We start from the raw sequence: 461373 nt of genomic DNA, 5'->3' as shown, positions 1-461373 counted from the left end.
ATGATTTCGATGATGAAGGACTTTATGAAAGGTAATCCAGAGGGAAGGTCGAGAGTCCCGCTTCAAATGACTTCATATGCACCTGGAACAGAAAAAGATTCAGCTGCAAAAGTAACCTGGTTTGGGCACTCAGCCTTCCTGCTTGAAATAGAAGGAAAGACTATTTTATTCGATCCGATGTTCGGAAAAGCACCGACTCCGTTCCCTGTAAGAAATCAGCGGTACAGCAGGGAACTGCCTTTTAAAATAGAAGAGCTTCCGGTTATAGATGCGGTTGTGCTTTCACACGATCATTACGACCATCTTGATTATGGTTCAATCATGAAACTTAAGGGGAAGGTAAAGAACTATATTGCCCCACTCGGAGTAGGGGCACATTTGCAGCGATGGGGGATTTCACCTGAAATCATCCAGGAGCATGACTGGTGGGATGAATTCTCCTTCGAAGGGCTTCAGCTTGCCTGTGCTCCTGCCCGCCATTTTTCTGGCAGAAGTCTTTCCGACAGGAATGCTACCCTTTGGTGCTCCTGGATCATCAATGGTCAGGATACAAAAATTTTCTACAGTGGCGATGGCGGTTACGGTCCGCATTTTAAAGAAATTGGTGAGAAATATGGTCCGTTTGATTTCACATTGATGGAGTGCGGCCAGTATGACGATCGCTGGGCAGCGCTTCATATGATGCCTGAAGAAACAGTTCAGGCACATCAGGACGTACGAGGAAAGCTGATGATGCCTGTACACTGGGGAGCTTTCACACTATCCCTTCATGCATGGCATGATCCGGTAGAAAGGGCAGTCCGGTCAGCGGAAAAAGCTGGAGTCCAGATTGCAACACCGAGAATTGGAGAGACAATGGCTTTAGATGAGGACGAGATTCCGAAGTCTGCCTGGTGGAGGCTAACAGATTCTTACTAATTTGCAAAAGCCATGTAGCTGATAACATGGCTTTTTGTTCATAAGGATTGCTTATTAATGCTTTGTCGCTGTTTAATTGACTTACTACTATTTTCGTATTCATAACGGCACGGATGTTTTTCATGAAAGATAGCCCCATAAAAAAGGCAAAACGATAAAGTCGTTTTGCCTTGATCTTTTTTTAGTTGACTGCTTCAGGTGCAGGGGTGATAGTACGCTTGCTTTTCTTGGCTTTCCTGCTGAACCAGCTTCTTTTCTCAGCACTTCTTGTAAAAATACGATATACAGCCGGGATCAGCAGCAAAGTGATCAATGTTGCAAAGCTCAGGCCAGCAATGATAGCTGTTGCCATTGGTCCTTGGTAATTGCCCGATCCTCCAGTAGCCAATGCCAGTGGCAGCATGCCGCCTACTGTTGTCAATGTTGTCATCAAAATAGGGCGGATGCGGTTTTTGCCTGCTTCTACGAGTGCTTCCTGAACAGTATAGCCTTCGTTTCGCAGCTGGTTCGTACGGTCAATCAATAAAATGGCGTTATTCAGAACAATGCCGATCAGCATGATGATGCCCATTCCGGACATAATGCTTAGTTCCTGCTGTGTCAGGAATAATCCAAGAATGACGCCGACGATTGTCATCGGAATGACGGACATGACAATCAGCGGGTGACCCAGATGGTTGAACTGGACGGTCATGACCAGGTAGACAAGGAAGATGGAAATCGCCAGGATCAGAACCATATCCTGAACCAATTCCTGCTGCTGCTCAAGATCCCCTGCAGGTGCAATGCTGTAGCCTTCAGGTACGTCATATTTGTCCATCAGCTTCTGGACTTCACGGTTGATGGTACCGAGGTCTTTTCCTTCAATGTCTGCCGAGATGGAAATATATCGTTCTCCATCTTTGTGTGAGATTTCATTCGGATTTTCAACGCTCTTCAAGGAGATGAACTCAGATAGCTTTTTCTCCCCTGAAGGAGTTGGAACGTTCAGGTCAAGCAAAGCGGATTTGGTGTTCATCTCTTCATCCCACTTTACTTTTAACGGAACGTTTTCCTCATTGATTTTCATTTCACCTACAGGCATTTGTAAAAAGGCCTGCTCGATAAATTGTTTGATCTGCGGCTGGGACAGTCCCGCTTTTTCAATTTCAGTCTCATTGAACTGGACAACTTGTTCAACGGAAGTCCTTTCAATCGAGTTTTCGACCGCGACAATTCCTTCAATTGTTTTAAGCTCTTCTATAAACCCATCAGCGATTGTGTTGAGTTCGTCAAAGCGTTCTCCTGAGATATTGACTTGAACAGGAGAACCGCCGCCTGCAGACATGGCTGCTGCAACGCTCTTCAAAGGAACCTTTTCTTCAAGACCTCTTAATGACTTGAGAATTTCTTCATTCACGTTTTTTTGTTCTCTTGTGATTTCATCGCCTTTTGTCATGTTGATGACGGTGTACAACATGCTGCCGTTATCCATTACATAGTTTGATTCAACATCTGTAATCGCGCCTAATGCTTTGTTCATTTCGGTCACGATTTCTTGTTTTTCTTCAAGGCTGAGACCTTGTTCAACGGTCACTATGAGCTCAGCATAACGGTTCATCATGTCAGGCATGATCGTCATTGGAATCTTTGTCACCAGCATCAAGGATCCGACGAGCATAAGGAAGAACAGACCGATGACAGCAAAACTGTGGCGCTTTTTCTTGATGGTCCAGGAAATCATTTTGCTGTATCCGCGAACAAGCCGGCCTTCCTTGCTGGTCCCTTCTTTCTTTTTCAGCTTCAGGAACTTCTCAGATAGAGAAGGAATCAAGGTGAAAGAAACAATGACAGAGCTAACAAGAGTGATGGTGACGACAACAGAAAGGATGATCATGAATGATCCCATCTCACCGCCAAGCAAACCGATTGGTACGAACACGACAATTGTCGTCAGCATCGAAGCCAAAACGGCTGTGGCGACTTCCTGGGTTCCTTTTATGACTGCTTCCAGACTCTTTAAACCTAGCTCCTTCTTACGGTAAATAGATTCAAGAATGACGATGGATGAATCGACCATCATTCCAATTCCAAGTCCGAGACCGATCAGCGTGAGCATATTGAAGCTGTATCCAAAAATCCACATTGAAGCGAAAGTGAGCAGCACTGATGTTGGAATCGATAGTCCGACAATCAATGTAGCACGGATATTCCTCAAGAACAGCATCAGGATAGCAACGGCAATTGCGGCACCAATCAGGATGTTGCTTGTTACGCCATCTATGGATTCCTTGACATAGTCCGCCTGGGCGACCATTTCATTCAATTCAACGCCGCTGACCAAGCCTTCTTTACGTATTTGCTTAATTTCTTCACGCACCGCTTCAGCCATCTCGATTTGAGTGGCATCGGCTACTCTGCCTACCTGGACAAAGATAAAATCCTTCGAGCCATTTTTCCAGACGAATGAGGAGTTTTCCATAGGTTGCAGTTGAACGTCAGCCACCTGTGATAATTTGATAAAACCGTTCGCTGCCGGGATTTGCAGATTCTTAACATTCTCGATCGATTCCAGCTGTGTATTCCATCTAAGGGAAGGGGAGTTTGTTTCGTTGTTTAGCTGGCCCAGGGTTGCTTCATTGTTTGCCTGCTGGATTGCGCCAATCACCTGTGCTGCATCCAGTCCATTTTTAAAAACTTCATCACGCTTCAGTTCAACTGTCACTTCTTTTTCAACGATGCCTGACAGCGAGACATCATGTACTTCAGGAAGAGCTTCGAGCCTCGGTTCCAGGATGTTCTTAGCAAAGGCAGTCATCTTCTCCATGTCAGAGCCAGAAACATCCATGAAAAAGTCATACGCCTGGCTAGTGCCGAATTGTCCGGTCATCACGTCTTTGACACCGCTCATGTCGGAGGTCGTGGAATTGACCACTGACTCGACTTCTTTGAATACTTCCTCACCACGGCCCCGTTCAATCGTAAGCTGCATGGAGCTTTTCCCGATGTTGCTGGTGGAAAGCACTTCCTCTACACCTTCAATGCCAAGGATCTTTTTTTCAAGCGGAGAAGTGATGGTTCTTTCGACTTCAATTGCCGGCATCTCCCCAGCATAGATTTCCACATAAGCACCATCCATCTTGATTGATGGAAAAAGCTCTTTATCCAGCTTTAATACTGAAAAGCTGCCAATTAATAAAACTAGTACGACCATTAAACTGACCAAGATTTTTCTTTTAACAATAAATTTCAATAAACTCATAAAATCCTCCCCATTATTATCGTAAAATAGGATTGTAAAAAATTTCTATTTTATGCACCCAAAGACAGATTATACACACTTTTATAGGAATATATAACTATTATTTTGTAAAATGATAATTACTTTTCTATAAAATCACCTGCAGCAGTAATCGTTCTCTGGATAAAAAATAAGAATCTTTTAATTCCCTTAATATATTTCCATTTTATCCCTAGATATAGAGTTCCATAATGAGCCTGAGACAGATTTTTACATAGGTCTTAAGACTGATAAGGAATAGGCAGATAAACGGAGAATAATTAATTTTTAGATTCTGGAAGCGGACGTGAATGGCGTGAACGAGGCTAGGAGGAAGATTTGAGGTATTGCAGTCAGCTAAATGTTTCCGGGATTGTCCTAATCATGATGGATGGAAGAGTTATAGAAGAAACTGAAAATGCCTCGAGGAGTGAGCTACGCACTTTCTTAGTAAATCAAGATGAGATATGAAAATAGCCTTCTAGAAGATGGTTCACTAGAAGGCAATTTTCATATCTGACTTTAAACGTCTTACTGCAACTTCTTGATATTAAAGTTATCGTCCAGCAGTGCCCAGTTTTGCGGGAACGGGTAGCCAAGCACCCAGTAGCTGACTCCACGCAGATTATATTGCTTGATCAGGTCAAACTTTGCTTGGGCACTGCGGGCGTCTTCGAACCATACTTCGTGTTCACGGCCCTGTTCATCAGTGTAACGGAAGTATGGCGATGCTGCTACAGTATCATATTGGATCGCAGCGCCATATCTGATGGCTCGGCTGACTGCTTCCTGCGGGCTGTATGTTTCTGCTTCCTGCCCCTGGACATGGGGGATGATCCAGTCTCTTGCATATAGCTGGAATCCCATCAAGATTTTATTCCTAGGGATAGCGGTAATGGCGTAATCAAGCACTCTGCGGATTTCGTTCAATGGTGAAACAGCCTGAGGCGACCCGAAACGGTAGCCCCATTCGTAGGTCATTAAAACAACAAAATCTGCTATCCTGCCGTGTGCAGGATAATCATGTGCTTCATATAATAGTCCTTTTTGATCGGCCCTGATTTTTGGCGCAAGAGAGGTTGAAACAAAATAGCCTTCTTTATGAAGGGCATCAACAGCTTCCTGAAGAAGTGTATTATAAAGTTCACGGTCAACAGGCAGGACATTCTCGAAATCAATGTTCAAACCACGGTAACCTTTTTCACGCATGACAGTAAGGATATTGTTTAGCAGTGTGTTACGATTTGCTTCACTAGCAAGAACTTCATGGGCGATATTTTCCCCAGCCTCAGTCGCTGTAAAGTTGGTGATCGACATCATTGGCAGAGCGCCTTTAGCAAGTCCTGTCTGGATAGCTTCGGTATCATCCTTCATGTAAAGAACAAGCGAACCCTCAGGCTGAATGACATACGCGAACGGAGCAATATAGGTCATTAGATCGGCTACTTCGCCGACCAGTTCAATTGCCTTTTCGTCTGAATGATAGGTGAATGCGTTTGATTCGATTGTGGGTTTCCGTTTTGGAATGACTAAAATAGTCCCTGGATACAGCAGATTCGGATTTTGGATTTGATTCGCCTTGATGATTGCCTGTATGGTTACCCCATAACGCTGGGATATTTGCCATAGAGTTTCACTGCGCTGGATCGTATGGCGGATGGCGGGTATGCGGAGGACAGTGCCAGGGTATATAAGGGCAGGGTTGGTGATAGTATTAGCCCGGATGATGGCTTCTATGGTAGTTCCGTATCGCTGGGCAATGGACCAATAATGCTTCGCCGTATCGGACAGAATGGAATACATCATAAGATGGAATAAGCAAAGCCTGGCCAACGACCAACTGGTTTGGGTTTTCCAGACCATTTATTTCGCTGATCTGTACAGCGGTTACTTCATATCTGTTTGCAATTTGCCACAGGGCTTCCCCTCTTTGGACAACATGAATGATCATAATGAACCTCCCCCAGGAAAAAGTCCTACAATATGCTATGACAAAAAAAAGGAATTATATGTTGAAGGCGGAATTATTATTCTTAGGGAATGTCTAAAAGGGAGCGTCGCGGAGGAGACTTTTGCTAGGAAGTTAAGGGGGATATGAGAATGAAATCATGGGAAGGTTCTGCTGGTGTATGCATCAATAAATATGGGGAAATATTGATGGTCCTGCAGGGGACAGAGGACGAAGAAAAACTTTGGGCAGTACCTGCAGGAGGCAAAGAAACCGGAGAGACTTTCGATCAATGCTGCATTAGGGAAGTGCTGGAGGAGACAGGGTATGAAGTGGAAATCGTCCGTCAGCTTTTTATGAAAACTGGACTCATTTCCGGAGTGAAAGTCAAGGTTCAGTACTTCGAGATAAAAGTAACCGGAGGAGATAGCCAAATTCAAGATCCTGACGGGCTGATCCATGAAATTGCCTGGAAAAAGGTCAGTGAGATGAGCGAAGCAGATTTTGGTTTCAAAGAAGATAGGGAGTTTCTGATGAAATTTTCCGTCAGCCTTCAGGCTTAAGGCGTAAAAAAACGCATGGATATCTTCTCCATGCGTTTTCATCTATCTAAACCAGTTTTTCCAGATTCACGCGCTTGTGAATCGCAAGCATGACCGGAATACCTACTGCCATTACCGTAAATTCACCTGCAGCGGTTGTCAGCCATGTGAACCAGAATGGCAATTGGAATGCCAGGTTCAGTTCAATCGCAATCAGGAACATCGTGAATGTGAAGACCAATGTGTTCACAATCATGCGGCCGATGATGCTTTTAATATATTTTGCGGTGAAAATTGTAATCAGTAGGGATATCACTGACTGGCCAACTCCAAAGACGAGGTCAAATGCGACCATTGGTGAGAAGAGCAGGTTTGTTAAAAATACACCCAAAACGATTCCAAAGAAATATTTCTTATTGAAAACAATTAAGTGGTTGAACATTTCCGATACGCGGAATTGCACATTTGTGAAGCCAAAGGGCTGGACGACGGCAGAAACGGCTATATATAAGGCAGCCAGAATCCCGTTCCGGACAATCGTTCTCGTATTCATTTTTCATCTCTCCTAGTTTTTTTACGTGGGATGGTTACGAACCACGTTATTTAAAAGCCAATTTTATATTATATAGGATAAGAGTCCTTCTCACAATATAATTTTATTAGAATAATAGTTGGAGATCCCACTATGGAACATACCTAAATACCTCAGTTTAAAATATCTTCATTTTAAAATATAATATCGCATTGTTATAATTTGATGATAAGACTAGGCTATTTTAGATAAAGGGGTTTTGCAAATGTTTAATAGAGATATCAAGAAACATTGGACTGTTCAATATGAGGAAAGAGGGATGCCGCACCTCCAGGCAGGACTGGTACTGAATCCGCAAAACTGGAGGGAGTTGGATCCTTTCATTTTAATGGCGGAGGACTGGTTTAAGCGCGGGACGTTTTCTGATCATCCTCATCGCGGTTTCCAGACAATCACCTATATCATTGACGGAAGGCTTGAGCACATCGACAATCATGGCGGTCACAGCATCCTGGAAGCTGGTGACATACAATATATGAATGCAGGAAGCGGTGCACGGCATGCAGAAGAGGCAGTGGACAATGATATAGCACATACACTGCAGCTTTGGCTGAACTTACCTAAAGAGCTGAAAGGCACAACGACTTCTTATCAAAATGTAATTTCTGAGGATGCACCTGTTGTCCAGTTTGACGGTGGAACTTTGAAGGTGTATTCAGGTGAAAGTGCTGGAGTGAAAGGGCCTCTAGAACCATTAGTGCCTTTTTCCTTATCAGAAATCCAGCTAGCAGAGGGAGCGGAATTCAGTTATGAATTGCCGGAATCTCATAACGCATTCTTATACATCCTTTCTGGTGAAATCGATGCCGGCTCAAGCCAGACAAACTTAAAAAAATCTTCCGCAGCGACTTTGACTTTTAACGACGAAGGTGAAGGCACAAGTGAACTAACGCTGAAGGCGAATAAGCGGTCTAAAGTATTGGTATATTCCGGTAAACCTATCAAAGAGGAAGTGGTCGCCTACGGACCGTTCGTGATGAATTCAATGGACGAGATTCGCCAAGCCTATCGTGATTATCAGGAAGGAAAGTTCGGCGAGGCAGCTGAATAAGGATGAATTTTCAGCTGAATTGAAAGAATTGACGGAATACGTAATGTCATGTATCATAATGGTACATTTGAATAGTTTCTCCTAAAGGGGAGTAGCTTTCACAACAGAGTCGTCAATACGGAGGTCACTCCCGGCTTTGTTGGCAACGATAGTTGTTAGCAAGACCTTTGCCATTTTGGTGAAGGTCTTTATTTGTTTCCAGACCTTCACCTGATCGGGTGAAGGTCTTTTTTGCTGGATAAGAAAGTATAAAATTTTTGTACTTAGATTAGTGTCCAGCTCCAGCGCCTAGCCCCTCGAGTCGCTTGTCTGGCTGCGGCTCCTAACTCCTTGAGACGCTAGTCCAGTGTCGCCTCCTAGAAACTCCGAAACTTCAACTCCGCCGGCAGAAGCAAAAAGCGCTTTTTTGTCGGAGTCTCCAGTTTCTGCGTTTCTGGGCAGTCGGCTATACTTTTCGGTTTCGATCCGACCAATGAAGTCAAAGAGCGACTTCACTGGTCGGCCTTCCAGCGCTTGTCTGGGCTGACCAAGGCGCTTGCGTTTTTCTTAGATAAACTGAAGGCGATGTACCCGTATTAGCGATGAAGAGATTATGATCAACGAAAGATGAGATAAGTTCCCGTAAAAGGCAAGAAAAGAATAGGGCCATAATCGACAGATTCCCATTTTCAAAGAACCAGGAAGAGTTCATATGGCACAAATAAATGTTTACGAAAAAGACTTTTTCAAGAGACATTTTCTTATCTTGAAACATAAATTTAAATATTGGAGTGTGGATGTTGTGAAGAAATTACAGATTAGTTTTGAGGAACTTGTTCAAAAGAATAAAGAAGAATTGTTAGCAGACCAAAAGCGGATCGAGATCATCGAGAAGCGGCTGGATGAGAAATACACCAATCCAAAAAAGTAAATAGACGGAGGAACAGGATGCTGCTACGGAAGTATATGTCTCTGCTAGGGGTAGGCTCCGCCCAAATCGACCTGATTTTAGAGGAGGATGTTTTTATCCCTGGTGATTCGGTAAATGGGAAGTTTTTGATCAAGGGCGGGACGGTTGACCAGGATCTCCAGCTCATTGAGTGTGCACTTGTGATGGTAAATTTGAAGACAGATGCAGAAAATGTACTGAATACTGTATCAATCGATGTACAGGTGAGGATTCAGCCAGATGGAGATGATATGGTGCCGTTCAGTTTCCTGCTGCCGCTGGATGTCCCTCCTTCAAGCAAGGATATCTCTTATCATTTCAAAACAAAGCTAGTCTTTAAACAGGGAGTTGAAAGCTGGGACGAAGACATGATTAAAGTGGTGAAGGGCTGAACTTCGGACTCTGCTTTAGCTAAAAAAGATCCCGCCTTCGGGAGCATGGTGAGAGGAGCAAGATAATGAATCGATATGAACATCTAGCAAATAGTGTTGTATATTCAATCCGAGGAACAAAAGCTGCTTTGGTTCATAAAGATCCATCACTAAAGCTGATTGGAGAGGGCAGGAGTGCTTTTGCGTTCAAAATCAAAGGTACGAGCCTGGTTTTAAAGGTTTTTTTTCCTCATTTTGATAAAGTGGCAGAAGAAGAGGCTGGGATTTATAGGGTGCTTGCTGGGAATTCGTTCTTCCCATCTCTTCATGAGTCAGGAAGCAACTATCTGGTCATGGATTATGTTCGGGGCATGACGCTATTTCAATGTTTGGTGAATGGCCTGCCAATTGCTGCGGAGCATATTGAGGATGTCGATCAAGCCCTTAAGCTTGCAAGACAAAAAGGATTAAACCCATCCGATATCCATCTGCGGAATATCATCATCACACCTGATGATGAAGTCAAGCTTATAGATGTGGCTCGATTCCGCCAGACGAAGCAATGTTCTCAGTGGGAGGACCTAAAAAGCGCTTTTAATAAATATTACAGACATGAACGCTTCCCGAAAAAAATGCCAGAGCCTGCGATGAATCTAATTGCATACTTTTATAAAAGAGGACTGTTGCCATCAATTAACTAATCTTGTGTGGCTGCAGTCCTTGTTTGTATATAATTTCCTGGTTGAAAGCTAGATGAGGAAAAAACTGATTTTTCTTTTCGGAAATCTAATTCCGTGAACGTCCATAAGTGCAAAAACTTGTCCTTCATTCTGAACCTGAGTTATGATGAATTATAAAATGTTTTTGGAAGATAATCCGTAGAATATATATTTAATTGTCATTGAACACATGGAGGAATCTACATGACCACAAAACTGCAAGCATTGGGAGAAGCAATTGTCAGCAGGAAGCACGAAATCGCCAAAGCTGTCCACGAAGACCGCTATGCCGAAGCCGATTTAACAGAAGCACAGAAGTATGACCTTCGTAAAATTGAAAAGCAAATCCTCGAGATCCGGGCAGGCTTCATTGAACTATTCGGTCAAGCATTGATTGAACATGAAGATCAAGAAAAAGGATTTGCTACAATCACCAACTGGGGTAAAGAGACTGGCGAGTATATTTATAAGCTAGGTGCATCTCTTGATGAAGCATTGAAAGATACAAGCTTTTACCGTGAGCATATTTGGAAGGCAATCAAGGAAGAAGCACAGGATATGCCTGCTTCTGCCATCTTTGCTGTTTTGGATATTATAGATCCATTGATGGACCATGCGATCTACAGCTTCAGCCTTACGTTTGTCGACGCGCACCAAAAGAGCCTTGAAAACGCGAAAACTGCATTGCTGGAACTGTCAGTACCAGTAGTTCCGTTAATGCCGGGAGTCGGGGTATTGCCACTTGTTGGGAATGTTGATACGGAAAGAGCCCAGCTGTTGATGGAAGAAACACTGGACCAAGCTGTAAAACTCAAGCTTACTCACCTTATCTTTGATGTGTCAGGAGTCATGATCGTTGATACGATGGTTGCGGACCAGTTGTTCAAGGTAATCAGCGCTCTATCACTAGTTGGGGTAAAGACTATCATGACTGGCATCCGTCCAGAGGTTGCCCATACAATGGTGACGCTTGGACTCAACCTCGAAGGTATAATGGTAAAATCAAATCTTCATCAGGCATTCAAAGAAATTCAGACACTGCAAAATGCTTAAATTTCGAAAAGCTGCCCAGGCAGCTTTTTTATTTTGCGCAAAAAAAGAGGATATACCAAAAAGGAAGAGAATTTGAAGGTAAAATATAGAAAAAGTGATGATGTTTTATGACGAAAAATAAACCAATCAAAATTCATATCATTGGTTCAGTCGGAAGCGGGAAGACGACCCTGTCCAGAAGTCTGTCAGCCAGATTCAACTTGCCGCACCATGAACTTGACAATGTTGTCTGGCAAAGAACCGATACTGGAGATATTAGGCGGAGCGAAAAGGAACGAGATGAGTATTTGAAGTCAATCGTTAAAACCGATTCGTGGATAATCGAAGGTGTCCATTACGAGTGGGTTGCGGAGAGCTTTGAAAAGGCAGATATGATCATTTTCTTGGACCTTTCCTATCGAAAAAGAAAATACAGGATCATCAAAAGATTCATTCTGCAAAAACTTGGAGTTGAAAAGGCTAATTACACTCCAACTCTAAAAATATTCAGGAAGATGTTTGTTTGGAACAGATATTTTGAAGAGAAGAGCAGACAGGAAATAATGAATATACTGCGCGGCCACCAGGATAAACTGTACATCGTAAAAGGTTCCAATGAGCTAGGGAAATTATATTTCGGAGGCGAGGGGCATGGCTGAGCTGACTATACGATCTGCTGCAGAACGCGACATTCCTCTATTATACGAGTTAATGATCCAATACATTGTTGATTTTTACAAGAAGCCAGAACCAAATGAGGAAGAATTGAAAAAGTTGATTCAACACTTGCTGGACCATCCTGAATCGGGTTTGCAGATCGTGGCTGAAATGGAAGGAGAAATCGTTGGATTCGCTACTCTGTATTACACTTTCAGCACGCTCCAGGTGAAACGGGCGGCAATTTTGAATGACTTATTCGTTTCAGTTGACGCAAGAGGCCAAAAAGCAGGAGAGCAGCTTTTTGAAAAATGCCTGGCACATATAAGGAAGAATAACTTCGCTTATATGACATGGGAAACGGCCAAGGATAATTACATTGCTCAAAGTCTATACAAAAAAATGGGCAGCGAGCAATCAGACTGGGTGGTTTACGAAATAGAATAGGTATACATTGTGGGCATTGATCAGCCTGCTTCTTCGAGTCGAATCTCGTGTATTTTACAAGCTTAACACCTATACTATAGGGGAATAACCGAATGGAGGTATACGTAATGCAGATTGAAATGTGGACTGACTTTGCTTGACCGTTCTGCTATATTGGCAAAAGGCGTCTGGATGACGCTATTAAACAGATTGATCACCATATTGAAGTGACGTATCGTTGCTTTGAGCTTGATCCAAACATGGAACGGGACATTGACTATAATATATATGACGGTTTAGCAAAGAAATATGGGATGAGTGTAGCCCAGGCGAAAGCGAGCACGGCTAATATGGTGCAAATGGCAGAAGAATCCGGTCTGGAATACAATATGGACACGCTTATTTTAACCAATACATTTGATGCTCATCGTTTGACGATGTTTGCGAAAAAGCATGGGTTAATGGCGGAAATGACCGAACGGATTTTACGTGCCTATTTTACTGAATCAAAGCACATTGGGGACCATGAAACATTGACAGAGCTTGCTGCAGAAGTCGGGCTAAAGCGTGGAGCAGTAGAGGAAATGCTTGCAAGCGATGATATGGCCGATGAAGTCCGTGCCGATGAGAGCACCGGCCAGCAGTACGGCATTACAGGTGTACCATTTTTCCTTATCAATAAAAAGTACGCCATTACCGGCGCACAGCCGACTGATGTTATCGTCCAGTCATTGAAAAAAGTCATTGCCGAGAGTGAAATCACCGTTTTGAACAATGATGACGGAATGATTTGTGATGACGATGGTTGTGAAATTCCTAATAAAAAGAACTAGTCCTCGGATTAGTTCTTTTCTATGTGATTAAATAAATTCCACGATTTCCTCAATTGGAATACGCGTTGTTGGATGCCCTGTTATAGCAGCCTTGCCTGTACAGCTTCTTTTAAAATATCTAAAATTTCTTCTTGTGAAATCTTAAAGTCAGGATCATACTTCCTGACAGAACGCCGCTCACAATTGCTTACAAAAAGTAACTACATCTTTGGAGGAATAGATGATGACCAAATCTGAGACAAACAACCAATTACTGGACGTTGAAATGATGCAAACACAATCAAAGAGATCTAGATATAAATAAAGGGTGCCCGTTTTTGTATGGGCACCCTTACTTTGCTTTTTTAGAAAGCATGTTATACCATTCTTTCGTTTCATCTGGACTTTTGCTGTTAATGAAAATCTTGTCACTGTCCGTTTCGATGTATAAATAAGGTGGTGCTTCACTGTGGATAAAAAGCAGGCTGCTTCCGTAATCTTTTACCTTGAACTGGCCCTTTGCCATCGTTGCAAGACCGAACCCGTTTTGTTTCCATGTCACTTCCGGCATTTCCTCAAGAATTTCTACATGGCGAATATCTGCGTAGTCCCACACTTCGCCATACATGCCTGTAATTTCAAAAGAATCACCATTGTCCTTCAGTTCAAAGTCCTGATATCCTGTAAAGAAAAGTCCCACTATAAAACCAATCGTTCCAATGGCGAGAAGGGAACTGAAGATATAACTCCGCTTGCGTTTCTCTTTTATTTCATATTTGGAAAGGTAAATCAGACCCCCGAGAAGGTATACCATCATGAAACCAAACTGGACTTCAAGGGAAAATTGAAAAGAAGTGAAACTTAAAGGCAGCAAAAGGACCATCCCCGCTGCAGTAGCCAGCATCAGCTTCCCAACTCTTTGTGGATAGCCATTCTTGATTAATTGCTGCTGCTCATCCTTCGGTTTGCCATTGAAATTAGAAATCAGCCAGTACCATTCCTTTTTGACGATCGCCCATCCCAAGAACAGGAACATAACAATCGTAAAAAGTTGAATCCCAATAAATAACGTCATAACGATCACCTCTATAAGAGTCCTTACCTACTTATACGAATTATCAGGAAACAAGTTTCACTGACGGACAAAAATCAGGTGAATTTGGAGAAAAGTGTCCGTCACAGCCTTGATGACGGACAGAAAAATCGTGACTCAAAAGAAAAGTGTCCGTCACAGCCTTGATGACGGACAAAAAAGTCGTGACTCAAAAGAAAAGTGTCCGTCATAGACTTGATGACGGACAGAAAAGTCGTGACTCAAAAGAAAAGTGTCCGTCAGCCTTGATGACGCAAAGAAATAAAGGTGGTTCGGGCTCATAATAACTCCATTTCATTTAGTCTATGAGTTTACGCTTTGCTCAGTTTCCGAGTTGGCAGCCCTTAAGTTTCTCGACCTCATGAAAAAGATCGCAGTCATTACGATTGACAGGGCACCAAACATGACGCTCATATTTTGGAGTCCGACTGCATCGAGAAGGAATCCGGTCATTAACAAGACAACCTGAAAGAAGACGCGGTCCATCATATTCCGGAACGAGAAGAAACGTCCATGAAACTCTTTAGGCACTCTGGTTTGGAAAATCGTAGCGGCTGTCGGGAAGAAGCAGCCTACTGAAAATCCGAACAGCAGAAAGGCGATGATCGTCAGGACTGGCTGATTGGCAAAATAGAGCATCAGCTGGGAGAAGCCGATTAACATCGAGCTTGCGAACAAGATTTTATATGGTGAAAATTTATAGCTGATTCGTTTGATCAAAAATGCGCCGCTCATGAAGGCGAGACCTTCGGCAGTATAAATCCAGCCTTTGATGGCAGTACTGTCCTGCAATTCACTTATATTGATGACAACCAGGTTGAAGCCTCCCAGGAATATAAGCGGAATCAAGGTCAATATCAAGGTCATCATTACAATCGGCAGCTTGACGATGATAGGGAACACGTCTTTGAATCCTTGTTTTTGCTGACCATCCTTGACTGCAGAGGCCTTTTTGTTTTCATCAAACTGTAAGAACCAGGTCAGTCCGAACAGGATGATGTAGGCCGCCATCGAAAGGAGGTATACTGCATTCAGAGGGATGGCGACAAGCAAAATTCCTGCAGCGGCAGTCCCGATGATACGTGACAAGGTGGACACATTCATATGGACTCCATTCAGCTGCAATAAGTCCTTCTCACTAACGACAAGCGGAATTGCTGCCTGGAGTGCCGGAAAGTAGAAAGCGGCAGATATTTGCAATAACACAAGGAACACAAGCATCCACCATACAGAACTGGTTTGAATGGCAATCAGCATAAAAACGACACTGATTATTCGTACGAAACCAGAATTCAGCATGACAGTCTTTTTGCTGTATTGGTCTGTCAATCTTCCTGCAAGAGGTCCAACTGCGATCCCAGCCAATAATCCAGCTGCAAGCAGGAGAGATTTTAAAAAGTCAGAAGGAATATGTTCCTGCATAAACTCCAGATTTCCAATGATTCCAAGCCATAGTCCTAACCCAGCAATAAACTCGCCGGTCAATAAAATCCAGACATTTTTATTTCTCCACATATCCTTGCCTCTCGGTTTCGATTTTTTTTACTTCTCCATAATTATCCGATAATTATAAACCTTCGTAAAGCTAAATATTTTTACAGTATATTCTAATAACGTTAAGAAGATGAAAAAAGATACGTGATTATGAAATTTGTACCATTGACCATTTCCATTTTTTTGTACGAGTTTTTACATTTTCATAACAGGGAAATGTATATGGATATGAAAAAGGAGGTGCATGTGGTTAATCCACTGGAAATGATCATACATACAAGTTAAAAGGAAATGGGAGTGGAGAGTTTGATGAAGTACATAAAGAGCCTGGCAGGCGCAATTGTCATTTGTACTATTCTTGGTTTTGGGCAGTCAGGAGCTCAGGCAGCGAGCATTGGAATGGGGTCAGTTGGGTCAGATGTTACATATGTTCAATCTATTTTGAAAAAGCTCGGCTATTTTAAAACGACAACAACTGGCTATTATGGTCCAATCACTACGGCAGCAGTGAAGCAGTTTCAAAGGGATTTTGGCCTTGAACCGATTGGAGGCGTCGGTCCGAAGACATCCAGGCTTATTCAGGAAATCGAGATGATGGCTCATGTGGTATATGGGGAATCCCGGGGAGAGAGTTACCAGGGACAGGTCGCAGTGGCATCGGTGATTTTAAATAGGGTAGAATCTGATGACTTTCCTGACACAGTACAGGATGTCATCTTTCAAAGAAATGCTTTTACAGCGGTAAATGATGGCCAGTTTAATCTTTCGCCGACCGCTACAGCGTACCTTGCAGTAAAGGATGCATTGCTCGGCTGGGATCCTTCTTATGGATCGGTTTATTACTACAATCCAAAGCTCGCAACTAATCAATGGATTTTTACGAGAACAGTGACCAAACAGATAGGAAATCACTACTTTGCATATTAATGTCATATCTAGCATCGGTTTCTTTAGAAACTGGTGCTTTTTATGCATTCAGAGGTAAAAAAAGGCACAGAATACTGTTAAGTAGGGCGACTCGATTTGGCTGCCCGGATTGGGCAAAACAGTAGCTATTCTACAGTAGAATAAGCGAGGATGGGATGGAAGTATTTCAATTTAGGAGGAATAGGAATGAAAAAGAAGGAGAACCAATTCAAATTAAGCTATGAATCCGACGGGAAAATGGATGATAGGAAAAATGAAGAAAAGAAGAAGAATAAAAGTGCAAACTTTTTTAACATAACGCCTGACAGCGAATAAAGTGCGGTGAAGGAGTAATAAATTATGGCTGCAGAACAAATTGAGCGTGCAACCGAAGAGGATTTACCTGTCATCGGCGAGATGTTTGCGGAATGCAAAGAGTATCTTGAGTCGAGAGGTATCTTGCAATGGGATGAAAAATACCCCAACCATGAGTATTTCGAAAATGCGATGCAGGGTGAAGAGCTGTTTGTTTTGAAAAAAGGCAAGGACACCATTGGTGTGATGGTGCTCGATGAGTGGCAGGCTCCTGAATGGGAGAATGCGAACTGGTCTAAAACAGAAGGAAAGCCGCTGATTCTCCACTCGTTTTGTGTCGACCCATCTGCTCAGGGCGGCGGGTATGGCAGCAAGATGCTACAATTTGCCGAGGACTTTGCGAAGGATCACGGATATGGTGTGCTCCGGTTAGATACTTACTCCGGAAATGAGGGGGCTGTCTCCTTTTATGAAAAAAGGGGTTATACAATTACCGGAAGAGTTATGATGAATGGAAAGCCAGAAGGACATGAATTATATGTTTGCTTCGAAAAATTGTTCTGATATAGAAAGAAACCCTGTCTTCGTTGCAAATGGAGTCAGGGTTTCTTACTTTCATAGCTTCACAATGACCTCTGTACCATCATGCAATCTCGCATCAACAAGCAAAGTTCCTTTATGCTTGCCCAGTTCGTGGATGATTTCATTCATTAGCTGTTTGTTTAGTAAAGTATCGAAAAGCCAGGGAGGGACATGTTTATGCTCAAGATCCTGATTCGCCCATTTGTGCATCTGGTTCCGAAATTTTTTAGATGTAAGAATGGAGTTGGCAGCTTTTAAGATTGTGTAAGGGACTGGGAGGGAGAATGCGATCTTATTAGATGTTTTGATTTTTATTTTCATCATATGCTTTACTCAATGGCGACTTTAACGGTATCACCGTTTGCTGATTGGATGTCAACGATGTTCCCGTCCAGCTCATTTTCGATTGCATCGATCAGCATGTTGATATCGAGATCCTTGACGTATTGCTGGGATTGAGGGATGCCAGCAGCGATGCTGTGACCGGCTTTGAGAAGGGCTTTTACGAGCTTGATCGGCACATTGACGTTTACATTGTCATTTTCACTGGATACAACACGGATTTTTAATGTTTTATCTAAGTATTTATTTTGTTTGCTAGGTAAGGCAGAGGTTTCTTTTTCCTTGAGCACGGCAATCAGCTGGGCACCTTTTTCTGAATCGATTTTTCCTTCTTGTACCATCGTTAAAATTCTTGAAATTTCTTCACTCATCAAAATTCCTCCTATTCACCTTTTAAAAGTTTGATCGCATCTTCTGGAGAAATTTCACCCTTCTCCAGCATCGCAACGATTTTCTTTTCATCCAGCTCATTTTTCTTTTGAGTGTCATATCCAAGGGCAGTGATAATATCGTTAAGCTTTCCCCGGACAGTCGGATAGGAAATTCCGAGCTCTTTTTCCACTTCTTTAATATTTCCGCGGGATACAAGGAAGATTTCGACGAAGTGAAGCTGTTCCTTTGTTAAAGAAGCAAGCTTTGAAAGTTCAAATTCGTTTTCAATGGTTGTATCACAGTGATTGCATTTTAGCTTGGTAATTTTAAGGGTTTGGCTGCAAACAGGACAATTTGTTAGTACAGGATATGCCATAACTGCCTCCTTTCAGTGTGTTTAGGTATATATTATACACTTAAATTAAAAATGTAAATATTTAATTTAAAAATAATTAATTTATTTAATTATATTTTTAAATATATAAAACTAAACTAAAAAACCCTGTCCAAATCTGGACAGGGTTTGAGGTTAATTGCGCGGATCAACATAATCAGGGTAATCCGTAATAATGCCATCGACCTTCATATCAATGAGGAATTGAGCTGCTTCAGGGCTTCGTACTGTCCATGACTGGATCTCCATTCCGAGACTATGGACATTTTCGACCAGTTCCTTTGTGACGAGTCCGTAGCTTGGGTTGAAGAAATCAGCGTATGCAGCGAATTCCTGAAGGGCAGCATCCGTTGTATGGGAACTTGAATAGGTTAAAACACCAATCGGAACTTCCGGTAGCAGGGCATCCATTTTTTGCATTGATTCAAAGTTAAAGGATTGGATAATAATCTTGTCGTTCTGCGGCTTATCCAGATTTCTCGCCTTCAATTCCTCTGCCACAGCTTCTTCGATTCCGGGATAAAGCTGAGGTGCCTTCAATTCTATCAAAATACCGATTTTACCATGGTAACGGTCGAGTATTTCTTCGAAGGTAGGGATTTTTTCTCCAGCAAATTGTTCTCCTTTAAAGCTGCCGGCATCCAGACTTCGCAGTTCTTCAAGTGTGAGGTCGCCTACTTTGCCAGTGCCATCTGTTGTGCGATCCACAGTAGTGTCATGAATGACAACCAATTCGCCATCCTTGCTGCGCTGAACATCGATTTCAATGTAATCAGCCTTCATTTCCAGCCCCTTATCAAATGCAGCGATTGTGTTTTCTGGTGCATAACCTGCAGCCCCACGGTGGGCGACAGTGTCAAACTGCCTCAATTCACCAGTGGTAGGTTCAGCAGCAAACGCCTGCTGGAAAGGGCTAAGCATGAGGGTTAAGGCAACTCCAGTTCCGATTAATGTTTTCTTCATTTCTCCATCTCCTCTGCATAATTTATGTAACAATGATAGATTAACGGAGAAATGTTTAGAGCCCGTGTCATTTCTGTATGAAGAGAGTAATGGAATTATAAATTTATTCAGTTATATTTTCTTAGTTTCCTTTACATTTGGATGAGTAATTTTTGCCTATATTTCAACCCTCATGAATTTGCTGACGTCTTTGAAGCCTAGCTTTTCGTATAAGCGAATTGCTTTCTCGTTAAATGAAAAGACATTCAGGCGGACATCATTATATCCAAGGTGCTTAAATTCTACCAGGCTTTGTTCAATCAAGGATTTTGCGACACCATTCTGCCTGTAAAACTGTTTTACATAAACATCACTGATCCAGCCGATCTCCTTCTGGGTGAACCAGTCCAGGCTGCGGTCCACCAGTACCCAGCCAATCAAAGACTTCTGAGTTCGCGCAACCAGAAAATAAGCACCCTGGTCTAAGGAATTCTTATAAGCTTCTATCTTCTCTTCTTGGTTATTATCTGCCTGTATCCCCGTAGCTTCAGCTCTATTCACACCCGCCATGCTAAAAATCTCTTGCAATTCAAGCTCCGTTGCTTTGCAGTATTCTATTTCCATTTGATCACCTGTTATTATTGGAATATTAAAACTAAACCCAATTTTATGAGTTTAAAATGTATATATCCATAGTTAACTATAGTAAAATTTTTAATACATCGAATTTAAGTTAAAACTGGGAAACGAGGTTTGCTAAATGAAAGTTCTTATTTCCGGCTTTGAGCCGTTTGGGAAAATGAAGATCAATCCTACTGAGGAATTGTTGCTGGAAGCGGAAAAGTTCGAGATAGAGAATGTGGAAATCTCAACGGTCCTGTTGCCGGTCAATTATGATGAGTGTGCGGAAGAGTTGATTAGAAAGATGGTCGATTTCCAGCCTGATGTGGTGATTTCCTGTGGCCTGGCAGCAGGCAGGACGGCAATTACTCCGGAGCGGATTGGAATAAATATTAAGGATACTGGCTCTGGTGACCCATATCCAGACAATAAGGGGAATATCCCAACAGATGAAGTGATTGACGAAGAAGGGCCGGATGGATTGTTTTCCACCCTGCCAATCAGATTGATTGAAAAAAAATCTTAATGCACAGCATATTCCTGCGGCTATTTCGAACAGTGCCGGTACCTTCATCTGCAATAACACCTTATATGCTGTTTTAAATCATATCCAGAAAAAGAATCTGCACACCAAGGCTGGATTTATCCATTTTCCTGCATCGACGAAAATGTCAGCGCTCAATCCATCACTGCCTTCATTGCCCCAGGAAACAATGGCCCAAGCACTGAAGGTGATTGTTGAAACTTGTGCCAAGGTTGTAGTGCGACAATAAGAAAGGATGCCAGATGGAATTTGTCTGGCATTTTTAAAAGGAGACAGAGACAAAGAATGGAGTATGCAATTTCGCCGCTGGGTGATTTGGCAGTAGTTTTGTCATTTGGGAATGAAATTAATGAAAAAACGAACGGGCGAATACAGCTCTTCGTTAGCAAGCTTGAAAAAGAAAAAATAAAAGGCATTGTAGAATGGGTGCCTGCCTATACGTCTCTGACGATTTATTATCAACCTGATGTCATCGCTTATGACGATCTTAAAGCCGAGCTTGAAAGAGTCAATCTGTCTCCTGTGAAATCGAAAACAGACAGGCCGCTTGTCTATGAAATTCCGGTTTGTTATGGCGGAGAATGGGGCCAGGATTTGGCTTATGTCGCTGATTATCATGGCCTGGACGAGCAGGAGGTCATCAATCTTCACGCAAATAGAGAATACCTCATCTATATGATGGGATTCATGCCTGGGTTTCCGTATCTGGGAGGCTTGCCTGAAACGCTGGCGGTGCCGAGGCTTGATCAGCCAAGGCAAAATGTGATGCCCGGTGCTGTCGGGATTGGCGGGAATCAAACAGGGATTTATCCTGCAGACGTTCCTTCAGGATGGAGGATTATTGGTACGACTCCTGTTACCTTGTTTTCGCCGGAGAAGGAGGAACCATTCTTTTTCAGTTCAGGTCATTATATTAAATTTGTGCCAATCAGTGAGGAGCAATTTTTAACGATAAAACAAATGGGTGATACATACCAGGTAGACAGGTTTGAAAAGAGGTGAGGGAAGTGTTGTTTGTTGATCTTAACTGTGATTTAGGTGAAAGCTATGGATTATTTAAAATTGGCAATGACGGTGAAGTGTTAAAGCATATCACTTCTGCCAATATCGCCTGCGGCTATCATGCAGGCAACCATAATGTCATGATGGAAACGGTGAAAATGGGAGAAGCACATGGAGTGAGGATTGGCGCACACCCTGGCTTTCCAGATCTGCATGGTTTCGGCAGGAGAGAAATGAAGCTGAGTGCTGAGGAGATCTACAATCTGACTGTGTACCAGATTGGCGCTCTTTCAGCGATAGCGAAGACTTGTGGCACAAAAGTAGGTCATGTAAAGCCGCATGGCGCACTGTATAATATGGCTGCGAAGGATAAATTAATCGCGGATGCTGTTGCGTGTGCAGTGGCAGATGTTAATCCTGCTCTTGTTTTATTCGGTCTCGCAGGCAGCTCACTAGTGAAAGCTGGAAAGGAACATGGCCTGCAGGTGGCCCAAGAAGTGTTTGCTGACCGAACCTATCAGCCTGATGGCTCGTTGACGCCCCGTTCACATACAAACCCGATCATTCACGATCCTGAATTAGCAATCAACAGGGTGATCCGGATGGTACGTGAAGGAAGAGTTGAGGCAGTTGACGGGACAGACATTGAAATCAAGGCAGACACAATTTGCATCCACGGAGATGAACCTAGGGCACTCGACTTTGCAGTTAAATTGAATGAGGCATTAAAGGCTGAAGGAGTAGAAGTCGGCAGAGGTTGGGATTCTCTATGACGAAACCCTTGTTAAAAGTCTTAAAACCGGGCCTGCAGACAACAGTACAGGATTTAGGCAGAACAGGTTTTCAGCAGTATGGCATCAGTCCTTCTGGAGCGCTGGATTCCTATTCTTTGCAAATGGCCAATCTCCTGGTCGGGAATCCTCTTCATGAAGCAGGGCTGGAAGCTACGATGATGGGACCCAGTCTTGAAGCATTGAAGGATGTGTCGATGGCCATTTGCGGCGGGAATCTGCAGCCAATGGTGAACAAGAAAAAAGTATCGATGTGGAAAAGCTTTGTTTTTAGAAAAGGAGATATTCTGTCTTTCGGTAAAGTGGAAAGCGGGGCAAGGGCGTACATTGGCTTTGCCGGTGGAATTGATGTCCCGCTCGTGCTAGGCAGCAAGTCCACATTTATCAATGGCACGATGGGCGGTTTTGATGGCCGGGCACTAGATGCAGGGGATTTTGTACAGGGAATGCCTTTTGTCCGGAATAATCGCTTTTTACATAAAGACTTTATTCCTGAATATCATGCCCAGATTGAAATACGGGTGATTCTCGGCCCTCATCTGGAAAAATTTCATCCTGATGCCATCAAGCGATTTTTATCAAATGAATACACGATATCACCCCAGTCAAACAGGATGGGCTATCGCCTTGCAGGCCCAGAACTTAACCACATTGACGGAGCTGATATTATTTCTGATGCTATTCCGGCAGGAGGAATCCAGGTACCTTCTAACGGGCAGCCAATCATTTTGATGGCAGAACGACAGACGACAGGCGGCTACGCAAGGATTGCCACAGTAATTTCTGTCGATCTTCCTCTGCTTGCCCAGGCAATGCCTGGAGCAAAAATCCGTTTTGCTGGAATCACCATTGAAGAAGCGCAAGAGCTTTACCGGAAGCAGAGAAAACTTTTTAAAGTCCTTTCTATTGTTTCTAGCTAACTAACCTTTTAGTGAGACCTGACTATTCTGTATCAGGTCTTTTTGAATTGTATAAAAACTCTTCGGCTGGAAATAACTGATAAAATCAGTATTTTCGGGGAGAGAGAAGCATGTATTTATTATTGGTGATGGCAGTCTGGATTTTTTTCGCTTATAAATTTGTTGATTGGTCACAATGGAAAAAACAATACTCAACTATACTATTTTTTATAATGGTCAATCTGCTCTACAACACTCTTTACTATAATCACACTTTATGGGCATTCCGTGGAATAACAGCTGATTGGCTGAATCACTCGATCATCAACATTGCATTCACATTCTTCATTTGTCCGGTCGGACTGGTCATTTATCTGCAGCGATTTCCTTCAACAAGAAGGAACCAGTTCATTTATGTCGGCACATGGGTAACCTTTTACACAATCATTGAGGCTTTATTCGCGCATAAAGGGATGTTTGTATACGACAATGGCTGGAACAGTTGGCACAACATTTGGCTGAATTTGATTTTGTTTGTGATCCTGCGGATACATTATCGGAAACCGGTGATTGCCTGGATTATATCTATCCTGTTAGCGGTTATTTTCTATTTATTTTTTCCGTTCCCGCTGGACAGCCTAAAGTAAAAGAGGTGGCTAAAATTGTTGATACAGAATGTGTTGTCAGCACCAGTGTTTCTTGTTTTGCTATTCCTGACTTATATGGCAATGTGGCTGTATATCAGCAGGCATGAGGTAAGAAGGGAAAATAATGATAAACATTAAACAGGAATATACTGTGGTTTTTAGATTCAGGAATATATTCAAAAAGTCAGGAATAAACAGCCTGAACTAAGGAATATATTCAAAAAGTCAGGAATAAACAACCTGGACTAAGGAATATATTCAAAAAGTCAGGAATATCGGGATTCATAGCCCTATTCAAAAGCAAACACGGTGGAGAGGTTTCCACCGTGTTTTTAAATATCCAATTTCATCTGAGTTTTTTCATGCAAGGTACCATTAATCAATCACTCTTGCGACCGAATTGCCGCAGTTTTTGCATTTTCCTTCAAGCACAACAGTATCGCGCAAGGTCTTGATGACATATTTTTCGATTTGCACGGTGTCTTTGCAATGTCCGCAAAAAACGTTCCGGACTAGCATCTGGCGGATTTCGGCAGGAATCATAAGCCAATTTTTATTTGCCTCAAAAGAGTTTATTTCATGAGTGACATGCGGGTTGTGTGAGATATCTTTGTCCAGTGCCTGTAAGACTTCACGGATTCTTTCTGGAATAGGTTTGAAATTCTCAAGCTCCAGCCACTCAATCAGGATGTCGATTAGTTCCTTGCTGCTCCTCTCTTCAATGAGATCGAGCAGATCCATTTTTAATTCTGGATGCTGGCCAAGGATGAATTGCACATACTCATATCTCCCAAATTCAGCAGCCAGAGCGAACTCAGTGTAAATACTCTTTGCCAGTTCATCTTTAACAAAGTCCCAGCCTTTGTCTGTATACATAAGTAGGGAGAGCCTTTCGTCTGTTGTCAGGTAGCCATTAGCGATCACCCATTCAACCTTCTCTATGACTTCTTTTTGTTTTATGTCCGCAAATGCTCCATACATAGGGGAGTGATGGAGGTCAGCTGTATAAATCCTCTTATCCTTGGAGCCTGAAAGAATCTTGCCAAGCAGGACTTTTCCTCCGTACATAATGATTTCATTAGCAGCGAGCAGGATTGTGGTAAGTTCATCTTCGTTTAACAAATTCGTACTATTTTTGTTCATCTAAAAAAACCCCAATCAGCTATATCGTTATGTGATTATTAGACCATACTTCATTCATCCATGCCAGCAACATTGAAAAAGTATTATTTTTGAAACAGGGTCAAGTGGGATGACACCATTAGGATTTATCCTGTTTGGGTACCTGCTTGAAAAATTGCCCGTTTGGCTGCTGCTGGCAGTGTGTGGATTCAGCCTTTTCGCTATGGTTGTCTACCTTGACCGCGTAAAGTTGTTCCTCAAATTGCTGAGAAATGAAGACCAGCCCTGAGCAGCATCAATTTAAAACAAAAAGGATGAGGCGGAGTCGCTCATCCTTTTACCATTCTTTAGGCTCGTAATTCAAGTCGCTGAAAAGCTGTTTTTTCTCTTTTTTCGACAGGTCACGCCATTGACCAATTGGAAGGTTTCCAAGGTGGATATTCATGATTCTGATGCGTTGCAGCCTGACGACTTGATATCCGAGGGTTTCACACATGCGGCGGATCTGCCTGTTCAACCCCTGTGTCAATATGATATTGAACTCGTATTTTGATAGTTGGACCACCTTTGCAGGTAATGTTTTCGTTCCGAGGATTCTCACGCCTTCTGACATAGCCTTGACGAATTCTGAAGTGACAGGCTTGTCCACAGAAACAATATATTCCTTTTCATGCTTATTTTCAGCCCGGAGAATTTCATTGACGATATCTCCGTCATTTGTAAGAAGAATTAAGCCTTCGGAATCCTTATCAAGCCGTCCGATGTTAAAGATTCTTAGCGGGTGGTTAACAAGGTCAATGATATTGCCCTTCACATGTCTTTCCGTTGTGCTGGTGATTCCGACTGGTTTATTCAAAGCAATATATACATAGTTTTGCGCGACCCTGATTTCTTCGCCATTCAGGCGAACGACATCTCCGGGCTCAACCTGGCTGCCGATCCTCGCAACCTTCCCATTGATTGACACGCGCCCTTCCTCAATGAGCCGGTCTGCGCCACGTCTTGACGTTTTACCAGTTTCGCTGATGAATTTATTGATACGCAGGTTAATCCCATCCTTAAATATGAAGTATACATCTAAGAATATTCCACTGAGCGTTTATTTTCAAGCTTTCCTGCTGTATATGTCCATGGTTTCGTCGATGAAAAAGACCAGCATGAAGGACTTGAAAAAAAAGGAATAATGGAAGAGGAAGTAAAAGCAACAAAGAAGGATAGCTTCATTGTTGCGTTATTATTTTTACCAGTAAAGCTAACTATAGGTTCGAGCTTCTTGTCTCTCTATATAAGAGGATAAAAGTAAAAAAAGAGCTTATGGGAAATATAACAGGAACTCTAATAAATATAATAGAAAGGATTAAACAAACCCCAAATGGTCTAAATAAGTAAGGAAAGAGTTGGTAACAAAAGGGGCTGGGAAGTTTGTTGAAAAAGATAGTTTTACGTATAAGGGAAAGTATGTGGCTGAAGCCGGTAATTTATAGTGTACTCGCATTCCTGCTCGCATTGGCTGTGATATATATCGATCATAATGAGCTGGCACAGGGAATAGTCCCATCGTTCCTGCTGACTAATGTCGAGCTGGCACAGACGATTTTAGGAACGATTTCTGGAGCGCTGCTGACGATGACGACGATTACTTTTTCTACGATCATGGTCGTGCTGACTACATATTCATCACAATTTTCACCGAGGACGCTAAGTAACTTTGTCGAGGATCCTGTGACGATGCGTGTGCTCGGAATCTTCATGGGCGGCTTCGTCTACTCGATTCTGTCGCTGCTGTTCATGAGTGAAACTTGGTATGAGAGTCAGGTGATTTCAGCTACGGTTGGAGTCTTCATTGCGTTCATTTGCCTCGCATTCTTCGCTTATTTTATCCATAATGTCGCAACCTCCGTTCAGGTGAGCACGCTGATCCGGGAGATTACTGAGGGCGCATTAAAGGTCATTAGGAGACAGGAAGATATATTGGAAAGTGACTACACGAATGTGATAAATGACAGGAAAGATGCTGGTTTCACCTATGAATTCGTCCGCGATGTAAAATGCAGAGACTATGGCTACGTCCAACTGACCGACTATGAAGGGTTATTGAAATATGCATCTCAGAACGCACTCGGGGTTGAAGCCAATTTCCTGAACGGTGATTTTCTGACAGAGGACAGTATCGCCTTCAGAATCCATCATAGCGGTGAAATCGATGAGGATATCGAAGCCGTCCTGAATCAATACTTGAAGCTGGGGAAGGAGCGGTCATCAATCCAAGATCCAGAATTTGCGCTTCAGAAGATTGTAGAAGTTGCCTTGAGAGCCATCTCACCCGGAATTAACGACCCAAACACAGCAAGAGTCTGTATTTCCTATTTGGGCATGGCCTTGTCCCATCTATGCCGTGTCCGTTCGAATGGACGCTATATAGCCTATTATGATGAAGATATGCAGCCGAGGATTATTGGGAAGCAAAAGCGGACGATGGATATTTTATATTTATCCTTTTATCAAATAATCCATTATGGAAGCCAGGATTTTTCCATTCTGACCGCCCTCATCGACGCTTTTCTTTTGATTGGAAAAACAGCTGACGATTCCTTAAAGAAAAGCATTTGGGAGCTGTATATCTACAGCATGGAAAAGTTCGATTCAAACAAGTTAAAGGACCTCGACCACATCTATTTGAACGAGAAAAAGCGTGAATTATCAACGGTGCTAGGGATTGCCCTTTAATGTGTCCCCATGTATGCCAGGGTAAGAAATGACAATTTATTGGCTGTGTGGAATAATTCCATTGTGCGTGACTTAGAATATTTGTTATGTTAATAAAGGAATATTGGATTTTTTACAGCCTGGCACAGGGGGAAATGTTTGAATGGGCAGTGACGGAAAGTTACAAAGGAACACCGGATTCATTATCGTTTTTTTTCTGTTGTTTACCGAGTTGATTGATTGGCTGACTTCATTTTATTTTCCCATAAGTAAAGGTGTTGGCTATATGATTGATCTGGCTGTCTCCATTGTTTTTATCGCATTGGTCTTACGGATATTCAAAGCGGTGAATCATGCATCCGAGGATTTGGAAGGACATAAAAAGAGACTGAAAAGCATTTTTGATACTCTGGATGTAGCGATCTGGTCGCATGATTTGAAGACGGACACATTGCTGATAACATCTGGTATCGAAAAACTATACGGACATTCTTCTGAAGAGTTTTATCATGACAACACTCTATGGAAAAAAGTTATCCACCCTGATGACCTGCATATTTTAGCTGTCAGAGAAGATGGCTTATCAAGAGGAGAAGCAGTCACCAGTGTGTATCGGATTATTCGGCCCGATGGAGAAGTGCGCTGGATTCAGGATCGAGGCATTCCCGTCATTGATGAAAACGGAAATTTTGTTGATTTTACCAGTGTCCTTTTCGATATAACCGACCGGCAAGAAAGTGAAGGACGCTATCGCAGCCTAGTGGAAATGTCCCCTGATTTAATTGCTGTATACAGCAGAGGAAAGCTGGATTATATCAATGAAGCCGGATGCAAGCTGTACAATGCGAAAAGCCCAGAGGAATTGATTGGACAGCCGATATCCAAGCTTATTCCGCTTGATGTACTGGCTCGTATAAAAAATCGTGAATTAACAATAGATGAGAATTTTGAGGAAAAATTGTGGTTTGAATTTAAAGCGACAAAGATAGGCGGACAATTAATCGATGTTGAAATGTCTGCGATGCCGATTTTATATGAAGGAAGAATGGCTGAACAAATTGTAGACCGTGATTTGACGCAGCGCAAGAAGGCAGAAAAAACCATTAAATATATGGCCTATTATGACGTTCTTACCGGGCTGCCGAATCGGAATATGGTCAGGAAGCACCTGAATGCTGTTCTATCAAACGGCAACGGGAAGCTCGCTGTACTCTTTCTTGATCTCGATCGTTTCAAGATTATCAATGATACGAAAGGCCACAGTGTTGGCGACCTATTGTTAAAGGTTGTAGCCAGCAGGTTGAAGAGTGCAGTCAAAGACCAAGGGCTAGTATCACGCCAGGGCGGTGATGAATTTATCATTGTACTCAAGGATTTCGATAAGGACCAAGTCATTGAGGTCGCAGAAAGAATTCTTGTTGAGTTTAATGCTGGGATGACTATTGAAGGTCAGGAGTTCTTCGTTACTCCAAGCATTGGAATCAGCATGGCACCTGCTGACGGGCAGGATGAGGAAACACTGATCAAGCATGCGGATACGGCGATGTACCTTGCCAAAGAACGAGGGAAGAACAACTACCAGTTTTATACCGACAAGCTGCACGGGCTCTCCTCTCGCAAAATGGAGCTCGAAAATGGGCTAAGGAAAGCGTTGGAGCAAAACCAGCTTACGCTCCATTATCAGCCACAGGTGAATCTGGAAACCGGGGAAATCATCGGGGTAGAAGCACTTGTGCGCTGGGTGCATCCTGAGAAAGGCATCATCTCACCCGCTGAATTCATCCCTATGGTCGAAGAAACAGGATTGATTGTTCCTCTTGGCAAATGGGTGCTGGAAAAGGCAGCGGCACAAAACAAAGAATGGCAGGAGAAAGGCTACAGCCCAATACCGATGTCAGTGAACATATCTGTTCGCCAGATGCAGGAAGACACGTTCATTGACTGCATTAAACAAGTGCTGTTCGATACTCAGCTGGCACCAAATTATCTAGATTTTGAAATCACAGAGAGTGTCATGCAGAACAGCGAGAAAACAGCATTGATTTTAGACCAACTGAAGGAGCTTGGCGTAACGCTGGCGATTGACGATTTTGGAACCGGATATTCATCGTTAAGCCTTCTGAAGCATTTTCCGATTGATAAAATCAAAATCGACAAATCCTTCGTTGATGATATCATCCATCATTCCAACCAGGGAGCAATGGTCAAGACGATTATTGACATGGGGCACAACCTTAAATTTAGTGTGATTGCAGAAGGTGTTGAAGAACAGGAACAGGTTGGATTTTTGCTGGAAAATGGTTGTATGATAGGACAAGGCTACCATTTCAGCAGACCGTTACCAGTGGAAGCAATCGAAGAATTGCTGATCAAAAATAAAAATCAAGAAGGCATTCTGCAGTAGCAGAGTGTCTTTATTTTGGAATTAATAAAATTATTTAACTGGGATAACTACAGGTAGTTCTCTTAATCCAGCTCCAGCGCGTAGCACCTCGAGTCGCTTTTCTAGCTGCGGCTCCTAACTCCTCGAGACGCAAGCAATCATCCATACACCAGGCTGGTTTCCTGGCGTTCAATAAGAAAAAAGCCCAAGTGATTGCCCAAAAGAGAAGGTTGCACACTAACTTTTCGGAGGCAGGCCGCTCGACTTTAAATAAAAATTCCTTAGCATAGCTACTTATTGCAGAAAATACGGATGATATTCGCGATTTTTATAGGTTTATTGGCAAAAATACGGTTTAATTCGCGATTTTCATAGGTTTATTGGTGAAAATAAAATTTTATTCGCGATTTTATGATTTTATTGGCGAACTGGAAAATATTAATGATTTTTTCCAGTTGATTTGCCATAGAAGTGTAAGATATATCACCGTAAGCAGCTGATACAGCCTTTATAATGAATGTGTGTAAGGGCTTACAAATGTTTATTGATCAGGAAAATACGCGGGCGGATTAATCCAGGTGGCGGATGAACTCCATGAGTACAGCAAGGACTGGGCGTTCAAAAATGCGAGCATGATCTATGATATTCTCGGAAAAATATACAAAATCTCCAAAACTCATGATCTACCAACGTATAAAGCCGCAAATATATTAGTAGAAGCGAAGATTGAAAAAATCGGCAGAATCCAAAGCAAATATACAGGCTAAGCAACAGGAGGTGAGAAGCATGCGCTATAAAAGCTTTAAAGATGTCATTGATGCGGCGCGAACAAGGCGGCCTGTAAAATTAAGCGTCGCGGCTGCCCACGACCGGGATGTACTTGAAGCGGTGAAAGCGGCTGTCGAGCTTGGCATCATTGAACCTTTTCTAGTGGGCGATCCGAAAAAGATTATTGAATTGGCTAGGGAACTCGATTTTTCAGTAGAGGCATATCCTATTTATCCTGCCTATACTGAAAATGAAAATGCCTTTATTGCTGCAAAACTGGCAAGTGAAGGTCAAGTACAGGCAATCATGAAAGGCTTCGTAAATAGCACACCATTTTTAAAAGGAGTGTTGGATAAGGAGCTTAACTTAAAAACTGGGCGTGTCATCAGCCATATCTCCGTGTTCGACATCCCAGGTGCCGAGCAGCTAATCAGTATGAGTGATGGCGGAATAAATATAGCGCCAGATTTTCAGCAAAAGAAGGAAATCATCCAGAATGCGGTCGAGTTCCTGAGCACAATTGAAGTGAACCATCCGCGGGTAGCGATTTTAGCAGCGAACGAACGAGTCAGCGAGAAAATGCCTGTGACCGTGGAAGCCGATCATCTGGCCATGCTGATAAAAAATGAATACAGCCAGGAGCTGCTGATAGAAGGACCGCTTCCGCTCGACCTCGCCATCAGCAGGGAATCCCTGCTGCATAAAGGATTGGACAGCGAGCTGGAGGGAGCAGCGGATTTACTGATTGTCCCTACAATAGAGGCAGGAAACTTCCTTGGCAAGGCGATCACGTATTTTGCGAAGGGGACGATGGCAGGAATTGTGTTGGGTGCAAAAATACCGCTCGTATTGAATTCCAGGTCAGATGCAGCAGAAGCAAAATTGGCTTCGATCGCACTGGCCGTCGTTGCAGCCTCCAATACAACGGTCAGCGTTGGAAGATAGGAGGGGGATGATGAAAATCCTAGCAATAAATCCAGGGTCAACTTCTACAAAGATAGCAGTTTATGAAGACGAAAATTCACTTTATGAAGAGACGATCCGCCATGCTGATGCAGACATCTTGAAGCTGCCGGAACTAGCAGATCAGCTTCCATACAGGCTTGAGTCCATTATGGAGGCTTTACGATTGGCGAAATTCAAGCCTTCAGAACTCGACGCAGTCGTTAGCCGGGGCGGAATGCTGAAGCCAATGGACAGCGGGACGTATATAGTGGATGAAAATTTGCTAAATGATGCAGGCTCAGGGAAATATGGCAACCATGCTTCGAACCTGGGATCAATTATTGCCGCGGAAATAGCTGGCTCTCATCAAATCCCAGCCTATATTGTAGATCCAGTATGCGTGGATGAACTAATTGATGAAGCAAGGATTTCAGGACTTGCAGATATTGAACGGAAAAGTCATGTGCATGCCCTAAATATCAAGGCTGTTTCCCGTAATGTTGCAGAAGAAATCGGGAAGGATTTGGATGATGCAAACTTTGTTGTGGCCCACCTGGGTGGCGGCATTTCGGTCGCAGCGGTACGAAACGGACGGATCATAGACGTCAATAATGCCGAAAATGAGGGACCATTCTCTCCTGAACGGGCAGGCGGGCTTCCGGCAAAACAGCTTGTCCAGCTTTGTTTTTCGGGAAAGTATACGGAAAAAGAGTTGCTTCAACGGATGACAAAACAGGGTGGGATTTATTCTTATCTTGGCACTAAGAATGTCATTGAAGTTGAACAGCGCGTACTGGATGGTGAAGAGGAAGCTGCAGTTATATTAAGGGCGATGGTACATCAAATCGGTAAAGAGATTGGCGCGATAGCCACCGTACAGGAAGGGAAGATTGATGGAATCATTCTTACCGGGGGAATCGCCCATTCACAAATGATTGTAGGATTGATCCAGGAGAAAATCAGTTTTCTAGGAAAAGTTTTCGTGCTGCCTGGTGAAGCAGAAATGAAAGCCCTAATTGCAGGTGCTTTTCGAGTGATGAACGGGAAGGAAAAAGCGAAAATCTATTAAAAAACGCCAGAGGCTTTTCAGCATAATAAATCCAAAGAATACAATCGCAATATATTGCTGTCGCCGGTATAGGTAATCATGATAAATTAATCCCCGAAAAAAGTGGAACCTCGTTAAAAGGAAAGCAATCGTCACAATGATACCGAGCAGTTCCAGCATCGTAATGAGTAATTTGAATATAATATGCTCCTCAGGAAGTGTTTGCACTTAGTTTAATTGAACAAACGGTAAAAACAAAGGATATTAAGGCTGGTTTTGATATAAAGATGCTTTTTTTTGAGCAGATAAATCTATGGAAGAAGGATAAAACAAGATTTTATAGCGAGTATCTTTGTTTTATAGCGAAAATTTCAATTTTATAGCGATACTGACAATTTTATAGCGAAATTCTCATTATTATAGCGAAAATGGATTTTTTATAGCGAATTGGAAATTATCCATGATTTTTTCCAGTTCAATAATTGGCAGAGGTGCTTTTTCTCGAAGTTCGCAATTTTAATGTTGATAAAACCAAACAAAATGGCGAACCGGAAATAACCAGTTCGCCAATTCATTACTTTAGAAAATTTCAATATCGCCGCTTGAGACATCAGCATTGATTTCGTATTTCCCGCTTCCATGTTCGCCGCGAAGGCGGTTGTCTGATTCCTCTTTGTTTTCAAGCGGGAAATCAGTTGAGATGTTGCCGCTGCTTATTTTTCCGTTCAACTTAAAATCAGCATCATCTGGCAAATCCAGATCGATATCTCCTGAGCTGACATTTAAGTTTATGTCATCTGTCAATGAATCCATCTGGATTTCCAGCTCACCAGATGACACGTCTGCTTCAAGCTTGCCTGAGTAGTTTTTGACATGGACGCTTCCGGAGCTGACTTCAAATGAACCAGTGCCAGCAGCTATTGAGTTGATCTCCACTTCGCCTGATGAACTTTTGTGTTCAAGTGCTTCAACATCCAGGTTTTCCAGGACCATGCTTCCTGATCCGACATCAATCGCAAGTTCTTTAAGCTTCACGGGATTATCAGTGGAATGACCTTTGAATACTACCTCGCCTGAACCGAGCTCGATTTCCATATTCTTTTCATAGTCTTCAGGAATATAAACTGTCAAAGTTGTTTTATCCATCTCAAACGAGTTGAACCAGAAGAAGCCTTTCCTTTTTACGGTGACCTTTATTTCATGACCATGCCGCGTAACATTTACCGTACCTTTGCCTTTCAATTCAGCGCGGACATCTTGAATGTCCTCTGGCACAATTTTCGTCTGTACACTGGAAACATCAATCAGGATTTTTTCCGTTTTATCTGTTACCTTAACCGAGTGTTCCGCCCTGGCAAAGTTCATTCCGTCGCCATTGAAGAAGTAATTCCAAGCAATATAAGCCCCAGTAATTAACAAGAAAATCATCATTACCTTTTTCACCTTAAAAATCCCCTCTCAATCTCATTCTATATTCATAGTAAGGCAGGTCAATCTTATTCCCAATGCACCTCCGATTTAAATCTGGATAGGGCTTGAGGCGGATTTGGGTTTAGGTCGGTCATCGGGGCACTTTCCAAGGAGACGTCAACATAAAAATGTATTTAAAAACCACCAATGATATGAGTAAAAAAAAAGCCGGACTCCGTCATAGTCAGGAATCTGGCTTCTTGTTGTTATTCATTAAGCTTTCGCTTCATAAAGTTTGGCAATCTCTACAATTGTTTCAACGGATTTCAACATAGTGTCCACAGAGACATATTCAAACCTTCCGTGGAAATTCTCCGCCTGTAAAAATATTCGGTGTCGGCAATCCCATATAGCTAAGCTGTGAGCCGTCTGTGCCACCGCGGATTGGCTTGACGATCGGCTTGATGCCGAGGTTTTCCATCGCTTCGTATGCGATGTCGACAATTTCTTTTACCGGCTCGATTTTATCCTTCATATTGTAGTATTCGTCGTACATTTCAAGTTCAACGCGGGTTTCGCCGTAAGTATGCTTCATTTCATTGGTGATTTTATGCATCAATTCCTTGCGGGCCTGGAAGCTGTCACGGTCAAAATCACGGATGATATAGCTCATCGTCGTTTCCTCGACACCTCCTTCAATCGAGCTGAGGTGGAAGAAACCTTCATAACCATCTGTGTGCTCAGGCGCTTCTTCGGCAGGAAACTTGCTGTTGAATTCCATCGCGATTTTTGCGGAGTTCACCATTTTGCCCTTCGCCGTGCCGGGATGGACATTCTTTCCTTTAATTGTCACTGTAGCGTTGGCTGCGTTAAAGCTTTCATACTCCAGCTCGCCAAGCGGGCCGCCGTCAACGGTATAGGCGAATTTTGCATTGAATGCTTTCACATCAAATTTATGAGGGCCTTTGCCAATTTCCTCATCCGGAGTGAAAGCGACACGGATTTTGCCATGTTTGATTTCCGGGTGATTGATTAAATAAGCCATAGCCGTCATGATTTCTGCGATTCCGGCTTTATTGTCAGCTCCAAGCAGCGTGGTTCCATCAGTGGTGATCAAAGTATGCCCTTTATATTGAGGCAACTCTGGAAAATCTGCAGGAGACAGGATGATATTCTGTTCCTTATTCAGGATGATTTGATTTCCATCGAAGTTTTCTACAACTTGCGGATTGACATTTTTGCCGGTAAAATCAGTGGCCGTATCAATGTGGGCAAGAAAGCCAATAGTTGGCACTTCTTTATCGGTATTGGAAGGAAGTGTCGCCATCACATAACCATTCTCATCAATCGTCACTTCTGACATTCCAATCGTTTGTAATTCCTCGACAAGCATGTTGGCAAGGTTAAGCTGTCCTTCTGTGGATGGAGTGGTTTCACTGTTTTCATTGGACTGTGTGTCTACTTTTACATAAGATGTAAATCTTTCGATGATCTCGTTTTTCATGTCTTTCAACTCCTATTACTATGTATATTTTCATATTAGCATAGAACATTAGAAACGCCATTTAAAAGGAATCTCAAAATTCAATTTTCAGGGTATAATGGTGAAAAGGAGGCTGGGGAATTATGGGATATATTTTAACCGCCATTGTCCTGTCTGTCGTGTTTTATTCAATTTATAAAATAATTACATCCGGAAAATTGCCAAGCAACAACTATACTCCATTTGATGATATTACTGAGGGGAAAGTGGATAAAGATGAATGAATTGGGCTTGATTCTAGTCCTGGTCTTAGCCTTGTGGTCCATTACGAAAACACTGGAGAAATTGGCTAAGAGAATCATCGATAAACAGGAGCAGCAATATGAGCTGCTCAAAGAAATCAAAGAATTGTTAAAAAGTGAAAAATAACAGAATAGGTTGTTTTCTCTTTACATAAATAAAAGTTAAGGTTAGGATGAAAATAATTGAATATTCGATGTACTACTAGGGGTGCCCTGTTACAGGCTGAGAGAAAGACGTTATGTCTTTTAACCCTTCGGACCTGATCTGGGTAATACCAGCGTAGGAAAGTAGTGTGAGAGAAGTTTTCTTACTTTGCTTTTAAGTCAGGTCCACTAATGGATCTGGCTTTTTTATTTTTTCAAGGAGGTTTCAGAATGGAGAAGAAAGAGATTGCTATTTTGCTGGACAGAGTCCGCAGGGAGAACCCGCTCGTACATAACATCACTAATGTTGTGGTCACCAATTTCACCGCTAATGGATTGCTGGCTCTGGGTGCTTCGCCGGTGATGGCATATGCCCAAGAGGAAGTTGCTGACATAGCCACGGTGGCGGGAAGTCTTGTCATCAATATTGGGACGCTGACGCCTGAAGTTGTTGAGTCGATGCTGATTGCCGGCAAGGCGGCGAACGAGCATGGTGTCCCGGTTATCCTGGACCCAGTGGGTGCGGGTGCAACTCAATATCGCACTGAAACGGCAAGGAGGCTGATGGAAGAATTAGAGATTGCGATTATCAGAGGAAATGCATCAGAGATTGCCAATGTTGCCGGGGAGACTTGGAGTATACGCGGAGTGGATGCAGGTGAATCCAGTGGGGATGTGTTCGAGCTTGCTGTTTCGGCTGCGAAAAAATTGAAGACGGTTGTTGTCCTGACTGGTAAGAACGACATTATTACAAATGGGCATATTGCATATTTTGTCCACAATGGTCACCAAATGCTAACAAAAGTGACGGGCACCGGCTGTTTGCTCACTTCCGCAATTGGCGCCTTCACTGCTGTTGAAAAAAACTTGCTGAAAGCCGCGACAGCAGCAGTAGCCATCTATGGAGTGGCGTCGGAAATAGCTGCTGACAATTGTGCCAGTCAGGGTCCGGGAAGCTTTCAAATAGAATTCTTAAACTGGTTATACCTTATTGGCGGAAACGTTCTGATTAAGAAAATGTCTTTTACTCGCGTGGAGGTTGATTGAGATGGAAAAAGCTTTAACAATTGCGGGGTCGGACAGCGGCGGTGGTGCTGGCATCCAGGCAGATCTGAAAACCTTCCAGGAGCTGAAAGTTTTTGGGATGTCTGCGCTGACCGCAGTAACGGCCCAAAATACGCTTGGTGTCCAGGGAGTCTTTCCGCTGGAGGCAGAGGCAGTTGCCCGACAAATCCAATCTGTCGGGGATGATATTGGGGTGGATGCTTTGAAAACAGGAATGCTTTTCAATGCTGAGATCATTGAAACTGTTGCTGGGAAAATAAAGTATTTCGCATGGGATAAGGTTGTAGTCGATCCGGTCATGATTGCGAAAGGAGGGGCTTCATTGCTTCAGCAGGAAGCAGTTTCTGCCTTGAAGAATCATTTGCTTCCGCTTTGTCTAATCATTACCCCGAATATCCCCGAAGCAGAAGTACTGACCGGCATGTCTATTGGCAGCATGGATGAGAAAAAGGAGGCGGCAAGACGAATTCATGCGCTTGGAGCAAAAAATGTCATTATAAAAGGCGGGCATGATGAGGGAACAAACGAATCGGTCGATGTCCTGTTTGACGGGAGGGAATTTGTCTTTTTTTTCCTCTGCAAGGATTGAAACAAAGAACACTCATGGAACAGGCTGTACTTTTTCCGCTGCCATTACAGCACAGCTTGCGAAAGGGAAGTCAGTTCATGAAGCAGTAGCTATAGCGAAGGAATTCATCCACGCTGCCATCGCTGACCCGCTGATCATTGGGAATGGACATGGACCTACTAATCATTGGGCCAATATGAAAATGGAAAGCGAGGTCACCTCATGGCAAGAATCAGCCCTGAACAAATGAGAAGCTTGCTGAAGGTTTACTTTATCGCCGGCAGCACGAATTGCCTGCAAGAGCCTCGATTAGTGCTGGAAGAGGCGATTCGCGGAGGGATCAGTCTTTTTCAATATCGTGAGAAAGGAAGTAACTGCCTTGAGGGGATGGAAAAGCTGGTGTTGGGAAAGGAGCTGCAGAGGATCTGCAATGATAACGGCATTCCTTTCATTGTGAACGATGATATCGAAATGGCCCTTGAGCTTGATGCGGACGGCGTCCATATTGGGCAAGAGGATGAGGATGCATCAGAGGTCCGCGACAAAATAGGCGATAAGATTCTTGGAGTTTCCGTCCATAGTCACACAGAAGCTGAAAAGGCAAAGCTTGCAGGTGCAGATTATTTTGGAGTTGGGACGATTTTTCCAACTGCAACAAAGAAGGATACAAGAGCAGTCCAGGGAACGGCATTGCTTGAGCAGCTAAAAGACTTTGGCATCCCGATGGTCGGGATCGGAGGAATCAATGTGGATAATGCTGCAGTAGTAATGAATGCTGGAGCGGATGGTGTTTCTGTCATTACAGCAATCAGCCATGCAGATGACGTCAAGGAAGCCGCAGCAAGATTAAGGGATATCATGTATTAAAGGGAGGTTATCATGAAAAACACACAAAAGCTTACTTTAACAGCGATGATGATGGCAATAGGAACATTGACAAGCCATATGTTGTTTATTCCTCTTGGAATTCTTAAGGTATTTCCGGTTCAGCATTTTATCAATGTTTTGTCGGCAGTGCTTCTCGGACCATATTATGCAGTTGCCCAGGCTTTAGGCATATCAATATTGAGAAATCTAATGGGGACCGGGTCTGTCTTCGCATTTCCTGGAAGCATGATTGGTGCTCTTCTGGCGGGCTATTTGTATAAAAAAACGAAGAGAATGGGTTTTGCTTTCGCAGGAGAAGTAGTTGGCACAGGAATCCTTGGGGCGATTGTCAGCTATCCGATTGCTACTCTATTTCTTGGCAAAGAAGCAGCTTTGTTTGGAATGGTACCCGCATTTTTCGCAAGCTCGCTTGGTGGTGCGGCAATAGGCTTCGCACTTCTGAAAATTTTTATGAAGAATACAGCGGGCAGATTAGAGATGACCAACAGGCTCTAAGTTGGAAAAGATTACATCCTATTCTCTAAAGGTGGAAATGAAAGTAGTCCTCATATATGATTATAAATAGAATCATATATTCCAGCTGAAAAGGGTGACATTTTTGAACAAAGAGAACAAGCTTGGATTGGTAGTGGACGTAGAGACAACTGGATTAGGCCCGGATTCAGATGAAATAATAGAATTGGCTTTGAAGCTAATTTCCTTTCATGAGGAATCAGGAGAAATAATCGACATTCTTGATGAAGATTCTTATTTAAGAGAGCCGCTGTCGATCACCGCCCAGAGAAATTACGACAGAGCCTACCGGATTCATGGGATTTCTTATGACATGGTTCGTGGAAAGACGTTTTACGATGAAAAAATAATGGATTATTTTAATCGCACCGATGCAATTTTTGCCCATAATGCCTCGTTCGACAGAAGTTTTTTATTCAGGATGTATCCAGAAGTCAACGAGATGAAGTGGTATTGCACGATGAAGAATGTGCAATGGAAGAACCACGGTTTCCCGAACAGCAAGCTGCTGACTTTGCTGCAGGCTCATAATATCTCAAAATTCCAGACGCACAGGGCGATGGACGACATTACATATTTGACGGAGCTGCTTAAGCAGCAAAACCCAAATGGTGATTATTATTTGAAGGAAGTGCTGGATTATGGTCCGATGCGGAAGTACCAGCCTGCCCAAAAACAAAGAAGAAGGATGTTCTACTAGAAAAGGTGCCTGTTTTTTCAGGCACCTTTTGTATTTATGTGCTTGCACTTTGTTATAGAACATACAAGTATACGCTCAGGAAATGGGCAGTACTCCCAAGCATGATGAAAATATGAAAAATTTCATGGAAGCCGAGATGTTTGGAGCGTAGGAAATCAGGTTTCAGCGCATAAATGACGCCGCCGATTGTGTACATGATGCCTCCAGCAACCAGCCAGAAGATACCGGCAGGATTTAAGACAGATGAGAGTGGAGAGACGACGAAAATAACCATCCAGCCCATTACAATATAGATAGAGGTCGACAGCCATCTTGGACTCCTGAACCAAATCATCTTAAAGAGGATTCCGCACAAAGCAGCGAATATAATGATGCCGAACAATGTCCAGCCTGTCACTCCATTAAGGCTTATCAGGCAAAACGGTGTATAGGTTCCGGCAATCAATACGAAAATCATCGAATGATCGATTTTTCTTAGGAAGGCGATCACGCTATCTTTGCTGATGACCATATGATAGGTGGCAGATGCCGTGTAAAGAAGAATCATGCTGATGCCGAAAATCATGACAGAAGTAATGGCCAGGGCTGAGCCGGTGGTAAGCGAAGCTTTGATGACGAGCGCAAGCAGGCCTGCAAAGGATAGTAAAGCACCAGCAAGATGAGTCAGGCCATTGATTGGTTCACGGATGTAGCTGTTCATTTTATAACCTCCATATCGCTTTATGTAGTATTGATAACTACTTATTATAATATCTTCATAACGATACATAGTCAATGTTTACGAGTGTGTTTTTTGCATTATAATAAAATAAAAAAACATGAGGGATTGTATTGAATAATTTAGAACAGCTGTTAGCTGAGCTTAAACTTGAAAATAACATTGCACTGGAAGACATCCCGGAAATCGACTTGTACATGGACCAGGTGATCCAGCTTTTCGAAAAGAATTTTGGATGCTCAACTAGGAATGAGGATGAAAAAGTCCTGACGAAAACGATGATCAACAATTATGCCAAGGGAAAGTTGTTCTTCCCGATAAAAAATAAAAAGTATTCGAAGGAGCATTTGATCCTGATCAGTTTGATCTATCAACTGAAAGGCGGTTTGTCGATCCAGGATATCAAGCAGACTCTCGAAGGGGTTAACCAGAAAACTGAGTCAGGGGATATTCAATTAGGACATTTTTATCAAAGTTATTTGAAGCTTTATGAGAAAAATGTTGAAATCTTCAGCGAGGATGTCTTGAAAACCGAGCAAGATGTGAAACAGGAAGTGAAGAGGCTGGATGCAGATGATCCTGAGGAACTCGAAACGGTATTATTGATTGCATCACTTATTAATATAAGTAATTTTTACAGAAGGACAGCAGAGAAGCTTGTTGACAGGCTTGGTGCTGAAATTAACAAAAAGGACTGAATTCAAGGTGTATTTGACAGTAAAAGAAGCAGCAGAATATTTATCGATTCCGGAATCGAAAATAGAAAAGATGATTTTTCAGCAAAAAATAAGGGCCATTCACGATGGCGACCATTATTTGATATACAAAGATCAATTCAACACGCATATGAAACAGATGGAAAAATATAAGAAACTTGTTGAAGAAATCATGAATGAGCCGGTGCCTGAGGATATTGACATTAAAGATGAGGATTAAAAAACGCGAAAGGACTGACCCTTTCGCGTTTTTGTTTCTCTCTACTATTGTTTAACTCCAATGCTTGCCAGGCTAGCGACCATGCTGCCATTATTACTGGATTCAACACCTTTCATATGGTCCGCGTGCTTGATCGGCAATTGAACGATTACTTCTGTACCTTTATCAGGCTCGCTTTTGAACGTAATTGTTCCATTATGAGATTGGACAATTTTGAAGCTGACGGTCATTCCGAGTCCGGTGCCTTTTTCTTTAGAAGAATAAAAAGGTTCCCCAATTCTTTCGAGAAGTTCTTTCGAGATTCCCACTCCCTCGTCCTCGACCATAATAGTTACATTGTTGTCATGACTTTGTAGTGAGATTGTGACAACATCTCCGGCTGAGGATGCTTCTATGGCATTCTTTAAGATATTGATGAATAGCTGCTTGAGCTGATTCGGCTCGCATTCGATCATGACGGGATTACTTTGAACCTGGAACTCGATTTGGATATTATGCAGGCTCGCTTCTGATTTTAAAAGTGAAATGACATCATGTAAAATAATCTGCAAGTCTGCTTCTGTGTATTTTATTTGCTGCGGCTTGGCCAATAATAGCAATTCGCTGACGATATGGTTGATCCGGTTCAGTTCATCGATCATGATCTGGTAGTATAGCTGATGTTTTTCATCCTCCATCTGCAATAGCTGGACAAGGCCCTTCAAGGAAGTAAGCGGGTTGCGGATTTCATGCGCCACACTTGCGGACAATTCGCCGACTACCGAAAGCTTGTCCGTCCTCCGCAGACGCTCTTCTGTTTGGCGAAGCTCAGTCACGTCCCGGGAGTTGCAAATGATCCCGGCAATTTCGTCATTCACAATGATTGGAAGGGAAGTGCTCTGGAAAGTGAGTGGCTTGCCGTTCTTTTGCATGAATTCAAGTTCAAACATTTGCGGGGAGTGATTTTCCACCACATTGGCAACCTTATCTAAAACAATATGCCTGTGGGAATCTGGAATCAAGTCCGCCAGGTTTTTTCCGATGTATTCATCCCTGTTAAGACCAGTGATTTTTTCAAACTGCGGATTGAGATTGGTGATCGTCCCATTCAAGTCGAGCATCGAAACAATGTCAGGGCTGTATTCAAACAGGGAACGGTATTGTTGCCTGCTCTCTTCAAGAAGGGTTTCAACATTTTTTCGTTCGGTGATATCCCGGCCCATGATGACAAGACCCTGCCGGCTTCCGTCTTCATTGAAAAGCGGTACTTTAATAGTATCAAAAGTTTTGTTTGTTCCATCCGGTTGTGCAAGTACCTCCTCAACACGGATTATTCCGCCTGCTTTCCATGCTTCTTCATCGGAAATCTCACAATATCTCAAGGCATCGCTGAAATAAATGCTGTACTCCGCAAGCTCCGAATCTTTCTTTCCTCTATAATCAACGTTTTCAATATCAAACAGTTTCAATCCAAAATCATTGGCCTGAATCCATCGGCCTTCTCCATCCTTGAAGTTGACGAAATCGACCATTGAATTAATCAGGGTGGACAGTCGCTCTTCTTCTTCCTTTGAAGCACTCAATTCCTCCATCTTCGAGATGAAAAAATAGAAAAACCAGCCTGCTGATAGTACATAAAGAAGTTCCTTAGAATGTTCAATTATGGCAACATATTCTGAAGGAGCGTATTTGTTTAACAGATAATTTGTTCCAAATATCCAGGTAATGCTCAGGATGAAAAAGATTAGGACATATTGCTTTTTTTTCATTATTTGACTCCTAAAGTAAGCATTAAGCTCACGTAATTAAAATTTGTGATACTTTTCTATAGTAGCACAATTTTTTCATTTTAAAATTAAGATTATTTTTAATATATCATGTCATCCATTTGGGAAATTATACAAAGGACCGAAATCGGATTCCAGTCCTTTGAGAAGTTTTTAAAAATCACCATCCGTTGCCGAGAAGGGGATATTCAAGCGGTTTTCAACAGTCCGCAGTCTCTGATTCAAACGGTTTAAACGCCGCGTGTGACGTTCGTCGTTTTGATTCAAGCGAGTAACTTCATTGTTTAAACGGCCAATCTCCCTATTAAGCCTTGCGATCTCTCTGTTTTGGCGGGCAATTTCTTTATTCTGCCTGTCTAGCTCTGTTTTTTGAACTTGCAACTGCCTTTCAAGCTGATTCACTCTTCGCTCGAGAGCAGGCTGTCTTTCGTAATCGTACGGATCCTGCTGCTGCGCGTAATAGTTGAAATCATAATGAGTATAAGGGTCAAGTTGATTCGGGTTGTAACTAAAGTGATGTTGATACATGCGGGCACACTCCTTATTGATAAAAATCTGCCTGAGAGCTGGCGATAAATTCTCTATAAAGTATGTAGGTGCGCGCGGAGAGTGATAGTCATTTGCTTAAAGAAGGAAAAAACTGGTGGGACGGCGAATGGAAAAGCAGGGTGGTGAAGGTTTTATGGGAATGTCAAATTACTATCAGGATCTTCGGAACAAAGTGGGAAGTGACCTTATTTTTATGCCGAGTGTGGCAGGAATTATCAGGAATGAGGCGGGAAAAATCTTATTTCAAAACAAAGGGAATGGTGAGAAGTGGAGCTTGCCGGCAGGAGCGATCGAACTAGGTGAAGCACCGGCAGAAGCTGTTGTCCGTGAAGTTTGGGAAGAAACTGGCCTGCATGTTGTTCCCGAAAAATTACTCGGTGTATACGGAGGGAAAGAGTTTCGTTATGAATACCCAAACGGCCACAAGGTTGAATATGTTGTGTTCGTATTCGATTGCAGGTCCGTCGGGGGAGAGCATAATCCAATCGACAGTGAGACAGCGGAACTCCGTTACTTTAGCGTTGAAAATAGACCCGAATTGGCACTGCCTTATCCTGAGAGTGTTTTTGTCAGAACTGATAGAGAAAAGACTGATTTTCGGTGGGATAACGGATGGGTGGGAAAGAGGAGATGAAGCTGTGGATTGCAAAGTAAGAAAGGGCAGTATTCATTATGAAGTCATTGGGGACGGGTTTCCCTTGCTGATTCTTCATGCTATGGGTACAGACCATCGTTCGATGCTAGGCTGGCTAGAACCTATTTTTAATAAGATTGAAGGTTTCCAAAGAGTGTATATTGATTTACCTGCTCATGGGCGGAGTACTATTGACAATAATGTGAAATCAACGGATGACTTACTTGGGAATTTGCTTGACTTTATTGATGATACTTTTTGGGGAAAAGAATTTTCGCTGATTGGTGCTTCTTTTGGGGGATATTTGGCACAAGGGATTTTTCATAACAGGAGGAACTATGTAAAAGGGATTTGCCTTTTGGCTCCAGCACTCCATGTAAAAGAAAGGAATCTTCCAGAACGAATTGTTTTAGGGAAGGATGAAGAGCTGCTTTCAAATATTGAGCCAGATATCCGAACTGCATTTGAAACTCTATTTATCCACCAAAATGAAGCAACATTCGGGACCTTCAAAAAAAGAAATCCAGCCCGGCAGGCTTTTGGCCAATCGGGATTTTCTTGCTTCGGATTGGAAGGCCCATCGGTATTACCTGATTGATGAACCGTTTAATGACGTTGACACCATACCCCAATCAGCGTTGTTCATCCTTGGCAAGCAGGATTATATTTGCGGATATAAAGACCATTTCTTTTTGTTGGATAAGTTCCCGAATTCTACAATGGCTGTATTGGATCGTGCAGGCCATATGCTGCAAGTTGAGAAGCGTGAACTTGTCCAGGCTATATTTGGGGATTGGCTGACAAACAGTCATTAAAAAAAGAGAGCGCATATCCTGCGCCCTCAACCTTTCCTGAGTTGCTCCAATATAACCTGTGCCTCATAACCTGCGGCAAAATCAATGATCGTAGCTTCTTCACCTTTGATTGCTTTTGCAAGATTATCAACCAATGAATCTGTCAGGGAGTGATCAGCTTCCAATGGCAGGATTTCCTCGCCAAGCTTGCCGCCGAATAGCTCGCCCCAATTCAAGAGTGATAGTGTACCATCTTCACCGTAGGCAGTGAACACAATTTCCTCCTTGCCGGCAATTTGGCTCATGCCATCAATCAGTACCGGTGTACCGTCCGCTAGCTTCAAGATTGCAAGAATTGCATTTTCACTCGCGTGCGGGTCTTCAGGGAAATGGATGTGAACATCCTTCACCTCAGCTGGGCCGAAGATCTTTTGCAGCTGTTGGATGAAGTGAACGCCAACCTCCAGGACATAGCCACCCTGTTCCTTGCTCGCAACCCACGCATTCTGCTGCCACGGGCGAGGCCATTCCGGGAAGTACATCTTTAATTGAACTCTTCTAAGCTTGCCAACATAGTTACTCTTGATTAATTTTTCAAACGTCCTGGTGCCAGCGCTATAGTTCAGCGGAAAATTGATCGCATGGACAACCCCCCGCATCTTCCGCCTGTTTTAATAGACTTTCCGCCTCCTCTATAGAGTTTGCAAGAGGCTTCTCACAAAGAATATGTATACCTTTCGCAAGTACATCAGATGCTACGGAATGGTGGAACTGAGGAGGCACAGCGACATACACAAGATCCAATTGTGTGTTCTCAAGCATTTCCTGATGGTCGACATATGACGGAATATCACCAAGCTCGACTGCCGTTTCCTTTACTCTATCTTCCATCGAATCACATACAGCCGCAATTTCCATCTCCGGGTGTTCAAGAAAACCTTTAATCAAACGCTGGCCTATTGCACCAAGGCCAATTACTCCGACTTTCAGCATGGGGAACCTCCAGTAATTCATTTGTAAACTATTATACAGATTATTATAACTATTAAATACATTAGTGAATCGAAGAAAAAACGCTGCCAGTTTTCCGGCAGCGTTTTAAATAATTCCTAATCCACATCAGGCTGAAAACCGATCAGCTTGGCTTTTTTATCAGCACGTGCATCTGCATCCGGGAAGGTGATAACGGATGCGATATAATCCCATCGCAGGAACATGTGAGTGATACAGGTTTCCTCCACCTGGTCTTCGTCAGGAATCGCGGTTCCATCCTCCTTCTGAACCGGAGTCCGCTTATAGCAAGGGTTCTCAACCCAAATCCCCATATTTTCGGCATGTACTATTTTTACAAGATACCATTCATCAGGCTGGTAGATTCCCGTTATATCGCCTATCATGCTGTCTGGGAAATTTTTAAGTTTAATCTGAACCTTCTGGTTAACATAAGCATCTAAAAACATGAGCAATCTCCTTTCAATAAAAGACTCATCCTTTACCTAGTTCCTTTTTCAGCAAAAAATAAACATGAAAAAAGGCCAATTCTGGCCTTTTACAAAAATAACACCATTAAATCTTCATTATAATAAGTCCCGTCAATCCGCAAAGCATTCTTTTCGACACCATATGTATCGAAACCTAGAGAAGTATATAGTTTTTTTGCTCGCTCATTGCTTGAGGTCACTGTAAGGTGAATCTGTTCCACATTTTTTATGTCTGCCGCTTGTTGAATAGCTGTTTTTACAAGTTCCCGTCCTAGACCCCGACCCCGTTGTGAGGAGGTCACATACATAGCAAAGATGTTCGCCCGGTGCTTTAGCTTCACCTTTCCTTCTGGAACAAGTGACACGACCCCGACGAGCTGATTTTCATCAAACGCGCCAAATGTATAAGTGAATTGACTATCTAGCCTTTTACTGTAATCTGCTGCTTCATAATTCATCTCATCCTCATAACTGGAACTGAATGCCTCAGGATTCTTAAGTAGAGCTTCATGCCGCAGGACCCGATAACCCTCCGCATCCCCGCCATTTAATCGTCGAATTTCCATCATGCTCACCTCTGTAAAAATAGTTGCTATATAAAGTTCTAGATTAAAAGCGGATTATCCTTTTAAAAAGAGAATATGTGATTTAGGCAGAGAAAGGAACAGTTGTTATTGTGACAGGTTTGGAGGCAAACCAGGAAAAGCTGTCAAGAAAAAGCTGTTATTGTGACAGGTTTGGAGGAAAATACGGAAAAGCAGTCAAGAAAAAGCTGTTATTGTGACAGGTTTGGAGGCAAATACGGAAAAGCAGTCAAGAAAAAGCCGTTATTGTGACAGGTTTGGAGGAAAATACGGAAAAGCTGTCAAGAAAAAGCTGTTATTGTGACAGATTTGGAGGAAAATACGGAAAAGCAGTCAAGAAAAAGCCGTTATTGTGACAGGCTTGGAGGCAAAAGGAGAATATCTGTCCGAATGCAAGTACATGCACAAAAACATCACTCAACCCGAACTCAGCACCAAACAAAAACCTCCCCGAATCCAACACACCCGGGGAGGTCGCCAAACCAAGTATTAAAGCTTAAACGAGCTCTTCAGAGACACAATGCGGTTGAAGACTAGCTTGTCTTCTGTTGTATGCTTTGGATCGACGTTGAAGTAGCCGTGGCGGAAGAACTGGAATTTGTCCTGCGGCTTGGCGTCCTTCATATTTGGCTCGATAAAGCCGTTCACGATTTCCAGCGATTTCTCATTGACGTAATCAAGGAAAGATTTGTTATCTGCTTCTTCAGCTTCTTCTTCTTCGCTGTCCAGAATCAACGGCTCATACAAGCGGAATTCTGCAGGAAGCGCATGTGTTGCGTCTACCCAGTGAAGTGTTCCTTTTACCTTGCGGCCAGTAAAGCCGGAACCGCTCTTAGTTTCTACATCGTATGTGCAGCGAAGCTCAACTACCTCACCACTCGCATCTTTAATCACTTCTTCACACTTAATGAAATAAGCATGCTTCAAGCGGACTTCATTGCCAGGGAAGAGGCGGAAGTACTTCGCTGGCGGATTTTCCATGAAGTCGTCCTGCTCAACGTAAATTTCACGTGAGAATGGAATCTTACGGGTGCCCATTTCCGGATTCTCAGGGTTGATGTCCGCATCCAGCCATTCCACTTCGCCTTCTGGATAATTTGTGATGACGATTTTCAATGGACGAAGCACTCCCATTGTACGCGGAGCCTTCAGCTTAAGGTCTTCACGTACAAAGTGCTCAAGCATTTGCTCGTCAACAGTTGAGTATCCTTTGGAAACCCCAGCTGCTTTTACAAATTCACGAATCGCTTCTGGTGTGAAACCTCGTCTTCTCAAACCGGAAATTGTCGGCAGGCGAGGGTCATCCCAGCCATCGACAAACTTTTCTTCTACAAGCTGCTTCAGTTTGCGCTTGCTCATGACCGTATTTGTCAGGTTCAGGCGGCCAAATTCGATCTGCTGTGGTGTAGCTTCCATTTCACATTCACGAACAACCCAGTCGTAAAGCGGACGTTGGTCTTCAAACTCGGTCGTGCACAAGCTGTGTGTAACACCTTCCAAAGCATCCTCAAGTGGATGAGCAAAAGCGTACATTGGGTAGATGCACCATTTGTCACCTGTGTTGTGGTGTGATGCATGGGATATACGATAAATAACAGGGTCACGCAGGTTGATATTTGGTGATGCCATATTGATTTTTGCGCGCAAGACCTTTTCACCATTGGCAAATTCGCCGTTCTTCATCTTTTCGAACAGCTCAAGATTCTCTTCAACAGAACGATTGCGGTACGGGCTTTCCTTGCCTGGTTGGGAAAGTGTGCCGCGGTATTCACGGATTTCATCTGCAGATAGATCATCCACATATGCCAGTCCTTTTTTAATTAACAGAACAGCACGGTCATACATTTCATCGAAATAATCAGACGCGAAAAATAATCCTTCCCACTCATAGCCTAGCCATTCTACATCTTCCTTGATGGCATCAACGAATTCCTGGTCTTCCTTTAATGGGTTCGTATCGTCAAACCGAAGATTCGTTTTGCCGCCGAATTCATCTGCTAGGTCAAAGTTGATGACAATGGATTTTGCGTGACCGATATGTAGGTATCCGTTTGGTTCTGGAGGGAATCGAGTCACGACTTTATCGCGCTTGCCGCTCTCCAAATCTTCCTTAATAATCGTTTTTATAAAATTAGAGTTTTCTTCCAAGTGAAATCAGCCTTTCCTTTGATCAGTCTCATTATCTTTATTTTAATGATTACTATAATATATTTCCACTGAACTATATAGTAATAAGAAAAAAGCGGAAAAACAAGTAGTGAAATATCAAAAAAGGTGCCTTAAACAAGGCACCGGCAGATTATTTGGCTAAAACATTCCGAATGACTTCGTAAGTGAGGTTCGGTACGATTTTAACAGAGTAGTCTATTTCCATCCGTTCATAACGTTTATGGGCGTCCAGCCCGTAAGGTCCGATGTTAATCACTGGCACATTCAGCTCGCGGATTTCCTGGTAGTCCACGAAAAATTTCGTTCCCCAGCTTGGATTGTTGCGGGATGCGAAGTCCAATGCCTCGTCATCATCACTCAAAGCGACAAAACTCATGTCAGATATATATGGAAAGAAACTGCGGACAACGATGGGCTCATCGTATTCCGGCTGAACCGTTTTGACTGCGCTGTCCAAAGCTTCAATCAGATTTAGCTCATCCTCAGTTTCACCAGTCACTTCAATCCTTGGTGAGTATAGGGAAGAGTAGAAGATAATGATTGCCGGACTCTGGTCGGGCATCCATTTCCATGCTTCCTCAACAACCCGCGCTGCATACATCCTCAAGTCCAGACTGGAGTCGAGAAGCAGATCATCCTTGAATTCCACCATGTGAGCAGTGAACTCAGTGCCATGGGCCTGTATGAGTTCAGCTTCCATTTCTTCATAAGTCATTACCCTAGGCTTCCATTGAATCTCCCTGCTTGGCTCACTGATCATTTTGCAAAATTGCTGATACCGCTCCTCATACAGCTTCAATGCTTTTTCAAAAGCAATATGGGCTTGCTGCTTCAATTTTTCCAAAACATCCTTTGGCGTCCAGGAGTGAATGAAGAAATTATAATATACATAAGCAGCCAGAGCCGTCTGTACCGTATAGTTCGGCTTCAGGTCCATCTGCTTGAGGGAAACCGGGGGAATCGTCGTCTCCCCGAATGCCTCATTGCAAAGGTCAGGATTATAGTCGATTTGTCTCGTCAGTTCAGCAGCGATCAAATTCGGATCCAGACCTTCGAAGGCGGACCCGACATGCGTTTCAGAGCCTGTAATGTAAAAAGAAGGGAGCAGTTTTCCGACAGTTCCTTTATAGATATAACGATTCTTATCTCCCGAATAACGGGGTGAGACAAAGTCGCTATTGACTGCAGCGACATATTCAAAGCCGTGCTCATCTTTCCAGACGTTCAGGTCTTTGACGGCAGAAAGGATTCCATAAGAGCTGTCCTCTTCATCACACTCCGTTAAAAAAACAAGATTCCCATCAAGCTCCTCTGGGTGTTCAGAAAAGTATTTCAAGAGATAAAGGTTGGAAGCGACGCCGCTCTTCATATCAAGCACCCCGCGTCCAAACATCCATTCACCTGATTGCGCATGTTCATCTACAAGTGGTGGAAGCTTCTCTTTCTTTAACTCAACAAGCAGTTGGTCCGGATCAAATGCCAAATCAGCCAGCTGGGTAAAATCATCAATTCCTACTGTGTCAAGATGACCCATTAAAATGATCGTACGGTTGCTGTTTCCTTTAGTCCCTTTTACATAAGCCATGACATTGTACCGTTCGAGTACATCATTGTGTGTTTGCGGTTTGATGACGTGTGACGGATTTTCTATAAAATAAGGAAACGATGAAATCATCGTATAAAGCGCCTGGGCAATCTCGTTCTCACCATTTGTGTTGACAATGCTCCCGATGTTCACAAGCTGTTTTGTATAAAATAAAACCTCATCCCTGCAATCAAGCATCCAGCACATCCCCTTTCTGAATATTCAGGTTTTACTATCAAGCTAACTCAAACTAAAGACAAATACAATAGTAAAAAGTGGTTAAGAAAAAGTCTAATAGGGATTTCCTTTAACTAAAGGACTTTACGGCTGTGACTTTATGAAATTCCGAATGGATTGTTAATTTTTTCACAATCTGTTCAAATCATAATGAACCTTTTGTGTACACTACTTTTTATTGGATGATTTTTCAGAAAAATAATGGAAAATAAAAGTGTAGAATAAAAGGAGGGAATATCATGCCAAAAGAAATTTTCAAAGCCACTGCTGCATTGCAAGAAGGGGTAAAGGTTGATGTTCAGGCCAGGGGGTTCCATATCACGATTGACGAGCCTGTCAATTTAGGAGGGACCGACCAGGGAATGAATCCTGTGGAAATGCTTCTGGGCGCATTAGGGAGCTTGCCAATCGATCGTGGCACGAGTATACAGCCAAAAATTCGGAGTGGAATTAGAGGATTTCCGCGTCGAATTGGAAGGGGATCTTGATACCGATGGGTTCATGAACAAGTCAGATGTGCGCCGCGGCTATTCAGATATTCGCTATACCTACTATATTAAATCACCATCTCCGGAAGAAAACATCAAGGCTCTGGCAGATTTCATTGCGAAAACGTGTCCAGTCGATGATACAATCTCAAATCCAGTGAATGTCAGCAGAGCAGAAATTGTAATCGAAAAACCATTAACATTTTAAATAGTGTTATGAGGACGGTGCTCCAGGCAGTACCGTCTTTTTTGTCTCATAAAATAATCCTCTAGTGGAGAAATTAATGGTAGAAATTTTTCTGGGAGGCGCTTATGGATTTCACTTTTATATGGCAAACCGCTTTTTTAATTTTATCAGGCATCCTATTATTGAGAATTGCAGGCAGGAAGTCTATATCGCAAATGACACTGGCACAAACAGTAGTCATGATTTCACTTGGGACAATCATAGTTCAGCCGATTGTGCAGAAGAGCATGTGGAAGGCAATCGCCGGGGCAGCTATATTTATTGCTGCGATCTTGATTCTGGAGTATTTGCAGCTTAAATATAATCTCTTTGAGAAGTTCATTACGGGGAAATCAAAAATTATCATTCAAAATGGGCAGCTGAATATAAAAAATTTGAAGAAGCTCCGGCTGACAGTTGACCAGTTGGAGATGAGATTAAGGAATAAAGGAATTGCGAAACTGGAAGATATTAAATTAGCTACAATTGAACCTAATGGACAGCTTGGATATGAGCTGCAGGATGATGCAAAACCACTCACGGTTGGGGAGTTTAAGAGGATGTTGAATGATTATCTCCCAGCAATGATCATGAAGTTGGACGAGAAGCCAGAGTCGGTAAAGCCTGACATTTTCGATGAACTCAATAAATCAAATGCACAAAATCCTAAACACCTCCAATGAAACAAAATTTTCCTTTTATTTATGCTGTGTGCTGTGATACTATTTAGAAATACGAAATAACATTTAAAATCTTCTGCCGCAGAAGATTTTTTTCTTTGTTAGCAAGGAAATTATAAAATTATTCAAGTGTGGATAACTACAAGTAGTTTTCCTAATCCAGCTCCAGCGCCTAGCCCCTCGAGTCGCTTCAATCCTGCCAATGAAGTCAAAAAGCGACTTCACTGTCAGGACCTCCAGCGCTTGTCGGGGCTGACCAAGGCGCTTGCGCTTTTCTTATTTTGTTGGTGTAAATGAAGAAAGTTCTATTTATAAATGGGAGGGAATTGATTGTCACAAATTAAAGAACCACTATGGACCTCTTCGTTCATAAAACTAATGGTCGGGAATCTATTTGTTTTTATGTCATTCCAAATGCTGATTCCTACATTGCCGCCATATATAAAATCAATCGGTGCGAGCGGGACGGAAATTGGTCTTGTTACGGCCCTTTTCTCGATAGGGGCTGTGTTGAGCAGGCCGTTTGTCGGATTTATGCTTGAATACAAAGCTCGAAAACAGCTCGTCTTGATTGGTGCCCTTATGCTTCTATTGATCACTTTTTTATACCCGCTGTCCCAGGTGGTTGTGATTTTTCTAGCGTTCCGGCTGTTGCACGGTCTAGCCTGGGGATGGTCAACGACTGTTAACGGAACTGCAGCTGTGGATGTCATTCCAAATTCGCGTCTCGGCGAAGGAATGGGTTATTACGGCCTTTCAATCACAATTGGAATGATTATCGCACCAAGTCTGGGCATTTTCCTATTCCAGGTTACTTCCTTCGAAAATCTTGTATACATTTCTGGCGCGCTTGGTGTGATTGCTTTAGTGCTGCTTGGAACAGTTCGTTATCAAACACCTGAACAGGTTTTTAACACAAAGAAGGAAGACTTGAAGTTCACATATCTTGGTTCACTTGTGGAAAAATCGGGCTGGTTCCCGGCAATGTTGACATTGCTGATTAATCTTGGGTACGGCACGATTGTTACTTTCATCGTCATATTTGGCGAGGAACGAGGAATTGACCAGATTTTCTTATTTTATCTGTGTAATGCTATTCTTGCCTCACTATCCCGTCCGATTGCCGGCAAATGGTTTGACCAAAAAGGGCCAATAGGGCTTACGATTCTAACCATTTCTCTTACCTTTGCAGGTATGTGGGTGCTGTCATTTGCTCATTCCAATTTAATGATTGCTTTTGCTGGAGTATTATTTGGCATAGGATTCGGTTCATTGATTCCAACCTTGCAGTCATGGACATTATCGATGACACCGCCAAACCGCCGTGGAGTTGCAAATGGAATGTTTTTTTCATCCATTGACCTTGGGATTGGGTTAAGCGGACTGTTTTTTGGAATCCTTGCCCAGTATATTGAACTCGGGACTTTGTTCCAGATTTCCAGTGGATTCATCGTATTGGCATTGATTCTGACCATTATAAAAGGAAGACGTACAAAAACTGTTCATCAGCCTAATGAAGCTATTTCTTAAAAAACGAACAGAAGCCAGTCCTGCAACAGGGGCTGGCTTTAATTATGGTTGCTTATTGGCGCTCTTATGATTTAAACTGATAAAGAAATTTAGACTGTACGGATTGGTAAGTGAGGACTTTTATGGAGAATCAGGATCAAACATTTGAAGTGATGCGCGCATGCATGCTAGCAGGAAAAATCATGCTTCAGAGTGGCGCTGAGACATATCGGGTGGAAGATACGATGTCGCGGATGGCTTCCGCTTTTGGTATTGATAAGACGCATAGCTATGTAACGCCAACCGGCATTATTTTTTCAGTAGAAGGGGTAGGCCCCGAACGGACAAAGCTGGTACGTATATCTGACCGGACAACCGATTTAAGGAAGGTGGCGATGGTCAACAGTGTTTCGCGAAGAATCACCAGCGGCGAGGTTGGATTGCAGGAGGCCTGCAAGCTCCTTGTGGAGATTGAAGAAGCAAACCTGACCTATTCGTTTATAATCCAAATCCTGGCGGCAGCGATCGCGAGCGGTTGTTTTACAATCATGTTCATGGGAAGCTGGCTTGACTTCCTTCCTTCGATGGCTGCAGGTGGTATAGGTTTCTTCCTTGTCGTTTATTTTCACCGGATCGTTCCGGTTAAATTTTTCGCAGAATTCCTGTCTTCCTTTTTTATTGGAATGATATCGTTTTTCTTTGTGAAATTCGGGCTAGGTCAGGAGCTTGATAAAATCATTATCGGTTCAGTCATGCCTCTTGTACCTGGGTTGCTGATCACTAATGCAGTCAGGGATCTGATGGCAGGGCATTTGGTTTCAGGGTTGTCAAAAGGTGCAGAGGCGTTGTTGACGGCGTTCGCGATTGGTTCAGGGATAGCAGCTATCTTATCTTTCTTGTAGTCAGGAGAAAAAAGATGATTTATTTAGAACAACTAATAACAAGTTTTATAGCGTCCGCTGCGTTTGGAATCATTTTCAACGCACCGAGAGAATCTTTGGTCAAATGCGGCATTTCCGGGATGGTTGGCTGGATCGTTTATTTTGCGCTGGATACCAACGGTTTCGGAACGATTTTCGCCACGTTGATGGCTTCATTCTTAATTGCCGTTGTCAGCCAGGTGTTCGCGAAGGCCTACCGGACGCCGATCATTATTTTTAGCGTTGCCGGGGTTATTCCTTTAGTACCGGGCGGACTGGCATATGATGCGATGAGGAATTTCGTGGAGAATGATTACAGTACTGCCTTGTCTTTAGCAGCAAAAGCCTCAATGATTTCCGGGGCGATTGCCGTCGGTCTTGTGTTTTCTGAGGTAATCAATCAGGTGATAAGAAGGTCAAACCTCGGTCCTGTAAAATAGAGAAAACGGCTCATATGAAAATGTGAGTCTTTTTCTTATGGAGAAAAAAATACCCGCAAGGAAAGTCATCCGATTGTTACCGTCGTTTAAAGGGATTTTTAAAACCATGCAGAATTAATTTTTATATACTTTTTAAAAAGGGGAAAAGACAGGGAAATTCTATTGATCAGGCATGGTGAATCGGAAGGGGATATTCTGCAGGTGCATGAGGGACGGGCGGATTTGTTGCTGACAGATCGTGGCCGCAGGCAGGCAAAGGAAATGGCGACAGTTGTAAAAGAAAAATACATGCCCGAGGTCATCTGGGCAAGTACATTGAAGAGAGCGCGTGAGACAGCTGAAATCCTCAGCAGGGAAATAGGGATTCCAGTGATTGAGGATGAGAATTTAAGAGAATACAATAATGGGGTTCTGGCAGGGTTGCCCTATACAGAGGCCAAGCTCCGCTATCCTGAGCCAGAAGGAGGGCGAAAACCGCATGAACCAATCGAGGATGGGGAATCAGATCTCGAGTTCCGCTTCCGAGCACAAACGGTATTTTCAAAAATATTAACTGAAAGTTCAGGAAGGAAGAGAATAGCATTCGTCTCCCATGGAGGAATGATTTCCAACCTGCTGAGGACACTCTTGAATCTGCCGGTTTCAAATGATATCTATTTTCCGACAGGAGACACTGGAATTCATTTGCTTAAGATAAAAGAAGGTCAAAAAACAGTACTGTTTCTAAATGACTGCGTCCATCTGGCAAAAGTGGATGACGAGCAGCTGGCAGCACAAAATTAATTTGGAATATAGAAAAGCCCGAACCCAGTCAATAACCGGATTCGGGCTTTTTACTAGATTTTCACAATCGTACGCCCGCGGTTCTCGCCCTTTAAGATGCTGGAAAGAACGCCAGGAAGTTCTTCTAATTCTACTTCATTTTGAATGGTTTCCAGTAAACCTTCAGGCTTTAAGTCTGTAGCCATCCGCTGCCAGAGAAGCTTTCGTGTCTCCATTGGACAGTAAACTGAATCGATGCCCAAAAGGTTGATGCCTCTAAGGATGAACGGGAACACAGTTGTTGGGACGTCCGTTCCGCCGGTAAGGCCGCTGACTGCGACAGATCCATTATAATCGAGCTTGCTCAGGATCGAGGACAAAGTTTTGCCACCAACAGGGTCAACAGCTGCCGCCCAAAGTTGCTTATCCAGGGGCTTTATTTTTTCACCGGCAAGCTCTTCGCGGCTGATGATTTCGGCTGCGCCAATCTCACGAAGGTAGTTATGCTCCGATGCTTTACCTGTGCTTGCTACAACATGATAGCCACGTTTTGCGAGCATCGACACAGCCACGCTGCCGACTCCGCCAGTTGCACCGGTCACCAGGACTTTTCCGTTGTCCGGTTTCAATCCATTTTCCTCCAGTCGGTGTACGGACAATGCTGCAGTGAATCCGGCTGTTCCATAAACCATCGCTTCCTTAAAACTCAAACCATCAGGCAATGGGACAATCCATTTTGCTGGAATCCTTGCAAATTCACTGAATCCTCCATAGTGGGAAACCCCTATTTCATAACTGGTGGCGATGACTTTATCACCTTCCTTGAAGGAACTGTCATCTGAACGGACAACCGTACCGGCAAGGTCGATGCCAGGGACGAACGGATAGGACCTGACAATCTTGCCATTCGGGATGCTAGCAAGCCCGTCTTTATAGTTGACACTGGAGTAAGCAACCTTGATCACCACTTCACCGGCAGGTAAATCATCGAGTCCAATCGTTTGTACTTCTGCTGAAAAATCATTATCTGTCTTATTCACCATAAAAGCTTTGAAATTATCCAATATTGAACATCCTTTCTAGCTTGATCGTTTTAGTATAGAGCATAGGCAGGCAGAATTCTAATAACTAAACTTGCTTGAGGCTATCCATTGTACCATCGATTAAATATGCTGAGTATGACTTATGTTGCTGGCAAAATACAAGCTCCGACATCAACAGTAATGCAATAGCTCGCAGTGCAATGAGACATCCATAGGGATAATGTGCGGATAAATCAAAGCGAGCATCCATTATCGTCACATAAAAGGAGAAAATGTGCGGGTAAACCAAGTCCATCATCCATTATCGTCACATAAAGACTGCCAAGTGGATATACACGAGAAAGTGTCTGCTGGTTTGTTAAGTCTGTCACGAATTTATTACGATTTTGTGTCCACTTATTATGGTGTGACGGACTTCACATATCTTTTAATCTAGCTCCCTTAAGATTTAGTTAAGTAAGGGTTACAGTGTGGATTAGGGCTTCTAAACATTACTAAATCAATTTTCCACTATTCACAAAGTGTTTACAATTGAACCCTATTTTGACTGATTTTCCATGATAAGATGATTTTTGAAATCGGAAACGATTTACAGGGAGGTAGCAAAGTTGTACAAATTCGAGAAATCTTTTTACTCCAAAACAAGCATGTATTCCTTTGTCGTTGTAATGATCTTGTTTTTCTCAATGTGGTATTCAACATCGAAGTTTGTCCATATCGATATGGCGCTTCTGGGATATGCAATCTCATCAGCCGTCTTTGCGATTGGCCTGACAATCAGGATGAGCTTCTGGATGTGGCGAAAAGCCACTAGCAAGGTGGCGAAGCGAAGCGTTGATAACCTTTTTAATAAAGAAAGATTGAAACGCAATTCAAAAGCACTAATCAAAACATTGATTGATAATATCATTTTGCAAAAATTCATTTTCAAGCGCGGGATCTACCGCGGAATTCAGCACTTCATGATTTCATGGGGCTGCATCATTTCATTCGCTATCACATTCGGACTTACATTCGGATGGATGCGTTTCGACCTGATTGACCCGGAAACATACCAAATCATCGTTTTCGACATGCCGACCATCACGATGGCGGCTCACGGAGTTTTCGCTGAAATCGTCTATAACGGTTTGAACATCGGCGCGATCATGGTGTTAATCGGAGCGGGGATGGCCCTCTACCGACGCATCACTGATTATGACGTAAAAGTAACCCAGCGATTCGAGTTCGACATTCTGCCATTGATCATTCTATTGGCAGTGACAGTAACAGGCTTGATCCTGACAATTCAGTACACATTCCTTGATGGCTGGATGCATCATTATATGTCACTCATCCATCAGGTAACAGTCATCATCATGCTAATGTACTTCCCATTCGGAAAACTGTTCCACGTGCCAATCAGGCCGCTGGCTACAGCCGTACCAATGAGTTATCAAGAGGTGGTCAAAGTGGATACGAAATCATGTAAAAGCTGCGGACAGCCTTACAGCAATGATGACCAGATTGCGGATGTCCAGGCGATTTTAAAAAGCCAGAACTTCGACCTGCAGCTTGCGGACGGATCTTATCTTTCAGATTATTGCACAGGCTGCCGCCGCAGGATGAGAGCATTGAAACAAATGAATCTTGAAGCACCGCAAGGCAACCCATACGGACCGGTAAGCACAAGCAACGGAATTCATATATCAGGCTTCAGCAAAAAACGTTCGGAAGAATTTTACGGACTTGAACAGGATTCAAAGGAGGAAAAAGTAGATGAGCCAGTTTCTCGTTAAAGAAGGCGTAAAGAACCAGATCCGCAAAGGTGAAAAGCTAGTCACAACGCATTGCTGCTACTGCGGGATGCAGTGCGGCATGCACATCCGTGTCGATGAAAAGAATAACAAGGTTGTCGGTGTAGAACCGCGTTATGACTGGGTTTTAACAAGAGGGAAGATGTGCCCTAAAGGAGTCACGGCTTACCAGACAATTGACCATCCGGATCGCATCAAGACTCCTTTGATCAAAAAGAATGGCAAGTTCGTAGAAGCTACGTGGGACGAAGCTTTGGATTTGATTGAGAGCAAATATAAAGGAATCCAGGAAAACTACGGAAAAGATGCGGTTGGCGTCTACGGCGGCGTTTCGATGACAAATGAAAAATGTTACCTTGTCGGCAAGTACGCCCGCGTAGGACTTGGAACTCGCTATATCGACTATAACGGCAGCTACTGCATGAGCTCCGCTGCCGGCGGATTCAACAAGACGCTTGGAATGGACCGCGGCTCGACACTTCCTTGGACTGAGCTAGAGCATACGGATACTTTCTTCATGGCTGGCTCCAACACAGCGGAATGCCATCCGACCAGCATCCAATGGTTCTGGAAGGCAAAGGACAAAGGCGCGAAATTCATCGTCGCAGATCCGCGTGAAACAGCAACAGCGCGTGTGGCTGATGTTCATCTAGACTTGCTTCCAGGAACAGACGCTGCTTTGGCGAACGGCATCATGCATCTTTTGATTAAATATGATTATGTTGACAATCAATATGTACAGGAACGCTGCAACAACTTTGAAGAGTTAAAAGAAATGACAGAAAAGTTCACGCCTGAATATACATCAAAGCTTACAGGGGTCGCAGCTGAGAAAATCATCAAGGCAGCGCACATTTTCGGAAAATCACCACGCTCAGTCGTCATGTTCGCACGCGGCGCGGAGCAGCAGACTTCTGGTGTTGACAACGTAAGCCTTTATACATCAATGGCATTGTTAAGAGGACAAATTGGTAAATTTGCATCTGGCGTAGCCACTTTTACTGGCCAGGGCAACGGACAGGGCGGACGCGAACACGGACAGAAAGCAGACGCGCTTCCTGGATATCGCAAAATCGCCAACCCTAAGGATGTAGAACACGTAGCTGGAGTTTGGGGCATCAAGCCAGAAGAAATGCCGAAAGAAGGCGTTTCAGCATATGAGATGTTCCACCTGATGCAGAACAAGACGATCCGTGCATTGCATGTTATCTGCTCGAATCCGGTTGTTTCATCACCGAACATCAACTATGTACAGGATTCACTTGAAAAGCTTGACTTCCTGGTTGTGAATGACTTCTTCATGTCAGAAACTGCTGAGCTTGCGGATGTTGTTCTTCCGGCAACGACTTGGGCTGAAGACGAGGGTACGACTACAAATATCGAAGGTCGTGTCATCCGCATCCGTAAAGTTGTCGAGCCGCTTGGCGAATCCAAGCCTGACTGGGAAATCATGAAGCTGATCGCTGACCGCCTTGGGAAAAGGAAAGTTCTTCGATTACAACGAACCAAGAGAGATTTTTGACGAGCTTCGCCACGCTTCAAAAGGCGGAAAGGCTGATTACTACGGAGTAACTTACGAAAAAATCGATGAGCAGGACGGCGTATTCTGGCCAGCACCGGCAGAAGACTCCAAGGGAACTCCATCCATTTTCCAAGAGCGTTTTGCTACGGAAGATGGAAGAGCGAATCTTGCAGTTTGTGATTTCAGAGGACCTGCAGAGGTTCAATCAAAAGAGTATCCTTTATGGCTGACAACAGGACGTGTCGTATTCCACTATCTATCAGGCAACCAGACACGTCGCGTCGACTTCCTGATGGAACAATGCCCTGAGCCATTCGTAGAGATGCACCCGGAACTGGCAAGCCAGTACCAGGTCGAAAACGGTGAAAGAGTGAAATTGACCACACCGCGAGGCGATATGATCGCTCCGGTTAAAATAACAAAAGCAATCCGCAAAGACACAATGTTCGTCCCTTACCACTGGGGCAAAAAGCTGGCAGTCAACCAATTGACCAGCCCGGCACTGGATCCATTCTCAAGGATGCCTGAATTTAAAGTCTGTGCTGTAAAGCTTGAAAAACTGACGAAATAGGAGGAACGGCCATTATGAATAAAATAATGTATCTTGAATTTGAGCGCTGTATAGGATGCCGTGCCTGCCAGGCAGCCTGCCGTGAGTGTGGGGACCATGATGCTAAGGAACGGAACTATGTAGAATATGTAGACTTCACTGAATCTCGCCAGACATTTCCGATGCTGTGCATGCAATGTAAAGACCCTGCATGTGCGCGCGTCTGCCCGGCAAACGCCATTCAGATCACGGACGAAGGTGTCGTGTTGTCAGCGATGGAAGAAAAATGTATCGGCTGCCGCAACTGTACATTCGGCTGCCCATTCGGTATCCCGAAATTCGATTTCGAAACGAACAAAATGTACAAATGCGATATGTGCTATGACAGAACTCGTCATGATATCGCGCCAATGTGTGCATCTGTTTGCCCGAGTGACGCGATCCGCTTCATCGACTTTGATGAGATGCAGCAATTGCGCAGAAAACGTACCCAGATGAACCTGGTTGAAGGCAAAAAGCCGCAAGAGGGCAACAAATGGGATTACGTACCTGAATTCTTTGGTGTTTATACTGATTCACAGTCATAATAGAAAAGCGGAAGCGTCTCGAGGGGCTAGGCGCTGTAGCTGGACAGTTCTTGAAGTGAGTATATACTTTTACAGGGAAATTTAATGGAGCCGGCCGGAAAAGAGCGCTAAGTTCATTAGGGCCGGCTCTATTTGGTTAAACAAGTAAGGGATATAGCGAAAAAATCATTTTTATAGCGAAAAAGAAATTTTTATAGCAAAAAAATCATTTTTATATCGAAAATTAATTTTTTATAGCGAAAAAAACTTTTTTATAGAGAAAAATCAAATGATATAGCGAACTGGAAATTTTCAGCGATTTTTTCCAGCAAAGGTTTCAACCAATTTTAGATAAGGTAGGGAGTAATAACCCATCCAAAAAAGAGGTGCTTTCAAATGTTAAAAGGAAATGTGCTGGCTGTGACAAGCGGAAAAGGCGGAGTCGGGAAGTCTTCACTATCAGTAAATCTTGCGCTCGCGCTGCAAAAGCTTGGCAAGTCAGTCGCGATCATCGACCTTGATATATACGGATTCAGTGTACCGAAAATCCTGAATATAGATGCAAAACCAAAGACGTTCAACGGAAAAATCATTCCGGTTGAGGCGCACGGCATTAAAGTAATGTCCATGGGCTTCCTAGTGAAGGACAATGAACCGATCGTCTGGCGCGGACCGATGCTCGGCAAAATGATTCAGCATTTTACCGAAGATGTCCTCTGGGGAGAAATGGATTACTTCATTCTTGATATGCCTCCTGGGACGGGGGATGTTGCTTTAGATATGCACCTGATGATCCCGCAAAGCAAGGAAATCGTCGTGACGACACCGCATAAAGCTGCTTCATTCGTGGCGGAACGCGCCGGATCAATGGCAATCAAGAGCAAGCATGAAGTCATCGGAGTGGTCGAAAACATGTCTTATTTCAAGCCTGAGGACAGCGACCAGAAATATTTCATTTTTGGAAAAGGCGGCGGCGAGGAACTGGCAGCACAATTAGGTACGGATTTGCTCGGGCAGCTGCCGATACAAGAAGCGGATGAGAATAGTGAGACACCTGCGATTGCGCCGGGAAATACACCGCTATTCAATGAATATCTAAACCTGGCAGAAAAAATACATGCTAAGTTTTAGCTCTAGGAACAGGAGGATTTGGCTATGAGTGATGATAAAAAGCAGAACCGTCATGAAGATGATAAAGATATGATCAAGCTGATCGATAACCTGAACAGGAAAGACGATGTCCATTTGAATAGAAGGGCGTTTTTGAAAGCTTCGTTTGGTGCGACTGTCGCCATTGGACTTGCGACGACTCCATTCGGAATCTTTACATTCCTGCGCGATGAAAACGGAGAAGTGAAGCGGGTAGAAATCACGGATATCGAAGAGTTGGCAGTGGGGGAATCCAGGAACTTCAACTATCCGACGAAAAATGAACCAGCCATTTTGGTGAGAACACCGGAGGACAAATTTGTCGCGTACAATAATAAATGTACTCACCTTCAATGCCCAGTCTTTTATGAGCATAAGGAAAATGTCTTGCTGTGCCCTTGCCACAAAGGTTATTTCAATGTAGACAGCGGCCAGCCAATGGCAGGACCGCCACAGCGTGAGCTTCCAAAAATCCTTCTTGAAATCAAAGATGGCAAAGTGTTTGCAGTAGGGAGGGAAGTAAGGCATGGATAAAAAACGAATTGCTTTTTTCTCGATTTTCCTGTTCCTTGCCATTAACGTATTCTCGCTATCCAATGCCATCGAAGGCTATTATGGGCACGAAGATGAGCGTGTGTATGGTGCGGTGATTGTCGCGCTGATTTCTACTCTGCTGGCAACAACAGCCTTCTTCATTTGGAGAAAGGCAGAGTATAAAAAGTAAGCTGAAGGCGATGATAAAAGGAGAGCTCCTTTCTTAATGAAGATTTGTCCAACTATTAAGCCTGGAGTAGAAAAGGGAGGTATGAACGTGGTTTCCCATTCTTTTTTTCATCACGACAACAAGAAAGAATCAATCGAGGAAGTACTTGAAAATACGGTTGAGATTGAAGAGGATTTAATGCGTACTTACTTAATAACAGCTGAACGCGTCCATGACGATCCAGAGCTGAAGGAACGTCTTGAGAACTTCGCGGAAGGAAATGCGAAACGGACCAAGCAGCTGGTTGATGAATTGAATATAGAAAAATGAAGAAGCAGCGGATTTGACCGCTGCTTTTTGCGTCGTTAGCTAAACTGATTAGTCGGCACAACTCTAATATTTTCCCCTTCAAACTTCCTTTCCCCGAAAAGGGTGATCAAGGTGCAGCTTGTGATCCGGAACGGGCTTTCAGCGATTTCATACTCAGCAAGCAGACCGGAACCAAGTTCTTCGCCTTCTAGATTTAAAGCCTGTACGTTCTGGCCTTCGAGCGTCCTTAATTTTGCTTTCATCAGGAATAACTTCCACTCTTCCCAATTCTTAATCAAATACGCCTTCTCACCATTCTCCAGATAGCCTAGCTGGCAGCCTCTTTCATCGATGGCATCTCCGTTTCCATAGCTGAACTCCATGATGATATCCCGTAAAAATTGAAATTCATCAAGGTCAAGGTATGGGTCAATCTGGAATTCAACTTCTTTTCCTGTTTCTTTGAGAGTAGCAAGCGTTTTGTTGTGCCTCATTACAGATTTATTTTTTATATGTTGTGATTGAATATGTTCGAGGGAAGTACCCATAAGTTTCAAAGTAAGCATAATAATCTCCTTTATTCGTTCGCCTGTTACTTTCATTATAATGATTTTGCCCTATCTGCGGTGTGACAAACTTCATTTCATCCTCAGAAATAAGAAGGTTAGTTCGAAAGCTATAGATGAATTCTATTTTTCGACAATAACTGGCAAATAAATGGTTCGTTTATTAAGAAGGTTACAAACTTTGCAGGGGTTGTAGCAAAACTGAAAGCTCGCTGAAATATTGAATGAAAAATAGTTTGATAGAATACAATGATAAGGTTTTAAGGCAAGCTTGATAAGGGAAAAAGGAAATGTTAAGAAGAGCGTGTTATTAATGCCTGAAGGAGTCTGAAGGCTCTTTTTTTGGATTGATATTATGAAGAGGTCGGAGGAAAGTCATGACATTTGAAGAGCAATTAATCAAAAAGTCTTATTTTGAAACTTATATGGAATCAGGAAACAGGTCACATCCTGTTCGTGTTCTCAGTGAGCTATACCTTGAAGAGCAGAAGAATGATATGCCGGATTTAGCATATATCCGTTTTGCTCAGGGAGAGGTTTATTTTCACAATAAAGATTTTGAAGCAGCGATTTTTAAGTGGGAGAACATCACGAATGAATTCGAGCCGTGGGCGAAAAAGAACATGGGTGATGCCTTCCTCGAGCTTGGTTTGCTTGCTTCCGCTGAGGAGCTGTACCTGTCAATTGAAACAGATAGCAATGTGCTGAAAATAGAGAGCGGCCTTCAGCTTTTATCTCTCTACATAGAGCAGGGAAAGCTTGAAAAAGCAGTTGCTGTCATCAAGAAATCAGTGTCACTTGATCCAGATTATCCTGGTGTAACGGAGATTGCCCGTGCGTTCTTTGAAGAGCATAATGACTGGGATAATGCAGTCGAGCTGGCAGTCAATGAAGGTGTGCGAACCGGTTCGCCTAAGTGGTTCAATGTTTTGAATCAATATGTAGAACAGGGACACACCGCTCAGTTCGCACCGGATTACTTTAATGAAGCATTATCTGTTCTTTTCCAGGTGGACAGAAGCCGGTTTGAACAACTGGCGGTATCCCTGTGGGAAAGCTATAAGGGTCAAACTTCTTATATGACTTGGCTCAGGGAATTCAACCAATTATTCAGCGGAATGGACGGCAAGAGAAAAGACGGATGGACACATCTGTCAGCGGTCTATCAGGACACATATTTTGAGCTGATTAATGGAGATCGATTAATCAAGGAAATTTCACCGTTGATCCCTGAAATGCTTACCAATTGGCTGAAAATCACAAGTCCTGTTAACAGTCTTGTATCGGCATCGTCTATTATTGCGTGGAATGAGGTATTTCCAGGTGCCATCACCTCGTCCGCGATTCACGATGCAGAAAATCTTGTGCTGAATTCTCGCGAGTATCATAATGGTTATCAGGATAGCATGCAGCTATTCAAGACGATCATTGAATGGGCTGAAAATCATGAGATAGAGGTCGGCAACCGGATTAAGTGGATGGTCCAGGAGCTGCAGGAATCCAATGTTCATAATCTGTTGGTTACCGGAATATCAGGCAACGGGAAATCATCCTTCGTCAACACCATTGTTGGGGAAGAACTGATAACGGCACCAACTGCTGCTGTCATCCGGTTCAAGCAGGAGGAGAATCCGGAAATCCAGGAGATTACGGATACAGACGTCCGCCAAATAACGGATATCGAGGACTTCAAGAAAGCGGCAGGAGTTCGCCGTCAGAACCATAAAAATGAAACAATCATTGATTTCAAAGCAGAGTTCCCATTCCTGCGGGATCACGAATTAGCACTGATTGATACTCCTGGAATCAACAGTAACAACTATGACAAGCATCCATTGTACAATTACTTGAGATTTGCTGATAGTCTGCTTTTTGTGCTCAATGCAAATGATCCTTTTACGGAAAAAGAAAGGGAAGTCCTCTTGAAAATTTCAGAGTACTTCCCTGATCTCCCTATACATTTCCTGTTGAATAAAATAGATGTGATATACAGTCAGCAGGAGGTAATTGATGTTTTTGACCAGACATGGGCTGAAATCAGCCAATACTATCCTGATTCGAAAATGTTTGCTTTCTCATCTAACTATGATACAGGCAAGCAACTGAGGGATTTCTCTGATTTCATCCAAACAAACAGAAGTACAGTCGACTTCGAGCAAGAGCGGACCGCCAAACTGCAATTCTTCGTCAGAAGGGCGATCACGTACTTACTTGATAAACGAATCGAAATTGAGAATAATCATATAGAATCAATCAGCTGGAATGAAGAAATGGTGAGCAAGCTTAACGGAGCCCTCAACCAGCTGGGAGATATTGAGGAAGAAAAGTCACTTTCCATCCAGAAGTCATACCGAAAAATCAAGGATGAAACCCGTGCGGAAATCATCGAGAAGATTCCTGATATATTGCGTGGGTGTTCGGAATGGGTGAAGGAGGACAGCGATTTCGGAAAAATACATGCCGAAATGGACGAAGAAATGAACAAGAGAATCCAGGAATACCTCAATGGAACCGTGCTGCCGAAATTCCATGAAGATTTACGAGGATGGATTCATCATTCGAAGGACGAATTCGACCAAAGCCAAAACTATCTGAATGAAATGGCCGAGGGATTTAACGCGATGTATGGAGATGAAAGGATTTGTCTCGACTGTGATTTCAGGGTACTAGATGATTGGCGCCGCGATGCCGACCGGATGACGAACGGTGTCCATTATGAGAAGGTCAACATCATGAACCGCTCGACTCCTCAGCAGTTCTTCTTGAAAAGCGCTGGAAAACTGCTCGGTGTACTTCCGCAAAACAATGCGATGCTTTATAACAGATACAAAACCTATCTCGAGACTGAAGATTATTATGAAATCGGCGTAACCACTGCAAAAAGATTTCTGCAGCAATTCGAGATTTTTGAAAAATCGATTGAACGCGACGTGAACCTATTCTTCAAAAAACCGTTCAACGAACTCGAAGTAGCCGTTGAAGAAGCAAAATCTGATATCGAGTTTGGAAAGAACGAACTTGAAAAAATGAGAATTAACCCTGAACTGTACCGTGACCCATTAACACTTTATGAAGTAAAACTTCGCCAGTTTGAGTGGATGACCGCAGCAGGCAGGGGTTAAGTAAAAAGGAAGATTCCGATTTGGGGTCTTCCTTTTTTCTTCTACGAAAAAAAGAATATAACTAAATTTTCATAATAATATTGACAATATAAGTATAGGAGTTTAAAGTAAACTTTATCAATTTGCAACATTAACTAAATAAAGAAATTCTCTTATCAAGAGTGGCAGAGGGACTGGCCCTATGACGCCCAGCAACCGTTCCAAATGGAATTGGTGCTAAATCCTGCAAAACAATTACTTGTTTTGAAAGATAAGAGAGGAATCCGACCTTTGTATTCTACTGCGTTTGAAACCTCTCTTTTCTGGAGAGGTTTTTTTATTTGTGTTAGTCAGGCAGATCAATCAAAGGGGGAAATTCAGATGAAAAAAGGAATGAAAAAAGTATTTTTAGGTGCAGTTGCTTCTTCATTGCTGCTGACTGGCTGCGGAGGCGGAGAGACAAAAACGGCCAGCGGTCCAGTTGAAGGAGTTCCGGAACGATTTGCTAAAGGCGAGGAAGTCAAAATCAAAGTCATCCGCAAAATTGGCGGAGATGACCATACGGCGCAATTTTTAGCCGGAGCGAAAGCAGAAGGGGAGGCTCTTGGCTTCAAGGTAGACGTATTCACGGCGAATGGGGACACAGCTAAATTTCATGATGCAATCAATCAGGGGCTCCAGCAGGACTATGATGGATTCATCATTTCCCATGGAGATGACGCGGCAACGGTAGATGACGTAAAGAAATTAGTTGATAAAGGCAAGAGCGTCGTAACTTTCGATTCAAATCCGGAACTGGCTCAGGTCGAAGGAGTCACACTTACATCCCAGGATGACGAGGCTCTCGCAACGCAGGCACTGGACCAGCTTGTGAAGGACCAAAATGGAGAAGCCAATATTGTTTACCTCTGGGTAGATGGCTTCCCGCCAATGGTGAGAAGAAATAAAGTTTACCAGGAAACTCTGAAGGCGAATCCGGGAATCAAAGAGGTTGAGAGATTCGGAGTGGCTGCTGCAGATACAAGCGTCCAGACACAAAACGCAGTGTCGGCTATGCTGAACAAGCATCCAAAAGGAGAAATTGACGCGATTTTTGCAACATGGGATGCTTTTGCGATTGGAGCAGCTCGTGCCATTAAGGAAGCTGGGCGAGATGAAATCAAGATTTACGGAATCGATGTATCCAATGCAGACCTTCAGGAAATCCAGGGAGAAGACAGTCCATGGAAATACACCGCTGCTGTGGATCCAAAACTTATCGGTGAAGTAAATATGAGATTGCTTGCAAAAAAGCTGGCTGGCGAAGAAACACCTGCGAGTTACGATCTCGAAGCATCACTGATTTCACAGGAACAGCTTCAGCAGTCTGAAAATCCAGTGAACATGGTGAATCTTACTGAAATCATCGAAGGATGGGGCAAATCAGACGCATTTTTAGAAGATTGGATGGAGAAATTGAAGGATCACTATAAGAAATAACCATTGAAATGGATGACTGACAAGTTTTATAGCGGAAAAATCTTTTTTATAGCGATATTTTCGATTTTATAGCGAAAATCGAAATTTTATAGCGAAAATCATATTTTTATAGCGAAATGGAAATTTTACTCGATTTTTACCAGTTCAGTCACTCGAAGCAGGCACTCTCAAACTTGGAGAGTGTCTGCTTTGCAGATTGATAGGAGGAACCCGGATGAAACTTCAAATGAAAAGCATCAGTATTGACTGGGAACAGTACTTGCATTTGCCCTGGGCATCACCTATTATAAGCAAAAACATTAGAGTGCAGTTACATACAATGTCGTCACGGCACGATGTTTGTTCGGAAATAATGCGGTCACCAGGATATAGAATTTTCTATATCCTGTTTTCTTTTAAAGGAGAATTAGCATAGGGAGAGAAGTATAAAAATAAACATTCTTGAAGGAGGAATAAAAATTTACATTAAGTCATTTATTTATGTAGGAGAATGGATCTTGTTTTTATCTTTCCTTATTTATGCTCTTACCTTTCAACTCCTGTTTCTGGGGAATATCGCATTGGCTGATAATAATGATGAAGTTGTCTTTTTCCCGATTAGTTACTCACTCATCGTCGTGGCGCTGGGGGTTTTGTTCTATTTTTACATAAAGCATTTGCCAGGCAGCCGTGGATATCGGAAATTCAAGGAAGTCATATGGGGATTATTTTTCATAGCCACTGCAGTCAGCAGCCTGTTTTGGTTTTCAGTGAATGCGGCGGTTTATTCACAAGAGTTGCTGAGTAACCAAGTACTGCTTACCCTCATATTTGCAGTGTCTGCCACGTTGGCAGCTCAAATAGCAATTAAATTTAAAAGGGAAGGCTCAGGTAAAAGCTGAGCCTTTTTCAATCCTCAAAAAATGGTTTGTTCGCATAGTAATACATCCAGCCCATCATGATTCCGCCGCCAATCAGGTTGCCGATCGTCACGGGAATTAAATTGTGAATCACCCCTGTAATAGTAACGGATTGCGGGTCGTCAAGGACCATGCTGATCGCAAAGGTACACAGGTTGGCGATGCTGTGTTCATAACCCGAAATGAAGAAACAGTAGACGAAAAACACCATCGCAAACATTTTTGCTCCGTCGCCTTTCATCGACATCGGCAGGAAGAACGCGAGGCAAACGAGCCAGTTACAGAGAATGCCCCTGAAAAAAAGCTCTGAAGTTGGTGCAAGTGTCTTTTTCTCAGCAACACTCAACAAGAATCCGTTAACGGAATGATCATCAAACAATCCTGTTGTATAAATCAAAAAAGCAAACGCAGCTGCGCCAATGATATTGCCGACATAACTGTAAATCCACATCCTGGCCACCTGAAGCCAGGCCATTTTTTTTCGCAAAGCTGCAAACGTATAGTAAAAGGTGTTTCCTGTGAACAGGTCTCCTCCGCCATAGGCAATCAGGATAATGGCTGCCCCGAAGGTAATGGCAGCTATAGGGTAGGCAAAGGGCGAGTGTTCCACATAAAATGGATTTCCCGTCTTGAACGCAACAATGACCCCAAAGCCGATGAACATCGATGCCAGGGCAGCCCTTGCCAGATAGCGTATTTTGCTTTGTTTAAAAGTTTTTTGCTTTTTTAAGGCCAGTTTTTCGACTTCCTGCAAGGCTTGAACTTCCAAATAAAATCACCCGATTTTCTATATGTAATATGAACCTATTCTTCCTCTAAATCTCATTCATATGTAAATGGTTCCCTCAGACAGCGATAAAAAAACAATATCTTGAATGATTCTTCCATCTGAATAAAAACCAGCAGTGATGGAAGCTGTGTAACTGTCTCTCAAGCCCAAATAATTCATAGATAAGATTATACTTGATTTTGTCTCATAAAAAGTAAAAAAGACTGAATCACAAGGATCCAGTCTTTGCTCTTTTAAAAAGTATCTCTTACGAACTGGGGATTGCGCTGCATCGAGGCAAAAAGGACAATGCCGCTCACGAGCAGTAGTCCGCTTGTCAGGACGAATACCGAGGTGAATCCGAAGTACCCTGCAAGGAAACCGCCGAGCACAGGACCGATAATGTTTCCAAAGAAACGTAGACTCGTGTTATAGCCGAGTACTTCACCCTGCATTGCCACCGGTGCTTCCTGCCTGATATAAGCCACCCTGACAGGGATAATGCCGCCGATGGTGATGCCAAGCAGAAACCGAATCAGGACAAGCTGCCAGATGTTATCCACAAAACCGCCTGGCAAATAAATGATTGCCGATAGAAACAGGAGTACGACAAGTATTTTGATATAGCCAACCCGGTCGGCAATTTGCCCCCATTTCCGTGCCATTAACAAATTGCCAAGCCCTGCTGCTGAAAAGGCGATTCCAGAAAAGAATGCCAGGTTTTCAGGCCCATGCAGCTCTCCCACATATAGCGAAAGGATAGGCTGGATACTGAAATGGGCAATCTGCACCAGCATCGACATGAGCAGGACATTGACCATGATCGGATTTTTAAAGATATGCTGAAGAACTTCTTTGCGGCTGTAATTTGTCTTTGTTCCTTTTTTTATATCGACTCTGTATTCCATGACAAAAAACACGAGCAGACCAGAAAGGACAATGAATGCTGAGGTAGATTGGAAGGTTGTCGCATAGCCTAAGGTATCAGCAAGAACCCCGCCAAGCATCGGGACGAGCAACGAGCCTGTGATACTTCCTGTCTGCAGTGTTCCTAACACTTTGCCTGCTTCTTCCTTCGATGTCTGAGTTGAAATAAGTGCCTGTGATACAGGTATGAAGCCAGAGAATAATCCCATGAACATTCTCAGTAAAAATAACTCCAAGACGGAAGTTGCAAACCCTAGAAGAAAGACGGCTAACCCCATCCCGATTCCCATGAAAATGAGAATTCTCTTGCGTCCAAATCGGTCACCAAGTCTTCCAATCACAGGTGAAAATAGGAAGGCTGTTACGAAGGTAATACTGAACGTCAGGCCTGACCAGTTTTGGACATACCTTTCTGAAAAGTCACCAAAAGTTTCGATGTACAATGAGAGAAAAGGCATTACCATTGTCATGCTGCCGGCAATGAAGAAATTCGCGAACCACATGATCATCAAGTTGCGTTTCCCCTTTTGCTGCTGGGTCATTCCTTCAACACTTCTTTCTTGGAACGAATATTTCGCTTTTCTAAATATAATACCAAAATTTTGCTGTATTGAAAACCAATCGAGCAAGCAGGGACTATTTTAGCGTGTGTTGCCATTCGAGCAATTCAATTCGATTCCCGAACGGGTCATTTACATATATCCTGTTCGCACCTGGAAGCATGTCATCTTCATTAAAATCTATACCTGATGATGATAAATGCTGTTTCAATGCCTCTATATTTTCGATTTCAAACGCTGGATGCGCTTTACGTGCGGGTATAAACGATTCCTCAATTCCAATATGAATTTGACAATTTCCATATTGAAACCATGCTCCGCTCCGCTTTTTCAACTCTGCCGGTTTTTCGATTTCTGCAAATCCTAATACTTCTCCGAAAAATCTCCTGGCCTGATTTTCTGAACCTTTAGGTGCTGCCAGTTGAACATGATCAATTGCTTTGAATTTAAATTCCATATGAAATCCCCTCCCTAGTAAAATCTTAAACTAAAAGGAAACATAAGGTAATAACAAGGTGTGAATCTATAAAGATAAGTTTTTCTTATCACTGTAAAAAGTAATACAAGCCTCTCTTAATACATATAAATTATTAAAAGTTATGTACGTTTTTTTAAAAGAGGGGGAAGTAAGAATGAAAAAAAGATTCTTTGCGATTGTGATAATGGCGATTACAGTGCTTGTAGTGTCGGCCTGTGGTACAAGCAGCTCTGGAGGAACAGGCGATGCTGAAAAGAAAGAATTGAGAGTTGTAACGGATGCAGCATATGCACCATTTGAATACATGGATGGCGACAAGATTGTTGGTTTCGATATCGACTTCCTGAAAGCTGCCGCGAAGGAAGCAGGTTATGAGCTGAAGATCGAGAATGTCGGCTGGGATCCTATTTTTGTGGAAATCAAGAGCAAGCGGGCTGATCTGGCGGTTTCTTCAATCTCGATTAATGATGAGCGAAAACAGACCTATGATTTTTCATTGCCATATTTCTTATCCACTAATAAGATCCTTGTTAGTGAAGACAGCGATATTAAAAGTGCTGCTGATCTGAAGGGAAAGGTAGTGGCTGTCCAAAACGGCACAACCGGGCAGGCAGCAATGGATAAGCTCCTAGGCAAGAATAACGAAGATATCAAGAAATTCGATAACAACAACCTGGCAATCATGGAAATGCTCTCGGGAGGAGCGGATGCAGTTGTTGCTGATAACGGGGTTGTCGAAGTCTATGCAAAAAACAATCCGAAAGAAAAGCTGAAGGTTATTGAAGACAGTGGAAGCTTCGAGGCGGAATACTATGGAATTCTGTTCCCGAAAGGAACGGATTTGAAAGCGGACTTCGATAAAGCAATCAAGAAAATCGTTGAAAATGGCACATATGAGAAAATCTATCAAGAATGGTTCGGCCAGGAACCAAACATGGATATGCTGAAGGCGGAGCAGGAAGCATCCGAATAAATTGCCGAAAACAATCAATCTTCGTTGATGCGTAACTCTTGAAAACAGCGTTACGCATTTTTTTGTACAGCTCTTTTCGTAAACTATGTTGCTTTCACAGTCAAAGTATAAAAGCGCATTTAGGTTTTACGATTAAAAATACAATTCCGATTGGGATGTCACAACGAAAAGAGCCTGATACCTTTTTGTCGGATGTCACAACGAAAAGAGCCTGATACCTTTTAGAATGAAATAGTCGAAATACAACTGTCCATGCAATTATAAAATTCATTAAAATCTGGTCCCTAGCCTCGGGGTCTTTGGAGGGCAAGCTATGGATTTTCGTTTTGATATTATTGTTGAATATTCTCCTTATCTAGTAAAAGGCACACTGCTGACAATCGGGCTATCATTGGCCGGAATTTTTATCGGGACAATCCTCGGCCTGTTCATCGGACTTGGCAAAATCCAGAGCCGAAAACTGCTGACCTGGCCTTTTGTCTGGTATATTACGTTCTTCAGGGGAACCCCGCTATTTGTGCAAATACTGCTGATTCATTTTGGTGTCGTCCCTATGATCTTAGGTGAAACGAACGGGATCGTCGCGACAATCGTCGCCCTGTCACTAAATGCGGCAGCCTATATCGCAGAGATTTTCAGGGCAGGAATCCAGTCAATCGACCGCGGGCAGATGGAAGCCGCCCGGTCACTTGGAATGACCCATGTCCAGGCGATGAGGTATGTAATTTTACCTCAGGCATTCAAACGGATGATTCCGCCTCTTGGAAATGAGTTCATTGTACTCATCAAGGAATCATCGCTTGCGGCGATTGTCGCGACGCCGGAAATCATGTACTGGGGCCGGGCGATGGCAGGTCAGTATTACCGCGTTTGGGAGCCGTACCTTACCGCAGCAGTCATTTATCTTATCCTGACGCTCTCGCTGAGCTTCTTATTAAATATCCTTGAAAGAAGGCTGAAAACAGAATGATCAAAGTCGCTAATTTGCAAAAGTCATTTGGCAGCCACAAGGTGTTGAATGGAATTAATGTTGAGGTCCACCCACAGGAGGTTGTGGTGGTAATCGGTCCATCGGGTTCTGGCAAATCAACTTTCCTCCGCTGCATAAACCTGCTTGAAACGATAACAGATGGACATGTACTCATCGAAGATATTGACATTACTGATAAGGGATCGAACATCAACAAGGTGCGCGAAGAGGTCGGAATGGTATTCCAGCACTTTAACCTTTTTCCGCATAAAACAGTGATTGAAAACATCATGCTGGCGCCCCTGAAGGTAAGGGGTGTGTCAGAGCAGAAAGCAAGGGAGAAAGGAATGGAGCTGCTGAAAAAGGTAGGTCTTGAAGACAAAGCAGCAGCCTACCCAGACTCACTTTCAGGCGGGCAAAAGCAGCGAGTGGCAATCGCCCGCGCCCTTGCGATGGAGCCGAAAATCATGCTGTTTGATGAACCAACCTCAGCCCTCGATCCAGAAATGGTCGGGGAAGTTTTGGAGGTCATCAAACAGCTTGCAAGGGAAGGAATGACAATGGTTGTCGTCACTCACGAGATGGGCTTTGCCCGCGAGGTCGGTGACCGTGTCATTTTCATGGACGGAGGATTAATCGTGGAAGAAAACAAGCCAGATGATATATTTGAAAACCCACAGAATGAAAGGACGAAAGCGTTTTTGAGCAAGGTTTTATAGTTGGATAAAGGAAGCCCGATTTTACAGTCGGTGCTTCTTTTTTATGGTCAACCGTTAATAAATCAGCCGCAACGGTTAATAAAAAATCCTGCAACCGTCGATAAATTGATGGCAACCGTTAATAAAACTCTTGCAATTGGAGATAAATCTGCCGTAACTGGAGATGAATTTGTGTAACCTTAAATAACAATTGTGCTACCGTAAATAAAAGTTGTTCAACCGGATTTCAAGGGTAAATACACTTCGTAAATCCAAAAATGAGGATAGGTAAACTGATGAGGTCACTGCCCATCATACAAAAAGTTGCCATCAAAGGAGTCTAATACCAGCATTATTCTAAGATAGGTGGAGAAACCGGCCCATTTTTGATAATTTATCCAATTATTGCTTGCTAAAACTAACGTCGTTAGTTAAAATAAAACTAACGACATTAGTTTTGCAGGAGGTACAATAAAATGAGAGTAATCAAAGAGGGGTTTTTATATCAGCTGACGTTCATGCCAAGGTTTTTTCCTGTGAATTGTTATTTAATTGAGGAGGAGGAGGGACTGACTTTAATTGATGCCGCACTTCCGAACAGTGCGAAGCCAATTTTGCAGGCTGCAGAAAAAATCGGAAAACAAATCATGAGGATTATTTTAACACATGCTCACAGCGACCATATTGGTGCGCTTGATGAACTGAAAGACAAAATGGGTGTTCCGGTTTACATTTCTTCCCGTGATTCCCGCCTTTTAGCTGGTGATACCTCTCTTGACTCAACCGAACCCAAGACACCTATTCGTGGCGGCGTACCAAAGAACATCAAAACAAGACCGGATGTACTTATAAAGGAAGGGGATCATATCGGTTCTTTGCTGGCAATTTCAACTCCGGGGCACACACCAGGATCGATGTCATTCCTTGACCAGAGAACCAATATGCTGATTGCGGGTGATGCATTCCAGACCAGAGGGGGGCACAGCCGTATCAGGGGTGACAATCCCGTGGTTTCCTTTTCCAGCGATGGCGACATGGAACAAAGAAACAGCCTTGCAAAGTGCCGGGAAAATTCATGAGTTAAAACCAAGCCTGTTGGCTGTTGGACACGGTGAATTACTTCGAAATCCTGGCACACTTATTGAAAAAGCAATCCAAAAAGCTGAGGCAGCTTTTACAAAATAAAGGAGTATGAAAATATGTCACCAAGACCGAAAATTGCGCTTGATAAAAATACGATCATGCTTGCTGCTGCTGAGCTTGCGAATGAGCAAGGAAGTGAATATGTCACGCTGGCTTTGCTGGCAAAAAAACTTAACATCAAACCGCCTTCATTATACAATCACTTTGATGGGCTGCCGGGAATTAAAAGAGAGCTGGCCATTTATTCACTTGAAAAACTGTACAACAGTTTGGCAAAGGAAGCGCAAGGAAAGTCTCAGGGAGACGAAACCATTATGGTATTAAGCCAGGCGTATTTAACCTTTGCAAGAAGAAATCAGGGACTGTACGAGTTCGCGCTAGCAGCCCCTGACCCTGCAGATGAGACAGTCAATGACGCTGGCAAAAAAATCGTTGATCTCGTCATTTCAGCCATCCAGCCTTTTGGATTAAAGGAAGAGGAAGCAATCCATGCTGTCCGCGGTTTGAGAAGCCTGATGCATGGGTTTGCATCGCTGGAGCAAAAAGGTGGTTTCGGAATGCCGCTTGATTTAGATGAAAGCTACCAGCTTGCAGTTACCGCCTATATCCACGGCTTGAAAAAATAAGGCTAATTTTCATCTTCTGAAATAGATTTCAAACCTACTCATATACATATGTATAGATGCAACTTTGAAAGAACAGGAGGCGCACTATGGATATATATGTGAGAAGAGGAGATTCCTTTTGGTATTTTAGCAATTTGTTCAACATCCCTCTCCAGTTGATTATAGATTCCAACCGTGATATCGACCCAAATGCTTTGAATGTGGGGCAGACGGTGAGGATTCCTGGTTTTGCAGCGGTGGATTATCGGATTCGTTCTGGGGATACTCTTTGGAAAATTGCCCAAAGCAGAAATCTGCAAGTAGATGCACTGCTGCTGGTCAATAAGAATGTTAATCCGAATGGGCTCTACATCGGACAGATGGTCAAAGTTCCCCTAAGGATCACCTGGCGAATTGTCCAGGGGAAGAAGAATTATGATTATGCATCACTGGTGAGTGATTTGAGACGATTGGAAAATGTCTATCCGTTCATGAGGGTGCCTTCGATTGGCAATTCTGTTTTAGGTAAAAGCATGCCAGAAACATTGATTGGGAACGGCAATAAGCGGGTTCATTATAATGGATCCTTCCATGCGAATGAATGGATCACCACGCCCATCATCATGACTTTCCTGAATGACTATCTGCTGGCATTGACAAATAAGTCCTCCATACGCGGCCTGTCCATGCAGAATTTCTATGGGCAGATGACACTATCGATAGTTCCAATGGTGAATCCTGATGGTGTTGATCTTGTGCTCAATGGGCCGCCTGAAGCAGAGCCATGGAATGAAAGAGTAGTAGAATTGAATAAGGGAAGCCTGGATTTTAGCGGATGGAAGGCGAATATTAGAGGGGTGGACCTGAACGACCAGTTCCCGGCAAAATGGGAGCTTGAAAAAGAACGCAACCCAAGTCAGCCTGGACCAAGGGACTATGTTGGGCCAAACCCATTATCCGAGCCAGAAGCGATTGCGATGGCAGAAATGACCCAAAGGCGTGATTTCTCCAGGGTTCTTGCCTTCCATACTCAAGGGGAAGTGATTTATTGGGGCTTTGACAACCTTGAACCTCCGGAAGCAGAAGCTATGGTCAATGAATTTGCACGGGTGAGCGGCTACCAGCCGGTAAAAACGATCGAGAGCTATGCCGGCTACAAAGATTGGTTCATCCAGGACTGGCGCCGGCCAGGTTTTACCGTCGAGCTTGGCTTCGGCATAAACCCGCTGCCGCTATCGCAATTCGATGAGATATATGAAGAAGCCCTGGGGATCTTCCTTGCAGGACTTTATCTATAGGCTTTGTTGTTACTGAATGTCGATTTCACAGAGTTTGAGAAATAAACGGAAAAATTCCGCTTAAATTGAAAATGCCCCTTATTTCTTCAAAAATAAGGGTCGTTTTTCCGTTTATTTAGATAAAATCATTGGATTTTGTTCTATTTTAAACAGTTAGCCGGAATACCTCCACTTATTCCTGCTTTCTAAGCGGACTCTATACACAATAACCGGAATATCTCCACTTATTCCTGCTTTCTAAGCGGACTCTATACTCAATAGCCGGAATATCTCCGCTAATCTCATACTTTCATGAAAACGACAATGGATGATAACAGAGTAAATCTATAAAAAGCAGATCACCTGAAAAGGTGGTCTTTTTCTATTCCATTGCTTGGTTTTATTTCGTAAAATAAACCACAGGTGAATGGGGGAGCATAAAAATGACATATTCCGTTGAAAAGCCTAAAACAATACTTATTATAATGATTTTAATGCTGCCTACCTTGGCATTTACTAATAAGATTATTTATTTTTCCGCCGTTTTTATACTTCTTATTATCTCGCTATTACGATCTTATTTGACAATCCATCCTGAGCATCTTGAATATAGAATGACCATTTTCAAGTTTACAATCTATCGGATCGTCCTGAATCAAAATAATATCAAAAAAATCCAGTTCGGAAGAATCGGCTGGTCAACTAAAAATGCGGTCATTAAAGTGAAGGGGAGCCTCAGTATCAGCATGCCACAGTCCAATAAAGAAGAATTCGTCCTTGAACTTGAACAATTCGCCATCAACCATGGCATCAAAGTACAAAAGACGAAAGACTATAAGCTATTAGAAAAATACTATTCTCATAACTAACAAAAGCATCGGACAAGGGCCCGATGCTTTTATCATGTTTATTTTTCAAAAATGCTGTTGGAAAGAAGTCGGAACAGATAATCGGTATGGTCGCGGAAACCAGCTTCGAGACCGATCATTGTAACGTCCTTATTCTGTTCTTTCACGATGACTGCCTTGCCTTGTGGTTCACCATTGTTTTTCCAGTGACCGGCGACGAAGAAGTCGGAGTTATCGTCAAATGTTGCGGATACTTCATCGTTACCGGTGTTTTCATACCAGACAGGGCGATAAACAAAACCGAGATCGTCCTCTCCGTATCCTCCCGTCACACCTTCGCCGCTGTAATCTACCTTTGCTATGCCGTTGCTGCTGTATCCTGCAACGACAATATCGTCATCTGTTAATCCCAATGTCTTTGTTGCGAGGGAAGCGCCAGCACCGACTGCGATATACTTGCCGCCATTTTTTAAAAATTCCTCTACATTGGCTTTGAAGCTGTCAAACTGACCGGGGTTTTGGAATCCGAACTCTTTATTGCCAGCACGTGACTGAGTTTTGGCAATTAAGCCTTCCGTTCCGCTGTAAACAAATACGTCAAAGTTAGAAAGACCTTCTTCTGCAACCTCTGCTGGACTTACTTCAGTGACTGAGAAGCCAAGGCGTTTAAGAGCGAGTTTTGTACCAGAATGGGATTGGGCTTTATTCATGCCCCCATCTTTCAAGATTGCAACCTTCAGATTTGAAACTTCAACTGCGTCAGCAGGAACCTTAGCTGAATTAACATGCAATCCGGATTGTTTCACGGCTGCTGAGATTGTGTTCGCAGCTGCAGCTGTATAAAAATCACCTTTAGAATCGCGTTTTACAGAAACACCTTCCTGAAGAAGCCTATTTACAAGGTTCACAGCTTTCACTGAACTATTCGGAATAAGGAAGGGCCCTTTGCCGCTGACAGTGCCTTGCTCCTGAACCTGGTTCACTTTTGTCGCTGTCAAAGCAAACTCGCTTTGAACCGGAATTGCCTCGAAGCCCCAGAGCTCTGGCAGGCTCCATGCTGAAATGTCGTACATGGCATCAACATCTTCTGTAATGTCTTCGCCATCCCACAGCATCGTATTGGCAAGGCCGGCTTTTGCCTGGTCCATTTTTACGATATACGTGCCTTTAGGATAAGACTGACGGTCTGCTGTAAAAGCCTTGGAAGCCTGGACGACGTCAATATCATTTTTCTGCAGATGTTTGACAGCCTTCTGTGTCACAGTTGGATCTTCATGATTTACAGGCAGAACATAGGCAGTAGTAGGGAAGAAGCCTTCTTCATGGAATGGGTGGTCAAAATTAATGCCGCGCTCGAACATCTCGATTTGGTCTTTGATCATTTCCTGCTTGTTATCTGTAGCATTTTTCAATGCGCCCATGATGGCGTCATACATCCAGCGAACGCCGTCCAGATCATTCGTTGGCGCTTCAAGCGTATGACCGTATGCTCCGTGGTACATTGCATACATTGGCGTGAAGATCGGCGGATAATCATCCCAGCCTTCCGCGTCATCGCGCTGAGGAATGTAGGTTCCTTCCATTGACTGATAGAGACTGCCGGTAAAGCTTCCCTTGTTGGACATGATTTCAGTTTCCATCGCTTCTGCCTGGTCCAATGCCCACTTTTCATAAAGGTCATATTCATAATTGGGGTTGTGAGGAACCGTACAAGGTTCAATAAGACCCTGCTTGTTTGGTGCATAATTTTTCACATAGCCATGTGTATCAAGGAAGACCATTGGATTCCATTCCTTGATCAGGGCAACAGTTTCCTGGGTTTCCGGCTGTGACTGGGTGATGAAGTCACGATTCAAATCGATTCCTTCTCCGTTGAAACGTGTAGCATCGATACGGCCATCAGGATTCTGGACAACATTGAAGATCAAGATATTATTTTCAAGGATTGTCTTCGTTGTGTCGTCATTTTCAAGTGCAAAGCGCTCGATCAGCTGCATGACAGCATCACTGCCGATAAACTCGGTGCCGTGAATGGAGCCATTGATCATGATTGGCACCTTGAAGTCCGGATTATTTTCAATCCAATCCTGTGCTTTGCCAGGGTTTATGAACATTTGTTTTCTTAAAGCCTGAATTTTGCCGAACTTGCCCTGAGTGTCAGGTGCAGCAATCGTCACGACATAAAGGGGCTGACCTTTGGATGATTGGCCTTTTACTTCGACTTTCACACGATTGGATTGCTTCTCGATTTGTGCGAGCTTGTCGCCGATTTCCGAGAATTTCATAAAATCATAGTTTTCGCTGTTGAATAAGCTGCCGTCCTGTTCCTCATATGCATTAACATAATTCCACTTGAGTGAATCGGCAAGCGCGGGAGTCCATGGTGAGGAGGCCAGCAAGCTTGCAGCCACTACACCAGAGATAATCTTTTTATGCTTCATTTATGTATTCCTCCGATATATTTTTTGTATATTTATACATAATAATCATTAAAAATAATTTCGTAAATCGTACGAAATTCCTAATTATTCGTCTCGACAGCATCAGCGTTTATTATCCTGGATTATAGTCTGGTTGGGAAATTAATTGGAGGGAGGGTATAGGTACAAAGACACCATGCAGAGGCAAAATAAAAAACAGGGCTGGTTGCCCTGTTTTATTGTGGCTGTATTGTTCTGTTGCGGCGCTTTCGGTTCCATTGTCTTGCTTTATACTTCTGTTCAAGCTCTGTGACAGGTTTTGCAACAAGAGCGTTCTTGAATTCAACAGGTGTTTGTTTTACTGAAAAAACAACGGTGTTGACAGCTTTCTTTTTCTTTTCAAAATCAGTCATCAGCTTCTGCTGTTTAAACTTGAGTGAATCAGTTTCTTCCTTGATTGCATTCGTTTTATTTTGGACCCGTGTGGCTGTCTCCTGAAGGCTATCAATCGTTGGCTTGGCATCTTTATATGTTTTATAGACAACATATCCAAGATAACCCAGGGCTGCCACGATCACAGCGATACTTATATAAACAATGATCATGAAATCTGCCTCCTTTTACATTAATTCCATTACATGTACAATACCCAATTTTAGCTGTGACATAACTGCTATTCATTAGAAAGGTGGAAATTTCTAATTTTGAAGTATTTGTGAAATAATGCACAAACTTAACCTGAAGTGTGACGAACTTCACAAACAAGAGACTTAAATCACAATACAATTTAAACATAGAGGAAATATCATTAATGAAAACTCCGGAACAAAAGCTTTTACCATGGGAGGACAAACGAGATGAAAAAGAAACTAGTCATGATAGGGAACGGAATGGCAGGAGTCAGGACGATTGAAGAACTGCTTAAGCTCCAGCCAGATGGATATGATATCACTATTTTCGGGAATGAGCCTCATCCAAATTACAATAGAATCATGTTATCCACAGTCCTTCAGGGAGATAAGTCGATCGAAGACATTATCATGAATGACTGGGATTGGTATAAGGGTAATAGCATCCAGCTTTATACAGGAGAAGCAGTGGTCGGGATAGACAAACAGAAGAAACAGGTAATATCTGATCAAGGACGTTTACTAGATTATGATGAGTTGATCATCGCTACAGGCTCAAGCTCGTTTATTCTTCCAGTGCCTGGATCGGATAAAAAGGGAGTCGTCGGTTTTCGTGACATCCACGATTGTGAAATGATGATCAAAGATTCCAAGAAGTATAAAAAGGCCGCTGTAATTGGCGGTGGGCTGTTAGGCCTGGAAGCTGCGAGAGGCTTGCTGAATTTGGGGATGGAAGTCGATGTTGTCCATTTGATGCCGCATCTGATGGAAAGACAGCTTGATGAAACAGCTTCAGGAATGCTGAGAAAAGAGCTGGAAAACCAGGGTATGAATTTCTTGCTTGAAAAACAGACTGCGGAAATTTTAGGTGAGGAAAGGGTAACAGGACTTAGATTCTCAGATGGTTCCGAAATACAGGCTGATCTTATTGTCATGGCTGTTGGAATCCGGCCGAATGTACAGCTGGCAAAGGATAACGGCATCTATGTCAACAGAGGAGTTGTCGTCAATGATTATATGGAGACAGATGTTCCGAATATTTATGCTGTCGGGGAATGTGCTGAACATAGGGAAATCGTCTATGGTCTTGTCGCACCGCTTTATGAACAGGGAAAAGTACTTGCTGCTAACCTAGCAGGAATCCCAACGAATCCATATGAAGGAACGATTTGCGGGACTCAGCTGAAGGTATCTGGCTGTGATTTGTTCTCTGCAGGTGAAATCGGCGATGACGAAGGAACGAAATCAATCAAGGTCCACAATGAGTTTGATGGAATCTACAAAAAAATTGTCATTCGAGACAACATGATTGCCGGGATTGTGCTTTATGGTGACACAAAGGACAGCAATCGCCTGTTCAGAATGCTGACGAAAAGAGAAGACATTAGCGGCATGACAAGCGTGTCGATTCTAGAAGCAAGCGGATGCTGCGGCGGTGGCGGAGAAGCGGGCGATGTAAAGGCGATGGCCGATGACGAGCTTGTCTGCGGCTGCAATGGCGTCACAAAAGGAACGATTGTCGAAGCAATCCGGACTAATGAATTGACGACGGTTGACGAAGTGGGTGGCTGCACGAATGCAGGACGTTCTTGCGGAAGATGCAAATCGCTCATATCCGATATCCTCGCATTCACACTTGGTGATCAGTATGATACTTCCGCGAAAAAGGCAGGGATTTGCGGCTGTACGACTTTAAGCAAAGATGAAGTAGTGGCTGAAATCAGGGCTAAGGGTTTGACCAATGTCAGGGAAGTCATGAACGTTCTCGGCTGGTCCCAGGAGGAAGGATGTTCAAAATGCCGTCCGGCAATCAATTATTATCTTGGAATGGTTCACTATGATGGGTATAAAGATGAACGCGATTCAAGGCTGGTTAACGAAAAGATGCATGCCAACATCCAGAAGGATGGAACATATTCTGTTGTGCCAAGAATGTATGGCGGCGTGACGACTGCTGCAGATTTGAAGAAAATTGCAGAAGTTGCCGAGAAGTACAATGTTCCACTCGTAAAACTGACGGGCGGACAGAGGATTGGCTTGTTCGGTGTCAATAAAGATGACCTTCCGGCAATGTGGGAAGATCTGGGGATGCCATCCGGATATGCTTATGGAAAAACGCTTCGCACAGTAAAAACCTGTGTAGGCGAAAAGTTCTGCCGGTTTGGCACCCAGGATTCTATGGGTCTTGGAATACAGCTCGAGAAAAAGTTTGAGCGCCTTGATACACCGCATAAAGTCAAAATGGGAGTATCTGCTTGTCCAAGAAACTGTGCGGAGTCCGGAATTAAGGACATTGGCTTTGTAGGAGTCGATGGCGGCTGGGAAATCTATATTGGCGGAAATGGCGGAACTGATCTGCGTGCTGCCGACCTGCTTGATACTGTCAAGACAAAAGAAGAGGCATTGGAAATAACAGGAGCGTACCTTCAATACTATCGTGAAACAGCTGCCTATCTTGAAAGAACTGCACCTTGGTCTGAAAGAATGGGACTTGAACATGTCAAAGAAGTCCTCGCTGATGAAAACATGAGAAAGCAGTTGAATGAAAGACTGGATAAGACATTGGAGCGCTATAACGAGCCATGGCAGGAAGCGATTCAAGATAATGGAATAAAAGAAAAGTATTATCAAATCCGCAGCGTAACGGTTGAATAGAGAGGATGAATCGAAATGCAAATGACAAAAGTCAGAATCAATGTGGCTGATTATCATTCCCTTCCTGTTGGGACAGGGCAGGCAGTCACAGTAAATGGTGAGAACATCGTCTTGTTTAAAATAACCAACGGGGATGTCAAGGCTGTCGAAAACCGCAGCCCCCACAGAAAAGGTGGAACTCTTGCTGATGCACTCGTGAGTGGGAATTTTATCTACTGTCCAGTCTATGACCTGAAAATCTCGCTCGATGACGGGAAAGTTCAGGCACCAGATACAGGCGAAGTAAAAACGTATCATGTTGAAGTAATTGAAAATGAAGTGTATATAACAATTTGACCTAAGAGAGGGACTCTCCCTCTTCATAATTGAAAGGGCGGGAACACAATGGAAAAAGGAAGAGCATTTTTAGTCGGTGCAGGGCCTGGAGACGTACAGTTGATCACAGTAAAGGGATTGGAGGCCATCAAAAAGGCGCAGGTCATTTTATATGACCGACTTGCCAATCCGAAACTGCTGGATTATGCTCCTCAGGATTGCGAGCTGATTTACTGTGGCAAGCTGCCGGACCGGCACGTCCTTCGCCAGGAAATGATCAACGACCTTCTGGTTTCAAAAGTTCTGGAGGGAAAAAATTGTAGTCCGCCTCAAGGGCGGCGATCCTGGCGTGTTTGGACGTGTAGGCGAAGAAGCAGCAGCTCTGGCCGACAATGGGCTTACCTTTGACATTGTTCCGGGAATCACATCGGGAATATCTGCACCTCTTTATGCCGGTATTCCCGTCACCCACCGTGAATTTGGCGAATCCTTTGCAGTCGTGACTGCCCATGATAAATCAGAAAATGGCCAGCCAAAATTGGACTGGAAGGGACTTGCCTCAGGTATCGACACAATTGCCTTTTACATGGGGATTTCAAACCTTCCGTATATCAGCGATAATCTAATCAAGAATGGAAAACCGGCAGATACACCAGTGATCCTCATCCAATGGGGAACCTTTTCCAGGCAGCAGACTTTGGAGGGAACTCTGTCCAATATTGCCACTAAGGCGAAGGAAGTAAATTTTACCAATCCTGCCATCACCCTGGTAGGCGATATCGTTTCACTTCGGGATAAGTTGAATTGGTTTGAAAAAAAGCCGCTGTTCGGTAAACAAATTTTATTAGCGCGAACAGGTACGGATGAAAGTGAACTAGCCAGAGAGTTGATGGAGCAGGGAGCAGACGTGATTGAATTCCCAAAATGGAAAAGGGTTTCCGTACCTGTAGACCAGGCGCTGCTTAATAGAATTTCAGAATATGAACAGATTCTTTTTACCTCTCCTGAAGGTGTCAGGGAATTCTTTGAGATCATATTTACTGAAGGGATCGATATCAGAAAGGTTAAAGCAGACTTTTTCGGCTGCTCAACTAAGTCAATAAAAGCATTGAATGAAAAAGGCCTCTTTGCTGAATTGGAAGGGAACATGTCTCAGGATGGAAAGCTGTTAATCGTAAGTGATAGTGATTTTTCACAGGATTACCTTAATGCTGATATGTTCATAACTTCAAAAAAGGTCATTGACGAACAATTCACACCAATATTTAAAAGAGTTCTTGAGGAGGCTTCTGTCAATACAATTGTTTTGCCAAGCAGCAGGGCTGTAAAAACAATAGTAGAAGAAGGTATCCTTAAGGAAATCATTCCGCAGCAGCTCCTGAAAACAGCAAAGGTTGTTTGCATGGGAGTCAGGACAGCGGTGACTGCAGAAGAATATGGTATTTTTCCGGATGAGGTAATAGCAGCACCGAATAAAACCACCGTGATCAAATGTTTGTCCAGAAAAGAATCTGAATTGGCATTGATGTATTAGATTTGTTTTTAAAAGGAGAGAAAGATATGGAAGCAACGGTATTCATTAGCCATGGCAGCAGAAGTGAGCAAGGAAACAAGGTGTTTGTGTCATTCATCGAGAAGGTGATTTCAACAGGGGAGATTACGAATGCTGCCTATGGATTCCTTGAAAATGCCCAGCCAGCCATTTTCGAAGCGGTCGAATCATGCATTCTAAAGGGAGCATCTTCAGTAACGGTCGTTCCGGTATTGCTGCTTCCAGGAATCCATGCAAATGTAGATATACCAGAGGAGCTGGAAAAAGTCAGGAAAAAGTATCCAAAAATAAAAATATTCTATGGCGAGCCGCTTGGCGTAAATGAAACGATACTGGAAATCGTCCTCGACCGTCTGAAGGAACAAGGCTTTTCAGGCAGGGACTTAGAGGCCGTCCTGCTAGTCGGGCATGGCAGCAGAGATCCACTGGCAGCAGCGGAATTTGAGAAACTGGCGGCGCGGGTTCGGGAGGAAGTCCCATCCAAAGTTGATACTGGTTATATAACAACTCAGCCTTTTTATGGAGAAAAGCTTATGGAAAGCGACTCGTCCGAGAAGGTGTACGTACTTCCATTCTTGCTGTATACAGGCGGTTTTACCGCTAAAATGGAAGAAACAATAAATAGTATTTTGATTCAAGATCCGAAGAGAGAGATTGTCCTGTGCGAACCAGTGGGCTTTGAGGAGCGTCTGGGCGAACTGCTTATGCAAAGAGTTGATGAAGCAAGAGCAAAGGTAAAATTATAAAAGTGGTCTTCGCTAACAAAATGTGAACATCTCGAATAAAATTGTGAAAATCGCCATTGAATTTTAATTTTGGCGAATAAAGTTGTGAAAACCGCCAATAAAACTGTGAACTCCGCTAATAAAATATTTTCGCAGTCAACATATGTAGAAAAATGGAGAGTGAAAGCATGCTTTATCCTATGAATGTACGGATACGGGATCGGGATGTCGTAGTGATTGGCGGAGGCAAAGTTGCTCATCGAAAAGTCCTTGGCCTGCTGGATGCGGGAGCAAAAGTGAAGGTAGTGAGCCCGGAATTAACGAGCGATTTGCTAAGTCTTGCCGACGCAGACCGAATTTCCTGGCATCCAACATCCTATGAAGAAAAGGATCTCGAAGGAGCGCTGCTCATCATTGCAGCCACTAATGACCACGATACGAATCTGGCAGTTAAAATGGACGCTGCACCACATCAACTGGTAAATCTTGCGGATGACCCGGCGGAATCTGACTTCCAGGTTCCATCCTTCATGAAAAGAGGCAGATTGACCATTGCTGTCTCGACATCTGGAGCAAGCCCGATTCTGGCTAAAAAGATTTGCACCCAGCTGGAACAGACATTTGACGAACAATACGATAGCTACCTGGAGTTCCTGGCAGCATGCCGAAAAAAAATCATTTCGTCTGTAAAAGATGGCACAGTAAAAAAACAATTGCTGATGGCTATTACAGACAGTAGCTTTTTAGAGTCGGACGAGCGGGAAGGAAGATTTGCCGCTCTACTGGAAGAAGCAATCAAAGAGGAGGGACAGTAATGGACATATTACTTCCCTCCTCTTTATTAACATTTTCCCTTCTTTCTTCCTCTTGCCCTTTTGAAAAAAAGGAGTAAAATGGAGAGTATTCTTTAGTACTGTAGTTGAAAGAAGGAAACACCATGAAAAATCTTCAAATCTATCTAATCCTTACAGGAGTCATGTTTTTGTGGGGAATGAACGTAACCGCCCTTAAAATCATAGTGGGAAATTTCCCGCCAATTACCATCACCTCACTCCGCGTCTTCACGGCTGGAGTCTCGGTGTTTATCATTCTATTTTTCTTGAAAAAAAGTACGGCTGCCATCAAGGCAGGAGTGGAAATATATATTTGGCGGGGCAATCCTGAATGTCACTGGCCACCATTTATTCCTTGGAATAGGTTTAAAAGTGACATCCGCTGTTAACGGTGGGCTGATCCTCGGTATGGGTCCATTGCTGACTGCTTTGATGGCGATTTTATTCCTGGGAAAACGTCTGACATTTGTACGGACACTGGGTTTTATCTTCGGAGGGATTGGCGTCTCGTTGACTGTGATGGCTGGAAGTGATGCAGTTTCAGGCATGTCAATTGGCGACTTTTACGTATTTCTTTCCATTCTCTCACAGGCGATCAGCTTCATCATCATTTCCAAAGCAGCAAAAACCCTCGATCCACGTTTGTTAACGGGATATATGCTGATTTTCGGCTCAATCATGATGTTTTTCATCGGACTGTGGAAAGAGCCAAGTGGATTAGCAAGCTTAGGAAATGCTTCGATCGGGGTGTGGAGCGTGTTTTTCGCATCAGCAATCTTCGCCACGGCAGTAGGGCATATGCTCTACAATTACGCAATCGGCAAGGCTGGACCCGCGGAAGCATCCATTTTCCTTAACTTGAATACATTCCTGTCAATTATGTTCGCAGCTATCTTCCTTGGGGAACATATTACATCCTCACACCTTTTGGGACTGCTTTTTATCGTCTCCGGTGTTATATTCGGTTCTGGAGCGCTTGAGGAATTGATGCTGAGAAACAGGGCGAAACGGAACGCGGCTTAATATTGTTATAGGGGCAGGGCTTCGGCTCAGCCCTTTTTGCATAGTAAAACACCCGACTGGTATTAAAACGGGCACAACTGGAATTAAATCAATGCCAACTGGTATTAAAACAGCATCAACTGAAATTAAATTGAGTCCAACTGGTATTAAAAAGCGATTTTGCGGCCCAACGGGGAATAAATCAGATTCAAAGGAGAATATATTCGTTCAAACGGGGATTAAACTTTCTCCAAGGGGGATTAAACTTGATTCAACGGGGATAAAACACGTTCCAGCGGGGGTCAAGCTTAATCCAACGATGAAAAAACAAACACAACGGAGAATAATCAATAAAATTAGCTCAAGTTTCATCTGGCCAGAAGTTTACATCAGAGCTCAAGGTCGCAAAGTGTCCATTTTCCAAAAGAACAGTCCTGATTTTGGACAGTTGTCGCAAACGGTCTCTTTATTTTCATGCAAAACAGACCTGGCACGATTCTTGCTTTATATAAAACTAACAATTTTATAAAAGTGGAGGTCAAACAAAATGAAAATGAGTGAAGTAAAGGCGATTGTTACAGGCGGAGCGTCTGGATTGGGGGAAGCAACAGTCAGGCGAATTGTTGAGCAAGGGGGAAAGGCTGCGATACTTGATTTGTCAGTGGAACGCGGCGATACGCTTGTCAAAGAACTTAGTGGACAAACAGTTTTTATTAAAACAGATGTAACGAGTGAGGAAGCAGTATCAAATGCAATCAACAAAGCCATGGAATCATTCGGGTCAATCAACACGGTTGTTAACTGTGCCGGGATTGGCGTAGCGGGCAAGCTGTTATCGCGAAAAGGTGTCCATGCCCTGGACATGTTTTCAAAGGTAATCTCGATCAACTTGATCGGAACCTTCAATGTCATCAGGCTTGCTTCAGAGCAGATGTCGAAAAATGAAGCAAATGAACTGGGCGAACGTGGCGTCATCATTAATACAGCATCCGTTGCTGCGTTTGACGGCCAGATTGGGCAGGCTGCCTACAGCGCTTCAAAAGGCGGAGTTGTAGGTATGACACTTCCGATTGCAAGGGAACTTGCTGCATACGGTATCCGTGTCATGACAATTGCACCAGGGCTTTTCCATACACCGATGTTCGATTCGCTGCCGGAAGAAGCAAGGGACTCTCTTGGTAAAATGGTGCCATTCCCGCAGCGTCTTGGTTATCCCGAGGAATATGCGCTGCTTGCTGAAAGCATCCTGACAAATCCAATGCTGAATGGCGAAACAATCCGACTGGACGGAGCCATCCGCATGCAGCCTAAATAAGATTTTGGACAAGTACTTGGATATTGAACAATAATTATTCAAACTTAGAGCCTGCACCTTATTGGGAAGCAGGTTTTTTTACGTATCAAAGTGTACCTTTCCCTGACAGTTCTATATAATTGAAGTTATAATATTCAGAAATTTCTTCTTTAGAGGAGGGAAATGATTGATTGAATTCAGGGATATTGTGACACCTGTAGACTGTGAGGTCACGGATGAAACAACTTTGCGAGAGGCGCTTGAAATTTTTAAAAAGAAGAAATGGAATCTGCTGCCGGTGACAGATGGAGAACAGAATTTGCATGGTGTTTTTACCCGGAGCGGACTGTATCAGATGGTCCTCGATGGCAGTCCGCTTGATGCAACAATCCAGCCATACATAAAGAAGCACGTGAGATCAATTAGGATTGATACCCCTTACCGGGAAATCGAAAAAATCGTAAAAACGAGCAAGGTTGGTACCGGAGTAGTGCTGGATGAGCAAAACAAGGTCATCGGTTTACTGACCAAGACAGATATGGTGGGCGCTCTATTAAAATCAGCCAATACACTTAAGGACCAGCTGGAAACAATCCTGCAGCATTCCAATATCGGCGTACTCATGACGGACGGCGGTATGCAGGTCGTTTATGCAAATGAAGCTTTTGCCAAAATCAGCGGCCGGTCTGTTGATTCAATAATGTCCAGGGGAGCTGGACGAAATTTTTCCCGGCTTGCTTGAAGAAAATAAAACGCCTCATCATTATGAAAAATTCAAATCGATTCTTCATATCTCTTCTTATGAAACAGTGAATCATGAAGAAGGGAAAATCCTGTTGTTTCAGGATATTTCTGAATTTGAAAAAATGGCTGAAGAATTGGAGACCGTCAAAAAACTGAAACTGACTATCGAAACGACGCTTGAAAATGCGTATGATGGAATCCTGATGACCGATGATAAGAACATGATCACGATGGTCAGCCCTCCGCTGCTCGAATTGTTCAACCTGGAAAAAACAGAAGTTTTGTATAAACCAGTCGATCAAATACTTCCTCAGCTGAAGCTTGGTAATGTATTTAGTTCGGAAATGGCGGAAGTCAGCGATTTTCACGAAATGAACGGAATAAGATATATTGTCCATCGAATTCCAATCATGAAGGATGGCAAGGTCATCGGAGCGATTGGAAAAGTGATGTTCCGTCAGTTGAATGAGGTCAGCGAGTTGTTCAAGAAGCTTCAAAAAGCCGAGAACAAGGCAAGCTTTTACCACCAGCAGCTGCAGAAATCAGAGTCTGCAAGATTCACATGGGATCATATATTCAGCAAAGATCCTAATATGGAAAGACTAAAGAAAAGCGCAGCCAAAGCAGCGAAAGGAAGGTCCACAGTACTGGTCAGGGGAGAAAGTGGGACAGGGAAGGAATTGTTCGCGCATGCCATCCATAACAGCAGTGCCAGGAGCGATGGCAAGTTTGTCGTTGTCAATTGTGCCGCTATCCCGGAGGACCTGCTAGAATCAGAGTTTTTCGGATATGAAGAGGGGGCCTTTACAGGGGCAAAGCAACGCGGTAAAATCGGCAAGTTTGACCTGGCGAATGGCGGTACACTTTTCCTCGATGAAATCGGCGATATGTCACTCTCCCTTCAGGCAAAACTGCTGAGAGTCCTGCAGGAGCGAGAGTTTTACAGGGTAGGCGGAAATGTCAGGGTGAAGGTTGATGTTCGTATTATCGCGGCGACGAACCGTAACTTGGAAGAAATGGTGAAGCAAGGGGAATTCAGAGAGGACCTTTACTATCGCCTGAACGTCATTTCGTTGAACATCCCGCCACTAAGGGAGCGCGTGCAGGATGTGGAGTATTTGATCATCGGTTTAATGAAAGAATTGAACTATATGCTGGGCACGAGCATCACAGGAATCTCATCCCAGACAAAGGAAGCACTCCTAAGCTATGGATGGCCAGGCAATGTCCGTGAGCTGAGGAATGTCCTTGAGCGCGCGATGACGTTTGCCGAGCATGGGAAAATTCAGGCTGAGGACCTGCCAGATTATTTAATCTCGCAACTATCCACTCCACCTACTGAACAAATCAGCCTTGCCGAAGATGCCGAGCTCGGTGCCATTAAAAAAGCCCTTAACCAGACGAACGGGAACAAAGCAAAGGCAGCAAGACTGCTTGGCATCAGCCGCTCAGGCCTATATGAAAAAATTAAGAAATACGAGCTGAGTGTATAGTAGGCACTATTCGAACTGGAAAAACACATGTGTTTTTCCAGTTCGCCAATAAAATAAAATTATCGCCAATAAAGTTGTGAACTTCGACAATAAATTGAACTAATGCCAATAAAATTGTGAAAACCGCCAATAAAAATTGAACATCACTATTTATATTGTGTAATCAACCATTCAAATATGAAAATCGCCAATGAAATCAGAACTACAATCAATAAAGTTGCTAACTCTAGCATTTAAAACACAATATGAGCAAGGTTGCTGGCTAGGACTGAAACAAATAGTCGCCCATCAAAATAGTGTCCAGAAAAGGTGTTCAATTTCCGGACACTTCGATCAGCGCCACCATTGATTAATACTTGATTTAACTGCATTTATCATTTTCGGAAAATTGGCATAATTATTGCATATAAAAATATGAATGCGTTTTCAAATTTAACCAAGGGGGAATTTGTGTATGGATATCGGGTCATATTTAGCGCAAAATGCCAGGAAAACACCAGAGAAGCTTGCTATTGAATGTGAAGGAAGGAGCTATACGTACAAGCAGTTTAATGAGGAAGTGAACAAGCTAGCCCACGGACTGCTCAGCCTGGGGATTCACAAGGGCGATAAGCTTGCTTTAATGATGAAGAACTCTGATCAGTTTGTGTTTGCTTTTTTTGCAGGAGCTAAAATTGGTGCGGTGATCGTACCGGTGAATTTCCGCCTGACAGCATCCGAGGTCCATTACATATTGGAACAGTCCGGCACTGTGTTGGTGATTTGTGATGATGAATTTGAGGACATCATTACTTCAGCACGTGAAGGAACAAATGCAGCACATGTCATCACGACTGGTACCCCTAAAGCAGTTGGACATCATTCATTGAATCATGTCCTTTCCGATAAAGTCATTGATCCACAAGTTGAAGTAAGCGATCATGATGATCTTGAAATCTTGTATACATCCGGGACGACCGGAAGGCCCAAAGGTGCTTTGTTTGACCATAAAAGAGTCTTCAATGTCGGCTTGACGATGATGATCAGTATGGGCATCAACCAGGAGGAAAGAATCCTCCATATCGCCCCGCTGTTTCATTCGGCACAGCTTAATCTATTCTTGGTTTCGGGGATCGTCCTTGGAGCAACCCATATCATCCACCGGGATTTCCATCCAGTCACAACGCTTCAAGCCATTCAAGAACATAAAATCACCCACTTCTTTGGAGTGCCGGCGATGTACAACTTTATGCTTCAGGTACCGAATGCATCTGATTACGACCTTACTTCAATCAAAAGATGCGGCTATGGCGCTGCACCGATGGCTCCCGAACTTGTACGTAAGAGCATGGAACTTTTCAAGACTGACCAATTTTACAATCTTTGCGGCCTGACCGAGGCTGGTCCTGGCGGCATTCTGCTAGGTCCGGAAGGGCACAGACACCACCTTGGAAAGGGAGGGAAAGCCGCATTCCTGACAGAAGCTAGAGTGGTGGATGAAGAAGGTAAAGATATCAAGCCTGGTGCAGTCGGTGAGTTCATTATCAAAGGCGAATCCATCATGAAAGAATACTATAAGAAGCCTGAAGAAACGGCTAAAACAATTAAGGAAGGATGGCTATATACCGGTGACCTTGCAACGGTCGATGAAGACGGATATATCACCCTGGTCGACCGGAAAAAAGACATGATCATTTCCGGCGGGGAAAATGTGTATTCAATTGAAGTAGAAGAGGTCCTTTATGAACACCCTGCCGTACTGGAAGCAGCCATCATCGGTCTGCCGGATGAAGTATGGGGTGAAGCAGTCTGTGCGGTCATCGTGCCAAAGCAGGGTGCAGCTGTTGAAGAGCAGGAGCTTAAGGCTTTCTGCCGGCAAAAATTGGCTGGCTATAAAGTTCCAAGAAAGATATTTATCGAGGAGGCTTTGCCAAGGAATGCTTCTGGTAAAATCCTGAAATATCAGCTTCGCCAGAAACTGAATGAAGTGAAGCTTTAATAGTTTGAGAGAGAAGGGGGATACAAAAATGAAACACCCTTATTTAACCAATGACCATGAAATTTTTCGCAGGTCACTTAGGAAGTTTTTAGAGAAGGAAGCATATCCTTTCTACGACCTGTGGGAAGAAGAGCGAATGATCCCGCGATCATTCTGGGAGAAAATGGGTGAGCAGGGTTATCTTTGCCCGGATATCGATGAGGAGTATGGAGGCAGCGAGGTCGACTGGGGATTTGCTGTTGTCATCAACGAAGAGCTCGAACGGGTGGGATCGGGCCTGGTAGGTGTCGGATTGCATAATGACATCGTGGTTCCATATATTACTGCCTATGGAACAGAGGAGCAGAAAAAACGCTGGCTGCCAAAGTGTACGACAGGTGAAATCATTACGGTCATCGCGATGACTGAACCAGGGACAGGTTCGGATTTGGCGAACATTCAGACGACAGCCATTCTTGATGGTGACCACTATATTGTAAATGGACAAAAAACCTTCATCACCAACGGGATCCAGTCTGATTTGATTGTTGTAGCCTGCAAGACCGATCCGAAAGCGAACCCGAAGCATAAGGGTGTCAGCTTGCTTGTGATTGAGCGGGATACACCAGGTTTTTCCCGAGGGAGGAAGCTGAACAAGGTGGGACTGCACTGTCAGGATACGGCAGAGCTTATATTTGAGGATTGTCGGGTGCCAAAAGAGAATTTGCTTGGAGATGAAGGGAAGGGATTCCTTTACTTAATGGAAAAGCTCCAGCAGGAACGCCTGCTTGTTGCGATTGCTGCGCAAACAGCATCTGAGGTCATGCTGAAGCAGACAATAGAGTATGTGAAAAGCCGCGAAGCATTCGGCAAGCCGGTCAGCAAATTCCAGAACACGCAATTTAAGATTGTCGAGATGGCGACAGAGATTGAGATGAGCAGAGCTTTCCTTGACCAGTTGATCGCCGAGCATATTGAAGGCAAGGATGTCGTCACGAAGGTATCGATGGCCAAGTGGAAGATGACAGACAGCGCGAAGAAAATCGCCGCGGAGTGCATGCAGCTCCATGGAGGTTATGGATATATGGAAGAATACGAGATTGCGAGAAGATTCCGCGATATCCCGGTTGCCAGTATTTATGCCGGAACAAATGAAATCATGAAAACCATCATTGCTAAAAATCTAGGATTATAGACATAGATTTGATTAACAGAAAGGAAGATGAACATGCGTGAAGTTGTCATTGTCGAAGCTGTCAGGACGCCTGTAGGCAGAAGGAAGGGTTTATTGAAGGATATCAGGCCGGATGAGCTGGCTGCAGAAGTTTTGAGGGAGGTTGTGAAGCGGGCTGGAATTGATGCAGGTGTTGTAGAGGATGTCATTCTTGGCTGTGTGACACAGTCAGGTGAACAAGCCGGGGATATTGCCAGGGTTGCGGCTTTGACAGCCGGCTTCCCGATTGAAGTTCCAGGAACGACGATTGACCGTCAATGCGGGTCAAGCCAGCAGGCTGTCCATTTTGCTGCACAGGCAATTCTTGCGGGGGACATGGATGTCGTCATTGCCGGCGGCGTTGAGAATATGACTCGTGTTCCCATGGGCTCCAATTACCAGGAAGTCAACCCTTTCAGCCCCAAATTAAGAGAACAACACGAGATGATTCATCAAGGGCTATCCGCAGAACGGATCGCAAAGAAGTACGGTTTTACTCGTCAGGAGCTTGATGAATTCTCTGCTGAAAGCCATCGCCGTGCTTTGAAGGCACAGGCCGAAGGATATTTTAACAAAGAAATCATGCCGCTGGAAATCACCCTCGAAAATGGTGAAACCACTTTGATGACGGAGGATTCAGGACCTCGTGAAGGGACAACGCCTGAGGTTCTGGGAGGATTGAAAACGGTCTTCAAAGAGGATGGTGTCATTCATGCCGGCAACGCGAGCCAGATCAGTGACGGTGCCGGAGTCCTGCTGCTGATGAGCCGTGAAAAAGCCGAGGAGTTAGGATTGAAGCCGCGCTTCAAGGTACACACAAGAGTCGTCGTGGGTTCAGACCCGACGCTGATGCTGACAGGACCGATTCCGGCAACGGAAAAAGTCCTCAAAAAAAGCTGGACTGAAGCTGGAGGATATTGATGTCTTCGAGGTGAACGAAGCATTCGCACCAGTACCGATGGCATGGCTGAAGGAAACCGGAGCAGATCCTGCAAAACTCAATCCAAATGGCGGGGCAATCGCTCTTGGCCACCCCCTTGGAGCGAGCGGCGCCCGCCTGATGATATCGATGATGCACGAACTCGAACGTACCGGTGGCCGCTACGGCCTGCAGACAATGTGCGAAGGGCACGGCATGGCCAACGCGACTATTATTGAACGTCTGGAGTAAAAGGGTCCTAACACTCAGTGGCTCACGGAAAAACAGAACGATTGACGCCCAAAAACAGCGAGATCGAGAAAGAGAGTTCACCAATAAGAGCGATTGGCGCCTCAAAACAGTTAAATCGAGAAAAAGATGTCCCAAAAAGACCTATTGGCATCAGGAAATTCCGAAAGAAGCAGGTCACCCATGAGACTACTATGTAAAGGATGAACTTGACATTTCATTAGGAGGAATGCAAATGAGCACGACGATCGGCAAAATTTTTGACCTGACCGTAATGAAGTTCCCAAACAAGGAAGCCCTCTATGATGTCCGCAAAAATGTCCGCTTTACGTATAGTGAATGGAACGATGAAGTGAACAGGCTTGCCAACGCGCTCCTGGCTGAGGGAGTGAAGAAAGGCGACCGAGTTTCTACGTTCACGTTCAATACTGAGGAGTTAGGTACTGCATTTTTCGCCTGTGCGAAAATCGGGGCGGTTTTCAATCCAATCAACTTCCGGCTTATGGGAGAGGAGGTTGCTTTTATCCTGAGCGATGCGGAGCCAAAGGTCGTACTTTTTGAAAAGGCGGTGGAGCCAGTTATCGCGGTCATTGAAAAGCGATTCCCGCATATCGCTTTTTGGTACATCGATGGAGATACACCCGAATACGCGCAAAGCTACCATGAAAAAGTGGGAGCTGCAGAGACCCAGCCTGTTGAAATCGAGGTAGACGAAAACGACCTTTACGCGATTATGTACACAAGCGGAACAACCGGCAGACCAAAAGGCGTTATGCATAAGCACCGCAATATGGTTGAGCAAAGCCTGATCGTTGTAAGTTCAACCAAATTGGGTGCAAACGATCAAGGTTTGGTAACTGCACCGATGTTCCATTGTGCTGAGCTCCACTGTGCATTCCTGCCTAGAATCCATGCGGGTGGCAGTAATGTCATTCTCCATCAATTCGCTCCAAAGAAAGTGCTGGAGCTGATTGATTCGGAAAAAGTCACGAAGTTCTTCGCCGCACCAACGATGTGGAATATGCTTTTGCAGGAGAATCTATCAGACTATAATATCGAAAGTCTGAAGCTGGGATTGTACGGAGCAGCACCTATGGCACCATCGCTTGTCCATGCCTGCCATGACAAGCTTGGCATCAAGCTAGTCCAGGCATACGGAATGACGGAGATGGGTCCCGCCATCACCTTCCTTTCTGAGGATGACCAGCTGACAAAAGCGGGTGCGGCTGGCCAGGCTTGCCTTAACCATGAAATCAGGATTGTCCGCCCGAACGAGGAGGGCCCATCCGACCCTGATGATATCCTGCCTCCAGGCGAAAGCGGGGAAATTATCGTCCAGGGTCCATGCATGATGACTGGCTACTTCAATCGTGAAGAGGCTTCTGAAAAAGCGATGCATAAAGGCTGGTACCATTCAGGCGATATTGGCTACCTCGATGAAGATGGTTATTTATGGGTCAAAGACAGGGTGGATGACATGATCATCAGCGGCGGTGAAAACATTTATCCTCGTGAGGTCGAGGATGTACTCCATGCCCATGAAGGTGTCCTTGATGTCGCGATTGTCGGCCAGCCTGATGATCGGTGGGGCGAATCCGTAACTGCTTTTGTTGTGAAAAAAGATTCCCAGGTCAGTGAAGAGATTTTGGATGAATGGTGCAAAAATAGTGACAGCCTGGCAAACTACAAACGCCCGCGCAAATACATCTTTGTGGATGCACTGCCTAGGAATGCGAGTGGCAAGATCCAGAAATTCATGCTGAGAAAGCAAATGGAAGAATTTTTTTCAAAAGGGCAGCCGACGTAATGGGAAAGGGTTTTTTATCATGTTAGACGGTATTAAAATTGTGGACTTCACCAATTACATTCCCGGTCCTTTTGCGACGCTGAGGCTGGCTGAACTAGGGGCAGAGGTTGTCAAAGTTGAAGCGCCAGAGGGAGATCCGGCAAGGAATACAGGCAAAGGATTTGTATTCAATGCGCATAACCGGGGCAAGAAGAGTATTGTCATCAACCTGAAGGAGACAGAAGGGAAGATGCTGGCTCTTGATTTACTGGCCAAGGCAGATGTGGTGGTTGAGAGCTTCAGGCCAGGAGTGATGGATAAGCTTGGTCTCGGGTTTGAAGCGGTAACAAAGGTCAATCCTGGAATCGTCTATTGTTCGGTGACGGGATACGGCATGACCGGTGAGATGAGCAGCCTGGGCAGCCATGACCTGAATTATATGAGCCTGAGTGGTGCATTGGCTCAGATGAAGGACAGCTCCGGAAGACCGGTACATCCAACCCATACGTTTGCAGATTATATCGGGGGCATGGCGGCTAGTGAGCGAATCCTGGCCGCACTTGTAGGCAGGGAGAAAACTGGGGGAGGCAGCTATCACTGCATCTCCCTTGCTGACAGTATGGCATCGTTGATGGCAAACCATGTCCTGATTGAAAAAGAAACAGGCTATCCTAACGGTGTTTCCGTTCTGAACGGCAGCATCATTGGGTACGGGCTGTACGAAACGAAGGACGGCCGTTATGTCAGTCTTGGTGCACTGGAGCCAAAGTTCTGGCGCAACTTTTGCGAGGCTGTAGGCCGGGAGGAGTGGCTGTCCTCTCATTATTCCCAACCTGAAAACTCAAATCCTGTGTATCTTGAGCTTGTTGATCTGTTTAAAAGCAAGCCGCTCTCGCAGTGGGCAGATTTCAGCATGAAGGTCGACTGCTGCCTCACACCTGTACTTGAAGCGGGAGAACTGGCTCACTACCCATACTGGAGAGAAAAGAATTTTGTAATGCCTGAGGGCCAAATCAAAATGCATGGAGATTTGCAATCGCAAAAGGGAACAGCTCCGCCGAAAAAGGGAGAACAAACAGAAGAGCTTCTAAAAGATTGGCTTAGTGTTAATAGCAGCAAAAACTAGATTGTGAGATTTTAATAATTGGAAGGGGATATGTCGGTATGATGAATGTTCCATTGACAGTAGGATCGCTATTGGAGAGAGCAGAAAAGTTTTTCCCGAAAAAGCAGGTGGTGTCCCGGACACTTTCAGGTATTCACCGGTTCACTTACAAGGAGATTGGCGAACGGACTCGCAGGTTGGCCAGCGCCCTTGAAAAGCTTGGTGTGGAAAAAGGAGACCGGGTTGGTACATTTGCCTGGAATCACCATCGCCACCTTGAAGTCTATTTCGCCGCTCCAGGCATGGGGGCAGTACTTCATACAATTAATATCCGCCTGTCTCCTGAGCATGTCTCTTACATTATCAATCATGCAGAAGATAAGGTGTTGCTTGTTGATGAGGACCTAGTGCCGCTGATTGAGCGTAGCAAGGATCAATTTAAAACGGTAGAGGCATACATCATCATGACCGACAAAGACGAGCTGCCGGAAACAACATTGGAGCCGGTCTATTCTTATGAAAAACTTCTTCGCGAGTCAAGTCCAGAATTTGAGTTCGTGAAAGATATTGATGAAAATGATCCAGCAGGGATGTGCTATACATCGGCAACAACCGGCAATCCAAAGGGCGTTGTTTATTCCCACAGAGGCATTGTACTCCATAGCTTCGCTTTTGGATTGGCCGACACTGCTGCATTATCGGAAACCGATGTCGTATTGCCTGTTGTCCCGATGTTCCATGCCAATGCCTGGGGTCTTCCATTCGCTGCGACTTGGTTCGGCTCGACCCAGGTGCTGCCTGGACCGCTTTTCACTCCAAAGCTGCTTGCGGATCTTATTGAGCAGGAAAAAGTTACCTTCACTGCAGGGGTGCCGACAATTTGGCTTGGCTTGCTGAATGAACTTGAGAATGGAAGTTACGATACATCTTCATTGAGGTCGATTGTTTGTGGTGGTTCTGCTGCACCTCGTGGCATGATCAAAGCGTTTGAAACAAAATACAAAATTCCATTCTTGCATGCATACGGCATGACCGAGACGACTCCGCTGGCAACGGTATCACGTCTGAAGAGCTATCAGGTCGGATTGGACGAAGATGAAATTTTAGATATCCGCTCCAAGCAAGGACTCCTTGTCCCAGGGCTGGAAATGAAAGTTATCGGCGGAAATGGTGAAGTGAAGTGGGATGGCGAGGAAATGGGAGAACTATTACTCCGCGGACCATGGATTGCCGATGAATATTATAAAGATGAGCGTTCGGCAGATGCTTTCCGCGATGGTTGGCTGTACACTGGCGATGTGGCGACTGTTGACGAAGAAGGCGTAATCAAGCTAGTCGACCGTACGAAGGATCTGATCAAGAGCGGCGGAGAATGGATTTCATCGGTCGATCTTGAAAATGCCCTTATGGCTCACGAGGCTGTCTTCGAAGCAAGTGTGGTCGCTGTGCCGCACGAACAGTGGCAAGAACGTCCGATTGCCTGTGTCGTTCTGAAAGAGCAATATAAGGATAAACTCGATAAGCAGGAACTTCTAGACTTCATCACTCCGCAGTTCGCCAAATGGTGGCTTCCGGATGATGTGATCTTCATGGAGGAAATTCCGAAGACCTCGGTCGGTAAATTCCTGAAACGCGCACTAAGAGATCAGTTGAAAGATCATCTCGTGCAGAACTCTTAATAATAAGACTATACTTAAAGTAGCATCGTCTAAAAAAACGATGCTGCTTTTTAAGTTGTAGGATAAATATTGAAGCGAAATATATAATATAATCACCAAAAGGCACAATAAATTATTCTCTTTCAATTCAAAAAATTAACAAAAAGAGGTATGATAGAAAATATAAAATTCGTAAGCCGAAATAATCTAGATCGTTTCAACGGGGGTTTATCTTCATGAGTATATTTTCTTTTGTAAAACCTTATCGCATCCCGATTGCGGCTGCGCTAAGCTTGATGCTTGTCGAACTGGCCGTTGAACTAGTCCAGCCGCTGCTGATGGCTAAAATCATCGATGAAGGAATTGTCGCCAGGGACCTGGATACTGTCATCCAACTAGGCGGAATCATGCTCGGGCTTTCATTCCTTGCATTTGCATCCGGTATCACGAATTCTTTTATCGCAGCCCATGCAGGTCAAAGCTTTGGTTATGACTTGCGCGAGAAGCTGTTCGCCAAGGTTCAGGCCTTTTCATTCACGAACTTCAGCAGCTTTCCATCATCCTCTTTGATTACAAGGATCACCAATGATGTGACACAGCTGCAAAATACATTCTTTATGAGCCTTAGGATTGCGATGCGCGCTCCGCTGTTAGTTATCGGGGGAATCATTATGGCCATGCTCGTCAATGTGAAATTGTCGCTTGCATTTGTCATCATTATTCCGCCTCTTTTGATTTTCCTGATATGGATTATGACAAAGGCGGCAGGCTTATTTAAAAGTGTACAAAAGCGCCTAGACAAAGTGAACGGTGTCATGAGGGAAAATCTTGTCGGCATGAGGCTGATCAAGGCTTTTGCCAGAGGTGGCTATGAAGGTACACGATTTGAAACTGCGAACAATAACCTTAGGAATAAAACAGTATTCGCCTTAAGGGTTACCGAGGCAACGATACCTGTTTTGCTGCTATTCATGAACCTGAGTGTGATTGCTGTCCTTTGGTTTGGAAAGTTAGAAGTCCAGACTGGAAGCGTAACGGTCGGTGAAGTGGTTGCAATTGTCAATTATGCAGCACGGATCACCACCGCTTTTTCGATGTTTTCATGGATTATCATGGTTTTTTCCCGTGCCAGAGCTTCTGCTGAGCGTGTGACGGATGTGCTGAAAGAGGAAATCGATCTGGAAGACACAATCGAAAGCAGTAAGGAGTATGGAATTACCGAAGGTGAAATTGAATTTGACAAGGTTTCATTCCAGTTTCCGAATACAAATATCCCAATACTTCAGAATCTGTCCTTTTCCATCGCTGCCGGCGAAACAGTGGCTGTATTGGGAGCTACTGGTGCCGGGAAGACATCGATGTTCCAGCTGATCCCCCGGTTATATGATGTAACAAGCGGAGGAATTCGAATCGATGGCCGGAAAATTAAAGACTTTAAACTAAAAAGTCTTAGAGAAGGGATTGGCTACGTTCCTCAGGAGGCTATGCTCTTCACGGGTTCCATCAAGGAAAATCTGGCCTGGGGCAAGAAGAATGCCACCCATGAGGAAATGGTTAAGGCCGCTTCTGATGCCCAAATCCATGACACGATTGAAAAACTTCCTGATCAGTATGACACGTTATTGGGGCAAAAGGGCGTCAACCTATCAGGCGGACAGAAGCAGCGACTATCCATTGCAAGGGCCCTAATCAAAAATCCGAGAATCCTGTTACTTGATGACAGTACAAGTGCACTTGACCTGAAAACAGAAGCAAGGCTGCTGGATTCGATCAGCCACTACAAATGTACAACAGTCATCATCACCCAAAAGATAAGCACTGCTAAGGAAGCCGATAAAATCCTTTTGCTTGAAGATGGCTCCTTAATTGGATCTGGAGACCATGAGTATTTGCTGAAGCATTCTTCCCTTTATCAGGCTATTTACGAGTCCCAATTTGGGGAGGTGAAGGCAGGATGTTAAAAAAACAAAAAGAAAGCAAGACTGGCAAGGGAAGTAATCCGGCGTGGGCAATTGTACCGACGGTCAGGAGAATTTGGGCATATCTAGCAGAGCAGCGGAGGCTGCTGATCTTTGTCTTAATAATGGTTGTGGCAAGTTCTGCCCTAGGTCTTTTGGGACCATTCCTGATTGGCTGGGGAATTGATGAGTATTTTGCGACAGGGTCCACTGTCGGATTCACCTGGCTGTTAGTCGGTCTTGGCGTTGTGTATGGATTGCACTCTTTGTCCTTATGGCTCCAGAGCTACTGGATGATTGGGATTGCCCAGAAGACTGTATATATAATGAGGAAACAGCTTTTCACACACTTCCATAAGCTTTCGATTGATTTTTTCAATAAACGTCAGCATGGCGAATTGATGAGCAGGGTAACCAATGATATTGAGAATGTCAGCGCAACGCTGAATTCCTCCGTCATCCAGATTTTTTCAAGCGTTCTTACGCTGGCGGGAACCCTTGCTGTCATGATCTGGCTTAGCCCGCTGCTCACGCTTGTCACGATGATCATTGTGCCACTGATGTTCATGGGGATGAAGTGGATCACAAGCCGCACAGGGAGGCTTTATAAAGAACAGCAGCGCCGTCTTGGCGAAATGAATGGGTATATAGAAGAAAGTATTTCTGGCCAAAAGATCATAAAATCCTTCTCACAGGAACCGAAAGTAATTGAAGAATTTCGCATTAAGAATAAGAAGCTGAAAGAGTCCGGTTATTGGGCCCAGACTTTTACGGGGTTCATCCCGAAATTGATGAATATGCTAAATAACCTGAGTTTCACCATTGTGGCGGCATTTGGCAGTTACTTTGCGCTTCAAGGATACGTATCAATTGGGACAATCGTCATTTTCACTGAGTACTCCAGGCAGTTCACAAGACCTCTGAATGACCTGTCGAACCAGTTTAATACCCTACTTTCTGCAGTAGCAGGAGCTGACAGGGTTTTTGATATCATCGATACAGATGAAGAGGCGGCCGATGAGAAAGAAGCTGTCCCACTTAAGAATATCAGCGGAAAGGTCGAGTTCAAAGACGTATCTTTTTCATATGAAAAAGGCGGAGATACCGTATCTGATTTGAATTTCAATGCTGAACCTGGTAAAAGTGTTGCCCTGGTTGGACCGACAGGAGCAGGCAAGTCCACGATCATCAATTTGATTTCGCGTTTTTACGAACCGGATAAAGGTAAGATCTTCATTGATGGATATGACAGCAAAAAAATTACCCGTGAAAGCTTGCGGACACAAATGGGATTTGTCCTCCAGGATTCATTCCTTTTCCAAGGGAGCATAAGGGAAAACATCCGTTACGGCAAATTGGACGCAACTGATGAGGAAATTGAGCAGGCGGCAAAGGCAGCGAATGCCCATTCCTTTATCAACCGCTTGCCAGAAGGCTATGATACCGTATTGAGCCAGGATGATGCTGGCATCAGCCAGGGACAAAAGCAGCTATTGTCCATCGCAAGGGCAATCCTGGCTGACCCATCCATCTTGATCCTGGATGAAGCAACGAGCAGTATTGATACGATAACCGAGCTTAAAATCCAGGAAGCCCTCCAGCATCTGCTGAAGGGAAGAACAAGCTTCATCATAGCACACCGGTTGAATACGATTAAAAGCGCAGATCAGATTATCGTCATCGAAGAGGGCCAAATCATAGAAAAAGGCAGCCATGACGAATTGCTGGTACAAAAAGGCTTTTACCATAGCCTATATACGAGCCAGCTGGAAAAGAAGATGTTAATGAATTATTAGGAAGCCTCCGGGTTTCCTTTTTTACTGAATAAGAAAGTATAAAATTTTTGTACTAAGATTAGTGTCCAGCTCCAGCGCCTAGCCCCTCGAGACGCTAGTCCTGCTGCGGCTCCTAACTCCTCGAGACGTTTCGGTCCTGCCAATGAAGTCAAAGAGCGACTTCACTGTCAGGCCCTCCAACGCTTGTCGGAGTTGGGCAGTCGCCTCCGCATTTCGAATTGTCTAGTGTCGCCTCCTAGAAACTCCGAAACTTCAACTCCGCCGGCAGAAGCAAAAAGCGCTTCTTTGTCGGAGTCTCCAGTTTCTGCGTTTCTGGGCAGTCGGCTATACTTTTCGATTTCGGTCCTGCCAATGAAGTCAAAGAACGACTTCACTGTCAGGCCCTCCAGCGCTTGTCGGGGCTGACCAAGGCGCTTGCGCTTTTCTTATATTTATTGCCCTAAGATGTGGTGTTTTTTAGTAGGCATCCCTTGTTGGGACTGCTGGATACACTGGCAATTTCTCATTGAAATCTGACAAATTTCCCAGGAAATAGAGGATTTGTGAAAAGTTTGTCGTATTCGTAATACAAGATAGCAACCATTAGCACAGCTTCTGTCACGTCTTAGACAAAATTCTTCGAATGGAGAAGATGAAATGCTCGTTGAGAAACTTCTTTTAAACGTCCTTATTATCCTGCTGCCAATCTTCATTCATAGTGTCCTTTTTGATAATAAGAGGGTTGGGAATTCGCCATATTTGTGCGGGGTACTCCAAAGTATAGCTGTGTTTCTGTCTCTCGCCTTCTCGTTTGAGGATGGCGGTTTGTTCTGGGATCTTCGCTACGTACCAATGGTGCTTGCCTTTTTATATGGGGGTCCGATAGCGGGTATTATGGTGTTGGTTTCCTATCTGACAACAAGGACATTTATGGGTGGGGACCTGCTGCTCGGATATGTGAGTGGTTTCCTGGCCGCACTATTTCCATTCATGTTCGTTAAGAAGTTTTGGACACTGGATGCAAACAAGAGAATTAAAACAGCTGTCCTTGTAGGGTTATGGCCTTTACTTTCCATGCTGCTGATTCTTGTGGCCAATATTTTCATTAATGACGCATCAGCTGAAGATACAAACCAAATTTTGATGAATGTAGCGATTTTCGGTGCAATACAGATTTTTGCCGTTTGGGTTGCAGCAATTCTGAATGAGTCTTTGATCGAGAAGGATTTAATGAGAAAAGAAATCCTTCGCGCTGAAAAACTGAATACACTGGGTGAACTGGCTGCATCGATTGCGCACGAAATCCGCAACCCTTTAACAGTAGTAAAAGGCTTCTTGCAGATGATGCATAAGCAAGAAAAAGGGGACAATTATTATTACTTGAGTCTTGTGCTGACTGAACTCGACAGGGCGGAATCCATTATTAATGATTATCTGAATTTCGCCAAGCCTCAATTTGAAAAATTGGAAGATGCCGAGCTGGCAGAGATCATTACTGAAGTCACCTTGCTTTTAGAGGCGTTTGCAGCAAAGGAAGGAGTGCAAGTGAACGTCAAGCTCGAATGGGGAGTCTATGTAAAAACCGACAGGAATCAGTTGAAACAAGCACTTGTGAATATTATAAAAAACGGGATTGAGGCTACAGATGAGGGCGGGGAAGTCATTATTAGCCAGGACGGAGCAGGTAATGAGTCATATGTAGTGATATCAGATACGGGAAAAGGTATGGACAGTTCCCAAATCGCCAGACTTGGTACGCTGTTTTATACAACGAAAGACAAAGGGACGGGGCTTGGAACCTCTGTATCGATCAAAATCATCGAGGCAATGGGAGGAACGATTTCATTCAACAGTGAGCTTGGGATTGGAACAAAAGTAGAAATTTCTCTTCCTGCATATCGTAATTTTGTTGATGTCAGGAGTTTGAATCATTCTGTTTAATTCTAAATAACAATGCACCCAGCAGCCGTATAATGCCTAGTGCCGGGGCATTTGTTAGTATTTAAAAGAGGTTCAACAGAGTTCAACTGCTCATTGATTGGCGAGCTTCCATATATAAAGCTTGTATGAACTTCTTGATATTAGATCGAGGTGGAATTAGACAGGTGTCCGTTTTGCCTTCCAGCTCCAACATTTTCATTCTTACCTGTGAGTAGTCAAAAAAGGCGGTGGAGTAATGATCAAATTTTGGATTGGAATAATCGGTCAGGCCTAGGGATGCTAGATGTTCCAGTGCCTGCTGAATCGCTCTTCTGACGCGTTGTTCTGCCGCTTTGACTTCTTTTTTTACATCTGAAGAAGAGGCGCGCGGCCCAAGGCGTTTGTATACAGTTCTTTCAAATAAATCTTTTAATGGCGGCGTTTCTCTGACTCCGGTTTTTTCGTGTTCATATAGAATGGATAAAAGGTCAAGGAGATCTTTATTTCCGCTCTCTCCGATGATTCCTAAATCCAACAGGATATTCTTTCCAGCACTCACAATCGTACGGTCCATTACTGGTCCAGCATAGACTGGTTTTAAGCTGAGCATGCTAAGCGATTTTTGGATATCCAATACTGATTTCTCCAAAATAAGATGTTCACAGACTTTTTTAATAACATTTGAGACTTCGAGTCTGTTTATTGGTTTAGTAATGTAGTATTCAACTCCAAGTTCGTATGCTTCGCCAATCAGCTCCTTCGATTCCACTTGCGATACCATGATGATCTTTCCGGTAAAAGAACTCCGTATCTCCCTGATGGTTTCCAATCCATCACGATTAGGCATCAATAGGTCAATCAGCAGAACATCGATCCGCTTTGCCTCAAGTAAGTCTGCATACACTTCAGAGCCATCCTCTGCTTCTCCCTCGACGGTTCCGTAATTCTCATCTTCGATTATATTAGCCAACATCGCCCTGATTGCCGGTGAATCGTCTGCGATAAAAAACTTCATCATGCTCATCCTCCCTATGTAATTCTGGCAATGGGGATTTCAATCGTGAAGATGGTATTGAATTTATGGTGAAGACTTTCATCCTCAAGTTTGATGTTCCCGTCAAGATTTTCTATGACATTCTTAACATAAGAAAGCCCGATTCCATTTGAAGCAAATCCGCCATGGCTGAACTTTGTAGTGAATCCAGGCTCGAAAATAAGCTTTCTGTTCCTCTCAGCAATTCCTGCCCCATTGTCTTTGATGTGGATCATCAGTATATCTTCTTTCCGGTGTATATTGATGTTGATTGCTCCAGTCAGGATGATTGCTTCCACTGCATTTGCCACCAGATTATTAATGATGGATAAGAGCATGAACGTATGGTAGCAGGGGTGGTTTCCAGAGATCGTACACTTGAAATCAATGGATTTTCCCAAAGAATCTGAATAACGCTCATTGCAAGCAGCGATCACTTTAATGATTTCTGTTATTTCCATTACATCACAAAGGTCTTCTTTTACCATCAACTTTGTTAAACCGGCATAGATTCGTTGATTATCTTTTTTGATTTCATGCATTTGACCGGCAATTTTCAGGATGGCATGGGCATGCTTTTCCTGCTGTTGTTCTTTTAACGTCCTATAAAGCGAGTAGCTTTCTCTGGTTAGATTTTCTGCATCAGTCATGGTTTTTTTTAACTGGACCATTTCTACATATAAATTCGAAATCAACATCAGCATTTGTTCATTACGCTTTTTTTGCGCAGTTTCGGATAGTCTGGCTTCGTGAATGACAAAAATATTAAAAAAACCGAGAACAAAGAAACTGCGAATGACTGCGATGATTCCTATTGTGATGAATGTAGACAAACTGATAGGGGTGTGTGAAAAAAATGATCGAAAAAAGATTTCAACCATGCTGGCAGCAATTTCAACAATTACTCCAAGTAAACCGACAAAGAAGGGAGTACTATAAAGTGAGTTAATGTTAAACAGGTAAAATAGGAGCGCGAAAGTCAAGTAATAAAAGAAAACAGGGAAGTGTTGAAAGAAGGCTTCCTCGAATAAGAATCCCTGGCTTGAAAAACTGTAAAGTGCAATCCTGAATAATACAACGGCACCGCCAGCAGTCAAACCAGCGAATAACGGATGTAGTTTTCTGGACCATAATAAAATGAAGAAAAAAATAGGAGTCCCTAAACTGACCCGCATATCTCCTTCAAACGGATAAAACTTCATTTCTCCGCCGATTGGAACTGCGATTGCTATTAAAAGGTACAAGAGCAGCCGATCCTTCATCCTATCCACCTCATCAGATTCTATGTAGTTATGAAAATTCGAATTCAAAACTAAGCTGAACAATTCTTATTTTAATCCAGTACAGACTTCATGAAGTAATCAAATATGACAATATTATTAAGAACAGAAAATGCCATGTTACTTCTTGTAGATTTCAGTAGGGTGTTGATTATTCTATAAGTGTCAAGAAGAAGCTAACATCTTCAAGAGTGTCATATTTTTATAAGGTTTCCCTTGTGAAATAACTCACAAATATGAAGGCAGGTGACAGGCTCACTGGATCAAAAGGGAACTATTGGAATGTACTCCTTAAAAAATCGATATGCACTAATAAACTCAGGGAGGTAGTCAAAATGTTCTGGATTCAATTTTTAATTGTACTGGCATGCATCTTCATCGGTGCGCGCCTTGGCGGTGTTGGTCTAGGAGTGATGGGCGGTGTGGGCCTAGGAATTTTAGTTTTTGGATTCGGCCTTCAGCCAACTTCCGCACCGATTGACGTCATGTTGATGATTCTTGCGGTCATTACCGCTGCCGGATCTCTCCAGGCAGCTGGCGGCATGGAATATCTAGTGTTTCTGGCAGAAAAGGCATTGAGGAAAAATCCTAAATGGATAACGTTCATTGCTCCAATGGTCACGTATATCTTTACTTTTTGTGCTGGAACTGGTCATGTTGCCTATTCTGTGCTACCAGTTATTGCTGAAGTTTCACGCGAATCAGGCATCAGGCGCTGAACGTCCTATGTCCATTGCGGTTATCGCTTCACAGCAGGCGATCACTGCCAGCCCTATTTCAGCAGCGACTGTAGCGTTACTTGCATTGCTTGCAGATTTTAACATCAGTTTGATGCAAATCCTTATGATCTGTGTTCCTTCTACATTCCTTGCATGTATGGCAGCTGCTTTCGTTGCAAGCAAGATGGGCAAGGATTTGAACATGGATGCAGATTATCTTAAGCGTTTAGAGGAAGGTCTGGCGCCAATTAAGAAAGATAAAAAGGAATTCACACCTAATTCAGGTGCAAAGCTTTCAGTTATCCTGTTCCTCCTTGCTGCAGTATTAGTTGTCATCCTTGGATCTTTCCAGGAACTGCGTCCAGGTTGGGAGATCGAGGGAGTGTTCACACGGATGAGCATGCCGGCAGCAATTGAAATTGTTATGTTGACAATTGCCGCCATGATCATTATTTTTGCGAAACCTAAAGTAGAAGATATCGTTTCAGGAAGTGTGTTCAAAGCAGGTGCAGCTGCAGTAGTAGCAATCTTCGGGATCGCCTGGATGGGCGACACCTTCTTCCAGGGAAATATGGCCCTTATTTCGGGATCGATATCTGACCTTGTCACTGCTGCTCCTTGGCTGTTCGCTGTGGCACTGTTCGCACTTTCCATCCTCCTATACAGCCAGGCAGCTACAGTACGTACCCTAATGCCGCTAGGAATAACACTGGGAATCAATCCCGCGTTACTTATCGCGATGTTCCCAGCAGTGAATGGATATTTCTTCATACCGAACTATCCAACTGTTGTTGCGGCAATAAATTTTGATAGGACGGGGACGACACGAATTGGGAAGTATATCTTGAATCACAGCTTCATGGTTCCAGGATTGGTTGCGACGATCGGCTCAGTAGGAATCGGTATCCTGTTAAGTACGATAATCCTTTAAAGTCAAGTTCATAAGCAGCCGCTCTTTTCAGGGCGGCTGTCCATTATTGATAGAAATGGAGTTGTTCAGAAATGATGGATCAATTCAGGGTGGAAAAAGATTTCTTAGGTGAGAAACTGGTTCCTTTGGATGCCTACTATGGTGTCCAGACAATAAGGGCCATTGAAAATTTTCCAATTACAGGATCCAGGATTGATGAGTCCTTAATAAAGGCAATGGCCATTGTTAAGAAGGCGGCTGCACTGGCAAACGCTGATATTGGACAGCTGGATCGAAAAATCGCAGAGGCAATTGCCCAGGCAGCAGAAGAAGTGATCGGCGGAAAGTTTCATGACCAATTTATTGTAGATCCCATTCAGGGCGGAGCTGGCACTTCAATCAACATGAACACAAATGAAGTTATTGCTAACCGTGCACTTGAGTTGATTGGAGAAGTTAAAGGAAATTATAAAGTAATCAGTCCTAACTCTCATGTGAATATGGCTCAGTCTACCAATGATTCTTTCCCTACAGCTATTCACCTTTCAACATTATTGACGCTGAATCAACTGGTTAAAGCAATGGAAGAACTGCATGAAGGATTTATTGCTAAGGCGGCTGAGTTTGATGGGATTATCAAAATGGGCAGGACGCATCTACAGGATGCCGTACCAATTCGCCTCGGTCAGGAATTCGCTGCTTATGCAAAAGTACTAAAAAGAGATATTAAGAGAGTGAAGGCTACAAGGGAGAATCTGCATGAAGTGAATATGGGAGCAACTGCTGTTGGCACAGGGCTTAATGCAGATCCACGATACATTGAGAAAGCTGTCGGATATTTGATTGAATTAAGCGGTTTGCCATTATCAGGTTCTGAGAATTTAGTAGATGGCACACAAAATACCGACTGCTATATAGAAGTTTCAGCGGCATTGAAGGTTTGTATGCTGAATATGTCAAAGGTTGCCAATGACTTGAGAATGATGACATCAGGTCCGAGATGTGGTTTCGGGGAGATTAATTTGCCAGCACGTCAGCCTGGTTCCTCGATCATGCCAGGTAAAGTAAATCCGGTCATGGCGGAAGTCCTCAATCAGAGTGCATTTCAAGTTGTCGGGAATGATCTCACCATCAGCATGGCTTCAGAGGCTGGTCAGTTCGAACTGAACGTCATGGAACCGGTTATTGTATTCAATCTCTTGCAATCGATTAAAATCATGACCAATGTTTTTACAGTATTCAATGAGCATTGTCTGAGAGGAATCACGGCGAACGCAGAGAGAATGGAAGCTTATGTGAATAATAGTGTAGGAGTTATAACAGCAATCAATCCACATGTGGGCTATGAAACAGCTGCATCTGTTGCCAGGGAAGCAATTGTCGCCAACAGGCCTGTGCGTGAAATTGTCCTTGAACGTGGTGTGTTAACAGCTGAAGAGTTAGATACCATCCTCAACCCGTTCGAGATGACACATCCAGGGATTGCAGGTAAGGAACTGATGGATAGAAAAAATGAAAGAGAACTCGTTTTGCTTTAATAGGCAGCAGAATAGGAGGCAGATTGATGTCGGAGCGCGGCAAGAATCAGCATTTATATAGGAAGCTACATTCATTGTCAGGAATCATTCCGGTCGGGGTGTTCCTTACAGTACATCTCTTCGTGAACTACACAGCAACCTGGGGCCAGGATGCATATAACACGGCAGCAGGTATCATGGTGAATCTGCCTTTCAAGTACTTTCTTGAGGCGTTCATCATTTTTATCCCAATGTATTTCCATGCGATATATGGACTTTACATTGCCCTCCAGGCGAAGAACAATATAGGACGTTATGGATATGCACGCAACTGGAAGTTCTTTTTGCAGAGAATCACCGGGGTCATTACCTTTATATTTGTTACTTGGCATATATGGGAAACAAAAATCCAGGTGGAGTTTTTTGGCGTAGAGGCGAACTACCATCTGATGGTCAATATCGTAGACAACCCGCTTTCACTTGCATTATATATCATTGGGATCGTTTCGGCAGTGTACCATTTTGCTAACGGGCTATGGACATTTCTGATAACGTGGGGAATTACAGTATCCCCTAAATCCCAACAAATCTTTTCATATATAACATTCGGACTATTTGTCGTACTATCCATCATTGGTGTACGTGCAATATTGGCATTTGCTTAATAGCTGGATAGGAGGCAATTCATATGAGCAAAGGTAGAATCGTGATTGTAGGCGGCGGACTTGCAGGACTGATGGCGGCGATCAAGATCGCTGAGGACGGAACAATGGTTGATCTGTTTTCAATCGTTCCTGTAAAGAGATCCCATTCAGTCTGTGCACAGGGCGGGATCAATGGAGCAGTAAATACGAAAGGGGAGAATGACTCGCCTTGGGAGCATTTTGATGACTCAGTTTATGGTGGGGATTTTCTGGCGAACCAGCCACCTGTGAAGGCGATGTGTGATGCTGCACCGAAAATCATCCATATGTTTGATCGGATGGGTGTTATGTTCAATCGTACACCAGAAGGCCTGCTCGATTTCAGGAGGTTTGGCGGGACGCAGCATCATCGGACTGCATTCGCAGGTGCCACGACCGGTCAGCAGCTTCTCTACGCACTGGATGAGCAGGTACGCAGGTTTGAAACCCAAGGACTTGTAACGAAGTATGAGAACTGGGAATTTGTTTCTGCCGTTCTAGATGATGAAGGGATTTGTCGAGGGATTACCGCACAAAATCTGCGCACGATGGAAATGAAGGCATTCAGTGCCGATGCCGTCATCATTGCAACTGGCGGACCAGGACTGATTTTTGGCAAATCGACAAATTCAACGATCAATACTGGCTACGCTGCAGCGAGGCTATATGAACAGGGTGCCTTGTACGCAAATGGTGAATTCATCCAGATCCATCCCACTGCCATTCCCGGCGATGATAAAAATCGCTTAATGAGTGAATCAGCGCGCGGAGAGGGTGGACGTGTGTGGACATATAAAGATGGAAAGCCATGGTATTTCCTGGAGGAAAAATATCCGGCATATGGAAACTTGGTTCCTCGGGATATCGCTACCCGGGAAATATTCGATGTCTGTGTGAACCAGAAGCTTGGGATTGATGGCGAAAACAAAGTTTACCTGGATTTGTCACATATTGATTCACATCAGCTTGATATCAAGCTTGGAGGAATCATGGAGATTTATGAAAAGTTCATGGGGGATGACCCTCGAAAGGTTCCAATGAAAATATTCCCGGCTGTCCATTACTCAATGGGAGGGCTATGGGTGGATTATCAGCAAAAGACCAATATACCTGGTTTATTTGCAGCGGGTGAATGTGACTATTCCCAGCATGGAGCAAACCGCCTGGGTGCTAATTCACTTCTGTCAGCAGTATATGGCGGCATGGTCGCCAGCCCATCTGCCCTTGAATATGTACATGGCCTGGATAAAACGGCTGATTCCATTTCATCCAGCCTTTATGAGCAATCCGTCAAAAAAGATGAAATGAACTATGAACATATCCTCAAAATGAATGGCAAAGAAAATGCCTATCTTCTCCATAAGGAACTTGGAGAATTGATGACAGCGAATGTAACGGTTGTCCGTGAAAATAAAAGACTGAAAGCGACCTATGAAAAATTGCAGGAAATCAAGGAGCGTTACCAAAAAATCAATATCGAAGATACGGCTAAATGGAGCAATTCAGGAGCATCATTCACAAGACAGCTTAAAGGCATGATCAATTTAGCTCATGTCATCACCCTGGGAGCATACCAGAGAAACGAAAGTCGAGGAGCCCACTATAAACCTGAGTTTCCTGACAGGAATGATGAAGAGTGGCTTAAGACTACAATGGCGAGGTTCAATGCAAATACGGAACTCCCAAATCTTTATTATGAAGAAGTGGATGTATCTTTGATTGAACCAAGAAAACGTGACTACACCAAGTCCAAGAAAGGAGTTAAGTGATCATGCCGAAGCAGGATAAAATCCATCTGATTATCAAGCGGCAAGAGAATGCTGGCTCCACTCCTTATCTTGAAGAGTTTTATGTCCCATACCGGTCAAATATGAACATCATTTCAGCTTTGATGGAAATACAAAAGCATCCGGTCAACAGAAAAGGAGAGAAGACGACACCAGTCATTTGGGAATCAGTTTGCCTAGAGGAAGTTTGCGGTGCATGCTCAATGGTTATTAACGGGAAACCAGGGCAAGCCTGTTCCTCACTGATTGACCAGCTGGAGCAGCCAATCAGGATTGAACCGCTGAGCACATTTCCAGTGATGAGAGATCTCGCTGTCGATCGCCAGCGAATGTTTGATTCATTGAAAAAAAGTAAAAGCCTGGATTCCGATTGACGGGACACATGATCTGGGCCCTGGTCCTAGAATGGCTGAAAATACAAGGCAATGGGCTTATGAACTGTCAAAATGCATGACATGCGGCTGCTGCCTCGAAGCCTGTCCGAATGTCAATAACCAGTCTCCGTTCATGGGACCAGCACCTCTATCACAAGTTCGCTTGTTCAATGCTCACCCCACCGGAGCCATGCATAAAAAAGAACGGATTGAAGCAATCATGGGGGAAGGGGGGGATCACTACTTGCGGAAACTCTCAAAACTGTGTGGAAGTTTGCCCGAAAGGCATTCCTTTAACGACATCCCTCGCCCATTTAAACCGGGAAGTAACCATCCACTCTTTTAAATCGTTTTTTGGGAGTTTTTAGTTGAGAGATCTAGTTGCCTCCCTTGGAGTGTTTAGTGGTTGAATGTCGGCTGCAAAAAGAAACAATAGAAAAAGCGAACCGGATTCCGGTTCGCTTTCAAGTAACTTGCTACTTCACAAGATGTATGAAAAATCATCCATTATAAACTTTGCCGCGGTACAATTTCCACTTGACCATTTTTAAACCTAAACGACGCAAGCCCTACCTCTCTTGCATCCTAACGGCTCCGAAGCCGATCCAGTGTGAATAAGTTGATACCTAAAAATAAAAGCAGAACGCCATTAATTGTTTACATAATTATAGTTGTGATTTCAAGTTACTTCTTTTTGGCGAAGCTTTATCATTATATGATATTTTCCATCAGCTGTCAATATTTTTTTACAAATGTTTGAAGTACTTACTGTTTCCGTAAATTCTCCTGTGCCATTTTTACAAGTTCCCTTACCATGCTGCCTCCCAGTCTGCCTCCAACTTTTCCGGCTTCTCTTGTAGAGAGAGTGCCGTTATAGCCCTTGTTTAGGGGAACGCCAATTTCTCTTGCTGTTTCGAATTTTGCATCCTCAGCTTTCATCGTGCCGGCTACCTGTGCTTTAAGATCGTCTAATGCTTTCCTTGCTTCTGGTACAAGTATTTTATTCCTTCTTGCCATCAGGAATCCCTCCCTATGATTGAAAATCTGATTCAAATTAAGCATAGTATTTGTTTTATTCATCTATATTATTTAATTGGATTATTAATGAAGGATGGTAATAGTACAGCGAATTTTTATCACCATATTTATCAACAGGAAAAAGCACTATTTTTCGAGTGTTCCACAGACTTATGCACATTATCCACAGAAAACATCTGGAATTTCAGGGTGGCTAAAAATCCAATAATAGGAGGTGGTTTTTAATAATTGCCCACATTATCCACAGGGCTGTTGATAGCTGGTAATGTTTATTTTGAACAATTAGTGAAAGCTATTGTGTAACCTGAATATGGAGAGTATAGTAAAGATATCAAAAGTTAGTGAAAACATTCACAATATAAATCCCAATGCTAACTGTTGATTTATTCCCCCTTCCCTTAAAAAAGAAAGCAGAATCCTCGATGGATTCTGCTTTCTCTTTTTTTAGAGTTATTTTCGATGTTTCTTTGCACGTCCATCTGCAGCTCTTGATCGAGCCAGCGCTTCAAGATCAGCTTGATCGGCAAGCTCACGGTTGAATTCAAAATCGATTCCATCTGACTTCATGTTCTTTGGAACCTGTGGAAGCGAAGCTTTATTTCGGTCACGTGTTTTATGCCCATGAGAACGACCCATTCGAAAAAACCCCTTTCAGGATAAAAGTACGGAAAAAATCATTTCCGTACTTTTATATTTCGCAAAAAAGGGGTGCTTAATGCTTATTATCTCTTTCCATTTGTATAGCCTGCAGCTCTGTCTGCCTTCTTGAATTCATGGCTGTATGTAACTTCCTGCATGCTTGATAAAGTGCTTTTTGTTTTATCACGTTTCTTTTTATCCATTGGTAATCAATCCTTTCAAAATGATTTACTTTACCAGTATTTCCTTGTTGAAAGGGATTTAACATGATTATTTACCGAAAATTTCTTTGAGTGCATTTTCCAGTTTAGAATACTTAAATAAGAAACCTGAGTTGAGAAGTTTTTCTGGAATGGCACGCTGTCCTTCAAGTACAAGGATGCTCATTTCACCCAGCATAATTTTGAGCGCAATCGAAGGCACAGGCAGCCAATGAGGACGACTAATAACTTTGGACAAGGTTTCTCCGAACTGCTCCATCGTTACAGGGGAAGGTGCTGTAAAATTAACTGGTCCATTGATTTTTGAGTCCTCGATGCCTAAAAGAATTCCTCGTACAACATCCTCTATATGAATCCATGACAGCCATTGTTTGCCCGAGCCGATTTTTCCTCCAGCAAAAAGTTTATAAGGAAGAAGCATCCTCGGCAATGCGCCGTCGGTTTTATCAAGGATGACCCCAAAACGGCAAAGCACGGAACGGACGCCCATGTCATGAACCTGAGCAGCTGAAGCTTCCCATTGATCTACTGTGTCGGCGAGGAAGTCACTCCCCTTATTAGATTGTTCCGTGAATTCCTCTGTTGATGAGGTGCCATAATAGCCTACTGCACTTGCATTGACTAGTACAGAAGGCTTCGTGGAAAGCTCTGCAATAATCCGTTTGACCTCAGCGGTTGCCTGCAGCCGGCTATCGAGGATTATCCTTTTATACTCATCCGTCCATTTGCTATTGATTGTCGCGCCAGCAAGATTGACAATCGCATCGATGCCTTCAAGCTCCTTTTCAGGTCTGTCTCCAGCATTAAGCCATTGAATATACCTCGGGTTGCTGCTTTGTGATACACCTGATTTCCTAGTTAATATATATACCTGGTGGCCTTCCTGTATCAAATGACTGCTTAAGGCCTTGCCAACAAGTCCAGTTCCCCCCGGTAATCGCTATTTTCATTAAGATCCTCCTTATAAATATCCTCTTGCTAATATAGTACTTCTTTTAAAATGATAAACCTCCTTTGAATGTGTTAAAGTTTCATTAGAGGTGAGAATCACATGCCAGTGATCACAAAGATTTCTGTCCAAAAACATAATAAAGAACGATACAGCATTTTTACCGACAGCGGCCGCGGAGAAGAGTATGCCTTCAGCGTCGATGAAGATGTGTTGATTAAGCACAACCTAAAAAAGGGGATGGAGCTCGATGACTTTTCAGTAACAGAGATGCTTTTTCAGGATGATATCCGCAAAGCTTATAATACAGCGATCAATTATTTAGCCCACCGCATGAGGTCTGAAGCTGAAGTGCGTGACTATCTGGTGAAAAAAGAAATCGCTGACCCTGTCATAAAAGAAGCAATCCATAAATTATATGAATTCAAATTCCTGAATGACGAGGAATTTGCCAACGCATTCGTCCGGACACAGCTCAATACGACGGACAAGGGAGCAGGAGTCATTAAAATGGAATTAAAGAACAAAGGGATCTCCTCAGAACTCGTCTCAAAAGTAACCGAAGAGGTTTCGTTTGAGGAGCAGCTGGAAAAAGCGATCAAGCTTAGTGATAAATATGCACAGAAAAATAAGAAAGATTCATCAAAGATTCTTAAACAGAAAATAGAACAGATGCTTCAGCGTAAAGGATATTCCTTTGCGATTATCCGGGCTGCCCTGGATGAAACACAAGTGGAGAAAGAAGAAGACGATGAAATGGATGCCTTAAGGATTCAAGGGGAGAAGCTGCACAACAAATACAGAAACCTGCCGAAACGTGAATACAGGCAGAAGCTGAAGATGGCGTTGTACCGTAAAGGGTTTCCTATGGAAATGATTGATGAATTCATTTCTGAAAAAGAAAATGAGGAATAAAAAAATCATGACATGTGTCATGATTTTTTGGACTCTATAACAATTTCGTCTTTTTCCAGATTTTCAATGATGATTCCTGCTACTTCAGCGGGAGAACGAAATCTTGATGGGTCAGCAACATGGTCACTTTCTTCCCAGAACGGAGTATTCATGCCCCCCATGTAAGCAGCGACAAAGTGAATTCCTTTTCCTTCATATTCCTTTTGCAAACTCTCTGTAAATCCTCTTACGGCGAACTTGCTGGAGCAGTATACTGCCTCATTCTTTTTCCCGCGCAGGCCTGCTGTTGAAACGATGTTCAGAACCAGACCGTCATTATTTAATTCCAGATAAGGGAGAATTGTTTTGGTCATCTGGATCGTTCCAAAGACGTTAGTCTGGAACATCTCTTCAATTTCATTATCGGAGATCTCTGCGAATGGACCAAAATGACCAAGACCTGCATTGTTGACGAGGCCGTAAATCTCATGTTTTTTACTGATCAATAGAGCTTTTTCTTTGATATCCTCCAGATTCCGGAGATCAAGCACAAGGTTTGTTGCGCTTCCTCCTGTTTGCTCGATTTGGGCTTGAACGTTTTTTAGCTTATCTTCAGTTCTTCCTGTTAAGATCAAATGGTACCCCTGCTGGGCGAAAAGAAGAGCTAGCTCCTTCCCAAGGCCAGTACCGGCACCAGTCACAATGATTGCTTTCATGATAGCCTCCTTAAGATAACATGCTATAATTTAGTTATAACTTAAATGCTTGAATGAGAATAGTACGATGCTTATAATCGTTAAAACAAGTATTGAAAATACCTAATAATGAATAACAATCCAGGAGTGAATATAGATGGGCAGAGAAAAAAGATACAGTGAGTTATCTGAATATGAATTGAACCAGGAAATTTCCAGTCTCCGTGACAAAGCTAGAAAAGCAGAGCAGATGGGGATGGTCAGTGAGCTTGCCGTATATGAACGGAAAATAGCCATGGCAAAATCCTACATGCTGAACCCGGATGATTTCAAGCCGGGAGAAATATACGGAATCGATGGGGACCCAGGAACCTATTTCAAAATTGATTATATGAATGGAGTATTTGCCTGGGGTGCGCGTGTAAATGGTGATGGAAGAGAAGAGGCACTGCCAATTTCCCTTTTATTAGAATTGGAACAAAACCAGATTTGAAAATCTGGTTTTGCCCGAATTGCTGAAAACAAAACTTTTTCTTAGTGGTCTTTTATGACCGCTGAAGTATCATCTTCACGGTGCGATGAGGCGTACATGCGCTCCTGCGGGTGAGTATTGATGGTGCCATCGGCTCTTTTTGAAGCATATTCCGCTTTAGCCCGGGGCTCGCCCTCAAACTTATTGTTGTTCTGGTTTGGGAAGTTAGTTACTTTATTTCGCATATTGCCCTCCCTGACGGGTAAAATTACGTGTATGCCAAAAAGCTGCACGCATTTATAGTATTTGATAAACACAATCATTCATAACTACATTAAAAATTGGCAAAGGATGATCACGATGCAAGAAACACATGAGAAGCTAGCTAGGATGCTTCAAGAAAAAAACAGTGGCATCACATATGAACAGGCATTGACTTGGGTAGAGCTTTTATGGGGGGACTTCGAGTCAACCTACGCAAAAGCAGGACATGAATATATGGGCATCGAAATGACCGAAAAAGTGGTCCGCCAATGGATTGATAATTACGGCGGGCAGCTACACGAATTTGTTGGCAGGAACCCGAAGTATAAGCATTTATTAGCTCAGGACTGAGGTCTATTCAATAAACCTAAAAAATCCCCGCATATGCGGGGATTTTTTTAGGTAGATAAGAAAATATAATTTTTTTACTTTGATTAGTGTCTAGCTCCAGCGCCTAGCCCCTCGAGTCGCTTCAGGTACTCAGGTGAAGTCAAAGAACGACTTCACCTGAGCGGCCCTCCAGCGCTTGTCGGGGCTGACCAAGGCGCTTCCGCTTTTCATTGTTTACCCTTCACCGGGAAGGAATTCCAATTTCTTTCGTAGTTTTTCTTCACTGAATATCCAGCCCGTGTAGGAGCTGAGGATTTCCAGGTCCTTGCTGAGATTCACGACTGCGACGAAAGGATAATGGCCGTTGCTGCGGTAGCGCAAATCGATGAACCTGACTTCGTAATAGTCATCATATTCATCGCATTCCCAGCGGTAAACCGGTGAGAAAGACAGGAACGCTGACAGGTTCTTGTCTTTTTTTGCTGCTTCCAATACCGCAGTTTCCGGGACAGGAACTCGGTTGAATTGGTCAAGAATCCTGACATGGTGCTTGTGCCCGCGGCCGACAAAGAATTGGTGCTTATTCATTACAGCTACTCGCCAGTGATTGAATTTCATTGTCGGAGCGATGATGATTTCGGTCGCATCCGGAACAATATTTTCAACCGCCCGTTTGATGCGATGCTTCATGATAAAGCGGTAAATATAGTAGAACACCAGGATTACATAGATTGTTAAAAATGTATATCCAGGGTGAAAACCAAATGCCCAGAGGAATAAACCGACGACATGAAACGCAAAAATAATCGGGTCGAAAGTATTGATTACCCCCAGTGCGACCCATTTCGACGAAAAAGGACGCAATGCCTGTGTGCCATAGGCATTGAAAATGTCGACAAAAACATGAAGGAAAACAGCAATAAATGTCCAAATCCATAAATGCAGCAAATTTGCTTCTGGGTAGAAAAAGTAGATTGTCCCAGAAATAAGCAGCAGCCACAGAAGAACTGCTGGTATCGAATGGGTAATACCGCGGTGATTCCGTATATAGACAGCATTATTCTTCAACTTTAAAACAGTATCAATATCAGGGATTTGTGAGCCCACAAGTGTAGCTATCAGAACGCTTGAGGCAGTGGCGGTGCTTCCGCTGACAACAGGATCAAGCGTAGCTAACCCGCCAAGAGCGAATCCCATCACAACATGGGTTCCAGTATCCATGGGGACATCCTCCTTTTTTAAAGATTTTTGTTAAGCATAACCAACGTTTGGCAGGTAAAAGTCCTTGTCACAATACGAAGAATAGTTTACGTTTAAAGGGCTGTTTCACCCAGCCCCTTCACGAAACGGATAAAGGAGCTGGAAAAATTGATTCAGATGATCGTACAATATGAAGTAAAACAAAATCTGCTTAGCCAATACCATGAGACAATTCATAAAATCTCAACAATGCTTCCTGATTTCGAAGCTGACATGTTTTCATGCAGCCAGTCGGAAGATCGGAATATTTTTATTGAGTCATTCTATGTCCCGACTGAAGCCCATTATCATGCAATGAAAAAAATGCGGCTCTCCCGTCACCATTCCGTTTTCGGAATCCTTGAGGACTTTGTCCCGGGCGGGCTGGAGCGGATAGGATTCATGGCGATTAAGCAGAAGCGTTAATATTATATTCCCAAATTTCCGGAAAGTTTAACACCTGGAGGAACAAAAGTGGCGACTGACATCAAGAAATGTATAGATAAAATGGATATAAAATCCTTTCAGGATGACTTGATAGGATGGTTTGTAGGTGAGCAGCGAGAACTGCCATGGAGAAAGGACCAGGATCCTTACAAAGTGTGGGTATCTGAAATCATGCTCCAACAAACAAGAGTAGATACTGTCATCCCTTATTTTAATCGATTTTTGGAAAATTTTCCAACGATAGAGGCACTAGCTGCCGCTGATGAAGAAAAGGTTCTTAAAGCATGGGAAGGACTCGGTTATTATTCCCGAGTACGGAATTTACAATCCGCAGTTAAAGAAGTTAATGAAAGGTACGGGGGCAGAGTACCAGATTCTCCGGAAGAGATTTCTGCATTAAAAGGTGTCGGTCCTTACACTGCTGGAGCAATCCTCAGCATTGCTTATGGAAAACCCGAGCCTGCGGTCGATGGAAATGTCATGAGGGTATTATCCCGTATCTTGTTGATTCGGGAGGACATTGCCAGGCAAGCGTCCCGCAAAATTTTTGAAGCGGGTGTCAGGGAGCTCATATCGCACGACAACCCTTCCTATTTCAATCAGGCGTTAATGGAGCTTGGGGCACTTATCTGCACCCCGACCTCTCCCTCCTGCCTGCTTTGCCCGGTCAGGGAACACTGTGAGGCATTCCATCAGGGAGTGCAAAATGAATTGCCCGTAAAAACCAAAAAGAAAAAGCAGAAAAATGTACAGCTTGCTGCCGGGATTTTCAGTGACGGTGAAGGAAGGATCCTCATTCGTAAAAGACCTGGAACCGGCTTGCTGGCTAACTTATGGGAATTCCCGACTGTTGAGCTGAGCCTTGACTTCCAAAGACAAAGAAATCAGTTGGCTGAGCATTTCGAAGATAACTATGCCTTAACACCTAAAATCGGTGATTTTATAGGAGAAATCGACCATGTATTTTCTCATTTGGTATGGAACATACAGGTGTTCAGCGGACAATTTACAGGGGGAATCCCAGAAACGCCACAACTAAAATTGGTTACCGAGGAGGAGATTCAAGAATTTGCCTTTCCGGTACCATACCAAAAAATGCTGAAGCAGTATCTCGCATATAAAAAGGCTGACTAACCATTAGGTTAGCAGCCTTATTTACTTAAAATGAAATAAAAGCTTTTAGTATTAAGATTAGTGTCTAGCTCCAGCGCCTAGTCCCTCGAGTCGCTTGTCCAGCTGCGGCTCCTAACTCCTCGAGACGCTTCGGTCCTGCCAATGAAGTCTAAGAACGACTTCACTGACAGGCCCTCCGGTGCACACGATGTGCTAGACCCGCCAGCCACAGGACGTGGCGCTTTAAGGCGGGCAGCGCTTGTCGGGGCTGAGCAAGGCGCTTACACTTTTCCATATTAATCGTAGCTTACTTTCGTTCCATGCGTATAGTCGGCTTCGCCACGTGTCAAACCGCCCCGGCTTTCAATTTCTTCAACGATTTCCCTGTGGATTGTCTGACCTTCGGCATTCAGGTAAGGGACCATTTGCTGGAGAGAATGATGGAAGAAAGCAAGCTCGCTATCCTTCCAATCAGTTTTGGACATCATCGATAATTCAGTCATATCTCGGCCTACATACATCAGGAATCATCCTTTCGTAAGATTATCAACCTAAAGAATAGTGTTTTCAGTACCGGGTGTTTTTATCACAGATTTCATGGACAAGAAACATATCGTTATTGTCATATATACCTGAACAGGCTAAAATGAAACAAAATTATGATTCCGCTTTTTTAAGCAGGAACTGTATAGAAAGGAATTTTTAGATGACACAAAAAGTTGCACTCATCACCGGAAGCAGCCGGGGAATCGGCAAAGCTGCAGCCCTTAAGCTCGCGGAAGAGGGTTATGACATCATTGTCAATTATGCCCGAAGCAAAAAGGCAGCCCAGGAAACAGCTGAGGAAATCGAAGCCCTTGGCAGGAAAGCCCTTGTCGTTAAGGCGAATGTTGGAGATGTCAGTAAAATCAAAGCAATGTTCGAACAAATCGAAGCGGAATTCGGAAGGCTCGATGTCTTCGTTAACAATGCAGCTTCAGGCGTGCTGCGACCGGCGATGGAGCTTGAGGAATCACATTGGGATTGGACGATGAACATCAATAGTAAAGCGTTATTGTTCTGTGCCCAGGAAGCGGCTAAACTGATGGAAAGGAATGGCGGCGGTAAAATTGTCAGCATCAGTTCACTAGGCTCGATTCGATACTTGGAGAACTATACAACCGTAGGGGTCTCCAAGGCGGCCCTGGAAGCATTGACACGTTATCTAGCTGTCGAACTTGCACGGAAAAATATCGTAGTCAACGCGGTATCAGGCGGGGCGGTCGATACAGAAGCACTTACGCACTTCCCTAATAGAGAGGAACTGCTAGCAGAGGCAAGAGAGAAAACCCCTGCTGGAAGGATGGTTGAGATCGACGATATGATCAATGCCATCATGTTCCTGCTTAAGGACGAATCCAGCATGATCCGCGGGCAGACAATCATCGTTGATGGCGGTATCTCGTTGTTAGTGTAGATTTTAATCCTTGGATGAATTTGGTATAAAAAAATCGGATAGCAACTTCCGCGGATGGTTAATCTATTATTCGTGGAGGTGATAAACGATGGCAAAACAACCTAATCAAACTCAAGCTGGCACAAACATTCAGCACGTGAAGCAGCAAAATGCTCAACAAGCTGGTGGACAAGGCCAATACGGCACTGAATTCGCGAGCGAAACAAACGCTCAAGAAGTACGTAAGCAAAACCAGCAAGCTGAAGCTCGTAAAGGCCAAAACTCTGGCCAACAGCAATAATATCACCTTAAAGAAAGGCACTCTAATTCGTAGAGTGCCTTTTCCCATTAATTCAAAGTCAGTACTCACCTTAGAGCGACCACCACAAGAGGTAACGCAAAATGAATATCAGTACTCAGTGAAGACAGGCACGAAAATAAAAGAGCCGCAAAATATCAAGTTACTTCATTCGACAAAGATTCTAATTCCTCTACATAACTAGTCAAAGGATTTTCCCGTCCATAAAAGAATACATACAAAAGATAAATTTTACAGGCGGTGGAAAAGCATGGATAAATTTAACGAATTGGTTTCTACACAAATGCAAACGATGGAAAAGCTTCTATATCTGCAGTCTGAATTGGAAAGATGCCAGGAAATCGAACAGCAGCTGGATGCCCTTAAGCAAAGTGCTGAATTAGAAGATCTTCGCATGGAAATTGACCGTAAAAAGCAGGATCTAAAGGGAATTCACCAGATGTTCGAAAAGCAGACGGAGGAAGTCATCCACACGTACCAACAGCTAGCCCTCAGTTATCGTTAAACGTGGTCCTTGCAAATTATTGAAATGAAAAAAAGCGAATTTTTATAAAAATTTAGGCAAATTATTGGGCGATCGAGGAAATCGATGGCTCTTTTGTTTTAAATTCTCTCGTTAACCGTTATAATAATAAAAAATAGGAATCGTTCTTTGTTGCCTTTTGTCGTTTTGAAGAATTAGATAAATATACAAGAAATAGGTTGCAAAGTTTCCGGGAAAGGAAAGTAGGGGAGAAGAACATGGGCGTACCCACAGAAGGTGAACCGATCCAAATCCATAGTTACAAGCATAATGGGCACATCCATCGAGTCTGGGAAGAAACTACCGTCTTAAAAGGAACGCAAAATCTTGTGATTGGCGGGAATGATCGGACAGTCGTAACTGAGTCAGACGGCAGAACTTGGATTACGAGAGAGCCTGCAATCTGTTACTTCCACTCTCAGCTATGGTTTAACGTTATAGGCATGATTCGGGAAGACGGCGTGTATTACTACTGCAATATTAGTTCTCCATTTATTTTTGATGGAGAAGCGTTGAAATATATTGACTATGATCTCGATATTAAAGTTTTTCCTGATATGACGTTTAATCTGCTCGATGAAGATGAATATGAACGCCATCGAAAAGAAATGCAATATCCTGATGTGATCGATAAGATATTGAAATACAATGTTGAAAAGCTCAAACGCTGGATCAGGCAGAGAAAGGGTCCATTTGCGCCGGATTTCATCGACATTTATTATGAACGGTATTTAACTTATCGTCGTTAACCATACAGGGAGACAAGCTTTAGCCTGTTGATTGATTCAACAGGTTTTTGTTTCGTGCAACAAGGCTCCATAAGGGGGAACTGTAAAAATGGGCAGCATCCGCAGATACTTAAAATTCGTCAAACCATATAGGCTGCAAATCATTGGAACAATCATCATCGGCATTCTTAAATTTGCAATTCCGCTTTTGATTCCACTTTTAATCAAATTTGTCCTCGATGATGTAATCGGAAACGAAACATTGGTCAAGGATGAAAAGATCGACAAGCTCCTCTGGGTAATGGGCGTCATGATCGTAGTTTTTGTCGTGCTCAGGCCGCCAATTGAATACTATCGTCAATATTTTGCCCAGTGGACAGCGAGCAAAATCCTTTATGACATAAGAGACAGACTGTTTACCCATATGCAGAGGCTCAGCTACAAATATTACTCCAACACAAGAGCGGGCGAGGTCATCTCAAGGATGATCAATGATGTCGAGCAAACAAAGACCTTCGTTGTTACTGGGCTCATGAATCTTTGGCTCGACGTTGCTACAATTATGATCGCAGCTGCTATCATGTTCTCGATGGATGTCCAGCTGACATTTGTCTCGCTCATTTTGTTCCCTTTTTACGCTTTTTCGGTAAAATTCTTCTTCGGGAATCTCCGAAAGCTTACGAGGGAAAGATCACAGGCACTAGCTGGGGTACAAAGCTATTTGCATGAGAGGGTGGCTGGAATCTCGGTCATCAAAAGCTTTGCGATTGAGGATTATGAGCAAACACAGTTTGACCGGCAGAATAAGAATTTTTTAACAAAAGCTCTTGAACATACAAGCTGGAACGCAAAAGCATTTGCGGTAGTCAATACGATTACTGACATTGCACCACTGCTTGTTATTGGCTTTTCAGGTTATCAGGTCCTTCAAGGCAATCTCACCATCGGGGAAATGGCGGCATTCATCGCATATATCGACCGGCTCTATAACCCTTTGCGCAGGCTGGTAAATTCATCAACTACATTGACCCAGGCGATTGCGTCAATGGACCGGGTTTTCGAGTTCATGGATGAAAAATACGATATTAAGGATTCTCCGGATGCAATTGAACTGAAAAACGTGCACGGAGATATTTCTTTTAGAAATGTAAGCTTCTCTTATGAAGAAGACGGGGAGACGGTACTCAAGGATTTGAATATTGAGGTTAAAAAGGGAGAAACAATTGCCCTGGTAGGAATGAGCGGTGGCGGAAAATCTTCGTTTGTCAGCCTGATTCCAAGATTCTTTGATGTTACAGATGGGGAAATCCTCCTGGATGGGAAGGATATCCGTTCCTTCAAAGTCCGTTCTCTGCGAGATAAAATCGGCATGGTTGCGCAGGATAATATTTTGTTCAGTGAATCGGTCAAATCGAATATCCTGTTAGGCAGCCCGGGAGCAAGTGATGAGGAAGTGATTCAAGCGGCCAAAGCCGCAAATGCCCATGATTTTATTATGAATCTGCCAGAAGGCTATGATACAAAAGTCGGAGAAAGGGGAGTCAAGCTTTCTGGGGGACAAAAACAGCGTGTCGCCATTGCGCGCGTGTTCCTGAAGAATCCGCCGATTCTGATACTTGACGAAGCAACTTCAGCGCTTGATCTTGAGAGTGAGCATCTTATTCAAGAAGCAATAGAAAAGCTGGCAAAAGACAGGACAACGTTCGTTGTAGCCCATCGTTTATCCACGATTACACATGCCGACAGGATCGTCCTGATTGAGCACGGAGAAATCATCGAGGACGGCAGCCATGATGAACTGATGGCAAAGCAGGGGGGCTATCATAGACTCTTCCAGGTCCAACAGCTAGAAAGTTAAATAATCTACGAGAAACCGAGGCATTTCGCTTCGGTTTTTTATTATACCTATCGAGACAAACCAATCCCCGGATAACCCGGGGATTTTTTCACAAACACAAAACTTAACAACAAGGAATTTTTCATATTCCTAAAGTGTCATAATTTATCAACTTTTGACATACAAATAGTACCAAGTCCCTAAAACAATTCTAAATTATTATTATATTTAAATAATTAAGAAAAATCAGTGGACTATCTCGGTGCATTTAATATAAAATGTTTTACACAGACATAAGTCATTTTTATTCAACAATAATATATCGGTAATAGAAAGGAGTAGAAAAGTGGTACATGCTCCGATTTTGGAAGTGAAAAATTTAAAGACATCATTTGTCACAAAAGATGGTGAGGTCCCTGCAGTAGACGATGTCAGCTTCTCAGTTAATAAAGGAGAAATCCTCGGGATAGTAGGAGAATCGGGCAGCGGAAAAAGCGTTACTTCCTTATCAATCATGAAGCTGATTCCCCAGCCTCCGGGGAAAATTGCTGGCGGCGAGATCCTTCTCAATGGCGAGGACTTGGTGCACGCTTCGGAAAGAAGAATGCGGGAAATCCGCGGAAATGATGTCGCGATGATTTTCCAGGAACCGATGACTTCATTGAATCCACTATTCACAATTGGTGAACAGCTGGTCGAGGCCTGAAAATACATAAGAAGCTCGGCAAAAAGGCAGCTTATCAGCAGGCTGTGGAGATGCTGAAGCTTGTCGGGCTGCCAAGAGCAGAACAAATCATCAGGGAATATCCTCATCAGCTTTCTGGTGGAATGAGGCAAAGAGTCATGATTGCAATGGCTTTGAGCTGCCACCCGAGGGTGCTGATTGCGGATGAACCGACAACAGCGCTTGATGTGACCATTCAGGCGCAAATATTGGCGTTAATGAAGGATCTGAATGTAAAGCTTGAAACGGCGATAATTATGATAACCCATGACCTTGGAGTTGTCGCAGAGGTTTGCCAGCGTGTCGTTGTTATGTATGCCGGTAAAATCGTCGAGGAGGGGCTTGTGGAAGATATCTTCAAAAATCCGAAGCATCCCTATACTCTCGGATTACTTAAATCGATCCCTGATATCAGGGATAAACAGGAGCGCTTATACTCGATTCCCGGTAACGTCCCCAAACCAGGTTCCATTAAGGTTGGCTGCAGGTTCGCGGAAAGATGCGAATTTGTGATGGACAGATGCCTGAGCGAAGATCCTGAACTCTATGGAACTGGCAGACCGGGTCATACCGTTCGCTGCCTGCTGCATGAGAAGGAGGGAGCAGCCAATGACAGAAGTACTGTTAAAAGTTGATGGATTAAAAAAATATTTCCCGATTACTGGAGGTATCCTTGGAAAACAGACGGGTGCTGTCAAAGCTGTCGATGATATCAGCTTTTGGGTGAATAAGGGTGAAACACTTGGACTTGTTGGCGAGTCAGGATGCGGCAAATCAACTACAGGAAGAATGCTGATGCGGCTAATCGATCCGACAGAAGGGCAAGTCGTTTTCGAAGGAAAAGATCTTGTGACGCTATCGGACAATGACATGCGCAAGGCTCGGAAAGATATGCAAATGGTCTTCCAGGATCCATTCGCCTCACTGAACCCAAGGCATACAGTAGAAAAAATCCTGGAAGAACCTTTGATAGTCCATGGAATCGGGACGAAGAAGGAACGAAAGCAGATGGTCAGGGAAATGCTTGAAGTAGTTGGGTTAAGCAGCTACCATGCCAAAAGATACCCACACCAGTTCAGCGGAGGACAGCGTCAGCGGATTGGGATCGCCCGGGCGTTAATGACAAGGCCCAAGCTGATCATAGCCGATGAACCTGTATCTGCACTGGATGTTTCTATTCAATCACAAGTATTGAATCTTCTGGAGGACCTGCAAAAGGAATTCCAGTTGACTTATATATTCATAGCCCATGATCTTGGAGTGGTAAGGCATATCAGTGACAGGGTTGGAGTCATGTATTTAGGAAGACTCGTAGAGATTACCGAAGCCGATAAGCTGTACGAAAAACCGCTCCATCCGTATACGAGGGCGTTGCTTTCAGCGGTTCCAATACCGGATCCTGATGTGAAAAGGGAGCAGGAGCTCCTGACAGGGGATATTCCCAGTCCGGCGAATCCGCCACAGGGATGTGCATTCCATACAAGATGTAAGGAATGCATGGATATCTGCAAGACTGATAGACCTGTATTGAAAGAAATTGAACCTGGTCATTTTGCTGCCTGCCACCTTTATTAATTTGGAACAGAATCTTATTCCAGATAGGAATGTGTGCAGGATATACAGCATGGATGATATATATTATGGACTGGATATATAAAACCAGTCCGAAAAAAACAAGGGGGAAGAATATGAAAAGGCGTTTTGGATTAATGTTTTTTGCTTTTATCCTTATCCTTAGCCTGGGGCTTGCCGGCTGCAGTAATGATTCCGGCGGCAAGAAAACGGGCGGTGAGTCTGGTTCTGACGGTGGTTCATCGTCTGGCGGAACTCTTGTATTTGGGCGCGGCGGTGATTCAACATCGCTTGATCCAGCTGTGACAACCGAAGGGGAAGCTTTCAAAGTAACAAAAAACATCTATGAAACTCTCATCGAATTCGGTGAGCAGGATACAGAAATCTACCCGGGCCTTGCAGAAAGCTGGGAAGAATCTCCCGATGGCCTTAAGCACACATTAAAACTGCGTAAAGGTGTTAAGTTCCATGACGGCACTGATTTCAACGCTGAAGCGGTAGTATTCAACTTCGAGCGCTGGAAGGCCGGCAATAAAAAACAATTCTACTATTATAACTCACAATTTGGTGACGTAATCAAGGAAGTTAAGGCAGTAGATGAGCATACAGTTGAATTCACACTTAACCGTATTCTTGCTCCATTCTACAAAAACCTTGCCATGTCTCCATTCGGTATCGCAAGCCCTGCTGCAATCGAGAAGCATGGTGATAAATTCATCGAGAACCCAGTAGGTACTGGACCATTCAAATTCAAGGAATGGAAGCGTAACGACAGGGTAACTCTTGTGAAAAACGAAGAATACTGGGAAGAAGGTCTTCCTAAGCTTGATGAAGTCATCTTCCGCGTGATCCCTGAAAACTCTGCACGTTTGAATGCATTGAATACTGGTGAAGTTGACATTATCGACGGTGTGAATTTCAGTGATGTTGAAGCGATTGAAGGAAATGCAGACCTGCAAACCTTCTACCGTCCTTCTCTGAACGTTGCTTACCTTGGATTGAATAACGAACGCGGGACTATGAAAGACAAAAAAGTTCGCCAGGCATTGAACTATGCCGTCAATAAGCAAGCGCTCATCGATGCATTCTATGCTGGTGCTGCTGAGCCTGCAAAAAACCCTATGCCAAAATCGGTAGCTGGCTACAACGATGATGTAGAAGCATATGAATATGACCCAGAGAAGGCAAAGGAACTTCTTAAGGAAGCTGGCTTTGAAGATGGTTTTGAAATGGAACTATGGGCAATGCCAGTTGCAAGACCTTATATGCCAGACGGAAAGAAAGTGGCTGAAGCACTTCAGAAAGACTTTGCTGAGGTTGGCGTAAAAGCAAAAATTGTTTCTTATGAGTGGGCAACATATCTGGAAAAAGCACGTATGGGTGAAGCAGATACATTCTTGCTTGGCTGGACTGGAGACAATGGTGACGCTGATAACTTCCTGTATGTCCTTTTAGACCAGGATAATATCGACAGCAATAACTACGCACGCTATGCGAACCAGGAAGTGCATGATCTATTCATTAAGGCCCAGTCTACAAATGACCAGGCTGAACGTGAAAAACTGTATAAAGAAGCTCAATTGTTAATTAAAGAAGATGCTCCTTGGATTCCGCTTGTCCACTCTGAGCCTGCCCTTGCAGGAAGAGCAGACGTTACTGGCTTCAAGGCACATCCAACTGGATCCGATATCCTGGCAACGGTTGAATTCAAAAAATAATGCATCAGGAAAAGGGAGAACATATGCATTCTCCCTTTTCTTTTGAAAAAATAAAATTAATAAATTTAATTAATGTCTAGCTCCAGCGCCTAGCCAATTTTCAACCTGACAGTGCATATTCGAGTAGATGGTTAGCATTGAGCACTCGAGTGGCTTTTCGAGATTGACAATGGCGCTTACGCTTTTCATCAAGAAAAGAGGTGGGAAGGTGTTTGCCTATTCTGTCAGAAGGTTTTTTTCACTAATTCCTGTATTATTGGGTCTTTCACTTATCGTATTTTTTATGATCAGAGCAATCCCTGGCGATCCCGCCCAAGTCATTCTCGGGCAGCTGGCGACTAAAGAAGCTATTGCTGATTTAACCAGGGAGCTGGGGCTTGACCAGCCTTGGTATGTACAATATTTTACATATCTTGGAGGGCTGCTGACGGGTGATCTAGGGGAATCTCTAAGGACGAAGTCAGCGATCAGCAGTGAAATATGGCCGTATCTTGCAGCAACAATGGAATTGTCTTTTGTGGCGATGTTAATTGCAATTATCATTGGAGTAAACGCCGGAATCGTCAGTGCATGGTTCCAAAATTCATGGTTTGATTATGGGGCAATGATCTTTGCGCTTATTGGGGTATCTATGCCGATTTTCTGGCTCGGCTTGATGGAACAGTGGCTGTTCGCCATCAACCTTGATATCCTCCCGACTTCAGGGCGTGAAGAAGTGCGGAATCCAGTCGATGCAATCACGAACTTTTATATCATTGATACCCTGATCCAGGGACGTACAGACCAGTTTGTCGACGTCCTGAAGCATCTGGTGCTGCCGGCGATGGCGCTGGCGACCATTCCGATGGCCATCATTGCGAGGATTACTCGTTCTACGATGCTTGAGGTGATGAGGTCTGATTTTATCAGAACAGCAAGGGCGAAGGGTTTGAGCATGTTCTGGGTTGTTTATAAGCACTCCCTTAAAAATGCGATCATCCCTGTGTTGACGATCATAGGCTTGCAGACCGGACTTCTGCTTGGCGGTGCGATCCTTACTGAGACAATTTTCAGTTGGCCGGGAATTGGCCGATATATCTACGAGGCTATTAATTATCGAGATTATCCGGTTATCCAGTCGGGGATCCTGATCATTGCCATAATCTTTGTAATGATCAACCCTTGTAGTTGACTTATTATACGCAGCAATTGATCCTCGGATCAAATACCGCTGATGGAAGGGGAGAGAGCAGATGGAGATTTCAACTCAAAAACAAATACAGCCGCCAACCGTACAGGCAGAGGAAAAAGTGGCGTCTCCCTGGGCAGAAGCATGGTATAGCTTCAAGAAGAATAAATTGGCTCTCGTTGGAACGGTCATCGTCTTGTTTTTTGTTTTGCTGGCTATCTTTGCACCATTGATTGCGCCAGAAGGGATTAATGATCAGAAAATGGAGGTTCGTCTTCAGGCACCTTCAGCTGACCACTGGTTTGGCACAGATGATTTTGGACGAGATATCTTATCCAGAGTCATATATGGTGCCAGGATTTCCTTATGGGTAGGAACCTTTGCAGTAATGGGTTCAATCGTAGTCGGCTGCCTGTTGGGAATTCTTGCGGGATACTACGGCAGATGGGTCGACACCATCATTTCAAGAGTATTTGATATTATGCTGGCATTCCCGAGTATCTTATTGGCGATAGCGATTGTAGCTGTGCTTGGGACTTCACTGCGAAATGCGCTGATTGCGATAGCCATTATCAATATTCCGAACTTCGGAAGGCTGATCCGTTCCAGGGTTCTCAGTGTAAAAGAAGAGGAATACATCATGGCTGCCAAGGCAGTTGGGATGAAGGACAGCAGGATTTTGTTCCAGCACATCCTTCCTAACAGTATGGCGCCAATCATCGTCCAGGGCACACTGGCAATTGCGACGGCAATTATTGAGGCTGCTGCTCTTGGATTTCTCGGCCTGGGAGCTGAGGCCCCAAATCCCGAATGGGGCAAGATGCTGGCTGACGCTAAGCAGTTCATGATCCAGGCACCATGGACAATGATTTTCCCAGGGCTTGCTATCATGCTGACGGTTTTAGGCTTTAACCTAATGGGCGACGGCCTCCGGGATGCATTGGATCCTAGAATGAAGAGTTAATGCAATTATATGCAAAAAGAAAAAGCAGCTGATAATGAACCAGCTGCTTTTAAATTTCCGTATTTTGTTCCATCGTGACATTGCTATCGTCTTTATGGTAAGACTGGAAGCTGGTGACGAGAGTATCCAGGTGTTCAACCTGCTCGCCATATTCCATGATGATCGACACGAGCTGCATGACATGATAAAGCATCTGGCTGTTCGTTTGAGCCAGTTCATTTTTTTTCGCTAAAAATAATTCAAACAGCTGCTCCTTATTCAGGCAAACCTCACCCTCGATATAGGAGGCTTCAGCTCTTACTTTACCAACATATTTAAGCATCACCTGCTCATGGTGGTTGATCAGGCAATCCAGCTGGTGCTGGATGACTTCCTGGAACTCAACAGGAAGATGATTAAATTCATTTTCGTAGCGGTGAAGCCTTTTTAGCGTCTCTAGCGATTTTTTTACCGTTGTGATCATTTGTCTGTAAACGACAAGTTTTCGCGATTTAGCAAGAGGATTATTTTTAAAATAATCACGCTCTTCCTTATACATCATATAGAGCTGATCAAGCTTGATGATACCCTCGCGGAGCCTCTCGATATCTGCCTTCAAAAGCTGATGCTCGGAGGCGTGACGCGTGCTCAGCCTGATCCACTTCGTAATTTCCTCTGATAAAATAGAACTCTTGTAATACAATTTATTTTCATACTTAGGCGGCAGGAACACGAGGTTCACAATGAATGCCGATACAACCCCAAGCATGATGGTCGAGAAACGGATCAGCGCAAACTGGATGAAATCATCACCAGGTGTCTCCATGATCGCAATCAATGTGACAAGGGAAAGCGATATTGTGTTTTCCAGTTTCAGCTTAAGGTTTAAAGTAATCACGAGTACTGCGGCAAGGCCGATAATGAAAATGCTATTGCCGAACGCCATTACGAATAAGACAGCGGTCGCGGCTCCGATCAGATTGCCCTGGATATGTTCAATAATTGATTGATAAGAGCGGTATACAGTTGGCTGCAGGGCAAAAATTGCAGCAATCCCGGCAAAAACAGGTGATGGAAGATCAAAAATATGTGATAAAAATAACGCAAGTGTGATGGCAATTCCCGTTTTCAGTATGCGGGCACCAAGTTTCATGGGAAGTGAATTCCTTTCATTCAGAGACAGATAATCTCATTCATTAATTAATACTTTAAACCATTTTGTTCAAAACTAAACAATTATGTACTATACAACGGAAAGCCAATAAGTTCAAGCGTCAATTTATCGAAAAACAAGCCTGTTTTAAATGTAAGTGGTTACAAGTCTATTAGACTGGAGTTGCTTAAATTCGACTTATTCCTGAACTCATTCGTTATATTCCTTAAACAATCAATTATATTCCTGAAACGCGGAATATATTCCTTAGAAACCAATTTTATTCCTTAAACAGTATTGGATATTCCATACTAAGAATAATTCTAAATTATTATGGCAAGTGATTAAGGAAAAACAAATAGCCCCGCCTGCTAAGCGGGGCCAGATTCGTTTATTATTCAGTTGAAACAGCTGGGTCTGCCTGCTCTTTGACCGGTACGACCTGGATGAAGTGATCTTCAGGATGTTCCAGCAGGAGGGCGAGATCCGCAGCCTCGCTTTCCTAGCCATGATTTTTGACCATTTCAATGTAGTTCCCCAGTAATTCTTTTACATCATTGATACCTTTTGCTGACAGAGTCTCGATGGAAACCTTGGCGCCTTTGGCGATTCGGCGGGTGATGGCTTCTTTTGTCAGCCCCATCTCCGGCTGGTGTCTCAAGTAAACGACACCGCCTGTCATGCCTGCGCAAATCCAAGGTCCTGGATCGCCGAGTACAAGTCCGCGGCCGTTGGTCATGTATTCAAAAGCGAAGCCTTTGATATTAGCGTTTGTTCCGATGTTCCCGAATTCTTTTTCAGGGATAGGCTTTTTCACAAGACCGCCGATGATCATGTCAGCACCTGATAAACGGATTCCCGCGCGAGCATCTGCATTGCCCTGAGCTACGAGCAAGCCTTTTTGCGCACCATAGCCAAAGCCTTTACCGACAGAACCATTGTAGAAACCGGCGTCCTTGCCAGGCGATTTTGCGATTAAAATCTCACCGCCGAATGAAGTCTTGCCGACTCCGTCCTGGCCGCCGCCATCAATGTCAATGTTGATGCCATCCGTGTTGTAAGCGCCAAGTCCATTACCGAGGATGGAGCCTTTGTAACGGAGTGTGACGGGCTGCAGCTTTCTGTAGGAGCCATCAAGACGTCCGCGGACCCTATGGCATGAAACCCTGCTTGCAAGCACACGCTGCTCAGCAGTTACAGCCTTGAATTCACGTGACTGATGAAGCTCCTCATCAACAGCATCAAGATATTCAGCGCCTGCAGCAACCTGAAGCTGTGCAGAAGCAAGGGAAGCTTTAGCTTCTTTTTGATGCGCGATTTGGCCGATCTCAAGCGGCTTCAATAAATAGGTCAAATCAAGCAGGTCATTTCCTTTGATTTGCTCTAGTAAGTCGGAACGGCCGACTGCTTCCTGCAGATTCATGATGCCTGCAGATGCGGCAAGGGACTTAAGTTCGTTGCCAAAAGCAGTGAACAGATTCATGATGCCATTAACGGCAAGGTCGAATTGGCGAGGTACGAAACGGCGCAGTCCATGTTCCTTCGCCTGTGCTTCAGAGTCAATCTGTGTTGCAATACCAACATGGCATGTATCAAGATGGCAGCCACGGCAAGTTGTACAACCGATCGCAAGCATCGATAGTGTACCGAAGCCGACGCGGTTTGCTCCAAGAAGCATATATTTAATCACATCCTGCGCACTCTTCACGCCGCCGTCAGCCCATAGCTCGACATTATCGCGCAATCCTGCTTCAAGCAGGGCGTTGTGTGCAGCTTTGATGCCGATTTCTGCCGGGAGCCCGACAAACTGTAACGCGTGAATACGTGCAGCACCAGTACCGCCATCAAAGCCGCTCAATGTAATGATATCTGCGCCTGCTTTTGCGATTCCAACAGCAATCGTACCGATATTCGGAACGACAGGGACCTTTACGGCAACGCGGGGCCTGGTCATTGGCTGTCTTCAGTTCGTGGATCATTTGAGCCAGATCTTCAATTGAATAGATATCATGGTTATTTGATGGTGAAATTAAGTCGGAACCAATTGTCGCATTCCTTGCTTCCGCGATTTTAGCTGTAACCTTCGAACCAGGAAGGTGTCCGCCTTCCCCAGGCTTTGCTCCTTGGCCAATCTTGATTTCTAAAAGATTGGAGGAGTTTAGCAATTCAGCATTCACTCCGAAACGTCCGGATGCAACCTGCTGGCCGCGGGTACGCGGGTACTTGCCAAGCATATCCTTAATTTCGCCGCCCTCGCCGTTCATGCTGATCATGTTCAGGCGGTCGGCTCCTTCTGCATAAGCACGGAACGCAATTTCGTTCTGTGAACCGAAAGACATCGATGCGATGACAAACGGCAGACTGTGATCACCTACACCAATTTCAACTTCATCTGGCGAGACTCCTGTCTCTGCCTTCTTTAATCCAGTTAAATGACGGATCGTTGTTGGATTGCTGTCCTCCTGTTCAGAGATTTTCTCACGATAAACGCTGTAATCTCCTGTGGAAGCAACCTCGCCAATCGCCTTCCAGATACGAGGGAATAGGTGAAATGTTTTGCCAATCCGTTCTTTTTCGTTCTGGAAGTCTTCTGCTCTTTTTAATGCATCCTCTTTCATTGCTTCGAAATTGTATGAGAGTTCATTGGAACCAAAGAAGTTCACGATTACTAAGTAATCAGCTATCTCATCATTCAGGCCAATGCTTGAGAATAAACGACCGTATGCGCGCAATTCATGGATCCCAATAGTAGAAATGACTTTTTCAAGGCCTTTCGTCAAGGCACTGTATAAATTAACGAGCGGCTTAACAGAATCATCTAACACTGTCATGAACATATAGTAAGGGCTGACTGCGTCTGCACCCAGACCAAGTGCAACAATGATATCATGCAGCGATCTTAATGATGCAGAACGCAGCAAGAGTGAGCAATCTCGGCGCAAGCCTTCTTTTACAAGTGCCTGGTCGATCACAGAAACAACAAGGTGCGGATCGAGCCAAAGTGCATTTTCATGGTGGGCCATTGCGTCATCAAGAACAAGCAAGGTTTTGCCATCCTTAACAGCATTTATTGCTTCATCAGCAAGCCTTTCAAGTGCTTCTTTAACACTTTCTTCATTGCGAAAGACCGTTTCCAGGTATGCTGCAAGTTTGTCATCCTGGTAGCACTTGATTACCTGATCCATGCTTGGCTGCCCAGTTTCTAATGAAACCTCGTAGCCTGCTCTTCCTTCTACAAGAAGAGGGGTGATCAATTCTAAGACTTTACCTGTCTCGTATTTGCCAAAAAGGGATGGACGCTTGCCGAGTACAGTCCTCGTTGAGAAATGTTCAGCTTCACGATCGCGGTCTATTGCAGGGTTGGTTACGACAGCAACACTTTCTTTTATGAAATCAGCGATATTCTTACGTTCTGGATTCATCGCGGCAAGTGGGGCATCATGTCCAAGCGAGCGGATTGGTTCCGCGCCTTTTTCAGCCATCTGTTCGACTAACTGGACATGGTCACGCTCCCAGCCAAATGCTTTATATTGTCCATTATGGATTTTATCCGGATATGTCATTGTAACCGTTTTGCCAAGCTGTGGACCCTCAAGGCGGAGCCGCGCTTCCTGGAAAACAAGGCGCTCTGAAAAACGCTTATAAACTTCACCCTGGTATTGCTCCATTTCAAACACTTCAATTGTGTCGCCGTTCCATTTCAGGCCAACCTTCTCGCCAGGCGCAAGAGGTTTCGGGTCTCCTGTGTATTCAGTTGAATGGATGATGCCCGGTTCAGATGAAAACAGAAAAGAGCTTTCAGTGTCTATCATCCATAGCGGGCGCAGGCCAAGTGCATCTACACTGAATACTGCTTCATCTCCAAAGCGTGAAATGATGCCTGCCGGTCCCTGGGCAAAATGGCCCCCATGCTTCGCGTATATAAGTATATAAATCTTGTAAGTGCTCGGGATATGCTTTGATTTCATTGATGATTGGCGGGAACATCATGTCCATTGCTTCAAATAAAGAATAACCATCACGACAAATAAAAGTTTCAAGTGTGCGGCTAAGGTCCTGTGAATCACTGCCGTCTTTCACGAGCGGAACATTGACCATGCGCGCTTCATCGCGAAGTCTGGCAATTGTATTGATTTCACCATTATGGTCAAGGACGCTGAACGGCTGGACACGGAAAAAGCTTGATAGAGTATTAGTTGAATAGCGGTTATGCCCAAGTGTCATTGTGGAAGCAACAAGCGGACTTGCCAGGTCATGGTAGTATTTCGGAAGAATGTCTCCTGCCCCCATCACCTTATAAACCGCGTGATTTTGGCTAAGAGAGGCTACATGCACCTGCTCATTTTTCTCGAAATCTACAATCATATTAAACAGTTTGCCTGAAAGCTCTTGTCCTGTTTCGTTTGCAAGGCAGGCGAACTGCCAGAATACAGGATTCTCCTGAATCGCAATCGGGACGAGCGCTCCTGAATCAGTGACATCGACTGATGAAAAGACAAGCTCCATACCTTGTTCTGCAAGCTTTGCCTCAAGCTCATCCTGAATTGCTTTTTCTTGCTCAGACCTTGTGATAAAAACATGTCCGACCACGAAGTTTTCATTATCAACCGCACTAACATCTGCACCTGCTTCAGAAAGCTTTTCCTTCCAGAGTGTGCGTGGGATGTCAATATGCACACCAACGCCGTCTCCTTCGCCATTGATAAAACCAGCGCGGTGGTTCATCGTGACCAGGCCGTTGATGCAGTGAAAAATATTTTCACGTGTAGGGGTTTTCTTTTTTTCAATGCAGGCAACGATCCCACAGGCATCGTGTTCGAATCTTGAGAAATCTTTGAATTGGGAAGGGTTCCATTGTGTTGTCATAAAAATCGGCTTATAAAGGGTCTTTTAAGCCGTTTCACCTCCTGAAAAAATAATCTATGATCTGTTGTTTGATAGCTTGGTACATGAGGGTGTAACTCTAAGACGGGATTTTATAGCAGGGATTTTAAGCGGCCATTTGAATGGCAATTATAAAATATTAATTGTAATCATATCATAAGAATTTTCAGAAATCAATTAATTATGCATTAATTTGGATGGAGGATAATTGCAGAGGGGAAAGTAATAATAAAAAGCACCTTGAAATGTAAACGGTTTCATTTTGAGTTACAAAAATAACAGGCACCGAGGTGATGCCTGTTATGTATAAAAAGTTGTATATTTATTCATTGGTCATTGAATAAAATGCCTGATCAACTGCATTTAGTGTTGCTTCAATGTCTTCCTGGGAGTGGGCGATGGTCACGAACCATGCTTCATATTTGGAAGGCGCAAGGTTGATTCCTTGCTCAAGCATCAGATTAAAGAAGCGTGCGAACATTTCGCCGTCCGTGTTCTCTGCCTGCTCATAATTCTCGATTTTTTCAGTGGTAAAGTATATAGTCAGGGCACCCTTCAGGCGATTAATTGTGATTGGGATGCCATGCTTGCTTGCTGAAGATGTGATTCCTTCCTCGAGCATCGCTCCAAGCTGGTCCAAATACTCATAGACACCATCCTGTTTAAGAACCTCAAGGCAAGCGATACCTGAAAGGATTGAAGCAGGGTTCCCAGCCATCGTTCCAGCCTGATAAGCAGGTCCTAGCGGTGCAACCTTTTCCATGACTTCAGCGCGTCCTCCGTAAGCTCCAATCGGAAGTCCGCCGCCAATGATTTTGCCCATAGCCGTCAAGTCTGGGGTAATACCCAGCATGTCCTGTGCACCGCCATACATGAAACGAAAAGCGGTGATGACCTCGTCAAAAATGATCAGAGATCCAGCCTGATGTGTCAGCTCTTTTACTTCTTCGAGGAATCCTGGTTTAGGCTCAACGATTCCAAAGTTGCCGACAATCGGCTCCACTAAAACAGCCGCAATCTGGTTGCCCCATTTTTCAATAGCTTCCTTGAAAGGTTCAATATCGTTGAATGGTACCGTAATGACCTCCTGGGCGATGCTTTTTGGTACACCCGCTGAGTCTGGAGTTCCAAGAGTAGACGGTCCAGAACCTGCCGCAACTAGTACCAAATCGGAATGACCATGATAACAGCCTGCGAATTTAATGATTTTGTCACGTCCTGTGTAGGCACGCGCCACACGAATTGTCGTCATCACTGCTTCTGTCCCTGAGTTGACGAAGCGAACTTTATCAAGTGCCGGCATTGCTTCCTTCAGCATTTTGGCGAATTTGACTTCATGTGGAGTCGGTGTTCCGTAAAGGACTCCTGTCTCTGCGGCTCTCTTAATTGCTTCTGTTATATGTGGGTGAGCATGACCGGTAATGATTGGTCCATATGCTGCTAAATAATCGATATATTGATTGCCGTCCACATCCCAGAAGTATGCGCCCTGGGCACGCTCCATCACGATAGGGGAACCGCCGCCGACCGCCTTGTAGGATCGCGACGGGCTGTTGACACCACCTACGATATTTTCAAGAGCTTCGCTATGTATCCGCTCAGAATTTGTTCTTTGCATCGTAAAAAACCTCCTATATGTAACTGCTTTTCTATTTTATCATTATTTCTGTATTTTACAGATTGTTTCACTTTTCGTTCATTTCCAGCGAAGGAGCCCTTTTTTCACTAAGCATTCCCTTGCTCATTCAACATTCTTTCTTTTTATGGTTAAACTATCCACGACCCATGCAAAATGGAATCAGGCATAGCATTTGTTTTAGCTAGAAGGATTGGCTAAACTGTTTGAGTGACCAAAGGAGGAAATGTTTATGAACGCCATTGAAGTGAATGGGCTGCGGAAAGAATTCAAGGCTTACTCGAGCCGTTCCGGATTATCGGGAGCCTTCCGTGATCTTTTTACACGTAATTATAAAATAGTACCGGCAGTGAACGATATCAACTTTACTGTCAAACAGGGAGAGATGGTCGGCTACATCGGAGAAAATGGAGCCGGAAAATCGACGACCATTAAGATGCTTACCGGGATCCTGACACCGACTTCGGGAAGTGTCATTGTAAATGGAATGAATCCGCATAAGGAAAGGGAACGGTTCGTCCAGACAATTGGTGTCGTCTTCGGCCAGCGCTCCCAGCTCTGGTGGGACATTGCCGTCCAGGAATCTTTCCGGCTGCTGAAAAAAGTATATAAAGTTTCGGATGCTGATTATAACGAGCACATGGATCATGTCATCAAAACGCTTGACTTAGGACCATTGCTAGATAAGCCAGTAAGGAAGCTGTCTCTTGGCCAGAGGATGCGCTGCGAGCTTGCTGCCGCTTTAATCCATAACCCGCCGCTTCTTTTCCTTGATGAACCGACGATTGGTTTGGATGTCCTTGTAAAATTGAAAATCAGGGAGTTTCTGAAGGAAATCAATGAAAAATACAACACGACAATCCTGCTTACAACCCATGATCTGACAGATATCGAAGCATTATGCGAGCGCGTCGTTATGCTTGATGAAGGAAATATCATTTATGATGGTGCACTGAAAAGCCTGAAGGAAAGATGGGGAGAGGGTAAGGAAATCAGCTTTGAATTCCTTGAAAAAGCGGAACTCAATCGACTTGAAACTTTGACAAGTGATCTTGATATTAAATGGGAGCTGGATGAAAAGAAACAGATGTATACTGCGGTGACAGGTGATGATGAGGAAATCGTATCGCAAGTGATAGCCCGTACAGTTGCTTCTTATAAGATAAGGGATGTCAAAATCAATGAGCCATCTACAGAGGAAATCATCCGCAATATTTATGACAAAGGGATGGGGCTGCATGGATAAATATCTTGAAATGATCCGCATCCGTTTCTTGATGATGCTTGCTTACAGGACTAATTATTATACAGGAATCTTGATTTACAGCATCAATATCGGAGCCTATTACTTTCTCTGGAATGCGATCTACGGCGGAAAGAGTGAAATCGAAGGCTTGAGTGCCATCCAAATGACGACATATGTAGCTGTTGCCTGGATGGCAAGGGCGTTTTATTTTAACAATATCGACCGCGAAATGGCGACAGAAATCAAGGAGGGCAAGGTAGCCGTTGAATTGATAAAGCCATATAGCTATCTCGGGATGAAAACAATGCAGGGGCTGGGAGAAGGGATCTTCAGGCTGTTCTTCTTCTCGGTACCCGGGATGGTGATTGTCGCCTTAATATTCCCAATGGAGTTTTCAGCGGATGCCTCGACATGGGCATTGTTTGCAATTTCGATTGTGCTCAGCTTTCTTATCAACACACAATTGAATCTGCTGACAGGAATCACCACTTTCTTTCTATATAATAATACAGGCCCTAATCCGTGCCAAACGTGTCCTGATTGACCTGTTTTCAGGCTTGCTGCTGCCGATCAGCTTCTTTCCGGGTTGGGCCCAAGAGGTCATGGGGTTCCTTCCGTTTCAGGGAATAAGCTATATTCCCAGCATGATTTTCACGAATGGCTTCACAGGCAGCGAGACAGTTGAAGGACTCGTGCTGCAGGCGGCATGGGTGTTGATATTGGTGATTCCGACTCAAATTCTTTGGGTGATCGCGAAAAAACAGTTGATTATACAGGGAGGGTGACGAATGTTTTATATTCGGATGTTTTTTCAATATGTCGCCCAGTATATGAAGACGAGGCTCGAATACCGGGCGGATTTAATTGTAGAGATCTTTTCAGATTTATTGTTTCAAGCTGTTAACCTGATTTTTATCCTTGTAGTTTTTGACCATACCGAATTCCTGAATGGCTGGAGCCGGGATGAAATCATCTTTATTTATGGTTTTTTCCTTGTGCCTTTTGCGCTGTTTTCATCATTTTTCAATATCTGGGATTTCAATGAACGCTATATCGTAAAAGGGGAGCTTGATAGGATCCTGACAAGGCCGATTCATAGTTTGTTTCAGATTATTCTCGAGAGGATGGAGCTGGAGTCATTGTTCGGTGCAGTGACCGGGCTGGCCGTCATGTTTTATGCCGGGAGCCGTCTAGGGCTTGAGGTGAGCTGGTCAGATCCTATTTTGTTTGTTTTATTCGTGTTGGGCGGTGTTCTTGTATACGCGGGCATATTCGTGATGATCGCCTGCATCAGCTTCTGGGACGATGGCAGGACCTCCATCATGCCAATGATGTACAATATCGGCAACTACGGCCGCTATCCAGTAGATATTTATAACAAAGCAATCCGCTTTGTATTGACGTGGATCCTGCCATTCGCTTTCGTCGGAGTCTATCCGGCCGCATACTTCCTTAGCCGTGTTGAGTGGTACGGTTATTCATTTTTAACACCAGTGATCGGACTTGTGTTTTTCAGTCTGTCCGTGTTCATTTGGAATGAAGGTGTAAAAAGATACCGAGGAGCCGGGAACTGAATATATAACCAGTAAAACTGCAGCCATAACCATGCTGCAGTTTTTTGTGTTGGGTGAGGTTCGGAAAGGTTGGGGGAAAGAGGAGCTGTCAGAAGGAGGAGCAAGTTCCGGCAAGTTTGTGCGTAGAAGAAAAGCTGTCAGAAGCAGGTATTACGGTTTTCGCATTGTTTTAACATCATAAAAACGAATCGGACTTGCTAGCATACTCTTATTTTCCTGAGCGTATAGTTGAAGTGAGAAGTGATGGGGAAATGAGGCTGGGGAAATGTCGTTTTATATTTCGATCGTTTTAATTATTGTGGCGATTTTATTTAGTTTGCGGACACTGTTCATCCCACACAAAATAAAAGGCAAACAGGTTTCGTTCGAGAATTTTCTTACACTTGCGCTCATTTATGCAACAGTGATGGCTGGTTTTGGGCTTCTGTATTATCTGCTTGACTTGAGAGGATTATGGGTACTTTCTGATATAAGTATGCGACCAAGCAACTCCTCCTATGAAAGAATGTCCACAAGCATGTATTTTAGTGCAATTACACTTTTTTCAGTTGGATACGGTGATATCGCACCAGTTGGGGTGGGGAGGGCGATCGCTGTTTTAGAGGCACTTATTGGCTATACGATTCCAGCCGCCTTTGTAACGAGGGCGATGTTCGACCAAAAACGATCATGACGCATTCCTTTGATTTGTATTCCTATCCAAAATTAGTTAGGCTAAAGCTAATAGATCTGTTTTTGGAGGGATACATAATGGCAATCGTCATTGGAGAAAAAGTACCGGGATTTGAACTGCCCGCAAGCAATGGTGAAATAGTCCAACTATCTGATTTTGCAGGGAAGAATGTGGTGCTTTATTTTTACCCGAAGGATATGACTCCTGGCTGTACAACGGAAGCTTGTGATTTCAAGGAACATCATGAGAGTTTTGAAGGAGTGAATGCTGTCGTTCTTGGTGTCAGCCCTGACCCGATCAATCGCCATGAAAAGTTCATTGAAAAGCACGGTTTACCTTTCCTGCTTTTGGCGGATGAGGATCATAAAACTGCCGAGGATTACGAGGTTTGGAAGCTAAAGAAGAACTTTGGCAAGGAATACATGGGAATTGAACGTTCCACCTTCATCATTGATAAGGATGGCAATCTTGTTAAGGAATGGCGAAAAGTAAAAGTGAAAGGTCATGTTGAAGAGGCCCTCGAATATATAAAAGAAAATCTTTAATCTGAGGACAGCCAGGTGAGGCTGTCTTTTTGCTGAATCGGAGATAGTTATAAGCTATAATAGGGTATGATAATAAAACTATGACCAGTCAGTCATTCGTGTTCTTATAAGTTGGGGAGGCTTAACGGTGAAGGAAAAGGAAAAAGCGATTATTGAAGCAGCTATTAAGCTCTATGCGACAAAAGGATTTGCTTCAACCTCAATTCAGGAAATTGTTTCAGAAAGCGGAATCTCCAAGGGAGCATTCTATTTATATTTTAAATCCAAGGATGCTTTGCTGATCGCAATCCTTGAATATTACTTTGATTATGTTGAAAAAAAGCTGAAAGTGTATGAACAGGAAGAACTGACTCCTAGAGAGAAATTCTCCTTGCAGCTTACAGCGTTATTCAATACGATGCTTGAACATAAAGAATTTATTATCATGCAATCCAGGGAACAGGCGATCCCTTTGAATGAAGAGGTAAAGGAATTGATGGTGCGCAAGTATTATGAAGCGCAAGTTTATTATCAAGACAGCTTGCGTGCCATATACGGAGAGAAAGCTGAACCGCATCTTTGGGACTTAGCTCTCATGCTTGAAGGATTTTTTAACTCATATATGAAACTGCTGTTATTCAGTCCGGACGGCTTCGAGATCGATGAATTAGTGGAATATATTCTGAGAAGAGTCGACTCACTAGTGGATGGCCTGGAGGGGAGAGAACCCTGTAGCCTCTGAAGAAAAAGTTAAAGAACTTATTGATAAAACAAAGGCGTACTTCCTTGCGGATGGCCAGGATATTAAAACGATCCTCAAAAAAATGAAACATGCGATTTCCAATCTTGAAAATAATGAAGATTTGACTGTTTCGCTGGAAGTGCTTGAAAGTGAAACGGAAAGGGAATCGCCGCGGATCCCGGTGATACAGGGGATGTTATCAAACTTCAAGGACGAACAATCTCTGGAAGCCTACCGAGAGGCTATTGCAGAGTTCTATGGTTTGAAATGATAAAATCGGAAGCCTATTTTTATCAATACAGGCTTCTGTCCATTCATTTTAGCTATAACTGAATATCATTGTATTAGGGCATACCTCCTCAAACGATTTAGCGGGCTACAACAGCCCGCCTTTTTTATTTCTTATGGAAATTATAAAATTATTTAATTTTGGATAACTACATGTAGTATTCTTAATCCAGCTCCAGCGCTTGCGATTTTTGTTCTGTTTTTACAGGCTTGTAAGTTGTTTAATAGAGTGAAAATTAATACAATTATTAATATGACTATAGAACGAAAGGTTTGGTCTCAATGAAAATATATTCCTCAATTCTGCCTGCAGAGGCATTGCGGGAAAATGTGAAGAAGGAATTTCCCCAAGTCAGCTTTGAATTCCATAAAGGAATCAAGGAAGAGTTATTTTTGGATGCGGAAATTTTCCTTACATACGGCGAGGATTTAACTGATGAACTAATTTATAAGGCTGATAAACTAAAATGGATCATGGTCATGTCTGCCGGGCTGGACAGAATGCCATTTGAAGCATGTAAGAAGCGGGGGATTCTTGTAACCAATGTCAGGGGTATCCATAAAATTCCGATGGCTGAATTCACAGTTGGCATGATGCTCCAGCATGTTAAACAAATGAGATTCCTGTGGGCTAATGAGCAAGACAAGGCATGGGAGCGGAAATTGCCGATGGGAGAATTATACGGCAAGACATTGCTCATTCTAGGTATAGGGGCAATTGGTGGAGAGGTGGCGCGACTGGCAAAAGCCTTCAATATGAAGACGATTGGTGTAAATCGCAGTGGCCGTGAAGCCGAATGGGCTGACGAAATATTTACCATGGAAAACTATCGGGAAGCCATGCCTCAAGCGGATTTTATTGTCTCGGTTATGCCAAGCACCGAGGAGACAAAGCATTTTCTCGATGAAAGCGATTTTGAAATGATGAAGGATACAGCAGTGTTCATCAATATCGGCCGCGGAGATTTGGTTAAGGATGAGGTTTTATTAGTTGCACTTCAGGAAAAAAAGATAGCACACGCTTATTTGGATGTGTTTTACGAGGAACCACTGAAAGAAAGCCATCCGTTCTGGATGATGGAGAATGTAACGGTCACGCCCCATATTTCAAGTCTTACGAAAAACTATCTGCCAAGATCTTTTGAAATTTTTAAAAATAATCTGCATACATATATAAAAAATGATTCGGATTTTCTCAATGTAATTGACATGGACAGGGGGTATTAGGAGATGAAGATCTATACTAAGACAGGTGACAAAGGAACAACTTCGCTGATTTATGGAACAAGGGTAGCCAAGAATGATAAGCGTGTAGAAGCTTACGGTACATGTGATGAAACGAATTCAATGATTGGGCTGGCTTTAAGTTATTTGAACGGAGAGTATTTCAGCGGCAAAGAGGAAATGCAGGAAGTGTTCCATAAAATCCAGACAACATTATTCCATGTGGGTGCAGCACTTGCAACACCAGCTGGGAAGAATGTGAAGTGGACTCTTGAAGAAAAAGACATTGAAGAGCTAGAGGCCAAGATCGATGCCTGGGATGCAGCACTTCCCCAATTGACCAACTTTATTCTGCCAGGCGGACATCAGGCTGGAGCGACGCTGCATGTAGCAAGGACTGTGGCAAGACGGGCAGAACGGCAGGCTGTTGAACTGGGAGAAGAGGTTAGTCCACTTGTCCTTTCCTATTTGAATCGACTCTCTGACCTCCTGTTTGTCGCAGCGAGATATGTAAACATGCATATGGGGTCAAAGGAACAGACTTTGCATCAAAATTAATAAGATTACAGCAATTATAAATGTTTGTGATGTGGCAATATTGACAAAAGTAGAATGAAATTAGTACACTATTTATAAATATTATAAAATAAGAATGATAATCTTAAGTAAAGTGAGGTGCATGGCGGTGGTACAGAGTCAGTTAAAAGAAGCCCTGGATACCTTGAAGGATACAGGAGTCCGTATTACTCCGCAACGTCATGCGATACTCGAATTTTTAATAAACTCAATGTCGCACCCGACAGCTGACGAAATTTATAAAGCGCTTGAAGGGAAATTCCCTAATATGAGCGTAGCGACAGTTTATAATAATTTGAGAGTATTCCGTGAAGTTGGATTGGTAAAGGAATTGACCTATGGAGATGCATCAAGTCGTTTTGACTTTGTGACTACCCACCATTATCACGTTATTTGTGACAGTTGCGGGAAAATCGTTGATTTCCATTATCCAGGACTTGACGAGGTAGAACACCTGGCTTCCCATGTAACGGGTTTTAAAGTCGGTAACCATAGGATGGAGATTTACGGTACTTGTCCGGATTGCTCTGCGAAGGAAGTTCATTAAATCTAATTGCTGATGGCAAAAGCTATCAGTTTCTTTTTTTGAGGATGAAAAAGAACTCGGCTACAGCCGAGTTCTATTTTTGTTGTTTGCGATTGTATTGTTCGTCAAACTCCTTGCCTTCAAGAGATTGGTCAAGAGTTAAAGGTTCATTGCAATACATGCAAATATCCACCCGACCAAGCATTTTTGTATGCTTGCCGCAATTAGGGCAGACTACCTGAACTGTTTTTGTCGATAGCATTCCAATCCAAAAATAAACAACTGTGCTTGCTATGATGAAAAGCAATCCCAGGATCATGAAAATTGTCATGACCAATGGAGAGTTCCGAAAGAAAATACCTGCGTACATAACGATGAAGCCGATAAAAATCAGGCTCAACGCAAAGGTGCGGATTTTATTAATTTTATTTGAATACTTAGCCATTGGAATTTCCCTCCCTAAAATCTAACTATATCATACCATTTACGGCAAGATAATCATAAAAAAGTCTAAGTCAATGTCGAAAAATGTCTAGAGGAAATGCAGGAGATTTTATATAATTGTCGAACATATATGCTAACAAACAAATGGAGGAGTTTATTATGGAGGATATCCTTCGTTCGATTTATCAAGAACGCGCAAGCCATCCTAATACAGTAGGAGTAGTAGTGGTTGAGAAAAGGCAAAAAGCCATAGCTGCCACTGATACTTTTGATGTCATCCTACTTATTATAGTAAAAGAAAATATTGATCCGGTCTTTGTAAAGCATTACTCTTATGAAGATAAAAAAGCAGCAATGCATATCGTGACTGAAAAACAAATCAATGATTGGCTGTTAATAGGCAATAACAAAAAGATATTTGATTGGCTGTATAATGGGAAGATTGTTTTTGACAGGAATGAACGAATTGCCAACCTGAAGCATGAACTCAGGGAGTTTCCTTTCTTTAGCCGGAAAATAAAAATGGGTATCGAGTTTGCCAAATTGATCAGAAGGTATTCTGATGGAAAAGTCCTTTTCGACAACTTTAATTATTTGGATGCTTATAATCATGTTGTGCATTCGCTTCATCATCTGGCAAGGCTGGCGGTAATCGAAAATGGTTTCCATCCAGAGGTTACAGTGTGGCACCAAGTCAAACAGATTGAACCGGAAATATATAAGTTATATGAAGAATTGATTTGCAGTGAAGAGTCCATTGAAAAGCGGCTGGAGCTATTATTCCTGGCCAGTGAATTCTTGATTCATAAGAGGACGAAGGTTGGCAGCCAGCATTTGCTTGAAGTGATGGAGAGTAAAGAATACTGGTCATTCAATGAATTGATGACACATCCAGAATTGGCTCCTTACTCTGTGGATCTCGGTATTCTTGTGGAGTACTTGATAGAAAAGAAACTCGTTGAAGTAGTTAATGTTGAAACAAAAGGACAAGGTATTTTCCACAGGTATTATAAATATGCTGAAAAATTATCCTAAAAAAACAAAATAAGCTATTGACCAATTAAATATTACTTGGTATATTAATAACCGTCGCTGCGGAACACAGCAAAAACATTTTCGCGGCAGACGGTTGAAAACTTAAAATAGTGCTTTTCAGTCGATAACATTTATTTTTAAAAAGTTGTTGACAGAAAAAATACCAGATGTTATATTAGTAAAGTCGCTTCAGGGCGACGCGCTAACTAACTTGCTCTTTGAAAACTAAACAAACAAGCGTCAACAAACAATATTTATAGTGACTTCTATTATATAGATGATCACTAGCCAACGTTTTAAATTATGAGCTAAACTCATACTCTTTCTTGGAGAGTTTGATCCTGGCTCAGGACGAACGCTGGCGGCGTGCCTAATACATGCAAGTCGAGCGGATCTTCATTAGCTTGCTTTTGAAGATCAGCGGCGGACGGGTGAGTAACACGTGGGCAACCTGCCTGTAAGACTGGGATAACTTCGGGAAACCGGAGCTAATACCGGATAATCCTTTCCCTCTCATGAGGGAAAGCTGAAAGACGGTTTCGGCTGTCACTTACAGATGGGCCCCGCGGCGCATTAGCTAGTTGGTGAGGTAACGGCTCACCAAGGCAACGATGCGTAGCCGACCTGAGAGGGTGATCGGCCACACTGGGACTGAGACACGGCCCAGACTCCTACGGGAGGCAGCAGTAGGGAATCTTCCGCAATGGACGAAAGTCTGACGGAGCAACGCCGCGTGAACGATGAAGGCTTTCGGGTCGTAAAGTTCTGTTGTCAGGGAAGAACAAGTACTGGAGTAACTGCCGGTACCTTGACGGTACCTGACCAGAAAGCCACGGCTAACTACGTGCCAGCAGCCGCGGTAATACGTAGGTGGCAAGCGTTGTCCGGAATTATTGGGCGTAAAGCGCGCGCAGGCGGTTCCTTAAGTCTGATGTGAAAGCCCCCCGGCTCAACCGGGGAGGGTCATTGGAAACTGGGGAACTTGAGTGCAGAAGAGGAGAGCGGAATTCCACGTGTAGCGGTGAAATGCGTAGAGATGTGGAGGAACACCAGTGGCGAAGGCGGCTCTCTGGTCTGTAACTGACGCTGAGGCGCGAAAGCGTGGGGAGCGAACAGGATTAGATACCCTGGTAGTCCACGCCGTAAACGATGAGTGCTAAGTGTTAGAGGGTTTCCGCCCTTTAGTGCTGCAGCAAACGCATTAAGCACTCCGCCTGGGGAGTACGGTACAAGCAAGGCTGAAACTCAAAGGAATTGACGGGGGCCCGCACAAGCGGTGGAGCATGTGGTTTAATTCGAAGCAACGCGAAGAACCTTACCAGGTCTTGACATCCTCTTGATTTCCCTAGAGATAGGGCGTTCCCCTTCGGGGGACAGAGTGACAGGTGGTGCATGGTTGTCGTCAGCTCGTGTCGTGAGATGTTGGGTTAAGTCCCGCAACGAGCGCAACCCTTGATCTTAGTTGCCAGCATTCAGTTGGGCACTCTAAGGTGACTGCCGGTGACAAACCGGAGGAAGGTGGGGATGACGTCAAATCATCATGCCCCTTATGACCTGGGCTACACACGTGCTACAATGGATGGAACAAAGGGTCGCGAAGCCGCGAGGTCGAGCCAATCCCATAAATCCATTCTCAGTTCGGATTGCAGGCTGCAACTCGCCTGCATGAAGCCGGAATCGCTAGTAATCGCGGATCAGCATGCCGCGGTGAATACGTTCCCGGGCCTTGTACACACCGCCCGTCACACCACGAGAGTTTGTAACACCCGAAGTCGGTGGGGTAACCTTTATGGAGCCAGCCGCCTAAGGTGGGACAGATGATTGGGGTGAAGTCGTAACAAGGTAGCCGTATCGGAAGGTGCGGCTGGATCACCTCCTTTCTAAGGATATTGCCGTAAAGGCAATCGGAATGCGAACCTTCTGGTTCGTACTGTGGATGTAATCCACATAGTTGACCGCTTGTTTGTTTAGTTTTGAGGGAGCAATTGCCTCAAGACTTTTTTGTTCCTTGAAAACTAGATAATCGTAAGTAAGAAGAACCAAGAAAAAACCGAGTGATCGCCATTTTAGTTTTTCTCTCTATTTAATAGAGAAATGACCTTTTAGGTTAAGTTAGAAAGGGCGCACGGTGGATGCCTTGGCACTAGGAGCCGATGAAGGACGGGACTAACACCGATATGCTTCGGGGAGCTGTAAGCAAGCTTTGATCCGGAGATTTCCGAATGGGGAAACCCACTGTTCGTAATGGAACAGTATCTTTACCTGAATACATAGGGTATTGAAGGCAGACCCGGGGAACTGAAACATCTAAGTACCCGGAGGAAGAGAAAGCAAACGCGATTCCCTGAGTAGCGGCGAGCGAAACGGGACATAGCCCAAACCAAGAGGCTTGCCTCTTGGGGTTGTAGGACACTCAACATGGAGTTACAAAGGAACGGGGTAGATGAAGTGGTCTGGAAAGGCCCGTCAGAGAAGGTAAAAACCCTGTAGTTGAAACTTCGTTCCCTCCTGAGTGGATCCTGAGTACGGCGGGACACGAGAAATCCCGTCGGAAGCTGGGAGGACCATCTCCCAAGGCTAAATACTCCCTAGTGACCGATAGTGAACCAGTACCGTGAGGGAAAGGTGAAAAGCACCCCGGAAGGGGAGTGAAATAGATCCTGAAACCGTGTGCCTACAAGTAGTCAGAGCCCGTTCATGGGTGATGGCGTGCCTTTTGTAGAATGAACCGGCGAGTTACGATTACATGCAAGGTTAAGTTGAGAAGACGGAGCCGCAGCGAAAGCGAGTCTGAATAGGGCGAGTTAGTATGTGGTCGTAGACCCGAAACCAGGTGATCTACCCATGTCCAGGGTGAAGGTTGGGTAACACCAACTGGAGGCTTCGAACCCACGCACGTTGAAAAGTGCGGGGATGAGGTGTGGGTAGCGGAGAAATTCCAATCGAACTTGGAGATAGCTGGTTCTCTCCGAAATAGCTTTAGGGCTAGCCTCACGTTGTAAGAGTCTTGGAGGTAGAGCACTGTTTGGACTAGGGGCCCTCATCGGGTTACCGAATTCAGACAAACTCCGAATGCCAAAGACTTATCCGTGGGAGTCAGACTGCGAGTGATAAGATCCGTAGTCAAAAGGGAAACAGCCCAGACCACCAGCTAAGGTCCCAAAGTATACGTTAAGTGGAAAAGGATGTGGAGTTGCTTAGACAACCAGGATGTTGGCTTAGAAGCAGCCACCATTTAAAGAGTGCGTAATAGCTCACTGGTCGAGTGACTCTGCGCCGAAAATGTACCGGGGCTAAACGTATCACCGAAGCTGTGGATTGACATCTTAGATGTCAGTGGTAGGAGAGCGTTCTAAGGGCGTTGAAGTCAGACCGTAAGGACTGGTGGAGCGCTTAGAAGTGAGAATGCCGGTATGAGTAGCGAAAGATGGGTGAGAATCCCATCCACCGAATGCCCAAGGTTTCCTGAGGAAGGCTCGTCCTCTCAGGGTTAGTCGGGACCTAAGCCGAGTAAAGGCGTAGGCGATGGACAATGGGTTGATATTCCTGTACCACCTCTTTATCGTTTGAGCAATGGGGGGACGCAGTAGGATAGGGTAAGCGCGCTGTTGGATATGCGCGTCTAAGCAGTAAGGCTGCAAGTGAGGCAAATCCCGCTTGCGTGAAGGCTGAGCTGTGACAGCGAGGGAAATATAGTACCGAAGTTCCTGATTTCACACTGCCAAGAAAAGCCTCTAGCGAGATAAAAGGTGCCCGTACCGCAAACCGACACAGGTAGGCGAGGAGAGAATCCTAAGGTGAGCGAGAGAACTCTCGTTAAGGAACTCGGCAAAATGACCCCGTAACTTCGGGAGAAGGGGTGCTCATTTGGGTGAATAGCCTAGATGAGCCGCAGTGAATAAGTACCAGGCGACTGTTTAGCAAAAACACAGGTCTCTGCGAAGCCGCAAGGCGAAGTATAGGGGCTGACGCCTGCCCGGTGCTGGAAGGTTAAGAGGAGGGGTTAGCTCACGCGAAGCTCTGAATCGAAGCCCCAGTAAACGGCGGCCGTAACTATAACGGTCCTAAGGTAGCGAAATTCCTTGTCGGGTAAGTTCCGACCCGCACGAAAGGCGTAACGATCTGGGCACTGTCTCAACGAGAGACTCGGTGAAATTATAGTACCTGTGAAGATGCAGGTTACCCGCGACAGGACGGAAAGACCCCGTGGAGCTTTACTGTAGCCTGATATTGAATTTTGGTACAGCTTGTACAGGATAGGTAGGAGCCTGAGAAACCGGAGCGCCAGCTTCGGTGGAGGCGCTGGTGGGATACTACCCTGGCTGTATTGAAATTCTAACCCACGCCCCTGATCGGGGCGGGAGACAGTGTCAGGTGGGCAGTTTGACTGGGGCGGTCGCCTCCTAAAGAGTAACGGAGGCGCCCAAAGGTTCCCTCAGAATGGTTGGAAATCATTCGCAGAGTGTAAAGGCACAAGGGAGCTTGACTGCGAGACCTACAAGTCGAGCAGGGACGAAAGTCGGGCTTAGTGATCCGGTGGTTCCGCATGGAAGGGCCATCGCTCAACGGATAAAAGCTACCCCGGGGATAACAGGCTTATCTCCCCCCAAGAGTCCACATCGACGGGGAGGTTTGGCACCTCGATGTCGGCTCATCGCATCCTGGGGCTGTAGTCGGTCCCAAGGGTTGGGCTGTTCGCCCATTAAAGCGGTACGCGAGCTGGGTTCAGAACGTCGTGAGACAGTTCGGTCCCTATCCGTCGTGGGCGCAGGAAATTTGAGAGGAGCTGTCCTTAGTACGAGAGGACCGGGATGGACGCACCGCTGGTGTACCAGTTGTCTTGCCAAAGGCATCGCTGGGTAGCTATGTGCGGACGGGATAAGTGCTGAAAGCATCTAAGCATGAAGCCCCCCTCAAGATGAGATTTCCCATAGCGCAAGCTAGTAAGAACCCTGAAAGATGATCAGGTTGATAGGTCAGAGGTGGAAGCGCGGTGACGTGTGGAGCTGACTGATACTAATCGTTCGAGGACTTAACCAAATTAGATTACTCGTTTTTCTTGAATTCTTCTTACACATTATCTAGTTTTGAGGGAATAAAAGTTTTTATTATCGTAACAAAAACTTTTTAAAATTTTCTCTTGCAAAATGCATAAAAGACAGTATAATAGATATTGTCTTTGAAAAAATGTCTGGTGGCGATGGCGAGAAGGTCACACCCGTTCCCATACCGAACACGGAAGTTAAGCTTCTCAGCGCCGATGGTAGTTGGGGGTTTCCCCCTGTGAGAGTAGGACGCCGCCGGGCAGGATGCATTTTGATCCTCTTCAAAGATACGGATCGTGTATCCAAGTCGGAGAAATCATTATTATTCCGCAGTAGCTCAGTGGTAGAGCACTCGGCTGTTAACCGAGCGGTCGTAGGTTCGAATCCTACCTGCGGAGCCAATTTGGAGAGCTGTCCGAGAGGTCGAAGGAGCACGATTGGAAATCGTGTAGACGGTCAACGCTGTCTCAAGGGTTCGAATCCCTTGCTCTCCGCCATAGAATTTTATATCTGGCCCCTTGGTCAAGCGGTTAAGACACCGCCCTTTCACGGCGGTAACACGGGTTCGAATCCCGTAGGGGTCACCAAACGGAGGATTAGCTCAGCTGGGAGAGCATCTGCCTTACAAGCAGAGGGTCGGCGGTTCGATCCCGTCATCCTCCACCATAAATATTTTAAAAGATTATTACCGTCGCGGGGTGGAGCAACGAGCGTTACTTCACTGTATGAACTGCGAGTTGTACCGATCGAGCAGCAGCTTGAATAAGCTTCCTGAGATCGGGACAGTCATTGCTCTCAAAGAGCATGCACAAAACAATCTTATTATTACCGTCGCGGGGTGGAGCAGTCCGGTAGCTCGTCGGGCTCATAACCCGAAGGTCGCAGGTTCAAATCCTGCCCCCGCAATCTGGTCCCGTGGTGTAGCGGTTAACATGCCTGCCTGTCACGCAGGAGATCGCCGGTTCGATCCCGGTCGGGACCGCCATTTTTATTAAGTGGCTCAGTAGCTCAGTCGGTAGAGCAAGTTGCTCACATCATCGAATAAGCTTCTACGGCAACTTGCGAGAAAGACCGAAGGTCATTCGAGCAAAGGACCTAAACCATTAAAAGTTTAGACTACAATATCATAGTGGCTCAGTAGCTCAGTCGGTAGAGCAAAGGACTGAAAATCCTTGTGTCGGCGGTTCGATTCCGTCCTGAGCCACCATTTATACAATACCTGGTTATTCAGGGGATTTAAAAAATGGTTTTTTAACACCAGAAAAAATGTTATAGTGGAGGGGTAGCGAAGTGGCTAAACGCGGCGGACTGTAAATCCGCTCCCTCAGGGTTCGGCGGTTCGAATCCGTCCCCCTCCACCACTTAATATAGGGGTATAGTTTAAAGGTAGAACGAAGGTCTCCAAAACCTTTGGTGTGGGTTCGATTCCTACTACCCCTGCCAATTTTATAATGGCGATTGTGGCGAAGTGGTTAACGCACCTGATTGTGGTTCAGGCATTCGTGGGTTCGATTCCCATCAGTCGCCCCATTATAATCACATTTTCAGTAATAAATGAATACTATATATTGGGCTATAGCCAAGCGGTAAGGCATCGCACTTTGACTGCGACATGCGTTGGTTCGAATCCAGCTAGCCCAGCCATTTTTTGCGGAAGTAGTTCAGTGGTAGAATACAACCTTGCCAAGGTTGGGGTCGCGGGTTCGAATCCCGTCTTCCGCTCCAAAAATATATGGCGGCATAGCCAAGTGGTAAGGCAAAGGTCTGCAAAACCTTTATTCACCGGTTCAAATCCGGTTGCCGCCTCCACTAACTCATTAGTGGCAGCAAGAAAGCAAGACATTTTAATATGCCGGTGTGGCGGAATTGGCAGACGCGCACGACTCAAAATCGTGTTCCTTCTGGAGTGTCGGTTCGACCCCGACCACCGGTACCACTTTTATTATAAACAGGTTTTCCTGTTTTCTTTATTTCATAAAGATATGTATGCGGGTGTAGTTTAGTGGTAAAACCTCAGCCTTCCAAGCTGATGATGAGGGTTCGATTCCCTTCACCCGCTCCATACATACGTGACTAACGCAGTATGTCGTTTCCAGAAAACGATATGCTGCGTTTTTTCTTTGCCAGTGTTATCACTGAACCTGTTTTCATAGTGTTCGTAAAATAAACGGAGAAATTTCGCTTAAATTGAATATGACCCTTATTTTCACTAAAATAAGGGTCGGTTTTCCGTCTATTTAGATAAAATCATTGGACTTTGTCTTATTTTTAACCGTTAGCCGGAATATCTCCGCTTATTCTAGCTTCATAAGCGTCCTCTACATACAATAACCGGAATATCTCCGCTTATTTCACTTCTTAAGCAGCATGCACTATATATACAATAGCCTGAAATTTTCCGCTTATACCTACATGATGGTCACCAATGAATGATCATCACCCAAAAAGAAAAAGGATGCATCAGCATCTGATCATTCTATATGTGCCAGTCCCTCCATGGATTTGGGTAAACATGTTCATTAATGATTGTGTCATTTTTTGCATGCTCTCGGGTGCAGTTGAGGGTCTTAAATATACAATCTGCAGGGCATTTGTCGTTGATGCTGTTACGGCAGATCTTTCGGAATCTACAAATGGGCTGCCGAATGGACCTTGTTCATCTGCAGAGGTGATTAAGTTGGCAAGGTTATTGGTTCTTCCATTTAGACCTTTATATTCTTCTCCTTCTTCTCCGATTTTAATCGATACAGTTCCTATCAGCTTGTCACTGTCATAAACTCCTATTGGAATTTGATATTCAAGTGAGAAGAAGTTATTTAAATCTATCGCACTATGTATGGGTTGAAGATAATTCTGCTTTGCGATTCTTCGGTAGAGGGACTCAGCCGAATGTCTATATCGGTTTGGATCCTTCCCTGTTGTTTTGAATATTCTTCGCCATTCTTTGATGCCTTCAAGCTCGGTTACGTTTTTTTCCAGAAGGTCGAAGTAAATTGATTCCTGGAAAAGCTGCAATCTGCCTTTTAACATTTGCGGAGACTCGCCTACCTGTATGTCTTTATACTCGATAATCCCGACTGAGAATCCGGGAATGAGATCGCATATCGACCTGGAAACTTGAATTTCCATTGATTACACCTCCAAAACTGCTTTAAAATAGTTTATCATAAAAGTAATTTGCTTTTAAATTTCTGGGATTTCAATATAAATATCAAAATGGAAAGGAGGAATCCGCCAGTGGATATAGCAAGTTTGAAGCAGGATATTATCGAATACAGCAAAACAATCGGGATTGATAAAATAGGTTTTGCGGCACCTTCAACCTTTGAGGAGATGAAGGTTCGGTTATATAAACAGCAGGAACTTCAATATCATTCCGGATTTGAGGAGAAGGATATTGAAAAGAGAACGGAACCTAGCCTGATTTTTGACCGCCCTAAATCAATCATCTCGATTGCACTAGCTTATCCTTCAAAGATGAAGACGAAAGTTGTCAGCAAGAAGAGAGAACGGCGTGGAATCTTCTGCCGTGCATCATGGGGGACTGATTATCACGTAGTCCTAAGGGACAGGTTGAAAAAACTCGAGGAATACATTGCTTCGAAGGTACCTGGTTCAATGTTCAAATCGATGGTTGATACGGGAGAATTAGTTGACAGGGCAGTTGCCGAACGGGCAGGGATAGGCTGGAGCGGAAAAAATTGTTCCATTATCACACCAGAGTTTGGATCATATGTTTATTTAGGTGAAATGATCACCAATATACCGTTTGAACCCGATACGCCTATGGAGGATCGTTGTGGCAGCTGCAATAAATGTGTGGATGTTTGTCCAACTGGCGCTCTTGTGCAGGGTGGACAGCTTGATGCAAAAAAATGCATTGCTTTCGTGACACAGACTAAGGGCTTTTTGGCGGATGAGTTCAGGGAAAAACTGGGCAATCGCTTATATGGCTGTGATACTTGCCAGACAGTTTGTCCCGAGAACAAAGGGAAGGATTTTCATTTCCATGAAGAAATGGAGCCAGACCCTGAAATTGCAAAGCCTCTTCTGAAACCTTTACTGACGATGAGCAACCGTGATTTTAAAGAAAAGTTTGGACATGTGTCTGGTTCCTGGCGAGGGAAGAAGCCTATCCAGCGCAATGCGATCATTGCCCTTGCGCATTATAAAGATGACACAGCAGTACCTGAGTTGATCAAGGTAATGCAGGATGATCCAAGACCTGTTCTCAGGGGAACGGCTGCATGGGCGCTTGGCAAAATTGGCGGAATTGAAGCGTTGGACGCATTAAAACATGCCTCTGCTGTTGAGAAGGAAGAGGAAGTACTAAGTGAAATCAGTAAGGGACTGGAGTTTTACAAGGACAACCCAGAGTCGAATATATCTGTGTAAGAAGAATGGATTTTGTTAAATCCATTCTTTTTTTATGCGTGAAATCCTGGAATGCTTCATAAATATGAAAGGTGAAGGGAGAGATGAACATGCGTGAACAACTGCAGGAACTTCTTGAACAGCGTGTCCTTCAATGTGTATCAATGCCGCGAAATCAACTGCACGAGTGTCCCAGTATAGAGATAAAAAAGCAGAGTTTTGCCAATCGATCTGCTGAAATTGTAAAAGCAAAGGCAAATGGCAGAGTAATAGAGAAGGTTGACAATAAGGAAGATGCTTCGGTTTTATATGAGGTCCATTTTCAGTATTTAATCAAGCAGCGGGGATTGTTTTACATGGAGGAAGAAGTGGAGAAGAGACAGGCTGAATTTTACAAAGGCGTCCTGGTAATGGATGAAAAGCTGAACGAATTCAGAAAATCCCATGGCAGCGAAGAAGCACTGCCTGCTACTGCGCATCAGGATGGAGACCAAGAGAGGAAAGGATTCAGGTATGACAGGCTGAAGGCTGTCCAGTATGCGGAAAGATGGTGGAATGACTACAATCCTGCATATAAAAAGTTCGAGGTCGATTGTACCAACTATATATCGCAATGCCTTCATCAGGGCGGAGGGTCGATGCGAGGGTACCCAAATCGAAGCAATGGCTGGTGGATGCAGAATGATAATTGGAGCTTCAGCTGGTCGGTCGCCAATGCAATGCGCTGGTATATCCCAGGGTCCAAGCTGGGGTTGAGGGGAAGAGAAGTAAACAGTGCAGAAAAGCTGAAGCTTGGGGATGTCATTTGTTATGACTTTGAGGGGGATAGCCGTTTTGACCATACTACAATTGTTACGGGACATGATGCGGATGGAATGCCGCTGGTCAATGCCCATACTTATAACAGCCGGATGCGGTATTGGGCATATGAGGATTCGACGGCCTATACTCCTAATATTAAATACAAGTTCTTTACGATTACGGATGATCATGATGATATTTAATGACATTCCGAAATAGTACAGCGCCATTTCTTTTGCTGTAAAGGAGTGTAGTGGTATAATGGCTTTAGTTTTTATCAGAGGTGAAAGTCATGGCATTGCATGTTGTATTATTTCAGCCGCTCATTCCAGCAAACACTGGCAATATAGCGCGCACATGCGCCGGTACCGATACCGAGCTTCACTTGATCAGGCCGTTGGGGTTTTCGACGGATGACAAGATGTTGAAGCGGGCGGGTTTGGATTATTGGGAGCATGTGAAAATTCATTATTATGATTCGCTCGAGGACTTTTATCAACAGAACGAGGGCGGAAAATTCTTTTACGTAACCAAATTTGGCAAAAAGGCGCATTCTGATTTTGATTATAGTGCAGCCGAGAAGGATTTCTTCTTTATTTTTGGCAGAGAGACGACAGGATTACCTGAAGAAGTGATTGAAAAAAAATATCGAGACATGTCTGAGGCTGCCTATGAATGATAATATTCGTTCATTAAACCTGTCTAACACTGCCGCTATTTTGATTTATGAAGCGCTTAGACAACAGGACTATCGTGATTTGCGTAAATTTTAGGAGGCCTGATCAGGTCTCCTTTTTGCCATGATCTGCGTCCGGGAATTCGGTATTTTGCATGGAGTGTAGCTTATTTATGGCTATATATAATCCAGAAGGAGTTGTTAATAAGATGAATCAGGTAATTGAGACTATATTACAACATCGTTCGATCAGACGTTTTACAGATCAACCGCTTGATCGGGAGCAAGTTGAAACAATCGTGAAAAGTGCCCAGGCGGCTTCTACTTCTAGCTTTATCCAGGCATATTCAATAATCGGTGTAAATGATCAGAAGAAAAAGGACAAGCTGGCGGAATTGGCGGGTAATCAAGCATATGTAGCAGCAAATGGCCACTTTTTTGTATTTTGTGCAGACCTGCATCGCCATATGGTAGCCGCTGACTTGGAAAGCGCAGATGTGAAAGATTCAATTGAGAGCACGGAAAAATTTATGGTTGCCTTGATTGATGCTGCTTTAGCTGCCCAGAATGCGGCCATAGCGGCTGAATCGATCGGACTTGGGATTTGCTATATTGGCGGAATACGCAACGACCTCGAGGCTGTAAAAGAGGTTCTGAAGACGCCAGAACATGTTATTCCCCTGTTTGGCATGGCAGTTGGCTATCCAGATCAGATAACGGATGTGAAGCCGCGTCTGCCGCTCGAGCATGTGTATATGGAAAATGAGTATCAACAAGATCGGGAATTATTTGAAAGTCAGCTCCACGAGTATAATACAACTACTGCTGAATACTACCGGGAAAGAACCGGCGGGAAGCGTGAGGATACCTGGACGGCCCAAATGGCAAAAATGCTTGGGCATAAATCAAGGTTGTACATGAAGGAGTTTGTAGAAAATCAAAAATTGAATAAAAAATAATCATGGAAAAGTAAAAAAGCTGCCAATCGGCAGCTTTTTATTTTTTAGTGATCCCCGGCTTATCATCGTAACCTGCAGTGAAGATTGCAGATAAGAATGCAATAGATACACCTATAATCAGAATTAATTTCATGTATGTAAGCCTCCCTTTTGTTCGTCTTTGTCCATATAGAATTTATTATATCCTATTCTTCCGTAACTGTGAAGGATGGGCTTATTTTTTTCCTGATGGAAATAAAAAAGGACAATCATTCAAACGGAACGTTTACGCATGTTCAAATTGTTTGCTGCATAGAATTTATTAATCGTCTCTTGATAACGCTAGATGGGGAGGTCCATATGGATATTTTAAAAAAGATTGAGATGTATCGCCAGGATGAAGAGAAGCTGAAGTGGGAAGGGACGTTCAGGGAGTATCTTGAAATTGTGAAGGAACAGCCATGGGTTGCTCAATCGGCACATTCGCGTGTGTTTAATATGATTAAAGACGCCGGGATTGAAAACGAAAAAGGCAAGAAGCGCTATTCCTTCTTTAATGCACAGTTGTTCGGCCTTGAGGAGGCATTGGAAAGACTTGTAGAGGAGTATTTTCACCCGGCTGCAAAAAGGCTGGATGTCAGAAAGCGGATCCTTTTGTTAATGGGGCCAGTAAGCGGAGGGAAATCAACCCTCGTCACGATGTTGAAAAGAGGGCTCGAGGCTTATTCTCATACAGACAGAGGGGCAATTTACGCGATTAAGGGCTGTCCGATGCATGAAGACCCTCTGCATATGATTCCGCATCATTTGCGCAAGGATTTTTTTGATGAATATGGCATTCGAATCGAGGGTAATCTGTCGCCGCTTAATATGATGAGACTTGATCAGGAATACGGAGGCAGGATTGAAGATGTGATTGTCGAGCGGATTTTCTTCTCTGAAGATAAGCGGACGGGTATCGGCACATTCAGTCCATCTGATCCAAAGTCTCAGGATATTGCCGATTTGACCGGCAGTATTGATTTTTCTACTATCGCGGAATATGGTTCTGAGTCTGACCCGAGAGCTTACCGTTTTGATGGCGAGCTAAACAAGGTCAATCGGGGAATGATGGAATTCCAGGAAATGCTGAAGTGTGATGAGAAATTCCTCTGGCACTTGCTCAGCCTGACGCAGGAAGGTAACTTTAAAGCGGGAAGATTTGCATTGATCAGCGCGGATGAGTTGATTGTGGCGCATACAAATGAAACGGAATACCGATCATTTATCTCTAATAAAAAGAACGAAGCCCTGCATTCACGAATCATCGTGATGCCAATTCCATATAATTTAAAAGTGTCAGAAGAAGAGAAGATTTATGACAAGATGATCAGGGAAAGCGATGTAAACGATGTCCATATCGCGCCGCATACTTTGAGGGTGGCTGCGATGTTCACGATTCTTACACGCCTGAAGGACCCAAAGAAGGGCGATATTGACCTGATCAAGAAGATGAGGCTCTATGATGGAGAGAGTGTCGAAGGTTACAACAGAGCTGATGTAGATGAACTGAAAAAAAGAGCATCAAGATGAAGGCATGAGCGGTATTGACCCTCGTTATGTCATTAACCGGATTTCTTCTACAATTATCAGGAAAGAAGTTAAAACGATTAATGCATTAGACGTCCTGAGATCACTAAAGGAAGGTCTTGACCAGCATCCATCTATTACTGCTGAGACAAGGGAGCGCTATTTGAACTATATTTCGATTGCTCGTAAGGAATACGATGATATCGCGAAAAAAAGAAGTTCAAAAGGCATTCGTGTATTCATACGAAGAATCAGCTAAAACTCTCATGGATAATTACCTTGATAATGTTGAGGCGTATTGCAATAAGGCGAAAATGCGCGATCAGCTGACTGGTGAGGAAATCAATCCGGATGAAAAGCTGATGCGCTCTATCGAGGAACAGATTGGAATTTCCGAAAATGCGAAGAAAGCGTTCCGTGAAGAGATTTTAATCCGGATTTCTGCCTATGCCCGCAAAGGAAAGAGGTTTGACTACAATTCACATGACCGTCTGCGCGAAGCAATTCAGAAAAAGCTGTTTGCTGACTTGAAGGATGTCGTCAAGATCACAACTTCAACGAAGACTCCTGATGAGACGCAATTGAAGAAAATCAATAATGTAGTCGCAAGACTGATCGATGAGCATGGTTACAACTCTACTTCAGCAAATGAATTGCTGCGGTATGTCGGAAGCTTGTTAAACAGATAGATTAGGAGGACCTGCAGATTGCAGGTCCTTTTAGTTTATAAGTACCTGAAAGCGGGAATAGTACAGACAAGAGGTGATTAACATGGCTAAAAAAGATTTGCCGAAAGACTATGTCCCTAAAAATAGTTCAATGGCACGCAATGAAGAGGAAATAGAAGATCTGGGCAAGCAAATGGAGAACCAACGCACAGGTGAAGTCTTGAAAGAGGAATATGATAAAGTACCAGATCCAATTCAATTTGATAAAACGAATGAAAAAGAATAACCTTTGCTGATAACGCAGAGGTTATTTTTTTGCTAATCAGGATATTATTAAATACTTTCAATGTGGATCACTATATGGCTGTCCGTAAATAACTTTCACTTTAGCTGCTGAAACAAGGACAATAATTCCTAAAGGGGTTTCAAGATAAAATGGGCTCGTCCAATCATAGGAGAAAAGGTTAATTGTCAAAATTATTTGTAAATTATTTTATCTTCCTGCATAAGATAGAGTAATTACAATTCCCACAAGGGTAAATTCCATCGGGATATTGTATGAAGGTATACTAAATTGTGTTACTGTCAAAATGAAAATTTTAAAGGAGGGGTTGAAAATGACCGATGAAAGCAGTCACCAGTTTGTGATTTCCCAGGAAGATTGGTCCCTCCACCGAAAAGGACATGATGACCAACAGCGCCATCAGGAAAAGGTGCAGGAAGCAATAAAGAGCAATCTGCCTGATTTAATCACCGAAGAGAATATTATCATGTCCAACGGCAGGGATGTCGTAAAGATTCCAATAAGGTCACTGGATGAGTACAAGATCCGTTATAACTATGATAAGAACAAACATGTCAGCCAGGGGGACGGAGACAGTAAAGTCGGCGATGTCGTCGCCCGTGATGGCTCCGGACAGCAGCAAGGTCCTGGGAAGGGGCAAGGAGCAGGAGACCAGGCGGGTGAAGATTACTACGAAGCAGAAGTATCAATGATGGAAATCGAAGAAGCTTTATTTAAAGAGCTGGAGCTTCCTAACCTCAAGAAGAAGGAAGAACAGGAGCATCTCGTTGAAAATATTGAATTCAACGATATCAGGAAGACTGGATTGATGGGGAATATTGATAAAAAGCGGACCATGATGTCTGCATATAAACGGAATGCGATGACCGGGAAACCATCCTTCCACCCTATTTACAAGGAGGACTTGAAGTTCAAGACCTGGAATGAGGTCGTGAAGCCTGATTCAAAGGCCGTAGTTCTTGCGATGATGGATACGAGCGGAAGTATGGGACTGTGGGAAAAATATATGGCGAGAAGCTTTTTCTTCTGGATGACTCGTTTCCTTCGTTCCAAGTATGAAACCGTTGAAATCGAATTTATCGCCCACCATACAGAAGCAAAGGTAGTATCCGAAGAAGACTTTTTCTCTAAAGGGGAAAGCGGAGGTACCATTTGTTCATCTGCTTATCGAAAAGCATTAGAACTTATTGATGTAAAATACAATCCAAGCAAGTTTAACATTTACCCATTCCATTTTTCAGATGGTGATAACCTGACCTCCGACAATGCCCGCTGTGTGAAGTTAGTAGAAGAACTGATGAAGGTCTCCAATATGTTTGGTTATGGAGAAGTCAATCAGTACAACCGCCACTCGACCCTAATGTCCGCGTATAAAAACATTAAAGATGATAACTTCCGTTACTATATCCTCAAGCAGAAGGCCGACGTATTCCACGCGATGAAAAGCTTTTTCAAAAATGAAGAAAATAAAATGTATGCTTAATCAAAAATCGGCAGGATAGAGATCCTGCCGATTCAGTTTGTAGACAAAAGGGGTTCGGAATGCTCTCATTCCGAACCCCTTTTTGGATTTCATCGAATTTTTCTAAGGAAATAGACTCTCTTTGCTATACTTTTAGGCCATTACTGGACTTCTCCATGTCCAGTTGGCCATCTTCTTCAGGTTCAATGCAGCGAAAGTAAGCATCGCCTGCATCGACAATTTTTTTAAGTCCCCTTAGGGTTGTCCAACGCATGCCATGCTTTTCTTTTGCATCTGCGAAAACGCGCTCAATGGTTTCTTTGCGCTTCGCATAGATTTGTTTTACTTCTGGTTTGTGTCTCAAGTGGTCTACCTCTTCTACGTACTCTTGCCAGATATGGCGCGTTACCACCTTTTGGTGGTCCTTGCTTTCTGTGCATTGCGCTAAAAACGGGCAGTTGGCGCAGATATGCTTGGGGGATTTATATTCACGATATCCCTCTTTAGTGGTGGTTGAATACTTCAAGATTTCACCGGCAGGACACAAGTAACAGTCGTAAAATTCGTCATATACATAGTCATATTTACGGAAGAAGCCATCCTTCGTTCGTGGTCGGGTATAAGGCAAAGCCGGGGTCATTTCATTTTCCATCAGAAACTTCGTAATCGCTGGTGTTTTATAGGCTGCGTCGTACCGCAACAGCAGTAGGCTTTCCAACTTTCTCTATCACTTGTTCTACCAGTGGCTCAAGAATCAGGCTGTCATGCGTGTTACCAGGTGTCACAATTGTCCCCAGGACAAATCCGTTACGATCTGATGCCGCATGGAAAGAGTAGGCAAACTGCTTTGTCCGTTCGTCCTTGACGTAGTATCCACTCTCAGGATCGGTCGTACTTTCCTTGATTTCCTTCGTTTCTTCCTTATCGAACTTATCAGGTGGAAAAGGTTCCTTCCCATGGTCTTCCCGATCCAGATTGATCTCTTCCTGGAGTTTCTCTTGATACGCCCGTGTTTCCTTACGCACCACTTTTTTCTCGAATTTATGTTTATTCGCACTGGCTTTTACGTGGGTTGAATCAATGAAGACGTGTTCTGCACTAATAAGTTTCTTATCAGCTGCGGTCTTAAGAATTCGATAGAAGATCTGTTCAAACAAATCAGTGTCTTTAAAACGGCGTTCGTAATTCTTCCCGAAGGTGGAGAAGTGGGGCACTTTATCATGGAATCCATAACCCAAAAACCAGCGGTAAGTATGTTCGTTTCTACTTCGGCAATGGTCTGGCGCATGGAACGGATGCCGAATGTATATTGAATGAATGAGAGTTTAATCAGAATAACAGGGTCAATGCTTGGGCAGCCTACTTCCGAATACACATCTTTCACCAAGTCATAAATGAAAGAAAAATCTAGGGCAGCTTCCATCTTACGGACTAAATGTTCCTGAGGAACCAGTTGGTCTAAAGCAACCACTTCTAATTGATCTCGTTGGATTGGATTATTTTTCGAAAGCATGTTTATCACCTCAAGCGTTATATATATCTATTTTAAAATAGACTTATGGTTAGTTCCACGTTAAGTTTGGAAGTCCTGTTGATTGGAGTGGAAGGCGCGTAGACTCCTGCGGGCTCAGCTGGACAGGTGAGACCCCGCAGACGCCAACGGCGGTGAGGAGGCTCACCGCCAGCCCCGCGGAAAGCGAAGCGCCTGGAACGGAAATCAACAGCCCCCATTCCAGCACCAACCAAAAAAAAAGACTGTAGACAAGCTCGATTTCCATCGAGTTTGTCTACAGTCTGAATCGGCAGGATAGAGATCCTGCCGATTTTTTCTTTGTTAAGGAAATTATAAAATTATTTAAGTGTGTATAACTACATGTAGTTTTCTTAATCCAGCTCCAGCGCATAGCCCCTCGAGTCGCTTCAGTTCGCTCAGGTGAAGTCAAAGAACGACTTCACCGGTCGGCCCTCCAGCGCTTGTCGGGGCTGAACGAGGCGCTTGCGCTTTTTGTTCGTATAAAAAACTCTTATATTAACAATCTATTTTTGAATTCCAATCGCCTGGCTGCCCATCTGTACCCAGGCTTTTTCGAAAGGTACACGCGGAACTGCTTTATATCCGTCACTGTCAAGAGGGTCGTTTACGTAAATGGATTCCTCGTCATAGCCGACAATCAGTACACTATGTTCTCTGTAAGTGATCTTCACGTTTCCCCGTGTTAGTCTTCCAAATTGTAAACTCCGACTCTGGGAGCGGAGCGAATGTGGAATTGGTGATGACCCAAACTGGCGAGTCGTTGTCGATCAGCTGATATACATCATGAATTGATTTTCCGGTGATGTCTTTAATCGCCCCGGGCAGATAATTTTCTGCAAGATTTGCTACTGGGACGTGGTAAACGCCATATCCTGACTTGCTGAATGCATAGATGTCGCCTACAAAGCCATCGTATGGATTTCCGCGAACATAATTTTCATCGCGGAACGGGATTTTATGTATTTGCTTAGCCAAGGTCATCTTGTCGGTTTGTATTCCTTTATACTGCAACAGCATAGTTAAGCTAGTTACTTCACACCCTCGCTGTAATTCTGGAAGCTGACTGATGTGAGGGACACCTTCAATCATTTTTTTCTCTTCAGTACTGATAAAATCCTCCAGATCTTCGTTATCATTAATATTTTTTGTGACCGAAAGAGCTTCTGTTCGAGTAATTTTGGGTGCAACCGAAGCTTGTGTTTCAGCAGTTGGATTTTCAACGGATCGGAAATTCTCTGCCCCAAGGTAGGTGGTCAAGAAGATGCCTCCAATTGATAAAGATCTAAGTAATAATTTTTTATCCAAAATATCTTCTCCTAATATTTCTCCTTCAAGTGAGCATCTATACCAATTTTAATCAAAATTCGACACGGATTCAATAGATTAATAGACTAGTATTGGAAATCTGTTGGTAATTACAAAAATTAGAATGAATTATTTTTGGTTTATGGGAAGTATTTGGGGGAAATTAGTGGTTGAATCAAAGTTGAAATCCATAAAAAAAGATTTTTAATATATTTTTCTGGCTGTAATCGGTAATACTATCTCTGTTATGAGTACAATCTTTTCAATAAATCAAATTTTATGTTAGTGTATTAAAGTGCAATGTTGAAGAAGGGAGTTTTTTGATGAAAAAGGATTTTTCTGTTTTTTACATATCGACTGGAATTTTGTTACTAATGGTTCTTTTCGGTGTGTTTGTTCCGGATACACTGGAATCAGTCACAGCCAGTATCCAGGCATTTATTACTGATTCTTTTGGCTGGTATTACTTAATTCTTGTTTCTGCTATTGTCATTGTTTGTTTGTATTTCCTGATCAGCCCACTTGGAAAGATTAGACTTGGCAGGCAGGATGACCGTCCTGAATTTTCTACCCTGACATGGTATGCGATGCTCTTCAGCGCAGGTATGGGGATAGGGTTGGTTTTCTGGGGCACAGCTGAACCAATCAGCCATTACATGGTCTCGACACCAACTGGAGTAGAAGCCGGGTCTGACCAGGCGATTCGTGATTCGATGAGATTCACATTTTTCCATTGGGGTATCCATGCGTGGGCCATTTATGGGATTGTTGCGCTGGTTTTAGCTTATTTCAATTTCCGTCATGGGAAGCCAGGTTTGATTAGTGCTACTCTTGGCCCGATTTTAGGCGACAAAACGAATGGCAAAACTGGAAAATTGATTGATATCATTTCCGTTGTCGCGACTGTTATTGGTGTGGCAACGACTTTAGGATTTGGAGCTGTACAAATTAACGGGGGTCTTTCTTACCTATTTGGAGTACCTGCAGGTTTTGTAACTCAATTGATTATTGTCCTGGTCGTTACAGTATTGTTTATGATATCTGCATGGTCAGGTCTTGGGAAAGGCATCAAGATTTTAAGCAATGTAAACATGATGCTTGCTGGGGTCTTGCTGGTTGCTATGCTGTTTTTGGGACCTACCCAATTTATTCTGAACCTCTTTACTAACACAATTGGTACATATCTTCAAAATCTGCCGGCAATGAGCTTCAGGATTGCACCTTTAAATGAAGATGTCCGTTCTTGGATTAACGGCTGGACCATTTTCTACTGGGCATGGTGGATTGCCTGGGCACCATTTGTAGGGATTTTTATAGCTCGAGTTTCTAAAGGCCGTACGATCAGAGAGTTTGTTTTTGGAGTATTACTTGTACCTTCTTTGATTGGCTTCTTATGGTTTTCTGCTTTCGGAGGTTCAGCGATCATGCTTGAGCACGAAGGAATTGCGAAAATTTCAGAACTTGCAACTGAAGAGGCACTATTTGGAGTGTTCGCAAACTATCCATTAAGCACATTATTGTCTATCGTCGCCATGATTCTTGTCGGTACATTCTTTATCACCTCAGCAGATTCAGGCACATTTGTTCTAGCGATGATGACAACGAACGGATCATTGACACCAGGAAATAGAATCAAGTTTACCTGGGGAATCATGCTGTCGGCAATTTCCTTAGTATTGCTGTATTCTGGCGGGCTTCAGGCATTGCAAAATACAATGATCGTAGCCGCATTGCCGTTCTCCATCATTATGGCATTAATGGCACTTAGTCTAATTAAAGCATTGAACCAAGAGGCGAAGGAATTGGGGATTGGCAAAATTCCTAAACGTAAGTCTTAATAATAGAATGTAAAGGAGTCATTCCGGTTTTAGGAATGACTCCTTTTTTTATTCATCAAGTTTTTTAAATCCTTCTTTTGAGTGTGAGTTACAGCTTTGGTCGGCTCAAGTATAGGCGCTATTAAGGGTTGGTTAGGTACCAATCCATACAAATTTTTACCGAAATCGATGGATCTTTTACCTTTATTTAGGTTTTTATGCGAATATGGCTTCTGATTATTTAATTCTGGACGATTTATGTGCAATTATCTTAAAAACTTGTGCATTTAGGACAGAAACTCAAGCAATTATTCAAGTTAGTTAAGAGAATAATTTTTCCAGTTACCTTTTTAAAGGGAACCCTTTCATTGATTTGAACTAAATGATCGAATGTGTTTTGACATTTGTAAAAGTATGTTTATTTATGAACATTTTGTTCTTTTTAAAATTGTAAATGTTTTCAATCGGATTTTTTGCTAAAATGAATATATTGAATTTATGTCATTTCCAAGGGTGATCACGAATGGAAAAAGAAAAATTATTAAAGATTATTGAGGCAGCTAAGCTCTATTATCTACTTGATTATAACCAGAATGATATTGCAAAGGAGTTGGGAGTATCAAGGTCGACAGTATCAAGGTTCTTGCAAATCGCAAAGCAGGAGGGTATCGTCGATATCAAAATCATGGACCCGACAGAGGATGTAGAGAATTTGTCAGCACAACTTGAACAAAAGTTTGGGTTGAAAAAGGCAATTGTTACCCATATTCCGCAATATGAAGACAGTGTAATCAAAACATATCTTGGGGAGAAGGCTGCTTCTTTTTTGAATGAGGTGGTTGAACATGATGATATTATCGGCGTCACTTGGGGAACCACCCTTTATCATGTAGCACTTGAGCTTAAACAGAAGCCGTGCAAGAATGTCAAGGTCGTTCAGCTGAAGGGCGGAGTCAGCCATTCAGAGACAAATACGTACGCGAATGAAATACTGTATTTATTCGGTAAGGCCTTCAACAGTGCACCTCACCATCTCCCATTGCCGGCAATCGTTGATCATGTCGTCGTAAAACAGGCAATGGAAGCGGACAGGCATATCAAGAAGATCCTGGAGATGGGGAAGCAATCGAACATTGCAGTCTATACAATCGGCCCTATAAAATCAGAATCTTTATTGTTCCAGTTAGGATACTTTACAGATGAAGATCTTCAGGTCATTTATTCAAAAGCCGTAGGGGATATATGTTCACGTTTTTTTGACAAAGATGGGAAGGTTTGCAACGAAAATCTTGATGCGAGAACTTTGGGAATAGAATTAGAAGAATTAAAATCAAAAAAGTATTCAGTATTGGTCGCAGGCGGAGCTCACAAAATAGATGGTATTTATGGAGCTTTAAAGGGGAAATATACAAATGTACTTGTAACGGACCAATTCACTGCAAAGTTCCTGTTAGATAAGTAAGGATCAGTGAGAAAAGTAAAAGCCATAGATACAAACAAATACCCGATAGGTTAGTAACCTTTGCGGGTATTTTTGTCGAAATGGTGAAAAGGTATAAATTTCATTTTACATTTGTTCAAAAAAATATTTACAAAAGTTCTTTGGTTCTGATATATTTGCTATAGAAAGTTTGTATTGAACAAATGTAAACGGTTTAATGAATTTTTTTTCATAACATTTGTAAACGGTAACAACATTCAGCAAATATCACAACAAGAGGTGGGTCAACAATGGATATTTTATGGGGTTTAATGGGGATTGCTGTCGTTTTGGGAATTGCATTTATTTTCTCGAATAACAAAAAATCCATCAATTTTAGGACAATCCTTGGCGGGTTGGCAATCCAATTTATTTTCGCGTTTTTAGTATTGAAATGGGAAACAGGTAAACTCTTACTGAAAAAACTTTCACTTGGTGTCAATGAAATCGTCAACTATACAGACGCTGGTGTACAATTCTTGTTTGGAGGATTATTCCAGGCAGAAAATATTGGCTTTGTTTTCGCTTTCCAAGTATTAACGGTTGTTATTTTCTTCTCTTCATTAATTTCTGTGCTTTACTACCTAGGAATCATGCAAATAATCATCAAGATTCTGGGCGGAGCGCTTTCTAAATTGTTGGGTACGAGCAAAGCGGAATCACTATCAGCTGCAGCTAACATTTTCGTAGGTCAGACAGAAGCACCACTGGTTGTTAAGCCTTACATTGGTAAAATGACTCAATCAGAGCTTTTTGCAATTATGGTTGGGGGCTTGGCTTCTGTAGCGGGTTCTGTATTGATTGGTTATTCTTTACTGGGTGTTCCGCTGGAATACCTGCTTGCAGCGAGCTTCATGGCTGCACCGGCAGGTTTGGTACTTGCTAAAATCATGATACCTGAAACCGAAAAGTCAGAGTCATCTGATGAACTAAGAATGGAAAAAGACACAGATTCAGTTAACGTGATCGATGCAGCAGCTAAGGGTGCAAGCACAGGCCTTCAATTAGCACTGAATATTGGTGCAATGTTGCTTGCGTTCATCGCTTTGATTGCCTTAATCAATGGACTCCTTGGATTCGTAGGAGGATTCTTCGGAGCAGGCAGCATAACTCTAGAAACAATTCTTGGTTATGTATTCGCTCCACTTGCTTTCGCGATTGGTGTACCGTGGGATGAGGCTGTAAAAGCTGGCGGGTTCATTGGCCAAAAGTTGATCTTGAATGAATTTGTCGCTTACTCTTCATTTGCACCACAAATTGATCAATTATCTGCAAAAACTGTGGCAATCATCAGTTTTGCACTTTGTGGATTCGCAAACGTATCTTCCATGGGAATCTTGCTCGGCGGTCTTGGAAGCCTTGCTCCAAATCGTCGCGGAGACATCGCTCGCATGGGTGTACGAGCTGTCATCGCTGGTATGCTTGCATCATTATTGAGTGCCGCAATGGCAGGTATGCTTCTATAAAATAACGAAAAGAGAGGGACTAGGTCCTTCTCTTTTTTTGCTTTGAGTTATAATAGAGAAAATCGAACAGAAAGCTGTGATGATGAATGTGTTTGATTTTATTTGCCTATAAAGCGCATCCGAAGTATAAGCTGATTATTGCTGCCAATAGGGATGAAGCATACGCACGTGATACTGCGCCGGCGAAATTTTGGGATGATGCGCCTGAAGTGCTCGCCGGACGAGACCTTGAAAAAATGGGAACATGGATGGGGGTGACGACTTCAGGGGCCGGTTTGCTGCCCTTACTAATTATCGTGACCCAACTGAACAGGCAGTAGGAAAAAGAACGCGCGGAGAGCTTGTTGCAGATTATCTAAAAGGAGAAGATAACCCAAAGGCCTATTTAGAGGAGTTGGCCAATCGTCGTCATGAATATATGGGTTATAATCTTTTAGCAGGGAATTTAGAGGAGCTTTATTATTATTCCAACCGTGGAGGCCCCTTGAATAAAATTGAGCCAGGCATTCACGGAGTAAGCAATCATTTGCTTAATACAGATTGGCCAAAGGTAGAACGAGGGAAGGCCGGACTTGCCAGAATTATTTCAGATGGGCAATCGGATCTAGTTAGCCAATTGTTTACCCATTTGGAAAATGCCGACCGTGCTCCGGACCAGATGCTGCCATCGACAGGAGTCTCACTGGAGTGGGAACGGTTGCTTTCACCGATGTTCATCAAAAGCGATGGATACGGGACAAGAAGCTCTACCGTCATATTGATGGATGAAAAAGAAATCTATTTCAATGAACGTGTCCATACAAAGGAACATCGGTCGAATCAGGATTTTCTCATAACTTTTTGAAGCAAAACAGACAACCATAAATCAGGTTGTCTGTTTATTTGCGAGCTGAAGAGTGTCAGCAGCTCCTTCTCTGGTTAGTGCTTTATCCTATAATCAATGTGAAAATAAACTATGTTTTATGCAAAGTTTTGAAGAGCTATACTGTATTCCTTTTTCAAATTTTCTATGATTGTCCTGACCGGAAGGATTTCTTTGATTTCACTTACCCTAGAGCCAGCGAAGACGAGGCCATTCTCTACATCACCGGCAACTGAAGTAAGCAAAGAGTCTAGTGTGCAAAATTGATAGGAGCAATTTTTCAGGCAATCACGACATTTTTTGATCCTAAGTTTATCAGAGGTGGTGATTAGCTTAGTAAAATGGTTCGCAATGGCCCGACCGTGGAGCCCTACTGTGGTTTTTACCAGTATTGTATCTTTTTCTGTGGCTGACACATATTTCTCCTTGAAGCTTTGCGGAGCATCACATTCATTACTGGCAACAAACCTTGTTCCGATTTGGACGCCAGAAGCTCCAAGCGACAAAGCCTTAGCGATATCAGCCCCGGTCATGATTCCTCCAGCTGCAATCACCGGGATAGACACTGACTCAACAATTTCAGGTAATATGTCAAAAAGAGGCTTGTCAGTCCCAAGGTGACCTCCAGCCTCAAATCCTTCAACAACCACTGCAGCAGCACCCAGCCGTTCCGAAATATTAGCTAGCTTGGCAGAGGAGACAATGGAAATGACCGGGATCCCCGCTTGCTTTCCCCAGGAATACATATCCCTTGAAATCCCTGCCCCAGAGATAATGAAATCAATCTTTTCTTCAAGAGCTGCCTTCATTTTCTCCGCAAAATCATTCATCGCAAACAAAACGTTGACACCAATGTATCCATTACCCTGTGTCAGCTTTCTGGCTTTCCTGATATGTAGTCTCATCTCTTCAACTGTAATCCCTGTTCCAGAGATAATCCCAATTCCGCCTGCGTTTGCAACCGCTGAAGCCAATCCACTGAGTGAGATACCTACACCCATTCCGCCTTGTATTATTGGAACCATGGAAACCATAGGGCCAATCTTAAGTTTTGGCAAGTCCATGCTAAAAACCCCTTTCTAAATTTATTCCTTTGCAGTTTAACATGCAGAGATATAAAAAGATGTGATTTTTAGCACCAGATACTATGCTTAGGTATAAATATTTGGTGTTAATTTTTGGGGAATAAAAAGACGCAGAAATTCATTCTGCGCCTAAATGATCTAATATGAATTTAAAAATCGAAATTATCAGGATCGGGACCTACGCGTTCGTTCTTATTTAAACTGTTCAGGCGGTCCATATCATTGGCTGAAAGCTCGAAATCAAAGAGATCTGCGTTTTCAATAATGCGGTGTTCCTTGATGGACTTCGGAATCGTTACCACTTCATTTTGTAAATCCCAGCGCAGGATCACTTGGGCAGGTGACTTCTTATGTTTTTCAGCGATCTCTACGATTGTCTGTTCTGATAAAAGCTCACCCTGCTTCAATGGAGACCAGGCTTCCATTTGGATGCCTTCTGCTTTACAAAACTCAAGCAGCTCGGTCTGAGCCAGATGCGGATGGTACTCAACCTGGTTAACCATTGGTTTGATTTCAGCATCGGCCAACAAATCTTGAAGATGATGAACATGGAAGTTGCTTACGCCGATGGCGCGGACTTTTCCATCTTTATATAGCTTTTCGAGTGCCTTCCAGGTTTCTTTATATTTTCCGGCTACCGGCCAGTGAATCAGGTAAAGATCAAGGTATTCAAGGCCAAGCTTTTCCATGCTCGTCTCAAATGCCTTCAGTGTCGATTCATAACCCTGGTCAGAATTCCAGACCTTTGTCGTGATAAATAATTCTTCACGAGGGACATCAGCTTCTTTAATTCCCTGACCAACGCCTTCCTCGTTCTTGTAAACCGCTGCAGTATCGATGCTCTTGTAGCCATTTCTTAGCGCTGCTTTAACAGATTCTACAACTTCAGAACCTTCCTGGACCTTGAATACGCCAAGGCCGAACCATGGCATCTTAACCCCATTATGTAATGTCGTTGTATCCTGGAGATTTTGTGGCAAATCATTCGCCTCCTTATCAATTCAATTGCTATTTTATTTTCTCATATTTTTTGAATGCTAAAAAGTAATTGGACTTCCTTGGTGGAATAGCTTTTTAAAAGATAGCTCTGTTAGAATCTTGACAGCTTTGACCTATGCACCAGAAAAGCTGTCAAAAAAAAGAAGGAATCATGACAGCTTTGGCCCAAGCACCTGAAAAGCTGTCAAAAAAACGGTGGAATCATGACAGCTTTGGTCCAAGAACCTGAATAGCTGTCAAAATAATGATGGAATCATGACAGGTTTGGTCCAAGCACCTGAAAAGCTGTCAGAAAAACGAAGGAATCATGACAGCTTTGGCCTAAGAACCTGAAAAGCTGTCAGAAAAACGGTGGAATCATGACAGCTTTGACCTATGCACCAGAAAAGCTGTCAAAAAAAAGAAGGAATCATGACAGCTTTGGCCCAAGCACCTGAAAAGCTGTCAAAAAAACGGTGGAATCATGACAGCTTTGGTCCAAGAACCTGAATAGCTGTCAAAATAATGATGGAATCATGACAGGTTTGGTCCAAGCACCTGAAAAGCTGTCAGAAAAACGAAGGAATCATGACAGCTTTGGCCTAAGAACCTGAAAAGCTGTCAGAAAAACGGTGGAATCATGACAAGTTTGGTCCAAATGCCTGAAAAGCTGTCAGAATAACGGTGGAATCATGACAGCTTTGACCTATGCACCAGAAAAGCTGTCAAAAAAAAGAAGGAATCATGACAGCTTTGGCCCAAGCACCTGAAAAGCTGTCAAAAAAACGGTGGAATCATGACAGCTTTGGTCCAAGAACCTGAATAGCTGTCAAAATAATGATGGAATCATGACAGGTTTGGTCCAAGCACCTGAAAAGCTGTCAGAAAAACGAAGGAATCATGACAGCTTTGGCCTAAGAACCTGAAAAGCTGTCAGAAAAACGGTGGAATCATGACAAGTTTGGTCCAAGCACCTGAAAAGCTGTCGAAAAAACGAGAGAATCATGACAGGTTTGGTCCATTCTCAAGAAAAGCTGTCAAAAAAACGAAGGAATCATGACAGCTTTGGCCCGAGCACCCTGAAAAGCTGTCAAAAAAACGAAGGAATCATGACAGCTTTGGCCCGAGCACCCTGAAAAGCTGTTTTAGTAACGAAAGATTTTTGACGGTTTCGAGCGCAACCCCTTTAAACCTGTCTAAATAGGAAAGCGGTATGCAGAAATTCAAGCTCTGTCGGCAACCCCAATCCGATATTAGAAAAAATAAAAAGCTATCAGAAAAGGTCTTTTATTTTCAAAATAGGGGTAAATTCAAGATATGAAGCAGTAATAAATCATTCTGTGATTACAAGTGAAAGGAGAAAGAATATATGATCATCAAAGTACTGGGGCCTGGTTGCGATAGGTGCAAAAGTCTTGAAGAGAGTATAAATGCTGCTGTAAGGGAAGCGGGTGTCGCAGCGATTGTCGAAATGGTGGAAGATAATAAGGAAATCGAAAAGTTTAAAGTGAAGAGTACGCCAGCTTTGGTCATTGATGAAAAATTTGTTTCAGCGGGGAAACAGCTGTCAGTACAAGATGTGAAGACTCTATTTTAAATCAGCTCAGGCGTCATATTGTGGCCTGAGCTGAATTTTTTTCAAGGAAAGCTTTTGTAGCCCATAATGAAATGAGTAAAATCAGCTCGAAGCCGTTGGTAGCTGCATCACTTTCCAGTGGAATCGGCACAGCGCTGCCTATACCCATTAAAATGACGCCTAGGTCCATCCATTTCCATTTCAGCCTTTTCCAGAGGATAATCCCTGCAAGCAGTAACGCAGCAGTTACGCCAATGATCATAATAGGGGGACCGTGTGATCCGGCAGAATCATAGCTTAATACTCCATATTTTTGGGAGGGCTCAAGCTTTACTCCAATGGTATTTTGTATTAGCTCTGCAATTATCATGGTCAAAGTAAAGAGTCCCGCCAAAATAAAACTCGTTCGTCCTTTGACCCACTGAATATCTATTTCCCTGATAGCTGCCCAGGAAAAAAGAATCAACAATGGGGTGAAGAATGCGTGGAACCAGTAGCGCATTCCATTTAAGGCTTCTAAAAAGCTCCCTTTCCCAATTACTATCCCCATGGCTAGTACAAGGTTGTCATAGACTAGGCCGAATGTAACGATCAAAAGTACATTCAACCAGGAAAATAATAGGTACTTGATGGATAATTTTAGTCCCCATAGGAATAAAAACAAGTAGATGAGGGAATATAATCCGTAGATATATGGGTCCATAAGTCACTTCCTCCAGTCAGATTTGTTACAATTGTTCCCTTTAATCGGAGTGAGAAACATTTGTCTGTGTTATTAACTTTTTCATTGTTTTTAACAAATAAATCTTATTCTTGAAAATTACTAATAGTTTTATAACGCTTATTCATATATCATGAGAAATGTAAGCATATTCAACGATATTTTTGACAAGAACAGGAGAAATCATGACTACTTTAAATGAAATTGCATGGGTAACTGACAGTACATCTGGACTAACAGAAGAATACATAAAAAATAACAATATATATGTTGTGCCTTTAAGCATTATTTTTGGTGAAGAAGCGTATTTGGAAGGCGTAGATATCACGGCCGAAGATTTTTATCCGAAGTTGGCAGCTTCAAAGGTCCTTCCGAAAACATCACAACCTGCAATTGGGGAGTTTGTGGAACTATATCAGAAGCTAAAGGATCAGTACAAGCATGCGATCGCAATCCACGCTTCCAGCGCTCTGACAGGAACTTTCCAATCCTCAACGGCAGCTTCCAGCATGGTAGATTTCAAGGTTGATGTCATTGACTCTAAAATTGGCTCCTACCCATTAGGGCGCATGGTTGAAAAAGGTGTTGAAATGCAAAAGGAAGGAAAGTCGTATGATGAAATCGTCTCTTACTTAAGGACTCTTCCTGACAAGGCCAATCTATATATGGCACCGGGAAGCCTCGATCAGCTCCATAAAGGTGGACGCCTCTCCACTACCCAAGTCATCATCGGCAGTTTGATAAAATTAAAGCTGATCGTAAGGTTCGATGATGGGAAGGTAGTCCTTTTTGATAAAATCAGGACGGAAAAAAAGGTCAAGGAGCGCATGTTTCAAATATTAGAAGAGGCTTCAGCCGAGGTCAAGGAAGTCAGTGTCATTCATGGGAATGTAAAGGAATTGGCTGAGCAATGGCGAGAAGAACTTCAACAGCGTTTTCCCGAAATATCTTTTACAACGACTACATTCAGTCCCGTTGCGGGTACGCATACAGGGCAGGGAACAATCGGACTTGCCTGGATTAATGAATAGTTTGGAATGGTAAAATAAGTCATGGAAATCAGCCTGGTCAGGGCTGATTTCTTTTTATTGTCCATGTTCCTGTGTACACTTGAAATATTCAAAAAAGTAGGGGGAAATCGATATGTTGAAGATCGGGGTCATTGGTTTGGGGGATATTGCGCAAAAGGACTATCTGCCTGTATTCGCGGAAAAAGGCGATATTGAATTCCATCTATACACGCGGGATGTTATCAAGCTGAAAACTTTGGCATCCAAGCATAGATTTACCCACATACATCTCAGTCTCGATGAACTTATTGAAAGTGGAGTCAAGGGTGCTTTTGTCCATAGTGCAACTGAATCACATCATGAAATTGTAAAAAAACTGATGCTGGCTGGTATACATGTGTATGTCGATAAGCCGATTGCCTATGAGTATGAGAAAGCCCGGGAACTGACTGAGCTGGCTGAGGATAAAGGCTTGATATTAATGACAGGTTTTAACCGCAGATATGCTCCCGTTTATAAACAGTTGGCTGAGTTGAAGGAACCTAATATGGTGATCATGCAAAAAAACAGGAAGGCATTGCCTGGGGAAATGCGCCATTTCATACTTGATGATTTTATCCATGTGGTCGATACGCTAAGATTTCTGTTTCCTTATAAAATCAAGCGGATAAATGTGACCGGAAAGAAAAATGGTGTGTTTTTGCATCACGTGGTAATCCAGCTGCAGGCAGAAGAGGGAATTGCAATCGGAATAATGAACCGTGACAGCGGCGTTGTCGAGGAAAAGGTAGAAGTATTCCAATCCAATCAAAAAAGAATGGCATTGAATGTTTCAGACCTGTTCGTCCAGGAAAATCGAAATGAAACGAGACATGGAGGAAGTGACTGGGAGCCGACCCTCCACAAGCGCGGTTTTGAGCAAATTATTTTTGATTTCATCCAGGCTATCGATAATAATTCATTCCCTTTAATTACCGCAAAGGATTCCCTCGTAACACATGAAATCTGCGAGAGAATCGTAAAAGAATTGGAAGAACTTTAACGTTCGAAACCCCGGTACTTGAAATGTACCGGGGTTTTGGCTATTAGAACGATGGTTTGCCATCTGCAGATATTTGGATGGCGTTATTCAAATAGAATGTGTTTGCATAACCTAGGTCAGCGATTTTATTCACAACGCCAGCGGCCCCCTTGCGCCAGATGCGCAATGAATGACGATGACGGCATTCTTGTCTTTTGGTAGCTGGCTTGCGATAGCGGCTGGGTCGGCCAGGATGATACTGTCAGGGATATTCAGTGACCCTTTGAAGACGCCGGCCTTTGTTTCATCCTTTGAACGGACGTCAAGGATAAACGCTCCCGCACTGATTTTGTTCATAAACTCCTCTGGGTTGATTCCGCGGTTAACCTGGCCTTCAGCTACATTAAAGCTTCCGTCTGAATTAGCAGTGCCGAATGTTGGCAAGGATTTTGCAGTCCAGTCAGGAAGTCCTCCTGAATAGACTTTGACATTTGAGTAGCCTTTTTTCAGGAGTTCCTCAGCGACAGCATGGCTTTTATGGCAGCCGAATCCTCCGCAATAGACGATGATTTCAGTCTTTTTATCTGCAGGTGCTATTCCTATATACTTTTGCGCAAAGAGAGTATCATCTGCAAAGACTGCGTTCGGGATGTGTGACTCGAAATATATCTTATACGGTCTGGCATCAAGGATGACGAATGGTGGCTTATCATCCCGTGACACATTTGCGTCCATGATCAGTTCTTTTACATAAGGGGCTGTCACAGCAAGGTAATTGCCGGCTTTTTTCCATTCTGGCAGTCCTTCCTGGTAGACTTTGATATTCTTGTAGCCAAGCTTGATTGCCTTTTCAGCAGAACTGCTGCTCAATTCACATGTGACCCCGCCGCAGTAAAAAATAAGAAGCTTATTTTTATCTTCCGGGAGCAGGGAGGCGAATTGGTCGAACTGTGAATCCGGGATATTGATTGCTCCGTTGATATGTCCTTCATGGAAAACAGCTTGAGGACGGGAATCGACAATGACAAAGTCCCATTCCGAAGGGAATTGATCGTACGTTTTCCTTGCCGGGCTTACCTCTCCTTCGGACGCTTTTAATCTCATCATATATTCGGTGTCAACATAGGTAAGGTTATCCTTGAGTGGTACGGCTTCCTTCTCTGGTGTAGCTTCCTCGGCTACCTTGTAGATTGAAAGGTCTGCTTTCTGGTTAAAATCTGCAGCAGCATTCGAGTTAGGTTTGGCCAAATATTCGCCAGTCCCGCAGCCGGCTATTACTATTCCGACAGAGAAAATTAATCCAGCTAGCATAGTTTTCTTTACCATGAGACTATTCACTCCTTTCTTCACCAGGCAGTTCACTCCTGTAGCCAAATGCAGGGGAGTGGACAAGCTGGTTCACTATTTGTGTGATCGATACAAAGAATAAACTCGTATCAGCCTTTTTCAATTCCAGGACGAAATCGTCAAGCCAATCGAAATGGTCAGAAATAAAAGAATGGATCTGATTAGCTGTACCATGCTCGAGCAAAAACGATAGAAATTCGAGCAACAGGGTCAAGTGGTCTGGCATGGCTCGATATTCCTCGGGAAACTCAAGCTTGAACTGGCGGAACAGATACTGGACATGCAGTGCAGGGTCCCCATAGAAGAATCCAGTTTGTCTAGCGAATGAAACAGCCGCGGTAGGATCATCGGTCCATTGTTTGTAGAGTGATTCAATTGGTGGTGCGAAAGGCTCGGAAGGCCCAAGAAAACACTGGATATAGGACTGTTTCATATTTTCATAGGAAGAAAAAGAGTCTGCCCATGTTTCTTCCAGTTTGATAAAAGGCGTCAGTTCTTCAAAGGCAGTTCCATTTCTCAAAGCTTGATAGAGTTCATTTGTTGGCGGCTTATAAAATTCTGCCAGCAGCATAAGCGCATTGGACAGCTGCCGCTTTTCTTCTGTCATGGTGAACAAGTGATCAGCCCCTTTTTGTTTGTCCGGCTCCAGCGCCAAGCCTCTCGAGTCGCTTGTCTAGCTGGAGCTCCTAAGTCCTCGAGACGTTTCGGTCCTGCCAATGAAGTCAAAGAGCGACTTCACCGGTCGGTACTGGGTGAACGCTTGAACTTTTCTTTATTATAGGGTTACATCCCCATGTCTTTTCAGCTCTGCTGCTGGTTTGTGTTTTATGATTCGTTCCAGTAGCTCACGCTGGAGATGCAGCATTGCCATAATCCCAATACCTCCTATGATCAGAGCCCATTCAGACCAGGTCACACTGAAAAGGTTGAAGACGGTTTCTTCAGCAGGATTTTTGACAACTTTCAATGGAGTAATCTGTCCGGCGATTACCATATTGAAACGCATGAAGAAAATTCCTGTCAGGGATAGCAGGCCTGCAAGCCCGAGCTTTATAGCTGTGAGTTTGCGTGCAGACACAATCAGTACAAAAGGAATGACGATAGCCAGCGATATTTCGAGTACCCAATAGTTAAAGCTCAAAGGTCCTGTCAGCAAAGCGAGCAGTGATTCATATTTTCCCGGCACCTGGCCGTATAGCCCGACAAAGGTTTTGCCGATATAAATCACTCCCATTACCCCCATCATGGATAAGCTCAGCATTCTGAGGAACTTAACACTTTCAAAGTTCGCACGAGTTTTCTGTCTTTCCTGCAGAAAAGCGATAACTGAAGCCATCGCGATGCCAGAAAACACAGATGTGAGAATGAAGTAAAGAGGTGAAATCGGTCCATTCCAGTAAGGACGGGCGATGATGAAACCGAACAGGAACCCGATGCAAATCAGGGCGACTATGGCAGATACAGCGGTCATGATTGCAAAAGGCCTGATTAAGGCCTGATTGCCACGAACGACAAACACCGTCAAAGTCACCAGCAGCAACAGGTAAATTCCATATAACGGTGCCATCCACCAGATTGGCGAAGTGAAGTTAGGAGTCAGGAAATAATGAATGAAGTTAAGCGGATTGCCCAACTCCACCAAAAGAATTGCAAACCCACTGATAAGGGAAAAAATCGCAAACATAAGCAGTGATTTGCCGATTGGGATGATCGCCTTCCCATGGAATACATAGCCTAATGCTGCGACCAGCAGCAATCCGGTGCTTATCCCGACAAAATATTCGTAGCCGGCAATCAGGATTCCCCATGGGATCTTATTTGTTGTACCCATGGCATGTTCACCGTGGATAAAAATATTGGCTGCTCCCGCCAGACCGAAGAGAATGAAGGCTGCAGACAGGATCGTCCATTTATTGATTTTCACGAGATTCACCTCCAGTTATTTTTTCACATAGAAGATGCTTGGCTTCGTGCCTTTAGCTTCAAGCAATTGATAGACTTCGTGCTTTGCCAGCTCTTTGTTCAGCTGGCTATTTGGATCTTCCAGGTCTCCGAACAGGCGGACCTCATTCATGCATGTCGCAGAGCAGGCAGGCTGCTCACCTTTTTCAAGCATCTCAGGGCACCATCTGCATTTTTCCGGAACGCGCTTTTCATTCAGCTGTCTTGCTTCATAAGGGCAGGCAGCCATGCAATATTTGCAGCCAATGCATTTATCAGCGTCAATTTCGACGATTCCATCTTCACGCTTGTAAGTTGCCTGGGTAGGGCAGACGGAAACGCACGGAGCGTTGTCGCAATGCTGGCACTGTACTGGTAAAATTTCCATTTTCACATAAGGGTAAGTTCCTTTCTCCAAAAATTCAAGTCGGTTATAGGAAACGTCCAATCCGAGCTGATTATGCGACGCACAGGCGATGTTGCAGGCGGTGCAGCCTGTACAGCGTTCCGGGAATACCAAAAGGCCGTATTTTGCCATCCTAGTTGCCCTCCTTTGCCACGGTCACGACAACCTCTTGGGCCATTGTCGAGCCAGAAAGAGGGTCTACCATGATTGGGATAAAATCATTAAAGTTCACGCCGATTCCGTTTGCTGTCCTGTTTTTAGGCGAGAATCCGCCATAAGTGGAAGGGAGCCAGGCGGCTTCTGGGTGCAGGAGCTCGGTTACTTTAACTTGAACCTTCTTTTTGGCGATGTTCGACCTAACCGTTACGGTGTCTCCAGTTTTGATGCCAAGCTTCCTGGCTCGTGAAGCATTCAGCCACATAAAGGTACCCTGATACTTTTCGGAAAGCTTCATCAGCTGTTCAATATTGGTTGTCATTGCGTGAGAATGCCAAGGCTGCTTCCCATGGATCAGGCGGAATTCATGGTCATTTTTAGGATCAGGTTCAACGAGTGGCGGTACCCAGACAGGAATTCCGAGTTTTCCATCAATCTTGAACAGATCGGCAGAGAATTGAATCTTTCCGGTGAGCGTAGGCAGAGCCGGTTTGCCTTTTTTTATCGGGAAACCAGGCTTAACAGTAGCCGGGAACTCCAGTGTTCCTGCTTTTTTCAGCTGTTCGAATGTGATGCCGAGCGGTGCAATCGCTGCTTCTACTTCTTGTTCAATTGTAAAAGGATACAAATCCTTATGCCCCATTGCGTCGGCAATCCCCTTCAGCATATCAAGCGTGTTTTTTGTGTCATACATCGGTTTGATGACGGGTTGGCGAAGGGCAAGCTGTGGGTTATCATGCGAAATATGTCCTGATACAGCTTGAGGATGCTCTAATCTTTCCAGATAATAATGCTCAGGAAGGATATAATCAGCGGCATAGTAACTTGTTTCGTTCCAGTCGATGTTGATTGAAACCACAAGCTCTGCGTCCTTGATCTTTTTTTGCTCCTCGGGATCCGGCGCGGTCCTGAGCGGATTATAGTTACAGATGAATACCGCTTTAGCCAGGCCTTGTTGAACAAGCAGCGGCGTGATATGGGCGATTCCCCTTGATGGTTCGACAGTGCGGTACTTTCCAGTCACACCAGCTCCATCGATACGAGCGCCTTTTTCAGGCATATTTTCGATTGCAGGCAAGTCGAGATGTCCCATCTGCAGGCTTGCAGATGGCATCAAGCCGCCTTTCTCGTAAAAGTTCCCAACAAGTGCATTCAGGATAATCCCCATCTGGGACGTTTGGGTGCTGTTCACATAATGGGAATGCAGCCCGTGCCAGCCTGGCTCGATGAAGGCCTGTGGTGCATATTTTGCGAAGTCCCTGGCAATTTCCCGGATTTTATCAGCGTTTACTCCGGTGATTGGCTCCGCCCATTCTGGTGAGTATCCCATATTCATGCGCTTGAATTCACTGAAGCCATCGACGAATTGTTGGACAAAGGTCTTATTGTAGAGGTTTTCTGATATTAAAACATTCGCCATCGCCAGCCTGAAGGCAAGATCTGTACCTGGTTTGATTGGAATCCATTCATCTGCGATTTTCGCAATCTCAGAAAAGCGCGGATCGATGACGATCAACTTGGCGCCATTTTCCTTTGCATGCGTGATGTGGTTCATGCCATTCGGTATGATGCCACCTGCGAAGTTCCTTCCTTCAAATATCATGTACTTAGCATTCTTATGATCACCGTTAAGGGAGGTGCCAGTCATTTGCAGCCATGCATTTGTTTTAGCATTGAAGCATGTTGAATATTGTGTCGTGAAGTTCGGCGAGCCAATTGTGTCAAACAAGCGATCCACATATGACTTCCGATGGGTGCCGTGCTCCAGCCACAATACAGAATTACCGGTGTACTGCTTAACGATGCTGTCAAGCTTCTCGCCGATTTCCTTGAATGCCTGATTCCAGCTGATTGGTTCGAATTTCCCTTCTCCAACCCGTTTCATTGGGCCAGTCACTCTGTCTTTTGAGTACAGGTATGCTGCCATTCCGTGGCTCCTTGCGCAAATTCTGCCGCTGGATTTCAAATGGATGGGATGTCCTTCGACCTTCCAGACCCGCTCGTTCTTCACATGGGCAATGATTCCGCAATAGCTTGTGCATCCGTGGCAAAAGGTTGGTACCTTCTTCACGCTTTCCTCGGTGGCAGCTTTCTTGAACTCACTAAAGCCGAAATAAGCTGGAACCGAGCCTGCTGCGACAACTGTTGCTGAAGCTTTCAAAAACGTACGGCGTGATAAGTTTGTCATCTCTTCATACTCCTTTCTCTCACAAGCTGTTAACCGCAGCTGGCGGCTCCAGTTTCCGTCTCGAGCTTTGTATTTAGTTTTTTCAAAGGATAATCCTTAACCTTTTCGTTGGAAATTGGAAGAATTCCATTGATTTCTGCATCGGATGTCCATACTCTCATGCCATCTTTCATAGCATAAGCTTCGTATCCCAGCATATTGAGAATCCTTGCTGCTTTACTGGACATGGTCCCGTCATGGTCAATGAGGACAATTTTTTTCTCAGGAGACAATTTCTTTAACTGTTCAAGCTTTGCCAGCGATTCATATGAGATATTGATTGCCCCTGGAATATGTCCTGCCGCATATTCATTTAATGACCTTAGATCGACTAATAAGAGGCCGTTCGACTCATTATTAATCGATTCCTGGATAGCCGCGGGTTTCATGATTGGTGGAAGACCGGTTTTCAGATAGTCATCAGCACTTCCTAAAATAGCTGCGGTTTCATCGGAATATTTCTTAGTTGCAGGAGCAGGTAAATCATAGTTCCCGGCTTTTGTTTCATTTGCTTCCACTTCATAATCGAAAGTTTTTTGTGGAAGGGGTGTTCCCAAATTGGAATCACTAGTCCAGCCGCCCATCCCGTTTATCATTGGAACAGCGTCATATCCGAGCATATTCCAAAGAGCTGCTGTCTGACTTGCTGTATGGCCGCTGTAGCAGATTACCAGAATCTTCTTGTCCTTTGGCAAATTCGCAATTTGAGTCGGCTCGGCTGTCATACTATATGGAATATTGACAGACCCTTCAATATGACCAGCTGCAAATGCTGCTGTATCACGGACATCGACAATGAAGTAAGAAGGGTCGTAATTCAAAATCATCTTTTCGAAAATTTCCTCTGCAGTAATAGACTCTGCAGTTTTTTTTAGGTAAGCATCAGCAGCTTGCTGAACGATTGAAAAACTATCAAGCTCCTTACTTTGTCCATTTACTTTAGGTTGGAAACCTTGCTCAGTACCGCAGCCTCCATTGAAAATCAGCATTGTGCCGGCTAATAAGAATAATATTTTTTTTCCAAACAGCTTCAAAGCTCTCACCTCTCTGCTGGCGGATATACCGCCATGATATTGATTTGGAATTGAATCAAACGATCGGAATATACACCTCCTGTTTTCTTAATACATATACTCCTATAGGTTTAGATGGTTGCAAAAAAAATAAGCGCTTAAGTTATTTTTACCATCAGGGGTAAGTCTATTGCTGTGGAAATTCAGTTACTATTTTTGAGAATGTAGGAAGAAGTAAGGGGATTCACCTATGAATTGTTTGAATCTTTTGCACATTTCACACTTAAAACACATTCGTGAAGATTGCGTGGAAGATTTCGGTGAACAAAAAAAGTCCGCAGCTAAAGCTGCGAACTTGAAGTTTACTAAACATACATAAAATATCCAACAAACAAGAATCCAAGTACATACATAATGGGATGGACTTCTCTAAACTTGCCCATTCCGAGCATCATCAAAGGATAAAGAATAAAGCCAAGAGCAATTCCTGTTGCAACACTGAAGGTGAGCGGCATCATGATGATTGTAACGAATGAAGGTATAATCACAGCAAGATTGTTCCAATTGATTTTGCTGATTTCAGTTGCCATCAATGCACCAACAATAATGAGTGCCGGTGCGGTAACTTCCGGCGTGATAACCGATAGGATCGGAGAGAAGAGCATTGCCACACCGAAGCACGCTGCAATGATCACTGAAGTAAAGCCGGTCCGCCCGCCGACTGCTATGCCTGCTGATGACTCAACGAATGAAGCTGTTGTGGATGTGCCAAGAACAGCTCCAGCAACAGCCGATCCTGCATCCGCAAGCAGGGCACGCCCCGCGTTCGGTATTTTATTGTCCTTCATCAGACCAGCCTGGCTGGCTACGGCAATAAGCGCCCCGGCAGTATCAAAGAAAGCAACAAACAGGAATGTGAAAATGACGGCAAGGACATCTGGAGAGAAGATATCTCCCAGGTGATTGAAGACGACACCAAACGTTGGTGAGATGTCAGGAACAGAACCGACGATTGCTGCAGGTTTTTCAATCAAGCCTGTCAAAATTCCAACGATTGTTGCAATCACCATTCCATAAAAGATGCCGCCGCTGATTCCGCGGACCATCATGATAACACTGACGATGAAGCCGAATAGAGCAAGCAGGACAGGGCCTGATGTCAAATTTCCGATTGAGACAAAGGTTGCTTCACTGCCAATGATGATTCCAGCATTTTTCAAACCGATAAAAGCGACGAAGAAACCAATCCCAGCCGCGATTGCATGCTTAAGATCCTGAGGGATGACATTGATGATTTTTTCGCGAATCTTCAAAAGGCTGAGGATGACGAACAGAACACCCGCGATGAACACACCAGTAAGTGCGACCTCCCATTTGACTCCCATGCCGATGCAGACGGTGAAAGTGAAAAATGAATTCAAGCCCATACTTGGAGCGATCCCAATTGGGAAGTTAGCAAGCAGACCGATGAGGAGGGATCCGATGATGGCTGATAAAGCTGTAGCTGTAAAAACAGCTCCTTTATCCATGCCAGCCTGGCTTAGGATTAATGGATTGACGACAAGAATGTAAGCCATCGACAAAAACGTCGTGACTCCTGCGAGGGTTTCCTGCTTATAATTTGTGTTTCTTTCTGCAAACTGGAAAAAGTTTTTCATGTGTGTGTCCTCCTGGTTGTTTATTTAAGAAAATGGTTTTGTTAAACCCTCGTATTGTTTTTTTCTCCTGCTGATTGTAGTGAAGCGCCTGGAACGAAAGTCCACAGCCTTGTTTAACAGAGCCTGGAAAATAAAAAAAACTCCGGCAGTTTTATGCTGCCGGAGTACCACAAAGGACAAGTAGATGCCAAAAAGAATAGCAAATATCAAAGTCCCTTGTAGTCACGCTTTTTACGGTAGCATGGTAGAAACGTCCGAGCCATATTCTCGAACATATACAAGGAAAAGATTATTGAATTAAATAATACTAGTGATCGTATCAGCAATTTACATCAAGGTCAATTGCAATTCTTAAAGTTCACCTATTTGATTTTTTCTGATTATTGGAGAGCTGGAGTTTAGCTGGTATTTCTGGTCGCGGTTTTCCAAGTCACGGCATAAACAGGGTCTTTCTTTCGCGAAATAATGCGCTGAATCGCGGATTAAGCATACAATTTCACGGAATGAAGTATGTGAGGGCGGCAGGACGATAGACGATGTAAAAATCAGCGACCTGGAATATCATCATGGAAAGAGATTTGTAGAATTTGCTCCTAAGAACTCTGATATATTTTCCGTAGAGGATATTTTTGAAAAGTACCATCTTGAAAACAGAAAGCTGAAAGCCGTATTAATCACTGAGAATGGAAAAACTTCTGAGGGGCCGATCGGGATTATCACACCCTGGGATTTAGTTGAAATTGATGTACTGGAGTAAGGAACTGTTGCAAAGGTTAAATCCCTGTATGGGTATCGGAAATCCCTTTATTAATGAGTTTTTGACAACTTTTTGACCGGAATATGTGAATAATAAATGAACTAAATGGCAAAACACCCATGTTAGGATGATAACTTACTATAATGATAGTGTAATCCAAATGGAGGTGCCAATAATGAACGTAACAACGATTATTGAATTGGAAAATCGTGAAGTTGAGAAAATGGCTGGCGCAAAATTAGTATTCATTCAGGAACAGGTTGATGCGAATATCGTAGAAACATGCGTTGATTGTTTTAAATATGAAGGTTCTGAAGATTGCCTGGATACAGATGATGCAATGCAAAGAGTTTTTGAGACACTAAAAGCAGAAGGAATGATCCCCGAAGCAGTGCAAGATTTCTCGTATGAAATGCCTTCTTGCGAGAGATTGAGAAAAGATGTTTATGAAGAGCAGGACATGCCGCAAAAGGTCATCCTGAGCTTTGCGATATAAGACTTGAAAAAGGAGTTCTTTCTTGGAACTTCTTTTTTCAATTGATTTCAAACACTTTTTTACTAAAAACGTGACTTTTATCAAAGAGAAGCCTGGAAGAAATTTATATAATGAAGTTGACAATAAAATGAAAACGCTTTCAACATAGGGGGGTGGGAATCGGTGAAAAAAGGTGCGGACATTACCATCATTACCGGCCATTTTGGCAGCGGAAAAACAGAGATAGCAATTAATCTAGCACTGGAGGCAGGAAAAAGAAATACTAGGACAGCAGTTGCAGACCTCGATATCGTTAATCCATATTATCGTGCGAGAGACGCCAGGAGTATTTTTGAGCAAAATTGTATTGAACTTATTGCACCTGCTGAAAGGCTTGCAGCCGCTGATTTACCGATTGTTCCGGGCGATATGAGCAGGGTGATCTATGACCCGGCATATAAGCTGATCGTCGATGCAGGAGGAGATAAGGATGGAGCTACGGCACTGGGGCAATTTTATAATGACTGGAAAGAAATGATGCCAGAGGTGCTTTTTATTTTGAATGCAAACCGGCCATATCTCAGTACTCTGGAGGGGGCGGTTGAGACATTACAGAAAATTGAAAGTGCCTCCCGGCTGAAGATTACAGGAATCATCAATAACTCGAATGTGGGATCGGAGACGACACTTCAGGATGTTGAAAAGGGATTAATTTTAAGCAGGGAGCTATCAGATACTCTGGGGATTCCTTTGTTATACACGATGGTACCGCAGCATTTATCAGCCGAAAGTCTTGGAATTGTGACGGAGTCCCCAGTGAAAGTGATTACGAGGTATTTAAAATTGCCATGGGAAATTTAAAGGAGGCAAATACGGTGGAGCAGAGAGTTGTTTTTAATGAAGAGACTTGTAAATCATGCAAGCTGTGCGTGAACGCTTGTCCGACAAATGTCATTTATCTTGCTGATTACTTGAATGAAAAAGGCTACCGGCCGGCGGTTGTGACAGACCAGGAAAATTGCATCAGCTGTGGCAAGTGCGCGCAAATGTGTCCGGATTCGGTGATCACTGTTTATAGGCCAGAAAAGGTAAGGAAATCTGTATAGCAAAGGAGATATGACAATGGGGAAAGTACTTATGAAGGGTAACGAGGTTATTGCGGAAGCTGCTGTCCATGCGGGCTGCAAATATTTTTTCGGCTATCCGATCACACCGCAGAGTGAGCTCGTTGCCTACATGGTCAGAAGGCTGCCCGAGGTTGGCGGGTTATTTTTACAGGCGGAAAGTGAAGTAGCCGCGATCAATATGGTGTATGGAGCAGCTGGAACCGGTGTGCGTGTAATGACATCATCATCGAGTCCAGGATTCAGCCTGAAGCAGGAAGGCATATCATACCTAGTTGGGGCAGAACTGCCGGCACTGATTGTGAATGTCGTCCGAGGTGGTCCCGGGCTTGGAAATATCCAGCCTGCGCAATCGGACTATTTCCAGGTGACAAAAGGGGGAGGACATGGTGATTACCATACACCTGTCCTTGCTCCGTCAACGCTTCAGGAAATCATAGACCTGACAGAAGCGGCATTTGATATCGCTGATCAATATCGTACTCCGGTAATATTACTTGGGGACGGCATGCTCGGACAGATGATGGAACCAGTTGAGTTCAAGGAGCTGACTGAAAGGGATCCAGAACAGAAGGAATGGGCTACGACTGGTACCCGCGGAGATGGCAAACCAAGAATTATCTCCTCACTCGAATTGAATGCCGATGCGCTTGAAAAGCGGAATGAACTTTTACAGGAAAAGTTCGCGATGATCAAGCAGAATGAGGTCAGATACGATACGTTTGAAACTGAGGATGCCGATTATATTGTAACTGCTTATGGAACAGCAGCAAGGATTGCCATGAATGCCATCAATAAAGCACGGAAAGACGGATTGAAAATCGGGATGATCCGACCGATAACTCTCTGGCCATTTCCCGAGCAGCCATTCATAGAAACCCGTGACAGGGTGAAGGGCTATCTATCGGTCGAGATGAGCGCAGGCCAGATGGTTGAGGATGTCAGACTCGCTGTTGAAGGCAGAGCCCCTGTTTCGTTCTTTGGACGAACTGGCGGTGTCGTTCCTACCCAGGAAGAGATTTATGATCAAATCATCAAACTGGCCGGGGGTGTTGAGGTATGACAATGAAAACAGTATTCGAGAAAACAACTGGATTGACTGATAACCAGACGCACTATTGTCCTGGCTGTACGCACGGTATCATCCACAGGATGGTCGGCGAAGTGCTTGAGGAAATGGGGATTCTTGAAGATACAGTTGGAGTCGCTTCTGTCGGATGCTCTGTGCTGTCCTATGAATATTTCAATTGTGATATGACCCAGGCAGCTCATGGCAGGGCACCTGCTGTGGCTACTGGAATCAAGCGTGTCCTTCCTGACCGCTTTGTTTTTACCTACCAGGGAGATGGTGACCTTGCTTCGATTGGAATTGCTGAGGCTGTCCACGCTGCTGCTAGAGGTGAAAACATTACCGTTATTTTTGTTAATAATGCGATTTATGGAATGACTGGAGGACAAATGGCGCCGACAACATTGGTGGGTCAAAAAACGGCTACGACTCCATTCGGACGGGATGGCAGCATCCAGGGACTGCCGATCCGGGTAAGTGAGATGTTATCAACACTGGATGGAACAGCCTATATCGAACGAGTTTCGACGCATGATGTGCCGAACATCGTTAAAGCGAAGAAAGCGATTCGGAAAGCATTTGAAACACAGAAGCAGGGACTGGGTTTCTCGATGGTTGAGATTCTATCCAGCTGCCCGACAAACTGGGGTCTTGATCCTAATGAATCGTTAGATTGGATCAAGGATAATATGGTGCCAGCCTATCCTCTTGGTGTGTATAAAGATTCACAGAAAGGGGGTGTTCGCTGATGGAGGAAATTTTGATTGCAGGCTTTGGCGGCCAGGGAGTCATGTCGATGGGACAGCTGATAGCCTATGCTGGGATGAATGAAGGGAAGTTTGTTTCATGGCTACCATCCTACGGGCCAGAGCAGAGGGGCGGTACTGCTAACTGTGCAGTTGTCGTCAGTGAAGAACAGGTAGGTTCACCTCTTGTGTCACGGCCAACGACAGCGATCGTGCTGAATAACCCTTCATATGAAAAATTTGAGCCGATGGTCAGGGTGGGCGGGTTATTGGTGGTAAATTCATCCTTGATTTCAAAGATATCATCGAGAACAGATATACGAGTTTTGAATATTGATGCGACCGACAAGGCTAACGAGCTCGGCAACTCAAGAGTTGCCAATATGATTCTGCTTGGAGCTTTTCTGGAAGAAACGGGAATCCTGGCAGATGACTCCATATTGGGAGCATTGAAAAAAGTGCTTGCTCCTGAAAAACACTCACTTTTGGACATCAATCACCGAGCACTGCAGCTGGGGCGATCATTGACTAATAGTATAGTGTCGTAGAAAAGCACATTTGCACTTGCCCGCTAACAAGAAGGAGCAACATCTGCCCGAAATGGCGGAGAACGGAGAATTTCGGTAACAAGAAGGAGCAACATCTGCCCGAAATGGCGGAGAACGGAGAATTTCGGTAACAAGAAGGAGCAACATCTGCCCGAAACGGGGGAGAACGGAGAATTTCGGTAACAAGAAGGAGCAACATCTGCCCAAAATGGCGGAGAACGGAGAATTTCGGTAACAAGAAGGAGCAACATCTGCCCGAAACGGGGGAGAACGGAGAATTTCGGTAAAAAGATGGAAAAACATCTGCCTGAAATGGAGGAGAACGGAAGATTTTGGTCTAACAAAGGCTCCTCTAAGACCCGAAAACGCTGCAGTTCATACGCAGCGTTTTTCATATTTTACAGCTGTCCTTCTTATACCAAAAGCCCTAAAATGTATGGAACGGCTGCCTGGAGTGTAGGAGCCTTCTCATCAGCAGCAGTCTCCTCGGTTCCGATAAGTACCGTTTTGCAGCCTGCTTTCTTACCGGCTTCGATATCACGCTCATGATCTCCAACCATGACACTTCCTTTCAATTCGATATCATGCCTGCTGGCAAGGTCAAGAAGCATTCCGGCATTTGGTTTGCGGCATTCACAGCCTGCTTTTGGTTTATGTGGGCAGTAGGCAACTTCCTTGATATAGCCACCATGTTCCTGAATCATCTTTGCCATATGCTCATGGATTTCCTGGAGGCGCTTTTCCTTCAGGAATCCAAGGCCGACTCCTCCCTGATTGGTGACCACAAAAATTTCATAGCCAGCCTTGCTCAAATCTGCGACTGCTTCTGCCGCTCCTTCAAGAAGATAGAAATCTTCAGGACGGTTAACGAATTTTACACGGTCAGATAACACTTCATTGAGAACTCCGTCTCTGTCCAGAAATATTGCTTTCTTCATTTTGTTCCTCCGTTTTTACTAACATCTTTTACTTTTATTATTTTCTCAGCATTCTGATGTCGTGATACATAGCGATTGCCGGTGATCCAATATCGCCAAGGATAGTCTCTTGCTTCTCCGGAATTATCGATGCCAATTCTCTTGCCTGAAGAAATGCTCTCAGGTACAAGCCCTTGCGAGATGTATAGTGGCTTCTCAGTTAAGGGATGCCCGTAATCGCCTGTATTTATGCCCATTGCTTTCGAAAGCTTTCCAGGTCCATTGGTAAGGTTGGCAGACTCTGGCATGCCTCTGCGCTCAACCATTAAATGTATTCCTTCAACAGGTTCGATGGCCCTGATCAAAACCGCCTCGGGATGGTCCTTCCCTCCACTGACAACATTGAAGAGGGTGTGGGTGTGCATAACATAAGTATAAGCTAAGCCGGATTCATGATACATAATCTCTGTCCTTTTTGTTCTGCGATTATTAAAGCTGTGTGTCGCTTTGTCCATTGGCCCGACATAGGCTTCTGTCTCGACAATCATGCCTGCGGCTGTTCCTTCTTCAGTTTCTTTCACTAAAATGCATCCCAGGAGGGAAACGACCAATTCAAGGGTGGGCTGCTGAAAAAATTCATTGTCAAGTGCCTGGAATATTCTCATATGTTCTGCCTAATACCTCCTAATAGGTGTTATTTAATTTCTATACCCTGCAGCAGAATGGGTCATCCATTATTTTTGCTCAAAAATACCTAGTTTTTTTCTCGAAAAATACCTAGTATTTTTTTTCGGAAAATACCTAATGTTTTTTTAAAAAAAAATACCTAATGAAAAAAATAGCGGATATACCAAAGATGGTTTATAGTATCTTTAAAGCTGAGATAGTTTTAATTTCCTTAAGGGGAGTAACAAGTATATGTGGAAAAAATGGGTATGGATTGCAGTGATTGCTGCAGTCATCTTCTTCCTTGTTCCTTATAGCCTTCCGCTCATTTTTGCTATGTTAACAGCAGTCATGCTCGAAGGAATGGTTCAATGGATTATGAAAAAGTTTTCATTCAAGCGTCTTCAGGCTGTAATCGGAGTGTTCATCAGCTATGTACTCCTGCTAGGTGTTATCGGATATAACCTGGTTTCAATAATCGCCCATCAAGCGGTGTCATTATCAGAACGAACACCTACATTCGTGAGGGACATTTATGGAAGTGCAATTCTTCCTTTGATGGGAAAGTGGGAGTTCTATTCAAAAAACTTCCCGTTAGAAGTTACTGGCCAAATTGAAGCGACGATTGAAAAGAATATAAATGCACTCGATTCGTTCCTGCAGCAATTCATTGCGGGCATAATCAATTTGCTGACGGCGATACCAGGGTTCATGATTGAATTTCTTGTGTATCTTATCGCGTTATTCTTGTTCAGTCTTGAACTTCCTAATCTTAAAAAGAAGCTGGAATCTCATTTGAAGGAGCAAACTCAGCAGAAGGTCTTCCTGGTGGGAAGCCAGTTGAACAAAGCAGGAATTGGTTTTTTAAAAGCGCAAGTGATTTTGAGCCTAGTCACCTTTATAATGGTCATGGCTGGCTTGAGCATTCTAGGGGTTAAATACACAGGGCTTCTGTCATTATTGATTGTCATTGTAGATATCCTGCCGATTCTTGGAACTGGATCGGTGCTAGTACCATGGGCCGTTATCGCAATCTTGCAGGATAATCATTTTCTGGGAATTGGATTAATAATTTTATTCCTGGTCATCACTGTTGTCCGCAGGGTGATCGAACCAAAGATTTATTCAACGAACCTTGGCATATCACCACTTGCCTCATTGATCAGCATGTATATTGGCCTCAAGCTTCTGGGGCTTTCCGGAATTTTCATCGGTCCGATTATCGTGATTATCTACGACACTCTAAGAAAAGCGAATGTTATTAAGTTGAATTTCAAGATTTAATCTTTAGGCGGCTTTTTTGGATAGCAGAACATGATTAAGCATAAATTATGTTTTGTACCAAGAAGGAGGAAGTCAGGAATGAATGTAGACCGGGCAAAAGAAATTGTTGAGTCAGCAGAAATGATTAATGTTACTTATGATGGGATGTCAATCATCATCCAGCATATTGATGAAAAAACCAAGATGGCGAGGATTTATTCAAAATCAGAACCGGAAGTTGAGAGAGACGTACCAGTCTTGAATTTAATAGAGGAATGACAAAACGGGAGAATTTTACATCTCCCGTTTTACACGTTATAAAGCGGTAATGTGATCTTGAATTTGGTGCCTTCGTTTAGTTTGCTTTTTACTTCCACTGTGCCGCCCATTTCCTGTATGATTTTATTCACGACCATCATCCCGAGACCCGTGCCTTTTTCGGCCTTGGTTGAAAAATAAGGCTCCCCGATTTTGGCTAATTGCTGTGGAGTCATACCGCATCCTGTGTCTTCGATCGTAATGGATACATGGTGATTTGCCATCTCACGGCAGCTGATCACCAGGTCACCACCGTTTGGCATAGCCTCAATGCCATTTTTGATGATATTGAGTATACATTGATGGAATTTGGAGGCTTCACCGGCAACATTCATCCCCGCCATCAAATCCCTTTTGATATTTACAGAAAAATGATTTGCATAAGGAAGGATTAGTTCTAGTGCTTTCTCGATTTCTTCTTTTACACAGATCGATGATCTCATATTCGATTGAGGCTTTGCGAAATTAAGGTAATCCTTGATGATTGTTTCTGCACGATCGAGTTCATCAATTGCTGTATTCAAGTAATAAAGCCTCTTTTTCTCATCTATGCTTGGATCTTTCAACATTTGTAAAAATCCACGTGTGACAGTAAGCGGGTTACGGACCTCATGGCTGACACTCGCAGCCAATTGGGATACCACTTCGGTTTTGTCGGATTTCATCACAGCATAATGTAACAGATGGTTTTGCATCATGATTTCAATGTAATAAGTAACAATAATGATACCGCCGGAAAGCGTAAGGCCATAAAAGAGCATGAATTGAAGATCGGACGGATCTTTAAACACCGTTGCCTTCATCAGGAAAATGAGGGTCGTATAGGATAGAGCGATCGTCACAACAGTATACAACTTCCTGGTCAGCGGAAAAGCCTTGAACTTGCCTGAAAGGTATACGGTTAGTACGGTGATCGTGAGCATGTTGAAAAAGTTGATCCATACCCCGTTGCCACCAAAAGGGAGCCTGGCCAGTACAACGGTTATAAAAAGCATGACGCTTACGACCGGACCTCCATACAAGCCTCCGACGACAACAGGGATCAATCGCAGGTCGAAGATGAAATCAGTACTTCCAACCACCGTAAAAGACATACAAAACAGAATTTGGATTCCGCCTAATATAATAATGAGGATTTTGGCATATTTCCTAAATAAAGTTGTGAATTTGTTGACGATAATGTATTGGAACACAAATGTAGTAAACAGGATGAAAATCAGATTCAATACAAGAACTGTTAATTGATCCATAGGCTTAATCTCCAGTCATAGTGGGGTTCCTGCCCCCCTTGAGAAAAGATATGTTCTAAAAATACGTACTCGGATATTTCACTATAACTTTAACATATTATAGTACGCTATTTGCGAATTTTTTGCCTATAATCTAATTGTTTATTCAAATGTCAATGGAAAAATGGGGCATATGGTGATAGCCATAATTATCTATCAGCCTTTCCTTCCATAATATATAATCAAATAAGCATATGAATGTTGACGGCCGATATAAGGCTGTTCCTAGGCTGAAATCACTGAATAACAGCCAGAATACAAGTACCAGAGAATCATTGATTAATAATGGGGTGCAGAGAGTGGCTTTGGAAAAATATCAAAAACTATTATTCGAAAAAATTAAACAGAAAATATCCTGGTGGTTCGATAATCAGCCTGCCGAATTAGTTGACAATGAAGAGGTTTATCGCTTCTTGCACTCGATAAAAGGCACTTCGGGAACTATTCATCTTGGAGGTTTGCATTTTGTTTCCTCCACGCTTCTTGAAAGGCTTGAAGCCGGCGAAAACATGGAATGGGAAAAGGATGAACTGAGAGACTTTTTGTTCGAACTCATTAGTCTTAGCTATGAGTATGAGCACTTCAGGGAATCTGATTTTAAAAAGAGTGAGCCTTGCTGCGATAATTTACCGTTAATCCAAATTATTGATGATGATGTGACGATGCTGATCCTATTAAAGGAAGCTCTAGAGGATAATGGCTGGATGGTGATGACAAATACAGAGCCAGAAAAAGCAGTATCTCTGTATTATGATCTTCAGCCTGATTGTTTGGTGATTGATGTAGATTTGCCTTCAAAAAACGGCTTTCAATTATTGGAGAGTATTCAGGAGCATAATCACAAACAATTCATTCCAAAGGTGGTCATCAGCACCCAAACCGATCGAAATACGAGAATGAATGCTTATGAAATGGGGGCAGATGATTTCATTGAAAAGCCGATTGATATGGAGGAATTCATAGTCAGGATTAACCGCCAATTGCAGAGAAAACAAATCTTTGATCAATCAGTGCTTATCGATGAGTTAACTCAGGTTTATAATAGAAGGTTCCTTTTTGACCAGCTGGACCGTTATTTAAAAGACTTTGAACGGAAAAATGCTGCTTTTTCAATAGGAGTTCTAGATCTCGATCATTTTAAGAAAATCAATGATACGTTTGGTCATCTTACCGGAGACAAAGTGCTGGAAGCCTTTGCCTTATTCTTAAAACAACAGACCAGAAGCACTGATATTGTTTTCCGGTATGGAGGTGAAGAGTTCATTGTTCTCTTTCCAAACACGAATGATCAAGAAGCTTCTGAAGTGGCCAGGCGGATCCTCGAAGAATTTTCGAAGGTCGAATTTGAAGTACAAGGACGCTCCTTCCATGTCAGTTTCTCTGCAGGTATTTATATGGTCAACAAGCCAACTGAAGGAAGCCTGGATATCCTGAAAAAGTCCGACCAGGCTTTATATAAGGCAAAGGAAAAAGGCCGGGCATGTGTAGAGAGTGCCAATGAAACGATGCTGCCGGCAACTAAAATCCTCAATGTTTCCGTCATAGATGATGATGCCATTATCAGGACCCTTCTCGTCCGGGTATTGCAAAATATAGATGCGGACAATGTGGTGCTCAATATTGAATCGTATGAAAACGGCGAGATGTTCTTTGAAGCTGGTCGTCTTGAGTGCGAGGGAAAGCACTTCCTCATACTTGACGGTGTCATGCCGGTCATGGATGGAATTGAGGTGCTTAGCAAAGTGAAAAGTACGGAGAACGCCAGCCAAGTCAATGTACTGATGCTTACGGGACGGAAGACAGAATACGATATTGCGCGCGCCCTAAAGCTTGGAGCGGATGATTATGTTACAAAACCGTTCAGTATTACCGAGCTGCAGGCAAGGATTCAAAGGCTGATTCAGAGGATGTTTTAAATGATAAAAAATGAAATTCAGTTTCTTGTTACAGTTTTCACATTATTATCAGGAATGCTTTTGATCATGCTTATCTATTTAATCATAAGAAAAGCAGCAGAAAGTAGGCTGCGAAAAAGAGTGGAAGATCATAAAAACTCCATGAATGATAAACTCCTCCACTGTATTCTCACAGGTGACATCCTTCGTTCATTGCAAGCAGACACAAAAGCAAAAAAACTGGCAATTGAGCAGCTGCTGAGCAAATATGCGGAAATTCTGGAGGGGAATGAGGAGAAGAACAATCTGAAAAATCTTGCGGAAATGCTTTTGAGTGACCATTACCGCATTGGGATGAAAAGCAATAAGTGGAGCACAAGGATGAATGCACTTTTCTTTATCGAGACATTCAAGATTGAAAACATTAAAGAAGATGTTGTTGCCATGATGAAACGGAGATGGATAACAAAAGAAGAGAAAATCAAGGCAATGACCATTTTAGCTCAGATTCAGTACAATGAGATTTTTCAATTACTGACAGAAGATTATAAGAATCTTTCTCATCTGGAGTACAGAAATATCCTCTCCAGGCTAAACGATCGTGGATTCGAACAATTTTTGCTTGGATACAACTCATGTCATACTGAGCTTAAGTTCACGGTCCTAGATCTAATTGGTTTAAAAAAAGACTTGAATTACCTTCTATTCGCAGAAACTGTTTTTTCTTCAAGTCGTGGTGAAGAAAGGATCCGTTCATTAAAAGCCCTTGTCTCCATTGGGTTCGTGCGTAACCTGGACAATTATCTTCCCCTGTTAAAATCGGTGAATTGGGAAGAACGGATGCTCGCTGCAAGATTGGCAGGAGTAATGAAAGTGGAGCATGCACTCCCGGATCTTGTTCAGCTCCTTCAAGATCCTTCATGGTGGGTCCGGTCCCAGGCAGGGCAGTCAATCATAACATTCCCTCATGGAAAGGAGATCCTCCAGGGTGTACTGGTTGAAAGCACGGATGCTTTTGCGAAAGATATGGCATGGGAATGGATTAACAAAGGAGTCTATCAAACATGAGTTTTCAAGACATCAGTATCTATTTTGCTATGTTCATTATGGTGTACATGGTTATCGTTATATCCTTTTATTCGGTTGTCATGCTGATTTCGGTGGTTCAGTTAAGAAAAGAGTACAAGCTTAACAGAGAAAAATCCTTCAGTGATTATACGGAAGATATTCATACAAAACCTGTATCAATCATCGTGCCTGCCTTCAATGAAGAGGCTGGAATTATTCACAGCATCCGTTCGCTGCTCAGCATCAATTATCCGGTATTTGAGATTATAGTTGTGAATGATGGGTCTTCGGATCGTACGATAGAAAGATTGATCGAGCATTACGATATGAAAGAAATTCATAAAGTGATTCGCAGACAGGTAGAATCGAAGCCAATCAAAAAAGTCTATCAATCCAGAATGCTTCCTTCACTGTTTTTGATTGACAAAGATAATGGCGGCAAGGCTGATGCCCTGAATGCCGGACTGAATTTTTCACATTATCCATATGTCTGTTCCCTTGATGGCGACTCAGTTCTGGAAAGAGACGCATTTTTAAAGGTGATGAAGCCGATCATTGATTCAAATGAGGAAGTAATTGCCTCAGGAGGGAGCATCAGGATTGCTAATGGTTGCGATATTCAGAATGGTGAGGTCCTGAAAATAGGTTTATCCAGCAATCCTCTGGTCATCATGCAGGTGATTGAATATTTAAGAGCCTTCTTAATGGGAAGAATCGGTCTAAGCCGGCATAATTTACTGTTAATCATATCTGGTGCTTTTGGTGTATTCTCAAAGTATTGGGTCGTAAGGGCAGGTGGATACAGGACAGATACTGTCGGAGAAGATATGGAGCTGGTCGTCAGGATTCATAGACTATTGAAAGAAACCGGTACGAAAAAAAGAATTGTTTATGTACCTGATCCAGTCTGCTGGACAGAGGTACCCGAAAATATGAAGTATCTAAAAAGGCAAAGGCGCCGCTGGCACAGAGGACTGTTTGAAAGTCTTTGGAGCCATAGGAAGCTGACGATGAATCCCAGGTATGGGCAGATTGGTTTCATCTCCTTTCCTTATTTTTGGCTAGTGGAATTTTTGGGGCCGATTGTCGAATTATCAGGATATATTTATGTTTTTATTTCGTTGTTTGCAGGAGGAATCTATCTCGAGTTTGCGATTTTGATATTTTTATTGTCTTGCCTCTATGGCTCTCTTTTTTCGGCTTTCGCCATCTTATTGGAAGAATGGAGTCTGCGAAAATATCCTAAAATATCTGATTTACTCAAGCTGTTCTTTTATTCGCTGACAGAAACACTTTGGTATCGCCCGCTTACTGTATTCTGGCGCTGTCAGGGAATCTGGCAGATGATCAAAGGAGAGAAAGCCTGGGGTGAAATGAAACGAAAAGGTGTATCCAAATGAAATCATATTTTGAGCAAAGACCTCAGCTGTTTGTCCTTCTGTTTGTATTCGCGGTTCTCGCCATCCTTTCGAGTCCTTTTTGGCTGTGGCAGATGAAGCCAGAAAAAGAACTGGATATCCTGATTGTCGATAAAACAGTTCCTGATCAAAGCTACCGGGAGCACAAAGGATTAACATGGGTATTAAATAATGAAAAATATAAGAAGTCTGACGGAGATAATTATTCTGCTGTTGGTGACTATGTCGGTTTCCAGCACAAGGAGAATAATTCATTCATTGGAGAAAAGCTGCCAAAACAGCTAGACAACTTTAAAGTGATTTATCTAGCCGACCTGTATGGAGTGTATGAAGAAGAGTTCACTGGAAAGAATGAGGCTGGCAGGAAGTCAAAGCAACTATATGGCGGACTTCAGCCAGAAGACGTGGACGTACTGGAAAAAGAATTGTTCCAGGGCAATAAGACTTTGATTTCAGAATTCAATACATTTGGCAGTCCTACTGATGAAGCAGTCAGAAAGCGCATGACGAATTTGCTGAATATCAGATGGAGCGGCTGGACAGGGCGTTATTTTACCAAATTGGAAGGAAGCGAGGTTCCGGGCTGGATTATTGAGCAATATGAAGCTCAGATGGGCGACTGGGATTTTACCGGCCAAGGCTTTGTTTTTGTAAATGAAGAAGATTATATCGTTGTTGTAGGAAAAAATGACCTTGAAGGTGAGGGGCTAGATTTCAATCTTACAGACCAGGGGGATAAGGCTTTTTCTTCTGAGCTCGACTCAAACTACGCTTATTGGTTTGATATTGTTGAGCCGCTGAATGAGGAGGAGGTTCTTGCGAGTTACAAGCTTCCAATCAAGGAAGAATCTCTGAATAAAATGACGGGTTATGGTATACCTGCAGAATTTCCTGCGGTCATCCGCCATCAAAACAGACAATATACTTCCTATTATTTTGCAGGTGACTATGCAGATGAAGCGGAAGTGCCAGGAATATATCAAACTTCTGGTTTATCAGAATGGAAAAAAGCAATTGATGGCAGGCAATCATTCTACTGGTCAACGTATGTTCCAATGGTAAAAGAAATATTGGCAAAAGGTCTTCATGTCCCTAAGGAAAATCCAAAGCCAGAGATTGTTTCCAATGGTGATTTTCAATTTAATAGCAACACCAGCAAAGATGCAATCCAAATTAAAAAGGATGGAAAATGGGAGAGTATCCTGATTAAAGGTGTGAATGTAGGAATGGGAAAACCAGGAGCTTTTCCTGGGGAAGCTGCCATTACTAAAGAAGAATATTATCGTTGGTTTCAGTTGATTGGCAGGATGAATGCTAATGCGCTGAGGGTCTACACCCTTCATCCTCCCGAATTCTATGAAGCATTCTATGAATACAATAAGGCAGCAGATGAACCTTTGTATTTGTTCCATGGTGCGTGGGTTAACGAAGAACTGATCGTGGAGTCCCAAAACGCATTTTCAGAAGATGTGATGAAAGATTTTAAGCAGGAACTTAAGCAAATGATTGATATTGTCCATGGACAGGCAGAGTTGCCTCCAAGAAAAGGACATGCGTCAGGAATTTACAAGTATGATATTTCTCCTTATGTTCTGGGGTTCGTCATTGGGATAGAATGGGATCCCGCAGCTGTCTTAAATACGAATGTCACAAATAAGGACGTTGATCAGTTCTCAGGTACTTATTTTAGGACCAAGGAGGCTGAGCCTTTTGAGGTTTGGCTTGCATCAATGATGGAGTACACTGCTGCTTATGAAACAGCTCAATACCAGTGGCAGCACAGCATCAGTTTCACGAACTGGGTTACTACAGATTTGCTTGAACATCCAAGTGAACCGCTTGAAACCGAGGATATGGTATCGGTGAATCCGAACCATATTCATAAAACGGATGAATTCCATGCCGGGATGTTCGCTTCGTACCACGTTTATCCGTACTACCCTGACTTCTTGAATTTTGATGAAAAATATCTGCAGTACAAGGACAAGACTGGGATGAGAAATCATTATGCCGGCTATTTGAATGATTTGATAAATGCCCATGAAATGCCGGTTTTGATTGCGGAATTTGGCGTACCTGCATCCAGAGGACTGACACACAAAAGTGACTCAGGTATGAATCAGGGATTCTTGACCGAACAGCAACAGGGGGAAATGAACAGTGACATGTTCAATTCAATTGTTGATGAAGGATTCGCTGGCGGAATCGTATTCGCCTGGCAGGATGAATGGTTCAAGCGGACGTGGAACACGATGGATTATGATCAGCCTTACCGGCGCCCTTTTTGGGCAAATCGGCAGACGAATGAACAGAATTTTGGGCTATTGAGCTTTGAGCCCGGCAAGAAAAGTACGGCAATTGTAGTGGACGGCAGAAAGGAAGACTGGATGAAGCGGGGAATCAACCCGCTGATGACCTCAGAAACTGGTGCTATCAAGCAGGTTTTTGCAGCTGCTGATGAAGCATATCTTTATTACCGTCTGGATTTTGCAGAGCCGCTAGATTGGGAGAAACAGGGGAGCTATCTTTTCATTGATACAGTACCAGGGCAGGGCCAGCAGAGATTCAAGATGAATAGTAGTGTTGAGGTGAATGCTGATTTTGGAGTGGATTTCATCATCAAGCTGGAAGGACCGGACGAATCAAGAATCCTGGTTGATAGCCATTACGATCCGTTCTACTTTCAATATGGACATACGCTGAAAATGATTCCTGAGGAACCCTATGCTGAGAAGAATAATAATGGGATCTTCCATCCGATTCGCTTAGCACTGAATAAGGAAATGACGCTTCCAGCAGATGGCCGGAAACTTTCATTCCAGTCTTATGAAACAGGAAAATTGAAATTTGGCACAGCTAATCCGGCTGATGAAAACTTCGATTCATTGACCGATATAAGTATCAGTTCAGATAAAAAAACGGCAGAAATCCGCATACCCTGGCAGCTCTTGAATGTGAAGGACCCAAGCTCCAAGGAAATCATGGGGAATCTTTACGAAAAGGGTCTGTCAGGGAGTGAACAGATCGAAGGGCTCCACTTTATAGCTGCTGTGGCAGGCGAAAGCGGAATCAACTCCACCTTGCCTGAAAATCAATCTGGCAAACTAGAGAGAACAAGTCTTTATGAATGGCCGTATTGGGAACAGCCGAACTATTATGAACGCCTCAAAAAGTCGTATAGCATCATGAAGGACACTTTTAAAAACGCAGGAAACAAGAACTAGGGGGACAGCCAGTGAAAAGGATTTTGCTTGCAGAGGATGAAGAGATTCTAAGAATGCTGATCAACGATACTCTTGAGGACGAAGACTATCAGGTCGATGAAGCAGCAGATGGACAGGAGGCATTGGGTTTCCTTGAGCAACAACAATATGAATTGCTGATCATTGACTATATGATGCCAATTTATTCAGGAGTTGAAGTAATCGCAAAGGTCAGGCAAAGCGGGAAGAATATGAATGTTCCGATCTTGATGCTCTCTGCCAAAAGCCAGCTGACGGAGCAAGAGAAAGCGATGGCAGCAGGGGCAGATTATTTTATGGCGAAGCCTTTCAGTCCGCTGGATTTATTGGGAAAAGTGAGAGAGATATTACATGACAAAAATACAATTTAATAGAAAGAGCTTGGTGCGGCGCTATAAATACTTGATGGGCATATTCATCGCAGCATTTCTGCTTCTAGCAGGCGTTCTGATGTATTCCTTTTACGAGCTGAATGAGGAATACACGTCCAAGAACATGGAACTAGAAAAGAAAGAACTTCTTGTTGAGGAATTGAATCAAGCGTTTAATGATGCTTTCATGAATATCCGGGGATATATTGCATATGGGAACCCTGAATTAAAAAATACTGCTCTTCAGCAGGAGACGGTCATTAGGGAGCTGTCCACACAGCTAGGTGAGATGGCAGATAGCGATCAGGACGATGAATTTCGTTATCAAGTTGATCTTTTCACAGAATATTATTTTGTCACAACTTTGCCAAGGTCTTTAGCAGACTATGAGAGTGGAAATATTGAAGCTGTCAAAGAAACTGCAAACGGCGGAGCAACAAACAGAATCAACAGCATAAAGAAAAAAATAAATGACTATCGTGATGAAATTAACAAACAAATTGAAGAGAATTTTCAGGAACTGACAAAAATCCAGACCTATGTCCAAGTTGGCTTTGTTTTATTTGTTCTAGTATTCCTGATTATTTTGCTGCGAATTACAAGATTGATGTTCAGTGAAATTGCTAAACCGCTTGCGGATTTCGCTTTTGCAGCGGATGAGATTGCGAGCGGCAAAGATGCTGTCATTGAGGTTGACACTGCCCGCGAGGATGAACTAGGGGTCTTATCAGTCGCATTCAACAGAATGATTGCCAGCCTCCAGGATAATGAGCAAAATTTACTTGCTCAAAATGAAGAACTTCAAGCGCAACAGGATGAACTGCAAGCACAGCAAATCGATCTGCAAGAAGCACTTGAAACCGTCAAGGCGAGTGAGCAAAAGCTGAACAGCAGGAATGAACTAATCAATAAAATTGCGAATTCACTGGATAAGCAGGAGGTTCTGGAGAGTGCTGTCATGAATATGTGTTCAATCATTGAAGCAGAAAGAGGCATCATTTCGTTTATTCATAATGATTCCTATGCTTCTTTTGGACTCTCGCCCGAAGGAGTCAGGCAGTTCCGGAGCAACCTGGCTAACAGTGGAGTCATAGAGAAACTGCAGGCCCAGCCGAATCCATTTTTAACAAAAAGGGCAGCCGTTCAGGAAGAAAAAGGATTTCATCTGACAAACATGGTCTCCTATGATTTATTCCTGCCGATTTTTTTAACTGGGGAAAAGCTGGTTGCTGTTATGGCCTTCAACCGGTCAGATGCTCCATTTGACTCGAGGAAGATGACAGAGTACGAGGCACTGGCAAAAAATATCGGCATCGCTCTTGAAAAAATCAGCCTTTACGAAAAGTCGGAAGAAGCGAGGCGGCTTAACCAAGATATTCTGGACACCATTCAGGAAGGTGTCCAATTGGTCAATACAAAAGGTGAGATTCTTCAGGTCAATAAAAACTTTTGTGAGTTGTTTCACTGTCCAGACATGCTGAAGCAGCTTGCCGGGTGTGCATGGGATGAGTGGATTGGCCTTCTGAATTCTTCAATTGTTGAGTCTGAGGGTTTTACTGAATTCATGAGAAAAGAAATTACCAGCCATGAAAAGATTTCGTCGAATGACTGTCACTATATTTATAAAAATATTAATGGACAGGTATTCAAGGTTTACTGTGAAGGATTGTTTCAGGGCAGCACAAAGTTAGGGACGATTTTTGTGCATCGTAACATCACAAAAGAGTTCGAAGTAGACCGGATTAAATCGGAATTTGTCAGCACGGTCAGCCATGAACTGAGAACACCGCTAGCCAGCATTCTTGGCTTTACAGAATTGATTTTAACGAGAGAACTGAAGCCTGACCGGCAGAAAAAGTACTTGTCCACGATTTATAATGAAGCAGGCCGGTTAACTCACTTGATTAATAATTTTCTTGATATACAGCGGATGGAGTCAGGGCAGCAAGGGTATGAACTGCAGAAGATGGAACTGCTTCCAATCATCAATAAAGTAATCGACCTCCAGAAAGTCCACGCTGACAAGCATGAATTAATTGTCGAAGTGCTTGGAGGAAGGGATACAGTGTTGGGGGATGAAGAGAAATTGGAGCAGGCTCTGATCAATGTGGTCCATAATGCTATTAAATATTCCCCTGAGGGCGGGGAAGTCAAGCTGACGGTTTTCGAAAAAGAAGGAAACATCCATATTGAAATTCAGGATGAGGGCCTTGGCATCCCTCCAGAAGCCATTGACAAGGTGTTTGAAAAGTTCTATAGAGTCGATAATTCTGATCGCAGATCTATAGGAGGTACTGGCCTGGGCTTGCCTATTGTCAAAGAGATCATCCAGTTCCATGGTGGAGAAATAATAGTCAAATCAGAGTACGGCAAAGGAAGTACGTTCTCGATCTCACTGCCTGCTTATGATACACAGAATAAATTCGTATAAACATCATTATTAAAAAATGAAGGCGGAGATGCCGCCTTTTCCCATGACTGATAGCTTATAAATTATATACGTAAAGACGAAAAGCCATCCAATGTGATGGCTTTTTGTTATTAAATAAAATTTTCATGAGTCATGGAACCCTACAGTTGTTCATAAATAATAATATATAGATTTTTGATGGAGGTGTGTACAATTTAAATTCCGAGTTGACTTATCAGAATACATGTATTATATTATTCGATAATGATAAATTAGGAGGGAAAGTCAGTGACCACTGGACTTGTTATTTTAAATATTGCAGTTTTGCTAGGCATTATCGCTGTTCTTTTTTACATGCAGAAGAAGCATGTATCATTTTCTAAACGAGTATTCATTGCACTGGGAATCGGGATTGTTTTCGGTTTTGCATTGCAATTCATTTATGGAGCGGGATCTGAGGTCATTACGAAAAGTACGGACTGGTTCTCAATTGTGGGAAGCGGTTATGTAAAGTTCCTGCAAATGGTTGTTATGCCGCTAGTATTTATATCGATTTTAGCTGCCTTCACGAAGCTAAAGCTGACGAATAACATTGGTAAAATCAGCACACTGATCCTCGGTTTGCTGGTTGGAACAACAGCTGTTGCCGCTGCTGTTGGAATTGCTACTGCAGTTGGTTTCGACCTTGAAGCTGTGCAGATCACACAGGGAGAGGCGGAGCAAGCACGCGCTGAGAAGCTTGAGGAAACGTATGGTGGAATTGAAGGCCGTACAATGCCACAGCAAATTCTTGATCTCTTGCCAGCCAATCCATTTCTTGATTTCACTGGTGCAAGGCCAACTTCTACAATCTCAGTCGTGATTTTCGCTGCATTCCTTGGAATAGCTTATCTTGGAGTGAGGAGAAAATCTCCTGATCAGGCGGAGCTTTTTGCCAAAATTGTTGATGCTTTCTATGCAATCATCATGAGGGTCGTCACGCTGATTCTGCGCCTGACTCCATATGGAGTTCTTGCCATTATGACAAAAACCGTTGCATTGAGTGATTTCGACGCCATCTTGAAACTCGGTAAATTCGTAGCTGCTTCATATGTGGCTCTTGCAATCATGTTCATTATCCACTTATTATTACTTACGATTGCTGGTTTGAATCCAGTCACTTATATTAAAAAAGCATTTCCTGTTCTCGCGTTTGCTTTCACTTCAAGAACGAGTGCCGGGGCATTGCCATTAAATATCAAAACACAGCGCTCGCTTGGCGTGCCAGAAGGTATTGCTAACTTTGCCGGCTCCTTCGGGTTATCTATCGGACAAAATGGCTGCGCCGGGATTTATCCTGCAATGCTGGCAGTCATGATTGCACCGTCAGTTGGTATTGATCCATTGACGCCATCGTTCATCGCGACCGTGATTGCCATTGTGGCTATCAGCTCATTCGGAGTTGCCGGAGTTGGAGGTGGCGCGACTTTTGCGGCGCTACTAGTCCTTTCAGCGTTGAACCTGCCGGTAGCTCTTGCCGGACTGTTGATTTCCATCGAACCATTGATTGATATGGGACGTACAGCAGTAAATGTTAGCGGCTCGATGACATCTGGCATCCTGACAAGCAGAATCACAAAAGAAATCGATTCATCGGTCTATACAGACATGAATCAAAAAATCGAAGCAGAAGCATAGAAATGCTAAAAAGCCAGCCAAGGGAAAACCTTGGCTGGCTTTTTGCACTTCTTTTTTTCGATAAAGAATCAATGCACATTCTCCCTTTTTATTACACACAAGGATGTCATCAATCCCACACAAGTAATTGTAAGCAGCGAATAGATGAATTTCTCCATTCCAATTACCTTCAACCCTGATAAAACGACTATTCCATCAATTAAGAAAATCAAGATTCCGACATTAACAGGAAAAAATTTATGAACCAATTGGGCTAATAAATCCGTCCCACCAGTGCTTGTTTCATAACGGAGCATCAAACCAATTCCGCATCCGACCAATATCCCTCCGAGTATTGCGCTTGGGACGATGCCCAGGTGAATTCCTTTTTCAACAGGTGCGAACAGATCAATGAAAAAGCTTGATACCAATAAACCATTCAAGCTATGAAAAAAGTATTTCCGTTCCAATATCCAAGCCAATACGTATAGAGGGATACTCAGGAGAATCATCGTAAGGCCTGTAGGAAAGCCATAAAAATAATGAATAATCAACCCAATGCCAATCATGCCGCCGTCCAGGAGGTGGTGTGGGACGAGAAACCCGTTCACTCCTACTCCTAGCAATATGCTGCCTACAAATACAGCAAGAACTTTCCCAGTCATCCAATATCACCAGCCTTGTCCTTCTCCCATTATTTCTATGTAAAAAGACAAGTGTTAGAACATGACAGAACAAAAAGCGCAAGCGCCTCGTTCAGCCCCGACAAGCGCTGGAGGGCCTGCCAGTGAAGTCGTTCTTTGACTTCATGGGCAGGACCGAAGCGACTCGAGGGGCTAGGCGCTGGAGCTGGATTAAGAAAACTACATGTAGTTATACACACTTAAATAATTTTATAATTTCCTTAACATAAAAAAAGAACCTGCCAATGTGCAGGTTCTTGTTACAAACAAATAGGTTATCCGGACATTCCTCAGTGTGGCAAGAAAGCAAGCTGGTAAAAGAACAGCACTGCAAAAACGTAAAGAAGCGGGTGGACATCACGCCATTGTCCTTTCACTACTTTCAGTAATGGATAGGAAATGAAACCAAGCGCGATGCCGGTTGCGATGCTTGAGGTAAGCGGCATGCTCAAGATAATCAGGAAAGCAGGGAATGCTTCGTCAAGCTCGTCCCAGCTGATTTGTGAAATACTGCCCATCATCAAGCTTCCGACAATGATCAGTGCCGGAGCAGTAATTGCTGACAATCCGGAAACTGCGCTGACAAGCGGTCCGAAGAAAGCAGCGACGATGAATAAACATGCTACCGTCAGCGAAGTAAGACCAGTACGTCCTCCTGCTGCAACGCCTGAAGATGATTCAATGTAAGCTGTCGTCGGGCTTGTCCCGAACATGGCACCTGCTGCAGTTGCGATCGAGTCAGACAGCAATGCTTCTCTTGCACGCGGCATTGAATTTCCTTTCATCAAGCCTGCCTGGTGGGCGACACCGATCATTGTACCGGTAGTATCAAAGATCGTTACAAGGATAAAAGAAAAGACAACTGCGTATAAACTGTTTTGTACAACATCCATCAGTGCTGTCCATGGATTCAGGACTATCATGCCTTCAGGAAGTGATGGCATAGACATGAAACCTTCTTTGAAGTCCAATTGGCCTGTGAAAAAGGCGATCAATGCAGTCACAACCATACCCAGGAACAATGCTCCATTCACTTTAAGCACCATTAAAACCAGTGTGACTGCAAGCCCGATCAATGCCAGTACGGCAGATGGGGAATGCAAATCTCCAAGGCCTACCAAGTTCGACGGGTGGTCTGAAATGATTCCTGTAAGCCGCAAGCCGATGAAAGCAATGAAAAGTCCAATACCTGCCGTGATTCCGTGCTTTAAGTTGGCTGGAATTGCTTCTATCAACTTTTCACGGAATGAAGTCAGGGACAAAATGACAAATATTAAACCCGCTATAAAAACCGCAGCAAATGCAGTCTCATAAGAAATGTTCTGGTTGTTGCCGACAACAGAGTAGGCAAAGTAAGCGTTCAGCCCCATACCTGGTGCGATCGCGATTGGATAATTAGCAAATAAGGCCATCCACAGCGTACCAATCACAGCAGCAATGATTGTCGCTGTAAAAACTTGCTCAAAGGGAACGCCGGCATCAGCCAGGATGATCGGGTTGACGACAACGATATAAACCATTGTGAAAAAGGTCGTTATACCGGTCATCATTTCTGTTTTTACATTCGTGTTGTTCTCTTTTAATTTAAACATGAGTTCCTCCAAAAATACGAACGATTTTTAAACACAAATAATATAATATTCGTTTTTAGCTGTTTTTTCAAGTGTGGATTTTAAAAACATTATTTTATTAATTATTATCACACAAAGAAAACATTTTCACCCAATTAAAAAAGGACTCAAAATGAGTCCTAATTCAACTTTTTGGTCTGAAGTAATCTTTCGTAAGCCATAACCCGCCGATATAAAGAGCCAATGCAAAATAGGCCGGCAGCAAATGGATGAAATCGATGTAACCTATATACAGGTGCGTGAAAATACCTGCTGCAAAAGCGGGTATTCCTCCAATCAGGTAAGTCCTCCATACCCAGGCAGATCCTTCATGGAATCCCCAAAGCGACAGCGTTAGTACAAGTAAACCAACACTGAAGAGCGCGCTGCCAAACCCTGCGCGATCATGCGCAATGACGGGGATCAGTTTTTCGTTCAATTCATTCATTTGATCTGGTGTCATGCAGATATAAGTCAGATCGGTATCAACAAAGACAGATGTCACCCCTATAGTCGATATCACAATTCCGCCGAGTACAAAGGAGAAACCGAGGATGACGAATAAGAGCTGGTCATATACGGCTTTCTTCCAGGATGAATGGTTTGTACGATTTTTTGAAGATGGTGATTGATCCGCTGAGCGTGTCTTTATATAGCCAGCAATGTAAAAAGGCAGCAGAACGAGCCATAACAAACCATGGAGGCAATCCCAATATCCGAATCCAAGAAAAAGCAGGATTCCCAGGAAACCTGTAATCGCTCCGATATCAAAAGCTCTTTTTGCCCAGTGGATCCCATAGCGAATGCCATAACGAGCAAGTTGCATATAAATAAAGCCTCCGGATATCATCGTGCCGGCGAGTGTCATCCTGTCATGTGACATAAATTTATAAAGATTAGGGTTGTATGCCATCAATTCCAGTCTCGTCATTTGCATGAATGCTTCATCATAGGAGAGGATGACCTTCGTGAAACTGAAGAATAAAATCAAAGCTCCTCCAAGCAGGATGAAAAGTCCGAATAGCCAATACCAGATCCAGCCTGCAAGCTCCTTCCTCTTGTCTCCTAGTTCGTCAAGAAGCGCTTCATTTATCCTTTTTGGCAAACCCGGTCCGGAGGCGACATAGCCTCCGGATAGAAAGACCAGCTCCGCACCCGACTTAAAAAGGGAGAGCGCATCGGCGGGTTCGTCAACACCTCCGGAAGTAACAACCGGTAAATCAATTTCATTTTTTATGATGTTCAGTGCATGGAACATTCCATCTATTTGCTGAAGTGGCAAGACCTGTTTGCCATTTATTAAAGTACGATCCTCTTCAATCATGATTCCATCCACAAAATGGCTTGCTGATTTTAGCTTCAAGAAATTGTCATCAACAGTCGAATGACTGATTGCTAAAAGGATCGGTTTATTTTCCAGGACCGTTTTTATATGTGTAAGATCCCAGATGCTTTCAATTGAATCAATTTCGATTATGTAGGCATCACCCTCATCCTTAAGGTGCTGAGCAAGGATTAACGGTTCCTCGAGTCGAATCAGAACAGGCACTGTCCGTGGTTTTGTCAATTTGCTTTTCGTGGCGGTGAGTCCGATTGTCTCGGTATGTTCAGGGAGAATCAAGGCATCGTTTGCTTTTGAAAGAAATGCTGAAGTTTCGGGCTCTCTCGGAAATCTGGTGATTGGACCTGCTTCAATTGCACCGAACCCTAGATTCTGAAAGGCTTTGATCCCCGATAATCTTGGGTCAATCTTCCCGCTTAACGCAACCGGGCTATCGAAATGAAGCCCGAACAGTTTTCGGTTTAATTTTTCCGAGGGAGACATATGCCCAAGAAACTCAATGAAGGGCCTGCCCCCGGGAAGCTGTGAAATGGCAGACATTCCACGGTGGATGATTTCCCGTCCTGCATTTCCAGGCAAAATAGACAGCCATGGTTTAAATAATGGGTGATAGGACCAATCAGGCATAATGACCTCCAGAATTTATGGATATACATATATTCTAACGCAACTTGTCCATTCCGTGGCAGTCAGTCATATATAATTTTAACAAGAGAATAAAAACATAAGCTTCTAGCAAAAATAGTGGAGAAAATTGATTGTGGAGGTAGGAATATGGATTTGAATCGCGTAAGACAAATACTGTCATCATCTGCCGAAATAGATGTGATTTATAACGGTGCATCCGTGTGGATTGACCATCTGAATGAGGACAGCCGCACTGCCACTGTCCATCTGCGTGGACCAATGGAAGAAAGGACAACTGTGGAGATTTCGGAACTGCAGGAAAGATCTTAAGCACCGATTATTCAATAGAGGCAAGTATTTCCTTGCTAAATTATACTGACCGCCGGAATGCAAAATAGTGTACGGCGGTTTTTTCCTATGGCACAATATTTACAATACCTATAGTGGTTTATCTGCTATAAAAATGAGGTATTTTTTTAAAATGAGAGGAGAGATGAACATGTTCCATTATACAATTGAAGTGGACAAGTCAATGAATGAAGCAGTATCTGCACTCGAAGCAAGCTTGAAAGATGAGAAATTCGGTGTCCTTTGGTCTTTGGATATGAAGGAAACATTAGCTGGTAAAGGTGTCGAACTTGACGGCGACTATATCATCCTTGAAGTGTGCAATCCGCATGAAGCAAAAAGGGTACTGGAAAAGAATCCTATCGTAAGCTATTTTCTCCCTTGCAAAATTGTAGTGTATAAAGATAATGGTACAACCAAGGTCGGCCTTCCAAAGCCTACGGAACTGATTAAATTTGTGGAAAATGAAGATTTGCAAGCAATTGCGGCAGATATTGAAAAAAGATTGATTGGTGCAATTGACAATATTAAATAATTTTAACTACTTGAAGCCCGGAAGTTTATTCCGGGCTTTTTATGCGCCATGAAAAATAGGATAAGCCCATTTTTGGAAATTGTATTGTCCGGTTGTTTAGGACAAATTTTTGCCGGGAACTTAATGATTAATCAAAACGGAAAATTTCGGCCGATGTGCCGTTTATATAGATTTAGCGGCTGTCAGATTGGCAGCCGTTTTGATTTGTATTCCAGTTTATAGAGGAATAGAATGGATGATAAGGAGGGGAATTCACAGTGAGCATTTTTGATACGATAGAATTACATAACGGAGTGAAAATGCCGGCTTTTGGCCTCGGTGTCTATAAAGTCGAGGAAGGTGAACATCTCGAACAAACGATTCATACTGCGCTTGACCTTGGTTACAGGCTCATAGATACAGCTTCTTTTTACCGGAATGAAGAGGGTGTCGGTCAAAGCATCCGAAACAGCGGAATCCCAAGGGATGAGTTGTTTATCACAACTAAAGTCTGGAATTCGGAGCAGGGATATGATAATACCTTGAAGGCCTTTGAAGATAGTATGGAAAGATTAGGGCTGGATTATCTGGATCTATATCTTGTCCATTGGCCTGTAAAAGGAAAGTACTTGGAAACTTGGCGCGCTCTCGAAAAGTTGTATCGCGATGGCAGAGTCAAGGCCATAGGTGTAAGCAATTTTAACATCCATCATTTAAAAGACCTTCTGAGCCATGCTGCAGAAAAACCGGTTATTAATCAGGTGGAGCTTCATCCTTTGTTATCCCAGATTGATCTTCGGGAATTCTGTCAGCAAAATAATATAAAAGTGCAAGCGTGGTCGCCCCTGTCCAGAGGGAGATTCCTGGATGATCCTGTGCTCGGAAAGATTGCTGAACAGCACGGCAAGACCCCTGCCCAGGTCATTTTAAGGTGGCACCTGCAAAATCAAATTATCCCGATCCCTAAATCAGTCACACCGACAAGGTTAAAAGAAAATGCAGAAATATTCGATTTTCAGCTGAGTCAAAAAGAGCTGGAAGAGATAGATGGACTTAACCAAGACCACCGATTTGGGGGAGACCCTGACCATATTGATTTTTAAAACAGGTGAAAAAGAGAAGTGTATAAATAAGATTTTTTACAATGACGGACTTAATTTAAATTAGTCCGTTTTTTATTTTGGGAAGTGGTTACATTAAAAGAAAGAGAATACTGCATGATATATGTTAAAGGCCAAATTATCACCAGGTAGGTTTTAAAATAATCTGTGGGTGGTAATGTAGATGTACAAGCAGAAAGCAACATGATTCAACATCTTAGAGCACTGCTTGTTAAACTGCAGAACCCCCTGGTTTAACACCATGGAAATTGAGGTAATATAAGGTTAGAGCAAGCTGTTCAGCTCCCGGGAAGCAATGAATGTCAGCATAGCTACTATTACATCACTGCAGTTGAACTCTTTAAAAGGGTGTAAGACCCCAAGCACTATTACTATTTGTAAAGTACATCTATATCTTAAAGGAGGAATTTTATTATGATGAGTTTTCTTTGGGCATTAATTATTGGTGGTATTATTGGGTGGTTAGCAGGATTGATTATGGGTAGAGATATTCCAGGCGGTATCATCGGTAACATCATCGCTGGTTTTGTAGGTGCTTGGATTGGACAAGCAATCCTTGGAGACTGGGGACCAGTAGTTGCTGACTTTGCGATTGTACCTGCATTGATTGGTGCGATTGCATTAGTATTCATCGTCAGCCTTGTAATGAAGAGCATGCGTAAAGCTGACTAATAACTAATAAAAAAATCCTTCCACGTCGGAAGGATTTTTTTTTGTGGTTTTTTATCCGTTCCTATTAAGAACTTTTAAATCTCATAGGGATCAATATTAAAAAATATCGGTGATTTGTCGATAAAAGGAGCGTGACAGATTATTTTTTCCTGTGTAAACGGATGGGTGAATTCCATTTTTACTGCATGCAACGCTTGTCTGTAAACTGTATCGCTTCCGCCGTATAGGCTGTCTCCGGCCAGTGGATGTCCAATCGCGCTGAAATGCACCCGGATTTGATGGGTCCTGCCGGTATCCAGTGTACATTGGACAAGGGTCAGGTCTTTCTGTTTTATTTGTTCCAGTACTTTAAAGTGGGTGATGGCCTGCTGCCCTGTTTCCGAAACTCTTCTTCTTGTTGGATGATGACGGTCACGGCCAATTGGTTTATTGATGGTTCCTTTTTTCTGTTTAATGATTCCGTCAGCCAAAGCCAAATAGGTTCTTTTGATGGCACGTTCCTCGAGCATTTTATCGAGTATCGCTGTAATGAACGAGTTTTTAGCAAAAAGTACAGCTCCTGTAGTCTCCCGGTCGAGCCTGTGTATATGACGGGAGCGGGTAATTTCTCCATTTGACTGCATATGGAATGCAGCTGCGTTCGCAAGGGTGCCTACCTGGCCGAGTTCGTTTGGATGTGTATCCATTCCGGCAGGCTTATTGAATACGATCAGATGGTCATCCTCATAAATGATATCAACATTCAAGTATTCAGGGATGATGGGAATATCTTCTTCAGTAAAAAGCTTCATGCTTAAGCGGTCGTTTTTTTTAAGGAGGAGTGTCCAATCAGGAACATTTCCATTAATCAGGACGTTCTTTTCTGTCCTTAAAAGATGGACCATTTTTTTCGGAGCTTTCCAAAAGTCCTTGAAAAGTGTTTCAAGAGTGTGCTTTTCCCATTCAGCGGGAATGACCAGCTCAAACCATTCGCCTTTTTTGTTAGTATGTATCATATTTGTCTCCTGACTTGGTATTTTAGATTTAATCTGCACTATAAAAATTTCATAGTAAACTCGTTTGCATTCAATAGTTATTTCTGTCAACTTTTACCGCATGCATGGTCATAATTACCACCCAGAAAAATGGAATGGATATGTTATTCTAGGTATATATATTACGAATAGATTACAAAGGGCTTAAAAAGGTGGGTCGAACATTGAAAATAGTTTTTGCGTCTACACCCGGACAAGAAGAAAAAGTAGTAGAACTGGCAAGGTATTTTTATACCGATATTTTTCCATTGTACTTTTCAGATGAAGACATTCATGAATTTGAAACGCTTGAAGTATTACATACAAGACCTGAGCAGTTCGAGAGATTCAGTACCCTTGGTGATGCTTTCCAGGTAATCACAAGCATGCAGACATTGATCTCTATTTTGGAGTCTGGTCATATTCCGGAAAAATATCAGTCCATGTTCCGTAAAAATGTCCAGACATTGACAGACTACGGAATTTGTTTCCCGTTTAATTACGGTCAATTTTGTGACTCCAAGCATGTTCATCTAGATTATATCAGTACCTATACGAAAGCCGCCAATAGACTGTTACTTTAAGAGCCATAAACATGAAAAGCAAATTTAAATGAAAACGCCTGCGATTCGCAGGCGTTTTGATGTTATTTCAAAGTGTTTTCATTGAACCAGTTTTCAAAGGTCGCTTCTTCCTGGTAGCCAACGATTCGGTTGACTTCTTTTCCATCCTTGTACTGAATAATGGTTGGAGTCGATTCGATGCCATAATCATTCCAGCCGTCTTTAAATTCTTCAAGGTTAAACTGTACTAAATCCACTTCCATATCCTTTGCAAGAGGTGCTACCACAGGAGTCGTGCGTACACAGTGTGAGCAAAGGGGACTGTAAAAATAGACAGTTACATCATCACCGTTTTCAATTTTTTCATCCAGTTCTTCAGGCAAAATGATATTTTGATAGTTCTCATCATCCAACTGCTTGACAGTTTCTGGATGAAGAGTGTCTTTCCCATACGGATTCCCCTCAGATTTCTCCTCATTTTGTGCTTTATTTAGAAAGAATAATGCTGCGAATAATCCAACGATAATTAATAGAAATACTATGACCTTTTTCAAATTACGCTTCCTCCTTAGATTTCTTCCAGATGATCAGACTCAATGTAAAAATAATGATAAATGCAGTTAAAGCCAGGAATGGGATGGAGATAAAACCAAGCCAATTGATATATTGGCCTGTACAAGGCACTCTCCCGCAAGTATCAGCATTGTCAGCCATGAATGGTACCTTTTGCAAGGAATAATGATACAGAGATATCAATCCGCCGACAGCTGCCATAATCATCGTATAAAAGGAAATTCTATAATCCTTTTTGACAACGGCAATCCCCAGTATCAACGCAAAAGGATACATCAGGATTCGCTGATACCAGCAGAGCAGACAAGGCTCATACTGCCGGATTTCCGAGAAATACAAACTGCCGAACATGGCGATGATCGATGTTGCCCAAGCCGCAAATAAATACGACTCCCTCGAATCTTTTTTCTTCTCTTTCAAGCTAATCTCCCCTAAGCTATGTAATCTCTATTTAAACTTTCTTTATAAAAGAAACAACTATCTCTCATTACATATTAAGTAATGTAATAAAATAATTCAATTAACATTATGTGAAATAATTTTTCACCATATAAAAGGAGAAGCTATATAAAGAGTATTATATTGGCTTGTTTTAGGGTATAGGGATAAGATGATGAAATATAGGCAGTTAATTTTTACATAAGCAGTAATATTAAAAGCTTAAAAATAAGCGGTTTTTTATTGAAAGGATGCAGGAATAATATGAGTGAATTGGATTTGTCCAAATTTGAGAAAAGAATGATCATTCGCAATACAAAGCAGGAGGATATTGATGAGATCATCAAGATGCAGAACAGCTGCTTTCCCGGCATGGAGCCTTGGAAGCGTGACCAGCTTGAAAGCCACCTTGAAATCTTCCAGGAAGGCCAATTTGTCGCGGAGTATGATGGGAAAGTAGTTGGGTCCTGCTCAAGTTTGATTATTAACTTTGATGAGTATGATGATCGCCACAGCTGGGATGATGTCACAGATGAAGGATACATCACGAATCATAATCCAGATGGTTATAATTTATATGGAATCGAAGTCATGACCCATCCTGAATTCAGGAGGATGAAGGTTGGCTACCGTTTGTATGAAGCCAGGAAAGACCTAGCAAGACAGATGAACCTGAAAAGTATCATCATTGGCGGGAGAATCCCGAATTACCATCTGCATGCAGAGGAAATGTCACCTCGTGAGTATGTGCGACAAGTCGCATCACACAAAATCTATGATCCAGTGCTGTCATTCCAGCTGAGGAATGACTTTACACTGATGAGGATCAACCCTAATTATTTGCCGGACGACCTCCAGTCCAATAAATACGCGACTCTGATGGAATGGAACAATGTTGACTATCAGCCCAAATCGAAGAGATTCTATAAAACCAGCAACCCAGTCCGGATTTGCGTTGTCCAGTATATGATGAGGAAAATCAAATCATTTGAAGATCTGGCACACCAGGTTGAATACTTTACGGATGTCGCTGCAGATGCTGGCTCAGATTTTGCGGTATTCCCGGAAATCTTCACGACACAGCTCATGTCGTTCATGGATGAGAAATCACCTTCGCTAGCTGTCCGCAGAGTGACAGAATATACAGAGCAATACATCGAGCTTTTCACCGATCTGGCCGTCCGTTATAACGTGAATATCATTGGCGGTTCGCATTTGGTAAAAGAAGAAAATGACGAAATATACAATATCTCTTACCTGTTCCGCCGTGATGGGACGATTGATAAGCAGTATAAGCTTCATATCACGCCAAATGAGCGCAGATGGTGGGGCATCAGCCGCGGAGATGAGTTGAAGGTGTTCGATACAGACTGCGGCAAGATCGCAATCCAAATTTGTTATGATATCGAGTTCCCTGAGCTTGCAAGGATTGCGACTGATATGGGAGCGAAAATCATTTTTACACCGTTTTGTACCGAGGATCGCCAGGGTTACTTGCGGGTCCGTTACTGCGCCCAGGCAAGAGCGGTCGAGAACCAGGTCTACACGGTCATATCTGGTACTGTCGGCAACCTGCCGCAAACAGAAAACATGGATATCCAATATGCTCAGTCCGGAATCTTCGCGCCATCTGATTTCGAATTCGCGAGGGACGGGATTGTCGGTGAAACGAACCCGAATATTGAAATGGTCATGATTGGAGATGTCGATCTCGAAATCCTGCGGCGCCAGCGCCAGGATGGCACAGTCCGTCAGCTGAAAGACCGAAGGCATGATATTTACCGAATTGAACATAAGAAGTAGGGTAGCCAGTTAAACACTTGGAGAAAAGGTTTCTATTCTCCAAGTGTTTTTTTTTTCAGAGGTCACCCAGAAGGCCGATGCCTGGGATTAACCGAATATGAAAAAAAGATTCTTGATAGGTCGATAGGTAACCAAAAATCACAGGAACTGGAAAAGTAGGTCACCAAAGAATCCAATTGGTGACCGGGATTAACAGAAGTTGGAAAATGGAGCGCAAATAAACCGATAGGAGATTATAAATCGCAGAAATTGGAAAAAAAGGTTGCCAATAAGCTCGATTGGCTATCGGAAATACCAGAAAACGGAAAAATTAATCATCAATAAACCTGATTGACGACTGTAATTAACACAAACTGGAAAAACGGAACACCAATGAAGCCGATTGGCCCCCGGAAAACTACAGAAACTGGAAAAAAAGATGACCAATGAACCCGATTGGCGCCTGGAAATCCCGTAAACTGGAAAAAGGGGTAACCAATGAACCCGATTGGCTCCTGGAAATCCCGTAAACTGGAAAAAGGGGTAACCAATGAACCCGATTGGCTCCCGGAAATCCCGTAAACTGGAAAAACAGATCACCAATGAACTCGATTGGTGCCAGGAAATAACAGGAACTGGAAAAATAGATCGCCAATGAACCCGATTGCCGACCAGTAATCCTATAAACTGGAATAGGGGGTCGCCAATAACCCTCAATTTAGAGTTCCAGCACCAAATCAAGCTCCATCAAATAAAATAACAAAAATTTATCAATCAGACTCTATCTTGTTTTATAATTAGCTGTAAGATTAAAATCTTATTTTTGGGAGGTCATTTGATGGATTGGAAAAAGAGTGCCGATAAATGGCTTGGTTTTACTGGATTGGATCCGGAGCTTAAAGCTGAGCTGGACTCATTTAAAGAAAACGAGAAGCATTTGGAAGAAGTTTTTTATAAGAACCTGGAATTCGGGACTGGTGGAATGCGCGGTGAGATTGGTGCTGGAATAAACCGTATGAACTTATACACTGTCCGCAAAGCGTCAGCAGGCCTGGCAGCATACATAGAAGAACAAGGGAATGAAGCGAAGCAGCGTGGCGTGGCAATCGCCTATGATTCCCGTCATAAATCTCCTGAATTTGCGATGGAAGCTGCGAAGACATTGGCAACACGCGGTATCCAGACATATGTTTTTGAAGAATTAAGGCCTACTCCGGAGCTGTCATTCGCGGTACGTCACCTGCATGCATATGCAGGAATCGTCATTACCGCCAGCCATAACCCGCCTGAATATAATGGTTATAAAGTTTATGGTCCAGACGGCGGCCAGCTGCCTCCGGATAGCGCTGATGAAGTGATCGACAAGGTTAATGAAATCGAAAATGAACTATCCATCGAGGTAATGGACGAGCAAGTGTTGAAGGAAAAAGGTTTGATCAAGATGATTGGCCCTGAAGTGGATCGGGCATATCTTGAGAAACTGATGACGATATCCGAAAATCCGACGCTGGCAGATGAAGCCAATGTAAAAGTGGTGTTCACACCGCTGCACGGCACTGCCAATATGCCTGTGCGCAATATCCTTACTAATCTGAAATACCAGAATGTCACGGTAGTAAGAGAGCAGGAGCTTCCTGATCCTGAATTCTCTACAGTGAAAAGTCCAAATCCGGAAGAGCATGCCGCATTTGAACTGGCAATCCGTGAAGGAAAGAAAATCGATGCAGATTTGCTGATCGCTACGGACCCGGATGCTGATCGTCTTGGAATCGCCGTAAAAAATCAGGATGGGGAGTATGTTGTCCTGACAGGTAACCAGACTGGAGCGTTGCTGCTGCATTATATCCTAAAGCAAAAGCAAGAGAAAGAAACCCTTCCAGCGAATGGAGTCGTGTTCAAAACAATAGTAACGTCCGAACTTGGCCGCAAGATTGCTTCATCATTTGGAGTCGAAACAATCGACGTCCTGACTGGATTCAAGTTCATAGCTGAAAAAATCAAACAGTATGAAGACTCAGGAGAGTATAAGTTCCTGTTTGGCTATGAAGAAAGCTATGGATACTTAATCGGCGACTTTGCCCGGGATAAAGATGCAGTCCAGGCGGCAATGTTAGCTGTTGAGGTTTGCGCATATAATAAAAAGAAGGGCATGTCCTTGTACGAAGCGCTTCTTAGTATTTTTGAGGAGTATGGGTACTACCTGGAAGGACTTCGTTCCCTGACGTTAAAAGGTAAAGAGGGTGCGGAGCTGATCCAGAAGACACTTGGAGTCTTCCGCCAGGAGCCGCTTAAGCAGCTTGGTAAGTTGAAAGTAACAGCAGTGGAAGATTATTTAACAGGTGTAAGAGTGAATGAAAACAATGAGGAAGAAAAAATCCAGCTTCCTTCTTCAAACGTTATTAAATACTATCTTGAGGATGGCACATGGATGTGCCTTCGCCCATCCGGGACTGAGCCGAAGATTAAGTTTTATTTTGGTGTGAATGACAAGAGCCTGGCTGAAAGCAAGCAGAAGCTCCAAAAAATAGAACAGGATTTCATGGAGGTAGTCGAAAATAATATGGAAGCTGCCAAAAACCTGTAAACCAATTTAGAGAGACAGATGAGAGCAAGAAATCAGAAATCGCAATGTTAAAAAACAAGTAGAGATTGATGAAATAGTCATCCATCCTCTTATACAGAATTATCCTATTGCTAAATGGCAGAGTCCGAAGAGGAATTTCCTCTTCGGATTTTTTTGTGATTTTCAAAAAGGTGCCTGTTTTAACTTTTGGTTGAGAAAGCAACAAATTTTATGAAAAGGTCTATCTGCGACTTTTGAATGAGGAAAATTCAAACTTTTTTCAAAAGCGAAATTTTTAGGTTAGAGATATAATAAATGAAAATGGGGGGATTGGATGACTGGGGGTAAAGCGAATTCGGATATCGGTATCTTGAAGGAAATTGCCGAATTATTAAACGAGGGCACAGAGCTCAATGCTGTTCTTGCCGAAGTATTGAGAAGGCTGCTGCATATAACTGGACTTGAGACAGGATGGATCTTTCTCATTGACGCTCAGGGTGACTACAAGCTGGCTGCAAAGGTGGAGTTGCCTCCTGCATTATCTATGGACAATTTTGCTCCAATGTGTGAGGGTGGATGCTGGTGTGTTGACCGCTATAACGATGGAAGATTAAATAAAGCGACGAACATCTTCGAATGTAAAAGGCTCGAGGATGCAATCAACAATCGAACCGGCGAAACGAATGGTTTGACTCACCATGCCACAGTCCCATTAAGAGCCGGAAATGAAAAGTTCGGAGTCATGAATGTAGGCTCACCACATAAAATTCATTTTAAAAAGGATGAACTTGCCTTGCTTGAGGCAATTGCATTCCAGATTGGAACCGCTATAAAAAGAATAAGGCTTGCCCAGCAGGAGCAGGATCTGGCGTTGGCAGCTGAGCGGAACCGCCTGGCTAGGGATTTGCACGATTCAGTGAATCAACTCCTTTTTTCACTAAGTTTGACGGCAAGAGCTGGCACTGAAATGGCGAATACTCCGGAACTGAAAGATACTTTCTCATATATACAGGATCTGGCGCAGGAAGCGCAAGGGGAGATGAGGGCGCTAATCTGGCAATTGCGCCCCCAGGGTCTCGAGAACGGTATCATCTGCGCACTTGCGGGATATGCTGAGATGCTGGATTTGCCGCTCGAAACAAAGGTGATTGGAGTTTCAAGCCTTCCAGGGATAGTGGAGGAAGCGCTTTGGAGAATTGGTCAGGAAGCGCTCGCTAATTGCAAAAAACATTCCCAGGTCGACAGAGTTCACTTAACACTCAATTCGACCAGTGCTCAGGTAGATATGCAGATTCAGGATGATGGTTCAGGATTTAATTTTAATCCTGAACAGGAACTTCCATCACTAGGTTTGAAAAGCATGCAAACGAGGGCTTCCTCGCTTGGGGGAGAGCTTAGAATTCACAGTAAGCCTGGGGAAGGAACAAGGATTTTAGTAAGGATCCCGATATGATTAAAAGGGGGAATGGGTGATGACAATTAGAATCCTGATTGCCGATGATCACCATGTGGTAAGACGAGGGCTGGTTTTTTTCCTGAGGACACAGGAACAATTAGAGATTGTCGGGGAAGCAGGCAATGGAAAGGAAGCTGTTGAGCTTGCTAAGACTTTAAATCCGGACCTTGTTTTAATGGATTTAATCATGCCAGTTATGAACGGGATTGAGGCGACGAAAATTATCAAGGCAGAGAATCCCGCTATTAAAATCATGATGCTGACAAGCTATGCAGATCAGGAGCATGTGATTCCAGCCATAGAGTCAGGTGCATCTGGCTATCAGCTTAAGGACATCCAGCCAGATGAACTGGTAAAAGCAATAGTAAGAATCATGGGTGGTGAAAATCAGCTTCACCCAAAAGCGACTTCACTTGTGTTATCGCATCTATCCGGCAATAACCGCCAAGAAAGAAAACTGCTTAATGAGCTGACAAAGCGTGAGTTGGAGGTGCTGAAAGAAATAGCCAGCGGCAAAAGCAATAAAGAAATTGCAGCTTCATTGTATATTACGGAAAAAACAGTTAAAACTCATGTTTCGAATGTCCTGGCAAAATTGGAATTGGGAGATCGGACTCAGGCAGCATTATATGCTGTCCGGAATCGCCTCTTAGAACAAAAACCTCCTTCCGCTTGAAAAAACAAACCATTAATTTACAATGGCAATCAGCATAAAAAATAATAAACACGGCACCTTAATATAGGTGGCCGTGTTATTTTTTGGTGGAATTCTCTTGTTAAATCGAGCCGGTAACAGCGGTTTCCAGGTAGTCATCGCCGGCGGCTTCATTTGCGTGGTCGATATATCTGAGCAGGGAATACAGGCGTTTCTCTATGACAGCATAATCTTTTTCAAAGTTGTAAGCGTGGAGAAAATGTTCAATCCTTTTAGCTAGGAACTGGTCCTCTGTCCTGACCATGAGGATGAGCAGGTTATCCCATTGGGATCGGTGCGTGTAATATAAAGCACGATCATAATCCGTTTTGTTCATTCTCAATCCTCCTTATGAGGAGTTGATAATATTATATGGAGTTGAGCACGGAACTTCCTCAGAAAATGTTGGACGACCTTGTTTACAGGGGTTTTCAAGTTTTACCTGTATAATTGGGCAATCAAATGAACTTTGTATGACTACATATCGAGCTGGGTTTCAAAGCTGAGCAGCTAAAAGAGGTGTATTGATGAATAGGTATTTGTTTGCGATAACTGTATCTTTAATTTTGTTAATGGGAATCCAAAGAGCAGATACTATTGCTCAAAGTCCTGATTACGAAAAGTATGGAAATATTGCTACTACAGTAATCAGGGCGGAGTATCCTGGTAAGACAGTACAGAATTACAAGTATATGGGCAGGAAGCAGATAGACGATCGCCAGGTACTTGACTCGTTTCAATACAAGGTGCGTGTCAATAAAAAAACGGTTATTATCACGGTGCAAGTCGCCCATGATGTAAAAAATGACAGGTTACTGAACCTTTCTGTTACCGAACAACTGCAGCAGTAAAGTTTATAACCTGTTCATCTTTCTCCTTTTTTTCTCATACATTGTTGTAAGAGATGAAAGGGGGAGAGATGGTGTCAGAAGATCAGAAGTCACTGCAATATGCCATTTCTGAAATTACCGAAATCGCTAAAGGTTTTGGGCTGGACTTTTATCCGATGAGGTATGAAATATGTCCTGCAGAAATCATCTATACTTTTGGTGCCTATGGCATGCCAACGAGATTTTCCCATTGGAGCTTTGGGAAGCAATTTCATAAAATGAAGCTTCACTATGACTTGGGCCTTTCGAAGATTTATGAACTGGTGATCAATTCAAATCCTTGTTATGCTTTTCTGTTGGATTCAAATTCGTTGATTCAGAACAAGTTAATTGTTGCCCATGTCCTTGCTCACTGTGATTTCTTTAAAAATAATGTGCGTTTCCAGAATACGAAGCGTGATATGGTCGAAAGCATGGCAGCAACGGCAGAGAGAATCCGCATTTATGAAATTCAGCATGGAAAACAAAAGGTTGAATCATTTCTCGATGCGGTATTAGCAATTGAAGAGCATATCGATCCTTCGCTAATGAGGCCGAAGCTGGCGTGGTCTATGGAAGACGAGGGCGAGGAAGAAGAAACAATGTCAGCAGCATCTCCATATGATGATCTTTGGGGCCTTGATTCCAAAGAGACAGAGTCAAAAGATAGGAATAAGAAAAAGAAATTTCCACCGCGTCCTGAGAAAGATTTATTATTGTTCATTGAAAGCTATAGCCGCGAGCTGGAAGAATGGCAGCGGGATATACTGACCATGATGCGGGAGGAAATGCTTTATTTTTGGCCGCAGCTTGAGACAAAAATCATGAATGAAGGCTGGGCTTCTTATTGGCACCAAAGGATTCTCCGGGAAATGGACCTGACGAGCGGTGAATCAATCGAGTTTGCAAAATTGAATGCCGGGGTCGTGCAGCCATCAAAAACGGGAATCAATCCATATTATTTAGGAATCAAAATTTTTGAAGATATCGAAGAGCGTTATAATAACCCGACTGAGGAAATGAAACGGCGTGGAGTAAAACCAGGATCAGGCCGGGAAAAAATGTTTGAAGTCCGTGAAATCGAATCCGATATTTCGTTTTTACGCAATTACTTGACCAAAGATTTGGTGATGCGTGAAGATATGTACCTTTTCCAAAAACAGGGAAGAGAATACAAAGTTGTTGATAAAGCGTGGGAACAAGTCCGCGACCAGCTTGTCAGCATGAGAGTCAATGGCGGATTCCCATATTTGGTCGTGACTGACGGCGATTACTTGAAGAATGGAGAGCTGTATATAACTCACGGCTTCGAGGGCATCGAGCTGGACATTAAGTACCTGGAAAAAGTACTGCCGTATATCCATCAGCTTTGGGGCAGGAAATGCCATATCGAAACGATCGTAGAAAGCAGGACGATGCTCTACACCTATGATGGGAAGGGAATCCATCGGAAGTATATATAAGGAGAAACATAACCGCTGATTTTATCGGCGGTTAATTTTTTTTGGTGTAAAAACCATAATAATAAGGTATTTAAATTAAAGACAAGCTTTTTATTGAACAAATTTTGCAATTGAGTCATAATTATATATATGAGCATATATTCATATATTAGAACAGGAGGGGAACACATATGGGTCATAATCATTCACACAGCCACGGTCATGGTCATAGCCATAGTCATACAAACAATAAAAAGGCATTATTCTGGGCTTTTATTCTAATCGCCACATTCATGGTTGTAGAGGTGATTGGCGGGTTAATCACAAATAGCCTTGCACTGCTTTCAGATGCAGGCCATATGCTGAGTGATGCAGCTGCGCTTGGGTTAAGTTTGTTCGCGATGAAGCTTGGTGAAAGAAAGGCTACTCATTCAAAGACATTCGGCTTCAAACGATTTGAAATCATTGCGGCTGCCTTAAACGGTCTTACGCTAATTATCATCTCGATTTATATTTTTGTTGAAGCTTACCAACGATTTACAGATCCTCCAGAAGTACAAAGCATGGGAATGCTGACGATTTCGGTTATCGGGTTAATTGTCAATATCATCGCCGCATGGATACTGATGAGTGGAGACAAAGATGAGAACTTGAATGTAAGAAGCGCTTTCCTTCACGTGCTGGGAGATATGCTTGGTTCGGTTGGCGCCATTACAGCAGCATTGCTGATCTACTTTTTTGACTGGGGACTTGCAGATCCCATTGCAAGCGTCGCAGTTGCGATTCTGATCATCATCAGCGGCTGGCGAGTGACCAAGGAGAGCTTCCATGTATTGATGGAAGGCACACCCCAGGAGATTGAATTAGATGAAGTGAAGGATGAAATCATGAAAATTCCTGAAGTAAAAGATGTGCATGACGTTCACATTTGGTCGATTACTTCAGGTGTCTTAATGCTAAGCGGGCATATTGCCGTCGAAGGGGAAGGAGCACATGACCGCGTACTCCACAAAGCACAAAGACTGTTGCACGACCGCTTTGGCATTGATCATAGCACCCTGCAGGTAGAAGGGGAAGAGCATGGATGCCCCTGCGCCCATGGACCTTGCAATTAGAGCTGGACACTAATCTTTGTGGATATATTCATACTTTTTATACAGCTAAAAAAACATGCCGGCCAATATTGATGGCATTCCCATCAATGATGGCTGGCATGTTCTATGCTTTGCTTTAACAGGTCGATGACGTGTTCGTCGTCATGAGTGTAATAAAGCGTGGTACCCTCTCTCCTGAATTTGACGAGCCTGAGGTTTTTTAGAAAGCGCAATTGGTGTGAAACGGTTGATTGCAACAATGTAAGTTTTTCTGCTATTTCATTGACCGAATGTTCCCCCTGGAACAGAAGGTGAAGGATCCTGAGCCGTGTGGGATCTGAAAGTGCTTTGAAAGTCTGTGAGACGATGAATAAAGTTTCCTCATCAAGCTCCATACCAGGAGAGTTATTATTTTTTTCTTCCAAGTTAATCAGCCTCCTGCTTTTATTATAACTGATGAAAGAGAAATCACGGCAGTAAAAGCAGCCGTGATTTCTATGTTGAATAAAGAATCCATTAGCTTCTGACCATTCAGCAAAATGACTTGGATATCCATGTCAAAGGCCTCATGAACCGCTGGACGCTTCTTTTTATGATGAATAACTATTCATGGTAGGGAGGGAAAATAAAACATGAAGATAGTGTTTGATGAATGAGCAGATGAAGAGGAACATGGGTATTTGAGTGATAATATTTAGGTAATGGAAGCGGAAAGTAGGTAATGAAGATGGACGAAAATAAAACTCTTGAATCAAAATATATCCAGCAGCACCTTGCAAATGAGCGTACATACCTGGCCTGGGTGCGGACATCAATCGCAATAATCGGGATTGGTTTTTTGGCATCAAGCCTCCATTTTAATAATATTAGAAATGTAAGCCAGGCTGCTGATACAATTGCTGTTTTTGTCAGCATTTTCTCATTGCTTATTGGGTTGATAATCCTCTTCTTTGCGACAACACATTATTTTTCGGTACGGAAAAATATTAATAGCCAAACCTTCAATTCATCAAGTAACCTGATAAAAATATCTACAGGGATTATTTTTTTGATCTTCCTGTTGCTCGGTATTTATTTAGTCAGCATTTTGTTTTAAAAGTTTTTCATTGCATTTCAGCCATATGTGAAATTGGACTTTGGGAGTGCATCGGAAATGCGGGCACCATACTGTCTATTCCGAGGTCCAGATTAATGCTCATCAGTTGCCTGTGCTGTTCTTCTTTGGCTTTTTATGGGTTACGAGACCGTCATAATTGGTGATATAAAGCTCGATTTCTGGCTGGGTGTCAAGGCAATGAGCCTTCAAAAGCTGAAAATAGTTCACCCGGTTTAAAGGATCATAAGGCAGCATTGGGTATTCATTATGCTCCTTGACATAGAGGTCTACTGCTTTTTGGACTTTATCAATCGTAAGGGCGAGATTTTTTTCTTCCTCATCGAAAATATCATATGTTTCCTTTGACATATAAAAGTTTCGGGCTGGAATTCCCTTCAGAATTGGGGCAAGCTGCTCAACATCAATTCTGTTATCTTCCTCGACTAGAATTGTTCGGTAGACACCTTTAGGCAATTGTTCTGAATAAATGCGAACTGCTTTTTTTATCTCCTCAACGCTGGTCTCAATAATTGGTCATGCCTTTCCTGTTTCCTTCTGTGTTTTTTTCGACCTGGCAGTTAAAAGAAAATATAGGGACGAGCCTCCAACGAAACCTAATACCGTCACGAATGGGAATATGTCAAGCACAAGGTCAATCAGAAAACCGATGAATGGCCAAACTATTGCAGATGCGACTCTTATGGCAGGTGTTCGTGGCAAACGATTTATGATGTTTCTTCTGGCATTCTCCTTATCCATCCTAATCTCCTCCTTTCCAGGGCAGGAAGTACCCATATTTTAAAGCAATCCAGTAACACATGCTGCGATATATCTTTGTATATCATCATACATGGATTTAAGTTAAGAAATCTGAGGATTTGTCGATATAAAAGTTAGAGTCTATGCTTTTGTGATATTTTTGAGAATGGATTAACCGGGTGATTGATGTAGGGATCGGTGAGTGATTAAAGGAAACAATTGGTTCTACTTATATTATATAAAATTTACCTTATGAATGGTAACAGGTAGTTTTGAAAATTATGAAAATTATTTCCATTTCAAGTCAATTAGTGGTGAATAATGTATAATATTTAGAAGGCTTCAATCTTTTTCCCGGAATTGCCATACGTTGACCGCTAGTCAACGAAAGCAAATAAACCAGACAGAAATGAGGGGCAGGATGATTATTCCCCATATGTACATATTCGACTTTAATAGTATAGCTCTGACTGTCGTTTTTTTAATCATTTCTTCAATAATGGCTGTCGAGTTCAGCAGGCAAATTAAAAAAGCCATCTATAGAAAGAAACGTAAAATGATTGTTTATTCCCTTCTTTTGGCTCTAACATTTTTGCTTACCCATCTGTTTGTTATTATTTCGGCAGGTGTCCCATTTTCAACGAACAATTTTTATTTATTTTTTCTGTTATTCTTTGGGATCTGTGCGATTGGGTCATATGCAGCGTTGAGCTTAGCGCAAAGGGACATTTCGAATACTTCACAGTACATATTAACAAGCTTATTAATCGCTGCCAGCATCATGATGGCAGAGTATGCAGCATTTTATGTAATCTTCAGGGAAGCGATCGAGATCCAGCCAATATTATCAGTTATGGCATTTTTAATGATATTGGTTACATCCTTCACGCTGATCAGATTTTTAATGCAGATTACAAATGAGGATATTTATGAGTTTGTAAAGAATTATAAATATACGGGGAGTGTTCTTGGAGGCATGGCGCTTGGAGGCATTCCATATATCGCGTTGACTTCAATGATGGAGATTACAGATGGAAGCGGAGTCCAATCTTACCTCACACCGTTCATTTATATGGCAGCAGCAAATTTACTATTCATGCTTGTTCCTGACCTGTTTGGCGAAAAGCTTATCATGAAGAATGTCCAATCTCATTTATCCTTGTTCAGCCATAACCCCGATTCTGTGTTCAGGGTAGATTTGCAGGGAAATATTTTAAGTGTGAATAAAGAGGCAGTGGAACTGTCAGGTTACATAGCCAATGAATTAGCTGGTCTTCATTTCGTTGAGCTGATTGGCGGTAGCGAGGAAGAAAAGAAACTCAGGAAGTATTTCATGAAGGTTCTTAGCGGTGAGACGAAATTAATAGAAACCACGCTTAAAAGGGCTGATTCAACGTATGCTGACGTGAGGATTACAGCAGTGAGGATTATCGTGAAAAATACAACGGTTGGTGTCTTTGGCATAGTCAGGGACATAACAGAACAGAAAAAAGCAGACAAGATGATTGAGTATCTGGCATATCATGATGAACTTACTAATTTGCCCAATAGACGGAATTTAGAGAAAGTAATGGCTTCACTATTTATAAAGGATGAAGCATTTTCGTTAATTTATCTTGATTTTGACCGCTTTAAAAGAATCAATGATACCTTTGGTCATTCGTTCGGCGATAAAATCTTGATGCAAATCGGCAAGAAGCTTGCAGAGGTTGTGCCTGAGGAATGCCTGGTTGCAAGAATTGGCGGAGATGAATTCGCTATTCTTGTTACTGGGGGAAATCAGCCTGACAAGATTGCCAATGAGATTGTACGAGAATTCCAGTCACCACTTTTTGCTGAGGGCATGGAATTCCTGATTACGGCAAGTATTGGAATCTCGAAGTATCCTGAAGATACAAATAACCTTGAATTATTGCTGAAATACGCTGACATGGCGATGTATAAGGCAAAAGAAAACGGCGCAAACCACTATCAGTTCTTTGACCAGGGCATGGTGGATCAGAACGTGAATAAGTTTGAGCTTGAGAATGAATTGCGGAACGCTATAATCAGTAACGCTCTCACCGTCTTTTACCAGCCTAAATACAATGCAACAACGAATGAGATAACAGGGGCTGAAGCACTGGCTAGGTGGAAGCACCCTCGTCATGGCATGATTCCTCCTGGTGTATTCATCCCGATTGCCGAAGAGGCAAACTTAATCGTACCCCTTGAGAGATTAATCATCAGGCAAGTGTTCAGTCAGCTTGTCATATGGAAGGAACAGGGATTCGAGGTTCCTCGTACTTCAATCAATATTTCGATCATCCATTTTTACCAGGAGGATTTCGTGAAATTCATGCAGCATACGCTTAAGGAGTACGATCTTTATGGTGAATTGATTGAAATCGAAGTGACTGAGAGTATTATGATCAAGAAGGAAGACAGTATTAATTCACAGCTCCAGGCTTTAAGGGAATTTGGAATTGAAGTGAGCATTGATGACTTTGGAACGGGATATAGTTCTTTGAGCTATTTAAGTAAACTATCAGTTGATCGGTTGAAAATCGACCAAAGCTTCATTTCACACTCCCAGGAAAACCGAGAAATTATCTCAACGATTGTCTCCATGGCAACGAACCTGAAATTAAAGGTCATTGCAGAGGGTGTTGAAACGGCATCGCAGATAGACCTGTTGAAATCACTGGGTTGCCAAGAGGTGCAGGGCTATTTCTATTCACCGCCTGTGCCATCAAATGAATATGAGGCAATGATGAATAAGGAGCTTCAGGAGACTTGATGCTCTTTTGACTGAAGGTGCAGATTATGTTATTATTCCTTTTATATAAAGTTCTCTAGGGTTCCGCGGCGTTGTTGCTGGACTGGTCCGAGAGAGGACGCACAGGAATCCCTGTGTACACGGAGGGACAAAAACCCGGGAGATATCGATTGATATCTTCCGGTTTTTTTTTGCTGAAAGTATAAATTTTTGAACTTAGATTAGTTTCTAGCTCCAGCGGCTAGCCCCTCGAGTCGCTTCGGTCCGCCCAATGAAGTCAAAGAACGACTTCACCGCTCGGACCTCCAGCGCTTGTCGGGGCTGACCAAGCCGCTTGCGCTTTTCTTAATCTGCTCCAGCATATGCAGCATCTGCGCTTTTATCATGAAAGGAGTTCATAAATATGGCTTGGTTTTATTTAGTAATAGCAGGTATATTTGAAATCGTTTGGGCGATTGGCCTGAAATATACAGAAGGATTCACCAAGGCAGTACCATCGGTGATTACCCTGGCAGGAATGGCAATAAGCTTTTATTTCTTGTCTATGGCAGTCAAAACCTTGCCAATTGGTACGGCATATGCAATCTGGACAGGAATCGGAGCTGCAGGCGCAGTCATTCTCGGAATTTTCCTGTTTGGAGAGCCGCGCAATCTTTTAAGGTTGATGTTCGTAGCCTTCATTTTGGTTGGGATCATTGGCCTTAAGGCAACATCCGGTAGCAATTAAATTTATTCAATGAGCAGGCTAGCAGAGAATTGCTGTCTGCTTTTTGAATTTCGTTTTCGGGTCCGTCCACCGGAGTCAAAGAACGACTTCACTGTCAGGCCCTCCAGTGCTTGTGGGGCTGACCAAGGCGCATTCGCTTTTCTTATTTTCTATTTGCAATATTACCCAAGTTATATTATGATGCAGGTATATACCTTTTAATACTAGGTAGGTGATAGGATGTTTAATCGTGAACTTTTAAAAGGTAGCACATCGCTAGTGCTGCTTCAGCTATTGAATGAACGGGATATGTATGGGTACGAACTTGTGAAAGAACTGGATAAGCGCAGTGATCACAGTCTGCAGGTGAAAGAGGGAACCCTGTATCCGGCATTGCATAAACTTGAAAAGCAGGAATACATTGAATTTTATTGGCAGGAGCAGGAAAAAGGACCGGTCAGGAAATACTATCGGATCACAGACGAAGGAAGAGAAGTCCTCAAAGAGAAAACAGAAGAGTGGCAGCAATTCGTTAATGTCATGAACAAAGTGATCAGGAGACCGAAAAATGATCCAGTTAAAGACTGACTTCCTCAATGAGCTTGGCAGGCACTTAGGAAAGCATCCGGACAAAGAACAGATATTGGCTGAATATGACAGCCATATCACAGAAATGCTGGATGAGTTTAATGGTAATCAGGGCGATGTGGCAGAACTCAGCTCGGAAATGTATACAAGGTTGGGAACTCCAGAAGAAATTGCGGATAGCTGGCGTGAAGAATTATCGACGACACCAATGAAAACTCAATGGGTTTTCATCATGGCGAATCTGATTTTCTTTGCTGGAGGCACCATCCTGACACTGGTACATAATCTTTTTGATTTCCCATTCATTGACATGATATGGAAAAGCCTTACGTCGATACCTGCTGTAATCATTTTGCTTTATCTCTTCTTTTGGGCCCTGCTTGGATATGAGATAGGCAAAGGCTTTAGCCACAAAGGGAGAAGGTTGATGAAAAAGACTTTTATCCTGTCCATATTGCCGAACATCATTCTTATGAACCTGACTTTGTTCAAGCTGATTCCGCATGACTGGTTCCAGCCGCTGCTGAGCCCGATATTCATCTTTATTTGTATTCTTTTTACAGCGCTATTGTATCCGATTTGCTGGATTGGATATAGATGGGGGAAAAAGGCTTCCATCTAATTTTTTTGGTCTATTACATAGATATTCTATGTATATAGAATAACAAAGTGTTTTTTTGATTATATACCTAGTTATTCTAGGTGGAGGGAGAGAGTGAAAATGGAATTTAAACTGAAAAAAGGAGACTGGATATTTTTCCTGGTATGTCTTGCATTAGGAATTTTGGCGGAAAGGTCATTTTTGCATGGAATAATAGGATTGTCTTATCCTGTGTTTATCACTTGCTTTTATGGTGTGTTTTTCTGGAGGTACCGTTCATTCTCCTTTACGAATAAAAAGCTGGGACTTCTGTTGATTGCTTCGATTTGGCTGCTGTCACTCAGCTTTTTTCTGAATTCGAATATGGTCCTGTATATGCTGAACATCCTGGTGATTCCTGTCATGGTCCTCATACAGCTTGTGCTTGTCACCTATCCCGTTGAAAATCAATGGCATAGATGGCCGTTCGTCCAGAACCTTTTTTTATCAGTAGGAGCAGCGATTTCCTATGTGTTTAGGTTCATTATGTATGCTCCAAAATTGGCTGTCAGGGGACTTGAAAAAAGTAAAAGTGCAACGATTCGAAAAATATTTATTGGCGTGGCTATCTCATTCCCGCTTTTGTTTGTCATCCTCAACCTGCTTGTTTCTGCTGACCAGCAGTTTGGCAACCTCTTAGGTACAATCCCGCGTTGGCTTCTGGCGTTGAAGATTGAAGAAGAAGTCTTGCGGACAATCGCCACCGCCATTTATACATTGGTGATCTTTGGAATATTGCAGGTGCTAAGAACCAGCAGGCAGCCACTGCCTTCTGAACCGTTGACGCAAAAAGAAAAGATGGCCTGGGATAGTGTGATCAGCCTAACAGTTCTTACTTTATTGAACATGGTTTACCTTCTATTCGTAGTTATACAATTCAAGTATTTTTTCAGCGAGACATTGAAAGAAGGATATACGTATGCGGAATTCGCGCGCAGAGGATTCTTTGAACTTCTTTCCGTCACAATGCTGAATTTGCTGATCATTTCCACACTCGTTTCATTTGTTGAAAAAAGCTCCAAATTAATGACGCTGGTTATTCGCGTCTTTCTTTCACTACTCGTTTTTTTCAGCGGAGTCATGCTATATTCAGCTTTTATCCGTCTGTTCATGTATGAAGAGGCATACGGATTTACCTTTGCCAGGGTGCTGGCCCATTCCTTTATGATCTTCCTGCTTGTGATATTATGCTACTCCTTGATGAGGATATGGATGGATAGGCTTTCGCTTGTACGCTTTTATATTATATCCGCTATCATTTTCTATACTTTGGTCAACACAATCCAACTTGACCGATTTGTCGTCGAACGCAATTTGGAGCGTTACTCAGAAACCGGAAAAATAGATATTCACTATCTGAATTCGTTGTCCTATGAAGGAGTGGAGGGGCTGATGGAGCTTTATGAAATTAATCCTGAGCACCCAGGCCTTTCAGATTTGTTGCTGCAAAGGAAGCAAGATCTTCAGTATTCTGTAAAAAGCTGGAATTCGATAAATATGTCGAGAAGAAGCGCTGAAAAAACGTTAAAGGACTTAGAGCTTGAGTAAAGATGAAATGTGGCAAAAATGCAAACAACCAACCTATTTGTTCCTAGTTTTGTAACATATCGAAGTGTTTAATGATAATAAAATAACCTTAAGCCGAATAAAGGGGAGCCAAGTAAAATGGAAGGGTTAGCTGAAATCATTAATCTCTTAAAAGGTATCGAGAGCTCAATGGACTCATTAAATAATAGAACCGAAAACATCGAAAAAAGACTCGATCGACTAGAGAAAGTAGATAGTATTGAACATCGCGTAACATCGAACCAGATCGATATAACAGATATTAAAGACGCACTTGAAAGAATGGAAGAAATGCAGAGTGCGAAAATTGAGAATATGTTAAAAGAACTACTGAGCAAGGCAGAAACGAAGAACAATACAGAATTCAGCACGATTCATAAACGCCTGGATACACACCTGTTAAAATTGGGCAGAGTCGAGGAAGAAATTCTGATGGTCCAGCAGGAAAAATAATTTATCTGGAGATTGCTATATAGCAGTCTCTTTTTTATACCTAAATAGCGTAGTATCCACAAAACTTTCATAAACTCTCAATCCCTTTATACATCAGGGTCTGGAGCTCTTATAATCCCCAGGTGTATACCTGTTCACAAAAAATTACACTTTGTGGGACTAAGACGAAGTATCTCAGAGTTATCATTAAAGTGTAATCATCATTGCCTTTATTAGGCAGATTAATAGAGTATATTTTACTTCGAGGTGAGTAATTTGAGATATGATTTAGTTCTTCTCCATGCGCCAAGTGTATACGATTTTCGGAAAAATGCGCTGTTGGCTGGACCAATCAGTGACGTTGTTCCATCCTCTCCAGTATTCGAAATGTATCCTATAGGCCTGACGAGCATTGCGGAATATTTAGAACGCCAGGGTCTGCGTGTTAAAATCATCAACATCGCGAATCGAATGCTAATGGATGAAAATTTTGATGTGGAAAAGAAGTTGAAAAAGATTAAGACAAGGGCTTTTGGTATTGATCTTCATTGGCTCCCGCACGCACACGGAAGTATTGAATTGGCGAAGATTGTGAAAAATCTACATCCTGAAACTCCCATGGTTTTTGGCGGTTTATCCGCTACTTATTACCATAGAGAGCTAATAAAATATCCATTCATTGACTTTGTTATGCGGGGCGATTCAACCGAAAAATTGATGCTCCTTTTAATTAACCATTTGAAAAATGGAACACATCATCTCGGCGGGATTCCAAACCTTACGTGGAAGGATGGAGACACTCCAGTATACAATCCTTTAAGCCATGTTCCTGACAGCCTGGATGAATTTGATATTCCTGGTTATCGCTATACCATCAAGTCGGTATTCAAATATAAAAACTTTCTGGATCCACTGCCATACAACGGCTGGCTTCAATACCCTAATACGGCGATTCTCACGGCAAAGGGATGCACCCAGGGATGCCTGATTTGCGGCGGCTCGAAACAATCGTATAAGGATAACTGCAACCGTAAAGTCCTGGTCAAACGCTCGCCAGCGAAACTAGTTGAAGACATACTTTTCATTCAGCGCTTCAGCAGGGCGCCAATTTTCATTCTTCATGATATACGCCAGGCGGGTAAGGATTATGTCGATGAATTTTTTGAGAGGCTCAGCAACATAAAACTTAAGAATGAGTTGGTATTTGAATTATTTCAATATGCAAACGAAGAGTTCTTTGCAAAAATCGAGAAGGTTGTGCCTAAATACAGCGTTGAATTGACCTTGGAAACACATGATGAGAAAATTCGCCGTTATAACGGCAAATTCAACTGTACGAATGCAAAAGTGATTGAAACGCTGCAATCTGCATTGAAGCATAGCTGCAAGAAAATTGATATATTTTTCATGGTGGGCATACCGCATCAGGATTATCAAAGCGCACTTGTTAACGTCGATTTTTGTGAGGAGATTCACAATGCTTCCGGTGGCGATAAACGACTATCATATTTTGTCGCTCCGCTGGCACCGTTCCTTGATCCTGCTAGTCCGGCATTTGAAAATCCTGAAAAATATGGATATAAAAAGTTCTGCCATACAATCGAGGACCATAGAAAGGCAATCACCCAGCCATCATGGAAATACATGCTCAGCTTTGAAACAGATTATATGACCAGGGATGAAATTGTGAGTTCAACCTATGAATCTGCCAGAAGCCTTAATGCTTTTAAACTGAAGTACGACCTGGTGGACAAAAAGACACATGATGAGGTGAATGAGAAAATCACCAAGTCACTCGAATATATTGAAAAAATCGATGAAATCGTCGCTCTTCCTGAACAGGAAAAAAAACAGCAACTTGCTCTGCTCAGCAAGGAAATGGAAGAAGTGAACAAATACAGTATTTGCGGGAAGCATGAATTGAAATGGGAAGTGAAAAAGCATTATGCTAATGTCTTCTCGCTGACAGCAATCGGAATCGAGCTGTTGATTGAGGACATATTGATCAACGCAAAACAAAAATGGAGTGCTTATAACAAAAGATTTGGAGAAACCTCTAAAAGCAGGACGTAAATCTTAGAAAAGAGCCCATCAGGAATATTCCTGATGGGCTTTTTTTAGCAGTCTATTACTCTATTTATTACAAGCTAAATTCAAATAGATGTTTAAAGGAGACATAAATGTGAAAAATGTAAAGGAAATATATATTAATAAAAGAAAATAGCAAAGCAGGTGGAGAAATGTCATCAATGATTGAATTTTTTAAAAGAGGAAATAAATCTTCAGGGATTGCTGCACTTGGGAATACCTTCCTCGCAATCATCAAAGGGGTGGCTGCTGGTATCAGCGGAAGTGGAACAATGCTAGCAACGACCCTTCATTCGGTCGCGGATGCACTGAATCAATTTTTTGTTTTCATTGGCAGTGCGATATCGGAAAAAGAAGCAACCAAACGCTTCCCGACAGGGTTTGGTAGGGTTGTAAACCTGTTCGTACTCGTGGCGGTCATCATCATTTCGATCATGGCGTACGAAACTGTCATCAAAGGGTGGGAGCTGATCCAGCATCCGAAAGCTTCATCCAATTTGTGGCTGAACGTCATTATCATGATTATTGCGGTACTTGTTGATGGAGGAATTCTGATTAAGGCAATGAAAGAAATTGCTCACGAGACGAGAAGTGAAGCAAAGGGATTTGGAATAGTAGGAAATGCATTTAAGAATGTAAGTCTGGCAGCACCGCCGACAAGACTGGTTTTTTATGAGGATTTGATTGCAACATTTGGTGCGCTTTTAGCATTGCTTTCCATTGTCATGGCACATGTAACAGGGTTTTACCTGCTCGACGGAATCGGAACGTTGCTGATCGGCATTCTATTGATAGGAATTGCGTTGAAAATAGGTTATGAGAATACCGTAGGCCTCATTGGTGTGGCTGCGCCCAAGGTTGTTGAGGACCGGATTGCCAGGCTTATCCTCTCAGACCCCGATGTCATTGATATCAATACATTAAGGATTGTGCAGGAGGGAAGGCAGTATCATGTCGAAAGCTATCTGGAACTGCGCAAAGGGCTGACACTGGCTGATGCTGATGATATCAAGTTCAGGGTCAGGGATAATGTACTAAAGGATCCGGACGTAGATGATGTTATTATGGGAATCATCGAAGCAGATGACGTCCAAACCTGGAAAATATAAAACAAAGTCATAAAAACCCAGGAAGGGGACCTTCCTGGGTTTTTATTAAAGGTTAAGGAAGTATTGATTAACACTGCGAGTAATTTCCAGCTCAAGTCCTCCAGCGCCTAGCCCCTCGAGTCGCTTCGATCCGACCAATGAAGTCAAAGACCGACTTCACTGGTCGGCCCTCCAGCGCTTATCGGGGCTGACCAAGGCGCTTGCGCTTTTCTTTGTCCAGCTCCAGCGCCTAGCCCCTCGAGTCGCTTCGATCCGACCAATGAAGTCAAAGAGCGACTTCACTGGTCGGTCCTCCAGCGCTTGTCGGGGCTGACCAAGGCGCTTGCGCTTTTCTTTGTCCAGCTCCAGCGCCTAGCCTCTCGAGTCGCTTCGATCCGACCAATGAAGTCAAAGAGCGACTTCACTGGTCGGTCCTCCAGCGCTTGTCGGGGCTGACCAAGGCGCTTGCGCTTTTCTTTGTCCAGCTCCAGCGCCTAGCCCCTCGAGTCGCTTCGATCCGACCAATGAAGTCAAAGAGCGACTTCACTGGTCGGCCCTCCAGCGCTTATCGGGGCTGACCAAGGCGCTTGCGCTTTTCTTTGTCCAGCTCCAGCGCCTAGCCCCTCGAGTCGCTTCGATCCGACCAATGAAGTCAAAGAGCGACTTCACTGGTCGGTCCTCCAGCGCTTGTCGGGGCTGACCAAGGCGCTTGCGCTTTTCTTATTATGAAACAACTTCTGTCTTATTCATAAAAAAACTATCTGCTGTCTTCTGAATTTCAGGTTGTTTCATTACTTCGATATATTTGATGTGATGCTCTTCCATTTCGGTGATTTTGAAAAGGTATGATCCGCAACTGACGACGTCACCTTGCTTGACTTCGTAATTCTCGGTAAGCATCCAGCCGCCGATTGTATCGACATCTTCATCATTGATATCAAGTGTCAGAAGTTCATTCACCTCACTGACAAGCAGTTTGGCATCGATGATATAATGGCTTTCCTGGATTTTGCGAACCATCGGCACTTCATCCATATCGAACTCGTCACGAATTTCTCCTACAATTTCTTCAAGGATATCTTCTACTGTCACGAGCCCGGAAGTTCCGCCATATTCGTCCATCAAGATTGCCATGTGAATGCGTTCTTTTTGCATTTTTACCAGCAAGTCATGGATTGGAATGCTGTCGATGACTCGAATGATTGGGCGAATATATGAATCTAGCGCTTTTTTAGTCCGTCCCTGTTCATTGATTAAATCAGTCATTACTTCTTTTATATTGACTAATCCGACAATATGGTCCTTATCTCCGTCAATGACAGGATATCGTGTAAATTTCTCTTCCTTCACAATCTGAAGAAATTTCTCCAGTGAATCCTCTTTTGACAACGATATAATTTCCGTGCGGGGCACCATGATTTCTTTGGCGATCCGGTTGTCGAATTCGAAAATTTTATTTACATACTTAAACTCTGACTGGTTGATTTCACCACTTTTAAAGCTCTCAGACAGGATAATACGAAGTTCTTCCTCAGAATGAGCCAAATCCTGTTCAGAGGCAGGTTTAAGGCCAACAAGACCAACAGCAAGTCGGGCAGATCCGTTCAACAGCCAGATGAAAGGATACATGATCTTGTAAAATAAAATCAGCGGACCAGCTGTATTCAGTGATACCCATTCTGCTTTTTGGATTGCTAATGTCTTAGGGGCCAATTCTCCAACTACGACATGCAGGAATGTGATAATCATGAACGCAATTCCAACTGACAAGACATGTCCGAAGGATTCCGGAATATCCAGGCTGGTGAATAACGGTTTTAGCAAATCCGCGATCGCCGGCTCTCCAAGCCAGCCAATACCAAGTGCAGTGACCGTAATCCCAAGCTGACAAGCAGAAAGGTACTCATCCAGATTGGAAATGACTCTTTTTGCGAGCACAGCTTTTTTGCTGCCTTCCTCTATTAATTGGTCAATTCTGGAACTCCTCACTTTAACAATCGCAAATTCTGAAACGACGAAAAATGCCGTTAAAGCAATTAAAATGGCTATCCAAACCAAGTTAAATATGTCCAAATAAGTTCCCTTAGCCCGCGGGTATGCGGGTAAGGAGTCACCTCCCAGTAAACTCAAAAGTAAGCCTGATATGCAGGCTTCAATTTAATTGAAAAAATAAAATTCATCAAGAAATTAAAACGGCCCGTTCCGAGCGGCTGGTCCAGCCAGGGCCAACATCCTGTTATGCTGTTCCATCCGCGGTTGCAGCTGTTAAATTCTTGATACGATAGATTGCCCCATCATACCACCTCAGCTTTATCATTTAAATTTTATTATACCATATAGCGAATTGTTGAGGGGAACATTAATACGTTTTGATATCAATGTATGAAACGGACACATAAAGTATGAAGTTTATGATTAATTATATTAGAAAATTCTGATTTTAACAAATTACGCTTCATCTTGATCTCAGGAAAATTTCCCAATGTAAATTAAATCCTTTTTGTGGTTTATTTTACAATTGAATATTAAAATTAATTTAAATATTCAGTAATATTTAAAATAGGGAGACTGGCTATGACTATTCTATTATCCAGTTTAGAAAAAAAGCTGAGTGAAGTCGAAAAGACGAAAGATAAAATTTGGGTAGAAACATCCTTGGATTTTATTTCTAAAAGAAGTCCGGATGGCTTGATTAAATACATTTCGCCAACTGTTCAGGCTATGCTCGGATATGAGCCAGCTGAATTAGTCGGGAAACTGTATACTTTATTTGTGCACGCAGAAGATTATAAAAGGATTTTGAGTACTGCTATGCCAGATGGAGAGGAATTGTCCCTTCTTACCTATCGTATTAAGCGAAAAGATGGTGTTTATATCTGGGTGAGTTCACAAATCTCAGTTGTACGGCATCCGGAAACAAATGAACCATTTGAACTTTTTTCAGTTACTAGTGATATTTCCGCCAAAATCAAAGCAGAGCATTTTATTCTTGAGTATGAGAAGTTAAATGTTGTTGGGCAGCTTGCTGCAGGGATTGCACACGAAATTAAGAACCCTTTGACAAGCCTGAAAGGGTTTATCCAGCTTATGAAAGCTGGAGAAGAATTGAATCACAACTATTTAGCGATCATGGAAGAGGAAATAAAGCGTATGGAGGCAGTATCAAAAGAGCTTATGCTTATGGCAAAGCCACATAAGTCCGACTTTAAGTCATTTGATATGAATGAGTTGGTTGATCATTCCATTACTCTGCTGATGGCTGAGGCAGCTAAGAAGTGCGTCGAAATAACGAAGCAATCCACATTGGGAGACTGTATGTTTATTTGCGATGGGAATAAGATCAAGCAGGTGTTGATCAATATGCTGATGAACGCGATTGATGCAATGGCATTGCCAGGTGAAATAAAGGTTTCGGTCACTAAATCAGATGATGAGCTTACCATAGTAATAGCTGACACTGGTTCAGGTATTCCTTCGAAGGATTTGGACAAGATCGGCAAGCCCTTTTTTACGACAAAGCCGAATGGGAATGGGCTGGGTTTGATGATTTGCTATAAAATCATTGAGGACCATGATGGCAGAATTAATGTGGAATCCAGTTCAAAGGGGACGACATTCACCATCATGCTGCCAAGCCATTAATTAGTGTGACTGGATTTTAAGGGATAAGAGTAAAGTTTCTTTGCCATTCTCTTCTAAGAAGCCCATATACAATCAAATCATGAAAGTGTCCATTCAGAAATTCCCCATCACGAAGGATTCCCTCCTCGTAAAATCCAAGCTTCTTGGGAATAGCCTTGCTTTTATGGTTATCCTTGCCGCACCGGATTTCAATGCGATTAATTCCAAGCTCATAAAAAGCATGGTGTATGACTGCTTTCACCGTTCTGATTGTTATGCCCCTGCCTTGCAGTTTTTCCGACAGGTAGTAGCCGATGCTTGCCTGAGAGTTGGTCCAGTCAATAGCATGGAGACTGATACTGCCTGCAAGGACTCCCCTGTACCGGATCCCAAAGTGACTGCTGCTTCCTTTCTGGAAATTTTTCTGCCACATTTGTATCACTGAGTAAAATTGGCAAGGGGATTGAATGCCATCTATCCAGGGCAGCCATTCCCGCAAATAGCGGCGATTGGAATCGACGAGCCAGAATAACTCCCAAGCTTCACTGAGCTCAAAAATTCGAAGTTCAAGTTCAGAATCAACTTTTAAAGTTAACATAATAACCTCCTAAACAAACTCTGTGGCAGTATTATCCAATTGAATATCTGTGGTTTTACTCGTTCAAAAGAGGGAATAAAGCTTTACATTGTTTTTTTATATTTTTTTGGGAGGTAGACTATGAAACTAACGACTAAGATTTTGATTGGCCTTGGACTTGGCGCAATGACTGGGCTGATCCTCAATATTTTTTCACCAGAACTGTTCACTGTTTTAGATAAATTCATATTTACGCCTCTAGGTAAGATATTCATCAATTTAATCAGTATGCTCGTCGTACCAATTGTCCTGTTTTCAATTATTCTTGGAACTGCAGGATTAGGCGACCCTAAGAAACTTGGCAGGATTGGTTTTAAGACGGTAAGCTTCTTTTTAACGACAACAGCCATTGCTATTTCAATTGGCCTTGCACTGGCATATTTAATCAAGCCCGGCTTGATGGGGCAGTTTGATACGAGTGGAGCAGAATTCAAGGCTGAAGAAGCTCCGCCAGTAAGCGAAACCTTTTTAAATCTTATTCCCGCGAACCCGTTTGAAGCACTGACAGCCGGAAATATGCTGCAAGTAATCGTGTTTGCGCTATTCATCGGTATTGCTTTAACAGCACTTGGTAACAAAACGAGAGGAATACTCAATCTGATTGAACAAGGTAATGAAATCATGATGTATCTGGTGGGCCTTGTCATGAGGTTTGCTCCGTACGGAACTTTTGGTTTAATCGCAACGGCGATTGGAAGTCAGGGAATCGATGCCATCAAGGCGATGGGAGTATACATGATTGTCGTTGTTCTGGCTTTAGTTATCCATGCGCTCTTGACTTATGGCTCAGGGGTATATTTCCTTGGAAAGAAAAATCCATTCTGGTTCTTTAAGCAATTCTCCCCAGCAATGGGGGTTGCCTTCAGTACATCGAGCAGTAATGCTACACTTCCGGTATCAATGGAAACAGCACAGAAGAACCTCCGTGTGCCTGAATCTGTAAGCAGCTTTGTCCAGCCTCTCGGAGCTACGATCAATATGGATGGAACGGCCATCATGCAGGGAGTAGCAACTGTCTTCATTGCACAGGTATATGGTGCCGACCTTACTATGGCCGAGCTTCTGACGGTTGTCCTGACTGCAGTACTAGCAAGTATAGGTACTGCAGGTGTTCCAGGAGTTGGTTTGATCATGCTGGCGATGGTACTTCAATCTGTAGGTCTGCCTGTTGAAGGGATTGGACTGATTTTGGGGATCGACCGTCTGCTGGATATGGCTCGGACTGCTATCAATATCACAGGCGATGCAGCATGCGCGCTCATTGTCTCTGAATCTGAGAAAAAGCATCGGGTTCGACCGGAAAAAAGCAAAGTGAAAAATGTAGCGGATAATCGCTCAATAGAATACTTTAAATAAATGAGAAGAGACCCTGCCATTTAATGGGGGGGTCTCTTTGTGATAAACGGAGGATGCTAAATTCCAGTTGCTAGTTTTCTATTCTTTTCAGAGGCAACAGCATGATAAAGGACGTCTTGTCCGGTTCTGATGAACAGGCGAGAATTCCTTTATGCTTTTCAATGATTTCCCGGCAGACAAACAAACCGAGCCCAGTCCCAAGTGTTTTGGTTGTGACAAATGGTTCGAAGATCGTTTTTAGCAAATTGTCAGGAATGATAGGCCCATTATTCGAAATCTCAATTTTTATATGTGTGTCATTCACGAAAAATCCTTTTATTTCGATTTGTGGATCATCACGATACTGGCTCAATACGTCAATGGCATTAAAGATGATATTGATGAGGACCTGCCTGATTTCGTCAGCATAGCCAAACAATTCCATATCGTCCGCTACTTCCTTGATAATTCGGACCTTTGTGTCAAGGATGCTGGGATATAAGAAATTCAATACTTCCTCTATCATTATATTCAATGAGAAAAGTGTCTTTTCTTTTCCAATCAGCTCCTTTTTTGATAAAAGCAGGAATTGTGAAATACGGAAATTCAATTGCTCCAATTCACTGGAAATGATATCGAGATATTTCATGTCTTCATGTTCGGATTTCAAAAGCTGAATGAAGCCCTGGATGGAAGTTAACGGGTTGCGGAATTCATGGATAAAGCTCGATGTCATTTGGCCAAGCAATGTTAGTCTGTCCTTATGTGTGGAATCGATGAACTGGTTCTTTTCTTCGATTATCTTGTTTTTCTGTTCATTGTAATAGGATACAGCGTAATACAAAAAGGTATCAAAGCAGTAATTTATTCGATTGATTGCCTCCTGCATTTCTTCCCATTCCATATTCATTTTGTAGAGGTGCTTGTAAAGAATAGATCGTCCAGAATTGACATTATAGACAAAATCACCAATATTGATATCGGCCCGAACCCGCTCTTCCCCGACCATAAAAGCAAGTTTTTGCAGGTGTTCCTCCAATTCATCGCTTGTCTTAGAAAAAATTGAGAGAATGATTGCATACATTTTCTCAGCGTTCTTATTTATTTTCTCTTTATAGGGATCATCTTCAGAGACGATTATTTCATCCGTCCAGTCGGCAATGAGATTTTCCTTTTCACTAGTCAGGAAGCTAAGCAATCTGTTATCCGTAATTGGCAGCATGTCATTAAGTCCTCCAGTTTTTCATTTCGGTATTAAAGATTCGAGGAAAAATATGAAATACCTTTGTCGAATATTAAGAACATGCGTGGAATTGCGTCGAATAGCTAAAATCGTGACAAAAGAACGATTTTTTTAGCAACATTGAGAGAGTTTTGTCTAATTTCTATCGACCAGGGCGGATTTTAATAATAGGTAATACTTGTTATTGAAAAGAAGAAGTAGTATATTCATAGTGTAGAAACTAAATAATAACCACAAGGGGAGCTGCGTAAAGCAGCTGAGAGTGAGCAGCCGAGTTCTTACCCTTTGAACCTGTTAGTTAATGCTAGCGAAGGAATGTGGATGCGATAGGAAAGCAATTGGGGATCCTGCATCATTCCCTGATTGCTTTTTTTGTTTCTGAAGCAGAAAAGGCGTGTTAGAAACGGACCTCATTCTGAAAAGAAGGAGGAATAAAACATGAAACAAAAACAAACTCTCTTTTTAGTGGAAATTGCCGTATTTTCCGCACTGGCTTACTTGCTTGATTTATTTTCCGGATTCTTATTTTCAAGAATCTGGCCGCAGGGCGGTTCCGTATCGATTGCGATGGTGCCTGTATTCCTGATGGCTTTCCGCTGGGGAGTCAAGGGCGGCGCAATAACTGGGCTGCTGCTAGGCCTATTGCAGTTTATCCTTGGCTTTTCGCAAATTTACCATCCAGTACAGGGATTCATCGATTATTTGGTGGCCTTCACAGTGCTTGGAATTGCCGGTATCTTTGCCAGACAGATTAAGCTTAGCATTCAAAATAGCGATAAGAAAAAATGGATTGGGTTTATCATTGCTGGCACCTTCATAGGAAGCTTGCTTCGCTTTATCGCTCATTTCTTTTCCGGCTGGATCTTTTTTGGAGTCTGGGCGCCAGAAGGACAGCCGGCGTGGCTGTATTCAATTATCTATAACGGCACTTACATGATTCCAAGCATGATTTTAAGCGCTATTATCATTATTCTTGTCATCGGTTACGCTCCAGCAAGAATGGTTAAGTCAGCACAAGTAAGCAATAAAATGTGATAAGTAGGAGAGCTGAATCAGCTCTCCTTTTTTCTTTGTTCATTATATACCATTATAGGTATATAATGAACGTAATGCAATGTAGGTAAAAATATTGTCAATTATATGGAGTTTGCATAAAATACAGCTTTGCAGCTGAGGTTTAGTGACATAAGTCACAGTGGAAGTCGTGCTGAACTGATTAAATAAAGATAATCATTCTCATTTAGAGAAAACAGATGTAAACTAAGATATGTAAGTAGAAATTTGAGATTCTTATAAAATTAACTAACTTGAAAAAAGGTGATGGCTATGCTGGGAAAACTAAAGACTGGTGAAAAAGGACGGATCATGAATATTGCTAGTACTGATAAATTTGTAAGAAGAAGATTGCTTGATTTGGGAATTGCTGAAGGCTCTGAAGTTTGCGTAAAGTGCATCCTGCCTTTTGGTGGCCCTGTCATGCTTGAATCATGCGGACAGTGCATCGGGATCCGCCGCAAAGAAGCACTAAGGATCGAAGTGGAGCGAGTATGATGAATATTGCCCTCATTGGCAACCCGAACACTGGAAAAACATCATTGTTTAATAACTTAACAGGTTCCTATGAATATGTCGGCAACTGGAGCGGCGTTACGGTCGAAAAGAAAGTCGGTCTTTTTAAAAATGGCAAGGATCAGCTTATTGACCTTCCTGGGGTTTATACTCTCAATCCGCTCTCTAAAGATGAGGGGGTCGTTACAAATTTCTTTTTGAATGAACCATTCGAAAAACTGCTGAACATCCTGGATGCTTCTCAGCTAAGGCGTAACCTTCACCTTACTATGCAGCTATTGGAATATGGTGCACCGGTGATAATTGGCTTAAACATGCTTGATGTGGCGAAAAACAGGGGCATACAAATCGATATTCATAAACTGTCTGAATCATTAGGGGTGACCGTAGCTCCAGTCGTTGCTAGGACAGGCATGGGGTGTAACGAGCTTGCAGAGCTGGTGACTGTTGGAGTGGTGGGCACAGGGAAGAACAATCTCGTTTATTATGGAAAAGCGATTGAAGCGGGAATCCTCGAACTAGAGAACAAACTAGCTGGGAAAACACAACATCCCGTACGCTGGCTTGCTCTCCAGCTGTTTGAAGGCAATCCCTATGTGAAAAGTTATCTAGCAACAATCTTGCACATGGCTGAATTAGAAACATTGGTCAACGATGTTACTGTATCCCAACAACAATATGCAGTCAGCAACAAAGCGCTTGATCAGGTGATCCACCGTAAGCGAAGTGAAGCAATTGATAAAATAGTATCTGCTGCAACCACAAGACTGGATAATAAAAAGATTCCGTTGACTGAGAAAGTTGACATGATCGTAACGAATAAATTTCTCGGAATACCAATTTTTTTAGTCTTGATGTACGTCATGTTCATGCTTACTTTTGACTGGCTTGGCTTCCCTCTGTCAGACGCATTGGATTCACTTTTGTCTGGTCCTGTTACAGCAGGAATTACAGCAGCACTGACTGCAGTGGGTGCTTCATCATTCATCAAGGATCTGATTCTTGATGGAATTGTAGCAGGGGTAGGGGGAGTCCTCGTCTTCGTGCCGCAAATCTTCATTTTGTTCTTTTTCATATCCTTGCTGGAGGATTCAGGTTATATGGCTCGCGTTGCGCTGGTGATGGACCGCCTGATGGAATCAGTCGGCCTGAATGGGAAGGCGTTCATTCCGATGATGATCGGGTTCGGCTGTAACGTACCAGGAATTATGGCAGCAAGGACTATTGAGACGCCAAAGGAAAGGCTGATGACCATCCTGTTGACGCCGCTCATGTCATGTTCAGCCCGATTGCCTGTATACGCCTTGTTTGTCGGAGCGTTTTTTGTAGAAAAGAAGGCAGCTGTCGTTTTGAGTTTGTATGTAATAGGAATAGTGATTGCACTAATCCTGGCTAAGGTATTCTCGAAGACTCTTTTGAAAGGTGAAACTTCGGTGTTCGTCATTGAACTTCCGCCATACAGGCTGCCACAGGCAAGAGCGCTTTGGAGAAGCACATGGGATAAGGGAAAAGGATTCGTAAAGAAGGCGGGAACCTTCATTTTTGCCGGCTCCGTCCTGATCTGGCTGCTCGCCTACGCCGGCCCGGAAGGCGTGAATGTCGGCATGGATGACAGCTATTTAGCGATTCTTGGTGGTGTTTTCGCACCGTTATTTGCTCCTATAGGCTTTGGAACCTGGCAGGCAAGTGCATCACTTTTCACCGGTTTCCTGGCTAAAGAAGCTATTATTTCAACAATGAACATCATTTATTTTGTGCCAGATGAAGCAAGTCTGCAAGGTTTGCTGGCTGCCCATTATACGCCACTTGCAGCATACAGTTTCATGGCATTTATATTGTTATATATTCCGTGCCTTGCTACGGTCGCAACCATCTACAAAGAAACTGCTTCAAAACGCTGGACTGCTTTTTCAATCACTTATGCACTGATTATCGCATATGTCTTGTCTCTCATTATTTATCAGGGCGGTAAGTTATTTGGTCTAACCTAAGCCCGGAAGGAGGAAGGATCTATGATTGCAAACATCTTAATCGGCGGTGCTATATTTGGATATGCCGGCTGGGCCTTCTACCGGTTCATCAAGAAGTCGAAGGAAGGAAAATGCGCTGCCTGCTCCATCCAAAGCTCTTGTTCAAGCAACTGCAGCGTCAGCCAGGAAAAACAGATGAAATAATCAGAAGGAATGCAGCTCACTGCATTCCTTTTTCCATATAGCTGTGTGTTTTACTGGTGATTTAAGCTGATTGCTTGTATCGGAAATACACGGTCTTTTTTAACATAATAAAAATTAATGTAAAAAGTATTTTGAATTCAAGTTAATTTAGTGTAAAATTACACTAAAAGAACTTAAAGGAATGAAGCGGATGACAAGAGATGAAATCATTAGCAGGGTATCGGATAAAGTAAGGGTACTGCGCGCAGAAGTCGGTTATACACAGGAGAAAATGGCTGATATCATTGGAATCTCCAAAAAGACCCTAGTCCAGATCGAAAAGGGCAGGGCACAAGCTGGCTGGTCAACAGTCGTGACAATTTGTGCCTTATTCCGGGAAACAGAGACTATCCAGTTTTTATTCGGTAATGAACCACTTGAAGTCCTCGAAACCATAGCGCATGAAGGTAGTGATTACCGAAAAGAGAAAACCTTGGGCGGAAAAGTCTGGTGGCGGGAAGTAGCAAGGGGTGGAGGATTTGTCATGCAGCAAAACATTCTGAGCCAGCATTACAGAATTATTGATCAAGATGATTTTCGGGTATTCAGCAGCTTCGAAGAAAACGAAACAAGAGAACGGTTAGAGGAAATTGCAGCTGAAGCAAGGAAGGAATAAGCGAGTTACACTCAGGAATTTAGTTAATAATGAAAAATATGAAACAGCCGGGTGATAGACCCGGCTGTTTTTGGCTGATAAGGAATAGGATTATTTGTGTGTGGATAACTACATGTAGTTTTCTTAATCCAGCGCAAGCGCCTAGCCCCTCGAGGCGCTTGCGCTTTTTGTTCCTTCTATTTTGCAATAAGAACATGGCAATGAGCGTTATTCGCAACCTTTTGACTAACGCCGCCAAGAATCTTTCTCTTGATCCCTTCATTTCCTGATTGGCCTATGATAATTAAATCCGCATTTACATCCTTGGCAAATTCTACAATACTTTCGGCTGGGTTGCCCTCCAAGGTGGAGTATTCAGTATCCATATTAAGAACATCCAGCTCGGTCTTTGCGTTGTTGAATGCTTGTTCAGAGCTGTGAGTAATGATCGAGTGCTCTGATTTATCAAGTTCACCTTGTTCCAGAGCCAATGGAGGCACCTGGACTACATCTGCCGGAAAGTTGTTAATCGGCAGATGCTCCATAGGGCGCGCGGCGGTTTCAACCAATTCGCTTTTGACTTCTTCTTCATATACATAGCCAATATACAATTTTATGCCTTGTTTATCTCTAGTGATCTCCTTCGCCAATTGCAGAGCTTTCTTGCTGCCTGTTGAATCATCGTAAGCGAGAACCACTTTTTTTATTCCAGCCATATAGATCAACCTCCAGGATTTTACGTCTTACTATTCAATACCCATTTTTAAAATAGAACTAACCGACCTAATAATTTCCATATGTCATCGAAAAACTTCATGTCCTCGAAATACTTAAAAATCTGACGAACCATGTGGTAAAGCTTTTTAAAATATGGATAGGAGTGGCCGGTATGGAATTAGATTCTCAAAAGCCAATTCATCCGACAATGCGGAAGTGCATGCAGCACCTTGATATAATAAAAGCGGATAATAAAACCAAACAAATCGACTATATGTATGTGAAATCACTTCTTCGAGAAAGAGATATGCTAGTTACCAGCAAGCAGGAACCAATAGAATCACAGATTCATAATTAGTAAGAACCGCTGATGCTTATTTCTAGAAACCACCAAAGATTCGGACAATCTGGCTGTGTTTATTTTGTCTGAAGTAGTGCTATGTTAGGGCAAAAAGAGGACTCATGCAAGGAGTTTTGTCCGAAGTGAAGCCGGGTTCGGACAAAACAATGCCTCTTGCGTGAGAATTTGTCCGAAGTGAAGCCAGGTTCGGACAAAACAGCGCCTCGAGGATAAGAATTTGTCTGAAGTAATGCCAGGTTCGGACAAAACAATGCCTCTTGCGTGAGAATTTGTCCGAAGTGAAGCCAGGTTCGGACAAAACAGCGCCTCGAGGATAAGAATTTGTCTGAAGTAATGCCAGGTTCGGACAAAACAATGTCTCAAGGATAAGAATTTGTCTGAAGTAATGCCAGGTTCGGACAAAACAGCGCCTCAAGGATAAGAATTTGTCTGAAGTAAAGCCAGGTTCGGACAAAACAACGCCTCAAGGATAAGAATTTGTCTGAAGTAATGCCAGGTTCGGACAAAACAGCGCCTCAAGGATAAGAATTTGTCTGAAGTAATACCAGGTTCGGACAAAACAACGCCTCAAGGATAAGAATTTGTCCGAATTAATGCCAGGTTCGGACAAAACAGCGCCTCAAGGATAAGAATTTGTCTGAAGTAAAGCCAGGTTCGGACAAAACAATGTCTCAAGGATAAGAATTTGTCTGAAGTAATGCCAGGTTCGGACAAAACAGCGCCTCGAGGATAAGAATTTGTCTGAAGTAAAGCCAGGTTCGGACATAACAACGCCTCAAGGATAAAAACTTGTCTGAAGTAATACCAGGTTCGGACAAAACAATGACTCGAGCGTGAGAATTTGTCCGAAGTGAAGCCGTGGTTAATAAAAAGCTTAGGTGGTGAGAAGTACTTGAATTTTGCTCTCCATAGTAGAACGGCACTGTATACATGTGCAATGAATCCATCGAAATTAAATGTCATGGAGAACCTTCAATTCTATAAAAGGACAATTGATCATTCGATCGGCCTTTTATATGCCTTTTTTCCTCATAATTAGGCAATTTGTGTTAATCCCTTTTGAAAATGGGTAAAAGAAAGTGTCATATTTCTAAACTATTTTTTAAAGGTTGGGGTGCTCAGTGAGCAAAAATTCGATAGCAACACGTTTTCTAAGAGGATGGAAAAGACTTCATATGAACCAGGTGCTGGTTTTGTCTGTTTCGACAGCGGTACTGGCTTTCTTGAGTTTTTTTCATGTTTATTCTGAGGGTGCTGACATCAGTGCATTGAATGATGATATGGCACAATCAACGGTCATCTACGATGCTAATGGCGACGTTGCCAGTAAGATTTCGGCTTTGAAAAATGAGGGAGTAAAAATTGAAGAAGTCCCGGATCATGTCAAGAATGCTGTTATTGCCATTGAGGACCATCGTTTTTATGAACACGATGGTGTGGACCTTGTCGGTATTTCTCGAGCCTTTGTCCAAAACGTCAAGGCTGGAAGTATTGTAGAAGGCGGCAGCACAATTACACAGCAGTTAACAAAGAATGCTTTGCTTTCGAGCGAAAAGACATATAAAAGAAAGCTCGAAGAATTTTTCATGGCAAGGGAAATTGAGAAGCAATATTCCAAAGATGAAATCATGCAAATGTACTTGAACCGGATTTATTTTGGTAATGGATCTTGGGGAATTAAAAGGGCTGCTATTGGTTACTTTGGCAAGGACGTCAAAGATCTTTCCATCAGCGAAGCAGCTATGCTTGCTGGCTTGATTAAGGCACCGTCTGCATTGGATCCTAATAAAAATTATGAAGAAGCAGTGGAGAGAAGAAATCTTGTTCTCCAGATGATGAATACCCATGGTTTTATTAAGGAAGAAGAATATAAACAAGCAGTGGCTGAAGAGGTTGTACTTAATGAAAATGGCGGAGATCCATTGCGTGGCCGCTATCCATATTATGTTGATCATATTATTGATGAAGCAATCAAGAAATACGGTCTGACTCAGGAGGACATTTTAACTGGCGGATTGCAAATCCACACGGAACTTGATGTGACAATGCAATCAGCTGTGGAAGCAACTTACGCGAAAGATAATCTGTTCCCAAAAGGCTCTGATAAGCAGATCGTCCAAAGTGGCGCTGTACTGGTAGACCCAAAAACAGGCGGGATTCGAGCCCTAGTAGGAGGCCGCGGTGAGCATGTATTCAGGGGGTATAATCGGGCAACACAGCTTAAAGCGCAGCCAGGCTCAACGATGAAGCCGCTTGCCGTATATGCACCAGCGCTTGAAGAAGGCTGGGGCGTTACAGATATGCTTAAAGACGAAGAGATGGAATTCAAAGATTACAAGCCTCAAAACTACAATGATAAATATAAAGGCGAAGTCCCTATGTATGAAGCATTAAGAGATTCATTGAATGTGCCTGCTGTATGGACGCTGGATGAAATAGGGATAGTCAAAGGCATGGAATCTGTAAAGAACTTTGGCATTAATCTTGATCCAAAGAATGACCGTAATCTTGGTCTCGCACTTGGAGGCTTATCGACCGGGGTATCACCGGTTACTATGGCTGAAGCATATTCTGCTTTTGCCAACAATGGCGAGCGTCATGAAACGCATGCCATTACTAAAATTATTGATAAAGAAGGCAATACAATCGTTGAATATAAAGGGAAGAAGAGCAAGGCTGTTTCGAAAGAGACCGCTGAAAAAATGACGACAATGCTTCTTGGTGTCGTTCAGGAAGGTACAGGAAAAGGTGCGCAAATTCCAGGAAGGGAATTAGCGGGCAAAACCGGATCAACACAGGTTCCGATTGAAGGTGTCAAAGGAACGAAGGACCAATGGTTTGTAGGGTATACTCCACAGCTTGTTGGCGCTGTGTGGGTTGGTTATGACAAGACAGATCAGGAACACTTTTTAACCACCACGAGCAGTGAAGGAGCCGCCCTCATCTTTAAAGACTTTATGTCTGAGGCGTTGAAGAATACGAAAGCACAGTCCTTCAATGTACCGCCATTATCGAAATATATAGAAGAACATAAGAGGAAGCAGCGTGCCAAATCTGTAAAAGAACTAGAAGAAAGAGTTAAGAGGGAAGCAGAAAAACAAAAGAAGCAATGGGAAGAAGCAAAAAAGAAGCTGAAAGAAAAGAAAGAACCAAAAGAAGAAGGAAAAAAGAAAGAGACAAAGGAAAAAAAGTCTGATTCGGCATCAACAACAACGGATTCTGGCAGCAATGCCAACAGTGAACCGAATGATAAAAAGGATACTGGTGGATCTGATGACTCTGGTGGCGAAGGAGATACGGGTGATGAAGGAAATGCCGGAGGCGAAGGAGATACCGGAGGCGAAGGTGATGCCGGCGGTGAAGGAGATACCGGTGGTGAAGGAGATACCGGAGACACTGGAGATTCTGAAGGCGATGGGTCTGAAGATAAAGACTAAGAAGATGATATCAATAACTGATGATAAACAGCACAGGAGATATGTCTCCTGTGCTGTTTTATATGTGTTGTCCCATGAGGTAGGATGTGAGGTTGTAAATACACCTGAATGTTTCGATAAAATCAACAGAGTACTAGACAAGATACTTAGACTAAACATAAAAAAGACCTGCCGTGGAAGCAGGTCTACACTAATATCAAATTAAATCAAGCTTAAAAGGAAACCGATCACGACCACCGCGCCGATAATCATAAGAATGGTTCTTACCATGAAACTTCACCTCAGTCATTATTTTATCTACTATTGCAACTATATTTGGAATGATTCGGAAGACTCAATCAGTCGCTTGCGTTTTACGCGAAGGACAGAAGCTTCATTTGTAAGCAGCTTAGTCAGCTGGTTTAATTTCGGCTCAACATCTGTACCTTCCAAAATAATTTTTAAAGTTGTATTTGGCTCCACCGTCAGCAGGAAAGAAACAAGCTTAGACAGTGAAGTTGCCTCAACGGCCTTCTGTCGGCTGTATAAGTAAGTCGTACCGTCCAGCTTTTTAGCAGCCTGATAGATTTCAAGCATTTTCTTCATAGTGAATCTTTTCTGAACCATAACATTAGATGACATAATCTCTTTCATTTATTTATAACTCCTTTAATGAATCATTTTTATTAGGTTAATAGAATATTACCCCGTTAACTTGGTTCGAAAACCTTTGATGTGTAAAATGGGCGATGTTGGCAGGCTAACCAGCTAGTAAGCTTATGAATCCTAGATAGTTCTCAAGCGCAGAGACACTCCGTCTCAGGATGGAGAAAGAAACGGTCAAGAGAAAGTTAAGTTTGCCAGAAAATTAAGCTAATATGAAGGTATTAAAAGAGATGCGAGGAGTAGATATAAATGAAAAAATTTGCGGAGATTTTCAGGAACAGGAGTTTCACAAAGTTATTTTTAGCAAACTTCACTTCCCAAATGGGCAGTACGATTGGATTGACTGCCTTCATGTTTTTCTTGCTGGACCGTTTCAGCTCTCAGCCAGCCTATGCCACGATAACTGAACTGATGTATTCCGTTCCCATGCTTGCGGTGTTTTTCCTTATCGGGGTTTTTGCTGACAGGATGGACCGGCAAAAAATCGCCATTTATTGTGATTGGATTAGTGCCGGGTTATCTGTCGCCTTGATTGCTGCTATCTATGTTGGCTGGATGCCGCTGGTCTTTGCAACCCTATTTTTAAGAAGCGCGGTTCAAAAGTTCTTTTTCCCGGCCGAGCATGGGATGGTACAAGGAATATTGAAAAAAGAGGACTACACAACTGCAGCTGGCTTGAATCAGCTCGTGATGAGTCTGTTCATGCTGTTCGGCAATGGACTAGGGGTACTCGCTTATTGGTCAATTGGTATTTATGGGGCTATTATAGTTGACACTCTTTCGTTCATTATCAGTGCATTGCTCATTCAGAAGACTGATGTTTCGAAGGAGGCGCGACTGCCAAATGGCTCTCATACACTAAAGGATTTGAATGTCAAATTGGTCTTCAAGGATTTTAAATATGGTTTTAAATATGTGATGAGAAGCAAATTGTTGTTTACACTGATTATCGGTTTTTTCATCTTTGGGATCGTAAATGGCGGCTTCTCAGTCATGCCAATTTTTATCCTGAAATATAAGCTGGCTCCCGATACGTATGAGCAATACTCGATTGTCATCGGCTTCGTGTTTGGAATTGGAGTTTTAATTGGCAGCTTTATTGCCTCATTGCTTTCACAAAAAGTGAAGCTCTATCATCTGATTTCAGTAGGTTTAATCATCTCAGGCAGCTTTACGGCCCTCGCATCACTGCCAACCAACATTTATCTATTCCTGGGAATCCTGTTCATCTCTGCACTGGCTTTACCGCTAATCAATGTCGGTATCGGTGGATGGCTTCCGAGCATTATAGATCCGAAAATGATGGGCAGGGTCCAGGGACTAATGAGCCCGCTTAACATGCTGTCTCATTCATTGACCCTTGCCTTCATTGCTTACAGCTTTCCGGCCCTGCTTACAATTGAAATGCTATATTGGATTGTCGGAGGCTGTCTCGCCATCGTTGGGGTATTTTATATGATTGTTTTGCCTAAGCTTGCAGAAGAGAGTGAGTCCGCAGTTAAAGAGCCTGCTGTCGAGCATGGAATATAGAGGAAAGTCCGTACAGGGCTTTCTTTTTTTTATAAAATTACGATTTATATTGAATAAGGTACTAAACTTTATAAAATTTTTATGAACGAATCTTTACTTCATGCGTCCTATTAATAAATAATCAAACTAAGAGATAATTTTTATGGGTGGCGGGGAAAGAGAGGCATGCTTTGATGGATGAGAAAGAATTAATCAATAATGCAAAAAAAGGCGACCACCGTTCATTTGCTATGCTGTTCAGGAATCATTATCCCCTCCTGGTAAAATACCTGATGAAAATAACAATGAATCCTGATATTGCAGAGGAAATAGCACAAGCAACGATGGCGAAATGTGTGGAGAAAATCCATTTATTCAATGGGAAATCCAAGTTCTCGTCCTGGCTGATCAGCATAGCCACAAATATGTATATTGATCAGCACCGCAAGAAAAAACGCGAACGGGAATGGAACGAAGGAGAAGCAGCGTCACGCAAGCTGCAGTGGCAAATGGAATCGAAGAACGAGGAATGGACAGATGCGCTTGCTGCACTATCCAGGCTGAAAGATGAAATGCGTATTCCTCTTATCCTTAAGCATTATTACGGGTATTCGTATGATGAGATCGGTGAAATACTGAATATCGCCGCTGGAACTGCAAAGTCTAGAGTCCACCATGGACTTTTAGCAGTTAGAAGGGAGCTGAAAGTAGATGAAAAACCAAAAGGGAACCTCGTCAAAACACGAACAAACGGATAAAGAATTTTTTGACACCATCAGCGCGATTAATAATGGTTTGGACAAATTGGATACCATGGAAAACTATGTCCCCGATGATAAATGGTTCGAGGAAATGGTTCTGAATCAGCAGCAGCTTCAAAAGAAGAAATACCGCCGGGAATTAGCGTGGTTCATTTTGAGTGCTATGCTGATTTTAAGCTTGGTGGTCTTCACTATGCTGGAGCTCCCGATGCTCTTCTTTATCTTGCAGGCTGCAACACTCGCAATTACAGCAATCTATAGTTTTAAAGGAGTGCAAAAGCAGGTGGACACCCGATGAGCGAAGAACTGTCACCTGTTTTGCTGGCCGTGGTAGTTGCGATTCTATTGATGCAGAGCATTTTTCTTTTTACGAATGCTCGGAAGCATGGTCATAATTATTGGCTTTGGGGAATACTTGGATTGATTCAGGCACCGATGCCACTGCTTTTTTATCTGCTGTTTGCACGAAAAATCTGGCGCAGCAAATCAACTGAAAAGTAAAATGATGAAAAATATTGAAAAGTTAGAATTGACATTGATACTGATATGGTGATAACCTTACAAAGGAATGGAAAATATAACTAAAAGGAGGGTTACGGACATGAACATTGTTAAAAACGCAAAATACGCTGAACTAAATACTCGTAACCCATCCTTTTACCATAGCTGATTTTTTAATCAAGTTGCTCTGTGACAGAAAAGGCATGGGTTGCGCATCTGCGTGACGTATGCCTTTTTCTGTCTTCATCGATTGATTCAAGACGTATCGCATGCCGCGGTATGTCTTTTTTCACTTTGATTAGTGTCTAGCTCCAGCGCCTAGCCCCCCAAGTCGGCTATACTTTTCGATTTCGGTCCTGCCAATGAAGTCAAAGAACGACTTCACTGTCAGGCCTACCAGCGCTTGTCGGGGCTGAACGAGGCGCTTGCACTTTTCTTATGCACAGAGAACATCCATTCCAAAATATTTCGAGGAGGAATCAAAATGAGTCAGTCAATTATGAAGAAAATGGTAAAAAAGGAATATCTCGAAAGCGGCTAGTCAGATATTTTAACAAGATAGATGTTGAATTTTATACCTGGAAATGTCCATCTACAGCGCCTAGCCCTTCTAGTCGCTTGCGCATTTCGGGTAAGGAGAGTGATTATTGATGTTATCAGTTTTATCAAAGTTAAGCTGGTTTTTTAAAGAAAACTGGAAGAGATACAGTGTGGCGATCACGTTACTGATTTTTGTCGGTATTCTGGATGTACTGCCGCCGAAGATCGTCGGGATGGCAATCGATGCAATCCAAATTGGTTCCATGAACCAGAATTTAATTCTAAAGTATATTGGCGGCCTCTTGCTGATTACGGTGGTCTCTTATTTCATCACATACATTTGGATGTATCAATTATTCGGAGGAGCCTTCCTGATAGAACGAAAACTCAGGACCCGCTTCATGAAGCATTTGCTGAAAATGACACCGACGTTTTTTGAAAGGAACCGTACAGGTGACTTGATGGCCAGGGCGACGAATGACTTGAAGGCCATCTCCATTACGGCAGGGTTCGGAGTCCTGACACTTGTCGATTCGAGCATCTTCATGCTGACGATTTTGTTTACGATGGGATTTTTTATTAGCTGGGAACTGACACTTGTATCAATCATCCCGCTGCCAATCATGGCATACCTAGTTAATATATATGGCAAAAGAATTCATTCTAAATTCACTTCAGCTCAGGATGCATTCGGCGAGCTGAATGACAGGGTGCTTGAATCTGTATCAGGAGTGCGGGTCATCCGTGCTTATGTACAGGAGAAATCAGATGAATCAAGGTTTCATGACTTGACTGAAGAGGTTTACCATAAAAATGTCGAGGTCGCGAAAATCGATTCATTGTTTGAACCTACTATTAAAATCCTTGTTGGTATGAGCTATTTGATTGGTCTAGGATATGGAGCGTTTCTCGTTTTCCAGCAAAAGCTGACACTGGGAGAGCTGGTCAGTTTCAATGTATACCTGGGAATGCTGATCTGGCCGATGTTCGCAATCGGTGAACTGATCAATGTCATGCAGCGAGGCAATGCGTCTCTTGACCGCCTGAATGAGACATTATCCTATAAAGAGGATGTTGCCGATCCAGTGAAACCAGTGGAGGGCAATGATCCGGAGTATTTACAGATGACCGAGTTCACATTCAAATATCCGTCATCCAATGTGAACAATCTAGATAATATCAAGATCCACTTGAACCGTGGTGAAACGCTGGGAATCGTCGGGAAGACGGGAAGCGGCAAGACAACGTTGATCAAACAGCTGTTAAGAGAATATCCTGAAGGCAGTGGGAACCTGCTTGTATCAGGAGTGCCAATCCAGGAGCACAGTCTGAGGCAGACCCGGGGCTGGATGGGGTATGTTCCGCAGGAAAACATCCTCTTTTCCCGTTCGGTTAAGGAAAATATTCTGTTCGGAAACCCTTTGGCTTCTGACAAGGATTTGCAGAATATCATTGATTTGGCTGCTTTCCGCAAAGACCTGGAGATACTTCCGGAAGGTCTGGAAACACTTGTCGGTGAAAAAGGTGTCGCACTGTCTGGCGGCCAGAAGCAGCGTATTTCGATTGCACGTGCATTGATCAAGGACCCGGAAATCCTGATTCTCGATGATTCACTTTCAGCAGTCGATGCCAAAACGGAGAAAAAAATCATAGATAATATCCGCAAAGAGCGGAATGCGAAAACAACCATCATAACGACTCACAGAATGTCTGCGGTTGAGCATGCTGATCATATTGTCGTGCTGGAGGATGGAAAAATTATCGAGGAAGGCACGCATGAACAATTGATGGCTGCTAAAGGTTGGTATTATGATCAATATGTCAAGCAGCAGGCTGCAGCAGTCGAAGAGGAGGTGCACTCCAAATGAGTACAGGAAAAAGACTGTTTAGATATGCGTTAAATTATAAGAAAATCATCCTGATTGCCCTGGCAATGCTGACTGTCGCTGTTGTGGCAGACCTGGCAGGACCATTCATCGCCAAGCGGATGATAGATAATCACATTTTAGGAATTGAGACGGTTTGGCACAAGGTTGAGGCGGGCGATGGTGCCGTTGAATATAATGGCAGCTTTTACTCAAAGGATAGTGAGGCAGCTGCTGGTAACAAAGATTCTGCCCGTATTTTACAGGTCGGAAGGAATTTTGTTTTCCTGGATGCTGATATCGAATTTGACGGAAACCGCAGTTACGAGGATGGTATTCTAACAATCAGCAAAGGGTCAAAAGCTGCGCAATATGAAGCTGAGATTTTATCCGGCGATGATTTAATGAATTTTTATAAACCCGAAATCCCGAATATTATTAAGCTGCTTTCGTTTTATTTTGGCTTACTTGTCATTGCGTCCATCTTTCAATATGGGCAGAGGTTTTATTTGCAAAAGTCAGCCAACCGAATTATCCAGAAGCTGCGAGAGGATGTCTTCAGGCAAATTCAGCGGCTGCCAATCCAGTATTTTGACAATCTTCCTGCAGGGAAGGTGGTTGCGAGGATTACAAATGATACAGAGGCAATCCGCGAGTTGTACGTTACGGTCCTATCAACCTTCTTTACGAGTTTCATCTATATTACTGGCATTTATATTGCCTTGTTCATCCTGAATGCGAATCTTGCAGCGATTTGCTTGCTGCTGTTGCCAATCCTTTTTGTTTGGGCGAAGCTGTACCGCAAGTACGCCTCAAAATACAATCATGTCATCCGCTCTCGGGTCAGTGATATTAATGGCATGATCAATGAATCCATCCAGGGTATGAGCATCATTCAGGCTTTCAGCCGGGAAAAAGAAACACAGCAGGAATTCGAGACGTTGAACAGGGAGCATTTCACTTATCAAAATAAACTGTTGAGTTTGAATTCTTCAACCTCCCATAATCTTGTAGGAGTGCTAAGGAATATCGTCTTTGTGGCGTTCATCTGGTATTTTGGAGGCGAGGCGCTTCAGCCATCCTCCGCCATATCACTAGGTATGCTTTACGCGTTCGTCGATTATATTAACCGGTTGTTCAATCCTGTACAGGGAATCGTCAATCAGCTGGCTAACCTTGAGCAGGCGCTTGTTGCCGGAGAGCGGGTGTTCAATCTTATGGATGAGGAAGGGATTGATGTCAGCGAGAAGGAGATCCCCCGTTACAAAGGAAATGTCTCTTTCGACCATGTATCGTTCGGCTATAAGGAAGGTGAATATGTGCTTAAGGACCTGTGCTTTGAAGCAAAACAGGGTGAAACCGTCGCACTCGTTGGCCATACGGGGTCAGGCAAAAGTTCGATCATGAACCTGCTGTTCAGGTTCTATGACCCGCAGGAAGGCAAAATTCTGATTGACGGCATGAATATTACTGAAATGCCAAGACAGACGTTGCGCAAGCATATGGGTATCGTCCTCCAGGATCCATTCCTTTTTACCGGCACGATAGCCTCCAATGTCAGCCTTGATCATCCTGACATCACCAGGGATAGGGTTGAGAAAGCTCTGGCCAGCGTCGGGGCAGACACGGTCCTGAAAAATCTAGAAAAAGGGTATGATGAGCCGGTGATTGAAAAGGGTAGTACGCTATCAAGCGGGCAGCGGCAGCTGATTTCTTTTGCCAGAGCTTTGGCCTTCGATCCGGCCATCCTGATTCTTGATGAAGCAACATCAAGTATTGATACCGAGACAGAAACGATAATCCAGGAAGCAATGGATGTCCTTAAAGAAGGCAGGACGACCTTCATCATTGCCCACAGGCTATCGACCATCCGCAATGCCGATCAGATTCTTGTGCTGGACCGCGGGCAGATTGTTGAAAAAGGAATCCATGATCAGCTGATGGAGCTAAAAGGTAAATATTTTCAAATGTATCAGCTGCAGCTTGGCAATAAAGTTAAAGCAGGTTAAAGAAATCTGCACCCAATCTTGAAGGGTGCAGATTTTTTTTATTTTGAACGAATTTCCTATTTTAGGATAAATGTGCGATTTTCAGCAATTTATGTGCAATTAGCAGGAATGAATGAGCAATTAATAGCAATTTATGTGCAATTAACATCATTTGATGTGCAATAAACAGCAATCATTGCGCAATTATCACTTCTCATGGTGCAATCATCGGCAATTATGGTGAAATTATCACCTACCGCGTGGGAATAATGCATTTTTATGAAATAAGCACCTTCTTATTGATGCAATTACTAACTTCTCAAGTATATTTCCTGATTTATTGCTTCATTTACTATTAAAAGACCTGACTCTGTGCACAATCTTTCCATTAGAGATTGAAAGATCATCAGGAACTGAAGAGTCCTATGAGAAACGTCACTTAAAAACCTATTTCTGTCACAGAATGTTACGAAACCCTCCCGTTGTCGTTAGGCTGACTGTGGTAATTTAATAATAATCACATACAAATTCAGGAGGTAGTCAAGATGGCGGAGTTCGCAGTAACCTTAAGCATCGCAAGCATCATGATCCTGGGCTATTATATAGGCTATGCAATTTATAAAGCATAACCTGGAGCGAATATTGACATAATGTAAAGCGGAAGCAGCGAACATGACTGCTTCCGCTTTTTGTGTATCATGCATTATGCACTTTTCTGTAATTTCATCTAAAAAACAGTTATCCTAAAGGCGAAAATGTTTGAAATGTTTCGACATGTTAATAATTAGATTGAGGAGGGATTGTGTTGTCAGATTATCGGATCGAAAGAGATACAATAGGTGAAATCAAAGTGCCGTCAGATAAATACTGGGGTGCGCAGACACAGCGGAGCAAACAGAATTTCAAGATAGGCACAGAAAAAATGCCCATTGATCTGATTTATGCGTTTGCAGAAGTAAAGAAAGCGGCAGCTAGTGTGAATGCCGTTTCTGGAAAGTTGCCAGATTCAAAAGCAAAAGCAATCGAGGCAGCCTGCGATGAAATCCTTACCGGGAAATTCGATACACATTTTCCGTTAGTTGTATGGCAGACCGGAAGCGGAACTCAATCGAACATGAACGTGAATGAAGTGGTCGCAAGAAGGGCGACTGAACTGCTTGAATATCAAGGGTCTGAAGAAAAAGTCCATCCAAATGATGATGTGAATATGTCACAGAGCTCGAACGATACATTCCCTACAGCGATGCATATTGCTGCAGTTCAGAAAGTGACAGCAGAAGTATTGCCTGCGCTTGAACTTTTTAAAGAAACACTGAAGAAAAAGGAACATGAGTTCAATGACATCATTAAAATAGGCAGGACCCATCTCCAGGATGCGACTCCTTTGACATTGGGACAGGAAATAAGCGGCTGGAGAGCTATGCTTGAGAAGAATGAACAGATGATTAAGGATGGATTGAAATACGTCCGAGATTTAGCGATTGGCGGGACGGCTGTAGGGACAGGCATAAACGCTGCGAAGGATTTTGGTGACAAGGTTGCGAAACAGCTTGTTGAACAAACGGGCGAGACATTTTATTCTGCACCAAACAAATTCCATGCACTGACTTCACATGATGAAATCGTGTTCCTTCATGGAGCATTAAAAGGGCTTGCAGCAGACTTGATGAAAATTTCCAATGATGTTCGCTGGCTTGCCAGCAGCCCAAGAAGCGGAATTGGTGAACTGTCGATACCGGCAAATGAGCCTGGCAGTTCAATCATGCCTGGTAAGGTTAATCCAACGCAAAGTGAAGCATTGACAATGGTAGCGACACAGGTGTTTGGAAATGATGCAACAATTGGTTTTGCCGCCAGCCAGGGCAATTTTGAACTGAATGTGTTTAAACCCGTTATCATTTACAATTTCCTGCAAAGTGCAAGGCTCTTGGCAGATGGAATGAGATCATTCAATGAAAATTGTGCAGAAGGGATTGAAGCAAATCTCGATGTAATTGCTGGCCATGTTGAGCGGTCGTTAATGCTTGTAACAGCTTTGAATCCACACATTGGCTATGAAAAAGCAGCAGAAATCGCCAAGCTCGCTTTCAAAGAAAATACAACCTTGAAAGAAGCTGCGATTAAATCAGGCTATTTAACATCTGAGCAATATGAAGAATGGGTTAAGCCAGGAAAAATGATTTAACAGCTCCACCTAGCCTTAATAGGTAAATGGAAGTCATGCAAATTCTGCTTGAAAGGTTCACAATGACAATTAAAAGGCCCCCTTTAGGAAGGGGGCCTAGCCATTCTATTTAATTTTATTGTGAATTACAATTTAGCGTGCAGAACCGCCAAGTTGTTGCTCAGCCATTTGAACTAGTCGCTTAGTGATTTCTCCACCAACAGATCCGTTAGCACGAGAAGTTGTTTCTCCACCAAGTTGTACACCAAATTCTGTAGCGATTTCGTACTTCATTTGATCAAGAGCTTGTTGAACACCAGGAACTAATAATTGATTAGAGTTGTTACTGCTAGCCATTAATATTTCCTCCTTTGTGTTTTCATAGTTGTATTTGGGTTAGTATTGGATTCGAACCAACCATGGCTTTTGCCATGCCACCTGGTTTAACCCGTAATAAGAGATTTGGCTGGGCTAGCCGGGATTGCACCGGCGCGCGTATAAGCTGCCTTCTAAGGCTTAACCCAATGATTTGTTGCGCTTGTTGTTGCTGCGTTGTTTTCTGTTGCTGTTTTATTAATAACTAGTATGTTTTGTTTTGAGAAGTTTATGCGCCAAGTCATTAAGGTAATTAATTCCAAAAAAATCATACTACATAACCGATTCTAATCAACGCAAACTATCGTTATCAGTAAAGCAGAAAGGATGGAAGAGAATGGGGATGTGCCCGATTTGCAATGGTTTCAAGTCAATCACTCCGTCTTGTCCAAACTGCAGCGGCAGCATGGAGAACAATGGGCGAGAAGCAGACTTCTACGATGATTACAGTCCTTATATGCCAATTGATCAAATGAAGCTTGAAGATGGGTATCCAACTGATTTTACGGAAGGGGAATGCCCTCACATGTTTAAATGTACAAAATGCGGTTCAAGTCAGGTTTTTCTGATAAAAGAATGAGGATTTCATAGTCAGGATTAAATAGAAAAAAGCAACCGCAGGCGGTTGCTTTTTTTAGTAAGAATAAACGTATTGCATCACTTCGAGAATAGTCTAGCTCCAATGCTTGTCGGTGGTGACCAGGCTCTAGCTTTTATTATGGACGGATTCTCTTTTCTGTTTCTGCATCAAAGAAGTGAACTTTATTCATATCGAATGCCAATTCAATTACCTGTCCTGGTGATACGTCTGAACGTGAATCTACACGTGCTACAAAGTCCTGGCCCTCGAAATGAGAGTAGATCATTGTTTCTGCACCAGTTAATTCGGAAACTTCAACAGTTGCCTGGATTGTGGCGCCTTGGGAAGCATCGATGAATACAGGCTCATCATGAAGGTCTTCAGGTCTTACGCCAAGGATGATTTCCTTGCCGACATAACCTTGAGAGCGAAGAACTTTCATTTTGCCTTCTGGAATAGCGATACTAGAAGTATTGTTTGTGAACTTTCCTTCTTCAAGCTTACCAGTAAAGAAGTTCATGGAAGGTGATCCGATAAATCCGCCAACAAAGACGTTTTCAGGATTTTCGTAAACTTCTTTAGGAGCTCCAACCTGCTGGATGATTCCATCCTTCATGACTACAAGGCGAGTTGCCATTGTCATCGCTTCAGTCTGGTCATGCGTTACGTAAATAGTCGTTGTATCTAGACGGCGGTGAAGCTTTGCGATTTCTGCACGCATCTGTACACGAAGTTTTGCGTCAAGGTTTGATAATGGTTCGTCCATTAAGAAGACCTTTGCGTCACGGACAATCGCACGTCCCAAAGCAACACGCTGGCGCTGACCGCCAGATAGAGCCTTTGGCTTACGGTCTAAGTATGGCTCAAGACCAAGGATCTTGGCAGCTTCTTGAACGCGGCGATCAATTTCATCCTTAGGGAATTTACGAAGCTTCAATCCGAATGCCATGTTATCATAAACAGTCATGTGCGGATATAGTGCATAGTTCTGGAAAACCATTGCGATATCACGGTCTTTTGGAGGTACATCGTTAACGCGCTTTCCATCAATATAGAAATCGCCTTTAGAAATCTCTTCAAGTCCGGCGATCATACGAAGTGTCGTAGATTTACCGCAGCCTGAAGGGCCAACGAATACGATGAATTCTTTATCCTGGATATGAAGGTTGAAATCTTCTACAGCAGTTACTTTATTGTCATAAATTTTATAAATGTTGTCTAATTTTAACTCAGCCATTTTTGTAAGCCTCCCTGAATGTTTGTCTACAAAAACAGTTTAGCGGAAATGCCCTGAATTAATCATCGGCAGGGTGCACAAAAATTATGTAAGCCCTTTTATGCAATTTGTTTAAAGGCAATGATTCAGCGCATTTCTTGATAAATACTGGCAAGGTAAACGACAACGGCTGCATCAAAATCCTTTAAACTGACGCCGGTCTTCTCCATGAACTTGTCCAATCTGTATTGAAGAGTATTGCGATGGACATACAGTTTTTTGGCTGAAAGAGAGGCGTTAGAATTGCTTTCAAGGAACACTTTTATCGTTGCCATTAACTCTTTATCTTCTTCAAATGCTTCAAGGATTGTTGTATCAAGAATTTCCTTAAGATGAACTGGCAAATGTGTCGCTAACAGCATCGGGAAAGCTTTTTCGAAGGTGTATACAGCATCACGGGTGGTATGTACAGTCAATTCATCGAATACCTGTCTTTCCTTTTTGAAAAAGTCTGGGAGCTGCAGAGAAACCTTCTGGAATTTGCCGATATAAAATGAAATCTTTACATAGAAGTCGCTCTCGAGTGTTGAGGCAATGGAAAATAGATTTTCAGCATTTTCAGGCACTTCGTTTTTTTCTTCAATGATCATTCCGTACGAATCCTTTACCCAGAGGGTGGGATGGTCAGGGAAGAAACCTTTTAAAGCTTCATGGATTTCATCTGATTCGATATTATTTGACTGCAACTTGAACTGGATAAACCGAACTTCGTTACCCGCTCCGGCTGGCAAGTCACCTTCATGGAAGAGAAATTGACTCCAGGAATGCGCTGCCCCTGTTAAATGTGTACTATTTTCCAGTTCGACAAATTCAAACAAGTTTTTCATTAATTCAAGCTGGCTTTCAGAAATGCTATTTTTAGGAATACCAATCCACAAATTTGCTTCTTTAAACCAGTAATAACCAGGTGAAGCAGGGGCTGGGATATGTTCATGCGTGACAGAATCAGGGAAATAAGATAATATTTTATTAATCATATAAGTATCCTCAGATTTAATTTGATAAAAGCTGACATATCTTTTATTATAACAGGTGTAGCTATTAATGTTAATCTGGCTAATAAGCTATAACTGGTAGAAAAAAGGAAAAAATGCTGGTATAATAGATACAATACGGGGTACCGTAAGAGAGAGGTGCAGGAAATGGAATACACACCAGAAATGAAAAATCGTTTGAAGCGATTAGAAGGTCAGGTACGAGGAGTCATTCGCATGATGGAAGAAGAAAACCACTGCAAGGATGTTGTTACCCAACTATCTGCTGTCCGTTCCGCAGTAGACCGCGCGATTGGTTTCATCGTTGCTAAGAACCTTGAATCTTGCATCACTGAAGCAACTCAGGAAGGCAAAGATGCCGACGAAGCGATCAAAGAAGCAGTGAATATGATTGTAAAAAGCAGATAAGACACCAGCATCCTTTTAGGATGTGGTGTCTTTTTTTTTGAATGTACTAGGAAATTATTAAGTAAATTTAATTCGGAGTCACCAGTTTCTGCGTTTCTGGGCAGTCGGCTATACCTTTCGATTTCGGGACGCCCACAGAGTCAAAGAACGACTTCACTCTCCGCACTCCAGCGCCTGTCGGGGCTGATCGAGGCGCTTGCGCTTCTTGTTCTTTAAAATAGATTAAGTTTTAGTACTAAGTACCTGCCGCTTTTCTAGTGATTGGGCGGATTTTCAGGATAGAATTCATGGCTTTCTTCAATATTGGCTGAACTGTCCAATCTATTTACAGTCCCACCAGCCATGCCTTCATTGATCATCCGGTCAACATCTACATAAACTTTATCCCGTCCCTCGTATTGCAGGTCCTCAGCGAACTTCTTGCCAGGTTTTTGTTTCATAATATCCTCCTCCAACGTTTTTATGCTTAGAATACCGGAAAAGGAGAAGAAACATTCACTTTATTTGTCATATACATGGAAGAGCATGAGTTCGTGGATTTGTTCTTTCAACTGATGAATATGCTCGTTTGATGGCTCCTCAGAGTTCCACTGGATATCCCCGTTTTGATGATAGATTCCCGTAAACTTCTGTTTGTTAAAATAAAATGAAAAATGCCAGCCGGGCATATCCTTATTTTCGAATAATGATTTGAATTGGAAATGAGTAATCAAGCTGATTCCCCCTGAGAATGTCTTTTTCATTATTATATAGTATTCAAGCTATCAGCAGTGCAGAAAAACCCTTGTTCAAATGAGGCAAAGGATAGAGAAACTAAAAAAGGGCCGCGTTCCAATGCAGCCAAAAAAAGTTGTACCAATGAATTTCAATTAAAATCCTGTTTTACTAAAAAATAAATCGACAAGAGCGGAGATCCTTTTTTCCTCAATCTGGGGTTCGTCGAAGCTCATTGGTTTTGAGTTGACTTCATAAATGACATAATGGTCTTTTTCGGTGATTCCTGCATCAAGAGAGAATTCTCCGAAATAGCCTAACTCTTCAGTTAGCAGCTGTCCGATTTCTTTTACGGCCCAGTCGAAAAATCGGTCATGTCTGTCATTCCTGACCTTAATATAGGGGAGCATGATACCTCCGTTTGGAAGGTGGGTGGTCAGGTCCTGCTTCCGGGATTGGCGGATGCCGATTCCAGTCACTTCGTACCCATCCGGTCCGTCATGGGCATGGACGCGGAAGTCAAATCGTTTGCCATCGATGGCTGACGGCGTGACTTCTTTCTGGGCAATGTACTCGTATTTTAACAGCTGCCGCGATTTAACCTTCCAAAATTCCTTTATACCTGGATACATATGGTGGTGAGAATGGCTTTCGAATTCAATTTGCCCGTTTTTTTGCCGGAGCCGGAATATCCCGATCCCTTTAGAAGATGAAGCGGGCTTCAAGTAAATACCTTCATGTTTTTCAAGGAAGGCGGCTAACTTGATCATCGATTTCACAGCAATGCTTTCAGGCATCAGCATTCTTAATTGTGGATGTTTGGCAAATAGTAGGTACAACTTATGTTTATTGATAAAGGCAGGATTGAAAAATGGGATTCCGAGCGCGGTCAGGTAGTTCACGGCATCTTTAAAGGCAGGCTTCTGCTCTGCTTTCCGAAAGGGGACACGATTGAAAACAAGATGAGGCAGAGGTGTTCTCACAGGAATCCACTTTCGAGCATCAGGCAAAAATACGAACCCGGTGAGTCCATCTTTGACGATGGTTTCAGGAGGAAAGACGACAATCAATCCATTCCGTTTCAGCATCTCTGTCTGAAGTGACTGAAACAATGAACCATTGCCTGAAAGGGACATATTCTTGCTCATTGAGGTCATGATCCCAACCAGCGGTCCGATATTTCTCTGCTTGTTTTTCAATGAAAACTGTTGGATGTTCTCGGGAAGTGTCTCTGAAGAAGCCGCAGGGACGATAATTCTATTAAAGCCAAAGCTGAATTTTTCGTCTGCTTTGGCTTCATGCGTCCATTCCTTCGATACAGCATTATAGCGGATAATCATTTGAAAATATCCTCAGGTGACGTAATCGCTTTTTCTGCTAAAAAAATCCCGAAGGATAGAGACAGTTTTCTTGTGAGCAGATCAAAATTCTTAAGCTTTGGATGCTTAAAGATCGACCGGCCTGGCTTTGAGTTAGCTTCAAAGAGCCAAACTTTTCCTGATTTATCAATACCTAAGTCAAAACCAATCTCACCTATGATACCCTCCATATTTTTTTCTAAAATAGAGCTCAGGAGCAGAGATGCTTCAGAAAGGTTCTTCTCACAAAGCTCTCGCTCGGTCCTGTCTTCAAACAATTCATCCAGTGATTTTACGACTCCTCCATTATTCACATGGGTGGTCACGCTGCCTTGGCCGGCAATTTTTGCGGCGATTGCCGCTACTTGCCACTGTCCATATTCATCTTTATTGGTATGAACCCTGAAATCAATGAGTCTTTTTTCTGATCTAAGCAGGCTTATCCCCTGCTGGACAATCATTTGGGAAAGATTTCGCTTGTAAAAAACCTTCTTCATTAACTTTTCAAGGCTTTCAAATCTAGTTAACTTATTAATGCCCTCCTGGTCGCGGTAACGGCAGTAGTAATAGCCATTGTGTTTATCAAACAAAATTTGGTGGATCCCCAGGCCCGAGACTTCCATTAGCCGGTTTGACATAGACGTTTCCATAGTTTGAGAGCATTCTTTCAATCACGGAAAAAGATGAAAATTGATGTGTTTCAGGCAGGTACTCCACTGCTCGTTCATCCTGCTGCAGACGCTCAAATACATCCAGCTTGCTGAAAAAGCCTGGATTATACCATGGAATCAAATAATCGGTTTGCATCCTGGACTTCAGGCTTCGGAGTTCAGATTTTCTTTCGGTGCGCCTATTGGGAAGACGGTCGTATACAACATTGGGAAAGGGCACCTTTATTTTCATCCAGCTACCATCGAAAAAGAAATATCCCTCGATCAATCCTTGATCCCAGTCGATGTGTTCCTCGCCAAAGATGAAGGGCAGGGCACCTACAGATTTATTGACCGAAAGCAGCTTGGCGAAGAACATGGATCTCTCACCAATCGGTCTCAAAGGAAAAGGAGTGAATCCTGACGTCAGAATGCCTATCAGAGGCCCGATAAACAAAGTATGCTGATCGATGAAAATGTGCAATGAGGTTGATAAGTCCGGCATCGAGAGCTCCTTCTGCACATCATTACTCAGGACAATCACATTTCTTCCCTTAGGATGAGGGGCACATGTCACATCAACCACCTTGTTCCCAAAAGCGATTTTATTGACTTCCTTGTTAAGCGTCAGATCAGCAGGGATGAAGACAAGTTGCTTGGAGTGAGAGATAACTTCAACAGGATATTTTTTTCTCATAAGTGCTGTTCCTCTCTTTCTGGCAGAATTTCCGAAAGGACTCTGGCATATTCAAGTGGTGCATTATATAGCACCTCTATCTGGTCCGGATTTGTGGAAGCAATGACTTTTCTGCCGGGCTTGGAATTTGTATCAAGCACCCATAAGGCATGGTCCTTTGAAACACCAATATCTACACCCAGCTCAAAAAGCCGCGGAAAAGATTTTTCTAGGATACCTGGCAGCTTTGAGAGAATTTCCTCCAATTCATGTAAAATGAATCTTCTTGAACGGATATCCAGTGAATTCGCATACTCTTCAAATGACAGGATTTCCCCTCCAGCACGTAAATTCGAAAGGATACCATCCTTGCTGCCGCGGCGGACTCCCTTGCCGCGCACAATCCATTTTTCCTCATGATCCTTTTGCAGCAGCACTCTTATGTCAAAAGGACAATTATCCGTATCTGACAGTTCTAGGTAAGGCTGCAGCATATACTCTGTTTTACTTAATAGGCTGTCGAGCCATTCCTCTGTCTCAGAGGTGGAATGGAAAGTCTTTGTGGATAGCCTGCCGCCAGGGTCAGCTGAAACTTCAAACGCTCCACCTGATTTTTCAATTTTATAAATCCCTGCGCCGCCAGAACCGAAGATTGGTTTCAAGACTGCCTTTTCCATTTCCTCCAGCTGGACAACCACATCTTTGCCGCTGTCGATAAGAATCGTTTTTGGGATGTATGGAGACAGGGGGGATTTCGAAAGAACCTCGTATATGACCCATTTATTTGGCAAGCCGTTTCCAAGAAAGGTAATATCCGCTTTTTTCTTAAGCCATTTTACAATCGCCATCGCCTGCTTCGATGAAGGATCACTCGTATAAAAACAACGGTCATAAACAATCATGGGAAGCGGAAAGTCGGACTTAACCCAGCATCCTTTCTTGTGGTCGAATTTTTCTCCTGATACCAATTGTGTAATTGGATGGATTTTAGCAGGTGAGAACCGAAAGCAGGTGAACTTGTTTGGATTCGCCCTCCTGGCAATCTCGGTAAAATACGTTAGTTCACTTTTTAAGGAAAGTGACATCATTCCGAATGAAATCATTTTCATTACTCCTTTTGTGCAGGGATAGGAAAGTTTAATTTTCACTTTGTTCAGCCGCAGCGCTTGTCGGGGCTGACCAAGGCGCTTGCGCTTTTCGTATTGTCCAGCTCCAGCGCCTAGCCCCTCGAGTCGCTTCGGTCCGCTCAGGTGAAGTCAAAGAACGACTTCACTGGTCGGCCCTCCAGTGCTTGTCGGGGCTGACCAAGGCGCTTGCGCTTTTCGGTTGTCCAGCTGCGGCTCCTAACTCCTCGAGACGTTTCGGTCCTGCCAATGAAGTCAAAGAGCGACTTCACTGTCAAGCCCTCCAACGCTTGTCGGAGTTGGGCAGTCGCCTCCGCTTTTCGTATTGTCCAGCTCCAGCGCCTAGCCCCTCGAGTCGCTTCGGTCCGCTCAGGTGAAGTCAAAGAACGACTTCACTGGTCGGCCCTCCAGCGCTTGTCGGGGCTGACCAAGGCGCTTGCGCTTTTCGGTTGTCGAGCTCCAGCGCCTAGCCCCTCGAGTCGCTTCGGTCCGCTCAGGTGAAGTCAAAGAACGACTTCACTGGTCAGCCCTCCAGCGCTTGTCGGGGCTGACCAAGGCGCTTGCGCTTTTCGGTTATAGTTGGCAAAGTCCATAGCAATGGTCGATGATGGCTTTTGTCGAGGGCCTGATTTTCGTGCCGCGCTCTTCAAAGTTTTTGGAAGGCTTGGAGTTGGCTTCAATCAGCCATAGATTCCCTTTAATATCAATCCCAATATCAATGCCCAGCTCGGCAGTAAGTCCTTCCGCATTTCTGCTGATGACTTCTGCGATTTCCAGAGCAAGCTCTTTCATCAGTGCCAATTGATGCCTCGCTTGTTCCTTTCCGAAAATCAGTGCTAGAGTATGACCCGGTTTCATGACCTCGCCTCCGCGGGCTATATTGGATACGAAAAACTGTTCTGCGGAAACTCTGGCGACGATGGAAGTAACCTTCCAGAATTGCTGGGCGTTTTTATGACAGAGGACCCTGAAGTCCATCCTTCTGCCATTCAATTCTGATAGCTGTACACCCTGTTGAATGATGCATAGCCGTTTTCCAACTATGGGATTGATGGCACGGGACAGTTCTGATACGTATTTGAAGCTCGGAGGATCCTTTGCCGGCATCGAGGAAAACGATGCATTGAGCATCCCGTCATTTTTTGTCACCTGTATAATATTGCGTCCCTGGCTGCCGTGAACAGGTTTGATGTATAGCTCATCATACTTTTCGAGCATGGTTTCGAGGTGGCTCCCAGAATATAGATGTGTTTCAGGTATGAACGAATACAAATGTTCTTCGTTCAATAAAGACTCATGAATTTCCCACTTTGAAAGAAATCGGTGATTAAATATCTTTATTCCCAGAGCATCCAATTTATTTAAAAATCCCTTAAATGCTTTGCTGATTTCGGTCCTTCGCAATGAAACCCGGTTGTAGATGACGGCGGGAAAGGGAAAGAACCCTTTTTTCCAGTCATCTTCATGATCATCGTAAAAATAGCCCTCGACTCCTTCATCAGAAAAGCCTTTGAGTGAAAATACGTAAAAACTTCCGCCTTGTTCAGAAACTCCCTGATGAAGCTCTTCGCAAAAGGAGTGGACCTTACCAAAGTCAGGTCCGTTATCTTCTTTTATTTCAGTCAGCAAAGCAATGACGGGATTATTGGGTAAGCTTATCGATTGTGCTGGCGTCATAGCTTCTCCTCAATTTCTTTTAGGCTGTCTAAAAAGGTGATACTTCGATAACTCGTGCACCTAGGCGACCGGGTAATTTGTTCGTTTGCGCTTTCTAAACAGCCTACTGTAAAATAGGCAAACACACATATTGCATCCTATGAATATTAGTTGTTATTGGTGATTTTCATAATAGGAGTTGGATTGCGCGTAACCCGAACTTTTGGCATTCAGCAACATAGTTTGTTATAGTGGTGTGGAGCGTTTAACGTAGAAGGAGTGATTTGAATGGCAGTAAATCTATACGATTCAGCCTACGAATTGGAAAAAGCAATCAGAAACAGTGCGGAATACACAGAATTGAAAAAACTCTATGATGCTGTAAACAGCGATGAATCAGCAAAAAGAATGTTTGAAAGCTTTCGCAATATCCAGCTGCAGCTTCAGGAAAAGCAAATGACTGGGCAGGAAATTACCCAGGAAGAAGTAGAGCAGGCTCAAAAGACAGTCGCACTTGTTCAGCAGCATGAGTTAATCTCAAAGCTGATGGAAGCAGAGCAAAGAATGAGCATGGTGATTGGAGAACTTAATCAGGTCATCATGAAGCCACTTGAAGAGCTTTACGGAAACCCGAACCAGCAGCAATAATAGATAGACAGAACTGAACTCCCGCCGATGTGCGGGAGTTTTTTTGTTGTTCGGAAAAAAGGTGAATATGTGCGTCATCAATATTATGACGGACACAAATGAACGTAAAACGGGAAAAGCTGTCCGTCATCTATGATTCTATTTGGAGGCAGGACACACCAAATATGCTGCTTGATTTCCCTGACGACTGAATCCCTCAAGTAAGCTAAATCATAATCATGCCTATGTTCTATTCTCTCGGTTTCTATCATACAAGTTAAATAAGGACAAAAACACCGAAGAAATGGGGGCATAAATATGATTTACCGTCTTCTTGCGCTTAATGTGGATGGAACGATTCTCCAATCAAATGGAAGGCTTCATAAATCCACGAGGGATGCGATTGAATACGTACAGCGAAAAGGGGTTTATGTAACTCTAGTAACTTCAAGAAGCTTTCCTTCTGCCAAAAAAGTGGCAAAAGCGCTGAAAATAAATTCACTGCTGGTGACTCACCTTGGATCCTATATTTCTGATGATCTTCGCAGTGACCCGGTTTTTGAAAAACGGATACCGGAGGATGTAACTTTTCAGCTTGTCAGGTTCCTGGAAAGCTTTCCATGCCAAATCAGGCTTGTGCACGAAAAGTTCTCACTGGCAAATAAGTATAAGTTGAACCATAACTTGCTGGCGAAAACCGTGTTCACATCCGGTGATCCAATTTTTTACTCACAGCAATTCACGGATTCTATCAGTGAAACACTGGTCAATGATCCAGTCTCACCACCTAAAATAGAAGTCTATTTCGAGTATGAAGAAGATTTGAAAGATGCACAGCAGGCGATAAATGGAATGTTCTCAGAAGTTTCTATGTCCAAGCTGAATGAATACAGGCTGGATATCATGCCTGAGGGTGTCTCAAAACTGAATGGTCTGATCCAATTAGGTGAACATCTTGGCATCCCATTAAAGGAAATGGTCGCAATTGGTGATGGTAGTGACGACATCGATATGATTGAGGCTTGTGGACTTGGCGTAGCAATGGGGAATGCATCTCCAGAAATCAAAAAGGCTTCTGATTGGGTAACCCGATCGAACAATCAGCACGGTGTCAGCTATATGGTTAAGGAACATTTTCGAAAGCAGCAGCCAATTGAATTTCTTAGGAAAATGAACATTATCAAGATGTAATAATATTAAGCATGCCTGGAAAGAAAATCCGGCATGCTTTTCCTGTGGTTGGGAATATAATGGGGTTTTAAAGAATATTTCAGGGTGTTTAAGGAATATTTTAGAATTGTAAGGAATAAAAGGGATGGACTAAGGAATATTTTAGATTTTTAAGGAAAATAAATCGACCATCTATAATAATCAGCAAGACTAATACTCATACTGGTAGCTTTTACACTATCTTGACCTGTGAATCATACATCTATTACACTTATTGAAGCATGTTTAATTGAAAAAGGTGAAATCATGAGAATTAATATAAACGGTATTTACGATGAAAGATTCCAGCGTCCTTTAGGGTTAATCGCTAATTTATTCTTTGAAGAATCTGAAGTCACATTATGCGGGACGGATCAGGAAGTTGATGCAGTAGTTGATTTCGATATTCATAATGACGATGGCGAGCTATTTGTAAAAGCAGCTTTGATGGCAAATGGCGAGAATTTTACAGCAGAGGCTAACAAAGAAATTCCCGCTGGCTTGAGTGATAAAGAACAATTCAAACTGCTCAAGACCGTCATATCAAGGTCTTATTTAAAAGTGCTTCAGAATTGGACAGGGTTGATCCAGAAGTGGGGTATTCTCACCGGAGTTCGTCCCACAAAACTTTTGCATAAAAAGCTCCGTGAAGGTATGAAACAGAATGATGCCCATAGAGAGCTGAAGGAACAGTATTTGATATCTGATGAGAAAATACAGCTCATGCAGCAGATCGTCGACCGCCAGCTCGCAGTCCTGCCTGATTTGTACGATTTAAAAAATGGTGTAAGCATTTATATCGGCATCCCATTTTGCCCGACGAAGTGTGCTTACTGCACCTTCCCGGCTTATGCTATCAACGGCCGACAGGGGTCGGTGGATTCTTTCCTAGGCGGGCTTCATTTTGAGATACGCCAAATCGGTGACTGGCTGAAGAAGAATGATATCAAGATTACAACGGTTTACTATGGAGGCGGTACGCCAACTTCGATCACCGCTGAAGAGATGGACATGTTGTATGAAGAAGTTCAACAGTCTTTCCCGGATGTCAAAAATATCAGAGAAGTGACCGTCGAAGCCGGCCGGCCGGACACGATCACTCCTGAAAAATTAGAAGTGCTGAAAAAGTGGAATATTGACCGGATCAGCATCAATCCACAGTCATATATCCAGGAAACTTTGAAGGCAATCGGCCGCCGTCACCATACAGTGAAGGAAACGATTGAAAAATTCCATCTGGCCCGCGAAATGGGAATGAACAACATCAACATGGATTTGATCATCGGCCTTCCAGGGGAAGGGACAGAGGAATTTGCCCATACCCTTGCTGAATCGGAAAAGCTAATGCCGGAATCCTTGACAGTCCATACTCTTTCGTTTAAAAGAGCGTCTGAAATGACAAAAAATAAACAGAAGTATAAAGTAGCAGGCCGCGAAGAAATAGAAAAAATGATGAATATGGCTGAATCATGGACGAAGAAGCATGACTACGTGCCATACTATCTGTACAGGCAGAAGAACATCCTTGGAAACTTGGAGAATGTTGGCTATGCTTTCAAAGAACAGGAAAGTCTGTACAATATCATCATCATGGAAGAGCAGCAGACCATCATCGGCCTTGGATGCGGCGCATCGAGCAAATTCATTGATCCCGAAACAGGTGTCATTACACAATTCTCGAATCCAAAGGATCCAAAGTCGTATAACGACAGCTTTAAAGAATACGCAAATAAAAAGATTGAAATCCTCGATTCTTTGTTTAATAAAGCTACAATATAATGGTAAAAAGCTCCCGAGAGAAGATTCCGGGAGCTTTTCGCTTTGAAGTAGTTTTTTTTTTACACAATAAAACACCAGCATTTATTGTGTAAAACCTGAAATTCAGCGATATTGTCCGGCAATTCCGCGAAAACAGCTTCTAATTCTGCGAAGTAACAGACGGGGAATTTCAATCCACCATAATTCCGCGAAGTGGAAAAAACATACATTTGTCCGCCCGGAAAATCATTTATTTCTTAAAAAATCTAAATAGTAAGAAAAAGGTTTTTAAATATAACATCTCCCTATATAATAAAAGTATAAGGATAAATGGAGGGGATGAATGGTGGCGATTGAATTTTCAACGGACACTGTAAAATTAAACATTAATGGACGAGTTGCAATTCTCGAGTTGAACAGGCCAGAAGCACTGAATGCCTTAGATGTCGAAATGATTAAGGGAATTACGATGAATCTTAAGGAAATCTGCAAGTCGGATGAAATTGATATCGTTCTAATTAAAGGAGCGGGACGGGCATTCTCTGCCGGTGGTGATATCAAAACAATGCTTTCCAATACAAATGAAAGCGATTTCTACCATGTGATGGACGATATTCACGATATGATCGTGACTCTGTACAGCATGCCAAAGGTAACAATTGCTGCAGTTACAGGTGCTGCGGCCGGCCTGGGATTCAGCTTGGCTCTCGCGACAGATTACATAATCGCTGAGCCATCAAGCAAGATTGCGATGAACTTCATTGGCATCGGCTTGATTCCGGATGGCGGAGGCCACTTTTTCATGGAAGAGCGTCTTGGGGAAACGAAGGCGAAGCAACTCATCTGGGAAGGAAAGACGCTTTCTGCTGATGAAGCACTGACACTGGGACTTATTGACGAGGTGCCAGCGGGTGACTTTGCAGAAGCAATTGAAGGAAAACTGCAGGAATGGCTGAACAAACCGGTTCAAGCTATGATAAAATCAAAGAAAATCCTAGCTGAGAAAAACAGGCCTTCACTATTGAAAATACTTGAATTGGAAAAATACGGCCAATTCAAAATGCGCCAGACAGAAGATCATCAGGAAGGCATCAATGCTTTCCTTGAAAAGAGGAAGCCGCAGTTTAAAGGAAAATAAATATAAAAAAAGCAAAGAGGTTCGACCTCTTTGCTTTTTCCTATGGATGAAATAGAACCAATTTTCCTCTAGGTGATGTACATCGATGCGTCTTGTCGCTGAGATTTTTTTTCTTCAAGCATTCTTGCACCGATTTCTTTTGCTTCATCATCATTGCCGGCCTGGAATGACTCGTCAATCAATTTTTCCCCATTTGGTTCAAAGGCTGTCAGTTTGTAAGTGTCCATCACAACTTCCCCTTCTTGAAAGATTAGTAAGTATATAATTAACTTCTTGAACTGCCTAGCTTCAGCTCCAAGCCCATCGAAACGCTTCGGCCCTGTCAATGAAGTCCAAGAACGGCTTCACTGTCAGGCCCTCCGGCGCTTTGTGATGGCAAACCAAGGTGCTTCTGCTTTTCTTTGTAAAATTCAGACTGTTACTATTATTTTTGCATAACTTTTTTAAATATGCAAAATAAAAAATATATTTAAAATATGAAACTATTGCCCGATTAAATTCGTAGTAATTTAATGGAAAAGGAGGAAGATGAATATAGCCTTACAGCTTGAAAAAGTTACAAAGAGATTTGGCAATTTCACAGCAGTGAACCAGCTTTCACTCAATATACCAGAAAAAGAAATGTTCGGATTTCTAGGTGCGAATGGCGCAGGGAAGACAACGACTTTCCGGATGATCCTTGGTCTCCTTGATGTTTCAGACGGAAAAGTTACTTGGGACAGTAAGCCAATCAATTATGAAACGAGCAGTATCATTGGTTACCTGCCTGAGGAAAGGGGACTTTATCCAAAACTTAAGGTTCGCGAACAAATCGTCTATCTTGCAAGATTAAGAGGGATGCAAAAACAGGCGGCACTCAAGGAGCTTGATTACTGGTTAAATCGCTTCAAGGTGCCAGAGTATGCGGATAAAAAAGTTGAAGAGCTTTCAAAGGGTAACCAGCAAAAAATCCAGTTTATTGCCGCCGTCATCCACAAACCAAGACTGTTGATCCTTGATGAACCTTTTAGCGGACTAGATCCGGTAAATGTGGAGCAGTTAAAGGAAGCTGTCCTCGAACTCAAAAATGCGGGCACGACAATCGTATTTGCGAGTCACCGAATGGAGCATGTGGAAGAGATGTGTGAACATATTTGCATTATGCACAAAGGAAGTCCAGTAGTCCATGGGTCACTAAGAGAAATCAAACGATCTTTTGGTAAAAAGAATCTGGTCATCCATGCGGATTTTGATACTTCATTCCTAAAGGATTATCCTGGAGTGGCAAAAGCAAAAATGACGGCAGAGGGAATCCACCTGCAAATCTCGGGTGAGCACGTAGCAGAAGACATTCTAAAAGATATCGTTGGCAAAGGTTTTATTCGCAAGTTTGTACTTGAAGAGCCAAGCCTCAATGATATCTTCATAGAAAAGGTTGGTGCTTCATATGAATAATTTCTTCATCATCCTAATCCATACATACATGAGCAAGTTAAAAACAAAATCCTTTTTAGTTACAACGATTCTGACCGTAGGAATTATGCTTGCGCTCACAAACATGTCAAACATCATCGACTTTTTCAATAAAGGTGACGAGACCGATAAAATTGCTGTCATTGATGCTACAGGCCAGCTATTTGAGCCGCTGAATGAGCAAATGAAATTGGTCAACGAAGAGCTAGTCCTGGAAAAGTTTGATGGAAAAGAAGAAGGTGCCAGGAAAGCTGTCGAGGAAGGAAAATATAAAGGTTTATTACAATTAAGCTTGAACAATGAAGAGCTGCCGGCGGCTTCCTACAAAGCGATGAGCATTGCGGATTCTGCAATTCCTGGCGATCTGCAGGCGGCATTACAGCAGATCAAGACAGCGATGGCATCCTCTCAAATCAATATCGCTCCAGATCAATTGGAAAAACTTTATGCACCAGTTGAATTTGAAAAATCTGCTCTTGAAGAAGATGCAAAGACCGAAGAGGAACTGAATCAGGCAAGAGGATTAGTCTATGTTCTTCTGTTCATCATCTATTTTGCCGTCATCATGTATGCCAACATGATCGCGATGGAAGTTGCGACTGAAAAATCATCAAGAGTAATGGAAATCATGATATCCAGTGTATCTCCTATCAAGCAAATGTTTGCGAAGATTCTCGGGATTGGGCTATTAAGCTTGACTCAGCTCGCCGTTCTCTTGCTTGTCGGGTACTTCTCCGTCAAACAGAATCTCGATAATATGGAAGGTGGATTTTTCGAGTTCTTCGGTTTTGGGAATATCGCAGGCAGCACAATTGCATATGCAGTGATTTTCTTCATTTTAGGCTATTTCCTGTACGCGACTATGGCGGCCTTCCTTGGCTCACTCGTCAGCCGGATTGAAGATGTCCAGCAAATGATTACCCCGATGACGCTGCTTGTCGTCGCTGGTTTCATGATGGCGATGTTCGGTCTTGGTCAGCCTGAAGCGCCATTTGTAAAATATACATCCTTCATTCCGTTTTTCTCGCCAATGTTGATGTTCCTGCGTGTGGGGATGCTGAATATTCCTTTCTGGGAAATTGCCTTATCAATCGGGATCCTCGTTGCCACAATAGCCTTCCTAGCTGTATTCGGTGCCAGAGTCTACCGAGGTGGAGTCCTGATGTACGGAAAATCAAATTCATTCAAGGACATCAAAAAAGCACTCCAGCTAACGAAAAGCGAATAAATGGAAAGCCGCAATCTTGGATTGCGGCTTTTTTAAAAGGAAATTCAAAATGCTTAGTGGAATATTTATAAGGTATAACGTTGCATCTGCCCGAGAAGGAATCATAAATGACGATCATGTGCCCGAAATAAAGCTGTAACAGGAATTTCGGTAACATAAATGACGATCATGTGCCCGAAATAAAGCGGTAACAAGGATTTCGGTAACATAAATAGCAAACATGTGCCCGAAATGAGGCGGTAACAAGGATTTCGGTAACATAAATGGCAAACATGTGCCCGAAATGAGGCGGTAACAGGAATTTCGGTAACATAAATGGCAAACATGTGCCCGAAATGAGGCGGTAACAGGAATTTCGGTAACATAAATGGCGATCATGTGCCCGAAATGAGGCGGTAACAGGAATTTCGGTAACATAAATGGCAAACATGTGCCCGAAATGAGGCGGTAACAAGGATTTCGGTAACATAAATGGCAAACATGTACCCGAAATGAGGCGGTAACAAGGATTTCGGTAACATAAATGACGATCATGTGCCCGAAATAAAGCGGTAACAAGAATTTCGGTAACATAATTAGCAAACATGTGCCCGAAATGAGGGACACAATATTTTGCATAAAATTGCCATTTTAATAGAAGGAGTGTGTTCGTGTTGAGGCAGATTATTGCAATGGGCGGCGGAGGGTTTTCGATGGAGCCGGAGAATCCGCTGTTGGATTTATATATCCTGGGGCAGTCTGAAAAGCAGACGCCAAAGGTTTGTTTCGTGCCGACTGCCAGCGGGGATGCAGAAAATTATATCACGAGATTCTATAAAGCTTTTGAAAGGCATGAATGTATCCCTTCACACCTTTCATTATTCAGTCCACCATCAAAGGACTTAGAAGCATTCGTTATGGATAAGGATATTATCTATGTTGGGGGAGGAATTACGAAGAACCTGCTAGCTCTTTGGAAGGAATGGGGACTTGATATCGTCCTGCGAAAAGCCTGGGGGCAGGGCAAAATAATGGCTGGAGTTAGCGCAGGCTCAATCTGCTGGTTTGAGGAAGGTATTACAGATTCTTTTGGCTGCGGACTTGATTCACTAAAGGCTCTTGGGTTTCTGAATGGCAGCAATTGTCCGCATTATGATGGAGAAGAGGATCGCCGTCCTGCTTATAAGAGATTTGTAGGCTCAGGCAGGATTTCAGGTGGATTTGCCGCGGATGATGGAACTGCATTGCACTATATTGATAAGGAACTAGTTAAGGCGGTAAGCTCAAGGCCAGAAGCAAAAGCGTATCATGTTTGGATGGAAGATGGGAAAGTGCAGGAAAAGGAAATGAAAACCATATATTTGGGGTGAAAGCGGAACTGCAGTTCAGATGAGGACTGCGGTTTTTTATATTATAAAATATTCACTTGATGAGGCTGACCAAGGCGCTTACACTTTTCTTTGTCCAGCTCCAGCGCCTAGCCCCTCGAGGCGCTTCGGTCCTGCCAATGAAGTCAAAGAATGACTTCACCGACAGGCCCTCCAGCGCTTGTCGGGGCTGACCAAGGCGCTTACACTTTTCTTTATTAGAACGTGCATTCGTATTTTTGGAGTGTTAAAATAAAAGAAATAGGACGGGAAAGGAATAACCAAATGAAACAGGTGAAGTTTTTACATACTGCCGACCTTCATCTTGATAGCCCGATGGTCGGTCTGAGGCACTTGCCCAAAGCCATTTTTCACAGGTTGCAGGAGAGTACATTTACAGCTTTGAAAATTATCACGGATGCGGCGATCAACCATGAAGTTGATTTTGTCGTCATTGCAGGTGATCTATACGATGCTGAGGACAGGAGCATTCGAGCTCAGGCTGTTCTTCGCAATGAAATGGAAAGGCTCGCTGAAAAAGGAATCAAGGTATACGCAATACACGGAAATCATGACCATCTTGGCGCAAAATCTGTGACGATTGATTTTCCGGATAACGTTCACTTTTTCTTAGATCAGGTGGAAAAGGCTGATTTTAAGAAGCATGATGGCACTCTTGTCCATTTGTACGGTTTCAGCTATCCTGAGCGGCATGTAATGGAGCGATGGATTGAGAAGTATAAAAAGATTGATGGCGCAGATTTTCACGTCGGTATGCTTCATGGACATTTTGACGGAGCGAGTGATCACGGGAAATACGCACCGTTCAGTTTATCTGAACTTATTGACAAAGACTATGATTATTGGGCACTGGGCCATATTCATAAAAAGGCGGCTTTATCACAGCAGCCTTATGTTGTCTATCCTGGCAATCCACAGGGACGAAACAGGAAGGAAACCGGTGAAAAAGGGGCGTATATTGTTCAGTTGACAGAAGCAGGATCCGACGTTTCTTTTATTGAAACAGCTGATGTGATTTGGGACGAAACAATTATTGACGCGAAGGATTCGTTAAGCTTCAATGCTATTTATGAAAAATGTCTGGCCGTCATTGATGGGAAAAGAAGACAAGGAAAAGGGGTCCTGCTGGATATCCGGATTGATAACCTGGATTCGGGCCAGAAAGATGTGATTGAAAAAGTCGCCAGTGGTGAACTTATTGAACTTCTGCAGGAAGCTGAGAAGGATGAGGAGTCTTTTGTCTGGGTGCACAGGCTCAATTTCTCCGAAAACATTGCCGTCGACCGCGCTGAATTGATTAAGCAAAGCGATTTTTATGAAGAGTTATTCAACTCTATTGAGCAATACGATAATGTAAAAGACTCACTGTCTCCATTATTCCAGCACAGCCAGGCTAGAAGGCATTTAGGGATGCTGTCGGAAAGTGAAAAAGATCAGCTGGTTGAGGATGCAGAAAGGATTCTGCTTCAGCTCCTGCTGAAAAATGAATGAAAGGAGGCAGCTTTATGAAACTTATTGAACTGCATATATACGGATATGGCAAGCTCGAGGATTATGTGATTGGCTCTGTAGGGCAACTGCAAATTTTCTATGGTGAAAATGAAGCAGGCAAATCGACCATCATGTCATTCATCCATAGTATCTTGTTTGGTTTTCCGGCTAAGCAAAGTTCCGAAATCCGCTATGAGCCAAAAAATAACCCAAAGTATGGCGGTAAAATAAAGGCCTTTTTCCCTGACAGGGGAGTGGCTGTCATTGAGAGGGTGAAAGGTAAGGCTGCAGGTGATGTGACTGTCTCGCTTGAGGACGGGACGATTGGTGGAGAAGACTTACTTAAAGATCTCCTGAACAGAATGGATAAAAGCATTTTCCAGGCTATTTATTCGTTCAATGTCCATGGGTTGCAAAATATCCATGCAATGAAGGGAGAAGAGCTTGGCAGGTACTTGTTCTCTGCCGGAACGCTTGGTACAGATAAGCTCTTTAATACGGAGAGTTTCCTGACAAAGGAAATGGAGCAGCGTTTCAAGCCAAGTGGGAAGAGGCCTATACTGAATGAGAAACTGAAAGAGTTGAAAGAAGTTCAAACCTCATTGAAAATCGCAGAAATGCAGAACGAAAAATATTCCGAGCTGATGACTACGAAAGACGGATTGACCAATAAAATTGCTCAGTTGCACAAAGAAATTGCAATGCTGGAGCAAAAAGGGCTTAAGCTTCGTGAGTACAAGCGAAATGAAAAGCTTGTCATAGAAGCCGTAACAATAGAGAGCAAAATTCGTGAGCATGATCCGGGATTTTTTCCGGAAGATGGTTTCAACCGTCTTGAGAAATTGGACGAGCAGCTTAAGGTCATCCAGGCAAAATTGTTAAGGATAAAAGAGAAGAAGGACCATTTCCTGAAAGAACTGGAGATGAACAGGCCGAATGCTGAATTGCTGGGGATGGAAACTGAAATTGAAGCCAGAATTGAGAATCTGCTTTTATATGACCAACTGAAGCAGGAAAAAAGACTTCTTGAATCCAAACTGGAGGAAATATCAGAAGAAATAAGTCAGTTAAATGACAAGCTTCATACGGATTTCAACGAAGGAAATATCCTTGAAATCAACACAAGTATCTTTATTAAGGAACAGGCCGAAAACATCCAGCAGACTGAGCAAAGATTAAAGGAAAAAAAGCTGGAGCTGGAGGCTGACTTTGAAGAGGAGAAAAAGACACTGGCAGAACTTGAGGCAAGGGCTGAAGGTGCGAAAGGTGAACTTCTTGATGAAGGAAAGCGAAATGAATTAGTGAATGAATTGGATCTATTGGCGAATAAAGAAAGAATTCAGTCTGAATTAAATTATGTCTTGGACCAAATTGATGCCGCCAAATCCAGGGAAGACAGTGAAAAAATCAGACGAAAAAAGCAGCAGAAGAAAGAGTATAATCAGTTACTCCTTCTTGGAAGTTTTTTTCTCATTGTATTTCTTTGGGGAATTACAAATGGCCTATGGTTTCTAGCTGGAATCGGTTTAGCAGGACTGGTGTTTTTATTGGCTGCTCGCAATAAGTCAAGTGAGAAAATGCCAGTGGAGGACCGGGTTCTTTCCAAGTTGCTTGCGCGTGAAAGAGAGCTGAAAGAGGCGTTGAACAGCCAGCGGGAAGGCAGTGCTTTTACAATCAAAAATCTGCTTGCCAGGGACAAAGAGGCGAATCAGCGCTATCGCGAACTGCTCATTAAAATTGAACAGCAGCATGATCGTTTTGAAAAAGTAGTTCAGCAATTTGAAGCATGGGAAGCAGATAGTGCAGATGTAAACCGGAAAAGGGCAGAATTACTGAAGCAATTTGGTCTAATGGAAACTGCAGGCACGATTAAGGTTATGGATGCCTATCAATTAATAGATACGCTGAAGCAGTATTTCCGTGAGAGAAAGAGAAATAAAGAAAGCTTAAAGAAAGTAACTGATTCTTTAATGGAAATGGAAAACAGCCTGAAAATGCTTGCTGAACGATTTCTTCAAAATAGCAATCTTGCTCCAGTGGAGGCAGCTAGTCTGCTGAAGAGGAAACTGCGTGAAGAAATTGACCAGAAGTCGAGGTATCACGGACTGACCGTTAAACTAGAGGAAGTTGAAGAAGAACATTCATCACTGCAGAAGGAAGAAGTAGTGATTATTCAAGAAAAAGTAGGGTTACTTGCTCTGGCCGGAACTGAAGGTGAAGATGAATTCAGGCAGAAAGCGAAGGCTGCTGCATGGGTGAAAAACTGGAGTGCAAGGCTTGAGGATATAAATTACCAGCTGCTTGCCTCTGGAATGACTGATGAGGATCGTGAAAAGATTTTGACAGGAGTTTCGCTAGAGGAACAAATCGATGAAAATGAATTGAGGCTAGAGCAGAGCAAGGCGGAGTTAACCACACAGTTTGATGTAATCGCGGATGTAAAGCATAAGGTGAAGGTGCTTGAAGAAGGTGGCATTTACAGTGAATTGCTCCATAAATATAAGCAGCTTCAGCATGAGTTTGCGGAAGATGCGAAGGAATGGGCGAAGTTTGCGGTTGCAAAGGATTTGCTTTCGCGGACAATTGACCGTTATAAGGATGAGCGCTTGCCGAAAATGCTGGTCAAAGCTGAGAAATTCCTGTCGGTTTTAACTGATGGAGGTTATGTGAAAATCATTCCTCAACTTACAGGAAGCGGTTTTTTGATTGAAAGAAATGATCATATGTTATTTGAAGCGAATGAACTTAGCCAGGCAACTGCTGAACAAGTCTATGTATCCATCAGGCTGGCACTTGCAGCCGGACATTATGATCGTTATCCATTCCCAATTATCATCGATGACAGCTTTGTCAATTTTGATTATAACAGGACTGGGCGGATTATTAAGCTGCTTAAGGAAATGAGCAATAACAATCAGATTCTCATTTTTACATGCCATCGTCATCTGCTTGACTATTTTACCGAAAATGTAATTATCAGTCTGCAAGAAAAAAGTACAAATATAGTTTAAAAATGCCATGGTTTGAGAATCAGAGACAATAGACTCTGTATGTTATACTGTTGCAGAGAGGAGAGGGCGGTTAACTATGAATAAAGGAATTTTGAATCACGAAACAGGGGACCAGGTAGAATTATTTTTATTGATCAAGCATTCGTCAAAAGGGATTGCCAGCAATGGGAAGCCGTTTTTGACACTCATCCTCCAGGACCAGAGCGGGGAAATCGAAGCAAAGCTTTGGGATGTTTCTGACGAAGATGAAAGTACTTACTCTGCAGAAAGCATTGTAAAAGTCCAGGGAGATATCCAGAATTACCGAGGGCGAAACCAGTTGAAGATCAGGCAAATCAGGCCAACATCGACAGCTGACTCTGTCAAACTATCTGATTTTCTTGAGACAGCCCCTGTCAGCCAGGATGAAATGAGCAGCAAGCTCACCCAATACATTTTCGAAATGAAGAACCCTAACATTCAAAGGGTTACCAGACATTTATTGAAGAAGCATATGAATGCTTTTATGGAATATCCTGCAGCGACTAAAAACCATCATGAATTTGTTTCGGGACTTGCGTATCACGTTGTCTCCATGTTGGACCTTGCGAAATCAATCGCAACGCTATATCCAAGCCTTGATAAGGATCTATTGTATGCTGGGGTCATTCTTCATGATTTAGGTAAAGTCTTTGAGCTATCCGGCCCGATTTCAACAACTTACACGGTTGAAGGGAATTTGCTCGGACATATATCCATCATGGTCAATGAAATTGGTAAGGCAGCCGATGAACTAGGCATCAGCGGTGAAGAAGTAGTCATTCTTCAGCATATGGTATTGTCCCACCACGGGAAAGCGGAATGGGGCAGTCCAAAACCGCCGATGATTAAAGAGGCTGAAATTCTTCATTACATCGATAATCTTGATGCGAAAATGAATATGCTCGACCGTGCGCTTGCCAGGGTTAAACCAGGCGAGTTCTCCGAAAGAGTATTCGCTCTTGATAATCGCTCATTTTACAAGCCAGTATTTCATAAGTAAAAGCAAAACAGGCTCACTCCAATTCCGTGGAGGGGGTCTTTTTTTTATTTTCTGTATAAGTTGAACTTAAGAATTACCCATTGAATGAAGCGGAAGATGCGTAGACTCCTCGAAAATGCTGACACATTTCCTTCATGCGTGGGACTTTTTCGAGGAAGTCAATCATTGTCCTGCGGATGAAAGGTCAGTGGGAGACCCCACAGACGCTTGTGCCGAAGAGGCTCCCAGGCCGCCCGTGGAAAGCGAAGCACATGGAGCGAAATGAAAAGGTAGACTTTTTAGTTCAACTTTTAAAAATGGCATATTTTAAAAAAAACCTCATATTAATACTGTAAGAGTTCAATTTGGACAACCTTTTAAATGGAGGGTATGAAGAAATGTCAATTCCAATCTGGGTAATAGCAGTCGCAGCAGGGGTCGTATTCAGTGCCTTCATGGCAGTGAAAACAGGGAAAGAAGAACGGAAAGAAGAAATGGAAAGCATTGAACGTGAGGGCGAGCTATATATGAAGCGTCTTGAGCGAGAAAAAGAACAACGTGAAAATTCGGCGGAAGCATAAAAAAACACTGGTCTCCTTTAATTGAAGGAGCCAGTGTTTTTTCGTTGTAATTAAAGTGTGGATAACTACATGTAGTTACCTTAATTCAGTTCCAGCGCATAGCCCCTCGAGACGCTTGTGCTTTTTGTTCTTGATTATGGTTGTGTTGGTGCTTCGGCTTCTGGGAATTCAGCAGCACCTTTAAGATCTTTGTCCTTGATCTTTACATTTGCTGCATCAAGTTCACGCTTTAAGACTTCTTGAATCTTATTAGAATCTAGCTGAGTAAGCTTCAACTCATACTCAAGCTCGTCCTTCATTTTTTCGTAAGATTCTTTTTCTTTCTTTTCAGTTACCTTGATGATATGGAAACCGTGCTGTGATTGAACAGGTTCACTGATTTTGTTTACTTCTAGGCCGTAAGCAGCCTCTTCGAATTCAGGAACCATTTTTCCAGGTCCGAAGAAACCAAGATCTCCGCCATTTGCAGCTGAACCAGGGTCTTGTGAATACTCTTTCGCCAGGTCTTCAAACTTTGCGCCCTCATCAAGCTTCTTCTTTACTTCCTGGGCTGTTTTTTCATCTTTTACAAGGATGTGACTAGCCTTGATTTCAGGCTTGTACTCTTCGTAACGCTTCTTTACTTCTTCTTCGCTGACCTTCACATCTTTAAGCGCAGCTTTTTCCATTAGAAGCTGATCTTTAAGGACTTCTTTTAATTCTTCCTCGTCCTTAAGCTGGTTTTGCTGTAGAACTAGCTCGAAGTTCTCTCCAAGCTCTTCCTTAAGCTCGGCCACTTTTTCTTCAACCTCTTTATCAGTCACTTCATAATTTTCCGCAAGAACTTTTTGATAAAGCAATTCTTGAAGTGCTTGCTCTCCATACTTTTCCTTCATGGATTGATAAAGCTCTTCCTTGGTAATGTTGCCTGCTTTCGACTCAACGATTACTTCTGAAGAATCAGCATTATCGTTACTGCAAGCAGCTAATCCCATAACTCCGGCTGCAACCGTGAGGGAAATTATCATTTTTTTCATGGTGAACATCTCCTAAACAGAAAATTCTAGTGGTCGTTTTAATCCACAAACTCTACTATAACATAATTTCAATTTTCTACAAAAAATAACTAATGGATTTTTTTGGTTATGTAAGGAGTTGGGCGGATATCTATACCGTTTGTTCGAGGGTGCATAGGATGAAGAGAAGAGAAAAAAAGGAGGTAGTTGAAAATGGTCCACTATAATTCAGGCTTTGCGTTAATCGTTGTCCTGTTCATCTTGCTGATCGTTGTTGGAGCAGCTTACCTGTAAACAACAAAATGCAAGTAATGCAGGATATTTGCCTATGCGGAATCGACATTACTTGAATAAGATATCATAACCACTTTGGAAGGAGGTGTTAATATGGGTGCAGGATACGGCGGCGGCTTCGCGTTAATTGTCGTGTTATTCATTCTGTTAATCATCGTGGGTGCAGCTTGGCTTTAATTTCTGAATAAAGAGTATGGGGGACATCTGGCCCCCATATTTAAAAAACGATGTTAAGGCAAGTTCTTAAAGCAGAAAGGAGGAACCTCAATGTCTGGAGGAGGACATGGATATGGCGGCGGCTTTGCATTGCTCGTTGTCTTGTTCATTCTGTTGATCATTATCGGTGCTTCCTGGCTGTAAGCATCGATGGGCAATGCTTTCTGCATGCCTTAATCAGTTAAAGACTTAATGGAATTGGAAAATAAAGAGCGGTGAGGGAAGCCTCACCGCTTAATTTATGTAGTCACGTATAAAGTATTTCAACGAATGATGAAATCAGCAATATTGTAACTAAAATATTGATCGTCCTGAATATTTTCGCATGTTTGTCTTCAGGTATTTCCTTCTGGATGCAGAGGGAATCTGTAAGCTTATTTATATAGAAGAGAATGAAAGCAGCAAAAAGGACAAACATGAACAAAATGGAGATCATCGAAGAATCCCTCCTTAGCAATCTTTTTATCTTAAATACAATACCAAATATTTTAAGAAAAAGATAGTTATTTGATAATGGCATATAACTAGGTATTTGGTGCAGGAGGGTTGAAAAGAAGTTAACTGAAATCAAGGTTTGCCAAACTGTAAGCATTCTTTGAATGTGAGGGGATGAGCAAACCGAAAGAAGAACAAAAAGCGGAGGGTTTATGTCCATTCATCCGCTTTATAAGATGATTTCAGCTGGACTTCAGCCAAAAACAACAGCCAGAGGAAGCGGGTAAGTTTGCAGCTCATGGGGGAATCTTCCTCTATTGTGGAGTAGCAGTGTGCCTATAGAATTAAGCATACTCCTTTTCGGCCGGATCTATTTTTTTAAGTTTACCGTCTTCATCAGAAAACTTGTTATCGATATTCGAAAAAGACTTCTCGAATATTTCCATAAAATCATCGCCATAAATATTGCGGACAATTGCCATGATTTCAATGATATCAGGGAACTTTCCGTATAGTTCCTTCAAAGGCATGGCTCCTGAAAAAACGGCATTAGTATCTGGTTCATAGTTTTCCATCAAAGCGAGCAATATACCTTCGCCTTCTTCGGTAAGCTGGATATAAGTATTTCTCTTGTCACTTTCCTTCTTGGAAAACTTTAAATAACCACGTTCCTCAAGCTTTTTGGAAAAGTTAAAAGCAGTGGAAACATGCATGACTCCGAATTTTGCCACATCAGAAATCGAAGCACCATTCAAATGATAAGCAATCCATAATATATGGTGCTCATTGATATTCAGGTCGAATGGTTTGATCCATTGCTGCCAGTCCTTCTCAACAGACTTCCATAGGGCTTTGCTTAACTGGGCAATTCTCTGGCTAAATATCATTGCTTCTTTCATAGAATAATTTTTATCTCCCATTCTCATAATCACCTACTTTATTGTTTCTATTTTCATTATGCCAATAAAACAAAAATTAATAAAGATATAAATTTACAAAATTTTTAGAATTTGTTAAATTTCTTCTAAAGTCAGGGTTTTTTAACGTAATTTTTATTTGTTATAAGAAAAATGCCAATTGCTTAATATATCTTTCTTGATAAAAAAAGAAAATCCTTCCCACCGGAAAAATTTTAGTTAAGGGGAAGGATTGTTCGGTGTTTATTATTTTTCTTTAGAATTAGCTGCTGCCAATTCAGTTTCCAGGTCTTTAATTGAATCTTCAAGTTCCATTACATCTTCCTGAAGGACTTTCTTGTTTTCTTCGGTTTCAAGCTTCCACTCAAAGATAGCCGTTTTTACATCGGTGATAAATGTCTGGATAGATGCTTTTCCTTCTTTTGAAGCAGTGGCTACTGTGTTTTTCAATTCAACAGCTGAATCCTTAATATCCTTTATGGATTCCATGTATTCATTTTTGTTGGCTATAAGAGTTCTTCTTGTTTCATATCCTGATTTTGGAGTTGATAGTAGTGTTGCGATACTTGCTACAACCCCACCTATAACCATTCCTGCTAAAACTTTTTTTGCTTTCATGCTTTGACCACCTCATCGATTTTCCTTTATATGTTCTTCAAATGTATCAGAATTCCTCTTTTCTTCTATATTTAATTTCCTATTCTGGCACAAATAAACGTTATTAGCTTCATAGGCTTAAATTAACAGGCATAAAAATATATTATGGTCATGTTCTGGAAGGAGAGGAGGGGAGTAGAATTTTTACAAGTGTAGTATTTCTCATCAGCGTTGCTTTCTTTGTGGGGGCGGTCCATCATCTCCTTGCGTTAAAGAAACCGGGTATGTATCCTCCGAAGGCGCTTCTTAGAAAAAGAGCAGGGACGCTGGCAGGGGGAGGAGCAATTTTTTTATTGATCGGAATTATCTTTTATACATTTTAATAGAGCATAACAAAGCCCCTGCCGTTAATCGACAGGGGCTGAAAATTTTTAATGGATTTCTGCAAGCTTTGCTCTTCTGAAAATATTCGTTGCCACAGGATAAAGAATTCCCATGAAAACGGCGTTAAATGCTGCTGCTGGAAGGACAACCGCTGCGAATAAAGCAGTGAATGGTCCTGGCAGGCCAACAAGGAAGTAGGCAGAACCAAGGAAAACAATTCCTGATACAATGGTTCCAATCGCTGTAAGGGCTGCTGCAGTGTAAATGGAAAACTTGAAGTTTTTCAGTGCCAGCAGGATTCCGAAAAAGACAAATGCAGTAACAGGCTTATCAACAATGTTCGGAACTATGCCACCTGGGAAAGTAGTAGTCAATCCTGAAATCAGTCCAGTTACGACTCCAACCAATAGTACACTTTTTTTGTCAGGAAACATGATGATTCCTAGGAACATCATCGTCAGCATCATATCAGGCTTCATCCCAAGGAAAAAACCGGGTACGACCACGTGCAAGACTGCTCCCATCCCCACTAAAAGTGACAATGCTACAAGATTCTTCGTATTCATTTCTCATCTCTCCTCTGCTATTCTAGCTAACTAGTGCTCCTCCTGCAGTGCTCTCTATGCCTGCAGCGAAAAGCTTTCCCCAATTATAACACATAATTTAATGGAGTAAAGGATTAATAATCTGTTAATTTCTGCTCCTGAAACGATTTATGAAATCAGCCAGTTTTTCAACATGTTCAAGAGGGACAGCGTTATAGATCGACGCTCGGCAGCCTCCTACAGATCTGTGCCCGGCAAGTCCTATAAAGCCGGATTCTTCCGCTTCATGAATGAAGGCTGATGTCAGAAGATCATTATCGAGTGTAAAGGTGACATTCATCAATGAGCGGCTCTTTTCTTCAGAGTGTCCTGTATAGAATCCGCCACTGCTGTCGATCGCATCATAAAGCAGTGCCGCTTTCTGCTTATTCAGCTGTTCTAGCTTTTTGACCCCGCCCAGCTCCTCTGCCCATTGAAGAACAAGCATTAGAAAATAAATAGATAAAGTAGGAGGAGTGTTATAAAGCGATTTTGAAGCAGCATGAACCTGATAATTAAGCATGGAAGGCAGACTTGGTTTAGAGCTATTGAGCAAATCTTTATGGATGATGACGACGGTGACCCCGGATAGCCCCAGGTTTTTCTGTGCACCTGCATAGATGAGTCCATATGAAGATATATTTATTGGCCGGCTGAGAATGTCACTGGACATGTCAGCAATCAATGGTACTTGTAGACGCTCAGGTATAGAATGCCACTGGGTTCCGTAAATCGTATTGTTCGTCGTGATGTGGAGGTAGGATGATTCAGCTGGTATGTAGATTTCTGAAGTGTTGGGGATCGATCTGTAGTTGGCATTTTTAGAAGATGCGGCTACCACGGCATTTCCAACTTTCTGAGCTTCCTTCAGCGCTTTCTCAGACCAAGTTCCGGTCAGAACATAGCTTGCAGTCGAGCCTTCTTCAAGCAGGTTCATTGGGACCATTGAAAATTGCAGACTTGCACCACCCTGGAGAAATAGAATTTCATATTCATCAGGAATGGTGAGCAGGTTTCTGAGAAGGTTTTTAGTATGATCATTAATTTCTTCGAATTCCTTGCTTCGATGGCTAAGCTCCATGACTCCCATTCCGATGCCCCGGTAATTCATCATATCTTTTTCCGCTTTCGCTAATACAGCCTCAGGCAAAGCAGCTGGACCAGCATTAAAATTGAGAGCTCGTTTCATATGAATCCCCCCGAAAATTTAATTACGGTATGTCTTTAATGGGTTAAAGTTATCATCTTGCTACCAGAAATTCAAGCAGAATTCTAATGTTTTCAGAAAAATTAAAATAAAATTCAAAATTAACGTTAAAGAATATTTCTCTAAAAGGATAGGTAGACGTCAATGCTTCCGAGACAAGCTCTATCGGACAAACGTGAGGGAAGACCGGCAGGAAGTGTCCGATAGAAGGGCTCTATTGGACAAATACAATGTGAATAGCAAGAAAATTGTCCTTTAGATAGGCTGATTCTAAGATCATTTTAAAAAAACTCCCGCAATGGCGGAAGTCTAAATATTGCTATTGATTTCTGCAGCGATCTTTTGGTAATCGTCGGATGTATATTGATCCTGGTGTGTTTTCCACACAGCGCCGAAGCCATCGCCATTGCCATAGCGCGGAATCAAGTGCATGTGGAAGTGGAAGACTGATTGGCCAGCTGCTTCGCCGTTGTTTTGCAGCACATTGAGACCGATTGGATCATATGCAGCCTTGATTGCTTTAGCGACTTTTGGGACTACCTTGAATACGTCTGCAGCAACTTCGTCAGTTAGTTCATATACATTTTCTTTATGTACTTTCGGTATGACAAGTGTATGTCCTTTCGTTACCTGACTGATATCGAGAAATGCAAGGACGTTCTCATCTTCATAAACCTTGGCTGATGGGATCTCACCGTTAATGATCTTGCAAAAAATGCAATCACTCATTTCTTCAACCCTTTCGTCCGTGAATTGCGCTTTTGTCCCGTTCAACTCAAGGACTTTGCGCTTTTTTATGGTATTTTATCACATTTTACCAATATGAATAAAGAAAGAAGGACAGGATCCGCATGGAATCCTGTCCCTGAAGGGGAACTAACTACTGTTCATATGCGTTCTCAGCAGGTATACCTTTGATAAACACCTCATTTTAAATTCATTTGAATTTAGATAAATGATGGGTTATTCAGTACCTGGTTCAATCGGACCATCCCCTGTCTGCTTTAATCGGTTTCACAACTTATAAAGCGGAGAAGTGATCTGCGACACACACCTCATTTCAAAATGTGGAGTGATGTTACTGAACGGCTGGGTTAACATTTACGTAGCGCAATGCAACCATCCCCTTATTTGAACGATGAAATCAGTGTGTTTTATAAATCGAATAATATGTCTTTTACAGACACCTCATTTCGAATTATTGCTTGTTGCCCCTTCAAAAATTATGATGCCCCGATTGTACGCTTATATGCGAAAAAGTTTCAAAATAAGTTGAAGCTTTTCCTAATGTATATGGATTTGTTAAAATAACGGTACAGAATACGAACTGGAAGGGCGTTGTTCATGTCTTTATTGGAAATTAACCAGGTAACCGGTGGCTATACAAGAAATCCGGTATTGAAAAATGTCAGTTTCACCGTCAATAAAAATGAAATCGTGGGTTTGATTGGCCTGAATGGTGCTGGAAAAAGTACTACAATCAAGCATGTAATCGGCTTGATGGAGCCTCATAAGGGTGATATTAAAATTAATGGCAGAACCTTTTTGGAAGGCAAGGAGGAGTATAGGAAGCAGTTCACCTTTGTGCCTGAAACTCCTATTCTTTATGATGAATTGACACTTGAGGAGCATCTGCGGCTGACAGCAATGGCCTATGGCCTTGAGGAAAAAGAATTTGAACAGCGCATAGATGCTTTATTAAAAGAATTCAGGATGAGCAAGAGGCTGAAATGGTTTCCAGCCCATTTTTCAAAAGGGATGAAGCAGAAAGTAATGATCATGTGCGCATTTTTGGTACAACCTTCACTTTATATTGTCGATGAGCCATTTGTCGGCCTTGACCCTCTTGGTATTCAATCGCTGTTGGATCTAATGGACAAAATGAAGCAAAACGGCGCGGGCATATTGATGTCGACGCATATCCTCGCAACGGCAGAGCGTTATTGCGATCGTTTTGTCATTCTCCATAATGGAGAAGTCAGGGCCCACGGAACGCTTGAAGAGTTGAGAGATCAGTTCGAGATGCCGGGCGCAACGCTGGATGATCTGTATATCCAGCTGACGAAGGAAGAAGACTATGTTTAATCCGCAGCACTTATGGAAGGAGCGTTTCGGCACTTTTACCAAGGAAACCGGAAGCTACCTGCGATATATTTTTAACGGCCATTTAGTGATAGTTGTCCTTTTTTTTATTGGGAACAGCGGCATTTTACTATCAAGAGTGGATTGACACCCTGCAGCCGGACTTTCCGGCAGCGTGGATCATCGCCTTGGTTCTTGCAGCAGTGCTTACATATAGTCCCATTCAGACATTTTTGACGGAAGCGGATAAAATATTTTTATTGCCGCTTGAAACCAGACTGGATGAATATTTCCGGAAATCGATCACATTCAGCCTGAGCATGCAGTCATATCTATTGCTGCTCATACTCGCGGTATTGATGCCTCTTCATGTAAAAATACATGGTGCCGATTTCAAATCGTTTTTCGTCCTTTTAATTGTACTCATCCTGATAAAAGGGATCAATATATTGATACGCTGGAATGTGCAGTATTTTATCGAGAAAAATGTAAAATTGACTGACAGCTTCATTCGTTTCACCATCAATGTGGTGCTATTGTATTTTATCTTTTCAGGAGCTCAGTTGATATTTGCAGCCGTTCCAGCTGTTGCCTTAATCTTGTTGTATTTTTACTATAAAAAGCAGGCAAAGGATAAAGGCTTGAAGTGGGAGCAGTTGATCGAGGACGAGGAACGTCGGATGAATGCCTTTTACCGTGTGGTCAATATGTTTACCGATGTTCCGAAGCTGCGAGACCGCACAAAAAGAAGAAAATGGCTGGATTGGCTCGTTAACATCATTCCATATAAGCAGGACCTGACCTTCAGCCATCTTTACTTAAGGACCTTCGCAAGATCCGGAGATTATTTCAGCCTGCTTGTCCGCCTTACATTGATAGGAGGAGCAGCTCTTTATTTCCTATCTTATGGGCCAGGACAAATATTGCTTGCCTTGCTTTTCATGTATTTGACAGGGTTCCAGCTATTGCCGTTATGGAATCATCACCAAAACAAACTATGGGTCAGCCTGTACCCTGTGCCAGAGAGTGCAAGAAAGAAATCCTTTACGAGCCTGCTTCTAGGAATTATGATTTTTCAGGCAGCTGTTTTTGCAGGGACAGTTTTCGTTAAAGGGGAACTGGTATTAGGAGCGATTGTTTTAGCTTCTGGAATTGCATTTTCCCTGTTCTTTGTTTACTTTTACAGCAAGGGCAAGCTTAAATCCTGATCTGGAAATCCTTTTCGTAATCGCTTCAAGCTTTTATGAAAAGGATTTTTTTGAATCGTTTTTGCGTTTTGTACGTAATAGTAAAGCAAGGGGTGAATGCTTTGAATGAATATGAGTTGAATGCATATGAAGAGGTCCTCGCCTTTAAGCGGAAGCTGAATAAACGTTCTAGCCTTTTGGCTCGGGCTTCGAAGAAAGCGCAGACGAAAGTGAATCAGTTGATTCCAGATAGAGTTCATCAATTCTTGACAGAAAGTATCAAGAATATGGTCAAGGCAACTTTGGCGGGATCGAATTACACGACGAAAAAGCAGCAGGGAACAGGACTAACACTTTCTGAGAAAGACCAGGAGCTTTATAAAAAGCTGTCTGCCTACAAGAGGACAGCGGCTGTCGAAGGGGCTGGAACTGGAGCAGGGGGTATACTGCTCGGAATGGCAGATTTTCCACTGCTTTTATCGATAAAAATGAAATTTCTTTTCGAGGCTGCCTCAGTATATGGTTATGACCCTTCAAGATATGAAGAAAGGCTGTTCATCCTTTATGTTTTCCAGCTGGCTTTTTCAAGTGATGACCATCGAAAGCAGACATTGGATTTGATTGAGAACTGGGAAGAAAGGAAAGCTGAACTGACGGAGCTGGATTGGCAGCAATTTCAGCAGGAATACAGAGACTATATCGACTTTGCCAAAATGCTGCAGCTGATGCCCGGGATTGGGGCTGTTATAGGAGCTTATGCCAATTACAATCTGCTCGACCAGCTTGGGGAAACAGCGATGAATGCTTATAGGATTAGAATCCTGAAAACACCTCCGCAACTATAAGATGCGGAGGTGTTTGGCCTGACTAAATAATTATGTTGTAGGTGACATATTTAGGGTGTTCTTAATCTAGCTCCAGCGCCTAGCCCCTCGAGACGCTAGTCTAGCTGCGGCTCCTAACTCCTGGAGACGCTAGTCTAGTGTCGCCTCCTAGAAACTCCGAAACTTCAACTCCGCCGGCAGAAGCAAAAAGCGCTTCTTTGTCGGAGTCTCCAGTTTCTGCGTTTCTGGACAGTCGGCTATACTTTTCGATTTCGGTCCTGCCAATGAAGTCAAAGAACGACTTCACTGTCAGGCCCTCCAGCGCTTGTCGGGGCTGAACGAGGCGCTTGTGCTTTTTGTTTCTTATGCTAATGTTTCACGTTTTTCTTGTTTATACTGTTCCTGGTTTTGATAGTTCAGTGCGGCTGCACAAAGAGTTTTTGCCGCAATGACCATCGCTTTTTCGTCAAAATCGAATTTAGGGTGATGATGAGGGTACGACCCGTCTGTTTCCGGCTTCGCTCCGGTAAAAAAGAAGGTCCCTTTAACATGCTTAAGATAGTAGGAAAAGTCCTCGCCCCCCATTTGAAGATCACTTTCTTCAATCTTTATCACTTCAGGTACTTTTGTAGCGCAGTCAATCAGGAACTCAGTTTCTGCTGCATGGTTGACGACGGCTGGATACCCTTTTTCATACTGGTAATCATAGGTGCAGTCTGTTGCCAGACAGGTGCCATGAACTACTTTTTCAATTTCTACTGCGATGAAATCCCGCGTTGATTCGTTGAATGTCCGTACTGTGCCAATCAGCTTTGCTTTATCAGCAATTACATTAAAGGCATTTTCCGCAACGAAAGAACCGACGGTCACAACGGCGGAATCGACAGGGTCAACACGTCTGCTTACAATTTGCTGTAAGGTCGAAACCAGCTGTGCTCCAGTAACAATGGCATCCTTTGTCTTATGCGGCTGGGCGCCGTGTCCACCTTTCCCCTGGATTGCTATTTCAAATCGGTCCGCTGCTGCCATGATGGGTCCAATCCTGTATTGGATGGTTCCCGTAGGTTCTGTGGCCCACAGATGGGTACCGAATATCACATCCACGTCTTCAAGACAGCCATCATTTATCATTGAAATCGCGCCGCCTGGTGCGTATTCCTCAGCATGCTGGTGAATCATCACATACGTTCCCTGCAAATTTTCCCTGTTTTCATACAGTACCTTTGCAAGCACCAATAATGTCGCTGTGTGGCCATCATGGCCGCATGCATGCATCACACCGGGAACTAATGATCTATATGGTACATCCTTCTCGTCCTGGATCGGCAGGGCATCAAAATCAGCTCTAAGTGCGACTGTTTTTCCGGGCTTTGCACCGCGGATTTTTGCAACCACTCCATTGCCGCCAACATTAGCGCGCACCTCCGCCCCCAGCTTTTCGTAATACGATTGAATATATTGTGCTGTGTTCACTTCCTGGAAAGACAATTCAGGATGTTGGTGCATATAACGGCGGATTTCCACCATTTCCGGATAAAGGTTTTCGATCTTTTTAAAAAGTTGATCCTGCAATTGATTCACTCCTTATGTAAAATAGTTAGATAATTTAAATAATTATAGCACAAATATAGATTAAAGACATTTTAGAATCATAGCAAAAGAAGCTCCCAATAAAGGAAGCTTCGTATATAAATGGAGCCACTTGAGTGGCATCCAGTGTTTTAAGCTATATCAGGAACATTGCCACAATCGTGGTGACGATCAGGCCGATTGTGACCGGAAGAAGATTCCTTCTCGCTAATTCGAAAGGATCCACACCGCAAATTGCGGCTGCTGGAATCAATGCCCATGGAACTAGGGTACCGCCGCCGACCCATATGGCAGCAATTTGTCCAAGGGCCGTCAAAGTAGCAGCTCCTGCGCCTATGGCAGTCGAGAAAATCCCTGCCACCGAGCCGGCAAGTGAAATTCCAGAAAAGCCGGATCCATCAAGACCTGTAATTGCTCCTACAGTTGTTAGGGTTATGGCACCAACTTCAGCGCTGAGTGGGACGACAGAAGCAAGGGCCACTCCGAGGTCATTTACAATACCCTGTGAAGTTTCTGGAAGAAATTCACCAATTATTTTTGTAAAGCCTGAATCCCCAAGATAGAAGAATGCGGCGATTGGGATGACGGCACCAAAAACCTTGAAACCAAACTGGAATCCTTCGATAAGGTAACTGGTTGTTTTTTCAAGTCCTTTGTTTTTATGAGCTGCGAGTGAAATGAGCAGAAGTATGAAAATCGAGGTCCCTCCAACCAGCGCTGTGGCATCGCCGCCCTGCAAGTTTAGAACGGACATGGCTGCGACATCCGCTGCAAATAAAACCGGAATCAGAATGGCGAAAAATTTCCTGGAACCGTCTGATAGCAAGCTTGGGTCACTTGTATGATCTAACTCAACTTCCAGTTTGCCGCCACCTTTTAATGTGCCGTTTTTCATATCTCTTTTTAATAGATAGAAAGCAGTGACCGTTGTGACTACACCCATCACAATGACCAGCGGGATGCTAGCCTGAACCACCGAACTGACAGGAATGCCAGCAGCATCTGCCGTAAGTTTTGGAGCAGCCTGGATGACAAAGTCCCCTGAAAGCGCGATTCCGTGCCCAAAGAGGTTCATTGCGACTGCTACCCCAAGCGCAGGCAGTCCGACTCTGACTGCAACCGGTAAAAGAACTGCCCCCATCAAGGTCACCGCAGGGGAAGGCCAGAAGAACCAGGATATAACCATCATGACAATACCAATCGTCCAATAAGCGAGCGCTGGCGTTTTGATCAACCTCGCAAATGGGGAAATCATTGCATCGTTGATACCGGTCACCGTAAGTGTCCTGCTCATCGCCACGATAATCGAAATGACGAGAATAGTAGGCAAAAGCTCGGTAATCGCATAGATAAAACTATTGAATATGCTGCTGATCGATCCGCTTAATGATCCTGTAGCGACGATGGCCAACAAAAAGATACCAGCAATCGAAATAAGGGTTGTGTCTCTTTTCATGACCATGAAACCGATAATCAGGAAAATGAATAAAACATATATTCCATGAAGTGCCGTTAATTCTATTGACATAGCCTATTTCTCCTTTCTAAATGACCTCCTGGTTACCTTTGCTGTAATATAGGCAAATTTCCTAATTGAGTACTACAGGATATGATGGCTGCGGAAAGGTGTGAGGAGTTTTGAAGAATTTTTTATCAGTCTCAAGGCGGAGGGGAAAAGCTTCTTTAGAGGGGCGTACACTTTCGTTTCATCTTATAAGATAGTACTTAAGGTAGTAGAGAAACATTTATGAAAAAAAGGGATTTTCATGTGAAGAAAAGAATAAGAGATTAGGATAGGAAGAAAGAAGGGGAAATTGTTGCGTACTCGATCTATGAATCAGATAGCTTTGGCTGTCATACTATCAGGCTTAGGAGTTATTCTGCTGCTATTTAATTTAGGTGTCATTTCCTTGGAAATAAAAGAGCTTTTTGTCGTAACCTATCCTTTTGTAATGTTGTTGTATGGATTGGTGGCATTATTCCGCCGACAGTTTGGGTGGGGAGCCTTTGTGTTGGTTTTTTCTTCATTGTTGATCATGGATCGGTTTGATTTGTTTGTTTTTGATTTTCTTGACGTGTGGAAGCTTTGGCCGTTGTTGTTAATTTACTTTGGGTTTGCCATGATTTTTAAAAAAAAATAAAATTAAAATCATTTTTGATACGGATGCTTCCAGTATCAAACAAGATACACTTGAAACTGAAGAGCATTCAGTGAAGCGTATAAGAGGAGTATCTGTTGGAAAGGTGACCTTCAAGAAACAAAACTGGGCAGTCGAACCGATGGATTTATACAATATGGTCGGTGAATATTTTATCGACTTCAGCAAAGGCTTCATTCCTGACAAGGAAACGCCTGTAAGGGTGAGAGGATGGGTTGGTGAAGTGAAAATGCTCATTCCAGAGGATGTGCCTGTGAAAATTAATGCCGTGATAGGCGTCGGAGAAGTAAAGATGTTCGATTATGACCAGGAACAAGTAAAGCACGTAATTGCATATAAATCCGATGATTATGATGATGCTGTTAGAAAGTTGAACATCACAATAGAATTAAAAATCGGTTCGGTAAGGATTGATCGGGTTTAGGGGGAAGAAGTAAATGAAAAGTATTCGATTATGGTTTATCCAAACGTTCTTGATGATGGCTTTCATAACTTCCCTCATCCTGTTCATCGGCCTGCAAGTCTTTTTATTCCTTGTGCCAGACAGCGGCCTTTCCACTGTAATGACTTTCTGGTTCTGGCTGTATAGCTTTGTCATCATGGGAGCTGCTGGATTTTACTTCAGTATCCGGGGGAGCTATGTAATAAAAGGTCGTCTGGGCGACATCTTGCTATTTATCGCCGCATTGCGCCGAGGCAAATTTACCGAAAGAATCCAAACAGATGAAAAAGATGAGATCGGGCTCATTTCCGAGGAGCTCAATCAGTTATCTGAATACCTCCAGGACCAGGTCCATTCATTGCAGCGGCTTGCAGAAGAAAAAACAGAGCTATCAAAGACGGCAAAGACCGCCGCGACCATGGAGGAAAGACAGAGGCTCGCCAGGGATCTGCATGACGTAGTCAGCCAGCAGCTATTCGCGCTCAGCATGATGTCATCTGCTTCACTAAGATGGTTCGACAAGGATCCAGAGAAGGCAAGGCAGCAGTTAGAGCAAATTTCTGAGATAGCGGGCAAAGCTCAAGGGGAAATGAGGGCGCTTCTTCTTCATCTAAGGCCTGTCCAATTGAGCGGGGAGAGCTTGTGTGAAGGAATCATTAAGTTGATCAAGGAACTGAAGCAAAAAACGAACCTGGCATTCGAAGCTAGTGTCGATGAAATCGAACATCTTTCGCAAGCTGCGGAAGAGCATATATTCAGGATTGTCCAGGAAGCTCTATCGAATATCCTGCGCCATGCTGATGCGACCAAGGTGAAATTGATGCTTACAGAAGAGAACCGATACATTCATCTGTATATCGGTGACGATGGAAAAGGCTTCGACATCCACGAAGAAAAGATGGCATCATACGGCCTTAAGACGATGAGGGAACGGTGTGAACAAATTGGCGGTACATATAATATTCGTTCAAAAACGAATGAAGGAACATATATTGAAATACGGATTCCGGCTTTGAGGAGGGAAGAGTAATGGATAAAATAAGGGTTGTGGTAGTAGATGATCATGACATGGTCAGAAAAGGCATTATTTCCTATTTGGAGACCGAGCCAGCAATCGAGATTGTCGGAGAAGCAGATGGGGGAAAAAAGGCAGTTTCACTTGTAAAGGATACAAAGCCAGAGGTTGTCCTGATGGACCTGTTAATGGAAAATGGCTCGGGGATTGAGGCAACCAGGGAGATCCTAAGTTTTTATCCGGAATGCAAAATCATCATCATCACTAGCTTTTATGACGATGAACAGGTTTTTCCGGCCATTGAGGCAGGAGCATTCAGCTATATGCTAAAAACAGCGTCCGCATCAGAAGTCATCAAGGCGATAGAAAAAGCATCCAGAGGAGAAACTGTCATTGAACCCAAAGTGGCCGATAGGATGATGAAAAGACTAAGGCCGCAGGAGCGCAAACCTCACGATGAACTGACAGAACGGGAGATAGAAGTCCTGAAGTGCATTGGTGAAGGAATGACAAACCAACAAATCAGCGAGGAGTTATTCATAGGTGTAAAAACGGTCAAGACCCATGTTTCAAACATTCTTGGTAAACTCGGTTTATCCGACAGGACTCAGGCTGCGGTTTATGCCAATCGAAACGGTTTGATAAAAACCTCATAAAAAATGGGAGGGTGCCCTTCGGCCCCTCCCATCTTCTATTTTTCTATATAGTATTTCGAAACATAGGATGCACTCTCAAAAATATTCGGTCTGGCATCTATTCCTGCCTCTGTGCCGCGTTTTTTATGTGCATTTTCATAAGCCTTCGATTTTTGCCAGTTTTCGAATGCTCCTTCATTTTCCCAGATTGTCATAATGATGTATGTGTTTGAACTCAAGGGACGCAGCACGCGAATAGCGACGAAACCGGGTTCCTTCTCAATCAGTCTCGGCCTGTTCAAGAATCGGTCTTCAAAGAGAGGCCGACCTTCATCTGTTACGGGGATATTGTTGAAAACAGCGAACCCTTCATGGTCTAGTGAACCAGAGGAATCAATCACTTCGTACTTTCTTGGAGAACTGAACACTGTTTTCTTGCCAGTCTCATGAACAAGGAGCGACGATTGATTATTGTTCATCAATATCATGGTTTCGCCTGAATGCTTCTCTTTCAATTTCAATAAAAAATCTGGAGTTCCCGATGTAATATATAGATTCATATTCTCACCTCATTTTTATTAAAAGTACTCAGCTTCTATTATACAATGTGTATACTGATAAACCCAAGCTATCATCTGTTTTCCCTTTTATAGAGTAACTAAAAGCAAATTTCGTCAAATTTTTAACAATTTAAAGCGTATGCTATGAAATCGGTTGCTAAAAACGATATAGTGTATATAGTTTGTACTTTACATGAAATAGCGGATGATCACGGATACGATTTGGAAAATAGTTGTTTTTTATTTTATTCCTTTTATATTACAATGGAATACAGACATTATTGAAAGGTGGATTTCCCCCAATGAGCAAGATGATTAACGATACATTCTTAAAAGCAGCCAGAGGAGAAAAAACAGATCACGTTCCTGTCTGGTATATGAGACAAGCTGGAAGGTCCCAGCCTGAATATAGAGAAATCAAGGAAAAATATTCATTGTTCGAAATTACGCATCAGCCTGAACTTTGTGCTTATGTGACAAGGCTGCCGGTTGAGCAATATGGAGTAGATGCAGCTATCCTTTATAAGGATATCATGACTCCGCTTCCAGCTATGGGCGTGGATGTGGAAATTAAAACAGGCATCGGACCTGTTATTTCCAATCCAGTAAAATCATTGGCTGATGTTGAAAAGCTGGGTAAGATTAAACCTGAATCAGATATTCCTTACGTGCTTGACACGATTAAGCTTCTTACAGAAGAACAGCTGTCTGTCCCATTGATCGGCTTCTCAGGAGCACCATTCACGCTTGCAAGCTATATGATCGAAGGCGGCCCTTCAAAGAATTACAACAAAACAAAGGCATTCATGTACGCCCAGCCAGAAGCCTGGTTCGCACTGATGGAGAAGCTTGGCGATATGGTAATTACATATGTGAAGTCACAAATCAAGGCTGGAGTAAAAGCTATCCAGATTTTTGATTCATGGGTAGGTGCACTGAATGTCCAGGATTACCGTACGTTCATCAAGCCAGTAATGAACAGGATTTTTTCTGAACTGAAGAATGAAAATGTTCCATTGATCATGTTCGGTGTTGGTGCAAGCCACCTTGCCATGGAGTGGAACGATCTTCCGCTTGATGTAGTGGGATTGGATTGGCGTCTGCAAATTAACGAAGCTCGTGAGCTTGGCATTCAGAAAACGGTCATGGGTAATCTGGACCCTGCGATCTTGCTTGCTCCTTGGGAAGTAATCGAAGAAAAGGCTAAGGCTATCCTTGATCAGGGTATGGCACAGCCAGGTTACATCTTTAACCTTGGCCATGGAGTATTCCCATCCGTTAATCCGGAAACATTGAAAAAGCTGACTGCCTTTATCCATGAGTACTCTGCCTCAAAACTAGGTAAATAGTTTCTATTCTGCTTCAGCGCATTACATTTGGTAAAATGGTCTTGTTTTTGGCAGAATAGATGCTTAGAGACACGAAAAAGAGGTGCAATCATGACAAAGAAAAAAATGGGTTTGCTTGTGATGGCATATGGCACACCCTACAAAGAAGAAGATATTGAACGATATTATACCCATATCCGGCGCGGACGCACTCCGTCACCGGAAATGCTTGAGGACTTAAAACAGCGTTATGAAGCCATTGGAGGAATTTCTCCACTTGCGAAAATCACCGCTCTGCAGGGTGAGAAGCTTGAGCAGCATTTGAACAGCATCCAGGATGAAATTGAATTTAAATTGTATCTTGGGCTGAAGCATATCGAGCCGTTCATCGAGGATGCCGTTAAGCAAATGCATGATGACGGCATTGAAGAAGCAGTCAGCATTGTACTGGCTCCGCACTTCTCCACCTTCAGCGTGAAGTCCTATAATGGACGCGCAAAGGAAGAAGCGGCAAAATTAGGCGGACCTGAAATTGTATCGGTAGAACAGTGGTATGGCGAGTCGAAATTCATCAAGTATTGGTCAGACAGAGTAAGTAAAACATTTGCTGAAATGCCTGCTGATGAGCGCGAGAACGCAGTATTGATTGTTTCAGCGCACAGCCTTCCAGAGAAGATTCTCCAAATGGGAGACCCATATCCTGAACAATTAAAAGAAACAGCTGATCTGATCGCCAAACAGGCCAATGTTCAAAATTACGCGGTGGGCTGGCAAAGTGCAGGAAATACACCTGAGCCATGGCTAGGTCCAGACGTCCAGGACTTGACGAGAGATCTTTTCGAGGCAAATGGATTTAAAGCGTTTGTTTATGTGCCGGCGGGTTTTGTTTCCGACCATCTGGAAGTACTTTATGACAATGATTACGAATGCAAGATTGTAACAGATGAGATCGGAGCCAGCTATTACAGGCCGGCAATGCCAAATACAGAGCCGGAATTCATTGATGCAATGGCAGATGTTATTTTAAAAGAAGCTGTCAACTTAAGATTAGAATGTTTTCGCATTGATTGTGGCTTTCGTACATGTTCTAAAAACCGCATCAATAATGGAATCCTTGCTCTTTTCGAAGAGACTTCTGAATTAAGTTAGTATCCATACATGTTGATAGCAGCAAAGTTTACAAAAAGAACCTCGCTAAAACTACTTAAAGAAGGCGATTTACCTTGATAGAAAAGAAGAGAGTTGTAATCGTAGGTGGCGGCATTACTGGTTTGGCAGCCGCATACTATTTGCAAAAACATGCGAAGGAGAACCAGCTTTCGCTTGATGTGAAACTGGTTGAAGCCTCTCATCGTGTTGGCGGGAAAATGCAAACGTATGTTAAAGATGGCTTTGTAATTGAAAGAGGACCGGATTCTTTCCTGGAAAGAAAAGAAAGTGCAGGACGACTCGCCAGGGAAGTAGGATTAGGTGATAAATTAGTCAATAACAGTACGGGGAAATCGTATGTGTTAGTGAAGGACAAGCTCCACCCAATGCCTGGCGGATCAGTGATGGGGATCCCTACACAAATCGCCCCTTTTGTTACTACAGGCCTGTTTTCATGGCCAGGTAAGTTCCGCGCTGCAGGGGACTTCTTTATGCCGCCTTCCAAGGTGGAAGGTGATCAGTCACTAGGGGAATTTTTCCGCCGAAGGCTTGGCGATGAAGTCGTTGAAAATCTTATCGAGCCCCTGCTCTCCGGTATCTATGCCGGGGATATTGATAACATGAGTCTATTATCTACTTTCCCGCAATTCTATCAGGTGGAGCAGAAATACGGGAGCCTGATTCTTGGCACAAAGAAAACGACTACCACGGCGAAAAAGAAGCATTCTGATACCGGGCAGGCCAGCCAAGAAAAAGGGAATGTTCCTGACGGTAACTTCAGGCTTGCAATCTTTTGTCGATGCCATTGAGTCGAAGCTCGAACCAGGTTCTGTGATAAAAGGGATCAGGGTCGATAAAGTAAGCAAGCAGGAAGACGGTTACCGGGCTAAGGCTGAGCAGCGGGGAAACACTGGACGCAGATAGCATTTTCGTATCTGCGCCACATGAAGCTGCACTGCATATGTTTTCGGACCATGAACATATTTTTGATCCATTCCGCAGCATGCCTTCAACGTCCGTAGCTACAGTGGCGATGGCATTCCCGGAAAGTGTCATAAAAGAAGATATTGATGGTACAGGATTCGTTGTATCGAGGAATAGTGATTATACAATCACTGCCTGCACCTGGACACATAAAAAATGGCCACATACTTCTCCTGAGGGAAAAGTATTGCTCCGTCTTTATGTTGGCAGACCAGGTGACGAGGCAATTGTTGAACTTTCGGACGATGAAATCATTAAAATTGCTCTTGAGGACTTGAATAAAACGATGGATATTCAGGCACAGCCTGACTTTGCAGTGGTTTCCCGATGGAAAGAGGCAATGCCGCAATACACTGTCGGACATAAGATTAGGGTCGCAAACCTGAAGAATGACCTGGCAGGTGAGCTTCCAGGTGTCTTCGTTGGGGGAAGCTCCTATGAAGGAGTCAGCCTTCCAGACTGCATTGACCAGGGAGAAGCCGCCGTGGAAAAGATCCTGGCATTTTTGAAGCTTAACTGATAAAAAACCCTTTTAGGGTTTTTTATTTTGGTTTTCACAGCATACACGCTTGCTATAGTGTAAAATATGTGATAAGTTATTTTCTGACATACTGACCGTTTTACTCATTTGGTCATTTTATAAGGAGGTTATTATGGCAATGGACCGAAGACAGCAGATTATTGATGCCGCCACCAACTCTTTTTCGCTATATGGATATAAGGCAACTACGATTGATCAGGTGGCAAAGCTGGCGAACGTTGGTAAAGGGACAATCTATACCTTTTTCAAAAATAAAGAACAGCTTTTCGATGAAATCATTAACAGTCTGATCAAAGAAATGAAAGTAGTCGCAAATGAGGCAGTAAATCCTGCAGATTCTTTTTATGAAAATGTTCATAGAGCTTTGTATCGGCTGCTGGAGTTTCGTAAAAGACACCAGCTAACCATAAAGCTTTCGCAGGAAGCACGTGATATAGGAACACCAGCCGTTCTGGAGGTTATGGATAAATTAGAATCTGCTATCCTGAGCTCGATTAAAGAGAGAGTAATCCAAGCAGTCGAAAAAGGTGAAATTAAGGAATGTGATCCTGAGATTACTGCTTTCATCATGATGAAGCTTTATATTGCGCTAATCTTTGATTGGGAAAAAAAGAACGAGCCACTTGAAAAAGAAAAAATCTCAGAGTTATTTGAGTTCTATATTTTCAGAGGATTGTCTCAATAAGATAATCCTTATTTCTAGCTTAAAATTGACTAAATGAACAAAATGGTCATTATTTACAACGAGGAGGACAACATGAAAAATAGATTATTTACTCAAGAATTGCTTGCTATTTTCCGAAATAAAAAGCTTCTTATACCAATCATCGCCGTCCTGTTTATCCCAGTCCTGTACAGTGGGATGTTTTTGTGGGCATTCTGGGATCCATATGAACATCTGACAGATTTGCCTGTAGCAGTTGTCAATGGAGATTCAGGTTCAACGATTGACGGAAAGAAGCTGGAGCTCGGGGATGATTTAGTTGGAAAATTAAAAGAGAACCAGGACTTCGGTTTTGAATTTGTGTCCGAAGAAAAAGGGATAAAAGGTCTGCAACAGCAAAAATATTATATGCTGATCAAAATTCCGAAAGACTTTTCTGAGAATGCAACAACCTTAATGGATGAGCATCCAAAAAAGCTTGAACTTGTTTATATGCCTAATGAAAGTTTCAATTTCTTATCAGCTCAGATTGGTGAAACAGCAGCTGAAAGAATAAAAGCTTCCGTCTCTGAGAAGGTTTCTGAAACTTATGCTGAAACCATGTTTGAGAAGATCGGTGAATTGGCAGATGGCCTTGGCAAAGCGAGTGACGGAGCGGCGGATCTGAATGATGGTGCGGTTAAGCTAAAAGATGGAAGCCAGCAGCTTTATGATAACCTGTCCGTTCTCGCGAGCAAATCGATTGAATTCAACCAGGGGATGAATTCTGCTAATTACGGAACAAAAGAGCTTGCAAATGGAGCAGGAAAGTTAGCCAGCGGAATGGGCCAATTGGAGGAAGGAGAAACCAAGCTGGAAGATGCTTCGGGTCAACTTTTGACAGGCCAGGAAGATTTACTTTCAGGAGCTTCGGAAATAAAAGCAGGTATAGATCAAGCGAACAGCAAGATTCCAGCAATGATTGATGGTACAAAACAACTTGAACAAGGATCTGAAAATCTCAGCCAGAACCTGAAAGTTTGGAAAAATGGGGCTGATAATGCGGCCGGTGGAGCATCTCAACTTCATGCTGGCATTCAAGAGCTGCAAAGACAAATGGAGGCGATGGCGCCTGCACTATCAGCAGATTCTTCTAAACAAAATGAGCTTGCTTCTTTTCAAAAGCTAGCCGATGCGCTTAAACAATTGGAAGAAGGCAGTGCCACTCTTGAACAGGGAACTGCTCGGCTCTCAAGCTCAGCAGGTGAACTGGCTGCAGGATCAGAGAAAATATCAGCCGGCTTAAATGAAGTCATAGCCGGTCAAGGTCAGCTGCAAGCGGGAATGTCTCAAATCGCATCTGGCAGCGGACAACTTGAAACAGGTGCTGCAAAGCTGGCAGCAGGACAAGAAGAGTTCCATTCGGGTCTCCAGCTGTTCGGTGACAAGCTGAGTGAGGCAAAAGCGGGTTCTGTTGAGTTGGCGAATGGCAGTTCTAAACTTGTGGGAGGAATGGATCAGCTGGCAGCTGGTTCTGCAGCCATGAAGGACGGAACTGACAAACTGGCATCTGGTGCCGGAGAATTGTCTGAAGGCAACTCCAAGGTAGCAGATGGGACATCAGAGCTTACTGTAAAGCTTAAGGATGGAGCGGAAGAAGCAAAAATCAACCCTAGCCAGGATACCTATAACATGGTGGCGGCACCTGTGAAGCTAGAAAGTGAAACAATCAAATCGGTACCAAACTATGGAACAGGTTTTGCGCCATACTTTTTATCTTTAGGCTTGTTTGTAGGCGCTTTGCTGCTTTCAATTGTCTTCCCGTTAAGGGAACCAGCAGGTGTTCCTTCGAGCGGGGCAAGCTGGTTCTTCAGCAAATTCGGCATATTGGCAGGAATCGGGGTACTGCAGGCACTTGCAGCGGATGTCATCTTACTTTTCGGGTTAGGTTTAAACGTGGAAAGCATTCCGCTATTCCTGACTTTCTCCATTATCACAAGTCTGACATTTATTGTATTGATTCAGTTCCTAGTTACATTGATGGGAGATCCGGGACGGTTTGTTGCTATCGTCATCTTGATCCTTCAGCTTACGACAAGCGCAGGAACTTTCCCATTGGAATTGATTCCAGGATTTTTGCAAAAGTTCAATGCATTATTGCCAATGACATATACAGTGCATGGATTCAAGGCTGTCATCTCGAGCGGGGATTTTGGTTTTATGTGGCAAAATGCAGGAATACTTGCCATTTATTTCTTACTGCTCGCAGCAGGTACAGGCGTATACTTCCACTGGATGTTTAAAAGGAAATTCGCAATGTTAGTTAAATAAGCAAAAAAAGAAGCCAGCCGTTTATATAAAACGAGCTGGCTTTTTACGTGCAGTTTTATCACTGCGGGAAAGGGATTGATATTACACCCGGAAAACCGGGGAAGGAAACGATACAAGCTTTATAGTTTACCAGGGTCCATGCATCCATCGCACTTATTTCCATAGCACTCATGTTGTTCATTAATTACTTCTCCACACTCTGAGCATTGCTTTGATGGTAAATTGCGAAAGAATTCTACGACATTTTCAATCATGCTGTTCCCTCCAATTCAGTTCTTGTTTTGATACAGTTATAGTATTTAATTTATTGTATTATAACAGAGTGAGCAGCGTCAATCATAATTTTCTGAAAATGTTGTTCAAGTGAAAAAATGGGCAAAATGAAGTATAGTGAAAGAAAAAGTGTGATAATAGGAGGGGGAACCTTGAAGCTGAGAGTAGTAGGATTCTGGGGCGGCTACCCGAAAGTCAACGAGGCCAGCACAGGATATTTATTAGAACATGAAGGATTTAAGCTAATGATAGATTTTGGCAGCGGGGTACTTGCGAAACTCCAAAATTTCGTCCAGCCAGAAGAGCTGGATGCCCTGGTGCTGTCACATTACCATCCTGACCATGTCGCGGATATTGGAGTATTACAACATGCCAGGCTAATACAGGGATTTTTGGGCAAAAAGTCGTCCCAGCTTCCGATTTACGGACATGCAGAGGACAAACAGGAGTTTGCAAAGCTTACATATAAAAACATTACAAAAGGAGTCGCCTATGATCCGGCTAAAGAGCTAAAGGTGGGGCCATTCACGATCTCATTCCTCCCTGCGGTTCATCCAGTTCCTTGCTATGCAATGCGAATTGAAGCAGGCGGCAAGTCACTGGTGTATACTGCCGATACTTCTTTTAAGGAAGAGTACATCTCTTTTGCCTCAGAAGTTGACCTATTGCTTTCAGAATGCAACTTTTATGGTAACCAGGATGGCAAAGGTGCAGGACATATGAATAGCTTCGATAACGGGAGGCTTGCTGACGGCGCGGGAGTGAAACAGCTAGTCTTGACCCATCTGCCGCATTACGGGGAGATTGATCAGCTTGTTTCGGAAGCTTCAACAGTATTCAATGGCCGTATTACCCTTGCGAGGGAAGGCCTAGGCCTCGAAATAACCCTATAAAAGGAGAGTCAATCATGTTATTTATTGACAACAAAGGAATCACTGACCCTAGGATTAATCTGGCAATCGAAGAATATGCCTTGAAGAACCTGGATATTAATGAAACATACTTGCTTTTTTATATAAACGAACCATCCATCATCATTGGCAAAAACCAGAATACAATTGAAGAAATCAATACTGAATATGTCGAAAACAATGGCATCCATGTCGTCCGACGATTATCAGGTGGCGGAGCAGTATATCATGACCTTGGTAATTTGAATTTCAGCTTCATCACGAAGGACGACGGAGAAAGCTTCCATAATTTCAGGAAATTTACCGAGCCAGTCGTAAACGCCTTAAGGAAGCTCGGAGTCAATGCGGAGTTAAGCGGCAGGAATGACCTGCTTGCAGAAGGCAGGAAGATATCCGGAAACGCTCAATTTTCGACAAGAGGGCGGATGTTCAGCCATGGTACCTTATTGTTTGATTCAGAAATCGAGAGCGTTGTTTCTGCGCTTAATGTTAAAAAAGACAAGATAGAATCTAAAGGCATTAAATCAATCCGCAGTCGAGTGGCGAATATCTCCGAGTTTCTCTCAGAAAAAGTGACAATCGAGCAATTCCGTTCGCTGTTGTTGAAAAATATCTTTGAGGGACTCGAAGATATTCCTGAGTATGTCTTAACAGAGCAGGACTGGGAAAAAATCCATGAGCTTTCAAAGGAAAGATACCAGAATTGGGACTGGAACTATGGAAAGTCGCCTAAATTCAATCTGCAACACTCACACCGGTTCCCAGTCGGGCAAATTGATGTTCGCTTTGAGGTCAATAAGGGAATCATCGAAAACTGCAAAATCTATGGGGATTTCTTCGGAGTAGGCGATGTCACCGAAATCGAGGACAAGCTGACAGGCATCAAATATGAGAAGTCCCAGATTGCCGGTGCATTAGAAGATGTGGAGATCAAACATTATTTTGGAAATATTTCTAAAGAAGATTTCATTAATTTAATCTACTAACTTACCGAACGCGGTGTTGATGACACCGCGTTTTTATTTATGAATAAAAAAGCATAAAATTTTTGTACTTAGATTAGTGTCCAGCTCCAGCGCCTCGCCCCTCGCCTCGCCTCGCTTCGGTCCTGCCAATGAAGTCAAAGAACGACTTCACTGTCAGACCCTGCAGCGCTTGTCGGGCTGAACGAGGCGCTTGCGCTTTTCTTATATCGAAAGTAAAATTGTTAACATTTCGACATATTTTCCTTGAATCCATAATTTTCTTTCAATATAATATATTTAGAAAACTTTTTACAAAGTTTGGTGATTCTTGTCACCGCAAAGGGGGAAGGGAGTTAATGAATCTTTCATCACAGCTTCATCACACTGCCTCAATGCTGGGCGATAAGCCGGCATATTTTTTCATGGACAAAGCAAGCACTTATGCAGAGCTAGATGCTACAGTAACAAAGTTTGCTTCTGGACTTGAGAAATTAGGGGTAAAAAAAGGCGATCATGTCGCATTGTTGCTTGGAAACTCTCCACATTTTGTCATCGGTTTGTACGGAGCGCTTAGACTCGGTGCAACAGTCATTCCCATCAATCCAATTTACACAGCAGATGAAATCGGATATATCCTGAATAACGGCGATGTAAAGCTTGTCGTTGGGCTTGATCTCATGCTGCCGCTCGCAGAAAAAATGCATCACCATCTGCCAAAGGTCGAACATTTCGTCATCGCCGAGACAGGCCAGAGCCAGATGTCTGAAGAGGCAATGTCCCAGCTTTCTTTAGGTTCAAAGTTGAAACCGTTTACACATGTGGTTGGTTCCGGAGATCTTGGATTCAAGGATCCTGAGCTGAACGATGATGATGTAGCGATCATTCTTTATACGTCTGGAACAACAGGCAAGCCTAAAGGGGCGATGCTTACACACAAAAATCTCTACAGCAATGCAAAAGATGTAAGCGATTACCTTAAAATGAATGAAGATGATAAGGTAATCACGGCCTTGCCGATGTTCCATGTCTTCTGTTTGACAGTTGCCCTCAATGCGCCGTTGATGAATGGCGGAACACTGCTGATTGTTCCTAAATTCAGCCCGGCGGAAGTATTTCGGATTGCCAGGGAGTACGAAGCTACTGTATTTGCAGGGGTGCCGACAATGTACAATTTCCTTTTCCAATATCCAGATGGAAACCCTGAAGACCTGAAATCATTGCGTCTATGCATTTCTGGCGGTGCATCGCTTCCGGTTGCGCTGCTTCAAAATTTTGAGCGTAAGTTCAATGTTATGGTCTCAGAGGGATACGGTTTGTCGGAGGCTTCACCAGTCACATGCTTCAATCCACTTGACCGTCCACGCAAGGCTGGTTCAATCGGGTCTTCAATCGTGAATGTTGAAAACAAGGTTGTCAATGAATTGGGAGATGAAGTAGCTCCTGGTGAAGTTGGCGAATTGATCGTCCGCGGTCCGAATGTTATGGCAGGCTATTATAAGATGCCGGAAGAAACAGCTGCCACAATCAAGGATGGGTGGCTGTATACGGGAGATCTAGCACGCATGGATGATGAAGGCTATTTCTATATTGTAGACCGCAAAAAGGACCTGATCCTGGTAGGTGGATACAATGTTTATCCTCGTGAAGTCGAAGAAGTATTATATAACCACCCTGATGTAGTAGAGGTGGCCGTCCTCGGAGTTCCAGATCCGAACTTCGGTGAAGCAGTAAGATGCTATGTCGTCAGCAAGAATCCAGAACTGACGGAAGAGCAGCTGCTCGACTATTGCCGGGAACACATGGCAAAATACAAGGTGCCAAGCGCGATTGAGTTTCTCGAAGAACTTCCGAAAAATACAACTGGAAAAATTTTAAGAAGAGCGTTGAAGAATCAGGTGTTACAAGGACAATCATCTTAATGAAGAGAGGCAGGCGCCCGTGCCTGCCTCTTTTTCTGTAAATGGAAGGATTTTTACCCATTTGACTAGAATGTGATTGAAGAAGGAGTTGATCAGTATGGGGAACATCAATTTACAACTAGAGGGACATATGGTCATTATCACGCTGAATCGTCCCGACTCATTAAATGCTTTTAATTATGAAACGCTGGGAGAATTACAGCAAGTCATTGAAGAACTCAGGTCAAACCGTGAAGCCAGGGTCGTTATTTTTATTGGAGCTGGTGAAAAGGCATTCAGTGTCGGGGCTGATTTAAAGGAGCGGCGAACTTTGTCTGAAGCGGACGTAAAGCGGAACATATACAAAATCGGCGAGGTCTTCACAATGGTTGACCAGCTTCCACAGCCTACGATCGCTGCCATCAATGGATTTGCCTTTGGAGGCGGCATGGAGCTCGCCCTTGCATGTGATTTCCGAGTTGCTGCATCAGGAACAAAGATGGGATTGACCGAAACAAGCCTGGCGATTATCCCGGGAGCTGGCGGCACACAGCGGCTGCCAAGGTTGATCGGACAAGCAAAAGCACTTGAACTGATTTTGACAGCACGCCGGCTGAAAGCTGAGGAAGCGCTTGACTATGGACTTGTCACAGCTGTCGTAAAAAAAGAAAGCTTGCTTGATGAGTGCATGAAATTTGCTGACATGATGCTGGCAAATGGTCCGGTTGCCCTTCAGCAGGCAAAGTACGCCGTCAAGCAGGGGATGAACGCAGACTTGCAGACAGGACTGCAAATTGAGCGCAAAGCATACGAAGTCACAATCCCGACAGAAGACCGTCTTGAAGCGCTGGCAGCCTTCAGTGAGAAACGGAAGCCAAATTTTAAAGGAAAGTAATTAGAACACGGCAGAGGACGTGTTTTTTGCGTAATTCCATTCGTTTTTCCACCGGAGTTGAGGGACCTCAACTGCCGCATATATTTCATGTTATCTATCAATTTTGCGTTGCGATTAATGGTTTAATCAATAATTCACCCGCATTTTTAAATATTTCAACCACATAATCAATAATTCGCCCACATGTTTAAATAATTCAACCACATTTTTAAAAGATTCTCCCCCTTGTTTAAAATAATTCAACCACTATAATCAATAATACTCCCGCGCCTATAAAAATTTCGCCCGCATATACGAATATTTCGACCAACTGCTTTATTGACATCCTGACAGCCATAAGATTTATAGGAACTGATTATTTCGATAAAAGAAATACTTTTCCAAGGTGCTGGAAGTATGTATAATATATTTTAATTGATTAAAGGGATTTGATTTTTACATAGTGGTAGAAAGGTGGGAAGCGAATGGAAAGCACATTGGTTGTTAAGCAGGCAACAGATTTTAAAAGAGGGATTCAATCGGGTATCAGTATTGCTATAGGCTATATGCCGGTTGCGCTTACCTTTAGCCTGATTGCCAAGACAACGGGGCTTGCACTTAGCGAGACGGTCATGATGAGCTTACTGGTGTTTGCAGGAGCGGCACAATATATATCCTTAAGCCTCCTTGCCCAGGGGATCGGAATCTTTGAGGTCATTCTCACCACCTTTATCGTGAATATCCGCCATTTTCTCATGTCTGCGTCCTTGAATGAAAAAGCTGAAGAGGATAGCGTGGGAGCAAGGATAGGCTATTCATTCGGAATCACGGATGAGACATTTTCAGTTGCAGCGACACGCGAGGGTACAATCAATGCCCGTTATATGTTCGGCTTGAATCTTACTGCTTACTCTAGCTGGGTCGTTTTCTCGGGGATAGGGTTCATCATTGGAGCCGGATTGCCGCAGACTCTTCAGGAAAGCATGTCAGTAGCATTATATGCCATGTTCGTGGGATTACTGGTACCGTCGATGAAAGGCAATGTAAAAGTTGTATATCTTGCCGTACTCGCAGCGGCGTTCAATTCGATTTTTACGATGGCTGAACTCATGTCTCAAGGCTGGGCTATCGTCTTGGCAACATTGCTGTCAGCAATTATTGTAGAGGCAGTAGAAACATTCAAGAAGGGCAGGGGGACAGAAACAGATGAGTAAAGAAATCGTCATCATGATCATAGGTATGGCCGTTGTAACCTACATACCGAGAATGCTTCCGTTTGTGATGTTCCGTGGAAAAGAACTGCCGCCATTCTTGCAGGGCGTCCTGAAAAATGTTCCTTATGCCACTCTCGGTGCGCTGATCTTCCCTGCAATCCTGTTTATTCAGGAAGATATCTGGTATGGGCTCATTGGGGCTGCCGCAGCATTTATTGTTGCTTTTATGGGGGCGAATGTCATTGTTGTCGTCATTGGCTCCATCTCCGTTTTGACTTTATATTCTTACTTTTTCTAGACCTGCGTCCATGCGGGTCTTTTTCTTTTTGCACGGGAGGTTGGGCCGGAAAATTAGTCATCGCGAAATGCAACTGAGGATAAACGGGCTGGCCAGATGATATAAAAGAATGAAATATTGACAAGATGACGGAATACATTATAATTAACTTTATTAATTCCGACTAAACTAATGTGTTTTATGAGAATAGGGTGGTTAAATTGTTTATAGACATCATTAATGTACACAAACAGTATGGAGACAAAAATAATCACCAGGTTGATATTTTAAAAAATATTAATCTAGGAGTGAATAAAGGTGAATTTGTCTCGATTCTGGGTCCATCCGGATGCGGTAAATCGACGCTTCTTTCAATCGTGGCTGGACTGACACCGGCAAGCAGCGGAGAAATTATTGTCTCTGGCAAAAAAATAGATAAACCAGGCAAGGACAGAGGGATGGTTTTCCAGCAGGCAGCGCTGTTTCCATGGCTTAACGTCCTCGAGAATGTCCTGTTTCCGCTTAAACAGGAAATGCCGAAGAAACAGGCAGAAGAGGAAGCAAGAAAGCAATTGCAAAAGGTTCAGCTTAGCAAATACCTTTCCCACTATCCTCACGAGCTATCAGGAGGAATGCAGCAGCGGGTGGCGATAGCAAGGGCGCTTGCGATGAATCCGGAGATCCTTTTGATGGATGAACCATTCGGTGCTCTGGATGAACAAACGCGTTCACGGCTCCATGAGCAGCTTGAGACCATTTGGGCGGAAACACAGAAAACAATCTTGTTCGTCACTCACAGCATCTCTGAATCCATTAAGCTATCAGACCGGATCATAGTGATGGGAACGAAGCCAGGGGTGATTCTTAAAGATATTAAAGTAGAGATTCCAAGGCCGCGCCATGAGCATAAAAAAGAGATGGTGGAACTGGAAGAATATATTATGAGTTATCTGAAGAAGGAGATCGACAAAGTCATCAGGGAGGAGCTTGCAGATGAATCCACACCTTAAGAGAATCATATTTTTCACAGCAGTCATTGCTTTTTGGTATACCGGAAGCAAGCTGGAATGGTGGATGCCAATCATTCTCCCGTCTCCGGAAAAAGTCCTGGAGGCACTGGTCACGGGATTCGAGGATAAAACCTTGATTTATGATCTGATCGCCAGCTTCAAACGGCTCGCGATTGGTCTCGGTCTCTCCCTGGTAATCGGAACTGGACTTGGGGTCTTGCTTGCCAAATCGAAAACGGCGGATGAAACACTGGGAACGGTCGTCCTTGCGTTTCAAAGTGTACCGAGCATTGTATGGCTGCCGCTCGCAATTATGTGGTTTGGCATGAACGAGAAGGCTGTTATTTTCGTGGTGGTTCTCGGAGGAACATTTGTGATGACACTTAATATCAGAGTGGGCATTAAAAATGTTTCACCTTTATTTATAAAGGCGGCAAAAACGATGGGAGTGACCGGCTGGAACTTATACAAAAGAGTTATTTTTCCAGCAGCGATCCCTTATGTGGTAACCGGCTCAAGGCTGGCATGGGCATTTGCCTGGAGGGCCCTGATGGCAGGGGAACTTTTAAGCACGGGACCAGGACTCGGCTATACGCTCCGTTACGCCTCGGATTTTGGCAATATGGGGCTCGTGATTGGTGTCATGATTATTATTGCTGTCATTGGAACAATTGTAGACCAGTTAATTTTCCAGCGTATCGAAAAATCGGTGCTTAATCGCTGGGGACTTGATTCTTAAAATAAGGAGGAAAAATTAATGAAAAAGGCTATCTTAATTTTAACAATGTTGTTTACAGCTGCGATGGTACTCGCCGGGTGCGGTTCAAGCGGTTCATCGACAACGTCAGCAGGCAAGGAAAAAATCGTCATCGGCTACTTCCCGAACATCAACCACGTACCCGCAATGATAGCAAAAGAAAAAGGATACTTTGAGCAGCAGCTTGGCGATGGAACTACGATTGAGTATAAAACATTCGCTGAAGGCGGTTCTTTCATGACTGCCCTGAAAACGGGTGAAATTGATGCTGGCCTTGTAGGACCAGGACCGGCGATGAACAATTTCTCAACTGGTGCTGATGTGAAAATCATCGCTGGCGCATCCACTGGCGGTACAGTGGTATTGGCTAGAAAAGGAGTCGAGATCAACTCAGTTGAAGACTTCGCAGGCAAGACATTCATTACACCAGGAGTAGGCTGCACACATGATGTTCAATATGAAACATACCTTGAAGCAGAGGGAATCACATCACAACGAATCGGCGGAACAATGAAACATCTTACTGGCCAGCCGGCACAATACGCAGCAATGCTGAAGTCAGGCAAGGTGGATATCGCAGTAGCACCTGAACCATGGGCTGCGGTAATTGAAAAAGAAACAGGAGCAGAAGTCGTCATCGGATGGGATGAAGTTTCCTTCGGCGAAACACTTCCTGCATCCGTAATGGTCACTTCCGGAAAATTGATCGAGGAAAAACCAGAAACTGTCCAGAAGATTATTGACGCACATAAAGATGCTGTGAAATTCATTAACGAAAACCCAGCTGAAGCACAGGAAATCACGATTAAAGACATAAAAGAAACAACAGGGCAAGAGCTTGAAAAGGATGTAGTCGAACTGGCATGGGGGCGAATTGGTTTTACCCATGAAGTCGATGCACAGGCAATCCAGGAATTCTCAGATTCATCTTACGCATTGAAGTTCCTTAAGGATAAGCCAGACTTCAAAACCTTGATTGACCGCAGCTTTCTAGATTAAAACAAAAGGGTATCAGGAATTTTCCTGGTACCCTTTTTGCTGTTAAAAGCAAATTGCTGAATAAGCGGATTCAAGTGGAATTTATGAATTACGGCAACCAAATCGCAGTTAAAGGTGATTTAGGTCATTCAAACAAGGAACATCTGCCCGAGAAGCGGAGGAGCAGAAGATTTCGGTAACATGTTGGAGGAACTTGTGCCCGAAAAGTGGAGGAACAGAAGATTTCGGTAACATGTTGAGGGAACTTGTGCCCGAAAAGCGGAGGAGCAGAAGATTTCGGTAACTTGTTGGAGGAACTTGTGCCCGAGAAGCGAAGGAGCAGAAGATTTCGGTAACATGTTGAGGGAACTTGTGCCCGAGAAGCGGAGGAGCAGAAGATTTCGGTAACATGTTGGAGGAACTTGTGCCCGAAAAGTGGAGGAACAGAAGATTTCGGTAACATGTTGAGGGAACTTGTGCCCGAGAAGCGGAGGAGCAGAAGATTTCGGTAACATGTTGGAGGAATAAGTGCCCGAGAAGCGGAGGAACAGAAGATTTCGGTAACATGTTGAGGGAACTTGTGCCCGAGAAGCGGAGGAGCAGAAGATTTCGGTAACATGTTGGAGGAACTTGTGCCCGAAAAGTGGAGGAACAGAAGATTTCGGTAACATGTTGAGGGAACTTGTGCCCGAGAAGCGGAGGAACAGAAGATTTCGGTAACATGTTGGAGGAACTTGTGCCCGAAAAGTGGAGGAACAGAAGATTTCGGTAACATGTTGAGGGAACTTGTGCCCGAGAAGCGGAGGAACAGAAGATTTCGGTAATATGTAAGAAGAGCATTTTCACCTGCCCTCAATAACTTGTTCTATTTTTAGGACAAAGGATTAAAATAGTTATAGACATGGTTGTACGTAAAGGGGGAGAAGCTATGGCGAGGAAGATGGGTTTTTATGGTGTGATCGCCTATGTGCTCTATGGTTTCGCGGTTTACTGGTACTTATTTTATTTTGCAGATACGAATCTTCCATTTGAGTTTGAAGGTTCGAGGGCTGATCCGGCAACATTTTTGAACGGAAGGGAATTAATGCTGAGCGAGGAATACTCAAAAGTTAGAAATTTATTATTCTTCCTGTCGACACCCTTTGAATGGCTGTTTTACTTTTTGATTTTACTCCTGGGACTTTCAAAAGCTTTTAAGAAATGGGGAGAAGAGACGGCGAAGAATAAGTATGGTCAAACAGCAATTTATTTAATTTGGCTTTCATTTTTTGCTTACATCGCGACTTTCCCTCTAAGTTACATCAGTTATACGCTCTCTAAGACCTATAATATATCCACACAGTCATTTGCCTCATGGATGAAGGATGAGTTGATTGATTTCTGGGTCAATTATGCCATGATGTTCGTGATTGTCATAGTCCTTTACTGGCTGATGAACAAGTTTAAAAGGTTCTGGTGGCTGTTTGCCTGGATGCTGTCTGTACCGTTCACTTTGTTTATCATGTTCCTTCAGCCTGTTGTGATCGACCCGCTGTACAATGATTTTTCCCCGCTGAAAAATAAAGAGCTGGAGGCAAAAATCCTTGAGATTGCGGGGCAGGCTAATATACCGGCTGATCATGTATTCGAAGTGGATATGGCTGAAAAGACAAATGCTCTGAATGCCTATGTGGCGGGAATTGGTTCGAATTCAAGGATTGTTCTATGGGATACGACTCTGAACAGGTTGAACGATGACCAAATTCTGTTCATAATAGCCCATGAAATGGCCCACTATGTGGAGAAACATTTATATATCGGAATCGCCGGTTATCTGGTCCTTTCTTTGTTCGGTCTGTACTTTGTTTCAAGATTGATGAATTTGGCAATCAAGCGGTGGGGAAAGGAATTTAAGCTAGAGCACCCTGGTGATTTAAGGTCGCTTCCGTTGTTCCTGATGTTCCTTTCGATGATCATGTTTGCTGCAAGCCCGGTTTCCAATCTTGTGTCCCGCTATCAGGAAACAAGGGCTGACCGATATGCGATTGAAATGACGGACAACAGTGATGCGGCGATTTCTGCTTTCCAGGAATTGACGAAATCGGGCCTTAGCCAGGTAAATCCTCCATGGCTGGTGAAAGTTTTCCGATACGGACATCCAACGATGCTGGAACGGATTTCAAGACTCGAGGATTATGAAGTAGAGAAAAGAAATGCACAGGAAGACGAATATTAAGGAAGAAAGCCCTCAAAATGAGGGCTTTCTTTTTTGGAATTTTTAAAGAGTCCAATGACCTTCCAGCACCTGAGTGCAAAATCGAGCATTCAAGTCAATGCAATTCGAGCTTATATAAAAATATCTCAATTAATTTTTTCGAAAGCTGTCTTTATTTGAAAATAATAAAATATCCCCTATATAGGGGATATCACTCATCTAAGTGCCGAATTGTTTGTTGAGATCTTTCAATTCTTCCGTCAGAGTTAAAAACAGGATTTTGTCTTTTTCATCGATTGCTTTATCAATTTTCGTCATCAATTTTTCTTTCCTGGTATTCAGCTGAATTTCGGAAATAAGCATGTCAACATACAGGTCCAGAACAAAAGATTCCTTGGCTTTAATGCGTTTCATCACACTGGCCTTCATGATTTCAGAATACGGTTTTTCTTTCACTGACCTCACCTCTTAGACCTTTTTTATATTATATGGATTATTGAAAAGATAATCAACTAAATTTTTATAATTTTTAGAAAATTTATATTCGGACACAAATTGTGGCTAAAAATAAAACTTTTTCTGTAAGTAAAGAAAATTTCAACACTTATGGTAAAATAGGGTATAAGGTATTATAGGAGGTGAAGGAATGACAGGAAACACAGGAAACACAGGAAACACAGGAAACACAGGAAACACAGGAAACACAGGAAACACAGGAAACACAGGAAACACAGGAAACACAGGAAACACAAGGAACTTAGTCGAAGAGTACGAAATAAATCCTTTTACCATGATAATTATTCCTGAAGAATACGGCAGCAGGGTTTACTCCAGGGTGATCGAGCTGGAGGAGGAGTATTTATCCCCATTCAGACCAATAGATATTATCAAAAAAAGCTGCAAGTATTTTGGAAGCAGCTACGAAGGCAGAAAGGAAGGAACGAAACAGCTTACCGGGATCACCCATAAAACCCCCATCATTGTCGACCCTATAAGCTCCATATATTTCATGCCTACAAGCTCGCCTACAAAACCGGACTGCATATGGGTTTCACATGAGCATGTATTATTCCATAAGAAGGTGGACTCCCACAGTACACAGGTTACCTTCAGGAATAAGAAATCCATGATTCTGCCAGTATCCCATCATTCATTTGAAAACCAACTGCTAAGGACATCCCTGCTGCGCACCAAATTCATGCAGCGGATGAAAGAAACCGAACGAAAAGCACTATACCTTCTTCATGGTCCAAGGTTCAATGATTCACAAGGATATCCTCATGCCAGTCTCGTCAGTGAGGTATATAGGGATTAATCAAGGAATCCGGTTCTTATCCGGATTCCTTTTCAATGGCTGTCCAGAATTATTAAATGATTTTATATAAAGTTTTCTAAATCCAGCTCCAGCGTCTATCCAGTTTTCATCCCTGAAATTGCTTCCCGGAGTATCTTGCGAGAATCGTTAGCTTTGAGCAGCTCGAGTCGTTTGTCTAGCTGCGGCTCCTAACTCCTCGAGACGCTTGTCTAGTGTCGCCTCCTAGAAACTCCGAAACTTCAACTCCGCCGGCAGAAGCAAAAAGCGCTTCTTTGTCGGAGTCTCCAGTTTCTCCGTTTCTGGGCAGTCGGCTATACATTTCGGTTACGGTCCTGCCAATGAAGTCAAAAAGCGACTTCACTGTCAGGCCCTCCAGCGCTTGTCGGGGCAGAACGAGGCGCTTGCGTTTTTTGTGCTGTCTTAAACCGCTTGAATAGGTAGTGGATCATCAATTCCTGGACTTTGTTGCGGATGCGGGGATTGAAGTAGTTATGCTGTTCTTCGTAGCCTTTATAGATGAAGAGGAACATGGTGAAGGCGTCATCTCGTTTTACTTCTTCAACCTTAAGGTTATTCTTTTTGAGGTAGCTTTTCACTATGGCGAGTTCTTTCTGGACTGCTTTCATTGTTTCTTCAATTAGCTCCAAATAAGGCTTCTTCAGTTTAAATGGACTATTTTCAACGACAGAAAGGTCCCGATTGAGCACGACCAGTACCATCGGCAAATAGATGGCCTGCTCCATAATATCGCGGTCTTTGTCAGGAATCCTTGTCATTTTGCTCTATCCCTTCAAAATAAAATAAGAACACTTGTTCGTAATTATCGTACTGGATTTTGAGGAGAATTTCAAGAGGGGTAAAAAATTTTCCTCCCACTATCATCTTCTCCAAAAAAAAAGGAAACTTGCAGTGCTGGTGGGTTGTTGGCTTTCTTCAGAAAAACATTGAAGTAAAAGCAGGAGATTTATTTCTGTTATCGAAATATAAAGGAAACAATTTACTTTGGAAGGATGGCTCTCGAAATGGAAAAACGATTTATTAAAGCTGAAGATTTATTTGAATTAAAGTCCGTTACGGACCCTCAGTTATCACCAGATGGAAAGAAGTGTGTATTTGTCCAGACAGAGATGCTGGGGATAAAGAATGATTATGCCTCTAATTTATACATAATTGACATTGGAGAAGGCGGCGAGCCGAAGCAATGGACTTACGGTGAAGGTCGCAACCATTCCCCAAGATGGTCACCGGATGGAACGAAGCTGGCTTTCGTTTCGAACCGCAGCGGCAAGAACCAGATATTTGTGCTGGATGCTGCTGGCGGCGAAGCAAGGCAAGCTACTGATTTCAGGAATGGTGCGAATGGTCCCGTCTGGTCTCCGGATGGAGAAAGGATCGCCTGCTCCGTATCCTTGAAACCTAATGAAGATTTGCTTGCAAAAGAGGAGGAAAAGAAGGATGAAGGGAAGCTTGAACCGTTCGTAGCACAGGAAATGAAATATAAATCAGATGCAGCTGGGTTCTGGGACGGAAAATACAAGCAGACAGACATCGTGAATCTTACAGATGGCAAGGCTGAATTAGTGGCAAAAGGCGAATCAGACTACCTTCTGCAGTGCTGGTCTCCTGACGGCAAAAGTCTCGTTTTGGCGGCTGATGAGTCACCTGAACGCGACTTTTCGTTCAAAAGTGATTTATGGCTGATGGATATCGGAACAGGGCACAAAACTAAGCTCACAAACGGTAATGGGTACTTCGGCAATGCAGTTTTCTCACCTGACGGAAAATACCTTGGCTATACTGGGCATGAGAGAGAGTTTGAGAATGCAACGTTAACCCAGGTTTGGATACAGGAGCTCGAGACTGGAAATATCCAATGTGTCACAGAGAATATGGATATCCTTGTTGGAGACGCTGTTGCTGCAGATTTCCATCAGGGAGCTCACAGCCCTGGATTGATCTGGGGGGAAGATAGTGAGAGCTTCTATTTCCTTGCGACCGACCAGGGAAATACTGCTTTATACTTTGCAAACCTTGCTGGGGAAGTGTATCCAGCACTTCTTGATGAGCAGCATGTATATGGGTACACACTGGACCGTAAAAACCAGAGAATTGTCGCAGCGATCAGCAATCCAGTTCTCCCGGGGGAACTGTTCCAGCTTGAGGTGACCACTGGAGAAATAAAACAACTGACCTCTGTAAATGAAAAGGTTATGGAGTCGGTCACTTTATCGCGGCCAGAGCAAATATCTTTCGAGGCCAGTGACAGCACACAATTAAATGGCTGGATCATAAAGCCGGCCGGATATGAAGAAGGTAAGAAGTATCCGCTCATTCTCGAGATTCATGGGGGACCGCATGCCATGTATGCTAACTCGTATTTCAATGAGTTCCAGGTCCTGGCGGCAGAAGGGTACGGAGTCCTCTTCATTAATCCACGCGGCAGCCATGGCTACGGGCAGCACTTCGTCAATGCTGTGAGAGGTGATTATGGCGGCGGAGATTACCAGGATGTGATGGACGCGGTCGAGTACGCGCTGGAGAAATACGATTTCATTGATAAGGATCGGTTAGGAGTGACCGGCGGCAGCTATGGCGGATTCATGACAAACTGGATAGTCGGACACACTGACAAATTCAAGGCAGCCGTCACTCAGCGTTCTATATCAAACTGGATCAGTTTTTATGGCGTCAGTGACATCGGGTATTATTTTACAGAATGGCAGATTCAGGCTGACCTAAGCGATCTTGAAACATTGTGGAAGCATTCACCTATCGCCTATGTGGATAAGATCAATACACCATTATTGATTCTTCACAGCGAAAAGGACTATCGCTGCCCAATCGAACAGGCAGAACAGCTATTCATCGCCTTGAAGAGACAGGGAAAAGAAACGAAGTTTATCCGATTCCCAGAATCCAACCATGAGCTCTCAAGAAGCGGAAAGCCTAATCTCCGTCTAGCCCGCTTGGCATCAATCGTCGATTGGTTCAATAGCCATTTGTAAAAAAAATCAAACTAATACCCGCGGCATGAGCTATGCCGCGGTTTTATTTTTGAAAATTTCTCCAGATAAGTTTAAGTTTAAGGTTATAGGTAAAGAAGGAAAATAGTAATAATGTGCTGCTTTACTATCCATATTGTTAATCAACCAGACCGACATGAATCAAAACATCGCAAAAGCAACAAGTTAACAATAATGACTTAATAAATTTTAATTTTCATCAATACTTATAAATCGGAAGGGTTTTTCGAATGAGATCTGATAGGCATCAACATACAAAAAGTAAAAAGAGGATCAGATGGTCGAGCATTTTTTTCCTGCTACTCCTTATTGTAGGAGCGGTTGCGCTATATTCCTATATGCAGTACCGTTCGGGGGTAAATCAATCTGAGAAGACAGCAAATGAGAATAAACAGGTGTACAAATTTAATGGTGAGAGCGACCGGAATGGTCTCACGAATATCCTGTTGATTGGCAGCGATGCTAGAGAAAAGGAAACATCGCGTTCAGACACAATCATGATCGCCAGTTATCATCCAGATACAGAGTCATATAAATTAACCTCAATCATGAGGGATACTTATGTGGAGATTCCGGGACACGGGATGAATAAAATCAATGCTGCGTTTTCGCTTGGCGGCCCGGAACTATTGAGGGAGACAATAAAGGAAAACTTTGATGTAAGCCTGCAATATTATTCAATCGTCGATTTTGAAGGGTTTGTCCATCTGGTTGATGAAGCATTCCCAGAGGGGGTTGAAGTCAATGTTGAAAAGAAGATGTCAGAGGGAATTGGTGTCACACTGGAACCAGGTGTGCAAAGACTGGATGGAAAACATTTGCTTGGATATGTCCGGTTCCGCCAGGATGCAGTCGGTGATTTTGGCCGTGTAGAACGCCAGCAAAATGTCATAAAGGAAGTCGGCAAGCAGTTCGCGAGCATTCAGACACTGCCAAAGCTGCCTAAATTAGTGGGGGTACTTACGCCGTTTATCAATACCAATATGGATACAGGCGATATTTTATTTATGGGAAAAGGGCTGATTTCGAAGGATAATCGGAATATCGAAACACTGAGGATTCCTGTTGAAGGCTCGTTTGAGAACCAGCGGGTGAGCGGTGCAGGACTAGTATTGGCGATAAACTTTGAAGAAAACAGGGCCGCGCTGCAGGAATTTTTAACAAAATAGATAACTTGTAAAAAATTACCCAAATTAAGAATTTGGGGTGTACAATTATTTCTAAGAGGTAAATACGATAAGGTAATCAGAACTCTGCCCAGTCCTGATTACCGAGTGCTTTGGACAAGGAGATTTCAATGGATGTAGAATTATTGAAAGAATGGTTTACAATCGAAAACATTATGGATTTGCTCAACCAATACCGATCGTTTGGCCCAATTCCAGGAATTTTGCTGCCGATGCTGGAAGCTTTTTTGCCTTTCCTGCCATTGTTTCTATTTGTTATGGCAAATGCGAACGCATTTGGGCTGTGGCTTGGGTTTCTATTTTCCTGGACTGGAGCAGTTCTCGGTGCTCTGCTCGTTTTCTTGATTTTTCGCACGTATGGCCAGGGACGGATCCTAAGGTTTTTACAGCGTCACCCCAAAGTCCAGAAGGGGATGAATTGGATAGAACGCCACGGGTTTGGCCCGATATTCCTGTTGCTGTGCTTTCCCTTTACTCCATCTGCCCTCGTCAATATTGTTGCAGGGCTTTCAAAAATAAGTATGGTAATACATGCATCGCTCGCATGATAACAGGGAAAATGGTGATGATCTTTACCATCAGTTTCGTAGGTTATGATATTCGTTCATTGATCACCAATCCGGCGCGGACTGCGATCGTTCTCGCAGTAATTGCCATTCTGTGGTATATCGGCAAAAGAATTGAAGTAAAAATGAATATGAGTGTAGGAAAAGACGATAATGACAGATAGCAGGATAACAGGTGGTGAAGGAAGTCGATGAAAGAAATCGTGAAAAGGGAAGGGCTCGAATGGATCAAGGCTTTTGCTCTCGGAATGATCATTTTTATCTTTATAAGGATCTTCTTTTTTTCCAATTATGTAGTTGAAGGGGAATCTATGCTTCCTACACTGGAAGATGGGAATAAAGTCGTTGTCAATAAGCTTGGATATGAGACAGAAAATCTCGAAAGATTTGACGTGATTGTCTTCCATGCCAATGAGGATGAGGACTTTGTGAAGAGGGTCATCGGCCTGCCAGGCGATAAAGTTGAATATCGAGAGGATAGGCTATTCATCAATGGCAAAAAGGTGGAGGAACCATTCTTGGATCAGTACCGCAACCAATCCCCAGTGGGCTACTTGACTGGCGATTTTACGCTTCAGGACTTAACAGGGGCTGAAAGCGTGCCTGAAGGAAAACTATTTGTCCTTGGTGATAACCGTCTTGGGAGCTGGGACAGCAGACAGTTTGGTTTCATTTCAGAAAAGCAGGTCGTTGGCAAGGTTAATCTCAGATACTGGCAGCTAGAGGAAATGGATGTATCGTTCTGAGCCATACATATAGAGAAGCGGAAAGGCTCGTCATTTTTCGAGTCTTTTTTTATTTCGTTCATGTTAAACTAATAAGACCATTATAAAATAGGGCGGAGATTACATGCAGGGAACATTGCCATTGATCAAAACAAAATTAATTGTTCCTGGCTTACAGGAGCAATGGATAAGACGAGCAAAATTATCAAGAAAAATGAAAGCGGTTTCTGAAAAAGCGCTGACCATTATTCAGGCTGGCGCAGGTTATGGCAAGAGTACGGCACTGGCCTTGCATGTCAAGGATGAGAGCCAGTCATGCTGCTGGTACACAATCACTTCTTCCGATGATGATATTCTTCCGTTTCTATCCTATTTGACAGCCTCGATTCAAACCTTGTTCCCGGATTTTGGCCATGAGTTAATTACTTATATGAAAAAAATGGACCGTTATATAAGAGAAGAGGAACTTAGTATGCTCTCTTCGCTTTTTATCAATGAAACCCTCCAAATACCTGAGAAAATCATTGTCATCCTTGATGATTTTCACGCAATCGAACATTCCTACCATATCAATGTCTGGTTGGAAAAACTGCTGGAGCATATGCCCGGACATCTCCATCTTGTCATTTCAACCAGGACGAAGCCTGGTTGGAAAGTCCTTGCGAAGTTGAATGCCAGGAATGAATTGAATGAGATTTCAAAGGCAGATTTGATTTTTGGCAAAGAAGAGATTGAACTGCTTCTTTCTGATTATTATCAGCTTGCTATCAGTGACGAACAGCTCGACCAGTTGTATCAAATTACAGAAGGGTGGGTCATTGCAATTGGAATGATCGCTCAGCAGCTCCCTCACTTGAAAAGTCTGGATGATCTTCTGGCAGAGCCGGCAAAGTCGCTTGAGGATTTGTTTCAATACCTGGTTTATGAAGTGTTTTCGAAACAGCCTCTCATGATTCAGCAATTCCTTGAACAGACAAGCATCTTTGAAGAACTAAGTACGGATATATGCGATCATATCCTCGGTATGAACGGTTCCATCCAGATGCTGCAGCAGCTGACCGCGAAAAATTTGTTCATCCAGCAGATAGGAGAAAGCCAGTTCAGGTATCATGCCCTTTTTCGCGAATTCCTCGAGACCAGACTGATCACGAGCCAGCCTGGTCAATACAGAGTATTAATGATGAGTAGTGCCCATTATTTTGAAAAAAGGGGGCAGTGGGAAGAGGCATTATACTGCTATGAGAAAATTGGCCAATTCACCGCTGCTGCAGCGATTATGGACGAACAGGGGATGGAGCTTCTCGAAATGGGCAAGCTCGAGAATTTGCAGGAGCGGCTTGCGAAAATCCCGCTGGAAGATAAAAGCCGCTATTGTTCACTTTTGTTTCTAGAAGGTGAGGTTTACCGTTACCGCTCATTGTACAAGCAAGCGGAATCGTGTTATGAGCAGGCAATACAGACAGCTGACAGGATTGGGAATGCAGAATGGAAAAGCAAGGCTCTAGAAGGCAAAGCGAAAATTTATCTTGATACGATCCAGCCGCTTAAAGCTGAACGCATTTTAGCTCAGGCAATAGAGCTTCGGGAAGCGGCGATGCTTGATGCTCCCGCGGAGGAAACAGGAAGGCTTTATCGCCTTCTTGCTGAAAACCTGATCAATTCCGGGCAGGCATTAAAAGCAGAAAGGTGGATTGAACGGGCAAGGTCGATGGGGGTCCATATTGAGGATGGAAACCTGGAAGCCCGGCTATATTTGAGGACCGGCCGATTCCAAGAAACGAGAAGAATTTTAACAGATGCAAAGGCGATTGGTCATCTGGATGACAAACTGCATTTGCCGCAATCACACAGAGAGACAGATCTGCTGCTGGCACTGATTGAAGCTTTTACAGGCAATGGAATGAAAGCAAAGACTTTATCTCAATCAGGCATCCAGTATGGGATTGATATCCAGGCTCCATTTGTGGAAGCTTGCGGATGGATCAGGATGGTCCATGCAGTCCAGCTGATAGAACAATATAATCTCACACTTGCTGAAAAATGCTATGAAACGGCACTTGATATCATGGGACGTTTGAGCATCGAACGCGGGAAGGCTGAACCGCTGATGGGACTGTGCATTCTTTATGGCTCAAGGCGTGAATATGAGAGGGCTGCTGAGGCGGGGAGAAAGGCACTGCTTGAAACAGAACAGGTGAAGGATATCTGGCTTTCAGCACTGATAACGCTTTGCCTCGCGATTGCGTCAATTTATAATGGCAGGCACAGGGAGGCGAGCGAGAACCTTCATAAAGCAGAGGGGCTGATCAACCAGTGTGGTGATGAATATGGGCGAATGCTGCTGTCGTTTTGGAAGTCCTATTTTTATTTTTCATTAAATGAAGATGAAGAATTCAAATTAGCATTTTCAAGCTTTTTAAAATTGATGAAAACAGGCGGATATGAATTTTTCCTGAAAAAGCGGACGACATTTGGGCCGCGGGACTTGCAGGTGTTCGCACCTATGCTCATTGAAGCGGTAAAGCAATCAATAGCCCCTGGATACGCTGAGAAGTTGTTGGAGGATTTGAAGATTCCGAGCCTGAGTGCCCATCCCGGCTATTCATTAAGGGTCCAAACGCTTGGCCAATTCCGGCTCTGGCTTGGAGACAGGGAAGTGGAGGAAAGGGATTGGCAGAGAGGAAAGGCGAAAGAGCTTTTCCAGCTATTCTTGACAAAGAGGAGCCAGTTCCTGATGAAGGAAGATATTTTCCAGATTCTTTGGCCAACTCATGAGGAAAAGAATGCAGACAGAGACTTTAAAGTTGCCCTGAATGCCTTGAATAATGTTCTTGAGCCTGCGCGCAAAGCGAGATCCACCCCATTTTTCATTATCAGGGAAGGATCGGGATACGGAATAAACCCTCATGCAGCAATTGAACTGGACTCGCGAATATTCGAAGAATGGGCAGAATCCGGACTTGAAGAGAAGAACACGGAAAAATCAATGGAAGAACTAGAGGGTGCCCTGAATTTATATAATGGGGATTATCTTCCCGAACGACGGTATGAGGACTGGTGCCTCAATGAGCGAGAACAGCTGCTTGTTTATTTTTTGCGAAGTGCGGAGAAGCTGGCGCAGCTGAATGTAAGGCGTGAAAACTATGATTCTGCCATTCATTGGTGCCAAAAAATCCTCCACAGGGACAGAACATGGGAGGAGGCCTACCGATTGCTGATGTTCTGCTATTATCGGAAGAACAATCGTCCGCAAGCTATCCGGTGGTATAAAAAATGCAGTGAAGTACTGGAGGAAGAACTGGGAGTCACCCCGCTGGAACCAACAAAGCATATGTATGAGATGATTATTGAAGGACAAAATCAGTAGACTTACAGGAGGTTGGTTGATGAAAAGAATGGACCCTGGAAGGACTTTGCCATCAAGGGCCTTGATGGCTACTGTATCGCATTTGGCGGGACAGAAGGCTATTGACTTGAACCTGCAGCATCCTTTTTACTAGTTTATGTCACAGTCAAGATCCGGTCGAAATAACTCTTTATGATCAGCCATCTTGCAGGATAGGATAAAGCGAAATCTTCGATAGACTCATTGGAGTAGATGAACAGGCAGTCAATCTGCTTTTTATGGAGTTTTAAATCATAGAGCAGAGCGTGTGGAATCGTATAATGCTCGTTTAATTGATAAGGATTTAATTTTACAGGAGCTACCCTTTCTTTATTCATAAAATCAAGCAGGGCTGCTTGCTGGATGTCAACACTCTCATTTTGTGATTGTCCGTTTATATGAATCTTTTCATTGATCAAATAGATTCCCATCATAGAAATCCCCTCCATGTTTTAGGCAATGTAGTACCGTTATTGCCATAAAAATAGGAGGGGATACTCTTTTTTTAGGAAGTTTTGTGATGGTAGTCGATTTATCGATGACGGTATTTATAAATCAATCCTGCGATGACATTAGCGGGAATGAACAAAATATTCGATTGCAGGTTCATATGAAGGATTTCTTCCTGGACAGGCATTTCCTCGTACATTTGACTTTGTGAAAGCTGCTTCTTTTTCTTTATTTCTTCGATTTTTTTGATATATCTGTACTGGATTGGCGTCATGATGACGGTGGTAATGATCCATGGCAATATGAAGATGATCATGATTAATAAAAATACGGAATCCATCGAAGTTGTCCCCCTTTTATGTATCTGTCTATACGGAATAAGCCTCTTTTTGGTTTCACTTTTAACTGTATTTTAGAACTTCAACCATTCATTGCTAATACAATTCAGCATGATGTAACTCATTTGTAACTGGAATTCTTTAAGATGATGTCAAAGCTTGTGGGCTTTGGAATCACCATTTTAAAGGGGGAAAGGAAATGAAAGCTGGTCAACGGAATTTTGTTTTATCATTGATGCTCATTTTGGTCCTGTTGTTTACAAGTGCCTGCAGTGGATCGGGAACAGAGAAGTCAGGCGGCACTGAAGGGAAAGACGGAAAAGATGAACCGAAGAACTCGGAACCAATCAAGATTGGTGTGCTGGCTTCGCAAACAGGCGGACTTGAGGCTTATGGAAAACAGACACTTCGCGGATTCGAGCTGGGACTTGAATACGCTACTGACGGAACAAATGAAGTGGCGGGACGTAAAATTGAATTTATTGTTGAAGATACGGAAACCAAACCTGAAGTAGCCGTCCAGAAAGCGACGAAGCTGCTTGAAGAGGATGAAGTAGACTTCCTGGTCGGTTCTTCCAGTTCAGGTGACACGCTGGCAGTCCTGCCGCTGGCTGAGGAATATGAAAAAATCATGATTGTCGAGCCAGCTGTAGCAGACAGCATCACTGGCTCTGAATTCAATGAATTTATTTTCCGCACGGCGCGCAACTCTTCTCAGGATGCTGTTGCGGGTGCCGCGGCAATCGCGAAGGATGGGGTGAAAATCGCGACCCTTGCTCCAGATTATTCATTTGGGCGTGATGGTGTCGCAGCGTTCAAAGAAGCAGCTGAAAAACTTGGCGCAGAAGTCGTCCATGAAGAATATGCAGACCCAGCTGCAACTGATTTCACTTCCAACATCCAGAAGATCATCGACCAGAAGCCAGATTACTTGTTCGTCGTCTGGGCTGGTGCGAATTCACCATGGAACCAGATTTCTGATATGAAGGTCCAGGAAAAAGGAATCAAAATATCCACAGGTGCACCTGATATCGCTGCGCTTGCAACGATGGAGCCGCTTGTCGGTATGGAAGGCTTCACCGTTTATTATCATGACCTGCCACAAAATGACATCAATAAATGGCTTGTTGATGAACATAAGAAGCGTTTTAACGGTGAGCTTCCAGATTTATTTACTCCAGGAGGGATGACAGCCGCGATGGCGATCGTCGAAGCTTTGAAGAAAACAGAAGGTGACACCGATTCCAAAAAATTGATCGAGACAATGGAAGGAATGAGCTTTGATACTCCAAAAGGACAAATGACCTTCCGGGAAGAAGACCATCAGGCACTCCAGTCCCTATACGCAATCAAGCTTGAGAAGAAAGATGGAGTCGACTATCCAGTCCCTGTCCTGATCCGCGAGCTCTCACCAGAAGAAACAGCACCACCGATCCGTAATTAACAAAGAAAAATAAGAAAGTATAAAATCACCTCGAGAGCTGTCCAGCTCCAGCGCCTAGCCCCTCGAGGCGCTTCGGTCCTGCCAATGAAGTCAAAGAACGACTTCACTGTCAGGCCCTCCAGCGCTTGTCGGGGCTGACCAAGGCGCTTGCGCTCCAAATATCATAATGAACTTCGGTAACTCAGCCGGAGTTCATTATGCTTTTACTGAATTCTTACTTAGGTATCAATCGATTAAGGTGGTGAAGCATATGACGGCGATTATCGAGACGAAAGACCTCAGCATTACATTTGGCGGTCATACCGCGGTAGATTCTGTCAGCATCTCAGTTCCGCATAATCATTTCAAATCAATTATCGGTCCGAATGGTGCTGGAAAAACGACTTTCTTCAACTTATTGAGCGGGCAGCTCACGCCGACGAAAGGACAGGTCTTCTATAAAGGCAGTGAAATTACAAAGCTCTCTCCGACAAAAAGAACGAGGACCGGAATCGGACGGTCCTTCCAAATCACCAATGTGTTCCCAAGCTTGACGGTAATGGAAAATGTCCGTCTTGCAGTTCAATCACATGAGGGAGTCCGCTATCAGATGCTCAGGCATTTTCGTTTCTTTAAAAATTTTGAGGAGCAGGCAGAAGAGTGGCTGAAGCTTGTATTGCTGAATGACAAGAAGGATGCACTGGCAAGGAATCTTGCTCATGGTGAAAAAAGGAAGCTGGAGATCGCGATGCTGCTTGCTTTGAACACAGAGGTGCTGCTTCTGGATGAACCTACAGCTGGGATGTCACTGGAAGAGGTTCCGGCAATCCTGGAGGTAATCAGGAAAATCAAGGAGCGCGGAGACCGGACGATCATTTTGATTGAACACAAAATGGATATGATCATGGATCTTTCTGATTCCATCATGGTCTTGTTCAATGGTGCCCTGCTCGCCGATGGGACGCCAGCAGAAATCATGAAAAATGAAACGGTCCAGTCTGCCTATTTGGGAGGTTTGCATAGTGAGCACGCTGCTGAAGCTTGACCAGGTTGAGACATTCATAGGTCAGTATCATATCCTACAAGGCATTTCTTTTGAAGTGCCAAAGGGGGGAGGTTACCGTACTGCTGGGGCGGAATGGTGCCGGCAAAACAACGACACTCAGAACGATCATGGGACTGAATCCGGCTGCGAAAGGTTCGGTCACTTTTAAAGGTGAAGAAATCAAGAGCCTGCCGACTTTCACGATTGCAAATAAAGGCATCGGCTACGTGCCTGAAGACCAGGGGATTTTTGCCGGCCTGAGCGTCGAGGAAAATATCAAGGTAGCAGTCAAAAAGGAGGAGAACGATGAGACCCAACAGCGACTGGATTGGATTCTTGATTTATTTCCTGATTTGAAAAAGTTCTGGAAAAAACCAGGCGGGCTTTTGAGCGGCGGCCAGAAGCAAATGCTTTCAATCGCAAGAGCATATGTCAATGACAATGAACTTCTCTTGATTGATGAACCGAGCAAAGGCCTGCACCGATCGTCGTCGAGAAGGTTATGGAATCGATCCAGCAAATGAAGGATAAAACGACAATTATCCTTGTAGAACAAAACTTTATGATGGCCAGCAGTATTGGCGACAGCTTTTATATTATCGATGATGGCAGGACAGTTTCGAACGGCTCGATGAACCTCCTTCGTGAGGACGAAGAAATGAGACGTAAATATCTCGGTATTGCATAAGAAAGGGGGAAGAAAGAGTGGATGTACTGATTAACTTGAGTCTTAACGGTCTTGCCACGGGAATGCTGATCTTCCTTCTGGCTGCGGGTCTTACATTGATTTTCGGGTTGATGGATGTACTGAACTTTGCCCATGGTGGTTTGTTTGCCTGGGGCGCGTACAGTGGCGTTTGGATATATAGCTCGACAGGAAGCTTTGTTATCGGGATCATCGGTGCCATCCTTACTGGCATGATTCTCGGAATTGTCACTGAGCGTTGGATCATTAAACCTGTTTACGGCAATCATGTGCAGCAAATATTGATTACGCTCGGCTTGATGCTTGTTTTATCAGAGATGTTAAAAGTGGTCTGGGGACCTAACCAGATTTCGGCGACAACCCCTGATTACCTTTCTGGCAGCTGGGAGTTTGGCGGGATCATCATCATTAAATACCGTGTTTTTATCATAGCTGTCGGGTTCGCGGTATTCCTGGCAGTACAGTACTTGCTTAAAAAGACGAAAATTGGCCTGGTTGTTCGCGCGGGCGTAATGAACAAGGAAATGGTCCAATCGCTAGGGATCAACATCCAGAAAGTGTTCATGTTCGTTTTCATGATTGGAGCTGGAATGGCTGCTCTTGGCGGTATGTTGCTGGGACCATATTCTGGCGTGATTTATGCAGATATGGGGATGGAATTCGCGATCCTCGCATTCATCGTAGTGGTTATTGGAGGAATGGGCAGCTTTACAGGTTCTGTAATGGCCGCAATTTTGGTTGGATTGTCAGGTTCATTCATGGCCTATTATGTGCCTGACCTTGCGCTTGCAGCTAACATGCTTCTGATGGCAGTGGTATTAATTTTCAGGCCGCAGGGTTTATTCGGGGCAAAGGGGTGAGGAGATGATGACAAGAATGTTTTCAAATCGCTTGAACATCTTATATTTGATTGTCGCTGGATTCCTGGCAGTACTTCCGTTTGTCTACGATTCAAGGAGCATGCTCATCCTTCTCTCCCAAGTGTTTATTTTTGCCGTACTGGCCATGAGCTATGACATCCTGCTCGGATACACTGGGATTGTCTCGTTCGGCCATGCGATGTTCTTCGGAATCGGTGCGTATACAGTAGGTGTCTTCATGAAAAGGTTTGAACCCGAAACAAGCTACTTTCTGCTGGCGGTCCTGGTGACGATTTTGTTGACTGCTGTTGTCAGTTATTTCGTCGGGCTGCTGACACTGCGGCTGAAAAGCCATTTTTACGCGATGCTGACGATGGCATTCGCCGGATTGTTTTTAGTACTCGCTGAAAAATGGCGTACAGTTACTTATGGAAATGATGGCTTCACTTTCAGGGTGCCGGACTTCCTGAAGGACAGGACAGACTTTTACCTAATCTGTCTTGGTTCGATGGTCATTGTCTTCATTTTATTAAAAAGATTCACCAATTCACCGCTTGGAAGAGTCCTTCAGGCGATCAGGGAAAATGAACAGAGGACTGAATCGCTCGGATACAGCGTACTTCAATATAAAGTCATTGCCAGTGTTGTCTCAGGTGTCATCGCTGGTATTGCGGGAATTTTATATGCCGTTTCTCTAAGGTTCGTTAATACCAGTGTTTTTACAATGGATATCACACTTGATGCCTTGCTGATGACGATCATTGGCGGTGTCGGGACGCTTGTCGGGGCGATTATTGGAGCGGGAATCATTGAGTTTTCGCATCACTGGCTGACAGAGCTGGCGAAGGTTCACTGGATATTCGAAAGATGGATCATCTTTTTCGGGATCATTTATATCCTTGCTGTCATGTTCTTCCCAATGGGCATCGTTGGTTCCTTGCAAAAACTCAAATTCAAAAAGAAAAAGAAAGCTTCGGTTCCGGTTGAATCAGAGGCCGTAAGCCAGGGAGATTCGTGATGGAAACAAAGCAAGTGACTTCATTCGTCCTGCGTTTTCAGCTCGCGGACATCGAGATGGACAGCGGCAGAAAATACTGGAGAGTCAAAGTGACATATGTTCAGGCAGAAAAGGAAGCGGTGTTTGATTCCGTAGAGTCGGCAATGGCATTTATTAAAGAAATAGTTGGAGAATCATAGGTTCGATTTTTATAGGAGTGGTGAAATTGCAGATTGGCATTGTCAGTACGGGAATCTACCTTCCTGAAAACTACGTCACAGGAAAGGAAATTGCCAAGTTGGCAGGAATTCCCGAACAAGTTGTGGAAGAAAAAATGGGAATCAGGAAAAAGCCGGTGCCAGGCCCGGATGACCATACATGTGAGATGGGGATCAGTGCTGCAAGAATTGCGTTGGAAAAAGCAAAAATGGATCCAATGGACATCGACCTTGTCATCTATATTGGTGAGGAATACAAGGAGTATCCATTATGGACAGCCGGAATCAAGCTGCAGGAGGAAATCGGTGCAAGAAATGCCTGGGCATTCGATACAGCATTAAGATGCGGAACAACTGTCATGGCTCTGAAGCTTGCGAAAGGAATGATGCTCTCTGATTCGGCGATCAATACCGTCCTCCTTGCTGGAGGCTATCGGAATGGTGATTTCATAGATTACCAGAATCCAAGAACGCGGTTCATGTACAATCTCGGGGCCGGCGGCGGTGCGATATTACTGCAAAAGGGCCATCAGGAGAACTTGGTGATGGAAACAGAAGTGATTACGGATGGATCTTTTTCCGAGGATGTCGTCGTCGTTTCCGGCGGAACAAAAAACCCGATTTCAGCGGAGAATCTGGAGCGCGGCCTCTACAAGCTGGATGTTCTCGACCCTCTGGGAATGAAAGAGCGGCTGGAGCAAAAGTCCATGGCCAATTTCCTGAAGGTCATCTCTCGGTCCGTTGAAAAAAGCGGGTTTACCGAAAAGGATATTTCCTATGTCGGGATGTTACACATGAAGCGGTCAGCTCATGATTTTGTATTGCGGAAGCTGGGGCTTGGAGAAGAAAACTCTATCTACCTCGAAGACTATGGGCATATTGGACAGATTGACCAGATCCTGTCGCTGGAACTGGCAGAAAAGGTCGGGAAATTGAAGGACGGTGATGTAGCTGTTCTGGTAAGTGCCGGGATAGGCTATGCATGGGGGGCAACAACCATTCGTTGGGGAAAGGGTGAGCTGTAATGGAAAAAACGGCAGTGGAATTGAAGAAAGTTGATTTGCAGAATGGTGAAACAATATCGTATAGAGAACGGGATGGTGGAAACAAAAATGTACTATTGATCCATGGCAATATGACCTCATCCAAGCATTGGGACTTGTTGATTGACGCGATTGATCCTGAATATAAAATTTTTGCAGTGGACCTGCGGGGGTTCGGTGAATCCAGCTATCATAAGCCGATCATGTCGATCAAGGATTTTTCTGATGATGTAAAAATGTTTGTGGATGAAATTGGGCTGAAGGATTTTGCCCTTGTCGGCTGGTCGACTGGAGGAGCGGTAGGGATGCAGTTCGCTGCTGATTACCCGGGTTATTGTGAAAAGCTTGTGCTGCTCGCCTCTGCATCAACGAGAGGATATCCGTTCTTCGGCACGAGTGAGGAAGGACTGCCGGATAGTAACAACCGACTGGTTACTTATGAGGATGTAAAGGCGGATGCCGGTAAAACGGTTGCTGTCCAGACAGCCTATGACCAGCAGAATAGAGGATTTTTAAAAGCCATGTGGAATATGTTGATTTATACCGATCGTCAGCCGGAAGAACGGCATTATGACGAATATGTTGATGATATGCTGACCCAGCGTAACTTGGCTGAAGTCTACCATTCTCTTAATACTTTTAACCTTAGTGCATTCAGCAATGGATTGAAGGATGGTACAGATCAGGTAAAGGATATTCAGATACCTGTGCTTGTGCTCCGGGGGGACCGGGATTTCGTTGTTACTGGCAGGATGGCAGAGGAGATTGTTGAAGATTTCGAGGGGCGGGCAAGGTTTGTGGAACTGAAGGATTGCGGACACTCGCCCTTAGTGGATGACCTGGATCAGCTATTGCAGCATGTTGAAGGATTTTTAGCAGAGTAGGAAGGTGTTTTTATGAGATTGAAAGATAAAGTAGCGATTATTACTGGTGCAGCGAACGGGATCGGTCTTGCTGCTGCAAAGACTTTTGCCCGTGAAGGCGCCAGTGTTGCCATGGCGGACTTTGATGAGGAAACAGGAACGAAGCGCGCAGCTGAGCTGTCTGCAGAAGGCTATGACGTAGGATTTTTTCAGGTGAATGTTGCCGACAGAATAAGTGTTGACTCGTTGATTCAAAACGTTCTTGGCAGCTTTGGCAAAATTGATGTTTTAATAAATAATGCAGGCATCACTAGGGATGGGATGCTTCATAAGCTTTCAGGCGAGGATTTTCAAAAGGTCGTTGATGTCAATCTGACCGGAGTATTCAATTGTGCCCAGGCGGTTGTGCCAGCAATGGTCCAGCAAGGATCAGGGAGAATCATCAATACATCCTCAGTTTCCGGCATATACGGCAATGTGGGACAGACAAACTACGCAGCAACCAAAGCCGGGGTCGTCGGCATGACGAAAACTTGGGCAAAGGAACTTGGCCGCAAAGGCATCAATGTTAATGCAGTTGCCCCGGGGTTCATTGAAACAGGTATGACAGCCGCAGTGCCAGACAAAGTCATTGAACAAATGAAGATGCTTGTCCCGCTTGGCAGGCTCGGTTTGCCAGAAGACATTGCCGACGCCTATTTGTTCCTTGCTTCAGACGAATCAAAATATGTAAACGGCACCACCCTCCATGTAGATGGCGGGATTATGATGTAAGATGGAAAGCGCACTCGTTGCGCTTTTTTATTTTGCAATTGGTGGGTGATAAGGGAGTGAAAGTTTCCAACGGGGATTAAATTTGTCTCAAGAGGGATTAAATCTCCTTCAACGGGGATTAAATTTGTCTCAAGAGGGATTAAATCTCCTTCAACGGGGATTAAACTTGTTCCAACGGTGATTAAAGCCCCTTCAATAAGGGGGAAAAATGACGAACTTGTAAAAACTTCGTTAACAGCCTAAGCATTTGATTCGACTGTATATATATTTGGGCCAAGCGGTGATAAAATGTTCTCAACTGGAGATAAATTTGTTTCAACTGGAAATAACTCTCTTTCAACTGCAGAAATATTCGAGATGAATGTAGATAAATTCGTATCAAACTCACCAAACCTCGAAAAAACCTCTTAACTGATATTAAAATTGCTTCAACAAGTATTAAATTTCAGCCAACTGGTTTTAAAACTAGCTCTCCCAATAAAGGAGGACAAACCGGCCATTAAATTACCAGCTAATCCATTGCCCACCTCAATTTTGATTCCGCCGAATCTCACTTTAGGGTTAACTCCCCTTCAAAAGTGGTAAATGGTATAAAAAAAGGATGAGGTGCTGTACATGGAAGAAACAAAGCAGAAGTACTACTTTAATATAGAAAGCGGCGAAGTGCTGGACACGCCTGCTGAGCCGGAGGTCCATTTATTCACGCTGATTGCAACAGGTGAGGAAATTAAGGATTTGCGGGAGTATCTTATGGAAAACTATAAAGCGGACTTGGCAACCTTAGCCAACTCCAACTTTCGCCCTTTTACAGAGCCAGACCGTGAACATGCTGAATATGACTTTGCGATGAAGGAAATTTACGCAATGGTCTACAAACTGGGTGATGCCGAAGCGAGGAATCACGTAAAAAGCATGGGGATATTTTCAGAAGACGAGTTAACCGGTATATAAACTATTGACACCATAGCTGATGCTGTGGTGTTTTTGCTGTGTTTTTAGTATGAGAAAACTATAAGTAGTTTGCCTAATCCAGCAACAGTGCTGTCCAAGGCAATCTCGCTTTTGGTCTGTAACTATCCTGTAACTCCCTTCGCCTAAAATGAATCCATCAAGACGAGTGAAGGAGAGATTGCGGTGAGGTGGGAGCTCGACTGGCTTGAATCTAGAGCGGGATTGACACCAGATGCAACTGCGATTGCTGATGCAGAGACGGGTCAGGAATGGTCATACAGGGAAGTCAATGATCGGGCGAAAGCAATTGCGGTGTGGCTTGGTGAAAAGGGTGTCAAAAAAGGCGACAGGGTTGCGCTGCTTGCGCCGAACGGAATCAGTTACTTTGATTTGCTGTTCTCCTGCGGGAAAATTGGCGCAATTTTTGTGCCGCTGAACTGGCGGCTATCCCTCGATGAGCTGGCATATATCATAAAAGACTGTGAGCCCAGGCTGCTGGGATTCCATTCGAATTTTACAAAAGAAGTGACGTTGATTTGGGAACACGAAGATCGTTGCATCCAAATCAATGGCTCACGCTACGACCAGCTGTTTGAGGTGAAGGTTGGTAAACTTGATGCTGAAAATCCTAAAGTGGATGAGGAAGACCCTCTGGCGATGATTTATACAGGCGGAACCACTGGCAAGCCAAAAGGAGCGGTTCTATCGCATCGGGCAATCATCTGGAACAGTATTTCCACCATCGCCAGCTGGAATCTGACGAATGAGGACAAGACGGTGACGTATTTACCTTTATTCCATACCGGCGGTTTGAACGCTCTTTCAATTCCTATCCTGATGGCAGGAGGTAAAATCGTGCTGGCAAACGATTTTAGCCCGGAAAAAGCGATCGGGAATTTAATAAGGTATAAATGCACAATTGTCCTTTTTGTGCCGACGATGCATCATATGCTTGTGAAATCTGAGCAGTTCCATGGTTCGGAATTTCAGGATATGAAATTATTTTTATCTGGAGGAGCGCCGTGTCCGCTCGAAATATATGAAGCATACAAACAGAAGGGTATCCCTTTCAAGGAAGGATATGGATTGACGGAAGCAGGCCCGAATAATTTTTACATTGACCCTGCAGAGACAAATGTAAAAAGAGGCTCAGTCGGAAAACCGATGCTATTTCACAATGTCAGGATCCTGGATGAAGACAGAAACGAGACAGGTGCAGATGAAGTTGGTGAACTTGCCATTCAGGGGAATCATGCTTTTTCTTATTACTGGAAAAATAAGAACGCGACCGATAGCACCTTGAAGGACGGCTGGCTCTATACAGGTGACCTGGCGAAAAGAGATAGAGATGGATACTACTACATTGTCGGCAGGAAAAAAGAGATGATCATCACCGGAGGGGAAAATGTATTTCCGCTCGAAATCGAACACTGGCTCTGCTCGCACCCATCCATCCAGGAGGCGGCTGTTGTCGGGGTAGCAGACGATAAATGGGGTGAAGTAGTAACGGCCTATATTGTCGTTGATGAAGGAGCAGCTTTGTCTGAAGGTGAAGTCAAGCAATACTGCAGGCAAAAACTGGGCAGCTATAAAGTCCCTAAAAACATTTACTTTATTAGTCAGATGCCGAAAACACATGTCGGGAAAATAGATAAGAAACTGTTGAAGGAAATGTCAGGTGAGATCAGCGACCGGTAAGTTAAAAAATGGGATTTAGGAATATATCGGGATTTTAAGGAATAAGCAGCGAAGAGTCAGGAATATATTAAGATTTTAAGGAATAAGTGACCATGATTCAGGAATATATCAAGATTGATAGGAGTAAATCCGAAGTTCAGGACCAAGTTTACTTGTCAGGGATTCAATCTGCAGCCTGAAACAATTAAAAAGGCATTTCAGCCAGCGTTTGCTGACTGGAATGCCTTTTTTTGAAGCAATAGGCAGATTAAGATATTAAATGCGAAAAGTGAAGACAGTAAAAGCATCACTCCGCTGAATGGCAACAGGGCTGCGACCGGCGGTGCGAGACTTGCGCCTGTCAGCAGGATGAATGAATACAGCGACAATGCTTTGGCACGCTGGCTGCTGCCGTAGCCGCCAATCAGGGTAATGACTGTCGGGATGGTGAGTGAAATCGATGAAACAAAAAAGATAGAGAAGAATATTAAGGCTGCGGTGCTTTGGAAGAAAAGTAGCAGGAACGCGCTAGTTGACCCGATGGCCAAACCGAACATCATTGTTCGCAGCTCGCCCCATCGATCGATCAGTTTACCTGTGAAAAGGGAGAGAGAAGCACCTAACAATCCGACAAGACGGATTATCAGCAAGTCTGATTCAGGACCGTTAAAATAGCGGCCAATTGCATCATAGAATGCGATAATTGCAAACAAAAGTGAGAATGAAATACTATAGCATTTCATCAACCGAGAATCTTTTAACAATTGAAAAAAGAGACTCCATAAAGGCTTGCTTTCTACCATCTGTGGTGGTGATTCATTCAGCAGGAAAAAAGCAGCAGCAAACAGAATAAAATAGACAGCTGAAAAGAAAAAGAAGACGCTGTTCCAGGATGAAACCTCGGCAAGAAAGTCACTGGCAACCTGCCCAAAGATGCCGGCGATTAAAAATCCAGTATTAATCAATACAACAAGGATCGTCCTCTGCCGAAAATTAAAGACATCATAAGAGTAGGCGAAAGCAACTGAAGCGAAAGTGGCAAGAGTGATCCCCTGCAGGGAACGGGCAATCCACAAACTGAGAGATCCGGCAGAAAAGCCGACGGCCAATGTTGTCAGTGCGGAAGCCAAAAGTCCGAACACGAGGATTTTCCTCCGGCCTGTAAAATCGGATACAGGTCCGAATGACAGCAGTCCGCAGGCATAGAAAAAGGTAAAAAGCCCCCCCAGCGAGAACAACGTGAGATTCGGCGATTAATAGGTCTTCCGCAAGATCGGAATAGATTGGAATCAATGTGTAGATATTGCTTGCGACCATGATGGCGCAGAGTGTCAGAAGGATGGAAGCCTTGTGAAAAAAGGACATGGATTTCATGGATATCACCTGCCATCACTACCATATGCAGCCAGAACGGATTTTGCAGGTTGTTTTGGGAAAAATTAACGGGCTTCCTGCTTCCAAAATTGCCTCCAAAAAAGGTATAATGAAAGGTATATAGAACAATCGTTTGGTATGAAAAGGCGCAGGAAATAAAGCGCCTTTTTCAATTATAAATGGGATACAGAGATAGATATTTTAAGAGAGAAGGGGGAAGTTAGATGTCTGTACGTTTATTGCTCGGGCGCTCTGGAAGCGGCAAGACCGAGATGATCATAAATGAAATCAAGGACAGGCTCATTACCGACCCGCAGGGGGATCCGGTCGTTTATCTTGTTCCTGAACAAATGTCATTCCTTTCCGAATACAGATTGTCCACTGACCCTGAGCTTGGGGGAATGATCAGGGCGCAGGTATTCAGCTTTCCGCGCCTTGCATGGAGAATCCTGCAGGAAACAGGCGGATTTACTCGCCAGCATTTGGACAGTGTCGGGATCAGCATGATGATTCGTAAAATTATTGAGGATAAAAAAGATGACTTGAAAATCTTCCAAAAGGCTGCGGATAAGAATGGTTTTGTCCAGCAGATGGAGCAGATGCTGATTGAGTTCAAACGATATGCGATAAACCCGGACGAGCTCGCTGGAAAAATGGAGGAAAGCTCTGCGGGCAATAAAGCGCTGAAGGACAAAATCCATGATCTTGAGTTAGTCTATCGTCAATTCGAAGATGAATTATTCGGCAAATATATCGATTCAGAGGATTATTTTAAATTGCTGGCAGAGAAGATTCCTGCCTCGCAATATTTGAAAAATGCAGAAGTATACATTGATGATTTTTACAGTTTCACTCCCCTTGAATTGATGATCATCGACCAGTTGATCGGCAGTTGTAAAAGGGTGACGATTGCGCTGCCCGTCGATCAGGGTTTCAAAGATGCTCAGCCTGACGAACTGCATTTATTCAGGATAACTGGAGAAACCTGCTCAACCTTGTATGACATGATTAAGACAAAAGGCTATGAACTGGAAGAAGACGTCTTGCTGACAGAGCAGAAACGCTGGCAGGATGAATCCCTGAAGCATCTGGAAAGAGAGTTCGATACAAGGTCGGCGGTCAAATACAACGGTGAGTCAGCGATCCATATCGCCCAGGCTGCCAACAGAAGGGCGGAACTTGAAGGTGTTGCGCGCAAGATTCTTGGACTTGCCAGGGATTATGGGTACCGCTACCGTGATATGGCGGTTTTGATGAGAGGCAGCGAATACCGCGAAGTGCTTGAAACGATTTTTGATGACCATGGACTTCCTTACTTTATCGACCAGAAACGGAATATGCTTCATCATCCATTGATTGAGCTGGTCCGTTCCAGTCTTGAAACAGTGTTGGGGAACTGGAGGTATGAGCCAATTTTTCGTGCTGTCAAAACGGATTTACTATTCCCGGTCGGAGTGAATCTGAACAAGATGCGCGAACAAATGGATGTGCTGGAAAACTATGTACTCGCATATGGCATCCAGGGGGATAAATGGACGAAAAAGGAACGATGGAAATACCGTAGGATCCGTGGTCTGGAGTATGACGGATTGGCCCAGACGGATGCAGAAAAACAGACAGAACAAGAACTGAATGATCTGCGTCTGTTGATTACTTCTCCGCTGCTGCGGATGGCTCGCCGCCTGAAGAGGGCTGACACGGGAAGAAAACTTTCGGAAGCAGTCTATCTATTCATGGAAGAGCTTGATATCCCAGCTAAGCTCGAGGCATGGCGAATGGGTGCCGAACAGGAAGGCAGACTGGTAGAGGCGAGGGAGCATGAGCAAGCCTGGAATGCAGTGATCAACCTTCTTGATCAGTTCGTCGAGATGCTTGGTGACGCAAAAGTTCCGCCAAAAAAGTTCGTGACGATTCTTGATGCTGGCTTTGAGTCTTTAAGGTTCTCTCTCATTCCACCGGCAATTGACCAGATATTGGTTGCCGACCTTGAAAAGACAAGGCTTGCCGATGTGAAGGTCGCATTTGTCATCGGCGTCAATGAAGGTGTCCTTCCAGCGAAGATGACAGAGGAAGGGATTTTTGCGGATGATGACAGGGAGCTTCTGCAGTCAAAAGGAATGAAGCTTGCCCCAAACAGCCGTACGAAACTTCTGGACGAAAACTTCATTGCTTATAAAGCATTTGTGACACCGTCAGAACAATTATATATCAGTTATCCAATCGCCAATGAAGAAGGGAAAGCTTTGATGCCATCTTCATTCATCAAGCGGATCTCTGAGCTCTTCCCGGAACATCAAACGCATTTCTATCTGCCTGATCCATCCGAATTGCCGGAAGAGGAACAATTAGAGTACGCTGCTGGTGAAAATGTCGCCTTATCTTATCTGACTTCACAGCTTCAGTTGAAGAAGCGCAACTATCCTGTCTATGATTTTTGGTGGGATGTGTACGATTATTATCTAAAGAATCATCAATGGGCTGATACAGCAAGCAAGGTTCTTTCAAGCCTATTTTACGAAAACAAGACGAAGCAGTTGTCCGAAACAGTCACGAAGGAGCTTTATGGTGATGAAATCCAGGCGAGTGTCTCAAGGATGGAGCTCTTCAACAGCTGCCCATTCTCTCATTATGTCCAGCACGGTTTGAAGCTGCGCGACCGCCAGATTTTCCGTCTTGAGGCTCCGGATATTGGCGATCTGTTCCATGCTGCACTGAAGGAAATTGCCGAGACCGTAATGGAGCAGAATCTCAGCTGGGCCCAGCTTACAAGAGCGCAGGCTGAAGGACTGGCAAGGGATGCAGTCCAAAAGCTTGCTCCTAAATTGCAAAATGAGATCTTGATGAGTTCGAACAGACATCATTATATCAGGCAGAAGCTGCAGAATATCATCAGCCGGGCGTCACTTGTTTTAAGTGATCATGCCAAGGTCAGCGGATTTTCACCAATAGGCCTGGGAGCTAGGGTTCGGCCGCCAGGCAAAACTTCCTCCGCTAGCCTTTTCGCTCAAAAATGGCACCAGGATGGAACTGATGGGCCGGATTGACCGCGTAGATAAAGCAGAGGACGAAAAGGGGATGTACCTTAGGGTTGTCGATTATAAATCCAGCGTGAAGGATGTTAACTTGACGGAAGTATATTATGGTGTGGCCCTCAAATGCTCACCTACCTGGACATTATCATTACTCATTCCCCGTTGTTGGTCGGCAAGCCTGCTGACCCAGCGGGAGTCCTTTATTTCCATGTCCATAACCCTATTGTCAACGCATCGAAAATGCTGACTCTGGATGAAATCGAAGAGGAAATCCTCAAACGCTTCAAAATGAATGGATTGCTGCTTGGTGATGAAAATGTCATCAGAATGATGGACAAAGGGCTTGATACAGGAAGCTCGCAGATTATTTCCGCAGGTTTTAAAAAGGACGGAAGCCTGCTGAAAAGTTCGAAGGTGGCCAGCAAGGAGGATTTTGATCACTTGCGGCAATTCGTCCGCCACAAATATGTAGAGACAGGAAACAGGATTGTAAGCGGAACTGTCGATGTCGCGCCGTATAAACTCAAGGACAGGGCTCCATGTACATTCTGTTCTTTCAAGCCGGTCTGCCAGTTTGATCAAGCCGTGGAATCAAATGAATTCAGGAAACTTCCGGTCATTAAAAAGGAAGACTTGCTGGCATCACTCCGTCAGGATCAACTTATGAAGGCAAAAGATAGCTTGCCTGGAACAAATGATGTATTAGAAGAAATCAGGAAACTGGATATTCTTGCATCAATGGGAGAGGAGGAAGAGGATCTTGGCTAAAACGAATATACCGCCAGTGCCGGAAGGGGCAACATGGACGGAAGATCAATGGAAAGCAATCATGGCGTCAGGGCAGGATATTCTTGTCGCAGCGGCAGCAGGGTCGGGAAAAACTGCCGTTCTTGTCGAGCGGATCATCAAGAAAATCACATCAGAAAACAATCCGATGGATGTGGATGAATTGCTTGTTGTGACATTCACCAATGCCTCCGCGGCTGAAATGCGTCACAGGATAGGGGAAGCGCTGGAAAAAGCGATCGACAGCAACCCGGTTTCAACACATTTAAAAAAGCAGCTTAGCCTGTTGAACAGGGCTTCCATTTCAACCCTTCACTCCTTCTGCCTTGATGTAATCAGAAAGTATTATTACTTGATCGATGTAGATCCTGGTTTCAGGATTGCTGATCAAACCGAAGGGCAGCTGCTTAGGGATGAAGTGATGGAGGAACTGTTCGAGGAAGAATACGGAAAGGCAGACAACCAGCACTTTTTCAACCTGGTAGATGCGTTCACGAATGACCGCAGCGATGAAGGGTTGAAGGATATCATTGCTGACCTGTTTGATTTCGCCAGATCCAATCCTTCACCTGATGCCTATCTTGATTCCATCGTTTCAATGTATGACGCAGCAGGCAGTTCAGCTATGGAAGATCTGCCCTTCATGAAGGTCCTCATTGCGGATATTGAGCTGCAGCTTCAGGGAGCTAAACAGCTTCTGGTAAAAGGGATGGAGATTGCCAAAATGCCAGGGGGACCTGCTCCAAGGGTGGTTAATTTCACAGAGGACCTGCATGTAATTGATACTTTGCTTGCTGCAAAAGACAGATCATGGGCAGAGCTTTATGAGGCGATCCAGCTCGCCAATTTCGGCAGGGCGAAAACTTGTCGAGGGGATGATTTCAACAAGGATCTTGTAGACAAGGCAGCAAAGCTAAGGGACAGGGCAAAGAAAATCGTCCAGGATCTGAGAGGGGAATTATTCTCACGCAGACCTGAAAGCTTCCTGAAGGATATGCAGGAAATGAAGCCGTTGATCGCTGTCTTGATTGATCTTGTAAAAGAATTCTCGCGCCGGTTTGGAGAAGTGAAGCAGGAGCGTGGCCTCGTCGATTTCTCTGATTTGGAGCATTATACACTTGATATTCTGACTGTTAATACGGATGTGGAGGGAGTGGCGCATCCAGGACAACCTGAACCTTCAGAGGCAGCACTTGCTTATCGCCAGAAATTCAAAGAAGTCCTTGTGGATGAATACCAGGACACGAATATGGTCCAGGAAGCAATCCTCCAGCTTGTGACTGCTGAAGGAGAAGAAGCAGGCAATCTGTTCATGGTTGGCGATGTAAAGCAATCAATCTACAAGTTTCGTCTTGCTGAGCCTAATCTGTTTCTTGGAAAGTACAACAGGTTCACATCCAGCGGAGAAGGAACTGGGTTGAAAATAGACTTGGCCAAGAACTTCCGGAGCCGCAAAGAGGTTCTTGACGGTACGAATTATTTATTCAAGCAAATCATGGGGATCAAGGTAGGCGAAATTGATTACGATGAAAATGCCGAGCTGAAAATAGGAGCGCCTTATCCTGAGGATGACGAGTTCCCTGTAGAGCTGCTCTTGATTGATAAAAGCGAGGCTGAATCCGCAGAAACAGAGTCTGGGGATGAAACGGCAGAAGGTGAATTCGACGCCGATGATCTTGAACAATCTCAGCTCGAAGCAAGGCTGATGGCCAAGCATATTAAGGGTATGGTAGAGGAACGACGGGGTGTATACAATCCGAAGACAAAGACTTCTAAGCCCGTCAATTACCGTGATATCGTCATTCTCCTCCGCTCGATGACATGGGCGCCTCAAATCATGGAGGAGTTCAAGCAGCAGGGCATTCCGATTTATGCGAATTTGTCGACTGGATATTTCCAGGCAACAGAAGTAGCAATCATGCTTTCACTGTTGAAAGTGATCGACAATCCTTATCAGGATATCCCGCTTGCCGCTGTCTTGAGATCCCCGATAGTAGGGCTGGATGAAGAAGAGCTAGCCATCATCAGGGTCAGCCAGAAACGCGGTTCCTTCTATGAGGCATTGACTGCTTTCTGTCTTGAACGGCCATTGCCGGAAAATGAGCACTTGCATGAGAACACAAGTCGCTTTTTCGAAAGCTTGAAAAAATGGAGAACCTCAGCAAGGCAGGGGTCTGTATCCGATTTAATCTCGCAATTGTACAGGGAAACCCGTTTCTTCGATTTTGCCGGCGGGATGCCAGGAGGCAAGCAGCGCCAGGCAAATCTGCGAGCGCTCTATGATCGCGCCAGACAGTATGAAGCCACTAGCTTCCGCGGCCTGTTCCGCTTTTTGCGCTTCATTGAGCGGATGAAGGGAACGCGGGGATGATCTCGGTGCTGCAAGAGCTCTTGGAGAGCAGGAAGATGTGGTCCGGATCATGACAATCCACAGCAGCAAGGGGTTGGAGTTCCCGGTTGTCTTCGTTGCCGGCCTGCCCGGAATTTCAATACGATGGATCTGAAAAAATTCTATATGCTCGATAAAGAGTTTGGCTTTGCAGCTAAATATATCAATCCGGAGAAGAGGATTTCCTTCCCATCCTTGCCGCAGTTGGCATTCAAGCGCAAGAAGAAGATGGAAATGCTGGCAGAGGAAATGCGAGTATTATATGTTGCCTTGACACGGGCAAAGGAGAAGCTCTACTTGATTGGGTCGGTCAAGGATGCAGAAAAGACGATCAGCAAGTGGCAGGACGAAGCAAGCTATCCTGAGTGGCTGCTGGATGAATATTCAAGAGCTTCAGCTTCAGGTTACATCGACTGGATCGGTCCAGCGGTGATGCGCCACCGGGATTGTGACTATATCCGGGAAAGTGGAGATAACCTTCATCCGGCACTGGGTGAGGATATTATTAACCATCCTTCCCGCTGGAAAATTGAAAGCATTAAAGCAGAGGAAATCGCTTCATATTCTGATGAACAATCCGAAGAGCACGAAAGCTTGATGGACCTTGTTGCAGCAGGGAAGCCGGTAAACAGAGACTCAGAATTGGCAGAGACAGTGAACAGGCAGCTTTCATGGAATTATCATTTCAAGGAAGCAGCAAACCACCGCTCCAAGCAGTCAGTTACCGAGCTGAAACGCAACCACGAAACAAGGGATGAAGAAAGCGGAACACAGATTGTCAGAAGGTTTTCAAAACCAATCCTCAACAGGTCAAGATTCATGCAGGAAAAGAAACTCACACCTGCAGAACGCGGAACCGCGATGCATATGGTCATGCAGCATATTAATCTGAACCAGCCAGTGACCGAAGCCACTCTCGATCTGCAACTGGAGGAGATGGTAGTGAAGGAGCTGCTTTTCCCTGAGCAGCGTGATGCTATTGATAAAAAATGGATCCTTGCCTTTTTTGAAACGGACATCGGCAAGCGACTGGTATCGGCAGAAAAAGTCAGCCGCGAGGTACCGTTTTATCTGTCATTGCCGTCAAAGGAAGTTTATCCTGATTGGCAGGGAGAAAACGAACCAACCTTTATCCAGGGGGTAGTCGACTGTATTTTCCAGGATGAAAAAGGAACCGTCCTGCTGGACTTTAAAACGGATGGCATCCATGACCGCTATAAAGGCGGGTTCGAGCAGGCAAAGCCTATTCTGGAGGAACGATATCGAATCCAGATCAGCTTGTATGCCAAAGCAATTGAACAGGTGTGGAAGCAGCCAGTTGCGGAGAAATACTTATATTTCTTCGACGGCGGGCATCTGCTTGAACTGGATTAACTATAAAGAAATGTTAAAAACCGGCGGGATGTGAATAATAATCCTGCCGGTTTTTTAGTTTGTATTGTAGAACTTTCGATTGTAGGGCTGTGTCAGCCATACGGAAGGCGAAGAAAGAGGAAAGTGTCCGACAGGAAGGCTATATCTGATAAAGGGAATGATAGCATCCCAGTTTGAGGACCAGAACCAAATGACAAATGGCAGGAGGGATCACCGTGGCGAAGAAAAAGCAATCTGGCACATGTGAGTTATGCGGCAGGGAAGAGGTGGAGGTGACCATTCACCATTTGGTTCCTAAAGAAATGGGAGGCACTTTCTTGGCAACAGCCAATCTGTGCATTCCTTGCCATAAACAGATTCATGCTCTGTTCACGAATGAGGAGCTAGCATCGGGATTGAACACCATTGAACTGCTTCGTTCCCATCCTGAATTGCAGAAGTTTTTGAAATGGATAAAAAAGCAGCCTTCTACAAGGCTGCCGAAAATTACTAAATCTAATGCGCGTAAACGAAATAAACGCTAGTTATTACCTGCTATCGGCTGGTCAATCAAGTTGGCATCAAGAACATTGCTGGCACTTAATCCGTTATTTGTAACAATGAAACCACCAGTGTTGAATCCTCCCTGACCAGCGACAGTTTTTGCACTGCTTTTTGGCGAGATGAACAGCGTGTCGCCAAACTGCACCGTCCCGCCGCCAACATTCAATATTTGCACAGGACCTATTATTGCTGGCATTGAAAACATCCTTTTCTGTTAATCTATTTGGTGATATTCACAACCGGTGAAGTTATGAAGCGCGTTCTGGGCTAAATAAGCCCATGAGTTATAGACAATAGAAACTAGGTACATTCCATCGGGCGAACAAAGAACTTACTTATTTTGCTCTGGCCGCGGCAGAAGCTGTCGGATATGCTTTACCCTAGCCTCCAAAGAAATATCACAGCTATTTCCAAGATGTACCACTGAGGATGAGGATACACCGAGTATATCGATACTCCTAACCTTAATGAATGGGTTTATATTATGCACTATAGAATTATTAACGGTTGTTTCTTCTAGTTGGAATGGAATTGGCTCTGAAAAAATTGGGTAGGCAGTAAACTCACCTTCATTATCATAAAAAACTTCCGCTTCTCTCTGCACTGCCAGGGCTCTTGAAAGTCCCTGGATTTGCTGAGAATCTCCAATCTGGAAAACCGAAGAGAAGATAACGGAGTCAATCTTTATTTGATCAACGCTTGCGACTCTGTTAAGCATCATCATCAAACTTCCGGTGAAAGCGGGACAAATGGCCCGACAATAAGTGACTCAGCCGGAGTATCGAAAGTAGATGCCAGATTGATGCTATCTGCATCCCCGACCATTAACAGCGAGGAACTTGATACACCGATGATCCTGATGTCCCCTACACAAATATCCCGGTTATAGACTTGAAAATTCATTATGAATTACCTTCCTTTACGTTATCGGGCAGATTTTTAAGGAACAGGAACACCCCATTCTGGATCTCCTGCTTGAGGACATCGATCACCTGTTCAGTCATCTCAGAACTGATTTCAGTACTATTGTGATTTGATGATCTCTCTTGTAAATGCGTTGAAACTCTGCCAGATATCTGTTTTTTAATATCTTCTTTTATAAATGTGAAATAAGAATCATCGACACTGATTCCGAGCTTCTCTTGTGCCTCACGATAAATACTTTCTAGATCTGTTTCGAGATAGTGGTGAAGTGCAGTTTCAATTTCGATTGTTCTTTTAAACAACTGCTTCCCTGGATTGGGTACATTGACGGTTTTTTGATCAACTGAGAAATCATCGATTCCTTCCAAGTCAGTCGGGTTCAGGCCAATATTCAAAGTCCCTTCAAGGGTTTCAACTTTCAACTGGTCGAATTTGTACTCTATATTTCCAATTTGAACTGGGGGACGTTCCTTCAATACCGCAATTTCTTGCTTCATATCCAGAACCATCTTCTCTAGTTTGGCAATCTTTTGGCTCTGGTGCTCTACATATAAATGCATCTTTTTTACGTATTCATAAAATTCAGCATTCAAATTGAATCACCTCGATTCGAACCAGTTTTGTATGTCAAGAACGAGCACGACCTGAAGTTAAAGGGACGGCTGGTGTCTCAAGTAAGTTTTGCGAAGGAACTGGACCTGACATGCCTGTATAGATTTGCGAAGGATGCAAAGCCTCTGGTGCAGGAGCTGTAAAACCACCGGTATTATAGAGGTGGGAAACGGGCTTGATCATTCCTGCACTGCCAATTTGCAGAACAGAAGAGTTCGTGATTCCATCTATCTTCAGAAGGTTGATATTGATTGATTGTTGTATATAAAAATTCATCAGACTCACCCACATTAAACATTCAGATAATTTCCTTGATCGACGGCATCTGGATCATAGGTATTCGTTGAGCTTTGGTTATTGTAAACGGTCAACCCGTCACCGGTATTGAATGAACCGGCTCCAGAAAAGGTTTTAGCATTGGAAATCGGGCTGATTCTATAAACATCGCCAATGTGGAAGACAGCGCTGTTCCCCAGGGATATGACCTGTGCGACTCCAACGATTGCTGGCATTTGCAACACCCTTTATTTAGATTTCTTTATTATCTTATGTGCCCAAATGAAGAATGTGATTAAAATGCCCATTGTGCTTATAACGGCCTTTATTTGAAAAACTATACTAGCCGGGTCGTGACTTGATACAAGTTGCAAACGGCCATCTTAGAAAAGGTTTCGCAGGCCTGCAAAAAACATGTTATACAACAGTTAAAAAGTTATATAACAGAGATTGTGGTATGTTAATATATTTATATATTTAGAATTATAAAATTATTCTAGAGGAGGCATATTATGAATGTCCCATTGCTGTTGAACCAGTTTTTAGATCGTGCAGTGTCGCTTTACGGAAGTAAGAAAGCCATCTTTTCTGAGGACAGAGAACTTACATATTCTGAGTTGAACGCTAGGGTGAACAGGCTTTCAGATGGTTTAAGAAAGCTAGGGGTAAACAAGGGTGACCGTATTGCCTATCTTGCCCCGAATTCAATCGAGATGCTGGAAGGTTTCTATGGTGTATTCCAGGTTGGCGGAGTCATGGTCCCCTTGAATATTCGGCTGAAGCCGGATGATTATTTGTTCATCCTTAACCACAGTGAATCAAAGGTTTTATTCGTTGATCAGGACTTATACCATTTAATCCAGCCGATCAAGGATCAGCTCGAAAGTGTTCAGCACATTATTGTCCACTACAAGGAAGAGAGCCTGGATGAAATTAGTTATGATGAATGGCTTTCGCAACATTCTGCTGAAACGTTCAAACGTGAAGAGCTTGATGAAAATGATGTATGCAGTTTGCTTTATACAAGTGGGACTACTGGGAACCCAAAAGGAGTCATGCTCACGCACCGGAATAATTACATCCACGCGTTAAGCACAATGCACCATTTACGCGTCAGCGATGAGGATGTCCTCCTGCATGTCCTGCCGATGTTCCATGTTAACGGATGGGGATCGCCATTCTATTACACAGCAAATGGCGCTTCGCAGGTATGCCTGCGAAAAACGACTCCTGAGACAATTTTTAACGCTTTGGAAAAACATAAAGTCAGCGTCATGCACATGGCACCAACTGTGTTGAATGCGCTTCTTCAGTTTTATGAAAAAAATGTCCCGAGCATTGAACAGCAGGTAAGGGTAGTCATTGCCGGCTCTGCACCGCCTCCAGCATTCGTTACCCGGGTGGAAAAGGAACTGGGCTGGGAGTTTATCCAGGTATACGGCATGACAGAATCTTCCCCGTTGAGCACGATTTCAACTGTAAGGTCACATTTGAAGCATCTTCCTCTGAGTGAACAATACCGAATGAAAGCAAAAGCAGGTATATCCATGATTGGCAGTCAAGTAAAGGTAGTAAATGATCATGGCGATGAGGTTGCCCATGATGGCAAAGAAATAGGGGAAGTCATCACCCGAAGCAATGGAGTTATGAAGGGCTATTGGAAAAATGAAGAGGCGACGATGGAAACAATCCGTAATGGATGGCTCCATACCGGTGATATGGCGACAGTCGATGAATATGGCAACATTGATATCGTCGACCGCAAGAAAGACGTCATCATTAGCGGAGGTGAAAATATTTCGTCCATAGAAGTTGAGGGTGTTTTATACGACCATCCGGAGGTCCTTGAAGCAGCAGTCATTGCCGTTCCTCATGAAAAATGGGGCGAGACTCCGCATGCATATATTGTGCTTCGTGAAAATGAGCAAGTCTCAGAACAGGAGCTAATTGCTTTTTCGAGAGAAAAACTTGCCCATTTTAAGGCAATTACTGGAGTCACTTTTGTAAAAGAACTGCCGAAAACGGCTTCAGGCAAAATTCAGAAGGTCCATTTGCGGAATGAATACTGGGAAGCTAATGGCAAGACTGGCAGATTTGTAAATTAATAGCCTGAGGGGGATGCCTTGTTTGTGGTGTCCCCTTTCTCTTTCAAAGCTGTTCATCAGTAACTTTTGGCATGATAATAAATTGTGTGATATACATAGATTATATGTTAATTATTGAATGGAATGAGGGGGAAGATGGGGATTAATACACAGGTATCCGGAAATAGAGTCGTTTCAATTGACCGGATGCGAGGCTTTTCATTATTGGGGATATTTCTTGTAAATATGATTTCATTCCATTCGCCCTATTTTTATATTGATCCAGAAACATGGTGGGATGGAAACACAAATTTATTTACATACCAGTTCATTGATTTATTTATCCAGGCAAGCTTTTACCCTCTGTTTTCAATGCTGTTCGGGTACGGGCTCGTAATCCTGAGAGAACGGACGCTAGATAAAGGGCTTAGGTTCTATCCTCTTGCATTAAGGAGACTTTCGATTCTGTTGTTGATAGGGATCATCCATGCATTCTTGATCTGGGAAGGGGATATCCTGATCACATATGCGGTATGCGGTTTTGCTTTCCTGCTATTCATCAGCTGGAGTGCAAAGAGGCTTCTCATTGTCGGATTGGGCTTATACATAGTTCCTAATATCCTCCTGTTATTGATGCTCGGTGCAGCATCTGCGATAGACGGTGGAGCGGGATTTTCAATGTATGATGGACAAGCTGCGGAACAGTCGATAACAATATATCAGACTGGAAGCTATGCAGAAATTACGAATCATAGAATATCTGAATGGTATAAAAACAATAATCTGGTGGGATTGTTCTTTTATCTGATCACGATCCTACCTTTATTCATGATTGGAGCAGGAGCTGCAAAACTCAGACTGTTCGAGAACATACAGGACAAAATGAGGGGGATTGCTATTGCAGCCGCTGTACTCGCAACCCTTGGCCTTCTGATAAAAGCAATTCCATACCTGTATGGCAAAACATTGATGACGGATTATGCGCAGGATGTTTTTGGCGGTGCGATGGTCGCGATGGCGTATGCACTGATCATTGCGCTGATTTCTGAGCTTAAGCGATTTGACAGACTGTTCTACCCACTGGAAGCTGCCGGCAGGATATCAATCAGCAATTACCTGTTCCAGTCCGTTGTGTCGACATTGATTTTTTACAGTTATGGACTAGGTTATTATGGGGAAATGTCCATTTTTTCAGGAACAATGCTTGCGCTTGGAATTTATGTGATTCAGTTGGCATTTAGCAGTTGGTGGGTCAAAAGGTTTTACTATGGGCCTGTCGAATGGCTGTGGCGCAGTGGCACATACATGAAGAAACAGCGTTTTAAAAAGGGAGAAGCCTGATGGAGAAGGTCATCATCATCGGCTGCGGAGGCGCAGGTAAATCGACACTGGCCAGGAAGCTCAGTAAAATACTTAACCTAAAGGTGTATCATCTGGATGCAATGTACTGGAAACCAGGCTGGGAAATGACTGCGAAGGATGAGTGGGAAAAACTAATTAATCAAGTAATAGAAGAAGATTCATGGATCATGGATGGCAACTACGGCAGTACGATGGACATGAGGGCACAAGCAGCTGGCACAATCATCTTCCTCGGCTATTCTACTCCTAGGTGCCTGTATGGAGTTTTCAAAAGGAGAATCATGTACCACAGAAGGACAAGGACGGATATGAATGAAGGCTGTCCGGAGAGACTTGATTGGGAATTTATCAAATGGGTTGCAAGATACAAGCGTGAAAAAGCTCCCGACATCATTACGAAATTAGAAGAGTTGAAGCTTCAGGGAAAAGAAATCTTCCATTTTACAAATCCTCGTGAAACAGATGAGTTTTTGAAGGAATTGATAAATAAAAGGAGGTCAATCAATTGAAATTTGTCACTTATAAAAATAGCTCCGGTCAATATATCGGAGTTGTTGATACAGGAGGGACCAACGTTTTGCCGCTTCGTGAAGTCCATGAAAAAATGGGTGGGGAAACAGCGCTGCCAGCTGACATGCTTGAAGCTATCTCAATGGGAGAAATATTTTACCAGGAAGCGGAAAAAACAGTTGCTTGGGTAAGCAAGAACAATCTCGACAGCGACCTATACATCCAGCTTGAATCAGTTGAATTGCTCGCTCCAATTCCGCGCCCGGCCAAGAATATTTTCTGTGTTGGCAAAAATTATGCAGAGCATGCGATTGAAATGGGGAGCAAGGATGATATTCCTGAGCATGTCATGGTGTTTACGAAGGCACCTACTTCAGTCATTAGCCATAATCAGGACATCCATGAGCATGGGGGACTAACAGAGCAACTAGACTATGAAGGTGAGCTAGCAGTCGTCATCGGAAAAAAGGGTAAAGGAATCAAAAGGGAAGAGGCTTTAGATTACGTGTTTGGCTATACAATCATTAACGATGTGACAGCCCGCGACCTCCAGGCAAAACACAAGCAGTTTTTCATTGGTAAAAGCCTTGATACCACTTGTCCGATGGGTCCATGGATTGTTCATAAATCAGCCATTGCAAATCCGAACAACCTGGATATCAAGACCACAGTAAATGGAGAAGTGAGACAGGATTCCAATACGGAAAACTTCATTTTCCCGGTAGAAGAGGTGATTGCGGTGCTCTCCCAGGGAATGACACTTGAGCCAGGAGATATCATTGCTACCGGAACCCCAGCAGGCGTAGGGAAAGGCTACAACCCCCAAAGGTTTCTAAAGGCTGGAGATACTATTGAAATTACTGTTGAAAGTATCGGGACGTTAAGGAATAAAGTGACAAGTGAATAATGAATAGAAATGATTCTCCTTTTAGATGAATGGAGAATCTTTTTATTATATTATTATAATATTAAAAATATTTTTTATTTTCAGTAATTTATGCAGGAGTTTTTACCTATAGATGAGAATACTAATTGTGGCAGTGGTTGAATACTCATTCAGTCGCTTTAACATATATATAATTCTCATGGGGGAGTACGAATGAATTGGTTTAGCTTGTTTAAGGTCCAAATGTCCCATCTTGCATCGAGTAAAGGGGTACTCTATTCAGTTATGGCAGCTTTGTTGGTGCCAATCGTTTATGGTGGAATCATGCTGTCTCCAGATTGGGGACCGTATGATAATCTCTCCAATCTGCCAGTTGCGGTTGTAAACAATGACCAAGGTGCCATGTCCGGGGACGAGCCGCTAAATGTAGGAGAAGACTTGGTGGCAGACTTGAAGAAAAGCAAAGACTTAGGGTGGAAGTTTGTAGATTCAGAGGAAGCTGAAAAAGGATTGAGAAGTTTTAAATATTACATGGTCATTGAAATTCCAGAAGACTTCTCTGAAAGAGTGACTACAGTTCTAGAACCTGATCCGAAAAAATTAGAACTCAATTATACTCAGAATGAGGGTCTTAATTTTATGGCTGCTCAGGTGACAAGAAGTGCAACTGAAAAACTGAGAGAAAAGCTTGCGAACAAGATTACAGAAAAGTATGCGAGTAATATTTTCACCAATCTTGGAGACGTGTCAAATGGATTCAAATCAGCTGCAGATGGATCAGAGAAACTTCAAGAGGGGACCGCTGAACTTCATGATGGTACTGAACTCCTTTTAACTTCTCTTAACGAGAAGTCAGCAGATATTTCAAAGCTTGCTGCTGGAACTTTAGAACTAAAGAGTGGTACTGGTCAATTGGCGGGTTCATTAGCTGGAAAACAAGGAGACATAACCAAGCTGGCAATTGGTTCAAAGGAACTAGCAGCAGGTACTGCTCAGTTAGCAGGCAGCTTGAAAACAAAACAAAGCGATATTACAAAACTTGCTAACGGATCAAAAGATTTGAAAGATGGTACTGGTCTGCTATTAAGCTCACTTAATGAAAAATCCGCAGACATAACCAAGCTGGCGGACGGGTCAGCAGATGTAAATGCAGGGACTGGATTGCTTCTGCAAAAGCTTAATGACGGACAGCCGGGTATCAGTCAATTGGCTGCAGGCGGTAAATTAATTGGTGAAAATGTGCCAGTTTTGAAAGATGGAACTGCTGGGGTTTTAGAAGGTTTAAAGAAAGTACAATTAGCAGTTAGGAATGATATTGGTCCTGGAACTGTTCTGATTTCTAATGGTGTGGATGAGGTAGTAAAAAATTCACAAGCACTTAGCGAGAATATTAAAGGATTAAATGCATTGATTGGCGCTTATATTTCTACACCTCCAGAATCTCGTAAAGATTCTGACCTTTTAATCATTTTAGGTACAAGTCAAGCTATTACTGCAGCAGTTTCAGATACAAAAAAAGCTGCTGACCTACTGGATTTACAAGCGGGTGCTGACAAGCTTGAAAAAACATTCACTGAAAATATTAAAGAACCTAAAGCAGATTCCCTTGCTGACGGTATCAATCAATTAGTAACAGGTCAAACTTCAATCGATCAGGGTGTAGGAACATTAGCAGCAAGTGCACCTGTCCTGGCTGCCGGTACAGCAAGTGTCGCCGCTGGCTGGGATGAAATGATCACTAAAGTCGGATTGCTACATGATGGTACAACTCAAATAGCTGCAGGAAATAAATCGGTTAATGCAGGATGGGGAACCATCACAGCAGGAGTCAAGGAGCTTGATGGGGGAGCAGCGCAAATCTCAGCAGGTAATCAAACGGTAGAAAAAGGCTGGAAGGAGCTCGCCGCAGGTGCAACTAAAATCAATTCAGGAGCAGCTCAGGTTAGCGATGGAAATGCTACCGTAGATAAGGGGTGGCGTGAGCTGACAGCTGGTGCTTCCGAGATTCATTCAGGAGTGGTCCAAGTCAGCGACGGAAATGTCAGCGTAGAAAAAGGCTGGGGAGATCTGACTGATGGAGTGACAAAATTGAATGAAGGAGCAGGGAAACTTTATGATGGAAGCGGTGAATTGGCTGCAGGATTAAAGGACGGAGCCGAGGAAACAGGAAAAATTAAAGCTAACGAAAAAAATATTGGCATGTTCTCTTCACCAGTTGACCTAATTAGTAACAAAGTAAACGGTTATTCGCTTTATAGAGATTCTACTGCACCATATGTGATGACTCTTGCCTTATTCGTGGGGATATTAATTATGTCAATGTTCATCAATTTCAACAAGCCTCAGGAGCTTAATGTTTCAAAGATGAATTGGTTCGCTGCAAAATTTTTGAAACTGGCTTCCTTAGCTGTTATTCAGGCAATCCTTCTATCCATTGTTGTTCTTGCAATCCTGGGGTTGAAGGTCACAAACCCTGCAGGTTTCGTATTGTTCGCGGTAATGGTTAGTATTGTATTTACAGCTATTGTTATGTTCTTTGCGTCTTTTGGGAATATCGGCCGGTTTATTCTTTTAGTATTAGTTGTCATGCAGCTTTCGACTACTGGAGCAAACCTTCCAATTGATATGCTGCCTGAAAACCTTCGAAGCCTAAGTGCCTACTTGCCATTTACTTATTCAATCGCAGGATTCAAGGCATTAATTTCACTAAATGATTTTTCAATGGCATTGATTAATCTTGGTGTTCTTCTGGGTTTTCTAATATTCTTTGCCATGATGACCTTAACAGTCTATTTATTTAAGACAAAAGGAGAACCGCAACAAACCGATTTGGCTATGTAATGGCTGGGGGACATCCTGAATAGGATGTCTCTTTTTTCAATGAATATGAAAGGATAAAATTTTTGTACTTAGATTAGTGTCCAGCTCCAGCACCTAGCCCCTCGAGTCGCTTGCGCTTTTTGTTCTGTTCTGTCTTTCGAAACTACCTTATACTTATCAAATTCCTATTGAATATGATATGATATTTTAGAATTTACTATTAGGAGGACGGGTACATGATACATGCCCATATGACAGCATGGTTTTTGGCTCTGGTTTTATTTTTCGTAGCACTTGGACTACATAAAAGCGGTAAGGAAAAGGGCGCTAAAATTGTCCAGATGGTCCTTAGATTGTTTTACGTGTTCATTCTATTGACTGGCTTCTGGCTTCTTTTCAGCATCAATATCAGCCTGATGTATGTGCTGAAGGCAGCAGTAGGCTTATGGGTTATCGCCATGCTGGAAATGATTTTAATCCGTACAAAAAAGAACGAAAAAGCGTCTGTACTGTGGATTCAATTCATTGTCGCAGTTCTTCTTGTACTCTATTTAGGTTTTTCGCTTCCACTGGGAACATATTTGTTCAAATAGTGAAATTGTCGAAAGAAAGCTGTCTTTATAGGCAGCTTTTTCTTTTTTTGTCATTTCTTAACCCCGGAAAATATGATAATTTAAGAGAAGGGTTATTGGAGAAATATAATAATTGGAGAATGCAATGGCTACGACAAAAAGCTGCGTTTACGAAAATGACATACAACTTAATAGCTTTATAGAGGGCAATTCATTCAAAGACCACCGCAATATATTGGTGCAGATCTTTTTCAGTCAAAAAGAAAAGCCTGTGCTTCATCATATAGAGCAGTTACTGAAAAAGCAGCTGCCCGCCTCCACTGTGTTAAGCTGTGCAGCAAATGGCTGCATCACAGATGATAAACAACTCATTATTTCATTTACAGCTTTCAATAAACAGGAACTTAATCTTGATCTTCAAGATCAGTACACCATTAACACATTGAATAATCTTGTTGAAACCTCACAACAAGATATCCTTTTGCTTAACGAAAGCCTCAAAATTTCCGAGCAATACTATCGTTCACTGTTCGACAATAATGGAGACTTTGTCTACTCAACAGATTTAACAGGAAATTTCACAAGTATAAACCAGTCATTCATGAAAACCTTTGGCTACAATGAGGATGAACTAATAGGCAGGTCAGCGCTCGACTTTATCAACCAGGAAGATGTGCCACGTGCCAAAATACATTTTATTCAGGCGCTAAAGGGGAAAGATCAGACCTACACAATTGAAATTCCGGTCAAGAGCGGTGAAATCCAGATTTTTCAGATCAAAAACATTCCGATTACAGTAAATGGTGAATGTGTAGGAACGTATGGTATCGGGCGGAATATTACAACTCAGAAAAAAACAGAGGAAAAGATCATTCAGCTTGCCTACTATGACCAGGATACGGGCTTGCCGAACAGGATGAGGTTTACCGAACAGCTAGAAGAAATGATCCACCGTGCCAGGCATAAGAAAGAACTCCTTGCCGTACTTGTCATTGATATTGACCGTTTCAAAATCATCAATGACAGTCTCGGACATTATGCTGGTGATATTGTTTTGAAAGAGCTGGTCGAAAGAATCGAGGATCGGTTACCTGCAGGTGCTTATCTGGGAAGATTCAGCGGGGATAAGTTCACGTTGCTGCTGACAGAGAATGTCAGCATCGACCAGACGACACGAGCAGCCAGGGAATTACAGAATCTTATTTCGATGCCTCTATTTTATCAAAATCAGGAATTTATCGTCACCGCAAGCATTGGAATCAGCTCCTTCCCGGGGGGATGGTCTTGATGAGCATGTACTGCTGAAGAATGCGGATATTGCAATGAACCGCTCGAAAAATCAAGGCGGGAATAAGATTACCTATTTCTCAACCGGAATGAATGACCAGGCAATGGTACGGCTTGAGCTTGAAAGCTACTTAAGGAAAGCACTCCAAAAGAATGAATTCCACCTTTGCTACCAGCCGCTCATGGACTTGAAATCTGGAGAAATTACCTGTACGGAGGCCCTAATCCGCTGGCAACATCCGCATTTGGGACTGGTTTCGCCAGCACAGTTCATACCTCTGGCAGAGGAAACAGGGTTGATTGAGGAGATTGGAGCATGGGTGCTGACCACCGCATGTGTCCAGACAAAAGAATGGCAGCAGAATGGATTCCCGAATCTCGGGATTTCGGTTAATGTATCAGCCTATCAGTTCCAACAGCATGCGTTCATTGGTCAGGTGATCCAAGCTTTGGAGACTTCACAGCTTGAACCAGGATACCTCTCCCTGGAGCTGACAGAGAGTGCGATGCTGAAAGATATCGTCTATAGCATTTCGGTAATGAAATCATTACAGGAACTAGGCGTGAAAGTTTCGATTGATGATTTCGGGACAGGTTATTCGTCATTAAGCTATTTGCGCAATTTGCCAATCGATACGCTGAAAATCGACCAGTCATTTATCAATAATCTTCATGATGAGCCATCAGATATTGCAATCGTCAAGGCAATCATCACGATGGGACAAGGTCTCTCTGTAAAAATTGTTGCCGAGGGTGTAGAAACACATGAACAGCTGAACCTTTTGAGAGATTTGGACTGCCATTATGCTCAGGGGTACTATATCCAGAAACCGCTTGATATAGCTGCTTTCGAAAAAGGCTTCAGGGCTGTGGAAAAAGTAGAATATACCGTAAAATAAGTTCAGAGCCTGCACAATGAGTGCAGGCTCTTTTTGATGAAAAAGGAGAAAGAAAAATTGACTTCGAGAATTGTCCAGCTCCAGCGCCCAGCACCTCGAGTCGCATGTCTAGCTGCGGCTCCTAACTCCTCGAGACGTTTCGGTCCTGTCAATGAAGTCAAAGAGCGACTTCACTGTCAGGCCCTCCAACGCTTGTCGGTGCTGACCGGGGCGCTTCCGCTTTTCTTCAGGAAATTCTCTCTATAACGGCCCTCTTTCCGTTGTTCAAGGTCAATTCGAACCTGTCATTTTGTGTGTCAAAGTAATCAAAGTGATGCTGTACACTGCAGATGTATTCTTCATTATCAAGAATCAAAAAGTTGACGCCTGAAACTCCTTTCTCATGGTCGAGGAAGGTAAGGTGGTTATAACAATAGATGCAATCATAAATCGAAAAATTGAGCGAATTCAATGTATTGATAAATTGGACGAACGCTTCATCATTCAGTTCATCGAGCAAACGCTCGAATGAATAGATCAGTTGTTTTCTGATCCTGATCAGTTCCTGATCATGCAAAGTAATTTTTTCACCGCCGGTTTGAATACAGCCGTTATCCAGCAAAAATCCTTTACACCATTTATTGTTTCGCAGCACTTCAACTTCTTGATGGATGAATTCATCGACAAGTGCGGCCTCTTCTGTTTCTTCATCAAAGAAAACCCATTGTGAATTAATATATTCTACGGTCCCGGCGTTAAATGCACGAGGCTGGAATTCAATTAGATTGCTTCGTTGTTGTCGATTCATTTGGATCCTCCGTTAATTATCGCTCACCTTCTTTGTAGACAGATTTTGGCGAATTTATAACATGGTTTAAAAGATAGGCAATTAACCAGTTGAGTTGTTTGTGCATAAGATGAGTAATGCTTAAGCAATTGTTTAGTTTCTGGAAGTGCTTAATGAAATCAAAAGTTCCGCTGAAAGGAATGATTAAAAATGTGTGGAATAACTGGCTGGGTGGACTATCGAAAAAATTTAGATCATGAACGGAAGACCGTGGCGAAAATGGCGGAAACTTTAAGTAAAAGAGGTCCCGATGATACTAATGTTTGGACTTCGGGGCATGCTGCGCTAGGTCATAAAAGGCTGGTCGTTGTCGACCCTGAGGGCGGCAAACAGCCAATGACCAGAACACAAGGGGATAGCCGTTATACCATTTGTTATAACGGAGAACTTTATAATACGGAAGACCTCAGAAAAGCACTGCTATTAAAAGGATATTCCTTTAACGGCCATTCTGATACAGAGGTTTTGCTTACTTCTTTCATGGAATGGAAAGAAAATTGTCTGGAGCATTTAAATGGAATTTTCGCCTTTGCTGTCTGGGATCATCAGCAGGAACAGCTGTTTATCGGACGCGATCGGCTTGGAGTGAAGCCGCTGTTTTTCCTGGAAACAGCATCTGGTCTTATGTTTGCTTCTGAACAAAAGGCGCTGCTGGCACATCCAGAGGTGAAGGCTGAGGTAGACAGGGAAGGACTTTGTGAGGTATTTGGGCTTGGGCCATCCCGTTCTCCCGGTGCCGGTATCTTTAAAAACATGAAGGAGCTCCGACCCGGCCATGGGCTAACTTTTTCAAAAAACGGACTGAAAATTTGGAGATATTGGAACGTAAAAAGTGAGAAACACGAAGATACGCTCGATGAAACAGCTGAAAAGGTGCGGGGATTGTTCACCGATGCTGTCACGAGACAGCTAGTTTCAGATGTACCACTATGTACATTCCTCTCAGGCGGCTTGGATTCAAGCGCAATCACCGCTATTGCTGCGAATCATTATAAGGCAGAGGGTAAGGGCAGCCTGCATACTTACTCGATCGATTACGAAGGCAATGACAAGTATTTTAAGGAAAATGAATTCCAGCCAAACGCTGATGCCTTCTGGATCAATAAAATGACGGAAACCTTTGGTACTGTTCACCATAGCAGCATCATCTCCCAGCAGGATCTGGCTGGCTATTTAACTGAAGCTGTCCATGTCCGGGACCTGCCTGGAATGGCTGATATCGATTCATCACTGCTCTGGTTCTGCCGGGAAATCAAACAGGATTTTACCGTAGGACTTTCAGGCGAATGCGCTGACGAGATCTTTGGAGGATATCCATGGTTCCACAGAGAAGAAGATCTGAATAGACCAGGGTTTCCATGGATGCGGTCGATTAATGAGCGACAAAACATGCTGAGGGATCACTGGCGGAAAAAGTTGAATCTCGAAGATTATATGATGGCAAAATTCAACGATACAATCGCAGAGGTGCCGGTACTGGATGGGGAAAATCAAGTAGAGGCTAAGCGGAGACAATTATTCTATCTGAATATCATCTGGTTCATGACTACACTACTAGATCGGAAGGACCGGATGAGCATGGGTGCCAGCCTTGAAGTGAGGGTTCCGTTTGCCGACCACCGGCTTGTGGAATATGTCTGGAACATTCCATGGGAAATGAAGATGCACGGCAAGAGGGAAAAAGGAATCTTGCGCAAAGCATTGGAGGGCACATTGCCTGATGAAGTTTTGTACCGGAAAAAGAGTCCATATCCGAAGACTCATCATCCCGCTTATACCCAGGCAGTGCAAGGGATGCTGTCAGATTTCATGAGCGATTCGAACAGCGCACTCCATGAATTCTTTGACAGGTCCACTCTGCAAAAAATGATTGAATCAGAGGGTGCATCCTTCAAAGTACCGTGGTTCGGCCAGCTTATGACAGGTCCGCAGCTTTTGGCTCAGTTAGCACAGATTCATATCTGGTTTAGAGATTACAATATTAATATTGCAGACTAAAAAAAAGCAAGCCCGTTATGGAACGGGCTTGCTTATTCTATGCAGAACTGGAAAAAAACCTTTAGAATTTCCAATTCGCTATAAAAATTCAAATTTCGCTATAAAAATAATAATTTCGCTATAAAACTCAGGTTTTCGCTATAATAAAGAAATTTTAGCTATTAAAGTGTTAATATCGCTATAAAACTTGAATTTCGATTTAAAACGCGGAAAACTATTATCCTATTTTCTATAAGCAAGTACGTTTGGATTCTATTTGCTATTTGATCAGCGTATTTTATTCTATTTTGCGGAGACAAATGACTTTTTCACCCAGACTCTGGATCTCCAGCGCCAAAGCATGAGGAGACCGCGCAGCCATTCGTCGGCTATGAATGCGATCCATATCCCAACAAGCCCCAAACCAAGATATATTCCCAGGTAGTATGACAAAGTCACACTGACTCCCCACATTGACAGGATTCCCATATATACGGGGAACTTGACATCTCCAGCCGCCCTAAGTGAACTAATCAGTACCAGGTTAAAGGATCTGCCGGGTTCAAGGATAATCGTGAGCAAGATCAATGTGGTGCCGAGTTCGATGATACTCATATTATCAGTGAAAATCCCGAGGAGATTTTTCGAGAAGTATGAGACAAGCGCAGCGGTAGTGATGGAAATAATTATCGCCAGTTTCAAGCTTTTCAGTGCCCGCTTATAAGCTTTCTCAATTTCCTTTGCACCTACCATATGGTCAATCAAGATCTGTGTGCCCTGGCTGATGGCGATACTGAAAAGGAAGATGAACATCATGACGTTTTGTGTATAAACTTTAGTCGTCAAAGCCTGAGTTCCAAGGGTAGCAATAAAATAGGTAATCACCATCTGTGACCCATTGTAGCTCAAATGCTCACCCGCAGAAGGAATGCCGATATTCAACAGGTTTTTCAGATGTTTTTTTGGAAAACTGAAAAGCATCGAGAATGGCAATGATCCAGGAACTCGCTTTGTCATGATGTAAATAGCAGCCAACAAACCGAGGATCCGGCTGACAGTGGTGGAAATCGCCACACCTTCTACACCTAGGACTGGGAAGCCGAAAGGGTCGAAAATGAACAAATAGTTGCCGATAACATTCAGCAAATTCATCCCTATCGTGACATACATGATATCCCGGGTAAAGCCGTAGCTGCGGATGATGCTGCTCACTGTCATGATCAACGATTGAATAAACGAAAATCCACCAACAATTTTCAGATACGAATTGGCTTCTTCAAAAAGCTCAGGCGGCAAGTCCATTAATCTCAATAATTGCTCACTGAAAATGAAAACAGCGGCGCTCAGTATCAATCCGAATACAAGATTCGCTCCAATCGAGACCGCAGAAATTTCACGGGCATCTTCATCCATTTTTGCGCCAAGGTTCTGAGCAACCAGGATTGCAGTACCAGTTGCGATAAAGCCGAACATAACGATGACCATGGAAAGGATCTGGTTGGATACCCCAACAGCTGCCACGGAATTATCCGAATACTGGGAAAGCATCAGTGTATCCGCATTCCCCATCAGCATATAAAGCAGAATTTCAATAAAAAGAGTCCATGTAATGGCAAAAAGTGAAAGTTTAGCAGTTTTATTCTTCATGTTTTACATCTCCAAGTTGTAATTCAATTCCTTAATTATACAGACTATAGGAGGAATTAGAAGTGAAAAAGATTCGTTTTACGAAAAAATATTTGGATAAGGACGTCATTAGCGGAATTTGACAAATAGCAAACCCCTTTCCATCAAGGGAAAGGGGTGAGTGATTTAAAATTTGAACAATGCAAATCCATTTGCAGCAATTTTGGCTGTAAGATCATCACTTTCTGCTGCGTATTCTTCGCCAGTATAGATATTGGTTATTTTTCTGCCTTTTAGATTAAACGGCAGAGGATAACTTGCTTCTTCGTTGCTCATGTTGACGACTACCATAATGGTTGTTTCACCATTGGACTTTGTATAAGCAAAGCAGCTTTCATGGTAATCCGATGGAATGAAGTGAAGTTCACCCTCATTTGCCAGAAGTGGATATTCCTTTCGAAGCTGGATCATTTTTTGCACATGCTCGAACATACCCTTGTTTTGATCTTCTTCATTCCACTTCATGCACTCGCGGCAGCCTGGATCCTGCGGGCCGCTCATGCCGATTTCATCCCCATAATAGATACATGGCGTACCGATGTAAGAAAGCAATACAGTGAAGATTTGTTTTACTTTATCCTCGTCACCGCCGCACTCCGTCAAGATTCTTGGTGTGTCATGGCTTCCGATTAAGTTGAAGGCAACCTCATTGACGTTTTTCGGATACATATGATTGACTGTTGTCATGTTCTCGATGAATTCTTTTACTGAAATGGTTCCACGTGCAAACAAGTTTAGAATGTTTGTCGTAAATGGATAGTTCATGACAGCGTCGAACTGATCGCCGTGCAGCCATGGCATTGAATCGTGCCAGATTTCACCGAGTATATAGAGATCAGGCTTGATTGCTTTCACTTCAGTACGGAATTTTCTCCAGAAAGAGTGGTCGACTTCATTGGCGACATCAAGTCTCCAGCCGTCGATATCAAACTCGCGGACCCAGTAGCGGCCAACTTCAAGCAGATACTCAATGACCTCAGGATTTTCCGTATCCAGCTTCGGCATTGATTTTTCAAATGCGAAGGTATCATAATTCGGCCTTGGTTCCATTACAAGCGGGAATTCATTGGTGTGGAACCAGTTCTTATAAGGAGACTCTGCCCCTTTTTCCAGTACATCCTGGAACTGAGGGAAATAGAATCCACTGTGGTTGAAAACAGCATCAAGCATAACTTTGATGCCGTGCTCGTGGCATATATGTACCAGCTTCTTCAGCGTTTCTTTATCTCCAAATTGCGGATCGATTTCCATATAATCAATCGTATCGTATTTATGGTTTGAATAGGCTTTGAAAATAGGCGTAAAATAAATACCGCTGATGCCAAGCTTGGCCAAGTAATCGATATTTTTGATTACACCTTCGAGGTCACCGCCAAAAAAGTTGTCCCTTTCAGGTGGTGCACTGCCCCATGGCAACGCGCCTTCTGGATCATTTGCTGGATCTCCATTGCCAAAGCGCTCAGGGAATATCTGATACCACACTGTATCTTTCACCCATGATGGAGCACGGAACACATCGATATTGTTAAGGTAAGGAAATGCATAATAATAGCCTGTATCATCCAAAGGAGGCTCGTCGTAAAAACCTTTTTCAGTTAAACAAGCTGTTTCGTTGCCATCATTTAAAATAAATCCGTAACGCATCCTGCGGAAAGGAGGTTTAATAGAGACAAACCAGTAATCGAATAACTGGTCGGTTCCGCTTTTAATCATGGAAACTGTATTTGTATTCCAGTTTCCATCCTGCCAGTCATATGGATCGCCATTTAAAAGGGAAACTTCTTTGATATCATCTTTTTTTGTACGAATGCGAATATGCAGTTCTTCATTAGTGCAAGCGTATGCATAATTGTCTTTAGGACGGTGATAAATCGCTTCTTTTAACAAGTGGGAACCATTCCTTTCATTTTTAAATACCGAGGATTTTGACTTTCCAAATGAGCAAAGAGTGAAATGATAATGGCTCGCTCTATTCGGTGAATAGCTATTATTATTATAAAGATTAAAACAAGGGTAGAATACTCATTTTGAAATGTCAATTATTAAAAAGTTGATTCACAAAACTTTAACGATTTTACAAGGCTTTTAAAAAATTTTAAAAAAACTAGTTGTCAAAAGAATTTAAGTCTTTATAATAAGAGGTAGGTTGTGCAATCGTTTTCATAGACTTGCAAACGGAATTACAAACGTTTGCACAAATAGGTAACGTTCTGCACAATAATTAGTTAAAACACATTTTTAGGAGGGGTATACACATGAAAAAGGCATTGTCGATTTTCATGATGCTGGTCTTAATGATCGGCGCACTAGCAGCTTGTGGACCTAAAGAAGAAGAAAACACAGGTTCAAAAGACAACGGCGAGAAAACAGAAGACGCTTCCAAACCAGAGAAGCTAGTAGTTTGGGAAGACAAAGATAAGTCTGGCTGGCTTGAAAAAGTAGCTGCTGACTTTGAAAAAGAACACGGTATCAAAATCGACTTCAAAGAAGTAGAAATGGCAACTAAAATGAAAGAACAATTACGTCTTGACGGTCCTGCGGGAACTGGCCCAGACATCATCACTCTTCCACACGACCAAATCGGTGAGCTTGCAGTTCAGGGACACATTGCTGAACTTAATGTAAGCGACGAAGTGAAAGGTACTTTCTCTGAATCTTCAATCGGTGCTCAAACATTTGATGGAAAATTATACGGACTTCCTAAGTCTGCTGAAACTCCAGTATTCATCTACAACAAAGCTCTTATGACTGAAGTTCCTGCTACAATGGAAGATCTTTACGAATTCGCAAAAGCTAACACTAAAGACAGCAAATACGGTTTCCTTGCACTTTGGGATAACTTCTACTTTGCACACGCTCCAATCGGCGGTAACGGCGGATATGTATTCGGCGAAAAAGACGGAGCTCTTGATCCACAAGATCTTGGCTTGAACAACGAAGGCGCTGTAAAAGGTACTGAATACATCCAGAAGTGGTACGCTGAAAAGCTTTTCCCTAATGGAATCATCGGTGAAAACGGCGGATCTGCTATGGACGGACTATTCAACGAAGGTAAAGTTGCTTCTGTAATGAATGGACCATGGGCATTCGGCGGAATGAAAGATGCAGGCATCGATTTCGGTGTAGCTCCATTCCCTAAATTCGCTGATGGCACTCCAATGAAAACTTTCATGGGTGTAAAAGGATGGCACGTTTCTTCTTACTCTAAGAACCAAGAATGGGCTGTTAAGTTCCTTGAGTACATCACTAACGACGAAAATGCAAAATACCGTTTCGAACAAACAGCTGAAGTTCCAACAAACGTAGCTCTAGTTGACGATCCAGCAATCGCTGAGAACGAAGGCGCTAAAGCTGTTGCACTTCAAACTCAAGACGCAGTTCCAATGCCGAACATCCCGGAAATGGGTGAAGTTTGGTCTCCAATGGCAAGCGCATTGCAAACAGTTGTAACTGGCAAAGCTAAGCCACAGGAAGCTCTTGATTCTGCTGTAAAGCAAATCGAACAACAAATTCAGCAAAACCACTCAAAATAATAGCAGCAAAGTATAACAGTACCTCCCTTGGGGGGTACTGTTATACTTTCAGCTATGAAATTCCAGTTTCTGTTTTTTTTAGGAGACGATATGTGGAAAGTCACAAAGTTTACGAAAACTGCAGTAAAAAAGACTTTCATTGAGCAAACGGTTGCGCTAAAATAGACTTATACTTAATCAGGTGCTTCATGAGAGTGAAAACAGGAAAATCTCGATACAATAAATAAATGTTGCGGTCGAGAAGATCCCCAGTTCGGAAATGTATTCGTTCTCATAAAGCATCTGATGCTTTTACCAAGGTCTCTTCGCAAGAATCATTGCTTTCTGAAATTACATCATCATTCTTTTCAATACCTTTTAGTATAGAGCTGAAAGGTGTTGAATGGCTATGTAAGCGATGGAAGCGGGTTAACGATTAGGAGCCTTAAAAAACATAGAAAGAGAAAGGGGAATATAGGATGGAGAAGAAATCCTATCAAACCAACCACCGCAGAATAGCAACAGCCCTTTCGATCATTCCTGGGCTAGGACAGCTATACAACAAACAATATTTAAAAGGAATCGCATTTCTTATTTTGACCGGTGCATTCTTCGGTGTATTTAAAGACCTGCTCAACATGGGTTTATGGGGACTGTTTACACTTGGGGAGCAGACGCCTCGTGACCATTCCATCTTCTTGTTGGTTGAGGGGATTCTGGCACTGATCGTCCTGCTCTTTGGAATCGGTTTCTATCTATTCAACTTAAATGATGCATATAAAACAGGCTTGAAAAGAGACATGGGAGAACGTCTTAGCACGGTTAAGGAGCAATATAATAACCTGATTGACAATGGATTCCCATACTTAATCATGTCACCGGGGTTCCTGCTTCTTATTTTCGTTGTTGTTTTTCCCATCATTTTCGTAGTCTTGCTCGCATTTACAAACTATGATCTTTACCACTCACCGCCTGCTAAGCTGGTTGATTGGGTAGGATTGAAAAACTTCTTTGATTTGTTCCAGTTAGAATCATGGCGTCAGACTTTCTTCTCTGTGTTATCATGGACAATCATCTGGACATTCGTCGCAACAACTTTCCAGGTTGCTTTGGGAATGTTCCTGGCGATACTCGTAAACCAGAAGGATGTAAAGGGAAAGGCCATCATCCGTACAGTATTTATCTTGCCTTGGGCAGTGCCAGCATTCGTTTCAATCCTTGTTTTCGCTGGTATGTTTAACGAATCATTCGGTGCCATCAATCGTGACATCCTTGGATTCTTTGGAATTGATCCAATTCCATGGATGACTGAGGCGATGTACACCAAAATTGCCTTGATCATGATTCAAACTTGGCTTGGTTTCCCATTCATCTTCGCGATGGTCACAGGGGTACTTCAATCCATTCCGGAAGAATTGTACGAAGCCGCAACTGTGGACGGCGCGACAAACTTACAGAAATTCAAGAACATCACATTGCCGCTCGTGCTTTTCGCTACTGCGCCAATCTTGATTACGCAATATACGTTCAACTTCAATAACTTTAATATCATTTATCTCTTCAACGGCGGAGGACCTGCAGTTTCTGGAGCAAATGCTGGCGGAACAGACATCCTGATTTCGTGGATTTACAGCCTGACGATGACATCTGCACAATATTCCAAAGCTGCTGCCATCACAATGCTTCTTTCTTTGATCGTTATTGGAGTAGCTCTATGGCAGTTCAAGAGAACGAAATCATTCCAAGAAGAGGATATGATGTAATATGAGTATCAAACGACAGAAATATATCAGACTGACACTAACGTATCTTGTAATTTTAGCCATGTTCGCGATTATTATCTACCCGCTCCTTTGGATTGTCGGCTCATCCTTCAATCCTGGACAAAGCTTGTCCGGCTCAAGTATCATTCCGAAAAATGCTACGCTTGCTCACTATAAGGAACTTTTCGATACTAACCAGAGCGCATACTTGTACTGGTACTGGAATTCTCTGAAAGTAAGTGTACTGACAATGGTATTCACAGTCATCCTTGTCAGCCTGACGGCGTATTCATTCTCACGCTACCGTTTTATCGGACGTAAAAACAGCTTGATGACATTTTTGATCCTGCAGATGATTCCAAACTTTGCAGCGCTGATTGCGATTTTCATCCTTGCATTATTGACTGGGTTACTTGACACCCATCTAGGCTTGATCCTTGTATACGTTGGTGGCGCAATTCCGATGAATACTTGGTTGATGAAGGGCTACCTTGATACAATTCCAAAAGAACTTGATGAATCAGCTAAAATGGACGGTGCGGGACATTTGAGGATTTTCTTCCAAATCGTCATGCCGCTTGCAACACCGATTATCGCTGTTGTGGCATTGTTCGCTTTCATCGCTCCATTCGGGGATTTCATCCTCGCGAGAATTCTCTTAAGAACAGAAGAAAAATACACACTTGCTGTTGGGCTGTATGATATGGTGGCCAAACAGTTCGGTGCAGAATTTACAACATTTGCTGCCGGTGCAGTTCTGATCGCCGTACCGATTGCAATCCTGTTCCTGTCATTCCAAAAATACTTTGTTTCTGGTTTGACGGCAGGCGGAACAAAAGGATAATCTATTAGGGCAAACACATTTTAAGCAAAGTCCATATTTGGTCTTTGCTTAAATTATTGAGGAGGACCGGAGATGAAAAAAATTCTCATCTTCATCTTGATTCCGTTTCTTCTTTTTAGCGCCCTCCCGGTAGGTGCCGCTGAAAAAGAAGGACGCAAATGGCAGGATGAAACAATTTACTTTTTAATGGTTGACCGTTTTAATAACGGTGACAATAGCAATGATTTCGATGTAAATGCTACTGACCCAAAAGCCTATCATGGAGGCGACTTCCAGGGAATCATTCACCAACTGGATTATATTAAGGATATGGGATTTACTGCTATCTGGCTGACTCCTGTATTCGATAATGTCGATAAAGGCTATCATGGGTATTGGATTAAGGATTTCTATAATACAGAAGAGCATTTTGGAAGCGTTGACAAGTTCAAAGAGCTTGTAAAAGAGGCACATAATCGTGACATCAAAATCATTCTTGATTTCGTTGTCAACCATGTCGCTCCGGAACACGAATGGGTAAATGACCCAGCCAAGAAAGACTGGTTCCATGAAAAACAGGATATCTTTGACTGGAACGATCAGGAACAGCTGGAGAATAACTGGCTGTATGGACTTCCTGATTTAGCACAGGAAAATCCGGAGACGAAAGAATATTTACTAGATGCCGCTAAATGGTGGATAGAAGAAACAGATATTGACGGCTACAGGCTTGATACAGTCCGTCATGTACCGGTTGAGTTTTGGGCAGATTTTTCAAAAGAAGTGAAAAGTGTCAAAGACGATTTTTATTTGATTGGCGAGGTTTGGTCGGAGGATCCTAATTATATTGCTGAATATGATAAGGCGGGAATCGATGGCTTTGTTGATTTTCCACTGAATGAGCAGCTGCGTACTGCCTTTGAGAAACCTGACCAAACTTTGGACTGGCTATTAACGACAGCGAAGCGAAATAAGGCAACTTATGAAAATCCTGAATTGATGGGTAATTTTATTGATAACCATGACATGGTTAGGTTCACAAGAAAAGCAGTCCAGAATAGACAGCACCCGGGAACGAGATGGAAGATGGCGCTGACGTATATGTATACTGCTCCTGGAATCCCGATTGTTTATTATGGCAGTGAAATTGCCCTTGATGGCGGGGAAGACCCGGATAATCGCAGACAAATGAACTTCAGGACTGATAAAGAATTAATTGATTACACCACGAAAATTGGTGAGCTGCGCAATGACCTTCCTTCGTTAAGGAGAGGCGATTTGGAAGTTCTCTATGAAAAGAAAGGCATGGCTGTGTTCAAGAGGACCTACGAGAACGAAACTGCGGTCATTGCAATTAATAATACTTCAAATACCCAGAATGTCACATTGACATCGGATCAGCTGGAAGATGATAAAGAGTTGAGAGGCTTGCTTGCAGACGATCTTGTCAGAAGTAAGAATGGAGAGTATAACCTTTCTTTGGAACGTGAGAAAGCAGAAATTTATGTACTAGCTGAAAAAACAGGATTGAATATTCCTTATTTAACTGTAATGGGTGCTGTATACGCAGCGTTCTTCGGCTTCATTTTCCTCCTTTTCAAAAGAAGGAAGCGAAGGAAGTAATAATGAAAGCTAGACCAGAACTTGCCTCCATTGTTGTTTAATGGGGGCTTGAAAAAATAAGCAATAATACGGGACAAATCATTTATAATAGAGATAAGGAATTTTTCTGGCAAAAGGGAGGTGAACTTAATGGCTGTCACAATAAAAGATGTTGCGAAGGTGGCTAACGTCGCACCATCAACTGTCTCGCGTGTAATCGCCAATAGTCCAAGGATCAGCGAAAAAACGAAAGAGAGAGTCAGGGAGGTTATGGACCAGCTTGGGTATCACCCAAACTTCATCGCCAGAAGCTTAGCTAGCCAATCCACCCGGGCAATCGGCCTGGTAATGCCGAGCTCTACTGATGTCGTCTTCCAAAACCCGTTCTTTCCAACCGTCTTGACAGGTCTTAGCGAAGGAGCGCACTCAAAGCAATATGCCCTTCACATGACGACTGGAAAAACAGAGGATGAAATCTTCGACGGTGTGGTCGCAATGGTTCAGGGCGGAAGAGTAGATGGAGTAGTCCTTTTATATTCAAAGGTGGAAGACAGGGTAATTGCTTACCTGAAGGAAAGACATTTTCCGTTTGTTGTGATTGGAAAGCCTTTTAAAGATGATGAAAATACCAGTTATGTCGATAATGACAATTTTAAAGCAGGCAAAGAAGTGACAGAGCATCTAATCCAGCTTGGTCATGACCGGATTGCTTTCATTGGAGGAAATCTGGATTTAGTCGTGACGGTTGAACGTCTGCTAGGCTATGAAAAAGCTTTAAGAAACTCCGGAATCCATTTAGAAGATAAGTATATCGTGAATGACGAATTCGTCCGTGAAAGCGGCCAGGATGCTGTTGAAGTCTTGCTTTCATTGGATCAGCCTCCAACCGCGATGGTAGTTGCAGATGACTTGATGGCACTAGGTGTGTTGAATAAGCTGGATGAGATGGGTATTGCAGTCCCACAAGATGTCTCCATCGTCAGCTTTAACAATGTATTGATAGCAGAGATGGCTAGACCGCCTTTAACTTCTGTAGATATTAACATTTTTGACCTGGGATACCAGGCTGCGAAAAGTTTGATTCAAATTATAGAGAATCCTAACGAGCCAATTAAACGAATCATCGTTCCTTTTAAAATTGTCACTCGATATTCTTGTGGTCATCCTAAGGATTATAAAGAAATACTTGTGTAAACAAAGCCATATAAAATGAACTGCACCACAATTGCTGATGATTCTACAATTGAGGTGCAGTTTTTTTGAATGAATATGAAAATATAAGATTTTTGGACTTAGATTAGTTTCCAGCTCCAGCGCCTAGCCCCTCGAGTCGCTTCGGTCCTGCCAATAAAGTCAAAGAACGACTTCACTGGCAGGCCCTCCAGCGCTTGTCGGGGCTGACCAAGGCGCTTGCGCTTTTTTTATTTATATTTTAGCCATTGACAATAGTTCCGCCATTTACGTGTATTGTCTGTCCGTTTACATAAGTAGAATCATCGCTAGCAAGATAGACGTAGGCTGGTGCCAGCTCATAAGGCTGTCCGGCACGTCCCATCGGCGCATTCGTTCCGAATTTCGCTACTTCTTCTGCAGTGAAGGTGGAAGGAATGAGCGGTGTCCAGATTGGGACAGGAGCCACACTGTTCACTCGAATGCCCTGTGACGCAAGGGACATGGCAAGAGAACGTGTAAACGAAACAATAGCCCCCTTTGTCGATGAGTAGTCAAGCAGCTTCTCATGACCTTTATATGCGGTTATAGAAGAGGTATTAATGATTGTGCTGCCTTTCTTTAAGTGTGGAAGAACAGCCTTTGTAAGGTGGAAGATAGAGAATACATTCGTGCGGAACGTCTTCTCAAGCTGGTCCGCAGAAATATCGAGCAGGCTTTTTTGCGGATGCTGCTCGGCTGCATTATTGACAAGAATATCAATTTTCCCGAACTCATCGAGAGTTTTCTGTGCTGCATCCTCACAGAATTTCTCGCTGCCAATATCACCTGAGAGGAGCAAGCATTTACGCCCTTCCGCTTCAACGAGCTCCTTTGTCGTTTGCGCATCATTGCTTTCTTCAAGATAGACAATTGCTACATCTGCGCCTTCCTTCGCATAATAGATGGCAACCGATTTGCCAATCCCGCTGTCTCCACCGGTAATCAAAGCAACCTTGCCAGAAAGTTTTCCCGATCCTTTATAATTTTCATCAACTGACTTGGGTTCAGGATTCATCTCCGGCTCAGTACCAGGCTGATGATCCTGGTGCTGGGGCGGGAATCCTTGTTTCTTATTTTCATTAGACATAGTAAAAATCACTCCTTTAATATGAATCACCATTTATTAAATTCCTTTAAAAACCAGATTAAAAACATGGAAATTCCTTCTTCTAACAGAAAGTGACTAAAGAAAGACAAGAGGTAATGAATTTTGTCCGTCATGAGTGTGATGACGGACAAAAAAAGAGAAGGGATGACAGATTTCTGTTCATCATGAGGGCGATGACGGACAAAAAGGAGAGAATGCCTCCTGTTTCTGTCCATCAAAAAGCGGCCCCTTGTAAGGAAGCCGCTCCATCATACTACTTAAGTTTATCTTTAAAGATTGAATAAGTTTTGTAGCCGCCAGTCAGGTTCTTGACTTTGTAGCCGTTTTGCTGGAGGATACGGGAAGCAAGGTAACCTCTTAGACCAACCTGGCAGGTGATCAGAATTGTTTCACCTTTTGGAAGCTCGTCAAGACGATTTCGCAGGTCATCAAGCGGAATGTTTTTTGAGCCTTCAATTTTGCCATCTGCATGCTCTTTCTCAGTACGCACGTCAATCATGAATGCGCCGTCCTGAAGCAACTCGTCAACTTCATAGTGCTGAACCGTTTCAATCGTACCGTCAACAATATTGGATGCGACATAACCAGCCATGTTCACAGGGTCTTTTGCAGAAGAGAATGGTGGTGCATATGCTAGCTCAAGCTCCTGAAGGTCATAGACGCTCAATCCGCCTTTGATCGCAGTTGCGATGACATCAATACGTTTGTCAACGCCATCTTTACCGACTGCCTGTGCACCAAAGATCTTGCCAGTCTCTCTGTCGAAAATAACTTTAAGAGAGATTTGCTCTGCGCCAGGATAGTAACCAGCGTGAGACAGTGGGTGAATATGAACGACTTCATATGGGATGCCCAGTCTGCGCAATAGCTTTTCACTATTACCAGTCGTTGCAGCAGTCAATTCGAATACTTTAACGATTGAAGTGCCTAATGTACCTGGATATGCGATATTACGTCCATTGATATGGTGTCCGGCAATGTGCGCCTGGCGGTTTGCCGGCCATGCTAGCGGAATCATGGTAGGCTGACCATTGATATAGTCAGTAACCTCGATTGCGTCACCCATTGCATAAATTGATTCATCAGATGTCTGAAGGTATTCATTTACCTTGATGCCGCCGCGGTCTCCAAGCTCAAGGCCAGAGTCAGCTGCAAGTTGGTTTTCAGGTCGCACACCGATTGACAGGATAATCAATTCTGAATCAAGGACCTTGCCGCTTTCAAGGACAACTTTTGTGCCATTCTCTTGTACGTCAGTGATTCCGTCTCCCAGGATTAGCTCAACACCATTCTTTCTTAGCTCATCCTCAACGATTGCTGCCATTTCCGGGTCGACTGGACCCATAACCTGTGGCAGTTTTTCAACTAGAGTAACATTGACTCCAGCGTGGACAAGGTTTTCAGCCATTTCAAGGCCAATGAAGCCTCCGCCGATTACGACAGCATTCCTTGGTTTGTTGTCTTCAAGGTATGCTTTGATTTTATCCATATCCGGAATATTTCTAAGCGTAAATACATTTGCGCTCTTCAAGCCTTCAATAGGAGGAACGATTGGCTTCGCTCCTGGTGACAACACTAATACGTCATAGCTTTCTGTGTATTCTTCACCACTTTGAACATGTTTTATAGAAACAGTTTTCTCTTCACGGTTGATTGCAGTCACCTCAGAGAAATTGCGGATATCCAAGTTGTAACGTGCATTCATGCCTTCAACAGTTTGCAGTAGCAGCTTTTTGCGGTCTTCAATCACACCGCTGATATGATAAGGCAGTCCGCAGTTTGCGAAAGAAATGAATTCTCCTCTTTCAAACAGAACGATTTCAGCTTGTTCATCAAGTCTTCTAAGCTTAGTTGCTGTAGTTGCTCCACCTGCGACGCCGCCAACGATTACGATTTTTTTACCCATTGTATTGTCATCCTTTCGGTTAAAAAATTTATGTGTTTTATACCCCTACTGGTATATTAACGTGAAAATAGGGGAAATCCAATAGTACTTTGTGAAGGATTTGTGAATGTTTTAGGGAATTAAATATAGTTAAAAGACTAATGTCACACATTCAAGACCAGTACATTTATTTTAACGTGATGATAGGGTAATACCGTAGGTGGTTTGTGAACCATTCATGAATTTTCCATACAACAAAAGCGGACAATGTTACCATAGTCCGCTTTTGCCAACCCTTATTAGTTTTTGCACTTTTTTAGCGATAATTCACGAATTGCACATCAACAGTCAAATCCGCTTCTCTTACCGCTGCAATGATTTTTTGCAAGTCGTCGCGGTTTTTTCCAGTCACGCGAACCTGGTCATCCTGTACCTGGCTCTTAACCTTCACGCCGCTATTTTTAATGATCGTGTTAATTTTCTTCGCGTTTTCCTTATCAATTCCTTGAACAAGCTTTGCTCTTTGGCGAACGGTCCCTCCAGATGCCCGTTCAACCTTTCCATAATCAAGATTTTTCACAGGAATTCCGCGTTTGATCATCTTGCTGAATAAAACGTCCTTCAACTGGTCAAGCTTAAATTCATCATCAGAAACGAGTACAAGTTCTTCTTTATCAAGTGTAATATCACTTTTGCTACCCTTAAAATCATAGCGAGTCTGGATTTCTTTCATTGCGATGCTGATTGCATTCGTGACTTCAGACATTTCAACTTTGGATACAATATCAAATGAGCTCTCTTTAGACATGACTACCTCCGGATTTTGAAAATTTTTGCTGCGCCAGGAGACAATGGCTGTCCTAGGCGCTTTCGCTTTTGCTTACATTATAGTAAAATATAGCAGTTCAAACAACTTTACGTAATTTAGAGCTTTTTACCTGATTAAGAAAATATAACTTTTTTCACTTAGATTAGAGTCTAGCTCAAGCGCCTAGCCCGTCGATCGTTTGTCTAGCTGCGGCTCGTAACTCATCGAGACGCTTGTCCAGCTGCGGCTCCTAACTCATCGAGACGTTTCGGTCCTGCCAATGAAGTCAAAGAGCGACTTCACTGTCAGGCCCTCCAACGCTTGTCGGAGTTGGGCAGTCGCCTCCGCTTTTCAAATTGTCTAGTGTCGCCTCCTAGAAACTCGGCTATACTTTTCGAGTTCAGTCCTGCCAATGAAGTCAAAGAACGACTTCACCGGTCGGCCATCTAACGCTTGTCGGGGCAGAACAAGTCGCTTACGCTTTCTTATTTGGGTAAGATGTTAATAACGAAACAGGAGGGATTATATGTCCTTGAACGAATATACAGGTCAGACTTTGGAACTGACCGTAGCAAGAATTGTTGATTTCGGCTACTTTTTAACAGACGGGGAAGAGGATGTTCTTCTCCATTCGAATGATACAGACCGGTCATTTGAAGAAGGAGATAAGGTTGAGGTTTTCCTATTTGTTGAATCAAGAGGGAGACTTGCAGCGACAACGACTATACCGAAAGTACAGGTAGGACACTATGAGTGGGTACCTGTCGTTGATGTTAAAGAAGGTATCGGTATATTCCTTGATATCGGCATCAGTAAGGATGTTTTACTAGGGGGAGGAAGATCTGCCAGTTGTAAAATCAGTTTGGCCGAAAGAAGGTGACTTGCTTTATATCACGCTTCGAGTAAATCGCAACAATATGATTTATGCGCGAATGGCAACTGACCCTGTCATTCAGGAAATCTCCGTCAAGGCTACAAGAAGTGATTTTAACAAGAATGTCCATGGCTATATATATAGGACGGCAAGGGTTGGAAGCTGGATGACCACAGCGGAAGGCTTTAAGGGATTCATCCATGAATCACAGCGCCAGACTGAGCCGAGGATAGGTCAAAAAGTAGAGGGAAGAATTATTGATGTAAAGCCGGATGGCTCTGTCAATATCTCGCTTTTGCCGCGCAAGCAGGAAGCTTTGGATGAAGACGCCGAGAAAATCATGGAATACCTGGAGCTCCGTAATGGCGCAATGCCATACCATGACAAGAGCATGGCAGAGGACATTCAGGAACGCTTCGGCATGAGCAAAGGTTGTTTCAAGCGAGCCTTGGGAAGGCTAATGAAAGAAGGAAAGATCTATCAGGAAGACAATTGGACTTATAAAAAAGAAAAATAGAGCCGGCTGGCTCTATTTTTTTTATAGATGATCTGACTTTTTTGAGTACTGGTTCTTGCCTGCTTTGCGGTTCTTTTCACGCATCATATTTTTTTCGTGGCGAAGGGCGTTGTTGTCCTTTGCTTTTTTATCATTATCAGATGTATGTGGCATATAAAAACTCCTTTCAGGTTAGGTACATTTTATTTTCCCTAAAACTTGAAAGGAGTATGTAAATTTATGATGGCAGTTTGTTTAAAAAGAAAATGGAGATGGTACCAGGTCCAGTGTGGGACCCAACTGCTGCACCGATAGAGGTAATAATAACTTCTTTCGCTCTAAACGATTCCATAATCATATTTTTCATTTCAGTGGCTGTCTCGAAATCATCTGCATGGCTGATGCCGACTATCTGAAGCTCAAAACCCTCGCCGCGTTCCTTCATGACTTCAATAATTCTGCGGAGAAGCTTTTTCTTTCCTCGGATTTTTTCAATTGGAACAAGTTTCCCGTCCTCAACATTAAGCAGCGGCTTTATGTTTAACAGGCCGCCTACGAATGCGGAGGCTTTTGACACTCGTCCACCCTTAGCAAGATGGTCAAGGTCATCTACAGTGAATAAATGCTCCATATGCTGGCTATGGAATTGGACAGCTTCAATAATTTCCTCTTTGGAAAAATTCTCTTTCGCCAACCTTGCTGCTTCCATTACAACTAGCCCATATCCAAGGGATGCACACTTTGTATCGATAATCGACAAATTGAAGTCAGGGTATTCCTCCTTAACTTGCTCGCCTATCATGACGGCTGTCTGATATGTCCCTGACAGCTGTGAAGAGAAAGCTATGTATATTCCATCTTGCTTATTCTCGGCCAATTCCGTGAAAACTTCTTTAAAACCAGCAGGAGAAGCCTGTGAGGTCTTTGGAAGGTTGCCAGCACGTATTTGATCGTACACTTCTTTTGGCTGGATTGTTCGTAGGTCCTCATATTCATTGCCATTAATATGGACCTTCAACGGGAATAGTATTGCATCATTTTCTTCATAAAAACTCAATGGCAAATCACATGCACTGTCAGCCATGATTTTTACTGACATAACTTTCACCTGCTTTCGACCTTATATGTTAATAGTTTATAGGGAATATGCGAAAAAGACAATTAAATATAGTGATTTTCGGCAAAATAGGGGTACAGGAAGAATAGAAAAGAATAAGGGGGATTTACATGGTCTGGTTGGAAACAAAAAAAATCATCATCGTGGTGATCGGCGCATTCTTGAATGCTATGTCACTTAACTTCTTTTTAATACCGGCAAATGTCTATGCAAGCGGCTTTACCGGAATCGCACAGCTCGTTTCGAGCATACTTGGTGAATTCGCGCCATTTACTATTTCTACCGGTATTCTTCTATTGCTATTGAATATTCCGGTGACGATCCTTGGCTGGAAGAAGGTAGGGAAATCATTTACCCTATATAGTTTTATCTCGGTTCTGCTTTCATCATTCTTTCTTGAACTACTGCCTGTTAAAGAAGTATCTAGTGATATTTTGCTGAATGCAGTTTTTGGGGGTGTCATTGCAGCGATTGGCGTTGGTTTGACCTTAAAATGGGGGGCTTCCACAGGTGGAATGGATATTATAGCAATGGTCCTGTCACGAATGAATGATCGCCCGGTGGGTACATATTTCTTTACCTTGAATGGCATCATTATAATGACTGCTGGCTTTGTATTTGGATGGGAAAACGCACTCTATACTCTTGTCGCTCTGTATGTGTCCACCAGGTTAATTGATGCCATCCATACACGGCATGAAAAGCTGACGGCGATGATCGTTACGAAAAAGTCAGATGAACTTAAGAAAGCCATTCATGACAAACTTGTACGAGGCATCACACTGTTGCCTGCCAAGGGAGCTTTTTCAGGAGAACAGAAAGAAATGCTGATCATTGTTGTGACAAGGTATGAATTGTATGACCTGGAACACATTATCAAGGAAGTCGATCCTCATGCGTTCACTAATATTGTTGAGACAGCTGGGATCTTCGGTTTTTTCCGAAGGGAGTAATCACTGAAATGGAGGTTTGGTAAATGAGAAAGGTCAGTTTGTTGATCATTTTGCTTTTGATGGCCGTGGCACCTGTCCTGGCTATTGGAGAAGAAAAGCAGCCACCAGCAAATCTGGAATACAGCTTTTACATTGATCCTGTGGCTGATCCTGAGAAAGCCGAATTTGAAATCATATTGCATAACCAGGGGAATACAGAGCTTTCTTTTGAATTCCCAACATCACAGAAATACGAAATTTCAGTGTTCGATGCGAATAAGAATAAGGTGTATCTATACTCAGAAGGAAAATCATTTGCCCAGGCTTTTGAAACGTTGAGATTGAAACCGCAGGAGAAAATGAAATGGGTGGAGAGCTGGGACTACTCGAAGTCAGGAAAAAGAGTCCCGGAAGGTAAATACACAGTCATTGCACAGTTAAAAGCAATCAGCATCAATGGAAAACCTGTCGGGGACAAAAAACTGCTCACTGATACAAAGACAATGTATATCCCTGGAGAAAATCCTGTTTTTAAAGGCGTAGTAACAGCAGGGAGCAATGGGATTTATGAAATAAAGGGTGAAGCCAGGCCAATCAATGGAAAGTTCTATTATACTGCTGAGGATGGACACAACCAGTTGATTCCTGAAACAGAAGTGATTCCTGGAGAGAAATACCATCAATGGAATCCGTTTTTGCTGGAAATTTCAATACCAGAAGCAAAGCTTCCGCAAAATGGATCTGTCATACTTAATCTATACGAACGCAGCAAGGATGGCGAAATCATCCATACTTATCCAGTGTTGCTTGAAAGGTTCAACAATCATAATTAGAAAATCAAAAGCTGGCGGAATACCGCCAGCTTTTGATTTTTACTTGCCTTCAATTGAATTCAGCTCGTCCTGAAATGACCGAAGCTGCTCTTTTTCAGCCATTGTCGTATTGGCATAGGCTGATGACAGAGCATTTTTAGCTGTGTTGATGGCTGCAGACTGTTCCGCAGGCTCCGCAGTTTGAGCTAACTGGACAGCCTTCCTAGCTTCCTGAAAAAGCCTGTTTCCCATTTAAATTCCCCCTAAAGAGGATTCTCTGACATTCGCCATCTTTTGAGCTTCAGCCTCGGCATACGTGGTGTGGTAAGGGAATCGTTCATAATGCTTGGAGACAGTATCTGCACCTTGCTGTACAAAACGCTTGGATTTATTGCTTTTACCCATCGTTTTACCCCTCCATCTACGAGCGAATTTGAAACAGTCAGTAACGCTGTTTCACTTTTAGTATGCTCCCTTTGGCATGAAAACAAACGGTCCTGTGGCAAGTTGAAGTGGGTTGGTACATGGAATGATTTACAATTTTATCGGTAAAGCAGAGAAATTTACATCAATTAAGGGTAATAAGCCGGTAAAAAATATTAATGGACACTCATCTGCAATTACCAATTGCAGATGTCCTTTTTATGTGTCTCCATCAAGGCGATGGATAGCGCAATCTCCGCCGTTCGCAAAATTAAGTGTCTCCATCGAGCCTATGTGGATATTTTTTCACTAACGTAAAATGTCCGATAGAGTTTTTCTACCGGACATCTTGGGTTTATCTTATAGAGCTTTTAAATTCAGCAAATCATTCAAGTAGACACCAATGCCGTCTTCTTCGTTTGTCAATGTCATGTCGTTGGCGATGTTTTTAACTTCGGCGACTGCATTGCCCATCGCGATTCCGCGACCCGCGTATTCAAGCATTTCCAAATCGTTATCCTCATCGCCGAAAGCAATGATGCGGTCTGCTGGGATCTGGAAGTAATCTGATGCTTTCTTTAAGCCAACTGCTTTGTTCAAGCCGTTTTTAACGATTTCGACGACATGGAACGGAGCAGCCCAGCTTCTATGGTCGATCACTTCGGCATGGACTTCTGAAAGATGATTACGGATTTTACGGACATGCTCTTCATCAGCATGGATCAGCATACTAGTTGGAGATGCTTTCAAATATCTTCTCAGATCGCCGGTCGTGATATTCGGATTTCCCATATTAAAGATGTCCATCAATTTTTCATCATGATAATGTACATACACATCGTCGATTACTTCAGCGATAATATTGTAGAATTTGAAATCATCAAGCGCCTCGACTATATCCTTTGCCACATCGATTGAGAGCGGAGAATGGTGTACTCCCCAGTTATTATCGAGCGGATGATGGATAAACGCACCGTTGAAGTTGACGATTGGCGTATCAAGCGCAAGCTCATGGTAATACATTTCGCTGGAACGGAATGGTCTCCCTGTTGCGATCATGACAACATGACCTGCTTCCCGTGCCTTTTTAATTACGTGTTTGTTCTTTTCTGAAATCGTTTTATCATCTGTAAGTAAAGTTCCATCAAGATCTAATGCAATTAAATGTTTTTCAGCCATAAATACTCCTTCTTATCTCTATTTTTCCTTTAAAAACAAGACTCTACACTCGTGTAATGCCTGGGTCCACCGCTTGTCGGGACTGACCAAGGCCCATCCGCTTTTCTTGTTGTCCAGCTCCCGCGCCTAGCCCCTCGAGTCGCTTGTCTAGTGTCGCCTCCTAGAAACTCCGAAACTTCAACTCCGCCGGCAGAAGCAAAAAGCGCTTCTTTGTCGGAGTCTCCAGTTTCTGCGTTTCTGGACAGTCGGCTATACATTTCGATTTCGGTCCGCCCAATGAAGTCAAAGAACGACTTCACCGGTCGGCCCTCCAGCGCTTGTCGGGGCTGACCTAGGCACCATCCGCTTTTCTTGTTGTCCAGCTCCCGCGCCTAGCCCCTCGAGTCGCTTCGGTCCGCCCAATGAAGTCAAAGAACGACTTCACCGGTCGGCCCTCCAGCGTTTGTCGGGGCTGACCTAGGCCCATCCGCTTTTCTTGTTGATATGCGTATGATTGGCTCTTTTTTCGTAAGAGTTCTACAATACATATATTGGTTGATGGTTAATTGGTCTTATAACCACTATGGTAACCATTTTACATATAAATTGTAAAAAAATCATTTTAGATACTTAAAAGTGCGGTAAATTTAATATCCGCTTGCTTCAGGAGGGTTAATTATTGATTTTAGTCGAGAAGAAACGCATTGAACATATTCCCGTTCTCCATATTGTAAAACAAAAGCAATTTTCAGATAGCATGCCTTTGATTATTTTTCTGCATGGATTTACGAGCACAACAGAACGTAATATGCATTATGCTTACCTTTTTGCCGAAAAAGGCTTTAGGGTTATCATGCCTGAGGCGAAATATCACGGAACCCGCAGTGAAGGATTATCAGAAACTGAGCTGGGCTTCCGCTTTTGGGAAATCGTCCTCACGTCTATTGAGGAGCTTTCGACGATCAAGCAGGAGCTTGTTGAGGAAGGTCTGGTGGACCCAGCGAGAATCGGCGTTGCCGGTACATCGATGGGCGGTATTACGACACTTGGTGCGATGGCCAAGCATGAGTGGATAAGAACAGGTGTCAGCTTGATGGGGAATCCTTCATTCGAGGATTTCGCATTATGGCAGCTGAACGAAATGGAAAAAAGGAATGTTAAGATAGGCTTATCCCAGGAGCAAGTATCAGATTTGCTTAATCAGCTTAAACAGTACGACTTAAGCCTTCAGCCTGAAAAACTGAACGGACGCCCGCTGTTATTCTGGCATGGAAGGTTAGATCCAGTCGTTCCCCACCAAGCTGCATATCATTTTTACGAGCAAAACAGGAAAAGCTATGAAGGAGCAAAAGGAAAGTTTGAATTCATCACAGATGAAAATGCTGGCCACAATGTGTCAAATGCGGGTGTTGAGGCAACTGCAAACTGGTTTGAAAAGCATATCTAATGGCTTTCTGCTTTTAATGGGTACAAATCATTGTTATGATAGTAATAGGTTGAAGCAATAAAAAAGGAGTGTTCACCGATGGATGAAGAATTGAAAGATAGCCTTATGGGGGCGCTTGAAATGGTTGTTGACCCTGAACTTGGCGTTGATATCGTTAATTTAGGGCTTGTATATGATGTGGATTTGAACGAGGAAGGCCTTGCGACAGTGACTATGACATTGACGTCTATGGGCTGCCCGCTTGCAGGCACGATTGTTGAGCAGGTCAAATTGGCTCTTGCCGACCTTCCAGAAGTAAAAGATACAGAAGTTAATATCGTTTTCAACCCGCCATGGTCCAAGGACATGATGTCCCGTTATGCAAAAATTGCTTTAGGCGTAAGAGATTAAATCATATCCTTCTAAGAGCAGCAGGTTCTCCTGCTGCTTTTTTCTATAGTTGGTTTTCTTAATCCAGCTCCAGCGCCTAGCCCCTCGAGTCGCTTGTCTAGCTGCGGCTCCTAACTCCTCGAGACGTTTCGGTCCTGCCAATGAAGTCAAAGAGCGACTTCACTGTCAGGCCCTCCAACGCTTGTCGGAGTTGAGCAGTCGCCTCCGCTTTTCGAATTGTCTAGTGTCGCCTCCTAGAAACTCCGAAACTTCAACTCCGCCGGCAGAAGCAAAAAGCGCTTCTTTGTCGGAGTCTCCAGTTTCTGCGTTTCTGGACAGTCGGCTATACATTTCGATTTCGGTTCGCTCAGGTGAAGTCAAAGAACGACTTCACCGGTCGGCCCTCCAGCGCTTGTCGGGACTGAACGATGCGCTTCCGCTTTTTGTTCTTTCAGGTCACAAAATTGTCATACAAAATGACCATTAAGGGTCTATTTATGTGAGTTAGTTCACTTAATCATGTTGGTAACACTTATATACTTCTTTTATAGAGATGTACTTAAGGAGGCGCCAATGATGTTTGAAAGAGATTTTAACAAAGACCCATTCATTGTGATTTGGGAACTTACCAGAGCCTGCCAATTAAAATGCCTGCACTGCCGTGCGGAAGCACAATATAGAAGAGATCCGCGTGAACTGTCCTTTGAGGAAGGTAAAGCGCTGATTGACCAAATATATGAAATGAATAATCCGATGCTTGTTTTCACTGGTGGGGACCCATTGATGAGAGAGGACGTTTTTGATATCGCAGAATATGCGGTGAAAAAAGGCGTTCGTGTATCAATGACACCGAGTGCCACTCCTAATGTGACGAAGGAAGCGATTGAAAAGGCGAAGTCAGTAGGATTGTCCCGCTGGGCGTTCAGCATCGACGGTCCTACAGCTGAAGTCCACGATCACTTCAGGGGAACAGCAGGCTCTTTTGATCTGACGATGGAAAGAATCAAGTATTTGCATGAGTTGGAAATCCCGATTCAAATCAATACTGTTATCTCACGGTATAATATTGAGTATTTAGATGAAATGGCCAAGATGGTGGAAGATTTGGAGTGTGTTCTTTGGAGTGTGTTCTTCCTTGTTCCGACAGGACGCGGTCAGGAAAAGGACATGATCTCACCGGTGGAGCATGAAAAAGTCTTCACCTGGCTATATGATTTAAGCAAGAAGGTTAAGTTCGACATTAAAACGACTGCGGCGCAGCATTATCGCCGGGTTGTCATCCAGCAAAAAATGCGCGAAGCAAAGGATCATACAGAAGAAATAGATTATTTGACCGCGCTGACGAAGGAAGGATTAACTGGATCCATTGACGGACTTGGTCGTGCGCCAAAAGGAGTCAATGATGGCAATGGTTTTGTGTTTATATCTCACGTTGGAGATGTATACCCAAGCGGACTGCTGCCTGTAAAAGCAGGGAACGTAAGGGAACAGCCGCTTGCTGAAATTTACAGGGATTCTCCTGTCTTCAAGTCTTTGAGGAATCCTGACGAGTACAAGGGGAAATGCGGAGTATGCGAGTTCAGGCATGTATGCGGGGGTTCACGTTCAAGAGCATATGCCATGACTGGTGATTACCTGGAGAGCGAGCCATTCTGCGTATACATTCCTAAAGCGTTGAGAAAACAAAAGCAGGAGAGCTGATGAAGCTCTCCTCCGCGTACGATTGAAAAAGCGAGTGAATCCAAAAGGGGATTCACTCGCTTTTTATCATTAATCTATTGAACAAAATACCGCTGGACAGTTTTCACAGCCGATTTCCTGGCGTAAATAATTCACATCATGAACCAGGATTTTCCCTTTTTTAATTGAAATGATTCCTTCTCGCTTCAGTTCATTCAGGATGCGATTCGTGCTTTCGCGGGATGTTCCGCAGAAATTTGCCAGCTCCTGGTTTGTCAGCGGCAGGTCAATCAGAATGCCGGTATCTTTCTGGAATCCATAGCTGTTAGTCATTCGGATCAAGGTGGAGAATAATGCTCCTTTTTTCCCGTTAAGTACTAAGTCGCGGAATTTAGTCTGTGTTTTGCGAAAATGATCGCTCATCCACTTCATGAATTCAAATGCAAGTTTCGGATTGTGGAATATCTCCTTTTCAATTACATCTTTTCTGATTGCTGCGATTTTCGCATCTTCCAGGATAAGCGCACTTAAGAGGTACTTAGGTGCATCAGTAAAAAGTGTCAATTCTCCGCAAATATCGTTCTCTCCGCAGATTCTTAATGCAAGCTCGCGGTCATCCTGGGTGACTTTGCTGATTTGGACCTTGCCTCCCAGGATCAAATAAAGCTCCTCAGCCTCCATGCCTTCCTGGAACAGGTATGAACCTTTTGGTACCTGGATCGTCCGGTCGGCAAACTGGAGTAATTCTTTAATTTCAATTGAATGAGTTACTTTAGTTGTGTTTGGCATGGTCATCACCCTTTTTTAAAAATTTGCTCTGCTAAAGATTGTCGCTAAAGGTTGAAATTTAAACAGTGTCCAAAAAATCTGAGACACGTCATGAACAGTTGATTTTCCGTAACGAGTAATTTGTTTGTAACAATAATAACACCGGCATAGTGTTAATTGGATATCGAATCACCAATTGTCAAAATGTCGTCACATTTAAATGGTTGTATGTTCACAATTCAGAAACAAATAACCTTAGTTTTATTATACCGGTATAAGAGAGTAGCGGTAGCAGGGTTTGGAGCAAACTGTGACGTTTTGTTGAACAACAAAATAGGTGTGAAGTTAATCACATAATAACGTTGAAGAGTTTTCTACGATTGAACCAAAGATTTTTTTGCTCGCTAGATTTTGAAAAGGCTTTTTAGAACTTAACGAAAGGATGTTTTAAGATGGCTAGGATCAAACAATGGGAACCAGAGAACGATGAATTTTGGTTAAAGGAAGGAAAGGCCCATGCCCAGAGGAATCTTTGGATTTCAATTCCGGCCTTATTCCTTGCTTTTATCGTATGGCAGATTTGGTCTGTTACTGCTGTAAGGTTGAATGATGCCGGTTTTAATTTTACATCAAGTGAATTATTCACCTTGGCTGCACTTCCGGGACTTGTGGGAGCAACCTTCAGAATTTTCTTTACCTTCATGCCAGGAGTGTTTGGGGGGAAGGAACTGGACAGTCATTAGTACAGCTTCCTTGTTAATCCCGGCAATCGGGATAGGGATTGCCGTACAGAACCCGGAGACGTCTTTTACGACCATGGCTATTTTAGCCGCTTTGTGCGGAATCGGCGGTGGGAACTTTTCCTCCTCCATGGCAAATATCAGCTTCTTTTTTCCTAAAAGGCTAAAAGGATCTGCCAACGGACTCAATGCAGGGATAGGCAACCTTGGAGTAAGTGCTGTTCAATTTTTAACACCGATTGTCATAACAACAGGAATCTTTTCTGGCATTTTTGGTACTTCGCAGCTGATGCCTGATGGCAAGGAAGTCTGGATACAAAATGCAGCATTTATATGGATTGTCCCAATAATAATTGTTGCAATTGCCGCATACTTCGGGATGGATAACCTTCCGAACGCAAAGCAATCGTTCAAAGAACAGTCAATTATTTTCAAAAACAAACACACTTGGATTATGTCTTGGATTTATACAATGTGCTTCGGGTCATTTATTGGTTATGCTGCGGCATTCCCATTGCTGATCAAATCAGAATTCCCTGAAGTCAATGCATTGCAGCTGGCATTCCTTGGACCATTGGTTGGCGCAGCAGTAAGGCCTCTGGGTGGGTGGATTGCAGATAAAGTTGGCGGAGCGATTGTGACATTTTGGGATATTATTGTGATGATCGGTGCCACATTTGGGGTCATATACTTCCTTAATATCAATAGTTTTCCAGGATTTTTAACGATGTTTATCATTCTGTTTTTTACAACAGGGATTGCCAATGGCTCTACATTCAGGATGATTCCATTTATCTTTGAACCAAAGCAGGCAGCCCCCGTGTTAGGCTTTACTGCAGCAGTCGCTGCATATGGTGCATTCATCATTCCGAAAATCTTCAGCTGGTCACTAGCTGCCACTGGCGCAGCTAATCTGGCACTGTATATCTTTATCGCTTATTATGTAATCAGCCTAGTCATCACATGGTACTATTACTCACGAAAAAATGCAGAAGTGAAGTGCTAGTTTGCATGATTCAAATACTAATAATGAGGAGCATTAGCGAATGAGTAATATTAAGAGCTTTTTAAAAAGTGGACATTTACCGACTTTGCTTTCTTCGTTCTTGTATTTTGATATTAGTTTCATGATTTGGGTCATGGTGGGGGCAACCTCCACATTTATCGTCCAGGATTTTGGGCTTTCACCAGCTGAAAAAGGGCTGATGGTGGGAATCCCTATCCTTGGGGGATCCCTTCTCAGGATTCCGATGGGACTTTTGGCAGACCGATATGGCGGAAAGCGGATGGGGATTATAGGGATGCTGCTGACCATCATCCCTCTATTTTGGGGATGGCAGTTTGGCAATTCTTTTACAGAGGTTCAGGCTTTTGGTTTCTTATTAGGAATTGCAGGAGCCAGTTTCGCTGTCGCATTGCCGCTCGCTAGCCGATGGTATCCACCAGAACATCAAGGTTTGGTCATGGGCATTGCAGGAGCAGGAAACAGTGGTACGGTATTAGCTACTTTGTTTGCGCCAAGAATTGCTGAAGCTTATGGTTGGCATGGGGTTTTTGGTTTTTCGCTGATCCCGCTTCTAATCGCGTTCATTGTGTTTGTCATTTTTGCTAAAGATTGTCCAAATGCTCCAAAACCACAAAAACTGTCACAATATCTAGCAATTGTAAAAATAAAAGAAACCTGGATTTTTAGCTTCTTTTATAGCTTGTCATTTGGCGGATTTGTAGGATTAACGAGTTATTTAGGAATCTTCTTTGTCGATCAATATGGAATTTCTAAAGTTACAGCGGGTGACTTGGTGACGATCGCTGTTTTTGCAGGAAGCTTCGTGAGGCCGATTGGAGGCTACTTTGCGGACCGGCTTGGTGGCATCAACCTTTTGATCAGGCTATTCATCCTTGCTGCCGTAATGCTAGGCTTCATTGGCTTCTTGCCTCCACTGTATCTAACATTGCCGTTGTTCATTCTTGCAATGCTGATTTTTGGGGTTGCAAATGGCGCATTGTTCCAGGTAATCCCGACAAGGTTCCCACGTGAAGTAGGAATATTTACTGGATTTGTAGGGGCAGCCGGTGGCTTTGGAGGATTTTTCCTTCCGAATATTTTAGGAACATTCAAGGAGTTGACGGGATCGTATTCAATGGGTTTTTGGTGGATAGGTGCCACTTTTGGAGTTGCTCTAATCTTGATCCTCTCGTTGCGGAAAAAATGAGGTGTGGCTCAATTGGATTCGCAAAATTCGTTAAATTAGATAAAATAAGTTACAATTAATTATTATAGGGGTACCAGGAATTTCTGGTACTTTTTTTTATTTATATAGAAAAATGAATAATAGTATGATTTTGTTCATTTTACAACCAATAATATGACAACATGATGACAATTCTCGATAAAAACACTATCCTGGCAGTTTTTATGTTGTAATATAGAAATAAGAAGGAAATGTACTATTTTAATAGAGGACTATTGATGTTACTGTGAGAATATTAACAGTTAACAATCTTTGTTGCTGTTACAATGTCAATAATCATAACTTCTATAATTGGAGTTGACACTAATGGTAAAAAACATAATTAAAGACCAATTAAATAGACCGCTACGCGACTTGCGGATTTCTGTTATAGATCGATGCAATTTCCGCTGTCAGTATTGTATGCCTGCTGAAATTTTTGGGCCTGATTTTGCGTTCTTGCCTAAAAGCGAACTTCTGTCTTATGAAGAGATTGAGCGTGTAGCCAAAATATTCATTGAACTAGGTGTAGAAAAAATTAGGCTAACAGGCGGAGAGCCGTTAATGCGTAAAGAATTGCCTGTTCTTGTAAAAATGCTGAATGAGATTGAAGGGTTGAAGGATATTGCTTTGACCACCAATGGTGTAATGCTGCCGAAATATGCTGATGAGCTGTATGCTGCAGGCCTGAAAAGGGTCAATATCAGTCTGGACAGTCTTAAAGATGAACTGTTCGGTCAAATCAATGGCCGGAATGTTGGAGTCGGACCGGTATTAAAGGGAATAGAAGCAGCGAAGAAAGCTGGCTTGGGTGTGAAAATCAATACGGTAATTAAAAAGGGGCTCAATGATTCTGAAATCATCCCAATGGCTGAATTCTGCAAAAAAGAAGGCCTGGAGCTTCGTTATATTGAATACATGGATGTAGGCAGCACGAACGGCTGGAAAATGGATGATGTCATCACCAAAAAGCAGATCCACGATTTGATCAGCGAGCACTATGAACTAGAACCAGTTGATCCGGAATACTTCGGGGAAGTCGCTAAGAAATACCGATATAAAGGTACGGATATCAATGTCGGCTTCATTTCTTCTGTATCAGAGTCATTCTGTTCAAGCTGCACAAGGTCACGTTTGTCTGCAAACGGTCAGATATTCACATGCCTGTTCAACGGCAATGGACATGATATCCGTGACTTCATGCGAGCGGGAGCATCGGATGATGAACTTCGCTCACGCATTACGGACGTCTGGAACCATAGAACCGACCGTTATTCCGATGAACGTACGGCTGAAACAGTTGCGAACAGAAAGAAAATCGAAATGTCCTATATTGGCGGTTAAGACTCCTTCGGGGGTCTTTTTTTATGGTTAATAGAATTAAGTATTGAGTTGTGGAAAACTTCATGAAGTTTTCGTAATCCAGCTCCAGCGCCTCAGCCTGCAAACTCTTGATCACTCATTATCTTAGGTCACATCATGCTGGTGTGCTTATCGCCTCTGGGAAATTTGGCACACTATGTTTCCGGATAAGGGATTTTAGGGTATACATGAATCTACTATAAAATTTTGTTGGAGAATGCTGAGATGCTAAAAAGAAGACTTGAATTCATATTTGTATTTGTTTTGATGGCTTGTGTTTATATTGTTTTTTTTACGGATTATAGTGAGACTTTCAAATTAACAGCACTACTGATTTATGCGTTGATTATCCTTTTTAGCATGTATTCTTTGATGCTTGAAAACCGCTCTGCACAGCACACACTGATGTGGATGTATGTCATGCTGCTTTTTCCTGTGGGAGGTTATTTCTTCTACCTATTCTCGGGGCAGTTGTATTTGAAGGGTTATTTATATAAAAGCAAGCGTACACGAGATCGTGATCAGTGGGAAAAACTGATGAGGAAGGAAGAGTCGAGGGACCTTTCATTTCTCGTTGAAAATCAGCAGTGCTTTGCAAAATATGCAAAGAATGCAACATTGACTCCGATTACCACTGCTTCCAGGGCAAAGATCCTGAAAAATGGAGAAGAAACTTTTAAGGAAATTAAAAAAAGACTGAAAGAAGCTAAAAAGTTCATTCACATGGAATATTATATCTTCAGATCTGACAGGCTTGGCAGGGAGATTATTGATATTCTGATTGAAAAAGCACGGCAGGGTGTCGAGGTGTTGTTCATTTTTGATGCTGCTGGAAGCATGAAGATCGCGGCAGCGGATTTAAAGGATATGCAGGAAGCAGGCATTAAAGCCGCTCCTTTTTCTCCGCTCAAGTATGGATTCTTCAATCAAAAATTCAATTTCCGCAACCACAGGAAAATCGTCATCATTGATGGGGAAGTCGGATTTACAGGAGGGTTAAATGTTGGAGTTGAGTATCTAGGGGGAAGATGACAATATCGGTTTCTGGCGTGATACTCACATGATGTTGACAGGAGAGTCTTTGTATACTCTTCACAATGTCTTCCTGCTTGATTGGGAGTATATAAGCGGAGAGAATGTCCTAGAGAGTCATCGGGCGGTGAAAAAACCCCATGAAGAGGATGAACTCGATGGAGCTATTCAGGTGGTGCCAAGCGGACCGGATACACAGCAGGGAATAAGTGACTTTTATTATACGATGATGTCCTGTGCAACAAAATCGATTTGGATTGCCACACCTTATTTTGTCCCTGATGAAGCCATTCGTACTGCATTGAGAGTAGCGGCAGCAAAGGGAATTGAAGTAAGAATCATGGTACCAGAAATCAATGACAGCTATCTTACGCAATATGCGAGTCGCTCTTACTATTCAGAGCTATTGAGGAATGGTGCTGAAATCTATTCATACAAAAAAGGCTTTTTGCATCAGAAGGTCATCATTGTCGACGGCAATATCGCTTCGATTGGCACAGCCAATATGGACATGCGAAGCTTCCATCTTAATTTTGAAGTCAATGTATTCCTGTTTGGTACAAGCTCAATCAGGGACCTTGTGGCTCATTATGAAAAGGACCTGGAAGAGTCAGAAAAAATCAGTCCTGTTCAGTATCATAAGCGCGGGCTGTGGGAACGAACAAAAGAATCCTTCGCACGGCTGTTCTCCGGGGCATTGTAGCCTTCATTGCTGATGCTTTGAAAACGATCTTGAAAGAAACTGAAAGACCTCATCCATGGATGAGGTCTTTTTAACAGGTTAGGCAATATACCTTGGGAACAGGATGTTGTTTTCGAGGTGTACGTGCATAAAGGTATGTGATTCAACGGCTTCAAGACGCTTGTATACTAATCGATATGTTCCGCATGCATCCATTGGCGGATTGAAGTCTGCAGTGATTTCACGTAACTCTTTCAGGATGGAACCAGCATGGTCATGTTCCTTTTCTAGCTCTTTGATTTCTGAAATCATCTCGGCAAGTTTTTCATCACTGGCTGTTTCGAGCTGTAGCAACATTGGAAAGACAGTTGCTTCTTCTTTAGCAGTATGCTCCAGGAGTTCCTTCTTCAACTCGTAAAAAAGTTCATAAACTCTCAACAGCTCTTCGTGGCGCTCGCCATGAACTTTAGCTACCTTCGTTACATACGGGCTAAGCAATTTCAACTCTTCTTCAAGCTCGCGGTGGTATTTGTTCTTGATATGGTCAATCAATTCTGCAGAGCCAGTTTCTGTCCAGACTTCCATGCTTTCTGCAGCGCCGTTATGCTTGCGATATAGTTCTTCTAGTTCCTTCATGATTGCAGGTACATCCAGGTTCTGTTCGCCAGCCGCTTCTGCTAAAGGACGGTTTCCGCCACAGCAGAAATCCAGTCTATTCTGCTTGAATAAATCACTTGATTGCGGGAATATATTGACAATATCTTTAACTAAAGAATTTTGATCAAAAGGCATTTTCATGTAAGAAACCTCCAGTAAATTATTTAATACTGTTTACATACTCATCATAAAGGAAATGGTTTTACTACTTGGTGATGTGCATCACACTTCACAAAAAATCTACATATTTTCAGGAGATTTTATGAGAGAATACTGTGAGGTTTGTTATGTTTACATTTTTACATTACTCTTATAATGAAAAGGGTAAATTTAGAAGTTAAGCCTGCAATAGGAGCTGATTATATGTTGGAAAAAAGAAACCCAATTCCGATTGGAGAGGCAGTTAAGAGAGTAATGGAGCATAAGAAGGAAGGCTCCACTGAATATGTGTCAATTAATGAGAGCTATGGTCGCTATCTGTCTGAGGATCTGACGGCAACCAGCGATGTCCCTCATTTTACCAGGGCCCCGTATGATGGATATGCGGTGAGGTCTATAGATACGATGGAAGCTTCTCAAAGTCACGCTGTTGAATTTGAAGTCATTGACCATATCGGAGCAGGTATGCTTACGGATAAAGAACTTGGACCATACCAGGCGGTCAGGATCATGACTGGTGCCCAGATGCCTGTAGGGGCTGATGCGGTTGTCATGCTTGAATTATCCAGGGAAATTGAACGAGAAGGAAAAAAATATATGGAAACGAAGCGGAAACATAAGGAAGGAGAAAATGTTTCCTACCGAGGTGAGGATGCGAAGGAAGGGGAGGTGCTTGTAAAAAAAAGGCACCTTCATCAATCCAGGTATCCAGGCAATGCTGGCTACTTTTGGATATGCGGAAGTACCTGTATCAAAGAAGCCGGTAATCGGGTTATATGCAACAGGAACTGAATTGCTTGATGTCGATGAACCCCTTGAGCCAGGTAAAATTAGAAACAGCAATTCCTATATGATATCTGCGCAAATTATTCGTGCTGGAGCAGAAGTGAAATATTTTGGCCAGCTTCCTGATGATTTTGACACATGCTTTGATGCAGTAAGCAAAGCGATTGAAGAAGTTGATTTATTCATTACTACCGGTGGGGTTTCCGTCGGGGACTATGATTATCTTCCGGAGATTTATGCAAAAATGGGGGCGGAGGTACTGTTCAATAAAGTAGCAATGAGACCGGGCAGCGTCACTACAGTAGCACAGCTTGAGGGCAAGTTATTGTTTGGCCTGTCAGGAAACCCATCCGCATGCTATGTTGGCTTCGAGTTGTTCGCTCGTCCAATCATCAGGACGATGCTTTACACGGAACAGCCTCATTTAAGGAAGGAAAAAGCGGTTCTTGACGCCAATTTCCCTAAAGCAAATCCATTTACTAGATTTGTAAGGAGTGCTCTTAGAGTAGAGAATGGCAAACTGGTAGTGACACCTAGCGGACTGGATAAATCAAATATTATCATGAGCCTTGCCGGAGCTAACTCCCTCATGATTTTGCCTGGTGGTACCAGAGGCTTTGAAGAAGGGTCAGAGGTAGAAGTTCTGTTGCTGGAGGACCATGAGGGCAGTGAATGGCCTTGGTAAAACCAGTGCTCTTCCAGGTTGCAGGGTACCAAAACAGCGGAAAAACAACGCTAAGCCTAACATTGATCCATCAGCTAGCTTCAATAGGTCTGAAAGTTGCGACAGTCAAACACCATGGGCATGGCGGCAGGCCGGAAGTTGTTGAGGCGAAGGATTCCGACAAGCATGTAAAGGCAGGTGCAGCTGTCTCACTCGTAGAAGGGGGGAGGCAGGATGGTCATTCATGCTGAAAACGGAGATTGGTCATTATCTGAAGAAATAGCCATGCTATCCTTCTTCAAGCCTGATGTGATCTTGATAGAAGGTTATAAGAATGAATCATATCCTAAGGCTGTCATCCTGCGTGATGAGAGCGATTTGGAGATGGTTGAAAAGCTTAAAAATATCCAGGTGGTCCTTTGCCGGAAAGCAGAGTTGGTAAACATGTTAAAGGGTTCGTCTATTCCAGTATTTGAGATTGAAGAAGGAGTCAACTGGATTTTAGAGTACATCAGAACACAATAGGTGCTTCCCTTTCGTGATTGGCTCTTTTCAAAAACTTTGTTGCTTGGAATACAAAAATGGACTGAATTGCCTATATTTTTTTGTAAAGATGATGCTTCTTATGATTAATGAGCTACAGACCTGCACTATTGGAATATAGTTCATTAAATTAGGCATTAGGATTTTAACAGCCATCTTTACGTTAACAGCCTATTGAGTATTCGGCTTTCCAAGAAAAAGTTCTTATTTTAGACATAAACGGCGACTTTTGTCACTGTCACTTCATGCTTCCCCGGTTAGAATGTTAAATGGGGTTCATGTTGAGAGATATGTGTGAGGTGAGAGCAATTGGAAATGCTACAAATCTTTTTATGGATTGTATATCCGTATACTGTTGCAGCAATAGTGGCAATGGGGCTCGTTTGGCAATATGACGAATCAAGAGAAGAAGAAACGCGTTCGAAGGCAGGAAGTTTTCTGCTTGTCGTCGTGAAGACGCTAATGGTTGCCAGCACAGCAACAGGCATTGCTATCGTGCTGTCGAGCAGTATAGCCTACGAACCAGTATTGCTGTTTAGATGGCTCATCAGCCTTGCCCAATTGCAGCCAGATATGAGCCTGGTCACGGACGTATCCATTCTCTCAAAGGTGCACTTTATTATTGTTTTCCTGTTCCTACTAAGCCTGGCATTCACGAAGGAAATTTACTATTTATTAAAACCGCATTTATATATAAAGAAAATCTATTTAAAACTGCAATTCGATAGAAGAGGCTGAATTTAGGTTTTGTTATAGATTGAATAACGAAATCAAAAGAAGCTATGTGAAATAGTACTACTTGTTTAGGTAATGGTTAAGTAAAAAGTGACATAAAAAACGCTTAGGGGGGCTCCTAAGCGTTTTTCTTTATCTTTGACCACTTGGTAATTGGTATTCATCAGAGACTGTGAAATTATCATCTTTTAGAACATAAGGGTGTGTTTCCAACAGGATTTTTATGAGATGGTCTGGCATTTTCAGCCCTTCGTAAGCACAAATCAGTGGAAAATAAAGTGTGTTTACAGCTTCGTCTACAATTCTTTCAAAATCTTCAATGATATGCAGTGGGTCTTTCATAGAGGCCCACTCAACATGTGCCCAGGATCGGAAAGAGGTTCCATTTTCTATATAAGGCTCCACCATCTTATTAAAATAATCCAGTATTGCAGGAGGATGATAATTGCCGCTGGAATAATAAAAATCAAAGTTGTTAACCCAATGAACAAATTCCATTTGATCTTCCGCTAATCGTGAGCTTAGTTCTTTGTTGATTAAACGAAATAGAGGTTCATTTTCAATGAAGATAACATATTCTTCCGCCATAACGGCGTCTTCTATGTAACTAACAGCTTGTTCAATGTATTTATCTAATTCATTATAGGCATACAGGACATGGACGCTCCGTTTGTCTTTAAACAACTGATTCATTTGGTTTTTCATTTGATCACCCCTTCTTTTGCAATCACCTTCCAGTTTACTACAATTCTGTTTATAAAGAAATGGCTGTACAAGTTGAATTCGCTGACTAAGGGGCTCAGGCTTTTTGATAAAAATAATGAACGAATGCCTTTATAAATATGTTGTTTTTGACAGTTCGGTGTCATTTTGATATCCACACTGATATATGTGATGTGTTTCACTTATGCATTCCTTTGCCTGCTTTATATTTAAGTTAGGAAACATAAGGGAGTGTTCATTCATGAAGTTATTTATGCCAAAACAGCATGGGGCCTGGGCGATGTTGATCATCCCTTTCTGGCTTGGGGCAGCGGCAAGTGAAATAGTTTGGCAGCATATCCCGTTTTTTATTGGATGGCTATTATTATATTTAGGCACATATCCACTTTTGTTGATGTTCAAGAAAAAGAAAATCCCATATTATCGTAAATGGGTGCTTATTTATATGATCCCCGCTCTTGCGTTCTTAATGGTTCCATTGTTCACGACACCAACAATCGTCACGTTCGGATTTTCGATGATTCCGTTTTTTATGCTTAATGCCTACTTCTCTGCTAAAAATAAAGACCGGGCGCTGCTGAATGATCTAAGTGCCATCGTTGTATTTTCTATAGCCGGTTTGGCCAGCAGCTTTCTGCCAAATGGGGAAATCAATGAAAACGCACTGCTTGTTTTTACTTCCAGTATTCTATTTTTTACCGGAAGTACATTTTATGTGAAAACTATGATTCGCGAAAAGAAGAACAGCCAATTTAAATGGATTTCCTGGACCTACCATCTATTGGTACCTGTACTGTGGCTCGCAGCTGGAGAAGTCATAGTCGCTGTTGCCGCAGTAGCAAGCTTGATCAGAGCTGTAGCATTTTATGGAAAACCGCTTTCTGTCATGAAGGTAGGGATATACGAAATCGTGAACGCAGTGCTTTTTTTTATCATCATGCTGTTTGCGATCTTGTAATGATAGTCAATGCGAAAACAGAGAATAAGTAAAGCCGCCAGTGATGCACTGACGGCTTTTTCTATTCTATATTGCATATCTCTATCGGGCAATTTTCACAATCTATTTCTCTCTTCAGCTTATTGAGTGCATGGACGGTAATGAATCCTTTATCAATGGAAATGATTTTACTTTTCCTTAAATCGCTCAATAATCTGTTCACGACTTCGCGTGAGGTTCCACAAAAGTTTGCGAGCTCCTGGTTCGTCAGCGATACATCAATCTTCAAGCCGTCTTCTGTTTTTACTCCGTAACTGTTTACCATCCGGATCAGCGTTGAGTACAAAGCCCCTTTTTTACCATGAAGGACCAGGTCTCTGAACCTTGTTTGCGATTTGCGGTGCTGCAGGGAAAGCCATTTAACAAGTTCCAGTGCCAGCCCGCTATCCTTTTCAATTTCAGCCTCTAGCTTATCCTTTTGAATAACCGCCACGGTCCCGCTTTCTGAGGCGCGGGCATTCAAGATATGCTGAGATGCTGGGCTGAACAATGACAACTCACCAACCAATTCGCCAGCTGAACACATTCTGATTGTTAATTCTCGTCCATCTGGTACCATTTTGCTTATCTGAAATTTCCCGCTCTGGATAATGTACAGCTCAGCTGCGGCATTACCTTCTTCAAAAAGGAAGCGTCCTTTGTCAATACTCTTTATTCTGTGGACTTTTTCAAAAAGCTTATTCAAATTTGGTGACAACGTTGTTGCAGTCAACATATGAATACCACCTTATTTACGGGAGTGATATACTCCCTTCCGTATCTAATATTAATATTATTATATTGTAAAGCATACAAAGCCAGCAATAAAATTGTGAATTGTTCACATATTGTTAATAAATCTATTGCGTTTTCCTTCCGTTGTTTTTATAATAAAAAGAAATTTATTTATAATTATAAAATTATGTGTTTATTTATGCATATGTTGAAAGGAGGTTTCAAGTGAAGGCAGCGATTATTGGTTCCACTGGATATGGCGGAGGAGAATTGATCCGTATCCTGGCAAATCATCCATATTTCCATATTCATTCAATCCACACAACAAGAGATGAAAAACCTGTTTCCGAAGAATATCCCCATTTAACAGGAATTTTCGATAAGGTCCTCACCAAGATTGACACTGATAAAATAGCCGAGGAAGCAGACATTGTGTTCCTGGCAACTCCTTCAAAAGTTTCCGGCAAGCTTGCTGAATCATTTTTTAATAAAGGCATTAAAATTATTGATCTATCAGGTGACCTGAGATTGAAAGACGCATCAGCCTATGAAGCATGGTATAAGCAAGAATCGGTCGATACCTCTATTCTAAATGAAGCAGTATATGGCTTAAGTGAATGGAACAGGGAGCAGATTATGAACGCGAATCTGCTGGCCAATCCAGGCTGCTATCCGACTGCAGCACTCCTTGGGCTGGCACCTGTGCTGACAGAAAAGCTGATTGAGAAGAATAGTATCATAATCGACGCAAAATCTGGTGTCTCAGGAGCTGGAAGGTCTCCATCAATGGGTACTCTATACGCAGAGTTGAATGAAAATTTCAAAATTTATAAAGTGAATGACCACCAGCATATTCCGGAAATCGAACAGCAGCTCAGTCTTTGGAATGGAGAAGAGGTAAAGATAACCTTCAGCACACATCTAATGCCTCTTACCAGGGGAATCATGGCCACAATATATGTCCAGTTAAAAGAAGAGTTAAATACTTCAAGGCTGATAGATTTATATAAGGAAGTATATGATGGCCATCCATTTATAAGAGTAAGGAAAAAAGGGGTTTTCCCCTTCAGTCAAAGAGGTCAAGGGATCGAATTACTGTGATATTGGATTGCATAGTGACAGCAGGACAGGAAGGCTGACGATTGTGTCGGTGATCGATAATTTAGTGAAAGGTGCCGCAGGGCAGGCAGTCCAAAATGCCAATATCATGTTTAAATTAGAGGAAACGGCAGGACTAGAGATGATTCCACTGTATCCATAAAGGAGGAAAATATGTACCAGGCAATGACTGACAAGCAATTAATAAAAAGTGTCCCAGATGGAAGCATTTTGACCCCAAAAGGTTTTCAATGCGGTGGAGTACATGCAGGGCTGCGTTATACAAAGCTTGATTTAGGAATGATTGTTAGCGAGATACCAGCAAGTTGTGCCGCAGTATACACAACGAGTCACTTTCAGGCAGCGCCATTGGTGGTTACTCAGCAAAGTATTGCAAAAGAAAATGTCCTCCGGGCAATCGTCGTCAACAGTGCATGTGCGAATGCTTGCACCGGAGAACAGGGGTATCAGGATGCGTTGAAGATGCGCTCATTGGCAGCAGCAAAAATGGGGATTCCGGAACATCAGGTTGCAGTCGCTTCGACAGGTGTGATTGGTGAATTTATGCAAATGGAAAAAATCGAATCTGGAATCGAAAATCTGGTCATTGGCAAATCAGCTGATAATGCAGAATACTTTCAAACGGCTATCCTGACAACGGATACGGTAATGAAAAGCTGCTGTTATTCTGCCAGGATTGACGGAATAACAGTAAGTATCGGGGGAGCCGCAAAGGGTTCAGGAATGATTCATCCAAATATGGCAACGATGCTAGGCTTTTTAACAACAGATGCAAATATCTCAAGTGAACACCTGACTGCCGCACTAAAAGATGTAACGAATATAACCTTCAATCAAATTACAGTGGATGGAGATACATCAACGAATGATATGGTGCTGGTGATGGCAAATGGAGCGGCAGGGAATCAGCCATTGGACCCGAATCATCCAGAATGGGGAATTTTTGTTGACCTGTTAAAAGAAAGCAGTGCAAGTCTGGCAAAACAGATCGCAAAGGATGGAGAGGGAGCCACTAAACTGATTGAAATTTCAGTATCAGGCGCAATGTCAGAGGAAGAAGCACGAGTGGTCGGAAAACAGATCGCTGGATCCAATCTAGTCAAAACAGCAGTCTATGGTGCAGATGCGAACTGGGGACGAATAATAGGAGCTATTGGTCAGAGTGGGGCATCCATAAATCCAAATACAGTTGATATCTCCCTGGGAGAAATAACAATGCTTAAAAATAGTACACCGGTTGCATTTGATGAAGATCATGCGAGGGAGTACCTGATGAATGACAAGGTTGAAATTTTCGTTGACCTTCATTTGGGTGAAGGAAAAGGAATGGCCTGGGGCTGCGATCTTTCTTATGATTATGTGAAAATAAATGCAAGCTATCGGACATAAAGGGGCGGATTAATTGAAAACTGTGGTCATTAAATGCGGGGGAAGTGTGTTGGAGGAGCTTAATGACAATTTCTTCAATAGTTTAAAGGAATTGATGGAGGATGGATTTTATCCCGTTATCGTTCATGGCGGAGGACCAGCCATCAATTCAATGCTTGATTTGTACCATATACCTGCTAACTTCAAAGATGGTCTTAGAGTGACATGCGAAAAGACAATCGAAATTGTAGACATGGTATTGTCGGGACAGACGAACCGGCAGCTGTGCAGCATGCTGAACAAGCGGGACTTCAATGCTCTCGGTATCAATGGATGCGACGGGCATTGTCTCCAGGCGGATTTCATTGATAAGCAGAGTTTGGGATACGTAGGAACGATCACACATGTAAACAATGACTTGATTATGCTGGCAGTCCAAAATGGCTATATTCCCGTGATGACGCCAATCGGCATTGCCGAAGATGGCAGCAAGCTAAATATAAATGGCGATTATGCTGCTGCATCGATTGCGAAAGCCTTGAAGGCTGAACGTTGCGCATTTGTAACCAATGTTGACGGAATCCTGATAGATGGTGAACTTGTGAATGAAATAACTAATCGTCAAATCGAGAGCTATCTTTCTGATGGAAGTATTTATGGAGGAATGGTGCCAAAGGTGAAATCAGCATTGTCTGCTACAGAGGCAGGCGTAGAGACAGTCATGATTATTTCTGGCAAAAAGCAATTCTATAAAAATAACTGCTGGCACGGAACAGCGATTGCCGCAAAAGCTGAGGTGTTTTAATGAGCCATTTATTCCCGACCTATCAACGATGGGAAATAGAGCCTGTAAAAGGAGCTGGGACGATTCTTTATGACAAGGCTGGAAAGCAATATTTGGATTTTACTTCTGGCATCGGTGTCTGCAATTTGGTCCACCGTCCTGAAGCAGTTGAACATGCAGTCAAGGAACAGCTGGAATTATTCTGGCATGTCTCGAATCTCTTTCCGCAAAGTATCCAGGAAAAAGCAGCGAAAAAGCTCGCAGAGGGTTCAGGACTGGGTTGTGTATTTTTTGCCAATAGTGGAGCCGAAGCAAATGAAGCAGCTATTAAACTGGCAAGAAAAGCTACTGGACGTACCAAAATCATTACATTTCTGCAATCCTTTCATGGCAGGACTTTCGCAGGAATGGCAGCGACCGGACAGGATAAAATCAAGCAGGGGTTTGGAAGCATGCTTGAAACATTTGTTCATCTGCCCTTCAATGACCTTAAGGCTTTAAAAACTGAAATTGATTCTGATACAGCTGCAGTAATGATTGAAATTGTCCAGGGTGAGGGCGGAATCCATGTCGTTAAAAATGAATTTATAAAGGAAGCAGCAAGTGTATGTGCTGAAAGTGGGGTCCTGCTTATTATCGATGAAATCCAGACAGGGATCGGGCGGACAGGGAAGCCATTTGCATTTCAGCATTTTGGGATTGAACCGGATATCATTACCGTTGCCAAAGGTCTTGGGAATGGATTTCCGATAGGGGCTGCCATTGGAAAGGCAGAACTGGCGGAGTTTTTTGGTCCTGGAAGCCATGGCTCGACATTTGGCGGAAACCCTATCAGCATTACTGCTGCGATAGCAGTTATGGACATTATTTTTAAAGAAGAATTCCTAAAAGAGGTATCTGACAAAGGGATACTAATGTTTGAACTGCTGAATAAGGAACTCGGCTGCTTGGAAGTCGTTAAAGAAATCAGGGGACTGGGATTAATGACTGGAATCGAACTGACTGTTGGTACGCAGCCAATTCTTGCTGAATTAAGGCAATCTGGACTGATTGCGTTGCCTGCAGGAGAAAAGGTAGTCCGTCTTCTTCCGCCTTTGAATGTGACAGCAAAGGAGATTGAAAGGGCTGTATCTTTGATGAAAAAAACCATAAGTAAATCTAAGGTAACAGCCTGACAGCATTAAATTTTTTTAATATAGAATGCATAAAAATAAGTTACTTTAAATAAATATACATTTGGAGAGGTGTCTGATGAAAGGATATCTGCATCTGGCTGACGGCAAGACATTTCAGGGACACTTGGATGGATCGCTAGCTGAAGAGGGAGTTGTCGGTGAGATTGTATTTTATACAGGAATGACGGGTTATCAAGAAGTGCTGACTGATCCTTCATACAAGAATCAAATCATTGTTTTCACGTATCCACTGGTGGGCAACTATGGCATCAATGATAAGGATTTTGAAAGCAAGAAGCCACATGTTGCAGCCGTAATCGTTTTAGAAGCTGCTAAAACAGCTTATCACTATGAAGCCAAGCACTCACTTACTGAATATCTTCAGAAATGGGAAATCCCTTTACTACAGCATGTTGATACTCGAGAGCTCGTGAAATGCATACGTGAGAACGGCACAATGCCAGCACTTTTATCATGCAAATCAGTTTGTGATTCAAACCGTGAAACATTGAATGCTCTCAAGGTGCAGGAGGTATCCTCTACTGCACCAAAATCTATCGGGATTGGCGACACCCATATTGTGTTAATCGATTACGGTTTTAAGAAATCGATTGCCGACTATCTGATAAAACAAAAATGCCTGGTGACAATTGTTCCTTATAACTATAGCTTTGAGAAAATTGCTGAACTGAGGCCAGATGGGGTGCTTTTATCTAACGGACCTGGTGACCCGAAGGAATTATTCGGTCAGCTTCATGAAGTCAGGAAAGTAATCGAGCATTTTCCTGTATTGGGCATTTGCCTTGGGCACCAGCTGGCTGCGCTGGCGCTTGGAGGCGATACAAACAAAATGCTCTTTGGACATCGCGGGGCAAACCAGCCAGTTTACGATATGAAAAGCAATCGGGTATTCATGTCCTCGCAAAACCATAGCTATGCTGTTGACCAAAACAGTATCAGCAACACTGGTCTGAAGGTTCGTTTCATCAACAAAAATGATCAGTCTATCGAAGGCCTTTACCATGAAAAGTGGCCGCTGATGACAGTTCAATTCCACCCCGAAGCCAGCCCGGGCCCTGAAGATAGTGTATTTATATTTGAAGATTTCATCAATACAGTAAAATACAGAAAGCGGAGAGAAGTCAGCTATGCCTAAGGATACAAAGATTAAATCAATATTAGTAATCGGTTCTGGCCCGATTATCATCGGCCAGGCCGCTGAATTTGATTATGCAGGGACACAGGCATGCATCGCCTTGAAAGAAGAAGGCTATCGGGTCATCCTTGTAAACAATAACCCGGCAACCGTAATGACAGACAAGATATTCGCTGATTCAGTCTATTTTGAACCGATGACTGTTGAAGGTGTGGAAAAAGTAATCAAGCGGGAAAAGCCGGATGGGATTTTAGGGACTCTGGGCGGCCAGGCAGGATTGAATCTTGTTTTTAAGCTAAGTGAAGAAGGAGTTCTCGAAAAGTACAATGTAAAGGTGCTGGGGACCTCGGTTGCAAGTATTAAGCAAGGTGAAGACAGAGAAGCCTTCCGGAGCTTAATGCATGAGTTGAATGAACCAGTGCCAGAAAGTGAAATTGTTCAAATTATTGAAGAGGCGGTCACTTTTGCTGAGAAGATCGGCTTTCCTCTGATTGTCAGGCCAGCGTACACATTAGGTGGCACAGGCGGCGGGATAGCTGAAACAATGGAAGAATTGATCTTTCTCGTTTCGGGTGGATTAAGTGAGAGTCCAATAAAGCAATGCCTGGTCGAAAAAAGCATCGCAGGCTATAAAGAAATCGAATACGAAATGATGCGTGATGCTGCAGGTACTTGTATCGCCATCTGCAATATGGAGAACATTGACCCAGTTGGCATCCACACAGGCGATTCTATTGTAGTAGCTCCCTCACAGACGCTGACGGATCGAGAATACCAGATGCTAAGGACATCAGCTGTTAAAATCATTTCAGCTCTAGGAATCGTTGGAGGCTGCAACATCCAGTTTGCTCTCGATCCTAATAGCAAAAATTATTACTTAATTGAGGTGAACCCGAGGGTCAGCAGATCATCAGCTCTTGCATCAAAAGCTACAGGATACCCGATTGCACGGGTGGCGGCAAAGCTTGCAGTCGGATACAATCTTGCTGAGATAAAAAACCCTGTAACCGGCACTACCTTTGCCAGCTATGAGCCATCGCTCGACTATGTAGTAGTGAAAATACCGAAATGGCCGTTTGAGCAATTCCCGCAAATCGACAGAAAATTAGGAACACAAATGAAGGCAACAGGGGAAGCGATGGCAATTGACCGGAGCTTTGAACGAGCCTTTCACAAAGCTGTCCGTTCCCTGAACATAAAAACGCTGGATTTACGACTGCCGGCATTTGAAGCATATACTGTTGCACAGCTATATTCATTGGCAGAAAAACAGACAGATCAGCGGATTTTTGCATTGCTCGAACTGTTGCGCCGGGGTGAGCAAATCGAACCTCTCCATGAAAAAACAAAAATAGATTTGTTTTTCCTTCATAGATTCAAGACTTTGACCAGCATTGAGAAGGAGATTGAAGGACGTAAAATCGAGAACATCACAGCTTCAGATTTAAGGTACCTAAAAGAAAAGGGGTACAGTGATTCCTACCTGGCAAAAGAGTGGAAGGTTAGTGAAAAAGTGGTCAGGGAGCTGCGAAAAAAGCACGGAATTACACCTGTTTACAAAATGGTCGATACATGTGCGGCAGAATTTGAATCTGCCTCCAATTATTTTTACTCCAGCTATCTTGGGAAAAATGAGGCGATAGTTAAAAGCGGGAAACGAAAGGTGCTAGTGATTGGCAGCGGTCCGATCAGCATCGGTCAGGGGATCGAATTTGATTATTGCTGTGTGCATGGTGTTTTTGCCCTCAAAGAAGAAAATGTAGAAACAATCATGATAAATAATAATCCGGAAACCGTTAGTACTGATTTTGCCATATCTGATCGATTATATTTTGAACCCTTAACCCTGGAAGACATCTTGAATGTGGTTGAAATTGAAGAGGTAGATGAAGTCATTGTCCAGTTGGGAGGGCAGACTGCATTGAATCTGGCAAAAGAACTCGAGGAAGCGGGAGTCAAGCTGCTGGGAACGAGTTCAGCAACCATTGATATGTTTGAAGACCGGGATCAATTTTACCAGCTGCTCGACAAGCTTAAAATTCCGCGAGTAAAGGGTGAAACAGCTGAAGGCGACAGTGAACTGGTCAGCTCTGTTCGGCGGTTAGGGTATCCAGTATTAATCCGGCCCTCCTATGTCATTGGCGGACTGAATATGGTGGTGCTTCGAAACGCACAGGAACTTAAAAGTGCTATTGATGCAGGAAGTATTTCATATCCTATTCTGGTGGATCAATACCTTGAAGCAACTGAGGCGGAGCTTGATCTTGCGTCCGATGGAGAGCATGTCCTGATTCCTGCCATCATTGAGCACATTGAAAAAACAGGTGTTCATTCAGGGGACAGTTTTTGCATCATTCCAGCCCAAAGCTTTTCTAGTGAAACAAAACAGAAAATGACCGAGTATGCAAAGAGAATCGTCAAGGAATTGAAGTATAAGGGATTAATGAACATCCAGTTCATTGTGAAGGGATGCGATGTGTTCTTGCTCGAAGTAAATCCTCGCTCAAGCAGGACAATGCCGATTGTCAGCAAGATAGCCGGTGTTGATTTAGTTAAAAAAGCGACAAAAATATTGCTCGGGAAATATATTTTGTCGAAAGATGAGGTGTTACTCGACTCTAATGCACGGTACACATGTGTTAAACATCCTGTGTTTTCGAATTTTGCCTTAAAAGGCTTGGATGCAAAGACTGGTCCGCAAATGATATCGACCGGAGAAGGAATCAGCATTGCTTCGACACTTGAAGAAGCATTGAATAAGAGTTTTCATTCAATCAGCGGAAATGCTGTCTACGGAGACATTGCATTTGCAGACGAAAAAGACCTATTGGAAACAAGAAAACTGTCTTCTGGTTCCAATTTAATTCATATCGAAAAAGTAGTCGACCATCAAAAGGTGGCAGCTTTGTATTGTCCTGGTGCATCAGACAAGGATATTTTACTGAGAGAATGGGCGGTGAAAAACCGAAAAATCGTATTGACGCATAAAGAAACTCTCCATGCACTGATAAAAAGTGCCTCGGTTGAAAGTTGGAATGTCAACTCCCTGGAACAATGGCTGAGAGAATCTAATGAGGAAGTGATGGCAGAATGACAGCGCTACAGCAGATAAATATTGATATAAAGGGCAAGGACTTGTTAACCCTGGTCGATTTAGAGCCAGCGGAAATTTTAACGCTGTTAGATAAGGCAGTAGTTTTAAAGCAAAAAACATTGAAAAAGCAATTTGATCATCCACTTAAAGGAAAAGTACTTGGAATGATCTTCGACAAGTCGTCAACACGTACGAGAGTATCTTTTGAGGTAGGCATGATTCAGCTTGGAGGAAGTGCACTTTATTTAAATGGAAACGATCTCCAGCTGGGGCGAGGTGAGACGGTGGCAGACACTGCCCAGGTTCTTTCGCAGTATGTTGATGGCATCATGATCAGAACCTTCTCGCACCATTCAGTTGAAGAGTTGGCCGATTATGCAGACATTCCGGTCATCAACGGTCTGACCGATTTGTACCATCCATGCCAGGCACTAGCTGACCTGCTGACGATCTACGAAAAAAAAGGGACGCTTAAAGGCCTCAAGCTTGCTTACATTGGTGATGGAAACAATGTCGCCCACTCACTTATGGTCGCCTGTACAAAAGTCGGGATGGATGTATGTGTTGCTTCTCCCAAGGGATACTTTCCTGATGAGACGATAACTGCTCGCTGTGCAAACTTTGCAACGCAAAGCGGCGCTAACATGGTCATCACCGAGTCTCCTCAAGAAGCAGTTGCTGACGCGGATATCATCTATACTGATGTATGGACCAGCATGGGCCAGGAACTCGAAAATGAACAGAGATTGACGGATTTTAATGAATACCAGGTGAACGAAACATTGCTCAGAGCTGCAAAGGAAGACTATCTGTTCCTGCACTGCCTTCCCGCCCACCGCGGCGAAGAGGTAACAGCAGAAGTGATCGACGGCCAGCATTCCATCGTATTCGAACAGGCAGGCAACCGGCTCCATGCCCAAAAGGCATTGCTTGTGGAGATATTGAAAGATTAAGTGGTTGAATAGGTGAAAAAGTCCAAAGAGATGTTCTATAAGACCGAATGAGTGGTTAAGGAGCGAAAAGGTCCTATAGGAAGATTCTGTAACCCGAATGAGTAATCCAAGATGCAAAAGGGCAGATAAGAGGACACTCCATATACCTACAAAAAAACACAAAAACCGGCTATTAAGGTAGCCGGTTTTTGAGTATTAAGAAAAGAAGAGGACAAGTGGTCCTACAATGAAGCAGTATATCGCAAAGTATTTCAAGTTTCCTCGCGCCATGATATTCATAAACCATTTTAAAGAGAAGTAAGAGGCAATCAGTGATGCAATGAACGCAAAGATATATGGCACTGCTAATTCTCCAAGACGTTCATCAAGTAAAAGGTCAGAAAACCCGAGAATCATCCCTCCGAAACTAACTGGAATATAAAGCAGGAAAGAGTACCTTAGCGCAGTTTCCTGTTTCATGCCTAGGCTCATCGCAGCGACAATGGTCGCACCAGAACGACTGATTCCGGGAATAAGGGCAACTGCTTGGGCAAGTCCGACAATAATGGCATCTTTCAGACTTAAATCGCCGTCATTCTTGCGGCCACGCAGGTTTCGGATCAGCCAGAGAGCAAGGCCAGTAATGATCAGTGTTACGCCGACAGTTTTAATATCAGCTAATTTGTCCTCGATAAAATCCGCGAATAGGACCCCTATGACTCCTGCAGGAATCGTTCCAACAATCAAATAAATGATGAACATAAAGTCAGATTTTGCTTCGGGATCTTTACTTTTAAGATAGACAATCCCGTTCACGATTAACCGGATGATATCGGCTCTGTAAATTAACAAAACAGCAAAGAGTGAAGCTGAATTCATCAATAGAGCAAAACTCATTCCTTCAATTTTAAGTTTAAAAAAGTGCTCTGCTATTTCAAGATGTCCGCTTGATGAAACAGGAATTGGTTCAGTAATACCCTGGAATAGGCCTAGAAATATGTATTTAATCAGTTCATAGAAATTGTCCATATGGTTTTTAATTTCCTCCACTTAATTTATAAACTCATTACACTAATGTACCGTATAACCTTTTTTTTTGGAAGGATAAATTAAGCATAAATACTTTATTTAAATCAGTAAATAATAAAATTGCCGGAATACTTTAATGAAGGAGGATGGCAAATGGGTCAAAGTCATCAATTTCGTGCTGGACAAAAGGCACCAAATAATGGGATTTATATTGAAATTGGAGAAACAGGCAGCAATGTCAATAATCCGCAAAAAATCAAACTAAAAGCTGGGGACCGTTTTCCGGAAAACTCCAATCACAATCGCCACTGGACGTACATGCCAAAGTTCAAATAAAAAGTTCAAGATCCTGTTCATTCAGGATAAAAGCAATTTCCGGAATAAAATCATAATTCAGTAAAGCCATCCAGTGCGGATGGCTTTACTATTTGGGAATTTTTATTATAATATAATTAAAGGTCAAAAAAGGTCAAGGAGTGATTGGGCATGAATTTAAATAAGATGACCGAAAGTTTGCAGAAAGCATTTGTTTCAGCCCAGACCCTGGCTGTTCAACATAATCACCAGGAAGTGGATGATGCACACCTGCTGCTTGCCCTACTTGAAGAGGATGGCAATCTGGCGGCAACATTGCTTACTGGTATCGGAATGAAAATGGAGCATTTTATAGATGGATTAAATCTTACCCTGTCAAAGAAACCTCAAGTTTCAGGAAGTGGTGTAGAACAGGGGAAATTATTTATTACCGCAACGCTTCAAAAGGTTTTAGCTCAGGCCGAAAAGGAAATGAAACAGTTTGAAGATGACTATTTGTCCGTAGAACATGTTTTGTTGGCCGCTCTTGAAATTCCTGGATCTGAATCTGGCGGAGCAATGAGAAAATTAGGAGTTAGCAAAGAAAAATTATTAGCAAGAATTAAAGAGGTTAGGGGGAACCAGAGAGTGACTTCACAAAACCCAGAAGCAACGTATGAAGTATTAAAAAAATATGGCCGTGACCTTGTCGAGGAAGTCCGGACCGGAAAGGTCGACCCGGTAATCGGCAGGGACAGTGAAATTCGCAATGTCATCCGTATCCTGTCAAGGAAGACGAAAAACAATCCGGTCCTGATTGGGGAGCCAGGCGTAGGGAAGACAGCTATTGTAGAAGGGCTCGCCCAAAGGATCGTTCGCAGGGATGTTCCGGAAGGCTTAAAGGAAAAGACAATTTTTGCACTCGACATGAGCGCCCTGATAGCAGGTGCGAAATTCCGGGGAGAATTTGAAGAGAGATTAAAAGCGGTCTTGAATGAAGTGAAAAAGAGTGAAGGGAAAATCCTGTTATTCATAGACGAACTCCATACCATTGTTGGCGCGGGTAAAACAGAGGGGGCAATGGATGCCGGGAATATGCTGAAACCAATGCTTGCTCGTGGGGAACTTCATTGTATCGGTGCAACGACTCTTGATGAACACCGAAAATACATTGAAAAAGACCCAGCTTTGGAACGCCGATTCCAGCAGGTATTGGTTCAAGAACCAGATGTCGAGGATACTGTTTCCATTTTACGAGGATTGAAGGAAAGGTTTGAAATTCACCATGGAGTGAATATCCATGACCGTGCGCTGGTTGCTGCAGCTACATTATCAGATCGTTACATTACGGACCGATTCTTGCCAGACAAGGCGATTGACCTCGTAGATGAAGCATGCGCGATGATCCGTACAGAAATTGACTCAATGCCGACTGAGCTTGATGAAGTGACTAGAAGGGTCATGCAGTTAGAAATTGAAGAAGCTGCGCTAACTAAGGAAAAAGATGATGCTAGCCGAGTCCGCCTTGAAACTCTTCGTAAGGAGCTTGCTAACTTGAGGGAAAAAGCTAATGCAATGAAGTCAAGGTGGCAGAAAGAAAAAGAAGGCATCCAAAAGGTTCAGGAGCAGCGAGAACTGCTGGAAAAACTTCGGCGAGAACTTGATAAAGCGGAAAATGACTATGATTTAAATAAGGCTGCTGAGCTTAGGCACGGCCGAATACCTTCTCTTGAAAAAGACCTCAAGGCACTTGAGCAGGAGGTTAGCAAAAGTGAAGGTGAGAGGCTCCTTCGCGAAGAAGTGACTGAAGATGAAATTGCGTCAATCGTCTCAAGATGGACAGGCATACCAGTGATGAAGCTTGTTGAAGGAGAGCGGGAAAAGCTTCTCAAGCTAGAAAGCATTCTACATGATCGGGTTGTTGGACAGGATGAAGCAGTATCACTCGTATCCGACGCGGTCCTCAGAGCCAGAGCAGGCATCAAGGATCCAAATCGGCCAATTGGATCTTTCATTTTTCTAGGTCCTACCGGTGTAGGTAAAACGGAACTGGCCAAACGCTTGCTCAGTCTTTATTTGACAGTGAAGAACATATCATTCGAATAGATATGTCTGAATATATGGAAAAACATGCAGTATCAAGGCTGATAGGGGCACCTCCAGGTTATGTAGGTTATGAAGAAGGCGGCCAGCTGACAGAAGCAGTCAGAAGAAATCCGTATTCGGTCATCCTCCTTGATGAAGTGGAGAAGGCTCATCCGGAAGTCTTCAATATCCTGTTGCAGATGCTGGATGATGGACGGGTAACGGATTCACAAGGCAGAATGGTCGACTTTAAGAATACGGTCATTATTATGACATCCAATATTGGCTCTCATTACTTGCTTGACCGGCAGGGGGGAGACGAGGAAATTTCCTCTGAAACCAGGGATCTTGTAATGGCCCAGCTTCGCGGCCATTTCCGTCCGGAATTTCTGAATCGTGTGGATGAAATCATCCTTTTCAAGCCTCTGGCATTAAAGGAGATTAAGATGATTGTTGGAAAATTAATAAAGACTCTGCAAGCAAGGCTTGCAGACCAGCAAATTGAGCTGTCAATCACCGATGAAGCAAAAGAGTTCTTAGCTGAGCAAGGATTCGATCCAGTATACGGCGCTAGGCCGCTAAAGAGATTCATCCAGAGGAGCTTAGAAACAAAGCTCGCGAGGGAAATCATTGCAGGCAGAGTTAAAGAGAAGAGCCGGGTGGAAATTGGCGTAGAAAATGGAGATATATCCTTGAATGTAAAGTAAGAAGCTTTAATAGAGAAAAAAAGTCATCCTCTAGGATGACTTTTTTTTCTGAATAAGAAAGTATAAATTCACCTTCTAGAATTGTCTAGCTTCAGCGCCTAGCCCCTCGAGTCGCTTGTCGGGGCTGAACGAGGCGCTTGCGCTTTTCTTATGTACTTTAATGTTGATGATTTTCTTCAGATCCATTTGGAAGAACAGCCGGAATCACAAGGATAATGATTGTTGCCACAATCGCAAGGATCGTGCTTTGAACTAAGTCCAATCCAACACCGATCATCGCACCAGCCACGTAATTTAGCATTAGAACAAGAAGGAATGTCCAGAGTAGTGTCCAGAAATATTTCACGATTTTCACCTCTTACATTATTAAATCTTTTCTCATTTTACCATAAGCCATATAAATTATAAATGAATTTTAATTAAAATGAAAAGCGTTTTCATTGCACATTTCTATATTTCTAAAATATGGTAAAATTAATATGACAATATCATGAGATTTTTTACCCTAAGAGAAGGGATTAATATAGAAAAATGGGCAAATCCCCTTTCATTTCCCGTTAAATAACATACAGTAATATGAATAATCTGTAGGAAAGGGGTTGGTAAGATGGAGAGCCGGAACTTTAAACTGGATACCGAATGGAATGTCATCCATTATCCTCAAAGGACAAATGGTTTCGGTATCCTGACGATTGGAGATGAAAGGCATTTTGTGAACAGCGAAAGCAGCTTCTGGACACAGAATGAAGGTAAACGTTCACTGTTGAACATACTGAAAAACGAAGGGTATACTGTCTTTTATTCAAACTTATTTGGAAGACATTGGGGAAGTGAGAAGGCTGTCGAGTTAACAATGAGACTGTGCAGCCATATCGTCCGCAATGAAATACTGAATAGTTCTTTCCATGTAGTTGCAGAGGGGATGGGGGCACTTGTTGCCTTGAAGCTATTAGCTGATGGTGATTCTAAAATCAGGAGTCTGGTCTTGATCAATCCAATCCTCTCATTGAGTAAGCATTTGGAGCAGGAAAAAGAGAATAAGTTTTTTTATAAAAAGCTTGTTGCAGAACTAGAAGCTGCATATGAAATTGAGATTAGCAAGCTCCTTGAGAGTATTGATGAAGGCTCTTCAAGTCCTGCTTTCAATAAAGAAACGCCAGTAAAAATCATACATGTATTATCAGGAAACAGAGCATATAAGCAGTCAAGTATCATTAAGGATCTCTCATATGATTGGGAAAGAGCGGACCTCCCAGTTACCGTAAGTTACGTACTTCCAGAAAAAGTGCTTCAAGTAGGAAGTCAAATCGTACAATTTTTTACAAAATATGAGCAAGTCCTTTAACTCCCTGCAAATATTTTCAGTTTTAGATTCATAAGATACAAGAGAGTATTTGCAAGGAGGAGTTCAATATGGAAAGGGCAACGATTCTCGGAATATATGACTTTATAGGATATAGTCTGTGCCGTCATATGCTTGATCTAGGCGTTGAGGTAGATGGAATCCACCAGTCAGGAAAGATAGATGATTATTTTACAGAGGAAAAACGTCTTGAAATCGGCCGGAATGCCAACTTCTCAGAAATCAGTCTGAAAGATTGGGAAGCTGAGCAGTCAGAAGGGTTTCTGTTCGTGACTTTGTTTGAGTCGCTCCAGACACGAAATGGCACAAATGATTTATTGAAAGCACTTCTCAGCAAATTAGAAGAACGTCATTTGAAAAAGTTGCCGACAGCTGTTATTCTGCCAGCCTATTGTGCCGAGGAAAATACGGATATTAGAGAGGCAGAAACAAAAATCAGCTCATCTATCAGCAATTGGAAATCTACACTTCTAACCATTTATTTACCGACCATTTATGGTCCCTGGCAGCCGGAAGAGTGTTTTTTCCAGCAAGCGCTCTCTCAATCTTCACTTAATGGCAGGAATGTTCCTCCTATCAGCAAATGGGAGTGGACGCATGATTGCCTGTATATAGATGATGCTGTGAAAATGATAATGGAAATGGCTGAATCAGGCCAACAGGTCCAGTATATACTATCAAGTGGAGAACAGGACAGATGGCTGCAGTGTGCAGAGGAACTGATTGGCCAGGATGCTGCAATCCTCAGGAACGAGGTCGCAGCGCCAGTACTAAAAGAAAGTATTCAAGTCAGGATAGTAGGCCAAAACGAGCAAGTCAGCAAGGGTTTAAGAAGGCAAAAGGAGCAATTTATCCGAATACAGGACAGCAGAGTCTAAGCGAATTTTGTAAAATTACTTTTCAAAGTCGTACTCCAAAGAGTAAAATGGTAAAAAGATTCTTTTAATCGGTTCCATTTTAATAAAGCGAACACTGAATGATTTTAAGGATTTGCACAGTGGCGCATAAAGGAGATGCATCGGATGCTGAAACGTTTCGGGCTAATAATGTTAAGCCTTCTTTTGCTTGGGGGGATGCGGACAACCTCTTTCAACAGGGAAGGTGGAGAAAGTCGGCCTGTTGGTGCCTGAAACTATTAATGATCAGGTGTGGGGGACGAAAGGATATCGAGGACTTCTGCAAATCCAATCCAGCCTGGGAGTTGATGTCTTTTTCAAAGAAGGTATGAGTTCACAGGAAGATGTAGAGGCTGCAGTGAAAGAGTTCGACCGGCAGGGAGTTAACCTCATTTATGGGCATGGAAATGAGTACGCAGCTTATTTCAATAAGATATCAAGGAACTATCCTGACATACATTTTATTAGCTTTAATGGAGATGCCAGAACAAAAAACTCGACAAGCCTAAATTTTAAAGGATATGCCATGGGCTTTTTTGGCGGGATGGTGGCGAGCCACATGTCGAAAACCGGCAAGGTTGGAATCATCGCTGCATATGAATGGCAGCCTGAAGTGGAGGGCTTTTATGATGGTGCGATTTTTGAAAACAAGGATATGAAGGTCGACATTCGTTTTGTTGGACACTGGGATAACCAAAAGAAAGCACTCGATGTTCTTGAAGCTGTATTGGATGAGGGTGCCGATGTCATTTATCCTGCTGGAGATGGGTATAATGTACCCGTGATTGAAAGGGTGAAGGACAGAGGCTTACATATTATTGGCTTTATTTCGGATCAGTCAGATTTTGGTGAGTCGACGGTATTGACGAGTACTGTCCAGCACGTTGATGACTTGTATGAATTGACGGCTGAGAAATTCAATACTGGTGAATTAAAGTCGGGTAACCTATCATTCGACTTTCAGGATGGAGTTATCTCCCTCGGCGAATTCAGTCCAAAAGTCGATTCCAAGTTTAGGGAAAGAATAGGCACTTTTATAAATGCTTATAAAGAAACAGGGAAATTACCCAACCAGTAAATATAATAGAAGGAGATAATCAACATGCAAAGTAATGATAAAACAATGGAGTTCATGCAAATCGCGATGAAATACCTTCCGGAAGCTCAGCAAAAACTTCAGGAGGCAGGCATTGAATTGAATATGGACAATCTGCAGCCATTTTTCACACTTTTCACTAATGTAATGAACGAAGCTTACGAGCTGGGAAAAGCAGATGCTGCAAAAGAATAATATATTCAGGAATAAAAGCTGAGAAGTGTTCTCAGCTTTTATTTTTTTTCTATAAAATGGTCAAAAAGTGGTTTTACCTTGCCCATTAGCGGCTTGAGCTCTCTGGCTGATGTAATCAGTGTATCTACATGGTGCATGACTTCATCTAAATCAATTTTACCTAGATACTGGTTGAGGGGAGAATCGCTTTTTCCGTTTTGTTCACTAGCTTCTTCGTTATTTCTTGGCCGGCCGCCCGAACATAAATTGATCGAAATGAGTATACTCTTTTTCTTCTTGATTGGAACTCTCTTCATTATCTCTCTTTAGCTTGAAACCAAATAAGTCCCTTTCTCTTTCATCTTCCATTTTCACTCCCACCTTTCAATGTTCCGATCTATTTAAAAAACTCTTGAGCAACTGGTTAGACTGCCTAATCTCAGACTGCCTTGGATTGTCAACAACCGGCCTAAAAGCATTGGCCTTCACTGTCAGTTTATGATTGATCAGTCCACTTGGACTAGGGCAGGAGCGGAATTGTTATTTTTCAGTTGCAGTGAAAGAGCAGTTTCTGCTAAAATTAGTACCAAGTCATAATAATTGATAATAAAAGTAAAATGAAATAGACAGAATCTAAGATAAAAGGAGATGGATCCCATGAATGCAGGGATAACTGGGGTTGGGCGTTATTTGCCAGAGGAGGTTGTAACAAACCTTGATTTGGAGAAGAAAATGGATACTTCGGATGAGTGGATCAGAACAATGACAGGGATTGAAGAAAGAAGAATAGCAGGCGACGATATGGAAACTTCGGATTTAGCCTATCGTGCCGCTGTTGAGGCAATTAATAATGCTGGGATCTCAGCTGAGGAACTCGATTTAATTCTTGTGGCGACAGTCACTCCTGACCAGCCCTTCCCGACAGTATCCTGTATGCTCCAGGATCAACTTGGTGCGAAAAATGCGGCAGCAATGGATTTGAGTGCGGCATGTGCCGGATTCATGTATGGAATGGTTACGGGCAAACAATTTATTGAAGCAGGTACTTATAAGTATGTTTTAATAGTAGGTGTAGAAAAGCTTTCCAAGATAACCGATTGGAACGATCGTAACACTGCTGTGTTGTTTGGTGATGGAGCTGGGGCGGTCGTCATGGGACCTGTTCCTGATGGCAGAGGGGTGCTTTCCTTTGAGCTCGGATCTGATGGTTCAGGCGGCAAGCATTTGTACCAGGATGACTATATTGTGATGAATGGCCGTGAAGTTTTTAAATTTGCTGTCAGGCAAATGGGTGAGAGCAGCATTAATGTCCTTGAAAAAGCTGGACTTTCAAAAGAGGATGTTGATTTCCTTATTCCTCACCAGGCCAATATCAGGATTATGGAATCTGCCCGCCAGCGGCTTGAACTGCCGGTAGAAAAAATGTCAAAGACCGTCCACAAATATGGAAATACATCAGCCGCCTCAATACCGATTTCGCTTTTTGAAGAACTGGAAGCAGGTAAGATCAAGGATGGCGATGTAGTAGTAATGGTAGGTTTTGGCGGAGGTTTAACATGGGGAGCAATCGCAATGCGCTGGGGAAAATAAACTCATAAAAAGATGAACTCAATATAAAATACGAGCACAGATAAAGGAGATGCAATAATGATGGAGAAACGCAGAGTCGTTGTTACTGGGATCGGGGCTGTTACGCCTCTAGGGAATGACGCGGGAACTACATGGAACAATATCATTGAAGGTATATCGGGAATCGGACCGGTTACTAGATTAAATCCAGATGACTTTCCTGCAAAGGTTGCAGCAGAAGTAAAGGAATTCAATGTTGAGAACTTTATCGACCGTAAAGACGCTAGGAAGATGGATCGTTTTACACATTATGCTGTCGCGGCATCATTGATGGCTGTGAAAGATTCCTCCTTGGAAATCACCGACGAGAACGCTCCTAGAGTCGGAGTATGGATTGGGTCAGGAATCGGCGGGATGGAAACATTCGAGCAGCAGCACGAAACCTTCATGAACAGAGGATATCGCAGGGTCAGCCCTTTCTTCGTGCCGATGATGATTCCTGATATGGCAGCAGGACAGGTATCGATCACACTTGGCGCAAGAGGATTTAATTCTTGCACAGTCACAGCATGTGCGACTGGAACGAACTCAATCGGGGATGCTTTCAAGGTCATCCAGCGTGGAGACGCTGACGTAATGGTAACTGGCGGGGCGGAAGCGCCAATTACAAAAATGTCTTTTGCAGGATTCTGTGCAAATACAGCGCTATCTACTAATCAAGATCCGCAAAAAGCGAGCAGACCGTTTGACAAAGATCGCGATGGATTTGTTATGGGTGAGGGCGCTGGAATCGTAGTCCTTGAAGAGCTGGAGCACGCATTGGCCCGTGGAGCTAAAATCTATGCTGAAATCGTTGGTTATGGTGCTACTGGAGATGCATATCATATTACCGCTCCAGCACCTGAAGGCGAAGGGGGAGCAAGAGCCATGAAAATGGCGCTTGACGATGCGGAACTTGCACCAGAAGAAGTTGGCTACATTAATGCCCACGGAACAAGTACTGAATATAATGATAAATATGAAACAATGGTCATCAAGACAGTGTTTGGCGAGCACGCGTACAAGCTTGCAGTCAGCTCGACAAAATCAATGACAGGGCATTTGCTTGGTGCAGCAGGCGGAATCGAAGCGATTTTCACGGTTATGGCTTTGAAGGAAGGAATCTTGCCGCCGACGATTAACCTGGAAACACCGGACCCAGAATGTGACCTGGATTATGTGCCAAACTCAGCGCGCAAGCAACAAGTTAATGCCGCAATCAGCAACTCATTGGGCTTCGGCGGCCATAATGCTACAATTGCTTTCAGAAAATATGAAGCTTAAAGAAAAAACGATAAAAGAGCAGAAACCCTATTTGATTTTAAGGTTTCTGCTCTTTTATTTGCTTTTTTTCGCTAACCTCCCGCATCGATAAAAGGAAAGCGTCTGCTTTGCCCGAAAATGTGCTTGTCCCTGCATTTGGGTAAAGGGAAAGCGTATCCATTGCCTGAAAATTAGTCATCCCTCTCATTTAGGCAAAAAGCAGAACACTTCCGTTCCCTGAAAGCATTTCAATCTGAAAAACCTTCATTTGAATTATTCTAACCCCAAAAATAACAACAATCCAACGATCCTTTGCCTGTTTTAATAGATGGCTTAAACTATTTTCCTGCTAAAACAATGGACCTACAAAAAGTCAATTTCTATATTCTTATAAAAAATATTGTAATGAAAAAAGTAATGAAAGTGTAATAAATGAGCACCGTTTCTAATATTTAATAATTATCAGAATCTTTCGCTTGGTCAAAAAGTCATTTCTCTTAATATCAATTTCATTGGGATAGGCGGTGTGCAAGAAACGTGACAGCCTTATTGGAACTAAAAAATCTTAAAACCTATTTTAAAAGGAAAAAGACAATGATTCCAGCAGTTGACGGGGTTGATCTAGTCATCAATAAAGGGGAAACTGTCGCATTGGTAGGGGAATCAGGGTCTGGCAAGAGTATTACTTCTCTATCAATTATGCGGCTCATACCTAGTCCTCCCGGAGAAATTGTGGACGGGCAGATCATTTTTGATGGACGGGATCTTGCTAAGGCAAACGAGGAAGAGATGTGCAAAATTCGCGGGAATGATATATCAATGATTTTCCAGGAACCAATGACATCGCTCAATCCTGTACTTACCATCGGTGAACAAATCACTGAAGTCCTGACATACCATCAGGGCTTGAATAATGCTATGGCGAAGAAAAAGGCAATTGAGATGTTGGAGCTGGTGGGTTTTTCACGTGCAAAGGAAATAATCAATGATTATCCGCACAGGCTTTCCGGGGGGATGCGACAAAGGGTGATGATTGCGATGGCAATGAGCTGCAACCCCAAGCTATTGATAGCGGATGAACCGACAACTGCATTGGACGTGACGATCCAGGCGCAAATACTGGATTTGATGAAGGAGTTGAGCACAAAGTTCGAAACATCGATCCTAATCATTACCCATGACTTGGGAGTGGTTTCAGAAGTTGCTGATCGAGTCGTCGTCCTGTATGCAGGCCAGGTAGTAGAAGAAGCCATGGTTGAAGATTTATTTGAAAATCCGCTGCACCCTTATACCAGTGGTCTAATGGGCTCCATTCCATCGATAGACGAGGACCATTCACGGCTTGCCTCAATTGAAGGAAATGTTCCGTCACCAGAGAACCTTCCAGAAGGCTGCCGTTTTGCACCGCGCTGCCCGCATGCCTTTGAGCGCTGTTTCATTGAACTGCCAGAGCTTGTAAGAAAATACGAGAATCGTTCTGTAAGATGCTTTTTGCATGATATCAAGGAGGTGAAGGAATGACCTCACCAAATGAAACCCTGGAAAAAAACTCACAGGAAAATCGCTCTGAAACCTTGCTTGAATTACAGGATGTAAAAAAGCACTTTCCGATAAAATCTGGCTTGCTGCAAAAGACAGTAGGTCATATAAAGGCAGTCGATGGAATAAATCTGAAGGTGAATAAAGGTGAGACCTTAGGAATCGTCGGAGAATCAGGATGTGGCAAATCAACAGTCGGCAGGACGATTATCCGACTCTATGAACCTACCGATGGGAAGATCATTTTTAATGGCAGGGATATCTCCCATCTATCTGAAAGTGAGCTTCGCAAGGATGTGCGGAAAAACATCCAGATGATTTTCCAGGATCCGTTCGCGTCCCTTAACCCGAGGAAAACACTGAGATCAATCATCAGGGAACCGCTTGATACCCATCGTCTTTATAAAAGCAAGGAACGGGATGAAAAAGTCGAAAGTCTTTTGGAAAAAGTAGGGCTCAATGCTTCATTCATCAATCGGTATCCACATGAATTTTCTGGAGGGCAGCGGCAAAGGATCGGGATTTCAAGAGCGCTGGCATTGCACCCTGAACTGATCGTTGCTGACGAGGCTGTATCAGCATTGGACGTTTCAATCCAGGCCCCAGATTATCAATCTGATGGAGGACCTTCAGGAAGAATTTGGCCTTACTTATCTCTTTATCTCCCACGACCTAAGCGTCGTCAGACATATCAGCGACAGGGTCGGGGTTATGTACCTCGGAAAAATGATGGAGCTTGCTTCAAAAAAGGAGATTTACGCAGAACCGCTCCATCCGTATACACAGGCATTGCTTTCGGCTGTGCCGGTGCCTAGAAAAAAAGGGGCCATGAAGAGGGAACGGATTATCTTAAAAGGTGAGCTACCAAGCCCGGCAAATCCGCCAAAAGGGTGTGTCTTCCATACAAGGTGCCCAGCCGCGTTTGACCTTTGCAAACAGGTTAACCCCGACTTCAAAGAAGTCAAGAGCAATCATTTTGTTGCCTGCCATCTGTATACATAGTGCAGAGCACGACTTGAAAGGAGGAGATACCGGCACCTTTCTATTAATAAGGCTATTTGCGTAAACTTTGTTGGCTTTACCACTATTAATGCTTATGAATTTTGGGTCTTTCTTAAAAGGAGTCTCGAAGTTTGTAAGAATGCTTTAAACAGTGGGGCTAACAAATGTTTCGTTAATAGTAAAAAAAAACAGTTAAAATTTAAGGGGGAAATGATGTGAAATTAAGAAAAGCTTCGTGGTGGTTAATTAGTCTTACTTTGATCCTTTCGATCTTTCTGACAGCCTGTACAGGAGGAAATAGCTCTGAGGATCCGAAAGAAACTCCTGGAGATGATGGTAAGACAGAAGAGGAAGCAACTGGTCCGCAGCAAGGCGGGGATTTAATCATTGGTTCTACTGGTGCACCTACCGTTTTCAACCCGCTTTACTCAACGGATACATCGAGCTCTGACATTGAAGGATTCATTTATGACAGCCTTGTATCATCTGACACTGAATTTAATCCGACAATGAGCATGGCTGAGTCAATTGATATTTCTGAAGATGGTTTGACATTTACAGCCAAACTAAAAAAGGGAATTAAATGGCATGATGGAGAAGAATTCACTGCAGATGACGTCGTTTTCACCTTCAGTATTCCAAAAGACGCTAATTATAATGGTGAGCGCGGATCTGCTTTCGAAGCGATGGAATCAGTTACAAAAGTCGATGACTATACTGTCGAGTTCAAGCTGAGCAAGAAGGATGCTTCCTTCTACCCGGTTTCGTTAAGCTATTACATTTTGCCTGAACATATCTTAAAGGATGTTCCTGTCGCTGAACTTGGTGAGCATGAGTTCAATACTAAGAGCCCGATTGGTACTGGTCCATTCAAATTCGTTGAATGGAAAGACGGAGAGTATGTAAAAGTCGAAGCTTTCGATGATTATTTCAAAGGTCATCCTTACCTCGATACACTCACGTATAAGATCGTTCCTGATATGGATGCGATGATTGCGCAAATCCAGGCGGGAGATATCCACTTTGCTGCAGGAGTTCCTGGAACTGACATTGAAACAGTCAAATCATTCCCAGGAGTTAAAGTAGAGTCCGGATTGGGCCTTTCATACACATACCTTGGCTACAACCAGAAGAATGAGCTATTCAAAGACAAGAAGGTTCGTCAGGCAATCACCCATGCTATTGACAGGGAAGCAATCGTCAGCTCTGTCATGAACGGTGACGGCAAAGTGGCACACGTTCCTGAAAGTCCATTATCATTCGCATACAATGATGATGTTCCTAAATTTGAATTTGACGTAGAAAAAGCAAAATCTTTGCTGGCAGAAGCTGGATGGAAGGACTCAGATGGCGACGGAATCCTTGATAAGGACGGCAAGAAATTCTCCTTCACGGTAAAAACAAACCAGGGTAACAAAGTAAGGGAAGACATTGTCGTTGTACTTCAAGAGCAATTGAAGGAAGTCGGAATCGAAGCGAAGCCAGAAATCGTCGAATGGAGCGCGTTCATTGAGCAGATTTCCGCTCCAAACTGGAATTATGACGCACTGGTACTCGGATGGAGCTTGTCAACATTCCCTGACCAATATGATATTTTCCACACAAGCCAGATGGAAGCAGGTTTGAACTTCGTATGGTACTCGAACCCTGAAGCAGATAAGCTGATGGAAGAAGCCAAGCAGATTCTGGATCAGGATGAATATAAGGCAGCTTATGCTGACATCTATAAGATGCTTGCAGAAGACCAGCCTTACACATTCCTGTACTATCCAAATGTACACAGGGTCATGCCAGCCGATTTAGAAGGCTATGTGTTCCACGCGAAGGATGATTTTTATGATATTTCCAAGTGGTGGCTGAAAAAATAGGATCGGGATGGGAGGGAAGGGAAAATCCCTTCCCTTTCAAATTTCAAGAAAAACATGCCTTTAATATAAATCTCTTAATTACTAAAGGAGAATTGTCATGCTATCTTATATCATTCGCCGAATACTGATGGTCATTCCTTTGCTTCTGGGGATTACGATTGTCTCCTTTGCAATCATGAAGCTAGCTCCCGGTGATCCTGCCAGCCTGATGATGGATCCGACAATCAGTCCGGCAGATAAGGAAAGGTTCATGGAAAGGTACGGACTTAACGATCCTGTTCATATTCAGTATCTAAAGTGGCTGGGAGCCATGCTTCAGGGGGACTTTGGTACATCGCTTATCCGCAAGGGTGTTCCGGTAATTGAAATGATCATGAACAGGATGCCTAATACGATTCTACTGATGGTCGTCTCAACAATCCTGTCCATATTGATTTCGATTCCATTTGGAGTTATTTCAGCCACAAGACCGTATTCCAAGCTGGATTATTCAGTAACAGTCACCTCTTTTTTTGGAGTAGCCACACCAAACTTCTTCCTTGGCCTGATTTTAATCATGGTCTTTGCCGTACAGAATAACTGGTTCCCAACTGGAGGGGTAGCGACATTGAATGCTCCTTTCAGCATATGGGACAGGATACACCATTTAATCATGCCGGCATTTGTTTTGGCTTCCGCCGACATGGCCGGATTGACCAGGTATACAAGATCCAGCATGCTAGAAGTCATCAAGCAGGATTATATGAGGACTGCAAGAGCGAAGGGGTTTAGAGAAAACAAAGTCATCTATAAACACGGCTTACGTAATGGCCTGATTCCAGTTATCACGATTTTCGGCTTGATGATTCCTTCCTTCATTGGCGGTGCTGTCATTGTTGAAAAAATCTTCACCTGGTCAGGGATTGGCTTATTGTTCGTAGACTCAGCCTTCCAGCGGGATTATCCAGTGCTTATGGGTTTAACCGTAATTTCATCGGTATTTGTTGTCATCGGTAATCTGATTGCCGATATACTTTACGCAATTTTTGATCCAAGGATCGAGTATTAAGGGGAGGAAAACATGGCAAAAACAAATCTAGCTGGAAATACTTCTGGCAGCCTTGACTTGCATGGCATCAAAACCTCGCGGGATACAATGCTCGGGATCATAGTCAGGAAGTTTTTCAAAAACAAGCTTGCCATCTTTGGCGGAATTTTCTTGATCATAATAATATCGGCAGCACTCTTAGCACCAGTGATCGCACCATTCTCGCCTTCCAAACAAAACCTGCTGTTGAAATTGCAGCCGCCAAATAGTGACCACTGGCTCGGGACAGACAGATTTGGCAGGGATGTCTTCTCCAGACTTTTGTACGGGGCAAGAATATCCCTATTGGTCGGTTTCGCTTCGGTGTTGGGCTCGATTACAATCGGAACCTTCCTTGGAGCAGTCGCGGGCTATGTTGGAGGGATTGTTGACGCTATAATCATGCGCTTTGTAGATATCATTCTATCAATCCCATCCATTTTCTTACTGATTACACTAGTGACGATCTTCAAGCCAGGAGTGGATAAGCTAATATTAATCTTCGCACTGCTAGGCTGGACAACTACTGCTCGTCTTGTCAGAGGAGAATTCCTTTCCTTAAGGTCGAGGGAATTTGTCCTCGCATCAAAAACAATTGGAACCAGGACACATACGATTATTTTTTCGCATATCCTTCCGAATGCGATGGGGCCTATCATTGTCTCAGCTACATTGGCAGTTGGCTATGTCATCCTGGCAGAATCAGGATTAAGCTATTTGGGACTGGGCATTCAGCCTCCTGACGCAAGTTGGGGCAACATGCTTCAGGACGCACAAAATTTCACGATTTTATTAAAATCATGGTGGTACCCACTGGCACCAGGATTAATGATATTGCTGACGGTCATTTGTTTTAACTTTGTTGGCGATGGGCTAAGGGATGCACTTGACCCTAAGATCAATGAGTAGTGGGATGAATCTTTTTTTATAACTTTCGAATGTTGAAGTTTTATTATCATATTAAAAATGAGTCAGGGAAACCTGGCTTTTTTCTATTACTACGAACCTATAAAAAATTCAAAATAAGGGTTTTCTTAATCAAGCTCCAGCGCTTGTCGGGGCTGACCAAGGCGCTTGCGCTTTTCTTGATGTTGGGAAATTTTTTAAAATGATTAATTGATCCCAGAACTATTGGCGGCTATTGTCATAAAATAGCTGTAAAAATTGAATTCATCGGAGGGAGAGCGATGGGGTAGTCAGGACTGATACATGGTTAGAAACAGAATTCAACAGTCCATACCGTGTATGTGAAAAGCTGGTTGATTATTTTGAAGGTGATGTTGATTCCAAAAAAATTTACAGCTATTTAAAGAACTTCGGCATGTACAAGCCGCACAGCAGATCGAGGAAGGCGCTGGAAGAGCTGGAGTCAGGAAACTTTTGGTCAGTGACAGAAAAAATCTTCAACAAGTATAAAACAAAATGGAAGGGACCAGATATCCCAATCTTCATCTTTCCCCTGGATCAAGCGAATTCAAAGTTAATGAGGGAAGGGAAAGGGAAATCAGGATTATCTTTTATTGATAAAATGTTTCTCTTCCTGACTCCGATAAACGATGAGAAAGAACTGGAAGCATTATTTGTCCACGAATACCACCATGTTTGCAGGATGCGGGCACAAAAGAAAAATCCAGCGGAATACACTCTCCTTGATTCAATTATTCTAGAAGGTCTTGCCGAGCATGCTGTGGCTGAAAACTGCGGTGACACATATACAGGAGAGTGGAGTAGGCGATATTCGACAAAAGTTTTAAGTGAGTATTGGGCAAAAGAGGTCGAAGAAAAGCTCTCGATCCAGAGGGAAGACCGCCAGCATGATGAAATTTTGTTTGGATTAGGGGGGCGGCCTGCCCTTCTCGGCTATGCAGTTGGCTATGAAATTGTGAAGCAATACAAACAGAATGGATATTTTTCTGAAAAAGCATCGTTTAGCATTCCCTCTAAAGAATTTACAAAGTTTTTAAAATTTTAATTATTTTCAATACTAACAAAACCCTGTCATACCGGGTTTTTTGTTGTTTTAAAAAATTTATAAATTTCCCAATTGAAAAAAAAGTATTGCAAATGTAACAAATCTGTAATAACATTTTATTAAAATATATCGAATTTGCAGAATATTTTATTATTTAAATGTGAGAAGGTGTCCCAATGAGCAACTATTCAATACATAAAGAAGCACCTTTGTTAGAAGTCAAGAACCTTGAAACAGCTTTTGATATCGATGGTGAATTTTATAATGCTGTAGACAAGGTCAGTTTTGCTGTCAAACCAAGGCAAATTGTCGGGGTTGTTGGCGAATCAGGGTGCGGTAAATCGGTTATGAGCCTTTCAGTCATGCAGCTCCTGCCAAAAGGGGTTGGGAAAATTCGGAGCGGGGAAATCATTTTCGAAGGAGTCCACCTGGAAAAGATGTCCGAAAAGGAAATGAATAAAATCCGCGGGCGCGATATCTCGATGATCTTCCAGGAACCGATGACATCGATGAACCCAGTGTTCACAATCGGCTTCCAGCTGCAGGAAGTATTGTTCAACCATACGAAAATCTCAAAAGCAGAAGCTAGGCAAAAAAGTGTTGCGCTGCTGAAGAGCGTTGGTATATCTAGACCAGAGAAAATCGTGGATGAATATCCACACCAGCTTTCCGGGGGAATGAGGCAAAGGGTTATGATCGCGATGGCAATCGCTAATCAGCCGAAGCTCCTGATTGCGGATGAGCCAACGACAGCATTGGATGTAACTGTACAAGCCCAAATACTGGACTTGCTAAAGAGCATCCAGGAAGTAAATGATATGTCAGTCATCATGATCACCCACGATCTTGGCGTTGTCGCTGAGATGTGTGATGAAGTCATTGTCATGTATGCTGGCCGGATCGTTGAACGAGCTGATGTCGATACACTTTTCTATAATCCAAAGCATCCCTATACAGAACTGATGATGGGTGCCATTCCGAAAATGGATGAGGAAAAAGAAGAATTAAGCTCAATCAAGGGTATTGTCCCTTCACTTAAGAATATGCCGGCAACTGGTTGCCGATTCGCAAACCGTTGTCCAAAAGCGATGCCAGAGTGTACAAGCATCACTCCACAGCTTGGAGAAGTCGAGCAAGGACATGAAGTGGCGTGCATTCTATATGAAGCAAGTATGCCAAAAGAAGGAGTTAAGGCATAATGAGCAATACAACTTTAGTAGAAAAAGAGAATTTGCTGGAAATTAAGAATCTGAAAACCTATTATCCTGTAAAAGGTGGCTTTTTCCGCCGTACAATCGGCAATGTTAAGGCTGTCGATGATGTATCATTCGAAATTAAAAAGGGTGAGACATTGGGACTAGTAGGAGAATCAGGCTGCGGTAAATCCACAACAGGCAGGACGATCATCCGCCTGCTGAATGCAACAGATGGAGAAATTATCTTTGAAGGCAAGGATATCACCAAACTAAGAGGCAAGACACTGCAGGCAATCCGCCAGGATATCCAGATGGTCTTCCAGGACCCGTATGCTTCATTGAACCCGATGCAAATGGTCGGGGACATTGTTTCAGAACCTATCAGGAACTTCAAGAATGCAAGCCTGAAGGAACTTAAAGATGAAGTAATGGATTTATTGACAAAAGTTGGTCTTCCTGAAGATGCTTACTATAAATATGCCCATGAATTTTCAGGCGGGCAGAGACAAAGGATTGGCATTGCAAGGGCCCTGGCGCTTCGGCCTAAGCTTATCATTGCAGATGAGCCGGTATCAGCACTGGACGTATCGGTGCAGTCCCAGGTTCTCAATCTTTTAAAAGAGCTTCAGAAGGAATTTGACCTGACTTTCTTATTTATCGCTCATGACCTAAGTGTCGTTAAGCATATGAGTGACCGGATCGGCGTAATGTATCTCGGCAATATGGTAGAAATTGCTGACCGCAACAGCATGTATGCTGAGCCGCTCCACCCATATACACAGGCTTTAATCTCAGCCATTCCAATGCCGGACCCGCGCAGGAAGAAGGAAAGGATTGTACTTGAAGGAGATGTTCCAAGTCCATTGAACCCTCCTACAGGATGTCCATTCCATCCACGCTGTCCAGCTGCGATGGCAGAGTGTTCTCAAGTGAAGCCAGCTTTAAAGGAGGTGAAGCCAGGACACCGAGTTGCTTGCCACCTTTACTAGGGCAATAATTTTACAAAAAAATATAAGAAATTGGGGGGAAAACCATGAAGAAACCATTGCTTTGGCTAGCTATGCTAGTATTGGTTTTATCAACATTCCTTGCTGCGTGCAGCGGAGGAGACAAAGAGAAGACAACAACTGATCCGAAAGAAGACGACAAGGACAACGCAGCAGAAGAAACAGGACCGCAAGATGGCGGTACATTGACTTACGCTTTAAGTTCTGAATTCAAAGGCCTTTTGAACTGGAACTTCTACGATGCTGACGGAGACGATGACATCATCGCATTCTTCGACGATGCATTGATCGACTATGATGAAAACCTTAAAGCCCAGCCAAACATTGCTAGCTGGACTACTGACGACAACAAAGTATTCACGTTCACTTTTGAAAAAGGCGTAAAATGGCACAATGGCGAAGAACTTACAGTTAATGACTGGGTATTCGCTATCGAAACAATCGCTACTCTTGGTGGAGAACACCAGCGTTGGTCTAACGTTAATACTATCGAAGGTGCTAAGGATTTCAACGAAGGAAAGGCTGACAAAATTGCTGGTCTTGAAGTAGTTGATGACTATACTTTGAAAATCACTTTTGACAAAGCTCGCGTAAACAACCTTGAAAACGTTTGGGCTTACCCTCTTTCTCGCAAGGAATTCGAAGGAATCGCACCTAAAGACATGGCTGCTTCTGAGCAGGTTCGCACTAAGCCTGTAGGAACTGGTCCATTCAAAGTTGCAAAGGTTATCCCTGGTGAATCAGTAGAACTAGTTAAGAACGAGAACTACTGGAAAGGCGCTCCTCACTTAGATAAGATCGTCGTTAAAGTTATCGATTCTTCTCTAACAACTGGAGAACTTAAAAATGGAACGCTTGACATGACTCCATTCCACCCAACAGTTCTTCCTGAAATCGAAGCGCTTGATAATGTTGAAGTAGTAAAATCTCCTGGCTTATCTTACTACTACATCGGTTTCAAACTTGGTAAATACGATGGCAAGAAAAACGTAATGGATAAAGACAAGTATGCAAGCAAAGAATTGCGTCAGGCTATGCTTTTCGCAATCAACCGTGAAGAATGGGTAAAAGCTTTCTTCAGCGGACTAGGACAGCCACTTAACCGTCCGATTCCATCTGCACACTGGATTGCTGCAGATAACAAAGATATGCCTGTACAATACGAGTACAACCCTGAAAAAGCAAAAGAAATCCTTGATAAAGCTGGTTATGTAGATAAGGATGGAGACGGATTCCGTGAAGATCCTAAAGGTGAGAAGTTCACAGTTAAGTTCTCTCACTATGCTACTGGCAACCCGACTTTCGAAGCACGTGCAAAAGCTATGACTCAGTACTGGGAAGAAGTTGGTTTGAAGTCTGAGCTTCAAATGACTGACGTTAACCTTTACTATGATCAACTTGAAAAAGACGATCCAGCTCTTGAAGTATTCTACGGCGGATGGGGAACTGGTACAGATCCAGATCCACTACCACTTTGGGGAATTGAATCTGTTTGGAACTACCCACGTTGGGTAAATGATGATGCTCAAAAACTTCTTGAAGATGCTGTTGATCTAGAAGTAGTAGGAACTGATACTGAAAAGCGTGCAAAGCTATATGCTGACTGGCAGAAGATTTTCAACGAAGAAGTGCCTGCACTTCCAATTCTTGAGCTAGAAGAAGTAATGGCTGTTGCAAAACGTGTACAAGGCCTAAAAATTGACGTTTCAGGCACTAACTCACCTCATGAATGGTGGATCAAGCAATAATCATTAAATCCCACCTACTCAGTTAAGGAGAATGCATATGCTTAAATACAGTTTACGTCGCATACTCGGCATGATTCCTATGCTTTTCCTTATCTCCATTGTAGTGTTTTCCCTGGCGAAACTTATGCCAGGGGACTCACTTAGTGGGGAAATCGATCCGAACAATACGGATCCGGCATACATAGAAGAGATGCGCGAGAAGCTTGGTTACAATGATCCTGTCCATATTCAATATTTTACCTGGATAACAAACTTCATGCAGGGTGATTTTGGTAAATCAACCCGTTATAAAATCCCGGCAAGTGATATCATTGGAGAACGTTTGCCAAATACAATATTCCTAGGTTTTTCGAGTATTTTCATCACTTATATTCTTGCATTTTTCATGGGTATTTATGCCGGAAGAAAGCCATATACTCTTGGCGATAACGTTATAGGTACCGCTAACTACATTGGACTGGCCCTGCCATCATTTGTTGCAGGGGTGTTCGCAATCTATTTCTTCTCATTCACATTGGGCTGGTTCCCTTCAAACGGTTCCGTGGATATTTCCACAACAGAAGGTACAGCTGCATATTGGCTAAGCAGAATTCATCATGTATTCTTACCAGCACTTGTATTAGGTTTATTGAGTACTGCAAGCTATACGCAATTCCTGCGTAATGACATTATAGAAAACAGCCGTAAGGATTTTGTAAGAACGGCACGAGCAAAAGGAACACCTGAAAAGAAAATTTACAATCAGCATATTTTGCGCAATTCAATCATCCCGCTGATTACATTCCTTGGATTTGATATCGTAGCGTTGGTCGGTGGAGCGATCATCACTGAGACGATTTTCACATACCCGGGAATCGGTCAATTATTCTTGAACTCTGTCAGCCAAAGGGACTATCCAGTCTTAATGACCTTGACAATGATGTTCTCATTCTTGACACTTTTTGGGAACCTAGTTGCAGATATACTATACGGAATTGTTGATCCAAGGATCAGGCTTGATTAAGGAGGATGGCTATGCAAGTTTCTACAGCAAATAATACACAGATAAACCTGAAGCCGGAAAAAGGCATGTCTCCTTGGTCCATCGCTAGAAGAAAATTTGTGAAAAACAAATTGGCGATGACAAGCTTGATCTTTTTATTATTCGTAATGATTGTCTCTTTTCTGGCTCCATACATTACAACTACAGATATCACAAAAATCAACATTGGCTCAATGTCCTTAAAGCCATCTGCAGAGCACTGGCTGGGAACGGACAAAAACGGGCGTGACGTTTTTACTAGATTGTTATACGGCGGAAGGGTATCACTCTTAGTCGGAATTAGCTGTACACTATTTGTCATCCTTTTTGGAACAATTGTAGGATCGATCGCAGGATACTTCGGGGGAATCGTTGACAGCATGCTCATGCGTTTTACTGACTTTGTCTTGAACTTCCCATTCCTTGTTTTCGTTATCGTCTTAGCTACAATTTTCCACGGTAAAATCAATGGTCTTGTCATCCTGATCATCGTTATCAGCTTGCTGAGCTGGGGCGGGGTAGCAAGGATAGTCCGAAGCAAGATTTTAGCAGAGAAGGAAAATGAATACATCCTTGCTTCAATCTCAATTGGATGCTCACCATTCAAAGTAATCACAAAGCATTTACTGCCAAACGTCCTTTCAACCATCATCGTACAAGCAACAATCCTGTTTGCTTCTATGATAGTCGCAGAAACTGGACTGAGCTTCCTGGGATTCGGGGTACCTTCCGAGATTCCATCTTGGGGTAACATGCTAGCGTTCGCGAATGAGCCGGACGTATTACAAGGAAAGCCGTGGATCTGGATTCCACCAGCCCTTGCCATCACACTCACGATTTTGTCAATCAACTTCGTTGGTGAAGGTTTAAAAGATGCATTGAATCCAAGATCACGCCGTTAAAAAATCTACCATACAAAGGTAGATTTTTTATTTTGCCTATTTTTCTATCAGAGGGTGAGGTAAGAGGGGGATTAGGAACTATTGCAAATGTCTGATTTAGCCCTGGGTTCGGTCAAAACAACTAAAGGGATGGCTGGAAATGTCCGAAGTAGCCCTAGGTTCGGTCAAAATAGAAGGTTGGAAGTGGAGGAAATGTCTGAAGTAGCCCCGGGTTTGGTCAAAACAGTCACTGGAATCGCCGGAAATGTCTGAAGTAGTCCTAGGTTCGGCCAAAACAACCACGGGTAAGGCAGGAAGTGTCCGAAGTCACCCCAGGTTCGGCCAAAACAGCAACTGGAATCGCCGGAAATGTCTGAAGTAGTCCTAGGTTCGGCCAAAACAACCACGGGTAAGGCATGAAGTGTCCGAAGTCACCCCAGGTTCGGCCAAAACAGCAACTGGAATCGCCGGAAATGTCTGAAGTAGTCCTAGGTTCGGTCAAAACAACCACGGGTAAGGCAGGAAGTGTCCGAAGTCACCCCAAGTTCGGCCAAAACAACTACTGGGATGGCTGGAAATGTCTGAAGTCACCCCAGGCTTGACCAGAACAGTGATGGGAACCGCATAAAATGTACGAAATCAACCCAGGTTCGGACAAGAAATTAATATAAGTTAGAAAGTAATACATACTCAGAATCTTTCCTATGTGACACTGCTGAATTTTTCATGTAGTTGTCTCTTTTGTCAGGTACATTTAAAACAGCTTTCAGTAATTTCCCGCCAACTTCCTTCATATATATGATAAAAATGGACAGGCCGGGGTGAGGAAAGTGTGGGATATGAAATTCTCCAATGAAAAGAGTCAATCTGATGATCTTTAGATTGTTTGTTTTGACGATTGGTTTTGGACTGGCTGTATCAGGAGGAATCAGTTCAATCGCTTATTTGAATATGATTGTGGCTGGGCACGGTGTGGATGAGTATTTAGCTTTTGTGTCCCGGAGAGTGGAGTGCTACTTGCTGCCGGCTGGAATTGGTATCATTTGGTTAAGTATTTATTGGCCGCACAATAATGCTGAAAATTGATCTTCCTTTTAAGGAATATTTTTACTTAGTGATGCCCATACTGATGGACAAACAGTTTCTTGAAGTGAGGGGTTAAAAATCATGTTGTATCTTCATGATGTCTGGGTAAACTGGTTTGAAGGGGAAGAGAACGGTTATAATGTCTGCCATTTCCACGAATGGCGCAAGGACGATGGAGTAGAGCTGCTTGACCAGGTACCACTGCTTAAAATTGACCATTTGTTATTTAATTACATTGAGAATGATTTATCAGAGTTGCCTCAACAGCTTCTGGATGACATTTACCGTAAGGCATATTTGAGGAAAAACCATGAACGTACACAGCTTGATTACTGTTTCGTTGTTTCCGATGGAACTGGTATACTGGCTGTTGACACAATCGGTTATAATATCCCAATCCGAAAGAGTCGTCTTATTCCGCGCCAGGAACAGCTGGTGTACGAAATGATTGAAAACCAGGATACAATCCAATATGGATTCAATGATCAAAGTGCTTTGAAGGACTTCCATATCCTATCTCCTTCTCCAGATTTAATGAGTGGGCTGACACGCAAAGAAAGACAGTTGAAACAATTATTGTTCATGGCCATGGACCAATTGAGTTCCTCAAAAAATGTGGCTGAAGTCCGTTACTGGTTTACAGAGTGGAAACCTGAATTATATGAAGAGATTCAACGCCTTGGATTTGAAGAGGTATGGGAACAGTTATATGAAGAGACAAAGTTTGGATGGTCACATAAACACGAGAAGTTTTGCGAAAACATTATCAAAGGTCAATCCTTTTTCGAAAAACTTTGGGAAATGGAGCACGGCCCTAAAGTAAATTGATAACAATTACAATAAAACGGAGCTGACGCATTGTCAGCTCCGTTTTATTCTTATCTGCGCTTGCGGCCAAGGCCCATCGCATTCTCCATTTTCTTTACCATTTTGTTTGCGACAAAATTTGCTTTTTCAGCACCACGGTCAAGAATTTCGTCTAACTCTGGTGAATCAATCAGCTCGTAATATTTTTTCTGGATTGGTTCTATGACATCAACAACAACCTTTGCCAGGTCTCCCTTGAAGTCGCCATATCCTTTACCTTCATAGTCTTTTTCAATGTCAGCGATTGCTTTGCTGGTTAAGATAGAATAAATGGACAAGAGGTTTGAAATGCCAGGTTTGTTTTCTTTATCATATTTTACGATACCCTCTGAGTCAGTGACTGCACTCTTAATTTTCTTTTCGATTTGCTTAGGGTCGTCGAGCATCGAGATGAAAGCCTTGTTGTTAGGGTCTGATTTGCTCATTTTTTTTAAAGGATCCTGTAAGGACATTACCCTTGCGCCGACTTTAGCGATGCGAACATCTGGAATCGTAAAAATTTCATTGAATTTCTTATTGAATCGTTCAGCTAAATCCCTTGTCAACTCTAAATGCTGCTTTTGGTCTTCGCCGACTGGCACGAGATTCGTACTATATAGAAGAATGTCGGCAGCCATTAGCGGCGGATAGGTTAAAAGACCAGCAGAGACTGCTTCTTTCCCAATGGATTTATCTTTGAATTGAGTCATTCTTTCAAGCTCACCTATATAGGCTACGCATTGCATCATCCATCCAGCCTGTGCATGTGCAGGAACTTCCGATTGGATAAACAGGGTAACTTTTTCAGGGTCAATCCCCGAAGCGATGTACAATGCAGCAAGGCTCTTTATGTTCTTTCTAAGTTGCAAGCGATCCTGCGGGACAGTTATCGCATGCTGATCAACGATACAAAAGTAACAATTATATTCTTCCTGCAGCTCAGTGAATTGCTTCATCGCGCCGATATAGTTGCCAAGTGTGATGGTTCCGCTCGGCTGGATGCCAGAAAAAATAGTTTCCATAATAAATTCCTCCTATAGATATATATATATTGTTCTCAATCTGTCTGAATTTGGTTGAATTGACGTAAAAACAGAAGAAAAAAGAACACAAAAAAGACCATTCGCCTAATTTCTAGGGACGAATGGTCCGTGTTGCCACCCTAATTACTCACGAATGAGTCACTCTGCCCATGCCTCAGTGAAACATGGATCCCTTTAACGCAGGAATACGCCTGGATTTACTTAAGTTCAAACCAGAAGCTCAAAAGTCCATTCCAATTGTCAGGCTGTTTGTTTACACCTACCACAAACTCTCTGAAAAGCCTTGAACAAGTGTACTACTCTTCATCATTGCTTTTAAAGTTTTATTAAAAATGATTATAATCAAAACAATCATGATAAGCAAGAGTACCTGCGGCATTTTTTACAAATAATAAATAAACAGTGCTGCAAACATTAACATCAAGTTTAAAAGTCCAACCTTTAAAAGAGGATTCGCATTTAAAGTGATCAGTTTGGATAAGGGAGTCATTTCATCAAAGGACTTCTTCTTTCCACCTTCGTCTTTACTTGCGAAAACACTTCTGAATGAATAGGATATTGCGTCAAAAAAACCTGAATGGACCGTAAAAATTATTAATGATGTAAAAAGCAGCACGCTTGCAATGTAAAAAGAGAAATTTATATAACTAAGCAGGGTTATGCTTTGCTGATAGATTAGTGAGAGAATAAAAACCAAAAACTGAGAACTTAAAAATCCTAAAAAGATTTTCCCAAATCTATTACGCATTTTTCTAAATCTCCCTTATATTGTTATTTCATAAAAGTAATTTTAAGAATAAACCCATGAAAATTATCAAATATTACAATAAGATTCAACATGATTTTGCCTTCAAAAGGCTTATAAGTCACTATTATAACACAAATCAAGTAGGAAATTTATTACTATTGTTTCAATGTTGTAAATTTTTCACGCAAAAATATTGAACATTTAATTCTTTCTATGTATAATAGGGAATGTAAAAAGTTTTCAGAAAACAATAATAAAGAGGGGGCATAACTTTGAAAAAGTCAAAATTTTCACTTCTATTGATTTTGACTCTAGTATTCTCGTTAATCCTGTCTGCATGTAGCGGCGGAGATGACAATGCTGGAGACGAAAAGCCTGATGGTGATGCAAAGACAGGCGACGAAACATCTAGTGTACCACAAGAATTAAGAATGTTGGATTCTTCTGCGATTCCAACTATGGACACAGTCCTTGCTGAAGGTTCTACAAGTTTCACTTACATAAACAACGTAGGTGAAGGTCTTTACCGCCTTGACCAGAACCACAAGCCAGTTCCTGCACTATCGGATGGCGAGCCAAAAATCAGTGACGACAACCTAGTCTACACTTTCACACTAATCGATTCAAAATGGTCTAACGGGGAGCCTGTAACTGCTCACGATTTCGTATTTGCTTGGCAGCGCGCAATCGACCCTAAGACTGCTTCTCCTTATGGTCCATACATGATGGGCGGCAAAATCAAGGGTGCAGAAGCAATCACAGAAGCTGGTTCTAAAGAAGAAGCTTACGATGTAACTACACTTGGCGTCAAAGCTCTTGATGACAAGACTTTAGAAGTAACTCTTGAAAAGCCAATCGCTTATTGGCAAGACCTTTTCGCTTTCCCAACATTCTATCCGCAAAACCAGAAGTTTGTTGAAGAAAAAGGCGATAAGTTTGCAAGCAATGCTGAAAACTTACTTTACAACGGTCCATTCGTAATGGAAACTTGGGAAAGTACTGACGCTGAAGAGTGGGTACTTACTAAGAACCCTAACTACCACAGTGCTGATAAAGTTAAACTTGAAAAGATCACTGTAAACGTCGTTAAAGATTCTAACTCTGCAGTAAACGCATTTGAAGCTGGCGAAACAGACATGACTGGATTGCTTTCTTCTGACCTTGTCCCTGCATACGATGGCGACGAGCGCATGCTTAGCTGGATGGAAGCAACAGTATTCTGGATCAAGATGAACCAGAAGAATGAGGCACTTGCTAATGTTAACATCCGTAAAGCGATCGCAATGGGCTTCAACAAAGATGATTTAGCTGCGAGCATCCTGAACAACGGTTCAGTTGCTGCTAACTACTTTGTACCAAAAGATTTCGTAACTCTTGATGGTGAAGATTTCCGTGAAAAGAACGGCGACCTGATTGTTTTCAATGCTGAAGAAGCAAAGAAATATTGGGAAACTGGTCTTAAGGAACTTGGTGTAGATAAGCTAGAGCTTCGCTACCTTGGTGGAGACACTGAAGCAGCTAAGAAGACTGACTCATACATCAAGAACCAATTGGAAACAAACCTTCCTGGTTTGACAATCAATCTTGAAAGTGTTCCTTTCGCAATTCGTTTAGATCGTGACAACGCTATGGATTATGATCTTCAATTCGCTGGATGGGGTCCTGACTACGGTAACGCATTGTCGTTCACTGACCTTTGGATCACTAACGGCGGAAGCAACAGAATGGGTTACACAAACAAGAAATACGATCAGTTGATCAAGGATGCTCAAGGCAAACTTGCTACTGACGAAAAAGCTCAATGGGAAGCACAGCAAGAAGCTGAAAGAATCATGCTTGAAGAAGATGCTGGTCTAGCACCTGTTTACCAGCGTGCAGCTAACATCCTTCTTAACCCTAATGTTAAAGGTCTAGCGATCTACAACTACGGTCCTGACTACTCATTCCAGTGGGTAACAATCGAAGGCGAAGAATAATAACTGAAGAAATTTCTTATTTCAGAGTGTAATAATTCTGAGGATAGAAAGAGAGTATATCTAGATATACTCTCTTTTTCCCTGTAGAGCATTTGTCGAATAATAGGGAAAATTGAAATAATACAGGAGGTGCACAGATATGGCAAAATACCTGTCCAAAAGGGTACTTTATATGTTTTTGACTCTATTCATCATTGCGTCCCTAACATTTTTCTTAATGAAAATCATCCCAGGAACGCCTTTTGCTAGTGCGAACAAATTGAGTCCGGCACAATTGGAAATCATGAAAGCGAAATATGGTCTTGACCAGCCGGTACCTGTGCAGTATGCCAAGTATCTTGGAAACCTGCTGCAAGGGGATTTAGGTATTTCCTTTCAATTCAATAACAGGTCTGTTACTGATATGATCATCGGCCGTCTTGGCCCTTCCATGCAGCTAGGTGCACAAGCAATGATCTTAGGTACGATTGTCGGTATTTTACTTGGGATATTTGCAGCACTACGACAAAATACATGGGTCGACTACAGCTCAACTTTTATTGCGGTATTAGGTAAATCTATTCCAAACTTCGTGTTCGCTGGATTACTGCAATATTATGTTGGGGTAAAACTTGGCTGGTTCCCGGTACTTTTCTGGCGAGGATTTGAGTACACAATCCTTCCAACGATCGCTCTATCCATGCTGCCGATCGCTATCGCTGCCCGATTTATGAGAACCGAAATGATTGAGGTTTTAGGTTCTGACTATATCATGCTGGCAAAAGCTAAGGGTGCAAGTTTCTTTGAGATTGCCTTTAAGCATGCTTTAAGGAACGCGCTAATTCCTTTGGTAACAGTTTTAGGCCCATTGGCAATCGCATTGATGACGGGTTCACTGGTAATTGAAAAGATCTTCGCGATTCCTGGTCTAGGCGAACAGTTCGTGACATCAATTACCCTTAATGATTACCCTGTTATCATGGGAACAACCCTTTTATTTGCTGCATTATTTGTAGTTATCATCCTTGTTGTGGATATTCTTTATGGAGTCATCGATCCACGTATCAGGCTGTCTGGAGGTAATAAGTAATGGCTGACTTTGAAACGAAAATTCCGAAAGATCGTTTTAGGCCGGCGGATATCGATTCTGGCAAGAGCGAGGAAATTAATAAGCCTAGTTTAACCTTCTGGCAGGATGCTTGGATGCGTGTCCGCAAAAATAAAGGTGCGCTAGTAAGTTTGATTGTTATGGCACTTTTGGTCATTATGGCATTTCTTGGACCAGTTATCAGCGGCAAGGAATTCGACACTCAAAATGTAAGGCATAATAATTTGCCACCAAAAATCCAGGGGCTGGAGAATATCAGCTGGCTTCCGTTTGACGGTGTGAAGGTAAATAAAGCAGGAAAAGAAATCGATATGTATGAAGTCAAAAAAGTAGAAGAGTACTACTGGTTTGGTACCGATGTTTTAGGTCGTGACTTATTCACACGTGTCTGGAAAGGTACGCAAATCTCCTTGTACATTGCGCTTTTGGCTGCAGTTATTGATATGATAATAGGTGTTGCGTATGGCGCGATATCCGGTTATTACGGTGGGAGATTGGATAACGTGATGCAGAGGATTACCGAAGTCCTAGTAGGTATTCCGACGATGATTGTTGTTATCTTGATGATCCTTGTTTTGAAACCTGGTATTATTTCTATCACTGTTGCCTTGACGATTACAGGCTGGGTAGGAATGGCCCGTGTGGTACGTGCACAGACACTGAAGCTTAAGGAACAGGAATTTGTACTCGCTTCTAAAACTCTTGGAAACAGCGATGGCAAAATCATCTCCAAACACTTATTGCCAAACCTTGCTGGTGTCATTATTATCAATACAATGTTCACGATTCCAAATGCGGTATTCTTTGAAGCATTCCTAAGCTTTATTGGACTTGGTCTTCAGGATCCATATGCATCACTCGGTACATTGATTGATGAAGGTTTTAAAGTGCTAAGATTGCACCCACATGAGATGATAATTCCAGCTATTATCATCAGTATCATCATGATCACGTTCAATATGCTGGCAGACGGATTGCGCGATGCGCTTGATCCGAAAATGCGCGATTAAGGGGCAGGTGAATGTATTATGGAAAATATTTTAGAGGTTAAAGATTTAAATATCTCCTTCCATACATTCGCGGGCGAAGTACAAGCGATCCGCGGTGTGAACTTTGAACTGAAAAAGGGAGAAACCCTTGCGATAGTTGGTGAGTCTGGATCTGGTAAATCAGTAACGACTAAAGCAATCATGAAATTGTTGCCTCCTGGCAATTCTGAAATCAAGCAAGGTGAGATTTTGTTTGAAGGCAAAGACTTAGCTAAGTTGAGCGACAAACAAATGCAGAAAATCCGTGGTCAGGATATTTCTATGATTTTCCAGGATCCAATGACATCATTGAATCCAACAATGACAGTTGGAAAACAAATCATGGAACCTTTGATCAAGCATCAAAACATGAGTAGATCAGCAGCTGGAGAACGTGCAGTTCAGCTCTTGAAGCTGGTTGGTATCCCTAAACCTGAGTTGCGTGTCAAACAATATCCGCACCAATTCTCAGGCGGAATGAGACAGAGGGTGGTTATCGCTATTGCCCTGGCATGTAATCCAAAGGTTCTTATTGCAGATGAACCAACAACGGCTTTGGATGTAACAATCCAGGCGCAGATTCTGGAACTTATGAAAGATTTGCAGAAAAAAATTGATACTTCAATTATTTTCATCACTCACGACCTGGGTGTTGTTGCGAACGTTGCAGATCGGGTAGCAGTAATGTATGGTGGGAAAATTGTCGAAATTGGTACTGTGGATGAAGTCTTCTACAATCCGCAACATCCTTATACTTGGGGATTGATCAGTTCAATGCCAAGCCTGGATTCTAAAGATGAAGAGCTCTACGCAATTCCTGGTACACCGCCAAACTTATTGCATCCGCCAAAAGGAGATGCTTTTGCACCTCGAAATGAATATGCAATGCAAATTGACTTAGAAGAACAGCCTCCAATGTTTAAAGTGTCTGATACACATTATGCTGCTACATGGCTGTTGCATCCAGATGCTCCTAAGGTAGAACCGCCGGAAGCTGTGAAAAGCAGAATGCGCAAATTCATGGGCACGAAATAACTGTAAGAGGAGGACTGGCTGATGGAAAATAGAGAAAAGCTTCTTGAAATAAAGAATCTGAAGCAATACTTCAATATGGGTCAACCTAATGAAGTAAGAGCGATTGATGGAATTACTTTTGATATCTTTAAAGGAGAAACTCTTGGATTGGTTGGAGAATCAGGATGTGGTAAGTCCACGACTGGCCGAACAATAATCAGGCTTTATGAAGCGACAGATGGAGAGGTCCTTTACAAGGGAGAAAACGTTCACGGCAAGAAGAATAAAAAAGATTTGAAGAGATTCAACAGAAGTATGCAAATGATTTTCCAGGATCCATATGCTTCCTTGAATCCAAGGATGAAAGTATCCGATGTTATTGCCGAGGGTATCGATATTCATGGCCTGGCAAAAACCAAGCAAGAAAGAATGGAAATGGTATATGAACTGCTTGAAACAGTTGGCTTAAATAGAGAACACGCCAACCGTTATCCTCATGAGTTTTCAGGTGGACAGAGGCAGCGTATCGGGATTGCACGTGCCCTTGCCGTGCAGCCGGAATTTATTATCGCAGACGAACCAATTTCCGCTCTAGACGTTTCCATCCAGGCTCAGGTTGTCAACCTGATGAGGAAATTGCAGCGTGAAAAAGGTTTAACATACTTGTTTATCGCACATGATCTTTCCATGGTAAAATATATCAGCGATCGAATTGGTGTAATGTACTTTGGTAAGCTGGTTGAGTTAACAACAGCTGAAGAGCTATACAAAAACCCGCTTCACCCATACACACAATCATTGCTTTCTGCGATCCCGCTTCCAGATCCAGAATCTGAGCGCACGCGACGACGCAAAACCTATGATCCAACTGTACATCAGTATGCAGATGGAGAAGAAGTGAAAATGCGCGAAGTTGTTCCTGGGCACTATGTTTATTGTACAGAAAAAGAACTGAAGCAATATCAGCAACAATATGTTAAATGACTTTAACGATCTCTAATTATGAGATCGTTTTTTTTTTTTTTTTGAATAAAAAAAGTATAAAATCTTTGTACTTAGATTATTGTCCAGCTCCAGCGCCTAGCCCCTCGAGTCGCTTCGTTCCGCCCAATGAAGTCAAAGAACGACTTCACCGGTCGGCCCTCCAGCGCTTTTCGGGGCTGAACAAGGCGCTTGCGCTTTTCTTATTTGATGTGAATCTTGGATTTTAGGTTAGGGAATAAATTCCAAGTGAAAAATTTATTCTATAATATCTAAATCTGTCGAAAGTGGGTAAAATAGAATTATAGAATCATATTATAAAGACACTGCTATTAAGGCGGGCATGATTTTTGAAAGGAGAGGTGTTTGTGCAGTTTAAAAAAATCGCAGCAGCAGTAGTATTGGCTGCCTCTTTTTCACAAACCGGAGGTACAGTATTTGCTGAATCGAAAGCAAATGAAACAGAAAAACTACCAGTCAGGGAACATCAGTCTCTGGTTAGGGAAATACCAAAGCAGATGCCAAGGTTCAAATTTGATTCAGGTTATTCTTTTAAATATCCTGATGCTGTAAGGGGAATCTATGTAACCGGAAATTCAGCTGGAGGAGAGAGGTTTAGTAGTTTAACGAAACTTGTTGATGAGACTGATTTAAACGCAATGGTTATTGACATAAAAGAGGATCATGGATATCTTACATACAAACCAGATGAAGATTCCCCTTTCAAAGAGATTGGAAAACCGTATATAAAAGATCCAAAAAAACTATTGAAAACTTTGGAAGAAAAGCAGATCTATCCTATTGCAAGAGTAGTCGTTTTTAAGGATACAGCCCTGGCAAACAAGAAGCCGGAGTGGTCTTTTAAGGACGGTAACCAGGTTTGGAAAAATGGCAGAGGAGAATCGTTTGTAAATCCTTTTGTTAAAGAAGTTTGGGATTACAACGTTCAAATTGCCATCGAAGCAGCAAAAATGGGTTTCCAGGAAATCCAATTTGATTATGTACGTTTTCCTGAAGGTTTTGAACGTAGAGACTCAACACTTCAATATTCAATGGGGGACTACAAGGATGTTGAAATGGATAATGTGCAGAAGCGGGTCAAGGCGGTAACAGATTTCGTTTCCTACGCTAGGGAAGAGCTGAAGCCGTATGATGTAAAAGTATCTGTAGATATCTTCGGCTATACAGCAACACTTCCTGAAGCACCAGGAATCGGGCAGAACTTCTCGAAAATATCAGAGAATGTAGATGTCATTTCTTCAATGATTTATCCAAGTCACTGGACTTCTTATTTTGGAATTGCCAAGCCTGACACAGAGCCATACCGTCTCGTTCAAGAATACGCAAAAATGGAAAATCAAAAACTTGCTGAATTAAAGACCCCGCCTGTTTCTCGACCATGGCTTCAAGATTTTACAGCCTCCTGGTTAGGCAGTGGAAATTATCTTGTCTACGGGAAAAAGGAAGTCGAAGATCAGATCAAGGCATTGAAAGATCAGGGTATCAACGAATATTTATTATGGAACGCAAGCAACAGATACTCACCAAATGTTGATTACACACCATAAACTGGAAGTCGAAAAAGTACAATCACCTTGTTCAGCCACAACAAGAGTTGGAGCTGGACAAATTTTCTGTTGAGAAACTTATACTTCTAATACGATATAAAAAGCCTGGAAGAATTAAAAATTCGTTCCAGGCTTTTCATATCATTAGATTATCGATATCAATATAAGTTATAATAACAGTTGGGATGTGGATTACTTCTTGCTGCCGCCGACATTTTTCCAACCAGTTTGTAAACTAGTTGATTGATCAACGAATTCATTTCTTTTATTGCCACTAAAGAATCTGGTTCCTATTCCATTAGTGATTACACCAATTGTCGCGGTAATGCCCACAATAAGTAAAGCAACGATAGTTAAATCCATTATGTAACCGCCCATGATAAACCTCCACCTTTTTTTTCACTAAGTCTTGAAAGTGATTTTGTGATAAATATAATTCATGATCCCCTTACATCTTTATTTTAAAAGAATTGACTGTGTATGAAAAGAACTTTATAAAGAAAAAATAATACAAGTATTATGATCATGATTATATAAGAAAAGCTGGGTGCTTATCAGGAAGGAATAAAAATAAAAGGAGATAAGCAATGCATTGGTATGAGAAATTAAATCAGTATTTCCCGATAGAGGAAATGAAGTCAAAGGAACATATGGAAACGCTTTTAAAGGAAAGGCCAGAGATTTACCATAAGGATGAAGGTCCGGGACATGTACTCATGTACGTTGAAACGGATGATTTTGTCTTCATTGATTACCTTTTCGTCTCCAAGACGACGAGAGGCCAGGGTTTAGGTCATAAGCTGATTGAGAAACTCAAAGAAAAGGGTAAACCAATTATCCTTGAGGTTGAACCGGTTAACTATGAAGATACAGATACGGAAAAACGTCTTCGTTTTTACAAGCGGGAAGGCTTCGAGCATGCCAGGACTATTGGGTACAGACGCCGGTCGCTAGCAACGAAGGAAATCAATGAGATGGAAATCCTTTATTGGTCTCCTGATGAGGCATCTGAGGATTTAGTATATGAGTCGATGAAGAAGACCTATAATATGATTCATACGTATAAAGACAAAAAGTTTTACGGAGAATCGTACCAGCCTGTTGAGGAAGTTTTGACTGTAGAAGATAAACGGGATGATTTGCTCCAGGATATATAAGCCAGAACGCAACCAGTGTATTTACCTGGTTGCGTTTTCATTTTGCTTTAATTAAATGAGAATAAAACTTTTTTAAATTAAATGGTTTGAGTCTTTAGCAATCGGGTAAATATAATTAAATTATGAAAATGAGAGTTTAACGGACACAAATGAGTAGAATAGTACGAATATTTATATAGATTCAGATCAGAGGGTGATGAAAAATATAAATTTTATTGAAACCTTTTTCAATTTCGTTCGTTATATATAGAGAAGGGCAAAAAAATCCTTACATAAATACCCGGATTAAATTATGAAAAGGGATACCTTTTATTACATTCATGGTGTATAATAAACAATATGAATTATAAAATTAAACTTATTATTATTTAAGAAATGACAGCTCATTTAAAGCAAATAATATATAAGTAAATCTAAGGGAGTGTGAATTAACAATGGTCACTTTATACACTTCACCAAGTTGTACCTCTTGCAGAAAGGCAAAGTCATGGCTTGAAGAACATGAGATTCCATATACTGAAAGAAACATATTCTCAGAGCCATTATCTATTGATGAAATAAAGGAAATACTTCGAATGACTGAAGATGGAACGGATGAGATTATCTCTACCCGCTCGAAGACTTTCCAAAAGCTTGATGTGAATTTGGAATCCATGCCTTTACAAGAACTGTTCGAAGTTATCAAAGAAAATCCTGGCTTGCTGCGCCGCCCAATCATCATTGATGAAAAGCGCCTTCAGGTTGGATATAATGAAGACGAAATCAGACGATTCCTGCCGCGCAAAGTGCGTACTTTCCAGTTGCGCGAAGCTCAGCGTTTAGTCAATTAATAGAACAAATCTTCGCTCCCTTTTGGGGGCTTTTTATTTTCTATGAAAGAGCACATCGGAAAGGCCTCTAGGCATGCAGACAAATTGTAATATAAGTGTATTTCTGCTAAAATATGAAGAATACTTTAAAATTTATGTATGATAAAAAACCAATAACTTTTCGGTCACTTGACTGATGGCAGGTGAAGGGAGAAAACCCTGAGATAAGGCAGCTTATTCGTGCCTATGCCCAAGCCTAATCAATAGTCAGTGGATCCAGACAAAATCATAAATTAACCCTTTAAAAAAAATGGGTGTATATTTTGTTTCCAAAATGGCTTAATATAACATAAAATAAAAAGTACAAGAACCTTTATTTCTTATTACACAGCCCCTATGTAAATCAAGGTGATTTAGGCTTATTTATTAAGGGTAAATAATAAAGACCAACTGCTTTTTTGGGGGTATTTAGTCCCTTCAAATCTTTGCCTGGAAGGGAGAGAAAGCGAATGGAAATCGAGCGTATTAATGAGAATACGGTTAAGTTCTATATTTCATATATGGACATAGAAGAGCGCGGGTTTGACCGGGAAGAAATCTGGTATAACCGTGATCGCAGTGAAGAACTTTTCTGGGAAATGATGGATGAGGTGCATGCTGAGGAAGAGTTTGCTGTTGAAGGTCCTTTATGGATTCAGGTTCAGGCGCTTGAAAAAGGTCTGGAGGTTTTGGTAACAAAGGCACAGCTATCGAAGGATGGTCCTAAGTTTGAATTGCCGCTACCAAATGATAAGCTCAAGGATCTGCCAGTCGATGAACGAATCGAAGAGCTGCTTGACCATCAATTCAATCCAAAGGGGATTGATGATGCTGATCCTGCCTTTGAGGATGATTTAGAATTCCTGCTATACTTCAAGGATTTCGAAGATGTTATTTCACTTTCAAAACGGTCAGGTATAGACAAAGTCAAAACAAGCTTTTACAGCTATGATGACAAGTATTATTTATATATTGAATTTCCTGAACATGATTTCGAGGATGAAGAGGAAATTGATAATATATTAAGCGTTCTGCTTGAGTATGGGCAGGAGTCGTCAGTTACAATTCACCGTCTCGATGAATATGGTAATAAGATTATCGATGATGATGTGTTTAGTGTCATTAGAAAGCATTTTACATGATGGAAGGCCGATTTCAGTGATGAAATCGGTTTTTTTACTGAATAAGCGTATAAAATTTTTGCACTTAGATTAGTGTCCAGCTCCAGCGCCTAGCCCCTCGAGTCGCTTCGGTCCTGCCAATGAAGTCAAAGAACGACTTCACTGGCAGACCCTCCAGCGCTTGTCGGGGCTGACCAAGGCGCTTGCGCTTTTCTTAATCCCGCCTCATCGCTTGTCGGTGCAGAACGAGTCTCTTGCGCTTTTTTTTGATATAATTTGTATGAATCTCTTCACTTATTTGAAACGTATATATATCTAAAGTTCCTAATTCTGATTGAAGGAATAATCCAGAGAGAGAAAACAGGTGGAATTAATGAAAAACACAGTGCGCGTCTTAACTTTCTTATTCATACTAGCCGGCATTTATTATTTGTTTTATGAAAAACTTGATGCAGTCTATCTTGGGTATATCAGTATATTTATGTCACTTACAGTCATCTTTATCAGCTTTGTGATATTCCTTGAGAATCGGCATCCAGCCCAGACATTGACATGGATTGTCGTGCTTGGCGGCTTCCCGGTTGTCGGTTTTATTTTTTATCTATTATTCGGCAGGAATAAACGGAAGGAAAAGATGTTCAGGCGCAAGTACTTCCTCGATAAAAAAGCTTTTTCAAAAATCGAAGGAGATTCAGAAAGGGTCAACAAGGCAAGAATGCTTGACATGGAAGAGGACCACCGCCGCCTGTTTACCCTTGCCCAGAAGCTGGGGAACAGCCCTATCTCTTTTGCTACTTCCACCAAGGTGCTGACAAATGGGGATGAAACATTTAGCAATATACTTGAAGAACTAAAAAAAGCTACCCACCATATTCATATGGAATATTACATTGTCAGGCACGATAAAATTGGTGAAGATATTAAAGAAGTTTTAATCAGCAAAGCAAGAAAAGGCGTGAAGGTTAGGTTCCTATTTGATTCAGTTGGTTCCTGGAAGCTATCGAAAAAATATATTTCTGACTTGAGTGAAGCAGGGGTAGAAGTAGTTGAATTTGGTCCTGTACGACTGCCGTTCTTGAACAGTAAGTTTAATTTCAGAAATCATAGGAAAATCATTGTTATTGATGGAACCGTTGGATTTGTCGGTGGTCTGAATATCGGTGATGAGTATCTTGGGAGAGACAAGGGCTTCGGTTTTTGGCGAGACACTCATCTCATGGCAAAAGGGGAAGCAGTCCGCAGCCTGCAGCTGATTTTCCTGCAAGATTGGTATTATATGACGAATAAAAGTTTTTTGACTTCGGATTATCTCTCCCCAACCTTGCAGGCTAACACTCATGGAGGGGTCCAAATGATTGCCGGCGGACCTGACAATGAATGGAGTGTCATCAAAAATATCTTTTTTTCAATGATCTCTTCAGCTGATAAATCAGTATGGATTGCATCACCATACTTCATCCCTGATGAAGACATTTTCAGCGCAATTAAAGTTGCGGCACTAAGTGGCCTGGATGTCAGGCTCCTTGTGCCAAAGCAGCCAGATAAAAGAATCGTGTTCTTTGCTTCGAGATCGTATTTTCCTGAACTGCTCGAAGCGGGTGCGAAGATTTATGAATACGAAAAAGGTTTCATGCACAGCAAAATTGTCATCGTTGATGGTGAGCTTGCTTCCATCGGTACATCCAATATGGATATGAGAAGCTTTCACTTAAATTTCGAAGTCAACGCCTTCCTGTACAAAACCAGCAGCACGGCGAAACTTGTTAAAGAATATGAGAACGATGTACTCGACTCAACCGAAATAGTCATGGATGATTTCAATAAACGCCACATAGGCTACAGACTTCTCGAATCCACGTCGAGATTGTTATCGCCTATGCTTTAGACGCCCGGATGCAGATCCGGGTTATTTTTTTTTAGAGATAAGAAAGTATAACTTTCACTTCGAGAAATGTCCAGCTCCAGCGCCTAGCCCCTCGAGTCGCTTGTCTAGCTACGGATCCTAACTCATCGAGACGCTAGTCTAGTGTCGCCTCCTAGAAACTCCGAAAATTTCAACTCCGCCGGCAGAAGCAAAAAGCGCTTCTTTGTCGGAGTCTCCAGTTTCTGCGTTTCTGGGAAGTGGCTATACCTTTCAGTTTCGGTCCTGCCAATGAAGTCAAAGAACGACTTCACCGGTCAGCCCTCCAGCGCTTGTCGGGGCTAACCAAGGCGCTTGCGCTTTTCTTAATTTGTGAACACTTTATAAACCTTTATAAATTAAAAAGGGATTATC

428 protein-coding genes, 15 tRNA genes, 3 rRNA genes, 30 pseudogenes, 6 riboswitches and 1 other annotated feature (1 of these 483 only partly in view) are annotated in these 461373 nt (G+C 43.0%); of the genes and pseudogenes, 328 read left to right on the top strand and 148 right to left on the bottom strand.

The window, feature by feature from the left end; translation table 11 throughout:
• On the top strand, nt 1-918 hold the 3' portion of the coding sequence (locus LC048_RS17385; protein ID WP_306048239.1) for an MBL fold metallo-hydrolase. Its footprint begins 189 nt before the window's first position; 918 of the gene's 1107 nt are visible here — the last part of the coding sequence; its start codon lies off the left edge, out of view; the stop codon is at nt 916-918.
• Nucleotides 919-1099: 181 nt separating this feature from the next.
• Here LC048_RS17385 and LC048_RS17380 read toward each other — a convergent pair whose 3' ends face one another.
• Together LC048_RS17380 and LC048_RS17375 are read right to left on the bottom strand one after the other, a co-directional pair.
• The gene (locus LC048_RS17380) at nt 1100-4159 is read right to left on the bottom strand and encodes an efflux RND transporter permease subunit (RefSeq protein ID WP_306048237.1); all 3060 of its coding nucleotides are present in this window, start codon (nt 4157-4159) and stop codon (nt 1100-1102) included.
• Between the two features lie 549 nt (nt 4160-4708).
• Nucleotides 4709-6128, bottom strand: a pseudogene (locus LC048_RS17375) (LysM peptidoglycan-binding domain-containing protein).
• A 149-nt stretch (nt 6129-6277) separates the two neighbouring features.
• Between LC048_RS17375 and LC048_RS17370 the strand changes: the two are divergent.
• Complete coding sequence (locus LC048_RS17370) at nt 6278-6688, top strand: NUDIX hydrolase (RefSeq protein WP_226601463.1); 411 nt, start codon at nt 6278-6280, stop codon at nt 6686-6688.
• Between the two features lie 46 nt (nt 6689-6734).
• On the opposite strand, the gene LC048_RS17365 is transcribed toward LC048_RS17370, so the two are convergent.
• Entirely contained in the window at nt 6735-7220 is a 486-nt protein-coding gene (locus tag LC048_RS17365) for a QueT transporter family protein (RefSeq protein ID WP_226601462.1), read from the bottom strand.
• A 6-nt stretch (nt 7221-7226) separates the two neighbouring features.
• Nucleotides 7227-7271, bottom strand: a riboswitch (PreQ1 riboswitch).
• Nucleotides 7272-7464: 193 nt separating this feature from the next.
• Between LC048_RS17365 and LC048_RS17360 the strand changes: the two genes are divergently transcribed.
• Nucleotides 7465-8310, top strand: coding sequence for a pirin family protein (locus tag LC048_RS17360; protein ID WP_226601461.1), 846 nt, complete (start codon nt 7465-7467; stop codon nt 8308-8310).
• Nucleotides 8311-8598: 288 nt separating this feature from the next.
• Here LC048_RS17360 and LC048_RS17355 read toward each other — a convergent pair whose 3' ends face one another.
• Nucleotides 8599-8805 (bottom strand): hypothetical protein, encoded by a 207-nt coding sequence (locus LC048_RS17355; RefSeq protein WP_226601460.1) that lies wholly within the window; start codon nt 8803-8805, stop codon nt 8599-8601.
• 196 nt (nt 8806-9001) lie between these two features.
• Here LC048_RS17355 and LC048_RS25145 point away from each other — a divergent pair, with 196 nt between their 5' ends.
• The 7 genes from LC048_RS25145 (at nt 9002) to LC048_RS17320 (ending at nt 13276) form a co-directional block, all read left to right on the top strand.
• Nucleotides 9002-9220: an FbpB family small basic protein gene (locus LC048_RS25145; protein ID WP_371931926.1), complete on the top strand. Its 219-nt coding sequence runs from the start codon at nt 9002-9004 to the stop codon at nt 9218-9220.
• Between the two features lie 17 nt (nt 9221-9237).
• Complete coding sequence (locus LC048_RS17345; RefSeq protein ID WP_226601458.1) at nt 9238-9630, top strand: sporulation protein; 393 nt, start codon at nt 9238-9240, stop codon at nt 9628-9630.
• Nucleotides 9631-9695: 65 nt separating this feature from the next.
• On the top strand, nt 9696-10310 hold the full coding sequence (locus LC048_RS17340) for a protein kinase family protein (RefSeq protein ID WP_226601457.1): 615 nt from the start codon (nt 9696-9698) through the stop codon (nt 10308-10310).
• A gap of 222 nt (nt 10311-10532) precedes the next feature.
• A complete protein-coding gene (locus LC048_RS17335; RefSeq protein WP_226601456.1) occupies nt 10533-11381 on the top strand; it encodes an STAS domain-containing protein in 849 nt (282 codons plus the stop codon).
• A gap of 107 nt (nt 11382-11488) precedes the next feature.
• Nucleotides 11489-12019, top strand: a complete 531-nt coding sequence (locus LC048_RS17330) for an AAA family ATPase (RefSeq protein WP_226601455.1) — start codon at nt 11489-11491, stop codon at nt 12017-12019.
• Complete coding sequence (locus LC048_RS17325; RefSeq protein WP_226601454.1) at nt 12012-12464, top strand: GNAT family N-acetyltransferase; 453 nt, start codon at nt 12012-12014, stop codon at nt 12462-12464. Before LC048_RS17330 ends, LC048_RS17325 begins: the two co-directional genes overlap by 8 nt.
• A gap of 152 nt (nt 12465-12616) precedes the next feature.
• Nucleotides 12617-13276: a DsbA family oxidoreductase gene (locus tag LC048_RS17320; RefSeq protein ID WP_226601506.1), complete on the top strand. Its 660-nt coding sequence runs from the start codon at nt 12617-12619 to the stop codon at nt 13274-13276.
• Nucleotides 13277-13607: 331 nt separating this feature from the next.
• On the opposite strand, the gene LC048_RS17315 is transcribed toward LC048_RS17320, so the two are convergent.
• Both LC048_RS17315 and LC048_RS17310 read right to left on the bottom strand, forming a co-directional pair.
• A complete protein-coding gene (locus LC048_RS17315; protein WP_226601453.1) occupies nt 13608-14330 on the bottom strand; it encodes a DUF3784 domain-containing protein in 723 nt (240 codons plus the stop codon).
• A 321-nt stretch (nt 14331-14651) separates the two neighbouring features.
• Entirely contained in the window at nt 14652-15863 is a 1212-nt protein-coding gene (locus LC048_RS17310) for an MFS transporter (RefSeq protein ID WP_226601452.1), read from the bottom strand.
• Nucleotides 15864-16151: 288 nt separating this feature from the next.
• Between LC048_RS17310 and LC048_RS17305 the strand changes: the two genes are divergently transcribed.
• From LC048_RS17305 to LC048_RS17295, 3 genes are all read left to right on the top strand, one after another.
• Nucleotides 16152-16769: a cell wall hydrolase gene (locus tag LC048_RS17305; RefSeq protein ID WP_226601505.1), complete on the top strand. Its 618-nt coding sequence runs from the start codon at nt 16152-16154 to the stop codon at nt 16767-16769.
• A 186-nt stretch (nt 16770-16955) separates the two neighbouring features.
• Complete coding sequence (locus LC048_RS17300) at nt 16956-17084, top strand: hypothetical protein (RefSeq protein WP_264188275.1); 129 nt, start codon at nt 16956-16958, stop codon at nt 17082-17084.
• 24 nt (nt 17085-17108) lie between these two features.
• A complete protein-coding gene (locus LC048_RS17295; protein WP_226601451.1) occupies nt 17109-17627 on the top strand; it encodes a GNAT family N-acetyltransferase in 519 nt (172 codons plus the stop codon).
• Nucleotides 17628-17678: 51 nt separating this feature from the next.
• Here LC048_RS17295 and LC048_RS17290 read toward each other — a convergent pair whose 3' ends face one another.
• The 5 genes from LC048_RS17290 to LC048_RS17270 form a co-directional block, all read right to left on the bottom strand.
• Nucleotides 17679-17969, bottom strand: coding sequence for a hypothetical protein (locus LC048_RS17290; protein WP_226601450.1), 291 nt, complete (start codon nt 17967-17969; stop codon nt 17679-17681).
• A 5-nt stretch (nt 17970-17974) separates the two neighbouring features.
• Nucleotides 17975-18358 (bottom strand): SHOCT-like domain-containing protein, encoded by a 384-nt coding sequence (locus LC048_RS17285; RefSeq protein ID WP_226601449.1) that lies wholly within the window; start codon nt 18356-18358, stop codon nt 17975-17977.
• An 11-nt stretch (nt 18359-18369) separates the two neighbouring features.
• Complete coding sequence (locus LC048_RS17280; protein WP_226601448.1) at nt 18370-18735, bottom strand: DUF2089 domain-containing protein; 366 nt, start codon at nt 18733-18735, stop codon at nt 18370-18372.
• A gap of 153 nt (nt 18736-18888) precedes the next feature.
• The gene (locus LC048_RS17275) at nt 18889-19716 is read right to left on the bottom strand and encodes a glycerophosphodiester phosphodiesterase (RefSeq protein WP_226601447.1); all 828 of its coding nucleotides are present in this window, start codon (nt 19714-19716) and stop codon (nt 18889-18891) included.
• A 156-nt stretch (nt 19717-19872) separates the two neighbouring features.
• Complete coding sequence (locus LC048_RS17270) at nt 19873-20319, bottom strand: GNAT family N-acetyltransferase (protein ID WP_226601446.1); 447 nt, start codon at nt 20317-20319, stop codon at nt 19873-19875.
• Between the two features lie 136 nt (nt 20320-20455).
• On the opposite strand from LC048_RS17270, the gene LC048_RS25140 reads away from it, so the two are divergent.
• The 6 genes from LC048_RS25140 to LC048_RS17245 all read left to right on the top strand — a co-directional run bounded on the left by LC048_RS25140 (nt 20456) and on the right by LC048_RS17245 (nt 24199).
• Entirely contained in the window at nt 20456-20842 is a 387-nt protein-coding gene (locus tag LC048_RS25140) for a pyroglutamyl-peptidase I (RefSeq protein ID WP_371931925.1), read from the top strand.
• Nucleotides 20826-21089, top strand: coding sequence for a pyroglutamyl-peptidase I family protein (locus LC048_RS25135; protein WP_371931924.1), 264 nt, complete (start codon nt 20826-20828; stop codon nt 21087-21089). The genes LC048_RS25140 and LC048_RS25135 overlap by 17 nt, the downstream gene beginning before the upstream one ends.
• 56 nt (nt 21090-21145) lie before the next feature.
• Entirely contained in the window at nt 21146-21862 is a 717-nt protein-coding gene (gene pxpB, locus LC048_RS17260) for a 5-oxoprolinase subunit PxpB (protein ID WP_226601444.1), read from the top strand.
• Between the two features lie 5 nt (nt 21863-21867).
• The gene (locus LC048_RS17255; RefSeq protein WP_226601443.1) at nt 21868-22635 is read left to right on the top strand and encodes a 5-oxoprolinase subunit PxpA; all 768 of its coding nucleotides are present in this window, start codon (nt 21868-21870) and stop codon (nt 22633-22635) included.
• A complete protein-coding gene (locus LC048_RS17250) occupies nt 22632-23573 on the top strand; it encodes a 5-oxoprolinase subunit C family protein (protein ID WP_226601442.1) in 942 nt (313 codons plus the stop codon). Before LC048_RS17255 ends, LC048_RS17250 begins: the two co-directional genes overlap by 4 nt.
• A gap of 110 nt (nt 23574-23683) precedes the next feature.
• Nucleotides 23684-24199 (top strand): CBO0543 family protein, encoded by a 516-nt coding sequence (locus LC048_RS17245; RefSeq protein ID WP_226601441.1) that lies wholly within the window; start codon nt 23684-23686, stop codon nt 24197-24199.
• A gap of 375 nt (nt 24200-24574) precedes the next feature.
• Here LC048_RS17245 and LC048_RS17240 read toward each other — a convergent pair whose 3' ends face one another.
• Nucleotides 24575-25342: an RQC-minor-1 family DNA-binding protein gene (locus LC048_RS17240; RefSeq protein WP_306048231.1), complete on the bottom strand. Its 768-nt coding sequence runs from the start codon at nt 25340-25342 to the stop codon at nt 24575-24577.
• Between the two features lie 109 nt (nt 25343-25451).
• On the opposite strand from LC048_RS17240, the gene LC048_RS17235 reads away from it, so the two are divergent.
• A complete protein-coding gene (locus LC048_RS17235; RefSeq protein WP_226601439.1) occupies nt 25452-25610 on the top strand; it encodes a hypothetical protein in 159 nt (52 codons plus the stop codon).
• Between the two features lie 48 nt (nt 25611-25658).
• Here LC048_RS17235 and rluF read toward each other — a convergent pair whose 3' ends face one another.
• Entirely contained in the window at nt 25659-26366 is a 708-nt protein-coding gene (rluF, locus tag LC048_RS17230; RefSeq protein WP_226601504.1) for a 23S rRNA pseudouridine(2604) synthase RluF, read from the bottom strand.
• A 377-nt stretch (nt 26367-26743) separates the two neighbouring features.
• On the opposite strand from rluF, the gene LC048_RS17225 reads away from it, so the two are divergent.
• The 5 genes from LC048_RS17225 to buk all read left to right on the top strand — a co-directional run bounded on the left by LC048_RS17225 (nt 26744) and on the right by buk (nt 33192).
• The gene (locus LC048_RS17225) at nt 26744-28048 is read left to right on the top strand and encodes a DUF2254 domain-containing protein (RefSeq protein WP_226601438.1); all 1305 of its coding nucleotides are present in this window, start codon (nt 26744-26746) and stop codon (nt 28046-28048) included.
• 142 nt (nt 28049-28190) lie between these two features.
• Entirely contained in the window at nt 28191-30431 is a 2241-nt protein-coding gene (locus LC048_RS17220) for a GGDEF and EAL domain-containing protein (protein WP_306048228.1), read from the top strand.
• A 557-nt stretch (nt 30432-30988) separates the two neighbouring features.
• On the top strand, nt 30989-31177 hold the full coding sequence (locus tag LC048_RS17215) for a Rossmann-fold NAD(P)-binding domain-containing protein (protein ID WP_226601436.1): 189 nt from the start codon (nt 30989-30991) through the stop codon (nt 31175-31177).
• A gap of 19 nt (nt 31178-31196) precedes the next feature.
• On the top strand, nt 31197-32123 hold the full coding sequence (locus LC048_RS17210; RefSeq protein WP_264188267.1) for a bifunctional enoyl-CoA hydratase/phosphate acetyltransferase: 927 nt from the start codon (nt 31197-31199) through the stop codon (nt 32121-32123).
• Nucleotides 32124-32130: 7 nt separating this feature from the next.
• A complete protein-coding gene (gene buk, locus LC048_RS17205) occupies nt 32131-33192 on the top strand; it encodes a butyrate kinase (RefSeq protein WP_306048226.1) in 1062 nt (353 codons plus the stop codon).
• A 558-nt stretch (nt 33193-33750) separates the two neighbouring features.
• Here the strand turns inward: buk and liaG are convergent.
• Nucleotides 33751-34614: a LiaG family protein gene (gene liaG / locus LC048_RS17200; RefSeq protein ID WP_226601434.1), complete on the bottom strand. Its 864-nt coding sequence runs from the start codon at nt 34612-34614 to the stop codon at nt 33751-33753.
• A gap of 240 nt (nt 34615-34854) precedes the next feature.
• Nucleotides 34855-36085, bottom strand: a pseudogene (pepT, locus tag LC048_RS17195) (peptidase T).
• Between the two features lie 122 nt (nt 36086-36207).
• On the opposite strand from pepT, the gene LC048_RS17190 reads away from it, so the two are divergent.
• The 7 genes and pseudogenes from LC048_RS17190 (at nt 36208) to LC048_RS17160 (ending at nt 40244) form a co-directional block, all read left to right on the top strand.
• A complete protein-coding gene (locus LC048_RS17190; RefSeq protein ID WP_226601432.1) occupies nt 36208-36348 on the top strand; it encodes a hypothetical protein in 141 nt (46 codons plus the stop codon).
• The gene (locus LC048_RS17185) at nt 36341-36493 is read left to right on the top strand and encodes a hypothetical protein (protein WP_226601431.1); all 153 of its coding nucleotides are present in this window, start codon (nt 36341-36343) and stop codon (nt 36491-36493) included. The genes LC048_RS17190 and LC048_RS17185 overlap by 8 nt, the downstream gene beginning before the upstream one ends.
• A gap of 67 nt (nt 36494-36560) precedes the next feature.
• A riboswitch (TPP riboswitch) is annotated at nt 36561-36670 on the top strand.
• Nucleotides 36671-36741: 71 nt separating this feature from the next.
• Complete coding sequence (gene thiM / locus LC048_RS17180) at nt 36742-37557, top strand: hydroxyethylthiazole kinase (RefSeq protein WP_306048224.1); 816 nt, start codon at nt 36742-36744, stop codon at nt 37555-37557.
• Nucleotide 37558: 1 nt separating this feature from the next.
• Nucleotides 37559-38393, top strand: a pseudogene (gene thiD, locus LC048_RS17175) (bifunctional hydroxymethylpyrimidine kinase/phosphomethylpyrimidine kinase).
• Nucleotides 38366-39010 carry a thiamine phosphate synthase gene (gene thiE, locus LC048_RS17170; protein ID WP_306048222.1) on the top strand — a complete coding sequence of 215 codons (645 nt, stop codon included), beginning with the start codon at nt 38366-38368 and terminating at the stop codon, nt 39008-39010. The pseudogene thiD and the gene thiE overlap by 28 nt, the downstream one beginning before the upstream one ends.
• A 12-nt stretch (nt 39011-39022) precedes the next feature.
• Entirely contained in the window at nt 39023-39526 is a 504-nt protein-coding gene (gene thiW / locus LC048_RS17165) for an energy coupling factor transporter S component ThiW (protein ID WP_226601427.1), read from the top strand.
• A 103-nt stretch (nt 39527-39629) separates the two neighbouring features.
• Entirely contained in the window at nt 39630-40244 is a 615-nt protein-coding gene (locus LC048_RS17160) for an exonuclease domain-containing protein (RefSeq protein ID WP_226601426.1), read from the top strand.
• A gap of 52 nt (nt 40245-40296) precedes the next feature.
• Here LC048_RS17160 and trhA read toward each other — a convergent pair whose 3' ends face one another.
• Nucleotides 40297-40944, bottom strand: a complete 648-nt coding sequence (trhA, locus tag LC048_RS17155; protein ID WP_226601425.1) for a PAQR family membrane homeostasis protein TrhA — start codon at nt 40942-40944, stop codon at nt 40297-40299.
• Nucleotides 40945-41075: 131 nt separating this feature from the next.
• On the opposite strand from trhA, the gene LC048_RS17150 reads away from it, so the two are divergent.
• Entirely contained in the window at nt 41076-41660 is a 585-nt protein-coding gene (locus LC048_RS17150) for a DUF1836 domain-containing protein (protein WP_226601424.1), read from the top strand.
• Between the two features lie 7 nt (nt 41661-41667).
• Complete coding sequence (locus LC048_RS17145) at nt 41668-41898, top strand: helix-turn-helix domain-containing protein (RefSeq protein WP_226601423.1); 231 nt, start codon at nt 41668-41670, stop codon at nt 41896-41898.
• 44 nt (nt 41899-41942) lie between these two features.
• On the opposite strand, the gene LC048_RS17140 is transcribed toward LC048_RS17145, so the two are convergent.
• Both LC048_RS17140 and LC048_RS17135 read right to left on the bottom strand, forming a co-directional pair.
• On the bottom strand, nt 41943-43646 hold the full coding sequence (locus LC048_RS17140) for a PAS domain-containing sensor histidine kinase (RefSeq protein ID WP_226601422.1): 1704 nt from the start codon (nt 43644-43646) through the stop codon (nt 41943-41945).
• Nucleotides 43647-43817: 171 nt separating this feature from the next.
• Nucleotides 43818-44192 (bottom strand): hypothetical protein, encoded by a 375-nt coding sequence (locus LC048_RS17135; RefSeq protein ID WP_226601421.1) that lies wholly within the window; start codon nt 44190-44192, stop codon nt 43818-43820.
• A 154-nt stretch (nt 44193-44346) separates the two neighbouring features.
• On the opposite strand from LC048_RS17135, the gene LC048_RS17130 reads away from it, so the two are divergent.
• Entirely contained in the window at nt 44347-44847 is a 501-nt protein-coding gene (locus LC048_RS17130; protein WP_226601502.1) for an NUDIX hydrolase, read from the top strand.
• 4 nt (nt 44848-44851) lie between these two features.
• Nucleotides 44852-45662, top strand: a pseudogene (locus LC048_RS17125) (alpha/beta fold hydrolase).
• A 26-nt stretch (nt 45663-45688) separates the two neighbouring features.
• Here LC048_RS17125 and LC048_RS17120 read toward each other — a convergent pair.
• The 6 genes from LC048_RS17120 to LC048_RS17095 all read right to left on the bottom strand — a co-directional run bounded on the left by LC048_RS17120 (nt 45689) and on the right by LC048_RS17095 (nt 51658).
• Nucleotides 45689-46300 carry a Gfo/Idh/MocA family protein gene (locus tag LC048_RS17120; RefSeq protein ID WP_306048219.1) on the bottom strand — a complete coding sequence of 204 codons (612 nt, stop codon included), beginning with the start codon at nt 46298-46300 and terminating at the stop codon, nt 45689-45691.
• Entirely contained in the window at nt 46257-46634 is a 378-nt protein-coding gene (locus LC048_RS17115; RefSeq protein ID WP_306048217.1) for a Gfo/Idh/MocA family protein, read from the bottom strand. The genes LC048_RS17120 and LC048_RS17115 overlap by 44 nt, the downstream gene beginning before the upstream one ends.
• Before the next feature lie 116 nt (nt 46635-46750).
• Nucleotides 46751-47101 (bottom strand): hypothetical protein, encoded by a 351-nt coding sequence (locus LC048_RS17110; RefSeq protein WP_226601418.1) that lies wholly within the window; start codon nt 47099-47101, stop codon nt 46751-46753.
• Nucleotides 47102-47190: 89 nt separating this feature from the next.
• Nucleotides 47191-47691 (bottom strand): GNAT family N-acetyltransferase, encoded by a 501-nt coding sequence (locus LC048_RS17105; RefSeq protein ID WP_371931923.1) that lies wholly within the window; start codon nt 47689-47691, stop codon nt 47191-47193.
• Nucleotides 47692-48195: 504 nt separating this feature from the next.
• A complete protein-coding gene (locus tag LC048_RS17100; RefSeq protein WP_226601416.1) occupies nt 48196-49854 on the bottom strand; it encodes a glutamine--tRNA ligase/YqeY domain fusion protein in 1659 nt (552 codons plus the stop codon).
• A 151-nt stretch (nt 49855-50005) separates the two neighbouring features.
• A complete protein-coding gene (locus tag LC048_RS17095) occupies nt 50006-51658 on the bottom strand; it encodes a M20/M25/M40 family metallo-hydrolase (protein WP_226601415.1) in 1653 nt (550 codons plus the stop codon).
• Between the two features lie 278 nt (nt 51659-51936).
• Between LC048_RS17095 and LC048_RS17090 the strand changes: the two are divergent.
• Nucleotides 51937-52393: pseudogene (locus LC048_RS17090) on the top strand (OsmC family protein).
• 104 nt (nt 52394-52497) lie between these two features.
• Nucleotides 52498-53094, top strand: a complete 597-nt coding sequence (locus LC048_RS17085) for a DUF421 domain-containing protein (RefSeq protein ID WP_226601413.1) — start codon at nt 52498-52500, stop codon at nt 53092-53094.
• Nucleotides 53095-53157: 63 nt separating this feature from the next.
• On the opposite strand, the gene LC048_RS17080 is transcribed toward LC048_RS17085, so the two are convergent.
• Nucleotides 53158-53316: a hypothetical protein gene (locus tag LC048_RS17080; protein WP_226601412.1), complete on the bottom strand. Its 159-nt coding sequence runs from the start codon at nt 53314-53316 to the stop codon at nt 53158-53160.
• Nucleotides 53317-53430: 114 nt separating this feature from the next.
• On the opposite strand from LC048_RS17080, the gene LC048_RS17075 reads away from it, so the two are divergent.
• The 4 genes from LC048_RS17075 to LC048_RS17060 all read left to right on the top strand — a co-directional run bounded on the left by LC048_RS17075 (nt 53431) and on the right by LC048_RS17060 (nt 56743).
• A complete protein-coding gene (locus tag LC048_RS17075) occupies nt 53431-54621 on the top strand; it encodes an MFS transporter (protein ID WP_226601501.1) in 1191 nt (396 codons plus the stop codon).
• Nucleotides 54622-54743: 122 nt separating this feature from the next.
• Complete coding sequence (locus LC048_RS17070) at nt 54744-55502, top strand: threonine/serine exporter family protein (RefSeq protein WP_226601411.1); 759 nt, start codon at nt 54744-54746, stop codon at nt 55500-55502.
• Between the two features lie 14 nt (nt 55503-55516).
• Nucleotides 55517-55960: a threonine/serine exporter family protein gene (locus LC048_RS17065; protein WP_226601410.1), complete on the top strand. Its 444-nt coding sequence runs from the start codon at nt 55517-55519 to the stop codon at nt 55958-55960.
• 162 nt (nt 55961-56122) lie between these two features.
• Entirely contained in the window at nt 56123-56743 is a 621-nt protein-coding gene (locus LC048_RS17060) for a histidine phosphatase family protein (protein WP_306048214.1), read from the top strand.
• A 53-nt stretch (nt 56744-56796) separates the two neighbouring features.
• Here LC048_RS17060 and LC048_RS17055 read toward each other — a convergent pair whose 3' ends face one another.
• Complete coding sequence (locus LC048_RS17055; protein WP_306050535.1) at nt 56797-57789, bottom strand: NADPH:quinone oxidoreductase family protein; 993 nt, start codon at nt 57787-57789, stop codon at nt 56797-56799.
• A 584-nt stretch (nt 57790-58373) separates the two neighbouring features.
• Between LC048_RS17055 and LC048_RS17050 the strand changes: the two genes are divergently transcribed.
• The 7 genes and pseudogenes from LC048_RS17050 to LC048_RS17020 all read left to right on the top strand — a co-directional run bounded on the left by LC048_RS17050 (nt 58374) and on the right by LC048_RS17020 (nt 64381).
• Nucleotides 58374-59543, top strand: a complete 1170-nt coding sequence (locus LC048_RS17050) for an MFS transporter (protein ID WP_226601409.1) — start codon at nt 58374-58376, stop codon at nt 59541-59543.
• Nucleotides 59524-61654, top strand: a pseudogene (gene fdhF / locus LC048_RS17045) (formate dehydrogenase subunit alpha). The gene LC048_RS17050 and the pseudogene fdhF overlap by 20 nt, the downstream one beginning before the upstream one ends.
• A 14-nt stretch (nt 61655-61668) precedes the next feature.
• Nucleotides 61669-62220, top strand: a complete 552-nt coding sequence (locus LC048_RS17040) for a 4Fe-4S dicluster domain-containing protein (RefSeq protein WP_023625614.1) — start codon at nt 61669-61671, stop codon at nt 62218-62220.
• 375 nt (nt 62221-62595) lie between these two features.
• Entirely contained in the window at nt 62596-63330 is a 735-nt protein-coding gene (locus tag LC048_RS17035; RefSeq protein ID WP_306048212.1) for an Mrp/NBP35 family ATP-binding protein, read from the top strand.
• A gap of 24 nt (nt 63331-63354) precedes the next feature.
• Nucleotides 63355-63882: a QcrA and Rieske domain-containing protein gene (locus tag LC048_RS17030; protein ID WP_226601407.1), complete on the top strand. Its 528-nt coding sequence runs from the start codon at nt 63355-63357 to the stop codon at nt 63880-63882.
• A complete protein-coding gene (locus tag LC048_RS17025) occupies nt 63875-64072 on the top strand; it encodes a hypothetical protein (protein WP_102261554.1) in 198 nt (65 codons plus the stop codon). The genes LC048_RS17030 and LC048_RS17025 overlap by 8 nt, the downstream gene beginning before the upstream one ends.
• An 81-nt stretch (nt 64073-64153) precedes the next feature.
• On the top strand, nt 64154-64381 hold the full coding sequence (locus LC048_RS17020; protein ID WP_371932074.1) for a hypothetical protein: 228 nt from the start codon (nt 64154-64156) through the stop codon (nt 64379-64381).
• A gap of 35 nt (nt 64382-64416) precedes the next feature.
• Here LC048_RS17020 and LC048_RS17015 read toward each other — a convergent pair whose 3' ends face one another.
• Complete coding sequence (locus LC048_RS17015) at nt 64417-64926, bottom strand: hypothetical protein (protein ID WP_226601405.1); 510 nt, start codon at nt 64924-64926, stop codon at nt 64417-64419.
• Nucleotides 64927-65303: 377 nt separating this feature from the next.
• Between LC048_RS17015 and LC048_RS17010 the strand changes: the two genes are divergently transcribed.
• The 3 genes from LC048_RS17010 (at nt 65304) to LC048_RS17000 (ending at nt 70387) form a co-directional block, all read left to right on the top strand.
• Nucleotides 65304-68048 carry a dynamin family protein gene (locus LC048_RS17010; RefSeq protein ID WP_226601404.1) on the top strand — a complete coding sequence of 915 codons (2745 nt, stop codon included), beginning with the start codon at nt 65304-65306 and terminating at the stop codon, nt 68046-68048.
• A gap of 149 nt (nt 68049-68197) precedes the next feature.
• A riboswitch (SAM riboswitch) is annotated at nt 68198-68305 on the top strand.
• A 103-nt stretch (nt 68306-68408) separates the two neighbouring features.
• On the top strand, nt 68409-69506 hold the full coding sequence (locus LC048_RS17005) for a sugar ABC transporter substrate-binding protein (protein ID WP_226601403.1): 1098 nt from the start codon (nt 68409-68411) through the stop codon (nt 69504-69506).
• A 560-nt stretch (nt 69507-70066) separates the two neighbouring features.
• Nucleotides 70067-70387 carry a hypothetical protein gene (locus tag LC048_RS17000; RefSeq protein WP_306048209.1) on the top strand — a complete coding sequence of 107 codons (321 nt, stop codon included), beginning with the start codon at nt 70067-70069 and terminating at the stop codon, nt 70385-70387.
• Nucleotides 70388-70394: 7 nt separating this feature from the next.
• On the opposite strand, the gene LC048_RS16995 is transcribed toward LC048_RS17000, so the two are convergent.
• From LC048_RS16995 to LC048_RS16985, 3 genes are all read right to left on the bottom strand, one after another.
• A complete protein-coding gene (locus tag LC048_RS16995; protein ID WP_226601401.1) occupies nt 70395-71174 on the bottom strand; it encodes a formate/nitrite transporter family protein in 780 nt (259 codons plus the stop codon).
• A gap of 254 nt (nt 71175-71428) precedes the next feature.
• Nucleotides 71429-72643, bottom strand: a complete 1215-nt coding sequence (locus tag LC048_RS16990) for an MFS transporter (RefSeq protein WP_306048207.1) — start codon at nt 72641-72643, stop codon at nt 71429-71431.
• A gap of 94 nt (nt 72644-72737) precedes the next feature.
• Nucleotides 72738-73118, bottom strand: coding sequence for a VOC family protein (locus LC048_RS16985; RefSeq protein WP_226601399.1), 381 nt, complete (start codon nt 73116-73118; stop codon nt 72738-72740).
• A gap of 175 nt (nt 73119-73293) precedes the next feature.
• Here LC048_RS16985 and LC048_RS16980 point away from each other — a divergent pair, with 175 nt between their 5' ends.
• The 8 genes and pseudogenes from LC048_RS16980 to LC048_RS16945 all read left to right on the top strand — a co-directional run bounded on the left by LC048_RS16980 (nt 73294) and on the right by LC048_RS16945 (nt 79674).
• Nucleotides 73294-74112 (top strand): basic amino acid ABC transporter substrate-binding protein, encoded by an 819-nt coding sequence (locus tag LC048_RS16980; protein ID WP_226601398.1) that lies wholly within the window; start codon nt 73294-73296, stop codon nt 74110-74112.
• Between the two features lie 313 nt (nt 74113-74425).
• Nucleotides 74426-75082, top strand: coding sequence for an amino acid ABC transporter permease (locus LC048_RS16975; RefSeq protein WP_226601397.1), 657 nt, complete (start codon nt 74426-74428; stop codon nt 75080-75082).
• A complete protein-coding gene (locus LC048_RS16970; protein WP_226601396.1) occupies nt 75079-75801 on the top strand; it encodes an amino acid ABC transporter ATP-binding protein in 723 nt (240 codons plus the stop codon). Before LC048_RS16975 ends, LC048_RS16970 begins: the two co-directional genes overlap by 4 nt.
• Nucleotides 75802-75978, top strand: coding sequence for a hypothetical protein (locus tag LC048_RS16965; protein ID WP_306048202.1), 177 nt, complete (start codon nt 75802-75804; stop codon nt 75976-75978).
• Between the two features lie 278 nt (nt 75979-76256).
• Nucleotides 76257-76965, top strand: a pseudogene (locus LC048_RS16960) (MBL fold metallo-hydrolase).
• Between the two features lie 14 nt (nt 76966-76979).
• A complete protein-coding gene (locus tag LC048_RS16955; RefSeq protein WP_226601394.1) occupies nt 76980-77549 on the top strand; it encodes a TetR/AcrR family transcriptional regulator in 570 nt (189 codons plus the stop codon).
• An 86-nt stretch (nt 77550-77635) separates the two neighbouring features.
• Entirely contained in the window at nt 77636-78826 is a 1191-nt protein-coding gene (locus tag LC048_RS16950; protein ID WP_306048200.1) for a M14 family metallopeptidase, read from the top strand.
• A 422-nt stretch (nt 78827-79248) separates the two neighbouring features.
• The gene (locus LC048_RS16945) at nt 79249-79674 is read left to right on the top strand and encodes a hypothetical protein (RefSeq protein WP_226601392.1); all 426 of its coding nucleotides are present in this window, start codon (nt 79249-79251) and stop codon (nt 79672-79674) included.
• A gap of 38 nt (nt 79675-79712) precedes the next feature.
• Here LC048_RS16945 and LC048_RS16940 read toward each other — a convergent pair whose 3' ends face one another.
• Together LC048_RS16940 and LC048_RS16935 are read right to left on the bottom strand one after the other, a co-directional pair.
• Nucleotides 79713-82094 carry a M14 family zinc carboxypeptidase gene (locus tag LC048_RS16940; RefSeq protein WP_306048198.1) on the bottom strand — a complete coding sequence of 794 codons (2382 nt, stop codon included), beginning with the start codon at nt 82092-82094 and terminating at the stop codon, nt 79713-79715.
• Between the two features lie 215 nt (nt 82095-82309).
• Nucleotides 82310-82678, bottom strand: coding sequence for a DUF948 domain-containing protein (locus tag LC048_RS16935; protein ID WP_226601390.1), 369 nt, complete (start codon nt 82676-82678; stop codon nt 82310-82312).
• Between the two features lie 252 nt (nt 82679-82930).
• Between LC048_RS16935 and nirB the strand changes: the two genes are divergently transcribed.
• The 20 genes and pseudogenes from nirB to LC048_RS16840 all read left to right on the top strand — a co-directional run bounded on the left by nirB (nt 82931) and on the right by LC048_RS16840 (nt 105956).
• Nucleotides 82931-85357: a nitrite reductase large subunit NirB gene (nirB, locus tag LC048_RS16930; protein ID WP_226601389.1), complete on the top strand. Its 2427-nt coding sequence runs from the start codon at nt 82931-82933 to the stop codon at nt 85355-85357.
• A 15-nt stretch (nt 85358-85372) separates the two neighbouring features.
• A complete protein-coding gene (locus LC048_RS16925) occupies nt 85373-85693 on the top strand; it encodes a nitrite reductase (NAD(P)H) small subunit (protein ID WP_226601388.1) in 321 nt (106 codons plus the stop codon).
• A 48-nt stretch (nt 85694-85741) separates the two neighbouring features.
• Nucleotides 85742-86080 (top strand): uroporphyrinogen-III C-methyltransferase, encoded by a 339-nt coding sequence (locus tag LC048_RS16920; RefSeq protein WP_306048196.1) that lies wholly within the window; start codon nt 85742-85744, stop codon nt 86078-86080.
• On the top strand, nt 86022-87206 hold the full coding sequence (locus LC048_RS16915) for an SAM-dependent methyltransferase (protein ID WP_306048194.1): 1185 nt from the start codon (nt 86022-86024) through the stop codon (nt 87204-87206). Before LC048_RS16920 ends, LC048_RS16915 begins: the two co-directional genes overlap by 59 nt.
• Before the next feature lie 26 nt (nt 87207-87232).
• A complete protein-coding gene (locus tag LC048_RS16910; protein ID WP_306048192.1) occupies nt 87233-87970 on the top strand; it encodes a sirohydrochlorin chelatase in 738 nt (245 codons plus the stop codon).
• Between the two features lie 167 nt (nt 87971-88137).
• Nucleotides 88138-88764, top strand: a complete 627-nt coding sequence (locus LC048_RS16905) for an NAD(P)-binding protein (RefSeq protein ID WP_226601385.1) — start codon at nt 88138-88140, stop codon at nt 88762-88764.
• Nucleotides 88765-88886: 122 nt separating this feature from the next.
• Nucleotides 88887-89171 carry an EamA family transporter gene (locus tag LC048_RS25130; RefSeq protein ID WP_371931922.1) on the top strand — a complete coding sequence of 95 codons (285 nt, stop codon included), beginning with the start codon at nt 88887-88889 and terminating at the stop codon, nt 89169-89171.
• A complete protein-coding gene (locus LC048_RS16900; protein WP_371932073.1) occupies nt 89065-89805 on the top strand; it encodes a DMT family transporter in 741 nt (246 codons plus the stop codon). The genes LC048_RS25130 and LC048_RS16900 overlap by 107 nt, the downstream gene beginning before the upstream one ends.
• 91 nt (nt 89806-89896) lie before the next feature.
• Nucleotides 89897-90313, top strand: coding sequence for a hypothetical protein (locus LC048_RS16895; RefSeq protein ID WP_226601383.1), 417 nt, complete (start codon nt 89897-89899; stop codon nt 90311-90313).
• Nucleotides 90314-90331: 18 nt separating this feature from the next.
• Nucleotides 90332-91099, top strand: coding sequence for a 3-hydroxyacyl-CoA dehydrogenase (locus tag LC048_RS16890; RefSeq protein ID WP_226601382.1), 768 nt, complete (start codon nt 90332-90334; stop codon nt 91097-91099).
• A gap of 166 nt (nt 91100-91265) precedes the next feature.
• Nucleotides 91266-91820, top strand: a complete 555-nt coding sequence (locus tag LC048_RS16885; protein ID WP_306048190.1) for a CBS domain-containing protein — start codon at nt 91266-91268, stop codon at nt 91818-91820.
• Complete coding sequence (locus LC048_RS16880; protein WP_306048188.1) at nt 91813-93315, top strand: sigma-54 interaction domain-containing protein; 1503 nt, start codon at nt 91813-91815, stop codon at nt 93313-93315. Before LC048_RS16885 ends, LC048_RS16880 begins: the two co-directional genes overlap by 8 nt.
• 454 nt (nt 93316-93769) lie before the next feature.
• The gene (locus tag LC048_RS16875; protein ID WP_226601380.1) at nt 93770-95293 is read left to right on the top strand and encodes a class I adenylate-forming enzyme family protein; all 1524 of its coding nucleotides are present in this window, start codon (nt 93770-93772) and stop codon (nt 95291-95293) included.
• 28 nt (nt 95294-95321) lie between these two features.
• The gene (locus tag LC048_RS16870) at nt 95322-96467 is read left to right on the top strand and encodes an acyl-CoA dehydrogenase family protein (protein ID WP_306048186.1); all 1146 of its coding nucleotides are present in this window, start codon (nt 95322-95324) and stop codon (nt 96465-96467) included.
• A gap of 33 nt (nt 96468-96500) precedes the next feature.
• Nucleotides 96501-97656, top strand: a pseudogene (locus tag LC048_RS16865) (thiolase family protein).
• 232 nt (nt 97657-97888) lie between these two features.
• Nucleotides 97889-99460 (top strand): fatty acid--CoA ligase, encoded by a 1572-nt coding sequence (locus LC048_RS16860; RefSeq protein WP_306048184.1) that lies wholly within the window; start codon nt 97889-97891, stop codon nt 99458-99460.
• Between the two features lie 19 nt (nt 99461-99479).
• Entirely contained in the window at nt 99480-100565 is a 1086-nt protein-coding gene (locus LC048_RS16855; protein WP_226601376.1) for a CaiB/BaiF CoA transferase family protein, read from the top strand.
• Between the two features lie 38 nt (nt 100566-100603).
• Nucleotides 100604-102223 (top strand): long-chain fatty acid--CoA ligase, encoded by a 1620-nt coding sequence (locus LC048_RS16850; protein WP_226601375.1) that lies wholly within the window; start codon nt 100604-100606, stop codon nt 102221-102223.
• A gap of 215 nt (nt 102224-102438) precedes the next feature.
• Entirely contained in the window at nt 102439-104163 is a 1725-nt protein-coding gene (locus LC048_RS16845; RefSeq protein WP_226601374.1) for an ABC transporter ATP-binding protein, read from the top strand.
• The gene (locus tag LC048_RS16840) at nt 104157-105956 is read left to right on the top strand and encodes an ABC transporter ATP-binding protein (protein ID WP_226601373.1); all 1800 of its coding nucleotides are present in this window, start codon (nt 104157-104159) and stop codon (nt 105954-105956) included. Before LC048_RS16845 ends, LC048_RS16840 begins: the two co-directional genes overlap by 7 nt.
• Nucleotides 105957-106123: 167 nt before the next feature.
• On the opposite strand, the gene LC048_RS16835 is transcribed toward LC048_RS16840, so the two are convergent.
• Nucleotides 106124-106330, bottom strand: coding sequence for a hypothetical protein (locus LC048_RS16835; protein WP_226601372.1), 207 nt, complete (start codon nt 106328-106330; stop codon nt 106124-106126).
• A 262-nt stretch (nt 106331-106592) separates the two neighbouring features.
• Between LC048_RS16835 and LC048_RS16830 the strand changes: the two genes are divergently transcribed.
• Entirely contained in the window at nt 106593-107876 is a 1284-nt protein-coding gene (locus LC048_RS16830; RefSeq protein WP_306048180.1) for an ATP-binding protein, read from the top strand.
• A gap of 82 nt (nt 107877-107958) precedes the next feature.
• Here LC048_RS16830 and LC048_RS16825 read toward each other — a convergent pair whose 3' ends face one another.
• The gene (locus LC048_RS16825) at nt 107959-108870 is read right to left on the bottom strand and encodes a response regulator (RefSeq protein ID WP_226600718.1); all 912 of its coding nucleotides are present in this window, start codon (nt 108868-108870) and stop codon (nt 107959-107961) included.
• Nucleotides 108871-108884: 14 nt separating this feature from the next.
• Nucleotides 108885-110150 (bottom strand): sensor histidine kinase, encoded by a 1266-nt coding sequence (locus LC048_RS16820; RefSeq protein ID WP_226600705.1) that lies wholly within the window; start codon nt 110148-110150, stop codon nt 108885-108887.
• 353 nt (nt 110151-110503) lie between these two features.
• On the opposite strand from LC048_RS16820, the pseudogene LC048_RS16815 reads away from it, so the two are divergent.
• From LC048_RS16815 to sdhB, 5 genes and pseudogenes are all read left to right on the top strand, one after another.
• A pseudogene (locus LC048_RS16815) lies at nt 110504-111818 on the top strand (anaerobic C4-dicarboxylate transporter family protein).
• Between the two features lie 74 nt (nt 111819-111892).
• Entirely contained in the window at nt 111893-113335 is a 1443-nt protein-coding gene (gene aspA, locus LC048_RS16810; protein WP_226600719.1) for an aspartate ammonia-lyase, read from the top strand.
• 26 nt (nt 113336-113361) lie between these two features.
• A complete protein-coding gene (locus LC048_RS16805; RefSeq protein ID WP_306048178.1) occupies nt 113362-113979 on the top strand; it encodes a succinate dehydrogenase cytochrome b558 subunit in 618 nt (205 codons plus the stop codon).
• 23 nt (nt 113980-114002) lie between these two features.
• Nucleotides 114003-115766, top strand: a complete 1764-nt coding sequence (sdhA, locus tag LC048_RS16800) for a succinate dehydrogenase flavoprotein subunit (RefSeq protein ID WP_306048176.1) — start codon at nt 114003-114005, stop codon at nt 115764-115766.
• Between the two features lie 2 nt (nt 115767-115768).
• Nucleotides 115769-116526: pseudogene (gene sdhB, locus LC048_RS16795) on the top strand (succinate dehydrogenase iron-sulfur subunit).
• A gap of 397 nt (nt 116527-116923) precedes the next feature.
• On the opposite strand, the gene LC048_RS16790 reads toward sdhB, so the two are convergent.
• The 4 genes from LC048_RS16790 to LC048_RS16775 all read right to left on the bottom strand — a co-directional run bounded on the left by LC048_RS16790 (nt 116924) and on the right by LC048_RS16775 (nt 118948).
• Nucleotides 116924-117175 (bottom strand): alpha/beta-type small acid-soluble spore protein, encoded by a 252-nt coding sequence (locus LC048_RS16790; RefSeq protein WP_226600710.1) that lies wholly within the window; start codon nt 117173-117175, stop codon nt 116924-116926.
• A gap of 471 nt (nt 117176-117646) precedes the next feature.
• Nucleotides 117647-117832 (bottom strand): YfhD family protein, encoded by a 186-nt coding sequence (locus LC048_RS16785; RefSeq protein ID WP_226600711.1) that lies wholly within the window; start codon nt 117830-117832, stop codon nt 117647-117649.
• Between the two features lie 86 nt (nt 117833-117918).
• Entirely contained in the window at nt 117919-118038 is a 120-nt protein-coding gene (locus LC048_RS16780; protein WP_023625568.1) for a YfhE family protein, read from the bottom strand.
• A 67-nt stretch (nt 118039-118105) separates the two neighbouring features.
• A complete protein-coding gene (locus LC048_RS16775) occupies nt 118106-118948 on the bottom strand; it encodes a TIGR01777 family oxidoreductase (protein WP_371931920.1) in 843 nt (280 codons plus the stop codon).
• Nucleotides 118949-119107: 159 nt separating this feature from the next.
• On the opposite strand from LC048_RS16775, the gene recX reads away from it, so the two are divergent.
• On the top strand, nt 119108-119920 hold the full coding sequence (gene recX, locus LC048_RS16770; RefSeq protein ID WP_226600713.1) for a recombination regulator RecX: 813 nt from the start codon (nt 119108-119110) through the stop codon (nt 119918-119920).
• A 17-nt stretch (nt 119921-119937) separates the two neighbouring features.
• Here the strand turns inward: recX and LC048_RS16765 are convergent, their stop codons facing one another.
• Complete coding sequence (locus LC048_RS16765; protein ID WP_226600714.1) at nt 119938-120615, bottom strand: SDR family NAD(P)-dependent oxidoreductase; 678 nt, start codon at nt 120613-120615, stop codon at nt 119938-119940.
• Between the two features lie 136 nt (nt 120616-120751).
• Between LC048_RS16765 and LC048_RS16760 the strand changes: the two genes are divergently transcribed.
• Nucleotides 120752-121087 (top strand): YfhH family protein, encoded by a 336-nt coding sequence (locus tag LC048_RS16760; RefSeq protein WP_226600715.1) that lies wholly within the window; start codon nt 120752-120754, stop codon nt 121085-121087.
• A 41-nt stretch (nt 121088-121128) separates the two neighbouring features.
• Here LC048_RS16760 and LC048_RS16755 read toward each other — a convergent pair whose 3' ends face one another.
• Complete coding sequence (locus LC048_RS16755) at nt 121129-121311, bottom strand: small, acid-soluble spore protein K (RefSeq protein ID WP_041967967.1); 183 nt, start codon at nt 121309-121311, stop codon at nt 121129-121131.
• Nucleotides 121312-121426: 115 nt separating this feature from the next.
• On the opposite strand from LC048_RS16755, the gene LC048_RS16750 reads away from it, so the two are divergent.
• On the top strand, nt 121427-121681 hold the full coding sequence (locus tag LC048_RS16750) for a YfhJ family protein (RefSeq protein WP_226600716.1): 255 nt from the start codon (nt 121427-121429) through the stop codon (nt 121679-121681).
• Nucleotides 121682-121894: 213 nt separating this feature from the next.
• On the opposite strand, the gene LC048_RS16745 is transcribed toward LC048_RS16750, so the two are convergent.
• Nucleotides 121895-122881: a metal-dependent hydrolase gene (locus LC048_RS16745; protein WP_306048172.1), complete on the bottom strand. Its 987-nt coding sequence runs from the start codon at nt 122879-122881 to the stop codon at nt 121895-121897.
• A 147-nt stretch (nt 122882-123028) separates the two neighbouring features.
• Here LC048_RS16745 and LC048_RS16740 point away from each other — a divergent pair, with 147 nt between their 5' ends.
• The gene (locus LC048_RS16740) at nt 123029-123325 is read left to right on the top strand and encodes a hypothetical protein (RefSeq protein ID WP_226600721.1); all 297 of its coding nucleotides are present in this window, start codon (nt 123029-123031) and stop codon (nt 123323-123325) included.
• 81 nt (nt 123326-123406) lie between these two features.
• Entirely contained in the window at nt 123407-124480 is a 1074-nt protein-coding gene (mutY, locus tag LC048_RS16735) for an A/G-specific adenine glycosylase (protein ID WP_226600745.1), read from the top strand.
• A 275-nt stretch (nt 124481-124755) separates the two neighbouring features.
• On the opposite strand, the gene LC048_RS16730 is transcribed toward mutY, so the two are convergent.
• Nucleotides 124756-124980: a hypothetical protein gene (locus LC048_RS16730; protein ID WP_226600722.1), complete on the bottom strand. Its 225-nt coding sequence runs from the start codon at nt 124978-124980 to the stop codon at nt 124756-124758.
• A gap of 185 nt (nt 124981-125165) precedes the next feature.
• On the opposite strand from LC048_RS16730, the gene fabL reads away from it, so the two are divergent.
• The 10 genes and pseudogenes from fabL to LC048_RS16680 all read left to right on the top strand — a co-directional run bounded on the left by fabL (nt 125166) and on the right by LC048_RS16680 (nt 135447).
• Complete coding sequence (gene fabL / locus LC048_RS16725; RefSeq protein ID WP_226600723.1) at nt 125166-125915, top strand: enoyl-[acyl-carrier-protein] reductase FabL; 750 nt, start codon at nt 125166-125168, stop codon at nt 125913-125915.
• Between the two features lie 88 nt (nt 125916-126003).
• Nucleotides 126004-126195: a gamma-type small acid-soluble spore protein gene (locus LC048_RS16720; RefSeq protein ID WP_102261608.1), complete on the top strand. Its 192-nt coding sequence runs from the start codon at nt 126004-126006 to the stop codon at nt 126193-126195.
• Nucleotides 126196-126463: 268 nt separating this feature from the next.
• Nucleotides 126464-126718, top strand: coding sequence for a YgaB family protein (locus LC048_RS16715; RefSeq protein WP_226600724.1), 255 nt, complete (start codon nt 126464-126466; stop codon nt 126716-126718).
• 236 nt (nt 126719-126954) lie between these two features.
• Nucleotides 126955-127485 carry a nucleoside tri-diphosphate phosphatase gene (gene ntdP / locus LC048_RS16710; RefSeq protein WP_041967592.1) on the top strand — a complete coding sequence of 177 codons (531 nt, stop codon included), beginning with the start codon at nt 126955-126957 and terminating at the stop codon, nt 127483-127485.
• 88 nt (nt 127486-127573) lie between these two features.
• Nucleotides 127574-129322: an ABC transporter ATP-binding protein gene (locus LC048_RS16705; RefSeq protein ID WP_306048167.1), complete on the top strand. Its 1749-nt coding sequence runs from the start codon at nt 127574-127576 to the stop codon at nt 129320-129322.
• A gap of 325 nt (nt 129323-129647) precedes the next feature.
• A pseudogene (locus tag LC048_RS16700) lies at nt 129648-130660 on the top strand (ABC transporter ATP-binding protein).
• Nucleotides 130635-131600, top strand: coding sequence for an ABC transporter ATP-binding protein (locus LC048_RS16695; protein ID WP_226600727.1), 966 nt, complete (start codon nt 130635-130637; stop codon nt 131598-131600). The pseudogene LC048_RS16700 and the gene LC048_RS16695 overlap by 26 nt, the downstream one beginning before the upstream one ends.
• Nucleotides 131601-131713: 113 nt before the next feature.
• The gene (locus LC048_RS16690; RefSeq protein WP_306048165.1) at nt 131714-133315 is read left to right on the top strand and encodes an ABC transporter substrate-binding protein; all 1602 of its coding nucleotides are present in this window, start codon (nt 131714-131716) and stop codon (nt 133313-133315) included.
• A gap of 208 nt (nt 133316-133523) precedes the next feature.
• Nucleotides 133524-134529, top strand: a pseudogene (locus LC048_RS16685) (ABC transporter permease).
• An 18-nt stretch (nt 134530-134547) separates the two neighbouring features.
• Complete coding sequence (locus LC048_RS16680) at nt 134548-135447, top strand: ABC transporter permease (RefSeq protein ID WP_306048163.1); 900 nt, start codon at nt 134548-134550, stop codon at nt 135445-135447.
• Between the two features lie 49 nt (nt 135448-135496).
• On the opposite strand, the gene LC048_RS16675 is transcribed toward LC048_RS16680, so the two are convergent.
• The 3 genes and pseudogenes from LC048_RS16675 to LC048_RS16665 all read right to left on the bottom strand — a co-directional run bounded on the left by LC048_RS16675 (nt 135497) and on the right by LC048_RS16665 (nt 143081).
• Nucleotides 135497-136579, bottom strand: a complete 1083-nt coding sequence (locus LC048_RS16675) for an FUSC family protein (RefSeq protein WP_226600731.1) — start codon at nt 136577-136579, stop codon at nt 135497-135499.
• 394 nt (nt 136580-136973) lie between these two features.
• Nucleotides 136974-141445, bottom strand: a pseudogene (locus LC048_RS16670) (glutamate synthase-related protein).
• Nucleotides 141446-141785: 340 nt separating this feature from the next.
• On the bottom strand, nt 141786-143081 hold the full coding sequence (locus tag LC048_RS16665) for a glutamate-1-semialdehyde 2,1-aminomutase (RefSeq protein ID WP_306048161.1): 1296 nt from the start codon (nt 143079-143081) through the stop codon (nt 141786-141788).
• A gap of 250 nt (nt 143082-143331) precedes the next feature.
• On the opposite strand from LC048_RS16665, the gene LC048_RS16660 reads away from it, so the two are divergent.
• The 10 genes and pseudogenes from LC048_RS16660 (at nt 143332) to perR (ending at nt 150493) form a co-directional block, all read left to right on the top strand.
• Nucleotides 143332-144345, top strand: a complete 1014-nt coding sequence (locus tag LC048_RS16660; RefSeq protein ID WP_226600734.1) for an ABC transporter ATP-binding protein — start codon at nt 143332-143334, stop codon at nt 144343-144345.
• A pseudogene (locus LC048_RS16655) lies at nt 144338-145130 on the top strand (ABC transporter permease). Before LC048_RS16660 ends, LC048_RS16655 begins: the two are co-directional and overlap by 8 nt.
• Nucleotides 145131-145133: 3 nt before the next feature.
• On the top strand, nt 145134-145919 hold the full coding sequence (locus LC048_RS16650; RefSeq protein WP_306048158.1) for an ABC transporter permease: 786 nt from the start codon (nt 145134-145136) through the stop codon (nt 145917-145919).
• Nucleotides 145920-146184: 265 nt separating this feature from the next.
• Complete coding sequence (locus LC048_RS16645; protein ID WP_226600737.1) at nt 146185-146592, top strand: potassium channel family protein; 408 nt, start codon at nt 146185-146187, stop codon at nt 146590-146592.
• A 77-nt stretch (nt 146593-146669) separates the two neighbouring features.
• Complete coding sequence (gene bcp, locus LC048_RS16640; RefSeq protein ID WP_226600738.1) at nt 146670-147137, top strand: thioredoxin-dependent thiol peroxidase; 468 nt, start codon at nt 146670-146672, stop codon at nt 147135-147137.
• A gap of 127 nt (nt 147138-147264) precedes the next feature.
• Nucleotides 147265-147858 carry a TetR/AcrR family transcriptional regulator gene (locus LC048_RS16635; RefSeq protein ID WP_306048156.1) on the top strand — a complete coding sequence of 198 codons (594 nt, stop codon included), beginning with the start codon at nt 147265-147267 and terminating at the stop codon, nt 147856-147858.
• On the top strand, nt 147824-148129 hold the full coding sequence (locus LC048_RS16630; RefSeq protein ID WP_306048155.1) for a hypothetical protein: 306 nt from the start codon (nt 147824-147826) through the stop codon (nt 148127-148129). The genes LC048_RS16635 and LC048_RS16630 overlap by 35 nt, the downstream gene beginning before the upstream one ends.
• A gap of 299 nt (nt 148130-148428) precedes the next feature.
• Nucleotides 148429-149373: a D-2-hydroxyacid dehydrogenase gene (locus LC048_RS16625; RefSeq protein ID WP_226600740.1), complete on the top strand. Its 945-nt coding sequence runs from the start codon at nt 148429-148431 to the stop codon at nt 149371-149373.
• A gap of 3 nt (nt 149374-149376) precedes the next feature.
• Nucleotides 149377-149928, top strand: coding sequence for a cob(I)yrinic acid a,c-diamide adenosyltransferase (locus tag LC048_RS16620; RefSeq protein WP_226600741.1), 552 nt, complete (start codon nt 149377-149379; stop codon nt 149926-149928).
• Nucleotides 149929-150049: 121 nt separating this feature from the next.
• Nucleotides 150050-150493, top strand: coding sequence for a peroxide-responsive transcriptional repressor PerR (perR, locus tag LC048_RS16615; RefSeq protein WP_264188189.1), 444 nt, complete (start codon nt 150050-150052; stop codon nt 150491-150493).
• 73 nt (nt 150494-150566) lie between these two features.
• On the opposite strand, the gene LC048_RS16610 is transcribed toward perR, so the two are convergent.
• Nucleotides 150567-150917: a YgzB family protein gene (locus tag LC048_RS16610; protein ID WP_226600743.1), complete on the bottom strand. Its 351-nt coding sequence runs from the start codon at nt 150915-150917 to the stop codon at nt 150567-150569.
• A gap of 158 nt (nt 150918-151075) precedes the next feature.
• On the opposite strand from LC048_RS16610, the gene LC048_RS16605 reads away from it, so the two are divergent.
• From LC048_RS16605 to LC048_RS16515, 19 genes are all read left to right on the top strand, one after another.
• Nucleotides 151076-151951, top strand: coding sequence for a nucleotidyltransferase-like protein (locus LC048_RS16605; protein ID WP_306048153.1), 876 nt, complete (start codon nt 151076-151078; stop codon nt 151949-151951).
• Nucleotides 151952-152274: 323 nt separating this feature from the next.
• Nucleotides 152275-153831, top strand: a 16S ribosomal RNA gene (locus LC048_RS16600).
• Between the two features lie 225 nt (nt 153832-154056).
• Nucleotides 154057-156991 (top strand): 23S ribosomal RNA (locus LC048_RS16595).
• A gap of 150 nt (nt 156992-157141) precedes the next feature.
• Nucleotides 157142-157257: ribosomal RNA gene (gene rrf, locus LC048_RS16590) — 5S ribosomal RNA — on the top strand.
• The 16S, 23S and 5S rRNA genes sit together here with 15 tRNA genes alongside, the layout of an rRNA operon.
• Before the next feature lie 65 nt (nt 157258-157322).
• Nucleotides 157323-157397, top strand: a tRNA-Asn gene (locus LC048_RS16585).
• A 4-nt stretch (nt 157398-157401) separates the two neighbouring features.
• Nucleotides 157402-157493: transfer RNA gene (locus LC048_RS16580), tRNA-Ser, on the top strand.
• Nucleotides 157494-157508: 15 nt separating this feature from the next.
• Nucleotides 157509-157583: transfer RNA gene (locus LC048_RS16575), tRNA-Glu, on the top strand.
• 3 nt (nt 157584-157586) lie between these two features.
• A tRNA-Val gene (locus LC048_RS16570) sits at nt 157587-157662 on the top strand.
• 166 nt (nt 157663-157828) lie between these two features.
• Nucleotides 157829-157902: transfer RNA gene (locus LC048_RS16565), tRNA-Met, on the top strand.
• 3 nt (nt 157903-157905) lie between these two features.
• A tRNA-Asp gene (locus LC048_RS16560) sits at nt 157906-157981 on the top strand.
• Between the two features lie 146 nt (nt 157982-158127).
• Nucleotides 158128-158203: transfer RNA gene (locus LC048_RS16555), tRNA-Phe, on the top strand.
• A 69-nt stretch (nt 158204-158272) separates the two neighbouring features.
• Nucleotides 158273-158357 (top strand) — tRNA-Tyr (locus LC048_RS16550).
• An 8-nt stretch (nt 158358-158365) separates the two neighbouring features.
• Nucleotides 158366-158439, top strand: a tRNA-Trp gene (locus LC048_RS16545).
• An 11-nt stretch (nt 158440-158450) separates the two neighbouring features.
• A tRNA-His gene (locus LC048_RS16540) sits at nt 158451-158526 on the top strand.
• Nucleotides 158527-158565: 39 nt separating this feature from the next.
• Nucleotides 158566-158640, top strand: a tRNA-Gln gene (locus LC048_RS16535).
• Between the two features lie 6 nt (nt 158641-158646).
• Nucleotides 158647-158721, top strand: a tRNA-Gly gene (locus tag LC048_RS16530).
• A 9-nt stretch (nt 158722-158730) separates the two neighbouring features.
• Nucleotides 158731-158805, top strand: a tRNA-Cys gene (locus tag LC048_RS16525).
• Between the two features lie 42 nt (nt 158806-158847).
• A tRNA-Leu gene (locus LC048_RS16520) sits at nt 158848-158932 on the top strand.
• Between the two features lie 52 nt (nt 158933-158984).
• A tRNA-Gly gene (locus tag LC048_RS16515) sits at nt 158985-159058 on the top strand.
• A gap of 398 nt (nt 159059-159456) precedes the next feature.
• Here LC048_RS16515 and LC048_RS16510 read toward each other — a convergent pair.
• On the bottom strand, nt 159457-160125 hold the full coding sequence (locus LC048_RS16510; protein ID WP_226607913.1) for a B3/B4 domain-containing protein: 669 nt from the start codon (nt 160123-160125) through the stop codon (nt 159457-159459).
• A gap of 108 nt (nt 160126-160233) precedes the next feature.
• Between LC048_RS16510 and queG the strand changes: the two genes are divergently transcribed.
• The 7 genes and pseudogenes from queG (at nt 160234) to yhbH (ending at nt 167809) form a co-directional block, all read left to right on the top strand.
• The gene (queG, locus tag LC048_RS16505; RefSeq protein ID WP_226607914.1) at nt 160234-161391 is read left to right on the top strand and encodes a tRNA epoxyqueuosine(34) reductase QueG; all 1158 of its coding nucleotides are present in this window, start codon (nt 160234-160236) and stop codon (nt 161389-161391) included.
• Nucleotides 161392-161480: 89 nt separating this feature from the next.
• Nucleotides 161481-162374: an amidase domain-containing protein gene (locus LC048_RS16500; protein WP_306048150.1), complete on the top strand. Its 894-nt coding sequence runs from the start codon at nt 161481-161483 to the stop codon at nt 162372-162374.
• Between the two features lie 89 nt (nt 162375-162463).
• Nucleotides 162464-162944: pseudogene (gene trmL / locus LC048_RS16495) on the top strand (tRNA (uridine(34)/cytosine(34)/5-carboxymethylaminomethyluridine(34)-2'-O)-methyltransferase TrmL).
• Between the two features lie 112 nt (nt 162945-163056).
• Nucleotides 163057-163806 (top strand): oxygen-insensitive NADPH nitroreductase, encoded by a 750-nt coding sequence (gene nfsA, locus LC048_RS16490; protein ID WP_226607920.1) that lies wholly within the window; start codon nt 163057-163059, stop codon nt 163804-163806.
• A gap of 339 nt (nt 163807-164145) precedes the next feature.
• Nucleotides 164146-166043: pseudogene (locus LC048_RS16485) on the top strand (PrkA family serine protein kinase).
• An 82-nt stretch (nt 166044-166125) separates the two neighbouring features.
• Nucleotides 166126-166308: a hypothetical protein gene (locus LC048_RS16480; RefSeq protein WP_226607925.1), complete on the top strand. Its 183-nt coding sequence runs from the start codon at nt 166126-166128 to the stop codon at nt 166306-166308.
• A 331-nt stretch (nt 166309-166639) separates the two neighbouring features.
• On the top strand, nt 166640-167809 hold the full coding sequence (gene yhbH, locus LC048_RS16475; RefSeq protein WP_306048147.1) for a sporulation protein YhbH: 1170 nt from the start codon (nt 166640-166642) through the stop codon (nt 167807-167809).
• A 132-nt stretch (nt 167810-167941) separates the two neighbouring features.
• Here yhbH and LC048_RS16470 read toward each other — a convergent pair.
• From LC048_RS16470 to LC048_RS16460, 3 genes and pseudogenes are all read right to left on the bottom strand, one after another.
• Nucleotides 167942-169301, bottom strand: a pseudogene (locus LC048_RS16470) (IS1182 family transposase).
• A gap of 524 nt (nt 169302-169825) precedes the next feature.
• Nucleotides 169826-169993, bottom strand: a complete 168-nt coding sequence (locus tag LC048_RS16465; protein WP_306048146.1) for a C39 family peptidase — start codon at nt 169991-169993, stop codon at nt 169826-169828.
• A complete protein-coding gene (locus LC048_RS16460; RefSeq protein WP_306048144.1) occupies nt 169968-170627 on the bottom strand; it encodes a C39 family peptidase in 660 nt (219 codons plus the stop codon). The genes LC048_RS16465 and LC048_RS16460 overlap by 26 nt, the downstream gene beginning before the upstream one ends.
• Before the next feature lie 323 nt (nt 170628-170950).
• Here LC048_RS16460 and LC048_RS16455 point away from each other — a divergent pair, with 323 nt between their 5' ends.
• From LC048_RS16455 to LC048_RS16440, 5 genes are all read left to right on the top strand, one after another.
• Nucleotides 170951-172465 carry a glycine betaine uptake BCCT transporter gene (locus LC048_RS16455; RefSeq protein ID WP_226599772.1) on the top strand — a complete coding sequence of 505 codons (1515 nt, stop codon included), beginning with the start codon at nt 170951-170953 and terminating at the stop codon, nt 172463-172465.
• A gap of 502 nt (nt 172466-172967) precedes the next feature.
• Nucleotides 172968-173906 carry a DNA-binding transcriptional repressor DeoR gene (locus tag LC048_RS16450; RefSeq protein WP_306048142.1) on the top strand — a complete coding sequence of 313 codons (939 nt, stop codon included), beginning with the start codon at nt 172968-172970 and terminating at the stop codon, nt 173904-173906.
• Nucleotides 173907-174175: 269 nt separating this feature from the next.
• On the top strand, nt 174176-175390 hold the full coding sequence (locus tag LC048_RS16445) for a NupC/NupG family nucleoside CNT transporter (RefSeq protein ID WP_226599776.1): 1215 nt from the start codon (nt 174176-174178) through the stop codon (nt 175388-175390).
• An 86-nt stretch (nt 175391-175476) separates the two neighbouring features.
• Nucleotides 175477-175710, top strand: a complete 234-nt coding sequence (locus LC048_RS25125; RefSeq protein WP_371931919.1) for an NRDE family protein — start codon at nt 175477-175479, stop codon at nt 175708-175710.
• The gene (locus tag LC048_RS16440; protein WP_371931918.1) at nt 175635-176234 is read left to right on the top strand and encodes an NRDE family protein; all 600 of its coding nucleotides are present in this window, start codon (nt 175635-175637) and stop codon (nt 176232-176234) included. The genes LC048_RS25125 and LC048_RS16440 overlap by 76 nt, the downstream gene beginning before the upstream one ends.
• Nucleotides 176235-176350: 116 nt before the next feature.
• Here the strand turns inward: LC048_RS16440 and LC048_RS16435 are convergent, their stop codons facing one another.
• Both LC048_RS16435 and LC048_RS16430 read right to left on the bottom strand, forming a co-directional pair.
• Nucleotides 176351-177316, bottom strand: coding sequence for an NAD(P)H-dependent flavin oxidoreductase (locus LC048_RS16435; RefSeq protein ID WP_226599779.1), 966 nt, complete (start codon nt 177314-177316; stop codon nt 176351-176353).
• Between the two features lie 170 nt (nt 177317-177486).
• Entirely contained in the window at nt 177487-178269 is a 783-nt protein-coding gene (locus LC048_RS16430; protein WP_306050532.1) for an aldo/keto reductase, read from the bottom strand.
• A 1415-nt stretch (nt 178270-179684) separates the two neighbouring features.
• Here LC048_RS16430 and LC048_RS16425 point away from each other — a divergent pair.
• Complete coding sequence (locus tag LC048_RS16425) at nt 179685-179912, top strand: thioredoxin family protein (protein ID WP_226599782.1); 228 nt, start codon at nt 179685-179687, stop codon at nt 179910-179912.
• 13 nt (nt 179913-179925) lie between these two features.
• Here the strand turns inward: LC048_RS16425 and LC048_RS16420 are convergent, their stop codons facing one another.
• Entirely contained in the window at nt 179926-180594 is a 669-nt protein-coding gene (locus LC048_RS16420) for a hypothetical protein (protein ID WP_306048139.1), read from the bottom strand.
• 203 nt (nt 180595-180797) lie between these two features.
• Between LC048_RS16420 and LC048_RS16415 the strand changes: the two genes are divergently transcribed.
• Together LC048_RS16415 and LC048_RS16410 are read left to right on the top strand one after the other, a co-directional pair.
• Nucleotides 180798-181643: a DegV family protein gene (locus LC048_RS16415; RefSeq protein WP_226599786.1), complete on the top strand. Its 846-nt coding sequence runs from the start codon at nt 180798-180800 to the stop codon at nt 181641-181643.
• A 112-nt stretch (nt 181644-181755) separates the two neighbouring features.
• Nucleotides 181756-182664: a Gfo/Idh/MocA family protein gene (locus LC048_RS16410; RefSeq protein ID WP_306048137.1), complete on the top strand. Its 909-nt coding sequence runs from the start codon at nt 181756-181758 to the stop codon at nt 182662-182664.
• A 129-nt stretch (nt 182665-182793) separates the two neighbouring features.
• On the opposite strand, the gene LC048_RS16405 is transcribed toward LC048_RS16410, so the two are convergent.
• From LC048_RS16405 to LC048_RS16375, 7 genes are all read right to left on the bottom strand, one after another.
• Nucleotides 182794-183969, bottom strand: a complete 1176-nt coding sequence (locus LC048_RS16405) for a rhodanese-like domain-containing protein (RefSeq protein ID WP_306048135.1) — start codon at nt 183967-183969, stop codon at nt 182794-182796.
• 4 nt (nt 183970-183973) lie between these two features.
• Nucleotides 183974-184597, bottom strand: a complete 624-nt coding sequence (locus LC048_RS16400) for a molecular chaperone TorD family protein (RefSeq protein ID WP_226600032.1) — start codon at nt 184595-184597, stop codon at nt 183974-183976.
• 168 nt (nt 184598-184765) lie between these two features.
• Complete coding sequence (nrfD, locus tag LC048_RS16395) at nt 184766-185914, bottom strand: NrfD/PsrC family molybdoenzyme membrane anchor subunit (RefSeq protein WP_226599791.1); 1149 nt, start codon at nt 185912-185914, stop codon at nt 184766-184768.
• Between the two features lie 15 nt (nt 185915-185929).
• Nucleotides 185930-186469: a 4Fe-4S dicluster domain-containing protein gene (locus LC048_RS16390; protein ID WP_226599792.1), complete on the bottom strand. Its 540-nt coding sequence runs from the start codon at nt 186467-186469 to the stop codon at nt 185930-185932.
• Between the two features lies 1 nt (nt 186470).
• On the bottom strand, nt 186471-188681 hold the full coding sequence (gene srrA / locus LC048_RS16385) for a respiratory selenite reductase catalytic subunit SrrA (RefSeq protein ID WP_306048131.1): 2211 nt from the start codon (nt 188679-188681) through the stop codon (nt 186471-186473).
• A 29-nt stretch (nt 188682-188710) separates the two neighbouring features.
• Complete coding sequence (locus LC048_RS16380; protein WP_226599794.1) at nt 188711-189754, bottom strand: rhodanese-like domain-containing protein; 1044 nt, start codon at nt 189752-189754, stop codon at nt 188711-188713.
• A gap of 344 nt (nt 189755-190098) precedes the next feature.
• Complete coding sequence (locus tag LC048_RS16375; RefSeq protein ID WP_226599795.1) at nt 190099-191391, bottom strand: NCS2 family permease; 1293 nt, start codon at nt 191389-191391, stop codon at nt 190099-190101.
• 199 nt (nt 191392-191590) lie between these two features.
• Nucleotides 191591-191692, bottom strand: a riboswitch (purine riboswitch).
• 631 nt (nt 191693-192323) lie between these two features.
• On the opposite strand from LC048_RS16375, the gene LC048_RS16370 reads away from it, so the two are divergent.
• The 6 genes from LC048_RS16370 to LC048_RS16345 all read left to right on the top strand — a co-directional run bounded on the left by LC048_RS16370 (nt 192324) and on the right by LC048_RS16345 (nt 196110).
• Complete coding sequence (locus LC048_RS16370) at nt 192324-192644, top strand: hypothetical protein (protein WP_226599796.1); 321 nt, start codon at nt 192324-192326, stop codon at nt 192642-192644.
• Between the two features lie 162 nt (nt 192645-192806).
• Nucleotides 192807-193484: a nucleotide-binding protein gene (locus LC048_RS16365; protein ID WP_226599797.1), complete on the top strand. Its 678-nt coding sequence runs from the start codon at nt 192807-192809 to the stop codon at nt 193482-193484.
• 14 nt (nt 193485-193498) lie between these two features.
• On the top strand, nt 193499-193729 hold the full coding sequence (locus tag LC048_RS16360) for a 4Fe-4S binding protein (protein WP_031307999.1): 231 nt from the start codon (nt 193499-193501) through the stop codon (nt 193727-193729).
• Between the two features lie 16 nt (nt 193730-193745).
• On the top strand, nt 193746-194810 hold the full coding sequence (locus LC048_RS16355) for a 3-methyl-2-oxobutanoate dehydrogenase subunit VorB (RefSeq protein WP_306048125.1): 1065 nt from the start codon (nt 193746-193748) through the stop codon (nt 194808-194810).
• Nucleotides 194807-195565 (top strand): thiamine pyrophosphate-dependent enzyme, encoded by a 759-nt coding sequence (locus tag LC048_RS16350; protein WP_226599799.1) that lies wholly within the window; start codon nt 194807-194809, stop codon nt 195563-195565. Before LC048_RS16355 ends, LC048_RS16350 begins: the two co-directional genes overlap by 4 nt.
• A complete protein-coding gene (locus LC048_RS16345) occupies nt 195565-196110 on the top strand; it encodes a 2-oxoacid:ferredoxin oxidoreductase subunit gamma family protein (protein ID WP_226599801.1) in 546 nt (181 codons plus the stop codon). Before LC048_RS16350 ends, LC048_RS16345 begins: the two co-directional genes overlap by 1 nt.
• Nucleotides 196111-196523: 413 nt before the next feature.
• Here LC048_RS16345 and LC048_RS16340 read toward each other — a convergent pair whose 3' ends face one another.
• On the bottom strand, nt 196524-197048 hold the full coding sequence (locus tag LC048_RS16340) for a D-glycero-alpha-D-manno-heptose-1,7-bisphosphate 7-phosphatase (protein ID WP_306048123.1): 525 nt from the start codon (nt 197046-197048) through the stop codon (nt 196524-196526).
• On the bottom strand, nt 197045-197692 hold the full coding sequence (locus LC048_RS16335; RefSeq protein ID WP_306048121.1) for a DNA-3-methyladenine glycosylase: 648 nt from the start codon (nt 197690-197692) through the stop codon (nt 197045-197047). The genes LC048_RS16340 and LC048_RS16335 overlap by 4 nt, the downstream gene beginning before the upstream one ends.
• Before the next feature lie 253 nt (nt 197693-197945).
• On the opposite strand from LC048_RS16335, the gene ytvI reads away from it, so the two are divergent.
• Together ytvI and LC048_RS16325 are read left to right on the top strand one after the other, a co-directional pair.
• On the top strand, nt 197946-198977 hold the full coding sequence (gene ytvI, locus LC048_RS16330) for a sporulation integral membrane protein YtvI (protein WP_306048120.1): 1032 nt from the start codon (nt 197946-197948) through the stop codon (nt 198975-198977).
• Nucleotides 198978-199055: 78 nt separating this feature from the next.
• Nucleotides 199056-199235 carry an H-type small acid-soluble spore protein gene (locus tag LC048_RS16325; protein WP_306048118.1) on the top strand — a complete coding sequence of 60 codons (180 nt, stop codon included), beginning with the start codon at nt 199056-199058 and terminating at the stop codon, nt 199233-199235.
• Between the two features lie 29 nt (nt 199236-199264).
• Here LC048_RS16325 and LC048_RS16320 read toward each other — a convergent pair whose 3' ends face one another.
• A complete protein-coding gene (locus LC048_RS16320) occupies nt 199265-200524 on the bottom strand; it encodes a sensor histidine kinase (protein ID WP_226599811.1) in 1260 nt (419 codons plus the stop codon).
• A 338-nt stretch (nt 200525-200862) separates the two neighbouring features.
• Between LC048_RS16320 and LC048_RS16315 the strand changes: the two genes are divergently transcribed.
• The 7 genes from LC048_RS16315 to LC048_RS16285 all read left to right on the top strand — a co-directional run bounded on the left by LC048_RS16315 (nt 200863) and on the right by LC048_RS16285 (nt 212644).
• Nucleotides 200863-202479 (top strand): GGDEF domain-containing response regulator, encoded by a 1617-nt coding sequence (locus tag LC048_RS16315; RefSeq protein ID WP_306048116.1) that lies wholly within the window; start codon nt 200863-200865, stop codon nt 202477-202479.
• On the top strand, nt 202480-203526 hold the full coding sequence (locus LC048_RS16310) for a HEAT repeat domain-containing protein (protein WP_226599815.1): 1047 nt from the start codon (nt 202480-202482) through the stop codon (nt 203524-203526).
• Nucleotides 203523-204926, top strand: a complete 1404-nt coding sequence (locus LC048_RS16305; protein ID WP_226599817.1) for a glycosyltransferase family 2 protein — start codon at nt 203523-203525, stop codon at nt 204924-204926. The genes LC048_RS16310 and LC048_RS16305 overlap by 4 nt, the downstream gene beginning before the upstream one ends.
• Nucleotides 204923-208168, top strand: coding sequence for a hypothetical protein (locus LC048_RS16300; RefSeq protein WP_226599819.1), 3246 nt, complete (start codon nt 204923-204925; stop codon nt 208166-208168). Before LC048_RS16305 ends, LC048_RS16300 begins: the two co-directional genes overlap by 4 nt.
• A gap of 11 nt (nt 208169-208179) precedes the next feature.
• Complete coding sequence (locus LC048_RS16295; RefSeq protein WP_226599821.1) at nt 208180-208557, top strand: response regulator transcription factor; 378 nt, start codon at nt 208180-208182, stop codon at nt 208555-208557.
• A complete protein-coding gene (locus LC048_RS16290; protein WP_226599823.1) occupies nt 208538-210988 on the top strand; it encodes a sensor histidine kinase in 2451 nt (816 codons plus the stop codon). The genes LC048_RS16295 and LC048_RS16290 overlap by 20 nt, the downstream gene beginning before the upstream one ends.
• Before the next feature lie 267 nt (nt 210989-211255).
• The gene (locus LC048_RS16285) at nt 211256-212644 is read left to right on the top strand and encodes an L-cystine transporter (protein WP_226599825.1); all 1389 of its coding nucleotides are present in this window, start codon (nt 211256-211258) and stop codon (nt 212642-212644) included.
• A 68-nt stretch (nt 212645-212712) separates the two neighbouring features.
• Here LC048_RS16285 and LC048_RS16280 read toward each other — a convergent pair whose 3' ends face one another.
• Nucleotides 212713-213288, bottom strand: a complete 576-nt coding sequence (locus LC048_RS16280; protein WP_226599827.1) for a YitT family protein — start codon at nt 213286-213288, stop codon at nt 212713-212715.
• A 122-nt stretch (nt 213289-213410) separates the two neighbouring features.
• Here LC048_RS16280 and LC048_RS16275 point away from each other — a divergent pair, with 122 nt between their 5' ends.
• Nucleotides 213411-213536, top strand: a complete 126-nt coding sequence (locus tag LC048_RS16275) for a hypothetical protein (protein WP_264188078.1) — start codon at nt 213411-213413, stop codon at nt 213534-213536.
• A gap of 60 nt (nt 213537-213596) precedes the next feature.
• On the opposite strand, the gene LC048_RS16270 is transcribed toward LC048_RS16275, so the two are convergent.
• Nucleotides 213597-214898 carry an NCS2 family permease gene (locus LC048_RS16270; RefSeq protein WP_306048112.1) on the bottom strand — a complete coding sequence of 434 codons (1302 nt, stop codon included), beginning with the start codon at nt 214896-214898 and terminating at the stop codon, nt 213597-213599.
• Nucleotides 214899-215061: 163 nt separating this feature from the next.
• Nucleotides 215062-216885: a dihydroorotate dehydrogenase gene (locus tag LC048_RS16265; protein WP_306048110.1), complete on the bottom strand. Its 1824-nt coding sequence runs from the start codon at nt 216883-216885 to the stop codon at nt 215062-215064.
• Between the two features lie 147 nt (nt 216886-217032).
• Here LC048_RS16265 and LC048_RS16260 point away from each other — a divergent pair, with 147 nt between their 5' ends.
• From LC048_RS16260 to LC048_RS16245, 4 genes are all read left to right on the top strand, one after another.
• Complete coding sequence (locus LC048_RS16260; protein WP_306048108.1) at nt 217033-217215, top strand: H-type small acid-soluble spore protein; 183 nt, start codon at nt 217033-217035, stop codon at nt 217213-217215.
• Nucleotides 217216-217384: 169 nt separating this feature from the next.
• Nucleotides 217385-217768 carry a DUF302 domain-containing protein gene (locus tag LC048_RS16255; protein ID WP_226599841.1) on the top strand — a complete coding sequence of 128 codons (384 nt, stop codon included), beginning with the start codon at nt 217385-217387 and terminating at the stop codon, nt 217766-217768.
• A gap of 299 nt (nt 217769-218067) precedes the next feature.
• Nucleotides 218068-218850: an aldo/keto reductase gene (locus tag LC048_RS16250; protein ID WP_226600034.1), complete on the top strand. Its 783-nt coding sequence runs from the start codon at nt 218068-218070 to the stop codon at nt 218848-218850.
• Nucleotides 218851-219282: 432 nt separating this feature from the next.
• Nucleotides 219283-219540, top strand: a complete 258-nt coding sequence (locus LC048_RS16245) for a GlsB/YeaQ/YmgE family stress response membrane protein (RefSeq protein ID WP_226599843.1) — start codon at nt 219283-219285, stop codon at nt 219538-219540.
• A 74-nt stretch (nt 219541-219614) separates the two neighbouring features.
• On the opposite strand, the gene LC048_RS16240 is transcribed toward LC048_RS16245, so the two are convergent.
• A complete protein-coding gene (locus tag LC048_RS16240) occupies nt 219615-220535 on the bottom strand; it encodes an RluA family pseudouridine synthase (protein ID WP_226599844.1) in 921 nt (306 codons plus the stop codon).
• Between the two features lie 203 nt (nt 220536-220738).
• Here LC048_RS16240 and LC048_RS16235 point away from each other — a divergent pair, with 203 nt between their 5' ends.
• Nucleotides 220739-221137: a YhcU family protein gene (locus LC048_RS16235; protein WP_226599845.1), complete on the top strand. Its 399-nt coding sequence runs from the start codon at nt 220739-220741 to the stop codon at nt 221135-221137.
• A 62-nt stretch (nt 221138-221199) separates the two neighbouring features.
• Here LC048_RS16235 and LC048_RS16230 read toward each other — a convergent pair whose 3' ends face one another.
• Complete coding sequence (locus tag LC048_RS16230; RefSeq protein WP_226599846.1) at nt 221200-221670, bottom strand: thioredoxin family protein; 471 nt, start codon at nt 221668-221670, stop codon at nt 221200-221202.
• A gap of 1 nt (nt 221671) precedes the next feature.
• Nucleotides 221672-222115 carry a disulfide oxidoreductase gene (locus LC048_RS16225; protein ID WP_371932072.1) on the bottom strand — a complete coding sequence of 148 codons (444 nt, stop codon included), beginning with the start codon at nt 222113-222115 and terminating at the stop codon, nt 221672-221674.
• A gap of 276 nt (nt 222116-222391) precedes the next feature.
• On the opposite strand from LC048_RS16225, the gene LC048_RS16220 reads away from it, so the two are divergent.
• The 4 genes from LC048_RS16220 to LC048_RS16205 all read left to right on the top strand — a co-directional run bounded on the left by LC048_RS16220 (nt 222392) and on the right by LC048_RS16205 (nt 228604).
• Nucleotides 222392-223930, top strand: coding sequence for a bifunctional GNAT family N-acetyltransferase/carbon-nitrogen hydrolase family protein (locus tag LC048_RS16220; RefSeq protein WP_226599848.1), 1539 nt, complete (start codon nt 222392-222394; stop codon nt 223928-223930).
• An 817-nt stretch (nt 223931-224747) separates the two neighbouring features.
• Nucleotides 224748-226493: a phospho-sugar mutase gene (locus tag LC048_RS16215; protein ID WP_226599849.1), complete on the top strand. Its 1746-nt coding sequence runs from the start codon at nt 224748-224750 to the stop codon at nt 226491-226493.
• A 313-nt stretch (nt 226494-226806) separates the two neighbouring features.
• The gene (locus LC048_RS16210) at nt 226807-227925 is read left to right on the top strand and encodes a GAF domain-containing sensor histidine kinase (RefSeq protein WP_306048103.1); all 1119 of its coding nucleotides are present in this window, start codon (nt 226807-226809) and stop codon (nt 227923-227925) included.
• A 19-nt stretch (nt 227926-227944) separates the two neighbouring features.
• The gene (locus LC048_RS16205) at nt 227945-228604 is read left to right on the top strand and encodes a response regulator (RefSeq protein ID WP_226599853.1); all 660 of its coding nucleotides are present in this window, start codon (nt 227945-227947) and stop codon (nt 228602-228604) included.
• A gap of 100 nt (nt 228605-228704) precedes the next feature.
• Here LC048_RS16205 and LC048_RS16200 read toward each other — a convergent pair whose 3' ends face one another.
• Nucleotides 228705-228959, bottom strand: a complete 255-nt coding sequence (locus LC048_RS16200; RefSeq protein WP_226599855.1) for a YhdB family protein — start codon at nt 228957-228959, stop codon at nt 228705-228707.
• 190 nt (nt 228960-229149) lie between these two features.
• Between LC048_RS16200 and LC048_RS16195 the strand changes: the two genes are divergently transcribed.
• From LC048_RS16195 to LC048_RS16185, 3 genes are all read left to right on the top strand, one after another.
• Nucleotides 229150-229473, top strand: a complete 324-nt coding sequence (locus LC048_RS16195; protein ID WP_226599857.1) for a DUF3889 domain-containing protein — start codon at nt 229150-229152, stop codon at nt 229471-229473.
• Between the two features lie 68 nt (nt 229474-229541).
• Nucleotides 229542-230954 (top strand): SpoVR family protein, encoded by a 1413-nt coding sequence (locus LC048_RS16190; RefSeq protein ID WP_226599859.1) that lies wholly within the window; start codon nt 229542-229544, stop codon nt 230952-230954.
• A 170-nt stretch (nt 230955-231124) separates the two neighbouring features.
• On the top strand, nt 231125-232048 hold the full coding sequence (locus tag LC048_RS16185; protein ID WP_306048101.1) for a cation diffusion facilitator family transporter: 924 nt from the start codon (nt 231125-231127) through the stop codon (nt 232046-232048).
• 83 nt (nt 232049-232131) lie between these two features.
• Here LC048_RS16185 and LC048_RS16180 read toward each other — a convergent pair whose 3' ends face one another.
• Nucleotides 232132-232422, bottom strand: a complete 291-nt coding sequence (locus LC048_RS16180; RefSeq protein ID WP_226600037.1) for an ArsR/SmtB family transcription factor — start codon at nt 232420-232422, stop codon at nt 232132-232134.
• 35 nt (nt 232423-232457) lie between these two features.
• Nucleotides 232458-232583 carry a hypothetical protein gene (locus LC048_RS16175; RefSeq protein ID WP_264188079.1) on the bottom strand — a complete coding sequence of 42 codons (126 nt, stop codon included), beginning with the start codon at nt 232581-232583 and terminating at the stop codon, nt 232458-232460.
• A gap of 171 nt (nt 232584-232754) precedes the next feature.
• On the opposite strand from LC048_RS16175, the gene LC048_RS16170 reads away from it, so the two are divergent.
• On the top strand, nt 232755-233123 hold the full coding sequence (locus LC048_RS16170) for a YidH family protein (RefSeq protein ID WP_226599863.1): 369 nt from the start codon (nt 232755-232757) through the stop codon (nt 233121-233123).
• 102 nt (nt 233124-233225) lie between these two features.
• On the opposite strand, the gene LC048_RS16165 is transcribed toward LC048_RS16170, so the two are convergent.
• Together LC048_RS16165 and LC048_RS16160 are read right to left on the bottom strand one after the other, a co-directional pair.
• Nucleotides 233226-233651, bottom strand: coding sequence for a DUF3939 domain-containing protein (locus LC048_RS16165; protein WP_306050530.1), 426 nt, complete (start codon nt 233649-233651; stop codon nt 233226-233228).
• A 6-nt stretch (nt 233652-233657) separates the two neighbouring features.
• Nucleotides 233658-233882: a hypothetical protein gene (locus LC048_RS16160; RefSeq protein WP_306048099.1), complete on the bottom strand. Its 225-nt coding sequence runs from the start codon at nt 233880-233882 to the stop codon at nt 233658-233660.
• 421 nt (nt 233883-234303) lie between these two features.
• Between LC048_RS16160 and LC048_RS16155 the strand changes: the two genes are divergently transcribed.
• From LC048_RS16155 to LC048_RS16120, 8 genes are all read left to right on the top strand, one after another.
• Nucleotides 234304-236661: a sensor domain-containing protein gene (locus tag LC048_RS16155; protein WP_306048097.1), complete on the top strand. Its 2358-nt coding sequence runs from the start codon at nt 234304-234306 to the stop codon at nt 236659-236661.
• A gap of 44 nt (nt 236662-236705) precedes the next feature.
• Nucleotides 236706-236805, top strand: a riboswitch (guanidine-I (ykkC/yxkD leader).
• Between the two features lie 238 nt (nt 236806-237043).
• Complete coding sequence (gene sugE, locus LC048_RS16150; RefSeq protein ID WP_226599868.1) at nt 237044-237367, top strand: quaternary ammonium compound efflux SMR transporter SugE; 324 nt, start codon at nt 237044-237046, stop codon at nt 237365-237367.
• Nucleotides 237368-237586: 219 nt separating this feature from the next.
• The gene (locus tag LC048_RS16145; RefSeq protein WP_306048095.1) at nt 237587-237934 is read left to right on the top strand and encodes a PadR family transcriptional regulator; all 348 of its coding nucleotides are present in this window, start codon (nt 237587-237589) and stop codon (nt 237932-237934) included.
• Complete coding sequence (locus LC048_RS16140) at nt 237915-238556, top strand: HAAS signaling domain-containing protein (RefSeq protein WP_306048093.1); 642 nt, start codon at nt 237915-237917, stop codon at nt 238554-238556. Before LC048_RS16145 ends, LC048_RS16140 begins: the two co-directional genes overlap by 20 nt.
• A gap of 99 nt (nt 238557-238655) precedes the next feature.
• Nucleotides 238656-240122 carry a DUF4153 domain-containing protein gene (locus LC048_RS16135; protein ID WP_226599874.1) on the top strand — a complete coding sequence of 489 codons (1467 nt, stop codon included), beginning with the start codon at nt 238656-238658 and terminating at the stop codon, nt 240120-240122.
• Nucleotides 240123-240239: 117 nt separating this feature from the next.
• Nucleotides 240240-240593 carry a hypothetical protein gene (locus LC048_RS16130; RefSeq protein WP_226599875.1) on the top strand — a complete coding sequence of 118 codons (354 nt, stop codon included), beginning with the start codon at nt 240240-240242 and terminating at the stop codon, nt 240591-240593.
• Between the two features lie 255 nt (nt 240594-240848).
• On the top strand, nt 240849-242645 hold the full coding sequence (locus LC048_RS16125; protein WP_306048090.1) for a TIGR04190 family B12-binding domain/radical SAM domain protein: 1797 nt from the start codon (nt 240849-240851) through the stop codon (nt 242643-242645).
• A 167-nt stretch (nt 242646-242812) separates the two neighbouring features.
• Nucleotides 242813-243769: a cation diffusion facilitator family transporter gene (locus tag LC048_RS16120; RefSeq protein ID WP_226599877.1), complete on the top strand. Its 957-nt coding sequence runs from the start codon at nt 242813-242815 to the stop codon at nt 243767-243769.
• 156 nt (nt 243770-243925) lie between these two features.
• Here LC048_RS16120 and LC048_RS16115 read toward each other — a convergent pair whose 3' ends face one another.
• Genes LC048_RS16115 through LC048_RS16095 form a run of 5 tightly spaced genes read right to left on the bottom strand, consistent with a single transcriptional unit; the run spans nt 243926 to nt 245821 of the window.
• A complete protein-coding gene (locus tag LC048_RS16115; protein ID WP_264188080.1) occupies nt 243926-244051 on the bottom strand; it encodes a hypothetical protein in 126 nt (41 codons plus the stop codon).
• Nucleotides 244048-244173 (bottom strand): hypothetical protein, encoded by a 126-nt coding sequence (locus tag LC048_RS16110; protein WP_306048088.1) that lies wholly within the window; start codon nt 244171-244173, stop codon nt 244048-244050. Before LC048_RS16110 ends, LC048_RS16115 begins: the two co-directional genes overlap by 4 nt.
• Nucleotides 244170-244295, bottom strand: a complete 126-nt coding sequence (locus LC048_RS16105) for a hypothetical protein (protein WP_306048087.1) — start codon at nt 244293-244295, stop codon at nt 244170-244172. Before LC048_RS16105 ends, LC048_RS16110 begins: the two co-directional genes overlap by 4 nt.
• Entirely contained in the window at nt 244292-244417 is a 126-nt protein-coding gene (locus LC048_RS16100; RefSeq protein WP_264188080.1) for a hypothetical protein, read from the bottom strand. The genes LC048_RS16105 and LC048_RS16100 overlap by 4 nt, the downstream gene beginning before the upstream one ends.
• Before the next feature lie 54 nt (nt 244418-244471).
• Nucleotides 244472-245821, bottom strand: coding sequence for a hemolysin family protein (locus LC048_RS16095; protein WP_226599878.1), 1350 nt, complete (start codon nt 245819-245821; stop codon nt 244472-244474).
• Nucleotides 245822-246322: 501 nt separating this feature from the next.
• On the opposite strand from LC048_RS16095, the gene LC048_RS16090 reads away from it, so the two are divergent.
• Entirely contained in the window at nt 246323-247390 is a 1068-nt protein-coding gene (locus LC048_RS16090; RefSeq protein WP_226599879.1) for an ATP-binding protein, read from the top strand.
• 16 nt (nt 247391-247406) lie between these two features.
• Here LC048_RS16090 and LC048_RS16085 read toward each other — a convergent pair whose 3' ends face one another.
• Entirely contained in the window at nt 247407-247967 is a 561-nt protein-coding gene (locus LC048_RS16085) for a GNAT family N-acetyltransferase (RefSeq protein ID WP_306048085.1), read from the bottom strand.
• 120 nt (nt 247968-248087) lie between these two features.
• Between LC048_RS16085 and LC048_RS16080 the strand changes: the two genes are divergently transcribed.
• Nucleotides 248088-249362 (top strand): dicarboxylate/amino acid:cation symporter, encoded by a 1275-nt coding sequence (locus LC048_RS16080; RefSeq protein ID WP_226599881.1) that lies wholly within the window; start codon nt 248088-248090, stop codon nt 249360-249362.
• A gap of 70 nt (nt 249363-249432) precedes the next feature.
• Here the strand turns inward: LC048_RS16080 and LC048_RS16075 are convergent, their stop codons facing one another.
• Entirely contained in the window at nt 249433-250563 is a 1131-nt protein-coding gene (locus LC048_RS16075) for a histidine kinase N-terminal domain-containing protein (RefSeq protein ID WP_226599882.1), read from the bottom strand.
• Between the two features lie 247 nt (nt 250564-250810).
• A riboswitch (TPP riboswitch) is annotated at nt 250811-250917 on the top strand.
• A 105-nt stretch (nt 250918-251022) separates the two neighbouring features.
• Between LC048_RS16075 and thiT the strand changes: the two genes are divergently transcribed.
• The 5 genes from thiT (at nt 251023) to LC048_RS16050 (ending at nt 254982) form a co-directional block, all read left to right on the top strand.
• Nucleotides 251023-251619: an energy-coupled thiamine transporter ThiT gene (gene thiT / locus LC048_RS16070; protein ID WP_226599884.1), complete on the top strand. Its 597-nt coding sequence runs from the start codon at nt 251023-251025 to the stop codon at nt 251617-251619.
• 291 nt (nt 251620-251910) lie between these two features.
• Entirely contained in the window at nt 251911-252135 is a 225-nt protein-coding gene (locus LC048_RS16065; protein WP_226599886.1) for a FeoA family protein, read from the top strand.
• A complete protein-coding gene (gene feoB / locus LC048_RS16060; protein ID WP_226600039.1) occupies nt 252135-254144 on the top strand; it encodes a ferrous iron transport protein B in 2010 nt (669 codons plus the stop codon). The genes LC048_RS16065 and feoB overlap by 1 nt, the downstream gene beginning before the upstream one ends.
• Nucleotides 254145-254165: 21 nt before the next feature.
• Nucleotides 254166-254327, top strand: a complete 162-nt coding sequence (locus LC048_RS16055; protein WP_226599888.1) for a FeoB-associated Cys-rich membrane protein — start codon at nt 254166-254168, stop codon at nt 254325-254327.
• A gap of 190 nt (nt 254328-254517) precedes the next feature.
• A complete protein-coding gene (locus LC048_RS16050) occupies nt 254518-254982 on the top strand; it encodes a helix-turn-helix transcriptional regulator (RefSeq protein WP_226599890.1) in 465 nt (154 codons plus the stop codon).
• Between the two features lie 176 nt (nt 254983-255158).
• On the opposite strand, the gene LC048_RS16045 is transcribed toward LC048_RS16050, so the two are convergent.
• Complete coding sequence (locus LC048_RS16045) at nt 255159-255677, bottom strand: universal stress protein (RefSeq protein WP_306048081.1); 519 nt, start codon at nt 255675-255677, stop codon at nt 255159-255161.
• A 173-nt stretch (nt 255678-255850) separates the two neighbouring features.
• Here LC048_RS16045 and LC048_RS16040 point away from each other — a divergent pair, with 173 nt between their 5' ends.
• Nucleotides 255851-256036 carry a hypothetical protein gene (locus LC048_RS16040; RefSeq protein ID WP_226599892.1) on the top strand — a complete coding sequence of 62 codons (186 nt, stop codon included), beginning with the start codon at nt 255851-255853 and terminating at the stop codon, nt 256034-256036.
• Between the two features lie 1124 nt (nt 256037-257160).
• Nucleotides 257161-259476, top strand: a complete 2316-nt coding sequence (locus tag LC048_RS16035) for a transglycosylase domain-containing protein (RefSeq protein WP_371931917.1) — start codon at nt 257161-257163, stop codon at nt 259474-259476.
• Between the two features lie 309 nt (nt 259477-259785).
• Here LC048_RS16035 and LC048_RS16030 read toward each other — a convergent pair whose 3' ends face one another.
• Nucleotides 259786-260109 (bottom strand): HPr family phosphocarrier protein, encoded by a 324-nt coding sequence (locus tag LC048_RS16030; protein ID WP_041966696.1) that lies wholly within the window; start codon nt 260107-260109, stop codon nt 259786-259788.
• Nucleotides 260110-260370: 261 nt separating this feature from the next.
• Between LC048_RS16030 and LC048_RS16025 the strand changes: the two genes are divergently transcribed.
• From LC048_RS16025 to fumC, 7 genes are all read left to right on the top strand, one after another.
• Nucleotides 260371-261651 carry an MFS transporter gene (locus LC048_RS16025; RefSeq protein ID WP_226599893.1) on the top strand — a complete coding sequence of 427 codons (1281 nt, stop codon included), beginning with the start codon at nt 260371-260373 and terminating at the stop codon, nt 261649-261651.
• 173 nt (nt 261652-261824) lie between these two features.
• Entirely contained in the window at nt 261825-262388 is a 564-nt protein-coding gene (gene sigY, locus LC048_RS16020; RefSeq protein WP_226599895.1) for an RNA polymerase sigma factor SigY, read from the top strand.
• Nucleotides 262342-262689 carry a YxlC family protein gene (locus LC048_RS16015; protein WP_226599897.1) on the top strand — a complete coding sequence of 116 codons (348 nt, stop codon included), beginning with the start codon at nt 262342-262344 and terminating at the stop codon, nt 262687-262689. The genes sigY and LC048_RS16015 overlap by 47 nt, the downstream gene beginning before the upstream one ends.
• A complete protein-coding gene (locus LC048_RS16010; RefSeq protein WP_226599899.1) occupies nt 262686-262892 on the top strand; it encodes a sigma-Y antisigma factor component in 207 nt (68 codons plus the stop codon). Before LC048_RS16015 ends, LC048_RS16010 begins: the two co-directional genes overlap by 4 nt.
• A 650-nt stretch (nt 262893-263542) precedes the next feature.
• Nucleotides 263543-265300, top strand: a complete 1758-nt coding sequence (locus LC048_RS16005; RefSeq protein ID WP_226600044.1) for an ABC transporter ATP-binding protein — start codon at nt 263543-263545, stop codon at nt 265298-265300.
• On the top strand, nt 265297-267306 hold the full coding sequence (locus tag LC048_RS16000) for an ABC transporter ATP-binding protein (RefSeq protein ID WP_226599901.1): 2010 nt from the start codon (nt 265297-265299) through the stop codon (nt 267304-267306). Before LC048_RS16005 ends, LC048_RS16000 begins: the two co-directional genes overlap by 4 nt.
• 784 nt (nt 267307-268090) lie before the next feature.
• Complete coding sequence (gene fumC, locus LC048_RS15995; RefSeq protein WP_306048075.1) at nt 268091-269470, top strand: class II fumarate hydratase; 1380 nt, start codon at nt 268091-268093, stop codon at nt 269468-269470.
• Nucleotides 269471-269602: 132 nt separating this feature from the next.
• On the opposite strand, the gene LC048_RS15990 is transcribed toward fumC, so the two are convergent.
• Nucleotides 269603-269806 carry an alpha/beta-type small acid-soluble spore protein gene (locus LC048_RS15990; protein WP_023615428.1) on the bottom strand — a complete coding sequence of 68 codons (204 nt, stop codon included), beginning with the start codon at nt 269804-269806 and terminating at the stop codon, nt 269603-269605.
• Nucleotides 269807-270161: 355 nt separating this feature from the next.
• On the opposite strand from LC048_RS15990, the gene LC048_RS15985 reads away from it, so the two are divergent.
• Nucleotides 270162-270404, top strand: coding sequence for a hypothetical protein (locus tag LC048_RS15985; RefSeq protein ID WP_226599904.1), 243 nt, complete (start codon nt 270162-270164; stop codon nt 270402-270404).
• Nucleotides 270405-270540: 136 nt separating this feature from the next.
• Here the strand turns inward: LC048_RS15985 and LC048_RS15980 are convergent, their stop codons facing one another.
• Entirely contained in the window at nt 270541-271641 is a 1101-nt protein-coding gene (locus tag LC048_RS15980) for an ABC transporter ATP-binding protein (RefSeq protein ID WP_226599906.1), read from the bottom strand.
• Between the two features lie 125 nt (nt 271642-271766).
• Nucleotides 271767-272657, bottom strand: a complete 891-nt coding sequence (locus LC048_RS15975; protein ID WP_226599908.1) for a PucR family transcriptional regulator — start codon at nt 272655-272657, stop codon at nt 271767-271769.
• Nucleotides 272658-272822: 165 nt separating this feature from the next.
• Here LC048_RS15975 and LC048_RS15970 point away from each other — a divergent pair, with 165 nt between their 5' ends.
• Entirely contained in the window at nt 272823-273083 is a 261-nt protein-coding gene (locus LC048_RS15970; protein ID WP_226599910.1) for a metal-sensitive transcriptional regulator, read from the top strand.
• A 254-nt stretch (nt 273084-273337) separates the two neighbouring features.
• Here LC048_RS15970 and LC048_RS15965 read toward each other — a convergent pair whose 3' ends face one another.
• The 10 genes from LC048_RS15965 to LC048_RS15925 all read right to left on the bottom strand — a co-directional run bounded on the left by LC048_RS15965 (nt 273338) and on the right by LC048_RS15925 (nt 279282).
• Nucleotides 273338-273523 (bottom strand): hypothetical protein, encoded by a 186-nt coding sequence (locus LC048_RS15965; protein ID WP_226599912.1) that lies wholly within the window; start codon nt 273521-273523, stop codon nt 273338-273340.
• Between the two features lie 60 nt (nt 273524-273583).
• Entirely contained in the window at nt 273584-273796 is a 213-nt protein-coding gene (locus tag LC048_RS15960; protein ID WP_226599914.1) for a YheE family protein, read from the bottom strand.
• Between the two features lie 156 nt (nt 273797-273952).
• On the bottom strand, nt 273953-275137 hold the full coding sequence (locus LC048_RS15955) for a YheC/YheD family protein (RefSeq protein WP_226599916.1): 1185 nt from the start codon (nt 275135-275137) through the stop codon (nt 273953-273955).
• Nucleotides 275134-275745: a YheC/YheD family protein gene (locus LC048_RS25120; RefSeq protein WP_371931916.1), complete on the bottom strand. Its 612-nt coding sequence runs from the start codon at nt 275743-275745 to the stop codon at nt 275134-275136. Before LC048_RS25120 ends, LC048_RS15955 begins: the two co-directional genes overlap by 4 nt.
• The gene (locus LC048_RS25115; RefSeq protein WP_371931915.1) at nt 275738-276502 is read right to left on the bottom strand and encodes a YheC/YheD family protein; all 765 of its coding nucleotides are present in this window, start codon (nt 276500-276502) and stop codon (nt 275738-275740) included. The genes LC048_RS25120 and LC048_RS25115 overlap by 8 nt, the downstream gene beginning before the upstream one ends.
• Nucleotides 276499-277584, bottom strand: coding sequence for a YheC/YheD family endospore coat-associated protein (locus LC048_RS15945; RefSeq protein ID WP_226599920.1), 1086 nt, complete (start codon nt 277582-277584; stop codon nt 276499-276501). The genes LC048_RS25115 and LC048_RS15945 overlap by 4 nt, the downstream gene beginning before the upstream one ends.
• A gap of 34 nt (nt 277585-277618) precedes the next feature.
• On the bottom strand, nt 277619-277741 hold the full coding sequence (locus LC048_RS15940; RefSeq protein WP_264188082.1) for a hypothetical protein: 123 nt from the start codon (nt 277739-277741) through the stop codon (nt 277619-277621).
• Nucleotides 277728-277988, bottom strand: a complete 261-nt coding sequence (locus tag LC048_RS15935) for a hypothetical protein (protein WP_226599928.1) — start codon at nt 277986-277988, stop codon at nt 277728-277730. The genes LC048_RS15940 and LC048_RS15935 overlap by 14 nt, the downstream gene beginning before the upstream one ends.
• Complete coding sequence (locus tag LC048_RS15930) at nt 277975-278112, bottom strand: hypothetical protein (protein ID WP_306048069.1); 138 nt, start codon at nt 278110-278112, stop codon at nt 277975-277977. The genes LC048_RS15935 and LC048_RS15930 overlap by 14 nt, the downstream gene beginning before the upstream one ends.
• Nucleotides 278113-278178: 66 nt before the next feature.
• Complete coding sequence (locus LC048_RS15925; protein ID WP_306048068.1) at nt 278179-279282, bottom strand: YheC/YheD family endospore coat-associated protein; 1104 nt, start codon at nt 279280-279282, stop codon at nt 278179-278181.
• A 267-nt stretch (nt 279283-279549) separates the two neighbouring features.
• Between LC048_RS15925 and LC048_RS15920 the strand changes: the two genes are divergently transcribed.
• The 4 genes from LC048_RS15920 to LC048_RS15905 all read left to right on the top strand — a co-directional run bounded on the left by LC048_RS15920 (nt 279550) and on the right by LC048_RS15905 (nt 283993).
• On the top strand, nt 279550-279909 hold the full coding sequence (locus LC048_RS15920) for a YlbF/YmcA family competence regulator (RefSeq protein ID WP_226599932.1): 360 nt from the start codon (nt 279550-279552) through the stop codon (nt 279907-279909).
• Nucleotides 279910-280206: 297 nt separating this feature from the next.
• Complete coding sequence (locus LC048_RS15915) at nt 280207-281079, top strand: Cof-type HAD-IIB family hydrolase (RefSeq protein ID WP_226599934.1); 873 nt, start codon at nt 280207-280209, stop codon at nt 281077-281079.
• 285 nt (nt 281080-281364) lie between these two features.
• Entirely contained in the window at nt 281365-282876 is a 1512-nt protein-coding gene (locus LC048_RS15910; protein ID WP_306048066.1) for a coproporphyrinogen III oxidase, read from the top strand.
• 322 nt (nt 282877-283198) lie between these two features.
• On the top strand, nt 283199-283993 hold the full coding sequence (locus LC048_RS15905; protein ID WP_264188083.1) for an enoyl-CoA hydratase: 795 nt from the start codon (nt 283199-283201) through the stop codon (nt 283991-283993).
• A gap of 40 nt (nt 283994-284033) precedes the next feature.
• Here the strand turns inward: LC048_RS15905 and LC048_RS25110 are convergent, their stop codons facing one another.
• Both LC048_RS25110 and LC048_RS25105 read right to left on the bottom strand, forming a co-directional pair.
• Complete coding sequence (locus LC048_RS25110) at nt 284034-284141, bottom strand: YhzD family protein (protein WP_371932071.1); 108 nt, start codon at nt 284139-284141, stop codon at nt 284034-284036.
• A 31-nt stretch (nt 284142-284172) separates the two neighbouring features.
• Nucleotides 284173-284220, bottom strand: a pseudogene (locus LC048_RS25105) (hypothetical protein); the annotation flags it as partial.
• Nucleotides 284221-284527: 307 nt separating this feature from the next.
• Between LC048_RS25105 and LC048_RS15895 the strand changes: the two are divergent.
• The 7 genes from LC048_RS15895 to LC048_RS15865 all read left to right on the top strand — a co-directional run bounded on the left by LC048_RS15895 (nt 284528) and on the right by LC048_RS15865 (nt 294123).
• The gene (locus tag LC048_RS15895; protein ID WP_226599939.1) at nt 284528-285427 is read left to right on the top strand and encodes an ABC transporter ATP-binding protein; all 900 of its coding nucleotides are present in this window, start codon (nt 284528-284530) and stop codon (nt 285425-285427) included.
• On the top strand, nt 285420-286673 hold the full coding sequence (locus tag LC048_RS15890; RefSeq protein ID WP_226599941.1) for an ABC transporter permease: 1254 nt from the start codon (nt 285420-285422) through the stop codon (nt 286671-286673). The genes LC048_RS15895 and LC048_RS15890 overlap by 8 nt, the downstream gene beginning before the upstream one ends.
• A 653-nt stretch (nt 286674-287326) precedes the next feature.
• A complete protein-coding gene (locus tag LC048_RS15885) occupies nt 287327-288022 on the top strand; it encodes a Type 1 glutamine amidotransferase-like domain-containing protein (protein ID WP_226600048.1) in 696 nt (231 codons plus the stop codon).
• A gap of 282 nt (nt 288023-288304) precedes the next feature.
• Nucleotides 288305-289531 carry a metallophosphoesterase family protein gene (locus tag LC048_RS15880; protein WP_226599943.1) on the top strand — a complete coding sequence of 409 codons (1227 nt, stop codon included), beginning with the start codon at nt 288305-288307 and terminating at the stop codon, nt 289529-289531.
• A 14-nt stretch (nt 289532-289545) separates the two neighbouring features.
• Complete coding sequence (locus tag LC048_RS15875) at nt 289546-292542, top strand: ATP-binding protein (RefSeq protein WP_306048064.1); 2997 nt, start codon at nt 289546-289548, stop codon at nt 292540-292542.
• A gap of 76 nt (nt 292543-292618) precedes the next feature.
• Complete coding sequence (yhaM, locus tag LC048_RS15870) at nt 292619-293563, top strand: 3'-5' exoribonuclease YhaM (RefSeq protein ID WP_226599947.1); 945 nt, start codon at nt 292619-292621, stop codon at nt 293561-293563.
• A 377-nt stretch (nt 293564-293940) separates the two neighbouring features.
• Entirely contained in the window at nt 293941-294123 is a 183-nt protein-coding gene (locus tag LC048_RS15865; protein ID WP_226599949.1) for a sporulation YhaL family protein, read from the top strand.
• A 134-nt stretch (nt 294124-294257) separates the two neighbouring features.
• On the opposite strand, the gene LC048_RS15860 is transcribed toward LC048_RS15865, so the two are convergent.
• A complete protein-coding gene (locus LC048_RS15860; RefSeq protein ID WP_226599951.1) occupies nt 294258-295139 on the bottom strand; it encodes a peptidylprolyl isomerase in 882 nt (293 codons plus the stop codon).
• A gap of 192 nt (nt 295140-295331) precedes the next feature.
• On the opposite strand from LC048_RS15860, the gene LC048_RS15855 reads away from it, so the two are divergent.
• From LC048_RS15855 to LC048_RS15845, 3 genes are all read left to right on the top strand, one after another.
• Entirely contained in the window at nt 295332-295412 is an 81-nt protein-coding gene (locus LC048_RS15855) for a YjcZ family sporulation protein (protein WP_306050526.1), read from the top strand.
• A gap of 93 nt (nt 295413-295505) precedes the next feature.
• On the top strand, nt 295506-295589 hold the full coding sequence (locus LC048_RS15850) for a YjcZ family sporulation protein (RefSeq protein ID WP_064503397.1): 84 nt from the start codon (nt 295506-295508) through the stop codon (nt 295587-295589).
• A 90-nt stretch (nt 295590-295679) separates the two neighbouring features.
• On the top strand, nt 295680-295772 hold the full coding sequence (locus LC048_RS15845; protein WP_023615405.1) for a YjcZ family sporulation protein: 93 nt from the start codon (nt 295680-295682) through the stop codon (nt 295770-295772).
• A 103-nt stretch (nt 295773-295875) separates the two neighbouring features.
• Here LC048_RS15845 and LC048_RS15840 read toward each other — a convergent pair whose 3' ends face one another.
• From LC048_RS15840 to LC048_RS15815, 6 genes are all read right to left on the bottom strand, one after another.
• Nucleotides 295876-296064 carry a hypothetical protein gene (locus tag LC048_RS15840; RefSeq protein WP_226599953.1) on the bottom strand — a complete coding sequence of 63 codons (189 nt, stop codon included), beginning with the start codon at nt 296062-296064 and terminating at the stop codon, nt 295876-295878.
• Nucleotides 296065-296407: 343 nt separating this feature from the next.
• A complete protein-coding gene (locus LC048_RS15835) occupies nt 296408-296983 on the bottom strand; it encodes an HTH-type transcriptional regulator Hpr (RefSeq protein WP_226599962.1) in 576 nt (191 codons plus the stop codon).
• A 243-nt stretch (nt 296984-297226) separates the two neighbouring features.
• Nucleotides 297227-297598, bottom strand: coding sequence for a YtxH domain-containing protein (locus tag LC048_RS15830; protein WP_226599964.1), 372 nt, complete (start codon nt 297596-297598; stop codon nt 297227-297229).
• Between the two features lie 410 nt (nt 297599-298008).
• Nucleotides 298009-298527 carry a tryptophan transporter gene (locus LC048_RS15825; RefSeq protein WP_306048058.1) on the bottom strand — a complete coding sequence of 173 codons (519 nt, stop codon included), beginning with the start codon at nt 298525-298527 and terminating at the stop codon, nt 298009-298011.
• Nucleotides 298528-298651: 124 nt separating this feature from the next.
• A complete protein-coding gene (serC, locus tag LC048_RS15820) occupies nt 298652-299734 on the bottom strand; it encodes a 3-phosphoserine/phosphohydroxythreonine transaminase (protein WP_306048056.1) in 1083 nt (360 codons plus the stop codon).
• A gap of 327 nt (nt 299735-300061) precedes the next feature.
• Complete coding sequence (locus LC048_RS15815) at nt 300062-300481, bottom strand: HIT family protein (RefSeq protein ID WP_226599968.1); 420 nt, start codon at nt 300479-300481, stop codon at nt 300062-300064.
• A 615-nt stretch (nt 300482-301096) separates the two neighbouring features.
• Between LC048_RS15815 and LC048_RS15810 the strand changes: the two genes are divergently transcribed.
• From LC048_RS15810 to LC048_RS15795, 4 genes are all read left to right on the top strand, one after another.
• Nucleotides 301097-301837, top strand: coding sequence for an ABC transporter ATP-binding protein (locus tag LC048_RS15810; RefSeq protein WP_226599971.1), 741 nt, complete (start codon nt 301097-301099; stop codon nt 301835-301837).
• Nucleotides 301830-301982 carry an ABC transporter permease gene (locus LC048_RS15805; RefSeq protein WP_306048053.1) on the top strand — a complete coding sequence of 51 codons (153 nt, stop codon included), beginning with the start codon at nt 301830-301832 and terminating at the stop codon, nt 301980-301982. The genes LC048_RS15810 and LC048_RS15805 overlap by 8 nt, the downstream gene beginning before the upstream one ends.
• The gene (locus LC048_RS15800) at nt 301945-303042 is read left to right on the top strand and encodes an ABC transporter permease (RefSeq protein WP_306048051.1); all 1098 of its coding nucleotides are present in this window, start codon (nt 301945-301947) and stop codon (nt 303040-303042) included. The genes LC048_RS15805 and LC048_RS15800 overlap by 38 nt, the downstream gene beginning before the upstream one ends.
• Before the next feature lie 101 nt (nt 303043-303143).
• Nucleotides 303144-303866 (top strand): EcsC family protein, encoded by a 723-nt coding sequence (locus LC048_RS15795; RefSeq protein ID WP_226599975.1) that lies wholly within the window; start codon nt 303144-303146, stop codon nt 303864-303866.
• Nucleotides 303867-303966: 100 nt separating this feature from the next.
• Here LC048_RS15795 and LC048_RS15790 read toward each other — a convergent pair whose 3' ends face one another.
• The 3 genes from LC048_RS15790 to LC048_RS15780 form a co-directional block, all read right to left on the bottom strand.
• Nucleotides 303967-304152, bottom strand: a complete 186-nt coding sequence (locus LC048_RS15790) for a hypothetical protein (RefSeq protein WP_226599976.1) — start codon at nt 304150-304152, stop codon at nt 303967-303969.
• 56 nt (nt 304153-304208) lie between these two features.
• A complete protein-coding gene (locus tag LC048_RS15785) occupies nt 304209-305417 on the bottom strand; it encodes a M20 family metallopeptidase (protein ID WP_306048048.1) in 1209 nt (402 codons plus the stop codon).
• 154 nt (nt 305418-305571) lie between these two features.
• Entirely contained in the window at nt 305572-306963 is a 1392-nt protein-coding gene (locus tag LC048_RS15780; RefSeq protein WP_306048046.1) for a hypothetical protein, read from the bottom strand.
• A 382-nt stretch (nt 306964-307345) separates the two neighbouring features.
• Here LC048_RS15780 and LC048_RS15775 point away from each other — a divergent pair, with 382 nt between their 5' ends.
• The 4 genes from LC048_RS15775 (at nt 307346) to LC048_RS15760 (ending at nt 309707) form a co-directional block, all read left to right on the top strand.
• Nucleotides 307346-307576 (top strand): LiaF transmembrane domain-containing protein, encoded by a 231-nt coding sequence (locus tag LC048_RS15775; protein WP_306048044.1) that lies wholly within the window; start codon nt 307346-307348, stop codon nt 307574-307576.
• 70 nt (nt 307577-307646) lie between these two features.
• A complete protein-coding gene (gene liaF, locus LC048_RS15770; RefSeq protein WP_306048042.1) occupies nt 307647-308018 on the top strand; it encodes a cell wall-active antibiotics response protein LiaF in 372 nt (123 codons plus the stop codon).
• Between the two features lie 13 nt (nt 308019-308031).
• Nucleotides 308032-309066 carry a HAMP domain-containing sensor histidine kinase gene (locus LC048_RS15765; RefSeq protein WP_226599982.1) on the top strand — a complete coding sequence of 345 codons (1035 nt, stop codon included), beginning with the start codon at nt 308032-308034 and terminating at the stop codon, nt 309064-309066.
• A complete protein-coding gene (locus tag LC048_RS15760) occupies nt 309066-309707 on the top strand; it encodes a response regulator (protein WP_226599983.1) in 642 nt (213 codons plus the stop codon). Before LC048_RS15765 ends, LC048_RS15760 begins: the two co-directional genes overlap by 1 nt.
• 35 nt (nt 309708-309742) lie before the next feature.
• Here the strand turns inward: LC048_RS15760 and LC048_RS15755 are convergent, their stop codons facing one another.
• The gene (locus LC048_RS15755) at nt 309743-310246 is read right to left on the bottom strand and encodes an antibiotic biosynthesis monooxygenase family protein (protein ID WP_226599985.1); all 504 of its coding nucleotides are present in this window, start codon (nt 310244-310246) and stop codon (nt 309743-309745) included.
• A 302-nt stretch (nt 310247-310548) separates the two neighbouring features.
• Between LC048_RS15755 and hemE the strand changes: the two genes are divergently transcribed.
• The 5 genes and pseudogenes from hemE to LC048_RS15730 all read left to right on the top strand — a co-directional run bounded on the left by hemE (nt 310549) and on the right by LC048_RS15730 (nt 317222).
• A complete protein-coding gene (gene hemE / locus LC048_RS15750; protein WP_226599987.1) occupies nt 310549-311595 on the top strand; it encodes a uroporphyrinogen decarboxylase in 1047 nt (348 codons plus the stop codon).
• A gap of 90 nt (nt 311596-311685) precedes the next feature.
• Nucleotides 311686-312606, top strand: a pseudogene (gene hemH, locus LC048_RS15745) (ferrochelatase); the annotation flags it as partial.
• 194 nt (nt 312607-312800) lie between these two features.
• A pseudogene (gene hemY / locus LC048_RS15740) lies at nt 312801-314227 on the top strand (protoporphyrinogen oxidase).
• A 133-nt stretch (nt 314228-314360) separates the two neighbouring features.
• Nucleotides 314361-314933 carry a TetR/AcrR family transcriptional regulator gene (locus LC048_RS15735; RefSeq protein ID WP_226599994.1) on the top strand — a complete coding sequence of 191 codons (573 nt, stop codon included), beginning with the start codon at nt 314361-314363 and terminating at the stop codon, nt 314931-314933.
• 72 nt (nt 314934-315005) lie between these two features.
• The gene (locus LC048_RS15730) at nt 315006-317222 is read left to right on the top strand and encodes a YhgE/Pip domain-containing protein (RefSeq protein ID WP_226599996.1); all 2217 of its coding nucleotides are present in this window, start codon (nt 315006-315008) and stop codon (nt 317220-317222) included.
• Between the two features lie 119 nt (nt 317223-317341).
• Here LC048_RS15730 and yhfH read toward each other — a convergent pair whose 3' ends face one another.
• Nucleotides 317342-317476 carry a protein YhfH gene (gene yhfH, locus LC048_RS15725; protein WP_226599997.1) on the bottom strand — a complete coding sequence of 45 codons (135 nt, stop codon included), beginning with the start codon at nt 317474-317476 and terminating at the stop codon, nt 317342-317344.
• A 171-nt stretch (nt 317477-317647) separates the two neighbouring features.
• Here yhfH and LC048_RS15720 point away from each other — a divergent pair, with 171 nt between their 5' ends.
• The 10 genes from LC048_RS15720 to LC048_RS15675 all read left to right on the top strand — a co-directional run bounded on the left by LC048_RS15720 (nt 317648) and on the right by LC048_RS15675 (nt 328594).
• The gene (locus LC048_RS15720; protein WP_306048037.1) at nt 317648-318388 is read left to right on the top strand and encodes an MBL fold metallo-hydrolase; all 741 of its coding nucleotides are present in this window, start codon (nt 317648-317650) and stop codon (nt 318386-318388) included.
• A gap of 14 nt (nt 318389-318402) precedes the next feature.
• Entirely contained in the window at nt 318403-319392 is a 990-nt protein-coding gene (locus tag LC048_RS15715; protein ID WP_226600009.1) for a lipoate--protein ligase, read from the top strand.
• Between the two features lie 335 nt (nt 319393-319727).
• Entirely contained in the window at nt 319728-321290 is a 1563-nt protein-coding gene (locus LC048_RS15710) for a fatty acid--CoA ligase family protein (RefSeq protein ID WP_226600011.1), read from the top strand.
• Between the two features lie 97 nt (nt 321291-321387).
• Nucleotides 321388-322164, top strand: coding sequence for an enoyl-CoA hydratase-related protein (locus tag LC048_RS15705; protein WP_306048035.1), 777 nt, complete (start codon nt 321388-321390; stop codon nt 322162-322164).
• A 464-nt stretch (nt 322165-322628) separates the two neighbouring features.
• Nucleotides 322629-323357 (top strand): AzlC family ABC transporter permease, encoded by a 729-nt coding sequence (locus LC048_RS15700; RefSeq protein WP_306048033.1) that lies wholly within the window; start codon nt 322629-322631, stop codon nt 323355-323357.
• Nucleotides 323350-323655 (top strand): AzlD domain-containing protein, encoded by a 306-nt coding sequence (locus LC048_RS15695; protein WP_226600017.1) that lies wholly within the window; start codon nt 323350-323352, stop codon nt 323653-323655. Before LC048_RS15700 ends, LC048_RS15695 begins: the two co-directional genes overlap by 8 nt.
• A gap of 200 nt (nt 323656-323855) precedes the next feature.
• Nucleotides 323856-324644: an ABC transporter ATP-binding protein gene (locus LC048_RS15690; protein WP_226600019.1), complete on the top strand. Its 789-nt coding sequence runs from the start codon at nt 323856-323858 to the stop codon at nt 324642-324644.
• Nucleotides 324628-325383: an ABC transporter permease gene (locus LC048_RS15685; protein WP_226600028.1), complete on the top strand. Its 756-nt coding sequence runs from the start codon at nt 324628-324630 to the stop codon at nt 325381-325383. Before LC048_RS15690 ends, LC048_RS15685 begins: the two co-directional genes overlap by 17 nt.
• 18 nt (nt 325384-325401) lie before the next feature.
• Nucleotides 325402-326400 (top strand): aliphatic sulfonate ABC transporter substrate-binding protein, encoded by a 999-nt coding sequence (locus LC048_RS15680; RefSeq protein WP_226600031.1) that lies wholly within the window; start codon nt 325402-325404, stop codon nt 326398-326400.
• Nucleotides 326401-327307: 907 nt separating this feature from the next.
• Entirely contained in the window at nt 327308-328594 is a 1287-nt protein-coding gene (locus tag LC048_RS15675) for a M48 family metallopeptidase (protein WP_306048030.1), read from the top strand.
• Between the two features lie 198 nt (nt 328595-328792).
• Here LC048_RS15675 and LC048_RS15670 read toward each other — a convergent pair whose 3' ends face one another.
• Nucleotides 328793-329029, bottom strand: coding sequence for an IDEAL domain-containing protein (locus LC048_RS15670; RefSeq protein WP_226600052.1), 237 nt, complete (start codon nt 329027-329029; stop codon nt 328793-328795).
• 190 nt (nt 329030-329219) lie between these two features.
• Between LC048_RS15670 and LC048_RS15665 the strand changes: the two genes are divergently transcribed.
• Nucleotides 329220-329888 carry a competence protein ComK gene (locus tag LC048_RS15665; RefSeq protein WP_226600053.1) on the top strand — a complete coding sequence of 223 codons (669 nt, stop codon included), beginning with the start codon at nt 329220-329222 and terminating at the stop codon, nt 329886-329888.
• A gap of 175 nt (nt 329889-330063) precedes the next feature.
• On the opposite strand, the gene LC048_RS15660 is transcribed toward LC048_RS15665, so the two are convergent.
• Nucleotides 330064-330249, bottom strand: a complete 186-nt coding sequence (locus LC048_RS15660) for a hypothetical protein (RefSeq protein WP_226600054.1) — start codon at nt 330247-330249, stop codon at nt 330064-330066.
• Nucleotides 330233-330664 carry a YhjD family protein gene (locus LC048_RS15655; protein ID WP_226600055.1) on the bottom strand — a complete coding sequence of 144 codons (432 nt, stop codon included), beginning with the start codon at nt 330662-330664 and terminating at the stop codon, nt 330233-330235. The genes LC048_RS15660 and LC048_RS15655 overlap by 17 nt, the downstream gene beginning before the upstream one ends.
• A gap of 246 nt (nt 330665-330910) precedes the next feature.
• Here LC048_RS15655 and LC048_RS15650 point away from each other — a divergent pair, with 246 nt between their 5' ends.
• The 5 genes and pseudogenes from LC048_RS15650 (at nt 330911) to LC048_RS15630 (ending at nt 338756) form a co-directional block, all read left to right on the top strand.
• A complete protein-coding gene (locus tag LC048_RS15650; protein WP_226600056.1) occupies nt 330911-332893 on the top strand; it encodes a S9 family peptidase in 1983 nt (660 codons plus the stop codon).
• 248 nt (nt 332894-333141) lie between these two features.
• Nucleotides 333142-334080 carry an LCP family protein gene (locus LC048_RS15645; RefSeq protein WP_226600057.1) on the top strand — a complete coding sequence of 313 codons (939 nt, stop codon included), beginning with the start codon at nt 333142-333144 and terminating at the stop codon, nt 334078-334080.
• Between the two features lie 128 nt (nt 334081-334208).
• A pseudogene (locus LC048_RS15640) lies at nt 334209-334828 on the top strand (TVP38/TMEM64 family protein).
• Between the two features lie 27 nt (nt 334829-334855).
• Nucleotides 334856-335410 carry a signal peptidase I gene (gene lepB / locus LC048_RS15635; protein WP_306048028.1) on the top strand — a complete coding sequence of 185 codons (555 nt, stop codon included), beginning with the start codon at nt 334856-334858 and terminating at the stop codon, nt 335408-335410.
• Between the two features lie 103 nt (nt 335411-335513).
• Nucleotides 335514-338756: an AfsR/SARP family transcriptional regulator gene (locus LC048_RS15630; RefSeq protein ID WP_306048026.1), complete on the top strand. Its 3243-nt coding sequence runs from the start codon at nt 335514-335516 to the stop codon at nt 338754-338756.
• A 134-nt stretch (nt 338757-338890) separates the two neighbouring features.
• On the opposite strand, the gene LC048_RS15625 is transcribed toward LC048_RS15630, so the two are convergent.
• Nucleotides 338891-339208: a hypothetical protein gene (locus LC048_RS15625; RefSeq protein WP_226600061.1), complete on the bottom strand. Its 318-nt coding sequence runs from the start codon at nt 339206-339208 to the stop codon at nt 338891-338893.
• A 98-nt stretch (nt 339209-339306) separates the two neighbouring features.
• On the bottom strand, nt 339307-339564 hold the full coding sequence (locus tag LC048_RS15620; RefSeq protein ID WP_226600062.1) for a DUF3949 domain-containing protein: 258 nt from the start codon (nt 339562-339564) through the stop codon (nt 339307-339309).
• A gap of 197 nt (nt 339565-339761) precedes the next feature.
• Here LC048_RS15620 and LC048_RS15615 point away from each other — a divergent pair, with 197 nt between their 5' ends.
• The 11 genes and pseudogenes from LC048_RS15615 to LC048_RS15565 all read left to right on the top strand — a co-directional run bounded on the left by LC048_RS15615 (nt 339762) and on the right by LC048_RS15565 (nt 350140).
• The gene (locus LC048_RS15615) at nt 339762-341006 is read left to right on the top strand and encodes a substrate-binding domain-containing protein (RefSeq protein WP_226600063.1); all 1245 of its coding nucleotides are present in this window, start codon (nt 339762-339764) and stop codon (nt 341004-341006) included.
• Between the two features lie 250 nt (nt 341007-341256).
• Entirely contained in the window at nt 341257-342030 is a 774-nt protein-coding gene (locus LC048_RS15610; RefSeq protein WP_306048023.1) for an ABC transporter ATP-binding protein, read from the top strand.
• A pseudogene (locus LC048_RS15605) lies at nt 342008-342718 on the top strand (ABC transporter ATP-binding protein). The gene LC048_RS15610 and the pseudogene LC048_RS15605 overlap by 23 nt, the downstream one beginning before the upstream one ends.
• Before the next feature lie 17 nt (nt 342719-342735).
• The gene (locus LC048_RS15600) at nt 342736-343596 is read left to right on the top strand and encodes a branched-chain amino acid ABC transporter permease (protein ID WP_226600066.1); all 861 of its coding nucleotides are present in this window, start codon (nt 342736-342738) and stop codon (nt 343594-343596) included.
• A 4-nt stretch (nt 343597-343600) separates the two neighbouring features.
• Nucleotides 343601-344614 (top strand): branched-chain amino acid ABC transporter permease, encoded by a 1014-nt coding sequence (locus tag LC048_RS15595; protein WP_371931914.1) that lies wholly within the window; start codon nt 343601-343603, stop codon nt 344612-344614.
• Complete coding sequence (locus LC048_RS15590) at nt 344614-344793, top strand: hypothetical protein (protein ID WP_226600067.1); 180 nt, start codon at nt 344614-344616, stop codon at nt 344791-344793. The genes LC048_RS15595 and LC048_RS15590 overlap by 1 nt, the downstream gene beginning before the upstream one ends.
• Before the next feature lie 26 nt (nt 344794-344819).
• Nucleotides 344820-345836 (top strand): 3-oxoacyl-ACP synthase, encoded by a 1017-nt coding sequence (locus LC048_RS15585; RefSeq protein ID WP_306048020.1) that lies wholly within the window; start codon nt 344820-344822, stop codon nt 345834-345836.
• On the top strand, nt 345836-346738 hold the full coding sequence (gene phaZ / locus LC048_RS15580; RefSeq protein WP_226600069.1) for an intracellular short-chain-length polyhydroxyalkanoate depolymerase: 903 nt from the start codon (nt 345836-345838) through the stop codon (nt 346736-346738). The genes LC048_RS15585 and phaZ overlap by 1 nt, the downstream gene beginning before the upstream one ends.
• A 12-nt stretch (nt 346739-346750) precedes the next feature.
• Nucleotides 346751-347491 (top strand): 3-oxoacyl-ACP reductase FabG, encoded by a 741-nt coding sequence (gene fabG, locus LC048_RS15575; protein ID WP_306048018.1) that lies wholly within the window; start codon nt 346751-346753, stop codon nt 347489-347491.
• A gap of 615 nt (nt 347492-348106) precedes the next feature.
• Nucleotides 348107-348442, top strand: coding sequence for a hydrolase (locus LC048_RS15570; RefSeq protein ID WP_306048017.1), 336 nt, complete (start codon nt 348107-348109; stop codon nt 348440-348442).
• Between the two features lie 183 nt (nt 348443-348625).
• Nucleotides 348626-350140: a class I adenylate-forming enzyme family protein gene (locus LC048_RS15565; RefSeq protein WP_226600072.1), complete on the top strand. Its 1515-nt coding sequence runs from the start codon at nt 348626-348628 to the stop codon at nt 350138-350140.
• Between the two features lie 197 nt (nt 350141-350337).
• Here LC048_RS15565 and LC048_RS15560 read toward each other — a convergent pair whose 3' ends face one another.
• Nucleotides 350338-351357, bottom strand: a complete 1020-nt coding sequence (locus LC048_RS15560; protein ID WP_306048016.1) for an MFS transporter — start codon at nt 351355-351357, stop codon at nt 350338-350340.
• A gap of 360 nt (nt 351358-351717) precedes the next feature.
• Between LC048_RS15560 and addB the strand changes: the two genes are divergently transcribed.
• The 5 genes and pseudogenes from addB to LC048_RS15535 all read left to right on the top strand — a co-directional run bounded on the left by addB (nt 351718) and on the right by LC048_RS15535 (nt 359598).
• Nucleotides 351718-354537 (top strand): helicase-exonuclease AddAB subunit AddB, encoded by a 2820-nt coding sequence (addB, locus tag LC048_RS15555; RefSeq protein ID WP_306048015.1) that lies wholly within the window; start codon nt 351718-351720, stop codon nt 354535-354537.
• Nucleotides 354515-354586 (top strand): annotated as a pseudogene (locus tag LC048_RS15550) (hypothetical protein); the annotation flags it as partial. The gene addB and the pseudogene LC048_RS15550, both read left to right, overlap by 23 nt.
• Before the next feature lie 62 nt (nt 354587-354648).
• A complete protein-coding gene (locus tag LC048_RS15545; protein ID WP_371931913.1) occupies nt 354649-355293 on the top strand; it encodes a PD-(D/E)XK nuclease family protein in 645 nt (214 codons plus the stop codon).
• A pseudogene (gene addA, locus LC048_RS15540) lies at nt 355286-359074 on the top strand (helicase-exonuclease AddAB subunit AddA). The gene LC048_RS15545 and the pseudogene addA overlap by 8 nt, the downstream one beginning before the upstream one ends.
• A 215-nt stretch (nt 359075-359289) precedes the next feature.
• Entirely contained in the window at nt 359290-359598 is a 309-nt protein-coding gene (locus LC048_RS15535) for an HNH endonuclease (RefSeq protein ID WP_306048014.1), read from the top strand.
• Here the strand turns inward: LC048_RS15535 and LC048_RS15530 are convergent.
• The 6 genes from LC048_RS15530 to LC048_RS15505 form a co-directional block, all read right to left on the bottom strand.
• Nucleotides 359595-359813 carry a spore germination protein gene (locus LC048_RS15530; RefSeq protein WP_226600082.1) on the bottom strand — a complete coding sequence of 73 codons (219 nt, stop codon included), beginning with the start codon at nt 359811-359813 and terminating at the stop codon, nt 359595-359597. The two genes, LC048_RS15535 and LC048_RS15530, sit on opposite strands and share 4 nt — an antisense overlap.
• A 135-nt stretch (nt 359814-359948) precedes the next feature.
• On the bottom strand, nt 359949-360341 hold the full coding sequence (locus LC048_RS15525) for a spore germination protein GerPE (RefSeq protein WP_371931912.1): 393 nt from the start codon (nt 360339-360341) through the stop codon (nt 359949-359951).
• Nucleotides 360341-360520: a spore gernimation protein GerPD gene (locus LC048_RS15520; RefSeq protein WP_226600084.1), complete on the bottom strand. Its 180-nt coding sequence runs from the start codon at nt 360518-360520 to the stop codon at nt 360341-360343. Before LC048_RS15520 ends, LC048_RS15525 begins: the two co-directional genes overlap by 1 nt.
• A complete protein-coding gene (gerPC, locus tag LC048_RS15515; RefSeq protein WP_226600086.1) occupies nt 360520-361134 on the bottom strand; it encodes a spore germination protein GerPC in 615 nt (204 codons plus the stop codon). The genes LC048_RS15520 and gerPC overlap by 1 nt, the downstream gene beginning before the upstream one ends.
• Nucleotides 361135-361168: 34 nt before the next feature.
• Complete coding sequence (locus LC048_RS15510) at nt 361169-361429, bottom strand: spore germination protein GerPB (RefSeq protein WP_226600088.1); 261 nt, start codon at nt 361427-361429, stop codon at nt 361169-361171.
• Between the two features lie 14 nt (nt 361430-361443).
• On the bottom strand, nt 361444-361665 hold the full coding sequence (locus LC048_RS15505; protein WP_167832134.1) for a spore germination protein: 222 nt from the start codon (nt 361663-361665) through the stop codon (nt 361444-361446).
• Nucleotides 361666-361941: 276 nt separating this feature from the next.
• On the opposite strand from LC048_RS15505, the gene LC048_RS15500 reads away from it, so the two are divergent.
• From LC048_RS15500 to LC048_RS15465, 8 genes are all read left to right on the top strand, one after another.
• Nucleotides 361942-363534 (top strand): long-chain-fatty-acid--CoA ligase, encoded by a 1593-nt coding sequence (locus tag LC048_RS15500; RefSeq protein ID WP_226600089.1) that lies wholly within the window; start codon nt 361942-361944, stop codon nt 363532-363534.
• Between the two features lie 135 nt (nt 363535-363669).
• The gene (locus LC048_RS15495) at nt 363670-364854 is read left to right on the top strand and encodes a DUF418 domain-containing protein (protein WP_226600091.1); all 1185 of its coding nucleotides are present in this window, start codon (nt 363670-363672) and stop codon (nt 364852-364854) included.
• Nucleotides 364854-365384 carry a DNA topology modulation protein gene (locus LC048_RS15490; RefSeq protein ID WP_306048013.1) on the top strand — a complete coding sequence of 177 codons (531 nt, stop codon included), beginning with the start codon at nt 364854-364856 and terminating at the stop codon, nt 365382-365384. Before LC048_RS15495 ends, LC048_RS15490 begins: the two co-directional genes overlap by 1 nt.
• On the top strand, nt 365381-366292 hold the full coding sequence (locus LC048_RS15485) for a fumarylacetoacetate hydrolase family protein (RefSeq protein WP_306048012.1): 912 nt from the start codon (nt 365381-365383) through the stop codon (nt 366290-366292). Before LC048_RS15490 ends, LC048_RS15485 begins: the two co-directional genes overlap by 4 nt.
• Before the next feature lie 192 nt (nt 366293-366484).
• A complete protein-coding gene (locus LC048_RS15480; protein WP_226600101.1) occupies nt 366485-369112 on the top strand; it encodes a YhgE/Pip domain-containing protein in 2628 nt (875 codons plus the stop codon).
• A 215-nt stretch (nt 369113-369327) separates the two neighbouring features.
• Nucleotides 369328-369684 carry a YisL family protein gene (locus LC048_RS15475; RefSeq protein WP_226600102.1) on the top strand — a complete coding sequence of 119 codons (357 nt, stop codon included), beginning with the start codon at nt 369328-369330 and terminating at the stop codon, nt 369682-369684.
• Nucleotides 369685-369808: 124 nt separating this feature from the next.
• Nucleotides 369809-370951 carry a sensor domain-containing protein gene (locus tag LC048_RS15470; RefSeq protein ID WP_306048011.1) on the top strand — a complete coding sequence of 381 codons (1143 nt, stop codon included), beginning with the start codon at nt 369809-369811 and terminating at the stop codon, nt 370949-370951.
• A gap of 34 nt (nt 370952-370985) precedes the next feature.
• Nucleotides 370986-371849, top strand: coding sequence for a putative bifunctional diguanylate cyclase/phosphodiesterase (locus tag LC048_RS15465; RefSeq protein ID WP_306048010.1), 864 nt, complete (start codon nt 370986-370988; stop codon nt 371847-371849).
• A 226-nt stretch (nt 371850-372075) separates the two neighbouring features.
• On the opposite strand, the gene LC048_RS15460 is transcribed toward LC048_RS15465, so the two are convergent.
• A complete protein-coding gene (locus tag LC048_RS15460) occupies nt 372076-372636 on the bottom strand; it encodes a DUF2777 domain-containing protein (protein ID WP_226600104.1) in 561 nt (186 codons plus the stop codon).
• Nucleotides 372637-372825: 189 nt separating this feature from the next.
• Here LC048_RS15460 and asnB point away from each other — a divergent pair, with 189 nt between their 5' ends.
• Nucleotides 372826-374673 carry an asparagine synthase (glutamine-hydrolyzing) gene (asnB, locus tag LC048_RS15455; RefSeq protein ID WP_226600105.1) on the top strand — a complete coding sequence of 616 codons (1848 nt, stop codon included), beginning with the start codon at nt 372826-372828 and terminating at the stop codon, nt 374671-374673.
• Nucleotides 374674-374955: 282 nt separating this feature from the next.
• Here the strand turns inward: asnB and LC048_RS15450 are convergent, their stop codons facing one another.
• Both LC048_RS15450 and LC048_RS15445 read right to left on the bottom strand, forming a co-directional pair.
• Nucleotides 374956-376299, bottom strand: coding sequence for an MATE family efflux transporter (locus LC048_RS15450; RefSeq protein ID WP_306048009.1), 1344 nt, complete (start codon nt 376297-376299; stop codon nt 374956-374958).
• 165 nt (nt 376300-376464) lie between these two features.
• A complete protein-coding gene (locus tag LC048_RS15445) occupies nt 376465-378225 on the bottom strand; it encodes an alpha-glycosidase (RefSeq protein WP_226600110.1) in 1761 nt (586 codons plus the stop codon).
• Between the two features lie 368 nt (nt 378226-378593).
• Between LC048_RS15445 and LC048_RS15440 the strand changes: the two genes are divergently transcribed.
• The 5 genes from LC048_RS15440 (at nt 378594) to LC048_RS15420 (ending at nt 385232) form a co-directional block, all read left to right on the top strand.
• Entirely contained in the window at nt 378594-379871 is a 1278-nt protein-coding gene (locus tag LC048_RS15440; RefSeq protein ID WP_226600112.1) for a sugar ABC transporter substrate-binding protein, read from the top strand.
• Nucleotides 379872-380329: 458 nt separating this feature from the next.
• Nucleotides 380330-381613: a carbohydrate ABC transporter permease gene (locus LC048_RS15435; RefSeq protein ID WP_226600114.1), complete on the top strand. Its 1284-nt coding sequence runs from the start codon at nt 380330-380332 to the stop codon at nt 381611-381613.
• 1 nt (nt 381614) lies between these two features.
• Nucleotides 381615-382457, top strand: coding sequence for a sugar ABC transporter permease (locus LC048_RS15430; protein WP_226600116.1), 843 nt, complete (start codon nt 381615-381617; stop codon nt 382455-382457).
• Between the two features lie 72 nt (nt 382458-382529).
• Nucleotides 382530-384059: an alpha-amylase family glycosyl hydrolase gene (locus tag LC048_RS15425; protein ID WP_226600118.1), complete on the top strand. Its 1530-nt coding sequence runs from the start codon at nt 382530-382532 to the stop codon at nt 384057-384059.
• Nucleotides 384060-384188: 129 nt separating this feature from the next.
• Entirely contained in the window at nt 384189-385232 is a 1044-nt protein-coding gene (locus tag LC048_RS15420; RefSeq protein ID WP_226600120.1) for a LacI family DNA-binding transcriptional regulator, read from the top strand.
• 238 nt (nt 385233-385470) lie between these two features.
• On the opposite strand, the gene LC048_RS15415 is transcribed toward LC048_RS15420, so the two are convergent.
• From LC048_RS15415 to LC048_RS15405, 3 genes are all read right to left on the bottom strand, one after another.
• Nucleotides 385471-386337: an SDR family oxidoreductase gene (locus LC048_RS15415; RefSeq protein WP_306048008.1), complete on the bottom strand. Its 867-nt coding sequence runs from the start codon at nt 386335-386337 to the stop codon at nt 385471-385473.
• 274 nt (nt 386338-386611) lie between these two features.
• Nucleotides 386612-388264, bottom strand: a complete 1653-nt coding sequence (locus tag LC048_RS15410; protein WP_226600124.1) for a CoA-disulfide reductase — start codon at nt 388262-388264, stop codon at nt 386612-386614.
• Between the two features lie 295 nt (nt 388265-388559).
• Nucleotides 388560-389051, bottom strand: coding sequence for a YajQ family cyclic di-GMP-binding protein (locus LC048_RS15405; RefSeq protein WP_226600126.1), 492 nt, complete (start codon nt 389049-389051; stop codon nt 388560-388562).
• Between the two features lie 526 nt (nt 389052-389577).
• On the opposite strand from LC048_RS15405, the pseudogene LC048_RS15400 reads away from it, so the two are divergent.
• Nucleotides 389578-390442, top strand: a pseudogene (locus tag LC048_RS15400) (CvfB family protein).
• A 21-nt stretch (nt 390443-390463) separates the two neighbouring features.
• Here the strand turns inward: LC048_RS15400 and LC048_RS15395 are convergent.
• Nucleotides 390464-390595 carry a DUF3941 domain-containing protein gene (locus tag LC048_RS15395; RefSeq protein ID WP_226600128.1) on the bottom strand — a complete coding sequence of 44 codons (132 nt, stop codon included), beginning with the start codon at nt 390593-390595 and terminating at the stop codon, nt 390464-390466.
• Between the two features lie 64 nt (nt 390596-390659).
• Complete coding sequence (locus tag LC048_RS15390; protein WP_226600129.1) at nt 390660-391520, bottom strand: DegV family protein; 861 nt, start codon at nt 391518-391520, stop codon at nt 390660-390662.
• Nucleotides 391521-391648: 128 nt separating this feature from the next.
• On the opposite strand from LC048_RS15390, the gene LC048_RS15385 reads away from it, so the two are divergent.
• Complete coding sequence (locus tag LC048_RS15385) at nt 391649-392491, top strand: YitT family protein (protein WP_226600131.1); 843 nt, start codon at nt 391649-391651, stop codon at nt 392489-392491.
• A gap of 23 nt (nt 392492-392514) precedes the next feature.
• A complete protein-coding gene (locus LC048_RS15380) occupies nt 392515-393303 on the top strand; it encodes a BsuPI-related putative proteinase inhibitor (protein ID WP_226600133.1) in 789 nt (262 codons plus the stop codon).
• A gap of 39 nt (nt 393304-393342) precedes the next feature.
• Here LC048_RS15380 and LC048_RS15375 read toward each other — a convergent pair whose 3' ends face one another.
• From LC048_RS15375 to LC048_RS15360, 4 genes are all read right to left on the bottom strand, one after another.
• The gene (locus LC048_RS15375) at nt 393343-393534 is read right to left on the bottom strand and encodes a DUF3813 domain-containing protein (RefSeq protein WP_226600135.1); all 192 of its coding nucleotides are present in this window, start codon (nt 393532-393534) and stop codon (nt 393343-393345) included.
• Nucleotides 393535-393687 (bottom strand): hypothetical protein, encoded by a 153-nt coding sequence (locus LC048_RS15370; protein WP_226600137.1) that lies wholly within the window; start codon nt 393685-393687, stop codon nt 393535-393537.
• A 378-nt stretch (nt 393688-394065) separates the two neighbouring features.
• Nucleotides 394066-394884: a Cof-type HAD-IIB family hydrolase gene (locus LC048_RS15365; RefSeq protein ID WP_226600139.1), complete on the bottom strand. Its 819-nt coding sequence runs from the start codon at nt 394882-394884 to the stop codon at nt 394066-394068.
• 29 nt (nt 394885-394913) lie between these two features.
• The gene (locus tag LC048_RS15360) at nt 394914-395183 is read right to left on the bottom strand and encodes a hypothetical protein (protein ID WP_226600141.1); all 270 of its coding nucleotides are present in this window, start codon (nt 395181-395183) and stop codon (nt 394914-394916) included.
• Nucleotides 395184-395542: 359 nt separating this feature from the next.
• On the opposite strand from LC048_RS15360, the gene LC048_RS15355 reads away from it, so the two are divergent.
• Nucleotides 395543-396310, top strand: a complete 768-nt coding sequence (locus tag LC048_RS15355; protein WP_226600146.1) for a prolyl oligopeptidase family serine peptidase — start codon at nt 395543-395545, stop codon at nt 396308-396310.
• 78 nt (nt 396311-396388) lie between these two features.
• A complete protein-coding gene (locus LC048_RS15350) occupies nt 396389-396700 on the top strand; it encodes a metal-sulfur cluster assembly factor (protein WP_226600148.1) in 312 nt (103 codons plus the stop codon).
• Here the strand turns inward: LC048_RS15350 and LC048_RS15345 are convergent.
• Nucleotides 396683-396850: a hypothetical protein gene (locus LC048_RS15345; protein WP_226600150.1), complete on the bottom strand. Its 168-nt coding sequence runs from the start codon at nt 396848-396850 to the stop codon at nt 396683-396685. The genes LC048_RS15350 and LC048_RS15345 overlap by 18 nt on opposite strands.
• Before the next feature lie 15 nt (nt 396851-396865).
• The gene (locus LC048_RS15340) at nt 396866-397060 is read right to left on the bottom strand and encodes a hypothetical protein (protein ID WP_226600152.1); all 195 of its coding nucleotides are present in this window, start codon (nt 397058-397060) and stop codon (nt 396866-396868) included.
• A gap of 192 nt (nt 397061-397252) precedes the next feature.
• Between LC048_RS15340 and LC048_RS15335 the strand changes: the two genes are divergently transcribed.
• Nucleotides 397253-398380 (top strand): TIGR04053 family radical SAM/SPASM domain-containing protein, encoded by a 1128-nt coding sequence (locus LC048_RS15335; RefSeq protein WP_226600154.1) that lies wholly within the window; start codon nt 397253-397255, stop codon nt 398378-398380.
• A gap of 69 nt (nt 398381-398449) precedes the next feature.
• On the opposite strand, the gene LC048_RS15330 is transcribed toward LC048_RS15335, so the two are convergent.
• Entirely contained in the window at nt 398450-399148 is a 699-nt protein-coding gene (locus tag LC048_RS15330; RefSeq protein ID WP_306048007.1) for a Crp/Fnr family transcriptional regulator, read from the bottom strand.
• A 431-nt stretch (nt 399149-399579) separates the two neighbouring features.
• Here LC048_RS15330 and LC048_RS15325 point away from each other — a divergent pair.
• From LC048_RS15325 to cls (LC048_RS15310), 4 genes and pseudogenes are all read left to right on the top strand, one after another.
• Nucleotides 399580-400873 (top strand): annotated as a pseudogene (locus LC048_RS15325) (NarK family nitrate/nitrite MFS transporter).
• Nucleotides 400874-400913: 40 nt separating this feature from the next.
• Nucleotides 400914-402080: a nitrate/nitrite transporter gene (locus tag LC048_RS15320; protein ID WP_306048006.1), complete on the top strand. Its 1167-nt coding sequence runs from the start codon at nt 400914-400916 to the stop codon at nt 402078-402080.
• 345 nt (nt 402081-402425) lie between these two features.
• A complete protein-coding gene (gene moaA / locus LC048_RS15315; protein WP_226600162.1) occupies nt 402426-403442 on the top strand; it encodes a GTP 3',8-cyclase MoaA in 1017 nt (338 codons plus the stop codon).
• A 243-nt stretch (nt 403443-403685) separates the two neighbouring features.
• A pseudogene (cls, locus tag LC048_RS15310) lies at nt 403686-405195 on the top strand (cardiolipin synthase).
• Nucleotides 405196-405273: 78 nt separating this feature from the next.
• Here cls (LC048_RS15310) and ric read toward each other — a convergent pair.
• The gene (ric, locus tag LC048_RS15305) at nt 405274-405972 is read right to left on the bottom strand and encodes an iron-sulfur cluster repair di-iron protein (protein WP_226600165.1); all 699 of its coding nucleotides are present in this window, start codon (nt 405970-405972) and stop codon (nt 405274-405276) included.
• A gap of 222 nt (nt 405973-406194) precedes the next feature.
• On the opposite strand from ric, the pseudogene LC048_RS15300 reads away from it, so the two are divergent.
• From LC048_RS15300 to LC048_RS15285, 4 genes and pseudogenes are all read left to right on the top strand, one after another.
• Nucleotides 406195-407461: pseudogene (locus tag LC048_RS15300) on the top strand (molybdopterin molybdotransferase MoeA).
• Nucleotides 407449-407691 carry a molybdopterin-guanine dinucleotide biosynthesis protein B gene (locus LC048_RS15295; protein WP_306048005.1) on the top strand — a complete coding sequence of 81 codons (243 nt, stop codon included), beginning with the start codon at nt 407449-407451 and terminating at the stop codon, nt 407689-407691. Before LC048_RS15300 ends, LC048_RS15295 begins: the two are co-directional and overlap by 13 nt.
• Nucleotides 407675-407965 carry a molybdopterin-guanine dinucleotide biosynthesis protein MobB gene (locus tag LC048_RS15290; RefSeq protein ID WP_306048004.1) on the top strand — a complete coding sequence of 97 codons (291 nt, stop codon included), beginning with the start codon at nt 407675-407677 and terminating at the stop codon, nt 407963-407965. Before LC048_RS15295 ends, LC048_RS15290 begins: the two co-directional genes overlap by 17 nt.
• Nucleotides 407966-408298: 333 nt before the next feature.
• Nucleotides 408299-408721: a respiratory nitrate reductase subunit gamma gene (locus LC048_RS15285; RefSeq protein WP_226600383.1), complete on the top strand. Its 423-nt coding sequence runs from the start codon at nt 408299-408301 to the stop codon at nt 408719-408721.
• 129 nt (nt 408722-408850) lie between these two features.
• Here LC048_RS15285 and LC048_RS15280 read toward each other — a convergent pair whose 3' ends face one another.
• Nucleotides 408851-409423, bottom strand: a complete 573-nt coding sequence (locus LC048_RS15280) for an MEDS domain-containing protein (RefSeq protein ID WP_226600171.1) — start codon at nt 409421-409423, stop codon at nt 408851-408853.
• Nucleotides 409424-409682: 259 nt separating this feature from the next.
• On the opposite strand from LC048_RS15280, the gene LC048_RS15275 reads away from it, so the two are divergent.
• The gene (locus tag LC048_RS15275) at nt 409683-410399 is read left to right on the top strand and encodes a YwiC-like family protein (protein ID WP_226600173.1); all 717 of its coding nucleotides are present in this window, start codon (nt 409683-409685) and stop codon (nt 410397-410399) included.
• Nucleotides 410400-410460: 61 nt separating this feature from the next.
• Here LC048_RS15275 and LC048_RS15270 read toward each other — a convergent pair whose 3' ends face one another.
• A complete protein-coding gene (locus LC048_RS15270; protein ID WP_226600174.1) occupies nt 410461-411153 on the bottom strand; it encodes a Crp/Fnr family transcriptional regulator in 693 nt (230 codons plus the stop codon).
• 224 nt (nt 411154-411377) lie between these two features.
• On the opposite strand from LC048_RS15270, the pseudogene argC reads away from it, so the two are divergent.
• From argC to argF, 7 genes and pseudogenes are all read left to right on the top strand, one after another.
• Nucleotides 411378-412413: pseudogene (gene argC / locus LC048_RS15265) on the top strand (N-acetyl-gamma-glutamyl-phosphate reductase).
• Nucleotides 412414-412424: 11 nt separating this feature from the next.
• Nucleotides 412425-413660 (top strand): bifunctional ornithine acetyltransferase/N-acetylglutamate synthase, encoded by a 1236-nt coding sequence (gene argJ / locus LC048_RS15260; protein WP_306048003.1) that lies wholly within the window; start codon nt 412425-412427, stop codon nt 413658-413660.
• Between the two features lie 22 nt (nt 413661-413682).
• Nucleotides 413683-414444, top strand: coding sequence for an acetylglutamate kinase (gene argB / locus LC048_RS15255; RefSeq protein WP_371932070.1), 762 nt, complete (start codon nt 413683-413685; stop codon nt 414442-414444).
• Complete coding sequence (locus tag LC048_RS15250; RefSeq protein ID WP_306048002.1) at nt 414444-415598, top strand: acetylornithine transaminase; 1155 nt, start codon at nt 414444-414446, stop codon at nt 415596-415598. Before argB ends, LC048_RS15250 begins: the two co-directional genes overlap by 1 nt.
• 76 nt (nt 415599-415674) lie before the next feature.
• Complete coding sequence (locus LC048_RS15245; protein WP_226600182.1) at nt 415675-416754, top strand: carbamoyl phosphate synthase small subunit; 1080 nt, start codon at nt 415675-415677, stop codon at nt 416752-416754.
• The gene (locus LC048_RS15240) at nt 416747-419848 is read left to right on the top strand and encodes a carbamoyl-phosphate synthase (glutamine-hydrolyzing) large subunit (protein WP_226600183.1); all 3102 of its coding nucleotides are present in this window, start codon (nt 416747-416749) and stop codon (nt 419846-419848) included. Before LC048_RS15245 ends, LC048_RS15240 begins: the two co-directional genes overlap by 8 nt.
• Complete coding sequence (gene argF / locus LC048_RS15235) at nt 419845-420801, top strand: ornithine carbamoyltransferase (RefSeq protein WP_306048001.1); 957 nt, start codon at nt 419845-419847, stop codon at nt 420799-420801. The genes LC048_RS15240 and argF overlap by 4 nt, the downstream gene beginning before the upstream one ends.
• A 195-nt stretch (nt 420802-420996) precedes the next feature.
• Here argF and LC048_RS15230 read toward each other — a convergent pair whose 3' ends face one another.
• Nucleotides 420997-421809 (bottom strand): undecaprenyl-diphosphate phosphatase, encoded by an 813-nt coding sequence (locus LC048_RS15230; RefSeq protein ID WP_226600185.1) that lies wholly within the window; start codon nt 421807-421809, stop codon nt 420997-420999.
• A 153-nt stretch (nt 421810-421962) separates the two neighbouring features.
• On the opposite strand from LC048_RS15230, the gene LC048_RS15225 reads away from it, so the two are divergent.
• The 3 genes from LC048_RS15225 to LC048_RS25100 all read left to right on the top strand — a co-directional run bounded on the left by LC048_RS15225 (nt 421963) and on the right by LC048_RS25100 (nt 424895).
• Nucleotides 421963-422145: a YjzC family protein gene (locus LC048_RS15225; RefSeq protein ID WP_079508079.1), complete on the top strand. Its 183-nt coding sequence runs from the start codon at nt 421963-421965 to the stop codon at nt 422143-422145.
• Nucleotides 422146-422295: 150 nt separating this feature from the next.
• Entirely contained in the window at nt 422296-424209 is a 1914-nt protein-coding gene (locus LC048_RS15220) for a Clp protease N-terminal domain-containing protein (protein ID WP_371931911.1), read from the top strand.
• Nucleotides 424210-424211: 2 nt separating this feature from the next.
• Nucleotides 424212-424895, top strand: coding sequence for an AAA family ATPase (locus LC048_RS25100; RefSeq protein ID WP_371931910.1), 684 nt, complete (start codon nt 424212-424214; stop codon nt 424893-424895).
• A 157-nt stretch (nt 424896-425052) separates the two neighbouring features.
• Here the strand turns inward: LC048_RS25100 and LC048_RS15215 are convergent, their stop codons facing one another.
• Nucleotides 425053-425241 (bottom strand): YjzD family protein, encoded by a 189-nt coding sequence (locus LC048_RS15215; protein ID WP_226600187.1) that lies wholly within the window; start codon nt 425239-425241, stop codon nt 425053-425055.
• Nucleotides 425242-425502: 261 nt separating this feature from the next.
• Between LC048_RS15215 and LC048_RS15210 the strand changes: the two genes are divergently transcribed.
• The 4 genes from LC048_RS15210 (at nt 425503) to LC048_RS15195 (ending at nt 428445) form a co-directional block, all read left to right on the top strand.
• Nucleotides 425503-426240: an alpha/beta hydrolase gene (locus LC048_RS15210; protein WP_306048000.1), complete on the top strand. Its 738-nt coding sequence runs from the start codon at nt 425503-425505 to the stop codon at nt 426238-426240.
• A gap of 68 nt (nt 426241-426308) precedes the next feature.
• A complete protein-coding gene (locus LC048_RS15205; RefSeq protein WP_306047999.1) occupies nt 426309-427136 on the top strand; it encodes an NAD-dependent epimerase/dehydratase family protein in 828 nt (275 codons plus the stop codon).
• A gap of 223 nt (nt 427137-427359) precedes the next feature.
• Entirely contained in the window at nt 427360-428232 is an 873-nt protein-coding gene (locus tag LC048_RS15200) for a BMP family ABC transporter substrate-binding protein (RefSeq protein WP_371931909.1), read from the top strand.
• Between the two features lie 24 nt (nt 428233-428256).
• Nucleotides 428257-428445, top strand: coding sequence for a ComZ family protein (locus tag LC048_RS15195; protein ID WP_226600191.1), 189 nt, complete (start codon nt 428257-428259; stop codon nt 428443-428445).
• A 38-nt stretch (nt 428446-428483) separates the two neighbouring features.
• Here LC048_RS15195 and LC048_RS15190 read toward each other — a convergent pair whose 3' ends face one another.
• On the bottom strand, nt 428484-428741 hold the full coding sequence (locus tag LC048_RS15190; RefSeq protein ID WP_306047998.1) for a hypothetical protein: 258 nt from the start codon (nt 428739-428741) through the stop codon (nt 428484-428486).
• Between the two features lie 340 nt (nt 428742-429081).
• Between LC048_RS15190 and LC048_RS15185 the strand changes: the two genes are divergently transcribed.
• From LC048_RS15185 to LC048_RS15110, 16 genes and pseudogenes are all read left to right on the top strand, one after another.
• Nucleotides 429082-430014: a beta-ketoacyl-ACP synthase III gene (locus LC048_RS15185; RefSeq protein ID WP_226600193.1), complete on the top strand. Its 933-nt coding sequence runs from the start codon at nt 429082-429084 to the stop codon at nt 430012-430014.
• Between the two features lie 60 nt (nt 430015-430074).
• Nucleotides 430075-431316, top strand: coding sequence for a beta-ketoacyl-ACP synthase II (gene fabF / locus LC048_RS15180; protein ID WP_306050519.1), 1242 nt, complete (start codon nt 430075-430077; stop codon nt 431314-431316).
• A gap of 516 nt (nt 431317-431832) precedes the next feature.
• The gene (locus LC048_RS15175) at nt 431833-432816 is read left to right on the top strand and encodes an ABC transporter ATP-binding protein (protein ID WP_226600194.1); all 984 of its coding nucleotides are present in this window, start codon (nt 431833-431835) and stop codon (nt 432814-432816) included.
• Nucleotides 432813-433836: pseudogene (locus tag LC048_RS15170) on the top strand (ABC transporter ATP-binding protein). Before LC048_RS15175 ends, LC048_RS15170 begins: the two are co-directional and overlap by 4 nt.
• A 215-nt stretch (nt 433837-434051) precedes the next feature.
• Nucleotides 434052-435704, top strand: coding sequence for a peptide-binding protein (locus tag LC048_RS15165; RefSeq protein WP_226600196.1), 1653 nt, complete (start codon nt 434052-434054; stop codon nt 435702-435704).
• Nucleotides 435705-435801: 97 nt separating this feature from the next.
• Nucleotides 435802-436752, top strand: coding sequence for an ABC transporter permease (locus LC048_RS15160; protein ID WP_306047997.1), 951 nt, complete (start codon nt 435802-435804; stop codon nt 436750-436752).
• A gap of 87 nt (nt 436753-436839) precedes the next feature.
• Nucleotides 436840-437679 carry an oligopeptide ABC transporter permease gene (opp4C, locus tag LC048_RS15155; RefSeq protein ID WP_226600385.1) on the top strand — a complete coding sequence of 280 codons (840 nt, stop codon included), beginning with the start codon at nt 436840-436842 and terminating at the stop codon, nt 437677-437679.
• A gap of 478 nt (nt 437680-438157) precedes the next feature.
• Nucleotides 438158-438742 (top strand): DUF2268 domain-containing putative Zn-dependent protease, encoded by a 585-nt coding sequence (locus LC048_RS15150; protein WP_306047996.1) that lies wholly within the window; start codon nt 438158-438160, stop codon nt 438740-438742.
• A gap of 176 nt (nt 438743-438918) precedes the next feature.
• Entirely contained in the window at nt 438919-439941 is a 1023-nt protein-coding gene (locus tag LC048_RS15145) for an ABC transporter ATP-binding protein (RefSeq protein ID WP_226600199.1), read from the top strand.
• A complete protein-coding gene (locus tag LC048_RS15140; RefSeq protein ID WP_226600200.1) occupies nt 439941-440927 on the top strand; it encodes an ABC transporter ATP-binding protein in 987 nt (328 codons plus the stop codon). The genes LC048_RS15145 and LC048_RS15140 overlap by 1 nt, the downstream gene beginning before the upstream one ends.
• A 44-nt stretch (nt 440928-440971) precedes the next feature.
• Nucleotides 440972-442693 (top strand): oligopeptide ABC transporter substrate-binding protein, encoded by a 1722-nt coding sequence (gene opp4A, locus LC048_RS15135; protein WP_226600201.1) that lies wholly within the window; start codon nt 440972-440974, stop codon nt 442691-442693.
• Nucleotides 442694-442730: 37 nt separating this feature from the next.
• The gene (gene opp4B, locus LC048_RS15130) at nt 442731-443696 is read left to right on the top strand and encodes an oligopeptide ABC transporter permease (RefSeq protein ID WP_226600202.1); all 966 of its coding nucleotides are present in this window, start codon (nt 442731-442733) and stop codon (nt 443694-443696) included.
• Nucleotides 443697-443707: 11 nt separating this feature from the next.
• Nucleotides 443708-444616: an oligopeptide ABC transporter permease gene (gene opp4C, locus LC048_RS15125; protein WP_306047995.1), complete on the top strand. Its 909-nt coding sequence runs from the start codon at nt 443708-443710 to the stop codon at nt 444614-444616.
• Nucleotides 444617-444703: 87 nt separating this feature from the next.
• Nucleotides 444704-444868 carry a hypothetical protein gene (locus LC048_RS15120; protein WP_306047994.1) on the top strand — a complete coding sequence of 55 codons (165 nt, stop codon included), beginning with the start codon at nt 444704-444706 and terminating at the stop codon, nt 444866-444868.
• A gap of 597 nt (nt 444869-445465) precedes the next feature.
• The gene (locus LC048_RS15115) at nt 445466-445681 is read left to right on the top strand and encodes a YuzI family membrane protein (RefSeq protein WP_226600205.1); all 216 of its coding nucleotides are present in this window, start codon (nt 445466-445468) and stop codon (nt 445679-445681) included.
• A gap of 81 nt (nt 445682-445762) precedes the next feature.
• Nucleotides 445763-446509 (top strand): YjbA family protein, encoded by a 747-nt coding sequence (locus LC048_RS15110; protein ID WP_226600206.1) that lies wholly within the window; start codon nt 445763-445765, stop codon nt 446507-446509.
• 50 nt (nt 446510-446559) lie between these two features.
• Here LC048_RS15110 and trpS read toward each other — a convergent pair whose 3' ends face one another.
• Nucleotides 446560-447552 (bottom strand): tryptophan--tRNA ligase, encoded by a 993-nt coding sequence (gene trpS / locus LC048_RS15105; protein ID WP_226600386.1) that lies wholly within the window; start codon nt 447550-447552, stop codon nt 446560-446562.
• Between the two features lie 108 nt (nt 447553-447660).
• Nucleotides 447661-447889 (bottom strand) — a binding site (T-box leader).
• A gap of 63 nt (nt 447890-447952) precedes the next feature.
• Nucleotides 447953-448318, bottom strand: a complete 366-nt coding sequence (locus LC048_RS15100) for a DUF3899 domain-containing protein (protein WP_226600207.1) — start codon at nt 448316-448318, stop codon at nt 447953-447955.
• 272 nt (nt 448319-448590) lie between these two features.
• Here LC048_RS15100 and LC048_RS15095 point away from each other — a divergent pair, with 272 nt between their 5' ends.
• The 6 genes from LC048_RS15095 (at nt 448591) to LC048_RS15070 (ending at nt 455972) form a co-directional block, all read left to right on the top strand.
• Nucleotides 448591-450294 (top strand): peptide ABC transporter substrate-binding protein, encoded by a 1704-nt coding sequence (locus tag LC048_RS15095; RefSeq protein WP_226600208.1) that lies wholly within the window; start codon nt 448591-448593, stop codon nt 450292-450294.
• A gap of 139 nt (nt 450295-450433) precedes the next feature.
• Nucleotides 450434-451363 (top strand): oligopeptide ABC transporter permease, encoded by a 930-nt coding sequence (opp3b, locus tag LC048_RS15090; protein ID WP_226600209.1) that lies wholly within the window; start codon nt 450434-450436, stop codon nt 451361-451363.
• A complete protein-coding gene (gene opp3C / locus LC048_RS15085; protein ID WP_226600210.1) occupies nt 451363-452391 on the top strand; it encodes an oligopeptide ABC transporter permease in 1029 nt (342 codons plus the stop codon). The genes opp3b and opp3C overlap by 1 nt, the downstream gene beginning before the upstream one ends.
• Before the next feature lie 18 nt (nt 452392-452409).
• Complete coding sequence (locus tag LC048_RS15080) at nt 452410-453444, top strand: ABC transporter ATP-binding protein (RefSeq protein ID WP_226600211.1); 1035 nt, start codon at nt 452410-452412, stop codon at nt 453442-453444.
• Nucleotides 453445-453465: 21 nt separating this feature from the next.
• Nucleotides 453466-454407: an ABC transporter ATP-binding protein gene (locus tag LC048_RS15075; protein WP_226600212.1), complete on the top strand. Its 942-nt coding sequence runs from the start codon at nt 453466-453468 to the stop codon at nt 454405-454407.
• Between the two features lie 365 nt (nt 454408-454772).
• The gene (locus LC048_RS15070; RefSeq protein WP_226600213.1) at nt 454773-455972 is read left to right on the top strand and encodes a putative glycoside hydrolase; all 1200 of its coding nucleotides are present in this window, start codon (nt 454773-454775) and stop codon (nt 455970-455972) included.
• Between the two features lie 192 nt (nt 455973-456164).
• Here LC048_RS15070 and LC048_RS15065 read toward each other — a convergent pair whose 3' ends face one another.
• Nucleotides 456165-456350 carry a hypothetical protein gene (locus LC048_RS15065; RefSeq protein ID WP_214908629.1) on the bottom strand — a complete coding sequence of 62 codons (186 nt, stop codon included), beginning with the start codon at nt 456348-456350 and terminating at the stop codon, nt 456165-456167.
• Nucleotides 456351-456559: 209 nt separating this feature from the next.
• Here LC048_RS15065 and LC048_RS15060 point away from each other — a divergent pair, with 209 nt between their 5' ends.
• The 4 genes from LC048_RS15060 to cls (LC048_RS15045) all read left to right on the top strand — a co-directional run bounded on the left by LC048_RS15060 (nt 456560) and on the right by cls (LC048_RS15045) (nt 460983).
• Nucleotides 456560-457129: a GNAT family N-acetyltransferase gene (locus LC048_RS15060; RefSeq protein ID WP_102261878.1), complete on the top strand. Its 570-nt coding sequence runs from the start codon at nt 456560-456562 to the stop codon at nt 457127-457129.
• Between the two features lie 434 nt (nt 457130-457563).
• On the top strand, nt 457564-457959 hold the full coding sequence (gene spxA / locus LC048_RS15055) for a transcriptional regulator SpxA (protein ID WP_226600214.1): 396 nt from the start codon (nt 457564-457566) through the stop codon (nt 457957-457959).
• 488 nt (nt 457960-458447) lie between these two features.
• Entirely contained in the window at nt 458448-459119 is a 672-nt protein-coding gene (mecA, locus tag LC048_RS15050) for an adaptor protein MecA (RefSeq protein ID WP_226600215.1), read from the top strand.
• A 352-nt stretch (nt 459120-459471) separates the two neighbouring features.
• A complete protein-coding gene (gene cls, locus LC048_RS15045; protein ID WP_306047993.1) occupies nt 459472-460983 on the top strand; it encodes a cardiolipin synthase in 1512 nt (503 codons plus the stop codon).
• 122 nt (nt 460984-461105) lie between these two features.
• Here cls (LC048_RS15045) and LC048_RS15040 read toward each other — a convergent pair whose 3' ends face one another.
• Nucleotides 461106-461273 carry a hypothetical protein gene (locus LC048_RS15040; protein ID WP_226600217.1) on the bottom strand — a complete coding sequence of 56 codons (168 nt, stop codon included), beginning with the start codon at nt 461271-461273 and terminating at the stop codon, nt 461106-461108.
• Between the last annotated feature and the right edge of the window lie 100 nt (nt 461274-461373).

Source organism: Mesobacillus subterraneus, from assembly GCF_020524355.2.
Taxonomy (GTDB): domain Bacteria; phylum Bacillota; class Bacilli; order Bacillales; family Cytobacillaceae; genus Mesobacillus; species Mesobacillus subterraneus_C.
Note: the sequence above shows the minus strand (reverse complement) of the source record. Positions and strands in the feature narration are given on the sequence as shown.

Excerpts from the sequence above, each read along its gene's own strand:
- LC048_RS17380 (WP_306048237.1), bottom strand. The coding sequence starts at position 4,159 with ATGAGTTTATTGAAATTTATTGTTAAAAGAAAAATCTTGGTCAGTTTA.
- LC048_RS17370 (WP_226601463.1), top strand. The coding sequence starts at position 6,278 with ATGAAATCATGGGAAGGTTCTGCTGGTGTATGCATCAATAAATATGGG.
- LC048_RS17365 (WP_226601462.1), bottom strand. The coding sequence starts at position 7,220 with ATGAATACGAGAACGATTGTCCGGAACGGGATTCTGGCTGCCTTATAT.
- LC048_RS17360 (WP_226601461.1), top strand. The coding sequence starts at position 7,465 with ATGTTTAATAGAGATATCAAGAAACATTGGACTGTTCAATATGAGGAA.
- LC048_RS25145 (WP_371931926.1), top strand. The coding sequence starts at position 9,002 with ATGGCACAAATAAATGTTTACGAAAAAGACTTTTTCAAGAGACATTTT.
- LC048_RS17345 (WP_226601458.1), top strand. The coding sequence starts at position 9,238 with ATGCTGCTACGGAAGTATATGTCTCTGCTAGGGGTAGGCTCCGCCCAA.
- LC048_RS17340 (WP_226601457.1), top strand. The coding sequence starts at position 9,696 with ATGAATCGATATGAACATCTAGCAAATAGTGTTGTATATTCAATCCGA.
- LC048_RS17335 (WP_226601456.1), top strand. The coding sequence starts at position 10,533 with ATGACCACAAAACTGCAAGCATTGGGAGAAGCAATTGTCAGCAGGAAG.
- LC048_RS17330 (WP_226601455.1), top strand. The coding sequence starts at position 11,489 with ATGACGAAAAATAAACCAATCAAAATTCATATCATTGGTTCAGTCGGA.
- LC048_RS17325 (WP_226601454.1), top strand. The coding sequence starts at position 12,012 with ATGGCTGAGCTGACTATACGATCTGCTGCAGAACGCGACATTCCTCTA.
- LC048_RS17315 (WP_226601453.1), bottom strand. The coding sequence starts at position 14,330 with ATGACGTTATTTATTGGGATTCAACTTTTTACGATTGTTATGTTCCTG.
- LC048_RS17310 (WP_226601452.1), bottom strand. The coding sequence starts at position 15,863 with ATGTGGAGAAATAAAAATGTCTGGATTTTATTGACCGGCGAGTTTATT.
- LC048_RS17305 (WP_226601505.1), top strand. The coding sequence starts at position 16,152 with ATGAAGTACATAAAGAGCCTGGCAGGCGCAATTGTCATTTGTACTATT.
- LC048_RS17300 (WP_264188275.1), top strand. The coding sequence starts at position 16,956 with ATGAAAAAGAAGGAGAACCAATTCAAATTAAGCTATGAATCCGACGGG.
- LC048_RS17295 (WP_226601451.1), top strand. The coding sequence starts at position 17,109 with ATGGCTGCAGAACAAATTGAGCGTGCAACCGAAGAGGATTTACCTGTC.
- LC048_RS17290 (WP_226601450.1), bottom strand. The coding sequence starts at position 17,969 with ATGATGAAAATAAAAATCAAAACATCTAATAAGATCGCATTCTCCCTC.
- LC048_RS17285 (WP_226601449.1), bottom strand. The coding sequence starts at position 18,358 with ATGAGTGAAGAAATTTCAAGAATTTTAACGATGGTACAAGAAGGAAAA.
- LC048_RS17280 (WP_226601448.1), bottom strand. The coding sequence starts at position 18,735 with ATGGCATATCCTGTACTAACAAATTGTCCTGTTTGCAGCCAAACCCTT.
- LC048_RS17275 (WP_226601447.1), bottom strand. The coding sequence starts at position 19,716 with ATGAAGAAAACATTAATCGGAACTGGAGTTGCCTTAACCCTCATGCTT.
- LC048_RS17270 (WP_226601446.1), bottom strand. The coding sequence starts at position 20,319 with ATGGAAATAGAATACTGCAAAGCAACGGAGCTTGAATTGCAAGAGATT.
- LC048_RS25140 (WP_371931925.1), top strand. The coding sequence starts at position 20,456 with ATGAAAGTTCTTATTTCCGGCTTTGAGCCGTTTGGGAAAATGAAGATC.
- pxpB (WP_226601444.1), top strand. The coding sequence starts at position 21,146 with ATGGAGTATGCAATTTCGCCGCTGGGTGATTTGGCAGTAGTTTTGTCA.
- LC048_RS17250 (WP_226601442.1), top strand. The coding sequence starts at position 22,632 with ATGACGAAACCCTTGTTAAAAGTCTTAAAACCGGGCCTGCAGACAACA.
- LC048_RS17245 (WP_226601441.1), top strand. The coding sequence starts at position 23,684 with ATGTATTTATTATTGGTGATGGCAGTCTGGATTTTTTTCGCTTATAAA.
- LC048_RS17240 (WP_306048231.1), bottom strand. The coding sequence starts at position 25,342 with ATGAACAAAAATAGTACGAATTTGTTAAACGAAGATGAACTTACCACA.
- LC048_RS17235 (WP_226601439.1), top strand. The coding sequence starts at position 25,452 with ATGACACCATTAGGATTTATCCTGTTTGGGTACCTGCTTGAAAAATTG.
- LC048_RS17220 (WP_306048228.1), top strand. The coding sequence starts at position 28,191 with ATGGGCAGTGACGGAAAGTTACAAAGGAACACCGGATTCATTATCGTT.
- LC048_RS17210 (WP_264188267.1), top strand. The coding sequence starts at position 31,197 with ATGCGCTATAAAAGCTTTAAAGATGTCATTGATGCGGCGCGAACAAGG.
- buk (WP_306048226.1), top strand. The coding sequence starts at position 32,131 with ATGATGAAAATCCTAGCAATAAATCCAGGGTCAACTTCTACAAAGATA.
- LC048_RS17190 (WP_226601432.1), top strand. The coding sequence starts at position 36,208 with ATGGGATATATTTTAACCGCCATTGTCCTGTCTGTCGTGTTTTATTCA.
- LC048_RS17185 (WP_226601431.1), top strand. The coding sequence starts at position 36,341 with ATGAATGAATTGGGCTTGATTCTAGTCCTGGTCTTAGCCTTGTGGTCC.
- thiM (WP_306048224.1), top strand. The coding sequence starts at position 36,742 with ATGGAGAAGAAAGAGATTGCTATTTTGCTGGACAGAGTCCGCAGGGAG.
- thiE (WP_306048222.1), top strand. The coding sequence starts at position 38,366 with ATGGCAAGAATCAGCCCTGAACAAATGAGAAGCTTGCTGAAGGTTTAC.
- thiW (WP_226601427.1), top strand. The coding sequence starts at position 39,023 with ATGAAAAACACACAAAAGCTTACTTTAACAGCGATGATGATGGCAATA.
- trhA (WP_226601425.1), bottom strand. The coding sequence starts at position 40,944 with ATGAACAGCTACATCCGTGAACCAATCAATGGCCTGACTCATCTTGCT.
- LC048_RS17140 (WP_226601422.1), bottom strand. The coding sequence starts at position 43,646 with ATGAAAAAAAAGCAATATGTCCTAATCTTTTTCATCCTGAGCATTACC.
- LC048_RS17135 (WP_226601421.1), bottom strand. The coding sequence starts at position 44,192 with ATGTATCAACATCACTTTAGTTACAACCCGAATCAACTTGACCCTTAT.
- LC048_RS17130 (WP_226601502.1), top strand. The coding sequence starts at position 44,347 with ATGGGAATGTCAAATTACTATCAGGATCTTCGGAACAAAGTGGGAAGT.
- LC048_RS17120 (WP_306048219.1), bottom strand. The coding sequence starts at position 46,300 with ATGCGGGGGGTTGTCCATGCGATCAATTTTCCGCTGAACTATAGCGCT.
- LC048_RS17115 (WP_306048217.1), bottom strand. The coding sequence starts at position 46,634 with ATGCTGAAAGTCGGAGTAATTGGCCTTGGTGCAATAGGCCAGCGTTTG.
- LC048_RS17110 (WP_226601418.1), bottom strand. The coding sequence starts at position 47,101 with ATGTTTTTAGATGCTTATGTTAACCAGAAGGTTCAGATTAAACTTAAA.
- LC048_RS17105 (WP_371931923.1), bottom strand. The coding sequence starts at position 47,691 with ATGATGGAAATTCGACGATTAAATGGCGGGGATGCGGAGGGTTATCGG.
- LC048_RS17095 (WP_226601415.1), bottom strand. The coding sequence starts at position 51,658 with ATGCTTGATTGCAGGGATGAGGTTTTATTTTATACAAAACAGCTTGTG.
- LC048_RS17085 (WP_226601413.1), top strand. The coding sequence starts at position 52,498 with ATGGATTTCACTTTTATATGGCAAACCGCTTTTTTAATTTTATCAGGC.
- LC048_RS17070 (WP_226601411.1), top strand. The coding sequence starts at position 54,744 with ATGGAGAATCAGGATCAAACATTTGAAGTGATGCGCGCATGCATGCTA.
- LC048_RS17065 (WP_226601410.1), top strand. The coding sequence starts at position 55,517 with ATGATTTATTTAGAACAACTAATAACAAGTTTTATAGCGTCCGCTGCG.
- LC048_RS17040 (WP_023625614.1), top strand. The coding sequence starts at position 61,669 with ATGAATAAAATAATGTATCTTGAATTTGAGCGCTGTATAGGATGCCGT.
- LC048_RS17035 (WP_306048212.1), top strand. The coding sequence starts at position 62,596 with ATGTTAAAAGGAAATGTGCTGGCTGTGACAAGCGGAAAAGGCGGAGTC.
- LC048_RS17030 (WP_226601407.1), top strand. The coding sequence starts at position 63,355 with ATGAGTGATGATAAAAAGCAGAACCGTCATGAAGATGATAAAGATATG.
- LC048_RS17025 (WP_102261554.1), top strand. The coding sequence starts at position 63,875 with ATGGATAAAAAACGAATTGCTTTTTTCTCGATTTTCCTGTTCCTTGCC.
- LC048_RS17020 (WP_371932074.1), top strand. The coding sequence starts at position 64,154 with ATGAACGTGGTTTCCCATTCTTTTTTTCATCACGACAACAAGAAAGAA.
- LC048_RS17015 (WP_226601405.1), bottom strand. The coding sequence starts at position 64,926 with ATGCTTACTTTGAAACTTATGGGTACTTCCCTCGAACATATTCAATCA.
- LC048_RS17010 (WP_226601404.1), top strand. The coding sequence starts at position 65,304 with ATGACATTTGAAGAGCAATTAATCAAAAAGTCTTATTTTGAAACTTAT.
- LC048_RS17005 (WP_226601403.1), top strand. The coding sequence starts at position 68,409 with ATGAAAAAAGGAATGAAAAAAGTATTTTTAGGTGCAGTTGCTTCTTCA.
- LC048_RS16990 (WP_306048207.1), bottom strand. The coding sequence starts at position 72,643 with ATGACCCAGCAGCAAAAGGGGAAACGCAACTTGATGATCATGTGGTTC.
- LC048_RS16985 (WP_226601399.1), bottom strand. The coding sequence starts at position 73,118 with ATGGAATTTAAATTCAAAGCAATTGATCATGTTCAACTGGCAGCACCT.
- LC048_RS16980 (WP_226601398.1), top strand. The coding sequence starts at position 73,294 with ATGAAAAAAAGATTCTTTGCGATTGTGATAATGGCGATTACAGTGCTT.
- LC048_RS16975 (WP_226601397.1), top strand. The coding sequence starts at position 74,426 with ATGGATTTTCGTTTTGATATTATTGTTGAATATTCTCCTTATCTAGTA.
- LC048_RS16970 (WP_226601396.1), top strand. The coding sequence starts at position 75,079 with ATGATCAAAGTCGCTAATTTGCAAAAGTCATTTGGCAGCCACAAGGTG.
- LC048_RS16955 (WP_226601394.1), top strand. The coding sequence starts at position 76,980 with ATGTCACCAAGACCGAAAATTGCGCTTGATAAAAATACGATCATGCTT.
- LC048_RS16950 (WP_306048200.1), top strand. The coding sequence starts at position 77,636 with ATGGATATATATGTGAGAAGAGGAGATTCCTTTTGGTATTTTAGCAAT.
- LC048_RS16945 (WP_226601392.1), top strand. The coding sequence starts at position 79,249 with ATGACATATTCCGTTGAAAAGCCTAAAACAATACTTATTATAATGATT.
- LC048_RS16940 (WP_306048198.1), bottom strand. The coding sequence starts at position 82,094 with ATGAAGCATAAAAAGATTATCTCTGGTGTAGTGGCTGCAAGCTTGCTG.
- LC048_RS16935 (WP_226601390.1), bottom strand. The coding sequence starts at position 82,678 with ATGATCATTGTTTATATAAGTATCGCTGTGATCGTGGCAGCCCTGGGT.
- nirB (WP_226601389.1), top strand. The coding sequence starts at position 82,931 with ATGAAAAAGAAACTAGTCATGATAGGGAACGGAATGGCAGGAGTCAGG.
- LC048_RS16925 (WP_226601388.1), top strand. The coding sequence starts at position 85,373 with ATGCAAATGACAAAAGTCAGAATCAATGTGGCTGATTATCATTCCCTT.
- LC048_RS16920 (WP_306048196.1), top strand. The coding sequence starts at position 85,742 with ATGGAAAAAGGAAGAGCATTTTTAGTCGGTGCAGGGCCTGGAGACGTA.
- LC048_RS16910 (WP_306048192.1), top strand. The coding sequence starts at position 87,233 with ATGGAAGCAACGGTATTCATTAGCCATGGCAGCAGAAGTGAGCAAGGA.
- LC048_RS16905 (WP_226601385.1), top strand. The coding sequence starts at position 88,138 with ATGCTTTATCCTATGAATGTACGGATACGGGATCGGGATGTCGTAGTG.
- LC048_RS25130 (WP_371931922.1), top strand. The coding sequence starts at position 88,887 with ATGAAAAATCTTCAAATCTATCTAATCCTTACAGGAGTCATGTTTTTG.
- LC048_RS16895 (WP_226601383.1), top strand. The coding sequence starts at position 89,897 with ATGCCAACTGGTATTAAAACAGCATCAACTGAAATTAAATTGAGTCCA.
- LC048_RS16890 (WP_226601382.1), top strand. The coding sequence starts at position 90,332 with ATGAAAATGAGTGAAGTAAAGGCGATTGTTACAGGCGGAGCGTCTGGA.
- LC048_RS16875 (WP_226601380.1), top strand. The coding sequence starts at position 93,770 with ATGGATATCGGGTCATATTTAGCGCAAAATGCCAGGAAAACACCAGAG.
- LC048_RS16870 (WP_306048186.1), top strand. The coding sequence starts at position 95,322 with ATGAAACACCCTTATTTAACCAATGACCATGAAATTTTTCGCAGGTCA.
- LC048_RS16860 (WP_306048184.1), top strand. The coding sequence starts at position 97,889 with ATGAGCACGACGATCGGCAAAATTTTTGACCTGACCGTAATGAAGTTC.
- LC048_RS16855 (WP_226601376.1), top strand. The coding sequence starts at position 99,480 with ATGTTAGACGGTATTAAAATTGTGGACTTCACCAATTACATTCCCGGT.
- LC048_RS16850 (WP_226601375.1), top strand. The coding sequence starts at position 100,604 with ATGATGAATGTTCCATTGACAGTAGGATCGCTATTGGAGAGAGCAGAA.
- LC048_RS16845 (WP_226601374.1), top strand. The coding sequence starts at position 102,439 with ATGAGTATATTTTCTTTTGTAAAACCTTATCGCATCCCGATTGCGGCT.
- LC048_RS16840 (WP_226601373.1), top strand. The coding sequence starts at position 104,157 with ATGTTAAAAAAACAAAAAGAAAGCAAGACTGGCAAGGGAAGTAATCCG.
- LC048_RS16830 (WP_306048180.1), top strand. The coding sequence starts at position 106,593 with ATGCTCGTTGAGAAACTTCTTTTAAACGTCCTTATTATCCTGCTGCCA.
- LC048_RS16825 (WP_226600718.1), bottom strand. The coding sequence starts at position 108,870 with ATGAAGTTTTTTATCGCAGACGATTCACCGGCAATCAGGGCGATGTTG.
- LC048_RS16820 (WP_226600705.1), bottom strand. The coding sequence starts at position 110,150 with ATGAAGGATCGGCTGCTCTTGTACCTTTTAATAGCAATCGCAGTTCCA.
- aspA (WP_226600719.1), top strand. The coding sequence starts at position 111,893 with ATGGATCAATTCAGGGTGGAAAAAGATTTCTTAGGTGAGAAACTGGTT.
- LC048_RS16805 (WP_306048178.1), top strand. The coding sequence starts at position 113,362 with ATGTCGGAGCGCGGCAAGAATCAGCATTTATATAGGAAGCTACATTCA.
- sdhA (WP_306048176.1), top strand. The coding sequence starts at position 114,003 with ATGAGCAAAGGTAGAATCGTGATTGTAGGCGGCGGACTTGCAGGACTG.
- LC048_RS16790 (WP_226600710.1), bottom strand. The coding sequence starts at position 117,175 with ATGGCAAGAAGGAATAAAATACTTGTACCAGAAGCAAGGAAAGCATTA.
- LC048_RS16785 (WP_226600711.1), bottom strand. The coding sequence starts at position 117,832 with ATGGGTCGTTCTCATGGGCATAAAACACGTGACCGAAATAAAGCTTCG.
- LC048_RS16780 (WP_023625568.1), bottom strand. The coding sequence starts at position 118,038 with ATGGATAAAAAGAAACGTGATAAAACAAAAAGCACTTTATCAAGCATG.
- recX (WP_226600713.1), top strand. The coding sequence starts at position 119,108 with ATGCCAGTGATCACAAAGATTTCTGTCCAAAAACATAATAAAGAACGA.
- LC048_RS16765 (WP_226600714.1), bottom strand. The coding sequence starts at position 120,615 with ATGAAAGCAATCATTGTGACTGGTGCCGGTACTGGCCTTGGGAAGGAG.
- LC048_RS16760 (WP_226600715.1), top strand. The coding sequence starts at position 120,752 with ATGGGCAGAGAAAAAAGATACAGTGAGTTATCTGAATATGAATTGAAC.
- LC048_RS16755 (WP_041967967.1), bottom strand. The coding sequence starts at position 121,311 with ATGCGAAATAAAGTAACTAACTTCCCAAACCAGAACAACAATAAGTTT.
- LC048_RS16750 (WP_226600716.1), top strand. The coding sequence starts at position 121,427 with ATGCAAGAAACACATGAGAAGCTAGCTAGGATGCTTCAAGAAAAAAAC.
- LC048_RS16745 (WP_306048172.1), bottom strand. The coding sequence starts at position 122,881 with ATGGATACTGGAACCCATGTTGTGATGGGATTCGCTCTTGGCGGGTTA.
- mutY (WP_226600745.1), top strand. The coding sequence starts at position 123,407 with ATGGATATAAAATCCTTTCAGGATGACTTGATAGGATGGTTTGTAGGT.
- LC048_RS16730 (WP_226600722.1), bottom strand. The coding sequence starts at position 124,980 with ATGTATGTAGGCCGAGATATGACTGAATTATCGATGATGTCCAAAACT.
- fabL (WP_226600723.1), top strand. The coding sequence starts at position 125,166 with ATGACACAAAAAGTTGCACTCATCACCGGAAGCAGCCGGGGAATCGGC.
- LC048_RS16720 (WP_102261608.1), top strand. The coding sequence starts at position 126,004 with ATGGCAAAACAACCTAATCAAACTCAAGCTGGCACAAACATTCAGCAC.
- LC048_RS16715 (WP_226600724.1), top strand. The coding sequence starts at position 126,464 with ATGGATAAATTTAACGAATTGGTTTCTACACAAATGCAAACGATGGAA.
- ntdP (WP_041967592.1), top strand. The coding sequence starts at position 126,955 with ATGGGCGTACCCACAGAAGGTGAACCGATCCAAATCCATAGTTACAAG.
- LC048_RS16705 (WP_306048167.1), top strand. The coding sequence starts at position 127,574 with ATGGGCAGCATCCGCAGATACTTAAAATTCGTCAAACCATATAGGCTG.
- LC048_RS16695 (WP_226600727.1), top strand. The coding sequence starts at position 130,635 with ATGACAGAAGTACTGTTAAAAGTTGATGGATTAAAAAAATATTTCCCG.
- LC048_RS16690 (WP_306048165.1), top strand. The coding sequence starts at position 131,714 with ATGAAAAGGCGTTTTGGATTAATGTTTTTTGCTTTTATCCTTATCCTT.
- LC048_RS16680 (WP_306048163.1), top strand. The coding sequence starts at position 134,548 with ATGGAGATTTCAACTCAAAAACAAATACAGCCGCCAACCGTACAGGCA.
- LC048_RS16675 (WP_226600731.1), bottom strand. The coding sequence starts at position 136,579 with ATGAAACTTGGTGCCCGCATACTGAAAACGGGAATTGCCATCACACTT.
- LC048_RS16665 (WP_306048161.1), bottom strand. The coding sequence starts at position 143,081 with ATGCAAAGAACAAATTCTGAGCGGATACATAGCGAAGCTCTTGAAAAT.
- LC048_RS16660 (WP_226600734.1), top strand. The coding sequence starts at position 143,332 with ATGAACGCCATTGAAGTGAATGGGCTGCGGAAAGAATTCAAGGCTTAC.
- LC048_RS16650 (WP_306048158.1), top strand. The coding sequence starts at position 145,134 with ATGTTTTATATTCGGATGTTTTTTCAATATGTCGCCCAGTATATGAAG.
- LC048_RS16645 (WP_226600737.1), top strand. The coding sequence starts at position 146,185 with ATGTCGTTTTATATTTCGATCGTTTTAATTATTGTGGCGATTTTATTT.
- bcp (WP_226600738.1), top strand. The coding sequence starts at position 146,670 with ATGGCAATCGTCATTGGAGAAAAAGTACCGGGATTTGAACTGCCCGCA.
- LC048_RS16630 (WP_306048155.1), top strand. The coding sequence starts at position 147,824 with ATGGCCTGGAGGGGAGAGAACCCTGTAGCCTCTGAAGAAAAAGTTAAA.
- LC048_RS16625 (WP_226600740.1), top strand. The coding sequence starts at position 148,429 with ATGAAAATATATTCCTCAATTCTGCCTGCAGAGGCATTGCGGGAAAAT.
- LC048_RS16620 (WP_226600741.1), top strand. The coding sequence starts at position 149,377 with ATGAAGATCTATACTAAGACAGGTGACAAAGGAACAACTTCGCTGATT.
- perR (WP_264188189.1), top strand. The coding sequence starts at position 150,050 with ATGGCGGTGGTACAGAGTCAGTTAAAAGAAGCCCTGGATACCTTGAAG.
- LC048_RS16610 (WP_226600743.1), bottom strand. The coding sequence starts at position 150,917 with ATGGCTAAGTATTCAAATAAAATTAATAAAATCCGCACCTTTGCGTTG.
- LC048_RS16605 (WP_306048153.1), top strand. The coding sequence starts at position 151,076 with ATGGAGGATATCCTTCGTTCGATTTATCAAGAACGCGCAAGCCATCCT.
- LC048_RS16510 (WP_226607913.1), bottom strand. The coding sequence starts at position 160,125 with ATGGAAATTCAAGTTTCCAGGTCGATATGCGATCTCATTCCCGGATTC.
- LC048_RS16500 (WP_306048150.1), top strand. The coding sequence starts at position 161,481 with ATGCGTGAACAACTGCAGGAACTTCTTGAACAGCGTGTCCTTCAATGT.
- nfsA (WP_226607920.1), top strand. The coding sequence starts at position 163,057 with ATGAATCAGGTAATTGAGACTATATTACAACATCGTTCGATCAGACGT.
- LC048_RS16480 (WP_226607925.1), top strand. The coding sequence starts at position 166,126 with ATGGCTAAAAAAGATTTGCCGAAAGACTATGTCCCTAAAAATAGTTCA.
- yhbH (WP_306048147.1), top strand. The coding sequence starts at position 166,640 with ATGACCGATGAAAGCAGTCACCAGTTTGTGATTTCCCAGGAAGATTGG.
- LC048_RS16455 (WP_226599772.1), top strand. The coding sequence starts at position 170,951 with ATGAAAAAGGATTTTTCTGTTTTTTACATATCGACTGGAATTTTGTTA.
- LC048_RS16450 (WP_306048142.1), top strand. The coding sequence starts at position 172,968 with ATGGAAAAAGAAAAATTATTAAAGATTATTGAGGCAGCTAAGCTCTAT.
- LC048_RS16445 (WP_226599776.1), top strand. The coding sequence starts at position 174,176 with ATGGATATTTTATGGGGTTTAATGGGGATTGCTGTCGTTTTGGGAATT.
- LC048_RS25125 (WP_371931919.1), top strand. The coding sequence starts at position 175,477 with ATGTGTTTGATTTTATTTGCCTATAAAGCGCATCCGAAGTATAAGCTG.
- LC048_RS16440 (WP_371931918.1), top strand. The coding sequence starts at position 175,635 with ATGGATGGGGGTGACGACTTCAGGGGCCGGTTTGCTGCCCTTACTAAT.
- LC048_RS16435 (WP_226599779.1), bottom strand. The coding sequence starts at position 177,316 with ATGGACTTGCCAAAACTTAAGATTGGCCCTATGGTTTCCATGGTTCCA.
- LC048_RS16430 (WP_306050532.1), bottom strand. The coding sequence starts at position 178,269 with ATGCCATGGTTCGGCCTTGGCGTATTCAAGGTCCAGGAAGGTTCTGAA.
- LC048_RS16425 (WP_226599782.1), top strand. The coding sequence starts at position 179,685 with ATGATCATCAAAGTACTGGGGCCTGGTTGCGATAGGTGCAAAAGTCTT.
- LC048_RS16420 (WP_306048139.1), bottom strand. The coding sequence starts at position 180,594 with ATGGACCCATATATCTACGGATTATATTCCCTCATCTACTTGTTTTTA.
- LC048_RS16415 (WP_226599786.1), top strand. The coding sequence starts at position 180,798 with ATGACTACTTTAAATGAAATTGCATGGGTAACTGACAGTACATCTGGA.
- LC048_RS16410 (WP_306048137.1), top strand. The coding sequence starts at position 181,756 with ATGTTGAAGATCGGGGTCATTGGTTTGGGGGATATTGCGCAAAAGGAC.
- LC048_RS16405 (WP_306048135.1), bottom strand. The coding sequence starts at position 183,969 with ATGGTAAAGAAAACTATGCTAGCTGGATTAATTTTCTCTGTCGGAATA.
- LC048_RS16400 (WP_226600032.1), bottom strand. The coding sequence starts at position 184,597 with ATGACAGAAGAAAAGCGGCAGCTGTCCAATGCGCTTATGCTGCTGGCA.
- LC048_RS16390 (WP_226599792.1), bottom strand. The coding sequence starts at position 186,469 with ATGGCAAAATACGGCCTTTTGGTATTCCCGGAACGCTGTACAGGCTGC.
- srrA (WP_306048131.1), bottom strand. The coding sequence starts at position 188,681 with ATGACAAACTTATCACGCCGTACGTTTTTGAAAGCTTCAGCAACAGTT.
- LC048_RS16375 (WP_226599795.1), bottom strand. The coding sequence starts at position 191,391 with ATGAAAAACTTTTTCCAGTTTGCAGAAAGAAACACAAATTATAAGCAG.
- LC048_RS16370 (WP_226599796.1), top strand. The coding sequence starts at position 192,324 with ATGAACGTAACAACGATTATTGAATTGGAAAATCGTGAAGTTGAGAAA.
- LC048_RS16355 (WP_306048125.1), top strand. The coding sequence starts at position 193,746 with ATGGGGAAAGTACTTATGAAGGGTAACGAGGTTATTGCGGAAGCTGCT.
- LC048_RS16350 (WP_226599799.1), top strand. The coding sequence starts at position 194,807 with ATGACAATGAAAACAGTATTCGAGAAAACAACTGGATTGACTGATAAC.
- LC048_RS16345 (WP_226599801.1), top strand. The coding sequence starts at position 195,565 with ATGGAGGAAATTTTGATTGCAGGCTTTGGCGGCCAGGGAGTCATGTCG.
- LC048_RS16340 (WP_306048123.1), bottom strand. The coding sequence starts at position 197,048 with ATGAAGAAAGCAATATTTCTGGACAGAGACGGAGTTCTCAATGAAGTG.
- LC048_RS16335 (WP_306048121.1), bottom strand. The coding sequence starts at position 197,692 with ATGAGAATATTCCAGGCACTTGACAATGAATTTTTTCAGCAGCCCACC.
- ytvI (WP_306048120.1), top strand. The coding sequence starts at position 197,946 with ATGTGGAAAAAATGGGTATGGATTGCAGTGATTGCTGCAGTCATCTTC.
- LC048_RS16325 (WP_306048118.1), top strand. The coding sequence starts at position 199,056 with ATGAATGTAGACCGGGCAAAAGAAATTGTTGAGTCAGCAGAAATGATT.
- LC048_RS16320 (WP_226599811.1), bottom strand. The coding sequence starts at position 200,524 with ATGGATCAATTAACAGTTCTTGTATTGAATCTGATTTTCATCCTGTTT.
- LC048_RS16310 (WP_226599815.1), top strand. The coding sequence starts at position 202,480 with ATGATAAAAAATGAAATTCAGTTTCTTGTTACAGTTTTCACATTATTA.
- LC048_RS16305 (WP_226599817.1), top strand. The coding sequence starts at position 203,523 with ATGAGTTTTCAAGACATCAGTATCTATTTTGCTATGTTCATTATGGTG.
- LC048_RS16300 (WP_226599819.1), top strand. The coding sequence starts at position 204,923 with ATGAAATCATATTTTGAGCAAAGACCTCAGCTGTTTGTCCTTCTGTTT.
- LC048_RS16290 (WP_226599823.1), top strand. The coding sequence starts at position 208,538 with ATGACAAAAATACAATTTAATAGAAAGAGCTTGGTGCGGCGCTATAAA.
- LC048_RS16280 (WP_226599827.1), bottom strand. The coding sequence starts at position 213,288 with ATGACTGGGAAAGTTCTTGCTGTATTTGTAGGCAGCATATTGCTAGGA.
- LC048_RS16270 (WP_306048112.1), bottom strand. The coding sequence starts at position 214,898 with ATGTTTAAATTAAAAGAGAACAACACGAATGTAAAAACAGAAATGATG.
- LC048_RS16265 (WP_306048110.1), bottom strand. The coding sequence starts at position 216,885 with ATGCCTGATTGGTCCTATCACCCATTATTTAAACCATGGCTGTCTATT.
- LC048_RS16260 (WP_306048108.1), top strand. The coding sequence starts at position 217,033 with ATGGATTTGAATCGCGTAAGACAAATACTGTCATCATCTGCCGAAATA.
- LC048_RS16255 (WP_226599841.1), top strand. The coding sequence starts at position 217,385 with ATGTTCCATTATACAATTGAAGTGGACAAGTCAATGAATGAAGCAGTA.
- LC048_RS16250 (WP_226600034.1), top strand. The coding sequence starts at position 218,068 with ATGCCGGCTTTTGGCCTCGGTGTCTATAAAGTCGAGGAAGGTGAACAT.
- LC048_RS16245 (WP_226599843.1), top strand. The coding sequence starts at position 219,283 with ATGATGAGTTTTCTTTGGGCATTAATTATTGGTGGTATTATTGGGTGG.
- LC048_RS16240 (WP_226599844.1), bottom strand. The coding sequence starts at position 220,535 with ATGATACATACTAACAAAAAAGGCGAATGGTTTGAGCTGGTCATTCCC.
- LC048_RS16220 (WP_226599848.1), top strand. The coding sequence starts at position 222,392 with ATGAGTGAATTGGATTTGTCCAAATTTGAGAAAAGAATGATCATTCGC.
- LC048_RS16215 (WP_226599849.1), top strand. The coding sequence starts at position 224,748 with ATGGATTGGAAAAAGAGTGCCGATAAATGGCTTGGTTTTACTGGATTG.
- LC048_RS16210 (WP_306048103.1), top strand. The coding sequence starts at position 226,807 with ATGACTGGGGGTAAAGCGAATTCGGATATCGGTATCTTGAAGGAAATT.
- LC048_RS16205 (WP_226599853.1), top strand. The coding sequence starts at position 227,945 with ATGACAATTAGAATCCTGATTGCCGATGATCACCATGTGGTAAGACGA.
- LC048_RS16200 (WP_226599855.1), bottom strand. The coding sequence starts at position 228,959 with ATGAACAAAACGGATTATGATCGTGCTTTATATTACACGCACCGATCC.
- LC048_RS16195 (WP_226599857.1), top strand. The coding sequence starts at position 229,150 with ATGAATAGGTATTTGTTTGCGATAACTGTATCTTTAATTTTGTTAATG.
- LC048_RS16190 (WP_226599859.1), top strand. The coding sequence starts at position 229,542 with ATGGTGTCAGAAGATCAGAAGTCACTGCAATATGCCATTTCTGAAATT.
- LC048_RS16185 (WP_306048101.1), top strand. The coding sequence starts at position 231,125 with ATGGGTCATAATCATTCACACAGCCACGGTCATGGTCATAGCCATAGT.
- LC048_RS16180 (WP_226600037.1), bottom strand. The coding sequence starts at position 232,422 with ATGGAGCTTGATGAGGAAACTTTATTCATCGTCTCACAGACTTTCAAA.
- LC048_RS16175 (WP_264188079.1), bottom strand. The coding sequence starts at position 232,583 with ATGGATATCCAAGTCATTTTGCTGAATGGTCAGAAGCTAATGGATTCT.
- LC048_RS16170 (WP_226599863.1), top strand. The coding sequence starts at position 232,755 with ATGGACGAAAATAAAACTCTTGAATCAAAATATATCCAGCAGCACCTT.
- LC048_RS16160 (WP_306048099.1), bottom strand. The coding sequence starts at position 233,882 with ATGGATAAGGAGAATGCCAGAAGAAACATCATAAATCGTTTGCCACGA.
- LC048_RS16155 (WP_306048097.1), top strand. The coding sequence starts at position 234,304 with ATGATTATTCCCCATATGTACATATTCGACTTTAATAGTATAGCTCTG.
- sugE (WP_226599868.1), top strand. The coding sequence starts at position 237,044 with ATGGCTTGGTTTTATTTAGTAATAGCAGGTATATTTGAAATCGTTTGG.
- LC048_RS16145 (WP_306048095.1), top strand. The coding sequence starts at position 237,587 with ATGTTTAATCGTGAACTTTTAAAAGGTAGCACATCGCTAGTGCTGCTT.
- LC048_RS16140 (WP_306048093.1), top strand. The coding sequence starts at position 237,915 with ATGATCCAGTTAAAGACTGACTTCCTCAATGAGCTTGGCAGGCACTTA.
- LC048_RS16135 (WP_226599874.1), top strand. The coding sequence starts at position 238,656 with ATGGAATTTAAACTGAAAAAAGGAGACTGGATATTTTTCCTGGTATGT.
- LC048_RS16130 (WP_226599875.1), top strand. The coding sequence starts at position 240,240 with ATGGAAGGGTTAGCTGAAATCATTAATCTCTTAAAAGGTATCGAGAGC.
- LC048_RS16120 (WP_226599877.1), top strand. The coding sequence starts at position 242,813 with ATGTCATCAATGATTGAATTTTTTAAAAGAGGAAATAAATCTTCAGGG.
- LC048_RS16090 (WP_226599879.1), top strand. The coding sequence starts at position 246,323 with ATGACTATTCTATTATCCAGTTTAGAAAAAAAGCTGAGTGAAGTCGAA.
- LC048_RS16085 (WP_306048085.1), bottom strand. The coding sequence starts at position 247,967 with ATGTTAACTTTAAAAGTTGATTCTGAACTTGAACTTCGAATTTTTGAG.
- LC048_RS16080 (WP_226599881.1), top strand. The coding sequence starts at position 248,088 with ATGAAACTAACGACTAAGATTTTGATTGGCCTTGGACTTGGCGCAATG.
- LC048_RS16075 (WP_226599882.1), bottom strand. The coding sequence starts at position 250,563 with ATGCTGCCAATTACGGATAACAGATTGCTTAGCTTCCTGACTAGTGAA.
- thiT (WP_226599884.1), top strand. The coding sequence starts at position 251,023 with ATGAAACAAAAACAAACTCTCTTTTTAGTGGAAATTGCCGTATTTTCC.
- LC048_RS16065 (WP_226599886.1), top strand. The coding sequence starts at position 251,911 with ATGCTGGGAAAACTAAAGACTGGTGAAAAAGGACGGATCATGAATATT.
- feoB (WP_226600039.1), top strand. The coding sequence starts at position 252,135 with ATGAATATTGCCCTCATTGGCAACCCGAACACTGGAAAAACATCATTG.
- LC048_RS16055 (WP_226599888.1), top strand. The coding sequence starts at position 254,166 with ATGATTGCAAACATCTTAATCGGCGGTGCTATATTTGGATATGCCGGC.
- LC048_RS16050 (WP_226599890.1), top strand. The coding sequence starts at position 254,518 with ATGACAAGAGATGAAATCATTAGCAGGGTATCGGATAAAGTAAGGGTA.
- LC048_RS16045 (WP_306048081.1), bottom strand. The coding sequence starts at position 255,677 with ATGGCTGGAATAAAAAAAGTGGTTCTCGCTTACGATGATTCAACAGGC.
- LC048_RS16040 (WP_226599892.1), top strand. The coding sequence starts at position 255,851 with ATGGAATTAGATTCTCAAAAGCCAATTCATCCGACAATGCGGAAGTGC.
- LC048_RS16030 (WP_041966696.1), bottom strand. The coding sequence starts at position 260,109 with ATGAAAGAGATTATGTCATCTAATGTTATGGTTCAGAAAAGATTCACT.
- LC048_RS16025 (WP_226599893.1), top strand. The coding sequence starts at position 260,371 with ATGAAAAAATTTGCGGAGATTTTCAGGAACAGGAGTTTCACAAAGTTA.
- sigY (WP_226599895.1), top strand. The coding sequence starts at position 261,825 with ATGGATGAGAAAGAATTAATCAATAATGCAAAAAAAGGCGACCACCGT.
- LC048_RS16015 (WP_226599897.1), top strand. The coding sequence starts at position 262,342 with ATGAAAAACCAAAAGGGAACCTCGTCAAAACACGAACAAACGGATAAA.
- LC048_RS16010 (WP_226599899.1), top strand. The coding sequence starts at position 262,686 with ATGAGCGAAGAACTGTCACCTGTTTTGCTGGCCGTGGTAGTTGCGATT.
- LC048_RS16005 (WP_226600044.1), top strand. The coding sequence starts at position 263,543 with ATGTTATCAGTTTTATCAAAGTTAAGCTGGTTTTTTAAAGAAAACTGG.
- LC048_RS16000 (WP_226599901.1), top strand. The coding sequence starts at position 265,297 with ATGAGTACAGGAAAAAGACTGTTTAGATATGCGTTAAATTATAAGAAA.
- LC048_RS15990 (WP_023615428.1), bottom strand. The coding sequence starts at position 269,806 with ATGGCTAGCAGTAACAACTCTAATCAATTATTAGTTCCTGGTGTTCAA.
- LC048_RS15985 (WP_226599904.1), top strand. The coding sequence starts at position 270,162 with ATGGGGATGTGCCCGATTTGCAATGGTTTCAAGTCAATCACTCCGTCT.
- LC048_RS15980 (WP_226599906.1), bottom strand. The coding sequence starts at position 271,641 with ATGGCTGAGTTAAAATTAGACAACATTTATAAAATTTATGACAATAAA.
- LC048_RS15975 (WP_226599908.1), bottom strand. The coding sequence starts at position 272,657 with ATGATTAATAAAATATTATCTTATTTCCCTGATTCTGTCACGCATGAA.
- LC048_RS15970 (WP_226599910.1), top strand. The coding sequence starts at position 272,823 with ATGGAATACACACCAGAAATGAAAAATCGTTTGAAGCGATTAGAAGGT.
- LC048_RS15965 (WP_226599912.1), bottom strand. The coding sequence starts at position 273,523 with ATGAAACAAAAACCTGGCAAGAAGTTCGCTGAGGACCTGCAATACGAG.
- LC048_RS15955 (WP_226599916.1), bottom strand. The coding sequence starts at position 275,137 with ATGATTATCCGCTATAATGCTGTATCGAAGGAATGGACGCATGAAGCC.
- LC048_RS25115 (WP_371931915.1), bottom strand. The coding sequence starts at position 276,502 with ATGAGAAAAAAATATCCTGTTGAAGTTATCTCTCACTCCAAGCAACTT.
- LC048_RS15945 (WP_226599920.1), bottom strand. The coding sequence starts at position 277,584 with ATGATTTCATTCGGAATGATGTCACTTTCCTTAAAAAGTGAACTAACG.
- LC048_RS15925 (WP_306048068.1), bottom strand. The coding sequence starts at position 279,282 with ATGACGCCAGCACAATCGATAAGCTTACCCAATAATCCCGTCATTGCT.
- LC048_RS15920 (WP_226599932.1), top strand. The coding sequence starts at position 279,550 with ATGGCAGTAAATCTATACGATTCAGCCTACGAATTGGAAAAAGCAATC.
- LC048_RS15915 (WP_226599934.1), top strand. The coding sequence starts at position 280,207 with ATGATTTACCGTCTTCTTGCGCTTAATGTGGATGGAACGATTCTCCAA.
- LC048_RS15910 (WP_306048066.1), top strand. The coding sequence starts at position 281,365 with ATGAGAATTAATATAAACGGTATTTACGATGAAAGATTCCAGCGTCCT.
- LC048_RS15905 (WP_264188083.1), top strand. The coding sequence starts at position 283,199 with ATGGTGGCGATTGAATTTTCAACGGACACTGTAAAATTAAACATTAAT.
- LC048_RS25110 (WP_371932071.1), bottom strand. The coding sequence starts at position 284,141 with ATGAAGCAAAAGAAATCGGTGCAAGAATGCTTGAAGAAAAAAAATCTC.
- LC048_RS15890 (WP_226599941.1), top strand. The coding sequence starts at position 285,420 with ATGAATAATTTCTTCATCATCCTAATCCATACATACATGAGCAAGTTA.
- LC048_RS15880 (WP_226599943.1), top strand. The coding sequence starts at position 288,305 with ATGAAACAGGTGAAGTTTTTACATACTGCCGACCTTCATCTTGATAGC.
- LC048_RS15875 (WP_306048064.1), top strand. The coding sequence starts at position 289,546 with ATGAAACTTATTGAACTGCATATATACGGATATGGCAAGCTCGAGGAT.
- yhaM (WP_226599947.1), top strand. The coding sequence starts at position 292,619 with ATGAATAAAGGAATTTTGAATCACGAAACAGGGGACCAGGTAGAATTA.
- LC048_RS15865 (WP_226599949.1), top strand. The coding sequence starts at position 293,941 with ATGTCAATTCCAATCTGGGTAATAGCAGTCGCAGCAGGGGTCGTATTC.
- LC048_RS15860 (WP_226599951.1), bottom strand. The coding sequence starts at position 295,139 with ATGAAAAAAATGATAATTTCCCTCACGGTTGCAGCCGGAGTTATGGGA.
- LC048_RS15855 (WP_306050526.1), top strand. The coding sequence starts at position 295,332 with ATGGTCCACTATAATTCAGGCTTTGCGTTAATCGTTGTCCTGTTCATC.
- LC048_RS15850 (WP_064503397.1), top strand. The coding sequence starts at position 295,506 with ATGGGTGCAGGATACGGCGGCGGCTTCGCGTTAATTGTCGTGTTATTC.
- LC048_RS15845 (WP_023615405.1), top strand. The coding sequence starts at position 295,680 with ATGTCTGGAGGAGGACATGGATATGGCGGCGGCTTTGCATTGCTCGTT.
- LC048_RS15840 (WP_226599953.1), bottom strand. The coding sequence starts at position 296,064 with ATGATCTCCATTTTGTTCATGTTTGTCCTTTTTGCTGCTTTCATTCTC.
- LC048_RS15835 (WP_226599962.1), bottom strand. The coding sequence starts at position 296,983 with ATGGGAGATAAAAATTATTCTATGAAAGAAGCAATGATATTTAGCCAG.
- LC048_RS15830 (WP_226599964.1), bottom strand. The coding sequence starts at position 297,598 with ATGAAAGCAAAAAAAGTTTTAGCAGGAATGGTTATAGGTGGGGTTGTA.
- LC048_RS15825 (WP_306048058.1), bottom strand. The coding sequence starts at position 298,527 with ATGAATACGAAGAATCTTGTAGCATTGTCACTTTTAGTGGGGATGGGA.
- serC (WP_306048056.1), bottom strand. The coding sequence starts at position 299,734 with ATGAAACGAGCTCTCAATTTTAATGCTGGTCCAGCTGCTTTGCCTGAG.
- LC048_RS15815 (WP_226599968.1), bottom strand. The coding sequence starts at position 300,481 with ATGAGTGATTGCATTTTTTGCAAGATCATTAACGGTGAGATCCCATCA.
- LC048_RS15810 (WP_226599971.1), top strand. The coding sequence starts at position 301,097 with ATGTCTTTATTGGAAATTAACCAGGTAACCGGTGGCTATACAAGAAAT.
- LC048_RS15805 (WP_306048053.1), top strand. The coding sequence starts at position 301,830 with ATGTTTAATCCGCAGCACTTATGGAAGGAGCGTTTCGGCACTTTTACC.
- LC048_RS15780 (WP_306048046.1), bottom strand. The coding sequence starts at position 306,963 with ATGTCAATAGAATTAACGGCACTTCATGGAATATATGTTTTATTCATT.
- LC048_RS15765 (WP_226599982.1), top strand. The coding sequence starts at position 308,032 with ATGAAAAGTATTCGATTATGGTTTATCCAAACGTTCTTGATGATGGCT.
- LC048_RS15760 (WP_226599983.1), top strand. The coding sequence starts at position 309,066 with ATGGATAAAATAAGGGTTGTGGTAGTAGATGATCATGACATGGTCAGA.
- LC048_RS15755 (WP_226599985.1), bottom strand. The coding sequence starts at position 310,246 with ATGAATCTATATATTACATCGGGAACTCCAGATTTTTTATTGAAATTG.
- hemE (WP_226599987.1), top strand. The coding sequence starts at position 310,549 with ATGAGCAAGATGATTAACGATACATTCTTAAAAGCAGCCAGAGGAGAA.
- LC048_RS15735 (WP_226599994.1), top strand. The coding sequence starts at position 314,361 with ATGGCAATGGACCGAAGACAGCAGATTATTGATGCCGCCACCAACTCT.
- LC048_RS15730 (WP_226599996.1), top strand. The coding sequence starts at position 315,006 with ATGAAAAATAGATTATTTACTCAAGAATTGCTTGCTATTTTCCGAAAT.
- yhfH (WP_226599997.1), bottom strand. The coding sequence starts at position 317,476 with ATGATTGAAAATGTCGTAGAATTCTTTCGCAATTTACCATCAAAGCAA.
- LC048_RS15715 (WP_226600009.1), top strand. The coding sequence starts at position 318,403 with ATGTTATTTATTGACAACAAAGGAATCACTGACCCTAGGATTAATCTG.
- LC048_RS15710 (WP_226600011.1), top strand. The coding sequence starts at position 319,728 with ATGAATCTTTCATCACAGCTTCATCACACTGCCTCAATGCTGGGCGAT.
- LC048_RS15705 (WP_306048035.1), top strand. The coding sequence starts at position 321,388 with ATGGGGAACATCAATTTACAACTAGAGGGACATATGGTCATTATCACG.
- LC048_RS15700 (WP_306048033.1), top strand. The coding sequence starts at position 322,629 with ATGGAAAGCACATTGGTTGTTAAGCAGGCAACAGATTTTAAAAGAGGG.
- LC048_RS15695 (WP_226600017.1), top strand. The coding sequence starts at position 323,350 with ATGAGTAAAGAAATCGTCATCATGATCATAGGTATGGCCGTTGTAACC.
- LC048_RS15685 (WP_226600028.1), top strand. The coding sequence starts at position 324,628 with ATGAATCCACACCTTAAGAGAATCATATTTTTCACAGCAGTCATTGCT.
- LC048_RS15680 (WP_226600031.1), top strand. The coding sequence starts at position 325,402 with ATGAAAAAGGCTATCTTAATTTTAACAATGTTGTTTACAGCTGCGATG.
- LC048_RS15675 (WP_306048030.1), top strand. The coding sequence starts at position 327,308 with ATGGCGAGGAAGATGGGTTTTTATGGTGTGATCGCCTATGTGCTCTAT.
- LC048_RS15665 (WP_226600053.1), top strand. The coding sequence starts at position 329,220 with ATGACAGGAAACACAGGAAACACAGGAAACACAGGAAACACAGGAAAC.
- LC048_RS15655 (WP_226600055.1), bottom strand. The coding sequence starts at position 330,664 with ATGACAAGGATTCCTGACAAAGACCGCGATATTATGGAGCAGGCCATC.
- LC048_RS15650 (WP_226600056.1), top strand. The coding sequence starts at position 330,911 with ATGGAAAAACGATTTATTAAAGCTGAAGATTTATTTGAATTAAAGTCC.
- LC048_RS15645 (WP_226600057.1), top strand. The coding sequence starts at position 333,142 with ATGAGATCTGATAGGCATCAACATACAAAAAGTAAAAAGAGGATCAGA.
- lepB (WP_306048028.1), top strand. The coding sequence starts at position 334,856 with ATGAAAGAAATCGTGAAAAGGGAAGGGCTCGAATGGATCAAGGCTTTT.
- LC048_RS15630 (WP_306048026.1), top strand. The coding sequence starts at position 335,514 with ATGCAGGGAACATTGCCATTGATCAAAACAAAATTAATTGTTCCTGGC.
- LC048_RS15625 (WP_226600061.1), bottom strand. The coding sequence starts at position 339,208 with ATGATGGGAATCTATTTGATCAATGAAAAGATTCATATAAACGGACAA.
- LC048_RS15620 (WP_226600062.1), bottom strand. The coding sequence starts at position 339,564 with ATGGATTCCGTATTTTTATTAATCATGATCATCTTCATATTGCCATGG.
- LC048_RS15615 (WP_226600063.1), top strand. The coding sequence starts at position 339,762 with ATGAAAGCTGGTCAACGGAATTTTGTTTTATCATTGATGCTCATTTTG.
- LC048_RS15610 (WP_306048023.1), top strand. The coding sequence starts at position 341,257 with ATGACGGCGATTATCGAGACGAAAGACCTCAGCATTACATTTGGCGGT.
- LC048_RS15595 (WP_371931914.1), top strand. The coding sequence starts at position 343,601 with ATGATGACAAGAATGTTTTCAAATCGCTTGAACATCTTATATTTGATT.
- LC048_RS15590 (WP_226600067.1), top strand. The coding sequence starts at position 344,614 with ATGGAAACAAAGCAAGTGACTTCATTCGTCCTGCGTTTTCAGCTCGCG.
- phaZ (WP_226600069.1), top strand. The coding sequence starts at position 345,836 with ATGGAAAAAACGGCAGTGGAATTGAAGAAAGTTGATTTGCAGAATGGT.
- fabG (WP_306048018.1), top strand. The coding sequence starts at position 346,751 with ATGAGATTGAAAGATAAAGTAGCGATTATTACTGGTGCAGCGAACGGG.
- LC048_RS15570 (WP_306048017.1), top strand. The coding sequence starts at position 348,107 with ATGGAAGAAACAAAGCAGAAGTACTACTTTAATATAGAAAGCGGCGAA.
- addB (WP_306048015.1), top strand. The coding sequence starts at position 351,718 with ATGTCTGTACGTTTATTGCTCGGGCGCTCTGGAAGCGGCAAGACCGAG.
- LC048_RS15545 (WP_371931913.1), top strand. The coding sequence starts at position 354,649 with ATGCTCACCTACCTGGACATTATCATTACTCATTCCCCGTTGTTGGTC.
- LC048_RS15530 (WP_226600082.1), bottom strand. The coding sequence starts at position 359,813 with ATGCCAGCAATAATAGGTCCTGTGCAAATATTGAATGTTGGCGGCGGG.
- LC048_RS15525 (WP_371931912.1), bottom strand. The coding sequence starts at position 360,341 with ATGATGATGCTTAACAGAGTCGCAAGCGTTGATCAAATAAAGATTGAC.
- LC048_RS15520 (WP_226600084.1), bottom strand. The coding sequence starts at position 360,520 with ATGAATTTTCAAGTCTATAACCGGGATATTTGTGTAGGGGACATCAGG.
- LC048_RS15510 (WP_226600088.1), bottom strand. The coding sequence starts at position 361,429 with ATGAATTTTTATATACAACAATCAATCAATATCAACCTTCTGAAGATA.
- LC048_RS15505 (WP_167832134.1), bottom strand. The coding sequence starts at position 361,665 with ATGCCAGCAATCGTTGGAGTCGCACAGGTCATATCCCTGGGGAACAGC.
- LC048_RS15500 (WP_226600089.1), top strand. The coding sequence starts at position 361,942 with ATGAATGTCCCATTGCTGTTGAACCAGTTTTTAGATCGTGCAGTGTCG.
- LC048_RS15495 (WP_226600091.1), top strand. The coding sequence starts at position 363,670 with ATGGGGATTAATACACAGGTATCCGGAAATAGAGTCGTTTCAATTGAC.
- LC048_RS15490 (WP_306048013.1), top strand. The coding sequence starts at position 364,854 with ATGGAGAAGGTCATCATCATCGGCTGCGGAGGCGCAGGTAAATCGACA.
- LC048_RS15480 (WP_226600101.1), top strand. The coding sequence starts at position 366,485 with ATGAATTGGTTTAGCTTGTTTAAGGTCCAAATGTCCCATCTTGCATCG.
- LC048_RS15475 (WP_226600102.1), top strand. The coding sequence starts at position 369,328 with ATGATACATGCCCATATGACAGCATGGTTTTTGGCTCTGGTTTTATTT.
- LC048_RS15470 (WP_306048011.1), top strand. The coding sequence starts at position 369,809 with ATGGCTACGACAAAAAGCTGCGTTTACGAAAATGACATACAACTTAAT.
- LC048_RS15465 (WP_306048010.1), top strand. The coding sequence starts at position 370,986 with ATGAACCGCTCGAAAAATCAAGGCGGGAATAAGATTACCTATTTCTCA.
- LC048_RS15460 (WP_226600104.1), bottom strand. The coding sequence starts at position 372,636 with ATGAATCGACAACAACGAAGCAATCTAATTGAATTCCAGCCTCGTGCA.
- asnB (WP_226600105.1), top strand. The coding sequence starts at position 372,826 with ATGTGTGGAATAACTGGCTGGGTGGACTATCGAAAAAATTTAGATCAT.
- LC048_RS15450 (WP_306048009.1), bottom strand. The coding sequence starts at position 376,299 with ATGAAGAATAAAACTGCTAAACTTTCACTTTTTGCCATTACATGGACT.
- LC048_RS15440 (WP_226600112.1), top strand. The coding sequence starts at position 378,594 with ATGAAAAAGGCATTGTCGATTTTCATGATGCTGGTCTTAATGATCGGC.
- LC048_RS15435 (WP_226600114.1), top strand. The coding sequence starts at position 380,330 with ATGGAGAAGAAATCCTATCAAACCAACCACCGCAGAATAGCAACAGCC.
- LC048_RS15430 (WP_226600116.1), top strand. The coding sequence starts at position 381,615 with ATGAGTATCAAACGACAGAAATATATCAGACTGACACTAACGTATCTT.
- LC048_RS15425 (WP_226600118.1), top strand. The coding sequence starts at position 382,530 with ATGAAAAAAATTCTCATCTTCATCTTGATTCCGTTTCTTCTTTTTAGC.
- LC048_RS15420 (WP_226600120.1), top strand. The coding sequence starts at position 384,189 with ATGGCTGTCACAATAAAAGATGTTGCGAAGGTGGCTAACGTCGCACCA.
- LC048_RS15415 (WP_306048008.1), bottom strand. The coding sequence starts at position 386,337 with ATGTCTAATGAAAATAAGAAACAAGGATTCCCGCCCCAGCACCAGGAT.
- LC048_RS15410 (WP_226600124.1), bottom strand. The coding sequence starts at position 388,264 with ATGGGTAAAAAAATCGTAATCGTTGGCGGCGTCGCAGGTGGAGCAACT.
- LC048_RS15405 (WP_226600126.1), bottom strand. The coding sequence starts at position 389,051 with ATGTCTAAAGAGAGCTCATTTGATATTGTATCCAAAGTTGAAATGTCT.
- LC048_RS15395 (WP_226600128.1), bottom strand. The coding sequence starts at position 390,595 with ATGCCACATACATCTGATAATGATAAAAAAGCAAAGGACAACAACGCC.
- LC048_RS15390 (WP_226600129.1), bottom strand. The coding sequence starts at position 391,520 with ATGTCAGTAAAAATCATGGCTGACAGTGCATGTGATTTGCCATTGAGT.
- LC048_RS15385 (WP_226600131.1), top strand. The coding sequence starts at position 391,649 with ATGGTCTGGTTGGAAACAAAAAAAATCATCATCGTGGTGATCGGCGCA.
- LC048_RS15380 (WP_226600133.1), top strand. The coding sequence starts at position 392,515 with ATGAGAAAGGTCAGTTTGTTGATCATTTTGCTTTTGATGGCCGTGGCA.
- LC048_RS15375 (WP_226600135.1), bottom strand. The coding sequence starts at position 393,534 with ATGGGAAACAGGCTTTTTCAGGAAGCTAGGAAGGCTGTCCAGTTAGCT.
- LC048_RS15370 (WP_226600137.1), bottom strand. The coding sequence starts at position 393,687 with ATGGGTAAAAGCAATAAATCCAAGCGTTTTGTACAGCAAGGTGCAGAT.
- LC048_RS15365 (WP_226600139.1), bottom strand. The coding sequence starts at position 394,884 with ATGGCTGAAAAACATTTAATTGCATTAGATCTTGATGGAACTTTACTT.
- LC048_RS15350 (WP_226600148.1), top strand. The coding sequence starts at position 396,389 with ATGGATGAAGAATTGAAAGATAGCCTTATGGGGGCGCTTGAAATGGTT.
- LC048_RS15335 (WP_226600154.1), top strand. The coding sequence starts at position 397,253 with ATGATGTTTGAAAGAGATTTTAACAAAGACCCATTCATTGTGATTTGG.
- LC048_RS15330 (WP_306048007.1), bottom strand. The coding sequence starts at position 399,148 with ATGCCAAACACAACTAAAGTAACTCATTCAATTGAAATTAAAGAATTA.
- LC048_RS15320 (WP_306048006.1), top strand. The coding sequence starts at position 400,914 with ATGAGTAATATTAAGAGCTTTTTAAAAAGTGGACATTTACCGACTTTG.
- moaA (WP_226600162.1), top strand. The coding sequence starts at position 402,426 with ATGGTAAAAAACATAATTAAAGACCAATTAAATAGACCGCTACGCGAC.
- ric (WP_226600165.1), bottom strand. The coding sequence starts at position 405,972 with ATGAAAATGCCTTTTGATCAAAATTCTTTAGTTAAAGATATTGTCAAT.
- LC048_RS15295 (WP_306048005.1), top strand. The coding sequence starts at position 407,449 with ATGGCCTTGGTAAAACCAGTGCTCTTCCAGGTTGCAGGGTACCAAAAC.
- LC048_RS15290 (WP_306048004.1), top strand. The coding sequence starts at position 407,675 with ATGGTCATTCATGCTGAAAACGGAGATTGGTCATTATCTGAAGAAATA.
- LC048_RS15285 (WP_226600383.1), top strand. The coding sequence starts at position 408,299 with ATGCTACAAATCTTTTTATGGATTGTATATCCGTATACTGTTGCAGCA.
- LC048_RS15280 (WP_226600171.1), bottom strand. The coding sequence starts at position 409,423 with ATGAAAAACCAAATGAATCAGTTGTTTAAAGACAAACGGAGCGTCCAT.
- LC048_RS15275 (WP_226600173.1), top strand. The coding sequence starts at position 409,683 with ATGAAGTTATTTATGCCAAAACAGCATGGGGCCTGGGCGATGTTGATC.
- LC048_RS15270 (WP_226600174.1), bottom strand. The coding sequence starts at position 411,153 with ATGTTGACTGCAACAACGTTGTCACCAAATTTGAATAAGCTTTTTGAA.
- argJ (WP_306048003.1), top strand. The coding sequence starts at position 412,425 with ATGTACCAGGCAATGACTGACAAGCAATTAATAAAAAGTGTCCCAGAT.
- LC048_RS15250 (WP_306048002.1), top strand. The coding sequence starts at position 414,444 with ATGAGCCATTTATTCCCGACCTATCAACGATGGGAAATAGAGCCTGTA.
- LC048_RS15245 (WP_226600182.1), top strand. The coding sequence starts at position 415,675 with ATGAAAGGATATCTGCATCTGGCTGACGGCAAGACATTTCAGGGACAC.
- LC048_RS15240 (WP_226600183.1), top strand. The coding sequence starts at position 416,747 with ATGCCTAAGGATACAAAGATTAAATCAATATTAGTAATCGGTTCTGGC.
- argF (WP_306048001.1), top strand. The coding sequence starts at position 419,845 with ATGACAGCGCTACAGCAGATAAATATTGATATAAAGGGCAAGGACTTG.
- LC048_RS15230 (WP_226600185.1), bottom strand. The coding sequence starts at position 421,809 with ATGGACAATTTCTATGAACTGATTAAATACATATTTCTAGGCCTATTC.
- LC048_RS15225 (WP_079508079.1), top strand. The coding sequence starts at position 421,963 with ATGGGTCAAAGTCATCAATTTCGTGCTGGACAAAAGGCACCAAATAAT.
- LC048_RS15220 (WP_371931911.1), top strand. The coding sequence starts at position 422,296 with ATGAATTTAAATAAGATGACCGAAAGTTTGCAGAAAGCATTTGTTTCA.
- LC048_RS25100 (WP_371931910.1), top strand. The coding sequence starts at position 424,212 with ATGTCTGAATATATGGAAAAACATGCAGTATCAAGGCTGATAGGGGCA.
- LC048_RS15210 (WP_306048000.1), top strand. The coding sequence starts at position 425,503 with ATGGAGAGCCGGAACTTTAAACTGGATACCGAATGGAATGTCATCCAT.
- LC048_RS15205 (WP_306047999.1), top strand. The coding sequence starts at position 426,309 with ATGGAAAGGGCAACGATTCTCGGAATATATGACTTTATAGGATATAGT.
- LC048_RS15195 (WP_226600191.1), top strand. The coding sequence starts at position 428,257 with ATGCAAAGTAATGATAAAACAATGGAGTTCATGCAAATCGCGATGAAA.
- LC048_RS15190 (WP_306047998.1), bottom strand. The coding sequence starts at position 428,741 with ATGAAGAGAGTTCCAATCAAGAAGAAAAAGAGTATACTCATTTCGATC.
- LC048_RS15185 (WP_226600193.1), top strand. The coding sequence starts at position 429,082 with ATGAATGCAGGGATAACTGGGGTTGGGCGTTATTTGCCAGAGGAGGTT.
- fabF (WP_306050519.1), top strand. The coding sequence starts at position 430,075 with ATGGAGAAACGCAGAGTCGTTGTTACTGGGATCGGGGCTGTTACGCCT.
- LC048_RS15160 (WP_306047997.1), top strand. The coding sequence starts at position 435,802 with ATGCTATCTTATATCATTCGCCGAATACTGATGGTCATTCCTTTGCTT.
- opp4C (WP_226600385.1), top strand. The coding sequence starts at position 436,840 with ATGCTCGGGATCATAGTCAGGAAGTTTTTCAAAAACAAGCTTGCCATC.
- LC048_RS15145 (WP_226600199.1), top strand. The coding sequence starts at position 438,919 with ATGAGCAACTATTCAATACATAAAGAAGCACCTTTGTTAGAAGTCAAG.
- LC048_RS15140 (WP_226600200.1), top strand. The coding sequence starts at position 439,941 with ATGAGCAATACAACTTTAGTAGAAAAAGAGAATTTGCTGGAAATTAAG.
- opp4A (WP_226600201.1), top strand. The coding sequence starts at position 440,972 with ATGAAGAAACCATTGCTTTGGCTAGCTATGCTAGTATTGGTTTTATCA.
- opp4B (WP_226600202.1), top strand. The coding sequence starts at position 442,731 with ATGCTTAAATACAGTTTACGTCGCATACTCGGCATGATTCCTATGCTT.
- opp4C (WP_306047995.1), top strand. The coding sequence starts at position 443,708 with ATGCAAGTTTCTACAGCAAATAATACACAGATAAACCTGAAGCCGGAA.
- LC048_RS15120 (WP_306047994.1), top strand. The coding sequence starts at position 444,704 with ATGTCTGATTTAGCCCTGGGTTCGGTCAAAACAACTAAAGGGATGGCT.
- LC048_RS15115 (WP_226600205.1), top strand. The coding sequence starts at position 445,466 with ATGATCTTTAGATTGTTTGTTTTGACGATTGGTTTTGGACTGGCTGTA.
- LC048_RS15110 (WP_226600206.1), top strand. The coding sequence starts at position 445,763 with ATGTTGTATCTTCATGATGTCTGGGTAAACTGGTTTGAAGGGGAAGAG.
- LC048_RS15100 (WP_226600207.1), bottom strand. The coding sequence starts at position 448,318 with ATGCGTAATAGATTTGGGAAAATCTTTTTAGGATTTTTAAGTTCTCAG.
- opp3b (WP_226600209.1), top strand. The coding sequence starts at position 450,434 with ATGGCAAAATACCTGTCCAAAAGGGTACTTTATATGTTTTTGACTCTA.
- opp3C (WP_226600210.1), top strand. The coding sequence starts at position 451,363 with ATGGCTGACTTTGAAACGAAAATTCCGAAAGATCGTTTTAGGCCGGCG.
- LC048_RS15080 (WP_226600211.1), top strand. The coding sequence starts at position 452,410 with ATGGAAAATATTTTAGAGGTTAAAGATTTAAATATCTCCTTCCATACA.
- LC048_RS15075 (WP_226600212.1), top strand. The coding sequence starts at position 453,466 with ATGGAAAATAGAGAAAAGCTTCTTGAAATAAAGAATCTGAAGCAATAC.
- LC048_RS15065 (WP_214908629.1), bottom strand. The coding sequence starts at position 456,350 with ATGGGCGGTTACATAATGGATTTAACTATCGTTGCTTTACTTATTGTG.
- LC048_RS15060 (WP_102261878.1), top strand. The coding sequence starts at position 456,560 with ATGCATTGGTATGAGAAATTAAATCAGTATTTCCCGATAGAGGAAATG.
- spxA (WP_226600214.1), top strand. The coding sequence starts at position 457,564 with ATGGTCACTTTATACACTTCACCAAGTTGTACCTCTTGCAGAAAGGCA.
- mecA (WP_226600215.1), top strand. The coding sequence starts at position 458,448 with ATGGAAATCGAGCGTATTAATGAGAATACGGTTAAGTTCTATATTTCA.
- cls (WP_306047993.1), top strand. The coding sequence starts at position 459,472 with ATGAAAAACACAGTGCGCGTCTTAACTTTCTTATTCATACTAGCCGGC.